Origin of the sequence: Enterococcus sp. DIV1682a (assembly GCF_051711005.1) — a bacterium.
Lineage (GTDB): Bacteria > Bacillota > Bacilli > Lactobacillales > Enterococcaceae > Enterococcus_B > Enterococcus_B hirae.
In genome coordinates this window covers 1,110,344-1,571,716 of record NZ_JBIOLT010000001.1, presented here as the reverse complement: position 1 = coordinate 1,571,716, position 461,373 = coordinate 1,110,344, and the positions used below count along the sequence as shown (strand labels likewise).

The following is a 461,373-nucleotide window of genomic DNA, read 5'->3' as shown; positions in this document are numbered from 1 at the left end:
AACATTAAAATCTTTGAGTAGTTTTAGCGCTTGATCGCCATGCTTGTTTTCAGAAACAAAAGCTGTATCCACTAAAAAATCAGCTTCTGGAAATACGCTTTGTAAAGCAATGGTATTCGATAAGACACAGAGATTCGTTTCTGTACCAACGACTTCAATGTGCTTTTCTTTTTCATCTTGGTCAAAAGCTTCTTGTTTAATCTCAAGTAAGCTTTCCGGTGGCATCGTGAAGTAGTATTTCTTGACGACTTTTTCATTTTCTTTAGGAGCAAGTGTAGGAATGATTTGCAAATCTTCGCCTTCTTCATCCTGCTCTTTTCGCTCGACTGGTATATCTCTGGTAAAAAGAATATATTCGTTTTTTTTACGTGCAGCTTCTAAACGTGAGTGGATTTGTTTGATTAACTTATCTGCGTGCTGAACATAATATTTACTCTCAGGATCTAGAATATGATTTTGCATATCGACGATTACTAACAATTTTTTCTCCCTCCTTAAACCTTAATAATAATTGTTGATAATATACGCTACACCAGCTTCTTCATTTGTTTTGGTTACTTCATCCGCAATATTTTTTACCTGTTTCTGTGCATTTCCCATCGCAATACTTGTTCCACTGACTTTTAGCATCGCAATATCATTTTCCTGATCACCAAAGGCAACGATCTCATGAGGATCGATTTCCAAGGTCTCAGCTAAAAAGATTAATGAGTGAGCCTTTGTTACATTTTTAGGTGTGATTTCCAAAAAATGGGGGTCTGAAAAGACGGAATCAATCCCTTCACTTTTTAAATCTTGTTGCAGTTTTTGCAATTTTGATTCATCTTTATCTGTTAATGCCAATTTTAAATAGCTGACAGATGGATCTTCTAATAACTTGGTGATTTCAGCAAATGTCTGATTTTGTAAATTGAAATGTTGGTAGTAGGGATCATCTTTCACCAAATTTGACTCATCAAAGGTTAATTGATCATCTTGAGTTTCTCGACTAGCAATAATTGATATTTTTGCCTCTTGTGCTAAGAAGAAGGCCCGTTTAAGGGTAGCAAGCTCAATTTTAGAACGTTTCAATACGTGAAGGATCTCGCCTTTCATCATCTTTGCCACGAAAGAACCATTAGATGAAATCAAATAGCCGCCGATCCCAAGTTCTTCAAATACATCTTTAGCAGAGATGCTATTTCTACCAGTCGCAATCGTGACGATCCCACCATGTCGATCAAAGTTTTGAAGTGCCTCGATGTTTTCTTTTGGTATCTTTCCATTCCGATCGAGTAAAGTACCATCTAAATCAATTGCTGCTAATTTCATATTATTCGCTCCCTTTATCTATTGCTTACTCTAAGGTTAAATGAGAATTTCCTAAAATAAAAATAAAATGCTTTGTGTTTTTGAATTTTTTCAAAAAATATTCTTAGTTTTCATTCGACATATATAGGTAGTATTCCACATCCTATAATTGAATAAATAGGCAGAAAAACGATTAAGTTAACGTTTTCAATTCGATAAAAAAGGTTTATTTTTATGAATTATTCAATGAAAATGAAGCATATCTTTTGCTTTAAAGTTTATTGAGGCATATTCTGGATATAGAAAAGGTTAGAAAAAGATTAGAAAAAGGAGTGATTTTAATGGAGATGAAACAAGGTATCGTTCCGGTAGTAACTGCTTCAGATGAAAATTACGCTCCTTACTTAAGCGTGATGATTGCCACTGTACTGGAAAACTCCACTAAAACAAGACACATTTATTTTTATGTCATTGACGACGGTATTTCTGAATATAGCAAAGAAGGACTTAGACAAACGGTTAAAAAACATTCAGACAATGCAACAATTCAATTTTTAACAGTTGATAAAGATGTCTACGAAGATTTCCTAGTAAGTGACCATATTACTACTACAGCATACTTAAGAATATCTTTACCTAAGATCTTAGCTAAATACGACTATAAAAAAGTGCTTTATTTAGATTCAGATATTTTAGTACTAGATGACATCGTTCATTTATATGATCAACCATTAAATGGTAAAACGATTGGAGCTGTCATCGATCCAGGTCAAACGAAAGCTTTGAAACGGTTAGGAATTGAATCAGATGCTTATTATTTTAATTCTGGTGTGATGGTTATCGACATTGATCGTTGGAATGAAAAAATGATCACTGAAAAAACAATCAATTATTTAAAAGAAAATGGTGATCGAATTATTTACCATGATCAAGATGCGTTAAATGCAGTTCTGTATGAAGACTGGGAGCAATTAGAACCAAAATGGAATATGCAGACTTCCTTGATCTTTGAACGTCATCCTGCTCCAGATGCTGCGTATGAAAAATTATACAAAGCAGGAAATGAATCGCCGTCGATCGTTCATTTCACAGGGCATGACAAACCATGGAATACGTTAAAAGATCATCCATATACAAATGTCTATTTAAAAAAATTAGCGCATAGCGTTTTAAAGAAAGTGGGAGAGGTAAATGAATAGAAGAAAAGAAATCGCAATCGTATCAAGTTGTAATACCAAATTTGTGCCTCATCTAGCGGCGCTGTTCGTTTCAGTATTAGAAAATAGTGATCCAAAAGTTTTTGTACGATTTTATGTCATTGATGACAACATTGATAATGAAAGCAAACAATTATTACGTTTCTCTGTTAAGAATTCTCGTATGAATACAGAGGTTGAATTCTTGAAGATCAACAAAAAATTCTTTGAAAATGTAGTAACAAGTGATCGTATTCCGGAAACTGCTTACTATCGTATTGCTATTCCTGAGTTATTTAGAGGAAAAAATGTCGAACGTCTTTTATATATGGACTGTGACATGATTACCGTAAAAGATGTTACACCATTATGGGATCTTGAATTTAACGGTGCGATCTTGGCCGCCGTAGAGGATGCTGGTTTCCACCAACGATTAGAAAAAATGGAGATCCCAGCAAAATCAACACGCTACTTTAATTCTGGATTGATGCTCATCAATGTTGAAAAATGGTTAGAACAAGACATTACTAAAAAAGTTCTAACATTCATTGAAGAAAATCCTGAAAAATTACGTTTCCACGATCAAGATGCGTTAAATGCAATCTTACATGATCGTTGGATTCCATTACATCCAAAATGGAATGCTCAAGGATATATCATGGCAAAAGCGAAAAAACATCCAACACCACAAGGAGAAAAGGAATACGAAGAAACACGTAAAGATCCATCGATCATCCACTTCTCTGGTCATGTTAAACCATGGAGTAAAGATTTTGAAGGGCCAACTAAAAAATACTACGATAAATATGCAAACATGACAGCTTTCCGTTGTGTCGCAAAATTTCCTAAATATCCACTTTATGCCAGAATCAATCGTAACACAGAAGTGAGCCGCTGAGGAAAAATGTCGTAACTTATATATAATCTGAAGGAGATGATGATGATGGAAATCACGATGACAAAACATGCGATGGAGGCATTGACAAAAAAAGTAGGAAAAGATTCAAAAATTGCTTTGGCATTGATTGATTCTTCAGATCCATTTTTAAGAGATAAAGGGGCTTGTGCAAAAGGTAGTTTTTTCCAGATTATTCCTTTCTTTGTAGAATTTGGGAAATACGTCAATAAAATCGAACATCCCACTCTGGAAATCTACACATCTAAATTAGAGCAATCTTATTTAGGTAGACATTTGAATCTTGCATATGACCACCAATTAAACAGTTTCTCTTTAGAAAATGAGATTGTTGTCTTGGATCGTAACATTAAATTAAGCAACTGTTTCTTTAGCTAACATCCTTTGTAGAAAGGGAGATTGATCATGCTGGACTATTACTTTATTGGAAAAGAGAAAGTAATAACGACAGACAAAAACAACTATAATTGGCTCGTGATCGACAGTAGTGACACTAAGGAAATTGAACAGGTGATTGAAAAGTATCGTTTACCAAAAGATATCTTTGTTGGAACTTCTCTACCAGAAGAAGTTTCAAGAATCGAAGAGCTTGTGGGGACGAATTTGAACCATCCGATTTCCTTAGTGCTACTGAATTTGTCCAACCAGGAGCAGAAAATCGAGAATCGATTAATGCCTATTTCGTTTATTTATTCGGATGAGTTATTGATTAGTTGTATCGATAAAAAAACGGACTTTTTTGATCGAGTATTAGCAAAACATGGGAATAAGATCAATTCTTTTGAAACACTTATTGCATACTCTGTCTTGAACATCTATACCCATTACGTGAAAGAACTAACAGAAATGAAAAAGAGGATTGATTCCCTCGATCAAGAAGCGCGTAAAACGACGGAAAACGAAGAACTATATAAGCAAGCGGATTTAGAACGGGATATTGTTTATATTGATCATACGTTGAGAGATCAAAAAGAGACTTTAGATACCTTATGGCAATCAGAAGATTTTGTTGAGAAATTAGCTGATGCTCGTCTACTTTATGACATCCAATTGAGACAAAGACAAACAGAAAAAATGATTTTGATCTATCGTGACTTGTTAGAAAGTATTGGGGATCTTTTTAATGGAATGATGGACAATCATTTGAATCATCTAATGAAATATCTTGATTCGGCGGCACTAGTGATCTCTGTTCCAGCATTGATTGCAGGGATTTGGGGGATGAATACTGGCGGATTACCTGGTAAAAGCTCTGGCTTAGCCTTTTTATTAGTTATCTTTGGCTCGATCGTTGTTGCAGGAGCTGTAGGCTACCATCTTTACCGAAAAGATTATACAAAATAAAAAAGTACCAAACTATGAGGAGGATACACATGACAGAACCAAAATTAATTGATCCACGTAAACTTTACCATACTGAGGAATTTCCTAAACAAGACCAGGATACACCAGCATTACAAAAAGAAATGCAACCAGTTCCTGACTGTGGAGAAGAATCTTATGAAGGATCAAATCAACTAGAAAATCGCCGTGTTCTGATTACTGGCGGAGACTCAGGGATCGGGCGCGCGGCAGCTATTGCTTTTGCAAGAGAAGGGGCAGATATCGGCTTGCACTTTTTCCCAGGAGAAGAAGAAGATGCCAAACAAGTAGCTTCCTATATTGAAAAAGCAGGACGAAAAGTTGTTTTACTACCATATGATCTTAGAGACGAAACAGCGCCTAAAGAAATCGTTGAAAAAGTTGTCAGTGAATTAGGTGGCTTAGATACATTAGTATTAAATGCGGGACAACAAATCTCTTGTCCGGCTATTGAAGAAATTCCATTAGAACAAGTGAAAGACACATTCATGGTGAATATTTTAGCAATGTTTGCGATTGTTAAAGAAGCAGTTCCACATATTCCAGCAGGAGGAGCAATCATCAACACTACTTCTGTTCAAGCGTTCAATCCAAGTGAACATCTTTTAGATTACGCTTCTACGAAAGCTGCGATTGCCAACTTTACGATTGGCTTAGCAAAACAATTAGCACCAAAAGGCATTCGTGTTAATGGAGTAGCTCCTGGTCCTATTTGGACACCACTACAGTTAGACGAAGGACAACCGGAAGATTCTATTCCTGAATTTGGCCAACAAAGCTTGCTTGAACGTGCCGGCCAACCAGTAGAATTAGCTCCAGTTTACGTTTTCTTAGCTTCAAATAAAGCGAGCTACGTTACTGCACAAATTTATGGTGTAACTGGTGGGGAAGCTATCAACTTATAAAAAATGGGAGGTGCCAGGATGAATAAAGGGACTAAAACAATTGGTGTCATTTTTTCTCTGCTACTTTTGTCTATTCTACTATTTGTCGTCTTGATTAGTGCGGTCTATCCTTTACCATTGATGCTTGAACGATTCCGTTTCTTTACAATAACGAATTACTATATGCAGCAATATATTTTTTGGGTAGCAGTCGGCTTAGCGATTCTACTAATTATTGCATTATTGATCGTCATTTTTTATCCGAAAACGATCGGAACCTTCTTATTGAAAAAAGGGGACGGCGAATTAACGTTAGACAAAAAAGCGATTGAAGGTATGGTTCGTTCACATTTACATGAAGATGAATTCATTCACTCACCAAAGGTCAATATCAAAGCCACAAAAAATAAGATCGCAGTTACAGTTAAAGGTGAATTAAAACGGACTTCTTCATTGATCGGGAAAACAAGAATATTGATGGATGAAATCGAAAAAGAAGTGAAACAGTTACTCGGAACAGATGAGCAAGTAAAAGTGTCGGTGAAGTATACAGGTTACCAAGCACCTACCAATAAATATCAAACAAACGAACACGCTCGTGTGGAATAAGGAGGGGCACAAATGAATGAACTTTTTGCTGCTTATAAGCTTCCGATCATTTGCGGGGCAATTGGGTTGATTCTCGCCGTACTATTGATTACAGTGGGATTCTTTAAAACCTTGTTGCTGATCCTTATGGCGATCATTGGCGTGGCGGTCGGAATGTATTTAAAACAAACGAAAATTTTTGATCATAAATCTTAGGAGGAAATTCTATTATGGATAACAACAAAACAAATAACCAAAACAAACCAGTATCTGCACATCCAGATCCAACGACACCGAACAATGCAAATGGTGTTCATGATGCCAAAGATAAAACAGCACCCGTTTCAGCACATCCAGATCCGGTTGTACCCAACGTTGAAAACAAAGTGGCTCATGATAAAAAAGAAAACGAAGGACAATCAGAACAACAAGGAAAACATGAAAATTTTAGTAATCCAAAAGAACATCATGGAGATCAGCCAAAACCTCCAATGCCAGGGCATACACCACCTAAGCCAGAAGCCCCAGCAAAAGATCCAAAAAACACAACGGAAAACAGTGAATCTATGAATGGTGATGTGACATATGAAGATAAGGTCATTCAAAAAATCATAGGCATCTCCTTAGAAAAAGTGGATGGATTATTAACAGCTGATGGTGGCTTCTTCTCTAACGTGGCAGAAAAATTAGTCAACACTGATAATGTAACAGCCGGTATTGACACGGAAGTTGGGAAAAAACAAGTCGCTGTTGATCTTAAGATCGTTGTTGAATACGGCAAAGACATCGAAGAAATTTACCAACAAATCAAAAAAATCATTGCCAAAGAAGTTCATGAAATGACACATCTAGATGTCATTGAAGTCAATGTCGATGTGGTCGACATTAAGACAAAAGAAGAATATGAAGCAAACAGTGAAACAGTTCAAGATAAATTGACAAATGCGGCAAAAGCCACAGGAGAATTTGCATCTGAACAAACGGAAAAAGCCAAATCAGCAATTGAGCAACAAAAAGAAAATAACCAATAATCAACTGATTCAAGCACGAATTAGCTGTTCGTTCAGTCGCTAAGTAGTTGAAAGCGAAGCAACTAAAAATTAGTTTATTTATAGAGTCAATAGAAGAGATCGAGACAAGTTTTTGTCTCGATCTCTTCTATTTTTGGCTAAGGCTCCTTTTTTAATGGTAAGTAAAATGTTTTACATAACAAAAACATCTTCTGTCTTTTAGTGTTTGTCCATTGTGAAAAAGTGACATTACATATTCTTGTGATTCCCATTAAACTTAAAGAAGTATATTTTACTGAAGATTTTTATAAAAAAAGACGTAAAAGGGTGGAACTGAGCAAAAACAAAAAACTTAAGAAACATAACGTTTGAACTTAACTAAATCGTCAGAAATAAAGGAAGAAATTAAACAGCAGTATGGTATAAATAGGAGTTTTTCTTATGAGAAAACTAACATTACTTTTCTATTGCCGTTTAAAGATACAGTCTTAAAAGGAGGAGTACATTGAAAACCAGAAAAAAATTATTACATAGTACATTGATATTAGCACTCGCATTTGGACAAACTAGTGGCACCATCGTTGAAGCTGTTTCTGCGTTAAATGCAGATGGAAGTAGCAATACGAAGAAAATTCCAGAAGAAGAAAAAGAAACAACAAGTAAGACAAAAAGCGTTACAACTGAAGTAGTTAAGGATATAAAAAAAATAAATCAGCAAAGCAATACAGCAGAAAATAAAGAGTACCAAACGAGAAATGTAGGAGACGAAATTAACTTATCTACAACTAAAGAAGAAATTAGAAAAATTACTCAAGATATGCTAAATAATAGGAGTAATATGACATTAACAAGATATTCATATGAGGTAGGAGATCAAGTAGATTTTAATGATGCGCTACTACTTAATAGAGTAAATATAAACATTGCTCCACTTCCGGACAATGTGACTCAAATAAATAAAGTTGATGAAGAATATATCTCTGAGAGTGGTAATTGGAAATTAAGGGTGAAAGGTAAACAATCTGGTAATAATGCTGCCGCCTATTTTGACTTCTACTTTACTCGTCTAAAAATAAGTAGTTTAGAAAAAGAAGTATTTGATATTAATACTATATGGTTTGGTCGGACAAATATAGGGAAGCCTGATTTTAGTTTTGGAAAATATACAGTGAAGTTTCCAACTGCAGAAGAGACAATAGGAAAACTAGTAGCTACCAGAAAACCAGATGACTTTAGTTTGAATCAAGGAGGATCAGTACCAAAACCTTCAACTTATATTGATTCCGTGAAAAACTCACGAGGTAATATAACATACTCATGGAAAAAAGCGCCAAATGTTGAAAAACCGGGTAATCAACAAGTTGTAGTGAATGTCAGTGATGAGTCTGGGCGATCGTTGGATGTGACTATCCCTATAACCATCATTCCGCTACCTTTAGAAATGTCAACAAAACCAGGCGAATATCAGTTAAACCAATATGAGAAAGTTCCAAAAGCTGGTGATTACTTTGACGTAGTGAATCATTATGAAGGAACAACTTATCAAGTCGAATGGGTGAACGCGCCTGATATGTACCAAGTAGGAGAACAAATTTGTAAAGCAAGAGCAACTTCTTCTGATGGACGTACAGTTGAAGGCACGGTAAAAATAACTATCTTAGAAAATACAGGGTTACAAGTTAAATTAAAACCTATAGAAGATCGGGTATTAGCGAGTACTTATCCTTCTTTAAGTAACAATTTTAAAGATTACATTGAAGAAGTTACGATGTTAGGAAAACCGGTAGATATTAATCAACTTCAATTAGTAGTCTCAGAATCAACGGAAGCAGTATTTTCGTCGGTAGGGCAACATGAAGTACTTATTACTGTTAAAATGAGGCATCCAGATTCAGATGTGATGATAAAGGGGGCAGCGACAACCACTGTAAATTATAAATGGGGCAATACCATTTTGATGCGTTCGGTTGATGGTCATTCCGCTGGTGCTTTTGCTTTAGATGTTGGTAATTCTAGTAACGCCCCAGCAACATTATCTATTAGGCAAGGGCTTGCATCACCTTTAGATGAATGGGTGGGCGATTCCACTAATCCCTTTGAACTTTATTATAATTTCGAGGTTTTACGTGATGGTCGTTCCGTCTATAACCAAGACGTGACGAATCGTGCGACCTTACAAGAAGTCATGAATGCGTTTGGAGATACTGATAATAATCTTACGGTTCAAATGAATGATATCATCCAAATCACACATCCAAGCAAAACACCAAATGCTTCGGTGGTGATGATTAAAGAAAAAGAAAATGATTTTACGTATGGTACGGAAATCGCCCGTTACCGTGTGACTCCTTATGGGTTTGATCCAGCACCTGTCATGACGGCAGAAAGTGCGGAAAAAGCGTTCGTCCTAGGCGAAGACGTGGGTCAGACAAATTTCCGTGAGCTAGTAAAAAATGTGCGGATCAATGGTGGATTGGCTGATGATGATTTTTATTCAGTGGAGCCCCTTGGTGAATTTGATACCAGCACGATCGGAAAACGCAATATGCGGGTCAAAATCATGACAAAGGATAAACTTGCGTCCGAAGAAATTGAGATTTCTTACCAAGTGAAGTGGGGAGACACTTTTGTTATTAAAGGATTGAAAGAGGCGACAGTTGGTGCGTTTAGTTTATTGAAGAATCAAAATCAATGGCAAATCCAAGCTTCTCAAGGAGTGGACGGCACAAACTTAAATGATCCGGTGGATAATTATTTTGGGCGTGATACCTACTATTCTATCGAAGTTTTACAAGGAGCTACAAGCAAGTTCCGTTATGAAGTGGCAGGTAATCAGTCGATTCGTGAATCCATCCAGGGATTCAATAATGGGCAACCGTTGACGGTCAGTAATGGCGACGTGATCAAAGTGTATCATGCCGATCCTCTTGGGAAAAATCTTTTAATGAAAGATGAATTAGTCAAGGATTATACGATTGGTTCCAATTATGCCTATTATGAAGTCACTGACCATGGCTTGGAACCAATTTTAGCGGTTGCGGCTGATTCGATGGCTCAAGAATTTATCTTAGGTGAAGATAGTAGTAACGTTGATGGTGCGAAGTTGATTAATAGCATTACGATTAATGGAACGACAGTGGGAAATAATCAGTACACAGTCAAACAAATGAGTGATTTTGATACTTCGGTGGCGGGATCACAAACGATCAAAGTACGTATTGATACGAAAGATGGACTCGTTTCAAAAGAAATCGAGGTTCCTTATGAAGTTAAATGGAACGATACGATTTTGATGAAAGCTCAAAATGGACAATCAGGCGGAGCCTTTTCATTACATTCGGGGGCTTCCAGTACGAATCGTGTATTAGTCTTAAACCAAGGATTAAAAACCGATCTCAATGCGCCGATTAGTACCGATTCTTCGCTTTATTATTCCATTGAAGTATTGCGAGACGGGCGTTCTGTCTATCTACAAGAGGTGCCTGGACGTGCTTCTCTCCAACAGGTAATGGACAATTTCGGGACGAAACAAACGTTAAATGTCCAAGCTGGTGATGTCGTTAAAATGTATCATCCACAACGTTCAGAAGGTAGTTCGGTGTTAATGGTAGATGAAATGGAAGAAGATTATACCTATGGCTCGCAATATGCCTACTATCGAGTAACATCCTATGGTTTTGAACCGATGTCAGTGATTGAAGCTGTTGGCTCCAACAAAGCATTTTCATTAAAGGAGAATACGAAAACGACGGACTTGAGTCAATTGTTAGCACAAGTATCGATCAATGGCGAAATTGTTACGAGTGAAGACTATACAGTGGAGAAACTTTCTGGATTAGATACCGCAACTGTGGGCAAAAAGGAAGTCAGATTAAAACTGAAGACAGCCGATGAGACCGCAGATATCGAACTGGATGTTCCTTACGAAGTGGTTTGGGGAAGTACCTTCTTGCTTAAAGGATTAGATGACCAGAATGTGGGCGCTTATAGTATTGTGGAACAGGACGGAGAGTGGACGATCCAAGCTGGCAAAGGAGAGGATTCCACCGTTTTAACCAATCACGTGAATAACGTTTTTGGTCGCGATACTTACTATCGGATCGAAGTAGTAGCAAATTCAGAAAATCAACCGAAGGAAGGATCTGGTGTAACCGTTGAAAATATTATGGGCTTAGATCCGACGACTCGATTATCGGAACAAATAAAATACCAGTATGATGTGACTGGAAACATGACTGTGGGTCAGGCTATCAATGGGTTTAATAATGGGCAGCCGTTGTCAATTGAAGAAGGGGACATCGTAAAAGTTTATCATGCAGAGGCGAAAAATAATTTATTGATGCGAGATGACTTGACGAAAAATTATACAGCGGGTTCAAATTATGCCTATTATCAAGTAGCCAATCAAGAATTTGAACCGATCACTGAGATGAAAGCTGAAACAGTTTCGCAAGAATTGACATTAGGCGAAGATGCTAGTGATATTGATGGAATGGATTTGATCAAAAATGTTACTTTCAATGGTCAAAAATTAGATACGACATTATATGATGTCGAACAAGTTTCTGAATTTGATACGAATACTGCTGGAGCGAAGATGTTAACGGTGAAATTATCTACCGCAGACGGTGTCACTTCTACGGATGTGGAAGTACCTTACGAAGTGAAATGGGGAAGTACGATCCAGCTCAAAAATAAAAAAGGTGAAACCGTTGGTACTTTCGGCTTAACAAAAGACAAAAAACAATTGAAACTCCAGGCGTTACAAGGAAAAGAAGGAACGAACTTAGCTAGTCGAGTCACTGAAGTCAACGATGCAGATGTGTATTATGGGATCGAAGTCTTTACAAACAACAGTAGTAAATATAAATACGAAGTGCGAGGCACACAAACGATTGCCCAAGCAATCGAACGATTCAATAGTGGGGAGCCATTAAAAGTTTCTGCAGGGGATCAAATCAAAGTGTATCATACGGATCCAAGCGGGAATGTCTTGATGGCAGAAGAAACGGAGCAAAATTATACCTATGGTTCCAATTATGCGTATTATAATGTGACCGAATACGGCTTTGAACCGACTGGGGACTTTACCGTGACACCGGCAGAAGCAAAAATAATCATCAATACCAAACAAGTGGATCTTAAAGATCTCTTGAAAGAAGTGAAAGTCAACGGGAAAGAAGTACCGAAAAACGCCTATACAGTGAAATTAGATCCTGAAACCGAAATCGATACTTCAAGTTTAGGAAATCGTGTCGCTAAATTAGTGGTCAAAGTTGACCGCTCTTACGGTGGATTTTCTACTGAAACTGAAGCGACTTATGAAGTAGTGAAAGAAGGAACACCAGGAGCGTTAGGAGAAAGTTCAGGCGAAGGAAATACAGAAGAAGAGACCAACGTGGAAGGTGAAGGAACAGAAGAAGCAAACGGTGGTAATTTACCGAAAACCAATGAAACCAAAAATGCAATGTTCCCTCTATTAGGCACCGTACTAATTAGTTTGGTAGGAATGTTTCTGTTTTGGAAAAAGAAAAAACCAAAAGAAGAACCCAAAAGAAGAACCAAAAAAGTAGTATAATCCCATTGAAATAAATAAAGCACTCATTAGTTGTCGTAAAACTTCTGATGAGTGCTTTTTTGGCACTGGGCTTACCATTTGCACAAATAAAGCTCTATACAAGTCTGAGGGTAACAGCTATCGTCTATCAATATCCGAAAAAAATTCTTTGGTAAGCTTTGGAAAATAGCTTTTCAACGATTTTACTGTATGTATAACGAAAATTATAGTTATTATAACAAAATTAAAAATGATGTCTGCTTAACTAAACGTACATGTCGGTTTCAAGTTACTACGATAATCGTCCTGTTGAAATTTATTCATTAACCACATCTAGAGGGTGGATCAATTCTATCTAAAGTAAATTTTATTGTAATATCAGTATTAATCAGCGTTTTTACTATCTGAAATGAAACTGAAAAATCAATGATGATTCATCAATTCCATAAATATCAGTTTTTTTCATTTCCTTTTACATTTATAGTACAATTTAAAAAATAACGATTTGAAGTAAGTCTATTTTTCCTGGTTTGTTGGTAAAATATGACATTGTACGATAAAATAATTCCTTATATGCTTCTTGATGAAAGAAAAATTTTTTTCTTAATAGAGTAATCAAGGGAGGATTATGTTGAAAGATAAAAAACGATTATTGAAAAGTGCGTTGATTTTTGCATTGATACTCGGTCAAACGAATAGTGGGACTATCGTGGGAGCAGGTTCGATGTTGCCTACAAATGAAAGCAGATCTATAAGTCAAAAATCAAAAAGAACTGAAAAAACAAATCAGGGAAAAGAAAAAAAAACAAGTGAAAAAGCAGATAATAATAACCTAGTAGATTCAGAAGATGATCAAAAAAATACAACAATTTCTTCTAGAGACTCTGTGCTAACCAGTTATCAACGTGGAGAACTTAAGAAGGCAGCTACTGGGTATGTGCCAAAATATATCAAACATTTTATGGATATGACTAACCATAGCATATATTATAGAGTAAACGATCAAATGTATTTCGATAGATCTTTTCTTAAATTATTTTTTTTTAATGATGATAATCATGAGGTTCAAGATTATAAACCAGATGTCCCAAAAGATGGCGCTCTAATATTAGGTGACTGTATATATTTCTACCCTTACGGAACTTCTAATAGCGGAGCTGTCATATTTGACAAAGCATATAGTGTAGATTCAAAAAGTGGAAATTGGCGAATGACAATGATAAGGCCTGATGACAATAGTGGTCGTTACTCAATCAAATTTACTCGTTTAAAGATTGCGCCAAACCAACCCGAGATTTTTTCTATGGATATTGGTTATTATCCTACTATACTTGCTGAGAAGCTAATTCTAGAATATGATACAATTGATTTTTCAGTGGATTTCCCTGATGCGGAAACATGTATTGGGAATTTGAGAGCTTTAAAAAAAAGTGGCGAACATGCGCTTAAACAAGGTGATGAGATACCTAAAGCTGTAGAATATATTAAGTCAGTAGAGAATACTCGAGGAAATGTAAAATACGAATGGAAAACAGCTCCTGATACGAGTCAGTCAGGAAGTCAACAAACAAAAATAGTAGTTAGTGATGATTCTGGCCGAACGGATGAAGTTACTGTGCCGATTACGATTATTCCTTTACCGTTAGAGATGTCGCCAAAATTAGGAGAACATAAAGTCATGCAATATGGTGATGTTCCAAAAGCAGCCGATTATTTTAATGTGGTCAATCGTTATGAAGAGTCCACATACAAAATTGAATGGGTCAAAGCCCCTGATATGAATCAAGTGGGTGTTCAAACTTGTCAAGCGAAAGTGATTACCTCAGATGGGCGTACTGCAGACAGTTCAGTACAAATAGAAGTTATCCCCCATCCAGGTTTAGAAGTGAAGCTAAAGCCGTTAGAAGATCGAATATTAGGTAGGTCCTATCCTTCTTTAAGTTCAGATTTTAAAAATTACATAGAAGAAGTAACATTATTAGGTGAGAAAGTAGATATTAATGAGTTAGAATTAGTTGCAAATGAAACAACCGATATAAATACTCAAACGGCTGGACAAAAAGAAGTAAGTATTACAGTTAAGAAAAAAATTACTGAGGCAAATGCCTGGGTTAAAGGAACAGGAACCACTACAGTCAACGTATTATGGGGCAATACCATCTTAATGCGTTCAATTGATGGTCATTCTGCAGGGGCTTTCACTTTAGATGTCGGTAATTTAAATAATGACTCCGCAGTTCTTTCGATTCACCAAGGATTAGAATCACCGTTAAATGTTGCGGTAGGAAAATTACAAGATCCATTTAAACTGTATTATAAGTTAGATATTTTACGTAATGAGAGAATAATCTATACGCAGGAGGTAACGAATCGGGCGACTTTACAAGAAATTATGAATGCTTATGGAGATAAAGAGAATAAAATAGACGTTAAAATGGATGATATCATCCAAATCACACACCCAGGGAAAACAGCTAATAGCTCGGTCGTGATGATCAATGAAGAAGAAAAGGATTTTACGTACGGGACAGAGAATGTTCGCTACCGTGTAACACCTTATGGTTTAGACCCTGCACCAGTGATAACAGCTGAAAGCGCAAGAGTATTTTTTTTAGGTGAAGATATCAACCAGTTGAATCCACAAGAGTTCATCAAAAATATACGTCTTAACGGTCAATTAACTTCAAATGAACAGTATAAAATCAACCTTATCGATGGAGGGGATACTCAAACAGTTGGCAAGCGAACGATGCGTGTCAAGATTACCACGAAAGATGGTTTAGTCTCTGAAGAAGTTGAAGTCGCTTATCAAGTGAAATGGGGTGATACTTTCGTTCTAAAGGGGTTGAAAGAATCCACCGTCGGTGCATTCAGTTTACTAAAAAGTAATGATCAATGGCAGATTAAAGCTAGCCAGGGCGTAGAAGGTACAGAATTAGATGACCCAGTCAATAACTATTTTGGCAGAGATACCTTTTACTCCATTGAAATTTTACAGGGGACAACTAACAAGTTCCGTTATGAAGTGATAGGCAATCAGTCGATTCGCGAATCCATTTACGGTTTCAACGAGGGGAAACCGCTGAATGTCAATGAAGGTGACGTGATCAAAGTGTACCATGCCGATTCTGTTGGGAAAAATCTATTAATGAAAGACGAATTAGTCAAGGATTACACGATGGGTTCCGATTATGCGTATTATAAAGTCACTGAATATGGCTTGGAACCAATTTTAGCGGTTGCGGCTGATTCGATGCCTCAAGAATTTATCTTGGGTGAAGACAGCAGTAACGTTGATGGATCGAAGTTGATCAATAGTATTACGGTCAATGGAACGATAGTGGCTAGTAATCTATATACAGTCAAACAGATGAGTGATTTCGATACTTCGGTAGCTGGTTCACAAACGATCAAGGTACGTATTGATACGAAAGATGGGCTGGTGTCAAAAGAGCTTGACGTTCCCTATGAAGTCAAATGGGGGAAAACTATTTTGATAAAAGCTCAGAATGGACAATCAGCCGGGGCCTTTTCATTATATGCGGGAACTTCCAGTACGAATCGGGTATTAGTCTTTAACCAAGGACTAAAAACCGATCTTAATGCACCAATTAGTACCGATTCTTCACTTTACTATTCCATTGAAATAGTGCGTGAAGGGCGATCTGTTTACTCGCAAGAGATACCGGGTTATGCGACGTTAGAAGAGGTAATGGCTAATTTTGGCTCGAAACAAAAATTGAATGTCCAAGCAGGGGATATCATAAAACTATATCATCCCCAACGTTCAGACGGTAGTTCTGTCTTACTGGTAAATGAAACAGAAAAGGACTATACCTATGGTTCTCCATATGCTAATTACCGCATAACTTCTTATGGTTTTGAGCCCATGCCGGTAATTGAAGCTGTAGGACCAAATAAAGTTTTTTCTTTAATGGAAAACACTCAAAATATAGACTTGAGTCAGCTATTAGCGAATATAACGATCAATGGTGAACGGGTGGAAAGCAAAAATTATAAGATTACGCAACTTTCTAAAATGGACACCTCTACTGTTGGTAAAAGAGAAGTCAAATTAAATCTTAAGCCAGAAGATGGCTCAGCAGATATTGAACTGGATGTTCCTTATGAAGTGGCTTGGGGAAGTACTTTCTTACTTAAAGGGTTTGATGACCAGAATGTGGGCGCTTATAGTATTGTGGAACAAGACGGAGAGTGGACGATCCAAGTTGGCAAAGGGGATGATTCCACCGTTTTATCGGATCATGTGAATAGTGCCTTTGGTCGCGATACTTACTACCGAATTGAAATAGTAGGAAATCCAGAAAATCAGCCCGAAGAAAAAACAGGTGTCACTGTCGAAAATATTATGGGCTTAGATCCGACTACTCGATTATCGGAACAAATAAAATACCAGTATGATGTGACGGGCAATATGACAGTGTGGCAGGCGATCAATGGGTTTAATAATGGCCAACCATTACCGATTGAGGAAGGGGACATCGTTAAAGTTTATCATGCAGAGGCGAAGAATAATTTATTGATGCGAGATGACTTGACGAAAAATTATACAGCGGGTTCCAACTACGCCTATTATCAAGTGGCCAGTCAAGAATTTGTTCCCATCACTGAGATGGAGGCTGAAACAGTTTCGCATGAATTTACCTTGGGCGAAGATACCAGTGACATTGATGGAATGGATTTGATTAAAAATGTCACTTTCAATGGTCAAAAATTAGAGACGACATTATATGATGTCGAACAAGTTTCTGACTTTGATACAAATACCACTGGACAGAAAATGTTAAAAGTGAAATTGTCTACCGCAGATGAGGTGACTTCTACAGAAGTGGAAGTGCCTTACGAAGTGAAGTGGGGAAGTACGATCCAACTAAAAAATCAAGATGGCGATACTGTAGGTGCCTACAGTTTGATAAAAGAAAACAAACAAATCAAACTCCAATCATTACAGGGAGAAGACGGAAGTGACTTATCGAACCGTATCACAGAATATGATGACATGGAAATTTACTATGGGATTGAAGTTTTTACAAATAACAGCAGTAAATATAAATACGAAGTTCGCGGTACGCAAACAATTGAACAATCGATTAATCGGTTCAATAGTGGGGAACCATTAAAAGTTTCGGTGGGAGATCAAATTAAAGTGTATCATGCCGATCCAAGTGGGAATGTCTTGATGGCAGAAGAAAAAGAGCGAAATTACACTTATGGTTCCAATTATGCGTATTACAATGTGACTGAATATGGGTTTGAACCAACAGGAGATTTTACCGTGACACCAGCAGAAGCGAAAATAGTTATCGATACGAAACGTGTGGACCTTAAAAATCTTTTGAAAGAAGTTAAAGTCAATGGCAAAGAGCTGCCGAAAACTGCTTATACGGTTGCATTAGATCCTGAAACAGAAATCGATACTTCCTCTTTGGGGTATCGTGTTGCTAAACTAGTCGTGAAAGCTGACCGTTCCTATGGTGGTTTTTCTACTGAAACTGAAGCGGCTTATGAAGTGGTGGAAAAAGGGACGGATGGTGCTTTAGAAGATGGTACAGAAGATAGCATGACTGAAGATAAAGAGATTACAGGAACAGATTCAGAAAAAAAGAACTCAAATGGAGACAATACAAGTGGCGCAAAAAATGGTAATTTACCAAAAACCAATGAAACAAAAAATACGGTTTTTACTGTATCAGGTGTCTTGATTGTTAGTTTAGCGGGAATCATCCTGTTTTGGAGAAAAAGAAAAGCAAATAAAAATTCTAAAAAATAAGATAATCAGTTATTAAAAAGCCCACGTTAGCTAGACTACAGCTGACGTGGGCTTTTTTGTCGGTCTTCAGATTGATTAGAAAGTAGTTAGCTTTCATTGGTGTCACTCAACTAAAGAAATGAGCTACTCTCTCATTTGGCTTGTATCTTGATATTCGAGGATATCACCTGGTTGGCAGTTTAAAACTTCGCAAATCTTATCGAGCGTAGAAAACCGAATCGCTTTTGCTTTACCATTTTTTAAAATAGAGATATTAGCCATCGTAAGACCTACTTTTTCACTCAGTTCGGTCACGCTCATTTTTCGCTTGGCTAACATGACATCTAAATTGATAATAATAGACATTCGACACCTCACACTGTTAAATCATAGTCATTTTTTAAATAAATGGCTTGTTTGAGTAAATCAATCAAAATGCTTGAAAGGATGTAGATAAAAAAAGGGATAAAGAGTAAGACGAAAGCGATGAGTAGGATTCCTGGACTATCGCTCATATCAGCTATTTGGTAAAATTTTGGCAAAATACCAAATGCAAGGATCGTGATACATAAAAGGCAAGATCGGATTTTACTGCTAAGCTTTAGACTCTTTTTAGTAAAAGTTTCCTTTGAAGGGAAGGTTTTGACTAAGCGGAGCAGGAAGAAATTGAGCAACAAAGTCACTAGAAGGATCAGGTAAAGAACTAGAATAAATAGTGTAGTTTGCCAGTTGCTAAATGGATTTGTAGGATTTGTACTCAATTGAATAGTTAATAGCGTTCCCAAGAGAAGGGGAACAAAACAAAAAACAGAAACGATTAATTGGATAAAGAACAGTTTGGATTTCATAAAATGCCTCCTAAATTTTTATTAGTATAGCATGAGGTTTGTTCATTATCAATAATTATTTATCGATAGACGATAAATAGAAGGGTGGACAAACGCCTTTTTCAATAAAGAAAAGGCGTTCTAACGAATCATATTATATTTTAAAGCTGTAAAACTATTACTAAAAATGGACTATTTCTCATTTAAACAATGTATTCCCTAACCACTAATACATCCTTGTAACCCTGAAGTTACGCCAGTGGGATTAAATTTCATCAAAACAAATCAAAATCTCGCATAAAATATTTATCGCAATAGATTAATTATAACATATCATTTGCAAAAAAGATATTTAATTTAGATTACATTTGCGATAGTTTTAAATAACAGAACTTTTAAGTAGAAAAACGTATCATTATCATGTTTATACCCTCCCAAATCTAAAGTAAATATGCTAAAATCACAAATAACAACGAAGATCATGATTGGTTGGGAAAATTTATTCCTATTTTTCGTTATTAAAATTAGGTGTACAAATAACTAATTGTTTTATTTTGTTTGGTTGTGGGGAGTGGAGAAACAAAATACGCTAGTATAAATTGTTATATAAGTATGGATAAAAATTTCAGATAAAATTATTAAGTTGTTAGGGGAAGTTTAAATGAAATTAAATGAAGAAAGTTTATTTATCCTAATTTTGATTGGTCAGCTTTACACTGTTTTTATGGCTCTTGGTTATCTAAGGAATCTTTTATCAAATAAAAAGTTTCAGTTGTTTTCGTTTGTTAGTGTAATCGCTTATATTGCTTTATATCAATGGATCAATATCATAGCGACAGTTATCTTATGGGCTGGGTTATGTCTAAGTATCTATATCATTGATCGAAACATTGATATAGCGATATTTTATCCTTCGATTATTTTATTTTTCTACATATTCATTGATGGAACAGCCAAATATCTATATAAAATTTTAGGTTGGGATATCAGCGATTTTTTTACAGCTGTTTTAGGAACAGGTTGTTTGTGGATCGTTACTGTTTTTCTAAAAAAAATGGTCATACCAAAGATTATTAGGGATAAAACGACTCTAAAAATAGCGGCCATCGTTGTTTTTTTTACGATTATTGTTTATTTTATTAACATTTGTAGTGATCGTTTTTCTGTTTTAGCAAGATTCCTAGTTATCAGTAATGAATTATTTACGGTTCTTTATGGTGTAATGTCTACCATAATTTATTGTGTACTGCTTTTTATCAAGAAAAAAGAATTTGAAACACGAGAACAGCAAAAAGAAATGCGTCACCTGATTGAATATAGTGAACAGATCGAAAATAACTATCTTGCGTTACGAAAATTCAAACACGATTATAAGAATATTTTGTTTTCAATAGAGGACTATATTCAAACAAAGGATATTGAAGGGCTGCAAAAGTATTTTTATCAAAGTATCAAAGCTACTGAAACGATTTTTGAAGAAAACAATCTCCCAATTGCTTCGATTTCAAATCTTAAAATTAGAGAGATAAAAAGCATTATTTTGAGTAAATTATACGTGGCTAGCCAAAAGGGTGTCGAAGTAAACGTAATGATTCCAACACCCATTACGGATATCGCTATCTCAACAGTCACACTTGTTCGTATGCTAGGGATTATACTGGATAATGCAATTGAAGAATCAGCCTTTTTAGAAAAGGGAAAAATTGAATTGACTATTATGGAGGAAGACAAAAATTGTTTTTTTGTCTTAATGAATCAATGTCGTTCGAGTATTCCTAAATTACATGAATTGAAAAAAGTAAATTTTACTACTAAAAAAGGAAATCAAGGACTAGGACTAACGAATCTGGACGAGCTTGTTCATTTGAATGAGAATGTTTTTTTAGAAACAAAAATTGAAAACAATCGCTTTATACAAATCATAACGATTAGTGGAATGAGGGGCTAGTAATGTTAAAAATATTTGTTTGTGATGATGAAATTGCTCATCGTAATAAGCTTACTCGAATGATTACAAATTATTTATTGATGAAAGACTATGATGTTCAATTCCAATTTGCTACGGATGATCCAATGATGATCTTGTCGTTTATTTCAAAACATAAAACAGAAGGAATCTATTTTTTGGATATTGATCTAAAAACGGATTTAAATGGGATCGAGTTAGCAAAAAAAATCAGAGATTACGACCCAACAGCAAAAATCATTTTTGTGACAACTTATACAGATTTAGTCTATTTAACTTTTTTATACAAAGTAGAAGCATTAGATTACATTGTCAAAGATAATATGGATACTTTTCAAAAGAGAGTGACGGAATGTATTGACGTCGCAATTGAACGCTATTTGAATACAAATCTGGAAACTAGACCCCAAATTTGGATTAAGAATGGTCCAGTTGATGTAAAGTTATATGTCGATGAAATATTTTATTTTGAATCTAGTCCAACACCCCATAAATTGATCGTCTATTTAGATAACCGCAGAATTGAGTATATAGGGAAGATCAAAGAAGTAGAAAGTATGTATGAGGTATTTTGTCGTTGCCATCAATCTTACGTAGTTAATCTGATGAATGTGAAAGAAATCAATAAAAAAGAACGAGTGATCACTATGTCCAATGGAGCAAAATGTTTAGTTTCTACTCGTCATTTAAAAAAAGTAGTAAATCAGTTCAAGAAATTAACCAGTTGTTGATTACATCTCCAGGTATTCCGCACTTTTGATCAAATAACGTTCACTTTTGATAAAACCAACTATCTTATAAAAAAACAAATATAATATAGATGAAAAGGAGCGGATCAAATGTCGGAAGAATCTATATCTTTAGAAGAAAAAGTTTCAAAAACAATTAGTAAGCGGATAGGAAGACAATTACAATTGTCAGAAATTGACTTGGCAAAAATGGAATATGGATTAGCTGTTCTTCTGGTAATTAGTTCAAAGATATTTTTTATCTACTGTTTAGCTGGGTGTCTTCATATTATTCTGCCGGTTTTGACTACCCATTTGGCATTTACACTAATGAGAAGAACAACAAAAAGTTTTCATGCAAGAGATAGTAATGTATGTACGGTCTTAAGTCTATTTTTCTTTGTCTTATTACCATATCTAGTTACTACTTTTGCTGTAGATGTCACAAGAGCCAGCTTTGTGATCTGCAGTCTCATGATTTGCTTGATCTTGTGGTTCAAAGGGATAGTGATCGCACAAAAATCGGCGAAAAGTTCATTGCTAAATGGAAAGAGCCAGATGATAGTGGTCAGTTTGTTCCTAACTATTTTTGGTGGGATTCAATCAAGTAACCGTATTCGTACCTTACTGTTGTTAGGCATGATGATCTCAACCCTTTTAATGTTTGTTCAAAAAAGAAAGGATGAAGAAAATGTTAAAAAAAATTAGCTCAAGAAAATTAAAATATATGCAAATTTTAGCAACCGTTGCTATTGCCGTTGCTACAGAAGCTATAGGTAAAGGAACAATGTGTACAGGAATTATTTATGAACCAAAAGTACCTGAGGCATTGAAACAAATCGAAAAATAAACTTGGAAATCGAAATACTAGTGGAATAAAAAGAATTCATCATACGAAATAAGTCTTAGGATCAAAAATAGTAGTTGCTATTTTGACCCTAAGACTTATTTTTTTCGATAATTTTGTAAGAGCAAAACAAATATAAAAAAGAAAAAAGATTCCCATAATGTCGTTGTCCAACTAAATTCTTTTGAAACTCCAAAAAATAAATTCCCTGCATTAGAAACGATTAAATAAATTAAGGTAGTTATTAGAGCATAAATTATTTTCTTTACCATAATCTCACAACACCCCTTTTTTCAAAAACATGGCTAAAGCGTTCCATTTCTTCAAATGATCTTTACTTAAGTATAATTCATTTAAAAGATATTTGGAAAGAAATTTTATCTGTTTTTTACAGATAAGAAAGAAGAAAGAGAGTAGGAAACGATAAATATTAGAAAATTTTCATAGCAACTGATAGTTTTTTGTAATAATAACTGAGCATTATCTTTGCATTTTTTAATGTAGACTACTATCCTTTAAATATACCCAATAGAAAAAAGGCAACACAGTCTATTGGAGGGAAACGTTATTTATGAATGATTGTCATAGAAAGTGAAAAAAGGCTATTAGTATTAGCATGTCATGGTAGCGCTTTCTATTAAATCTTGTAAATAACATGTGTGATCACGGTCAATTAGAAGTAGGAGGTGGAGAATGAATAAAGGGTGGAAGATCGTTGGTATTCTTGCAAGTTTATTCTTGCTGACGGTGCTTTTAGGGATTGCGTTGATCAACGCACCGTATATGATGCCAGAACAGTTGGAACGTTTTCGATTTTTTGTCATAACGAACTACTACGTGCAACAATATCTATTTTGGACAGCTGTCGTTTTTGCTATACTTGTGCTTATTTTGTTATTAGTTGTTCTTTTCTATCCAAAATCCAAAGGAACGTTTGTTTTAAAACAAAAAGATGGAAAACTGACTTTAGACAAGAAAGCAATCGAAGGGCTTGTGCGATCACAATTACATGAAGAAGAATTTGTTGGTTCACCAAAAGTTCGAGTACGCTCAACAAAAAATAAAATCAATGTCCATGTAAAAGGGGATTTAAAACGAACATCCTCTTTAATTGGTAAAACAGGAGAATTGATGCGTGACATTGAACAACAAGTGGCACGAGTACTTGGTACTGAACAAAACATCGCTGTAGCTGTTACTTATAGTGGATTTGAAGATTACGACAGTAATGCACACAAGCACGCTCGAGTAGAATAGGAGGGGCCCATCATGAAAGAGATATTTTCAGCGTACAAGCTCCCTATTATCTTCGGGGGACTTGGCTTACTGTTAGCTGTTTTATGGATAACAGTTGGATTTTTTAAAACACTTCTAATATTAATCATGACTGCTATAGGTGCAGGCATTGGTTTTTATTTGAAAGAAACAAAAATATTTGATCAATTTTTTAAATCTTAGGAGGAACTGGACATGGAAAACAAAGAAATCAAAAACACAAATACAATGACATCTGAGAATAACCATATTTCACGTGGAGAATTAACTTACGAAGATAAAGTAATTCAAAAAATCATCGGTTATGCTTTGAAAGATGTTGATGGTTTATTAACATTAGATGGCGGTTTCTTCTCAAACATTGCTGAAAAATTAGTGAACACGGATAATGTCACAGCAGGAATCAATGCAGAAGTTGGTAAAAAACAAGTAGCTGTTGACTTAGATGTAGTTGTAGAATACGGAAAAGATATTGAAAATATCTATGATCAAATTAAAGACTTGATCAGCCGTGAAGTGAATGATATGACACATTTAGATGTAATCGAAGTGAATGTGAATGTAGTTGATATCAAAACACAAGAAGAATATGCAAAAGATCAAGAAACTGTCCAAGACAAAGTGACAGATGCTGCTAAATCAACTGGTCAATTTGCTTCAAAACAAACAGATAAAGCAAAAGCAGCTATGAATAAAGGAACACAAAAAGTGAAAGAAAACACTGAACCACGTGTTCAGTAATTGATTGTTAGTAAAAGAAATTAGGAGGAAATTAAAATGGGATTTATTTGGTCATTAATCGTCGGTGGTATTATCGGAGCAATTGCAGGGGCTATTACAAATAAAGGTTCTTCAATGGGAATCATTGCTAACGTAGTCGCAGGTCTAGTTGGATCAGCGATCGGACAAGCTTTACTTGGCACTTGGGGACCAAGTATCGGGGGCATGGCAATCGTTCCATCATTGATTGGTGCAATCATTCTTGTATTGGTCGTATCATTCTTTGCTCGTAAACTATAAGAAATTGATCGGATCATTTGATCGATCATAAATAAAATCAGAAGCTGAGACAATTATTGTCTCAGCTTTTTTTATCTACATTAAAAAAATTCGGTCCAGTTAGTAAAGTTTATTCGTGGTAAGCTGTTTAGAATAAAAATATCATTGTTATTGTGAAGTTTTACTCAAAATCCTCTTGACTTAGAGTTGACTCCAAGTAGTACAATATCTTTTGTGGTAACAATTAGTAAGACCGAAATGAGTTATTCTTTTCGGACATGTTATTGCAAAAGGAGAGAGAATAGTGAGTATAAAGACAAACATCTTAGACCAAATCAATGGTCCAACAGAGGTAAAAAAACTAACGATAGACGAAATGTCTGAATTAGCTACAGAAATGAGAGAAAAGATTTTACAAAAAAATAGTGCGATCGGAGGACATGTCGGCCCAAATTTGGGTGTCGTGGAATTAACAATTGCTTTCCACCATGTGTTTGACTCGCCCAAGGATAAAATTGTTTGGGACGTTTCCCATCAATCTTATGGACATAAGTTATTAACTGGTCGTAAAAATGGATTTGAGGAGGGAAGCTACCACGAAATTAGTGGCTATTCCAATCAACATGAAAGTGAACATGATTATTTTACTGTGGGGCATACTTCAACTTCGATCAGTTTAGCGGTCGGTCTTGCAAAAGCCCGTGATTTGAAACAGGAGAAAGGAAATATCATTGCTTTTATCGGGGATGGTTCCTTAAGTGGAGGCTTAGCTTTTGAAGGTTTGAATAATGGTGGAACAATCAATTCTAATTTGATCGTTTTAGTGAATGACAATGAAATGTCCATTGATGAGAATCAGGGAAGTTTATATCGTCATTTAGCAGAGCTTCGTGAAAGCAATGGGACAAGTAATGATAATTTATTTAAAGCGATGGGGTATGATTATCGCTACATTGCGGATGGTAATGATTTAGAAACAGTAATTGAGGTTTTCAGAGAAATTAAAGACATTGACCATCCAATCGTTTTACATGTTCACACCGAAAAAGGTCATGGCTATGAGCCAGCCGTCGAAAACAAAATGAAATATCATTGGCATGTACCGTTTGATTTAGAAACAGGCGAAGCGAAAAATGCTCCTACTAGTGAAAGTTTTAATCAAATAATTATGAACTATCTTGATGAAAAAACGAAAACAAGTGCAACGCCTATCGTGGCTGTGAATGCTGCGATTCCAGGAATGTTTGGCTTAAAGGAATTTCAAAAAAAACATCCAGAACACTACTTTGATGTGGGGATTGCAGAACAACATTCGATCACATTTGCTTCTGCTTTAGCATCTCAAGGGATTCGACCTGTGGTATTCCATTCAAGTGTGTTTTTACAACGAGCATATGATCAATTATCTCATGATTTAGCGATCAACGAAAATCCAGTAGTCATTCTAATTGGAGGAGCAAGCATCTCAGGAAGTGATCGTACTCACCAAGGGACTTTTGATATTCCTTATCTTTCAAGTATTCCTAATATTAAATATCTAGCGCCAGCTACGAAGGAAGACTTACTATCGATGTTGGATTGGAGTTTATCACAAACCGATTCACCGGTTGCTATTAGAATCCCTGCTCATGGTGTGACATCTGGTGAAGCGATCGCAGAAGACTACGCTATTCCAAGATACCAACGTCTGGTTGCTGGAGATAAAGTTGCGATCTTAGCACTAGGTGGCTTCCTTGAATTAGGTAAACAAGCTTTAGAAGAATTTGCGAATCAGGGGATTTCAGGCACATTGATTAACCCTGGAACGATCACCGAACTTGATCATGAAACTTTAGAAGAATTAAAAGAAAATCACCAATTGATTATCACTTTAGAAGATGGTAGTCTTTCGGGCGGATTTGGTGAAAAAATCAGTCGTTATTATGGAGATTCAGCAATCCAAGTTCTAAACTTTGGTTCTCAAAAAGAGTTTACTGATAGTGTACCTGTTCAAACATTGTATGAACGTTATCATTTGACACCAAAACAAATCGTAGCAGATAGTCTTAGCAGTTTAAATCAATAGAAAAAAATAGAGTAAATTCGTGATATCAAACGAATTTACTCTGTTTTTTTAAGAAATCCGACTTAAATAAACCATATTTATATTATGTAAACAAAGTTAGGGATAAACCGAACGAGTAATGAAATAAACATTGCTTTTATCGATAAAAATCCCATAAAATAGAAAAGTAAAGAAATAATCTATTGTTAAGGAGGTTTTTTATTTGATTGATTTGCAAGAAATATTTACACAAAACCAGATTGCGTTTGAACTTTATCGCCATCGCCCAATTTTTACCAATGAGGATGCGTTAGTTGTAAAAGAGGAACAAGGGTTTAGTGGTACTGAGACGAAGAGCTTGTATCTAAAAGATAAACAAAACAATTGCTATATTTTTTTAACCTTCACGACTAAAAGAAGCGACTTTAAAAAATTAAGCAAACTGATTGGTAAAAGAGTGTCAGTTGTTACGGCTGAAGAAATGGAAGCGGAAACGGGACAAAAGCCAGGTGCTGTTTCACCATTTGGTTATGAATCATCTGTTCCTGTCATTATTGATGAAGAAATATTCGCTCAGGAAAAATTAGTATTTGCACCTGGTAGACCTGATCAAACCATGGTAGTCAAAGTGGCAGATTTAGATAATATCATTCAAGTATTAGAAATAAAAACGTATGTATTACCAGCAGTGGAGTGACCTGTAACCATAATGAAACAGGTTCATCTTAAGTGAAATCTTTTGTTTAACGAAGGTTTCGTGATAGAAAAACTGCGTATGAGTAAAGGCGCAGATGTGACGTTCCATACCAAAAAGCTTAGCTGATCAGAAAGTAAACCGAACATGGTTCAGACAAAAACGATGAGACGATCGTGAAAGTAAAACAAAAAAGCAAATGTCTAAGCTATAAACAAAAGTGTCATTTTGTTATAAAACATCGATCATCAGCTTTTTTATTTGGAAATTATTTTTTAGCCTGTAATCAAGTTAATTGAGATAATAGTTGATCATATCCTAATTCTCTGGCATAATCTTCGGCAGTTTTTCCTTGATTATCACGCAATTCTTTATTTGCACCATGAGCCAATAATTCTCGGACGATGTCTTGGTAGATCTTTGAACCATCTCGCAAAGCCACAGCTTCAATCAAGGCAGTATAGCCATAATGATTTTGATGGTCAATATCAACACGACCATCAGTTAGCAAAAGTTTGACGTTGGCTAAATGTCCTTTTTCGGCAGCTGGTATCAATGCATTACCACCAAAACGGTTAACGATCGACTGATCAGGTTCACTATTTTCAAGCATATAAGCAAGAATCTCAGTTTTTCCTTGTGCGCCAGCATATAAGTAAGGGCTATCTTGAATATGATCTTGTAAGTTGATGTTCGCACCGTGATCAACGAGGATTTTTGCAATATCGATCATATTATGGTGGACAGCAATCAATAATGGGGATTCTCCTTTTTCATTTTGTTCATCAATCATCGCAGTTGATTGGTCTAACAGCGTTTGAACTAGATTTAAATCCTCTGCACTAACAGCTTGTAACAAGCGACCTGGAGCAATTGTCATTGGTGTTTCCTCCTTTGATGGATGGTTGGGATTAGTTGGTAAAGGCGCAGAAGTTGTAGAATCCAAAACAATCGAATTCGTGCTAGTATTAGTACCATTTGATTGAGAGGAATGATCGGCACATCCTGCAAATACCAATAACGTAGGGAATAACCATAGGATTGAATAAGGTTTCATGAAAACGCCTCCTCCATATTATTTTAGTTGAAATAGCCATAAACAGCAAAATAAATACTTGCTAAACAATGCACAACTCTTTATATAGAGGCAAAAACGTAATAAGCAACGCTTCCAAGACGGATTCTTGACAAAAAAAGAACAATGATAGATAGTAAAAAATAGTGTCTGACTAAATCTAGACAGGAGAACAGCTTTTGATTCTGTCAAATGAAAGTAGGGGAGTAGATGTTTACACGTTTGTCATCTCAATTAACAGAAAGAGAAAATTATAAATTACTGATTGGTTCAATTATTCCCAGACCAGTAGCTGTTGTTTCAACATTAACTGAGAAAGGGAACTTAAACATTGCGCCATTCAGCTATTTTAATATCGTTAGTTCAAATCCACCCATCGTTTCATTAGCTGTCCAAAGAAAGAATGAGCAGATGAAAGATACTGCTAAAAATATCTTAACAAGGAAAGAAGCAATTATCCAAGTTTTAGATGAGCAAAATGTGGTGGAGGTCAATAAAACAGCAGCGACTCTTCCGCAAGAAGAAAGTGAACTAACCTTGACTAACTTGACTACGAAAACAAATAGGAATGGTTCAATTCCACCAATCAATGAGTCAAAAATTGTTTTTGAAACGGATTTATATGACCATCTCGAAATTAAAAATGAGCAAGAAGTTACTGCCGATCTTTTTTTATTAAAAATCCATACGTATCAATTAAATGAAGAGGTATATGATCCAGTATCTGGGAAGATCGATCCCAAGAAACTACAACCAGTTAGTCGATTAGCAGGGAATGATTATGCAACCTTAGGGAAAATCTTTACCATTCCTAGGCCAAAGTGAACCACATGACGATAAATATGTTATTTTTAGAGGATGTATAATCCTAAAAATATTATTATAATATTGGCGTAAGTTCATTTCTTTCATGAATGGAGTAAGAAATAAAATTTAGCTAAAACATTTTTTAGTTATAAAAAACAATAAAGTTTTTTTAGGTAAACCGAATGATTTAAAATTTTATTTAAAATAGGCAAGTAAAAAGGCAAATATGAGACTTTTTAATGCATGAATAAACTGGTATGTAAATGTTAAGATAACTTGAAAATTTATTCCGAAAAGTGAAAAAGAGAAAAATAAAACAGAAAAATCAATCAAGTCAGCAAGGTATTTTCATACTAAACGACTTCCTAAAAAGGGGAAATATATTAAAGATTGATTAATTTTGTTTTTTTATCAAATAAATGATTGCTAAAATAGTTAAAGAAGCTTACTATTAACTCTGTAAAAAATAAAAATAGTAATAACCTTGTTAGGTGAGGCTCCTATACAAACATATGCTATTGCTCAGAAACGTCGAAAGACGCCAATGAGTCAAACAGGAATTGTCGGATTAAGGCTTTTTCAAATAGCTAAGAGTGTTTCTTTACGTTGTATAGTGCTAAAACTCGGACGATGAGATGATGCTAGGTCAGAATTCTTGTTCGAAAAGGTTTCTGACCTTTTCTTATATTCTATAACTGATTCTATATTTAACTGCTCGTGTTCGCCTAACTTGTGTAAGAGGAGGGGGATATGCGATGTGGAAAAACAGAAAGATCGACTGGTTGATTTTAGGCCCTTATTTGGCTTTGTCAATTGTCGGTCTTTTAGAGATATATAGTGCTAGTTCCTATCGTTTATTGGTAGCAGGAAGTGATCCTAAAAGCTTATTTATTCGGCAATTTTTGTTTATTATTCTTAGTTGGGGCGTAATTGTATTGACCTATTCCATCAGATTACAAGTTCTACTGAAACCAAGAATAATAAAAGCTGGATTGATTGTATCGGGCTTATTATTAGCGATGATGAAACTCGGGATTTTTGCTGTAACAGTTAATGGTGCCCAGCGGTGGGTTTCAATCGCTGGAATCCAGTTTCAACCGTCAGAAATCGCAACCATTTTTTTGATTTTATATTTAAGTCGTTTTTTTAGAAATGACCGCAGTGTTCCTGAGAAACTTCATATACCAGTGTTGATCGTGGGCGGAATCGCCGTGCTTGTTTTGTTTCAACCTAAAATTGCGGGAGCACTGATGATTTTAGCTATTGCTGGAGCTATCTTTTGGGCTGCAGCTATTCCCATTAAAAAAGGGCTGATAATTATCGGAGCAGCGATTGCTAGCTTGATCTTAGTAGCTGGCTTAGTTTTACTACTTGAAAAGCATCATTTGTTACCTTCATTTTTTGAACACGCTTATGACCGAATCGCAATGGTTCATAATCCTTTTTTAGATGAACATGGTGCAGGATACCAGATGAGTAACTCTTACTATGCACTATACAACGGTGGCCTATTTGGTCGAGGAATGGGGAATAGTATTACTAAAAAAGGTTATCTCCCTGAATCCGAAACAGATTTTATTTTCTCAGTCATTGCTGAGGAGTTTGGGTTGATAGGCGCATTACTTGTTTTGTTTTTGCTTTTCTTATTATGTATGCGAATCTTCCAAAAGAGTACGAAACAAAAGAACCAACAGGCAACTTTGATCTTAATTGGTGTAGGGACATGGATACTCGTTCAGACAAGTATCAATATTGGAAGCATCCTTGGTTTAATTCCAATGACAGGTGTACCATTGCCATTTGTCAGCTACGGAGGAACAAGCTATTTAATCTTGTCTTTTGCTATTGGATTAGCTTTGAATATCTCGTCTCGACAAGTGAAAGAGAAAAATAAGCAGGTTGAGAGGTTACAACTCAAGAAACCTGAACTGTTAAACAAGAACAATTAAGAATCTCTCAATTGGACTATCATAATAAAAAAATGGCTATATTTCAAGTAAGAGGTTCGGTTAGAAAGAGGAATCGAAAATGAAAACATTTCAAAAAGTGATTTTAGGTCTATTGACGGCAGTCGTCATTGTCATCGGCTATTTTTCTTTTGAGTTTGTTCATGGTTATTCTTCAACGAGTCGAGCAGACGATGTACCAAAAGTAGAAGCCAAAAGTGTTCCTAAGATTATCAATGTGGCATTGATTGGCTCTGATGCCCGGTCGAAAGAAGAAAATGGACGTTCAGATTCTTTGATGATTGCTCAGTATAATCAAAAAACTAAAAAAGCAAAATTGGTTTCGATTATGCGTGATTCTTATGTAGATATACCTGGGCATGGTCAAGATAAGATCAACGCAGCTTATTCATATGGCGGGATTGATCTTTTGAACCAAACATTGAAAGAAAATTTCAAATTTGAAACACCTTATTATGCAAGTATCACCTTCCAAGATTTCATTGATTGTGTCAATGAGCTATTCCCTAACGGTGTAGATATCAATGCTGAGAAAGATTTAGACTTGGATGGTGTATACATCAAAAAAGGTGAACAAACGATGGATGGGAATACCTTATTGCAATATGCGCGTTTTAGAGAAGATGCTGAAGGAGATTTTGGACGGATCAGAAGACAACAACAAGTGATCAAAGCAATTTCTAAGCAATTAAAAGATGTGACTTCCATCCTTAAATTACCAAAAGCAATCGGTCAACTCTTGGGAAGTATTAAAACGAATTTACCTGAAAGTGTATTAATTGATTGTGGTATTGATTTCTTAAAAGATGACAAACCAATTGATACGTTATCTGTACCAGTTGAAGGTAGTTGGAATTTTAATGATTACACACCTTCTGGTAGTGTACTAGAACTTGATTTAGAAAAAAATCAATTAGCAATCAATCAGTTTTTAGACCAATAGATTTACATTTTATTTAAAGTGTAAGAAGTTAGAAACAAGCGATTGTCGTTGTGTTCTAGCTTCTTTTCTTATGGTAAAATGGATAGAAGTTAAGATAAGAAAATGTGAGCGGAGGGACAAAATGAAACGAAGTGACAATCATCGTAGGAACAAGACTGGTGTGTATCTAACAAGCGCCCTTGTTTTAGTTCTTGCGGCTGGTGGCGGGTATTTTTACTATCAAAAAACGCAAGAAGAGCAAGTGGTTTCAGCAGGAGAAAAAACGATCCAACAGTTTACGGAACGTTTGAGTACTGGCGATTACAAAAAGGCGATGTCATACACACAAATTGATTCACAGACTAAGAAGACAATTTCTGAAAAAGAAGCTCTTGAAAAATACCAAAACATTTACGGAGCTGTGGCCATAAAAGGCTTGGAAATCTCTAATTTAAAAGTGATGAAAAAAGATAGTGAAACCTATTCTTTTTCTTATAAAGCTAAAATGAATACAAGCTTAGGCGAATTAAAAGACCTATCATATAAAGGAACTTTGACAAATAAAAATGATCAGATCAAAATCAACTGGCAGCCGAACTTGATTTTTCCTCAAATGGAAGATACAGACAAAGTAAGTCTGACTAGTGAGGAAGCTAAAAGAGGCGATATCCTTGATCGAAATGGAAAGAAATTAGCAACGACGGGCAAATTGAAACAGTTAGGGATCGTTCCTAGAAAGCTGGGAGAAAAAGAAGAGAAAACAGCAAACATTAAAGCAATTGCTGCAGCTTTCGATCTTTCAGAAGATGAAATCAATCAAGCTATCTCTCAAAGTTGGGTACAACCGGACTATTTTGTTCCTCTAAAAATCATTGATGGACAAACCCCCGAATTACCAAGCGGAGCAGCGATCCAAGAAGTTGATGGTCGCACCTATCCGTTAGGCGAAGCAGCAGCGCAATTGATTGGTTATGTTGGTGATATCTCAGCAGAAGATATCAAAAAGAATGCTGAATTAAGTAGTAATGGTAAAATTGGTCGTTCTGGTCTGGAAATGACTTATGACAAAGAACTACGTGGCACCAATGGGGGAAAATTGAGTATTACGGATGCTGATGGGGCAGAAAAAGAAGTATTGATCGATCAAGAAGTGAAAAATGGTCAGGATATCAAATTAACTCTTGATGCCGATGCTCAAAAAATCGCATTTGATAGTTTAGGTGGAAAAGCGGGTTCAACAGTAGCGACTTCGCCAAAAACGGGTGAATTGTTAGTATTAGCGAGCTCTCCAAGTTATGATCCAAACAAAATGACAAATGGAATCTCCCAAGAAGATTATCAAGCCTATACTGAAAATAAAGACCAACCATTTATTAGTCGTTTTGCTACCGGTTACGCTCCCGGATCTACATTTAAAATGATTACTGCCGCAATCGGATTAGATAATCAAACGCTGAATCCAGAAGAAGTATTGACGATCAATGGATTGAAATGGCAAAAAGACCAATCATGGGGATCGTATCAAGTTACTCGTGTCAGCGATGTGCCTCAAGTCAATCTGAGAAACGCAATGATTTATTCAGATAATATCTATATGGCTCAAGAAACCTTGAAAATGGGTGAGAAGAAATTCCGCGAAGGATTAAATAAATTCATTTTTGGGGAAGACTTAGATTTGCCGATCAGCATGAATCCCGCACAAATCTCAAATAAGGATAGTTTCAAGTCAGAAATCTTATTAGCAGATACTGGTTATGGGCAGGGAGAACTATTGATCAATCCGATCCAACAAGCAACGATGTATTCTGTTTTTGCTAATAATGGAAATCTCGTTTATCCAAAATTAGAGATGGATAAAGAAACGAAAGTTAAACAAAATGTCATTGCTTCAACAGCTGTACAGACGATTCTGCCAGATTTGAAAGATGTTGTTCAAGATACGAATGGTACCGCTCATTCTTTAGCTGCTTTAGGCATACCAATAGCAGCAAAAACTGGTACAGCGGAAATCAAAGAAAAACAAGATGAAAAAGGACAAGAAAATAGCTTCCTATTTGCTGTGAATCCTGATACAAATGGTTATCTCATGATCAGCATGTTAGAAGATAAAGCAGAAGATGATTCTGCAACGAAACGTGCACCTGAGTTGCTCCAATACTTGAATCAAAACTATCAATAGACGAATGAATAAAACTAATCAATGACTGTAGTCACTACTTACATTTGGGCTAGGAAACCTAAATTATTTAGAATACTACAGTCACTCGATTAGTTTTTTTATATAGGGATGCTTTAGAATGATCTTTTTACTTTTGGTTTAACGATAAAAGTAGCTAAGCCTAATAAAATGAATCCAATAATGAATGGCATCGTATGATGGAAAGTAGCATATAGTTGACCACCAATCATCGGACCGATCACTCTAGCTAATGCTTGGATGCTTTGTGAAGCCCCTTGGATTTTCCCTTGGTCCTCTTTGCTAGCATACGTTGAAATCAAACCATTATAGGAAGGACTAAAAATCGCATCACCTAGCCCGAAAAAGACCATGCCGATGATAAAGCAGGGGATCGATCTATAAAAAGCGGAAAGGATGATGACAGAATAACCAATCATTTCACTGGTAATACCCATAGTGATGATCTGGTTTTCTAGCCAAAATTTTAATAAAATCGGCATAATCAACAGTTGAGCAAAAATGTCCATAATGCCAATTAACGAGAAAGTAAAACCGATGATGATTGGCGATAAATGGAAAGTATCAATTGAAAATTGAGCAAAAATCGCTTGGAATGAACCGTTGGGTAGCCAAATCAAAAAACCTGTGATCAATAACCATTTGACTGATCGAAAAGTGAAAACCAATTGGAGTTGCTTGAAGGGATTGATTTGCTGAAGAGAAAGATTTCTTGTACGTTCACGTTTAGTCAAACTTTCAGGCATGAAAAAATAACCGTAAACCGCATTACTCAAAGACAAAAAGGAGGCAACGTATAAGGGAATTGCTGGTCCGTACTGTGCCAAGAACCCACCAATCAAAGGACCTGCTGCAGTTCCAATCCCAACAGTCGCGCTAATCCATCCAAAATATTTTGTTCGACTTTCAATTGGCGTCAAATCAGCAAAATAGGCAAGAATAGCTGAGATTTCGCCGCCGGTCAGCCCCTCAATTATTCTACCAAGAAAAAGTATCCATAAAGATCCACCAAAGCCAAATAAATAGTACCCAATCGTAGAGCCAAACAAACTACTGATCAAAATAATTTTCCGACCAAACCGATCACTGAGTGCGCCTAACATAGGGGCGGCTAAAAACATGGAAAAAGCATAGATCGCACTGAGTAGTGTCACCGTGGTTGCTTGTTGCTGTGTGTTTTTTGTGTATTGCTCTACCATAAATGGGATGACCGGATTAACGATTGTTAACCCTAATCCAATCAAAAAGACCGAAGTGAAACCAAAAACGAGTGCATGTTTGTTGATTGTTGTATTCATATCAAAACTCCTTAGCTATAAAATGTTTCCTAGGAAACATTTTATATAGTATATGTTTATTGTTTCCTTGTCAACAATAAATAGAGAGATACTACGATAGAAGAATGAAATCTAACGAAGCAGAGAGCAAAAAAAACCGTGATCTTAAGATCACGGATGATTACACATGCACTTTATTTTTCTAATTTTGTTCTTTTTAAATTTTCTCTAAAGCGACCGATAAAACGAAAAACAGTATCAAACTCTTCCTTAGTCATTTGTTGAAAAACGACCTCATTTTCTTTAAGAAATTCTTCATGGAGCTTTTGATGCATTTTGTTAATACGCTGACCTTCAGCTGTCAGGCGAAAGTAACGCTCTTTTTTATTTTCAGGTTTCTGATAGCTTTCAAGTAAGCCGTTAGTGATCATTTTTTTAGTTAGCTTACTAATCGCTCCACGAGTCATGTAACTAGCATTTGCTAATTTGGTTACATTTGGATTTGGAATTGATGCTACTTTTTCGATTAAGTCGATCTCATTTAAAGAATAGCCTTCGAGTACTTGTTCTAATTTTGGTTTATTACGCCAAGTGATCTCGTTAGTCAGATCGACCATCTCACTAATCAATTTAAGTCTTGAGTCCATTTTTCACCGTCCTTTTTCTCTAGTATAACGAATGGACATTATCATCACAACATTCATTGATAGATAGTAAGTTAATTGGCGTATACTTTTTTAGTGAAATATTTAAGAATCAGAGGTGAGATCAGAGTACTTAACAAAACAACGATCACTAAAGGAGAGTAGTAGTGATTTTCAATCAAGTTGCTTTGTTGTCCGATCTGTAAAATAATCAGTGCCATTTCACCACGAGAAATCATACCAGCTCCTACCATGAGTGCACTGTTGGAAGAAAAACCAGAGAATTTTGCTCCAATATATCCGCCAATAAGTTTAGTCAGAATCGCTACGAGTGTCAAAATCAAAATAAATAGTATCTGTTCACTAAAGTTAGAAAAATCTACTTCTAAACCAACACTCACAAAAAAGACGGGGATGAATACTGCATATCCTAAAGCTTCAACATTATTGTAAACTTCATGTTTTACTTTTGTTTGACTCACTGCAATCCCAGCAAAAAATGCCCCAATTACTGAACTTAACCCAATCAGGTCTGCTAAATAAGACATTCCTAGGCAAATGACTAATGACATAATGATAATGGCTGAATTCGCATAGATTTTTTCTGCTAGAGACATTAAAAATGGAGCGATCCATTTCACTAATAAAAAGATAAATAAGAAATAGAATAGTTGTTCCAACAAGAGTAAAGGAAGGGGTAGGTTGCTCGTAGACTTACCTGTTAAAAAAGATAAACTGAAGCTTAGCACTAGAACAACCAGAATATCATCAACAACAGAGGCACCTAGAATCGTTGATCCTTCCTTCGTATTCACAACATTCAATTCTTTTAATACTTCGACAGAGATACTAACAGAAGTCGCAGCTAAAATAATTCCAAAAAAGATTGCTTCATTGTTCGCTACCTGAAACACCTCACCGGTAAGCCAACCGAAAAAGACAGGGAAGAGGATTCCTAAAAGTGCTACAAACATTCCTGGTTTAAAATATTTTTTCAATAAGGATAAATCACTTTCCAAACCTGCTAAGAACATCAGCAAAATGACACCAATTTCAGAAAAATCATGAACTAAAATATTAGGATGAACCCAGCCAAGTCCTGCTTGTCCTAGTAATACACCAACTAACAATTGTCCAATAACAGCCGGAATTCCAAATCTTCTCGAAATATGCGAACCAATTGTAGTTGCAACAAGGATTAAACATAAAATACCAATAAACTCCATAAGATAGTCAAACCTTTCTTTATTCAATAGTCTCAAATATATAATAACATTAATTATTTTATTTGTGGTGAAAAGAGATTATCTAGAAAACTGCAAAAAGAGACTCGAAAATGAAAAATTTTTAAGAGCAAATAAAAAGAGGCAGCATTCAGAAAGTTTTACTCTTAGAAATGAAAAGCTTTTAGAAAATTAGCTTTTTCTATCTTCTAGTTAAGCAAACTAATACACATGCAACCTCTTTTTTCCTTATGAATATCTCTTGTTCACTTTGAAATAGGTAATGATTTCTGAGATACCCATGAAAATTAATAGCCCACCAAATAATTGGAAGAGTATCATGACGCTTTTGAATGGATTGAATAATAAAATCAAACCACCAATCAATAAGAGAATACTATAAGCACTCCAACCTTTCGATCGAGTGTTAAGTCCGACGAATAATTGAAAGAGACTTTTTAGGATAATAACTAAACCTAAGATAACTGGTAAGAGCGAGACGATTGCTGCTACAAAGACCCACACGATTAGTGCGAGAATAAAAAAGGCAATCCCGCTAATTAAACCAAATCCCCATGCACCCGTTTGTTTTCGGTTTTTATTTGCTTCTAAAAGATTCAAAATCCCCAATAAAACAAAATACGCTGTAATGAGGTAGCCAATAAAATGGAATACAGCTGTCGGATTGATCACAATTGCAAGTCCGGCAATGATGTAAATGGCTGACCTTAGCAATGCGTAACGCTGAAAATTAGTACGTATCATTTCAAACATAACATAACCTCCTTTTATTCTATTGTAACGGTAAACGGTTATTCTACCAAACAAAAACCTGTTTTTTTATTTAGCTTCTTAATATTTTATCCATTTTCTTGCCTTTTGCAAGTTCATCAATTAGCTTATCTAAATAACGTATTTCCTGCATCAGTGGGTCTTTGATCGTTTCCACTCGCACACCACAAATCACCCCAGTTATCAACTGTCTGTTTGGATTCAGTTTGGGTGCTTGTTCAAAGAAGACTTGGAACGTTACTTCATTTTTCAGTTGTTTTTGTAATTCTTCTTTGGTATAACCAGTCAACCAGCGGATGATTTCATCCACTTCTGACCGAGAGTGTCCTTTTTTCTCAGCTTTTTTTACATAGAGAGGGTAGACACTTGAGAAACTCATGGTGAAAATTCGTTGATTCATGATAGCACCTCCTGCGATAAGTTTTCTTTTATTATATTCGTTTGTTCAATAAATGTGTACTTATCGCAATTGTAAAAAAAGAATAAATAAAAGGCTAAGGCAAGTTGATGAATAAACTTGTCTTAACCTTTTGAGATTTGTAGCAAAGTTATTCTTTTCTCATCAAATAGTCAAATGCACCAAGGGCTGCTGTAGCTCCTGATCCCATAGCAATAATGATCTGTTTATAAGCACTATCTGTGCAATCACCAGCAGCGTAAAGTCCTGCTTCACTGGTAGCACCATGGGCATCAGTGATGATTTCTCCTCGATCATTTAACTCAAGTGTTCCAACTAACCAATCCGTATTAGGAACCAAACCAATCAGAATAAACACACCTGAAACAGCTATTGTGTGTTCTTCCTGGGTGGAACGGTCGATATAACTCAACGAATCAACCTTTGTCTGACCACTGATTTCTTTCGTCTGGGCATTTAGAATGACAGTGACATTTGTTAAAGTAGCTAGTTTATCTTGTAATACTTGGTCTGCTTTAAGTGTCGGAAGAAACTCTAAAATATATACATGTTTCGCCAACCCAGCTAAATCAATGGCAGCTTCAATCCCTGAATTTCCGCCACCAATCACTGCGATTTCTTTTCCGGCAAAGAGGGGACCATCGCAATGAGGACAATAGGCAATTCCTTTGTTTTTAAATTCTTTTTCACCAGGAACATTGATGGAACGCCAATGAGCTCCTGTTGCAACAATCGTTGTTTTTGATTTCAGCTGATTGCCGCTTTTTAAATTGATTTCAAAGAGATCTGCTCCTTTATTTAGTGACACAACTTGTTGATTTGTCATAACATCAACAGGATAAGACCGTAAATGTTCTTCGACTTGTTTCATCAATCGTGGACCTTCTGTGTAAGGTGTACCGATTAGATTTTCGATGCCTAACGTTTCTACGACTTGACCGCCAAGTGTATCAGTTACGAGTCCAGTACGGAGGCCTTTTCTAACTGCGTAAATCGCTGCGCTGCTTGCTGCTGGACCACCACCGATAACTAGAACGTCAAATAATTCTTTTGTATTGATTTCCTTTTGTTCCATTAGATTAGGGCCAGCTATTTTTCCTAAAATTTGTTCAATCGTCATTCGTCCACTAGCAAATTCTTTTTCGTTTAAATAAACGGTTGGCACGGCCATGATTTGTTTTTCAGTGATTTCATGCTGATACATCCCACCTTCGATCATCGTATGGGTGATCAACGGATTTAAAACCGCTAAAATGTTTAACGCTTGAACAACATCAGGGCAGTTGTGACAAGTTAAACTGACATAGCTCTCAAAATGTAGAGGTTGATTAATTTCTAAAATGGATTGAATCAAAGAATCAGCTATTTTAGGTGGTCGTCCACTTACTTGTAATAAAGCAAGGAGGAAAGATGCAAACTCGTGGCCTAAAGGAATACCTGCGAAAGTGATCCCGCTAGTCTTTTGTAAAGAATTGATTTCAAAGCTAGGGGTACGTGGCAACGTCTTTTGTTCAACCGTAATTTTATCAGTCATATCTGCCACTTCGTTCACAAACTCGAATAGTTGTTGGGAATTGGCAGTGTCATCTGTACTAACCGAAAAAACGACTGGTGCTTCCATTAAATCAAGATACTGAGCTAAATTTTGTTTCGTTTCCTTATCTAACATCGGCTCATCCTCTAAATCTTTCCAACAAGATCGAAACTAGGTTTTAGTGTTTCACCACTTTCTTTCCATTTCGCCGGACAAACTTCACCAGGATGCGTACGTACGTATTGTGCGGCTTTGATTTTGTCAATCAAGGCACTTGCGTCACGTCCAATACCATCAGCATTGATTTCCATTGCTTGTACGATACCATCTGGATCTATGATAAAAGTTCCTCTTTGTGCAAGTCCACTTTCTTCATTCAATACATCAAATAGACGAGAAATATGGTGAGAAGGGTCGCCAATCATGGCATATTCTATTTTTCCGATAGCTTCAGATGAGTCATGCCATGCTTTATGTGTAAAGTGGGTATCCGTTGAACAAGAAAAGACTTGGACACCTAGTGATTTTAATTCATCGTATTGTTCCTGTAAATCCTCTAATTCTGTCGGACATACGAAAGTGAAATCTGCTGGATAAAAGCAAATAATACTCCAATTACCAGTAAGATTAGCATCGCTGATATCGATAAATTCTCCGTTTTTATAAGCTTGTGCGGTAAATTCTCCAACTTTTTTTCCAATCAATGACATATGAAAACCTCCAATTTATTTTACTTTATTTATAATTAATATAATTTAATAACGGTTGCAAAGTCAAAGGTTTTTTGGTTATTTTAAGAATGTCTCGTAAAAATAGGAGGTTATTTATAGGTAGAATAGAAAAAGCCGTACATGGGAATAGTGGCTGCTTCCTTTGTCTAGTAGGATTCGTTGACTATTTTTCCATGAACGGCTGCATTGGATCATTTATTAGAAAATGGTGTGCAAGATGTATAATCATTTTCTTGTTTTAATTCAAAGATATATCCAGCAATTTGAGTAATTACTTTTTTCCATTCTTGCGGTGTCACATAATTGTCCAATAAATAGATTTTTTTGATGTGTGATGGCAGATGCTCTAAGGGACAGTCACTGACGATGATATCACATTCTTCCATATAATTTTTTTGGATGATGATCGACTCGGAAGAAAAGATCTGCTCGATTTTGACCATCAAATCTTTACTCACATAAAAATCCTTGGTGTAATTGATACCTATGACGATCGAGTGTTGAGGTTTAAAGCGATCATACAAATGAAGTAAGTCTTCAACGATCCATTGCATATTTTCTTTGATCAATAGATCTGGCAGCTCTTTACTGATTTTTTGTCTAAAAGTGACGTAGAATTGTTTGATCTCATTTTGTAAGTTCTCAAAATTTTCTTTCCCTTCATATAAAGTATAGGTAGGTAAAGGAGTATTGGGTTGATCAGGATTCAAAAAAGTACTGAAAAGTTTATTTCGAGCAAAGTTCAAGGCATAAAGTTTTTGTTGGTTTACTGGTACTTTTAAATGAAAGTGTCGGCTAAAAGACTCCACTAGCTTTTTAGAGTAGACGATGTAAGGAACATTAGCTTCTAGTAACATTTGGTAATGTTGAAAGCTAAGCTCGTCACTTTCTAGTTTTGAAATCGCTAATCTTGCTAACAGGTTGATTAAAACCCGCTGTTCATGACAAATAGATAAATGATCGTTAAGCAAATCAAATTCTGGAGTAACCAAGTATTCAATATAGTCATATTCTTTAAACTCTCTTTGGACATTCTTCAACGATGTAACTGGAAAGTTCTCTACACAGATTTTTAATAGTAAAAATAATTTCTCTTTCATCCCTCCACTTAGGGCATCAAGTAATTCTTGTTTAAAATAAGTTGTTAGTTCATACGTAATAGATTGTGGGGTTTCCATACCATAGGGGACAGAAGTATTTGAAAAAATATTCCAATAAACATCTAAAAAACAATACTGGATCTGTACTTCCGTTCCTGCTACGATTTTTTTTCCTTTAGCTGTAAATTTAAATGCAATCCCATACAATTTCAGGAACTGATTGACAGCTTTCATTTTGGAATAAAGATAAGAGGAGCTGTAATTTGTTGTTTGACTAATGCTAACAATTGAATGACCAGTTGGTTCTAACAGGGCTGTTAAAATTTTAAAATTTGTCGATTCTAAACAGTATTTACCAAATAATTCATAATAACATTTTGCACTATCTGTATTCTTTAAATCTAACTGGACAAATTTCTTTTGCCTGATCAAAGAAACATCTTCTAAATCAAGTTTCATAAAATCCTGTTCTAATTCTTGGAGATAAAGCAAAAAATTAGAATCAGACATCTCAAAATAATCAGCGAGGTAGTGAGTAGTAATGAAGAATGGGTGTTCTGCAAGAAAAAGAAAAATATTGAGCTTGGTAACACTTTTTTTATTTAAAAGATACTTTTTGATTGCTTCTTGTGTTTGCATGTTATTCCTCCATTTGATTTTCCATCCAGCATTTTACTAAAAAATTAGCTATTTTGAACAAAAAAACAGTAATAATATTTTAGCCGTTTGTATTATCTTATGTATTGCAAGCCAAAAGTGTTTGAAACGGGGGAGATGTAAAAATGAATCACTTAAAACTTATAATGGCTACTGTTGCTTTGACAGGCCTATCGGTAACTGCCGAAGCAACGCAACAAGTAAAGATTGAAGAGCACCACCCAATCGTTACTAAAACGAAAGAGCCTGGGTGGGCAAACGTGAATTGTATCACACTACAGGATGAATTTTCCACAACAAATTCAGGAATCATGAAATTTCCGGTGGGAAAAACGGTACCAGTCAAAGCCACTGTCAGCTATTCAGGCGATAGACAACCAATCTCACAATCCAATGTAGTATTTGAGAATGTTGATCCAGCATTGACGATTGGGTACGATCCAACTACGCTTCAGATTAATGGACATAAGGCTAGTTTTACCTTTACTGTAACATTAAATCAACATTTAACAAAGCCAGCATTATTTACGATCAAAGTAGCTGATGGCAGTCCGACAGATAATCAGCATCTTACGCCTTATAGTCAACGTCAGACAGTTGAAGAAATGCTTAATGTTGATGAGGATAATTTTACCGAATTACCAGAAATTGAACCAACTGATCCAACACCGGAAGAAAAGCCAGATCCAGTTGAACCGACTGATCCAACACCGGAGGAAAAACCAGATCCAGTTGAACCGACTGATCCAACGCCAGAAGAAAAGCCAGATCCAACGCCAGAAGAAAAGCCAGATCCAGTTGAACCGACTGATCCAACACCGGAGGAAAAACCAGATCCAGTTGAACCGACTGATCCAACGCCAGAAGAAAAGCCAGATCCAGTTGAACCGACTGATCCAACGCCAGAAGAAAAGCCAGATCCAGTTGAACCGACTGATCCAACGCCAGAAGAAAAACCAGATCCAGTTGAACCGATTGATCCAACACCGGAAGAAAAGCCAGATCCAGTTGAACCAACTGATCCAACGCTAGATGAAATGAAAAAACCTCAAGTGGAAATCGAGATACCTAAGAAAGAAGAATTTCCAACTGTGGGGGAATCTTTAATTGACGTTAATACGAAAAATCAAGTAATTTTGCCAGATATGATCAAAGAAAAATCGCATCAGATGTCTTTATCAGGTAGTTTAACGCCTAAAAATGAAAACAATTATGAAATAAACAATGATAATTTCTCAGATAATGAAAAATCTCTTGGTAATGGCATAAGTGGTCAATTACCAAAAACAGCAGATAAAGCAACACCAAGTTTTATGTATCTTGGGTTTACACTTATCATTTTCTCTATTTTCGGAGTGAGAAAGTTACGAAATAGTGAAAAACAAAGTTAAAGCAAACAAATAACATTATTATTAAAAGAAGAGAATGAGGAGCACATCCTCATTCTCTTCTTTATAAAATAGAAAATTAAAAATAGAAAATTACTAGAAAAATAAGTGATGAACCATAAGTATTAAATCACTTATTTTTTATTTGTTTAAATAATGTATTTGTTCTTGATCAACCACTGGATAAGTAATCAATTCAGTGCCTTCGAGATTTTCTTTATGCATTTCAACTGCGGTGATTTGGTGATTGTTGTAAGTAGTATAGTAATAGATCCCTTTGTCCATGTTACAACAAGACGAATAGATCGTATATTCAAACTTCCCATTTCCTACATCGCACAATCCTTTTTGTTGCTCCACGGATGTTAATATATGGAAAAATTGGTTCACGCTCTCCATCTCTGAATCTCCTGAGACTGATTGCCATTTTGTAAAGGCAGCTTTTACGAAACGAGAAGCAGATGATAAGTCGCCTGGTAAGCCTAATCCACCCATTCCACGACTATACACATCCAACTCTAGATTTTTCGCAAAATGATTGGAAGATACAGTAGGAGAAACATGACGGTAGTTATTTAAATTAAACAATTGATAATCAAAAGGTGGATTATTTGTTAACACACCGACTGGATTATTGTAAATTTTCAAACCATCAATGGTTGATTCGATCACGAGAGCTTCATTTTGGTCAGCAAGCATCCAGTGAAGAGGAGAAAGTGGAAGTTCTTCACTAAAATTGATATTTACTAAGTTGATCTCAGCAAGTAATTTTTTTGCCTCATCGATTGTTGCGCATTTTCCTAATAACCAAGGGATAAATTCGAATGGTGAGATATTGGTTTTACCAGAGTCTTCTTCAAAGTAATGAGCATTTTCAGGGAAATTCAAACCTGCCATGCTAAGTCCTTTTTCATTTGTTGCTTCAAAATATAACGGATAATTATCAACAACTGCAGCCATACCAATTAACGCATAGTGAGAGGGTAGAGGATCCGTTCGACGGAATTTAAAAGGATAGTTTCTAGGCGTAATTGTCACTACTTGTCCATAAGAAAGCTCTAAATCTAAGTTTCGTCCAAAATAATGATCTTTAGTTGCATAAACAATGGATGTACACATGATACATCTCCTCCTTTTATTAATATAAATTAATGATAATACCAATTTTAGTTTTTTACCAGAAAAACTGATTTTTGATTAAAAAAACTCCTATTATAAAAAAAGATCTTTTCTAAGATGGATTTACTTTGTAAGGATTAACAAGACAAGTGTGCGGTGTTCTAGAAAATTTTAGTGGAAAATAAGCCGAAGAATGCCCTAACTAGAAGGGATTCTTCGACTTATTTCTCAGAGCTAGAGACGTCACAAAATTTTTATGATAATTAAACTGAAGTAAATCTTACAGGTTCTGATTCAAAGAAAGTCACTCTTTGAGGGGATGGTTGGGAATTTCTTTCACTTTTAATATATCTAATAAGAATGTAAAAATTGGAATACCAACAATCAAACCCCATACTCCTAAAAAGCGTTCGCTGATCAATAATACAATAAAGGTATAGAAAATCGGTAATTCTGTTTTACTAGACATCAATTTTGGATTCAAAACATAAGATTCAAGTAAATGGACGATTAAAATCGTTAATAAGATGTAAACCACATCTTTTATGCCACCTTGAGAATACGCAATAAAGGATAAGGGCACACAAGAGATAATGACACCAGCAACTGGGATCAAACTTAAAATAAAGATCATAATTGCTAAACTAAGCAACTGATGGAAACCAAAAGCAGCTAAAGCAATCGTTGTGAGGATCGTGTTTAATAAAGCAATAATGAACTGTGCCTCTAATACTAATCCAAAGGTATTGACAAATTTATCAGCAAAGTAATAAATGTCTTGGAAGAACCAAGAAAATTCGCCTTTTAAGAATAAGCGGGAAAATAGGATTGTTTTTTTCTTTTCGATCATAAAAAAGAAACTTAAGATAAAAGACATAGTAAAGGCGACAGCCATCTTACCAAAGTCTTGCAAATAGCCTAAAGCAATTGATGCACCATTTTGTAATTGTTCAAAGAAATCATTTCTTTCAATGTAATTATGGATATAAAGTAAAACCGGATCAGCGTCTTTGGGTTGATGTTCATAGAAATTGATGACTGATTTGACCATGTCAAATGTTTGGTGTACCAAGACGGGGATATAAATTGTAAATGCTAAATAGATTAGGTAAACCACAAGAGCATAAACAATAATGGTTAATACTCCGGTTGGAACCTTAATGAATCGTTGGATAATTTGCACTAAGTGAATCATTAAATACGTAAAAATAAAAGTTAGTAAAATTGTTGTAATCATGCTTCTTACAAGAAAAAGGACTACAATAATGATTAATAGAACAGTCATACGACGAATTTTTTCATTCGCCAAAAAGCGTTGGTAAACAGACAAATCAACAACCTCCAAGTAATTTAAGTCATAGCGTACATATTTGATTATAAAGCGGAAATAGGGAATTAGGAAGAAAAAAATAAAAACTGCAGACATTGATGAGCAATGTCTGCAGTTTGACTGTTTATTTCCTAGTGTTTTTCCCGAAAATTAGTTAGCATTTTCTTACTGAGTTTTTGCAAAAGAACAAGCTCGTCCGGTTCAAGTGGAAGACTCGCTAATATTTTAGCAGGAATATCTTTTGCTTTTTCTTCTAAAGCTTTTCCATTAGAAGTCAGTGATAGAATCGTAATACGCTCGTCTTTATCTGCTCTTCTTCTTTGAAGTAGGCCTTTGTCAGCCATTTTTTTTATGACGGGCGTCAAGGTTCCAGAATCTAAACAAAGTAAGCTACCAAGTTCTTTCATTGTGACTTGTTGGTTTTCCCATAAAACAAGCATTACCAGGTATTGCGTGTAAGTTAAATCTAAAGGCTTCAGCAAAGGGTTGTACGAGCGAATGATTTCTTTAGAGGTGGCATATAAAGGAAAGCACAACTGGTTTTCTTTATATAAATCTTCCATTTTCTCCACCTCGATTCTCGTAGTTCCTTGTTAGCATAGCTGATTTTGTAATAAATGTCTAGCTGTTAACGGCAGTCAATGTCACTTCAATATTACCTGCAGTTGCTTTAGAATATGGGCAAACCTTATGAGCTGCTTCCAATAATTCTTGTGTTTCTTCTAAAGAAAGACCTTCAACATGACCTTCAATTTCAACGCCTAAAACAAAACTCATTTCATTTTCAGCATACAAAGATACTTGAGCACTGATGGTAGAAGCACCAGAGATATTTTTTTGATTTTTGATCAATTCTAACGCACTATTGAAACAAGCACTGAAACCTGCTGCAAATAATTGCTCAGGATTCGTTGCATCGGCTACACGACGTCCAGGAGCCGCAATTGCAAGTTCAAATGAATGATCTGGACTATGAACTTCACCTGAACGACCACCAGTATTGATCATTTTTGTAGAATACATTTTTTTCATAAAAAACACTCCTTTAAATTTGATTTTGTACAATTAAATTGTATACAACTTAATTGAGAAAGGCAACTAATTCGTTTCAGCATGGGCATAAAAAAACGAGCGACTACACGTTATGGCATCACTCGTTTTAGATAAATTATTTAAGCAGAATCAATTTTTAGAAGAAATACAAAAATAGAAGAGGAAGTATTTATGAATAAGCTTCTTATTACTCAATTGGATGGTAAGTGAAGCCACTACCAGTTACTTCAGCTACACTGCTGACAATCACAAAAGCAGTAGGGTCGATTTCTTCGATCAATGGTTTGACTCTTGAAAACTCCTGGTCTGTTACGACGATCAATAAAACTTCTTTAGATTTGCGGTTGTAGCCACCTTTTGCTTCTAATAAAGTTAAGCCACGACCAATTTCCGCACTTAAACGTTGGCGGATTTCTTCGATAGAGGTTTCGCTCATCACCATTATCGATTTTTTACGATTCATTCCTGTTTCAATATATGACATTACAATCGAGGTAATGACGATCGAAAGAATGGCATATAAAAATTCTTCAAACCCAAAAATAAATAAATTAAGTGATACAACAAACGCATCTGTTACCAATAAACCAATCGAAGTATTCAAATGAAAGTACTTTTTGAAGATCAGTGGTGGAATAGTTGTTCCGCCACTTGAAGAATTATTTTTGTATAAAATAGCGACACCCAGAGCAAAGATCGCACTACCAAAGATCACTGAAAGTAAACGATCCGACGTTACCATCATTTCAGGGACGACCGCAATAATCAGCGGAAAGACAAGACTTCCAAAAAGCACTTTGAAAAAAGGTTTTTTTCCAAGAAATACAAGAGCTAATACCAACATGATGATATTTAATACTAAAATGACCATTGCACGATCAAAACCTAAAGCCGATTCTAAGAGAATACCTAAACCACTCACACCGCCTGCTGCGATATGGTGAGGCCCTAAAAACATATTGATACCTATGCCTAAAATGGTTAAGGCAAACATTATTTTTATGTATGTCCAAATCATCATTTTCATTTGCTTCATCCATTCACATCCATTCATTATTGTATTTTAATTTTTTGGTGCTTTTTTCATTATAACGTAATATTCACCTAAAGTTAACTAATATTTTAAAAAAATGTTAGGTTAGTCTAACATTTCGGGTCGAGAAATAGAGGAGCTATGAGTTCACTATGTTGCTATAGATAGTGAATATTAATATTTTTTATCGATTGAAATAAAAATGAAAGATGTCTTTTACTTTTCCTTATTTCGATAAAGAGCAAATAAAGATGGAAATTTAATGAATGAAAGGTTGGACATAAATGCAACGTCATGTCGATTCGTTACGAACAGTTAGTGTGCAAGAACCATTGGCAATAAGATGAGCAGGGGTTAGTTTGTTTTCTTTTTCTAAATAAATTTCAGCTGCCCAAAATTGGATAGAGCGTCCAATTTTAGTCGGACGTGCGATCACTCGTAATTGTCCATTTTGAGCGCTGTTAAGGTGGTTGACGTGTAAATCTACACCTACCGCATATTGTGGCGAGCTTAAATGTTGGTTAGCACCAATACTACAAGCTGTTTCAATCAAGATACCGTTGATTCCGCCATGAAGGAAGCCAAAAGGTTGGAGATGGATGTCAGAAATCGGTAGTAACAATTCAACCTGTTCTTTTGAGATAGACATTGTCTCAATCTGTAAATATTCGATTAAATTCATTTTTAGGTTTCATTCCTTTTTTTGTTTTTTGAATAGTATAACAGAAATTCTTAAAAAATATAAAATTACAAACGTTTTCTTTGGCTTTTGTGTATAATAAGAATGTTCAACTTAGAGGAGGAATAAAATGAGAGAATGGCAAACAATTAAAGACTATGAAGAAATACTTTTTGAAAAACATGGTAAAATAGCAAAAATAACAATTAATCGGCCTCAAGTACACAATGCATTCACTCCAAAGACAGTGTTTGAAATGATTGAAGCTTTTACTATTTGTCGAGAGCGGCAAGATATTGGTGTGATTATTTTAACCGGAGCAGGAGATCAAGCATTTTGTTCTGGTGGAGATCAAAAAGTTCGAGGAAATGGCGGGTATGTAGGTGATGATCAAATCCCTCGCTTGAATGTGCTAGATCTCCAACGCTTGATTCGGGTCATTCCAAAGCCTGTGATTGCTATGGTCAAAGGTTGGTCGATCGGTGGAGGCAATGTCTTACAACTTGTTTGTGACATCACAATTGCCGCTGAAAATGCGAAATTTGGACAAACAGGCCCGAATGTAGGAAGTTTTGACGGCGGTTATGGATCAGGCTATCTAGCTCGAGTGATCGGTCATAAAAAAGCAAAAGAAGTCTGGTTTATGACGAAACAGTATTCCGCAACAGAAGCTTTAGCAATGAATTGGATCAACACAGTGGTACCTTTAGCCGAAATTGAAGACGTAACGATAGAGTGGGCAGAAGAAATGTTGAAGAAAAGTCCTTTAGCATTAAGAATGATCAAGGCTGCAATGAACGCAGATACAGACGGACTAGCGGGGATCCAACAATTAGCAGGGGATGCCACTTTACTTTACTACACGATGGCTGAAGCTCAAGAAGGACGAGATGCATTCAAAGAAAAGAGAGAGCCTGACTTTGACCAATTTCCTAAATTTCCCTAAACAAAAACCAAATAGTTGGTTGCAACGACAAGCATTAGAACAGCCAGATCAGCTAGCCTTTTATACGAAAGATGTTTGTCTAACGTTTAGTGAATTGAATCACTATGTACAGCAACTTGCTTATTATTTCAAACGTTTTATAAGCAATCAACAAAAAACTATTAAAAGAGTAGCCATTTTGAGCGACAATCAGACAATGATGTATCAGTCGATCTTAGCTCTATGGGAATTAGGAATGGAGATCCAATTTCTAAATACAAGGTTAACCAGTGAAGAACTAGCTTATCAGTTAAAAGATGCCAATACACGACTATTAATCACTGAACATCCTGAACATTTTTCCTTTGAAAATGTAACCATCATTTCTTTCCCGAAAAAAAAGGAACTAATCGGGAGAATTAATGAACCACCAATTGATTTCGGCTATCAATTGGAGCAAATAGCCTCGATCATGTATACATCTGGGACTACTGGAAAGCCAAAAGGAGTACCTCAAACTTTTTCAAACCATCAAGCAAGTAGCCTAGCTACACAAAAAAGTATGGCTATCGAGTCTGGCGAGAATTGGCTTTGTTGCGTCCCCTTGTACCATATCAGTGGTTTATCGATTCTTTTACGTTCCCTTGTTTTAGGAATTAGCGTTCATTTATGTGAAAAATTTCACCCATCAGAAGTCAACCAACTGATGTTAAGCGAAAAAACCGCTTATTTGTCGTTAGTCACGAAAATGTTAAAAGATCTGTTGCCGTTTGTACCAGAAGACGGTTATCCTTCTTCTTTGAAGCAAGTTTTATTAGGTGGCGGTCCGATTGAATCTACCTTACTTGAAGACTGTTGCGAGTTGAAGCTACCCGTTATGTTGTCTTATGGCATGACAGAAACATGTTCCCAAGTTGTCGCAGGTAAAATCAATTTGCATTCAAAGTTTAAAGACACGGTTGGTCGTCCGCTAATGGGTGTGCAAATTAAAATCAATGGGACAGATCAAGCGAATGAATCTGGAGAAATTCTTTTGAAAGGTCCGTCGATCGTTAAAGGATATCTCAACGGACGAGATCGACATTCGTGGACGAAAGAGGGCTGGTTTTGTACTGGTGATTGGGGCTATTTAACAGATACTGGTGAACTAAAAATTCTTAGTCGAATGAGTGAGCGAATCATCTCTGGCGGAGAAAATATTTACCCTGCTGAGATTGAAGCAATTTTTTTAAAAAGTCAGAAAATTACAGAGGCTATTGTTATTGGTAGAGCCGATCCTAACTGGGGGCAACGCCCAGTAGCTTATTTGAAATTAATAGATAAGGTCAGCGTTAATGAAATTTGCAATCTCATGGAGCCACTTGCTTCCTATAAACATCCTGACGAAATTTTTGTCATCCATGATCTACCAAAAACAGCCTCAGGAAAACCATTAAAACGACTTTTTTTAACAGAAGAAAGAGTGAACTATATTGACTACCAACTTATTTAATCTAAATCTACAAGAAGTACCTGAAGCTGACTATGTATGTTATAGCTTTAAGATTCCTTATGAACCGTTAGCAAATCTCTTTGCAAAAGCGAGTGACTTTAAAGGCACACGTTTCTTTTGGCAAACGCCAGACAAAAATGTCGGTTTCTTGGGGTTTGGGCGTAATCTTTTAAAGAAGCGTGGAAACTGGTCCACCGAAGACCTGATAAATGCTAAACAAGAGTTTTTTAAAAAACTTTCGTTTCTTGTTCCTGAAAAAGAGACTCCGATTCTTTTTGGAGGATTACCTTTTGATGCTGAAAACAAAAAACAAGCGCCTATTTGGGGAGAATTGGCAGAGGGCTGTTTTATTCTACCCGAACTATTAATCAAGCAAAATCATCAGCAACTAACCGTTGTAATAACCGCAAGGAATCATTTTAAAACTTTAAAAAAACTCGATGAGTTTATTAAAGAAAAAATGAGACTCATTAATGAAATGAAAGAGCGATGTGTCCCAGATTTTTCGCCAAGTCAAATATTAAAAGAAACTGAAGTAGCTGTTCCTCATTTCTTAAAAGCTGTTGAAGAGACGATCGAAGTCACAGCAAATAAAAAATCAGCACTTAAAAAAGTGGTTTTAGCAAGACAGATGCAATTAGTTGGCAAAGAATTTTCTGTTGAAAAAATCTTACTTCATCTGATTAGTCAACAACCAAACACCTATCTCTTTGTTTTAGAAGCAAAAGGTCAAGCGTTTATTGGCGCAACACCTGAACGTTTGCTTCAGGCGACTGATACCCATTTCTTGACCGCTAGCATTGCTGGCTCTATCGCTAGAAGTTCAAACGAAAGAGAAGACGTTACATTGGGAGAAAAACTTTTAAAAGACTCTAAAAATATTGGAGAACACCAAGTAGTCGTCGAACGTTTAACAGAACAGATGCACTCATTTATTAAGGGGAAACTAACAGTATCAGACAAAAGTCTTTTAAAAAACCGAGATATTCAACATCTTTGTTTGACGTTGAAAGGGAGCCGTCAGGACGGTTTCTCATTTTTAGAAGTCATACGACAACTACATCCTTCACCAGCTTTAGGCGGTGTTCCTAAACAGGCAGCCATTGATTGGATAGCGGAAAAAGAACCTATTGGGCGAGGGTTATACGGTGGTCCAATTGGCTGGTGTAGTTTAACTGAGGATGTTGGTGAATTTGCAGTTGGTATTCGTTCTGGAGTAGTGAGTGATACTGAGGTCCAGTTGTATGCTGGCTGTGGAATTGTGCCAGATTCAACGCCTGAAACGGAATACTTAGAAACTGCTCTAAAATTTCAACCGATGATTCGAGGTGTAAAAGAATGACGAACACAAAAGAGCTGACTGCTTATTTATTAGCATTTATCCATGGATTGAAAGGAAGTGGATTAAAAGAAATGGTCATTAGCCCAGGATCACGCTCGACACCACTGGCCTTATTGGCTTATCGTGACCCGGAAATCAATTGCTATATCAACGTGGACGAGCGTTCGGCTGCTTTTTTTGCGCTTGGTTTAGCAAAAGCACAAAAGGAACCTGTGGGTCTGATTTGCACATCAGGAACTGCTGCAGCAAATTATTATCCAGCCATTTGTGAAGCTGAGGCGTCAAATGTTCCACTCGTTGTGTTGACCGCTGACCGTCCACCAGAGGCGCAAGGCGTAGGAGCACCACAAACGATGGATCAGCAACATTTGTATGGAAGCCATGTCAAAAAGTATATCGGAATGGCTTTGCCAGAAGAAGGAGAATCTTTTGAAAGATATGCGTTTTTTCAGGGTTGGGAGAGTGCGGCTGCTGCAATAAAAATTCCTAAAGGACCTGTACATGTGAATCTACCTTTTCGAGAACCTTTACTGCCGGATTTATCACAATCATTTACACGTCATTATTCAAGAAAAGGGGAAACGATCAATAAAGTAACTTCCTTTTCGTTACCAGAACTTGATTCTTGGTTGACCAAAAAAGGGTTGATTATTGTTGGAAGAGAATTGACCACACAACAGGCAACGAAAATGATTGAACTAGCTGAAATCGTAGGATGGCCTATTCTTGGTGATCCACTTACAAATTTAGGAAATTGCGGGAAAGAAAGCGACAATTATATTTCTCATGTTGATTTGATCTTTGCCGATCAACGCTTAGAAACACCCGAAATCGTTTGGCAGTTTGGTAACTTGCCATTGGCCAAAAACCTCATGCTTTATTTAAAGCAGTCAAAAGACCTGACTTATGTCATCATTGATGAAAGCGAATCTTGGAAAGACTGGTTACATCAAAGTAATTATGTTTTACCAATTGATCCACTGACGTTTTGTAGCATGGTTAAGAACATGAGCGATGAAGCATTTCATACTCATGCAGATAGAAACTGGTTATCCTATTGGCAAGAAAGAGCAAAGCTTGCCCGACAAACGATAGAAACAACCTTACCCTTAGATGCCTATAACGAAAGCAATGCCAGTAAGCGTCTTTTTCAATTGTTAAAGTTTGACGAAACACTCTTCTTGTCCAATAGTAATGCTATTCGTTTTATTGATCGCTACGCTGGTTTTTCAAAACAACGATTTTCAGTCTATGGGAATCGGGGAGTAAATGGTATTGACGGGATTATTTCAACAGCTGCAGGTATTTGTGCGGCTAAGAAACAGCAGATGTTTTTGTTGATTGGTGACTTAGCTTTGTTTCATGATATGAATGGGTTACAAATAATCAAAGAACTTGAGCTGCCGGTGACTGTGATCGTTTTGAATAATAACGGGGGAGGTATCTTTTCTTTCCTTCCTCAAAGGGAACTAGATAACTCCTTTTTTGATCCTTTGTTTTCAACACCCTTACATCTAGACTTGGAGAAAGTGGCAGATCTGTATTGCGGCGCTTATAAAAAGCCCAAATCGCTGACTGAATTTGAACAAATAGTTTGTGAAAGTCGAGAAAGAATAGACAGTAAAGACAACAGAGAAGAGAAAAAAAATTCAACTTGGACGTTGATTGAAGTCGTTGGCGAACAAAAAGCACCAGCAGATCTTTGGCAACACATGATTGAGGGATACGGTAATCGAAATGAGTGAGGGAAAAATAAAAATCAATGGTGTTAATTATGCTTATCGTTGGTTACAGCGAACATCTCCAATGAGACCTACTATCATTTGTTTACACGGATTTACCGGAACTTCCATGAGCTTTTCTTTGCCTTTTCAAGATTTAAATATTTTAGCAATCGATTTGATCGGGCATGGTAAGACGGATGTTTATGTTCATCCTTATCGCTATAAGCTTCCATTACTTGTTCAAGATTTAGCACAATTGGTTTTGCAATTAAAGATCGATGCCTTTTATTTGTTGGGGTATTCCATGGGGGCCCGTACCGCGTTAACTTGGCTGATTGAACAACCAAAAGGAATTTTAGGCATCATTATGGAAAGTGGTACACCAGGCATCAGTTCTGTAAGCGAAAGACTCATACGTCAAAAAAAAGATCTTCTATTAGCGCAAAAGATCATGACTGAACCATTGTCTGGTTTTGTGGATTATTGGGAATCGATTCCATTATTTGAAAGTCAAAAAGAACTACCTGATTCGACAAGAAGAAAGATTCGCCAAGGAAGACTTATGCAACAACCAATTGGTTTGGCGCTTAGTTTGATGTACATGGGAACTGGGCAACAGACGAATTACTGGCCATCGCTTAGAAATATCCAAAGACCGATCCTTTATTTAGCAGGAGAATATGATGATAAGTTTCAAAAAATCGGAAAAAAATTGGTTGAAGAAAATAGTCTGTTTTCCATGGCGTTGGTTCCCAAAAGTGGACACTGTATTCATCTAGAACAGCCAACGAAATTTGTTTCCCTAGTAAATCAATGGATAATGGAGAAAGAAAAAATTGATACAAATTAGAAAAATCGAGCAATTACAACTTAAATTACCTTTGACTACCCCTTTTGAAACGAGTTATGGAATTCTAACTGAAAAAGCATTTGATTTATTGATAATCGAGGATGAATTAGGCAATCAAGGAGTAGGAGAGTTGGTTTCTTTCCAACAAGCGGACTATATTGAAGAAACGATCGACATGAGTCGCTTGATCATCAAAAATGAATTGATTCCTTTACTTACTATGTCTCCAATCAAAGAGCCTTACGAAGTTCAGCGACGATTGACGAAAGTGCAAGGGAATTTTATGGCAAAAGCAGCCATGGAAACAGCTATTTGGGATTTATATGCCAGACGAAAGAATGTCAGTTTCCGAGAAATTTTCAAAAGTACGAAAACAGAATTAGCAGTTGGGATTAGTTTAGGTATCCACACAGATTCTGCAAAATTGTTAAAACAAGCTCGAATGTATGTTTCTCAAGGCTATACGCGGTTGAAGTTAAAAATCAAACCAGATTACGATATCGAACCATTAACCTTATTACGAAATGAATTTCCTCACTTGCTTTTGATGGCAGATGCCAATTCTGCTTATACATTAAAGGATCTACCGATATTGTTAGAATTGGATCGATTAAACCTAGCGATGATTGAACAGCCTTTTAATCAACGGGATTTTATCGAGCATGCGTATTTACAGAAACAATTAAAAACACCAATTTGTTTAGATGAGAATATTCGTACACTAAATGATGTTAAAACCGCTCATACCTTGGGAAGTTGTCGTGGGATTAATCTAAAAATCCCCAGAGTGGGTGGGATCGCTGAGGCATTATCCATCGTAACATTTTGTCGTGAACATAACTTGACGGTGTGGCTAGGTGGAATGTTTGAATCAGGAGTAGGACGTTGCTTAAATATACAATTTGCCAGCCAAAATGACTTTACTTTCCCTGGCGATATATCGGCATCAGATCGCTATTACTACGATGATATCATCAAAAATAAAGCTTGCCTCACTGATGGGAAACTTGCAGTTCCCTTAGGAAAAGGCAATGGGGCAGTCCTTGATCAAGAAAAAATAGAACGTTATTGCTACAAAAAGGAACTCCTTTTTTCTTAATAATAAACGTTTGACAAATAATATGATCACTGTGGTCGTTGTAGAGATACACCAAGTAATCATAAAGAATCCAAAAGCAGCTCTTTCTCTTTTGGATTCTTTCTTTTTGTTGAACTTTTTTTATATGAATCAGCAAGTAGCGAGTATAAAATTACACTTTCTACAATACCGATAATTCAGCTAATGTCGCCATTGACCTAACTTCTCCTTTTGATGAGATAATCAAGGGAAACAGAATTCTGTTACCGATAACATAAATGAAAGCGTTGTCTTTTGTTGTTCACTCTTTTATAGTGAACACGTAATCTTAAATATGAAGGAGGAAATACATGAACACCGCAGCAATTTATCATCGACCGGAAAGTGAATATGCTTTTTTATATACAGCTGATACTTTCAGAATTCGTTTACGTACCTGTAAAGACGATGTAAAAAAAGTTTATCTTATTAGTGGCGATCCTTATACGATTGATTCACAAAAATGGTATCTGGAAGAAATATCAATGAAAAAAAGTCTGAGTACTTTAGTTCATGATTACTGGGAAGTGGAACAAACAAGCTCGACTAGAAGGTTACAATATGGGTTTCATATCGTAGGGATTGATGGCACAGAATGTTTTTATGGGGATCAAGGGATTTTTGCGTATGAACCAGCAAACTTAGCAGAAGCAAATTACTATTTCCGGATACCCTATTTTCATGAAATTGATCGTTTCAAAGTACCGCAATGGGCAAAAGAAACGATTTGGTACCAAATATTTCCTGAACGATTTGCGAATGGCGACCCAACTAACGATCCAGCTCATACGCTACCATGGGGAAGTAAAGCACCTGACCGAGATGATTTCTTTGGTGGTGATTTACAGGGTGTGATTGATCACCTCGATTACTTAGTCGATTTGGGAATCAATGGTATTTATTTTTGCCCGATTTTCCAAGCTATGTCTAATCATAAATACGATACGATCGACTATTTGAAGGTTGATCCAGCCTTTGGTGACGAACGTCTGTTAAAAGAATTAATCGAAAAAGCGCATAAAAAGGGTATCCGCATTATGTTAGATGCTGTTTTCAATCATATTGGTAGTGACTCGCCCCAATGGCAAGATGTGATCAAAAATGGCGAAAAATCAATTTATAAAGATTGGTTCCATATTCATTCTTTTCCTGTGGATGCCTATCAAATGACGAATTTACCCGAAACAGCAGCAAATTTATCTTATGATACGTTTGCTTTTACACCTTTCATGCCTAAACTCAACACAGCAAATCCTGAGGTTCAATCGTACTTACTAGATATTGCTGCTTATTGGGTGAAAGAATTTGATATTGATGGGTGGCGTTTAGATGTCGCTAATGAAGTCGATCATCATTTCTGGAAATTGTTCCATGAAAAAGTCACTGCAATCAAACCAGATATTTATATTTTAGGCGAAATCTGGCATTCATCCCAAGCTTGGTTACAAGGAGATGAGTTCCATGCTGTAATGAACTATGCGTTTACAGACTCAATCAAAGACTATTTTGTCAAACGAAAAATCACTGCTTCACAAATGGCAAGTGGCATGAACCATCAGCAGATGCTGTACCAAGATCAAGTAAACGAAGGAACATTTAATCTATTAGATTCCCACGATACCGCGAGAATCCTAACCCTGTGTAATGGAAATAAAGAGTTGATGAAAGCTGTACTTACTTTCATGTTTTTACAAAAAGGCGCACCTTGTATTTATTACGGAACGGAAATCGGATTGACTGGAGAAGATGATCCTGATTGTCGCAAATGTATGATCTGGGAGAAAGAGCAACAAGATACGGAATTATACGGTTTTATTAAAGAATTGATTTATCTTCGGAAACGATTATCTGAAATTTTAATCACAGGTACGATTTGCTGGGAGCTAATTGATGATAGTCAAGACGTGATTCATTTTTCTCGTGAATTGAACGGCCAAATGATCCATGCTATTTTTAATCAATCTTCCACAAGTTATTTGGTTGATCAGAAAAATGAAATTATCTTAAGCCAAAATAGTGAATTATTAAATGATGGGAAAGCTGAAATTCAACAATTCGGATTCATTTTGATGTGTGAATAACTTGTTACCGGTAACATTCAGAAAGCGTTTGCAAGTTGTCGTTTTATAACAGTATACTCTTTATACAAACAACATTTATGGAAGTGGAGGAACAAAAGGTGAAGAAAAACTATGTTAAAAAATTAGGGTTGGGTTTATTGTCACTTGGTATTTTAGGTGGATTAGCAGCTTGTGGTAATGGAAAAGCTGATACAGCTAGCGGTGGAAATGATGAAAAAACATTAACTGTATCGGTAGATTCTGGTTATAAAGATTACATCAATGAGATCAAGGGTGATTTTGAAAAAGAGAATGATGTCAAAATCAAGCTAGTTGAAAAAGATATGTTCGATCAATTAGAAGCGCTTTCTTTAGATGGACCTGCCGGTAAAGGACCAGATGTGATGATGGCAGCCTATGATCGAATTGGTGCGTTAGGACAACAAGGCCATTTAGCGGAAGTCAAATTAGGAAATGAAGCCGACTATGATGAAACTGATAAAGCACAAGTGACCTATGACGGAAAAATTTACGGCGAACCAGCGGTGATCGAAACATTAGTCTTGTACTACAACAAGGATCTAGTAGATGCAGCACCAACCACTTTCAAAGAATTAGAAAATCTAGCCAAAGACAAACGCTTTGCCTTTGAATCAGAAGCAGGAAAAAATACTGGATTCTTAGCAAAATGGACTGATTTCTATTATTCTTATGGTTTACTAGCAGGCTATGGCGGGTATGTTTTTGGTGACAACGGAACTAATCCATCAGATATTGGTCTAAATAATGCAGGATCAATCGAAGGAATCACTTATGCTACAAACTGGTTCCAAAATGTTTGGCCAAAAGGGATGCAAGATATCAAGAGTGCAGGCGATTTCGTTAGCCAACAATTCATGTCTAACAAAGCAGCAGCAATCATTGATGGTCCTTGGCAAGCACAAACTTATAAAGACAACAAAATCAATTATGGGGTAGCAAAAATTCCAACATTGAACAACGGCGAATCTTATCAACCGTTTGGTGGAGGAAAAGGTTGGGTAGCAAGTAACTATTCTAAAAACAAAGAATTATCACAAAAATGGTTAGACTATGTGACAAACACAAAAAATCAAGAAAAATTCTTTGAAATGGTCAATGAGATTCCAGCCAATCAAGCAGCACGTGAAACAGCTAAATCAAAAAATGATGAATTGACAACTGCGGTGATTGATCAGTATGAAACTGCGCAAGCAATGCCAAATATTCCAGAAATGGCTGAAGTTTGGACTGGTGCTGAAAACTTAATGTTTGATGCAGCTTCAGGTTCTAAATCGCCAAAAGAATCTGCTAACCAAGCAGTGAAAACCATAAAAGAAGCGATTGAGCAAAAATATTAAAAGTAACAAAGCGATCTCTATTCACGATCAAATGGATATTTTTACTAGATGTGGTGATAGTAGACCACTAAATCTCATTTGGTCAACCAAATCATAAAACAAGTCATGGATCAATAGGTGAAACAGTTGAACGGTGTATTTTCTTTAACTGTTTCACATTGATTCGTGTGAATAACATCCACGAGCGGAGTTTTTTATAGCAACTGAGTGAGGACTACAAATGAATGGAAAATGGTTTTTGATAGCAATTATTGATGACTGTCATGGATAGCTACTATTTATAGTTACTATGTATAACTGCTATGAATAGTTACTTATAGATGGCTATTATGGATAGCCGACTGATTCATTTCCTTGCGCAAAGAATAAAATAGTAGTACTGGGGGTATCGTTATGCAAGACGAACAAAATAATATCAATGTAAGAAAAATTACACTTATGTCTCTCATACCTGGCTTAGGGCAATTTGCTAATGGTCAAGCGTTCAAAGGAATCGTATTTCTAGGTATTTTCGTAGCATTTATTCTACAACTGATAGTTGGTGGCTTCCACTCTTTGATTGGCTTAGTCACACTGGGAACGGTTCCGATGGAGGATCACTCCTTATTTATTTTGATTCAAGGAACGCTGCAACTAATCATTACGGTTATTTTTTTTATTTTCTATGGACTGAATCTGTTAGATGCCAAACGTGTCGCAGTTTTACGCAAAGAAGGTAAGAAAATCAACCGAACGATGAAGGAAGTTATACATAATATTGGTGATGAGGGTTTTCCTTATTTGCTTACACTTCCAGCCTATCTTTTGATGATTTTTACGATTATTTTTCCAGTTCTAGTCACATTATTTACAGCATTTACCAACTATGATTTCAAACATATCCCACCTGCTAGTTTGATTGATTGGATCGGAGTAAAAAACTTTTTTAGTATCTTCTTCTTAAGTTCTTACCGTAATACCTTTTTCTCTGTGTTTTCTTGGACTGTTATTTGGACACTATGTGCAACGACACTTCAAATCACATTAGGTATTTTTACAGCCGTTATTGCTCACCAAAAATTTATTAAATTTAGACGTTTTTTTGGTATTATTTTCCTTTTACCATGGGCGGTACCAGCATTTATAACAATTATGAGTTTCTCTAATATCTTCAATGATAGTGTGGGGGCGATCAACACCCAAGTGATTCCTTTTATCAATCATCTGCCATTCGTAGACATTAGCGCGATTTCATGGAAAACAGATCCATTTTGGACGAAAGTTGCGATCATTATGGTTCAAGGGTGGTTAGGTTTCCCTTATATCTATGTCATGGTAACAGGTATTTTACAATCCATTTCTGAAGATTTATATGAAGCAGCAAAAATCGATGGTGCAAATGCTTGGAAACGTTTCTCTAATATCACGTTACCGGCTATTTTTCTAGTAGCAGCGCCAACGTTTATTACTCAGTATACTGGTAATTTCAACAATTTCTCGATGATTTATTTATTTAACAACGGTGGTCCTGGAAGTGTAGGAGGGGGCGCAGGTTCAACAGACATCTTGATTTCTTGGATCTATAAACTAACGACGGGAACCTCGCCACAATACTCCATGGCTTCAGCCATTACACTAATTATTTCTGCAATTGTCATTTGTGTTTCTTTACTTGTGTTTAAAAAGACTAATGCATTTAATATGGAGGACTAAGCGATGAAACAATTTAATTCAAGTGCTAAATTCCAACGAAGATTGTCACAATTCTTGACCTATGTTTTTTTGATTCTTTTGTCGATCATCATTATCTATCCATTGTTGATTACAGCCAGTACAGCATTTAAATCAGGTAATATCGCTGCTTTTAGTCTGGATTTATCCAGTGACTGGACACTAGAAAATTTTAGACGGCTATTCTCAGAAACGTTATATGGTACTTGGTATAAAAATACCTTGATTATTTCCATTTTAACAATGGTTATCCAAGTGACTGTTGTAACTTTGGCTGGTTACACTTATAGTCGTTACCGTTTCATTGGGCGCAAATCAAGCTTGATGTTTTTCCTGGTGATTCAAATGGTTCCAACGATGGCTGCATTGACCGCTTTTTACGTCATGGCTTTTCTACTTAACGCCTTAGATCGATACTGGTTCTTAACAATGATCTATATTGGTGGGGGAATTCCGATGAATACTTGGCTAATGAAAGGTTATTTTGATACTGTTCCACTTGATTTAGATGAATCTGCTAAATTAGATGGAGCTGGTCATTTCCGGATTTTTCTACAAATCGTTTTACCGTTAGTTAAACCAATGATTGCCGTTCAAGCATTATGGGCCTTTATGGGACCGTTTGGAGACTTCATGCTCGCTAAATTTTTACTACGCACACCAGAAAATCAAACAGTGGCAGTTGGTTTGCAAACATTCATTTCTGATGTGACAAATCAACGGGTTTCATTATTTGCCGCAGGAGCGATCCTCATTGCATTACCGATTTGTTTATTGTTCTTCTTTTTACAAAAAAACTTTGTCACTGGTTTGACTTCTGGTGGCACAAAAGGTTAGGAGCAGGTTTTGATGCAAACATTTCCTTTGAATTACTTTTCTCATTTAAATAGTCCTAGACGTCTATTTGCTGGTAGAAGACAGTTGTCATGGCCTAAATTGAGTCTGATCTTTCTTTTCTTGGTCGCGTTGATGGTTATGCCGATTACCATGTATTATACCAATCAGGTAAAAGCAATCCCTATGGAGCAATTTTTAACAGTTCACCAACTAATTGATCAAGATGGAGTAAATAAATTTTCAGAATTACCCATGGAGAATGGGCAAATAAATCACTCACCAATAACGATTTATCAGAATAACGAATTACTGATTGGGTCAGGATTGACGAAAGAACAAAAAAACGAAAAAAACGCCTTTATTGATTTCGCAAAAAATCATTGGACAATCCAGCAAAAAGAACAGGGGCGTATAAGAACCTATCAAATGAATTACCAAGCGTCTTTCAATCCCGAATCAGTCCGAACGCCACAAGAGTTTCAAGCATTTTTAGAACAGGAATTTTACGCCAGTAATCGTCCAATGATTATTTTATCTTATAGTATGAGTTTAGGAATCATCTTATTTATAATGACTAGCTTCATTTTATTTGGTGCTTCTTTCTTTTTATGGCTAACTAGAAAGAGTCGTTTTTCTTCCATCCAAACATTCAAAGAAAGTGCCAATTTAATGTTGAATGTGATTGGAGTTGGCTCCATTATTGCCACGATTGTTGGATTCTTTTATTTTGATTTTGTTTTGATGTTAGGTATTCAATCAACTGTTTCAGTTCTTTTATTGCTATGGATTTTTGCTAAAACTGGCTTTAAAGATGAAGTCAAGGCCTAAGATCATCAACTAATTATGAGAAAATAAATGTGAAAATAATGAAAATTTGATAGGTAACAAAGATTTTTTTCTGAAAAATACCCTTCTGAGTTGATTCTTTTAATTTTTAGTATTAACGTTAAATAGTAGCAATTCTAAGGAGGAAAATCATGTTAGAAAAAACAGTATATAATCAATTATTTTCACGTTCTTTCTCCCTTCCAGTCGAAGTTACTTACTGGGATGGTACGACAAAACGCTATGGAGATACTGACAATCCTCCCCAAATCAAAATTAAGATCCATGAAGAAATACCAATGAAAGAAATCACAAATAACGCCTCTCTAGCTCTAGGTGAAGCTTACATGGATCATCGTATTGAGATTGAGGGAAGTATTCAAGCGTTGATCAACGATGCTTACCAACAAGCAAACAGCTTTTTAAGAGGGAGCGACTATTTAAAATGGCTTCCTAAAAAGCAAAAACACACAAAAAAACAAAATCAAGCAGATATTCATGCACATTATGATCTAGGAAATGATTTTTATGAAATGTGGCTAGATCCAACATTAACCTATTCTTGTGCTTATTTTGAGACACCTGAAGATACATTGGAACAAGCCCAAATCAATAAAGTCCACCACATCTTAGATAAACTTTTCATCAAGGATAATGATACGTTATTAGATATCGGTTGTGGTTGGGGAACCTTGATGTTTACAGCTATCAAAGAATACAATGTAAAAGCAACTGGTATTACCTTGAGTGAAGAACAATATAACCATATTACTAATCGGATCAAAGAAGAACATCTGGAAGATAAATGTCGGGTCTTATTAATGGATTATCGTGATCTTAAAGATGAAACGTTTGATCATATTACAAGTGTCGGGATGTTTGAACATGTGGGAGCAGACAACTTAAAAGAGTATTTTGGTGTCATCCAAAAATTACTAGCTCCTAAAGGAACAGCGTTGATTCACGGTATTACTCGTCAGCAAGGTGGGGCAGTTAATGCTTGGATCAACAAATATATTTTCCCGGGTGGATACATTCCAGGATTAGCAGAAATCGTAACAGATATTACGGATAATGATTTACAGTTAATTGATTTAGAAAGTTTGCGCCGGGACTATCAGCTTACTTTAGAACATTGGACAAATAATTTCCATAAAGTACAAGACAAGGTAACAGAAACTATGGGCGATTCCTTCTATCGAATGTGGGATCTTTACCTTCAAGCTTGTGCAGCATCTTTTGAATCAAGTAACATTGATGTTATCCAATACTTACTTGTTCAACCAAGTAATAATGATCTTCCAATGCATCGTGCATAAGGGGAGAAACCTAATAAAAAATATGAATTAAGATTCGCATGAAAAGAGGCTTTGAAAGAAGCAACTCCCCCCTTATTATTGAGGAGTTGCTTCTTGAACGCCGTGAATCAGAGGTCGTAAAAACATCGGGTAGCTCTGATGACAATAAGAAAGAATTTTTTGAAACAGCTTCTCATGTTTTGAAAAATTCAGGCTTATTTCAAGGGGCTGATGTTTGAACACCGTTTATTCGTTTTTAGAGATACTAGAAGAGACTGAGACAAATTTTGTCCCAGTCCCTTTTTTATTGTGAAAATGTCTATTGCTCTCTAACATATTTTTTTGATTTTTTATTAGCTAAAAAGGAGATGATTATCGAGCTGATTTTGCCAATAGAATAGAACAGATATTGAAAGAGCAACCGTGCTAAACTGTATTTTTTGATGAATGAAAATGAAAAAATTATGATAATCAAAATTGCATAGACTTTATGTGTCGTTCAATAAAGTGAAAAAAGATTTTCCATCAGTTCTCACTCTATGTATATAATCATTAAGTACATATTGTTATTTTTTATCTATATTTAAATAAAAAACAATACATATATTTTCGTTGTTATAAAAGCATTTATAGAACTATAAATAACAATTGTTTATAAATAAAGCGTTCATCAAACCTCTATATTGTGATATTATAAACATGAGCTGTGGGTGGCTAGTTTACTCAAGTTCAAGTAAAACGAGGGAGGTGAAAAGAGTGGAAAAAATTCTTATACCATTAAAACAACATGTAGGCGCTTCATCAAAGAGTATGGTAAAAATAGGCGAATATGTGCAACGTGGACAAAAAATTGCTAAACCAGATGGATTAGGAGCAAACATTCATTCTAGCTTTTCAGGCGTTGTATCAGAAGTAACCAACGATCAGATTGTGCTAAAGATTGATGAAAAGCAAAATTTTTCAAGTTATCTTCCTATTCCAGAAACATCCTCTTATATTCAAGCAATCAAAGAAGCCGGAATTGTCGGAGCTGGTGGAGCTGGGTTTCCGACAGATATAAAATTATCTTGTGAAATACCAGAAGGCATCTTTATCGCAAATGGTGCAGAATGTGAAGCTTTATTACTTCACAATGTAAAGCAAATGAAAAGTCAAATCAAACAATTGATTCGTGGAATAAAGTATTGCATGAGCATTACGAAAGCACCCAAAGGAATCATTGCTGTTAAAGGAAAACATCGAGAGTTAGTCATACAATTGTTAAAGTTTACCAACAATGAACCGACAATAGATGTTTACCAATTACCTGACATCTATCCTGCAGGCGATGAACGTGTAGTGATTCGTGAAGTGTTGAACATCACTTTAGACCCTGGTCAACTGCCAATCGAAATCGGAGCAGTAGTGGATAATGTTGAAACAATTAAACGCATTGTCGAAGCGATTGAACAGCGAAAGCCATTTATTGATAAAGATCTTACGGTATCTGGTCGTGTAAAACAAAAGAAAACAGTCTTTAAAGATGTCCCAATTGGAACACCTGTCAAGCAATTAATTGATCAAGTTGGAGGTTTTATTGAGCCCCATGGAGAAATTGTGATCGGTGGACCAATGACTGGTCATAGCGGCACGGAAGAAACCCCCATTACGAAAACCAGCGGAGGGGTATTGGTTGCTATGCCATTTCCTCAAGAACATCGAAAAATAGGACTATTACTTTGTGAATGCGGCGGTTCAGAAGAAAGAATGACTGAAATAGCTGAAAACATGGGTGCTGAAGTTGTTGCTACACAACGCTGTAAGCGAATGGTAAAAGTGAATGGAAGATATAGATGTACCTTGCCAGGTATATGTCCAGGACAAGCACAAACAGTCTTTGCTTTGAAAAAAGCAGGTGCTGAAGTTGTGATGACTGGAACTTGTTCTGATTGAACGAACACCGTTATTGGTGTAGCTCCTAGGTTAGGAGTTCCGGTTTATCATCATACAGATCATGTACTTCGGGCAGATGGGCACAGACTATATCGTAAATTACCTACAACGAAATAAATTTAAATTTTAGGAGGATTTAACGAATGTCTATTACGGCTGAAACTGCCCAAGAACATGCAAAAGATCTAGCTGTACTCTGTTGTCGTGCGGAAGCAGGCACAGTGATTACGCCAGAAAATCTAGAGGACCCCGCAATTTTTCTTGATCTGGAAGAATCAGGGTTACTTGAATTTTCTGAAGATGTGTTAACAATTGAACAAGTACTTGGTACAACATTAAAAGAAACAACGGATGCGTTGATTCCATTGACAAAAGAATTACTGGAAGGTGTATCTGAAGGAATGAAAGAAGTTCATTTAAATGAAAAAAAAGAAGTTGAGACTTCTGAAACAATTGCGACGCCAATTCAAACTGCTTCATCTTCTGTAACAAGTGGTCAGACTATTAAAATTCATATTGCTGAAGGAAAAGGAATTGATTTAGAGCTTCCTTTAATGATGGCTGCTCAGTTAACCGAAACGGTAAATCCTGCACCGGAATCAATGATTCCTGAGCAAGTAACGCCAGTAATACCAGCACCGGTTTTGGAAAACTCAAATCAGGTGAAAGAAAAAGTGATTCGTTCTGTACGACATGATCATCTAAAAATTGATCAGGTGATTTTTGGGGAAGAAACAAAAATCGAAGGAACAACTTTAATTTTACGAAAAATGACAGAAATTTGTGCTGAAGCAGTTGAACTGGAACAGCTCGTTGAAGATATGACTTTAGAAATCATTACACCAGATAAATACACTGAATATAGTGAAACGATTATGGACGTTCAGCCAATTGCCGCAAAAGTTGAAGGCGATCTTGGGCATGGAATTACCCGAGTACTGGATGGTGTCGTCATGGTTGTTACAGGGACGGATGCTAATGGAGTTCAAATCGGTGAATTTGGTTCTTCTGAAGGAGAATTAGATCGTAACATTATGTGGGGACGACCTGGGGCACCAGATAAAGGAGAAATCTTTATTAAAACCCAAGTGACAATCAAAGAACACGCGAATATGGAACGTCCGGGTCCGCTAGCCGCTCACAAAGCTTCTGATTACATCACTCAAGAAATTCGTGAAGCCCTCAAAAAAGCGGATGAATCATTGGTGATACATTCAGAAGAAATTATACAGAAACGTCGAATTGGCAATAAGAAAGTTTTGATCATCAAAGAAATAATGGGGCAAGGTGCGATGCATGATAATTTGATTATGCCCATCGAGCCAGTTGGAACATTTGGCGCAAAACCAAATGTTGACCTTGGCAATTTGCCAATCCTATTGGCACCAACAGAAGTATTAGATGGAGGAATCCATGCGTTAACTTGTATTGGACCGGCTTCGAAAGAAACTTCACGCCATTATTGGCGGGAACCGCTTGTTAAAGAAGCAATGGCAGATGAAGAAATTGATTTAGTCGGTGTTATGTTCGTCGGCTCTCCACAAGCGAATACTGAAAAATATTATGTTTCAAAACGTTTAGGAATGACTGTCGAAGCCATGGACATTGATGGTGCCATTGTAACCACTGAAGGTTTCGGAAATAATCATATTGATTTCGCTTCTCACATGGAAGAAATTGGAAAACGTGGAATCAAAGTGGTTGGCGACTCTTATAGTGCTGTTCAAGGAGCCTTAGTTGTTGGTAATTCTGAAATGGGCGCAATGGTTGATAATAATAAATCAAAACAAGGGATTGAAAATGAAATTTTATCAAATAATACCTTGTGTAGAGAAGACGCTATTCGTGATTTAGCTATGTTAAAAACGTTAATGGGTGGAGGAACAATTAAACCAGCTGAACGTAAATGGAATCCGAATGTCAAACAAAACAACATTGAGATTATCGAAAAAACAACAGGAAGAAAAATAGACCTGGAAGAAAATGAGCAATCTTTGCCGAAAAGTAAAAAACGTCAAGAAATTTATGAAAAAGAATAAAATAAGGTGCAAAATGGATAGAATCGAAAAATTAAAGTATGTCTCTACTGAACAAATGTTTGAAGGGATACTTGTTGAAGTTCGAGATGCGAGCGTAACTATTGATATCAAAGGACGACTAGGTCAATTAAAAATACCGCGGCGTATGATTATTTCAGAGTACGATTTAAAAATAGGACAAGAAGTTGGATTTTTGATGAGTTATCCAGAGGTTTTGGAAGAAGCAGCCAATACTCATTACGTTGAAGCAATCACAGAACATGAACGTCGACGTTTAAAAAATCAACAGAAGAAAATAAAAATGAGAGAGGAAAATGAGTAGATGAGTTTAACAGTATTCGAAGGATTACAGTCAGAAATTTTTGTACCAATCACACCCAAATCCGTCTTTACGCCCGTTAAAAAAGAGCTGAAAGAGATGCGGATTGCTTTAGCAACGGCAGCTGGTGTCCACTTAAAAAGTGATACACGTTTTAATTTGGCAGGAGACACAACGTATCGTGAGATTCCAGATGGAGTACCAAGTGAAGATTTAATGGTCTCACATGGTGGATATGACAACGCAGACGTTAATCGGGATGTCAATGCAATGTTTCCGATTGACCGATTACATGAATTAGTAAAAGACGGCTTTATTAAAGAAGCTGCCCCTGTACATTATGGCTTTATGGGAGGCGGCGGTGACCAAGATGCCTTTAATGAACAGACGGGACCAGAAATCGCACAAAAACTCGTAGAAGAAGAAGTTGACGCGGTTGTTTTAACTGCTGGTTGAGGGACCTGTCATAGAACTGCCGTGATCGTGCAGAGAGCAATTGAGGAAGCAGGGATTCCTACTATTTTAATCGCCGCATTACCACCAGTAGTACGGCAAAATGGTTCACCTAGAGCTGTAGCACCACGTGTACCGATGGGCGCTAATGCCGGAGAACCACATAATATTGACATGCAAACGGGTATTTTAAAAGATACTTTAGAAAGCCTAGTTTCAATCGAAACACCAGGGAAAATTGTGCCATTACCTTATGAATATATCGCTCATGTGTAAAGAGGGATCAGCATGCAAGGAGAAACATTAAAAATGAAAGTTTTCCATATGGAAAAAGTTTCCATAGGAAATCAATTTAAGCTTGATCACAATCAACTACAGATAAAAACTGAATTTGATTGTCTGTGTGAGGATGTCAAATCCTTGACGATCCGATTGTTAGAGCCAGATCAGTTAGACCTAAAAACAAATACTATCATGGATATTTTACCAATTTCTGCTAAAGTATTAGGCGTTTTGGGGACGGGTATCACCCATACATTAACAGGAGTGTCGGTCATAATGACCGGCACAATCGATGAGGGTGAACAGCTCCATGAGTTTGGTTCTTCTGATGGTGTATTGCGTGATCATTTATTTTTAAATCGACCGGGCACACCTAACGCAGAGGATTACATTATTTTGATTGACTTACTTGTCAAGAAAGGAACACCTTTCGATCGTGAGTTATGTTTAAAATTGTTTCGGATAGTTGACAATTATCTGCAGGAAATCCGAGAACAATTAAAGTTGCTAGATGGTAAGGAAGCAACGGAAACACATATCTATGAAGAAAAAAGAAATCCGGGAAAGCCAAAAGTGACGTTGGTCAAGCAGGTAGCTGGCCAAGGTGCGATGTACGATATGTTATTATTTCCAGATGAACCTAGTGGGTTTAAGGGTGGTCATTCGATTATCAATATGAATAATATGCCCATCTTTTTATCTGCCAATGAGTATCGTGATGGTGCCATTCGTTCAATGGTCTAATTGTTAGAAAAGGGGATTTTTATGGGAATAGGACCATCAACTAAAGAAACTTCGATGCACCTTTTTAAAGATCCTTTACTGGATGTTTTAAGCAAAGATCCTGACATTGATTTCCAAGGTGTTATTATTATTGGCACGCCTCAAAGCAATGAAATGAAGCATCTAGTCGGACAACGAACAGCTACTTGGCTAGAAGCGATGGCTACAGATGGCGTTGTTTTATCAACAGATGGTTGGGGAAATTCAGACATCGATTTTGCCAATACCCTAGAAGAAATAGGTTGTCGTGGCATCAGTGTTATTGGGCTCAAATTTATTGGGAAACAAGCCAAGTTTGTCGTAGAAAATGATTATACAAAATATGTGCTGGATTTTAATAAATCACAAGCAGGGATTGAAACGGAAGTGGTTGGAGAAAATACGATCACTTTCTATGATGCAGTTAAAGCGCTTGCTTTTATAAAACTAAAGATGCGTAAAGATAATCAAAAATTGAAGTAACGTGGAGGTTAGTATGAAAGTATCAAAAATGATATCAGTAGTAGATACCCATACAGCTGGTGAAGCCGCTCGGTTAATTGTAGGAGGCATTCCTAAATTTCATGGAAAAACGATGGCGGATAAAAAAATATACCTGGAAACACAAGCAGATGATTTACGTAAAATGCTAATGCATGAACCACGAGGGCATAAAAATATGTTCGGGGCTTTTATTTGTGAACCGGTTCATGATGAGGCAGACTACGGGATTATTTTCATGGATTCTGGTGGCTATTTAAATATGTGCGGTCACAACACCATTGCGGCAATGACAGCAGCTGTAGAATTGGGCTGGGTAGATGTAGGAGAAGGCACCCGTGTGGTTAAAGTAACGCAAGATACACCTGCGGGGATTGTTTGCGGAGAGGTTCATCTGGATGAAGATTACTCTGCGGAATCGGTCTCTTTTGAAAACGTGGAATCCTTTCTATATAAAGAAAATGTGGCAGTGAGTGTGCCCGATATTGGGACAGTTCATGTGGATATTTCTTTTGGCGGAAGTTTTTTTGCCATATTAAAAGCCGAAGAAGTTGGTTTAACAATTGAGCCGAAGAATGCGTCAAGATTTACTGAAGCAGGTCTAAAAATCCGCGAAGCGATTAATCAAAATATCGAGATCCAACATCCCCGATTAAAACATATTAAAACCGTTGACTTAGTCGAATTTTATGGTCCTGCTAAAAGTCCTGAAGCTACTTATCAAAATGTCGTGGTATTCGGGGATGGGCAAGTTGATCGTTCACCTTGCGGAACGGGAACGAGTGCTAAATTAGCAACTTTGTATGCAAAAAACGAGTTGAAAATTGGTGAAAGTTTTGTCTATGAAAGTATTTTAGGAACGATGTTTAAGGGAGAAATTACAAAGGAAACACGTGTAGGAAATTATCAAGCGATTATTCCCAAAGTGACGGGATCTGCTTATATTACAGGATTTAATCAATTCCTTGTCGATCCTAAAGACTCATTAAAAAATGGATTTTTACTTGATTAAAATACACGGTATAACCATCCAAAATGTGAATTAAATTCTCTAGTCCTAGCCATTTACAGATGGTTACACAAAAAATGATGGGTTAGTAAAACTCTGCTTACTATTAAGGAGGTATCATGGTACAACTACTGTTGGGTTTATTAAGCGTTTTATTACTCTATTTCTTATTCTTTTTTGTTCGCGACTTACTTGCAAATAAAGGAAATTGGGGTGGAGGAAATTATCTTATTTCTGGAACGATTGGGTTAATTACCGATTTTTTAGATACATTAGGCATTGGTAGTTTTGCGCCAACAACCATGTTACTAGAATTTACCAAGCAATTAGATAACGATCGACAATTACCAGGAACGCTCAATGTGGCACACTCTATTCCGGTAATCATTGAAGCTTTTATTTTCATTACTGTTGTTAAAGTATCACCTATTACTCTGTTTTCATTAGTTGCAGCAGCAATTGTGGGTTCGTTTGTGGGTTCAAAAACAGTCAGTAAGCTACCTGAAAAAAAGGTGCAGTTTTTTATGGGACTTGCTTTGATTGTGACAGCAATTTTAATGGGGCTAAAACAAGCTGGAATGCTAGATCTCTTAGGCTCTGGAAATGAAGCGACTGCTTTAACAGGTCTTAAGCTAATCATCGGCGTCATCGGTAATTTCCTCTTAGGTGCATTAATGACGATTGGCGTAGGTTTATATGCACCATGTATGGCATTAGTATACATGTTGGGGTTAAGTCCGCTTGTTGCTTTTCCTATTATGATGGCTTCTTGTGCAGGATTGATGCCCGTTGCTTCAGGTAACTTTATTAAATCTGGTGATTATGCGCGTAAAGTTAGTTTGGCAATTACGATTGGTGGAGTGATTGGGGTAATTATTGCTGTTAAATTCGTCACAAGTTTAGATTTGAATATGCTGACTTGGGTAATCATTGCTGTAATTATTTACTCAGGAATTACATATATGCGAAAAGGAATGTTTTCTAAAAAATAGAAAAGCTTAATCTAGTAGCAAAATGTGAAGGAGTGGAAAGAACTGTACAGCCACTTCTTCATTTTTAGTACATCAAACTAGCATAGTTATTTTAATGATTTGCCCGCTATTTTCTGATTGTTGGTGTAACTATAGAAAATGAAACAGTAAGCAGCAGAGGAAAAGTCATCAATTATTACACTATATGAAAAGGAAGTGGATGCCAATGAAAAAAGAAATCGAACAATTAATTATTTGTGGTGGATGTAACGCTAAGATTGGTCCTGGAAATCTAGGGAATATTTTAGCAGACCTCCCTAAATCCCAAGATGAAAAATTGTTAGTGGGCTTTGATGCAGCAGATGACGCAGCCGTTATCAAATTGACCGATGAATTAGCAATTATTCAGACGTTAGACTTTTTTCCTACTATGGTGACAGATCCTTATTTATTTGGCAAAATTGCTGCTGCCAATGCGATGAGTGATGTTTATGCGATGGGAGGGGATGTATTATCTGCCTTAAATATTGTTGCTTTTCCTGAAGAAAATGAACTACAGGTTTTAAAAGAGATTTTAAGAGGTGGGGCTGAAAAAGTACAAGAAGCAGGTGGAATCTTAGCAGGTGGGCACTCAATCCATGACCGTTCAGTCAAATATGGACTTTCTGTAACTGGCACAATTCATCCAAACAATATTTACAAAAATAATACTTGTCAAGAAGGAGATCACTTAATCTTAACAAAACCTCTAGGTGTAAGCATTATTACCATTGGTTATAGCGCCGGGGCAATAACCAAAGAAGGGTTTGCCAAAGCAACAAAAAGTATGGAAACCTTAAATAAATATGCGATGGCTATCATCAGAAAATATCCAATCACTAGTTGTACCGACGTAACAGGATTTGGGTTAGCAGGACATCTTCATGAAATGTTACATGACAATTTTTCAGCTGAAATCTATTCAGAAAAACTGCCATATTTTGAAGAAGCTTATGAAGGAGCAAAAGCCTTTCTTTTTACTGCTGGAGGACAACGAAACCGAAATTTTATGGAAAAAAAGATGGCCTTTTATGTCGATGACTTAGGGATCGAAGAGTTGCTATATGATCCACAGACATCTGGAGGATTATTGATAAGTATCCCAGCTAAAGAAGCAAAAAAATTAGAAGAAGAGCTGAAATCAGCCAATATCTTAGCCAAAGATTTTGGCGTTGTTACGAAAAAAAAGACAGCAGAAATCATGGTTTATTAAGAAAAAAATTGTTCGATTAGTCTAATAAACTGATCCCATGATTAACTACACATGGAAAGGAGAATCAAAATGGTTAAAATTAACGCATTGGGAAAAGTATGTCCCCTTCCAGTAATTGAAACAAAGAAAGCTTTGGAAGAAAACGATACAGTAGAAACAACTGTCGATAATGAGATTGCTGCACAAAACCTAAAAAAAATGGCGGGACAACTAGGTTATGATTATCAAGTAGAGCAAAATGATGCACAATCGTTTACTGTACGTATCTCCAAGAAAAAAGGAGAGGTAGCTTCTATTTATGAACAAGAACTTACAAGAGAAAATGATATTGAAGACAATTATATAGTTGTTGTCGACACGAATACGATGGGGCAAGGGTCGAAAGAATTAGGGAAACAATTATTAAAAATGTTTATTTATTCTTTAACCGAACAACCTGATTTGCCCGAAAAAATCATTTTCTACAATGGTGGGGTCCATTTAGTAAGCGACAACTCGGATTCCTTGGAGGATTTACAGATTCTTTCGGAAAATGGGATAGAAATTTATGCTTGTGGAGCCTGTCTTAACTATTATAATCTCAGTGAAAAATGTAAAGTCGGTGAAGTGACCAATATGTATCATATTGTTGAAATGATGCGACAATCTAAAAAAATCATCAAACCTTAAGGAGTAAACAATGAAGTCATATGGAGTGGTATTATTTCATTCGACACGTGAAGCAATGAGAGCTGAGCTGATGTGCCAATCAGCTAAACTATCTGTAAGAATCATTCCTACACCCGAAAAAATATATCTTAGCTGTGGTTTTTCTTTAAAATTTCCGCTAGAAGCTGAAAATCAGATACGTCATATTTTAGCTAAAAATAATGTGTCATCAGAAGGTTTTTATAAAGCGCTTCAAGTTGGATTGGATGTAACGTATTACTTATTATAAGGGGTAAAAGAAATGGCAAATATTGTAATTGGAACAGCTGGGCATATTGATCATGGAAAAACAACATTGATCAAAGCGCTGACTGGAATAGATACTGACACAACAAAAGAAGAAAAAAAAAGGGGCATGTCGATTAATCTAGGATTTGCTTACTTAAATTTACCAAATCAACAACGTGTGGGTTTCGTAGATGTTCCTGGCCATGAAAAATTTATTAAAAATATGGTTGCTGGACTACCTGGTCTTAATCTTATTTTATTAGTCATTGATGCTAGTGAAGGAATCATGCCTCAAACAAAAGAGCATATTGATATTTTGAATTTATTAGGAATCCACCATTTTTTAATTGTATTAACAAAAATTGATACGATTGATGCTGAATTGAAAGAACTAGTCATCGAAGATATACGTGATCAATTACTTCACACGCCTTTAGAAAAAGCGGAAATAATTGAAACCGATGCCATTAGCGGAAAAGGGATCAAACAATTACTAAAAAAAATCGAAGCCTACACGGAGCAAACATCAGAACAAGTAAGTAGTGGAACACCAAGGTTAAATATCGATCGGGTTTTCAGTGTAAAAGGCTTCGGTACAGTAGTTACAGGCACTTTGCTGGAAGGGAAACTAACCGTTGGAGAAAACTGCTATCTCTATCCAAATAAGCGAAAAGTTCGGATAAGAAATCTTCAGGTACATGAAAATAATGTTCAAAAAGCATATGCTGGACAACGAACTGCCATCAATTTAGCAAACATTACCCGTGAAGAAGTCACGCGCGGGGATGTTCTATCAACCGCGGATTCTTTAGAGGAAAGCTGGATGTTGGATGTTAAGGTATCTTGCTTGGCAGGGACGAATGGGGGAATTAATCTATGGGATCGGGTAAGAGTGTTGATCGGAACAAAAGAAGTAATGGCTCGTACTGTTCCATTAGGATTAGATTGGATTGGACCAAACGAAGAAGGCTTTTTGCAGTTACGATTAGAAGAAAAAGTTTCTGTAAAAGAAAAAGATCGTTTTATTCTACGCTCTTATTCACCCATGCATACGATTGCTGGAGGCGAAGTCTTAAACGCCGTTCCAAAAAAACATCGACGATTCAAGCAGGCGATTTTAGAAAGCTTAAAAGCGAAAGAAAATGGCAATCTAAACAGTATGATAATTGATTTTATGTTAAATAAGAAACAGCCATTTACAGTAGAAAAAGAATTGTTGACCTATCTGGGTGTTCCCCTTGATCAACTAAGCCATTCATTAGAAGAACTACAGGATAAAAGTCAAATCTTCTTTACCTCTTGTGGGTTTTTACTTTATGAAAGATACCAACAATTAGCAGGAAAAGCACAAAAGATCTTAGAAGAGTATCACAAAAAATATCGTCTACGGGATGGTATGCCTTTAGAAGAATTTCGTTCTAAAATACGAAATGGCTTGACCGAAAAAGAAGTTTTCGTCTTGATTCAATTATTAAAAAAATTCAACGTAATCAAAGAACAACAGAAACGATTATCTGTTTATGATTTTCAAGTACAATTTAATAGCTATCAACAAGTCGCCAAACAAAAAATTGAACGTTATCTAAAAAACAGTGGTTATATGCCGATAAAAAAAGAAGAGTTAGCCCTTTTAGACAAAAATGCTGAAGAAGTATTGGAAGCTTTAGATGCCACCAGCGCTGTTTTTTTAACCCACGAATATGTTCTGTCAGGAAAGATTTACCAACAAGCTATTCAACAAATCCGGACTTATATTAAGAAAAACAAGAAAATGACACTGGCTGATTTTCGTGATATGACAAACTCGAGCCGAAAAGCTTCCATGCTTATTTTAGAATCAATCGATAAACTCGGCATCACAAAACGAGTAGAAAATTATCGGATTTTAGGGAAACAAGAAGGAGACTAGTATGACTATTTATTTAGATAATGCAGCTACGACAGTCCAAAAGCCGGTTTGTATGAAACAAACAATCCTGGATGTGCTTGAAAGTGAGAGGTATGGCAACCCAGCTCGTGGCGCTCATAGCTATTCCATTCGTGCTTATCAATTAATAGAAATGGCAAGAGATACATTAAAAAATTTTTTTCATACCGGGGATTTATATGAAATTATTTTTTCTGGAAGCGCGACCATTGCTCTTAATGCAGTATTAAAAGGGTTCATTCAAGCTGGTGATCATGTATTGACCACAAGTTGGGAACACAATTCCGTGTTGCGACCACTCTATCAATTAGAAAAACTAGGCGTTTCCTGCGACATTATCAGTAGTCATCCGATCACTGGACAGTTGAATTATGAAGAATTTACTGAGAAATTAAACGCAAAAACCAAAGTAGTGGTCTGCAATCATGCGAGTAATGTGACAGGGAATCTTTTAGATATTGAATGGATAAAACGTTTTTGCCACAAACATCAGCTTTATTTAATCTTAGATATTTCTCAAACAGCTGGACATCTACCAATTGACTTAAGTGATGGGAAGGTCGCAGCGGCTTGTTTCACTGGACACAAAGCGTTACATGGACCACAAGGAATTGGTGGCATCTGTATTCACAAAAAACTGAAACTTACACCGATAATAACTGGTGGTGATGGTATGAAGTCCTTCTCTAAGGAGCAGCCGGATGAATTGCCAGCAATGTTGGAAGCTGGGACAGCAAATGTGCCAGGAATTGCTGGATTAGCAGCCAGTGTAGGTTGGCTAATGTCCCAAGAGACACCATCATTGGGAAACTACTTCTACCAAGAAGCGACGAAGATTTCAGAATTAACGTTTTATGGAGATTTCACGAAAGAGCATATAGACGTTTTTTCGTTGAATATCAGATCTGCAGAATCAGCTTTAATCAGTGACATTCTGTGGGAAGAGTTTGGCATTGCCACACGTTCAGGCTACCATTGTTCACCGCTAATACATCAAGATTTAGGAACTAAAAATACTGGAACTGTTCGAGTATCCTTATCCCGTTTTACAACAGAAGAAGAAATAGAAAAAACCATAAAGGCGTTGAAAATAATTGCAAAACGATAGAAAGCAGGTAAACGATGGATAGAGAAATACAACGACGATTAGCAGATTTGCCTTCAGTGGATCGTTTATTAAAAACTCCTGAATTGCAAATGTTAGAAAAAAAGTATTCTTACGGATTAGTCAAACAACAGGTACAAAGTGTTTTAGAGCAAACTAGAAAAACTGTTTTAAAAGAAGAAGTGTTACCCCCAACGATTGAAGAACTCTGTATTCAAGTGATTGAAAAAGTGAAACAACGAACATATTCGTTACAAAAAGTAATTAATGGGACAGGTACGATTCTGCATACAAATCTAGGGCGTTCCTTACTTAGTAAGAAAATTGAGGAACAATTAAAGACAATAAGTTTTTCCTATTCAAATTTAGAAATGGATTTAACTAGTGGCAAGAGAGGTACCAGATACAATCATTTAACGCATATTCTAAAAAAACTTACTGGAGCAGAAGACGTCTTAGTGGTGAATAATAACGCAGCAGCTGTTATGTTAATTCTTGATACTTTGGCTACTGATAAAGAAGTATTGGTTTCTCGAGGGGAACTTGTTGAAATAGGAGGGTCTTTTCGTATTCCAGAGGTAATTACCGCAACAGGTGGAAAAATTAGAGAAGTTGGAACAACCAATAAAACGCATATTAGAGATTACCAACAGGCTTTGACTTCTGAAACTGGAGCGATTTTAAAAGTCCACACCAGTAATTATCGAATCATTGGATTTACAGAAACTCCTCACTTATCAGAGTTAACTCTCTTAGCACAAAAACATCAAGTCCCGTTAATCAATGATCTGGGTAGCGGTCTACTCATTGACATGCGCCGCTTTGGCTTACCGTATGAACCGACTGTTCGAGAAGTAATCGAGCAAGGGTGTGATGTGGTCTCCTTTAGTGGAGATAAATTATTAGGAGGACCACAAGCCGGAATTATTGTAGGTAAAAAAACGTATATTCAGAGGATGAAAGAAAATCAACTACTGCGTGCATTAAGAGTCGATAAAATGACTCTAAGTGCATTAGAAGCAACTTTAGAACTTTATCTTGATGAAGAAGAAGCCATTCGAGCCTTGCCTACTTTGCAAATGCTATCGGATAAGATCGAAAATTGTTTGAATCGCGCACAAATATTAGCTGAAAAGTTAAAAAAAATCGAGCAACTCGAAGTCTCTATCGAAAAAGATTATAGTACGGTTGGTGGTGGAACGTATCCAGAAAGCTTATTACCTACCTATGCAGTAACAGTAAAAAGTAAGCAATGCCATGCGGAAGAGCTGCAACGAAGACTAAGAAAAGGAATTGTTCCAGTGATTAGTCGGGTAAAAAATGAGCGAAACTATTTAGATATGCGCACAATTTTTGAAGAAGAACTTCATCAGGTGTTCGTCAGTTTAGAAAAGATTTTTTGTGAGGAAATAACATGAAATTAAAGAGAGAATTTGTGGTTGTTTCACACTGCATCTTGAATCAACATGCGGTGATACCTGGATGGGAACGGGCTCGTGGTGCTTTTCCTTTGGCCATTTCTTTATTAAATCAAGGCGTTGCGTTGCTACAATTGCCTTGTCCTGAATTTTTGACCTTAGGAAAAGAGAGAGCACCAATGACTTATCAAGAATATGTTGCTATACCAAGCTATCGTCAAAAATGTCAAAGTATGTTGCAACCAGTCATTCAACAAATCAAAGAGTATCAAGCGAATGATTATCGCTATTTGGGGATCATCGGGATCAATGAAAGTCCTAATTGTTCCATCTCAGCACAGCGAGGCGTACTAATGGAAGAGTATTTTGAATTATGTAAGAATCATGGGATTGTTAATCCTTATTTTGAAGTTCCAACTTGGTATACAGAAGAATCACAAGGCGATTTATATCAGAAATTAAAACTATTTTTAGAAGGAAAAGTAAACGATGAATAATAAAATGAAAATATTGACTTTATGTGCAATGGCCGTTGTTTTAAATGTTGTTTTAGGTGAGGCTGTTTCACTAATGAAAATCCCCTTATTATTTTTAGATACGATGGGAACGATTTATATTTCCACCAATTTTGGTATGAGTTATGGGGTAATGACTGGGATTGCCACTAATTTATTAATGGGGATCATCAGTGGGCCGTTGGCTGTTCCTTTTGTATTCGTAAATATTGTTGTAGCAATTATCTGTTCTTTACTAGCGATGAATGGATTTTCTTACAAAAAAGCGCTAATAGCAGGGGGACTATTAGCCGTTGTTTGTCCAATGATCGGTGCGCCGATCCGTTTAGCTTTATTTGGTGGTTTTACCGGTTCAGGAACGGACATCCTCATTTTTGCTTTCAAGGCTTCCGGTAAAGAAATGATCACTGCAACTTATTGGGCAACTGTTGCAGGAAATATTGTGGATAAGATGCTTTCTTGTTTACTCGTTGCTTGGTTTATGAAACGTTTACCGCAACGTATCCTAGTAAAATAAAAAGAGAACAACTAACAGATATTAAAGCTAGTCCAGTCTTTTATAACTACAAACATTCTAGCATTTGATATTGATTGAACAAACGAAAAATGTTAGAATGTTTTTATTAGGGGAGTGGATGGGTTCTGGTGTTCCCTCTGGTCTTCAAAACCAGTATGAGGAGTTAAGAGCTTCTTGGGTAGGTTCGATTCCTACACATTCCCGCCAATTGAATACATAAAAAGCTAAAAACATTGATACAGAGCCGTTCTGTTGATGTTTTTAGCTTTATTTTTTTGTCGCCACTGCATTTCCACTGCATTTGATTATTTTCAAGGTAGTTCATTGCTTGATCACTGTTTTCATCAAGTGTAAGAAAGGAACATTCTGCTTCTCGCTTTTTATCAATGCCCATGTGATTAAAATCACATATTAGTCTCGACATGGCTATTTTTCCATGCTATATTTAATTCGAAAAGAAGAAATTAAAATATAGATGTGCGCATCTACTACATAAAAAGACTTAATTATTAAGGATTTTTATCGTCTTTCTATTAATTCCCACATAGTTAAAGTTTTTATATGAATGCGCCGGAAAGGAATGAGAGCTTGATTTCATTTGAACACGTTTCAAAGTCTTTTGGAGGTGCCATGATCCTAAATGATCTCAATTTATTTATACCAAAAGGTAAAATCTTTGGTATCATTGGACGAAGTGGTGCAGGAAAAAGTACAATGATTCGTTTAATAAACGGATTAGATCAACCAACAAAAGGTAAGATATCTCTATCACAAGATGTGAAAAGCAGCACAATATTTCAACATTATGCCTTATTGCAGTCAAAAACTGTCGCTGATAACATTCGACTTGCTCTGAGATTTAGCAAAGTCAATAAGCAGGAATACGACAAAAGAATTGAAAACGTTTTACGTTATGTATCGATGATAGAGAAAAAAAGTACATATCCCTCCCATTTATCTGGTGGGCAGAAACAACGAGTGGGGATTGCTAGAGCGCTAGTAACGGAGCCTTCGCTTTTATTATGCGACGAAATTACTAGCGCTCTTGATCCAACCGCTAAAAAAAGTATTCTAAATTTGTTAAAAAAAGTGAATGAGGAACTAGGAACCACCATCATTTTGGTCACCCATGAAATGGAGGCGATAAAAGAAATTTGTGATGAAGTGGCTGTCATTGATTCAGGAAAAGTTATTGAACAGGCAACAACCAAAAAAATGTTTTTAAGCCCTCAAAGCAATTTAGTTCGTGAATTTTTAGCCGATATGATTTATCCTAAGTATCCAAAAAAAGAATCGATTTCCTTTAATTATGTCCTTTACTTCCTGATGAATGCCACAAATTATGCTCGTTTTCAAGAAAGTAAAATGGAGGGGACGGTCTATGATATCAAAACCATACATATTAGCGGAGAACGTTTTTTTGCGATGTATTTTCTAACGAATAAAATTCCTGATAATGAATTTATTGACCAACTAATTAGTTATGAGAAGGTGACCGTTGATGTTTGAAATACTTTCATCAGAGATCATTCTCAAAGCAACTTATGAATCGATTTATATGGTCAGTATTTCTTTGGTGTTCGCTATCGGCTTAGGAGTTCCTTTAGGCATACTATTAGCAGAGACCAGAAAACAAGGTGTTTTAGCTAATTCTCTTATGTACACGGTGTTACAGACGCTTATCAACATCTTGCGTTCAGTGCCATTTATCATTTTATTGGTGGCTATTTTGCCTTTTACTCGCTTAGTTGTTGGAACTTCCATTGGAACAACTGCTGCTATTGTCCCGTTAACGTTATATATTGTTCCTTTTATGGGCCGTTTAATCGAGCAAGCCATTCTAGAAATCCCTCCTACAATTATCGAATGTGCCAAAACTTTAGGGGCAAACCGATTGGAAATCATTCTTTACTTTATTCTACCTGAAGCTCGAACGGCGATTATATTAGCTATTACTAATTCAATGATTGGACTAATTAATGCCTCTTCTATGGCGGGAACTGTTGGTGGAGGAGGAATCGGGGATTTAGCTATTTCCCAAGGCTATCAACGATTTAATAGTGGGATGATTGTTGTAACGGTAGTTATCTTAATTGTTTTAATAAACAGTATCCAATTTCTGGGAAATTATCTTTATCATAAAATTAAATATTAAGGAGTAAACTTCATGAAAAAAATAGTAACTATAGTCTGTCTGTTCGTATTGGTTCTCATTGGGGGTGGTTGTCATTCAAAAGATCAATCATCACACGCTCAGAAAAAACATGAAATTATCATGGGGGTAACTGGAGGACCGTATAACGATTTATTTGATGATGCGATTGCACCTATATTAGAATCGGAAGGATATACGATTAAACGAATTGAATTTTCTCAATTTATCCAATCAAATACTGCCTTAGGTGAAGGAAAGATTGATGTAAACGTTGCTCAACACTCCGCTTATATGAATGTTTTCAATAAGGAGAATGGGACTGATTTAGTTCCTTTAGTTGCTACACCCTCTGTTCCGTGTAATTTGTACTCTTCCAAATATACAAGTAAAGAAGAGGTGAAAAAAGGAATGATGATTGGGATTCCCCAAGATCCGAGTAATGCAGCACGAGCCTATGCAGTTCTTGCTAAAGCTGGTTTTATTCAAGTTGATAAACAAGTGAAAAGTACTGACTTGACTGCAAAATCAATCACAAATAACCCCCATCAGTTAAATATCAAAGAGATGGACACGAACACTTTACCACACGTGTTGGATGACCTTGATTTTGAAGTCATACCTGGAAGCACAGTTGAAGATGCAGGAATTCGAGAACAACTTCATTTGATCGAGCTAGAAAAAATGGTGCCTGAATTACAAATCGTAGCTGCTGTGACAAAAGAAAATGAAAAAACGGATTGGGCAAAAGCAATTAAGAAAGCCTACCAATCAGAAAAATTCCGTACATATATCAATAGTCATAATAAAGATAATTACTGGATCATACCTGACATTTCTGAAACTGAGAATAGCAGCCAATAAAGGTATTACATATTAGCAATTGAAAGGAAGCACTGCGTTTTTACTTAAAACACGTTTTGCTTGTTCGTAGAAGCGGAGACAATTTTTTTCTTATTTTGATTTTTTAGACAAGACTGATTACTTTTTTAGTCTTGTCTTTTTTTGCTATTTAATGATTGATTTGTTCAAAAATGACAGAACAACTTTACTTGTGTATACTTAAACTAAAGTGATTTTTATTCAAGAAAGGAAATAAATTTTATGAAAACTAATGTTATTTTTTGTGGTCTATTCTCATTACTATTATTAGCAGGTTGTCAATCGAATCAGTCCACGCCAGAATCAACGCCAGCTCCAGCGACTACGTCAACAAGTACTGGTCAACAAACAACTTCTTCAACCGAAGCATCAAATCAAACAATGAATTCTGGGACGAATGCAACAAAAGAGATCAAAGTATCTGCACAAAAAGCGATTGAGTTGTTTCAAAAAGAATATCCAAATGCAGCGATTACCAGTTTAGAATTAGATAGTAGTTGGGGAAGTTTCTTTTATAAAATCGATGGTGTTGATGACCAAAATGAATACGAAATGAAGATCAATGCAGCAAACGAAGAAATCCAAAAACAAAATCCTGAGCGTTTAGATCAAGATGAACAAAATGGACAGAAGAAACAAGAAGATGCTTTGGACACAAGTAAACTTCTAAGTATTGAAGAAGCAGCGAAAATCGCTGAAAAACAAGCGGGTGGGGGAACAGCCACTGACTGGGATCTTAGTAAGGAACTTGGTACCACCTACTGGGAAGTGAAAGTGAAAAACGGCAATAAGAGTACTCAAGTGAAACTTAATAGTCAAACGGGAGAAGTTTTAGCAACTGAAAATGATGATTAATTGTCTTGATCCTATTTGCTTTTGCTTGACTTGATGATAAACTAGAAAAAATGATTCATCAAAGGAGAGAATGACTTGACCTTAGAAACGACTTTTTTTAATCATACTTTTGCTAACCCTTTTATGAATGCCTCCGGTGTTCATTGCATGACAACGACAGAACTAGTTGAATTGGAACAATCCAATGCTGGCGCTTTTATCACAAAGAGTTGTACACTGAATGAACGTGCTGGAAATCCAGAACCTCGTTATTTCGATGTACCTCTTGGAAGTATTAATTCAATGGGATTACCTAATCGTGGATTTGATTATTACTTAGATTATGCATTGAACTATGAAAAACAGCAGTCACAACCGCTCTTTTTCTCTATTGCAGGCATGAGTGCAGCAGAAAATTTGGAAATGTTGACAATGATTGAAAAGAGTGACTTTCAAGGAATCACTGAATTGAATCTTTCTTGTCCCAATGTTCCTGGCAAACCACAGTTAGCCTATGATTTTGAGGCGACGGAAGATTTATTGCAACAAGTTTTTGCCCGTTTCACCAAACCATTAGGAATCAAATTGCCCCCATATTTTGATTTGGCGCATTTTGATCAAATGGCTGAAATTTTGAATCAATTTCCTTTAACTTATGTAAATTCTATTAATAGTATCGGCAATGGTTTGTATATCGATCCTCAAAAAGAAGCAGTCGTGATTAAACCTAAAGAGGGTTTCGGTGGACTTGGTGGAGAATATGTGAAACCAACCGCTTTAGCGAACGTCCGTGCTTTTTATACTCGCTTGAAACCAGAGATCAAAATTATTGGTACTGGAGGCATTCGGAATGGACAGGATGCTTTTGAACATTTATTGTGTGGAGCAACTATGCTACAAATCGGTACCGAACTTCACAAAGAAGGACCGAAAATTTTTGATCGGATCACGAAAGAACTCGAACAGATCATGACAGAAAAAGGGTATCGAACCATCGATGAATTTAGAGGGAAACTAAAAACGATCTAATCGTTAACAATTCTCTAAGTGATAAAATAAAAGACAACAATAAAAAATAAGCCAAAGAATCCAAACATAGTTTCTCTTATTTTGGAAATCTTTGGCTTATTTTTATGCGATCCGGTGGTTTTAGAATAATAACTGGTGATTAGCTTTTAGTCTATTCGTTGGTTTGCCATGAATAGTACCTTAGCTATTAGGATTCAATAGGTGTATATAATTACTGATAATAGCACCACCGTTTCTAACATGAAGCGTAATCATTCTTTTTGTTTGTTGAATAGAAATATGAGAAAATGGCACAAAGGTATGACAAATAAAAGGAGGGATTTACTTGAAAGATGGCATGGAGATCGTGAAGGGTCTAAAAAAGAAGCAGTTCAGTTACAAGGAATTAGTCAAAGAGGTTAGCCAAAAAGTAGCAAAATTAAATCCAGAATTAAATGCGTTCGTTACTTTTGAAACAGATCAACCGATTAAAGATGAGGCACCAATTCTAAAGGATGAACAGCCTTTAAGCGGCTTACCTTTCCCGTTGAAAATGTTAGGACAGGAAAAGCAAGGTTGGTTAGCTACATCAGGCTCAAAGCTTTTTCAAACTCATCGCTCATCTAGAAATTCAAATTTTGTTTCGCAAGTTGAAAAAATTGGTCTTATCCCACTAGGGCAGACGAATGCACCAGAGTTTGGTTTTAAGAATATCACCGACCCACAACTTTATGGTCCAGCTAAAAATCCTTGGAATCTTGCGCATTCGCCAGGTGGTTCAAGTGGTGGGGCAGCAGCCGTTGTTGCTTCTGGTATTTTACCGATCGCTGGTGCTAGTGACGGTGGAGGATCAATTCGCATACCTGCTTCCTTTTGTGGTCTGATTGGGTTAAAACCTTCACGAGGAACGATGCCAGTTGGTCCTCATGCTTGGCGAGGTTGGCAAGGAGCAGCGATTGATTTTGGTTTGACCATTTCTATGAGAGACACCAAAGCTTTATTTGCAGGACTGCGAAGTATCCATTCAGGATCGCCTTATCAAGTTTCGCCAGCGGAATGGCAAGAGCATCCACCAAAAAAACGGTTGAAAATCGCTGTTTGCACAGAATCACCGATCCACACAAAAATCAGCGATGAAGCACGACAAGCAGTGACCAATGCGGTGACATTTTTAGCACAAGAAGGCCATGAAATCATTGAAATCAAATACCCTCTTGATGGAAGAGACTTGATCCAGTCTTATTACCAAATGAATGGAGCAGAAACAGCTAGTATGATTCACTCGATTGAATCTGGGTTAGGACGACCGGTTGCTCAAAATGAACTTGAACCGATTTCCTGGGTCCTGCTAGAGTATGGGAAGAAGGTTTCTGCAGCGAACTATATCCAGTCACTTCATGTTTGGGATCATGCAGCAATCACAATGGAAGACCTATTTCAAACTGTTGATCTATTTCTTTCGCCGACAACAGCATTTACTGCTCCAGAAATTTCCACTGATCTTCAAAGCGATGAAGTTCGGGCAAAAATGGCTGGAATCAACGAATACAACGAACAAGAAAGTTTAGCAGTTATCTCTGAAATGTTTGAGGAAAGTTTAAAGATCACGCCTTACACCCAACTGGCAAATTTGACGGGACAACCAGCAATCAGTTTGCCCACACATATTAGTGAGGAAGGTCTGCCTTTGGGTATCCAATTCATGGCTGCCAGAGGACGAGAAGACTTGCTCTTTCAAATTGGTGAAATCTTTGAAAATCATCAAAAATTCTATTTGCCTCCAAGTTATCAATAAAAAACAGCAAGTTAAAGATAAGCAGCTGGGTCTAAGAAAACTTTAGACCCAACTGCTTTTTTATCTGTTTGTTAGCTATCTCGTGACTATGTTTTGTCACACTCTTTCAACCGAATCAAAGGGAACAAAAACCAATTCTAAATTTTTTTAAGTAAACGATTCAAATAATAATTAACGATAGATTTTTTATTCGATCTAAGGTAGAATGGGAAGGCGAAAATATGTTCGGAGGTGGAGAGATTGAAAACTCCTTTAACGATCGAGATGGAAACTTCTCTTTATCAATACTGTATCGAACAAGGGGGCATTGTCGTAGAAGAGGTGACCATGCCTGACGACCATGGTATCGTGGATACATTAAGTTGTCTTACAAAGTTTGATGGTACAAGAGAGTGGCGTTGCTATGAGTTGAAAGTATCAAAAGCGGACTTTCGTTCCACTGCAAAATTATCGTTTGTTGGGAATTACAATTATTTTGTATTACCTCAAACACTTTTTGATGAAGTCAAAGCTGAAATCCCCACTGGTATCGGTGTTTTAGTTTATCGACCTTACGGGATAGCAGAAGAGATGCCAGCTTCTGGTACATTCATTATTGCTAAAAAAGCAATGAAGCAACCGTTAGCAGTGGCAGAAGAGGCGCTGCTCAACCGTTTTATGGCTTCATTATTTAGAGAAGTAAGAAAAGCCAAACAGATGGAACGAGGCGTCAAATATTTTCCAACTGATCAGTTGTATAAAGAATTAAAAAAACGTTCAGATTCTCAAGATCCATTTGCCAAAGAGCGTTACTACGAACGCTTTATTGAAGAAACAGAAAATCAAGCGATCCAAGATTTACAAGCAGAAATCAGCGCTTTACAGCAAGACTATGAGAATCTGCGACAAAAGCAGCAAGTTAGACGCTTGCCAACAGAGCCATTGGAGTGAATAAGTATGTACTATCCTTATTTGAGAGGGAAACAGTTTGATCTTTTAGCATTAAAAGAAATGATTCAACAGAATCTATTATCTAAAAAGGTGGTTCCCATCATCGAACCAGTTCGTGATTCAGCTACCTTTAAAAACGTTGTCGAGTTATTCCAAAAAGTAAATCACCCGCTGATCATCATCGATAATCCCCAAGTGGGTCAGTTCAAACTTTTTGATGAACATTTACATTTATGGGAAGAAAAAGAAAATAGTTCCATTCAACATGCAATGATCATCACGTCCGATAATTACCAACAGATCATGGAGCAACCACCTAAATTGATCATTTTTGATGGACAACATCAGCCTCGTGATCCAAAAATATGGAAAGAACTTTCAAAAATGGATACTTATTTTTTGTTACCAGACCATAGTCGGTTCCATATCTGGTTACCAGAAAACAAAATCATCATAAAAGAAGCCTTTAAACCAAGAAAACACGTAGAAGATTATAGCGAAAAAATAGATGATTTTTTTAGCGACGACTATTTGTTTTTTAAAGAAGAGGGGAATCATGGCTTTTCAGATTTTACGATTGAAGGAAGGCGCTATTTTGATAAAGGTTTTCCTAGTCGGGCATTGGCACTTCATCTTACCTATGTTGATGCATATGGTAATCTCAGAGTAAAACATTTTATTTCTGATACGAACGATTCAGCTAAGGATCAAGCACTAAAGTTTTTTGAAGCTGTTGAAAAAATGCAACAGTGGGTATTGAGGAACCAAGATCAACTGTTGATTACAACGGGTATATTAGCCCTGCTTTCTTTGAAACAACAAAAAAAATTTCCTGGTTTAGGTGTATTGAAAAAATGGACATTGGTCCATCATTTAGAACTGCTCAGTTTATTATTAGACCAGCCGACTAATTGGTTACGCATGTATTCTAAAGTAGAAGAATTACATTCGCTGATTTGTGGTATTGGACATACAGAACGACAAAAATTGGTTTGATTCCCCTCACTAGTTTATGTTTTGAAGCTAGTGAGAGATTTTTTTGCTAATCAATCCTGTTTATCAAAATAAGATCATTCTTTGAGCATTTTTATTTGTCGCTTAAATTGGTTTTTGGTGGCTTCTAACCCTTCATTATTTGCTAAAACAATGAGGTTTGGTAGTTTTTTTAACTCATCTAATTCCTTCGTGTCTTGCTCAAAAAGAGCGAGCCTTTTTTTGATTTGATCCGGAGCATCTCCACGTTGTTCTAAACGCTGCTTCAATTTGTTTTTAGCGATAGTCACAAATACTGGTTGGATCTGTTCCCCAAATGCATGGAAGAGTGCCCAAAAACCAGCAGCTGTTAAAATCGTATAACAATCACCATTTTTCAACTTTTGAGCAATCTTCCTCTTAGTTGAACCATATTTATGTCCCGCATATTCATCCCATTCCACAAATGCCTGTTCAGTGATCAACTGTTCAAATTTGTCTTCAGAGAGAAAATAGTAATCTTTTTGATCGGTTTCACCTTTTCGAGGAGGACGAGTCGTCGAAGTGACAATTTTTTCTTTTGGTTCAAAAAGAGCATTAGCAATGGAAGTTTTTCCTGAACCAGAAGGACCAATAAATACATAACATTTGTTCATCATGAATCTCCTTTAACCCTTTATTTCTTTTATTAAACGATACACGAGAAAGTTTCTTTTAGCAATTGTTCTTTTCGCATAGATATTCCAGGTGGACGACAATAAATTTTGTCTTATAAAAAACACTCTCTTGAGTCTTTAGAAAATCGTCTAAAGAGCAAAGAGAGTGTTTTAAATATACAGTTCAATTAAATTTAATCATTTAGACTAGTAAACCAGTGACGATCGCACTTAAAAAGCTGACTAATGTGGCAGTCAACAAGATTTTTAATCCATGTTTCGCAACTAAGTTTCCTTTTTCTTCATTTAGACCTTTCATAGCACCCGAAATGATTCCAATGGAAGAGAAGTTAGCAAAAGATACTAAAAAGACAGATAGAATAGCTGTTGTACGTTCAGTAAAATGCAGGTTCCCAATAGCTAGTTCTGTCATCGCAACAAATTCATTTGTCACAAGTTTCGTCGCCATGATACTACCCGCATCCACAGCTTCTTTCCAAGGAATCCCGCTGATAAATGCTAGTGGAGCAAAGATGTAACCAAGAATTTCTTGGAAAGAGATCCCAAAGATTCCACTAAAAATGGCATTGATCATAGCAATAAGAGCAACGAATCCAATCAACATAGCAGCAACTGTAATCGCTACATGAAAGCCGTCAAGAATATATTCTCCAAGCATTTGGAAGAAAGTTTGTTCTTTGTTTTCTTCAATGATCAACTCATCTTCTTTTTCTTCTAATTCATAGGGATTAACGATGGAGGCCAAGATATACCCACCGAATAAGTTCAATACCAGCGCAGTAATTACATATTTAGAATCGATCAACGCCATATAAGAACCTACGATCGACATCGAAACAGTCGACATGGCAGAAACGCTCATGGTAAATAAACGTTTTTCAGATAAGAAAGGCAATTCTTTTTTTATTGAAATAAAAACTTCAGATTGACCTAGTATTGCTGAAGCAACACCGTTGTAAGATTCTAATTTCCCCATACCATTGATTTTACTTAACCCCAATCCAACTGCCTTCATGAATAATGGCAAGATCTTGATATAACGCAAAATCCCGATGATGGCAGAAATAAAAACAATCGGCATCAAAACATTTAAGAAAAACGGCGCACTGCCTTTATTAGCTACCCCAGCAAAAACGAAATTGACTCCTTCACCTGCAAACGCCAGTAAATGATCGAATACTTTCGCTAACATGGAAACGACTGCTGTACCAAAAGTCGTTCGTAACAAAATAAAACCAAAAATAAATTGCAACACGATCATCAATAGTAAAGGTTTTACTTTGATGGCTTTCTTGTTGGTACTAATCAAAAAAGCAAGGCTAAAAATAAAAAGTAATCCAATAATTCCTAAAATCTGACTCAAACTATCACTCCTAATCAAAATTCCGTTTAATTTTACACGTTTTATCGTTAAAATACTAATTTTTTGCTAAGATTATCATCGCTTTTTTAGACTGAAACGCATACATTTCAATTGAAACGGATACAACAAAATAAAACTCTTAAAAGATTATCAGTTGCACTTTTTCAGGTGCAATTTAAATAAAATCTTTTAATAGTTTATTCAGCTATTTGTTTATAAAGAAACAATGCTTATTGATAAAATAAATTTTCCGATGGATAGAAGGGAGCACTTGTGATATCAATACCTAATTGTTTCAACGTTTGTTCATCATTTTTATTGACGATGACTGTCGAGTGAGCTTGAGCACCATCTAATTCAGCAAGTTTGTCATAAGCTACTTGAGCGATAGGGTTGGTTACCGCACTGATTGAAAGAGCAATCAGCACTTCATTTAAGCTCAGTGTATCAACGGAAGAATGCAGTGCAGCAGACTTCATCCCTTGAATCCGTTCTAGAACAAGTGGCGACAACAATGGAATATTATCTGAGATATGTGCCAAATGTTTGATCGCATTTAAAATGACGGCAGCAGAAGCATTCATTAAAGAACTGGTTCGTCCTGTAATGATCACTTCATCAGGTAACTGGATCGCGATCACCGCAGAAGGATCGTTGCTGTCATTTTGAACAGTTTTTGCATACTCATGAGCAGGCAATACCACTTGACGGTCTTCAGGTTGAAGACCTACTTCTTCCATGATCAATTTAATTCGATTTACTGCTTCCTCATCGATCAATCCTTTTTTGAAATCACACTCTGTTTGGAAATAGCGGCGGATGATTTCTTGTCGAGAAGCTTCTTGCACAACTGCATCATCAACGATTCCGAATCCCACACGATTCACACCCATATCGGTAGGGGATTGATAGATTGATTCTTTACCAGTGATTTTTTCAATGATCCGTTTGATTACTGGAAAGGTTTCAACATCTCGATTATAGTTTACAGCAACCTTGCCATAGGCATCATAATGGAAGGAATCGATCATATTGACATCTTTTAAATCCACAGTGGCAGCTTCATAGGCAATGTTTAGTGGATGTTTCAATGGGACATTCCAAACAGGGAAGGTCTCAAATTTTGAATAACCTGCTGATTGTCCTTTTTGGCTTTCATGATAAAGCTGATTCAAACATGTTGCTAGTTTGCCACTACCAGGTCCAGGAGCAGTAACAACAACGATTGGCTTACTGGTCTCAATATATTCATTTTTGCCAAAGCCGTTTTCAGAAACGATTTTTTCAACATTAATTGGATAATCTTCAATTTCTGAATGTTTGTAGACTTTGATATCACGTCTTTCTAATTTATTGACGAAGACATTCGTAGCTGGCTGACCATTGTAACGAGTAATGACGACACTATTGATAGATAATCCGTAGCCACGCATTTCGTCGATCAAGCGTAAAATATCCATGTCATAAGTGATACCATAATCCCCACGAATTTTATTACGTTCAATGTCTCCAGCGTAGACGCAAATCAAGATTTCTGCTTGGTCTTTTAATTTTTGTAACAATTTGATTTTTGCATCTTCTTCAAAGCCAGGCAAAACACGTTTGGCATGCTTGTCATCGACCAATTTGCCTCCAAATTCTAAATATAATTTGTCATAGTGATTCACTCGTTCAAGGATATATGCTGATTGTTCTTCGATATATTTCTCTGAATCAAAACCGATTTTTTTCACGAGATTCCCTCCTTAAGTACTAAAGCATTTTTTCATTTTTTTTGATTTTCGTCAACTAGTAACTAACACCGGATTAAAACAACAGATAAAATCTCAAATCTGGCTTGTTTCATCTTAAATTCATTGGTATGATAGTTTTGATAAGGAAGGTGTCACATGAAAAAAAGACAGAAAAAGAAAAACGCATATAAACAATATATCCGTTCGATTTTTACCGGTTATGAAAAAATGCTCGAAAATACTGATTTAGAAGAGATGAAGTTTACTTATTTGAATGAAGAAACACTATTATCTCGTGATGAAAATCAGCGCATTCACTTCACAACCAGAGATCTGCCTCAAAAATAAAAAAATTACTGAGTGAAAAAGAGTGGGGGGATCTGTAGTAACCCCCAAAAGTTAGAATCTAACTTTTGGAGGTCGCTTCAATCCTCTTTCCACTCTTTTGTTTTACTCTCGATACGTAAGATTATTCAATAGTGAAAGTACAATAACCAGACCTTATCAAAACGGTGGATAATCAATGAATATTGATTAAAAGATACATAGAGGAGGAAGCCCTTTGTAACATTTTTTTCTATAAAATGGTACTATTAAATTATCAATTCAATAGTAAGTAAACTCAACCTATTGTGCTTCTGTCCAAGAAAGTGGATAACTGTGAGGAGGTAATCAAAATGAAAGAAACACCACAAGAAAATAACGAAGAAATCATCATTCAGCAAGAAGATGACACTACTTTTTTTGATATCAAAGAAAAAGCTAGCACGAATCTATCTCAACTGTTAGAGGATTTACAAGCATTTGAAAGAGCTGTTCGTGAAGAAAACATTCCAGAAATCTATCAACTGTATAATGGTCATTTAAATGAGGAATTGAAAAAAAGTTCGAATGAAAACCATGAAATCGATCAGCTATTAATGCGGAAAATCCATGATCGCTTTATTCAAGAATTTCCATTTATGGAGCTAGTCGAAAAGATTTCTCCTACGATGAGTTATTACAAGATCGGTACGTATTATCACGAAAGGCCAACAATTGGCATCGATGCTAGTCTACCGGAAATTTTCGTTTTGCCCCAAATTGACGAAGAGTGGGGCACCTATGCAAACCAAGAACCGGATGACTACAGTCAACAAATTAACGAACTTGATGCTAAAGTCATCACTGCAAAAGCCGAGATCGATCGTCTGGATGAAGAATTAAAAGAAGTGGATCGCCAAATCTCTGATCTGGATGACACTAAAGGATTCTTAAATCGGAAAAAAATTGATGAAGAAATCCAAGAACTAAAAAAACAAAAACAAGCATTATCGAATGAAAAATTAGGCTGGATGCCTTATCTTGAAGCACCTGAAAAAATCCAAAATCAAAAAGCTGCTTTACTTAACGAAGCAAAAGCGAATCAATTACGTGCAGCGATCGTTGAAAAAGAACAACGACAAATCAATCGCTACTTCGGTGGGATAGAAGGGTTCAGTCAATCCATCCATCATTTCCTAATGAATTACTTAGGTAATGTTGATCCACATGAAAACCCAGAAGTATCGATGCAAGAGGGAGGGGTAGAGTAATGAATGAGCATGAAGAGTTAGAAAAAAATGAAGAGCTGGAAGCACAATCGTTAGCAGAAACGACTGTGACGGAAGAAGCAATAGAAACAGATCCTGAAAACTCCAGCAATCACTCTGCTTCTGAAGATGATTTGCTTGATGAAAATGAACAGGTCACTTCTGAACAATTAGAGGCAATTGAATCCAGCCATCCACATGAAGCGAGGGAAAATCAAGTCTATTTAGAAACAAAAGAAAAAGACCATCAAGACATTGTTCTTTTGATTGAAACAGCAGAGGCAGAATTAGCGGATTTACGCTTACGGAAATATCTACTTGAATCGGACTTTTCACAATTATTAGATGCTTTTGAACGCTATATCTTAAAAGCAGAACCTATTTCCCCGATTGGTAAGACAAGTTTGATCGAATACTTTACTTATGAGTTGCTAAAACCTTTAAATGATATTGGTTTGAAATTCTCTAATACCACTTATGATACTTGGGAAACACGACATTTTTCGATCAACTATCGTTTGAATGATTCCAATCAATTAGTATTTTCTTTTGTTCTTCCGACGATTGATCAACGATACCAAGTGGAATCACTCAACTTATTGGAAGTGTCACCAGAAACGATGGAAATCACGGTTCAGGATGACCGTGTGTTATCTTTGATTCGTTATTGGTCTGTTGAACGGGTATTCTCTGCTGGTCAACTGACTATTTTCAATCATAAGTTCAACCAAATATTAGCTCATGCACGTCACTTAGGTTTCTTAGTCAAGCAAACCTTACTAGATAACACCCAACCGTTACATCTGAATCTTCAAAGTCAATTTGAATTGACTGACCAAGTACTAGATGACATCTTTATCGTAGCGATGAAAAATCCTCAATATGATTTTGAAAAAATTGGAGAAGAAAAATACCAAGTTCTATTAGATAAAGGACAATCCATGATCATTTCCAAAAATCAGAAAAACCAAACAATGCTTGAAGTTTCTTCTGGGGAGTACCATCGATCAGTGATTGATTTCTTTATCAATTACGAATTTTTGGTTCCTTTGATGGTTCGAAAGGCTTAGACAGGATATAAACGTGTGGCAATCCTTAGAGAGATTGTCGCATGTTTTTTGTTCCGTCTGCAGGCAATAGATCACACGGTTCTTCCGAGAGATAGTTAACTGAGAAACTGTTGAGAAGAAAAGAAAGAAGGAAATAAGATGGAAAATTTTAAAAAGAGCGGGATGTTCTCTGTGATTGCTGCATTAGGTGCGAATATTTTAGTTGCAATCAGTAAATTTGTCGGTTATGCCATTAGTGGAAGTGCGGCAATGCTGAATGAAAGTATTCATAGTATCGTCGATTGCAGCAATCAAATCCTTTTGCTTTTTGGGGATAAACGAGCGAATAGAGGGCAAAGCGAATTACACCAATTTGGCGAAGGAAGAGCAAAATATTTTTTTAGCACAATTGTGGCAACCATGCTCTTTTTTGGTGGGGGAGCTTTGGGAGTCATGGAAGCTTTTGAAAAATTGACCCATCCTGCGCATGAAGTTGATAACTCATTGATCGTTATCATTATTTTAATTTTTGGATTAGCCATTGAAGGAACGTCATTACGTATCGCTATGAAAGAAATCCATGAGTTGAATACCGAAAAATTATCATTGATGAAATTTTTGAGAGAAAGTCGTCACAGTGAAATTTTGATCATCTTTACTGAAGATTTTTGTGCTGTGATCGGACTCATTCTTGCTTTATTAGGAACAGTCTTGACGATGGTAACAGGAATTGCGGCGTTTGATGCGATTAGCGGCCTATTGATCGGATTATTGTTGATGGGAGCTGCCATTTTCTTAGCAAAAGAATTTTATAGTTTGATTGTTGGTGAAAGTGTGACAACGAGTGACTTGATTAAAATCAAGCAAGCCTTTGAGCGTCCGGAAGTCTCTCGTTTGATCGATGTAAAGACCGTTCATCTGAGCCCAACTGAGGTATTGGTAGCTGCTAAAATCGATATCTTTGATCACCCAGAGAATGAATCGTATGCAATCATCAATAACATTGAAGAAACGATTCGTCAGTCTTTAAATGATAAAAAAGTTTATATTTATATTGAAACTGATAAATATGACCCTAATTATCGAAGATGACCATGCTGATTCTTCAGCAAAACAATGCTTTTATGTTGCATAAAAATAACTTGTTTATGATTTAAAATTTCAATATTCAAGCTTAAAATGAGAAAAATATAATATTGTTTTTAGATAAAACGGCTACAATTTCGTTTTTTTATGTTACAATGAGTCCGCTGTTTATTTGTTGTAATTGAAGGAGACATTTTGATGAATAAAAAGAAAAGTGCGCCATGGCTTCAGGCTTTGCACGCAGTAATGCCACTTTGCTTAAGTTATATACCAGTTGGGTTAGCTTGTGGTGTCTTATTGCAAAAAGTGGGTTTTGATCCAATCTTAACCGGTCTGTTGTCCATATTAGTATTTTCTGGTGGAGCGCAATTTTTAGTTGCTTCGATGCTAACAACTCAAGCATCTTTTGCAACGACACTTTTGATGGTATTTTTCTTGGAATTACGTTACACATTGTTAGGGTCGAGTCTTTCAGGTTTTATGAAGAAAGAAAAGAGACTATTCTTGGCGGTATTTTCACAATCGTTAAATGATGAAAATTATGCGGTTAATTATCTTAAATATTCAACTGATCCTACATGGAATAAGCGTAAAGCTTTATATGTAAATTGGTTTTCGATGGCTTCTTGGACAGGTAGTAACATGATTGGAAACATGTTTGGTTCTGTTATCCATGTAGATGCTGATCTCGTTCACTTTGCACTGACTGCGATGTTTATCTTCATGTTTGTCATGCAAATGAAAAATAAGCTGCTCATTTTTACAGGATTGTTTTCTGGTGTATTAGGCGTTACTTTCATGGTCATGTTCCAAAATACATTAGGTTTAATTGCTGCGACGGTGATCGCCTCTTTTGCAGGGTTTGCTTTAGAGAAAGCTTTCAAAAAAGAGAAGGCAAAAAAATTAAAACGATTAAAAAACCGTGGCAAACATGTCAATGAACCACTATTCAACTTCCCAGAACAGGAGAGTCAACATCATGACTAAGACGTATCTTATTCTTTTAGTACTTAGTTTATTCGTGGTAGCTTATGTGCCACGACTATTCCCGATGCTCTATTTTACCCATCGGAAAGTCCCTTCATGGTTTAGTGAATGGATGAAATATGTGCCAGTGGCGCTATTCGCAGCTTTAGCATTCAAGGATGTCTTTATTACCCATGAACATTTAGCCATTGCTTGGAACATAAAAATCTTAGCTATGGTTCTCGTAGTTGGCGTGGCGTATAAAACTCATTCTATGGCATTATCAGTAGTAACTGGACTTGCTTCGGTATTTTTGCTGTCGATGTTTTAAACAGTTCCAAAATTTTGCCTTCTCTTAGTTTTAGAGAATGGCTTTTTTTTTTTGCCTTTTTTATTAAAATTTTAAGGATGATTTGTCCTTCTTTGAATTTTTGCTATAATGGGAAAGGTATTGATTTAAATATAGATAGTTGAGGAAAATTTAATGAATAAAAAATTGATGCAAGGAACATTTTGGTTAACCTTTGCTAATTTGCTTTGTAAGGTATTAGGTGTTGTTTACTTGATCCCATGGCTAAGTATGATGGGGAACAATCAAGAAGGAATGTTAGCGACCACTTTATACAATGTAGGTTATTTACCTTATGGCTTGTTCCTGATGCTGGGAACAGTTGGGTTTCCTAATGCGATTGCTAAAAAAGTCGCTGTAGCAACGAAAGAAAATGATGAACAGGGCTGTCGAACGATTTTTCGCAGTACCATCAATATCATGTTTGTCATTGGAATCATTTCTGCTGTGCTGATGTATCTTTTTGCCCCGATGCTTGCAGGAATCAGCCCAATTGCAAATGTAAATAATGGGATCTTAGCAATTCGTAGTTTGTGTCCGTCATTGATCGCCATTCCAGTTCTTAGTGCAATGAGAGGTTATTTTCAAGGGAAAAACAATCTGAGACCTTATGGGACCTCACTAATCATTGAACAAGCGGTTCGTGTCCTGGTCATTTTAGCAGGAACGTTTTACTTACGCGTCTTGACCGATGGAACGATTTTAGAAGCTGTTCTGATCAGTACAGTGGCATCCTTCTTTGGTGGGTTAGCAGCAATTATCCATATGTATTTCGTTGGAATAAAAAATGATTATTTCAAATTAAAAGATTTCTTGATCTCTAGTCGCTATTTCAAGCATGAAAATCGGGCAGAGTCGGTATCGATCATTCGTGAAACTTTACCTTTCATCTTTGTGGGATCTGTTATTACCATCGTGCAAATGATTGACCAAGTGACGATGAAGCCGTTGTTGCATTTTTTCAGACCTGAAATCACGAATCAACAATTGGAATTTTTATTTAGTCGAGCGTCAGTTAATCCCAACAAGTTGACATTGATCTTGATTTCTATGGTTGGTACAGTCGCAATCAGTAGTTTGCCGATTTTAAGTACTTTGAGAAAAAAAGATCGTTTGCAAATTGAAAAGACAGTAGGAGATAGTTTTTCAATTGCTGTCTTGATTTTACTTCCTTCTCTTGCGGGGATGTCATTATTGGCGGGTCCATTGTATACCTTATTTTTTGGATATGATCCTGATAGTGTCGGCTATTTCCAATTTGCCTTACTCGCTTCATTATTCTTTTCATTGTTCACGATTCTTTCGACGATGTTACAATCACTTAGCCATCATATGATTGCGATTCGGCTGACCGTTGAAGCGATTATTTTGAAAATTGTCTTTCAAGTGATCGGATTAGCACTATTTGGCGGTTATGGTATGAGTTTTTCAAACACAATGGCTTTTGCGATCGTGTTTATCAGAGGTTATTTCTATATGTGTAAAGAGTATCGAATCGCACCTCTAGCTAAAATCAGATTTTTCTTTCTTAAAACATTCCGTTCAACCTTGTTGATGCTGGTTCTTTGTTCGATTGTATTTATCCTATTGAACCTCCAATTGACGATGACGTCGAAAGCCCATGCTGTTGTTTATTGTGTTGGCCTTGGTGGAATAGGTGGGCTGACATTTCTCTTTGCTCAATTTGGCAGAAATGGGCTCCAATTACTTAAAAACTTCCAGCATCGGCATCACTCAACCAAAAATTAGGAACAACATCCAGTTCATGATAATTTTTTAAAGCTACAGAAAGTGAGAGGGACGTGATTGTTTCTCTCACTTTTTGAGTGAGAGGTTCAAATGTCATCTTTCTTATGATATAGTTAAATAGACTGGTAAAATTCTTTGAAATGAGGAAATTAAATAAATGAAACTTGCAGTAGTTACTGACAGTACGGCTTATCTGCCTGAACGAATCCAAAATCATCCTGATTTGTTCGTTATTCCGATCCCTGTCATTTTGGATGGGAAAATCTACAATGAAGGAATAGACATAGAAGCTGACGAATACTATGGGCTTCTAAATAAAAGCAAAGACTTCCCGACCACTTCACAACCTGCAGTTGGAGAAGTACTGGCGCTTTACGAAGAACTGAAAAGAAAAGGATACGATACCATCTTAAGTATCCATTTATCCTCTGGGATCTCCGGCTTTGTCAACACATTACATGCTATGAAAAACGACATTGATGGTGTAAAAATCGTTCCTTATGATTCTAAGATCACGAGTATGCCAATGGGTCACATGGTAGAAGCTGCTCTAGATTTAAATCAAAAAGGTCAATCTCTTGAAGAAATTATCGCACATATCGATCGTATCCGAGATAATACGTATGCTTATCTCATCGTGGATGACTTGAACAACTTAGTACGCGGTGGACGCTTGACTAATGGGGCTGCATTGATAGGTGGATTACTTAAAATCAAACCGATTTTGACTTTTTCAGAAGGAAAAATCGTTTTATTTGAAAAAATCCGTTCAAGTAAAAAAGCTTTCGCTCGTGCCGAAAAAGTCATCGGCATGCGAAATGAGGAAATTGCACCACCTGTTAAACTTTATGTGATTCATGCAAATAATTTGGAAGTTGCCATACAAGAAAAAGAAAAATTACAAAAGCAATACCCGCATGCTGACATTGAGATTGGTCATTTTGGTCCAGTGATTGGTAGTCACTTAGGAGAAAAAGCAATCGGGCTTGCCATCTCTGCGCAATAATTTAGATTATTCAATTCAATGCAAGCATCGTCTCTCATTCATTGGGATACGATGCTTTTTTTGCATTTTTTCTATATAAGGCGTATAATCCTTAAAAGTTTAGTAAATGAGTAAATCACTAGGTTAGTAATTTACTAAAAGAGAAAGGATGGATTTAGATGGAAATCCCAACAAATTTAAAACACAAACCTGTTATTGTCGTTGAAGACTATGATCAAGTTGATGGAAGAAATGCTTTGCATACGGATGCTAAAGGACTATCTTTAGGGTTAGCACAATGGAATGATCGTGGAAAAGTTGATATTTCAGGCAAGGTATGGCGCCATACGGGTGAAAAATGGTCACGCCAATCGGAAGAACTACCAATCACTCGGATCTTAGATCTAGCAATTTTAGCTGCGCAAGGGAGTTTGTATTTTCAAGATGCGTATCGCTATGAAAAATTTTATGATCCTGAAAATCCAGTTGTCGATATTATTGGACTTCAAGGAAATCGAATGACGGTTGAAGTGGATACCAAAAATCCTAAGATCGATGAAGATATTATGCTCTATTATGACACGTTACAAAAAGATGGCGAATTGATCGGAGAACGTTTCCGAATTTTGAAACGTCTATTAGATGATTTAGGGTATTAAGGAAAAAAGGAGTGAGGTACATTGGAAGATTTCTCACTGACAAAAGACCGTCAATTTTCAAGTGTTGAAAAACAAATGATTTGGCAAAAGCCAACGAGTCATCGAACCAGTCAAGAAGAACAAAGAATCGCAGCTGAAATCTTTGAAAACTGGAATGATCCTGAAATGAAGATCAGTAACATCTTGCTTGAAGGGGATGCTGGGTCAGGAAAAACGCAACTGGCTAAAGCTCTTTCGGCTGATTTACAACTTCCTTATACGAAAATAACTTGTTTTGCGGATATGGATAAATCAGATGTCTTTGGTGCGCTATTGCCTATTGTTGAGTCTGACGTAGATGAAGATCAAGAATTGATTGATGCAATCAACCAAACAGAGACATTAGATGCTGTCTTACGGTTAATCAAACATCACTATAATCTTAGTACAGAAATGGCTAAATCCAAACTGGCTGATTTCATCAAGCGGATGGAACATAATGAAAATAGTAACGTTCGCTATAAATATTATCCCTCTGAAATTGTTCGAGCGATCGAAAAAGGGTATTTGTTAGAAATCCAAGAGCCAACGGTGATCCGTGATGCTTCCGTATTAGTTGCTTTAAATTCCGCTCTTGAGCCAAATGGATTATTGAATTTACCCACGGGTGTCGTCGTCCGTCATCCAGATTGCGTCATCATCATCACAACCAATCGGAACTACCAAGGTAATCGTCCGTTGAATGAATCTTTGAGAGATCGGATGCAACATGCTGAGAAGATGGATTTACCTTCACTTGAAGTGATGGCTGAGCGAGCCTTAGGTAAGACAAAGATTCAACAACCTGAACTGCTCTTGAAATTAGCGGAGATCATTCGTTTATTAGATGATACTGCCAAAGCGAATGCCATCAAGGGAGTGGCTGGTATGCGTTCTTACTTTTATTGGGCAAATACTTGGAAACAAGGGCACGATCTTTTCCAATCGATTTATCCTAAAGTTCTCTATAAATTGACCACTGTTCCAGAAGAATTGGAGATATTAACCCAAGCATTAGAACAAAGTGGGCTTCTTGAAGAACTTCGTGAATTATTACGGCAAATAAAGTGGGGACGTCTTTCAGAAGAAGCTCCAAGAAATCGAGGCAGAATCCTTAACGATGAAGAAGCTGATGAACGTAATATCGATCAACTAGCAGAAGAAACGTTGTCTTTAATGGAAAATGAGTCGCCTGAGATCGAAGTAGAAACTCCACCAGTGGAGAATGCTGAGATTGAAGAGGAAAAAAAGGCAGAGTCTTTTTCATTTGAACAAGAACGAAGTCAAGAAGTTTCAGGTCAGGGGCAACAGGAGCAACAAGCAGAAGATAATTCAGAAAAAATGTCTGCCTCTGATATGGAGGCTTACGACAAAGAAATCAAACGTGAGTTAACGAAAGAAGCACGACAAATAATGAAGGGGACGATGCACGAAAAAGAAGGACTGATCGTTCATCGACCAAAATTTGAACTCAAAGCACAAGAAGCAGAACAAATCAGACAACAAGTTTTACCGATCGTTGAAACATTAAGCCGTCAAATTTTAGATTTGTTGGAAAATGATGAATCAACGACTTATCAAAAAGGAAAATATGAAGGACAACGGTTCAATGCGAGTCGTGTGGCCTATAATGACCTAGGTTATTTTGATAAGAAAAATCCACCCCACGAACAACCTTCATTGGCAGTGGCTTTAAGGATTGATGAATCTGGTTCAATGATTCGAGATGAACGAATCGAAGCAGCAAAAAAAGCAGCGATCGCCATCGCAGAATTTGCTAAACGTGTAAATATTCCTTTAATGATTTATGGAGATACAGCAGATGTCTCAACGAGAGAAAAGACCTCGATTTTTTCTTATAAAGAATTTAGTGATGATTTCCAATGGTTAGATGAGAAGTTAGTGACGATGAAACCACGACAAAACAATCGTGATGGTGCCAGTTTGAGACTAATTGCTAACAAACTAAGCCAAGAAGCTGCCACGACTAAATTGCTGATCTCGATTAGTGATGGCCAGCCTAAAGCTTTGCCAGACTATACTGGGAAGAAGGCAAGGGAAGATATCCAAAGCGTTCTGTCTGAATATGACCGTCAAGGAGTCATCTTTGTGGCTGCTGCGATTGGACAGGATCAAAAAGAAATCAAAGAGATATATGGGGAAAATCGTTTCATTGATATGACAGACATCAACGAGTTACCACAGCAATTGATCCAATTGATTGCTCGCTATTTGTAAATAGCTGAAAATAGCTGGAGTCACGTATAAGTCCATTCATCGACTAAAAGAGATTGTGACAGAAGTTCTTAGCTCTAAGAACAAGCCGAAGAATTCGAAAATAGTTCCTATTTTTGGATTTTCCGGCTTGTTTTTTGTTAGAGCGACTGCTGGAACAACGGGAAGAGGGCATGAACGCATTGTAGCGAATAGTTAAACACCATTTAGTTTATCTGTCAGACTCTTTTTGATCGTTAATCGACTGTTAAATCCTGACATTCTGCAAACCAGATAACGAAACAAAAAAGGAAACTGTTAAAGAGAAAACGATGTTATCGCTAACATCAACAAAAAATAGTGGCATTGTTTTATAATAGAGAAAAAGAGAAGGGAAGAAAACAATGACTCAAACAAAAGCTTGGTGGAAAGAAGCGGTCGGATACCAGATTTATCCTGCCAGTTTTATGGATAGTAATGGGGACGGCATTGGGGATCTCAATGGGATTCGTGAAAAGCTTCCTTATTTAAAAAAATTAGGGATTGATTTTATTTGGATCAATCCAGTTTATTCTTCACCTTTTATTGATAACGGTTACGATATTAGTGACTACCAAAATATTCTAGAAAAATTTGGAACAATGGCCGAATTTGATCAATTACTGGCAGAAGCACATCTACAAGGAATCAAAATCATTATGGATCTAGTCATCAATCATACATCTGATCAACACGAGTGGTTTATTGAATCAAGGAAGTCACTGGATAATCCTTACCGAGATTACTATATCTGGGTAGATGGAACACCTGAAAACGCTCCGAATGACTGGCAATCGATTTTTGGTGGCTCAGCTTGGGCATATGATGAACAAACAAAACAATATTATCTGCATGTCTTTGCTAAAGAGCAGCCTGATTTGAATTGGGAAAGCGAGAAATTAAAAAATGAACTTTTTTCTATGATTCGCTGGTGGTTAGATAAAGGAATCGATGGGTTTCGTTTAGATGCGATTTCCCATGTGAAAAAAGATGAATATTCTGTTAAAGCAACTGAAAACCCCTTTTCTCCTTTTCAAAATGTTTCCGGGATCGATGAACATTTAAATGAATTAAAAGATGTTTTTGATGACTACGACATTATGACTGTTGGCGAAGCTAGTGGGGTGTCGGCTGAAGAAGGTCCAGAATGGGTCGGCGCTGATGGGTATTTTGACATGATCTTTGAATTTGACCATATCTCGATTTGGAAGCACGAAAAAGAAGGGAAACTTGATGTTATCAATTTAAAAAGAGCGTTAAGTGCCTGGCAAACCGCTTTAGACGGTAAGGGTTGGAATGCACTTTATATGGAAAATCATGATACACCTCGTTCAGTTTCTGTTTTTGGTGATCCTGAACATTATTGGCAAAAATCAGCAAAAGCAGTCGCAATGATGTACTTTTTCCTGCAAGGCACGCCATTTATTTATCAAGGACAAGAAATCGGTATGACGAATATGCCGTTTACTGCCATCGAACAAATCGATGCCGTCGATTCAAGACGTCTTTATAACCAATTGCTAGAAGAAGGAAAATCTCCTGAGGAAGCTATAGATATCGTTGCTGATACAACAAGAGACAATAGCCGAACACCTATGCAGTGGGGATCAGAAAAATATGCCGGATTCTCAACAAACGAACCTTGGCTGATGGTAAATCCCAACTATCATACACTTAACGTAGAAGAACAAGAAAACGATCCTTCGTCGATCTTATCTTTCTACAAACAAATGATCCGCATCCGTCGTGAAAATCAAGGATTGATCTATGGTTCATTCAAAGAATATCTCGCTGAACACGACCAACTCTATGTTTATGAACGATCATTTACCGATAAAAACTATCTGATTATGGTCAATCTTACGAGTGAAGTAGCGGAATATTCATTACCGAATGAAGTTGATGTTCCTTGGGAATTACTTCTCACGAATCAAGAAGAATGTGTATTTGAACGAGTGGGTAAGCTTGATCCTTATGAAGCGAAATTATTTGTAAACAGTAAAAAAAGAAACTAAAAAAAGTTTGTCTTGAGCTTTCTAATGAAGTCCAAGGCAAACTTTTTTGACATACTGTATGAAGTTGGGTGACTGTACCTTTATAGAAATTAGATAATAAGTGAATATTTTATAATAAAGAATAACATTTACATAAATATTAGGTAGGTTATCAGTTAATTGATTCTTTTAAATCACTTCATACTCAGCTCGCGGACCACCAATGTATTTTGGACGTGAACGCAGAGCTGTAACATGCGCGGCTCCTAATGTTTGACTGCTTGGTCGAACAGGTACTTGAACGTGTTTGACATGCATACCGATGGAAGTATCACCGATATCGATCCCAGCTTGCGCTACCACATGTTCCACTTCTACTGGATCATCGAATTGGTCAAACGCTGCTACTGAACAAGCGCCACCAGCGTGTAAGGCTGGTACAACAGAAACAATTTCAAATTGTTTTTGCTCTGCTACGGAGCGTTCGACGACAAGGGCTCGATTAATGTGTTCACATCCTTGAACAGCTAAAGCGACTCCTAAAGGTTGTAATATTTCTCTAATCGTTTGGATAATCCACTGTCCAACTGGAGCACTTGAGTTTTTACCAATTTGTCCACCGACCACTTCACTGGTACTACATCCTAATACAAATAAATCGCCAGATTTTAAATTTGCTTCTGCTAATACCTCGTTGACCATTTTGGTTAATTCTTGTTTTAAAGATTCTTCTGTGATGCTCATTTTATTCTTCCTTTCATTACTTACTTTCTTTTTGTACTCTCGTTCGTTTTAGAGCTTGAGTGAGTGGTAAAGCCAATCCAACCCCTACAATATTTTGAAAAATATTTCCAGGAATAGAAGCTACCCCCGCAGGCCAATCATATAAAAACCAACCAGCTAAAAAATAGCCACTAATCATCAGACAACTACCGATAAAAAGACCGACAAATCGACCTTTGCTTGTTTTTTCGGCAAAATAGCCACTGACCAATCCTTGCAAACCATGGATCAATAAGGAAAAAAGGGCCCATTGCGGATAACCTGACAGTAAATCGATGAATAAACCACTTGAGGCACCGACAACGAACCCACCAAATGGACCAAATAATAAAGCAGTGGTGTAGATGCCAGCTTCGCAGAGCGTGACAAAGCCGTTAGTTGCTGGTATTGGAACCAAAATTGTTAAAGATAATGCTACTGTTAAAGCGATCAGCATGGCATATATTGTCATTCGTTTCGTATTCAACGATTAAATCCCTCCTTTGATGTTACCGCCAGACCAGACACTGCCCGTTTGATCATTCATTTCAACACCGTTTAAAATACATTGATAAACGTAAGTTTTACTTCGTTGAATGGCTTGTGGGAGCGTATAGCCATGGACGAGATTCGCTGTAATAGCAGAAGAAAAGGTACATCCTGCGCCATTCACCGTTGATCGTGTTAATTTTTCCATTGTAAAAGTGGTTAGCCCATCATGACTATACAAAACATCGATTGCTTCATCGCCATGGATCCCAGAGCCACCTTTAACAACGACCGCTTTGCTTCCTAAAGTATGAATAAATTTGGTTGTCTCTATCACTTCATTGATGCTTGAAATTTTTTTCTTTCCAGAAATGAGAGCCGCTTCTTTAAGATTGGGCGTGACAAGATCAACAAGGGGGAAGAGTTCTTTCACTAAGCGCTCAATATACTGTTGATTCGCTAATGAAGTAGTTTCTTTAAAAGCTAAAACCGGATCAAGAACGATTGGGATTTGAGGGTGCTTTTTTAAAAAATCTCGGACGATCATGATTGCTTCAAGAGAATGCAATAAGCCAATTTTGATACCCGCTAAGTCTGTCATCTTCTGGATCGAAGCAAGTTGCTGTTCCAACCACTTAGCAGGTAGATTTTCTAAGAGGAATGCGTTGTTTTCGTCTAACATGCCTACACAGGTGAGCGCGCTCATTCCAAAAAGTTGAAAATTCTCAAAAGTTTTCAAATCAGATTGAATTCCTCCACCGGCAAAAGGGTCAGAACCACCAATTGTAAGTATTTTTCTCATTGTTTTCCCTCCACGAAAAGAGTATAACGAAAGTTGTTAGAAAAGAAAACAGCCAATTGGCATATTTTTATGTCATCCAATTTTGCGTAGTATTTAGATCACCAAAATTTATCTATCATCTGAATGAAACGAGTACACTGTATTGTTGGCAACTTAACAGCTAGAAGAAAACATAAGCTATGCATACTCAAATGAACAACTTCATTAGATATTATTATCAATAAATTGAATCTTTTTTTGTCATTCCTACAATTTTAACAACTGAAAAATGGTTAAACAAAAGAGAACACTGACGTTATACCTGCTAGGTAAGGGGATAACGTCAGTGTTCTGTTTATTATGCTTTTAATTCTTTTTCGATTTGTAGTCGACGGACTTTCATTGTCGCAGTCCGTGGGATATCTTCATAATCTCTGATAATCGGCGTATTCAATCGAGGTAACTCATGCACTTGTTTCCACCAACGATCCCAGTCCATTTCGTGATTAGGAGCAAGAGCAATCAATGGTTGTGGTGCATTGTTTTTATCACGAACGATGACCACCTCCGATAGAAATTCTAATGAGTCTAACAAGAAATCTTCGATCGCTAAATTGCTATTGATTGTATCGATCAAATCCACTTGACGATCCTTTAAGAACAAATGCCCCTGTTCATCCATGCTGCCGTAATCACCGCTGTCCCACCAAGCACCATAAACATTTTCTTGGAAACGAGCATCTTCTTTATAATAAGTTAATGCACGACCTTTTGATAATAAATGGATGTGTCCATCTGTATTAGCAGGTAAGACGTTCCCATTTTCATCTGCGATCCGCGCTTTGGTTAAGTCGCCAAGTCCCACACCCATGTCTCTCGCATTACTCGTTTTTAAACTCTCTAATGTATGAGCTTTTAAAATCATCGGTCCGCATTCGCTTTGGCCATAAACTTGTAAGAAAACAGCTTCTTGATTAGGAGAAGTCCGTAAGAATGTTTCCATAGTAGAGTTGTTGATCGCATCAAAAGTGGAATGGTAATAACGAATACCAGCAAAAGCTTCTGGATATTCTTTCGCTGTAAAGCTCCACTGAACAAAGTTGTTTGGATGTGTTTCAAGTGCAATCGGTGGATTTTCTTTTAACATGGCCACAACGTTTTCCCCTTGAGCATCCGCTAACGGCATCATTGGAAAGCCCATCGCCATTAACGAAGAAATACCAATATTTAAGCGAGAATGAACAGGAGAGATATGGAAAGCCACAAGTTTTTTCTCTGCGATCTTAGTAAAGACAGTTTTTTGCCATTTGGTGCGCCAGCCCATTGAATGAGCAGAATGACAAATCAATTTAGGAATACCTGTTGTTCCTGAAGTATGGGTCATATAAGAAATTTCATCGTTCCCCAATTGATTTTGTGCCACTGGTTCTGCTGGTTGAGTCAATAGTTTAGAAACAGCAATTTGTTTTTCTTTTGATCCATTTGAAATGCCAGCCACTCGTTCAGCCGTTTCATCATCAAAAAGGATAAATGGATCTTCTAAACGGTCGACAAAGACTTCTAAAGTGGGGGTAGGGAAGTGATAAGAGATCATTGCTGGTACCGCCCCAAGATAAGCTGTTGCTACAGCTAATAAATAAGTATCAAAAGCTGAACTTTTGTAGATCATGACCTTATCACCAAGTCCGACACCCAAATGAGCTAATTGATAGGCACGAGTCAAAACGAGTTGACAGGTATCTTTGTAAGTGCTTTTAAAACCAAGTTCCGGAAAAGCTGCTAAGGGTTGGTCAAAGATGATTGGTACATCTGGTGTAGCATTCGCTGCTTCTTGAAAATTAGAAAAAAGATTTAGTGGGGAATAAGCGATTGTTTCCATAAGTCACACTCCGATTTCATTTAATAAACAAGTTGGTAAGCAAAGTAAGAAAAACTTGTGAATTAAATCATTTACTTTGCAAATTCAGCTATAATCTTAGCACAAACCTTGAATAAAAAACAGCTTTCTTTGTGAAAAAATGAATTATATTTCGTTATTTCATTTTTTGTTACTTGTTATTTCCTTGTAAGAGAACTCTAACATCTTTTGATGGACTTCTTCAAATGAATGTTCATTGATATAACGATTACCATAAAGGAAATTGACGATATCCAGATCATCAAAATAAAGGGAAACGTAGTACCCGTAAGTTTTACGACATAATTCTGGCGAAATATTTTTATATACAGTGATTTTACTTAGTATTTGGCGAATCGTCCGTGGAGAGATTTGCTGGTCATGAGATGAACGAAAAGCAAAAGAATCAGGTCCTGTCCCAGTATCAGTTATTGCTAAATAGTTTTTAATGAATGGCAGTGCTTCATTGGGAATTGGCGACTGATTAAGACGATTTTTTTTACGGCTAAGATGAATGATTTGTTTATTTAAGTCAATATCTTTTCTTTTTAATTCAACGACTTCATGGATCTTTAACCCGCAATATAAAAGAATAGCTGCGATCGCTAAATTTCTTGGTCGGTTCCTTTTTTCAAAGCGTGCTTCTCGTGAAGAGTTAAAGCCATTCATAGGAATAAACAGATGCTCAAAGTCTTGAAACAAAGAGGCGTCTATGAATCGAGGCGCTGCAGCAGTAGTTTCAGGGAGCGTTTTTCCTAATAGAGATATTTCTTCAGTCAATAACCCTTTTTGATACAAAAACCGTAGAAAATGATTTAACGAATATTGTTTTCGCGAAAGACCATAATAGCTATTTTTAAATAACTGGTTTGTTTGTTGATCAGCTGTGGTCTGAAACGAACGAGTATGCTGATAGACTTTATCTAAAAAATTTAAATAGTCTTGTTTTTCAAGACGAAGAATAACTTCATCCGTGATCTCTTGATCTAAAGCTTCGTGAAGATAATCCGTGAATAAATGAAAATCTTTTGCATATTCATAACGACTGCTTAATGAAAGCTTTTTTTGATTTTCTTTTAAAAATTCTTGGAAAATAGGAGGAAGCTGTGCGATGCGTTGTTTTAATTTTTCTTGAATGTGTTTTCGTGTTTTTTGATCCATAAAAGAACCTCCTTTTTGTTCAAACTGGTGTTCTATTTTATTATTGTAGCTTATTTTTCGTTTTTCTTCTATTTCCTTTTACTGATATCTATTTATACCAATGTTTATTTGCTCATGATTCATATATATAGTAACATCGCCATCTATAAGAAAAACTGTAACCAATAAACAGAAAGACAATGATCTTGTAGTATGAACGAATTGTTTCATGAGTTTTGTTGAGTGACATTTTGTCACTGTTGAGCTATACTTTTCTACAGTGACAAAATGTCACTATCGAAAAAGGAAAATGTAGGAGGGAAAGTAATGTTTTTAGCAATGAAAGAAATGAAATACGCAAAACTACGATACGGACTCATTATCGGTATCATGTTTTTGATTGCTTATGTCGTTTTCATGCTATCAGGTCTAGCAAGTGGATTAGCAGAAGAATTTAAAAAAGCGATTGATGATTGGGGTGCTCAAGAAATCGTTTTGTCCGAAGATGCTAATCAAGTGTTTGCAGCATCTCAATTGACAAGAGGTGACCTTGATCAAGTAAATGCGAAAGAAAAAGCACCGATTGGCTTATTCAGTGGAGCAATTAAGGGCAAAAACAAAGAAAATGTGACAGTCTTTGGTACGACTAACGATGCCTTTTTATTACCTAAAATCACAGATGGTCGGATGTTTGATAAGAAAAATGAAATAATTATCTCCCAAAATCTGGCACAAGATCAATATAAGTTGGGAGATCAAATCAAAATCGGTAGCGATGACCAAGCATTTACGATCGTTGGAATTTTTCCTGCCACTTATTATACGGTCTCACCAGTCATCTATACAGATCTAGAAACTTGGACACAATTAAAATATGGAGCCCAACCGTTTGCTTCAGATGACAAAAAGCCGATCAATGCGATCGTGACCAAACAATCAGCTGTAATTGATAAAGATGGCGCATCAAAAGATTTACAAAAACTGACGATTCCTGATTTTATTGAAAGTCTTCCAGGTTATTCTGCACAAAATATGACACTAAATGCAATGGTTTACTTCTTGTTTCTTGTCGTAGCAGCAGTAGTTGGCATTTTTATGTATGTCATCACTTTACAAAAAACGGCGATCTTTGGCGTAATGAAAGCTCAAGGGATTCGCAATTCATTTATTGCTAAATCGTTGATTGCACAGTCATTTGTTATTGGAGTCATGGGTGTCGCCTTAGCAGTTCTAGCTGCTTATCTAACTAGCTTGTTTCTACCAAGTGCGATGCCATTCGCTATTTTTTGGACACAATGGTTGCTATATAGTGGGGTCTTACTCGTTGTAGCAGTTGTAGGCGGCGTCTTCTCAATACGCACGATCACAAAAGTGGACCCAATCACCGCCATAGGAGGGTAAAAAATGAAGAATATTTTAACGATGAAAAATATCGTCAAGACTTTTGGTAGTGGACATACCGAAGTGACTGCACTAAAAGGAATTAATTTTAATGTCAAACAAGGAGAATTTGTCAGCATCATCGGTCCCTCTGGTTCAGGAAAGAGTACTTTCTTAACCATTTCCGGTGGGCTACAAACACCTACTTCTGGAGAAATCGCCATTAATGGTCAGTCTTTTTCCGATTTATCTGAGAAAAAAAGAGCCGATTTACGTTTTAAAGAAATTGGGTTTATTTTACAAAGTTCTAATTTGATTCCATTTTTAAAGGTCAAAGAACAATTTTATTTAGTTGATCGAGTCAGCCATCAGAAACAAAACGAAACAGTGATTGATGACTTATTGAAATCATTAGATATTTATGATCTAAAAGAAAGCTATCCTCGAGATTTATCTGGTGGAGAAAGACAACGTGTAGCGATTGCTCGTGCGTTGTTCAATGACCCTAGTTTGATCTTAGCAGATGAGCCTACCGCTAGCTTAGATACAGATCATGCCTTTGAAGTAGTCAAGTTACTTGTCAAAGAAGCACATGAAAAACAAAAAGCAACAGTCATGGTTACACATGATGCTCGGATGATCAAATGGAGCGATCGTGTCTACCGAATGAAAGATGGTGATTTGATCGAAGAAACGGAGGGATGGGATGCCTAAATCGACATTTCTTAATCTGCCGAATGAGAAGAAACAACGGCTTATTGAAATTTTACTTGAAAATTTTTCAGCTCGACATATTAGCCAAGTAAAAGTTGCAGATATTGTCGAAGATATGGCTATGTCAAGAGGGGCCTTTTATAAGTACTTCGAAGACTTGGAAGATGCCTATACCTACACGATCCAGTATTATTCGATTCAAATCCATCGAGATATTTTGAAATATATCAGTCAAAACAAGCAAGACTTTTTTCAAGGAATTGAAAATTACCTTGCGTGGTGTAGTGAACTGGAACAAAAAAGTAGTTATTGGCAGGCCATCCGCTTTTTAACGAGAAGTGATGATTTTACCAATCACCAAAGAACCAAGCCTTCTGCTGAATCAGGAAGATTAAAGGAATGGTTTAAGTTACTGAAGGCAAATGGTTTTCACATTACTTCGCAAGAAGAAGCAATTAGCTTTTTATATTTCGTCATGGATCTTGTGATCAATTCATTGACGGATTACATTGCGAATGATTGGACTACTGATGAGTTGTTGCAAGATTATCGTTACAAGGTAAAATGGCTGCAAAGAGGTTTGAAAACCGAACGAAGTGAATCTTGAATCCACTCGATTCATTTGTTAGCCGTTTCTTTTTAACTGGTAAGTAGTGTCCGTATTCAGAAAAAAACTTCGATACTTCTTTGTGTCATCATCGATAACCAAATAAAAACCTTCGATAGAAAGTTCTTATAGTTGAGAGCAACGATTTTTCCTTTTTGATTCTCCGTGATAGAATTTTTATTGTAAGAAAAGAAAAGGGATGACACAGATGAAGAAAATTATACTATTTGGTGATAGCATTGCTGCTGGATTGTACCAGGGGGAGGTCGTCCATGCATTGGACCATGCGTTATCAACGACCTTAAATGCTTTAGGACAAGCTGATTTTAAGATCATTAACTTAGGAAAAAGAGGCGATTCAACGACAAGCAGCCTTGAACGATTGTCTCAACTTCCCCAAGATGAACGTACATCTGACTACGTCGTTCTTAATGTTGGCGTTAATGATGCAATCAATCAAAGAGATAACCAAGAAACCTATCGAAAAAACTTGGAACAATTGATCAACTTTTTTAAACATAGCCAAGTGATTTTGATAGGGCCTAGTTACGTTGATGAAAAGATCAAAACCCAAACAATTCCTGAGATCTTAGTAGAGTATACTCAGATCGCAAAAGAAGTAGCAGATGAGAACAAAGTAAGTTTTATTGATTTTTATCATTATGAAAAATCTTTTGAGGACCCAACACTTTACTTGCAAGACGATGGGTTACATCCTTCGAGGTTAGGCTATCACTTGCTAGGTGCTTTGATTGCACAATGTATCCAGCAAAAAGAACAAAAATAATCTACAGACCGAGTACCTCAATCTTTGCAGTACTCGGTCTGTAGATTTTTAGTTTCAAGTTTTATCATGACAAAAAGAATGAAGCGCGCTCTATTGGCTTTGACATACGGTAATAAACAACTGTTTTCTAATGGCGATATTCCTTCAACAAACCTTTTTGGATCAAGTCTTGTTTTTGTTTGAGATTCTGGATGTTTTCTTGATAGTTTTGTGCATACATCACGGAATAAAGAGTGTTTAAAACATAGTCGAAGGCAATTTGTGAGGAAAATGTTGCCACTTTAGCAAAATCTAATTCATCTTGCGTAACGATGAGTTTCATCGTTGCTTGTTTTGCCATTTCTGAATGTTCATTTCCAGTGATCAATACAGTTTTAGCACCCACATGGTTTAAATGCATCATAATTTTTTCATAATGGTGAATCCTTCCACTATAAGTTAGAAAGATGGCACAATCCTTTTCCGTTAAATTAGCTGCATTCCAAGAAGAATCACTATACTCTTCAGCTAATATCAAAAATTTATTGATCTTGATTAGTTTATTTTGAAATTTGCGTGCTGTGATTTGAGAATCCCCTTTGGCAAAAATAAACATGCGATTCGCTTGATTCAATGCTGTGGCAATCGCATCAATTGACTGTTTCTCCAATTGAAGCTGTGCTTTTTTGATAGATTGGATCGACAAATCGGCCATTTTTTTAGCGATCGATTGACTATCATCTTTATCAGTAAAAGGAAAGTTTGGATCAATGATTTGATTGAACTGGGCTTTCATCTGATGGACTTCACGACCGAATTCAAAACGAAATTCTCTAAAACCAGAAAAACTCAATTTTTTACATAAGCGAATTATGGCTGAATGCGAAGTATACGTCGCTTTTGCCAATTCCTCGATCGTCATATAAACAGCTGTTTCTCTGTTTGCTTTGAGATAATCAGCAATTCTTTTTTCTGTTGTTGTAAATGCTTCTTGTCGTATCAATTGGTCTTCGATTAACATATGCTCACCTTCCTCATCCATCTTACTGAATATCCCTCTTTTTGACTACTATTTTTTGTGTAGGTTAAACATACCTGTCGATTATTCACTTAAAAAGATCACTTTCTTGAACATTTTTTTCTAACTGCGCTCAAATTAACTTTTAAAGGGACCAGTCATTTATACTGATAGTAGTTAAAAACAAAAATTGGAGGAAAACGTATGTTAACAATTGCCTATCTAGGAAATGGAAAAAGTACCAACCGCTATCATTTACCTTTTTCACGAAAACTAAAAGATAAGATCAAAATCAAAACGATCTTTTCACGTTCAGAACCCACTTGGGAAACATTTGAGGATATCCATTACACCAATCAATTGGAAGATCTATGGAACGATCCAGAAATCCAACTAGTTGTCATTACGACTCCGAGCCAATTTCATTATGAATATGCTAAATTAGCCTTAGAGCATGGAAAAAATGTCCTGGTTGAAAAACCGTTTGCTGAAACTTCTGCAGAAGCGAAAGAGTTATTTGAGCTAGCGAAGCAAAAAGATTTATTTATCCAGTGTTATCAAAATCGTCGTTTTGATTCTGATTTCTTGACCGTACAAAAAGTGTTGGAAAGTGGAAAATTAGGCGATATTTTAGAAATTGAGATGCATTATGATTATTTCAGACCTGAAGTTCCTGAATCGGCAACGGAATTTTCAACAGTCAATAGTTATCTCTATGGTCATGCTTGTCACACAGTAGATCAAGTAATTTCTTACTTTGGCGAGCCAGATGACATCCACTATGATGTGCGCCAATTATTAGGAACGGGACGAATGAATGATTATTTCGATTTAGATTTTTACTATGGAACAATGAAAATCTCTGTCAAATCAAGCTATTTTCGTATTAAAGAACGCCCAAGCTTTGTGGTTTATGGGAAGAAAGGGATGTTTGTAAAACAGACAAAAGATCGACAAGAAGAGCATCTTAAACTATTTTATTTCCCAGACCATCAAGATTTTGGTATTGATTTACCAGAACACTACGGCACACTTACCTATATGGACCAAAACGGATACTATCATGAGGAAAAAGTGATTTCTGAAGTAGGGGACTATAGTCGGGTCTATGAGGGCGTCTATGAAACGCTCATAAACGGAGCCGAAAAAGTAGTGAAAGACGAAGAAACACTTCTACAAATGAACATTTTAGAAACAGGGATCAAAGAGATCCAGGAAAAAGAAGCGCAAGCAAACAAATAAACCATTCACTGTTTATGATCATTCTGAAGGATTAAGCAAAGATTGATGAGAAACAAAAAAACAAAACCATTAAAATATGATGGGGAGGACATCTCATGTTTTGACAGTTATTTTGTTCTTATGTACTATAAAATAAATAACTGTAAGGAGGAATTCTCATGACAAATTATAACGGCGAAAAAGGCAAACGTTTAAGAGGTTCGATGGCGCCTAAAACCGATGATGAAGTAGCATTAGCAGGGACAAATTCTGGTGAAACAGAAAACAAACAAGAATCGTTATCTGGCACAAACTCTGGCGAAGCCAAAGATGTCGCTTTATCTGGTTCTAATTCGGTTGAAGAGGAAGAACCAAAGAAACCGAATGCTTTTGAAAAAGAAGTGGAAAAATTAGCGGAAGAAGTAAAAGAAAAATTTGAAGAATTGACATCTAAAAAAGATACTAAAAAATAGATTTGTCAGTTGCTAGTGATCCTATGAAAAAGACAGCTTTTACGCTGTCTTTTTTTATCCAAAAACTATTTTTCCGATTTTAGAAAAAAATGGTGTCTGCGCTTACCTTCTTTGTATTATGCTTTATTTATGAGAATAATTTTTTCTCAGCTAAACATTAGGAGGTAATATATGGAAAATTTTGGGTTACAGTTAATCAATTCGAGTGTGCTTGGACAAACCGATTTCATAAGTCTATTCACGACTTATTTATCAGATTATATGTATTTGTTCTTAGGTGGAGCCGTTCTATTTGTTATTTTGATGTTGTTATTAAGTAAAAAAATGTCCGATAAGCCTGCAAATAAAAGCGGATCTTCAAAAGGTGCTTCTAAGCAAAGCCAATATAAACGAATGAAATAGATCTTATTTTACTTTGAACAGATTGTTAGTTTACTAATAATCTGTTTTTTTGTTATAACTATAAAAAAATATTATAGTAACTATAAATATCATTATATTGAAAAATGTCTCTATCAGAACTATAATTTTCATGAAAATAACATATGAGATGAAAAGGAGCGTGTATCAACATGAGAAAAACCAGTAGAAAAGTAGTGATCGTTGGAACAGGCTTTGTGGGAACAAGTATTGCTTATGCCATGATCAATCAAGGAATTGCGAATGAATTAGTCTTGATCGATGTCAACCAAGAAAAAGCGGAAGGGGAAGCTTTAGACCTTTTAGATGGTATGGCATGGGGCGAAGAGAATGTTGCTGTTTGGTCAGGTGATTATAGCGAATGCAGCGATGCCGATCTAGTAGTAATCACAGCAGGTATCAACCAAAAACCAGGACAAACTCGTTTAGATTTAGTGAAAACAAATGCTGGAATCATGAAGGATATTGTTCGACAAATCATGGGAGCAGGATTCAACGGAATATTAGTTGTTGCTTCTAATCCAGTAGATATTTTGACTTGCATTGCGTGGAAAGAATCAGGGTTACCTTCTTCTCGAGTAATCGGAACAGGAACAACATTAGATACAACTCGTTTCAGAAAAGAAATTGCCTTGAAACTTTCTGTCGATCCTCGTAGCGTTCACGGCTATATTTTAGGTGAACACGGCGATTCTGAAGTAGCAGCTTGGTCCCATACAACAGTTGGCGGAAAACCAATCATGGAATTTGTCGAAAAAGATCATCGAATCGAAGAAAAAGACTTAGATATCATTGCTGATAAAGTTAAAAATGCTGCCTATGAAATCATCGATCGAAAAAAAGCGACTTATTATGGAATTGGTATGAGTACAGCACGAATTGTCAAGGCTGTATTAAACAATGAACAAGCTGTATTACCAGTTTCTGCTTATTTATCTGGTCAATATGGAGTGAAAGATATCTTTACAGGTGTTCCATCCATCGTTGATGAAAAGGGTGTAAGAGAAGTTATTGAATTATCAATTACACCGGAAGAAGAACAAATGTTTAAACAATCTGTCAATGAATTAAGAAACGTATTAAACACCGTGAGATAATTGAATGAAAAAAAGGAGAACGAGCAAAATGCTCATTCTCCTTTTTATTTTTGTTTTAGAAAAAATAGTTCTCTAGGAGAAAGTGAATTGTAATAAAATGGTAGCATATTAGGTAAATTTTTTGGGAAATGCATTTGAAACAACAAGAAAAAAATGAAGGAGGTAATTGATTAAAAGCGTGATCAGCTTAAAAAGAATAAAAGACGACTGGTAAAATTACTAAATAAACGAAAGGAGATAGTATATGGAAAAGCAGAATACTCAGGAGTCAAAAAGCGGATTAGAAGAATCTGCAGTTCAACAAGATATTCACTCTATACATACAGAGCAAACCGTATCTGATAGACAACAAAAAGATCAATCAGAGATGATGTATGTAAAATTAGTAGGTTTGCCTAAAGCGGATGTCAACCAGATTTCAGTAACTCCAGGAAAAAGAGTTCAGCCTGTGTACAAAACTCCAGAGCAGTTTAAAGCTTTTTTGAGTGAGCTTATAAAGCCATCAACAACATCGTCACATTCTTATGAACATCTGCTTCCAACACAAGGAGCACCTGCTTCGCTACATCAGGATATGGATCCAGCTCCACCTTTATCGCTTCGAAGTAAGAAGCCAGCTCAGAAATTCAATAAAAAAATAGATAGAAGTAAAAATGTAGCCACAAATAAAATGAATGGACAAGCAGGAATTTTTAAAAATATCACGTCCGAGATAGTAAAAAATGAGCATTTTCGCAGTCAGAATTCCATGAGTGACCTATTACCTATGGCTAAAGGACAATCTGCTGAGCATTCCCGGGAAGTAACATCCAGACAGGGTAGAGAGAGGCCTGAAATGCAATTAGGAGGAACTATGGGAGAAAAGAACGCACAGATTATGAAAAGGGTGAAAAATCAAGTAAATGAGGTAATAAGTACTATAGGTAATAGGTGAGAGCTTCTTAAAAATTAGATTGAAGATGAAAAGAGGTGAGTTGGATAATATATAGTTTGTTTATAATTTAAGACATAAAGAGGAAAGGAAGAAATTTAATGCCAAGAGAAAATATCTATACAGAAGATCCAACAATAAAAAAGAAAAATGCACAGTCTAAACAAGGAGTACCTGCTTCACTACATCAGGATATGGAGCCAGCTCCAACTTTACCACCTCGGGCGTTTGAACAAATAAAAGATAGCACTATGGGAGGCTCAAAACCACCTGTTCCATCGCCGCGTTCTACCCCTAATATGGATAGACCACCTGTTTTGCCACCTAGAGCTGAAAGATAGACTTCATACATAAATAAGAAAAAAAGAAACTACTTAGCATAATATATAGAAGAGAAGTCATTGAATTATCAATTACACCAGAAGAAGAAATGTTTAAACAGTCTGTCAATGATTTAAGAAACGTATTAAACACCGTGAGATAATTGAATGAAAAAAAGGAGAATGAGTGTTTTGCTCGTTGTCCTTTTTATTTTTGTTTTAGAAAAAATAATTCTCTAGTAGAAAGTGAATTGTAATAAAATGGTAGCATATTAGGTAAAGTTTTCGGGAAATGCATTTGAAACAACAAAAAAAATGAAGGAGGTGATTGATTTAGAGCGTGATCAGCTTAAAAAGAATAAAAGATGACTGGTAAAATTACTAAATAAATGAAAGGCGATAGTATATGGAAAAGCAGAATACTCAGGAGTTAAGAAGCGTATCTGATGGGCAGAAAAATACTTTAGACAAAGATCAATCGAAGATGATAGATGCAGAGCTAGTAGGCTTGCCTGAAGGAAGAGTTAAACAGAAACCGATAAATAATATAGGGGAGTCCCTTAAAAAGAATAAGTTAGACATGGATGAAAATACGGGATGGGGCACCACAGAGAGATACTCTGAAAAAACACAACCTAATCCGCAAACTAACAGCCATTACAAGTCTTTTTTAAATGAACTTATCCGCAAATCAGCGGAAAGAAAGAGTGTACAAAATTCAGCAAATGGGGTAGAGACTGACAATATCTTGAGCAGTGGGAATTCTCAGTCCGTTATGATAAATAAATCTCTGTATCATTTGAATGGACGAGCAGGCATTATTACAAATGTCACGCCCGAGACAAGACACAATATTGATAAAACTACTGGATCTGACACCAATATAGCTTCTCCCGTTTCACAGACTTCTTATAATATCAATAGGTAACCTGCATGGTCGGTTGATGAGATAAACAATTGAAAAAATAATGTAAAAATTTAAGGAGATGATTTAAATTTAAACGTCATCAGCGCCGTATGAATCAACTAAACGCACTTGAAGGGCGTAGGCCGGATCTGTATCACGTTGATCATGTATATTTGATTTTATATGAGGGGATATTACATAGAGCTGCGATAGGCATGTTTCTGGAAAACACGAGTATGAAAAAATTATAGATGAAAATGATTCTCAAAAAAGACAGAACGTGGACGAACAACAGAGTGAATTTTTATTATGTTAAGGATCTACTTGGCATAATGTATACAATGTAATCAATTTTTAGTGACTCGCTACTTGTATAATAGTGGTGCACTGATCCCTACAGTGTATAATAGAGAAATGCTATATCAGAAATACGATACATTTTTTGTTTCATTTAGATCGGCAGGGATTTAATTTTATGTTAATTTTTCTAATTCAGGGGAAAACAAGAAACACCATTATTGGTTTTTCTTATTTATAATTACAAATAAAAATAAAGGAAGAAAAAAATGAAAGAATTACAACCTACAAATCCTGTTAGCGAACAAGAATCACAAACTACAAATCCTGTTAACGAACAAGATATCGAAGATCGTATAAATCAAGTTTTGCAACAAAATGGTGGGAATCGTCCAATAGTATCAAGAAATATTTTTTCTAGAAGTAAAAAAACATACTTAGATTTCTTAAACAAGATAGAATCGCTTGGAGATGACCCACACAGTCAACGTTTAATAATGTTGCTTGAAGAAATGAACGAAGTTAACAAAAATTTAAACAAAAATGACTTTAAAGGCCTGTACCTTAGAGATCGAAAAGAAATTTACGAAAACTTTATTAAAGAAGCAGGATCAGATGTTTCAGAAATATTATCCTCTCAAAAAAAATTTCGATATAATGACGCTCTTAAAATAGCACTAGCCGGACTGTCTGCCCAAGATAACTCAAGCCCAAAAGAAGAATTGTCTAAAGAAAATAAAGCATGGGTAAAATTTTTTTCTCTATTCAATGAAACGCAACGTGTTTGGATAAATGGACCTGCTCCAATACAACCTGATCATGACGACAACATTAAAAAATTACAAAATCAATCAAAAAAATTTGACGAAATCAGAGCTATGAGGAAAGTCGAGAAACTTTCCGAAAACGAACAAAATAAAGCAATCAATAAAAACCCTTCCAAAGAAAAATCAGAAGGTTCTTTCGTAGAAAGATAGAATTCATACATAAACAATAAAAAATAAAGAAAGAGCGACTAATCTGTATGTCTAGTTGCTCTTTCTTTATTTTTTCTTTTACTCTTTTTATTATTTCTTCGGTAAAACTGTCAAATTAGATTTATTCTCTAAATTAAAGTTGTCAGATGGATTTTGTTTAATAATTCTTCATTGTACAGTTCAAAATCAAAGAAATCTCTCATTGAAATTCCTAATGTCGCTTTATAGAACTAAAAAGTGGGTAGAAAAACAAGTATCGGTATCATTAGCGGTCTTAGACGAGTGTTGGAATGATTCAGGTTGTTATGTCGCTGGTTTGATTGCTAACGGACGTAAACGTATGACAAAACAACACAAACAAATGATCGAGAATTATAAGAACGCTGTTGATATGATCTTTAGTAAGGAGTGACTTGTATGAAATTGAAATGTAAAGATTGTGATTGTAGTATGGAAAAATGTATCTCTTTGTGGAAAGATCAAAAAAGTGTTGTCCAGATTATGATTGTTTTATTGTAGAGAATGTCACATGTGAATATTGTGGAGTTTTTGTTTCTAATTTTGTAAATTATGGATATGGACTTTATAGACAGATAAAAAATTAAATCGTGTTTAAATCTTGTCAAACACGATTTAATTGATATTTTATAATACAAAATAATTTTAAAATTTTGCAATGGTTCGAAAGAGTCATTTTTTTATCTTTTTAGTTTGATTTCGATTTGATGGGGGTTTAATTCACTTTGAATCTACTTTGTATAATATATATTATGTAAACTAAAATATAAAATTTTTATCTCCTTCCTTTAAAAATCCGCAAACCCTCTCTTCTTGCTATTTATTCTATTTCTTTTTACCAGATAGTATAAAAACGATTCTTTTCTTGTTCAACTAATCAGTTATATATATATACGCATGCATAAACCATTTAGAATTAAAGCTATCTAGAAATCATTCACACCAAAAATAGATTTTGATGTGAATTTATCTATCCATATTTTGTTAGAGCAATGATTGATAGATGTATCCTAGAAAGTAGTGTTTTATCAGTTGATTAATATACCTTTAAAGTGTAAGAACGATTATATGGGGTTATAGACTGTTAAATATGCCTTTGATTTATGATAATAATTCACGTTGTTTTAAGAATCCAATTACATCATTATTACGCAACAATTCAACTTAATCTTTAAAGAGATACCATAATTGAGGAAAATTAGTTTTTTATCTGTCTATATTAGTATAATTTGCTGATGTCAAAGTCATACTAGAAGATGTTTGTGCATTTCTTGCCTTAGTAGCTTTAGCAGCTAAAGATCCTTGTGTAAGATTGTTTTCTGGTTTATTTTCCAAAACTTGTTTTCTTTTAACTATATCAACTACTTTTCGAATCGATTCTAAACATTTTTCATCGACTCTTACGGCTTGATTTTCCCCACATTCTTTCGGTAAATTTTTTAGAAGTGCCACATCGTTCCATACAAAACTTCGATTAATTTCCTGCACTCCTTCAGCAATTAAGGTCGCCCGCCCCTTTTCATGGTCAACCTTATATAGGTTATTGTTCCCAAAATATAGTAATGGCTCGTCTTTGTCATAACCGCTCTTGTTTTTAGCATCTAATGGATAATATACTACCGGTTCATTTTTACTCAGCCATTCCTGAAGTTTACGTTTTGAGTGATCAGTATGTTGTACCTCTCCATCATTTTGGTGATGTTCCTGGTCTTTATCGTTTAAAGAACCAACTATATTTATTAGTTCATTTTCTTTTTCTGTTGTCACCCATATAAACCGTGATTTTTTTCTATTAAACAGTTCGTCCAGACCAAATTTAATTAAGGTTGTTTCTTGATTCTGCTGTTTATTGTCTATGACTAGTTTTGTTGAACCGTCACTAAATTTAACGTTACTCGTAATCAATTTTCCATGACAATTTAAGTAGGACTTCTTTTTATTAACAATTTCCTGGCTTGAAATGATCATATAAAGCTTCTCCTCTTTATGATCATAATATAATAACTGATTTTTCTCGGTATTTTTTGATTTTTTGGGCAGTTTCATGTGTAGTTGTTCATGAAAGTCGTTCTCGTCTCTCTGCTTAAATTGCTGATGAAACCTTAACCCATTCTCCTGTGTTAAATGTTTATGTTCTTGGATTTGATCAGCAGAAAATGCCAGAGATAAATATCGTTCCTCTGGTGATAATTTGTCGCTTTTCCTCATCGTCATATTCCCTCTCCTTTTATGGCCTTGTATAAAAGTTCGTTTATTTACAGTCGTACTAGTTTTCTTTGCGTTTTTCAAGTAATTACTGAAACAAACAGCTTTTATCCGCTTTCCATTCTATATCTACACTTCAGCTTAAATGAAACTTTTATTTCAAAATGACAAAACAAAAAGGTCAGTGATTCTAATTTTGTTATCTGAAGATAGTCTATTCACCTACATACAAGACGTAATCACATATTTTTGAACGATCATTCGTTGAATCATTCTATCCAAAAACTAATAAAAAAACATCAAAGATAGTAGTTACTACTGCCTTTGATGTCCTTAAACACGGTTAGAATATTCTATTTTCTAGTAAATAGCTCAGCATAAAAATAGCAAAAATTAAATAAATAATACTGGAAATAAAATTCTTTGCACTGATGTTCCCCATTTTAAGGCTACCACATAACTAGTAAAGCAAATAAAAATCACTCGTTCTTCTTATTCAATAAATCCGAATGCTACAATCATTTTATCTAGATGGGGCTTCATTACTACCTTTTTGAGGAGGTTGCGGTGCAGAACGCTTTTGAGTGTGTCCAACAGTGTTGCTTTGAGTATTGCTACTAAGTTCGTGTGATGCTTTTGCGTGTGTTGTCAAATCAATCAAATTGCTTAATGAATTTCTACCTTGAGCAATGTTACTAGTACGTCGTTCGGGTAATGGTTGTGTGTACCCTGTCAAATCTTCTAACGACTTACTATCTTGAATGATGTTACTAGTGCCAAGTTCGTGTGATGCTTTTGCGGGTGTTGTCAAATCAATCAAATTTCTACCTTGAACGAAGTTGTTTATATTCGCTATGTCTAAGAATTTCGTGGCATTCTCAGCAGAGAGACTCCATATCATGGCATCTTTATTAGACGTCTTTGGTAATTTGTCTGCAATTACTTTATCCCCTAATTTGAGCTTGCCGTCTTGAAAATGTGCATTATCAGTAATCAGGATAGCTTTTTTTCCTTTATGACTAACTAAATATAAATTGTTCTTATTCAACAAAAGTGTACACGAATTTACATTTCTGTTTTCATGCTCTCGGGGTTTATGTAAATCTCTAGGAGAACGCTTTTTAGGAAAATGTTTCTTGGCCTCATTCAAATAATTGATGTTCTTTTCAACTTCTCCTTTATCTATCCATATAAATCCGTTTGACATCTTTGATTTAAGGAATAAATTTATTTTTACATTTGTATCCCAGTCTTGGACTGCAATATGTTTTGCATTTGGTGAATTATAGAGATCCTTATCAGCAAGCAAATAAGCATTTTTGATTTTCACATTCTTACCATCTTGAGATTCAATCTCTAATTTATATAGTTTATCCCTCATGGTCCCTTCTTTATAATAAAATAGATCTTTTTGTTTATTGTGACTTTGATTTTTTGGTATTGATAATGATGACAATGCTCTAACATCCACCTTAATCCATGGTTTACTCTTTATCTGTTGTCTATCTTCCATCATTTTAAACCCATTTAGCCGCTGATTAATCTCTTCTAAAGTAAGCGAATCGACGTACATCGTTGCCGTTCTATCTCTATTTTTACCCTCCCGAGTCCAACGTCTTTGAATGAAATTATTTGTATCAACCGTTGTCACATTGGAAGGCGAGAACAGATCAACTCTCAACCCTTGACTATTTCTTTTATAATATATCCCTTCTTTCTCTTCTATGTTATCTGCGAGGAGTTTCGACTTGCTGCTCTCAGTGTCCAATTGATAAAGTTTGCCTTTATGTACCATTAATTGAACATTTACACTAAGATCGGATGACGTACGCTGCGGGATTCCTATCTTGAGATTTTCACCAATGTAAGTTGCATTTGGTTCTGTTATTGTACGTGCTGTTCTCTCGGCTTTTTTTGCTTTTTTGTATTCGTTATCCTTTTTGATAATATCGTATACTACGCGTGAATGAACAAATAACGATTGAGCGTCCTTTGAGGGATTATTCTCCATTTCTACAGGTCCAATTAAATTTTGGTAGCTATTCTTTTCTTTACTTCCTTGCGTCAATTCACCATTTATATACTCTACATCTTCAGCAATTACATAAGCTTTTTTTTCTCCTTTTTGTGGGTCCAAATTTTCTATGAAATAAAGTTTCCCTTGGTATAAACATAATAGTTTATCTATTGGATCACCTTGGTGAATATTATCTATTGTTTTGCTTGGTAATTTTACCTTATTGGGCAATTGGGAAAACTTATTTCTATAGGTTGAAATTATATCAACCAAAAATACATGCTCGTTCACCACAATATTTTTATAAGGCTCTTTGTTTTGGTCTTCTGCGATTTGGTCCTTAGAAAAATTCAGATGATTATATAGTTCCTCTTTGCTCATGTTATTTTCTATCATAGAGAGCACACCTTTCTATTTATTGTTTTTCTAAAAAGATCATTTGTTTAATATCTGCAAGAAATAATCCTTCAATAAATTTCAATAATTACCTAGATGTTCCAGGTCTTGCTCCGATTGAAACGCATGAACGAGTTGGCATGTCCTGCTCTTGTACACCATGAGCGTGGTTTTTGATTTCTTTTTTTGCGTGCTCTTGCAAAGCAACTATAGTATTAGACCGAGTAATGTTCTTCGCTTGGATTATCTCCGCTATTTCCCTGATCTCAGAGGCGACATAGGGCGGGATTCTCCATTTCATGTTTTCATTAAATGGTAAGCTGTATACGAGTACTTGACTTCCTGATTTGAGCTTTTCATTTTCATAATACACATTATCAGCAACGATTATAGCCTCCTTTAGTCTATGATTAACTAAATACAAAGTGGCATCTTTCATCAAAAGTGTATGTTTATCCGTATGTCTGTTTTCATGAGTAAAAGTTTTCTGGGCTTCAACAAAATACGCCACTTTCTCTTCTATTACCCCTTTTGGCGCCCACATCATTCCGTGTGACAACTCTGCTTTAGCGAATAAATCTAATTTTAAATCTTTTCCAGAATCCTTCAATGCAAGACGCTTTGCATCTTGCAGATCATAGATGTGTTTATTAATAAGCAAGTGAGCTTTTTTAACTTTCCCATGAACGTTGGTTTCTAATTTATAAAGAGCTCTTTTATTTCGATCGTAATAGATTAGGTCTTTATCATTCTGAGGAGTCGGACTCTCTGGTATTTTTAACGATGAAAAGTCTTCAGGATTCACCTCCAACCATGGTTGACCTGCTATCTGGTCTTTCTTTCCCATAGTTTCAAAATCTTGCAAATTCTGATTAATCTTCCCTAGAGTATGCGATTCCATATGGATTGTTTCAGTTTTATTTCTTTTTTTATTCTTAAAATATTTTTTTAAAATATTATTTTTTTGAGCCTTTTCAACATAACCTTGAAATAGCTCCACTCTCAGACCTTGCTCATTTCTCTTGAAAAAATGAACACCTCGACGTTCTACTTTATCTGCGAGAAATTTTGACTGTTTATTTTTAGGGTCAATTTGATAAAGACTGCCTTTATACAACATTAATTGAACAGTCATTTTGGGATTACTTGATGTATACTTCGGGATCCCGATCTTAAGTCCTTTACCAATGTAAGTTTGATCTGGTTGCGCTATTCTACGATCTACCCCTTTGCTATTTTTTGCTTCTTGGAAAATTTCATTATTTCTGATGATACTACACACTAAATCCGGATGAACAAACATCGTGTGAGCACCATTTGTCTTATTTTTTGTCATCTTTGCATTAGTAACTAAATTTTGGTAGATATTAAACTTTTTGTTTGCTTGGAACAAGCGGTTTTTTCGATAACTTACATCCTCAGCAATTACATAAGCTTTTCCTTTTTCTTTAAATTGGTTCAAATTTTCTATGTAATAGAGTTTGCCTTGGTGTAAGTATAATAGTTTATCCCCTGGCTCACGATGATGAATCCCATAGATTTTTTCGCTTGGTATTTTTATATTATTGGGTAATTCGGAGAAAACATTTTTATGTTTTGAAATAAGATCATCCAAAAATATATGATCGTTTCCCTTAATCCATTCATGCGTTGCTTGTTGTTGGTCTTCTTTGATTTGCTCCTCAGAAAAATTTAGCCGGTTATACAGTTGATTCTCACCTGTTGACGTGGGGTCTTCACTTCGAATATTTATATTATCCATAGTGATTACACCTTCCTATCTAAAAATATACTTTATTTAATGCATTTTTAATAAGAAACTCTCGTTCTTCTTTATAATGCAATAAATCCGAATACTATAATCATTTTATCTAGACGTTCCCACAGGTCTGTCGGAAAGAGTCGGAGCCATACGTGTCTTTTTTGGACTATTTTTAGTAAGGGATTGAGTTTGGTTTTGAACATTTTTTTCAGTTTTAGTGAAGTTTTGTGCGTGCATTGTTAAACCTTCTAAAGAGTTTCTTGTTTGAACGATGTTCCTCGATTGGTTTATTTTTGCTATTTCAAAAATTTTAGAAGCTTTGTATGAAGATATTGGCCATTTCATATTTTCATTATGCGATAAGTTGGATAAGAGTATTTTATTATCTGATTTGATCTTACCATCTTCAAAATTGACATTAGCGGCAACATTCATAGCCACCTTTGATCTATGATCAACTAAATACAAATTGGTATCTTTCAACAAAAGTGTATATACATCTTTGTTTCTATTTTCATGAGTAATCATTTTTTGGAATTCAATAAAATGCGCCACTTTCTTTTCTATTTCCCCTTTTTGTGTCCACACCAATCCGGAAAACAACTTTGGTACAGGAAATAAATTCAATTTTATACTTTTATTGATATCGTTTAATGCAAGTTCGCTTTTATGAAGTTGTTTATCAAGGTGTTTATTAGTAAGCAAATAAGCTTTTTGGACTTTCCCACGATCGTTAATCTCTAACTTATAAAGAGCACTTTTGTCGTAATCATAATAGATTAGGTCTTTATCGTTGTGAAGGTTTGGATCTTTTACTATTGTTAACTTCTTTAACGATGATATGCTATCAACATCCACCTCAGGCCAAGGTTTACTTTCTATCTGTTCCTTCTTCTCCATATTTTTAAAATATTGTAATCGCTGATTGATGTTCTCTAGGGTATCAGCTCTTACATACTTCGTTTGAGTTTTTTCTCTTTTTTCTTTAGTAAAAAATGATTTTATCAAACCTATATTGTGAGACTCTTTAAGAGTATTAGGTCTGAATAGCACCATTCTTAGCCCTTGCTCATTTCTCTTATAGATTGTTCCATCTTGAAATTTTACGTTATCTGCGAGTAGTTTTGACTGTTTATTTTGGCGGTCAATTTGATAGAGCTTATCTTCATGCAACATTAATTGAACTTTCATTTCCGGATCCCTAGTGCCATATTCAGGGGTCCCTATCTTAAGACGCTCACCAATATATGTTGGATCTGGTTGTGCTACTGTACGAGCTATCCCCTGAGTTTCTTTTGCATTTTCGAAAATTTCATTATTCTTGATAATATTGTACACTAAACTTGGACTAGCAAGTAACGTGCGAGTACCATTTTTCTTATTTTTTGTCATCTTAGTAAAATTAATTAAGGTTTGGTTGATGTTATGCTGAATGCTCGCTTGGAACAATCGTTTATCTCCATACCATACTTCCTCAGCAATTACATAAGCTTTTTTTTCTCCTTTTTGTGGGTCCAAATTTTCAATATAATAGAGTTTGCCTTTGTGTAAGCATAGTAGTTTATTCATTGGATTATCATCATGAATATTACGTATTTTTTCGCTTGGTATTTTTATATCATCGGGCAATTTAGAGAACTCATTTTGATGGTTTGAAATCATACCATCCAACAATATATGATCATTCACATCAATACGTTCACCTATTTTTTGTTGTTGATCTGTTTCGATTTCTTCTTCAGAAAAATTCAGATGTTCATACAGCTCCTGATCATTCGTTAACGTTGAACCCTCGATTTGATTATTTGTTTCCGGCATAATGATTGCACCTTCCTATTTATGTTATTTTTTGCATAAAAAAATAATCATTTGTTTAGTTCTTAACCTTATTAAATATCTGGCATATAAGATTTTGTCGAAACAAAAGATTTTTTAATGCGCTTTTATTTTATAATTATTATTAGTGAGAAATAATCCATTAATTTCCATAAATAGAAATAAAAAGCACCACAAGAAATAACTTGTTATTCTCTAATATTTTTGAATTGTCGTACCCACTTCTTCGAGCTTTAGCTGTTAACTTGTCTAAAACGACAATTTTCATTCTTAAACATCTAATGTTCAAATCTTATAATCACTAACAAATCAATAACCGACATATTCACTATTGTTATAAGTAAGTGAGCTTAATTCCTTGATAATAAACGGACTTAACCTAGCATTTCCAATAAAAAAAGATCTTAAAACACAAATGTGTTCTAAGATCTTTAGTTATATATTTTACTAATTTATCATGATACTTTTATGATAAAGAAATTTAAAAGTGAATCATCAAGCTCTATTATAGCTGTGAATGTGGTTTATTTCCGGTAATCAACCAAAATACTGATGCCATAATTGTGTCAATACGGGTAGAAAGTAAATGATTACTAGTGCTGCGATGACCATCAGTAATTGCTTACGTTGTTTCTTTCGTTTCAATAGACTACTTGTTTTGTGTAAAAAGTATGTGGCACTTTTCGCTCCAGCTGTTAGTGTTGATAGTAGCAGTGTAGGTGAGTAAGCCGTAGGGTCTTTCGTGATAGACAATAATTTCGTACCATATTCTGGATATTTCAATAATGCTTGATAAACAGCAACGATCGTGATCGTTCCCATCAAATAATTTAACAATGAATGAACTTTTTTCAAACGTTTAAACTCCTTATTTATAAATCGTATGTTATTTTTGGATAAATAAACCAACACTTTTCGGAATAATTATTTTTCTTCTTTATTTTTTTCTCCTGATTTTTCCATCCACGGAAAAGAAAAACCGATCGAATAATCTGCTTTTAGTTCTAGTACCGCATCAAACTTCCCTTTTTTGCCAGTCAACCCTTTAACTACTTTACTAGTCTTACCTTTAGACAATAATTCCCGCATCATCGTTTTCGTCAGCTTCTTCTTTGCAATCGTTGGCCAAAGTTTAAAATCACAAGAAGCATTGGTACAAGTTGCTACTTTTGGATACAACATGACGATCCCTTGTTTACACTTTGGACATCTGCCTAGTTGATCATTTTTCTTCTCCAGCGCTTTGATTTGGCGCGTTCCAGTGATTTCTTCAGATAAATCGACTGAAGTCAGTTGTTTTGGCACGGATTCGAGTAAATGAAGGATGAATTTTTTGATATTTGCTAAAAAGACTTCGGGTGTGCCCTCATTGTTACCGATCTTTTTGAGGTATCCTTCCCACTGAGCAGTCATTTCCGCACTAGTCAACAAAGGTTCTTGAGCGACCGCTTTACAAAGAGTGATTCCTTTAGCCGTAACAGTGATTTCATTTTTAGTGACCTCGATATAGTGACGTTGCTTTAGATTTTCAATAATATTGGCCCGAGTCGCTTCTGTTCCGATTCCCTCAACTTCTTTTAAGATTTCTTGTGCTTCTTCATCATCCAATGTTTTCCCTGCCGTTTTCATCGCAGTGATCAGTGTTCCCTCATTGTATGGTTTTGGTGGTTGTGTTTCTTTTTGAATACTTTTCAGATCAACGCCGACCACCTGACCTTTTACCACATCTGGTAATACTTGGACTTCTTTCTGCTTGCTTTTGGTTGCCAAGATCATTTGCCACCCTTTTTTGATTGGGATTTTCCCTGTACTTTTTAAGCGAAGTTCTTGGACACCAGTATAAATCGTTGTTTCTTCATATACATAATTTTCGGCAAACATTGCCATAGTCGTTTTCGCTACTTGTAAATAGATGGCTTGTTGCAGACGTGATAATTGCGCAAAACGTTCCTTGGAAGGTATCGTTTTTGTTGGAATAATTGCATGGTGTTCTTGGACTTTTGTCGCATCAACATATCTTTTTTTCGACCATGTTTCAGGAGTCTCTACGCTGCTGATCCCTAAAAAATCTTTATAACGTACTAGGTTTTTCACCAAGTAGTGATGTTCATTTTCAGTAATGTAAGTAGAATCTGTCCGAGGATAGCTTAAAAATTTCTTTTCGTAGAGCCCTTGGGCAGCATCTAATGTCGCTTTGGCACTCACCTTCATCAATTGGTTCATTTTTGTCTGGAGGCTAGATAAAGAAAATAAACGTGGACTACTTAGTTGTTTTTCTTTTTTAATCACCGACAAGATCTGTCCTGATTGCTTCCCTAGATGCGCGCCTGATTTTTCAATTGCTTGATGTAGTGCTTCGAGGGTTTTAAAATTCTGCTTGGGATCGATTTTCCCTGTAAACCGACCATCATCACAACTGATCGTCGCTTCTATTTCATAGTATGGTTCTTTTTTGAAGTTTTTAATCGTTTCTTGTAACTGATAGATCATATATAAGGTTGGCGTTTGGACACGTCCTAAAGAAAAGCTGCCATCGATCCCTTTTTGTTGCAGTAAGAGACTGTATAAGGGGCTCCCGTTCATCCCGATCAACCAATCCGCATTCTGTCTAGCTTTCGCTTCTTTATATTTAGGAAAATAGCTCTCGCCTGGACGAAGGTTTTTAAAGCCTTCATAAATCGCCTCTTTTTCCAGCGAATTGATCCACAAACGCTGATACTTTTTGCTTTTGGAGAAGGCTTGTGCTTGAATGATAATCGACCAAGCAATGGCTTCTCCTTCACGGTCTCCGTCTGTGGCGATAATGATCGTATCTGCTGATTGTAATTCCTTTTTGACGATTGAAAATTGTGCTTGTTTTTCTTTCGGCACTTCATAGCGGAAGGTTTCTGGGAAAATTGGTAAGTTAGCCAAGGACCATTTACTCCAGCGTTCTTCATATGCACCAGGAGGGACCATGTCCACTAAGTGACCGAATCCATAAGTAATCGTTACTTCCCCACTAAACAACGGATCAACGATCTCATAATACCCTTCGTGACGTATTCGTTTCTTAAATGTTTCAGCATAAGCTTTTGCTTGGGAAGGTTTTTCAGCCAGTATAACAGTTTTCATTTTATCCCCTCCATGATTCTCAGTCTTAGAACAGACTTCTTTATTATGGAACAAACATTCGCATATGACAACCCAAAAACTATTTTTTCAAAAGAAAAAAACGACTGAAGACCCTTGTCTAACAGTCGTTTTATGAACTTAGCTTTTACAATTGGTGAAAATCCAAAGTGTTGCATCGTCCACCTATTAAAAATGGAGGACTTTTACCTAAACGAAGTGAAATAGATGATTACAGAGAGTAACTTCCTATTTCTTTTCTTCCATTTATTTACTTAAAAAATCACTGATTGCTGCACGATTGGCGTCATTGTCGATCACCAAAATACTTCCGGCATAACTACTGTTTCCGAAGTTCCATGAACCTTCAACAGGCACGCTTAAACGATCCACACCACCGACACCTCGAGCAATCGACAAGAGATTTTTGATAATAAAGAATGATGAAACATCCGTTGAGGTATAACCAATGGCTTTTCCGGCAGCGTAAGGGGCACGAATCAAGTTTAGGGGATTTTTTAGCTGACTAAAAATCGTATTCATGACTTGTTGTTGCCGTCTTACTCGACCAAAATCGCCTTCTTCGTCTTTTCTAAAACGTGCATACTGTAAAAGTGTATGACCATCCATTTTTTGGACACCTTTTTTGATATCGACACCATCCAGATTCAAATCTTTCTCTGCATCGATCTTGATACCATTCATAAACAATGCATCGACCACTTTTTCAAACGATTTAAAATCGACTTTTGCGTAATACTGGCAATCAAGTCCAAAATTTTCTTTGATGGTTTGACGGACCAGATCAGCACCGCCATAAGCATAAGCTGCATTGATCTTATTTTGACCAACTCCTGGAATTGTTACAAAACTATCACGCATAAATGAGATCAATTTTGGTTTATGAGCAGGTCCATCTAACTGTAACACCATGATCGTATCTGCACGACCAGCATCCTCACCTCTAGTGTCACTACCTAATATCAGAATATTATGTGCGCCACTCGAAGACTGTACACCATCAAATGATTCCGTTGTAACACTCGGCAAACTGGTATCATGTTCTGCCATGGATTTCCCGACAAAAAAGGAAATGACTGAAAATAAGAATAAAAATAGAATAATGCCTAGAATGATTTTCCCCCACGAACGTTTCTTTTTTGGACGAACTTCTTTTGGCTCTTTCTTCCTCTTAAAAAAGCTTTTCTTCGTTTGATTAAATCCTTTTTTGTTTCCTGCTTTTGCATAGGAATAAGGGGTTTGATAGTCATTAGCTTGTCCTTCTCTGGAAGAATAAGAAGATTCCTGATCAGGTTGATAGATCCGAGTAGCTTCATCTCTTGGATTATTCAACGCTTTGTCCTTTTGACGTTCACGTCTAAAAAAACCGGTTGATTCTTTTTTTAGTGGTTTTGCTTTTTTATGGATGTTCTTATAACGATCCATCCGACTCATTTTGTTTCCTCCCTGCTATCTGTACAAGTAAATAAAGGATACGCTATCTTCTTGATAAAAACAGCTATTTGAACCACAATTTAATAAAAAATAACGAAATGAGACAAGCCATTACACGTAAAGCGCATCACACTTCTTGTTCTAATCGTTCTCGTATGTTCTGGACTGGCATTTCTCGATGTGTCCACAGTTCAAAAGCAATTGCTCCTTGATGAATCAACATACCTAAACCATTATAGGCTTTGATTCCCATTTTTTTGGCTTCTTGGATCAAACGTGTCTCACTAGGGGAGTAGATCAAGTCAAAGACGGCTAATTGCGAATGCAACAACTTTACATCAGCAATCGGTAATTGGTCTTTCTTGCTTCCCATTCCGATATCAGTTGCGTTGATCAATAGATTCGCCTGACTCAAATCTAATGCCAGTTGACTTTCGTCCGCATAATCATGTAATCGGATGGGACAACCTGTTTTCTCAGAGACTTTCGCAAAATACTCTTTTAGTGGTAAAAAAGTGGCATTCAAACGTTTGTAGATCGTGATTTCTTGTGCGCCTTCTAGTGCCATTTGTACGACAATTGCTTTTGCTGCACCACCTGCTCCTAGAACAACGATTTTTTGATTTTTGATTGGATGCCCCGTTTCGTTGACGGAACGTACAAATCCCATACCATCTGTATTGTAGCCAACCAAACGTTGCTCCTGGTGAACGATCGTGTTGACCGCTCCTATCAATTCCGCTTCAGGGCTTAACTGATCAAGGTATGCCAAGACAGCCGTTTTATTCGGCATTGAAACATTTACGCCCAACATATCTAATGTGCGGATACTCTCAACGGCTTGTCTTAGGTTCGTTTGATCTACCTCAAAAGCTAGATAAACGGCATCAATACCCCAATGTGAAAATGCCAGATTGTGCATGAGCGGTGAAAGACTATGAGAAGCAGGATTTGCAAAAAAGCCTGTGAGTTTTGTTTTACCAGAGATCATCTTTTTCCTCCTTATAAAATAAAACAACCATCCAATCCTCGTAAACATGACACGAGACATCAGATGGTCGATTGTTTAGTTCTGTTTCTTGTGCTTTTTCTTATGTCTATGATTGACGAGTCTTTCTAAGTTTAAAGGAGGTATGAGAAACTTGTCAACATGATTGTCAAACAAGCGGGGCCTCTTTCTCATTCATTTAAAACAAATCAATCTACTATAGGCATAAGTAGAAGGAAAAGCAGTCAGTAATCAAAAACTAATCTAACACTTCTTCAAAAAATTGTAATAGATCCGCTAGTGACAATTGCTCTTTTTCTTCTTTAGACAAATCTTTCACGATCCGTCCTTTTTGTAAAACGATCAGACGATTCCCATAATTCAAGGCATCTTCCATCCGATGGGTGATCATCAAGCACGTCAAGTGTTGCTCAGTAATCCTGCGATTGGTTAATTGCATCAATGCTTTGGCAGTTTTAGGGTCGAGCGCTGCTGTATGTTCATCTAATAGCAGCAACTCAGGCGCTTCAATGGTCGCCATCAATAAACTCAATGCTTGGCGTTGCCCTCCTGATAATTCCCCAGCTGGCGTATCTAAATGTTGCTCCAACCCATTTCCAACTACTTGACACAATTGATAAAATGTTTCTCTTTGGTTCTTTAGGTTACGGAGACGAAGGGGTCTTTTCTTTCCTCTTTTTTGAGCCAAAAGCAAGTTCTCTGCTACTGTCATCCTTGGAGCTGTGCCCATCTTAGGATCCTGGAACACCCGAGAAAGAAAAGAAGCCCGTTTTTCTTCTGTTTCTTTCGTGATATTCCGCTCTTTAAAAGCGATCGACCCTTGACTTAATTGTAATGTTCCTGCGATCGTGTTGAACAGCGTACTTTTTCCCGCACCATTTCCACCAAGGACCGTAATAAAATCGCCTTTATTGATTGTCAAATCAATTCCATCTAATAATACTTTTTCTTCATTCATGCCATTGCTAACGACTTTTTTTCCATTTTTAATTGTGATGATCGCTGTCATGGTCAAACCTCCTTCTCAAAACCGGTTTTAAGTTTCAATGCTTGTTTTAACTGAGGAATCATCAAACAAATGGCTAAAATAATAGCGGAGAAGAGTTTGAGATATGTTGTGTCAAACCCAAGTTTAATGACGATCAGGATCAATAATTGATAGATGATGCTTCCCACGACAATGGCAATCAAGCGTTCTGCTAACGTTAATTCGTGGAAAATCACTTCTCCAATAATGATAGAAGCTAGCCCGATCACGATGACACCAATTCCTTTATTGACATCGGCATACCCATCATTTTGTGCAATCAATGCACCTGATAAAGCAATAACACCATTTGAAAGAGTCAATCCTAAGATTTTCATTCGATCTGTTTTGATCCCTAAGGAACGAGCCATCGTTTCGTTGTCTCCTGTCGCGATATACCCTTGACCTAAATCGGTATTGAAAAAGAACAGTAAGACACCAATCAAGAGACTTAATGCAAGCAAGCCAAGTAACACGGTATCAAAATAGTCAGGTAAATGAAGACCATTGAACGTATCTTGTAAAATCGAATGATTCAATAAAGAAAGATTTGGTGTGCGCATCACGAATAAAATCACCGAGTTTAATCCAGACATGACTAAGATTCCGGCAAGGATCACTGGGATCTTTCCTTTGGTATACAACAGCCCCGTAACTAGTCCGGCAAGCATGCCTGCACCAACGCCAAGCAGTGTTGCTAAAACCGGTGAGATCCCATGAGTGATAGCTGTCACACAAACTGCTCCACCTAATGGAAATGATCCTTCAGTCGTCATATCAGGAAAATCCAAAATCCGATAAGTCATAAAGATTCCTAATCCTAAGATTGCCCATAACATCCCTTGTGAAATTGCTGATACGATCATTGTTCATCCCCCTCGTCTTTCGGTTCTTCTGAAACATTTTTAGCTTCTTGCTTTATAGAATCAGGAATCGTGATCCCTAATTTTTCCGCCTGTTTTTCATTGATGATGACATCTCCTTTATCAAAGACGTAAACAGGTGTCGTTGCTGGTTTTTCTTTTCCTAGTGCAAGCATCGCAGCCATTTTCCCACTTTGAACACCTAAATCATATTGATTGATCCCAATAGTTGCCAAGCCACCTTGTTCGACCATTGAATCAACTGAAGGGATCACTGGGATCTTCGCTTTATCGGCTTCTTTTACCACTGTCTGCATAGCATTAGCAATTGTATTGTCTAAAGGAACATAAATGAAATCCACTTGTTGACTCATCACTTGGACAGTTTGGGCGATTTCATTCGTAGAAGGTACAGCATATTTTACTGAAGTCAAACCTGCTTTTTGAATCGCTTTTTCTGCTTGGCTTACTTGGTATTTTGAATTATCTTCTGAAGAAGCGTATAAAATCCCGACTTTCTTCGCATTCGGCAACAATTCAGCGCCTAACTTGATTTGCGCTTCAACAGGAGGCTGATCAGATACGCCTGTGATGTTTCCACCTGGTTCTTTTAAAGAGTTCACTAAGCCGGCACCAACTGGATCTGTGACCGCGCCTAAGACTAATGGGATCGTATTGGTTACATTAGCTAAAGATTGAGCAGCCGGAGTAGCGATCCCTACTAGGACATCTGGGTCAGCTTGTACTAATTGTTGACTCATAGTAGCTAATTTACTTTGATCTGCTTGCCCGTTTTGAAAGGAGATTGTTAAATTTTTTCCTTCCTCAAGCCCTGATTGTTCGAGACCGTCTTTGATCCCACGGTAAATTTCATCTAATGCCGGATGGCTCACATATTGCAAAACCCCAACGGAAACAGTTTGATCCGTTTCTTTTGGTTTCGATTCAGTAGAAGCAGGCGTTATTTTTTCATAAATAAAGGTTCCTACTAAGTAAAGCATAATAAGTGCAACAACTGTGATCAAACGTTTATTTTTCATTTTTCTTCCCCCTCATTCCTTTAATCATCATTATTCAAGTCTGGTTTCTGACACGAACTGACAAAAAAAGACAATCACCCCAACGGTAATTGTCTTCTTACATACAAAAAACCGCATAGATCGAATCTATGCGGTAGTCAAATTTCTTGTCCAGCATAGATACAAATTTTAGATTTGTACTCTAAAAAGTTGTATCTACGGTCAAAGTTCGCCATCAATACAACTTATCTACGCCAGTTACGCCAAGCTTGAGTTGTTCCTGCTAAAAATTGGTTTGATAAGTTCATTGTGGATCACCCTTTCCTTAATAATTAATCTAAGTCTAATCGAATTTAGCATGTTCGTCAACTGTTTTTTTATTCCGTCTTATTTCCAGCATTAAGATCTGTTCCCAGTTGAGTATTAGTCGAAGTCGTTTGCGTTTCTTTCCCAAGTTCTTCTTCTAATTTCTTGATATTCGCTAATGGTAAACGATTTAATTCGGGAATCAGCTGCGTAGGGAAATCAGTTAACTGATTTGCGTTATAGACTAAGCGATTGGTTTCTTTGCCATTTTGGAAAAAGATTACCGTCAAATGCTCTTGCTTTAAATCGTAGCGTTGCTCTAATTCATTGACCTGATAAACCAATGGGTAAAAATAAATTGGGCGATTCAATTCCGCCATTTTTTTTGGATTATGAAAAATGTCCATTAATGCTTGATACATTTCTCCACTTGGCACACTGAACAAAACTGAAATAGCTTTACTTTCTTCAATTGTTTGCGATGCTTCATTGATATTCAAAGGTTTAAGCTTAGGAGAATTGATTTCTGCATAGACTAAGCTCTCCACCTGTGCTTCTCTAATATTTTTAGGAAAGACAAACATCGTGATCGTAATGACCAGTGAAACAAGGAATACGAACAATAAACGCATAAAATAGCGTTGTGGATGCGTATCGAAATCAGCCAAAAAATGATGGTATTTGACTTTGATGGTCTCACTTATCTCTTTCCACATAGCGATCACCTTCTTTTTCGTTTTCTTTTATTATACCTAAGTTTGAGGTAGATAGAAAAAAATACATTTAAAGAATATCAATTATTTTTCAATCCAGTACCTTTTTACGATCAAATCAGTTGATAACTACTTAGTAAATTGGTCTTTCTACGTTTTTTTCGTTATAATGGAACTACTTATGAAAAGAAATGAGGAATGAACCATGTCCTTTGATGGTGTCTTTACTCATGCAATGATCAATGAATTGCGTGAGACTCTATTATCTGGTCGGATTTCTAAAATCCACCAACCTTACGAAAATGAAGTCGTATTAGTGATTCGCTCACGTGGTAAAAATCAGCGTTTGCTCTTATCTGCACATCCTAGTTATGCTCGAATCCAGATCACTCAGATCGACTATCAAAATCCAGACACACCACCGAACTTTGTGATGATGTTACGCAAGCATCTTGATGGGGCAATTTTGGAGTCGATCGAACAAATCGAAAACGACCGAGTGATCCACTTTCATTTCACGAAACGAGACGAACTAGGAGATCTCCAAAATATCATTTTAATTGTGGAACTCATGGGACGTCATAGCACGATCATCTTAGTGAATAAAGAATCAGGAAAAATCTTAGATGCGATCAAGCATATTGGTAGTTCACAAAATACTTATCGTTCCCTTCTGCCTGGTGTAGACTATATTGCTCCACCTGAACAAAACCAGCTGAATCCCTTTAGTCAGGAAAAAGAAAAAGTCTTCCATCGGCTTTCTCAAATGGACTTGACACCAAAAGGAATCCAACAACAATTTCAAGGAATCGGTTTTGATACTGCGCAAGAATTGGTGGCTCGCTTAACAGAACGTCCCAATGAAAAAATGTTGGTATGGCAAGAATTCTTCACAGCAATCGACACCCAACTCTCCCCTAGCCTTTATGAAGTAGCGGAGAAAGAATATTTTACGCCGATCAACTATCGTTTCTTTGACTCAAATACGCAACAAAAAAAGATGTACCCGACTCTCAGTGCGTTATTAGATGCGTTTTATCAAGAAAAAGCAGAAAAAGACCGTGCCAAACAACAAGGTGGCGAGCTCATCCGCAAGATTGAAAACGAGCTTAAACGAAACAGAAATAAACTGAAAAAACGGGAGCAGACCTTAAAAGATTCGGAAAATGCCGAAGATTATCGTCGAGATGGCGAACTATTAACTACTTTTATGGCTCAAGTACCTCGGGGCGCAAATGAAGTAACATTGCCTAATTATTATGAAGAAGATCGGCCGATCACAATCAAGCTTGATCCAGCATTAACGCCCAATCAAAATGCCCAAAAATATTTCCATCGCTACCAAAAACTAAAAAATGCCGTCAAATTGATTGGTAAACAGATCGAAGAAGCCAAAAATGAGATCGATTATTTAGAATCTGTCTTGTCCCAATTAGAGATTGCTGGTCCTATGGATATCGAAGTGATCAAAGAAGAATTGACAGCAGAAGGTTATTTAAAAAAGAAATCTTCGAAAAAACAAAAACGCAAGAAACCTTCACAGCCAGATCAATATCTTTCTACTGATGGTACGTTGATCTTGGTAGGGAAAAACAATCTTCAAAATGATCAACTTTCCTTAAAAACGGCGAAGAAAACAGACTATTGGCTCCATGCCAAAAATATCCCTGGCTCTCATGTCATTATCAAAAGTGACCAGCCATCTGATGAAACGATAACTGAAGCCGCTGAATTAGCTGCTTATTTCTCAAAATACCGTCATTCCGCCCAAGTACCAGTGGACTTGGTTCAAGTCAAGCATTTGCGCAAACCGAATGGCGCAAAACCAGGCTATGTGATTTATGAAAATCAAAAAACGATCATTGTTACTCCGGAAGAAGAAAAGATCAACAAGATGAAACAGATGACTAACTGATGTAATGCAATTTAATCTAGTCAACAGTATCGCATCTGGCCATCATCGATGAGTAAGCACTCCCCTTTTTATTCGCTAACATGACAAGTGCCTGTTCCAGAAAATATCGGATGATTTTTCTGGAACAGGCACTTGTTTCTATTATCTAGCTTTTCCCCTCAAGTTCCTTTTTTAAGACCATGATATTGCCTTTTTCAGTGGAGATGTTTATAGTGTTCGCCTCGTCTTTTGTCTGCTCTTTAAACTGATTAGTTATTTCCCCGAACGTACTACTTAAATCAAAACGACTAACAACGTCTTGTGACTGCACCCACTTCACATGACCACTAGCACTTTTCACTGTTGCTTCTAAAGGGACTTGCTGACTGACGATAACCGTCCCTGAATCATTTCCTACCGATAAACCACCAGTTAAATCCGTCAACACCAATTTCCCAGAGCCATTTTTTATCGATGTGTCTCCTGCTTGTTTTTCAATAATCGTAGTCCCTTTCATATTACGGGCAGTCAATCGTTGAATCGCTCCTGATGAAACAATATTTTTTCCTTCGATATTATTCAATTCCATTTTTTCACTCATCGTTGAGAGAACTTTTATTACCCCACTGTCAGTCACTACCCGGATTTTTCCTTGACCATCAGAAAGAATTGTTTTTCCAACTTTATTTTTTATAGCCAGCTCAGAGAAAAATTGATGGACACTAACATCGGAATAGTGGCTGTTTATTTGGATTGCTTTACTATAAACATCTGTTATGCTTATTCGTCCTTTTTTCATCTTCAAGTTGATCTTTTCTGCATATGTATGATTTAACGTTACTTCTCCTTGTTCTAAGTTAAAACGAAGGGATTTATGTTTGGTATTTTCCGGAAGATAAAAAACGACCTCGACTTTTCCCATACTTTGTGACCAGTCAAAAAATCTTGGGTGTCCAATGGTCATGTTCATTTTGCTGCTACTCATGCTGAATAGCTGTTTTTGATCTTGCTTTCTGATATGACCCTTGACTTCTACTTTCGCTGTTTCATTTTCGGATAGTTGGATTACACTAATATCTACTGGATATGTGGAAGACACATTCAACGACTCAATCGCATTTGCTTTAAGTTCTATGTCTCTTGTCAAAAATTGCCCTTGATAAACCCAGCTGTGATTGAACACAAGTAATAGGTTACATAAAAAACTAACTATTCCCACAAAATAAACTAGAAACAATCTCTTCCTTACCTGCTCAGGTTTCTTTAATACAATAACGAAGCATAACGAAAATAACGACGAAGCCACGGCTCCCCACATCATAACCTGTTCATAAATCAGATAATATAGCACCATCATCAAAAAATAGAAACTAGTCACTAGCAATAAAATTTGGAACAAAAACAAGAATAACTTACCTAGTTTGATCATCCAACGTTTTAAGCAAGAATTACGCTTCAATTTATATTCACGTACCAGGTCTTCGCCAGCAATTATATCTTGCTTTGCTTTCATCGCTTTTTCTAAGCGCTGGTCTTCATAATAAGCTTCAGCAATTTCTTGCGGACTTCCCAGAGCTTTTAAAATTGCTTCACAAGATTCTCCTTCTGCCATCCTTACTTTGATTTCTCTTGAAAGATCTGCTTTTATTTCAAGAAAAGCTTCTTTATCTTTTTCTAAAAATAATCCTTCTAACACTTCAAAAAAATCATTCATTTGCTCTCTCATCTTCCTCCTGTTTTAACAACGCCACATTTTCTACAAACACCATCCATTCCTTATTTAACTCAGCCAGATATTCTTTTCCCAGTGAAGTGATTTGGTAGTATTTGCGTGCAGGTCCTCCTTTTGATTCTTTAAGGTAGGTCACACAATACCCTTCTTTGACAAATCGTCTCAATATTGGATAAAGCGCTCCTTCTGTAAGCGGAATATTTTTATTGACCAATTGGGTAATTTCATAACCATATCGATCCTTATTTTTCAGTAAATAAAGAACGCATAATTCCAATACACCTTTTTTAAATTGATTTGATTTTCCCAATAACTTCACCTTCCATAATCCATGCTGCCATGTTTTCTTTTTCTCTATTTTGAGTCTACCTTATTTTTCCCCCCTAGAAAAGAAAAAGGTGGACAGGAAGTCTTGAGAACCTTGTGTTAGACTGATTCTCTAACGCATTCCCATTTATTCCCCGTACACCTTTTTTCCTGATCTACTTGTACTTGATTTTGAAATCTACTTTTGTTTTATCTGCATATTTCACTTTAAAAGCAAATTTTTTCAACCCTTTTTGATTCGCATCTAACTGTTCCATAATATGCGTTTTGATTTCTTCTTGACTGCTTGTTTTTGCATCTAGTCCTACAAACAGTGTTTCGACATAGGTCTGCGCTTTTGCATCCTGTAACTTAAGACCTGTTTGTTCATTTTTGACTTCTGCTTTGATTTTGCCATTTGACTTGACTTCATAATCTAGTTTGATTTTCTCTTTCTGATACTCGATTTCAATTTCAATTTCTTTTACCAAAGAACGTAGCGCTGAATCGCCTGGTTTGTTGGTGTCTTCTTTTTCAGGTTCATCTTTTGGGACGGTTGGCTTGTCGACAGATCCAATTGTCCCAATGTTTATTGTGCTGTAATTAGGTTTGTCGATGACAACGACTTTCAATTGGATATTTTGGTTATTTGCCATACTTGTCAAAATACCTATTGCTTGATATGTACTTTGCGCCATTCTTTTAGTAATTCGTTGTGCTTCAGTCGAAGAATAGCCAAGAGCCAACCAAACACGTTCTTTTTTCAATGAATCATACATGCGTTGAATGGACGCTTCTGTTGGTTCTAACGCTATTCCCGTTACAGCTGCTAAGTCTGCTTTGGTAAAACTCATGATCTTCTCATACTGGTTTTCTGAAATTACTGTTGCAGCACAAACATCTGGCGAGCTTGCCAAAGTAGTGGCTCCAGTGGATAGAATGATTCCCGCTAATAATAAACCTGTCAATTTTTTCATTTTCATATGTATTCCTTCTTTCTGATATATGTAAGTATTTCTGTGTTGCACCACTAATATACAATGAATAGTACTTAGTGTCAAATAATAGCAAAAAAGTTAATCGTTAGCGTTTGGTTTATCTGTTGCTATCTTTGAACGGGTTCATCCAAGAAACTTCACTCTTGTCTTTCATGACAGCAAAAAAACGAGTAAGATGTCGAATGCCACCCTTACTCGTTTGTTAAAAACAGGCGTTTTGTTGATTTCTTCTCACTTTCTTTGTTCTTTTAAAAAGCTGGAATATTTGCGCCTTTAGAATTTTTCTTAATATACTCAGCGACTTCTTTCGTCGTCATTGCTTTTTTCAATACGTTGATTTTCTCGCTGTCTTTTTCCCCTTCTCTCGTTACCAATTGCAAAGCGTAATGTTTGCTGGCAGCTTCATCTTCCAGTAAAATCGCATCTTTGGTCGATAAGCCCGCTGGTTCTAAGTAAGCAGGGTAACAAAAGACCATCGCAATGTCCTTTTCATCGTAGGCTTTTACTAGATTCAATAAATCGATTCGTTCAAATTGAAGATTTTTAGGATTGTCAACAATATCCGCCACTGTGCCGTTGAACCCGATGTTGTCCTTTAATTTGATGACACCATTTTTATTTAAGATCGCTAATGCCCGACCTTCATTTGTTGGATCGCTTGGAATACCGACTTTAGCATTTTTGGGCAATTGATCTGCATTCTTATAATTTTTGGAATAAAAGCCCCCCGCAAAATAATAAATGGGTTGAACGGCGACTAAATCTGCTTTTTTTTCTTGATTGAACATTTCCATAAACGGTTCATGCTGTGCAAAATTGGCATCTGCTTCATCATGTTGAACGGCATCATTATAAGCTACATTGTCACTTACTTCCATAATATCAATGGTGTAACCCTGTTTCTCCGCTTCTTTTTTGGCAATCTCCAAAATATCTTTTGATGACTCTAACTGAACAGCCACTTTGATTTCCTTTTTGTCTTTATCCGCTGAATGACCTCCACAAGCTGCTAAAGTTAAGATCGCAATCATTGCAAAACCAATTAAATAAAACTTCTTCATTCTTCTTCCTCCTATTTTCGTTTATCCAGTGTCTGAGCAACAAAGTTTCCCAGCATTTGTAAAATAAAGACTAAAGCGATCATGATCACAATGGCGACATACATGACCCCATATTCATAGCGTTGATAACCGACACGAACAGCAAAATCACCGATTCCGCCACCACCAATGACTCCCATGACTGTCGAATAGGAAACCATACTGACAGTCGTCGTCGTGTACGCCAAGACTAAACCACTTCTAGCTTCTACTAGTAAAAAATGCCAGATATATTGGAAGCGAGTCGTCCCTAATGAATTAGCCAATGCATAGGTTTCGTCAGAGACATCCAGCAAGACCTGTTCAACTAGCCTAGCAAAGATGGTGATCGCAATGATACTAAGTGGTACAGAAGCTGGTATAGGACCAAAGGCTTTGCCTAATACCGCGCGAGTTACTGGGATCAACGCAATCACAAATAATAGATAGGGAAAAGAGCGGATCACTGTGACTAAAAAATTCAAGGTCCAATAAATCCAAGGATAACGACCTCGAACTTTAGGATTCGTCAAAAACAACCCTAAACCTAGTGGCAATCCGCCAACCACACACACGCCCATCGAAATAGCCATCATGATGCCCGTTTCTTCGAGACTGGTCAGTAGCGCTGGCCAATACTCCATCATGCTTTGTGAACGAATCATTGCGCTAAGCTCCTTTTTATTTTTTCAAAATACGTCAAGTTTTCTTCCGTATAACGTTGTGGGTGATTTCTTAACTCGCCAATCAACTCGCCATTTTCCATGACCAAAATTCTTTGGCATAAGCTTTTCACGGTTTCTAATTCGTGGCTAACAAAGAAAATTGTCGGCTGAAATTCTTCATGGACTTTATGCAATAAACGAATCACACTTTCCGTATTTTCTTCATCTAGTGAGCTTGTAGCTTCGTCACACAATAAAATTTCTGGGTCACGTGTCAACGCCCGAGCAATCGACACTCGTTGCTTTTCACCGCCAGATAGTTTTACTGGATATACAGCAGCTTTATGAGCCATCCCAACAAAATTTAATAAATAATCAATTTTTTCACGATTCTTTTTCTTTTGCAGCTTCAATGGTAATGCCACATTTTCATACACCTTTAAGTTATCTAATAGATTATGGTTTTGGAAAATCATCCCCATTTTTTGTTTTTGCTGCCTTTTTTCTTTTTTGTTCAACTTTTGAACGGCCACACCATCGATTAGGATTTCCCCACTACTAGGTTCTTCCATTAAGTTCAACAAACGAAGTAACGTGGATTTACCAGAACCGCTTTTCCCAACGATTCCAATGATCTCACCTGGTTCGATTGTCAAATGAATATTCTTTACCGCTTGCGTGCCTTCATAGCTTTTAGTTACATTGATCAATTCAATCATCTGTTCCTCCAATAAAAAATAGTACACCTTATCAAACTGTTTAATAAAAATAGATAAATCAGCATATTGGTTTTCTATTTGAATAAAAAACGCTTCCTAAACACTAACTGTTTCTATAATGGCGGAGTATTCGTAAAAAAGCAACTTTTTTACTCATCTTCTATCTGTTTTTTAACTGTATTAATAATAGTGATTTATAAACCGACTTATCTGTATCTTTTAAGAACCCTCACTGTAACAAGCATGTATTCTATCTATTGCCATTAATCACCATAAGCTAACAACGTTGTTATTTCTTTTTTCAACAAATTCAGTTTCTTTTTCATAAAAACGAAAAATAGGAGGAAAAGAAAAAGCGGTCAAACGATCGCTGTTGCCGATCATTCAACCACTTTTTCAATGGCTCTATAATTTGAGAGCGGGACAATAGTTCTTTCTCAAAAAGAAAATAAGTTCGACTTTGATGGCTAGTGTCAAAATCGAACTTATTTTTTCTATTATGTACACTTTCCTCTCCATATATTTTCCTAATTTTCTTAAATTTAATGCCATCAGTGCCAAACCAATATCAATCGTTGCTCCTTGTTTCCCACGTAAATGGAAACGATGGAACGCCAAGTGAGTCTTTAGATGCCCGAACACTGGTTCGACCTCGATTTTCTCCTCTAAAAGCTTTTTTCTGCATTCTGCTTTGAAATAGCGCCCATTATTATTTACTTGAATTTTTCGCTTTTGTTCACTTTTCGCACGCGTACATTAACGACGGACTGGACAGTTCCGACAATCCTCACATTCATAGATTTTGAAATCTTGAATAAAGCCACCTTTATCTTTCGACTATCATTTTTGAACGGTATCGGACGATTCGCTGGGCAAATGTATTCATCTTGTTCTTCAAGGTAGTGCCAGTTTTCCACGTTAAATGGATTCTCCTTGTATTTCTTTTTGTTTTCTTTGTGATAACTTAGGATTTTTTTGATTAATCAATTAATCAACATGAAATAACAAAAAAATCTGAGACAGAATGAGGTTCATTCTGACCCAGATTTGATTTTACACCACTCATCAGTCCTTATTGACAAAGAGCCAAGGTTTACACACTTTTTGTAGACTATCTTGTCATAGATATAGTTGTATTTTGTGCAATAGGTTTCTCTGAATTATTTAAAACTATACTTTCTAGTTTTTTTGAAAGGTTCTGTTTCAATGATATGTCTCTTTTGTTTCTTTCTTTAGCAAAGTTAATATTGAGTTTATTATACTCATTAAGAAACTTTTTTGCTTCAAAAGGACTTATTTTACCTTGGCCTTCAAGCGAATTTATATGATTTACCTCCTTAATTATTTCAGCTTGAATATGAAATTTTTCCGACTCTAATTTTGGAATTATGTTACGATTTATCTCATTAAGGTCTGCTTTTACGTCACTAATATTACGAGGATTTTCAAATTGAGTCCTATTCTGATTCTGTAATAGTAAAAGTAACTCTTTTTCTTGCCTACGGAAAGCATTGATTTGTTGAGTTCCCTCGTTGAACTGGGATATAAGTTTTTTACTTCTTATTAGAATACGTTCTGTTTCTTGTAGAGAAATAGTAGGTTGCTCTGTGCGTGATGTTGTCGTAGGTTGCTCTGTGTGTGATGTTGTCGTAGGTTGCTCTGTGTGTGATGTTGTCGTAGGTTGCTCTGTGTGTGATGTTGTCATAGTTGATTTACTTGTGCTCACAGAATGGGTTTTCTTTGATTCTATAGACTCTTGTAATTGACTTACCATGTCTTTACAATTGGATATAAGATAGTCGATATGCTTTTTATTTGTACTTAAAACTTTTATTTCTTTATAGCATTCTTTAAGCATTTTTTTGTTCTTTATTTTATGCTTTCTTAAATTTACCTTTTGCTGTGTCATTTTACCATATTCAATTACTATATCATTTCTTAGTTTACGGAATTTCGAGCAAAAATTTTGAACCCGCCGGAGATTCGTTTGTAATTGATTAACTTCTATAGAACTTTCAGTAGAAATTCCCTCTTTTAATTTTTTAAAATTTGTCTCTTCTTGCTTAATAAGATTCTTTATTTTTTTATGTAAAAATTTTTTAGCAGAATATGGCTGTCTTGAAACATCATCTTGTATTTCATCTAAATGTTTTAAGTCCCCCTTATTTCTGTGTTTTGAGTGTAGTTTTTTGTGTGGATAAGTTTTATCAGATAAACGGGTGGTTTCATTCCTGTTTTCTAAATCTAGTACTTTTCCTAATCCCCTCCCTTGATTTTGGTTGTCTAAACTAGGCAGTGCCCTTGCTCCGCCTATTCCACTTGCTATGCTTAAAGCATTAATAAAAGTAACTATCATTTTGTCTAATCTCATATGCCATCAATCTCCTTTTCATTTAATGATTTTCACTTATCCTACGGAAAATAAAAACTTATACAGAAAAAATTCTGTTTCAAAAGCCATAATGCACCGATCATCAAAAGTTAGACCAAAAATCTAACGTCTGAAACTTTAATTTGCCCAAAGTCTGTTCGAGTCTTTCTAATCAAACCAACTAGTCCTTCACGTTCCTATTTTTGTACCCAACGATAGAGTGCACATAGAGACGCTTCACTTTTAATAGATATTTACCTTAGCTACTACATTTTTATCTAAAAGAGTTAATTCTTGGCTACTATCTGCCACAGTAGATGGTTCATTTATTGTAGAAGCATATCCAGAGATTTTGCTTTCAGATACGCAAATTCCAATAGTTAAAATATCTAAAGATAAGATAAACTTATTTTTCATTTTCTATTACCTCGAAACCCAAAAACAGAAAGCGCTTTCTGAATAAATCATAACAGAGAAATCAAATTATATATATAAAAGTCATAAAAAATAGTTTTCATGTCATAATCGTTCATTTTTTCTGTATTGTCCTTTATTTATAAAAAATTATTTCCACATCCACAGTCAATAAGAGCAACGAAATTCAATTCATTTTAGGATATAGATTAAGGTTTTGATATAAAAATTCGAAATTTTTTGCATACAAATAATTTACAATTGTTATTATATTTTATAAAGGTAATTTATAAATTTATTCATTGTTCATTTGTACAGGTTGATCGTATTTTACAAATCAATCAACTAGATAAATTACTATAAGGAGTAGCGAGAGATAATTTAGTGATAGATATCTAAAAAAATACCATGAAAAATTGGTTTAGTTAAACAATTACGGAGGAGTAAATATTAGCGATTATGACGTAAAACACATATTTTATGAAATTTTTTTACATAACTTAAAGTATATAATATATCAGAATAAGAAAGCGTTTTTTTGTTGAAAGTGCTATCTAACACCTTTTAAGGAGACTTAAATAATGTGAAGAAAAAAATATTACTTGGTATTTATTTTGTCTCATTGTCTTTCAAAACACAAAAAATATCTGAGGCAGAATGAGGTTCATTCTGACCCAGATTTGATTTTACACCACTCATCAGCCCTTATTGACAAAGAGCTTTTTCAATTTGTTTTGATCTGACTTAGTAAAACGGTTAGACTTTCCATGAATTTTTGTGCAATTTCGCTTAATTGGCGCTTAGCTGAATAAATCACGTACAATTCATTTTGGGGACTATTTGCCAATGGAATCAAACGTAAATACTCTTTGATCTCACCAATGACCAGCCCAGAACCTGAAGCATAAGCATCTGTTTCTAACACGATATTCATCAATGTTCCCCGATCACTCGTATAGATAACCGTTTCTTGATCAGGACTTTCAATCAAGTCTTCATAAAAATAAGGAAAATTATTGCCATCTTGTGTAAATCTCACTTGGGGATAAGGAAGTAATTCTTCTTTAAAAATTTCTTTCTTCTCACTGAGCGGATGTCCCTGACGTAAAAAAATGTGCGTTTGAAATTCTCCTAATGAATGGGCAACTAGCTCCCCTTGCTCTAAGTAGCGCTTGATCCCTGCTTGATTGTGTTCATTCATATAAAGAATCCCAATCTCACTATGCTGATCCTTCACTTCTTCAATCACATTAGCAGTCGTTGTTTCAATGATACGAAACTGTTTGATCTCACTTTTGAAAGAAGAGATCAACTTTGCTGTTAAAGGACCTAAGAAATCATAATGTTGCGAAGCAATTGAAAAGCTTTCACGCTTCTCATTCGTCAAATAATAATTTTCTAAAGACTCTAACTGTAAGAGAATCCGTTCCGCTCTTTTTATAAACTCTTGTCCTTCCTCGGTCAGATACGCCCCTCGATTCGTTCGAGTGAACAGCGTGATCCCTAACTCGGTTTCTAATTCTTTGATTCCTGCGGAAAGACTTGGTTGTGCGACATAGAGTTTTTTAGCTGCTTCTCTGAAACTCCCATTGTTCGCTACAGCAATTACATATTTTAATTGTTGGAAGTTCACTGATGATCCCTCACAAAATAACTGATTGGACGATTTTTCAACGGTTGGAGCGGACGGTTGTTTGGTTGTGCATACTGTCCTTTAAAAGGAATCAAGAAATCTTTATTTAGTTTTTGCACTTGATCCATGACAAACCATTGGATTGGTCCACTCGTTGGTGGCGTAGTTAAAGAGCCGACATAATGGTAATGGCTTTTTTGTTCAGGAAAAAGAACCAATGGATTGGTCCAATGTTCATGTTTTTCTACATCCCAACTATCGCCATTGTCTCGATCATACAACCAACCTTCATCCGTCGTTAGCTGAAACATCACACCGACAACTAAATTTTCTTTTTTAGCATTCATATGAACAAAGTGGAACTCGATATCTTCTTGATTCCCATTGATCAGATGTTCAGAAGGCATATGAAAATGGATATCTGTGAGATAATATTTCTGACCTTTAAATTCGACATAACTAAGCTGATCATAAGGAACCAAGTGGATCGTATTTTTAAATTCTTTATCTGTAAACCGTTGCTTCTGATAATGAAAAGCAATGGTATCTGATTGATCCTTCGCTGGTTCACAAGTGGTCAATGGAATGGGCGACTGCAATTCAAACGCCGCACCTTTAGCAAACCAGTCGCATAATTCAGCCCAATGTTCCGGTCCTCTTTCTCCCGTATATCCCCATTCAACATCCATATTCTTTTTCACTTTTATTCCTCCTGCATCTTTGCAAAATTTTCTATTGTTGACTATTTTTAACGATCGTGGAAACAGTCGCTAAAAAGTCTTCTTTCCCATAAAATTCTTGATTCAGTAATTCAGGGAAAATCTCGTTGAAGAAATACTTGACAGAAGGACGATGCTCAAACCCTTTTATCGTAGTTACCGCTTCAATAAACATCTCTTTATATACTTTTTCTGGATTGTTCTTGATGATCTCTTCAAATGATTCATACAATAGATCGACTTTATCAGAGATTGCTAATAACTCACCTTCCACTGTGTCATCTTTTCCTTCAAACAATCGCCGGCGGTATACTTCTTGAAACTCTTCCGGAATCTCTTGGTTGATGAACTCATCCGTCATCTTTTCTTCAACTGTTTGTAACATTCCCCGTAACTCTTTATTTGCATACTTGACCGGTGTTTTGATATCCCCGATAAAACGTTCTGTATAATCATGATTTAACGCTTTTTCATAAAGTAATTTCCAATCGATCGCTTGACCATGAACCTCTTCAATGTCACCTAAGACTTGAGCAATCGAAGCCACTCGATAAGAATGAGCGGCTACCGTATGTTCAGTAAATTTAAAGAACCCTGGCGCTCGTGTAATTTTTTCCAAATTATTCAAACCTAAAATAAATTCATTCAATCCCATAAAATAGCCTCCCCTTTACTTTTCCGATGATTTTATCATTAAATAACTATCTTTCGCAAACATCCCGTTTGTAAATCAACGAAAAATTAATCTTTTTACTGAGAATCACGCAATTTTACTATAAAAAAATAGAAACCAGAAAAACAACTCTAGTTTCCATTAAACATAATCATAAAATTCAAAACCAGCTCAATGCAAGCTCTTCGCCTTAAAAACGACAAGCGAAGTACAGCAACTATTAGTTCAGAAACATTCAAAACAACATAGCTCTAAAACAGTACCTTTCATCAGCTGATTCAATCGTTGGTTTTGGAAGCATTCAAAACAACATAGCTCTAAAACTTGGACTAGTCTTCCCACGTAGATTCCAAAGTTTTGGAAGCATTCAAAACAACATAGCTCTAAAACATGACGCGCGCGCTATGCTTGATATTGAGCGTTTTGGAAGCATTCAAAACAACATAGCTCTAAAACTCCTTTAATTCCATTAAACTTAGTGTAGATGTTTTGGAAGCATTCAAAACAACATAGCTCTAAAACTGCAGGTCCTTCATAAGTCCAACCGTAATTGTTTTGGAAGCATTCAAAACAACATAGCTCTAAAACGATAAAGAAGATGCGCTCAGAGTTATCGAAGTTTTGGAAGCATTCAAAACAACATAGCTCTAAAACCTCGCAGAAATTTTTTTCTTACGAAATTTCGTAATCGCGCTACTCGTCCATAGCAAAACTTTCGTCTTGGATGCTTCCTTTGTTTCATTCAGTTGTTTTGTTTGATCCTAGTATACCATGGATTTTGTTCAACGAAAGCCCTTTTTCATGAGTCCTTTGTTTTTGTTCCATCTTCGTATCCTTCGTTACTGTTTTAACCAGTCCGCTGGATTCTTTTTCCATTCTTTTAACAAGGCTAATTCCGCTTCATCAATATATTTTTCGGCTAACGCTGTTTCGATCAAGACAGAATAATTCGTGAGAGTAAATAGTGGTAACTCTGCTTTGGCAAAATTTTCTTCACCTGCTGGTAGTTCATACGTAAAGATCGCTGCTACGCCTAATACATTAGCGCCTTCTCTTTTGGCTGCTTCCGTTGCTTCTAAAACGCTTTGGCCTGTCGAGATCAAGTCTTCGATCACAACCATTTTTTGACCTTCAAAAATCCGTCCTTCGATTTGATTGCCTTTACCGTGATCTTTCGCTTTACTACGGATATAAATCATAGGCAAGTCCAAGATTTCTGCCACCCATGCAGCGTGAGGGATGCCTGCTGTTGCTGTACCAGCAATGACTTCCACGTCAGGGAATGCTTGCTTGATTTTTTCTGCTAACCCTTGAGCAATTGCTTTTCTGACTTTTGGATAACTCATCGTGATGCGGTTGTCACAATAAATCGGGCTTTTTAGTCCACTTGCCCACGTGAATGGTTCATTTGGACTTAAGAAAACCGCTTCAATAGCTAACAAATCTTTGGCAATGTTCTTTTCAATCGTATTCAAATTGATCGACTCCATTCTTCTTTGATTGTTTGATAGGCTTGGTAGGGATCTTTCGCTTGAGTGATTGGTCGTCCAACCACGATGAAAGTTGAACCAATTCCCCGAGCTTGGGCAGGCGTGACGATCCTCGTTTGATCACCTGCAACGCTTCCTTCTGGTCTGATACCTGGAGAAAGACAAATGAAATCTTGGCGGGTGGCTGCTTTGATGCCACTCACTTCTAAGGCAGAAGAAACAACGCCATCTAGTCCGGCAGCTTCGGCACATTTCGCATAATGGATCACACTTTCTTCTAAGGGAACTTGGATCAATTGATCATGATGCATATCCGCTTCACTCGTTGAAGTAAGCTGAGTGATTGCTAACAACAATGGGCGTTTTTTGCCAGCAGGCGTTCCTTCTTCTAGCCCACGTAGTGCCGCTTGCATCATTTTGATTCCGCCAGCTGCATGGACACAAGTGATATCCACGCCTAGTTTTGCTAACCCACGCATGGCTTTTTCCACCGTGTTAGGGATATCATGAAGTTTCAAGTCTAAAAATACTTCATGTCCAGCATCTTTCAACCAACGAACAATAATCGGTCCTTCCTGATAAAATAATTCCATTCCGATTTTTACAAATAATTTTTCCTCTTCAGGGAATAGTTGCATAAATTGTTCCACTTCTTGCCACGTCGAAAAGTCTAAAGCAATAATTGGTCGTTGGTTCATTTCATTCGTTCCTCTCTTACTTCTTTGATTAGTTGTTGGAGGGATTCGATCCCTAATTCTGCCATTCGTATGGGTAGTTCTTCGATCAGTTTCGGACAAATGTACGGATCCGTAAAATTAGCTGTTCCTACTGCCACGGCACTGGCTCCTGCCATGAACATCTCTAAGACATCGTCAACAGTTTGGACACCACCCATACCAATGATCGGCAACTCGGAAACAGCGGCGACTTGATGGATCAAACGAATCGCCACTGGTTTGATCGCAGGACCAGAAAGACCGCCTGTCTGGTTGGCTAAAATAGGTTGACGTGTTTTCAGATCAATTCGCATACCAAGTAGCGTATTGATCATCGTAAAGCCATCTGCCCCACCGCTTTCGATTGCTTGTGCGATAGGTACGATATCCGTCACATTAGGGGAAAGTTTCACATAAACTGGTACACTTGCAACCTTTTTGACAGCTTGTGTCAATTGAAAGGCAACGTCTGGGTCTGTCCCAAAGGCAATGCCGCCATGTTTGACATTCGGGCAAGAAATATTCAACTCGATTGCTTTGACATTCGGCGCTTCACCAATTTTACGACAAACCTCGACATAGTCTTCTTCACAGGCACCAGCGACATTCGCAATGATAGGTAAATCTGGATAGACAGCTAATTCTGGTAACAGTTCATTCATGACAACTTCCAGACCGGGATTTTGCAATCCGATCGCATTCAACATACCGGAGGGTGTTTCCGCCACACGTGGGGTGGGATTACCAAACCTTGCATGCGGTGTTGTCGCCTTGACCATAATCGACCCCAATTGATTCAAATCGTAATATTTCCCATATTCTTTTCCAAATCCAAAGCATCCACTGGCTGGCATGATCGGATTTTTCAATTCCAAACCCGGGAGCTTAACTGCTAAGAGATTACTCATAAGACAACCTCTCCTACTTTAAAAATTGGCCCTTCGTCACACACCTTGACACTTTTTGTTCCAGTTTCATCATCCGGTCGATGACAAACGCACGCATAACAAGCACCGATACCGCAAGCCATTCGTGATTCTAAGGACAATTGGACATTTGGGTGATCCACAAAAAGTTGTTCGACTGTTTTTAAGAGACCATTTGCACCACAAGCAAAGACAGCTTTTGGTTGCTTATGAGTACTCATTAGCAGATTCCCGACGTTTCCATGGATCCCATAAGTACCATCATCCGTCGCTACTCTGGTTTCACCTAATTCATGAAACTTTGCTTCATGGTACATGACTTCTTTTGATGCAAATCCTAAAAAATTGGTGACTTTTACGTCCCGCATATTCAGTTGTTTGGCTAATTCATATAAAGGTGGGATACCAATTCCTCCCCCTACGATGAACACTTCATCTCCTGCGGACAACCCAGATAGATCAAAGCCATTGCCTAATGGCCCTAAAACGTCTAAAGAATCGCCAGCTTTCAACGTAGAAAATTCTTTCGTTCCTTCACCTTCGATTCGATAGATGATCTGGCAAGTGTAGTTTTGTTGATCAATCGAATGGATACTGATGGGGCGGCGTAAAAGCAAATCTGCTCTAGGTACTCGAATATGCAAAAACTGCCCAGGTATTAACATTTCTTTGACCAATTCTCCTTTTAAAGTCAATTCATAAATACGTGGTGCTAGTTGTGTTTGTTGAATGATTGTCATGACTTCTTGCTTCATATCTGCTCTCCTCTTTGGGATTTTTTCATTGCCAAACATCTCGACAAAAGTGATCCTTTCAACCAATGTCAGTAACAAGGCGAACGAAAATGATCACTTTTATCTCTGTTTAGGTGCCTACAAGCTATTTTAACTATTACTTAATCATTATAGGAACTGTCATTTTAGAACATGCTGATCAAATCGCTTGTGTTGAAAAAGCTCGAGACTCCATTACCCGAATGATCGCATCCGCTGTATCTAATGAAGTAAATAAAGGAATACCATGTTCAACTGCTTCTCGGCGAATGATAAATCCGTCTTTCGAGGCATTTCCTCGATCTTTATCGATGGTATTAACAACGACCTGTGCTTTTCCTTCTCGAATCAACTCAACAACATTTTTCTCCGTTGCTTTTTCAGAGATTTTAGCAACAGGCGTGACGATCAGCCCATTTTTTTCAAAATAAGCTGCCGTATGCTTGGTAGCTAATAGGCTGTAACCAATTTCTGAAAAACGTTTAGCTAGCGCTAACGCTTCTTCTTTAGTTTCATCAGCGATCGTGAACAAGACGGCACCATAATCTGGCAGGCGTAGACCTGATGCTTCAAACGCTTTATATAGTGCTTTATCTAAGTTTTGATCAGAGCCCATGACTTCTCCAGTAGATTTCATTTCAGGACCTAAGTAGGTATCCACTTGTTGCAATTTAGTAAACGAGAATACAGGAGCTTTCACATGGACAGCGTTTGATTCTGGATATAAGCCATTCGTAAAGCCTAAGTCACTTAACTTTTCACCTAAGATCGCTTTTGTGGCGATTTGAGCCATCGGTATTCCTGTAACTTTACTTAAAAACGGAACCGTTCGACTTGCACGAGGATTGACTTCGATCACGTAAACTTGATTGTCGTGGATCACGAATTGGATATTCATCATACCGATGCAGTTTAATCCACGAGCTAAGCGAATCGTATAGTCTTCGATCGTTTGTTTGATTTCTGCTGAGAGTGCTTGTGGCGGATAAACAGCCATGGAATCCCCCGAATGGACCCCTGCACGTTCAATGTGTTCCATGATTCCAGGGATTAGAACTGTTTCCCCATCACAAATGGCATCTACTTCACATTCACTTCCAAGCAAATAACGGTCAATCAAAACAGGATGTTCTGGGGAAGCTTTCACTGCATGTTCCATATAATCTTCCAAATCTTGTTGATTTTCAACGATTTCCATTGCTCGACCGCCCAAGACATAACTTGGTCTGACAAGAACAGGATAACCGATTTTTGAAGCGATCCCTACTGCTTCTTCTTTACTAGTTGCAGTATCACCTAGTGGCTGAGGTACTTCCAGGCTTCTTAACGCTTGTTCAAATAAATCACGGTTTTCAGCTCGATCTAGATCTTCAATTGTAGTACCTAAAATTTTGACCCCCGCTTGAACTAACGGCTCCGCTAAATTGATAGCTGTCTGACCACCAAACTGGACGATTACCCCAATCGGTTGTTCAAGTTCAATGACATTCATCACATCTTCAAAAGTCAATGGTTCAAAGTACAGTTTATCAGAGATCGAGAAATCGGTTGAAACTGTTTCTGGATTGCTATTCATGATAATCGCTTCATAACCTGCTTGTTGGATCGCTTTAACTGAATGGACCGTTGCATAGTCAAACTCGACCCCTTGACCGATTCGAATGGGTCCAGAGCCTAAGACAAGAACAGAATCTTTTTCGGATCGTTCACTTTCATTTTCAACTTCGTATGAGCTGTAAAAATAAGGCGTCTGTGAAGCAAATTCAGCCGCACACGTATCGACCATTTTGTATACGGGTTTGATGTCGGATTTTTCACGAAGCTCTCTGATCTGCTTTGCTTCAGTTTTCCACAGTTCAGCAATCTTTTGATCCGTAAACCCGTTTTGTTTCACAGTACGTAAGACGTTTTCATCCTGCGGGTGTTCCAACAGTTCAGTTTCTAGTTCAACGATATGGAGCAACTTGTCTAAAAAGAACAAATCGATCTTTGTCAACTCCGCCAATTCTTCAATTGGATAGCCGCGGCGAATCGCCTCTGCGACATAGAATAAGCGATCATCTTGGGCACGGACAACTTTTTCGATCAATTCACTATCATCGATCATGTTTAGTTCTGGTAGTTCCAAATGGTGTGTCCCGATCTCTAAAGAGCGGACAGCTTTTAATAGGGATTCTTCAATGTTACGACCAATCGCCATTACTTCGCCAGTTGCTTTCATTTGAGTTCCTAAAACTCGTTCCCCATTCTCAAATTTATCGAATGGCCAACGAGGAATCTTAGCAACGACGTAGTCCAAAGCTGGTTCAAATTCTGCATAAGTCGTTCCAGTTACCGGATTCTTCATTTCATCAAGTGTTAAACCTAAAGCGATCTTAGCCGCTAATTTTGCAATCGGGTAACCAGTTGCTTTACTTGCTAAAGCAGAAGAGCGTGAAACACGTGGGTTAACTTCGATCACATAATAATTGAAGCTATGTGGATCAAGTGCAAGTTGGACATTGCAGCCGCCTTCGATTTTCAATGCACGAATAATCGCTAATGATGCATCGCGCAACAGTTGGTATTCATGATCTGAAAGAGTCTGACTTGGGGCGAAGACGATCGAATCGCCTGTGTGGATACCCACTGGGTCAAAATTTTCCATGTTACAAACAACAATGGCATTATCAGCCGAGTCACGCATAACTTCGTATTCAATTTCTTTGAATCCTGCAATACTGCGTTCGATCAAACATTGGGTCACTGGAGAAAGGCTCAGACCATTTTCTGCGATCACTCGAAGTTCTTCTTCATTTTTACACATTCCACCACCCGTTCCACCTAATGTGAAAGCGGGACGAACGATGATTGGATAGCCAATTTTATTAGCAAATTCGACTGCTTCTTCAACAGTTGTGACGATTTCAGATTCGGGGATTGGTTGATTCAGTTCTTCCATCAACTTTTTAAATAAATCACGATCCTCTGCCTGATCGATAGCAGATAATTTTGTCCCTAACAGCTCAATGCCTAGTTCATCTAAAATACCAGATTCTGCTAGTTCCATTGCCATGTTCAAGCCCGTTTGTCCGCCTAAAGTCGGTAACAAAGCATCAGGACGTTCTTTTCGCAAGATCCTTGAAACAAATTCTAGTGTGATCGGTTCGATATACACTTGATCGGCAATTTCTTGATCAGTCATGATCGTTGCGGGATTGGAATTTACTAAAACGACCTCATATCCTTCTTCTTTCAAAGCAAGGCAAGCTTGGGTTCCGGCATAGTCAAATTCCGCCGCTTGACCAATGATGATCGGACCTGATCCAATCACCATAATTTTTTTGATATCTGTACGTTTTGGCATGGTTATTTCTCCTCTCCTGCATCCATCATTGCCATAAATTCATCAAATAAATGAAGCGCATCATGTGGACCGGGAGCTGCATCAGGATGGAATTGGACGCTAAACGCTGGATAATGGCGATGTCTAATTCCTTCCACAGTCCCATCATTTACTTCTACATGGGTGATCAGCAACTGATCTGGATCAACTGTTTTTTCATCCACAGCATAGCCGTGATTTTGAGAAGTAAAATCGATCCTTCCAGTCGCAATTTCTCGGACAGGATGATTCAAGCCACGATGACCAAATTTCATTTTATAGGTATCCGCACCATTAGCTAAGGCAAACAATTGATGCCCTAAACAGATCCCGAAAATTGGTATTTTCCCTTGGATTTCTCGAATCATTTCAATAGCTTCTGGTACGTCTTTTGGATCTCCTGGTCCATTCGTCAGCATGACGCCATCTGGTGCTAGGGAAAGAATTGTTTTTGCATCCGTATTATAAGGTAATACGGTTAAATTGCAGTTTCTTTTACTTAGTTCACGCAAAATACTATGTTTCAAACCAAAATCAATGACAGCCACATTTTTTCCAGTTCCAGGACTTGGATATGGTTTACTCGTTGATACTTGTTGCACTTGGTTTGTAGCTAAAACGGTCGCTTTCAATTGATCAAAAGCATGTTCAAAGGAATCACCAGCATCCACGATACTCGCTTTCATCGTTCCAACTTGACGAATTTTTCGTGTCAATGCCCGAGTATCGATCCCTGAAATTCCAGGGATACCTTTTCGTTTCAAAAACTCGTCCAATGTCATTTGACTCCGCCAATTAGAAGCCACTCTCGCATGTTCTTTGACGACTACGCCCTTGCAAGTTGGTGCGATAGATTCATAATCATCACGGTTGACACCGTAATTTCCCACCATCGGATACGTAAAGGTAATGATTTGCCCATTGAAACTTTGGTCTGTGATCGTTTCTTGATAGCCTGTCATGCTAGTAGTAAACACGATCTCGCCAAACACATTATTATTCGCTCCGAATGCTTTTCCTTTAAAAACTGTCCCATCTTCTAAAATCAATAATCGTTCCATTTGCTTCACTCCCCTTTGTGCCACGCCAATTTTCCATCAACGAATGTTCCTAATGTTTCGCCCTTGACGTTCCATCCAACAAAAGGTGTGTTTTCGCCTTTCGATAAGAAATCTTTCTTATCGATTGTACTTGAGTGTTCAATATCGAAAATAGCTACGTCAGCTGGTGCCCCAACTGTCAATGTCCCAGCCTCTAACTGGAAGATTTCCGCTGGCTTGGTAGCCATCCAGTTGATCACTTGTTCGAGTGTGAAACGATTGGTTTCAACAAAGTGCGTATAAATCAGTTGGAAAGCTGTCTCACTTCCTACGATCCCAAATGGTGATTCTAAGAAACTTTTGCTTTTTTCTTCTAATCCGTGTGGCGCGTGGTCAGTCGCAATACAATCAATCGTTCCATCAAGAAGTCCTTCGATCAACGCTTCTCGATCTTCCTTTCCTCTTAATGGGGGATTCATTTTCCAAAAGCCGAAGTCTTCGGGGATATCTTCATCAATCAAGATCAAATGATGGGGAGAAACCTCTGCTGTAACGTGGATACCCGCTTTTTTGGCATCACGAATGACCCGCACGCTTTCCTTGGTAGAAACGTGACAGACGTGATAGTGCACACCTGTTGCTTCAGCTAAAAGGAGATCCCGTGCGATTTGTGAGGATTCAGTTACACTTAAAATACCTGGTAAACCTAGTTCTTTTGCTTTATCACCAGCATGCATCACTCCACCGAATAGTAATGATTCATCTTCCGTATGTGCTACCAGTGCTTTGTTATTTTTTGCTGCTTCTTTCATGGCTTGATACATCGTTCCTGCGGTCTGAACACCCACGCCATCATTCGTAAATGCAAATGCTCCTGCTTTAATCATCGCTTCTTGATCCACTAAGACTTCACTTCGAAGATTTTCAGTGATCGGTGCATATTGCAAGACTTTGACCACAGCATCTCGTTTGATCAAGTCATAGACCTGTTCTAATTTTTCCGGGGTATCAGGTACAGGGTTCAGATTAGGCATGGCACAAACAGTTGTAAAGCCGCCTCTTGCCGCTGCTTTAGTACCAGCTGCAATCGTCTCCTTGTATGTAAATCCTGGCTCTCTTAAATGGACATGGACGTCCACTAAACCAGGTGTGATCAGTTGTCCTTTGGCATCAAACACTTCATCAAATTCAGCCTCGGAAAATCCTTCGCCGATTGCTTTGATTTTTCCGTTTTCGATCCAAATTTCTGCAGGTGTTGTTTCATTCTTTCGTGTATTGATTTGACCGTTTTTAATGAGTGTTTTCATCTTTTCTTCCTCCTAGCTTTACGCTTTTCCGTTTAGTACTGCTTCTAAGATCGCCATTCTAACAAAGACGCCATTGCTCATTTGCTGTACGATTCGTGATTGTAGTCCTTCCACAAGGGAATCAGCTAATTCGACATCACGATTGACTGGCGCTGGGTGCATGATGATCGCATGCTTTTGTAATTTCTTCGCACGTTCGACTGTTAATCCATACTCTTGGTGATAGGCTTCTTTCGAAAAACTTTCTTTCCCATCATGCCGTTCATGTTGTACTCGAAGCATCATCATGACATCCACTTGTTCTAATAATTCATCTAATGGCAGGTAGTGCCCATAGACTTCAAATTCTTCATCGTACCATTCACGTGGACCTGAAAAGAAAACTTGTGCTCCTAATCGTTTCAGCATTTGCATGTTTGATTTTGCTACTCGTGAGTGTGTGATATCCCCAACGATCGCTACTTTCAATCCCTCAAAGTAACCAAATTCTTCGTAGATCGTCATCAAATCAAGTAAGCATTGTGTTGGATGTTGGCCACTTCCGTCACCACCATTGATAATCGAGCATTGGATCGTTTTACTTTGGATCAATTCATCATAGTAATTTTCATCTCCATGGCGGATTACTGCAACATCCACACCGAGCGCGGACATCGTCAAGACCGTATCATAAAGGGTTTCCCCTTTTTGTACAGAACTCGTACTCGCTTCAAATTCAATCACTTCTAAGCCTAGTTTCTTTTCGGCTACATCAAAGCTCTTATGCGTACGAGTACTATTTTCAAAAAACAGATTCGTCGCAAAGTATTGCGGTTTTTGTGGTGTCCAGTTTGCTCCTTGTTTAAACTCTTGACCTCGTCGGATCAAGCCCATGACTTCTTGATCCGTTAAAGCTTCCACTGTCAATAAATGTTTTAAACTAATGCGTTCTGATTTGATGATCATGATAGTTCCTCCTTAGTTTTCTTCGCTACGTGAAGTTTCGGGTAAGATAAGATTCAGAATGATACCAAGTACAGTTGCTAAAGCCATTGCTGATAACGTGAAGGTGCCTACTTCAAAAACCAAGCCGCCGATTCCGACCACTAAGATCACTGAAGCAATCAACAGATTTTTCTTTTTATCAAAATCGATTTTATTTTCGATCAAAATCTTCATTCCACTCGCTGCGATCACTCCGAACAAGATAAAGCTGATTCCGGAAATTACGGGTCCGGGGATACTTAAGATCAAAGCGCTTAATTTGCCCACAAATCCTAAAATCACAGCGAAGACTGCTGCACCACCGATGACGAATACGCTGTGTACACGAGTGATTGCTAACACACCGATATTTTCCCCATAACTTGTAACTGGAGGACCACCGACGAAAGCTGCGACGATCTGTGCTAAGCCATCTCCCATCAATGTTTTGTGTAAACCTGGCTCTTCAAAGAAATTACGTTTTGTTAATTTATTCAAGACCATCAAGTGTCCAATGTGTTCCGTCATCGTAACGAAAGCAATAGGTGCCATTGTCGTAATTGCCCCTAAGTAAATCTTCGGTTCATATTGAACAAATGGAATCTCGAAGTTTGGTAAAGCGAACCAAGCAGCATCAGCGATCGGCTTTGTATCGACGATTCCGAAGAGTAAAGCAACGAGGTAGCCGCAAATGATCCCTAACAAAATTGGAATAAGTCCTAAAAATCCTTTTAGCCACATGTTGAAGAAAATCGTCAATGCTAAAGTGATCAGTGCCACGGCAATATATTTAAAATCATAGTTGCCTTGGTTATACATTGCGTTCGTTGCAGCATTCGCTGCTAACCCCAAACCGATTACCATGATCACGGGACCAACGACAATCGGTGGTAAAATTTTGTCCAACCATGCTGAACCGATCTTTTTGATGATCCATGCGACGATCAAGTAAACCAGACCAGTCGTTACGGCTCCTTGGGCGATCGCTGGGTAACCGTCAGTCTTCATCAGCATTTGCATAGCTGCGATAAAGGCAAAGCTACTACCCAAGTATGCTGGAATCTTTCCTTTAGTAGTAAAAAGATAAACTAATGTTCCTAATCCTGAGCTGACTAAGGCAATCCCTGGATCGATCCCCACTAAAATCGGCACAAGTACAGTAGCACCAAACATCGTAAAGAGATGTTGTAAACTTAAGCCGATCCAATGTCCTGTTTTTGGGCGATCGTGGATATCTAAAACCGCATCGTGATTATGGAATTTTTTCTGTTCTGACATATCAATTGCTCCTCTATTCTTCCTCTTTCAAAATCATGATTCGATCTTTGCCGTCAAGTTCTTGCATTTCGACTAAGATTTCTTCTGTTTTTGCTGTGGGAATGTTTTTCCCAACATAGTCTGCTCGAATCGGTAACTCCCGATGTCCCCTGTCTACTAAGACAGCCAGAGAAATTTTTCTAGGACGACCATAGTCCATTACTGCGTCCATCGCTGCTCGAATCGTTCGTCCAGTGTAAAGGACGTCATCGATCAAAATCACTTCTTTTCCTTCTAGTGAAACGGGAATATCTGAAGAATGAAGTTCTGCTTCAGCTGGTGTTTCTTTTTTATCATCACGATACAATGTGATATCCAGCTCTCCGACCGGAACTTCGATGCCTTCTAGTTGCTTCAAACGATCGGCAACTCTTGATGCGATGTAAATGCCTCTTGTTTTTATCCCAATTAAGACAACATCTTGAATCGTCTGATTTCTTTCAATGATTTCATAAGTGATACGTGTCAATGCCCGCTTCATGGTTACTTGATCCACAACTTCTTTTGCTTGCATGTTTGTTTCCTCCTTTTTTATACACAAAAAAACTCCTGCCCTAAGAGGACAGGAGGAATGTCTAGACTGAGTGTACATTTAGATACACTGATAGTTATACTACGTCATTGAGTAATCGATGTTATGGCGCACCATAGCTCTCTTACCCACACCCTTCTTAGCCTCACGGGACTAAACTTAAAGGAACTGATATGAAGTTTTTATGCTTTCGTTGTTAAATACTATACCGTTATCTAAATCAAAATGCAACACTTTTCCTTAGTTTTTCTAAAGTTTTTTCAAAGATTGTTGGAAGCGGTGCTTCAAAGACCATTTTCTGACCTGTGATTGGATGGGTAAAACCTAAGAGCTTCGCATGAAGAAATTGCCCATTTCCTTTCAATGTCTTACTTGGTCCGTAAACTGGGTCTCCAGCTAAAGGATAGCCTATATATTTCATATGCACACGGATCTGATGGGTCCTACCTGTTTCTAACGTCAACTCCACCAACGTAAAATCATTGAATCGTTCCAAGACATTAAAATGGGTCACGGCTGGTTTGCCATCTTCTCTGACTGCCTGCATTTTACGATTCACTTTTGATCGACCGATCGGTGCGTTGATCGTTCCTTTTTCATGAGGAATCACTCCATGAACTAACGCTACGTATTTACGTAAAGAAGTTTTATCTTTTAATTGCTTGGCCAAAGATTCATGTGCTAAATCATTTTTCGCTACCATCAATAAACCTGAAGTATCTTTATCGATTCGATGGACGATTCCTGGACGGACTACACCATTGATCGACGAAAGATCTTTTACATGATACATTAAAGCATTGACCATCGTACCATTCGGATGACCTGCTGAAGGATGGACGACCATGCCTTGTGGTTTGTTGACAACAGCAACCGCTTCGTCTTCATAAACGATTTCTAATGGAATGTCTTCTGCTTCAATTGAAAGGGTCTCTGGTTCTGGCACAGCGATCACGATTTCATCATTTTTCTTCACTTTATAATTTGCTTTCACCACTTGTCCGTTGACCGAAACGGCACCATCTTTGAGCCAAAGCTGGATTTGTGAACGACTATAATCGTTGAATAAACCTGTGAGTACTTTATCGATCCGTCCTGTTTCTGTTTGAATCGTTGCGTTTAATTCTGTCATTTTTTCCCTTGTTCCTTTTCATCTAAAATAATGTATATCAAAATAAGAATCACACCACAAACAAGTGTCATATCAGCTACATTGAAGATCGGAAAATTCATAAAATCTGTTTGGAACATATCGACGACATATCCCAGTCTTAAACGATCAATAAAATTCCCAATAGCTCCTGCTAAAATAAAACTTAACCCTGTCAGCAACCATCGATTGCCCTGTTTGCGATTCTTGACCATCAATGTCACGACAACAATGACAGCAACCACTGTGATTATGACGAAAAACCACATCTTCCCTTCAAGCATACTCCAAGCTGCCCCAGTATTGCGTATATGATTCAACGATAAGACGCCTGGAATCAATGTCTTCGTTTCGCCTAAAGATAAATCATTGACGATCCACCATTTGACCCACTGATCAAGAGCCACTAATAATCCACTGATCATAAAATAAATTGCTAACAAAAAATCATTCCTTTTCTATTTGTTGATAAATATCTCTAGGTCTAATGATCCCCAGTAAGTTGCCGTCAGGATGACCATCTTTGGTAATCAGGACTGCTTCTAGAGTTCCTTGTTCCCGAAACATTGTTTCCACTTCATAAACATAAGTATGTTCAGCTACAAAACGATAATTCGTATATTTGCCATCACTAAAAATCAAATCAGCCGCTTTTTTATCTGTTAAATCAATGGTCCCTTTTTGACTTTCCTTTGCTAGCCAAAAACCAATGACCCGCAATGTCACAAGCGCTACGAATTTCCCTTTATTATACAAAGGAAACTGTGAGTATCGTTTTTTGGCAACCGTTCCTAACAAATCAAGTAAAGGAAGATCTCGTTCAAAACCTGTGACATGTTTCGCAAAGCGAGGTAAAACCTTTGCTGGACGAATCAAGTCTTCTTCAATCTGCTGGATCTTATTGACTGCCCAATCATTGGGTTCAGCAATCACAAAGTCCACAGCAATCCGATCGTGAACAATGGCATTTCGTAACTGCGCCAGCTGAAGCAAATCTTCTTCATATTGACGAATCACTGCTTTTTTGCGTTGGGCAAGTCGTCGAACTAACTCAGTAAATCCCATATTGCGGGCGTTACCCATTTCATCTCTCATCCATTTTTCGATCCGATTAAAACTACTTAAAAAAATATCAGAGTTTGCCATCTTTCTCCTCCTTGATCACATAGGCTTGGTTTTTGATGAAAAAAAAGAAGCCAATCATTACAAGTACCACGAACATACTATAAATTAGATTGTGTAACCACAATGCGCTTAATCCACTTCCTAAAAATAAAAAGGGATAAATCTGTAACAATAAGAGATTCATTGTAATGACGTATCCTTTGGACGGATGCGTTATTGTATACACTGGACTTTTTAACCAATAAAACGAAACTTGCATTGTAAAAGGTGCTTCTAACTTAAGTAAAACCGATTGATTATGATTCAATTGTCCTTTTTTCTTTCCATTGATCCGCAGTTGGATCGGACTACCCATGCCATAAAAACCTGTTCGTCTTGTCACTCGTACGTCCATAACGCCCCTCCTCCTGATGCTTTCTTAGTATACCGTAAAACACCCGAACAAGAAAGTAGATGTCTCAAAGTGTTTGAGTTCCCTATATTTAACTAATTTATAGACATTTTTTGCTCAAATGCAGCGAGTACAGCAAAAGTAGCCAACCAGCAAATCTATTAGAAATCTGTTGTAACATCGTTTTCACTCCTTATATATCCATTAAAGATGTTCGATCGAAAATAAAAGGATGACACAACTATCCGTAATGAATAATTGTGTCATCCTTTTTTACTGTTTAGAAGTATTTTTTTCAACCTCACTTTTTGTAAATCTCCACTTGCTTTAACTACTTTATCGTTCATTGCTTTGCAACAACTAAGTAAAGAATAAAAAAAGAAATATACCCACACCATTATAAAAAACATGGGTCAATATGGCGTACCACACATTAGAAGTTTTTATATAAACGAATCCAAATAGAACGCCGCAGAAAAAAAGGTTGAAATTTCCTCCGTGTACGATTGAAAACAAGAATGAAGAGATTATGAGGAGAGAAGCCTTTGTTTTCCTGTCAGAATGTAAGCTGATTAGACTAAATCTAAAAATCATTTCTTCTAAAAATACACCGTACGTTGTAGCACTTATTATATATTTTTTCAATTCACTATTAGCTAAAGAATTTAGGGGTAAGCTATTTGTATCAGGCAAAGCAGTATTAATGACAATAATACTAACGATACAAAAGACTGCAATAAATATGAGTTTCAGCCATTGTATTTCTACTAATGATTGATAGAGAAGCTGGTGGAACAACACCAAAAACATAAAACTTAGGATCAACGGAAACCAAGAAATCCAATCAAATATGAAATCATATTTGATTGGGATCCCTATATTTGGGATCATAAAATAAATAATAAAGTAACTCAAGCAAAGAATGAATTTCCAATGTTTCTTAGTATTCCTATGTATCATATTGCTACATAATCAATATATTGTGTATTTGCTGTAGCAGTTTGAGTACGAATATATTTATTGTCTACTTTACGATAAACTCGGTAAGTGACCGTTATCCTTGCATTTTGACAATACTTCTTGAATTTTCCGTTTACTGAGTATTCGTTCCCGATTTTAATATTCATTCCGAAGATCGTTGCACCAATTGCTAATGTGGTTTTTCTATTGTGGGTTTCTGTACCCGAATATGTACGATTTCCTTTAGAAATACGCCAACTTTGAGGTTGTGACCAAGTTTTTGTCTGAATCGATGGTTCGTCTAATACATAGTACTCATCATCACTACAAATTGCTATGCCAGAACTATTCGTTTCATCGGCTAATACTGTAACACACGGAGTTACAGCAGTTCCTAAAGTCAAAAGTGACGTAGACACCAAAATTGTTCTAAATAAATACTTTTTCAAAAATTTGCACTCCTATTTTAGTATTAAAGAGAACGTTTTCTTCACAATGATTATAAATCATTTTATTTTAGACATATGATTGCTATCATAAAAAGCTGTTTTGAACTCAAAATCATCCGTGAAACCGCCATTATTTACTTGTTGACTAACACAATATGTATAAAAACAAGTCAGCCCTTGTATGAACATATACAAGAGCTGACTTTATACTTTTTTTTGATCGAAATGGAGCCTTTACCTAATTTTAGGTATTTACTCGTTTTTTGTGTATTCTCACTAAACATTTTTGATAGATGGCTTTTTTATGAAGCACCCTATCCTCTTTCTTTTTTAGAATAATCCCAGTACTTCCCCATCACTGGTAACATCCATATTCAATGCAGCTGGTTTTTTGGGAAGTCCCGGCATAGTCATGACATCACCTGTTAGCGCAACGATAAACCCAGCCCCTAATTTGGGAACGAACTCTCTGATGGTAATCGTAAATCCTTCAGGAGCGCCTAGAAGTGTCGGATCGTCAGAAAATGAATATTGGGTTTTCGCCATACAAATTGGCAGTTTATCCCAACCATTAAGGACAAACTCATCGATTTGTTTTTTTGCTTTTTTACTAAAACTGACACCTTTTCCACCATAAATCTCTTGGACGATCGTTGCCACTTTTTCTTCAATAGTCGCTGTCGGTTGATACAAGGGCTGATAATCTGCTTGCTGACTATCAATCGCACGAACGACCGCTTTGGCAAGTTCAATTCCACCATCTGCGCCATGCTCCCAAACACTTGCTCGTTGTACGATCACCCCTTGATTTTCGCAAAGACGTTCTAACAAAGTAAATTCAGCTTCCGTATCTGTCACGAATTCGTTGATCGCAACAATTACGGGGATATGGTATTTCTCCATATTGTGGATATGACGTTTTAAATTACTGAATCCTTTTTCCAATGCTGCTAAATTTTCCGTTTTCAACTCTTCTTTAGTTGCACCGCCATGCATTTTCAATGCACGAACTGTTGCTACGATCACGATCGCATCAGGTGCCTTTTTCAAATTCGGAACTTTGATATCTAGGAATTTTTCTCCACCTAGATCTGCACCAAATCCAGCTTCAGTCACCACATACTCCCCTAATTTAAGAGCTGTTTGGGTAGCTAAAACACTATTACACCCGTGAGCAATATTGGCAAAAGGACCGCCATGGACAAATGCTGGCGTGCCATAAATCGTTTGTACTAAGTTTGGTTTGATCGCTTCTTTTAATAGCAGTGCCAATGCACCTTCTGCTTTGAGATCACCAGCTGTCACTGGCTTTTGATCAAAGGTATAACCGACAACAATTCGAGCTAAACGCGCTTTTAAATCATCGATGTCTGTTGCTAAGCATAAAATCGCCATGATTTCACTTGCTACGGTGATGTCAAAGCCATCTTCTCTCGGCACACCTTGAATCGGACCGCCCAAGCCAACAATCACTTTTCGCAGTTCGCGATCATTCAAATCGACGACACGTTTCCAGATCACACGACGTGAATCGATTCTCAGTTCATTCCCTTGATGGATATGATTGTCCAAAAGTGCAGACAATGCATTATTAGCAGACGTAATCGCATGCATATCGCCAGTAAAGTGTAAATTGATATCTTCCATTGGTAATACTTGTGCATAGCCTCCGCCGGCAGCACCACCCTTGATTCCCATGACTGGACCAAGGGAAGGTTCTCTTAACGCAATCACTGCTTTTTTACCAATTTGATTCAATGCGTCCCCAAGACCTACCGTGATGGTCGATTTACCTTCTCCAGCTGGTGTAGGATTGATGGATGTAACTAAAATCAAGTGACCATCTGGTTTTTTCTTTAATTTCTTGATGGTGGAAAAATCGATTTTCGCTTTATATTTTCCGTAAAGCTCCAGGTCATCTTGTTGGATATCCAATTTTTCCGCAATTTCAATAATCGGTTTTAACTCTGTTTCTTGTGATATTTGTAGATCGCTCTTCATCAAATTACCCCTTTACACGAACTTTATACCCAAAACAAAAGAATTTGTTCAGTTATATCTATTATACCTTTTTTTATTTTAAAACAAAATAGGCAAGATTGCTTTTTTAATTTAATTGACGTATATATAAATACTCTTTATAATGTTAGTTATGATCAGACTTTAGAAAGGTCGTGAGAGCTTTGACCACAGGAACTGTGAAATGGTTTGACAACAAAAAAGGATATGGATTTATTAGTTATGATGAAACAGAAGAAATATTCGTCCATTTTACTGCAATTGAAGAAGAAGGTTTCAAAACCCTTGAAGAAAATCAATCTGTAGAATTTGAAATAATCGAAGGAAACCGTGGGGCACAAGCCGCTCATGTCAAAAAAATGATCTTATAAGAAAGTTTCAACAATAAGTAACTTCTCTTCAAAACAGAAGAGATTGCATCAAAAATATTCAATTTAAAGAAAGACCGATACTCCGCAAAATGTTCTTTGCAAAGTATCGGCTTTTTTATAATTTTATAATTGCTTGAACGATAGAAAATCAACTTATGCTGCGTCTCTTCCATACAGTACAACGTTCACTAATATTACAAAATCTCACTTTTAAATAAAAAGATACATATTTCTGTTTGTTTTCTAATCCTATCGAAAGAAGGTTATCTCGAATTTATCAGATGATTTGAAAAAGACTGCTCGACTGTATTGAAAACTTGATTTCTAGCGTTTGCTTTAATATTTTTTACAAATTTCTTTTCTTTTTTCTTCGCTATTATTTCTTCTCGTTGTACCTATGCATCCTTCTCACTTATTTCCGAGTGAATGATGTCTTTCGCATCAGATTGTTTTCTTTTCAACATTAATTGCCATTTTAAAAGAATCTTTCTAAATCGAGACAACGGATTTAAAGAATCGACAATCCGAGCAAGGGCTTGATTGTTATATAGCCTTGGTTGATAATCTTTTTTGATTGCTTTTATACCATTTTTTTACCGAGCTTTTCTAATAACTAGTTTCAACGATCACTTTCACTATTTATGATTCGTTCATTTATGTATCTTCTTGAACTGGTTCCTGAAGTTATTTCCTGCGAATCAAATCCAGCCATGATATTTTTTAAGTCCTGAAGGTTATAACCCTGTGTTTTGCTGTTTTCTTTTAAAAATTGCCAACCATTTATCACTCCAAGTCGATCAAAACACTGATTCCAACGATTGACATCAAAACTATGTGAACCCATAGAAAGATTCATCTCGTTGAGGTGATAGATGTCTGTTGACTCCTGGAGTAGCCCTTCTGCTGATTCGCTAAATTTCTTGAAATTTGCGCATTTTTCCAACTCGCTTGATTTGTTGCACGGACAGATAGCGAACGTATTTCTTGTTTATTATTCGAACTACCTTGTTTCACTCTTGATGTCTGTGCTTTTTTCATCTGTGTTCTTTTGCCATTTTCCTTTCTTTTATTTAGCTTTTCCAAGTGCATTCTCCGTAGTTTTGTACCTCTCGTTTTCCATATTCCTTTTATCTTCCTACCGTTCCTCCGCCATAGTCTCACTATATTCCTACCGTTTCTCCGCCATAGTCTCGATAGCTTCGCACCTCTTCTCTTGAGAATGCCTGTTTTCTTCCAAATTCGGTAGAGATCTTCAAACATTTTTTTTATTTCCACGTCCGTTTTTCTCCTTATACTTTTTCTGTAAGTTTTATTATAAATAAGAAAAAATGTTATCTTACTTCTTTTTTTCCTTTAAAAAATATTTAGTGCAAATTTTTTATAATATCCTTTATGTTATTAAGTTATATATCCCTTGGTTGAATGGTCAGGTGTCCATTACTTTATCGAAAGTTACTGGTTGAACATCATATCATCCATTTTTCTAGGGTCAAGTTCATACAAACGTCAGCAAGACACAATCAAGCCGAAGAATCTCACCCTGATCATAAAATGATCTTCGGATTCTTCGGCTTGTTTTCTCAGAGGTTACATATAGTTATGTTTTTCTCGCAGCTATTTTATATCTGCTGAATCAATTGGTTTAAACAAGTAAAATCAATCAGCTAGTTGTATTTACTTGGTTGTTAGTGCTTTGTTGCTCTTTACCTTCAGAATAGTAGGACAAAAAAGCTGTCTGACTTTTTTTGCGCATCAGATAGAAGGTTGGCTCAGCCTTCCCTACATATTTAATCTTTACACCTCTTTTGACCGGTGTTACAGAGTCAATATCTTGTAGCGGGATATTTTGGTCCTTCCAAAAAGCAGCATATTTAATTTTGATTGCATGGTTTTTCAAAATAAATGACCGACGATACCCAAGAAAAAGAAAAATTAAAAATAGCCCCATCACTAAGTTACTTTTCCAATAGGGTCTAGTGTTTTCAAGTGATAAAATCAAACTAAAAAATAAAATGATCAAAGATAAAGACCAATAGATGATCGTCTGCGCCCATTCCGGCTGCCAGCGAATTATTTTTTTCATTCTTTAACCTCGCATCTATTTGTAATGGTATAATTATAGCATAACACTATTTTTATAAAAAGGAGAGCTTCCTTATTATGATCAAAGTATACATTGATGCTTCCACAAAAGGCAATCCAGGACCTAGTGGTGGAGGCATTTTAATTATCCATGAAAATAAACAAGAACAGCTTACCGTCCCACTTTCGGATGGCTCCAATCATCAAGCTGAATTCGAAGTCTTTTTAAAAACTTTAGAAATTTTAAAGGAAAAAGGCTGGGTCAATGAAACAATTCTCTGTTATTCCGATAGCAAAGTACTTGTTTCTACAATCGACAAAAACCACACGAACAACGAAAGTTTCTCTTCCCTTCTATATGAGATCCAACAATTACTCGCTCAGTTCCATTTACTCATCTTACAATGGATTCCCGAGAGTAAGAATAAAGGGGCGGATAATCTGGCACGCCAAGCGCTTCAAAAACAATTAAATCCATAAAAAAAAGACTTTTTAGCTACTTACTAAAAAGTCTTTTTAAAGTTTCTGATTTAATAGAGAAGATAATTGTGATCAAAAGTAATATCGAGTTCAAAAGAACCAACCTTTTTCTCAATAGCTTGACGAATCTTTTCTTCTAAAACATCATCTGGTAACTTGAAATTCTGAGGAACTACAATATCGAATTGCAACTCTTTCCCTTTACGTATGATCCGTAAATCGTGCACCCTCAACTCTTCCCCCAACTCTTTGATAATTTGTCTCAATTGTTTCAATATTTCACGGTATTGTTCATTATGGATTGCTACCGGATCTAGATGACAAACTAAATCTACATCCAAAGTCTTTTTAAAGTCTTTTTCGATAATATCAATGATTTTATGTGCTTCATTCAAGTTTAAACTGTCATCAACTTCAATATGAACAGAAGCAAACTTTTTATTTGGTCCATAATTATGAACCAACAGATCATGAAAACCTAAAATCGATTTATAAGAACTTAATTGTTTTTCCATTGTTTTGATTTCTTCAGCTGTTGGACGGCTACCTAGTAATTCATAGACAAAATCACGTAACATCATGATCCCACTAAAAATAATGTACCCGGCTAAGACAAAACCAACATAGCCATCAATACGCCAGCCAGTGAATCTTTCGATACCTGCAGATACTAAAACAGCTAACGTCGTGAATACATCATTGTAACTATCTTTGGCTGTCGCTTTTAGTGCTTCTGACTGAATTGTTTTTGAAAATCTAGTGTACATTCGTCCTTGTAAAAGTTTTAACAGAATCGAAAATATCAGGACAAGAAACACGATCGGTGTCAGGACTAAATGTTCCGGCCGAAAAATTTTCCGTATAGAAGCGTCCGAAAATTGAAACCCTACATACGTAATGATGATTGAAACAAATAAGCCACTGATATATTCAAATCGTTCATGTCCAAATGGATGTTCTTGGTCTGCGGGTTTTGCAGCAATCTTAAACCCAACAAGCGTCAAAATGGATGAAGCTGTATCGGATAAACTATTGATAGCATCCGCCATGATCGAAACACTGCCAGAAAAAAGGCCGATCATAAACTTCGCAACAAACAATAACATATTTGAGATAAGACCTAAGATTCCAGCTATAATACCTTTTTTGGTACGTTCTTGCCCACTAATCATTTTTTGTTCTTTTGACACTTTTTCGCTTCCTTTATTCTTTATTCTGGTTTAAGTGGCGTTGCAGCAAACAGCGCTTTAGCAATCAGTGGCGTAATGATTCCGGCACCTATCGCTTCCGGAATCCCATTGATTGCGGCAACTCCTGCCAAAGTTTTAAATAATAGATCCGCATCTACGCCATACGCATCAGCAGTTGCCCCAGTATAAAACAGTCCCATAAACCCTAGAACTAAAAGTGTATTCACGAGTGAGCCAAATACTCCTGCTAAAACCGAACCAACGACTACAGAATGATAACGTTGATAAATCCAGTGAAAAATGATTCCTGCAACTAAGCCAACTAACACTCTAGGAACAACTGAAATGATCGGATTGGTAAAGACGAGGGTATCAAATGGGGTCGTAGGCATGGCGTAAGCACGAATGATCGTGGCGATCCCCCAAAACAAACCAATGACCATGCCGTCTTTCGGTCCTAATACAACCGCAGCAACGATAACTGTTATGTGAATAATCGTCAAACTAATAAATCCTAAAGGAATAAACCCTAACCATGGAACCATTGCTTGAACGATAATGATTGCTAATAAAATCGCTCGTAAAACTAGACGAAAAGTTTTATTTTTACTATTCAATTTTACCCCCTCCTTTTTATTCTAATCGTAAAAGGTTTTGCTTTTTTGTCAATTAATTACTCTCAAAGAAAATGCTGATTGGTTGCATTCAGTTCTCATAAAATAAACCGAATTTGTCAACGGGATTTCCGTTTCAAACAAATTCGGTAGAACTTTTCTTTAACAAATAGGAGGATTCAATACTCCTTGAACAAAAAAGGTCGTTCTTGAGCCCTTTAGCATGTATGAAAATACATAGTATTATCGGTGCTTCCTTAAGCGATAAGCGATCAGTGTTTAAACTATGAAAAGCTGTTTAAAAAATGACCGCTTACTCGCTTCAATGAAAGCATCCTATTCCCCATTATTTGCTAAAACAAGGTCAAGCATTCGCTCCTTGAAATAAGTTTTTTCTCTCCCAAACATAAAATACCGTTTCAAAAGGAGGTTATTATCATCTGAGCTATTCGACGCTTTCCCATTTTATTTGGAAAAGTATTTAAAGTTGATTATTGATTAGACAACCATGTTTTAGCTTCTGATAAAGCATCTGGGATACCAGCAGGGTTTTTCCCACCTGCTTGCGCCATATCAGGGCGACCACCACCGCCACCACCAACTTTTGGTGCGATTGCTTTGATCAAGTCACCAGCTTTTAGCCCAGCATCATTTGCTTCTTTCGTCATAGCGACTAACAAACTAACTTTTCCGTCTTGTTCATTTGCCAAAACAAGAATATCGGAAATGTTTTTTTGTTTCCATTGGTCTGCTAATTGACGTAATTGGTTCATATCTTTTACTTTTACTTGTGCAGTAATCATTGAATGACCACTAACTGTTTCCACATTTTTAAAGACATCGCCTGCTTGTTGGTTCGCTAGTTTACTTGCTAATTGTTCATTTTCTTTTTGTAGTTCTTTTAATTGTTGTTGTAATTGTTCCGTTTTTGATACAACCTCTTTTAATTGAGGTGATTTGACAATTGTGGCAACTTCTTTTAATTGTTTTTCTTCCGCTTCCAATAACTCATAAGCTTCTTTACTTGTTACAGCTTCGATCCGACGAACACCGGCACCGATTCCTGATTCAGAAACGATTTTAAAGATCCCAATATTTTCAGTATTTGTTACATGGGTTCCACCACAAAGTTCGATAGACCATCCACCAATGTTCACTACACGGACTTCTTGACCATATTTTTCACCAAATAAAGCCATAGCCCCCATATTCTTAGCGGTATCTATATCTGTTTCAATGGTTTCTACTGGGATTGCTTCCCATATCTTCTCATTAACGATTCGTTCCATTTTTACTAATTCATCTGCTGTGATTTGTCCAAAATGAGTAAAGTCAAAGCGTAAATGTCCAGGAGCAACTAAAGAACCAGCTTGGTTTGCATGTTCCCCTAAAACTTCTTTTAAAGCTTTATGCAATAAGTGAGTCGCTGTATGGTTCTTAATGATGCGATTTCTCATCGGTACATCGATCAATAAGTGGTAAACTTCGCCTTCAGTCAATGTTGATAGCACTTCTACGGTATGCATAAATTGTCCATTCGGTGCTTTTTGAACGTCAACAACTGTCGCAACCGTTTCTCCAGAGGCATTGATGATCCAACCTTGATCAGCCACTTGTCCACCCATTTCTGCATAAAACGGTGTTTGATCAAAAATCAATTGACCTTGTCCAGCAGACAATTCACTCACTAGTTCTTCATCTTTGATAATCACCAATAGTTTGCTGTCTGATTCAACTTGATCATAGCCAATAAATTTACTATCCACTTTGATATCTGTTAATAGGGCAGATTGGACTCCCATTGATTTTTCTGTACTACGAGCAGCACGCGCACGTTGTCTTTGTGCTTCCATTTCTTTTTCAAAGCCTTCATGATCGACTTTCAAGCCTTCATCTTCTGCCACTTCTTCGGTCAACTCCACTGGGAAACCGTAAGTATCATATAATTTGAAGATATCTTTTCCAGCAAGTGTTGTTCCATTTGCTTTTTTGACTTCAGCGATCACTTGATTCAAGATTTCAAGACCTTCGTTGATCGTTTCATTGAAACGTTCTTCTTCGGTACGAACTACTTTTTCAATAAATTCTTTTTGTTGAAGGACTTCCGGATAATAGCTAACCATGATTTCGCCAACTACTGGAACAAGATCATATAAGAAAGCTTTTTCGATCCCTAATTTTTTCCCGTGCATCACTGCTCGGCGTAATAAACGACGAAGAACATAGCCACGACCTTCATTTGAAGGAAGCGCCCCATCTCCAATCGCAAAAGATAATGCTCGGATATGATCCGCAATTACTTTATAAGAAATGTCGGTTGTCGGGTTTTCACCATATTTTACTTGGTTACTTAGTTTTTCTACCGCATGAATGATCGGTAAGAACAAGTCTGTTTCAAAGTTTGTTGGTGCGTCTTGAACGATCGAAACCATCCGTTCCAGCCCCATGCCCGTATCAATGTTTTTATGTGGTAAAGGTTCAAATGTATGATCTGGTTTATGGTTGAACTCAGAAAATACTAGATTCCAAATTTCTAAATAGCGTTCGTTTTCTCCACCAGGGTAGTTTTCTGGATCATCTTCTGCGACATCATTGTATGCTTCGCCTCGATCATAGAAGATTTCTGTATCAGGACCACAAGGACCCGCACCAATATCCCAGAAATTATCTTCAACATCTACAATGTGATCAAGTGGTAAGCCGACTTCTTCATGCCAGATTCGTTTTGCTTCTGTGTCTTTTGGATAAACGGTAACATATAATTTTTCCGGATCAAATGCCATCCATTCAGGACTTGTTAAAAATTCCCATGCCCAATGGATTGCTTCATTTTTGAAATAATCACCAATAGAAAAATTCCCAAGCATTTCAAACATTGTGTGGTGCCGTGCTGTCTTCCCTACATTTTCAATGTCATTCGTACGAATTGATTTTTGAGCGTTTGTGATGCGTGGATTTTCTGGTACGACAGAGCCGTCAAAATATTTTTTTAACGTAGCAACCCCTGAGTTGATCCATAAAAGCGTTGGATCGTTGACCGGAATTAATGATGCGCTAGGTTCAATTGTGTGTCCTTTTGATTGGAAGAAATCTAAAAACATTTGTCGAACTTGTGCACTACTTAATTGTTTCATTTTATTACCTTCTTTCTTTATTTTAAACGACAAAAAAACACCCTCACAGCCAAGGACGAAAACTCGCGGTACCACCTTGGTTGCAATGATGTTCGATCATTACCTCTTGAACTCGATAACGCTGAGTAGCGTTGATATTTCTATCAATAAAAAAGGGAGCAATTTGTTTTTTTGACTATTCTTTTTTCAGCCTGGAAAGAATTTTCTGTAAGTCAGACTTAAACAAACCATGTCCTTTTCGTACTTTACAAGTATACGTATTCTATTTTATTCTGTCAACCGCTCTTTTCCTTCAACTCTTATTTCTTTCTAGAATATTTTTTGTTAAGCTTGAATTACGCCTATTAATCAAAAGGAGAATCGATGATGCAAGTTTATTTTGGAAACAAGTCCTGGATCAGAGGGGCGAGTTTTTATCTTCGTTATCAGGTATTTGTTCTGGAACAAGGCATTTTGCCAGAATTAGAATTTGACGAAACGGACAATTCTGATAACTACTTTCTGTTAATGGAAAACAATGTTCCAATTGCAACATTACGTTATCAAAAAAAATCGTCCACTTGTCTTAACCCCGATCGTTTTTGCGTCGCCAAAAATTATCGCCAACAAGGTTTCGGTCGTCAGCTGTTGTCCTTAGCTGAACAGAAAGCAAAAAAAGAAGGCTTGCTGTCAAGTTACCTAGTAGCAGAAATGACTGCCCTTAGTTTCTATCAGCAACAAGGTTACGAGACTTGTACAGATCCTTTTATCGAGGATGGGATTACCTGCGTAGGGATGCAAAAAGAATTGATTTAAGATCTATTATCACTAGATTATCTGCTAAATGAACACTTAAAAACATACCAAAGGAATGCAGAAGACATGCAATCCTTTGGTCTTTGAGCGTGAAGTCATGACGTCTCTTTTAAAGGGTCTGGTCATTGACTTACTTATTGGAGTTTTTCTTATTTTTTCTTGCAGTTCTAGTTTGTTGTCTGCGTTCGATTTTACGGTCTTTTTTGTTCTTTTCAGCAATTGCCCAATCGATTTTCTTTTTATATCCAGGTTTGATTTTTTTCTTTTTCTTTTTCACTAAGCCGATCAATGTAGGATCCAGTGTATCTTTGGATTTTTCCCGTTTCGTCCGACGATTGCGGTCATAAGTCTTGATGATTTCATCATTTTTGATTTCCATCGGTTCAAATGTGACACCAATTTTTTCAATACTGTCAATCGTTTGTTCATCACTTGGTGAGTACAAAGTGATCGCAGTTCCTTTTAAACCATTACGTCCAGTCCGACCTACTCGATGGATAAAGAAGTCAAGGTCTTCAGGAATTTCTGCATTGATCACATGAGAAACCCCTTCAATATCGATGCCACGTGCCGCTAGATCTGTCGCAACCACGTATTGATATTCTAAGTTTTGAACTTGGCGCATCACTCGTTTTCGTTCTCTTGGAGTGATATCTCCATGGATTTTGGCTACTTTTAAGCCTTGATTTTTCAAATAATCAGCAATTTCATCCACGTGTTGTTTCGTATTTGCAAAGACAATTGCAAGGTAAGGATGACCAATTGTTAACAATTGGTAGATCATTCGATTTTTATCTTTCCCTTTAGTAGAGATCAGCCAATTCTCGATATCTTCTGAAATAACTGCTTTCGGTTTGATTTCTTCAATGATTGGATTTTCCATGTATTTACGTAAAAATGGTCGTAATTTTTCAGGAATCGTCGCTGAGAAAACTAAAAATTGCAGTTTTTCAGGCAAGCGACTAGCAATTTGATCCACTTCATTCAAGAAGCCCATGTCCAGTGTCATATCTGCTTCATCTACAACAAATGCAAATGCTGTATGGTTTTTTAATGCTTGTTCATTCATCATATCCAAGATTCTACCTGGCGTTCCCACTACGATCTGTGGTTGTTGATGTTTCAAGCGGCTCAATTGGCGTTGCTTATCCGTTCCACCTACAAAATTCGTCACTCGGATCTCTGGATCGGAAAATTTAGCGATCTGACTAGCAGCATCATAAATTTGAGTAGCTAGTTCACGACTTGGTGCAGTGATTACTACTTGTACTTCGGCTTTTTCCGCATTGATTTTTTGAAATAAAGGCAATAAAAATGTATGCGTTTTGCCCGAACCAGTTTGTGATTGACCAATGATATTTTTTCCTTTAGCGATCAAAGGAATCAAACGCTCTTGTACTTCAGTTGGTTGAGCAAAACCTTTTTCTGCTAACGCCTCATTTATATATGGTTTAAAATGAAATTGTTCAAAATTACTCATTTAAGTAAGCACCTCTTCTCTTTCTTTTTTACACGACTTTCGCATTATACCACATCCTCAAGCAATTTGCTTGATCCTTTTCAAAGTCGCTCACGATCCACTAGTTCCCTTTTGGTTGAATGGTACTAATCGTATGTGTTTGACTGGCTTTTTCATAGAACAGCACTCTTTTCTTACGAAGGAATGACAAGAAAAGATTCAGCATGAAGATAAACTGTGCAAATGCAACACCCAACACAATAAAAATCCCGCTTACCTGTAATACACCTGTCGTATGGTCAGTGATATGTTGGATCGTCTGACTAAGCCAAGCTAACCCATAAAATAAAAAGTAAAGATACCCATAACGGATAAACAGTGCTTTAAAAGAAAGTCGTTTTCCGTTATCTGAAACCACACGAATGCGTACGATTTTTTTACCTAAAGTGAGACCGTTTGTTACATATGGTATGACCATGAAATAAAGCAAGACTTCTAAAAATACCCACCAACTACTTGAAGTGATATCACCTATTTTCAAAGACAATTGAAGAGTCACAGCAATCAGTACGGATAAAACCGATAAGAAAGCCCAATCAATGAGATAGGCAACTAATCGTCTCGTTAGAGAAACTGTTTTCCCTTTTTCGTATGACACTTCATCCATTCTTGCTCTCGTAGGCAACATGAAGGTAAAGATTGGTGTCATAATGTACCCTAACGTTCCTCCGATCGTATTCGTCAATAAGTCATTGACATCAAATAGCCGATAAGGTCGAGGATAAATAAAATACAACCCACTTAACTGTGTCAATTCAAAAAATAAGGAAAGACAAAAACTTGCAATGATGGTTTTCACAAAAGATAATCGAAAATAATATCTTAAATAGATCCCAAAAGGTAATAAAAGCAAAACATTAAATACCGGTTCTAAAAAAACGCTTTGTCGCATCGCTGGTAAATACGTACTTGGATCAGATAAAACCAAGACGGTATTCTCTCGGAAATGGACCCATGATGCAAATAAATGTAATTCCATTTTAGGTCCGGTCATTTGAGCAACGGCTTCCTTTGAAGGTAACGGTAAAATGATCAAAAAATAAGCACATAACAAATAAAAAACAAACGAATATAAGATAACCGCTCTCGAAAAAATAAACGTTCCATACTTTCGATATTCATAAATGAAAAAAACCGAAGAAATCGCTAATGCCAAAAATGGAAAAACAATAAGTGCAAAGCGAATCGGTTCAATATAACTAGCCATAAACATCCCCCTTTTTCATCTTAACTAACGGTTTCATCTTATCAGTACTCTTGTAAACTATGCAATTTATGGGGTAATTATTTTTAAATTTATATTAATTGAAGTATCATTAACAAAAGGAGGCGATTAGCGTGCTTAATATTTATTTTGTGTTTGGCGTACCCGCTTTTTTATTGATTCTCTATCTCATTTTTGCGTATATACGTAAAAAAACGACCATCCGCTATCTTGGATTTATCTTGTTAATTATTGCTAGTTTCATGCTCGTGTTTAACTTACAGACATGGCAACAAGCACTACTTGAAATGGAGCAAGCTTCCTCTCGATCTTTATCAGATCAATTAGGTTATCCGATCTACTTGATTTGGATTCCCATTACTGTTGCTGGTTTTCTCGTCTTATTAAACCTTTTTCGTGCTTGGCGCCGACTAAAACAGTTAAGAAAAAAAACAGGATAAAAACGTGCATTCTCTTGTAGCTGGTTGGTAAAGTTAGCATTGCTTAACTTGACACGCTACAACAGAATGCACGTTTAACTATCATTTATATGTTAAACTACAGGATATTTATTTTTCAAATATAAATAAACAGGGATTCCGACTAATGTCAAAGCGATTCCGCTAAATGCTAAAAGTGTTTGTGTCAGTAACGTACTAACCACGATAAAAGCACCACCAAGAATGGCGATTAGCGGAATGATTGGGTATAGCGGAACTTTATAAGGCCTTTCAAGTTTTGGAGCTGTTTTTCTCAATATAATTACACCTACAAATACCATCGTATAAAAAATCCAAATCACAAAAACAAGCATATCCGTCAGCATATCAAATCCACCGACCATCATCATACCGATCGCAATCACTAGTTCCAAAACACCAGCAACCACTGGAATCTTCGTTCGATCGTTCAATTTTCCTAAGTGGTGACTGAAAGGTAACCGTTTTTCTTGGGCCATCACATAGGGCAGGCGCATCCCAGTAAGTGTATAGCCATTGATTGTTCCATAGACTGAAATCAAAATCCCGACAGTTACAAGTTTCCCACCTACGCCACCAAAAATCATGGTAGCCACTTCGCTAGCAGCATTACTGTTGCCACTGATTCCTCCAATCGAAGCTGTTTTTAAAAAGACAGTATTAACGAATAAATAAACAACCATAATCCCGATGATTCCTATAGAAATGGCTTTCGGTAAATCTTTTGCCGGTTTTTTTAATTCTCCTGCAATGTTTCCAACGTGAATCCAACCATCATAAGCAAACATTGTCGCTAACAAGCCCGCACCTAATGCTGAAAACAATGGCAGATCTTTTCCTGATTCTATGGGAAACAGCTGAAACTCTACTCCACCGCTGCGAAATAAGCCAAACAAGACGATGACTGCCAGTGGGATCAATTTACAGATTAAGGTAATGGATTGAAAAGTTCCACCAACTTTTGATCCTAAAAAATTGATCAGCATGATCGTCACAGCGGCTATAATAGCGATGGGGACAATCCATTGCTGTTCTAAGGCAAATAAGTTCACAAATTGTGTCCCAAAGATGATTGATAGTGCCGCTACATTTGCAGGAAAGTAAATCACAACTTGTGCCCAACCTAACAAAAAAGCAGCAGTCTGACCATAGGTTCGTTCGATATATTTGACCATACCACCTGTTTCGGGGATCGCTGCGGCAAGTTCTGCACCAGTTAAACCTGCACAGACGGAGATGATCCCTCCCAAAAACCAAGAAAGCATATGTAAACTAACTGATCCTGTAACTTCTGCGACACTCGCTGCTTTAAAGAATACTCCCGCTCCAATCACTGTTCCCATCACAGTCGATAAAGCAGTAAAAAAGCCCATCGTTCGCTTTAGTTCGACTTTGTTTTTTTCAGCCGATACTTGGTTACGTTCCATCGCTTATCCTCCCTTTATCGTAAACTCCCCACCACTCGATCGGAAGTTTACGATAAACTATAGTAATTAGACTGTTGCTGTCAATTTCTCTTGCAACTTGGTCAACATATCTTGAGTCATTTTATCTAGGTCGTAACGTGGTTGAAAGCCCCACTCTTTTTGCGCACAACTAATATCTAATGAATTTGGCCAAGAGTCTGCGATCGATTGTCGCACTGGATCAACTGCATAGTCCATTTCAAAATCAGGAAACACTTTTTTGATTGACGCTTTGATTTCTTCTGGTTCAAAAGACATCGCAGAGATATTGAATGCATTGCGATGAACTAAATTTTTAGGATCAGCATTCATCAACTGAACAATCGCCTCAATGGCATCTGGCATGTACATCATGTCCATAGCTGTACCACGATCAATAAAGCACGTGTATTTCCCTTCTTTGATAGCTGAATAATAAATATCCACTGCATAGTCCGTTGTCCCACCACCAGGTAAAGTTTTATAAGAAATCAATCCTGGGAAGCGTACACCTCGTGTATCTACGCCATACTTTGTATAATAGTAATCACACAAAAGCTCGCCTGCGACTTTTGTCACGCCATACATTGTTGTTGGTCGTTGGAGTGTATCTTGAGGAGTCTCATCTTTTGGTGTATTAGGTCCAAAAGCGCCGATTGAACTTGGCGTGAAGAATTTTAACTTAAATTCTCTTGCGACTTCCAGCGCATTGACTAACCCAACCATATTGAGGTCCCAAGCGAACTTTGGTTTTGCTTCAGCGACAGCTGATAAAAGCGCTGCTAAATGAATCAAAGTATCTACTTGATATTTTTCGACTAACGCTCGCATTTTTTCGTAATCCATGACGTCTAAAATTTCAAATAGTTCACCATCTTCTAGCTTTTCAGGCATACGAATATCCGTTGCGACAACATTTTCATTACCCAAATCTTCCCTTAAACGTAAAACTAATTCCGATCCGATTTGCCCAAGGCAGCCAGTAACTAATACTTTTTTCATACAAACACTCCTTTTTAGTTCATTTTCACTATCTATTAAAAATAAATGCTACCTACATTCCATTAACGAGCAAAATATAAAAAAGGTGATTCTTCGATTTTCACAGAAACACAACCGAAATGCCCTATCCTATGATCTTCTTTCACTTAGATTTCAGGCGAGATCGTTTCTCTTAAATCAAATGATGCCCATTTCATTTCCGACTTTTTGGTAAATCGCTACAGCATGATCGAGCATTTCTTTGGTATGAGCTGCAGTTGGCATATTACGAACACGACCTGTTCCCAATGGTACGGTTGGATAAACGATTGGTTTCACATATAGTCCATTTTCAATCAACTTTTTAGAAAATTGTTGTGTTAGACTCTCATCGCCAAGTATCACTGGAGTGATTGGTGTTTCCGACACGCCGATGTCATACCCGATTTTTTTCAGTTCTTCTTTGAAATAAATGGCATTTTCCCAAACTTTTTCGACTAATTCTGGATGATCTTGCATCAGTTGAATCGATGCTAGAGCAGCGCCAGCAGCACCTGGTGTAAGTGATGTTGAAAACAAGAAAGGACGTCCTCGTGATTTTAACCAGTCGATCAACGATTTAGATCCTGCGACATAGCCACCAACGACACCGATTGCTTTAGACAATGTACCCATTTGCATGTCAATTTTCTGTTGGAGACCAAAATGCTTCACTGTGCCGGCTCCTTTTTCCATCACTCCAGAACCATGGGCATCATCCACATAAGTAATCAACCCGTATTTTTCGGCAATTGGGATCATATCGGGTAAATTAGCTACATCGCCATCCATTGAAAAAACACCGTCTGTGATATACATGATTTTGTTATATTTCCCACTATTTACCGCTTCTTTTGCTTTTTCTTCTAGATCGTTCATATCTTGATGCTTAACACGAATGATTTTGGCACCAGAGAGGCGACATCCATCGATGATCGAAGCATGATTCAATTCATCTGATAAGATCGCATCCTCCTTAGTCATAATGGCTGAAATAGCTCCCATATTACAATTGAAGCCTGATTGAAAAGCAATCGCTGCTTCTGTACCTTTAAATTCTGCAATTTTATTCTCTAATTCTTGATGGATACGTAATGTGCCATTAATTGTTCGGACAGCACCTGCGCCGACACCATAGCGATTCGTTGCGTCGATACACGCTTGTTTCAGCTCCACTCGATCAGCAAACCCCAAATAATTATTCGATGCTAGATTGATCAAATTTTTCCCTGCTACCTCAATGATCGCACCATTTGCACCTTCAAGGATATCAATCGTGTTGTATAGTCCCTTTTCCTTCAATAAAGCCAGTTCCTGTTCTAAATAAGTTGACAATACTTCAGAAGACATGTCTCCACCCCCATTTTTCTAACCTTCAAGGTTGAGGAACGAATATGCAGCCTTTCATTCCTGTTTATAAGTATACCTTTTCTGATAGCGCTTACACAAATTATGAGAGTTATTTAACTGAGTATTTTCTTACATAACAAAACAATCGGTACTCCACTAACGAAATATTTTTTTACTTATTTTAGTAACTAGCATTATTTTTAAGAGGATCACATCTAGATGATATCAACCCTTAACTTAATCAACTTTCCAATAAATATTCCATATATTCTGAATTTTCCGCCATTAGTTAGCCTTGTTTTTTGTTATGAAATAAAAAAACGAATATTCTATTTGTATATTAGATTCTTTTAATGTTTGCTTCTCTAGCTATATATTACTTGGTCCAAGGCGCTTACCTGTAGCTATTTTAAGAAGTCTTTCTCCCAACACAAAAAACGTTCCTTATGGTCATCAGTTACTACTCATGACCACAAGAAGAGACTGAGACAAACCTTGCCTCAGTCTCTTCTGGTCTATCTAAAATCGAATAAACGGTGTTCAAAGAGCTGACCTTCGGCGATAAGTCAAAAAATCTCAAAACATGGGAAGCTGTTTCGAGATTTCCATCCTTAATGCTCCTGCGATTACTCGTCGCAGTTTTTACTTGGTGAGCGCTCAGGTCAAAACACTCTTTTCACGACCTCTTGTTCACGGTGAGACAAAAGTAGCATCTTCGGAAAATTTGCCGAAATTTACCAAAAATTTGAGAAGCACCAAGTAGGTAACAATCAACATCAAAAACGAGTTTTTGTGTTTCTTGTCAATTTTCGGAAATTCCTTCTTATTTCTTGATGCTAAACACTTTTGTCTCAACCTCCTGTTGCCAACCAGCTTTCGGGAGTAAAATCAGGGTCTCCTACTGACCATTCATTGAAGAATTCATCAATAAATTCCCGCATAAAGGCTTCTCGTCGTTTTGCTTCCTTTATACCATATGGGGTGTTCATCCTATCTGGTAATAAGAACAATTTTTCGTAAAAATGATTGATCACAGTAGACCCTTTGCGATAATCTTTTTTATTTTGATAATTGATTGGGTGCCTACTTTCATCAAAAATGGGATGGCCATGTCCACCACCAAAATAAGCCGTACGCAAAATACCAATTGCTCCTAAGGCTTCAAGACGATCTGCATCTTGAACAATTTTTCCTTCAATAGGTAATGCCATTTCTTCACCTGACAACCCTTTTGAAAAAGACAGGTTTTCAATAATCAAAAAGATTGATTCAATGGTTGCATCTGATAGCTCTAAACGTTGCAAAAATTGATGTAACTCTGCTTTGGCTTTCGTTTCATCGGCTACTACTTTATCATCGATCGTATCATGCAAATAAGCAGAAGCAAGGGTAATCAATGGATCAGCTTGCGGTTCAGTTGCTAAAATTTTCTCTGCTAATTTAACGACTCTTACCGTATGATCAATCCCGTGTCCAGTTTGATCCATTGCTAATTGCTTGAAACTGTAATCAGCAATTTCCTGCAGTTTCTCCATTTATTTTCCTTCTTTCTCGCTACTGAATTCAGCTACTTGATAGACCGAAAAATAGATTTTTTTCATGTAATCGATCAAATACTGCGGATTTAGCACCTCACCGGTTGCATCCTGAATCAATTGCGTTGGTTTTCTAGATGCACCATATTGATGGATCTTTTCTTTCATCCATTCTTTGATTGGTCGATAATCATCGGATGCTAACACTTCATCGATCGAAAGCTCTTTTTCTAATGCGTGAAGCAGTTGCGCAGCATACATATATCCTAAAGCATAAGATGGGAAGTAACCAAAACTAGCTCCTGACCAGTGGACATCTTGCAAGATTCCTTCTAAATCATTCGCAGGTCGTACTCCTAGATATTCTTCATACTTTTGATTCCAAATAGTTGGTAACTGAGCCACGTCCACGCCTTCATTGAAAATCATTTTCTCAATTTCATAACGAATAATGATATGCAATGGATAGGTTAAACTATCTGCTTCAATTCGAATCAAGCTTGCTTGGGTTTGTTTCAGCGAGCGATAAAAGTCAGTAAATGAAATATCATCGAATGTTCCTTCTGCACATTGTTGGAAAAATGGATATTGTTTTTCCCAGAAACTTCGATTGCTACCAATAATGATCTCATTGAACAGTGATTGAGATTCGTGGATTCCCATCGAAGTACCTTGGTAAATCGGAGTATAAGCAAATTTTTCGTCAATATCTTGCTCATACATTCCATGACCAGCTTCATGGATCACGCCAAAGACTGCCATTTTAAAGTCATGTTCATTCCAACGAGTCGTAATACGTGCATCATTATGATTGATCCCGATCATAAAAGGATGGATTGTGTCATCTAAACGTCCTCTTGAGAAATCATAACCTAACTGTTCAATCACGCCTGTGACAAACCTTTTTTGTTGGGCTTTAGTCATTTTTCGAGAAAGAAAAGAGGTATCTGGTTCATGCCCTTTTTCTGCTAAGGTTTTTCTAATTTCCATGATCCCTTCTTTTACTTGTTGGAAAACACGATCTAAGATTTCAACAGACATCCCTGGTTCATATTGGTTGAGTAACACATCATAATCAGTTGCTTCGTCTTTTTTCCAATAGGGTATCAACTGTTTTGTTAACTCAATATTTTTAGTCAATGCTTCTTGAAAATCCGCAAAATTTTTCGTTTCACGAGATTGCTGCCATTGCACCTGTGCGGTAGAAGTTGCTGCTGTCAATGCAGTCATCAATTCTTCAGGAACTTTATATTCAAGTTCATAGTCTTCTTTGACCTTCTCAAACACGATTTTTCCCGTTTCAGATAATTCATTGGGATGTTCAGAAAAATATTGGATGGCTTCTTTGATCTTAGGTCCAATTTTCTTTGAGAAATAAAGACTATAAAGATAACTATTGACTTCACTACGATCCTCACTCGCTTTTTCTGGCATACCCGTTTGGATATCCCAATCTAAAATGCCCAAAGTTTGTTGCAAGAGATTGATTTCTTTTAGTTCTTTCATAAATTCTTTTTCATTCATCATTTATTCCTCCATCCATCCCATATAATTTTAAATCGTTTTGTCTTTTCTTGGTGGCCGCGTTCCCCAGTATTGGAAGAGATCAGTCCGTAAAGCTCCGTTATACAGTTTACGTTTTTTAGTAGCTTTTTGCCCATAATACTCTTCAAAAGTAAGATCACTTGTCAAAATGTATTTACTCCATGTCTTTAATGGACGGAAAACATCGCCCATTTCTTCATACAAGCGACGAACCGTTTCTTCTTCACCTAAACGCTCTCCATAAGGCGGATTCGCGACGATTACGCCGTATTCTTTATCCGTTTTGAAATCTTTGACTGCTTGTTGTTTAAACGTGATTGAAGAGCCTAAGCCAATTTCTTCCGCATTCGCTTTAGCAATTTCGATCATCCGCCCATTGATATCAGAACCTGTGATATCGAGTTCAATATCATAATCTGCTTGCTCTTCTGCCAATGCTCGAACATTTTCCATAACATCTTTACTAAACCAATCCCATGATTCACAAGCAAATTCACGATTAAATCCTGGTGCAATGTTGTGTCCAATCAAGGCAGCTTCGATGCAGATCGTACCAGAACCACACACTGGATCATAAAACGGACGATCTTTTCGCCAATTTGTCAACATCACTAAAGCGGCTGCCATGTTTTCTTTCAACGGTGCGCCACCTTTTTCCAAACGATATCCCCGTTTGAACAAACTAGGACCAGTTGTGTCTAGTGTGATCATGACATGATCTTTTAGTAAAGCGACTTCTAATTGAAAATGTGCGCCTGTCTCCGTTAATGGAACAGATGCCGGACGGTGATAATACTTACGCAATCGTTCAACGATCGCTTTTTTAGTGATCGCCTGACAATCAGGTGTACTATAAAGCTTAGACTTGATTGATTTTCCTGCAACCGGAAATTCAGCATCTAAAGGCAGAAAGTCTTCCCAAGGTAATGCTTTAACTTTCTCAAATAGTTCATCAAAGGTAAACGCATCAAATTCCCCAACAACGATCTTTACCCTGTCAGCTGTTCGTAACCATAAATTTGCTGTAGCGATCGTTTCCATCGTTCCTTTGAAACGTGCCCGTCCATTTTCAACTTGACAATCAATGCCTAAGTCACGTAGTTCTTTTCCAACAAGGGCTTCTAACCCACTTGCAGCCGTTGCCACAAGATTAAATTCTCTAGTCGTATCCATACTTATCTCCTTATAAGAAAAGCTGAACGTGGTCGTCCAGCTTTTTGTAAAATCAAACCGAAAAATGAATCAGTATTTTTTTCATACTTGTCTCTAAATTGCCATTCTTCACTCGTTCATTTTTGTGTTCCTGAACAAACAAGCCATTTATTGAATGGTATAAATCAGTGGTGACACTCTAATGTTAAAAAAAACCTTCACAACATGGTTGGAAGGTATTCCCTGTTATATTGCGGTTTTCTGTAAGCCATGTTCTGTACACTACTTTTCCAGGGAGAAAAAGCAATGTGGTAACCATCTATCTGCAGTTAACCTGCCTTTTTGTCTCGTTCTTAATTCCCAACAAAAAGCGCCCCTACCATTGTTTGGGTTGCTCGCTCGAGGGGTTTACCGCGTTCCACCGAATAAGTTTCCCTATTCGCTTCGTCACTGTGGCACTTTCAAGGATACTTAAGCATAGTTAAAAACCTTAGCTTGTTTTCCTGCCGTTACTCTAATAGAGTACCTTAGCTTATTGTTTCGCTAAGCACGAACACTACAGGCATCACAGCCTGTGCGAGCATGGACTTTCCTCAGCCTGATCATGTCAGACCGCGATTACCCAAAAACCGCAATGTATCATCAATCTTAGAATTGACGTGTCTTTTCGTTATCATCGTCACTTGCATTTGTGTAGTTGTTTGGGTTAGGTTGGGAAACATTCACTGTTGATGATTGTTGATCCAATTTTTTTCCAAATACTTCACGTTCAAGATTTGACAAACGTTTCAAGATATCGAAATTTGTGACTGCTGCACTTTTCGGTGTTTCAACTTGTTGAACACGCGTTTGTGCTGCTCCTTGTGTTTTTGATAATTGTGCTACTTTGGCACTTAATTTATCATTTTCTTCTTGTAAAGCAAGGAGTTTTTTGCTGTAAGTTTCATAATCTTTGATGATATTGTCTAAGAATTCATCCACTTCGATGGGATCATAGCCACGCATCTTTGTTTTGAATTCTTGTTGTAAAATGTCTTTAGGACTATAAACCAATTCCGCCATATTTACACCTCTAGTTTTCATTTACATAATAACAGTTTCTACCTATATCATTGTATCGGAAATAACTTGATAAATCAAACACTATCTGAATTATTCACTGAAATTTTGTAAATCATCCATACTGACTAGCCGAATTTCATAAGAATGATCCTGTTGATAGGTTTGCGCCTCTTTCAGAAAATACAGGGTTTTCCCTGGAAACTCAGGATCATAAATTAATAGACAGCCATCGGTATGGTCAAGTAAAAAACGCGTGTGGTTTCTTAATTGGCTAGGCGACTGATAGGCTTGATGGCTAACTGCTTCAACGTAGTCTGCTAACTGTTCTGCCATTCTTAACTTTTCTTGATTATTCTCATTCCAATTATTTCCAAACTCTTTGAATGGATAGATGATCCCCAACTTTAACTCAGGGTATTCCTGCTTTAATTCAGCAACTACTTCCGTGACCCATGTTTCTATACCCAAGTTTCCACTAGTAAGAACCCATTCAAGTCCTTCTTCGACTAATTGCTGTATCTCTTTTTTTAAGACTTTTTTAATAACCGTTATTTTAGGGTCATTTTCCTTAAAAACCCCAAGTTCAAAACTTCGATAACCGGAAATATACATCACTTTTAATCGGTCCATTTGAGTTTCCTTTTCTTTCTTGATTCTTTTTTGCTATAATGTTGGCTAGGAGTGTGATTAAAATGGTTTTACGCTATCCAAACGGCCAACCCTATCATAAGAATGCCTCTTTAAAGGAAAAAGTTCAAGAAAAAAGAGAATCAGCCATTGAATTTGGCAATCGAGGGATGCGTTTTGAAGAAGCAATTAACGAAAGTAACCAGTATTACTTAGCGCACCAAGTAGCTGTTATCCATAAAAAACCAACCCCCATTCAAATTGTTAAAGTAGATTATCCTCGACGTAGCGCCGCTGTTATTAAGGAAGCTTATTTCTCACAGGCCTCCACAACAGATTATAACGGTGTATATCGAGGTTTCTATTTGGATTTTGAAGCGAAAGAAACAAAGAATAAGACATCTTTTCCCTTCAAAAATTTCCATGCGCATCAAATTGACCATATGGAAGCTTGTCTAAAGCAACAAGGAATTTGTTTTGTCCTATTATGGTTTTCTACGTTGAAGCGTTGCTTTTATTTAGATAGTACTTATCTGATCGATTATTGGCATGCGCAAAAGGATCAGGGGAAAAAGTCGCTTCCGCTTTCATTGATCGAAAAAATAGGGATCGAGATCCAAACAGGTTTTTCGCCACGTATCCCTTATCTAAAAGCGGTAGATCAATACTTATCAACATTAACTATCGAAGGAGATCGCAAGAATGGCAAATGAGCAAACAAGAACTTCCAGACGAAACAGTCCCTCTTCTTCTAAAAAGACGAGTCAAACAAGAAATAAAACTTCTGGCAAAGGTTCCGGGCATAAGAAGCGTGGGCTTTTCATCCGTATCATCTTGATTTTATTTTCTTTGATTTGTATCGCTTTCCTAGCCGGTGTCGGATTATTTTGGTTTTATGCAAAAGATGCTCCAAAATTAACGGACACTGCATTAGATGCGACTGTTTCTTCTAAACTTTACACACAAAATGGCGAATTATTTGAAGATTTAGGAGCAGAAAAAAGAGAAAAGATTACCGCAAACGAATTGCCGAAAACGTTAGAAAACGCCATCGTTTCTGTTGAAGATCGTCGTTTCTATAAACATATCGGGATCGACCCAGTTCGGATCGTCGGCTCTGCACTTTCTAACTTTACTTCTGGCGGACTTCAAGGTGGTAGTACATTGACCCAACAGTTGATTAAGCTCTCCTACTTCTCTACCAACGCTTCAGATCAAACCTTGAAACGAAAAGCACAAGAAGCTTGGTTAGCTGTAAAATTAGAACAACAAAAATCAAAACAAGAAATATTGACTTACTATGTGAACAAAGTCTATATGTCCAACGGATTATACGGAATGGAAACGGCAGCAGAAAATTATTTTGGTAAAAGATTACCAGAACTTTCATTACCACAGACTGCTTTGTTAGCTGGAATGCCACAAGCGCCTTCTGCCTATGACCCATACCAATATCCAGAACAAGCCAAAAAACGGCGAGATACTGTTTTATATACCATGTTACAAAACAAGAAAATCTCTCAATCAGAATATGATGCTGCAGTGAATACACCAATCGATGATGGTCTTCAAGAGATGAAAAAAGAAGATGATAATTCAAAAATCGTTGATAATTATGTCAAAGAAGTCATCAATGAAGTTCAAGAAAAAACGGATAAAAATGTATTTACTGATGGATTGGATATCTATACTAACTTAGATCTAGATGCACAAAAACATCTTTATGATATTGTCAACACTGATGACTATGTCAACTATCCTGATGATGAAATGCAAGTTGCTTCTACGTTGATCGATGTCAATACTGGTCAAGTAAAAGCGCAAATTGGCGGTCGCCATATTGCAGAAGATGTCACACTAGGTATGAACTTAGCTGTTAATACTTCTCGTGACTTCGGTTCGACGATGAAACCAGTCACAGATTATGGCCCAGCTTTTGAATATCTAAAATACTCTACAGGAAAAACGATCAGTGATGCTCCTTATAACTATGAAGGAACCTCAACACCAGTAGGCAACTGGGATAACCGCTTTATGGGGACGATCACCTTAAGACAAGCCTTGTATCTTTCCAGGAACGTTCCAGCTGTCAAATTGTTCAATGAAGTCGGCGCAGATAAAGTCAGCACCTTTTTAAAAGATCTTGGAATTGAATATAGTACGATCCATCAATCAAATGCGATTTCAAGTAACACAGAAAAACAAGACGGCACAAAATATGGCGCTTCTTCCTTAAAAATGGCGGCTGCCTATGCTGCTTTCGCTAATGGAGGAACGTATTATAAACCACAATATGTCAATAAGATCGTCTTCCAAGACGGCACAGAAGAAACGTTCGATCCCGATGGTAATACAGCTATGTCTCCAGAAACAGCCTATATGGTCACAGATATTTTAAAAGATACATTAACAAAAGGAACTGGGACGAATGCGTTGATTCCTGGATTATACCAAGCTGGGAAAACCGGGACTTCCAACTATACGGATGATGAGTACGCAAAATTAGGAACTTCTAGCGGTGTGTATCCTGATATTTTATTTGCTGGTTATACACCAAACTACGCCATCTCAGTATGGACCGGTTATAACAACAAAATGACACCTGTCACCTCCGCTTCGTCTCATGTTGCTTCTGATGTTTATCGAGAATTAATGAAATATGTATCATCCAGCGTCACAAATAGCGATTGGCAAATGCCTAGCGGACTGGTAAGATCTGGCGGTGAATTATACTTTACCGATCAACTCAAGAAAACACCAAGTACGACGATCCCTTCAACAACGGTGCCATCTTCATCAGTGACACTGGTACCTGAAAGTTCGACACCGGTATCTTCTTCTTCGGAATCGACAGAAACTTCAACAACTGAGTCATCTGCCGAATCTTCGACATCGGTAGATAGTTCAAGTGAAAAAAATGATTCAAGTAGTTCAGCTGAAACGCCAGAAAATAGCAGCAGTAGTCAAAGCTCTTCATCTTCGGCAACTCCTGAGTCATCCACGACACCACCAGCGCAAACACCTCCGGAGAACAATGCACAGTCCGGACAGTCCTCTAGTCGTTCAACGTCTTCTGGCACATAACAAAAAAGGAAGTTGAGAAAAACCTCAACTTCCTTTTTTTATCTTTTGTTTTACGTTCAATGTTTTTTCTTTCATTCTGTTTTTTCCATCTTGACACATGTCTAACAAGGGGCAAACTTCACACCGTGGACTTCTTGCCGTGCAATGATAACGACCAAAAAATATTAAAGTGTGGTGAGTCTTGACCCATAATTCTTTTGGTACTTTGCGCATCAGCGTTTCTTCTACTTCCAACACCGAGGCATTCAACTTACAAATCCTTAAACGTTTTGTTACTCTCTCGACATGAGTATCCACAGCAATTGCTGGTATACCAAAAGCATCACCTAAAACGACATTCGCTGTCTTTCGTCCAACTCCTGGAAGAGAAATCAATTCTTTTCTAGTTTGAGGAACTTGACCTGAAAAGCGATCCATCAATTGTTGGGCACATGCTTTGATATTTTTTGCTTTATTGCGGTAAAGACCAATCGTTTTGATCTTAGGGATAATGTCATCAATCGGAGCCGCAGCCAGCTTTTCAGGAGTTGGAAAAGCTTCAAAAAGAGCTGGGGTCGCTTTATTAACTGAGACATCGGTTGCTTGAGCACTGAGTATGACAGCAATCAACAGTTCATAAGGGTTTCGATGTTTTAATTCACCATGTGCTTCTGGGAACATGTCGTACATTTTTGTCAAGGCTTCCATTGTTTTTTGTTTACTTAACATATTATTCCTCCAGCCAATTTTTCAACGTAACTTTTGGCAAGGCTTCTGGTTGTGCGTTAGTGGTTTCCACTTCTTTTTGTAACATTTGTTGTTTTCGTCTTTTTTGATCTTCTTCTACTTGTTGCTTCGTCTTTAAATTTTTACGTTCCCAAGACAACAAGATTCGATCCACATAGTTAAAACTATACGCTTGATTCAAAACAGCCTCACGTAAAGCAAGTTTCAGAATTTCCGGTTGATAATGATCTTCTTCTAACCATTGACCGATCCGTTGAAATTCGATGGCTGACAATGGGCGACCAAATTCCTGTTCAAATAACTGATAAACAGACTGCACCATTTTTTCTTGACTTAAATCAGCTTGTTTTTGATTTTGACTTTCCAAAAAATTCCCTAAAATTTCATATATAGGATATAGATTGTAACGATCAGCTTGCTTACCATCAATTGTTGCTGTTTCAATTTTAATAAACCCATTACTGATCAAGTGATTTAAAATTTGATAGATACGCTCTTGTTTGACACCCATATCCAACGCAATCGAGTGTAAATCTGGGAAAAAGTCTCCTTCGAGTTGCGCCCTTTGCAATTGCAAAATAAATAAAAACTCTTCTGCTTGTAATCCGATACGATGATAATTTTTTAACAACAAGTTCGATATCGTTGTTTGACCCGCTTTTAAATAATTTTCTAAGTTCAACATGATTTTTCCCTCACTTCAAATCCAGTATACGGAAAAAGCTTGTTCGAGGCAAGGTAGCTTTCCTTTACTTCTATATGTTTTTTATTTTTTGTTTCACTTTTTCACTTTTCGGAATAAATATAATATTCGCTCTATCAAAGAGCATCTGCCGTCGCAAAAAAAGCCAGGTCTCCCAATCATCATTCGATTGAAAAACCTGAACTTTTTTTAAATGATTAGAGAACTGCTTATTTATCTTCTTCCGTTTGCAAGACGTAAGGTTCTCCTTCATAAGTATACTCCGTATTGATTGTTCCGTCGTTTTCATCTGAATAAACGCGACGACTGAATGGGAAACGATGGGAATTGCCATCTTTTGCTACTTCCCCACTCATTAGATAATAATCCTCTTGTGTTTCATTCAATTGGTTGATTACTTGATCTGCTAATTGATCGACATTGATTGTTTCATCTTTTGCTTCTTTTTTATAATCATCCAGAAATGCTGCTTGTTGTACAAAGTATTCTTTTTCCATCATTTGATTGCTCCCTCGTTATAGTTTGACATGATCTGCATCATCCTCTATTTATTTTGTCAGAAAACGAATTGAAAGACAACTTATAGCTTTTATGTACCATAGAAAAAAATACTTTAGCCTAAAGAAAGAGCAATTTGGTCTATTAGATTATCGAAGTACTTCTTTAGTTGTAGATTCTTTTTTTATTTTTTTTGAATTGTTTTCTTCATTGACATATTTGCACGCACTCTCTGTCAAGCAACTGAGTTTCCTTTTATTATCTAAGGCTTTTTCAGATTTCACCGCCATTATTATATCATTTAATGCGTTTTCTAATTTTTCTAAATTCTTATTATCTGTCGAAAACACTCTAAAGGCTTTAGGATTTTTGAAACTTTTTTTAAATGTATCTGGTGAATTAGAAGCGTTTATCAGACTTTTTTGGATAAATTCTAATGCTATTTTTCCTTTTGAATATGTAGTACCACGAATCGGGTTCTTTTTAGCCTTGTTCTTTCTCTCCGCTTTTAGTTCAAGATAAACTTTAAACAGATAAGTTAACTCACTAACCTGTTCTCTACTAAATTCCTGTTTGTCTTTTATAAGTGCTCTAACGAACAACTCACGGCTTTTTTTGGTGCTTCCCAACTTGGGATGAAAATGATCTTTAGTATTTTGTAAAATAGGTTCACGACAGTTATATAATGCTACCCTTAAAGTGCCAAAAATTTCTTTTATTGGACAATTGGCTAACGCTCCATCATATCCACCCATATTAAGATGGAGTCCTTCATAGCCATTTTCTCCTTCTCCTAACTGATAAATAAATTTTGCTATATTGCATCGACTCTCTTTATGATGGTCAAGTTTACTTTCAAAAAGTATTTTACTCAGTGGAACTAGGTTTTTAAGGGGGATCATTGTAACCGTTCCTGTAAAATGGTGGTCATTCATATGTTTTAGTTTATCAACCATTATTACCATAAACTGATCTTCTTTTCGATAGAGGATCAATCCAAATACGTGATCCATACTTTTTCTAGTAACATATGCTGGGAGTACCATAAATTCTGTTGAATCATTTTTTTTCATATTCATAATGATTTGTTGTAATTCTCTTGGATCACTCGCATCATAAAAGGCAATCGTCCTTTTCAATGAAGAAATCACTGGTAGTTTTTTTTCATGTTTAAGAAAAAAATCATTTTTATCATCTTCAATCATTCTGATAAATTTAGAGAATAACAATTGATAATTCTTTTTTCCTTCTTCACCGACAACTTTGAAATCATTTGCTTCTGCTAACCCTAATGCAAGGCTAAGCAGGGAATATGACCGTTCATACTTATTCATGCCATCACTCCTGATTAGAATAGTTGAATTTTATCATATAAAAAAGAAACAAAAGAATCTCTTTTTCTTATCTTTAGAAAAAAAGATTCTTTTGTTTCGATAATACCCGTTGATACCTTTACGTAAAAAAAGAGAGACTGGGACAAAAGTTGTCTCAGTCTCTTCTAGTATCTCTAAAAAACGAATAAACGGTGAGACAAAAGTAGCATCTTCGGAAATAAACCGAAATTTACCAAAAATTTGAGAAGCACCAAGTAGGTAACAATCAACATCAAAAACTAGTTTTTGTGTTTCTTGTCAATTTTCGGAAATTCCTTCTTATTTCTTGATGCTGAACACTTTTGTCTCAACCTCTCGTTGATAGCTATAAAGCGAATAAACAATGTTCAACCATTCGCTGATTGCTTATTGCGCAGTTTCGATTTCGCCCAATGCAGCTTGTGCCAATAGGTTCAAGTAGTTCCATGGACGGTCAAAATGAGGTTGGAAGAAGAAATCAGATAGCGCTAGATCTTCAACGGTCATTTTATTTTGAACAGCCAGTGACATCGTATTTGCTGATTGAGTGATATCATATTTCGACATGAATTGGGCACCGACAATGCGGTTTGTCCCTTTTTCATAAACCAATTCCATCATCACTTTTTCATTTGTTGGCATGAATTCTGGACGATAATTGTCTTCAAAGACCGTTGCTTGGACTTCTAAATTATTCATAGGTGCGCTCTCTTTTGTCACCCCTGTTGAACCAATCGTCCAACCAAATAGGTAAAGTCCAGACGTTCCTTGCGTTCCACGATACGCCATTTTATGTTCAGTCAAGTTATTTCCTACTAACAATCCTTGACGAACTGCGTTAGTTGCCAAAGGAATATAATTTTGGGTACCACTTGGGTTATAACTTACTACAGCAGAATCCCCTGCAGCAAAGATATCTGGATCACTTGTTTGCATGTATTCATTAACTTTGATGGCTCCATTAGGTAACGTATCAACTTTTCCATCAACTAATGTCGTATTTGGTCTAAAACCAACACATAAGATGACCATGTCCGCGTCAAAAGTTTCTTTAGCAGTTGCTACTTGTTTCACTTTACCCTCTTCATCCGCAATAAACTCAGAAACATTTTCACCTAATGCTAGAGTAACTCCACGGTCGACAAGTTCTTTTTCTAATACATCTGTGAATGGTTTATCAAGATATTTATTTAAAATACGATCTAAACCATCAATCAATGTAACTTGTTTACCAGATTCAACAAAAGCTTCGACTAATTCGATACCGATATAACCGCCACCTACGATGACCACCCGTTTTGCATCTTCTGCTTGTGCAATAATTTCATTTGCTTGGTTATAGTTTTTACATAACAAAATATTTTTTGATTCAATTCCTTTGATTGGCGGAATGATTGGCCAAGAGCCAGTAGTCATTACCAATTTATCATAAGAAACTGTTTCAACTTCACCAGTTTTTAGATCTTTGGCTGTCACAGTTTTCTTTTCAGTATCCACGTCAGTTACATCATGTTCCATTTTTACAGTTGCACCTAAAGAATGTAGTTCTTCAGGATTAGAATAGAATAAACCGGCTGGGTCTTTTACTACACCACCCACGTATAATGCGATCCCACATGATAAAAAGGAAATATTATCATTTCGCTCGTACACAGTAACATCCGCTTCTGGGTGATTTTTTAAGATACTTTTAACAGCTGCTGTACCCGCATGCGTGCAGCCAATTACTACAACTTTCATATGTGAATCCCTCCGATTAACGATTTGTCCTTCGACAAGTTTAAATATAGCAAAAATAAAACGGATACAACAGTTTAATGCTTGTGAATTCACAAATTCAACCTTGTTGTTTTCTGTTCATTCTCCTGCGCAATTGCTGATTAATCCACGATTTACTTGTGAAAACAAAAACATATACTATAACCTTTGTGAAAGAAAGAGAAAAAAATAAAAAAAAGTCAGTGATTTGTTTATCAAACTGACTAATTTTTTATTTTTTCATATTTTTATCAATACTTTCAGCAAACTAAATCGCTTGTTCTTTTTGACACTCAGGACAGCGACCATATAATTCCAAACGATGCTCATTGATCTCAAAGTTCGTCAATCGACCAGCTGCCATTTCGATATCCGCTAAATCAGGATAATGAAAATCGACGATCTTTCCACAATTTTCGCATATCACATGATAGTGACGTTTTGAACTAAAATCGAATCGACTAGATGAATCCCCAAATTTCATCTCTTGTACAAAGCCAATTGAAGTAAACAATCTTAAATTGTTATAAACTGTTGCCACACTCATATTCGGAAAACGATCTTCCAGAGCACGATAAATTTCGTCAGCAGTTGGATGTGAATGATGTTCAATCAGATACTCTAAAACTGCATACCTCTGAGGTGTGATCCGTATATTTTCCTTTTTCAATTTTTCGATTGTTTCTTCAACTAATAGTTTATTCTCCATTTTTAACACCCCGCGTTGTTATTCTCGTCCTATCATACTATTTTTACTTTTTAAAATCTACTTTTCATGAAAAGAAATTTCAAATTAATCATAATATTGCGAAAAAAGACGCAATCAAGGAAAAAATCTCCTTAATTACGTCTAAATGTTGTGGTAAGAATTCTTTACATTTCTTGATAAAGCGCTGTTGACAAATAACGTTCTCCGTTATCTGGGACAACCGCTAAGACTTTTTTCCCTTTACCTAACACTTTTGCTTCTGCCAAAGCAGCAGCAATCGCTGCGCCTGATGAAATGCCTACTAAGATTCCTTCTTTTTTTCCAACTTCTCTAGCAGTGGCTAACGCTTGATCCCCTGTTACAGAAACTACCCGATCATAGACGCTCGTATCCAAAGTATCTGGCACAAACCCTGTCCCAATTCCTTGAATTTTATGTGGTCCTGCTTCTTTCCCTTCTAAAATCGCTGATTCGGCTGGTTCAACTCCAATGATTTCAATTGCTGGATAGACTCGCTTCAACTCTTTACCAGCACCAGAAATCGTTCCTCCAGTGCCAATCCCTGCTACAAAAGCATCTAACCCATTCACACCAAACGCCTCTTGAATCTCATGTCCAGTTGTTTTCTCATGGATAGAAGGATTGGCTGGATTTTCAAACTGAAGTGGCAAGAAGTAGTCATTTTCCGCTGCTAAACGTTTCGCTTCTTTGATTGAGCCACTGATTCCATCCTTACCTGGCGTGAGCAGTAATTCAGCACCATAACCTTTCATCAATAAGCGTCGTTCGATACTCATCGTTTCTGGCATCACGATGATCACTTTATACCCTTTAGCTACCCCAACCATGGCTAATCCGATCCCTGTATTTCCTGAAGTCGGCTCGATGATTGTGTCTCCTGGCTTAAGAAGACCATCCCGTTCTGCTTTTTCAATCATACTTAATGCAATCCGGTCTTTTACGCTACCACCAGGATTAAAAAATTCCAATTTCACATAAACTTCCGCTGAATCTTCTGGAACCAAATGATTAAGCTTAACGATCGGTGTCTGACCAATCAATTCTGTAATCGAATGATAAATTTGTGTCATTTTAAGTTCCTCCTTAATATTTTCTTCTATTCAATGATAATACAACTAAGAAACTTCTGGCGAATAATTCGCCTTTTCAACGTAAAAAAACAGGAAAGCTGCGAAGAGCCTTTCCCGTTTTTATCTCTTAATTTAACTAAACGTTTATTTCTTGTCCGACTAATAAGGAATAGTTAGACATCGTCATCCCATTTTTAGCCATTAAGTCATCAACTGACAAACCAAATTTCTGTGCGATATCCCATAAAGTATCGCCTGAAACCACTTTATAGGTCTGGCTACCACTTGTTGAAGAGGTAGTTGACGTAGTAGTCGTTGTGGTAGTACTTGTCGTCGTTGTGGTACCAGAAGAAGGCGTATCAAATCGGGTTAAATTATACGTATTAATCAATGAGTTCAATTTTGCTCCGTAACCCGGATCTGTTGCATAACGACCAGTTAGATATGCTGTCGCATCGTAAAAACTCGTGGTATTACTTTTCCAGACACCAGCATAATGATAGTCTCCAGTTGAAAAACTAGTTGAACGCAAAACGTTGGCATGATCTTGCAGAGATTCCCAATAAGAAGAATATTTACGGAAAGGTTCATTCATCGTGACCCATTGTCCATTAAGATATTCCTTTGTAGCCATATAAACGACTTGACCACTATAACTTTTAACTCCGAATAAATTATAGTTTGGCGCACTTGCCAGGCTAGATGTGCCATAAGCACTTTCTAATAAAGCTTGGGCAATCATGACCGATGCATATAAATCATTGTTTGCAGCCACTTCAGAAGCTGCCCAACCGATTTGATTGATGAAAGCTTGTGGATCTGCAGTCGTTTGAGTAACCTGCTCATCTGCTCGTACATTTTGCGGTGCTGCTGTAACCATCATTGGCCCCACTAAAAGAGTTGTCCCCATCAAAGGAGCAATCGCTTTTTTATTGATCACCATGGTTCTTTTATTCTTTTGGTGTCGGGCACTGCGGGTTTTCAGCTCTTGCATTCGAATTCCTCCTCAAAAAAATAAAAAACTCTTGATAAAGTTTCCATCTTTAAACAATCTTAATTAATTAAATTATACTTTTAATTTATGGGAAACTCAAATCAATCTTTACTATTTTTCTTTTTGTAACACGAACGTAATGTTAAAGAAATATTAAGTAATATTAAACACGAATCATTATTCTAATTTTCTACTACAAAAAAAGAACATCTGAAAATAGTTTCCTTTTTCAGATGTTCTTAAACGTTTGTCGTAAAACTTCTTTAACTCATTTTATAATTGGTTGAAAGTTGCTACAACATTTTCCACAGTGAAACCAAATTCTTCAAGAATTTTATTTCCTGGAGCAGAAGCACCAAAATGATCGATCGTGATAGTTGTTCCTTCTGTCCCAACATAGCGTTCCCAACCAAATGAAGCTGCTGCTTCAATAGCTACTCGTTTTGTTACGGCTTTTGGTAAGACGCTTTCTTTGTATTCTGCAGATTGTTTTTCAAATAAATCGAAACTTGGCATTGAAACGACTGAAACATCTTTTCCAGCTGCTGCCAATTCTTTTTGTGCTTTGACTGCTAGATCCACTTCAGAACCAGTCGCGATCAAGATACCTTCTGGTGTTTCCCCTTGAGCTGGTGATAGTACATAAGCTCCTTTTTTCACCATTTCGTCTGCCACTTCTTTCGTTGATGGCAGAACTGGAAGATTTTGACGACTTAAAACCAAGATCGTTGGTGTATCAGTCGATTCCATTGCTACTTTCCAAGCAGCGCGTGTTTCATTCCCATCGGCTGGACGAATCACGTGAACACCTGGCATACATCTTACAGACGCTAATTGTTCGATTGGCTCATGTGTTGGTCCATCTTCACCAACCGCCACTGAATCATGTGTCAACACGTAGATGACCGGTGTATTTTGAATAGCTGCTAAACGGACTGCTGGACGTAAGTAATCAACGAAAACAAAGAATGTGCCGCCATAGATACGAGTTCCGCCATGAAGCTGGATACCGTTCATCGCAGCTGCCATCGCAAACTCACGAACGCCAAACCAAATATTACGACCTTCATAATGTTCTGGAGTAAAGTCTTTGTCCGCAGTGACCATCGTATTATTCGAACCTGATAAGTCCGCTGATCCGCCCCAGAAACTTGGGATTGCTTTTGATAACTCTTGAATCACTTCTTTGCTTGAAACCCGGCTAGCTTGACTTTCGCCTACTTCATAAGAAGGTAATTCAGCATCCCAGTCAGCTGGAAGTTTTCCAGCAAACGCATCTTCAAATTGTTGAGCTAATTCTGGATAAGCATGTTTATAGTTTTCAAACATTTCTTTCCATTCATTTTCAGCTTTTTGCCCTTCTTCAACCATTGTTTGGTGGAATCTTTCAGCTACTTCTTCTGGTACTGTGAAATCAGGATACTCCCAACCATACACTCCTTTAGCCATTTTAATTCCATCATCGCCAATTGGTGCCCCATGGACAGCAGAAGTTCCTTCTTTAGGAGCTCCGTAGCCGATCACTGTTTTGACTTCGATCAATGTTGGTTTTTCAGTTTCAGCTTTTGCTTCTTCGATCGCTTGATTGATGGCTTCTAAATCATTTCCATCTTTAACCAAAATATGTTGCCAGCCATAAGCTTCATAACGAGCTCCTACATTTTCAGTGAAAGCTTTTGAAGTAGGACCATCTAATGAAATATCATTTGAATCATACAATACGATCAATTTACCTAATTTCATGTGAGCAGCCATTGAACTTGCTTCTTGCGAAACGCCTTCCATCAAGTCGCCGTCGCCACAAAGAGAATAAGTATAGTGATCTACCACTTTGAAGTTTTCTCTGTTATATGTTGCTGCCAAGTGAGCTTCTGCCATTGCCATACCTACAGCCATAGCGATTCCTTGTCCTAACGGTCCAGTTGTTGCTTCTACTCCGTCAGTATGATTGACCTCTGGATGTCCAGGTGTTTTTGAATCCCATTGACGGAATTGTTTTAAGTCATCGATTGTGACTTGATAACCTGATAAATGTAGTAAGCTGTATAACATTGCCGAACCATGTCCTGCGGATAAGACAAAACGGTCACGGTCAACCCAATTTTTTGAAGTCGTTGGGTTCACTTTCAAATGTTTCGTCCAGAGTGCATATGCCATTGGGGCTGCCCCCATTGGTAACCCTGGGTGTCCAGAATTTGCCTTTTGAACTGCTTCAATACTTAATGTACGGATCGTGTTAACGCCAAGTTGGTCGATTTTGTCGAACAAAATAACCCCTCCTATTAATTTAGGTTTTTTTTACCTTTATTTCTTACTTACTAATTTTATTAGATACGTCTAGAAAAAGCAATGTTTTTTAGTAATTATTACTGAAACTTATTTCCTCGACGATGTAAGCCTTTTTCACGTTGGATTTCTTTCAATTTTTCTGGAGTGACATCGTTACCTTCTGGATCAACGATTTTCATCCCTTCGATATGGTGTCGCATCCCAGAACGAAAAGCAGACAGATACTCTTCTCTTAACGCCAATTGTTCTTTTTCTTCGTCAGCTGTTAAGCCTTCTGTTTTCTTTTTTTGGGCCAGTTCGTTGATGCGGGTAATTTTTTCCGGTGATAACATAGCAAGTCCTCCTTTTTACTCTACTTCATATTATATAAAAATCACGAAAAAAACAACTAGTATAAAATATTTTAAATACGAACATTTGTTTGAAAGAAGTAGTTTTATGTGGTACTATTTAATTATTAATTGAAAGAAGGTGTACTCTGTGGCCCGACAAACCGAAACCAGACAAATCGAAGTCTTACGATATATCCACGAGCAAGTTTCCCAAAAAGGCTACCCACCAACTGTTCGGGAGATTGGAGAAGCGGTTCAGCTTTCTTCTACCTCCACAGTTCACGGTCATCTTGCACGATTGGAAAAAAAAGGATTTATTCAACGTGACCCTACGAAACCACGTGCAATCGAATTAACAAAACAAGGATTAGCCAAAATAGGGGTAAAACCTTCCACGATTCCAGTGCTTGGTGTGGTCACTGCAGGTGAACCGATTTTAGCAGTTGAAGATGCGTCCGATTTCTTTCCGATCCCTCCTAACCTTTCTTCTGAAGATGGAAGCTTGTTCATGTTGACGATCCGCGGAGAAAGTATGATCAATGCAGGAATTTTAGACGGAGATAATGTAATTGTCCGTAAACAAGAAACTGCCCAAAACGGGGATATCGTGATTGCAATGACCGCAGAAGATGAAGCGACTTGTAAACGATTCTATAAAGAAAAAAATCATTTTCGTTTACAACCGGAAAACGATCTTCTTGAACCGATCATTTTAGATCAAGTCTCTATTTTAGGTCGAGTCGTTGGGCTCTACCGCAGTCATATCTATTAAAGACGATTTTTTTGACTAGACTTAAGTGAAGGTCTTACTCGCATACTCATTTATTTGCAGTAACTGCTATATCTATCAATAAAGACTGAAAAACCCGGGGCAAAGTGTCTCGGGTTCTTTAATGGGCATTAAGATGGATAAACGATGATTAAGTGTCCATAAACGGCCTGATTTTTTTCTCTTGTGCTTTCCTCACTCCTTAAATAAAATGCACCGATTTCCTACTTTTTTGTCGATCTTTGTCGTATTTCCATTTCGATTTTTTTCATTTGGTACAACTACAATCGTCATTTACCTACCATGATCTGTGGCATGATTTAGATCAAATACCGCTAACTGCTTTGAATACGGTGAATAAGCAAATGACCTGTGCTGGTTTAAAAAAATTCTGAGTATTACACACATAGATTTCGATCTTTTTTGTTCTTCCCTCTTTACAAAACGAACAAAAGTTCGTATACTAATTATACGAACTTTTGTTCGCATAAAATAATGAGGTGAGAAATCATGAAATCAATGAGACGTCTTGGCTTAGTATTAATGGTATTATTTTTAGGCATTATTATTGGTAATTTTGGTATGCGTACAGCATTGTTGATCTTTGTTCCGTTGTTTGCTTTATGGTTTATGTTGTGGGATGAAAAGAAATACCGTCAGTCTGAACGGCGTCGGATTCATGATGACACTTTTTATCCAGACTCCTATTATCGATCGAGACACTCTTGATCTTGACCCATAAAGAATCCTGAATAACGAAATAAAAAAAAACACATATGTAAGAGTCAGAAAACGGCTCATGCACAAAAAAGTAGTCGATTGTTCCCCCCATCAAAAAACAATTGACTACTTTTACAAATACACCTGCACAAACTAAAAATAGTGAGCAAGCGTACTTGGGATTGCTTGACAAAAAAGAGAGTGGGACAATTAGTCAGAAAAAATCTGATTAATGTCCCACTTCTTTTTACATTTATTTTTAATGTTTATTAAGCAAAAAATCGTTTAATATTCCATCAAGGTGATCATATCATATCCTTCGATTTTTTCACGACCATCTAAGTCCATTAGTTCGATCAAGAAAGCACAACCAACAACGACACCGCCCAATTTTTCTACTAATTCGATCGTTGCTTTGATCGTTCCCCCTGTAGCCAATAAGTCATCACAAATCAAGACTCTTTGTCCAGGTTGGATCGCGTCTTTATGGAGTGTCAATGTATCTGTACCGTATTCCAGTCCGTAAGTTACTTCGATCGTTTCACGAGGCAACTTCCCTTTTTTACGTACAGGTGCAAATCCAACTCCTAATTCGTAAGCTACAGGACAGCCAACGATGAATCCTCGCGCTTCTGGTCCTACAACCATATCGATTCTTTTTTCTTTCGCATAATCTACGATCTGTTTCGTTGCTTCTCTGTAGGCATCTCCATCAGCCATAAGGGGCGAGATGTCACGAAAAATAATTCCTTTTGCTGGATAATCAGGAATACTTGCAATATATTTTTTTAAATCCACTATTTGTCTCCTCCTAGGTTGTTAACCTTTTTTTAATAGAGGGAATATCACTTAACAATAAGAATTCCTCTACTTTGATTTTTTTTATTCGTTGCTGATAACGCACGCTATCAGTCAACGGATGACTTTTGGGATTAGCGATCTTTTGCAAAACGCCATCTTCTATTGTAACAAATTTCAATTCAAAAAACACCTGAATCATAAAAATTAATAATTTTTGTGGTATTTTTAGATATTGAGCAATTGAGCCTAATTTATAGCGAATATCTATTTTTTCTTGTGTATGGATAAGTTTGAACAATTTGGCATATTGTTCTCTTGACCCAACTCCATTCAAATAAGCTTCTTCATAAGAAATCCCTAATAAGTACATTCGATCGAAAGAACCAAAGGCAAGGATTTCTTTTAATATTTCTAAATCATTTGGACAATCAACTACCAACAAGGAATGATATGAATTATCGTGGATCAACTGCTTGATATGTTCCACACTTTCGAACACGTGGACATTGTCTGTAGCCAGTCCAGAGATTTCTTTTAAAGAAGAGCGATCAAACGCAAGATACAATGTTTGTGGATCAACCTTCGTTAACTGACGGTATCTCTTTGAACGCCAATCAAAAATTTGAAATCCATCAACAACAAAGTCTGATACCAGCAATTGCGGTTTTTTCCGACCGTTCCATTCATTGATAGCTAATTTCCCAACGATATCCACTGGATTATTTAACAGCTCAGCTTCTTGGTCGCCAAAACCAAATGCTACCGCATCTAACGGACTAGCTTCTTCCATCAATGTTAACTTCAAATGTTGCTGACTCGTACCAATTCTTTTCACATTTTCAGCCAAGATTTGGCGAAACAGAAAGTGAGGTACCGCATTGTCTGTACCATATGGTGCAAGTAACTTTAATTCATTAAGCAATTCAATGGTTACATCTTTGGGTGTAAGGACTTCGTCGATCGGTAAAGCTGCACCTTTTGTCAAATCTATTTTTTGTTCGGAAACATACTGATTCATTCGTTTTTGTAATTCTTGAAGATTATCACTAGGCATCGTTAACCCTACAGCAGCATGGTGTCCTCCAAAGAAAGTAAATAAGTCACGCATCGCATCTAACATTTCATATAGATTCAGGGCTTCGACACTTCGGCCAGATCCTTTCGCTGTACCATCTTCTTTGATCGTTAAGACGATCGTCGGTTTACCAGTGGCATTCATCAGCTTACCAGCTACGATCCCCAACACTCCCTCATGCCACCCAGGATGGGCAAGAAGGTGGATCTGATTCGTTTCATCAATCATTTCCAATGCTTCTTGGGTAATTTTTTCAACGACTGCTTTTCTTTCTTCATTGATCGTGTTGAGTTTTTTGGCATACGTGAGTGCCGCTTCCTCATCAAAGGTAGCTAGCATCTCGACAGCTGGATTAGGATCACCCATTCGGCCAATCGCGTTGAGCCGAGGGGCAATTGAAAAGCCGATGGTCGTTTCATCTGCTTCTTTCATAGAGACGCCACTTTCATTAAATAAAGCTTGTAAACCGATCCGTTCGGTTTCTTTGATCGTATCTAACCCTAAAGCAACAAGTGTGCGATTTTCGCCTGTCATTGATACCAAGTCTGCAATCGTTCCAATCGCCACTAGATCTAAAAATTCAGCAGGAGGTTCTTCTAATAATGCTGTTGCCACTTTAAAAGCTACTCCGACACCTGCTAGATCAGGAAACGGATAATTCCCTTGTGGATGTCGTGGATGTACGATAGCGTAGGCTTCAGGTAATTCACTGGGCATTTCATGGTGATCTGTGATGATTACATCAACACCTGCTTGTTGCGCATAAGCTACGGCATCGTGACCAGCCACACCATTGTCCACTGTAATGATCAATTGCGCACCTGCATCGATTTTTTCTTGATAAACGGCTTTGTTTGGTCCATAGCCATGGATAAAACGATTGGGTAAAAATGTTTCGACATTGGCACCGAGTAGCTCCAATGTTTCTTTCATCACTGTCGTACTTGTAATCCCATCTGCATCGTAGTCACCATAAACGACTATTTTTTCACCATTGATCACCGCTTCTTGGATTCGACTGATGGCTTTATCCATGTCATGCATTAAGTAAGGATCATGCAATTCTTGATGTTTGGGATTCAAAAATTCTTTTACTTTCTCTACATCACGATAGCCTCGTTGCCAAAGTAATTTGCCAATAAAAGGCGATAGATTCTCTTGCTTTATACTTTGAAGAAACATTTCAGTCGGTTCTGATTCACTTAATTGCCAATCATAATTTGCTTGTCTCACTTGCTCACCCCTAACCTAGTTATTATAGCAAACGAAAAGTTTAAAAAAAAGAAGAAAGATAGCCACAAACACATTAAAATGGTCTTCAAAAAGTCGTTACTCACTTTTTGAAGACCATTTAACAAACCCGAAACTCAGCTTTTTCCTCTCAGCCAAATATAACAATGGTTCCTGCCATCTTTTATTTTGATCTCGTTCATAAAACTTTAGTCAAAATAATTATAGCTTTGCTTTGCTGAAATTTTCTGCGTATCAGATGTTGACGACTGTGCTTGTTGTAGTTGTTTTTTCGTTGCTTGTAATTCTGCCTGATAAGCAGCTTCTAATTCTGCTCGTTCATTTCGGAATGTTCGTTGTTGTTCTTCCTTTGCTTCAGCAATTTTTTTATCAAGATTTTCTTGATAATCTGATAGTTCCTGCTTTAATTGTTTGATTTGTTTTTTCTGTTGCCATAAAGTGGTTGATGCAGTAACAAAAACAATCAATGCACCAATAATCGCCGAACCAATGATAACTAAAATCAATGGTGCAGAAAATGAAGCAATCCCAAAGTTAACAGGAACATTTCTGTTGTTTAATACAGCAAATACGACAATAATCAAGACAAGCAAAAATCCAATAATCACACTACTTTGTTTTTTCATACTCTTTCACCTACTTTTTATTAAAAATCCCACTTGCGAGGTAGTCGCCAATAGTCGGAAAGAGAGTGTAAAATTTAGCCGCTATTTCAAGAAGGACAGGACGATTCACTTCACGCTTTGGATGTTCCATTGTTCGTACAATTGTTTTTGCTAGTTTCTCCGGTTCTAAAACAAGTTGACTAACTTTTTCTAAATAACTGCCGGTAGGATCAGCTTTATCAAAAAATTCAGTAGCAACCGGTCCTGGATTCACCGTAGTGACTGCCACTCCAAGTGGTCTTAATTCTAATCGTAAGGCATTAGAAAAGCCTAAGACAGCAAATTTTGTTGCTGAATAGATCGTTGATTTCGCCGTCGCCATTTTCCCAGCCATTGAAGCGATATTGATGATATGTCCTTGCCTTCTTTCAGCCATATCAATCGCAAATTTTTGGGTTAAGACCATCATTCCTAGTACATTTACTTCAAACATATCGTAAGCTTTTCCTAAATCGAAAGTTAAAAAATCTTCAAAAATGCCAAAGCCGGCATTATTGACTAACACATCTACACGCCCGACTGTTTGCATCACTTGTTCATAGAGCCGATCGACGCTGTCAGGATCACTCACATCTACTGGAAAAGCATAGGCTTCCTTTCCGCTTAATCTCTGACATTCTGCTTTAACCTCATCAATCAATTGGCTTCGTCGAGCACAAGCAATGACGATAGCACCTTTTTTTGCAGCTTCATAACAGATTTGAGCGCCCAATCCACCAGAACTACCGGTAACTAAGACAACTTTATTTTCTAAATTCATTCTTTTCCTCCTCACGAAATGGAATATCGACAGTATCAAAATCTTTCATGATCCTTGTATTTGCAAAGACCTCACGTGCCTCTTCTTCTAGTTCTTGCGCAGCTTTTCCTAAATAGCGCGCACTAATATGGGTTAATAACAAACTTTTCGCTGCTGCTTCTTTAGCTACTTCAGCCGCTTGATAAGTCGTCGAATGGAAGTAGTTCTTTGCCAACTTGGCTTCATTTTTGTTAAACGTACTTTCATGAACCAAAACATCACAGTCTTGGGCCAATACGATTGAATTTGCTGTCTTCCTCGTATCACCTAAAATCGTAACGATCCGCCCTTTTTTGTCTGGTCCCACAAACTGCTTCCCGTCCACAACCCTTCCATCAGGTAATTGAACAGATTCTCCTTTTTTCAACTTTGCATATATTGGTCCAGCCGGAATATTCAGTTCTTGTAATTTTTCAACTTGAAGCTCTCCTTTATGGTCATGTTCCACAACCCGAAAGCCATAGCTGGCAATTCCATGATCTAATTTTTTAGTATAGACAGAAAAATGCTGATCTTGAAAAATCGGCTGATCTTCAACTAACTCGATGAATTTCAACGGATAGCCTAAACGTGTTTGCGAAACAGCTAACGAAGTTTTGACAAATGTTTCGATTCCTTTTGGTCCGTAGATTTCCAGGGGCGTATCTCCCCCTTGGAATGAACGACTGCTTAACAAGCCTGGCAACCCAAAGATATGGTCACCATGTAAGTGAGTAATAAATATCTTTTCAATCTTTCTTGGACGAATGTTGGTACGTAAGATTTGCATTTGCGTTCCTTCACCACAGTCAAATAACCAGACTTCATTTCTTTCATCCAAAAGTTTTAATGCAATACTGGTAACGTTTCGATGTTTGGCAGGTACCCCTGCACCAGTTCCTAAAAATTGTAATTCCATAATCTACCTGACTTTCTTTAAACTCACTATTAATTTTATGGGAAATGTGTCGGATAATCAACCGAAAGTCCGTATTGCTTCCTAAATAATTGCATTTTTATTGGTACTAAAAAAAGAAAAACGCCTTTTTCACGCGTTTCTCTTTCTTTATTCTGTTCGTCTCTTTATTGAGGATGTTTGTCTTTCCACGATTTCCGTGCCGTTTCTTGTGTTTGTTTTTCGACTTCTTTAGCAGCGTGGACGTCTTCTTCGACCTCTTCATAATCTAAGCGAGTAATTTCGCCACCTAAATCCATCGTGACTAATTGGTTCAAAGGACGATTATCTTCTTCTTCAGCAATCAAAATCAAACCGGTTGCTCCTTCGCCAATTTTATTGCCCACAAAATCAAAAACTGTCTGAGCATCTTGGATTTCCTTGGCATCCTGCGTAGCACCGATCATCCCGCCAGCAAACCAGCCTAAAAGAATCCCTAGTGGGCCTCCCAAGACACCGACTAACATTCCGATTAAACCACCTTTTGAAGATTTATTGTTTCCAGTAAAATCCAAAAAATCCTCTATTTTGAATTGATGCGTTCCATTAGGATCATGACTAATCACTGCCATTTGTTCACCCTTGATGGCACGAGAAGCGTGTAATCGTTTGATTTCAGAAAATGCTTGGTAAGCTTGACTCTCTACAGGGAAATTCAAAATAATCACTCGTTTGCTCATAAAAACACTCCTCTATTCATTTTCTTTATTCTAACTTTTATTTTAAAAAAACAAAAGGAAAAACCCTTTAATAAATAACATATAAGAAATATAAATTTTTCCTATTAAAAAATCTTTCTGAGCACTATTGATGATAGCTTAAAAATTTTTACCAAAAGACAAATCCTACCAATGCTTAAACCAAAAAAGCGCCAAACCATTTTTCTGGTTTGACGCTTTGTTGATATTGAGTGTTAACATGGGCTCTTTTCATGAGCATACGTAATCTTATTCGACAAACTCAAATTCAAATTCACCGATTCTCACTAGATCGCCATCTTTTGCTCCACGGGCACGTAAAGCTTCGTCAACGCCCATTCCTCTCAACTGACGAGCAAAACGCATAACAGTTTCATCGTGATCGAAATTCGTCATTTGGAATAGTTTCTCAATTTTTTCTCCTGATAAGATCCAAGTAGCATCAGGATCTCGATCGATTTTAAATTCTGGCCCTTCTGGATTGAATCCATATTGAACTGTTTCTTCTTCGATTTCTTCATCATATAACGGAAACTCTGGTGTTACTTCTAGAAGATCCGCTGTCGCATTCAGCAATGGATCAATGCCTTTTCTTGTTACCCCTGAAACTGGAAAAATCGGCATATCGTCTGCAAATTCATCTGTTTTTTCTTTATTAAGCTGCTCTTTGAATTTTTTCAAATTTTCTTCTGCGTTTGGCATGTCCATTTTATTGGCTACAATTATTTGAGGTCGTTCCAATAAACGAAGATTATAAGTAGACAATTCATGGTTGATCGCCAAATAGTCTTCGTAAGGATCTCTGCCTTCCATCCCACTCATATCAATCACATGTAAAATAACACGAGTACGTTCGATATGACGTAAAAACTGCGTTCCTAAGCCAACACCTTGAGAAGCTCCTTCAATCAATCCAGGAAGGTCCGCTGCTGCAAAACTGCGTCCATCGCTAGTTGTTACCATACCAAGATTTGGTACTAATGTCGTGAAATGGTACGCGCCGATTTTAGGACGAGCAGAAGAAATAACTGAAAGCAGCGTTGATTTACCTACAGATGGAAAGCCTACTAGCCCAACATCAGCCAAGACTTTTAGCTCTAATTCGATTCTGCGTTCCTGACCTGGTTCGCCGTTTTCTGCAATTTCTGGTGCTGGGTTTCGTGGAGAAGCAAAGCGGATGTTTCCTCGTCCCCCTCGACCGCCTTTAGCAACGATTAAAGTTTGACCATTTTCAATCAAATCGCCTAACAAAGCGCCTGTTTCAGCATCACGGACAGTCGTTCCTTGAGGGACTTTTACATAAGTATCTTCTGAACCCCGACCGTGCATCCCTTTACTCATTCCGTTTTCTCCTGGCTGTGCTTTAAAATGGCGATTGAAACGAAAATCCATTAATGTACGTAAACCTTCATCAACGATCAAAATGACGTCACCGCCACGACCGCCGTCACCACCAGCAGGTCCTCCATCAGGTACATATTTTTCTCTGCGAAAAGCGACCATTCCGTCGCCGCCTTTACCGGCCTTCACATCGATGGTTACTTGATCTAAAAACATGGACATCTTTAAGTCCTCCTATTTTAATTATCTATTATTCATTTGACTGCCTGAATTTCCACAATAAACAAAAGTCTTATTTATTTTATCGGTCAAAAGCTATTTTGTCTATCGTTTCAATTAAACTTTCCAGGTTTTGTTCATTTTTTCTATTTTACTTAAGTAAATTGTTTCAAAGATATCCTAGTGCTTGACATCTCTCAGACCATTTTATCACTTTACTTTTGTAAGTATCTTTTTTTGACAAATTTTGTGAACAGGAGGAAAATGACAGTGTATTAATCAAGGATGCGAAGTTTGCACCCTCAATATCACTAAAGGAGGAACTTTTGATTATGACAGTAAAAGTAGGTATTAACGGATTTGGACGTATTGGACGTTTAGCTTTCCGCCGAATCAAAGAAGTATCTGATGATATTGAAGTCGTAGCAATCAATGACTTAACTAGCCCAACAATGTTGGCACAGTTGCTACAATTTGATTCAACTCATGGAACCTATCCCGGTACAGTTACTGCAACAGAAGACTCAATCGTAGTAGATGGTGAAGAAACGCGTGTCTATGCTGAACCAGATGCAAGTAAAATCCCTTGGGTTAAAGAAAACGGGGTCGATATCGTACTGGAATGTACTGGTTTTTATACTTCGGAAGAAAAAGCACAAGCCCATTTAAACGCTGGGGTAAAACGTGTAGTGATCTCTGCTCCTGCTGGTGCAATGAAAACTATCGTATACAATGTAAATGATGATACGTTAGATGCTAATGATAAAATCATTTCGGCAGGCTCTTGTACGACAAACTGTTTAGCACCGATGGCTTATTTCTTAAATAATGAATTTGGTATCGAAGTGGGGACTATGACTACCGTTCATGCTTATACTTCTACACAAATGTTATTAGACGGACCAGTAAAAGGTGGAAATTTACGGGCAGCTCGATCAGCAGCTGACAACACGATCCCTCACTCAACAGGTGCGGCAAAAGCAATTGGCTTAGTTATTCCAGAGCTTCAAGGGAAATTGCAAGGTCACGCACAACGAGTACCTGTAGTGGATGGTTCATTAACAGAACTAGTTTCCATTTTAAAAACAAAAGTGACCGCTGAACAAGTGAACGAAGCGATCAAGAAACATACCGAAGACAATCCATCATTTGGTTACGATGATCGTCAAATCGTCTCTGGTGACGTAATCGGTACCACACAAGGTTCGATTTTCGATCCAACTCAAACAGAAGTCACAACGGCTGGCGATTACCAACTCGTAAAAACCGTTGCTTGGTATGACAATGAATATGGTTTCACTTGCCAAATGATCCGTTTGTTGGAAAAATTTGCTAATCTTTAATCACCAAAAAATCACATGTTTTCAAAGATAGAAAATAGAGACCGTTTGAACGACTCGTTGAGTGGTTCAAACGGTCTCTTTGTCTAGTTCTTCTAAACTGGTTCAAAAAGAACGAGTGATGGTAAACCTTATCATCTCTCTTGATCAAAGATAGAATTTTTATAAACATCCCTTATTTGCGAATTACTAGCTCGTGTTTTTTTCACTTTCTTTTGAGCAAAGTGTTCTGGATAAGCTATTTTCAATGCTCTTTCTTCTCCTAAATTATTCGCTAACTCTGTATTTTTTCCACTCAATTTCTCAAGATCATTAATATAAACATAACGCCCTAGCTGCATTGTACTTGAAAAAATAGCAAAATCTACTGCGGCAGAAAAATGATGAAATCCCTGTTTTGATTTTAAATAAGCACTTTGATCAATGATATAATCTGTAACTTTTCCTCCATTGCTAATTAAAGATAAATCCCTTTGAAGGATAAAGTCACTTTTGTTCTTATCGTTGCTCTTATTGAGTGCTTGTGCTAGTTCTGATAGGTTAGATTTAGAAATTTCAAATTCATGTACACAAGGTAACAGACCATTTACTTGCGTTCTTTTTTGATAGTAACCTGTGGGATCAACCACTGAAACGATAAAGTTCCCGAAAGTATTTTTCCGTATTACACAACCAAGATTCTGTTTTTCATGAGGTCCCCTGTCCTTCAACTTGATCTGAATATCATGAGAAGTAACTAGAAAAGAAGTTGGATCGCCTGGCATTAATCGAGAGAGTTCTTGTACAATCGAATTTTTTTCTAACTGATAATACTTACTATATTGAAGTGAACGGCTAATTGCTGCCACTTCATTTGGCAGAACAATCCCTCTTGACTGTTTTAATTGTTCTTCTGCTTTCTCAAATATTTCTTTTGGTTCCCGCAGCTCAGCTAGGTAAATCCCTCTGTCTTCTACTTCTACTGAATCTTGTCTATACGGCGATTTTCTTTGTTGAGAAGTTGTGAGTATTGTATCTTCAATTTTTGTTTTCCAATTCTTATCCATATTTTCCACTTGTTCAGTTTTATTATGTACAATAACCATCGAATGAAGAAGATTTTCCGAATATTGTAATTGGTTCATCCTCTTAAGTGCTGCGTAATGAAACTCATTCATCAAACGTTTATGATTATTTTGTTGAGTTGCTGGTGTAAGATTGAAGTAATCCATTTGGGGCTTCGTTTGTTCATCAATGGCCTTAACCTTCTGACCTTGTATTTGACCGCTCTTTTGAACATCCTCATGAATTTGATCAATAGCATTCCCATAAAAAATGTAGTCAACAGTGTAATATAGTTGCGGAAGTAAGAAATGAAATTTTTTTGAATGTGATATATTCTTTGCCGTTTCTTTTATTTCTTGTTTATTCCTAAGATTCTCAAATTTATCCACTAGTGTAGTCTCATTCTCATGGCTAGAGTGTAATGGCGTGCCCAATAGATTGGCTAACTCTTTGGTTTTGTCTTGATCGATTGCGCATTTGCGAATCGTGAGCTCTTGGTCATTCGAAGTTACCAGTGTAACGAGATATTTATTGTTTTGATTTTGGATAATTGCTCCTGTTAAACTAGTGTATACAGGCTCGTTTTCAGTGGTGTCCTTAATCAACTCTTTTTCCTCTTTATGTAACGGTCTCCCACTTAGGAGTGGTAATACGAGAAAACGAGCTTCATCTCCACTTAAGTGTAAGAGTTCCTGTTCTATTTTTTGTGTATCTTGGATAGCATCGCTACTCCGTTCGAATGAATCGTACATTGTAAACTGACCTTTTTCTTCAACTAAACTTGTTATGTTAGGATCGGCACTCACGTTGATCATATGACCCCAAATTTTCAAATACTCTTTAAACATCGCTTTCGTCTCATTCAAATCAGGAATATGCCGAATATCTCCAACTGGAAGATCAAAAAATTGTTCATACATTTTGAAATTCCCAAATTTGTCTTGCTTATTTACTTCAATCGAAGGTTTTTTTTTGAACAAACGTTTTGTGCGGTTCACAACTGAATTTTTAGTATCTTTAGAGGATATTGAATTGACTAATAATCGTGCGCGCAAAGCTTGTTCTAGTTCTAGTTTATTTGCCAGTGGCATTTTTTCGCTCCCTTTCTTGAGATCATTTTTTATAATAAAAATCGTTTCGTGCGATTGATTCGCTTTTTTTCATGAAACGATTTTATATCTGTTTTTATGTCAAAAAGGCTCCTAAATTCATTTTCTCTATTTTCATTCTTCACAATGTATTTTTCGATAATGACAGAAAGGTTCCTCTTTGCCTATTCTTGATTTTCGTTCGTTTTTTTGTCTGATTTATGTAAAATTCTCAACTATATATGTAAGCAGTCACCCATATTTCTATTGTGAACGGATGACTGCCGGTAAATAAAAAGAATGAGTTCTCTCTATTAGAATCCTAAAATTATTTTTGTATTAGCTATTAGCAAACAACTCATTGGACATATTTTGCTAAAAACTCTTTGACGGTTTGCTGATACTTTTCTGGGTCTGCCTGATACGCTTTTGCGTGTTCGGCTCCCTTGACCACGTATTTTTCTTTTGGTCCCTTAGTTGCAGCATATACTTTTGCTAACATATTATAGGGAACGAATGTATCCGCATCACCATGGATAAATAACATCGGTTTCGTATTTTTAGTTAATTGATCAACGGCACTTGCTTCCCCAAAAAAATACCCTGCTCGAATTTTTGTAATCAAGCTAGTCACTTGGATCAATGGAAAAGAAGGTAAGTTGAACATATCTTTTAGTTGATATGCAAGTTCTTCATCAACTGACGAATACCCACAGTCTTCGATGATCGCTTTCACGTTATTTGGTAGCTTCTCACCGCTCGTCATCATCACAGTTGCTGCACCCATACTTACTCCATAAAGCACGATTTGTTGCGACTGCCCTGTTTCTGCTAAGATTTTATCGATCCATTGGACGTAATCTTTTCGCTCTGGCCAGCCGAATCCGATATAATCCCCTTCACTACGCCCGTGGCCTCGAGCATCTGGAACTAACACATTGTAGCCTAAATCATGAAACATTTTTGCATAATTTGCCATTGTTTCTGCATTCCCCATATAACCATGGGCAACAATAACTGTTTTATCACTTTTCTTTTCTGCTGGCAGATAGATCGCAGACAATTTCAAATGATCTGTTGATGTTAGATGCCAGTAAGTGCGATTCTCTTTCTGATTGAACCACTTTGTCGCCTCGTTTTCTTTTGTTGTTTGAGAAGTTCCCGGCGTATCGTTTTCTAAAAAATCCTTTTCTGATGGGACAACTGCATAATTATAAAAATAGTTGCCTGCAAATAATAGAACCACTATCACGACAATAGCAATTCCGATTACTATTTTTGTCAAAAGTTTCATCGCTTTCCTTCCTTATTCCATTATTAATACTAATTCTTGATTAAGTATAAACAAAGAAGTTATTCGATGCAATCCTTCCAAGAGTAAATATAAAGCTCCACATCACCCATTTCTCTTCAAATTTCATTTATAAATGGTTGTAAAAAAACCATCTTCACACAACTAATCTATCAAGATCAGTCTTGTTATCTCAGAGACATAACATCTTGACAAATTATTTAGACTAATCAATTTTTCAATCATTTTTACAAAAAAAACTTCAAAACCAGTTGAATTAACCGGCTTTGAAGTTTCCCCGATGTTCTTAGCTTTTAAACAAAAAATTTAAAAGTTAGGAACCATTATTTTTTATTTTCGATCATTTTAAAACTTGACCACGGTTTTAAGAAGTCTAATAAGAACAATTCATCTTCTGAAATACGTCCGACTACATTCACACGACCGTCATTTTTCATCTCTTTTAGCGCAATTTGAGTTTCACCTTTGTATTGGTCATACCCCACATTATCAATCAAGACATCCCCGCGAGACATGTCCCGGGTATTATGTGGTGGGAATGGTTTATCTTTATAGTAGATTCGTGTCATTGTTGATCGAAGGATATATTCTGAACGATCACCACGATAGCTGTGGAGATTATCAAACAAACAAATCCGTTCATCTTCGGTGATATCTTCTTCAACATCTACTTTCAACGTTGGATAATCTGCATTAAATGCTTCTGCCATCGCTTTTAGTTCTTCCTCGCTCGCATAAGCATTGCCGATAGAAATATCATCGATCAAACCCGTAAGCATCAAGTGCTTGACTTGTGTAGAAATCTCTAAGTTTCGATGATCTTCAAGCGAACACAACCCGTCTTGCGTTGGCCATGGTCCGAAATCAGCGGTTTGAGAATTGACGAATGCCATTGTATTCAAATTATAATTTCTAAATTTTTCTGAGCAATACACAAAATGATCATAACTCAAACCAGAATAGCGATGAGGGTAAAAATTATGAGACCCTAACAAATTATTAGTATTCGGAGAATAACTCATGATGTTGTCAACATAACTAGTTCCAGAACTCATATTGATCTCAATCTTAATACCGTATGGATTACGTGTCATTTTTGCTTCTTCAGCTCCCGTAAACCCGATATCTAAACGGATGCCGTACGCTCCCATCTTATGGAAAAAGGAAAGATCATCGTAGGATATCCCTAATTGTTCAAATAATGCTGGGTTGATATCTACCATAACTTCCATTCCTAATTGGTTTGCATATTCCACAACTTTAGAAAAATCAGCTAAAACCTTCTCTTTGTCATCTTCTATTTGTAATAAGCTAGTAAATACACGTTTGAATCCATATTTATGTGCTAAATCCAAATATGCTTTGTCCTTTTTGAACGTTGAACGTTCCGGATAAATCGAAATACCTAATTTTCCCATCAGTTGAATCCTCCCAAAATCTTTTTTGTATCCACTTACATTATAACAAAAGCGCTTTAAATGGTCTACACCTTTGAGAAAAGTGATCATAAACGAAGAAATTATGAGAAAAAGAATAGGTAAATTGAACATTATTTGTTATCATTATAGATAACAAACTGATTATCTTTGAAAGGAACCAAAAATGAAAACAAAAAAACTTCTTTTAAGTATGGGATTGGTTGCAACCCTACTATTTGCAGCAGGGTGTAATCAAAGTGAACCAAAAACAAACACTTCTGAAACAACAAGTTCAACAGAAAAAACAACGGAAAGCAGTACAAAAGAAAGTGTCGATTTAAACGCACTCCCTCTTCCTCAATTGAGCAATGAGGTCGCTGCCAATGAAGATCTGGTTGAGATGGTCACATCAAAAGGGACAATCAAAATGAAATTATTCCCTGAATTGGCCCCTAAAGCAGTTGAGAATTTTATGACACATGCTAAAGATGGCTATTACGATGGCTTGACTTTCCACCGAGTGATCAAAGATTTCATGATCCAAGGAGGCGATCCTAAAGGGGATGGTACTGGCGGTGAAAGTATTTGGGGCAAAGGATTTGAAACTGAAATATCTAACCAGCTTTACAACATCCGCGGAGCTTTATCCATGGCACGTGCCCAAGATCCTAACAGTAATGGGAGCCAATTTTTTATCGTCCAAAACTCAGATGATATGCATGACGGACTATTAAAAGATGATTACCCTCAAGCAATCATCAATGCGTATAAAAATGGTGGCTATCCTAGTTTAGATGGTGAATATACGGTCTTTGGACAAGTCATCGAAGGAATGGACGTTGTAGATAAAATCGCAGAGGTTGAAACAGATGCCTCAGATAAACCAAAAGAAGCGGTTAAAATTGAAAAAATCAATATCTTACAAGAAGCGAAAGAATCATAAGACGAATCATTAAGTAAAAGCCGAAGAATAACGAAAGGTACTCCATTGCCCTTCGCTGTTCTTCGGCTTTTACTGATAACTGGGTCCTTGTAAATTCTGCTTTTATAAAAAAAGCCGCTTTACCCAATTAAGCATCTTTGTTCACAATAAAAGTAAACTCACACTCACAAACTTTTTTATCCTCGACATAAGCCGCAGATAAAGCGGTCCCTACTGCACCCTTCATTTTTGTGATTTCAAAATGACATTTCATCACGTCACCAGGAACCACTTTCTGGCGAAATTTCGCTTTGTTAATCCCACCGATATACGCTCTTTTGCCTAAAAATTCTTCTGATTTTAAAATCAGAATCGATCCAGCTTGCGCTAAGGTTTCTAGAATCAATGCACCAGGCATTACTGGATTATCAGGAAAGTGTCCTTGGAAGAAATCTTCATTGATTGTTACATTTTTCGTTGCGACGATTTTCTTTCCTGGTTCTAAGGTATCGACATAATCGATATAGCATATTGGATAACGATTGGGAATCAAATCCATTACTTCAGTAGCTGATAATACGTAAGACATAATATACTCCTTCTTTTGGCTAATTGCCTTGATTATTACTTTGATTATCAAAGTATCATATTCTTAAATTTTTAGCAATCTTTTTTTATTATTAAAAAAAATAGTTTGACAATCAAAGCATTTTGACTAATAATAGAAAATCAAGAGGTTATTATTTTGCAATTATTGTTTATTATACAACCTATTAAATCTTTTTAAGATCAAAGGAGTGTCAATATGTCTTTTTTAGAAGGAAAGAAAATCGTCATTATGGGCGTCGCAAATAAGCGAAGTATTGCTTGGGGTTGTGCCGAAGCAATGATGAAACAAGGTGCTGAGATCATCTATACTTATCAAAATGAACGCATGAAAAAATCATTGCTTAAATTAGTCGGCGAAGATGCCTTTACGGTGGAATGTGATGTATCAAGTGATGAAAGTATTGAAAAAGCAATGGATGCAATCGGCGAATATGCTGGAGAAATCCACGGCCTAGTACACGCGATCGCATACGCAAACAAAGAAGAATTATCAGGAAACGTATCCGATATCTCACGTGATGGCTATCAATTAGCGCAAGATATCAGTAGCTATTCATTAATCGCTGTAACAAAATATGCACAAAAGTATCTAGCACATAACAGCGGAATTGTAAGCATGTCTTATTTAGGATCAGAACGCGCTATTCCTAACTACAACATGATGGGAATTGCAAAAGCATCTTTAGAAGCAGCCATCCGTTACTTAGCTGCAGAACTATCTCCTAAAGGCATTCGTGTCAACGGTATTTCAGCTGGGGCGATCAAAACATTAGCGGTTACTGGCGTGAAAGATTACCAAAAATTGATCCAATTATCTGAATCACGTACACCAGATCAACAAGGTGTGACGATCGAAGAAGTCGGAAATGCCTGTGCCTTTTTAATTAGCCCATTATCAAGCGGAATGATTGGCGACATTGTTTATGTAGATAAAGGCGTCCACTTATCTTAAGAGAACCCTATTTACTTTAGTCATCCCATTAAAACAACGCGAATCGCTTTTTATTTAAGTAAGATAACGGAAAATTCGTTTAACACTAACGAACTCACCGGTTTCAAATAAATTTTAAACGACGACCCAATATTGATAGGCTTATCAATATTGGGTCGTCTTATTTTTATTGATCCCTAAAAAAATATGAGACCCAGACAATGATACGCATGAAATATGCCTATCTAGATTAATGCGGCAGATTACAAGCCAATTGATTGTTAAAATATAAACAGTTTATATTTTAATATGAGTGAAATTGTATCTTCTATTTGGTGATGGATAAACTCTTCTAAAGTAGTATGTGGCAAGAAAGCTTGTAAAACTAATTTATAAAAAAACTAGGACAGATCATCTATATCTGTCCTAGAAATCGTAGCATCTCTTTTTTATTAGATTATACTGTTGTTTATTCGACTACTTCGATCCAACCCTCAGGCGCTTCTACATCGCCAAACTGGATCCCTGTCAATTCATCATACAATCGTTTAGTTACAGGACCAACTTCTGTTTCGCTATGGAAAACATGTAAGTTATTTTGATAATAGATCCCTCCGATCGGTGAGATGACCGCTGCTGTGCCACACGCTCCTGCTTCGGCAAACTGATCTAATTGATCAATAAAGATATCCCCTTCGACAGCAGTTAAGCCTAAACGCTCTTCAGCCAATTGTAAGAGTGAATATTTCGTGATACTCGGTAAAATCGATGGCGATTGCGGTGTGATAAATTGCCCATCTTTAGTAATACCAAAGAAATTCGCTGCACCGACTTCTTCAATTTTCGTGTGAGTAGCAGGATCTAAATACACGCAGTCTGAATAATCTAATTCCTTCGCTTGTGTACCTGGCAACAGACTAGCTGCATAGTTCCCTCCTACTTTTGCTGCCCCTGTTCCATTAGGTGCTGCCCGGTCGTACTCTGATACGATAAAGTTCGTTGGTTTCAAACCACCTTTAAAGTAAGCACCAACTGGTGTACAGAAAACGACAAATAAGTACTCTGGCGCTGGGTGTACACCAATGTTTTCACCGACACCAATCAGAAAAGGACGTAAGTATAATGTTGCGCCTGTTCCATAAGGTGGTACAAATGCTTCGTTCGCTTTGACTACGTCTTTCACAGCTTCAATGAACATTTTTTCTGGTACCATCGGCATCAATAACCGTCTAGCACTTTGATTCAAACGACGGCTGTTTTGATCTGGTCGAAAAAGATTGATCTTGCCATCTTTTCTTCGGTAAGCTTTTAATCCTTCAAAGCATTGTTGTCCATAATGAAGCGCTGGAGAACCTTCATGGATTGTTAAATAGTTGTCTTCCGTCAATTCTCCTTTTTCCCATTGACCATCTTTCCACTTTGCAACGTAACGCCAAGGAGTTTTGATATATGAGAAACCTAAATTATTCCAATCCAATTGCATATTCATTCCACCTATCTTTGTTTTGTGAATATTTTAGCACTATCCTTGAGGTTTGTCATTTTATTTTTTGGAAAATTTCTGAAATTTGAAACAGTTTTGCTGATTTTCTTTTTCCCTCGTTCTTGTTACAATACAGTAGTGAGTATATATTTTAGAAAAGGGGATCTTATGTTTTTACAACTAGCGACAACAGCAACCACTTCCACTGGTGAAACATTAACTGACCAAGCAGTCCACCAAGTGAATGCTTTTCAACGTTTCTGGAATACGATCGATTGGGATGCAATTTTTGCAACCTTCATCCAAAAAGGACTTTATTTAGTTTTTTTAATTCTTTTATTTGCCATACTCAACCGTGTCGGAAAATATTTAATTGATAAATCTTTTAAACAATATTCTAAGAAATCGGTTTTGAATGAAAGTCGTTTAAAAACGTTACACAGTCTGTTAAATACGATTTTCCAATACACGATGGGTTTTTTCTTTATTTATGCGATTTTATCCGTCATTGGTGTTCCGATTGGTTCATTGTTGGCAGGAGCGGGAATTGCTGGGGTAGCAATTGGATTGGGCGCACAAGGCTTTATGAGTGATGTGATTACTGGCTTTTTCATTATTATGGAACAACAAATGGATGTCGGAGATTATGTAAAATTAGCGAATCTGTCAATTGAAGGAACAGTGGCTTCTGTCGGTATTCGGACGTTACAGTTAAAAGCCGTAGACGGTACGGTCCACTTTATTCCCAATCGAAACATCACGACTATCAGCAATCTATCCAGAGCGAATATGCAAGTTCTACTTGATATTCGCATCGTGCCGGAAGAAGGCTATGATTCTATCTACGAAATCATCGATCGTGTAAATCAACGATTAGCTGAAAAATACCAAGACGACTTACAAACTGAACCAACAATTTTTGGATTAGTCGATTTAGGGAACAGTAATTTTGCGATTCGAACCATTTGTTATGCCTTGAATGGGAAACAATTTGTTTTGAAAGAAGAATTTTTGAGTTCTTATGTAAAAGAATTGACAACAGCAGGATTTACCATTCCTAACAGCCCGATCAGCTTGAAATAAAAAAGATTGAGACGATTCCTTACGCTTTCCATTAAATGACCTTAATGGAGAAATAAGTGTAATCAGTCTCAATCTTTTTTGCTTTAATCGTTAACTAACGATGTCTAACTTTTCTTTTAATTCTTCGACTTTAGGCGAAACAATGTTTCGTCGTTCCAATTCATGCACCATATAGTTGACTGCCTTTAGTAGTTCTTTTCGAGTAATGATCCCTTTAAAAACTTTGTCTTCTGTAACAACCGGTAGAAAAGGTGAATCAACTAATAAATGGAGAACTTCTTCTAGTTCCCAATTTTCATCGATCGTTGCAACATTCGTTTCCATTACATCTGCAACGGTTAGTCCTTCTAATGGGTCCATGCTGATCGTTTGTAGATCGATCATTTTATTGACGACATCAGATAAGCTAACTAATCCCACGAAACGGTCATCTTTTCCTAGTACAGGGATCTTCGTATAACCTACTTTCGATAAAACAAGCAAACCATGTGATAATGGATGTTGATACATGACATTCGCTACATTTTCAGCCGAGATCAAAAAAGTCTCTCGATTTTGTAGCAATAACTCTCTTACAATCGGTCCAATCATTGGAGGGCCTCCATTTCAATTTCATTTCAACATAATTATTTTACCGAAAACGGATGCAAAATTCATATAAAAAATCGAGATTTTAGTAAAAATTAGAGATTTTTTGCTTACAAGGAAAAAGTGAAAGCCAGTTCCTCGACAGGTTGATGCGCTCGATTATAATATTGAACATTGACTTGTTCTCCACTGTGTTCAATCAAGGCATAAGAAGGGATTTGGATCGGTCCTCGTGGTTGCGAAATGCTTCCAGGATTCAAATACAAGACCCCTTCTACTACCTCACAACCAATTTGATGCGTATGACCAAAAAAGACCATCGTTGCTTGGTTGGCTTGCGCTTCAAGCGCTAATTGAGTAAGACCAAAACGAACATTTGCCAAATGTCCATGAGTGATAAATATTTTATCTTTCCCAGTATCAACCCACTCTTTTTCAACAAATCCCGGTCCGAAATCACAATTTCCCTTGACTACATGGAAGTGCGTCCACAATTGATCTTCTGGCGATAATTCTGAATCGCCACAGTGAAAGAAGAAATCCACTTTCGTTTGATAACGAGCAACTAGATCAGCTAAGATTTCCCGATCACCATGGTTATCACTGACAACTAAATATTTCATTTGTTTTCACCTTCCAACCAGCTTTGCCATACTTGGCTCAATTTTTTCATTGCTTGTGCCCGGTGGCTGACTTGGTTTTTTTCTTCACTTGACATTTCGGCTGCAGTTTCAGTTGAACCGTCAGGAATAAATAGTGGATCATACCCAAAGCCGTTGTCTCCTCTTGGGATTCTTCCTACTTTTCCTGGCCATTGCGCTTCCACCACTAGACTTTCTTTATCCGGTGCAGCAAAAACCAAGGTGCAATGAAATTGCGCCGTTCTTTTCTCATCTGGAATCTCCGTCATCTCATAAAGTAATTTCGCATTGTTTCCTGCGTCACTTTTGTGTTCGCCGGCAAATCGTGCAGAGTAGATCCCTGGCATGCCGCCTAAAGCATCTACTTTCAAACCAGAGTCATCAGCTAATACAGGTTGATTCAACAAATAAGCAATCGTTTCCGCCTTCAGACGAGCATTTTCCTCAAACGTTGAACCAGTTTCTTCTACATCAGGTAATTCAGGATAGTCAAACAATGTTTTGACTTCATAACCTGCTTTGCCAAACATCGCTTTAAATTCTTCTGCTTTCCCAGCATTTTTGGTAGCAATAACGATCGTCTTCAAATCGTCCTCTCTTTCTGCTCGTTGCTCGAACAAGACATTTTTTTGTTCAAGAATCAATTGCTCAATCGCCGTTTTCCCATAAAAGAGCAGATCGTTTAATTGTTCTCCATCAAAGGTTGCTTCTTCCCCAGTTCCTTGAATCTCGACAAATTTGCCAGATTCAGTCATGACTAGATTCATATCGACTAGCGCTGCAGCATCTTCTTCATAATCTAAATCTGCCACACATGTCTGATCGGGTAAAATCCCAACACTGATAGCAGCTAAATGTTCAATAACTGGGTCTTCACGTAAAACTTTTGTTTGAAGTAACTTTTCGACTGCTAATTTTAACGCAATAAAAGCTCCTGTGATGCTAGCCGTTCTTGTCCCACCATCTGCTTGCAAAACATCGCAATCAATGATAATACTACGTTCGCCTAACTTTTTCAGATCAACGACCGCTCTTAACGAACGACCAATCAACCGTTGGATTTCCATTGTGCGTCCTGAAAGTTTTCCTTTGCTGCTTTCTCTTCGATTTCTAGTATGAGTCGCACGTGGCAACATGCTATATTCTGCTGTTACCCAACCAGTTCCTGTTTCTCTTAAAAATGGCGGAACGTTTTCTTCAATCGTAGCAGAACAATTGACGATCGTATCACCAAAGTGAATCATAACAGAACCTTCTGGATGTTTAAAAACATTTGTTTCAATCTTTATTTTTCTTAACTGCTGAGGTTGTCTTCCATCGTGACGCATCTGTTATTTCCCTCCTAATTCAATATGCTCAACATTCAACTGATCGAGCATCAGCCAATCTTGTGCAATCTCTTTAAAAAGCTTAGCTGAACCAGTCGTATAGAATTGACATAACGTCCGACCCTCACTGACTGAATTGCTGATTTCAAAATAGTCCAGCAACATCGAAACTTCCCCGACAGTCTCTGCACCTGAATCGATTAATGTTACACTTTCTCCCATAACGTTTTGGATAATCGGACGTAACAAAGGGTAATGGGTACAACCCAATATTAATGTATCGATTTTCTTAGTAACCAATGGCGCTAGTGTCTGGGCAACGATTTTTTTTGCAACTGACGAATGATATTCATTACTTTCCACTACCGAAACGAATTTTGGACAAGCCAAACTAGTCACGGCAAGTTCAGGTACCTTCGTTTTCAGCGCTGTTTCATAAGCACGACTTTTGATCGTTCCGAGGGTTCCGATAATCCCTACTTGTTTATTTCTTGTTTGTTTAACAGCTGCTCTTGTCCCAGGTAAGATCACACCAATGACTGGAATAGGAAGTGCCGCCTTGATTTCTTCTAAAGCAACCGCAGTAGCAGTATTACAGGCAATCACTAACATTTTGATGTTTTGTTCCACCAAATGATTCGTCATTTCCCAAGTAAATTCGATCACTTGTTCTGCCGGTCTAGGACCATAGGGGCAACGGGCAGTATCTCCAACATATAAGATATTTTCATTTGGTAATTGTTTCAATGCTTCTTTGACCACCGTCAATCCACCAACACCTGAATCAATAAAACCAATCGGGCGATTATCAGTCAATAGTATCATCCTTTTTCTCAATAAATTCTATCTTCCTTATTGTGGACTTTTTAAGGTGATTTTTCAAGTACTACCTTTGTACTTCTATCCATAAAGCTTGAATAGCTCACACAGTCGATCTAAAGAATCACTAGTTTGACTTAATGATCTTAAGTTAGTTGTTTTTAGCAGATGAAGATTGCTCTTTATCTACACTTATCATGAATGATTGCGATTCGTTTTAGAGATACTAGAAGAGACTGAGACAAGTTTTGTCCCAGTCTCTGAGCAATTATGGTTTATCGACTAACTTCAGCTGATCCTTGAGATAAAGAATTCATTTGTTTTATATTTTTGTTTGGTTTTGGTGGAGTATTTTGTTCCGATCCTAGATTACTTAGTCTTTGATTCAATGGTAATGGAACTTGATCTATTGGATTTGGGTTTGTTCTATCTAGTTCGGGAAGCTTACTTAGCAAAGTTGTTTTTCCATTGATTATTTCGTTAAGCTCTTTTTTATCTTCTTTAGTCAGAGTAAGCATATAAGGTATATTGCGTCTATTTATTTCATTAAGTTTTCTGCTACCAATAAATTCCGCCATCGTAGATAGCATTTTGGGTTCTACCTTTTGGTTCTCGTTAAGTGCTAATGCAGTGTTCATTGCTCGAGATAACAAAAGCGCGTTGTCATCCACTACTTCAGCTATAGTCTTCCCATTTATTTTAATGTCTGCTTCATTTTCTTGTTTTTTATCTGTTTGTTGTTTCGCTCTCTCTCTGATTATATCCCGAAGTGCTTCTTTTTCTTCTATTCTCATGACAAGATTATCAGAAAGTGTATCCATATACTTTTCATCAAGATAACTATTCTCAATGGTAATTGCTATTTCATGTAAATCCTTTGGAGAGATAGTTTTATTCTCTGAAAGTTGATAATTTACTTTTATTGTTTCAGCCAATAGGGAGACTATCTTATTCTGTACCACAACATTTAATAGATTAATTCGGGCTGGTGCTTTTGGTAAAGTTCCTGGTTTTGGCGACGTATTTGGTTCCAAGCCTGGAGTATTCTCACTTTGATTTAGTAGAGTTCTTAAATTTGGTTTTGGTGATGTCTGTAGTGGATTCTTTGGTTTTGAATCTAAATTGTTTAGTCCTTGACTTAATGTTGAACTTAGGTTCATTTTAGCTGGTTCTTGTGAAATTTCGAGTTCCTTATTTAGCAATGTTGTTTTTTCATTTGTTATTTCATTAAGCTCTTTTTTATCTTCTTTAGTCAGAGTAAGCATATAAGGCATATTGCGTCTATTTATTTCATTAAGTTTTCTGCTACCAATAAATTCTGCCATCATAGATAGTATTTCTGGTTCTACCTTTTTGTTCTCTTTAAGTTCTAATGCAGTGTTCATTGCTCGAGATAGCAATAGTGCGTTGTCATCTAGTACTTCAGCTATGGTCTTCCCATTTATTTTAATGTCTGCTTCATTTTCTTGTTTTATTTCTGTTTGTTGTTTCGCTCTTTCTCTGATCATATCCCGAAGTGTCTCTTTATCTTCTCTTGTCATGACAAGAGCGTTTGGAACCGCATCTATATACTTTTTATCAAGAGAACTATTCTCAATGGTAATTGCTATATTATGTAAATCCTTTGGAGAGATAGTTTTATTCTCTGAAAGTTGGTAAGCTACTTTTATTTCTTCAGCCAATAGGGGTACGATCTTATCATTTATTACACTATTTGAGAATATATTCCGAAGCTTGTCTTTGTCTGCTTGTGTCAAGGCAAGCGTACGCATGAGCTCCAGTTTCTGGTCTATATTTAGGTTTAAATTCACAACCTCATTTGCTATTCTATGTAGTTTATTCGGGTTTGCAGGTCGTTTCTCTGAAAGCTGATGCTTATTTGTAATAGTAGTAGCAACAGCATGTACATTCTGCTGAAATAATTGTTCTGATTCTGTTGATTTTTTTTTGACATTATTACGTCTTTCATTCGCAATATGTTTTGCTATTTCCTTTAGATCATGTTGGGCGTTAGGTTTGTATTTTTTTATAATAGCTATAGTAGCAGCTTTCTTTTGTTCTTCGTATATAGATAGAAGAGTGTCTTGATCTTTTTCTGGTATTTTAAGTTCGAGAATAACCTCTCTTTTCTGTTCATCACTAAGATCTAATTTCGCAATCTTTTTTGCTGTTTTATTTAGTTTTTCTGAGGAGTTAGATTGATCCTCTGAAAGTTCATATTTAGTTGTAATAGCTATAGTAGCAGCTTTTATTTCGGCGTCTTTCTGACTTTCTTGTGTTTGCAACAAGTCTTGTTTTTCTCTGTATATTTCTCCAAGAGTAGCTCGATCTTCTTTTGAGATTTCAAGTTTAGCAATAACCTCCCTTTTCTGTTCTTCAACAAGATTTAAATTCATAATCTCAGTTGCTATTGCCTCTAGTTTCTCTTTAGGGACAGATTGGTTCTCTACAAGTTGATATTTACTTGTAATAGCTAGAGTAGCATTATTTATTACCTGTGTTATTAATTTATTCACCTTGGGAATTTGATCATTTAGAAGCTCACGTACATCATCTCTATTTGTAATATGTAGATCGGAAATAAAGTTATAACACGTACTAGGTTTCAAAGGAAGATAATGGAATTTATCAAGGTCTTCAATTAGTGCAGCTTTTGTTTTTTCCGATAAAGGCGTGTTTGAATTAAGACTATGTTTTTCATTAAAATGGTCAATAAAAAAGGTTCTATCTTCGCTATCCATTTCAATAGTTCTTTGTTGTAACAGGTTTTTCTCTTCTGAATTCAATGGAAGATTGGAGATGTTTCCTTCGCTTGAAGTTGGATCGCCTTTAGAAAGATCTTTATCTATTACTAGTGTTTCCGTATTAGTAGATTGCTTTTTCTCTTCAGTTAGTTCATAAGCAAGAGCAGGCTGATCTTTGGGCTGTGCTATTCTATTGCTTGGTTGTAACAGGTTTTTCTCTTCTGGATTCAATGGAAGATTGGAGATGTTTCCTTCGCTTAAAGTTGGATCATCTTTAGAAAGATCTTTATCTAATGCTACTAGTGTTTCCACATTAGTAGATTGCTTTTTCTCTTCAGTTAGTTCATAAGCAAGAGCAGGCTGATCTTTGGGCTGTGCTATTCTATTTCTTGGTTGTAACAGTTTTTTCTCTTCTGGATTCAATGGAAGAAGTAAAAGGATTCCTTCGGTTGAATTTGGATCATATTTAGAAAGTTCTTTACCTAATGCTACTAATGTTTTCACATTAGTATGTTGATTTTTTAGTTTATACTTTTTGGTTAATCTATAAGCAAGATTAGGCTGATTTTCGGGGTTTACTATTCTATTTCTTGGTTGTAACAGTTTTTTCTCTTCTGGAATCAGCGGAAGATGTAAGAGGATTCCTTCGGTTGAATCTGAATCATATTTAGAAAGTTCTCTATCTAATTTTGCGAATGTCACCGGATCAGTACGTTCCATTTTTAGGTTATACTTATCGGTTAACCTATCAGCAATTTCAAGTCGATCTTCGGGTTTTACTATTCTATTTCTTGGTTGTAACAGGTTTTTCTCTTCTGGGATCAGCGGAAGATGTAAGAGGATTCCTTCGGTTGAATCTGGATCATATCTAGAAAGATCTTTTCCTAATGCTACGAATGTTTTTAGATTAGTATGTTGATGTTTTAGTTTATACTTTTTGGTTATTCTATAAGCAAGTTCAAGCTGATCTTCGGGCTGTACTATTCTATTTCTTGGTTTTAACTGTTTTTTCTCTTCTGGAATCAATGGAAGATGTAAGAGGATTCCTTCGGTTGAATCTGGATCATATCTAGAAAGATCTTTTCCTAATGCTGCCATTGTTTTCAGATTAGTATGTTTATTTTTTAGTTTATACTTATCGATTAATCTATCAGCAAGTTCAAGCTGATCTTCGGGCTGTACTATTCTATTTCTTGGTTGTAACAGGTCTTTCTCTTCTGGAATCAGTGGAAGATGTAACAGGATTCCTTCGATTGTAGCTGGATCATATCTAGAAAGTTCTCTACCTAATTTTGCGAATTTCTCCGGATTAGTACGTTCCATTTTTAGTTCGTACTTATTGGTTAGTCTATAAGCATGACTTTGCTGATCTTCAGGCTGTACTATTCTATTTCTTGGTTGAAACAGGTTTTTCTTTTCTGGAGTCAATGGAAGATAGAAGAGGATTCCTTCGATTGTAGCTGGGGCATATTTAGAAAGATCTTTTCCTAATGCTACTAGTGCTTTCATATCATCAGATTTATTTTTCTCAAGTTTATACTTATTAGTTAGTTCATAAGCAAGTGAAGACTGATCTTCGGGTTGTACAATTACTTTTTTTCCGTTTTTTTTATTTAGTTTCAACCTATCTTTTAGTCTATAAAAAATACCACGCTGATTTTTGGACTGTACGCTTACTTTCTCTCCATTTTTTTTATTTAGTTTTTCCATGTTGTTTTCTCCTTTGCACTTTTATATACTGCTTTATAAATTTATCAGAAAAAAAAGGACATCAAAAACTTTTATTCCTAAATAAAGAAATTCTTGGAGTTTAATACCATGGTATTTGTTCAAATTTTAGAATATTATTTTTAATTTCTGAAAATAATTAGTCAAGAATAGTGTTTTCAAAAAGATTATGCATGAATAAAGTTTTATTTGAGTCCACTTATACATAACTATTTCTTTCATAATTTTTTTCTGAATATATTTGCGTAACCACGTGTAGTGATTTGAAAAAAATAGTATTCCTGTATAAAAATATAGAAATACGTAATTTACGGATTTAATTCAATGACATCATGAAAAATAGAAACTTTTTGATTAATTAACGAACAAATGTGAGAAAACAAAAAAATCTGAGAAAGAATGGGGTACCTTCTTGCCCAGATTTGATTTTGCATCACTCATCAGTACTTATTGACGAAGAGATGAAAAATATTAATCATCCCTAAAACAGCAAGAGCCGAACAATCCCTTTTCAGAAAATGATTCGTCTTGAGCAATTATGGTTCATCGACTAAATTCATCTAAATCTTTAGATACGTGAATCGTTTGGTTTAGTGGAGTCTGTGGTTTCGAGCCTAGATTGTTTACTCTTTTTAATGGGTTACCTTTTGATGGATTTGGTTTTGGCGATATCGGCGGTTCCGATCCTAGATTATTCCCACTTTTCTTTAGTAGAGATCTTAAATTTGATTTTAATGATGTCTGTAGTGGTGTATTTGGTTTTGAGTAAAAATTATTTAGTCCCTGACTTAATATTGAGCTTAGGTTCGTTTTAGCTGATTCTTGTAAAGTTTCTGCCTGGTTTAGCAACGTTGTTTTTTTATTTATTAATTCATTAAGTTTATCTCTATCTATTTCTGGTATTTCAAGTTCGAAAATAACCTCTCTTTTCTGTTGCTTATTAAGATTTAAATTCAAAATCTCATTTGCTATTGCATCTAGTTTTTTTGGGGGATTAGGTTGGTCCTCTGAAAGTTGATATTTAGTTATAATAGTTAGAGTTGCATCATCTACTCCATGATAAAAGAATACTTCATCGTCTATCTTGCTTTCTTGTGTTTTTAACAAGTCTTGTCTTTCTCTGTACATTGTCTTAAGAGCGACTCTATCCTCTTTTGATATTTCAAGTACTCTAATAACCACCCTTTTCTGTTGCTCACTAAGATTTAAATCTATAATCTCTTTTACCATTTTCTCTAGTTTATCTCGGAAGATAGGTTGGTCATTCGAAAGTTGATATTTATTTGTAATAGCTATAGTAGCATCATTTATTCCCTTAAAAAAAAATGGTGCTGCTTCGGCAAAATTTCTTCGGATAATTCGTTTCTTATTGTTATTTTTATTAACTAATTGTGCCCCATCGCCACCATGTCCATTTTGTGTCCGATCATTTACTCTAGAGTCTGTCTTACTTTCTTTTATTTTTGGCAATACCTCAAGTTTTCTGTATATTTTCCAAAAAGATTCTCTATCAGCTTCTGGTATTTCAAGACCATTAATAACCTCTCTCTTTTGTTCATCACTAAGGTTTAAATCTATAATCTCTTTTGCTATTGCCGTTAGTTTCCTATGGTGAGTAGCTTGATCTTCTGAAAGTTGATATTTATTTTCAATATAAGTAACTGAATCATGTACTAGCTGATTAAATAACTGTAATGCTTTAGCTCCTCTTATTATAACTTCTGTATTACTTTGGGCTGGTGTTGGCCATTTCTGTAGTTCTTTAAATGTTTCGAGAAGAGTATCTTTATATCCCTTTTGTATTCCAAGACGGATAATAACCTCTTCTTTCTGTTCCTCACTAAGTTTTAAATTAAAAATCTCCTTTGCTATTGCCTTTAGTTTCCTTTCGTGGATAGATAGTTCATATTTATTTATAATGCCTATAACTGCATCATCTACTTGCTGATTAAATGATACTTTATCTTCACCTTTTGTGTTCTCATCTATTTTAGCATCTGTCCTACTTTCTTGCGCTTTAAAAAATTCTTGTCTTTCTCTATATATTGTTTGAAGAGTGGCTCGATCTTCTTCTGATATTTTAAGCTCGAAAACAACCTCTCTTTTGTATTCTTCACTAAGATTTAAATCCATAATTTCATTTACTATTGCCTTTAGTTTCTCTTCAGGGACAGATTGGTTCTCTGAAAGCTGATATTTATTGATAATAGCTATAGTAGCATGAATAGCAGCATTGTTTGCTTGCTGATAAAATAACTGTTCTGCTTTCATCAAATTTATTTTGTATATTTTCCAAAGAGTGGCACTATCTTCTGTTTGTAGTCCAAGTTGGAAAATAACCTCCTCTTTTTGTTCCCCACTAAGATTTAAATCCATTATCTCATCTGCTATTGCCTTTAGTTTATTTTCGGGGATAGATAGCTGATATTTATTTATGATAGCTATAGCTGCATCATCTACTTGCTGATACAATGATATTTCATCGTCATCTTTTGTAAGCTCTTTTAAATTAGCGTTTGTCTTACTTTCCTGTTTTTGCAACGAGTCTTGTTTTTTTCTATATATTTTCCGGAGAGTGGCTCGATCTTCTTTTGATAGTTCAAGTTTACCAATAACCTCCCTTTTCACTTCCTCATCAAGATTTAAATCCATGATCTCATTTGCTGTTGCCTCTAGTTTTTCTTCGGAGACTGTGTGGTTCTCTAAAAGTTGGTATTTATTTGTAATATCTATAGCAACATCATCTATTACCTGCGTTATTAATTCATTCACCTTTGGAAGTTGATCATTTATAAGCCTACCTACATCCCTTCTAGCTACTATATCCAGATCGAGAATAAAGTTATGATACGTACTAAGTTTCAAAGGAGTATGATAGAATTTATCAAGGTCTTCAATTAGTGCAGCTTTTTTTTTTCTGATAAAGGCGTGTTTGATTTAAGTCTATGTTTTTCATTAAGAAAGCTAATAAACAGGAGTCTATTTTGACTATTTATTATTATTCTATCTTTGCTATTCATTTCAATAGTTCTTTGTTGTAACAGCTTTTTCTCTGCTGGAGAAAGTTTAAGATAGGAGAGGATTCCTTCGATTGAAGCTGGATCATATTCAGAAAGATCTTCACCCAATGTTGCTAAAGTTTCTAGATTAGTATGTTTCTGTTTCTTAATTTTATACTTTTTGGTTAGTCTATTTGCTAGATCTTTAGGTGTTTCTGTTACTGTCTCTCCGTTTTTTTTCTTTATTTCTATATTCAGTTGCTTTTTTTTAAGTTCAAGCTTATTAATTATTCTATTAAAAATACCATGCTGATCTTGAGACTGTATTATAACTTTCTCTTCGTTGTCTTTATTTATATTCTGTTCCTTGTTTGGCATGCTGTTTTCTCCTTTGAGATTTTATATACGCTTTATAAATTTATCAGAAAAAAAAGTACATCACGAACTTTTATTTCCACAGAAAGAAATTATTGGCATTTTATACCATTGTATTTATTCAGAATCTAGATTATTGTTTTTAATCTCTGGGAATATTTGGCTAAGATTAGTGTTATTAAAGGATTATGCTACAGAAGAATTTTATTTAAGTACCTCTGTACATAACTATTCCTTTAAACTATTTTTCTGAATATTTGCTTAACTACATGTGTTGGTTAAAAAGAGGAAATTTATGACCCTGACTGGTTTTTGTACTATTCATCGACTCTTAATGACATGGAGCCTATTTTCTACCACAATATTTATTAAAGCTAGATAAAAAGACGAAAATCAGTTCTCCTGATTTTCGTCTTTTTAGGCTTGTTCATCCGAAAGATTTGATCGCACGCTCAAGTTAATTTTTGAACTGTTACACTCTTACTTGAATGTTGCTAAATTGAACACTATCTGATCGTTAGGTGATAATTTAATATCATTTGCTCCTTTTTCCGCCATTTTGCCGTTGATTGTGAACGTCCAATATAATCCTTTATCTTTGTCTTGTGCGTGCCCATCAATTGCCGTCACAAAACCATTGTCTTCTTTCACTGAAAACTGTTTTTTTAGTAATTCCAACAAGGTCTGATTTGGTTGGTAAGTAACGTTTTTTGCCGATAGTTCTTTTCCCTCTTCTTGCAAAGTGATGGTCACTTTTTTTGTAGTGGCTTGTGATTGAGCGCTTGATTGTTCTGTCGTGGTAGGTGATTGACAACCAGTCATAACGATCATACTTGATAAAACAGCTAATAATACTATGAATTTCTTCAAAAAAAACACTCCTATTTATTAATTTGTAAAAAGAATTTACTTAAGTTATCACTTTAAACATTATAGATATGATTCTTAGACAGTTAGATTTTAATCCAAACAGTAAGGTCTGATAAATAATTAATGGAATACTTTCCCAGCTCGCTCATAGAATGGTTCTTTAATATGATAAACCACATTGACATAACGTGCCAAGACAAAAAAGAGATCCGATAACCGATTAATCAGTTTATAACTCATTTGATTCGTTTCTGTTTCTTCCAAAATCAATTAAGTGATTTCACGTTCCGCTCTTCGGGTCACTGTTCGGGCAAGATGGAAATGCCCTGCTACTGGATGTCCACCAGGTAAGATAAATTTGTCGATCACCGGTAGTTTTTCTTGATAAAAATCAATCATTTCTTCCATTTTCTCCAAATCTTTTTTAGTCACGATCCGTTCTTTGACTTCCGTTGGTGTGGCAAAATCTGTTCCGATATCAAATAGTAATCGTTGAAGTTGGATTAATTGTTCGATCAAAAGCGCAAATTTATCAGGATCTAATTCTGCAACGATCGTTCCTACCCAAGAATTGATTTCATCCACACTTCCATAAGCTCTAACACGAGAAGCTGACTTAGCTAGCCGTTGCCCTCCGATAATACTAGTCATCCCAGCATCACCACTTTTAGTATAGATTTTCATGGTACCATGCTCCTTTTTAACCTTATAATCCACACTTTAGTTGTACTTTACAATGGGTGCAAGTACTGCAACCTCCGATTTCTTCAATTGTACCTTCATGACAAATCGGACAGCGCTCTTCACTCGTTGCTGAGTCGTTTGAAGCTTCTGTTAGCAAAACATCTGGGTGTACCTCTGATGTTACTAGCTCATCGGTAAAACTATTTTCTTCCGCTGATAAAGTCAGGACTTGTGAATCTCGGCTACCGTCAACATATACCGTACCGCCTTTTGCCCCACCTTGATAAAGTCGTTCGTAAATATCAGCTACTTCTTTAACACGATATCCCTTAGGTGCGTTGACTGTTTTGGAAATGGAGCTATCAACCCATCGTTGGATCGTACATTGGACATCCACGTGAGCTTCTGGTGAAAGCTCCATTGCTGAGACAAAGTATTCCGGTAACTCTGAGGCATCTGCCTCTGGATGTTTCGCTAGATATTCGTCAACGATTTCAGCGTGTACTTCAATGAATTTTCCTAAGCGACCGCTTCTAAAGTAGGAAAAAGAGAAATAAGGTTCCAATCCCGTGGAAACACCAGTCATCGTACCTGTCGAGCCAGTTGGTGCAACGGTTAATAAGTGTGAATTACGGATTCCATAAGTTAAGACACCTTGCCTAATATGTTCTGGCATCTTTTTCATATACCCAGAATGGATAAAACGCTCACGTAATTGTCGTGTTTCTTCTTCGTTCTTACCAACTAAATAAGGAAAACTTCCTTTTTCTTTTGCCAATTCGATCGACGTTTGATAAGCTGTAACGGCAATCGTTTCAAACAATTGATCGACTAACGCATTTCCTTCTTTAGAGCCATACGTTTTGCCGCAATAGATCAATAAGTCGGCTAAGCCCATCACCCCTAAACCAATACGACGTTCCCCTTTTGCTTGTTGCTCATTCTTGTCAAAAAAATAAGGGGTCGCATCAATAACATTATCTTGGAAACGTACACTGGTTCTAACCACTTCTGCAACTTTTTGAAAATCGATTTCTTGGTGCTCATCTACCATATTCGCTAAATTGATAGCCGCAAGATTACATACCGCATACGGTGTCAATGGCTGTTCTCCACAAGGATTTGTTGCAACGACTTTTTGACCATAGGCAGCAGCATTAGTCATCTCATTGGCGTTATCAATAAAAAAGATCCCTGGTTCCGCAGAATAAGTAGCACAGTAAGTGATCAATTCCCAAAGCTCTCTGGCTCGAATTGTTTGATGAACTTTCACTTTACGTCCTGTCGCTTCCCACTCACGAACATCACCGATTTCAGCCCAATGTTGATCATAATCAGCCATTTCTACTTCTGTATACTCGTCAATAGCAGGAAAACGCAAATCATAGGTCTTATCTTGTGCGACAGCTGCCATGAATTCCTTTGTCAGACAGATTGAAATATTCGCCCCTGTTAAGAAGTCAGGATCTTTGACACTATAACTTCCACCCATTTTTAATTTTTGCTTAGCCTCTTTGATGAAAGTATATTCTGCAAATTGCAAAAGCCCCTCTTCCTTAAGCAAGACTTCAAATAGCTCCCTTTCTTCTTGAGTTAAAGGAGAAAAAGCTAGTTTCTCACTTGCCAACTGTTTGATTAGCGGATTTTTACTTGTAGTTATCAACTGTTGCAAGATCAATGGATTCTGGATTTTTGAAATAATAAATTCAAAAATATCTGGGTGCCAATCATTTAGCATGATCATTTGCGCCCCTCTGCGACTTCCTCCTTGCTCGACTAAATGGGTGAGATTAGCTAAATCATTGAGCCAAGAAACAGCACCAGAAGATTTTCCATTTACGCCATGTACGACAGCTGATTTTGGTCTCAAGGTTGAGCCATTCGTTCCTACTCCACCACCACGACTCATGATTTCCATGACTTCTTCTCGGTGTTTTGCTAAACCAGAGCGAGAATCTTGAATAAATGGCATGACAAAACAATTAAAGTATGTGACTTCTGATTGCGTACCAGCGCCATATAACACCCTTCCGGCAGGAATCAAATTTTGTTCAGTCAATTGTTTGTAAAAATCTTCAAAAAATTCTGCTTTTCTATCGCCCTCGACTTGACTAATTCCGGAAGCAACCCGAGCAGCAATTTGTTCATAATACAGCTCTAAAGGTTTTTCAACTTCACTTTTGTTTCTTTTAACGAATCCACGAGCTATTTCTTCAGGATCAGTCAAAGAGGAGCGAAATTCCTCTTCCACTTCGATCGTTAAATCGTCTCCAGAGTGCTGAATGATCGTTCCAATTCCACGAGCCGGGTATTGTGGATCCGCATGTACCGTCAAGACGACTAGATCACCTATGGTTAACGTCTGATTATGTGGATCTTTGTAAGTATATCGATCCAACATGATCAAGCGTGAAATCCCTTCAAATGTCAGTTTCATTTGTGGATCAATAGGTTTGACCTCTGGATAATTCCGTATATCCTGATTAAGTTTTTCTATATATTTTTTTGAATAAATTCCCATTCCATCGCCACCTTATCATAAAAAAACACTATATATAGTGTTTGTTAATTATTATTACACTACATCATGTGTTTTTCAATCTTGTAATAAAAAAAATTTATGATATAATGAGAACTATTATCAGTGAAGGAGCAGCCTCAAAAGATGAACACATTTAAACAAAAACCTTACTTTACGATTCACAAATTTGCTTATTTGTCATTATTAATTGCTGCCTGTGTCGTAGGCAGAATTTTTTTTGCTTGGTTACCAAATATTCAACCTATGACAGCAATTTTTTTACTACTTGCGGCATTTGGTTCTTTAACAGATGCTTTAATCGTCTCCATATTGAGCTTATTCATCACTAATCTATATTTAGGATTAGGGACTTGGACAATCAGTCAAATGCTCGCCTTCAGCGGGATTGTTTTGTTTTTCCATTGGATGAATCAGTTACCTATAGTCGCTAAGCATGTGACTATTCAAGCAATTTTGAGCTTTATTTGTGGATTAATTTACGGTTTGATTGTTTCACGAATTGAAACTTTCATCTATCAACTTCCCTCTTTTTGGGCTTACTATTTTCAAGGACTTCCTTTTGATCTCGCCCATGGTATAGGTAATTTCTTTTTTTATTTGATTCTCTTTCCCGTATTTCAACGGATACTATTTCCGCTATACAGTAAGACGCTTGATGACAGATATAAAAAATAAATGACGTGAGAATCCTTATTTTATCAGCCCTCTGATTATTTTTGTCTAACTTTTTTTTGGGGTATAGAATCAGAAGTGATTCTTCTGTCCCAGTTTTCATTTAGCCATAAAAAGTGGGATATTAATCAAATTTTTTCTGATTAATATCCCACACTCATTTATTATGTAATCATTTTTAGAGTTTATTGATTATTATCTATGTAACGGGTTATCCTGCTTATGCTGTAGGTCTTGAGATACAGCTGCTCTTTTTGGGGATGAGTTTTCTTCTTTAGATACTCTATTTAGTTTTTCTTTAAGATTTTCTCTTCTATCTTTGTTCACTGGAACTTCAGAACTATTTCTAACATTATTACCTCCCTCATACTTCCCCATTTCTTCTACTACTCTCTGTCGGCTTATGTGTGGACTTTTTTTCAACTCATTTTTAAGATACCTCAATACACTACTTCGAGGGATGGCTCTATTCTTCATAACTTTTGCTATTACTTGCTCAACCGCTTTATCCTCTTTTTTTCTATATTTACCCTTAAACTTCTTCAATTCTTCTTCTGCTCTCTCTTTACTTATGAATGGATTATGCTCTAATCCATATGTGAGATACTTAAATATTTGGGAAGGATCTTGAGTCCTGTCTGCATCCTTCATAACTGTTTTTATCTCTTGTTTAACCGCTTTATCCTCTTTTTTGCTAAGTTTATTCTTCAATTTTTCTTCTGCTCTCTTTTTACTTATGAATGGACTATTCTCTTTTTCTTTAGTTGTATTCGAATTTAATTCAGTTGGTTCCTGTTGAATAGTTTTTGTCTTTTCCTGTTCCTTGTTTGGCATATTATCTTCTCCTTTAAAATTTTATATACTACTTCATCAATTTATCAAAAAAAAAGAATACATAAAAAACTTTTATTTCCGGGAAAAGAAATTTTTGTAATTTAATACCATTTAATTGATTAAAATTCTAGGTTACTACATTTAGTTTCTGAGAATACAAGGTCAAGAATAGTATTTTCAAAGAATTATGCATCAAAAAATTGTATTTGAGAAGTCCTATACATAACAGTTTCTTTCATAATATTTCATTGATTCTTTAATCCTATTTTTGATTTAGCTATAAAAATCGGGTCGTTCATCCAATTTTTTCTGATTAACGACCCGAGCTCATATACTATGTAATTTGGGCTCTATATTTTTTGATGTTGGTGAAATTTACCAACATCTTTTTCATGATGTAAAAACATAGAAAAGACACCCTGAAATCCTTTAGAATTAATTTGACGAACCAATTCATAGGATAATTCAAGATGTCTTGTACTCAGCTTATCAAAGATCCCCTAAATATTCTAGACCTAACTATCTATTTTGAGGTAAATTGTTAAACCAAAGAAAGATATAAAGAGAAATTTTGCTTGATTTACAAAGGTACTCTTCAATACACGCCCGAAGAGTGTCCACATTATTCAACATATAGGAAGAACTTTTTTAAACCACCGAGTGAAGGATACCAATGCACGACTTAAAAGTACTTCTCAATACCAACGTGGGCTTGGTAGAAAAATGAAACGTTATTGGAAACTCCTACAAAAAGAAGAAGCAAAGTTGAACTATGAAAAACGGGTTTGGTGTTCCAGTTTCAAAGATTACTTAACTGAAAGTGAGATTGTCGACCGATTGTTAGCTACTTGTGCCGATCTACGACAAGGCTATCAGTTATACCAAGATGTTCTTTATGAGTAAAGAAAAGAGATCATTCACTATTTGAGGACTGTTTATCCAGAGAAGTCAGCCAGTTACCTGAAACTTATGCGATAACTTTGCGAACATTTAGAAAGTTTCTGCCACAGATCCAAAATGTCCTCCGCTACAGTTATTCAAACGGACCACTAGAATGTTTAAACAACCATATTAAAGTATTAAAACACAATACTTATTGTTTTCGAAATTTTTATAATTTCAAACGACGGATCACAATTCGACACGATAAAACTATTTTAACCAAATAAAAAGAACTGAACTGGGACAATAGTCAGAAAAAAATCTGATTATTGCCCCATTTTTTTGATTTTAAGGTACACAAAAAGCACGCAACCTTGTGAGATTAAAGTAACCCAACCCAATCAAAAAGGAGCATGCTTTTATGTTTAAAAATTATACCATCAATCAAACAACTTTACCACTAGATGTAGAACAATAATATATTCCAGAAACGGATGTTGCCTTTAAATAATAATTGGTGCTATTTCAAAGCAGAATGCAGGAAAAAGCTTTTAGAGGAGAAAATCGGTTCAATTTATCGGAAACGAAAAATTGATGTCGAACCAGTGTTCGAGCATCTAAAGGCTCACTTGGCCGTTTTCACTTACATGGGAAACAAGGAGCAACGATTGATATTGGCTTGGCACTCATGGCACTTAATTTGAGAAAATTGGGGAAATATATGAAGGAAAAAGTGTCTAAAATAAGAAAAATCAGCCTGATTTTTTTTTTGAAAAGTATTATTGTCCCAATCTCGTCCAAATTATTCTAAGATTTCTCTTTACCAACATCATTTGACAAAGAGCCAGCAATTATTGTTCATCGACTAAATCCATCTGACTTTTTAGGTAAATGATTATTTTGTTGTACATTTTGGTTTAGTAGAGTTTCTGGTTTTAAATCTGAATTATTTAGTCTTTCACTTAATGAAACTTGATCTGTTGCTTTTACCTTAAAATATTCTTTTTCATCATAGTTATATTCACTCTTAAACTTCTCAATTTCTTTTTCTCGTCTCTCTCGGCTTATTCTTGGTCTATTCTCCAACTCATCTATGAATAGCTCCAATATGGTGGGGTTAAGTTTAGTAAAGTGTCTATCCTTCATAAAACGTGCTATCGCTTGCTTAACCGCTTCATTTTCTTTTCTTTCTTCAATTAATTTTTCCACTCTTGACGTTTGATTTCCTATAAGTTCCTTAGCGTCCTGTTCAGCGATTATTTTTAGATCATGAATAAATGCTATACACGTATCAGGAGTCAAGGGATTAAACTTAAATTTATTAAGGTCTCCAATTAGTGCATCTTTTGTTTCCTTCGGCAAACGTGTATCTGAGTGAATCTTATGCCTTGTCTTAAGGTAGTCAATATAAAAATTTTTATTTTGGCTAGTTACTTCTATTGTATTTTGGGTCTCTATTCGGTTGTTTGGTTGTATGAGTTTGCTCTCATCTGGATGAAGTGGAAGTCGTTGGATGACCCCTTCTGCTACATCATCTTTAAGTTCAGAAAGAAATTCACCTATTGCTGCTAATGTTTCCGAACTAACAGGTTCACCCTCCTCAAGTTTACACTCTTCGATTAGTTGAAAAGCTATAGTAGCATGATTATACAAAGTATTTCGAGGTCGTCCGCTTTCATTATTTGCAATTTTTTGATTTGTTTCTTTTTTCTGTTCCATGTTTGGCATGTTATTCTCTCCTTTAAAATTTTATGTACTGCTTCATCAATTTATCAGAAAAAAGAATACATAAGAAAACTTTTATTTCCAAGAAAAGAAAATTATGCAATTTAATACCATTTAATTGATTAAAATTCTAGGTTATTACTTTTAATTTCTGAGAATACAAGGTCAAGAATAGTATTTTCAAAGAATTATGCATCATGAAATTATATTTGAGTATTCCTATACATAACAATTCCTTTCATAATATTTCATTGATTTTTTAATCCCAGTTTTAATTTAGCCATAAAAAGTGGGATATTAATCAGATCAATATCCCACACTCATTTATTATGTAATTATTTTTAGAGTTTATTGATCACTATCTTTGAAATTGATCCTTTTTGTTTAGATATGCCTGTGACTTTGGTAGTACAGATGTTTTTAATTGCTCAATTCTTTTTTTCGTAAGACTTCTTTGTTCTGAGCTTCCTTTTTCAAAAAATTCTCTTACACTCATCTTGAAATATTCTTGTCTTTCATTTGGTTTACTTGGAGACTTATATTCACTTTTTAATTTCTCAATTTCTATTTTTTGCCTCTTTTTACTTATGTATTCAGATTTTTTCAACTCGTCTTGAAATTTCACCATTAGTGTTGGAGGAATTTCAGTATAGTGTCTGTTCATCTTAAATCTTTCTTTCACTTGATCAACCGCCATATCTTCTCTAGCCTTTTTTATTGATTTTTCTATCTTGGGCGTTTGCTTCTTTAAGAGTGTCTGAACATCTCTTCTAGCGATCACATCTAAATCATAAATAAAGGAAGTAAACCTATTAAGGTCCAAAGAATCGAAATAGAATTTATCAAGGTCTTGAATTAGTGCATGTTTTGTTTCTTTCGACAAAACTGCTTCTTTGCTTAAATCATACCTTTGATTAAGGTAGTTAATATAAAAGGTTTTATTTTTATCATCCACTACTATTCTATCATCACTATTCATTTGGATGTTCATTTGGATGTTCCTTTGTCGTAACAGTTTTTTCTCTTCTGGAAGAAGCGGAAGATAAAAGATAATCCCTTCTGCAGACTCTCTCTTATAGTTAGAAAGAATTTTACCTAAAGTTGCTAACTTTTCCGAACTATTAGCTTCTCCCCTCACAAGCTTATGATCCTTGATTAGTTGAAGAGCAATAGCATATTGACTTCCTGTCCGTATTACTGCTATTTTTTGTTTATCATTTGGCATGTTATTCTCTCCTTTAAAAGTTATATACTACCTTGTTAAACTATCAGAAAAAAGGAGTATCTAAGTAACTTTTATTTCTGCAGAAAGAATTTTTTGGCATCTGATATCACTAAACATGTTGTTTTTCGAGTTACTATCCGATAACCATTCTGTCAAAAAGCAGTCATCACCCACTTATAGAGAATGGATGATGACTGCCTATACTAGATTAAAATTGAAGATTCTTAATTTATCCACTTCTGTTTGTCACAAATTGTTGATTGAATGATCTATCGACCACTAGAACATCGTACTTCTACTTCACGCAAGCTCCCCTTTTTTGCTTTAGCAGTCGTTCAGAACAGCTGGTTTTCTAACCGACCAATTTGTTCATTCATTTTTGACATTTTCCTAAATAAACGAACCCTTACACAAAAAATGTACTATATTTCTAGAAAATCTTACAGAAACTTCTTTCTTTTTACCATTTCCTGTTTGTCGCAAGCAATGGATCATTCGTATACAATTAGTCAATTACATTCGATAATAGACAATGATTGCTAGTCCGATACCTGATAAAATCAGTCCCCAAAATAGTTGTCCGAACATACTGGTATCTCCCAATAGCCAACGAACGAAAAATAATTTTCTTCCAAAACAAAAAATTAACACACCTATGATAAAAATAATACATCCCGTAGAAAATATCGGGTTTGCTTGAAAAGCATTTATAATCTCTTCCATCTAACAACATCTCTTTCTCTATCCATTATAGTTACCACAAACTCTGTTAGGCATCCTCTCATTTCAATACGTTTACCTAACGACACTTAGTATACTTCCTACTGTCAAGACAGTCCATATTTTTAAATGACCTGAACGAACAAAACTGTAAGCTATGTTTTTAAGCTGATCTTTGTCTACGACTACTTTCTCTCACAATATCGTTGAAGAGAAAAACGATCTAAGTTTTACATTGACGAATCAAATAAAAATACTCGCTGAACAATTTTCATTGAACAACGAGCATGCTAAGTTTTTGACTAATAGCTGTACTTTCTTTTTTCTAAATAGGAAGAAAGTAAGGATAAAGCATAGCAGACAGCAAAATACATCAATGTCATTGCCACAAACATTGGCAATACATAATTGGTATTTTGTCCGTAAACAATTCGTGCTTGGTGAGTCAATTCAGGTAAGGAAATGATCACTGCTAATGATGTATCCTTGATCAATGAAATCAGCTGACTCACGATTGCTGGGATCATTGATTTAAATGCTTGGGGTAAAACGACGATTCTCATCGTTTCTACATAAGACAATCCTGTGGAAAGACCAGCCTCCATTTGTCCTTTAGGAACGGCATTCAACCCTGCTCGAAAAATTTCTGATAACATAGCCGATTCAAAAATCGTCAATGCTGCTACGGCTGACCAAAAAATATTCATTTGGATACCGATTTGTGGTAAGGCAAAATACGTAAAGAAAATGATCAATAGCAATGGAAGATTTCTGATAATATCAATTAGTATTCCTAGTATTTTTGAAAAATAAGGTATATTAGCAAAACGAACCACACCACAAATCCCGCCAATCAAAAAACTAAAGATGATTGAAAATAATGAAACCTCCACAGTCACTTTTAATCCTTCTAATAAGAAGCGGATATTCATCCATGAAAAAGCACCACTAAAATCCATTTTGTTCTCCCCTTCCTATGAACGAACTGCCCATTTTTTCTCTAAATATGTCATCAAGTAAGACAAAGGTAATGTAATTACTAAGTAAAAAAGACCCACGATGATATAGGTATCAAAAGTGTTGAAAGTTTCACTGGCAATTAAGTCCCCTTGGTACATTAAATCTAACCCAGCAACGATAGCTAAAATCGATGAATTTTTGACTAGATTAATGAATTGGTTTCCTAATGGTGGTACGACAATCTTGAAAGCCTGCGGCAAAATAATAAACCGCATCGTTTGCGCATAGGTCAAACCAGCTGATAAACCCGCTTCTGTTTGCCCTTTTGGCACTGTTTGAATCCCTGAACGAACGGTTTCTGCAATAAATGCCGAAGTATAGATCGTCAAACCGATCGTCCCTGCTTGAAAGCCGTCAAAACTAATCCAATAGATCGGAAGGACGACATAAAAGAACATCACAATAATCAACAACGGGATATTTCGAAAAAATTCCACGTACGCTTTAGCTAGTCCACTGATCACTTTGTTCGTTGACAATTGAAAAATTGCCATCAGTGTTCCAATAATCAAACTAAATAATAAAGCTAACACACTTGAATAGATAGTGATTTTAAACCCTTCTAAGAAGGTTGATCCATATGTTTGCAGCAACTCAGCCATTCTTTCCCCTCCTTAATTCACTTTTCCTTGGGTGGTATCTGGGAACCATTTTTGGTAAATCTGATCATATATGCCGTTAGCAATGAGTTCTTTTAACGCTTGATTTACGGCATCCAAAAATTCTGTTTGTCCTTTATTGATCGCAATTCCATAAGGTTCATTGGTAAACGTCCCACCTGCTAAAGTATAGTCAGGGTTCTCGTCAGCCATTCCCAACAAAATGGCATTATCGGTCGTCATAGCATCTCCTTGTCCTGATTGTAAAGCAGTAAACGCTTCGGCATAGTTTTCTAGTTCAAGAATTTTTGCGTCTGGAGCATGTTCTCGGATATTTACTGCAGAAGTTGATCCTTTGACTGCGAGCACAGTTGTTTCAGCATTTAAGTCATCTACGCTTTTAATCGGGCTTCCTTTTTTGACTAATAAAGATTGTCCGGCATCAAAATAAACATCAGAAAAATCAACTTGCTTTTTTCGTTCATCTGTAATGGTCATTGTCGCAATAATCGCATCAATATTTCCATTTTTTAATAGAGGAATCCGTGTTTTAGAGGTAACTTCCACAAATTCTGCTTTCCCATCTTTTCCAAGAATCTCTTGCGTAATCGCTTTAGCGATATCGATATCAAATCCTTGAACCGTACTACTTTTGATATCCATCATCCCAAATAAGCGAGTATCGTATTTTACACCCCACGTTATGGTGTTGTTTTGCTTACTTCGTTCCAGAATATTTTCTTCAGCGACACTTTTTCCTTTGCAGCCTGCTAATATCAAAAAGACCAGACCCAAAAGGAAAAGCAAACGAATCATTGTTTTCTTACGCATTTTATTCCTCCTATCAATGATTGATTACTTTACTAATAAATTGTTGTGCCCGAGGTTCTTTAGGGTTCTCAAAGAAGTCTTTTACATTGCGGCTATCTTCTAATACTTGGCCATCCGCCATGAAAATAACCCGATCTGCTACTTCTTTTGCAAATCCCATTTCATGGGTCACGACGATCATTGACATCCCATCACGAGCTAATTTTTTCATCACATCAAGTACATCCCCGATCATTTCCGGATCTAAAGCAGATGTAGGCTCGTCAAATAACAGCATTTCCGGATTCATCGCCAAACCTCTGGCAATTGCCACACGCTGTTGTTGTCCTCCAGATAACATAGATGGATAAGAATCTTTTTTGTCGAGCATGTTGACTTTTTCTAAGAATTTTTCCGCGTTTTTCACTGCACTTGCTTGATCTTGCTTTAATACTTTAATCGGTGCAAGTGTAATGTTTTCTAAAACGGTTTTATTAGGATATAGATTAAAATGCTGAAAAACCATTCCAACATTTTTTCTGACTTCGGTCAATTTTGTTTTTTTGTCCTGAAGGTCGATATCATTGATTAACAATCTTCCAGAAGAGATCGTTTCTAATCCATTGATACATCGTAACATTGTACTTTTACCTGAACCTGAAGGACCAATGACAACGACGACTTCCCCTTTCTCAAACTCGAGGTTTATGTTTTTCAAAGCATGGAATTTGCCGTAGTATTTTTCCACGTTATCAAATTTAATCATTGCCATATCATTACACTCCCATTATTATTTAGTAAGAAAACATTTAAAGATATATAATAGAACATATTATATCTGAAACTTACGTATTTTGTAAAGTTTCTTTGAAACTTTCTTTCGTTATTTTTCTCCTTTGCTTCTTACATCTGCTATTTTTCTGCATTTTGTTCGTCTTTTGATTTAGAACGGTTGTTTCTTCCTCCAAAAAACGGTAAGATATTAAGTGCTTAGTCTTACAAATCGTAAAGAGGTGTTTTTTTTGAAAAATATTATTCTAACAGGTGATCGCCCGACTGGCAAGTTACATTTAGGGCATTATGTAGGATCACTCAAAACACGGGTAGAAATGCAAAAAGATGAAAACAATCAACTTTTTGTAATGATTGCAGATATGCAAGCCCTAACCGATAACGCTAAAAATCCTGAGAAGGTTTCTTCAAATGTACTTGAAGTTGCTTTAGACTATTTAGCTGTTGGATTAGATCCTACGAAATCAACGCTTTTTATCCAATCGCAAATCCCAGAATTAGCTGAATTGACTATGTACTATTTAAACCTAGTCAGCGTTGGGCGTGTCCGTCGTAATCCTACAGTTAAAACAGAAATCGAACAGAAAAAATTTGGTGAAGGTGTCCCAACTGGATTCTTTATTTACCCTGTATCGCAAGCTGCTGATATCACAGCTTTCAAAGCGAATTTAGTTCCTGTTGGTGAAGATCAAAAACCAATGCTTGAACAAACGCAAGAAATAGTTCAAAGTTTCAACCACACGTATGGCGACGTCTTAGTGGAACCAAAAGGCGTTTTCCCGCCAAAAGGAATGGGCCGTTTGCCTGGCATCGATGGGAATGGAAAAATGAGCAAGTCATTGGGTAATGGCATCTATATTTCTGATCCTGCTGATGTGGTCAAGAAAAAAGTAATGAGTATGTACACAGACCCAAATCACATCCACGTGGAAGATCCAGGTCAAGTCGAAGGCAATATGGTATTCACTTATCTTGATGTGTTTGGAAAAGACAAAAACGCGATTGAAGAAATGAAAGCTCATTATCGTCGTGGTGGTCTAGGTGATGTAAAAATCAAACGCTATTTGATTGATGTTTTGGAAGAAGAGTTTGCTCCAATTCGTGCTAGAAGAGAAGAATTAGCGAAAGATCCAGCCGCTGTGATGGCGATCCTAAGAGACGGTAGTGACGCTGCTGCGAAAGTCGCTGCTCAAACTCTAGCAGAAGTCAAAACTGCAATGGGAATCAATTATTTTAACTGATTGGCTTGTTAATGAATAAAAAAGACGTCCTCATTCTTTGTGAGGGCGTCTTTTTTTACAGTTTAACGAATATTTGCACCAACTGTTTCACTTAGTGCTTTTTCGATCTTAGTCATTGATCGGTTAATTTCTTCATCTGTCATTGTTGCTTCAGGATTCTCGAATGTCAGACTGTAAGCCATTGACTTATGTCCTTCCTCGATATTTTTTCCTTGATACACATCAAACAGTTGGATGTCTGTTAAGAACTTACCTGCAGCAGACTGGATAACCGTTACGATTTCTTGATTGGTTACTGTTTCTGCAACTAACATCGCAATGTCCCGAGAAACGGAAGGGAATTTTGTCACCGCATGGAAAGTCATCCCTTTTTGAGCAGCTTCGATCACTGAGCTCAAGTCAAATTCTGCAACATAGGTTTCTGGAACATCGTATTCTTTAGCTGTATTCGGATGAACCTGTCCAACAAATCCAATCACTGTTTCACCTAAATAGATTTCCGCTGTTCTTCCTGGATGCATGTCTTTCAAACTATCAGTTGCTTGATAAGAAATTTCTGTTGCTATTCCTAATTGTTCAAACAAGTTTTCTAAAAGACCTTTGATCGTATAGAAGTCAACTACTTCTGCTTGAGTTTGCCAACTTTTATCTTGCCAAGTACCTGTCAATGCAAGAGCAACATGTTTCACTTCCTGCGGCAAATGAGTCAATGGATCGTTTTCTTGATAGAAGACTCTTCCAACTTCATAAAAAGCGACATCACTATTTTTTCTAGCTACGTTATAGTTCACATTATCCAGTAACCCACTGATCAAGTTCATTCGTAAGACAGAACGGTCTTCGCTCATTGGCCAATCAAGACGTGTAACTAAGGAATCTTTGATTGTAAATTGACGAGATTTTTCTTCCGTTGTCAAAGCATAGCTGATGGCTTCATGTAAACCACTATCTTCAAGTAATGTACGGATCTTGCGTGTTGTTGCTTGCTCTTGGGTCAAACTTCCTGCAACAGTCTCTCCACTTGGTAATGTGGAAGGCAAGCGATCATAACCATAGATACGAGCGACTTCTTCAATAATATCCGCTTCAATCTTGATATCCCAGCGACGAGGAGGAACAGTAACGGTGAACGTTTCCCCTTCACTTTGATAGCCAAAGCCAAGTGCTTCAAAAATCTCATTTACTTCCTTAACTGTTAAGTCAGTTCCTAGATAATGATTGATTCGTGAGAGAGTGATCGTTACTGTTACGTCTTCTACTTGATAAGTCGAACCAGCAACCGCACCTTGAAGAACCTCACCGCCTGCTAACGAAACGATCATTGCAGCAGCAACGTCACATGCTTCAGCAACTGTTGCTTGATTGATTCCTTTTTCAAAACGAGCAGAAGATTCACTTCTTAAATTGAATTGTTTCGCTGTTCGACGGATCGAAATCGGATCAAACAAAGCTGCTTCTAGAGCAACCGTAGTCGTTGTCTCAGTGATTTCAGAATCCAAGCCGCCCATCACACCAGCTAAAGCGACTGGTTGTTCTCCATTAGTGATCACGAGATTTTCGGGTGTTAACTCACGTGTTTCGCCATCTAACGTAACGATTTTTTCTGTTGCTTTTGCCTGACGGACGACGATTTCTTGTGATCCTAGCCGATCATAATCAAACGCATGTAATGGTTGTCCAAACAACAGTAAGATGTAGTTTGTGATATCTACTACGTTGTTGATTGGTCGAATCCCTTCATTCATCAAGATATTTTGTAACCATTGTGGACTAGATTGGATTTTTACGCCCTCAATGATTCGAATTTGATAAGCAGGCACAGCTTCTGGATCTTCGACTGTCACCTTGATTTTGTCTTTTGCCGGACGTGCTGCTTCTACTAATTCTTCCTCTGCAAAATGAGGTGTTTGACGATAAATCGCCCCCACTTCATATGCTACTCCTCGCATAGATAAAGCATCTGCGCGATTCGGTGTAATCGATAACTCGATAATTGAATCGTCCATGTCTAAATAAGAAAAGACGGGCTCTCCGTTGACTGCCTCTTGTGGAAGATAGTAGATTCCTTCAGCATATTCTTTGGGAACAACACTATCTGGATAGCCAATTTCTTGTAAGGCACAAATCATCCCATTAGAAACTTGACCACGCATTTTCCCTTTTTTGATTTTTACATTCCCTGCGATCCGTGAATTAGGTAAAGCAACGATGACTTTGATCCCTGCCTTCACGTTAGGTGCGCCACAAACGATCTGTGAAAGTTCTTCTTCACCGATATCCACTTGGCAAATCGATAAATGATCGGAATCAGGATGTGGTACGCATTCCTTGACTTCGCCGACTACGATTTTTTTTAAGCCTTCTTCAGGAACCGTGATTCCTTCCACTTCGATCCCAGTCACTGACATTTTATCAGATAGTTCTTTTGGCGTAACTGCTGACAAATCAAGATATTTATTTAACCATTTATAAGAAACTAACATGCTTTTTACTCCCCTTTGAACTGACTTAAGAAACGCAAGTCATTTTGATAGAAATTACGAATATCATTGACACCGTAACGTAGCATTGCTACTCGATCTGGGCCAAGGCCAAAAGCAAAACCAGAGTATTTTTCCGGATCGATACCTGACATTTTCAATACATTTGGATGAACCATCCCAGCTCCTAAGATTTCAATCCAACCGGTGTGCTTGCAGACATTACAGCCAGCGCCACCACATTTGAAACAGCTGACATCCACTTCAACAGAAGGTTCAGTAAATGGGAAATAACTAGGACGTAGTCGAATCTCACGTTCTTCACCAAACATCTTTTTCATTACGACTTCTAACGTGCCTTTTAAGTCACCCATCGTAATATTTTCATCGATCACTAATCCTTCGATTTGATGGAATTGGTGACTATGAGTAGCATCATCTGTATCACGACGGAATACTTTCCCAGGTGAGATCATTCGAAGTGCACCTTTTGAAAAGTCATGTTTTTCCATCGTACGTGCTTGTACTGGTGAGGTATGCGTACGAATCAAGATCTCTTCTGAAATATAAAAAGTATCTTGCATATCACGAGCTGGGTGGTCTTTTGGTAAGTTCATTCGCTCAAAATTATAATGATCAGACTCCACCTCATACCCTTCAACAATTTGGTAGCCCATTCCGACAAAGATGTCTTCGATTTCTTCCATGATTTGTGTCAAGATGTGGCGGTTTCCTTGTTTGACTTGACGTCCTGGCAAGGTCACATCAATTGTTTCTTTGCTTAAAGCTGTTGCAAGTGCCGCTTCTTCTAACGCTTGCTTTTTACGTTCAATTTCTGCTGTCAACAGATCACGAATCTCATTGGCAAAACTACCAACTTTCGGACGTTCTTCAGGACTTAGATCCTTCATTCCCCGTAAAACTTCGGTGATTGGTCCTTTTTTTCCTAAAGTTTCTACACGAATTTGATTTAATTCTTTTAAATCGCGTGCTGTCGCTATTTTAACGATTGTGGCTTCTTTCAAGCTTTCTAATTGGGCTTGTAGAGACATTCCCTATTTCCTCCTTCAAATTCAAATACAAAAAAGACCTCATTCCTACAAAGGAACGAGGTCTTCGCGTTACCATCCTAATTTACGGTCAAAACCGTACACTTACTTTTTTAACGACATTTGCCGGTCTGAATAAATCAGACGAACTCAGAAAGTGAACTTCATTTTTCAAACTCAGGATCTGCTTACAGTCTATGACAGATCTCCCTGGACTGGTTTAGCCAAACTACTCTTTTTCGTCAACGTTCTTTAGCTATTCATCTAATGCCAGTTTACAAGATTTCACTTCCAAAATCAACTGCATTCTTCTTCTGTCACCCATTTTTCACTCCAAACCTGTAACTGAACAATGGCCTTTTGAAGATCCGCTCCTTTTTCAGTTAACATATATTCTGAACGGCTGGACTCTTTACATGAGAAGTTTCTGGCGATGATTTTTTCTTTTTCAAGTTCTTTTAATCGTTCAACTAAAACCCGATCACTCACCATAGGTATTTTAGCTGCGAGATCAACAAAGCGTTGCGGACCATTTTCAAGCAATACATCAATAATCAGCCCATTCCATTTTTTACCTAAAATCGAAAAGGTCTTTTCAAATTTAGGACATAAAGTGAACTCTGTCTGTGTTAGCTCCATTTTACTCACCTCTTTGCTAAGAGTATAGCATATTACTTACAAAGTGTAAGTCCTAGTTGCTCAATTATTATTATTTATTAATATTTATTATTTTCTTTGCGCTTAATAAGACAAGAAAGACATCTGTGACAGGCTTTTCTAAAGATTCTGTCAACGCCTGTTGATAGAGATTCAATTGCCCACGATATTTTTGAATGACAGCATCAATCGCTGTTTCATCGTTGCGATCTAAAATGAAATCCGTCTTAAAGTCATATAATTGAATCGTCGTGGATAATTCGATATAACCATCAACAATCCCATGGATCAGCAATTCATCTTCTTCATTTGGGTATTGTTCAAAGACCCGTTCTGCAGGTAATAACATCGAAAACGGTTGTTCCCGTTTGACATGCTCTTTTTGCTTGATCAATTCTTTTCCTAGCTCGGTTTCAAAAAACCAAAGAATAGCAGAAAAATCAATTTTTTTGGCTACCTTTTGATCCACTAAACGCTTTTTGACTAATTCATCTAGCAATGCTTGGATCGACTCAGTAGTCGGCATTTCTAATGGCAGCAATTGCAATAAATAGTGTGTTGCAGTTCCGATTGCCGCAGCTGAAACCTGTTGCGTTTTTTGTAAGAAACGTGGTTCAGCCAATGTATCTTGCGTATAACGGAATTGGCGGTTTAACCCTCTTGTTTCATTACTTTCCCAGACAAGTTTAGCATCAAGCGTATCATCTGGATCTTCAAACAAACGTTTAATTTCAGAGACCGATTGATAACTTGTGGTTTGCGTTGACTCTTTGAAAGGATAACGATAATCGAGTCGTGCTTTCAAAGCAGGTGATAGTGGTGTTTGATCCACGTCATTATTTTCGGCAGCATCGTTTTCTTGCGCTATTAAACGTTGCCTTTTTTCAAGCAGAGATTGTTGATTCATCCAAGTAATCGCAAATTGGCTATCAGAGTTTTTTAATTCTGAAAGAATGGTTGCTTCGGTAAAATAGTTTTGCATCAATGGGTGACGCATCAAACTAAGACCGATCCAGCTCATCAAGCTGCTATTCCCTTTTAATCGAGTCGTTGATTCTAAGACTAATTCGGTTTGTTCAGAAGCTTCTGACCAATTCTTCAAGGTATCTTCTTTATTTTTATACGAGCCGATAATAAATAATTTTTGTTCCGCACGGGTCAAACCAACGTAGAGTTTACGCATCTCCTCTGACAATAACTTATTTTGTTTGGCTAATTTGATTGCTTGGTAAGGCAAGGTATCATACAACACCCGAGTATCAGGGTCCATATAACGAATCCCCGCACCTAGTTTTTCTTCAAAAGCATATCGCTTTTTTAAATCTTGCAAATTGAATTGTTTGGTCATATCTAATAAAAAGACAATAGGAAATTCTAACCCTTTACTTGCATGGATCGTCATGACTCGAACAGCATTATCGCTGGAGGAAATCACCGGCTCCGCTAAATCTTTGTCTTTTTCCTGCATCTTTTCGATGAAGCGAACGAATTGATACAACCCTCTAAACGAACTTTGTTCATACGCTTTCGCACGATCAGCCAAGGCATAAAGGTTTGCTTGTCTTTGGGCACCAGCTGGTAAACCTGCTACATATTCTAAATAACCGGTTTCTAAATAGATCTCCCACAGCAAGTCAGTGATTGAAGACCGCCGAGCCAGTTCCCGCCACAATTCGAGTTGGTCATTGAAATGGCGCAATTTATCAGCTAATTCATTCTGATTTGCTGTTTGGTAAGCCAGCACCGCATCATAATAGGTATGGGTACGATCAGCTAAACGGATCTGTGCCAGTTCTGGTTCAATCAGTCCTACGATCGGTGAACGTAAAACGGCTGCCAAGGGAATATCTTGATACGGATTATCAATCAATTGTAGTAAAGAAATCATCGTACGTAGTTCAGTAGATTGAAAATAATTTTGGGCATCATTCATTTCTAAAGGAATATCCAATGTTTTAAAGATCTCTAATATCGTCAGATTATTCTTCTTTGTAGGTGTTAAAAGTACGATATCTTTATATTCGACAGGACGATTCTGTTTCATTTTTTTATCATAGATCAGGAATTTTTCATCAATCAGTTCGCGGATTTTTAAGCCCGTCATAAAGAGTTCACCTTCTGTTTTGTCCTCTAGATTCTCATCAATTGGAAGGTCGCTGTTTGGCTCTTCTTCTTTTTCGTAAATCAATAGTTCTGGTTCAAAGCGATCGACTTCGGGGAAATCGGGAAATCCTAATCGTAATTGTGCAGCATCATCATAAGCGATTTGTCCCACAACAGGGTCCATCAATTGTTGGAACACCAGATTGGTAAATGACAGGACTTCCTTTCGGGAACGAAAGTTTTCTGCCAAAATGATCCGTCTTCCACCCTCAGCTGTTGAAAATGCTTCATACTTTTCAATAAACAAACTAGGATCAGCTAGTCGAAAAGAATAAATCGACTGTTTGACATCCCCAACCATGAATAAATTGCCGTTTGTCGGATCAGGCTGTCTAAGCCAATAAAGGATAGCTTCTTGCAACTGATTGATATCTTGGTATTCATCGACCATTACTTCTTTGAATTGCTTACGATAAAGCTTTGATGCTTCACTTGGAAGCCATGACTCTTCTGTTTGAGTCGTCAAGATTCGCAAGGCAAGATGTTCTAAATCATTGAAATCTACTACTCCCTTTTCTCTTTTTCGTTGGCTAAAGCCATCCATGAAACGTTTGGTGACATTTGTCAACTCTTCCACTAGGACAGCAGCTTTTTTCGTCCGTTCGGTCAATTGTTCAGGAGAAATCGGAAAATAAGTTTTTCCAATTTTCTGAATGATTTTTTTCGCCTGATTTCTTAAATTTTTAACTTCGGCTGAACGTTCTTTCAGCTCTGCTTTGCGACTGCTTTTAAAAGTAGTAAAAGTCAATGTTTCTAAACCCGTATAGGCTTCCGGCAATTGATCTTGTAATAAGTGATCATAAATGCGTTGGACTTGTTCTTTTTCTCCTGCAACTTGTTCCAACATTTTTTCCAGACCTTCTTCTTGCGCTAATCCAACCATTTCTTCATAAAGTTGCACACTTTGTGCCATATCTGTAAGTAGAAGTGGTCGCAATTGTTCTTGGTACAATGGTGAATGAGCTAATCCATCATCTAAACGATAGTTATCCACTAATTGATCTAACCAACGTTTGGGATCAGGATTCGCTCGCGCAAATTCATAAAGAGAGAAAACCAAATTGGTCAATCCATCATCTGAACGATCATTTGAAAAATTCATTGTTAATTGGAAAAACTCTTCCCGATCTTCACTATAACAAGCCTCGCGTAATTCATCCCAAACATCTTCTTTCATTAAGATCGTTTCTGTCTCATCCGTTAACATCCGAAAGACTGGATCAATATCGATCAAGTAGTAGAATCGGCGGATAACCGTTAAACAAAAAGCATGTAAAGTAGAAATATTAGCACTTGGCAATAAAATCAGCTGTTTCGTGAAATGTTGTTGGCGTGCCGGATCGCTTTCACTATTGACTGCCTCTTGTAAAGCTTCTTGGATCCGTTCTTTCATTTCTTTCGCTGCCGCTTCTGTAAACGTCACGATCAAAAGTTCATCAATATTGAACCCCATTTTTAGTTTTTCGATTACTCGACGGACAAGCACTGTGGTTTTTCCAGAACCAGCGGAAGCTGATACCAGCAAGTTATCTCCCTGATCAAAAATGGCTTGCCATTGTTCGTCAGTGAATCGTTCGTTTTCTGGTCTCAAAGGAATTTTGGTCATTCTTCCTCACTCCTTTTTTCTATTCTTCGCAGGGCTTCTTCCTTGTTTAATTTTTCTAAACGGTGATAATTGTTTTCTTGCAACATCACATCAAACGTACAAACACTTCTAAAAGGACACATTTGGCAAGCAAGCCGCTCCTTGTCTTTGTAAGCTGGATTAAGTTTGATCTCCCCTGACGTGATTTTATCCCCTGCTAAACGCATATTCGCACGATTATGCGCCATAAAAAGTTGGAGTTCCTGTTCTGTATAGAATTTTTCTTTACTAAAACTTCCCTTTTGATAGACATCTTTCGCATTTTTCTTGATCGGATAAATCAAAGAGTTCTCTTTTGCTTCCAGTGAATGATCTAATACTTCCAATAACTCAGGTTCATCGACAAAGATGCCGTCATAACTGAATTTTTTCAATGTCTCTTTTTCAATTTCATTTGCTTCAGACAAAATCGGATTATGGACATGTAAATAATAGGAACCAGCTGGTCGAACCAATGCTTTTCCAGTCAATTTGACAGCATCCATCAACGCCACGTCTAGATAGGTCAACAGTTGCATAGCCATCCCGTAGTAAGCTTCAGTGACATCAAAGGAACGTCCACTTGATTTATAATCGACAACACTAAGCCAGGTATCCGCTTGTTCAACAGCAACATCCACACGATCAATCTTCCCACGAACATGTAGTTTCCCTCCATTATTCAGTGGTAATTCCAACCCTGGGATACCTTGAGCGCCCGCAATTTGGCCAAACAATATTTCTGTTTGAAGGGGCTTCATCCCTGTATTTTTACTTTGCTTTTGTAATGCCCAAGCTACTTTTTGGATCGTTTGTCCTAACTGATAACGAATATAGTTCATTCGAGCTGAACTATCTAAAATTTCAAAGCGTAACTCGCCAAAGACGTCTTGCAAGACTTTTTCAGTAAACTCTTTACGTTGTGTATCGGTCATTTCTACTAGCGATATCTGATTTGAAAATAGTAATTTAAAGAAACGATCTAATGATTCATGATAAAAATCACCTGTAGCAGCCGGCGTTAAACCATAGACCATTCGTTCTTTCAGTTTCAAACCAAATTGGACAAAATATTTATATTCACAATTATAGAAATTTTCTAATCTGGAAATAGAGGTATAAATATCTTTACCATAGAGTTCCTCTGCCATCTTTTTAGGTAATGACACCGGGACATTCAGATGTTCTTGACTTTCAAAAATGCGCAATGCAAAATTTCGCCATTGTGATTGCAAGATCTGCTCTCTTAGTTGGCGCCAATACACCGGAACTTTTTTCTTCTCTTCCTTTGCTAAACGATAGATATGATTGATTGTATTGATCCCACTACGATACGTACCGATATAACAACTCGGATCGCTGTCTAAAACCAAATGCTCTTTTCTTTCAGCTGGGATCATCAAGTATTCCATGATTCGTTTCAAATAAGGAGAGATTTTCAACGTGTTTGTATCATAACTTTGAGCGTAACTGAGGTATAGACGCTGAGTGGCTGAAGCAAACACCAAGTAAGCTTGCAATGGTTCAAAAGACAAGTTCTCTTTTGCGGGATCAAATAAAAATTTCTCTTCCGCTAAACGAGCATTCAACGTTTCCCTTTCCTCACTAGAAAGCAAGCCTTTCGTTTCGTGCCGATCAGGAAATACTTGATCATTCAAGCCAATGGCAAACGTGACTTTCGCCTGGTTTGATCGTACCAGTTCCAAGCGGTTGATGCGTACTTGGTCGATTGCTGTAGGAATCTTCCCATAACTTAAATTTTCTAACCCGCTGGTAATGATTTCCTGAAACAAATGCCAGTCAAATTCAGATTCCCCATAAATGAGCGAATACTCGTCCAGTAAATCAATCAACGCCCCCCATGTTTGCTCATGGTTTCGGGCTGCTGCTAAATTGCCTCGTTCAATTTCTTGATTTCGCCAGAAAACTAATTGTTGTTGTACGCCACTGTTCACCAAAAAACGATAAAAGACCGTCGCGCCTTCTTGTCCATTTTTACATTTTTTTATCTTGTCAAAAAATGTTGGGACTTTCTCTTTGAAGAAGTGCCGAATATCATTCGAGCGTTTTTCTAATTCTTGAACATCTTCCAGTTGTTCTGCTTCAAAATCGTAAGACACGAACTGCCAATCTTTTTCTCTCGTCCAGTATGAACCTTGATAGTTATAAGCAAGTGCTACATTTTCTGTGACATCTAATTTTGCTCGGAACTGATTTCTTTGTTCACGCCAACTGGCTAAGTCTAGTGTATCATCCGCTTCACAAATGAATAATTCAGTTTTGAAAAAACGCATGATATCATTCAAACGATAGGCATATCGATCTAAAGCGAATAAACTATTGATCCATTCGATCAATGGATGATTCTCCATCAACTGCTCTTCATCAATATAAAAAGGAATCGCCATTTCTTTGAAAACAGGTTGTAGCAAGTTACCATAAAACGCCATATCTTTCGTTAACACTTGAATGTCACGATAGCGATAATTTTCCTCGCTGACCAAACGACGGATCTCCACAGCTAGTTGTCTGACTTCTTCGGTGGCGTTCTCTGCTTCCCAAATTCTCAACGCCTCTTGTTGCCCAACCTTCAGCGGCTGGCTTTTTTTGTTGCTAGAAGTTTCTTCCCACATTTTTTGCAAGTGCATGAGTGCAAGCGGTCTTTCATGTTCTGGGGCAAATTTTTCCACTAAAACCGGCACTCTTCGTTCTTTGGCACTGTTGATCAGTTGGAAATAGAGCTTTCCTGTTTCATGAAACAATGTCAACACTTCAGGCATATCCGTGATATAAGGACGATCAAGAAGCAAATCAATCACTAGCTGTCCCTTTTCCATCATGACCTGTAACAATTGATATTCTTGCGCATTGACTCGAGTGAAACCACTAACGATAAATTTCACCTTAGACATGTCTTGCGTTTGTAAATAATTTGCCAAAATGGTCAAAGCATCTTCAGATTGCAGCGCACGTTGGACTAATTCTTCTTCAAAAGCTGTAAAAATCAATTGAAGATCTTTCATTTTCAATTGTTGATTTTCAGCTTTTACCGTATCCGCTAGTTCTGAAAAGACAAGATCTTCAGGTGAAATATTTCCAATACGTAATTCATTGTGCAATTCTTGCAACTGGCGAATAAACCCTTTTTTATTGATTTCTCCCCGAAAAATCGTTAAATTTTCTTCATTTTTTTCTAGGATCTGTCGCAAGATCATTGCCGAACCAGATTCTGAAAGTTCATTACCAGACAATAACATTGTTTGCTGCAACAAATACCACGCTAAACGATAAAAACTAAAGACTTGGACATTCGTTGTACTAAATGACGTTTTGCCACTTCTTTGACGCAGCTCTGTCAAGATTTCTTGTTCTTGTTCAAATTTATTATAGTTAGGTACAAGGAAAAATACCTGGTGCGTACTATCTTTTGCTAACCATTCGACTGATTCATCAATCAACGCTGTACGGTGGTCTTTTCGGGCTGTCCCGAGAATAAATTGTAAAGACATTTTCCCTCTCCTTATTCCTTAGATTCATTCCTCATTCATTATACCAAAAACAACTGAACATTTGTTCTTTTTCCTATTTTTTTTAGAAATTAATTGTTTGCGCTTATAGAGATTATTTTACCAAATCCTCTCAAAAAAAGTTTAGGACTACTTCTTGTGATTCACATCCATCAATCGCTATCCTTTACTTATTTCTTATACTTATACATATAAAAAAAGCACCAAAGCTAGTTATTTCCACTAACTTTGGTGCTTTCTTTTATAACTTCATTTGGTTTAATGAATGGAACCCATCAATTTTTTGATTGGTTCTTTGATCATAAACAATACAACTGCTCCGACGATTGCTACGACACCGACAATCCCGAAATAAGCAGATTCAGTACCTGGTGTATAGAAACGCGCGATTTGTGCATTGATCGCTTGTGAAGAAGCATCTGCCAAGAACCAGATAGCAATGGTTTGTGATTCAAAAGCTTTAGGTGCTAATTTTGTTGTCGCAGACAAACCAACTGGTGATAAGCATAATTCAGCGATTACGACAATGAAGAAGCTGCCGATCAACCACATTGGACTTACTTTACTATCTGTGCCATAAAGCATGCCTGGTAACATCATTAATAAGAAAGATAACCCAGCAAATAATAATCCTAGTGAGAATTTCACTACGGTTGATGGTTGTCGTTTTCCTAATCTCGTCCACAATGTAACAAATACTGGTGTCAAGACGAAGATGAAAATCGGATTCAATGATTGGTACCAACTAGCTGGAATATTCATACCAAACAATGTTGATTGTGTCCGTTCTTGTGCAAACAGAGCCAAGATGGAGGATCCTTGTTCTTGTAACGACCAGAAAATGATCGCTGCTAAAAATAATGGGATATACGCCCATACTTTTGGTTTTTCCTCTGCTGTAACATTTTTAGCTGTTAACATTTTAACAAAATAGTATAACGGTAAAAGAATACCTAAAACACTAATTGAATTGACAAAGAAATCAATGGTTAAATGTCCAGTGACTTGTGCACCACCAAAGATTGCTACAATCACAACTAAAGCAATGACTAAGTTACGAATGAATTTTTTACGCTCTGCTGCTGTTAATGGGTTAGGAGCAACTGTTCCTATACCATCCAACGTTTTACGTCCTTGGATCACGTATTGTAACAGTCCAAAGAACATTCCGATTGCAGCTAATGAGAAGCCAAGATGGTAGTTGTATTCTTGTCCGATCGTTCCTACGATGATCGGTGCTAACATCGCACCTAAGTTGATTCCCATATAAAAAATAGAGAAGCCGGCATCTCGTCTTAAATCAGTTTTTGAATAAAGATGTCCAACCATTCCGGAAACATTTGGTTTCAAAAAGGCTGTCCCAAAGATAATCAAAGCCATTGAGACGAATAAAGTGGAAACACCAAATGGCAATGCTAAGACGATATGTCCAAGCATAATAAATATTCCACCGAAGAAAACAGTTCTTTTTGCACCTAGTACCCGGTCTGAAACCCAACCACCGATGATACTAGACATATAAATCAGTGAACCATAAATTGACATAATTGCTAATGCTGTTGCGGTAGGTAATCCAAGTCCACCGTTTGCTACAGTATCGTACATGTAGTAAAGCAACAGCGCACGCATACCATAATAACTAAATCGTTCCCACATCTCTGTGAAGAACAATGTTGACAACCCCTTCGGCTGACCGAAGAAGCCCTTGTCTTGTTGATTTTCCATAATCCATACCCCAATTCTTTAAATTTTCAGAAAATACTATAAATATTCACTGAAAAATTTAACTAAAAAACTTATTTAAGAAATATATACTTATTTTCTATAAAAACGAATAAAATTTAATGGGAAAATGATAATAAAAAATAAACAGATATTTAATAATTATATATTGCTATTTTAAAATGATCGAGTTTTACTTAGTTTAACAACAATGGAAACGTTAACTAAAATAACCCCTATTATTTTAATATTCATTAAAAAATTTACTTATTTTTTGTGAGCATATTATTTCACTTACTTTTTGTAAGGTGATATACTTCGTTTGTACTCATAAAATATGCAGATCGCAACTAAAGGAGATTTCACCATGACAACATTTACAACAACTTTGCAAAACCGTCGTTCTATCTATGATTTAGGACGTAACGTAACACTATCAAATGAAGAATTAACAGCTTTGATCAAAGAAGCAATCAAAGAAAGTCCAACTGCATTTAATGCACAATCAACACGAGCAGTCATTCTTTTTGGAGATGCTCACGAAAAATTATGGGAAATGACCGAAGAAGCTCTTCGCCCATTGACACCTGCTGAAGCTTTTCCAAATACGCAAAATAAATTAGCTGGCTTCAAAAAAGGCTATGGAACAGTCTTGTTCTTTAAAGATACAGATATCATCAAAAATCTCCAAGAACAATTTACATTATATGCTGACAACTTCCCAGATTGGTCAGAACAATCAAATGGGATTGCTACAGCAAATACATGGGTAGCCTTAACAGAACAAGGTTTAGGAGCTAACTTGCAACATTATAATCCAGTAATTGACGAAGCTGTCGCTAAAGAATGGAACATCCCATCTAATTGGAAACTACGTTCTCAATTAGTGTTTGGCTCACCAGAAACACCAGCTGGAGAAAAAGAATATATGAACGACGAAGATCGTTTCCGTGTATTTAACTAAAACCTCTATGTAATAACCAACTTTTAGCCCAATACTTTAATGGTTGTGAATAGCGTGCTTTAACTTGAACAATAAGTGCACATTTTTAAAATAGCTTTTCAACTCCTTAAAAGTGTCTGCTTATGGTTTAATGTTCACTCTGTGATACCATTTCTGTCTATATTAAACTACTAAAGATAAAGAGCTCGGGGCGAAGGTCGCCCTGAGCTCTTTATCAATTTTCTTTTATCCTACCTTTAACCAGAAGGATTTGTTACATTAATTACATAAAAATCTTAAAATAGTCTATTCATGCGTTCTATTAGACTTGCCTATTAATAAATTCTATCAAATTTCACTAAAAAATTTAGAGATACCTTTAATGATCTTAAAAAATTAGATACTAGAAGAGACTGGGACAAAAGTTGTCTCAGTCTCTTCTAGTATCTCTAAAACGAATAAAATGAGTTTTTGTGTTCCTTGTCAATTTTCGGAAATTCCTTCTTATTTCTTGATACTAAACACTTTTGTCTCAACCTCTTCCTGATGGCTTTGTTACGACTATCATCTTTTTCTATTATTTTGAATGAATTAATTTATAACAAGCATATAAGTTTTTCAACACCCAGGTTTTATTTTCGTAAACGAGATATTTTGCAGCCCACTGAGGCTTGTATTTTTCTTTGTATTTCCTTAACCCTTTGAATGAATACAAATACTGAGTATTATTATAGACGCTGTAAATAAACGTATTCTCTAAATTAATTGTGTTTTTATAAGTAGAAGAGAACGGAGCCATTCCTAAATTGAATTTTTGATAACCTTGTTCCTTAGCCCATAGGATGGAATATAAATAAAGAGCATCCATCATTGCCACTTCTTCACTGATAGACCAACGGATCAAGTCGACTGAAATGGTCTCATTAGTATAAGTTGGCATCATGGAAACAAAGCCAACAATTTTTTGTTCTTGATTTCTTATAATACCAACTGCTGCACAATTTAAATATTCCTTCTCAAATCGTCCGACAGAAAAAGTCATCTCATTTTTTGACCTTAACCATTGATCAGATACTTCTTTCAATTCTGACAACAGTTCACGATCATGGGATAACTGTGATGTTGGTGAAAATTCCGAAGAAATTGAGCCCACGCTTTCTGATGACTCTGAAACAATTGTCGGTTCGATGATTTCAAACGTATACCCTAGTTTTTCCATTTGGTTTAATGTTGCTCTAAACCCTCTCTTCTTCTTCCCTGATAGTGAAAACTCAGATAAATCAATGACTGCTTCTTCTCCTAACTTGAAAAATTCGCAATTTAGATCATTATAAAAACTAAGGTACTGTGTGGAAGCTTGATAAAAAACAATTCGTTTGCCTAATTGATTCGCTTTAGACACCAAAGTTTTCAAAAAAGGAAAAATGGCTTCTTGTTTACCAACTGGATCACCTAAAATAAAGAGATAATGGTTATTTTCTTGATAAATCACTGCAACATCTTCCCACCACGCAACTCGGTTTTCCTTTAAAAAACCTAAATGAGCTAAGTGATTTCCACCATTTTGTTCTAAGAAATTTCGATATTCAGCATCATCTAATAGCTTTAAATCAAGCTTTAATGATTTCCTTTTTCTTCTTCGGTGTATAACTGACCAAAGCCCAGAAAGTAAAAGCAATAATAGTGTCGTTCCACTCAGAATAAAGAATGATTGTCTAGGCAATATCGGAAAAATTTCAGTTAGACTATCAAATACATAGAGACACGCTAAAGTCCAAATCAATTTTTCTAAAACACTTTGTTTGATGACTTCGACCTCTAACCATCTCCTATAAAATAGAGTATCTACAAATAATACCGTTGTTAATAAGAGGGCTGTCAAACTTTGGTCTTCCCAAAAAAGATAAAACTGACAAAGTGCTAATAACATCAGTTTGAAACGCAACATTTTCCAAGTATCGATCGCCCCTTTATAAATCCCTACGACATCTGTCAGTAATAAAATGCTCAGACATACGTAAATTGGCGCAATAAAAAAAGCCGACTTCATTCCCATATATGCATATTCAAAAAATAAAATGCATGAATCAAATAAAAATGTTAATGAACAAAATAGAAAAATGGCTGTGCTGAGCGTTCTTCCAATTTGCTTCATCTGTGCTTGCGTAATCGAAAATACTACTGTCGTAAATTCCTTCGTAAGAATCGTAAATTGATTATTGCTGATTTTTTGACTAATCAGCATTTGAACTTCACTCACACTGAACAATAAACCAAACAATAGTGGAATGAAGTAATACGCTAAACGATACAGAATCAGCGCCATCAATACTGCTTCTTTATCTATCTGCAGCTCCTGTGTAGCGCCTAAAAGGAAAATGACATCAAACGCACCAAAACCACCTGGTACCATACTAATAATTCCAGCAATCGTTGCTAAAATAAAAATACTTTCCATATCAACGAATTGAACCTGCAAGTTAAGAAAACGAAACGCGACGTACATCACAATACCAGAAGTGAGATAATCAATCGTTGATACGATCGTGAATTGTAAACCTAACCATCTCGCAGCTGGAAGTGGCGGTTTGATACTAATGTAGCCGATATATAGAGGCAACAAACAAGCACTGACAATTAAACCAATCTTGATCGTATCATTTCCCTCTAATAAATGACTTTCTGGAAAAACATTTAGCAGCACCATTGCAGATAATACGCCCACACCAGAAATAGATGAGATCAATAATAGCGAAATCGCTTTTTTTAGTTGGTTTACTCTGCTTTGGTCAATATAGTTTTTATAGAAATTATAACGTACGCTGGCACCAAAAATTCCACCAAATCCCAAAACTGCATTGAATGAATTGGCAATCCAGCTGATTTTTAATAGTTTTATTTTAGAAATTTTCATCGTCTTCAGTTTTCGGATCAATGCAAAGTCGTAGAGACAAAGAATGAAAATGCCTAAAGCACCTACTAAAAACAAACTGAAAATTTTTAAGATAGATTCATTACTAATTGTTTGTAACACTTTGCTTAACCTAATGGTAGAAAGTTCACTATTTATTTTTAAAACAGAGATCGAAAAAATGAATAGTGAGAATATAATTTTGAAAAAATTGAGTTTCATCCTCTTCATTAAAATTAAAAGTCCTTTCATTATAATAGAGCTAATATATATCAAATTAGTGAAACAATTTTTTTAATGTTATTATAAAAGTGATCGCAACGATTCAAAAATAAATAAACAAACTCTTTCTCATACGAAGAATCATTTTGAAATGCTGTGTAATCTAGCGTCTGCAAGGCAAAGAAAAAAGAGACCGAGCTAATACTTGCCTCAGTCTCTTATTATATATGCGACTCCGAAATAGGTTCATCCCATATATCGCTCACTATCGTTCTTTGTTCTTATTCTAAAGTAACTTACTCTTGATCAGAATCGATCATAATATCAATTTCGGCATCATCATTTAAATGCTGTGCTAAAAAAGTGACCAACTCTTCCATTGATACAGAAAATTTCAGCATGGGTCCACGCCAACCGTTACGAAAGAAATTCATTTTTATGATGGAAGATCCTTCCGGTTGATACAAAACGATTTTATTGATCTCAGAAAAAGGAACACCTTTTTTATCAAAGCTATTTAGAACAAGCCCATCTTCTGTTATACCACGACTATCTAGCAAAAAGCTGATGAAAATTAACGCTGACAAGACCCCTTTTGCCAATTCATCTGCAGTTGGTTGACTAATCAGCGTAAACCAAAGAACTAAGATAGCCAGAAAAGGCACGACTAAGTAAACCCAGCGATTTCTAACCGTTCGATAGACGATTTCTCGACGTACCAACCATAAAAACAAACACATAACAAAGACAAATAAAAATAATAGTAAAGTAAATATACTAATCATCTAACTACACCTCTTTTCTCTTTCCAAATACTCGAAAAAGAAATAAAAATTACAAGCAAAAGGACATACAGTACCGATTTCGTTACTGTACGTCCAAAATCATTTCTTCTTATTCAAATGTTTCGTATTTTGCAACAACCATACTTGCTTTTTCTTCTAATAACTCTTGATCTTCCATTGCGCATTGAGCAACTTTGACTACGGCACAATTCGTCATTTTTGAAACAACTTCTCCGATAACTGCTTTTGTAAACCCAATCGGTTTACATGAATATTGCTCTCCTAAATTAATCATTTCTTCCGTCATCAAAATCCTCCTAAACTACCAAGCTCTTTTATAAGGTAACTGTTTTTTTCAAACAGTAATTGCTCTTTCAAATAAACATCATCTAAAAACATTTGTTATTTGACCTGCGATTTATTTCGACCTTACTGGCATTATAGCGTACTGTTTTCGTTTTCACAATTAAAAACTATCAATAAATCGAAACATTTTTTTCAATTTAAAAAAAATTATTCGGCTATTGATCCTGTGATTTTTCAGGACTTTTGTCTTCTTATTTTAAATTTGGAAAACAACATGTCAAATTTTTTATTTTATTTTTAAAAAAAAGCATTATAATATGTAAATATCAGAAAAAAGGGGAATTATTATGAAAAGATTCATTGGTAAAAAAATATTATTCTTGGCAGTCCTATTATTCGTTATTTTTTCTGCCACCACTTATTTTCACCATTCACACAATGTTGGAAAGGATACTGAAAAAGTGAGTAGTTATGCTAAAAAACAAGTTTTACTTGATGTCCCCTTGGAAAGCCAATTCACCGAGCCAGCGTTAGGAAATGGCTGTGAAGTTACTTCACTGTCCATGCTGCTTTCTTATTATGGTTACGAGACTTCTAAAAATCAGTTAGCTCAACAATTGAATTACGTTCCTGTTTTTAATGCTGATGGTACACATGGCGATCCTAATGAAGGATTTGTTGGGGACATCAGCGGTGGAGATTGGGCAATGGGCGTCTATGTCCCGCCTATCGCGTCGTTGGCGCAGACAATCGTAAAAACAGATTATCATACTCTTCCAAAAACCGATGCAACAATCAATGACATTAAGAAAGCTTTACAACAAGGAAAGCCTGTGTGGGCCTCCGTTACTTTAGATTTCCAAGTGCCTACTGATACTGATTTCGTTACTTGGCAAACAAACAATGGGCAAGTAAAAGTGACACCATTAAACCATGCCTGTGTAGTTACTGGTTATGACAATGACAATATTTATGTAAATGATCCTTATGGAGAAAAAAATAGACCCGTAGCAATCAAAGATTTTGAGGCAATTTTCACCTCAATGGGTGGTCAAATGTTGACTTTAGAGAAAAGCTAGTATTTTTATAAAAAATACATTATACTCTAGCTAAATATGATGGAAAGGATTGAGGGAAATGGAAAAAATTCATAAAAAAATAGATCCTAATGAAATTCCGATTATTTTCGTTCGTGATGTAAATGGTCATACACCAACCAAAGTTTCCGTCAAGGAATGGACGGATCGCTATAGCCCAGTTTCACTCAATGAGTTACAGATCAAACTTTATCGTCAAGCATTAGCCTATTATTCTGAGAAAGATTATGCAAAAGCGATTGATTTATTGAAATTTTTAATCTCACAAACAAACTATACACATTTTGAATACATCGAACGTTTGGCAACGATCTATCGAATCATCGATGCTCCACTAAAAGAATTTCAGTTACTTTCTAATACATTATCAATTGCCAATTTGATCCCACTTCCATCTGGTTTAATCAAGAAGTTAGAAAGACGAATGATCACTGTCAAAAAAAAGCTGGATAAAGAGTAATCTCTTGCATTTTCTTTGTGTCGTGCTATGATCAAATTGTTCGATTGGGATGTAGCCAAACTGGTAAGGCACTTGACTCTGAATCAAGCAATTGCAGGTTCGAACCCTACCATCCCAATAAAAAAACCAATCAGAAACTCAGTTTTCTGATTGGTTTTTTTATATTCTCTTTAAGTTTACATAATAAAATTATATTTATCCAATGATAGCTAATGCTTTTTTAGGTACTTCTTTTTTGTCAACTTCTTCATATGACTCGACGTGAGCGCCCTTATTAATGATCTTTAAATAATGTCCTTCTTTTAAAATAGATAAACCTGTAAATTCAATCGTTCGTTCATGTCCCTTTTGATCGGCAGCTTTTTGGATATAAGTCGCTGTTCCATATGAATTGACTTCATCTGGTTTTTTCGTCTTGACGTATACCTCTCCTTTTGTTACCAACGGATTTAATTGGTCTACAACACCTGCCATCTCATCGTGGGAATTTTGCGTATAAAACTTCAAGCCCACTAATGCGACTCCTGCAAATAATACCGTTCCAATAACTACTTTTACTACTTTCATTTTTCTACCTCCTATTTTTATTTCATTATATCCATAAAAATAAACGGCTTCATCCGCCTCTAGTTGGAGATTTTTCTCCTACTTTGGCACAAAAGCTTTTGCTCACCCTTGTTCTAAATAATGCTCAATATTAAAAAACGCTCAAAACGGCTAAAACCATTTCAAGCGTTTTTTTTAATAATAAAATCATGAGCAACAATTTTGCCATATGATTAATTTCTTGTAATTAATACAGCCTAGTTGGATCATAATGATAAACTACATTCCCGTTCAATAATGCCTTACCTACGACATATTTACGATTCTCTAATTTTAGCCACGCTTCACGAAAAAGCATGACCTCTTCTCTTTTGACCTCAATTTTTTCAATTTTTCCGTCAATCAATTCTTGGATAAGTGCTTCGTATGGATTCATTGTTCTCCTCCGTCACAATCAATACGTAGTAAAAATTGGTTCATGATCTACTTTTGTATCTAGGTCTGTTCTGACATTTACCGTTGTATATAAAACTTTTTCAACAGGTATACTATAATAATTGTCTTCGCTACTGCTGAATTGGTGTACACCTTTTTTCGTCAGAATACCATTGATTTTATTCATCAGTACTCTTTTTTCTACGCTATTACTGACCACATAGTAAATCACACGTATATTGTTTACTAAATGTAAATCGACTTCTAACATTACTTGATCCATGAAAATTTCATCCTTTCTTTCGGATCAATTATAGCAAGAAACCACATCTTAATCAAAGAACCTCTTCATCCCCTTCTTGGTTATCCATCATAGAAATACTTGCATCATTTGATACAAAATGTTATTTTGTATCAGATATCATTATTATTCTGGGAGGCACTCTCGTGATTGCGATTGGTCAGCTTGTTTTTTATATTCCATTTTTCATCATGCTAAGTATTCTTTTCTATTACATAAATTGGACAAAAAAGAAACTATCTGTTTTACTTATTTCTCTTCCAAGCATCTATTTTACTTATCAAATCTTTTCTTTCCGCCATTGGGAAATCCCTTCTGTCTTAATTAGACATGTCATTAGTTTAGTTATTTCAGTCATTATACTGATACTTTGGATATTTTATTTATTAAATAAACAAGATTAGTGTGTGTATAGATTGTGAACAATCGAACAAAAAATGAGTGTGAAAAAAGTGAGCAACCACTTTTTCACACTCATTTTTGATCATTCATTTACACCAAAGAAAGATTTGAACCGTTCAAGGATTGATGCTTGTTTTAAATCAATAAACTGTTGGGCAACAGAAAATTTGTCCTCTAGCAATTCTTTATTTGATTCAATCAAAATTTTTGCTTCTTCGTACTTCTTTTCTTTACATAGTTGTTTGACTTCATTCAATACATCACCAGCACACATCTTTTCACCTACTTCAGTTATTAGGAACCTGTTGATATAAAAGGTTGTCTCAATGTTGAATGTTTACGATTCTTTCACACAATGAACTTTCTTCCGCAGCACAAAAGCTATTCTTTTTGATCACTTGACGTGATAAATCGGATCGACTCTTGGTACTCCCGATAGTCTCTACTATAAAGATCTGTTAATCGATCTGGCAAAACGAACCAAGCTGGATGGTACCCATTTACAGTGACAGGAAATCCTTTCTCTTGCAGACTATCACCATCCCAGCGTAAGGCAATCGCTGTTTTGCCTGACCATTTCACTAAAGCAACAGAATAACCTTTTTTCGTCTGCGTACCATCTTCTAAAATTTTGAGGATTTCTATTTTTTCTTTAGGAGCTGTAACCTCTTGTGGACGTACCATTCTTTCCCCTCCTTATTTGACCACTAACACACTGCAGGGCGCATGAGTAACAACATAAGAGGCTGTAGAGCCGACTAAAGCTTGTTGGATTGCTCCTTTACCAGTAGCCCCCATGACAATCAAATCGATCGCTTCTTGTTGTGGAAACACCGTCCCAATCAAGTTACGTGGGTCACCCGTTTCAACAATAGCATGGATGTCATTGATCCCATATTCTTTCGCATCATGGATTTTTTTTAACATTTCGACTTCTATCTTCTGTTTTTCTTCTGCATAGATTTTTGAAAATGCGTAGGCGCTATGTGTCAACTCTACTTTATTAATGATCGAAACGATAAATAATTCGGCTTCATTATCTTTCGCTAAATCTAGCGCTTCTAAAAAAGCTTGTTCTGATTGCTTAGACCCATCGACAGCTACCATTATTTTTTGATATCTCTTACTCATGTTATCGCCTCCTTGTTTCTATTATTGTAACATCTCATGCTAAATTTAAAAAAAATTACGCTGTTTTCAATTATTTCGTATTTATTTTCAAAAAATGTAGCTTTTTTTTACTTGTTTCTAGTGTTTATTTTTCTCATCAATTGTCCTTGTTAGTGGTTTATTTTAAACGTTTATGACGGATTTCTCATTGTTTTTCACATTTTATGATAATCTGTTTGTTACAAAAAACGTATCTTTGTTACAAAGTGTCATAGAGCTTTTACCTATGAAATATTTTCCCATGGTAAAGTATTCCTCGTTGGACACAACAAAACTATTTTTAAATTTATGAAGGAGATCTTACATGAAATCACTTAAAACATTACTATTAGGAACAACTTTGACTGCCGGCGCACTATTCTTTATGGGAACATCTGCACATGCGGACGAAGCTTATACCGTTCAATCAGGTGATACGCTATCAACGATTTCTCAAAAATACGTTGGTGATAACTCCTTGATCCAAACTATTGCAGAAAAAAATTCAATCTCAAACATCAACTTGATTTATTCAGGTCAACAATTAACAATCCCAACAGGCGAACAAGCAGCAACAACACAAACAGCTTACCAAGCGCCTGCTCAAACAAAAACAGTGGCTGAACAACCAGTGAAGCAAGAACCAGTTCAACAAGCAGCACCTGCTCAACCAGTTGCTCAAGCAACGCAAACAGCGGCACAAGCAACACCAGCGACAACAAACACAAGCTCAGCGAAAGAATGGATCGCTCAAAAAGAATCTAGCGGTTCTTATACAGCAACAAACGGTCGTTACATCGGACGTTACCAATTAGATTCTTCTTACTTAAATGGTGACTATTCAGCAGCAAACCAAGAACGAGTTGCTGAACAATACGTATCTTCTCGTTACGGCTCATGGGAAGCAGCTAAATCTTTCTGGGAAGCAAACGGTTGGTACTAATATAAAATAGCTTGTTTAAAAAGCGAAGGTCCCTCTTTAGGATCTTCGCTTTTTTATTGATTCTATTCATTTATTTTTTTGAGATTGTTTTAACTTCTTGATTGCCCATTCGTAGTGACTGGAAGTTGCAGAAATGAAATAACTACCTAATGTGGTATTCCCCACCCATGCAAATTGCTTTTTCTGGAATAACTCTTCATTACTCAAGGCGTCTAATTTTTTCATTACTTGCTCATGGCTTTTTTTCAAATAGTTTTCAGCTTCCACTAAAGAAGTTGTTTGATGCTTTTCTACAAACTCTTCATTCATCTTCCCGTAGGTTCGCCAATTATACGGTTCAGGCAAGAAATTTCTTTCTTCTCCGTTAAAGTTGCTTTCAAGCCATCGTAACAATAGTTGATGCCATTCGTACAAATGGATCAATACATCTTTTAAGTCTTTGTCTCGTCGCCAATGTGCTTCCTTTTTTTTCGCCAAAAACTCTTCACTAAATTGAAAGGATTGCTTGAGATCTTCCTCACTCATACCGTTAATTAATTTCCATAAATCATCGAATTGGCTGTTTGCTTTTTCAAGCAATTCATCTTTTGATTTTGGTCGCATATGACACCCCACTCTTTTTTGCTAAATCACTTGCTCACCACAAGGGATTTCAAAATGATTTGTAGTAACTCATTATTTTGTATTACGAGCAACAAAAGCAAAACGATGTTGCAAATTATAAATCGTACCATGTCGTTTCAACTCTTCATAAAGTCCCAATAACTCTTTGAAATTTTTCTCAACTGTAAATCCTGGGTACTCCCATTCAATCGTCCGTACATAAAAGATCAAACTATCCATATCAAAGAATTGTTGATTCAAATAGGCTTCGTCACAAAACAAAAGATCAAAATGGTGCTGTTCTAGTTCTGCTTTCACTAAGGAAAGATGAAAATCAAAACATTCTTTCCTTACTTCTGGCATCAAACGAGAAGCCAAATTCAACCCGTTGAAATCTCCTACTTGTTGAGAAATAAATAACCCATCTGGTTTCAAGACACGCTTCACTTCAGCTACTGCAAAAGATTCATGAGAATTGATCACTAGATCAAATGAATCATCTGGAAAATCCAATACGTCCTCTTCCCCCACAAATTTTACTGTTACACCTTGAGGGTCAAGTGTTTGTAATAATAGCTGATAATTAGGCGGATACCCTTCCGTTACTGCTGTCTGTTCATAAGGATGGTTAAATGTTTGTAACAATTCACCTCCACCTGTTCCCATATCTAATAGAGACATAGTTGGAGTTAAATAATTTAAAACAAGCTCTCGGTAATCCCACGGAGGCTCTTCACACGACCATTTCCCATCTAAATAGGAAAAATCCCAGCCAGTAAAATTTTTCTGTTGTTCCTCACTTTTAAGCCACTCTTTTTTTAATTGGTCCATCATCTTTTATCGCTCCAGTCATTATGATTTTATAATCGTTGACGGCGATATAGTCGATTGGATAAAGCATACTCGATATAGGTCTATCCATTCCACTATATCGAGTAGCTACCTCGTTGCTTTCTCATGTTCATTCTCCTTTTGATTGACTTAAAAACAGTATATCATGAAAATCAGAAACAGAAAACGCTTACTAAAAAACTGTTTTGTGCGTTTGCTTAGATTGTTAGATAATTTGGAAGCTATAAATTTTTTGATTTTCAACAACCTCTTTCGCAATTATTTTCCTATACTGTACAATCTTTCAGTACATCAGCTATCCGAATATTTTACATAGAAAAAAAACTCTTCTATCAGCATTTACTAAAAGCTGTTAAAAGAGTTTAAGTTAGTGTATCAGCCAATAACTCATTATTATTAAGGTCAAGTGCTTTTATACCAGCTTTTCTATCACTTTTTACTACGTTAAAGTGATAGTTTATCCCTGACTCTTGTGCAAAAATAGAAATCAAATTTTGAGTTCTTTTTACTAATTTGTTTAAATACTTAAATTATCCTTGAAAATAGTTTGCACTATATGCTCAATGTGTTTTTTATACCTATTGTCTGTAGTTCAGTTAAATTTTCAAAAAACATAGTTAATTCAGTATATATAGAAAAGTCAATAATACCATTTATTCAACATTAATCTTAAATTTCGCTAAAGAGTATAAAATTTGATGAGTATAAGTGACTACGTGTCCAATTTTTTTAAATATAAACCCATTCATGGTTACTATTTATAGTAGCTTTTTAGTTTAAGTATATATAGTAATAAAGAAGTTGTTCCTGAGTAGTATTTAGTTATATCAAATGTGAAAAATACGTCTTCTACATGATTTTATTCATAATCATAATTTAATTAAAGAGTTTCAGGTATACTATCAGAAAAAATCAAAGCTAGAATGCCAAGATAAATTTATTATAATATACTTGTATAGTGATAGGAGGAGTTAATTTATGATTAAATTTGAAAATAGCCATTCCAAAAGGTTGTATTATGAATCTTTATTATCTATGACTTATGAAGGAGCTATTCATTGTCTTTTAAATAAATATGGGCGTGTTGTTGATGATTTTTTTAGAGAACAATCATATACCAGATTTTTACAGGGAGATATAAAGAATATTACTAAGGGAAAATACAGTAAGACTTCAGAAGGATTATACTGTCACCATATCGATGAAAATAAGTATGAAAACCTGTCTAGCCTTAACTATATTAAAAACTTCAAATATCCGTTTATATATCAAAAGAAAGAAAGATTAGTCTATTGCGATTTATTTGAGCATTTAATTCTACACGCATTAATCATTAAAGAAACCAAAGCTCAGTATGGTTTATCAGGTTATGAAATTTTTCTCTATCCGACAGCAACACAATGGTTTCAAAAAAAACTTAATCCTAAGCCAGAATGGATGAAAAAGTGTAAACAACGTGCCTATATAACACCAACCGATGCTAAAGATTTATTAAATAAAATCGAGGATTTTACAAAACCAGTTAGAGAAGCTTATTTTGCTAAATTACAAGCAGAGTCTAAACAAAGAATCAAGCAAGAAAAGGCGAATAGACTAGGAATGACAATCCCCCAGTATGAAGAATACTTGATACAAGAAGAAAGAAAAGAAAAAGAAAGACTTAGACTTGAAGAACTTAAAAAAAAGGATGACTTTAATAAAAAATATCCTAAACTAAAAAAAATTGGTGTTGATAATAATACACCTAGAAAAAAAATTCTAAATATTTTATACGAACATGGTTACTATAAATACTTTACAAAGAAAAAAGACTTTTATGATTCGAAACTCACATTTATTCGAGATAAATTATTAGAAGAACTAAATAACAAGCTTTGAAAACGTTACTTCCTAAATATATAATTATAGTTTTGTTCATAAAAGTAAAAGAAGAATACGAAGATTTCGATTGAATCCGCGTATTCTTCTTATCTTTAATTATTCTACATGTTTACTTATTCATTGTTTAGTATGCCATCATCATTTCGCTACAATTGTATCTAATAGTATATTAATATACGAGCTATTTGGGGTAATTTTTTATCTTTATCTTATTTTTCAATTTTGTAGTTACCTTTGCAATCTTGTGTGTGTCTTTATCTACACAATACTTAAAATACGTCATGATACTTCTTAATCGTTTTTTGTGATTTTCCTCTGGCTTTTTCATTGAATAACATTTCATGTAGCAGTTAATTTAACTTAAAATTTTGCAAAAAAACTCCTTTATCAACTTTTTCTAAAAGTTGATAAAGGAGTTTAAAAGTTGTTTACTCGTTGAATATGAAACCCGTGTCAAAATTATCTGATACCAAGTGCAATCCGTGCATAGCGACTCATCTTATCCGTCGTCCAGGCTGGATACCAAACTAGTTTGACTTCTGCCTTAGTTACTTCTGGCACTTCTTTTAAGGCGTCGTGGATTGATTCAGTTAGGATATCAGCTAACGGGCAACCCATGGTTGTTAAGGTCATTTTAATGACTGTTTCTCCGTTTTCTGGATCAAACTCGATTTCATAGATCAAGCCTAGGTTGACGATATCGATCCCTAGTTCAGGGTCGATGACCATTTCTAAGGCAGCTAAGATTCGTTCCTTGATTTCATTGACTTCTTCTGCAGACCATTTTTGGTTTGCTTCGCTCATCTTGCAGCACTCCTTCATGCAATTTTCATTTATCATACTCTTTTTTTGCTCATTTGTAAATGAGAATCGAGAGGTTCTATTCTCATTTAGCAGGTTGAAAACAGAAAATTCTTCTGACTTATTTAAATCAATTATTGTTTTTTAGTTTTTGAAGGAGTTTTCTTTATTTCGGGAAAGACACCCGTAGAACGGTAAAGATTTTGTTCGCTTTCATTAGCAAAACGGCCAAATACCGAATGCGTTGGTAAAATATTGATAAAAGCATCTTCGTCGATTTCATGGACGATTTGATCTAAATCATACATTTCATAACGAGTGATCACCATCATGATCGTTTTACCTTCTTTTTTAGAATAGCCACCGATTGATGGTAAGAGGGTCATTCCTCGAACCATATTTTGAGCGATCGCTGCGGTCACTTCATCTGGTTTGACCGTCACAATCATGGCGGTCACTTTTTGATGACTCGTATGAATCGCATCAATCACTTGGGTCATGGCATAGATAGAGATAATCGTATAGAGCGCACTCTCCCAGTTAAAAAGAAAGCCCGCAATCACCACGATCAAACCATTTAACATCAGCATATAATTTCCAACGGTTTTCCCCGTAGTTTGTGAAAGGACTAAAGAAATAATATCCATTCCTCCAGTTGTAAACCCCATTTTAAGTGAGATCCCTACACCAACACCTAACAAAACACCGCCGACTAAGGCATTCATTAAAATATTGTCCGTCACCTGCCCAGTGGGAAGTAAGGTAGTTGCTACCGATACGGCTACTACATTGACAAAACTTAAAATCGTTGCTCGTCTGCCTACTTTCAAGAACCCTAGAATAAAGACAGGGATATTCAAAATAAAGATAAAGGCACCTGTGTCCACTTTTACGTGGAGCCAGTCAGATAATAACGAGGCAATGATTTGGGCAATCCCATTCATCCCTGCGGAAAAGACGTTTGCTGGAATCAAAAAATAATTTAAGGCAACCGCTGCGGTCAATCCGGTGACTAAGATAACCACAATCTTTTTTAATATTTCATTTCTTTGATACACTGTCATAATCTTACTCACAAGCACCTCTTCCTTTCAAAGTTATTCCAATTGTAAGAATAACAGGTTATGAATTAAATTAAAATACTTGAATCATAAATGAGAATAATTTTAGTAAAGCTTCAACACAATCATTTGACTATGATACAATAAAATAAAAACAAATCAGGAGGATCACTATGGCAAAAGATGCAAGTTTTGACATTGTTTCAGAGGTCACAATCGAAGAAGTCAGAAATGCGATCCAGCAAACAATAAAAGAATTAACCAACCGTTTTGATTTTAAAGATTCGACTATTGATATCAAATTTGATAACAATAAATTAACCATTCTCAGTGACGATGATTTCAAGATCGAACAAATCAAAGATGTCTTGTTCAGTAAATTAAACAAACGAAATGTTCCAATCAAAAATATCCATTTCTCTGAATCAGAGCATGCCCTTGGAGGAAAAGCACGCCAATCCGCTGAACTTATCAATGGCATTGATCGGGAAAATGCCAAGAAAATCACAACTGAGATCAAAAATTCAAAGATTAAAGTAAAAACCCAGATTCAAGAAGATCAAATTCGTGTAACTGGAAAAAACCGTGATGACCTTCAAGCGGTGATTGCTTTATTGCGAAAATTAGATCTGCCAATCGAACTTCAGTTTACTAACTATCGTTAACAGATAGCTTTACTTGTCAGACAATGAAACAATTGATCCAATACGCGCTTGAACAGATAAGACACCTGAATCTACCAGTCGTTTGTGGTTGATTCAGGTGTTTTTAATTTTAAACTACTAGCGCTAGAGTTTTTTCGCATCTCCAATTATTTACTTTTGTGCCAAAAATCGGTGATTTCTTTTGTGAGTTCAGAAAGGTTTCTGACAGTGGTCGCTGACTGCCAATGTCTTGGAAATAATTGGCGATAATCCAACCGAGTAAAACGCTGATCTGCTAACAAAACGATTCCCTGATCACTGGCATCTCTAATGACACGCCCCGCTGCTTGTAAGACTTTATTCATACCAGGTAATTGGTACGCATAAGCAAATCCCAGCTGATCTTTTTCGTCATAATATTCTTTGATCAACTCCTGCTCATGGTTCATTTGTGGTAACCCAACGCCAACGATCATACTGCCAATTAATCGGGTTCCTTTTAAATCGATCCCTTCTGAAAAGATTCCGCCTAACACACAAAAAGCTAGTAAGGTTTCGTCTGGATCAATTTGAAATTGCTTCAAAAATGTTTCTCTCTCAGTTTCACTCATCATGGTATCTTGAATCAGCACCTTAACATCTGGATATTTTTCCTGAAAGGCTGTTACTGCCTGATCCAAATATTGGTAAGAGGGGAAAAATATCAAGTAATTCCCGATTTTTTCTTTTGTAAAATGTTGGATCGTTTCAATCAATCGAGGCATGTTCTCTTCTCGTTTACGATAAGTTGTTTCTAAATAATTTGTGATCAGCACTTTTTGGTTTTTTTCTGGAAAAGGACTTGGCAAGCGATAAGCTAAGCTCTCTTTTCCTCCTAGCGTTTCTTGGTAATAAGACAATGGCGAAAAACTAGCGGAAAATAAGATACTACTTCTCCCCTTGGCTAACGATTGTTCTAAAAAATCACTAGGATCGATGCAAAATGCTTTGATGATGAAATCTTGATAAGTTTTCTCTACAGTTGTTTCATAATGATCATCGTAAAATTCACTGATTTTCAAAAAGTGAAGTAGGTCAAAATAAAAGGGGAGTAACGTCTCTTGAATGGCATGTTCAGGATACTCTGCCAACCACTCTTGGATGTGCTCACTCAATTGATAACCAGCATTAACCAATGTGTCCGCGGGTGCTTTTTGGTGGTGGTAGGTCCACCCATCTTCATTTGAAATTTCCTGAATCTGATCGAACGCTTTAAGTAACTTATTAAAACGTCGTCTTAACTTTTTAAATTCTTTTGGAATGAGTGCATAGACGTTTCTAGCGCTTCGATATGAAAGTTTTGCGGAGTACATCTCTCGGGAACGACTGACCAAATTATGGGCTTCATCAATCAGAAAAAGATGATCCTCATTTTTTTCGCCTTCAAAAAAACGTCGTAAATAAACAGTCGGATCAAACAAATAATTATAATCCCCAATAATCACATCACACCATAAACTCACATCTAGCGACAACTCAAAAGGACATAACGTATGTTTCTTCGCATAGGTTTCAATAACTTCTCTGGTGATTTGATTTTCATGATTCAATAAATCCCATAATCCTTCATTGATTCGATTGTAATAACCGTTGGCATACGGACATTGATCTGGATTACATGTTGTTTCGTCTAAAAAACAAATCTTATCTTTGGCTGTCAAAGTCACACTTTTGGTCTCAGCACCCACATCTTTTAACGCCTCCAAAGCATCTTCAGCGACTTGTCTCGTGATTGTTTTAGCCGTTAAATAAAAAATGCGTTCTCCCTCTTCTTCCCCTATTGCTTTCAAAGCGGGGAACAGTGTAGAAACTGTTTTTCCAGTTCCTGTCGGTGCTTCGACGAATAATTTTTGTTTTGTACGAATCGTTTTATAGGCAGCGACTGCTAACTCTCTTTGACCTTTACGGTAGTTGTCATAGGGGAATTTCAAAGCCATCAAAGAAGCATTTCGAACGGTACGCCAATTCTCTTGAAAAATCAGCCATTCTTTATAGTCATCTGTAAGTTTTTTAAAAAACTCATTTAATTGTTCGATGGTTTGATGCTCAACTTTTCGGGTAATGATTCCTTCAGTAGTTTGATAATAAGTTAGTTGCAAATTGATTTCTTTTAAATCATGTTCATGACAATAAATATAAGCATAGGTTCTTGCTTGATGGAAAAATAATTCAATTTGTTCTTTTTCTAAGTCTTCATACCTCGGTTCCGAAGTTTTTATTTCATCAATATAATAGATGCCTTCTTTTTGGAACACGCCATCTGCTCGCCCTTCTATGATTAGCTGGTATTCCTCGAAGTGGACAGTCGTCTTTAAAAAGACTTCTTTTTCATAGTCTTCTCCAGCATCTTTTTGAAGCTTCCGATGGATCTTGGCACCTTCCAGTGCGGTATGGTTACTTTTTTTACGATTGTCGATACTGCCACGCCTTAAGATAAATTCAACAAGGTTACGTACCGATATTTTTGATTGCTTCACCACTCCCACTCCTTTGACTATAAGCTTACCTGAAAAAGAAAAGAATCGCAAAATACTAAAATCAAGCTTATCAATTTGTCGATTTATACGCCTCAACAGATGAAAGTATTACAGCTATTTAGTCACTTCTTCCTTTCACAAGTAGGATCACAAAGCTATAGATTTGTTTACATTATTCAGATATCTCTCTCCCTTTACACTCATCATCGTTCACTTGAAAGTAAAGTAAAACATCCGAAAATAGCTTCTTGCATTTTCGGATGCTTCCCTTTGTTTTTCAGAGTTGGACATCACTGTCGCAAGCTCGAATAGGATATAGAATTAGGATTTTTGGATGAGCTCACTCTAACACCAATTTATTAAAAAGAAGTGAGAATTTTCTGTCCTCTTGTTTAAAATCTCTCAATACTTTTATTTTACATCTTGTCATTGAAATAAGTGGTTCATTTAGGAAGCAAGAAAACTCGGCTACAAAAAAACATGACTCAGCTCTACTATATTCAATTAATTCAATTAATTCATTTATTATTCATACAATTCGATTTAGATTCACCGTGGACCATTCCTCAAGTAGGGTCTTTTGTTTCATCTTATCAATTGAGTTATACTAGAATTAAGTAAGCGATCAGGAGGAACTCTTTATGCATATTGAACAAATCAAAACTGGGATGATCGAAGAAAATTGTTATTTGGTTTATAACGATGAAGCTTTATTGATTATTGATCCTGGTGAAGATGCAGCAAAAATCAAAACGCAAATCGAAAAAACGCAACAACAACCCGTAGCGATTTTACTAACACATACCCACTATGACCATATCGGAGCCGTCGAAGAACTTCGTCAGTTTTATCAGATCCCTGTATATGTTAGTCCATTAGAACAAAGTTGGTTAGGCGATCCGATATTGAATCTTTCTGGTTTGGGAAGACATGATGACATTGCGAATATCATTGTTTCACCTGCTGAATATGAATTTGAAATGAAAACCTATCGTCTAGGGAATATGACATTTCGGGTCGTCCCTACACCTGGCCATTCGATTGGAAGTGTCAGCTTTATCTTTGATGATTTTGTCGTATCAGGTGATGCACTATTTAAAGGCAGTATCGGTCGAACCGATCTATATACTGGGAATCTGGAACAGCTGCTACACAGTATTCAAACCCAGTTGTTTGTGTTGCCAGATGAATTTGCCGTTTATCCTGGGCATGGAGATGCTACGACCATTGAACATGAAAAAAGAACCAACCCTTTCTTTAATGCTTAACTAACAAATCGATTGGAGGCTGTAACTATGACTAAAACCACTCTTTACATCGTCAGACACGGAAAAACGATGTTCAATACGATTGAACGTGTCCAAGGTTGGTGTGACACACCACTCACCAAACAAGGCCAAGAAGGAATCCACTATCTTGGAAAAGGATTGAAAGACGTTGATTTTTCTTTTGCTTATTCTAGCGATAGTGGTCGTGCTATTGAAACGGCACGTATCATCCTCAGTGAACATGCCAAAGGAAAAGATATCCCTTACTTTATCGATCAAAGGATTCGTGAATGGTGTTTTGGCTCCTTAGAAGGTGGCTATGACATGGAAATGTGGGGAGTTATCCCCCGAGTATTAAACTTCAAAACTTATGATGAGATGTTCACGACGGACGTAACTTTTGAACAAATTGCTAATGCTATTTATAACCTGGATACCGCTGGCTGGGCTGAGACCTACGATACTTTAAAAAATCGTGTATGGTCAGGATTTGAAGACATTGCGCACCATTGCGAAAAAAATGGTGGTGGCAACGTCCTAGTTGTTTCTCATGGGTTGACGATTGGCTTTTTACTCAGCCTAATTGACGTACATCAACCTGTTCGAGCAGGCTTATTAAATGGCAGCGTGACAAAAGTGACGTATGAAAAAGGCAATTTTTCAATTGAAGGAATCAACGATACTAGTTACATTGAGCAGGGAAAAAAACACTCGCGGGATTCTTTCTTATAATCGTTCTGTTATCAAACACTGGTTTGCGAGTACTCACTTGAGTACTCGCTTTCTTATACCCTCTTGCTATTTATCAAGTTTTTCTTAACATCAAGAAAGCATTTGGTTTTCATTAGAAAGAACGGTATACTTAATACTGTATTTTATTTGGGAAGGAAGGTCCGTATGTTTTTTGCAAATATCATCAAAGCAGCTATCTTAGGAATTATCGAAGGGATTACCGAGTGGTTGCCGATCAGTAGTACTGGTCACTTGATCCTAGCAGATCAGTTCATCAAGCTAGATGCTAGCACACAGTTTATGTCGATGTTCAACGTCGTTATTCAATTAGGTGCTATTTTAGCAGTCGTCGTTTTATATTTTCATAAATTAAATCCCTTTTCTCCAAGCAAAACCACTATTGAGAAAAAAGATACTTGGACATTATGGTTCAAAGTCGTAGTCGCTTGTATTCCAGCAATTATTATTGGATTACCTTTAGATGATTGGTTAGAAGAACATTTTCATAAATTTCTACCAGTTGCGATCGTCTTAATCGTTTATGGGATTGCATTCATTGTTGTGGAAAAAAGAAACAAGACGAAAACACCACGTTGGACAACCTTAAACGATTTTACTTATCAAGCGGCGTTACTGGTTGGATTATTCCAAGTATTAGCGTTAGTTCCTGGAACTTCTCGTTCAGGAGCCACGATCCTCGGAGCCATTTTGATTGGTGCTTCTCGATTTGTAGCAACAGAATTTTCATTTTTCCTTGGTATCCCAGTGATGTTTGGTGCCAGTGGTTTAAAAATCGTGAAGTATCTAGCTGAAGGAAACTCCTTTAAAATGGAAGAAACGATTATTTTACTCGTTGGAACCCTCGTATCATTTATTGTCTCCGTTTTAGCCATCAAATTCTTGTTAAGTTATTTGAAGAAAAACGACTTTACAATTTTTGGTTGGTACCGGATCATTTTAGGGATCATTTTGATTGGTTACTGGTTTATCGCAATGTAACTGAATAAAACGAAGTCAAAGCACCGTATGATTACGGTGCTTTTTATATTTATTCTAATTATCCCCTTTCCAAAAAAGCATTATTCTAAATGATAACTATTATCGTTCTCATTTAGCGATTTTCATTATCAATTAGAAATTTGGTGTGGTATATTGATTTTGTAAAGGAGGAAACAAATATGACTCGTTTAATACAGACATTTATCCCAACAATCGGTTGTTTATTACTTATAATCTTAGGTTTGGCTACTCAATCTTTTGTGCCTTTTCTAAGTATCATCTTTTATTTAGGCGCCATCTCATTCGGCGGTTTCAAGCAGACTCGTGAAGGGTTGACCGAACTTTGGCAGGAAAACACATTGAATGTTGACTTATTGATGGCCTTGGCAGCAATTGGCGCTTGTTTGATCGGTGATTTTTTAGAAGGTGCGATGCTTACGTTTATTTTCTGTTTAAGTGGCGCTCTCGAAGAATATACGACCAGTAAAAGTCAGCAAGAAATTACCGCTTTAATGAATCTACAGCCACGAAAAGCACAACGTTTAACTGCAAACGAAGAATTAGAAGAAATAGCTGTAACTGATCTTAAGATCAATGATCGGGTATTTGTCCCAAAAGGTGGAACGATCCCAATTGACGGCTATTTAGAAAGTCAACAAGCAACGGTTGATGAAGCAACATTGAGTGGTGAATCTGTACCAGTTGAAAAAGTTCCTCATGATGAGTTATTTGCAGGAACGATCAATCGAGGGAATCCTTTGATCCTACAGGTGACTAAAAAAAGTGATGAGACCGTTTTTGCTAAAATCATCCAGCTGGTTGAAAAAGCACAAAGCACCCCTACAAAGACCGCTTCTTTTATCTCTCGTATTGAAAATACCTACGTTAAATGTGTGTTAGTCGTTGTTCCATTAATGATTCTTGTTTCATATTTCATTTTTGGCTGGAGTTTTCAAGAAAGTTTTTATCGGGGAATGGTTTTACTGGTTGTCGCCTCTCCTTGTGCGTTGGTTGCCTCTGCGACACCTGCAACACTAGCAGCCCTTTCTAACGCTGCCCGCAACGGTGTGCTGATTAAAGGTGGACTCCATTTAGAACAATTAGCTGATTTAAAAGCAATTGCCTTTGATAAAACCGGAACTTTAACGAAAGGTAAACCGATAGTAACTGATAGCTATTTTGTAAAAGATCAGAATCTGGCGCAACAAATCTTAGTTTCAATGGAACAAAAAACAACGCACCCCTTAGCTCAAGCAATCGTAACACATTTTGACATTGCTATACCAAAAGACATCCAAAAATTACCAATCGAAGAAATCACGGGGTTTGGTTTACGAACAGTTTACCAAGAAGCTCAGTGGATTGTAGGTAAATGGGAACCAGAAAAAACGTCGATAGCTGAAAAAGAACTTCTTGATAAAATTCATTTACTCGAACAACAGGGAAAGACAGTGATTGTTTTAACCAAAGACAATCAATTGATAGCACTCATCGGCTTATTAGATGTGCCGAAAGAAAATGCCCAACAAGTCATTGACTATTTCAATAACCAGCAAATTGATACCAGCATGATCACTGGAGATAACCAAGGGACTGCTGCAGCTATTGCTGAGAAAATTGGTGTTCAACACTTACTGGCTGACTGCACGCCATCGGATAAAACACACTATGCACAACAGCAAAAAGAAAAGTATGCTGTCACAGCAATGGTTGGTGATGGTGTCAATGATGCCCCAGCTCTTGCAACTGCTTCACTAGGAGTTGCCATGGGACAAGGAACGGATGTCGCTATGGAAATCGCTGATATCGTCTTGGTAAAAAATGACTTGCAAAAATTAAGTTATGCCCACCGTCTTTCACTAAGAATGAAGAAAATCATTAAGCAAAATATTATTTTTTCTCTTACAGTGATTTGTTTACTGATCCTTTCTAACTTTCTGCAATTTTTAAATTTACCTCTTGGCGTAATTGGTCATGAAGGAAGCACGATCTTGGTTATCTTAAATGGTTTACGTTTATTGAAACCCTTACCTGAAGATACTTCCAAAAAATCACGTTGCACTGGCTGTCCCTTACAGCCGAATCACCACTCTATCTAGTTTTTCCACTCTGATGAACCTCACTTTTGTAACCGTTGAAAAAATGATATGATTGATGGCAGGAAAGTGAGGTTCTTTTTTTATGGAAAGTTGGATTTTTCTTGGATTGATCATGCTTGTTGCCCTGCTTGCTAAAAATCAAAGCTTGATCATCGCTACAGGTTTTATATTACTAGTCAAATTGATACCGACATCGAAAGTGTTTCTTACTTGGCTTCAAGGCAAAGGAATAAATCTAGGAGTCACCATCATCACAGCTGCTATTTTAGTTCCAATCGCTACTGGCGAGATTGGCTTAAAAGATTTACTAGATGCCTTTAAATCACCCATCGGTTGGATTGCTGTGTTTTGTGGTGGTCTAGTAGCCGTCCTTTCTTCCAAAGGAGTCGGTTTGATTGCTTCAGACCCGCAGATTACTGTTGCATTGGTTTTTGGAACAATTCTCGGAGTCGTTTTCTTAAAAGGGATCGCGGCTGGTCCAGTCATTGCTTCTGGTATTACCTATTGTCTCTTGCAATTATTTTCTTTAAGTAAATGAAAAAATCGATCACAGATAAAGTGTTTTGAGTCCTCTGAATCGAATCGTTCGTGATATACTTATTCCGAGGTGATCACATGTTAGAAAAATTAAAATACTTTATCGGCACGGTTGGTTGGTTTTTATTAGCGATCGTATTGATTTTAGGACTAGCTTATCTTTTATTTCCAGATCTGATCCAAAATGTGTTCAATACCTACTTTAATTGATCGTGAAAAAAGTAAACCCGATAGATGGAGTAAACAAACTTTATCTATCGGGTTTATTGTTTTTTCATTTATCTTTACTTATGGAATCTACTTGATAAAAGTTGCGTGAGTTTCATCAAGTATGTTTTTAATGTTCCTACCTCTTCCTCTTACCCCTACACCACTTACCCCCTTTTATGTTTCCTAAAATATTATTAAATAATCCTCATTTCTTTTTGGCTCCTCCTTTCATTTTTTGTTATACTAGAACACAAGATAGCATCACTTATATTTTTAATCATTCGCTATTATGCTTTATATATAGAAAGGAAAACGCTCATGGAAACCTTTGAAGGTCTTTTAATTGATACGTATGTCTTACAAGAACAACCTATGATGTTGACTGGCTTAAATCTTCAACTGGAAGATCGTGTCATCAACGGTCTGTTGAAAGATCGTTACTTGGCAAAATATATTCTTCGGCTCCCTTTAAATAAATATGTATTAGAAGTCAGTGGAAAATGGAACCGCCGCAATCAATTAGTCATCAAAAAAATGATGATCAAAAATATTGATGAATACATTAAAATTATTGGGACTCCGGAATAAATTTAGCCACACCAACGGTTAACGGTTATAAAATAACTAATGAATGGTATCGTTACGATTGCTTTGTCTACAAGGAACGTATCCCTTTTCAAAAAAAGCTTTGCAAACGGTTCGCTTTGTTATATAATATTCGAGTACCAAACAGTCCCATTCAAATTTTGTTTAAAAAGATAAATTTATCTGCTTTGGTTGAACGCTATTGTCTCCCACAATAGCGTTTTTTATTTGCCCATTTTCCTTCTCTTTCAATGCTAGTAGAGCCTAGAATTAAGTTTCTTTTAGTGTTAAGGAAAAAAACTTGTCATGTTCATATTGCAAAGATTACTTCATTTAGGTATAATAATGAATGTTGAATTATGCGGTAACACGCGTAAGAACTTAATTTATCGGAGGTGAAACTAATGCCAAACATTGAATCTGCAATCAAACGTGTTCGTACAAGCGAAAATGCGAACGTTAAAAATTCATCTCAAACAAGCGCTATGCGTACTGCAATCAAAAAATTTGAAGATGCTGTAGCTTCAGGTGCTGAAAACGTAGATGCGTTATATAAAGAAGCTGTTAAAGCTATTGATATGGCTGAAACAAAAGGTCTAATTCATAAAAACAAAGCTAACCGCGACAAATCTCGTTTAAGCAAAAAAATCGCTAAATAAGGAAATCGGCTACGGCCGGTTTTTTTATTTTGTCTCAAACAGTCTATTCGATCACCCTTCTGTTGGGTTTCTTTCCATTCTTTTTATTAGTAAACCAGCTGCGGCTGACTCAGCACTTCCTACTCTAAAACAATTGATGTCTAAAAAACGCTCAAAACATCATCGTTTCAAGCGTTCTTTTTGGATTTATCTCGATTGTTTTTCTCTTCTTTTTAACTCTTCAAAAGCTGACCTGTTCGTAAGACAAATAATTGAAAGCTTAATTCTTTTTCGATTTTACCACTTTTGATTTGGTAATCCATTTCAACCAGATCGTCAAATAAACGCCTTAGGATCTTTTCATCAAATTTACGTACCTCTTGCATCGCCAATTTTACACGGTAAGGATGTATCTTTAAAGTCTCAGCAATATTAGCCTGCTGATAACCGATTTTCATCAAAAACTTGGTCTGTAAAAACAAACGTATTTGTGAAAGCAAGATGGCATTGATCTTAATGGTTTCTTCTCCTTGGGTAATTAAGTCTTCAAACAACCGCAGCGCTTGTTCTGTTTTCCCGGAAAGAATATATTGTGTCATATCAAAAAGATTATGTTCCAAGGTTTTAGGGACTAACTGTTCCACTTCTTTAACAGTGATCAGTTCTTGTTGTTGCCCATACAATAGTAATTTATTCAATTCCCTCATCATTTTTGATAGATCGAGATCCGTTAACCTTAAAAACAGATCAATCGCTTTACGGTCCATTTGAAACGGCGCATTTTCCAGTGTATTCAATAAATACTGACGTACTTCTTTTTCATTCAATTGCTGTACATTGATGGTCACAGCAGCTTTTTTTAATTGTTTCGTTACTTTTTTTCGCTCATCTAATTTCTCATAGGGAGCAAAAAACACTAAAACTGTTGATTCTAAAGGTTCTTTTAAATAATCAATCAGTAGATCCGTATTTTGTTCAATCCCATTATTCACTTTTTCAGCTGTTAAAAAGTAGGGATTTTCTACAAATACTAGGCGTTGATCACCAAAAAATGGCAAAGTCTCTGCCTCAGCAACCACCTCATCAATACTAGCATTCCCCATATCAAAACTTAAGAAATTCAAGTCATCTTGACTATCGATTTGAATTTTTTTCTGGATTTCTGCTCTTACCTGATCCTGTAAATATTTTTCAGTACCTAGAATCAAATAACAAGGCGCAAGCTTTTCTTTACGGATTTTTTGTAAATCTGCTTGAATACTCATTTCGTTCACCACTTTCAAATTTATCCTACCATGAGTAGCTGGGAATTGCTAGTCTATCATTGTGTGGATCTTCCCCTCTGGATACCAAAAGGGATGCCATTTAAAAGTAATTGCGCCTTGACGGTCGGTACGCAAAGGAGTGACTTTATTCTGCTTTAACGTTGCTAGTACGTCTTCATGAGGATGACCAAATAAATTATTCACGCCACAGGATAAAACACCATAGGTTGCTTCTAATTGCGAAATGAACTGTGGATGACTAGATGTGCGGCTGCCATGATGTCCTAATTTGATCACATCCGCTTTTAAATTTGGATACGTGTTTCCAATCTTTTCTTCTGTATGCTGATCTAAATCACCTAAAAAGAGAAAACGACAAAACTGATGAGTCACTGACAAGCCAATCGAATCTTCATTCTCCCCCTTCCCCTGAGTAATCGGAGACAACACAAAAAAATCAAAATAACCTTTGATCCAATCAGCCTGCCTGACTTCACAAATAGTGGTTCCTGCTTTTTCCAGTTTCTGCAACTGCGCATAAAGCCAAGCACTCCTGCCAGCTCCCCACCCAATATAAATCGTATCGATCTTGAAATGTTTTGCTAATGTCGTGATTTCTCCCACATGATCGATATCGTCATGCGTTAATATCAGTTTATTGATGTGTCGGATGCCATTTCCTTTTAAAAATGGGACAAGATTGAACTCTGCAGGTGGTCTAACCCTTCGCTCTTGCCAAGCTTCTTTTTGAAAACTCAATTTTCCACCAGTATCAATCATAACGATTTCTTTTAAAAACGGCGCTTTAAAAAAAATACTGTCTCCTTGCCCTACGTCGATGAAAGTGATACTACTTCCGAATTGAAGAAAACGACCAAAAATGAGAATAATGGGTACAAGGAGTGCAGCGGTCACGCATTGAAATGGTTCATGTTGCTTTTTCTCTATAAGCCATAAAAGAAAGCCTAAACTAAATATTAACAACCAGCCATTCGGTCGCCCAATCACTAGATTGGCAAATCTCAACGAATCTAGTAATCTCTCGAAATGGACTAAAAAAGAATCAAGCAACTCGCTAACACTTGGAGGTAATACCCTGCCAAAAACAAATAAAAACGTCAAACAAGGAAGAAATACTTTCTTAAAAACAGGAGCAAAAAGAAGAGTCAACATACTCCCTAATAGTGGCCACTCATAAAAATGCCAAGCTGTCAGTGGCATGATGCCGATACTAAATAACACGATAGTAGTGAACTTTTGAAACTTAGTGGTTGGGTGAGACAACAAAAGAAAGAAGAAGCTCATTCCTAAACTTAGCTGGCCCTCTACTTGGAAAAGACAAAGCGGCTCGATCAGCAAAAGTATCCATAAAATAATCGAATAATGATCGAAAGAAGATAATTTGACATTGAGAAGTTTTAGCCCTAATTTCAATAAGAATGACAGCCCCGCTCTTTTCACTGACACAGAGCCCCCAGATAAGCTAAAATACCCCAAAGTTCCACCAACTAGTGGGAGATAACTAGCAGTTAATGTCATCCCTCCTCTACGAAACAGATAATAGAGCCAACCTAAATAAGTTTGGATGTGCATGCCTGACAAACTGAATAAATGAAGTAAGCCAGTTTCTTTATATGTGTCTTCTGACGCTAAAAACTGACTATCTTTATAGCCAAAGATCAAAGCATTCATATAGACACTCACCTTGTGACTAAAGTGTTCTTGAATAAACGTAATAGACCTTCCTCGTGTTCTGCTCAGCATATTCTGCCAAGCATTACGATTTAAATGTTCTTTGATCTGGCGTATCTGAAAGCGTCCTTTGATCCGATGTATTTGGTCATACTTTTTTTGATCAAACCCATAAGGATTCCTTTGTTTGGAAGTTTCTTGGTAATCCCCGACTACAATTAATTCAATCGCTTCATGTCTAAGAACAAGAAAAGAATTTCTTTCTTGTTCAGATTTGGCATAATAGCTGCAAGAAATCTTTTGCTTGTCCGTTGTGTGCCCAATAAAAGTCACTAAATCTCCATTCATTTTCACTGTGTCTGAGGCGACCATGATACGTTCCAACGTCCTTTGATCATCGATTGGTTTTGTTTCTTTAAGCCAGCAAGAAAATAAAACCAGCGTACTACAAATGAGACTTAAACCAATAATTTGTTTATTTTCTTTCCGTAAAAAAAACAAAAAAAATCCAGCGAAAATCAAACGATAATGCCATCTGTCTGTATAATAAAACAAACAAATAAAAATCGAAGAAATCGCTGGAAAAATGAATCGATTCTGTGTTTGATCACAAAATCTACTAAACATGTTCTCCTGATAATTCTTTTTGGAGTTTAGAAAAGTGAGTAGAATCCAATGATACTTGATGAACAGTTGCACCTAATTGTTCGATCAATGATTGTGCATACGGATCATTTCGATAATCATGTAAATAGTTGATCTTTTTGATTCCTGCTTGTAATAAGGCTTTTGTACAAGCTAAACAAGGGAAATGAGTCACGTAAATCTCTGCGCCCTCCGTAGGTATGCCTAGTTTTGCACATTGTAATAAAGCATTCATTTCCGCATGGATCGTTCGCAAGCAATGACCATCGACGATATAACACCCTTCATCAATGCAATGAACATCCCCACTAACAGCGCCATTGTAGCCTCCAGCAATGATCCGTTTTTCTCTTACTAAAGTTGCGCCGACTTCTAATCGTGTACAAGTACTTCTCAATGATAATAATACTGCTTGAGCCATAAAATATTGGTCCCAAGGAATCCGTTCATTGCTCATATTAGCCACCTCTATCGTTTATTCTATAGTAATTGTAACGAAGTTTTTGATTTTTTCAACTGTCTTCTGACCAATTCCGTCTATTTCTTGAAGCTCGTCAATACTTTTGAACGCCCCGTTGTCTTGTCTATACTGAATAATTTCTCGGGCTTTTTTTTCACCGATCCCCGGTATTTGTTGCAATTGCGAAAGATCAGCGGTATTAAGATGCACTCGATCTGGGTTTGTGTCCGCTGAATCTACCGTCGCTAGACTAGCATTTGAGCTTTCTGGAATTTCTTCGCCTACTTCAGGAACGTACAGCATTTGTTGATCCGTTATTTTTGCTGCAAAGTTGATCTGTTTCTCGTCAGCTGATTCCGTCAGCCCACCTGCTTTTTGAATGACATCAAAGACCCGATCTTCTGCCACAAAAGCGTACATTCCAGGTCGTTTTACCGCTCCTTTCACATCGACATAAATCACTGACCTAGTCGATGTACTCACCGTTTCATCAATTGGCTTCGTTTCAGAACTGTTCTTTTCCGGAGCCTCAATCGATTGGTTTGTCAAAAATAGTTGATCCTTTTTACTTGATTGACTGAAAAAATGAACCATCATTCCACCAAGGATGATGACCCCTATGATGCCAAAGATCCCTCCGATCACAAATTTTGGTGAAGAAAAGTTGGTAGTATAGAAACGCTTTCGTTTGTTCTTCCATTCTTCGCTCATTGAGACAATTTTCCGATTGGTTTCCTTTCTTTAAATTCTGAAGAAGTTTTTCTCTTCATGATTAAATACGTCAAACCATTTTTCTGCATGAGAATAAACCTACTTTTGGGACAATTATTTTTATGAAGAATGAATCTTTCATACCTTTAAACATTTCAGGAATAGGCGTTGACATAGGGTCTATATTCCTCTTTTCATTAACTAGCAAAAAACATCAAAATCACTTTTACTGACTTTGATGTTTATCTATTTTTCTATCCGTTTTTGAAAAATAGTTTCAAGTTCACACTCTTAGCGAAGCTCTTCCTTGATTTTTTTGAGCATGTACCCGACTTACCTAAGCAATCCTAAATACGATATCTTTGCCACTGTCTCTCTAGCGGCTATGTACAATTATTCTCACTATACTAAAACGCAACGCCTCGATTATATCAACTTTCCCAGTGTTCAACTATCCTAAATAAGTCAAAGACTCGCTTCTCCTCATGAACAATCGTGAGCTAGTTTACATAGATTTTATAAGATATTTTTTTACGGACAGAATATTCCATTGTCTAAACTAGTCGTTATACCATATCCAGATAGGTAACTAGTCCGATACTCGATTGGCACAAAATTACCGATACATATTCCGAATAACAAAAGTAAAAAAGGCCAATTTGTAATAACTCCTCTATTCATAAACGCACCTATGATTGAGCTAACATAAATCACTAATTGAATCATTATAATTACAATCGCTTTTTTTCTCATCATTAATCCCCTCCAAGTAAATTTAGAAAAACAAACAGGACTTGATCACAAAATAAAAGTGGTAGTTGGTTTTAAATAGATTTCAAGAATAAAATTCTCCAGCTCTTTCCTCTATTTTCAGAATACCCAATGAATCGGATAAATGTAAAAATTAAAAGCTGTGTGCCAACGTAGTTTTTACTAGGGAATCAGTAAAAAAACACTGACTTAGAACGATCTGATCATCTTACTGTATTCATTTTTCTGTCCTTCGATTATATCATACATCTTCACTTTATTTCCTATTTTTTCATTTTACCGAAAATTTTTCCATAATAAGTTTAAACTCTTTATCAACTGACGCAGTTAAAAATAACTTTTATTTTACTGATCAAACGAATAAAAAAGCTTACCTCATACACATAGATCCCTTCATGGCTAGTTTCTATTCATTTTAGTTTCTCTATAAAAAAGAGACAGACAAGCTTTCCGTTAAGGCTGAGTCATTGAAAACATCAATCTTAAAGGAAATTTTGTCTGTCTATTTATTCGTTCAAAAACCGTTTCATGAACAACGATAAAAAAATGTTGTTGAAACAAAACGATTTATAATGAATCTTTAGTTCATCTTTTCTAAATAATCAAGGGCATCTTGTACGGTTTTCACTGGTACAATTTTCATTGAAGAGTTCAATTCTTTCGCAGCAGCTTTGGCTTCTTCGTAATTGGTTTTGATTTCTGGATGTTTCTTCTTGATTTCATCTGAGATTGGATCATCCGGTGCAAAGAATATTTCAACGCCAGCTTTGTCTGCACTAGCCACTTTTTTATCAATACCACCAATTCGCCCAACTTCACCGTCGCTATTGATCGTTCCAGTACCAGCAATTTCTTTCCCTTGACGAAGATTTTTACCGGTCAATTGTTCATAGATTTCCAGGGTAAACATCAAACCAGCAGACGGCCCTCCGATTGATCCTGAATTAATCATTACATCTGTATCCGACTTGATACTCGTATGATCGGTTAAAGTAATCCCAATCCCTGCTTTATTATCCGTTGGCAGTTCGATCAATTTACCTGAAGTTTCGTTTTCTTTGCCATCTCGGAGATAGGTGATCGTGACCGTATCGCCGACTTTTTTACTTTTGACATACTTCATAAATGCTTCTGCACTTTTAAAGGTTTGTCCATCAACTTTTGTGACTGTATCACCAACTGCTAATTTTCCATAGAAATTGGAATTCTTCTCGACACTCATGACATAGACACCTTTAAATTCCATCTGGTAAGAGCGCCCTGCCAATTTTAGTGCTTGCTCAATCGCTGCATTTTGGGAAGACTCCATATAATATTGTTGGATTTGATTGTATTCTTCGCTAGTCGCCCCGCCAGTCAACTCCTCAGCGCTAATCAAATCTTCAAACGGTGCTAGCTTGGCTTTGACTGCTGTAAAACCAGTTGCTCGACGGATGCCCACTGAAGTTAATGAAAAGGAACCTGAATCTTTGTCCTTTTTCCCATTGACGGTAATCAGCTCTTTCAAATTGATGGTTGCTCCTGGTGCTTCCACATAAAAAGGAAGTGGAATTACCACGAACCCAATAATAAATATCCCTAAAAAAATGACAAGAATCGTCTTTAACCATCTTTTAAAGTCCATCATTTTCACGCTTTCCAGCTAACGCTTCGTTGATTACTGGTGGAAGATAGTCACTGACATCTCCCCCAAAGTGTAAGACTTCTTTTAATAAACTAGAACTAACGTGACTATATTCTTGTTTAGCCAATAAAAAGACCGTCTCGATTTCTTGATTTAAATGATGATTCATTTGAGCAATATCCCGTTCATATTCAAAATCCTTTACACTACGGATACCACGAATGATGGTTTGAACAGCTAATTCATTCGCAATCTCGACTGTTAATTGATTTTCTTGGTGGTACACTTTAACATTCGGAAGATGACGAACAGCTTGAGTAATCAATGTAACTTTTTCATCAACGGTAAATAGATGTTTTTTTGACGTATTCACAAATACCCCAATGATGACCTCATCAAACATTTTTGCTGCTCGTTCGACCATATCTAAATGCCCATTCGTGAACGGATCAAAGCTGCCTGGAAACAAGGCTTTTTTCATAGGTCTTCCTCTTTTCTGTAGATAGTCACAGTTGAAATACCATACGTTTGTTTTCTGATTTGCGTAAAATCAGCAATCTTTTCTGGTAATTCCACTGTTTTATCAGTTTCACATACAATAACTGCCGAATCATTAAAAAGGTCCAGCTCCGTCATTTTGATTATTTGGTCAAGAATTTTTTGTTTGGCATATGGTGGGTCAAGAAATAAATAATCAAATTTTTGCTGATCATTTGCCAGCTTTTCGATGGCTTTGTCCGCATCAAGTTTTAACGTGGTGAATTTTTCTGGCTCTTTCGTTACTTTAATGTTTTCTTGGATTATTTTTAGCGCTTGGTAATTTTTGTCTACACAAAAGGCATGCCCACAGCCACGAGAAACTGCTTCGATAGCTAACCCGCCACTACCAGAAAATAGGTCTAAGACTGTTTCTCCGTCGAAGTAAGGACCGATCATATTGAAGATCGATTCTTTCACTTTATCTGTGGTGGGACGTGTATTAGCCCCTGCTAAACTCTTTAAGCGTCGTCCACCATATGTTCCTGATATGACTCGCATTGACTCACTCCTTTTAAAAATCGTGCTGTTACTAGTATACCAAAAAAAAAGATAAAAAAACTTGGATCGCCATTAATTTCATGCTTTCTCAAGTTATTTTTATCTTTTTTATTTAAGAGATGAATGATTTACACAAAACAGGTTTAAAAGACGTGGTCTGCTAAACGGATTTTAGTGTTGATCTCCTCAATCTCAAAACCTTCTTCTTTGACTGGTTGCTTCGTACCAATCTTATCAGCAAAGTTCATTTCGACGTCTGGACGATAAGAGCGTTCAACTTTGCGAACAAAATGAAGTTTGTTGATTCGTTCTGCAGTTTGCTCAAATGTGTCTTCATTCAAATACAATACGACATATTTCATTTTACGTGAAACGTAATGAAGCAATCCAAATTTCTTCAAATTTTTTAATTGTTTCAAACTGTATACCCAGACAATCAACCCACGTCGTTTCGTTAGTTGAAATTCATTTTTTTCATCATTCATGACAGTTACCTCCACATCCACTACGCCCTTTTTGTTCAAAAAAAGGATTTCCCGCATCAATTTTAATCGTCAACGATACCGTTTCTGCTAACTGTTGGCTAATTTTATCCAATAGATCTTGCAATTGTGTTTCCATACAACGAAAATCCGCTACTTTTTCATGCAAATCAAGTTGGCGTTTGGCTAACCGAACAGCTCTTTGCTTCTCTCGAAACTCTGGTGCATATTTTTGATAAGGAACAACTTTTTCAAACTGTTCTTTTTTTATTGAGAAATCATTAATCAATAAATTGACATCCGCTGATTGTTCCATCACTTTTTTAGCTTTTAAATATTTTTTCATCGTCTCGCTTTTTTTGATACAATCGGATAAGCTCTGACATTGATCTTCTAAGGCAAATAATTCCTCATTGATTATCACTGCTATCGGTACTCTCCTTAACTTCTTCTTGCATTAAGACTAACATATTTTCTTTTGAAAAAGCAATTCCTAATAGATCGGAAGTGTTAACTAAAAAGCGGTCGTGATAATACGGATCACTATACAAAAATAAAAATGTAAACGTTGGATCAATCACTGGATGGGTAAAGACACCGGTCGATTGGGGAAGCTTTCTTTTTGCGACTAACGAATCAATTTCATCAGTAGTCAATGAAAACTTAGCAGTTGCGTTTGTACTACCCGCTATTTGTTGCCATTCTGCTAATCGTTCTTTCGTCAAAATATCTTCTGGTCTATTAAGGTAATCACTTAAAAGCAGTTTCGTTTGAGTAGAAAAACCGGTCGTCTGCTTATAAAGTGGTAAGCGATCCAATTGCCTTAACTGATTCAACAATCGAACACTATGACCTTCTTTTGCTTGATTGATTTCAGCCCAATCTACTTGATCGTCTATTTTATATTGCGGTAAGTCTGAACCAAATACTTGATAGGGATGAAGTTTCAACAAACTAGCTTTATCCAAATAAACGATCGAAAACAGTCCATTACTACTTTGGTCGAAGAATAAAATAGCAAACGTATCATTATCAAACGCAATCAACGGTCGATAATTCATATCTTCTTCCATCAATTCGATCCCGACATCTGTTCCATTGTATTGAAAATTAAAATTCGTATAAATCGTGGTAATCTCAGTTAGATCTTGCATTGTCATCCCTAAGTAAAAAGGAGCAATCGTTGAGTTGTCCGTATTTAATACTTTAATCGTGGAAACTTTATCTTTTGTGATATTCGCTTCAAAGGATAAGTGATTGATTTGATCATGGTAATATCTTGTTTCAAAACCAAACCCACTCGTCAAGCGTTCATAGGGATCACCAAAACGTTGCTCTAATTCATCAACTGATTGACCAACATACGTGGAAAAGCCAGATGTTTCCAACTTCTGGTATTTCCACGTAGTCATTTGATTTTGAGTGATTTGCTCTGAGCTTTTTTTTACTTCAAGTTTAGGAGGAAACAACACCGGCTGCATGTAAAATGCAATGATCACTGATAACAATATCGCACCAAATAACCCTAGCCGTTTCATCTTTTTCCCACCTTTATTTTTCAGTTACTTCAATCAATAAGTCACCAGAAGCGATCGCATCGCCATCTGTTACATAGACATGCGCAATTTCACCATCAAAACGAGCTTCAATTGCCGTTTCCATTTTCATTGCTTCCGTGATCATCAATGTATCGCCTTTTTTGACATGATCTCCTTTTTTGACTAATACATCTAATACAGAACCAGACATCGTTGCACCGATATGTTCACGATTTGTTGGTTCAGCTTTCACACGTGTTTGTACAGTACTGATGATCGAATGGTCGTTCACTGTGATTTCACGACGTTGGCCATTCAAGTTAAAGAATAAGACACGATTTCCTTCAATATCTGGTTCGCCGATTTCATCCAAGCGAATAATCAAAATCTTGCCTTTTTCAATTTGAACATTCACCGTTTCTCCTAAGCGAATCCCTTGGAAGAATGTTGGTGTATCAAGTAATGTCACATCACCAAATTGATTATAGGCTGCTTGATAATCTAGAAAGACTTGCGGATACATCAAATAGCTCAGCACTTCTTCTTGTTTAGGTTCATAGCCGATTTTTTCAGCTAATTCTGCTTTGACTTGTTGGAAATCAACTGGTTTAGCTAAAGCTCCAGGACGTTCAGTAATCGCTTCTCGTCCTTTAAGGATGATCTTTTGTAATTTTTCCGGGAATCCTCCAACCGGTTGTCCTAGCTCTCCTTGGAAGAAAGTAATCACAGACTCTGGGAAACTCAATGTTTCACCTTTTTCATAGATATCTTCCTCCGTTAAATCATTTTGAACCATGAACAAAGCCATGTCTCCTACAACTTTTGATGAAGGGGTAACTTTCACGATATCACCAAACATCAGGTTCACTGTATGGTACATCTGTTTGATGTCATCCCATTTATTTCCTAAACCAACTGCTTTGGCTTGTTGTTGGAGATTAGAGTATTGTCCACCAGGCATTTCATGCATATATACTTCTGTTTCTGGTGCATTCAAACCGTTCTCAAATGGTTTGTAATACATACGGACATCTTCCCAGTAATGATTCAATTGTTGTGCATTTTGAATATTGATTTCTGGCAATCGTGGACCATTGACTAAAGCATAATACAAACTGCTCATACTTGGTTGACTTGTATTCCCACTCATCGCACTCATCGCCACATCGACGATATCTACCCCAGCCTTTGAAGCTGCAGAATAGGTAATGATTCCATTTCCACTCGTATCATGTGTATGAAGGTGGATTGGCAAATCAGTAGTCTCTTTTAATTCACTAATCAAGCGATAAGCAGCTTGTGGTTTCAGCAAGCCAGCCATATCTTTGATCGCAATGATATGCGCCCCAAGTTGTTCTAGTTCTTTCGCCATGTCCTTGTAATATTGGACATTATATTTTGCACGACTAGGATCATTGATATCTCCGGTATAGCAGATCGCAGCTTCTGCAATCTTACCTGTGTCTCGAACCGCTTGGATACTTTTTTCCATTTGCGGTACCCAGTTCAAACTGTCAAAGATTCGAAACACATCAATTCCTTGAGCCGCTGCTTCTTTCACAAATTCTACTAAGACGTTATCTGGATAATTGGAATAACCGACTGCATTTGAACCTCTGAACAACATTTGTAACAGCGTATTTGGCATCAATGCTCGGATCTTTCTTAATCTTTGCCAAGGATCTTCATTCAAAAAGCGATAAGCGACGTCAAAGGTTGCTCCTCCCCACATCTCACTTGAGAATAGTTCAGGTAATCCTTCACCGGTCAATTGAGCAATTTCTTTAAAGTCTTTCGTACGAACACGAGTTGCTAATAAACTTTGATGAGCATCTCTAAATGTCGTATCAGTCAATAACAAGTTTTCTTGCGATTTGATCCATTGGACTAACGCATCCGAACCATCAGAATCTAAAACATTTTTTGCTGTCAGATAATCTGGGCGTTTAATCAAATCTTTCGGTACCCGAGGAGATTCATAAAATGGTTTTTCACCATTTTTGATTCCTGGGAAGCCATTCACGGTAATTTCACCGATGTATTTCATTGTTTTATTTCCACGGTCGCGTAAACGAGGGAACTCAAACAATTCTTTTGTATTATCGATAAATGTCGTTTTAGCGTTTCCTGATTGAAATTCAGGATGGGAAATCACATTCAACATAAATGGAATATTGGTTTTGACTCCACGAATCCGAAATTCTTTTAAGCAACGTTCCATTTTTTGGATTACCGTATCAAAATCTGCTGCATGTGTACAAACTTTGACTAAAAGTGAATCAAAGTATGGGGTAACCACATATCCTGCATAAGCATTACCGACATCTAAACGCACTCCGAAACCACCAGGTGAACGGTAAGTATCGATTTTCCCTGTATCAGGAAGAAAATGATTCAACGGGTCTTCTGTAGTGATCCGACATTGAATCGCAGAACCATTTAGTTTGATATCTGCTTGTTGCGGCAGACCAATTTCACTGTGTAAATCTTTCCCTTGGGCAATCGATAATTGAGTAGTCACGATGTCCACATCGGTAATCATCTCTGTAATCGTATGTTCCACTTGGACTCGAGGGTTGACTTCGATAAAATAAAAGTCATTTCCTTCAACTAAAAATTCAACCGTCCCAGCATTGACATAACCAACGTGTTTCATTAATTGAACGGCTGCTTGACAGATGCGTTCGCGTTGTTCAGTGGACATGGAGACACAAGGGGCTACCTCTACTACCTTTTGGTGACGTCGTTGTACAGAGCAGTCTCTTTCAAATAAATGGATCACATTTCCATGTTTATCGCCCAAAATTTGGACTTCGATGTGTTTAGGATTTGCAATATATTTTTCAACATACACTTCATCGCTGCCAAAAGCCGCTTTTGCTTCACTTTTCGCACGATCATAGCCTTCTCGAGCGCTTTTTTCATCATGGGCGACACGCATTCCTCGTCCCCCACCACCTAGAGCGGCTTTAATCATGATCGGATAACCGTACGTTTCAGCAAAAGACAAAGCATCTTCGACCTTTTCAATCGGTCCATCAGTCCCAGGAATCGAAGCAATTCCAGCTGCGATAGCTGCTGCTTTTGCTTTGATCTTGTCACCAAAGATATCCAAATGATGTAAGTCTGGTCCTACAAAAGTGATGCCTTCTTCCTTGCATCGTTTTGCAAAACTTAGATTTTCAGATAACAACCCATAGCCTGGATGGATCGCATCCGCTCCACAGGCTTTCGCAATGGCAATAATCCCTTCAATATCTAAGTAAGCGTCAATCGGTTTTTTCCCTTCGCCAACTAGATATGCTTCATCTGCTTTAAACCGGTGCACGGAATACTCATCTTCTTTTGCGTAGATACCTACAGTTTTAATTCCTAATTCTGTACATGCTCGAAACACTCGTACAGCAATTTCTCCTCTGTTAGCAACTAAAACTTTTTCCATCAAACCACTCCTACATCTTTTTAGTATAAACCTAAACTTTTTCGTTTTTCATCTGCACTGATATTCAAGACGAAGCCAACACAAATGGATAACATCAATAAACTAGATCCTCCCTGACTCAAAAATGGGAAAGTGATCCCAGTTAACGGAATAACGCCGGTTATCCCTCCCAAATTGATAAATATTTGGATCATGAACATGGCACCAATCCCAATACATAATAGAGAATTAAATGGATCTTTTGAGCGAATCCCCACCAAAAAGATCCGAACAATCATGAAAAACAGTAAAGCAAGAATCAAGATCCCCATGATCACGCCTAACTCTTCTACCACAATGGCATAAATAAAGTCCGTCTGCGCTTCATTTAAAAAACCTTTTTTCTGGATACTATTTCCAAGACCTCGACCAAAAAGCCCTCCATTGAACATCGCATAATAACCATTAGCTAATTGATGACCTTTGTTCAACTCGTCAGAAAAAGGATTTTGATAAATGGCAAATCGGTTATAGATATATTGTAAACGTCCGGGAAATATTTTCCCGTGGGTGATATTGATCAACCAGATTGCTAAAGCACTCAAGCCAACCCCACCGACCCCAACGATCAACGTATAAACGTAGTTGATACCACTAGCCAAAAGTAAGACTAAGATAATTAAAAAAATGACAGTTGCATTACCAAAATCGGGTAAAATAGCAACTAGCGCTGTTAGTGCCAACACTAACAGTAACGGTCTTTTAACAGTAGAAACAAAATCTTTTTGAACGCTTCTTTGTCTTTTAGATAACGTTAATGCTAAGTACCAAATCACAATGATCTTTAAGTATTCAGCTGGCTGGAGAGAGAATCCAGCGATTTGAAGCCATCCTTTCGCTCCATTGATTTCTTTCCCGAAGAATAAAACGATCAATAGCAAGATTGTCAGTACAGCAATAGCTGCCATAATCAGTCGTTGATTTTTTAATACGGATGTTTTCATTTTATATAAAAGTCCAATAGCTACTAAGCTAACGCCCCAAAACAAACTTTGGTTAAAAAAAGAGGCGGAAGGACTGCTTCCATTTTCTAGCAATAAATAAGATGATGAACTATAGACCATGATTAAACCTAAAATACATAGAATCAAGTAAGGAATCAAAATACTATAGTTTAATAAATGCCTTTTTTTTACTTTCTTAGGCAAGTTTACTCCTCCTTGCCAATTTCTTTTTTATCGTAATTTTCTTGGTAAACCTCACTATATAATCGGTTCAGTTCACGCTCTAGCTCACTCAGCAACAATTGTCCTTCTGTTTTATCGATGATGCCCACACGAACGGCAAATCCGACTTGTTGTGAGAAGCCATACATTTGCGTATCTACTACTTCTTCAAATGCCTTACATTGTGAGATACACAGGCTATTTTTTTGATTTTTGATCAAGCGTTTGATTCGTTCTGATTCATCTTTAAGCACTTGAACTGCAAATTCATTTGATAGAGAATCCATCTAAGCCTACCCCCATTCTAAGTTTATTTATTATAACATACTTAAAATTCTAACGGGGAAAAATCCCAGTTTTCGCTCAGGGATTTTCTTCTTTTTTTACTATTTGCTAGCCTATCATGAGCAAAAACAATAGATGTACTAATTTTACAAACGATATACTACTTAACTAGAAAGTATCAGTGCTAAAAAAGCGTCCCCGTATTTGTCTAACTTGCTTTGTCCTACCCCTTTTATCTGCAATAAAGAAAGTCGATCTTTTGGACGTTGTCGACTCATTTCTTTTAAAGTCGCATCTGAAAAAACCACATAAGGCGGCACGCCTGCTTCAGAAGCTAAGTCAGTTCGTAACTCTCTTAGCGTTTCAAATAAAGTGTCAGCTTCTTCATCAGAAAGTTGTTGGACTTTTTCAGCTTCTTTTTTAAATACTTTTTGTTTCCCTTTTAACACTTCGATTCCTAGTTCCGTTACTTTCAACGTGGGGTATTCACCGTTCATTGAATACAGATAACCACCAGAAATAAGATACTCGATCAACTGAAGAATATCTTTTTGTGCCCATTTTTTTAATAAGCCGTAAGTTGATAACGCTTGAAAACCTAGCATCTTGACTTTTTGTTCTTTCGAACCAGCTAATACCTTCATCAACAATTGTTTCCCATAATTTTCACCCATGCGTTTCAAGCAAGACAACACCATCTGTGTTTCAGTCGTTACATCGACTAGTTCACGTTCATCTAAACAGTTACCACATCTTCCACATGGGATACTTTTTTCGCCAAAATAAGTAAGAATATATTGTTGCAGACAGGATTCGATGTAGACGTATTCCGTCATTACTTTTAATTTTTCGTATTCTTTTTGTTTTTGTGACTCTTCTCGTTGGGATTGTTGGATAAAAAATTTTTGGACCTGTATATCTTGGGGAGCAAACAACAAGACAGCCTCACTTAAGAGCCCATCACGACCTGCTCGTCCCGCCTCCTGATAGTAAGCTTCTAAAGAACCAGGAATCTGATAGTGAATGACGAAGCGGATGTTACTCTTATTGATCCCCATGCCAAAAGCATTCGTTGCAACTAATAATTCTGTACGGTCATATAAAAAGTCTTCTTGGATTTCTGTTCGTTGGCTTTCACTCATCCCACCATGATATCTGCCAACACTGAAATCAAATTTCTTTAACAAATGATAGATTCGATCAACTTCTTTGCGGGTAGCGGCATAAATGATCCCTGATTGCTTTTTATTGATACGTAGATACTCAATTAAGTACTGCTCTTTTTTTTGATCTTTTACTACTTGTAAACGTAGATTTTCTCGTGCAAAACCCGTTTGAATATGATTATCCATTGGTACCTTTAAAAGTCTTTTAATATCTTCTGCTACTTGCTTTGTTGCAGTAGCAGTCAATGCCACAATGACCGGTCGTTGATCAAACGTGTTTAATGTTTCTGCCATATGAAGATAGCTTGGACGAAAATCATGTCCCCATTGTGAGATACAATGCGCTTCATCAATCGCTATCAGTTGCACGTGCCAACGTTTCATTGATTGGATAAAATCTGGCATGATAAACCGTTCTGGCGCAACATATAATAATTGGATTTGTTGCTGTTCGAGTAATCGAAACCGAGAAGCAGTCTCATAACTATCCAATGAACTATTGATAAATGTCGCTGAAATGCCTAACTGATTGGCAGCATCTACTTGATCTTTCATCAGAGAGATCAAAGGAGAAATGACTACAGTCAAGCCATCCAACATCAATGCTGGCAATTGATAACAAATGGACTTCCCACTTCCTGTAGGCATGATCCCTAGGACGTCTTCATGATCAAGGACCTTTTGGATAATTTCTTTTTGTCCAGGGCGAAATACTTCATAACCAAAGTATTGTTTTAATATATCATTCATTTTATCCCTACTTTTTAGTTGATTTAAGAGGTTGTGAAAGAAGCGATCAGCTCCGAGCGAATAAGAGAGGATTTTTTAAAATAGCTTCTCATATTTTAGAAAATCATCGCTTATTGCTGAGGAGTTGCTTCTTGAACACCGTGAATAAGAGGTTGTGAAAGCATCGGGAAGCTCCGATGACAATAAGAAAGAATTTTTTAAAACAGCTTCTCATGTTTTGAAAAATTCAGGCTTATTTCAAGAAGCTGATGCTTGAACACCGTGAATAAGAGGTTGTGAAAAGGGCGCTTTGACCTGAGCGCTCACCAAGTAAAAACTGCGCCGAGTAATCGCAGGAGCATTAAGGATGATAATCTCGAAACAGCTCCCCATGTTTTACGAAACTCAGCTTTATGTCAAAAAAATGCCGCTCGTCCACGGTTTAGTTGTTTTTTATTTATAAAAAGCCTAGAGCAACCTTTTATTATTGACCCTTCTATCGCCCCTCTATAACTATAATACGTCAATTATATTTTACTTCTCCAAGCAATCAAGTACAACATGCTTTTTTGTGAAACTTTCACTTTTCGTGAAACAAAAAACGAGGTAATCAAAGATTTTAAAAAGACTTTTAATAAACTTTTAGCGTACTTATTGAATTTTTCTTTTAATTTTTATTAACTTCTCCACAGATAACAATTTTAGAAAAAGGAAAAACAATTCTCTCCTTTTAATTTCAAACAATTGAATACGTTCTAAAAAATTGAGAAGCAAAATTTGCCGACAGTATTTTTCTTTTCATCCACTTTAATGCTGATTTACCAGTCATCTGAACAAAAAATAAACCGAAGATGCCCGAAAATAGTTACTCCTATTTTTGGTCTTCTTCGGTTTATTTCTCAAAGCTAAACATCACTGTATCAACAAGGTGAACAAATGATTATTTTTTCTTTTTAGAAGCTTTTTCACGTGCATTTTTGTTTAAGATTTGTTTTCTTAAACGGATACTTTCCGGTGTTACTTCACAATATTCATCGTCATTCAAGAATTCTAACGATTCTTCTAACGTCAATTGTTTTGGTTTTTTGATAACAGATGTTTGGTCCTTGGTAGCAGAACGAACGTTAGTCATTTGTTTTGCTTTCGTAATGTTAACAGTCAAGTCATTGTCACGACTATTTTCACCAATGATCATGCCTTCATAAACTTCTGTACCTGGTTCAACAAAAACAGTTCCACGTTCTTCGATACTCATGATGGAATAAGTTGTTGCTTTTCCAGTATCAATCGATACTAACGCACCTTGGTGTCGTCCACCGATTTGACCTGGTAACATTGGTAGGTATTGATCAAATGTGTGGTTCATGATTCCGTAGCCACGAGTCATTGAAAGAAATTCAGTTGAATAACCGATCAAGCCACGAGCTGGTGTTAAAAATGTCAAACGGATTTGACCATTACCAGTATGGACCATGTCTTGCATTTCGCCTTTACGTAAGCTTAATGATTCGATTACGCTACCCATGTATTCTTCAGGTGTGTCGATTTGAACACGTTCAAAAGGTTCACATTTCACGCCATCAATTTCTTTTTCGATAACTTCAGGACGAGATACTTGTAGTTCATAACCTTCACGACGCATGTTTTCGATCAAGATTGACAAATGAAGTTCTCCACGACCAGAAACAGTCCAAGCATCTGGAGAATTTGTTGGTTCAACACGCAATGAAACATCCGTTTGCAACTCAGCCATCAAGCGTTCTTCAATTTTACGAGCAGTGACATATTTTCCTTCACGGCCGGCAAATGGTGAATTATTCACTAAGAAAGTCATTTGCAGTGTTGGTTCGTCAATGTGTAGAATTGGCAGAGCATCTTGGTGGTCCACAGGTGTCACTGTTTCCCCAACGAAAATATCTTCCATTCCTGATACGGCAATTAGATCTCCAGCTTTTGCTTCGTCAATTTCTAAACGTTTCAAGCCGAAGAACCCAAATAATTTAGTTACACGGAATTTTTTAACTGAACCGTCTAATTTTAGTAAGGCAACTTGGTCCCCTACTTTGATCGTTCCACGGAAGACACGACCAATCCCGATACGTCCAACATAGTCGTTATAATCAAGCAATGATACTTGGAATTGTAATGGTTCATCGCTATTGTCTACTGGCGCAGGGATTTTTTCAACAATTGTATCAAAGATCGGTGCCATTGTTGGTTCTTGATCAGCTGGATCATCAGACAAGCTAGATGTTCCGTTTAATGCTGAAGCATAGATAACTGGGAAATCTAATTGATCATCATCTGCACCTAGTTCAATAAATAATTCTAATACTTCATCAACAACAAACTCAGGTCGTGCAGAAGGTTTATCAATTTTATTCACAACTACGATCGGTGTAATATGTTGTTCTAGCGCTTTTTTCAAAACAAAACGAGTTTGTGGCATCGTTCCTTCATAAGCATCAACTACTAAGACAACGCCGTCAACCATTTTCATGATTCGTTCAACTTCGCCACCAAAGTCCGCATGCCCAGGTGTATCCATGATATTGACACGAATCCCTTTATAATCAACTGCGGTATTTTTTGCTAAAATCGTGATTCCACGTTCTTTTTCTAAAGCATTTGAATCCATCGCACGTTCTTGTAATTGTGTGTGTGCGTCTAATGTATCTGATTGTTTCAATAATTCATCAACCAATGTGGTTTTTCCGTGGTCAACGTGGGCGATGATCGCTACGTTACGGATATCATTTCTATAGTTCAATGTAACTAACTCCTTCTCGGTTCTTTATGACAGTGCAATTTTACTCGACTGTTTATTATAGCAAACTTTTTTCATGAAATATAGTGAAATGTTTTCATTTTTTCGAGAAAATTAATATTTTAGCCATATTTTTCTTAATTATGCGGTTTTTTTTACTTATTTAGCGAATCAGCCGCAGCAATAAGTGCCCGAATTTCATCATAGGCTTGAGGTGTAGCCGCAATATAATATTCTCTTCCTCGAAATTTTAGCTTTTCTCCTGAGATACCGCTATATTTCATTCCAAATTCAGCGAGTAAAACATTCCCTGCGCCATAGTCCCACGGGCTCAAATTTGCAATATAACCAATATGTTTCCCTTTTAAAAGTGCAATCATTTCTAGTCCTGCACATCCATAAATACGAACACCCATACTTTGTTCACCAATTGTTCGGACATTCCACCGATTATGACTAAAAAGATAACCGTTCAAACCAATAAGTCCATCTTTTAAACGAAGGTCTTCTGGCTTAGTTAACGGATGGTCATTCATATAAACACCTAAATCTTTTCCACCCCAATACAGCGCTTCTTTCATCACGTCATAAATAAAACCAAGTTGTCCAACACCATCTTGATAAACGCCTAACATAATACAAAAATTCTCTTGTTCAAGTACGAAGTTCATGGTTCCATCAATTGGATCAATAACAAATACTTGCCCTTCAAAGCTTTCTAACTCACTGTAACCTTCTTCTTCTGCGAGAATCTTTGCTTCTGGATTATACGCCTGAATCTTTTCAATCAAAAAAGCTTGGACTTCACGATCCATATTGGTAACCAGATCTTTTCGATTGGTTTTTTGATCAACTTTAAGCGTCTTGATTTGTACCGCACGAATTTTCTCAGCTGCTTCTTCAAGCCAGATTTTGATCTGAGGGATCAGTTCTTGTTTATTCATGTTCTCACCCATTCATTTTTAGGATTTTTTTCTGATTCTTTTTTGCTGCTTGAACTGTTCGATACAATGAATAACCTGATACTTTTTCAAATTCTTTTCCTAATTTTTTTTCTTCTCCAATAGATGGAATAACCGTTTTGAATTGTTGGTATGATTTTAGAAACCGAGCATTATCGATGCCCTTTTCATTCGCTAACTCTAAATCCTCCCACATCTTCATCACAATGACCATTTCCTCGGTGGTCCAGTCTAAATCAAGCGGGTATTGATAATCTTGCATACTTCATTCTCCTATTTCCTATAGTCAAAATCAGTGTATCATAAGAATAAGTACATAACCAAATAGTTTCGATTTTCTAGTTTACATAATTAATTTATAGTTGAATAACTATTTTATATCGCTAGCTAAGAAAAATAAGTAATAGTCTATAAAAATTCACACGTTCATACAAAGAACCGTCACTAACAAAATAGAGAAAATAAATTCTGTCGGTGACGTAGGTTTATTTATTAAGATAAGAGGAAAAGATCTAACATTTTTACTTTTCCTAAGGGATTTCATATGAAACTAACGTCCTTCATGTTCAGGTATGTTTAACGAGCTCATAGACGCTTCATTAGCAAAACTATGATTTATCCGATATTGTTCATTTATTTTAGTGGCAGTGTATGTTTCATCTTTTGAAATTAATTTAAACATCCCCTTCTGTAGCTCAGCAAATTTAGAATTCCCTTCATTTTCTAAAAAAATCTTATAGAACCAATTTTGAGAGGATAAAGACGAATTTTTAATATAATGACAATGTGGCAATGCTTTGACAACAACTTCAATAAGTACTTCTGTATCGACCTTAGGCCTATATGATTCATTATCCTTTCTACTTAAATAATGAAGTAAGGTGCTTTTAACATCTCGTTTAGTAATGATATTTCCTCCATTAACAGCTAGTTCATTGTATTTTTGAATCGTTTTGTTTAGTTCAAAATTTATTATATTATCGCTAAGTATCTCTTCTGATGATATAGTACTTGGAATCTCTGCTGCATTAATATACATCGTAAATTCAGACGAAGAAACATATTTTTCTAAATTTTCAGAAAAACTCTCCAAACTTATTGGATTTTCTAAAATTGCTTTGGGTAAAATTTCACTGAACTGAGATTGTTCAGAAATTCCTATTTTATTCATAATAATGCTTATTTCCCTATTGGCCTCTTCACTGAGAGGAACAACTTTACCAAACTCTGAATGTTCACTCAAAATTTTTTCAACGATACAATGATAGCTTGATTTTTCTAATAGCTCTGGTAAATAATCGTTTAATTTTTCCCATGGAAATTTTAGCTTTTCTTCTAATATTTGTTTCATACTTTTGGTACTAATCTTATTTGAATGTGCAAAAGTTTGAAGATCTTTGTCTGGCCTAAGTAAAAAAGATTTTGTTAGTTTATTATCTTCTTTATTCATCTGTTGACTACCTCCTACAAAATATTAATAATTGCTATCTATTTAGTTCTACATTAAGTATAGACTGAGAGATGCTCCGAGTATCAATTACATTTATTTTCTTATTATGAGATAAACCTTTATGTATCGCGTTCAATCGCTTTACTTCTATTCTTTTTTTTTCTCTTTGTTCGAATGCTTCTTTTTCTCTGCGATTATTTTCGCCTATTAGACGACTAAAATCAGGGAATGTCGTTTCTACAATATCATTCCCATTTTTATAATAATTGGCAATAATTTCCATTCTAGATTCTTTTTGGCATTCTATAAACAACGCACTGATGACACTTTTTCTAAAACCTTCATTTGCACATAATAATTCACTGCGTTGGAACCCTTTTCCTTCTCTTTTTAGCGCATCTAATAAAGAAGGACCTTCGATTTTATATTTTTCATATATAATATTTTCAATTTCAGCATACCTCAATGGTTCTCTCTCAAATAAATCTGTTAAATGAACATAATAATTGTATGCACTTTTCTCAAATATACGTTGGATTGTTCGATAGTCATTATGTCGATTCACATTGCCAACATTTGGATTTACATGAATTTTTTGTATTTGAGTAAACTTCATCTTTTTACCCCATTTCTTTTTTTACATAACTCTCTAACGTCCCTCTCAATACTTTTTACTTTTATATCATTTTTTATTTGTGGTTTGTAGAGCATCGCTCATCTGATTGATTTGAATTTTCTGTGTTGTAACCGAGATCTTATCATTCAAACTAGATAAGTGCGTGTACAAATTGTTTTGATATTTTCTCTTTTTTCTCTAATTTTCATATTCTATCACCGTAGTCTAAAATTATTGCCAATTAAGCTAGATAAGTTCATTAACTTTTTTATAAAAAAAGCTTATCATGAAATCGATTACAAGGAGGACCCTTTTATTTTTTTTTTTGAAAATTATGTTCATATTACAACACTGTATATGAAAAATTTTTAGTATAATGGAGTGTTGTAGGTTATTATGCGGAATTTTTTATAGCACTATTCAACAGCAAATGAAGTCGTGGATCATTTACTTTCCCCATGAATTTCAGCTTATTGTTACCACAAAGAGATACCAACTAACTATGATTGAGAAAACGCTACTTTTTCCTAGTTACTACAAGAAATGATGAAAGAACATACTTTAATGTGAAGCAAAAAACATCAAAACTAGTTGAAGTTACTAATTTTGATGTTTATTAGAAATCTTATTAGATTTGATAAAGAACTAAGAGCTATAATTATCTCGATTTCTCTTCTGTTTTTACACGTTGTTCTTCTGTATGAGATGCTACGAAACCCTTCTGCAAACGTTCTCTTATTGCCATTAAATCTTGTTTTTCTTCTTTATCACAAAGTGTTTGACTAATATATTGACCAGTAATTTCAGCATTTTTATGCCCATTTTGATGGTATTTCTCATTCAATTGAATGAACGCCTGTTGTCTACATTCCTTCATTAATCTTGCTATCATAAAATCTCGAATATTTTTCAATGGCGGATAAAATAATTCGCTGAAAGCAAGCCCTTTTCCTTCTCGCTTTAACAAAAGCAATAAAGAAATACCTTTAATTTCGTATTTATCCATAATGGTCTTTTCAATTTCAAAATACGCTAACGGATTTTTTTAAAAGAGATCTGATAGATGGTTGAAATAGTTCATTTGATTCTTTTTGATAATTTTCATAATATCGTTCCGTTGTGGAAGACGATTGATATCGTCTATATTAGGAGGTACCTGAGTGCCATCTTCTCTTTGACTCATCATTTCCGACCTTTCTTTTTATTATATTTGACTTGATTCATTTTTATTGAATCTTTTTCTAACGAATAAATTCAAGTCATTATTATTGGCAATAAATCTCCATTCATTATTTTGGCTGCTGTATCTTTAGTATGTTCCGTTAATAAATAAGTTTACTGTTTTTGTAAGATTCTGTTCAACAGCACTTGCTCAGATCATTTTATTCAATTATCAGAAACACTACCACTTATGTACAAACGTCTATACATCCACTCTCAGGCATTTCACTTATTTTCCATAATCAATTCCTTTTTAATACATTTATTGTTTCTCTATTTTAACATCGAATGTTCTAACAAATAATTCACTTTTTTTCTTTTTAGAAAAAAATGTTCGATCAAAATCAAATTCTTGGTCTTTTTCTGAATAATTTTTTGTTTTATTTTTTTCTAAGGTTTATTCGATTTTACTAATGATTATCCTGTTAGAATTTTATTACGTCCTTCCGCCAAAAATTAAATTTGGACTCGTATCTTGTTTATGTTCTATCCTTATATTACTTTCTGTAGCCGTAATTTTAGCATTTCCAACACTCGTTGAAAAAGTTTGAAGTCCGTGTGATTTTCTTTCTATTTCTTTTAGTAATAGATCATAATTTTTATTCCAATTATGCAACGTTTTCGGAACCAAACGATAATATTCACATATTTGCTTTTTAGTCATTTCTTTATTCTTAAGTAAACGAACGCACGCTGCTTTAACTTCAGCTGGACAAGACAAATTCCCTGGCCCTAGCTCCCTATTTTTTAAATCTTCGAGAGTTGTTATTGTGTTTTTATTTCCAAGCGCCTGATCGTATCTATAATTCCATCTTCTTAAATTCCCATCAGAAATGTTCAATTTGTCACACAATTCTTTCTGTGTTAATCGTTCACTTCTCCATAAGAGTACACAAGCTTCCTTAACCTTATTAGTACAATTCAGATTCTCCTCAGTTTTTTCCCTACTCCTCAACTCTTCGATAGTCGATATTATTTTATGAGTTAACTTCTCTTTTTTATCTATATGTTCTGATTCACTATTGGCTGACTGATCGGGGACAACCTCTTCATATTCAAGCAACTTTTGAAATGTATCAATTGATAATTCCAATATGTCACAAAATGTCTCTCTTGTGATAACTGATTGAATGGATTGATATAGTTGAACGTAATCCACTTTAGGATATGTTTTATTGACTTTTTTTGGTAGAGCAAGCTCAAGAGAGTGCGCCGTTTGAGAAATAGGCTGCTTATCAATTTGTTTGATTGCCTGAGCCACTGGGATGTTTTTGGAACTTTTCGTACGCTTATCTTGTATTTCCTTTTCTGTAAAGTCACTTATATTTCGATTATGAGGATCAGATTGTTCTTGATGTTCATTTGATTTCGCCTCATCAGATATTCGTATTCTTTTTGGTTCATATATATCACCTAACACTTTCACTGCTTGCTCTATCGTATAATTGCCATTTAACAGCGGATTATATAATTCGTCCCATCCTTGAAGATTAACTGATTCCTGCTCATCAAACATTTGTTTTCTTTTTGTGTGAACTGTATTGTCTGACACTTCCACTGCCTCGTTTAAATCATTCGAACCTTTTATTTCCTCATTCTCATCACCTACATGACAGCCCTCTTGAGGAATTTTAATCGTTTCATTTTTCATAGGGGCACTCTCCTTTAGAGTAATTTAACATTAAGTTAGTAAATAACTACTTCCGCTAAAAAATCAAATAATTGATATCGAAATGTGTCGATCCAATTGCTTTTTTATTTTTCAGAAAAAAAGGTAAAAATAAGAAAAGACACCTCGAAACCATTTAGAATGAATTTGACTGACCAAGTCATAAAAGGATTCAAGCTGTCTTATACTCAACTTATCAAAGATACCTTAAATACACTAGACCTAACAATCTATAGCTAATAAAAAGGACAAAAAGGAATTTTTCTTCTTTCTGTCCTAATTATTCTAAGATTTCTCTTTACCAACATTAGTTGTAAAAAGCCTAATTTTGATATTTATTAACTAACCTTATCCGGCTGGACAAAGAGCTAAAAGCGATTATCTCGATTCTCCTCTATTTTTACACTTTGTTCTTCTTTAGGATATTTTGCGAACTCCTTCTTCAGATGTTCTCTTATCCCCACTAGATCACGTTTTTCTTCTTTATTGTCAGATGATATAAAGTATGGGTCTGTGATTTCAACAATTCTATGCCCATTTTGTTGGTATTTTTCATTCAATTGAATGAATGCCTGTTGTCTACATTCCTTCATCAATCCTTTTATCATAATCTCTCGAATATTTTTCAATGGTGGATAAAATAATTCGCTGGATGCCAGACCTTTTCCTTCCCTTTTTAACAAAACCAATAAAGAGATACCTTTAATATCCTGTTTATCCATCATTTTTTTTTCAATTTCAAAATAAATTAACGGCTTTTTTTCAAAGAGTTTTGATAGATGATTGAAATAGTTCATTTGATTCTTGTTGATGATTTTTCTAATATCGTCCCATTGAGAATGGCACCTGACATCTTTTGTATGAGGGTCAACATAAACCCCTTCTTCTCTTTTACTCATCATTCCCGACCTTTCTTTCTAACGTATCTGACTTGATTCATTGTATATAGATTTTTTCCAAAAAATAAAATTAAGTCATTCCCGTTGACAATAGAGCTCCATTTATTATTTTTGCTGCTAAATCTTTGTTATATTCAATATTTATAAAACAAGTTTACCGTTTTTGTGAGATTCTGTTTAATAACAACTTAACCATAGCTTTTTTCCAGCCGCTAAAATACTATCAGGGACTTACAAACGTTCATATAATGCAATCTAAGGAACTTGACTTCTTTTCCATAATCAGTTCCTATTTTATTCATTTATTATTTATCTATTTTAACATCGAATGTTCTAACAAATAGTTTACTTTTTCTTCTTTTTAGAAAAAAATGTTCGACCAAAATCAAATCCTTGGTCTTTTTCCGAATAATTTTTTATTTGTTTTACTTATTACCAAGGTTTATACGCTTTTACTTATGTTTAACTTGCTAGAATTTGATTACGTCCTTCCGACAAAAAATAAATGTTGACTCGTATCTTGTTGATGTACTATTGACTCATTATTTTCTTTTGCTGTAATTTTAGCATTTTCGACATTCGTTGAAAAAGTTTGGCGTTCTTTTGAATCTTTTTCTGTACCATTAAGTAGTTGTTTATATTTAATGCACCAACCATAAAATGTTTTAATGTTCAAATGATACTTTTCACATATTTCATTCCTGTTTTTTTTATTTAATAAAAGAACACATTTTCTTTTGACTTCCTCAGTACAATTCAGTTTCCCTAAATTTAGATCCCTATTTTCTAATTCTTGGAGAGTTGTTATTTTTTTCCTCTGCTCATTTCTATGTGTCCGGTTGTATTTAGATTCCCAATGTCTTAACCCCCCATCACTGATATTCAATTTGTTACATAATTCTCTCTTCTTCATTGAGCAAACTCTACTTAAAAGTACACAGGCTACCTTCACTTCATCAGTACAATCCAGATTTTCTCCAGTTTGTTCTCTACCCATCAACTCTTCGATAGTCGATATTGTTTTGCGAGTTAACTTCTCATTTTTATAATCTCTTAGCCATGATTTAAAGAGAGCAGGGTATATTTCTTTCTCCCCACAAAATTGCGCTAGAGATTCATAAGGATGTTGAGAATTGAGATACAACAGGACCATTTCTAATTTATAGTCTTTCGAGTACGTATTCCTATTATTCTCTAGATATTCTGATTCACCATTTGTTGACTGATCGGGAACAACATCTTCATCTTTAAGCAACTTTTGAAATTTATCATTTGACAATTTCAATAGGTTACAAAATGTCTCTCTTGTGATAACTGATTGAATGGATCGATATAGTTGAATATATTTTAAATAATCATTCTTAGTGACATTTTGTGGAAGAATAGAAAGAGTATGCCCCGTTTGAGGAATAGGCTGCTTATCGGTTTGTTTGGTTGTTTGACTTTCTAAGTGCTGTATACTATGTAGACCCTCAGATAAATGAGCAGTAGCTCTTTTTGGATGTCTTTCTTTGTCAAGCACCGTTTCCTGATTCTGATTCACTGGGGTGCTTTCTGAATTTTTCGTACTCTTGTCTTGTATGTTCTTTTGTGTAAAGTCACTTGTGTCCCTGTCATTATGTACGCTATGCGGATTCTGGAGATGTTTTTCTTCATCAATCGAAGATTCCGAATTTTGACCCACTACAGAGTTCATTCGATTATTTTCCAGATCAAACATATTTCCAGTTTCTATTTCTTGTCCCTCTGTTTGTCCTTTCCTCTCCTCGGCTATCCTTTGCTCTTTTGTTTCATGATTAGAAAAAAGAGTATCGGCTAATTCTAATTCTTGACGAGTCAGAGGACCCAGTTCGAACACGTAGCGTACTAGGTCTTCTTCTGGACTGGGCTTATTGACCGATTCTCTTGTCGTTTGAGGTGGGAATTGTGAATCATTTATGGTGTCTAGCTCATTAAATAAATGGTTATTTGCGCCTTTTAGCCTTTTTGGATATCCCACGTTTTCGTCTGATCTAGGGTGCACTCGCTTATTTCCTGAATCAAACATATTGACATCTTTTATTCCTTGTTCCTCTATTTGCCCTATCCTTTGCTCCTTTGGTTCAAGATTAGAAAAAAGAGTATACGCCGCTTCTAATTCTTGAATAGTTGGAGGACCTTGGTTGATTATGTGACTTACTAGCTCCTCCTCCGGACTGGACTCATTAACCAGATGATTATCTTGTCCTAGCTCACCATATGACTGTTGCCCATTTCCATTGGAACCTATTACATTCTTTGTTATGTATCGTTGTTCCGTCCATTCATTTTCCATAGTAATCTCCTTTTCTATTTATTTATCTATTTTAATATCAAATTTTCTAGCAAATAGTTTATTCTTTCTCCTTTTTAGAAAAAAATGTTCGATCAAGATCCAACTATTGTTTTTTTTCAAAGTAATTGTTTAATTTATTTCAATTATATTTAACGTTCATTCCACTTTACCTATAATTAACTTATTAGAATTTTATTGGATCTTTTGATTACCCAAGAATAAATTTGGACTCTTATTTTGCTCATTGGCTAACCTCGCATTATTGTCTGCTGCTGTAATTTTAGCATTTTCGACATTCGTTGAAAAAGTTTGGCGTTCTTTTGAATCTTTTTCTGCACCATTAAGTAGTGGTTTATATTTATTGTACCAATTATAAAATGTTTTAACGTTCAAATGATACTTTTGACATATTCGTCCCTTGGTATTTTTTGTATCATTTAATAAAAGAATACATTCTTTTTTGACTTTCTCCGTACAACTCAAATACCTGAACTTTAAATCCCTATTTTCTAATTCTGAGAGAGTTGTTATTATTTTCTTCTGCTCATTTCCATGTGCCCGGTTGTACCTATCTTCCCAAGATCTTACAACCATATCATTGATGTTCAATTTGTTACTTAATTCAGTCTTAGTCATTGAGCAACCTCTCCATAAAAGTACACAGGCTTCCTTAACCTTAGCGGTACAATCCAGATTTCTCCCATTTCGTTCCCTACTGATCACTTCTTCGATAGTAGAGATTGATTTACGAGTTAAATTCCCCTTTTTATGTTCCTTTATCCAAGAACTAAAGGAACCATAGTCTAAATTGTTCTTAGCACAAAACTGCCGTTTAGATTCGTAAGAATGTTGAGAATTGAGATATAAATTGATCTTTTCTAATTTATATTCTCTCGTTATAATTTCCCTTTTATTCTCTATATATCCTAATTCACTATTAGTTGACTCAGCTGGAACAGCTTCTTTAAGCAACTCTTGAAATGTATCTTGTGACAATTCCATTATGTCACAAAATGTCTCTATTTTGATGGTCGTTTGAATGGATTGGTATAGTTGAATATATTTTAAATAATCATTTTTAGTGTATGATTGATTGACTTTTTTTGGAAGAACAGGGTCAAGAGAGTGCCTCGCTGGAGGATTAAGCTGCTTATCCGTTTGTTTGGTTGTTTGATCCCCTAGGTTACTTTCTAAGTTTTGTATACTATGTTGCATCCTTTGATTGCCTTGACCCTTACCTTGTTCATGAGCTAACCTCGCATTATTGTCTGCTGTTGTAAATTTAGCATTCCCGACATTAGTTGAAAAAGTTTGGCGTGCTTGGGATGTTCTTTCTGAATTTTGGAGTAATCGGTCATATTCTTCGATCCAAGCATTAACCATATTCGGAGTCAAATGATAAATCTTACATAATTGCTTTATGGACATTTCTTGATTCTTATATAAAAGAACACATTCTCTTTTAACTTCCTCCGTACAACACACCTTTCCTAGCTTTAACTTCCTTTCTTTTAATTCTGTGAGAGTTGTTATTAACTCCTGCTTCTTACCACGTGCCTGGTCGTATCTATTATTCCAAGTTCTTAAAGTCGCATCAGAAATGTTCAATTTTTTACACAATACCTTGTGTGCTATTCGCTTACTTCTCCATAAAAGTACACAGGCTTTCTTAACCTTAGCAGTACAATACAGATTTCTCCCATCTTGTTCCCTACTGATCAATTCTTCAATAGTCGATATTGATTGACGAGGTAATTCCCCCTTTTTATGTTCCCTTATCCAAGATCTAAAGGAATCATAGTCTAAATTGTTCTTATCACAAAACTGCCGTTTAGATTCGTAAGAATGTTGAGAATTGAGATATAAATTGATCTTTTCTAATTTATATTCTCTCGGTATAATTTCCCTTTTATTCTCTATATATCCTAATTCACTATTAGTTGACTCAGCTGGAACAGCTTCTTTAAGCAACTCTTGAAATGTATCTTGTGACAATTCCATTATGTCACAAAATGTCTCTATTTTGATGGTCGACTGAATAGATTGATATAGTTGAATATATTCTAAATAATTATTCTTAGTGACATTTTGTGGAAGAACAGGATCAAGAATATACCCCGTTTGAGGAATAGTCTGCTTATCGGTTTGTTTTGTTGTTTGATGCCCTAGGTTACTTTCTAAGTTTTGTATACTATGTAGATTCTCAGATAAATGAGCAGCAGCTCTTTTTGGATGTCTTTCTTCATCAAGCGCCGTTTCCTGATTCTGATTCACTGGGGTGTTTTCTGAATTTTTTATACTCTTATCCTGTTTCTTTTGTATAAACTCACCTGTGCCCCTATCATTATGTATGTTATGCGGATTCTGGGGATGTTTTTCTTCATCAATCAGATATTCCTGATTCTGATCCTCTATAAAGTTTACTTGATTATTTTCCGAACCAGGCTGATTAACTGCTTTTCCTGCCATTGTTTGTTCCATTATAGGATATTCTACCTGTTGACTATTTGACGATTCATCGAATAATTTGTTCGATTCTTGACGTTCACTTAATTCCATTACATACTTCATTGGTTTTTTTCCTGAGTTTAATGTCTCATCAAATCTCATTAATATTTCCGTTATTTCTTCTGTCATGAGACTATCATTTGATGAATCATCGAATAAATCATTATTAGATTGTTTTGGAAGTTCATTCGATCCGTTCACATAATCCACTAGATTTTTTGCTGGGTCTAACGTCTCATCAATTTCCATTAACGCTTCCACTATTTCGTCTGTCGTGAGACTATCATTTGATAAATCTTCGAATAAATCATTATTAGATTGTTTTGGAAGTTCATTCGATCCGTTCACATAGTCCACTAGATTTTTTGCTGAGTCTAACGTCTCATCAACTTCCACTAACGCTTCCACTATTTCGTCTGTCGTGAGACTATCATTTGATGAATCTTCGAATAAATCATTATTAGATTGTTTTGGAAGTTCATTCGATCCGTTCACATAGTCCACTAGATTTTTTGCTGAATCTAACGTCTCATCAACTTCCATTAACGCTTCCACTTTTTCCTCTGTCGTGAGATTATCATTTGGTGAATCTTCGAATAAATCATTATTAGATTGTTTTGGGAGTTCATTCGATCCGTTCACATAGTCCACTAGATTTTTTCCTGAGTCTAACGTCTCATCAACTTCCGTTAACGCTTCCACTATTTCGTCTGTCGTGAGACTATCATTTGATGAATCATCGAATAAATCGTTATTAGATTGTTTTGGGAGTTCATTCGATCCGTTCACATAGACCACTAGATTTTTTCCTGAGTCTAACGTCTCATCAATTTCCATTAACGCTTCCACTATTTCGTCTGTCGTGAGACTATCATTTGATAAATCTTCGAATAAATCATTATTAGATTGTTTTGGAAGTTCATTCGATCCGTTCACATAGTCCACTAGATTTTTTGCTGAGTCTAACGTCTCGTCAAATTCCATTAATGCTTCCACTATTTCGTCTGTCGTGAGACTATCATTTGATAAATCTTCGAATAAATCATTATTAGATTGTTTTGGAAGTTCATTCGATCCGTTCACATAGTCCACTAGATTTTTTGCTGAGTCTAACGTCTCGTCAATTTCCATTAACGCTTCCACTATTTCGTCTGTCGTGAGACTATCATTTGATAAATCTTCGAATAAATCATTATTAGATTGTTTTGGAAGTTCATTCGATCCGTTCACATAGTCCACTAGATTTTTTGCTGAGTCTAACGTCTCGTCAAATTCCATTAATGCTTCCACTATTTCGTCTGTCGTGAGATTATGATTTGACAATTCATCGGATAAATTTGCTGACTTTTGAAAAAACGAACGTTCTTCATTGGACTCATTTGAATAGTCAAAATCAGATAAACTATCGAACAAGCTATTTCCAAATTCACCTTCTGTCTCTGATAAAATTGGGTGTTCCTCTTGATTTTCTCTTAGATGACTTCCAGTTACTTGCACTTGTTTGCTATTGAAGATATGATTCTCACTACTTGTTGCTTCCTCTAATTTATTTGGTAAAGGAAGTGATGAAGAAAAGTTTTTATTTTGTTGAGGACCGATCCCTTGAAGTTTATCCTGTTGGTTCTCATCAATTAAATGCTCATTCTCTGTTGTATGTATTTGTTTGCTTATTTGTGATAGTTTGGGTGAATATTCTTCTACTTCATGAAGTACATGAGATTTCTTTGGCTTCTTAGGTTTCACACTCGATGTTTTCAAACTATTTTTATCAATTGGGAACGCCGATAGTGAAAACTTTTCTGGGTCCTTATTTTCTTGCATCTTTCTTTTTCTGCTTGAACTGTCATTGAGATTGTATTTTTTTGACTGGCTGTCATGATCAACACTTTTTTGTTTTCTTAATGAAATGACTTTGTCCTCTAAAGACCTTGGCTGAGCAGGATGTACCTGTTCCAGCTCATCTTTTAGAAGAACTTCTGAAATCAGCTCTTGTTGCTTCACTAACTCTTCCCTTTGCTCAAAACTATTTCTATCTAACTGTAAAATTTCATTTTCTGACGATGTTTTATATTGCATCTCTTCCTTCTGTTCTCTTGCTTTCTTTATTTTCATCAAAATGGTTCTCGCTGATCCGTTAAATTTATTAACAAGTTTACTTACCCACAAGTCTCCTGCTAAATATGCTTCGATATTTTGATTATTGCTCTCTTCCTTTTCTTTAGTTGTCTCATTCGTTAAGCTTTGCTGTTGCAGATTTTGCTCTTTTAGACTATGTGTTACATTTCCAATGGTTCTCTTTGATACTCCAAATCGCTCAGCAAGTCCTGCTATCGATGTATTTTCTGTTTGGTATGCTTCTATAATCCTTTCATTTCTCTTTTTAATTGAATTATTAGGACCGCCAATTTCATTATTCTTTTCATTCTCATGACAGTCTCCTTGAAGTGTTTTAATCGTTTCTTTTCTCACAAAGTCAATCTCCTTTAAAGTGATTAAAAATTAGTTAGTAAACAACTAGTTCCGCTTGTTAAATCATTGATATAGAAATATGCTGACCTGATTGCTTTTACCACATTTATTCTAACACCCTCTTTCAAAAAGCTTGACTTTCTTTTTTCTTTTTTCAGAAAAAGAGGTTTTGAAAAGACCACAAAAAAACATCAAAGCTAGCAGTTTTTGCTAACTTTGATGTTTCATCGATCATGTATCAATTCAATTTGTCAAAAAGATGTTTTTAACCTGGCAACTATCGCCAACATCCATACTTTTTTTGAAACAGTTCGGATAAAATATCCCAATTGCTAAATTAAATATGGATTGGTAAACCTAAAGCGAGTTCAGCAGCATCCATCGTAATTTCACCTAGCGATGGATGTGGATGGATCGTTAACGCAATATCTTCGGCATTCATTCCTGATTCAATGGCTAAAGCAAGCTCAGAAACCATATCACTAGCACCTACACCACCGATTTGCGCTCCAATGATGACGTTGTCTTCATTGGTCGTCACTAAACGGATAAAACCTTCTGTTTTTGCAAGCGATAACGCCCGTCCATTTCCTGAAAACGGAAATTTATATGCAGTAGCTTCAATACCAGCTTCTTTTGCTTCTTTGATCGTCATCCCAACAGAAGCTAATTCTGGATCTGTAAAGGCAACCGCAGGCATTGCTTTATAGTCAACTGCTACTTTCTTACCTGAGATAGCTTCTGCAGCAATTTTTGCTTCATAACTTGCTTTATGCGCTAAAGCAGCACCTGGTACGATATCCCCAATTGCAAAAATGTTTGGCACGTTCGTACGCCCTTGTTGATCCACTGGAATCAATCCACGTTCACCGACTTCGACACCCGCTTGTTCTAATCCCATATCGTCAGTATTTGGACGACGGCCAACTGTTACCATAACATAATCTGCTGTCACTGTTTCTTCTTTACCGTCAACAGTATATTTGACTGTCACACTGTCCCCATTATCAACAGCTTCTTTCGCCATTGCATTGGTTACGATTGTCACACCTTTTTTCTTGAAGTCGTCTTCCACTAATTTCACCATATCTTTTTCATAGGTAGGTAAAATTTGAGGAGAACCTTCAAGAATCGTTACCTCAGCACCTAAGTTAGCATAGGCTCCACCTAATTCTGCTCCAATAACTCCGCCACCAATAATGACGAATTTTTTTGGTACTTCTTTTAGAGCTAAGCCGCCTGTTGAGTCAAGTACACGTCCGCCAAACTTGAATCCTGGGATTTCGATCGGACGGGAGCCAGTGGCAATGATTGCGTTATTGAAAGAATACGTTTGAGCAGAATCGGGATGGATCACACGCAATGTATGATCATCGACGAAGAATGCTTCGCCTTCGATTGTTTCTACCTTGTGTTTTTTCAATAAGAAGCCAACACCAGAAGTCAGTGTTTTCACTACTTTATTTTCTTTCCAGTCTTGTGTTTTTGCAAAATCAAGTGTGACATTTTCACTTGTGACACCGAATAAAGTTGAATCAAGAGATTCTTGATAATGATGTCCTGCAGCAATCAGCGCTTTTGAAGGAATACAACCAACGTTTAAACAAACACCACCGATGTATTCTCTTTCAATGATTGCCACTTTTTGTCCCATTTCAGCAGCACGGATGGCAGCAACATAGCCACCAGGTCCCGCACCGATTACAACTGTGTCTAATTCTACAGCAAAATCTCCAACTACCATTTGTTTATCATCCTTCCATCATCAATAACTCAGGATCAGCTAAAAGTCGTTTGATATTGTTCATTGCTTGTTGAGCTGTTGCTCCGTCTACGATACGGTGATCAAAGCTTAAGGAAAGTTTCATCACTCGTCCAACAACGATTTCACCTTCACCATTAACAATCGGTTGTTGTGCAATTGTTCCCACACCTAAAATTGCTACTTCAGGGTAGTTGATTACTGGTGTAAACCAACCACCACCTACAGAACCAATATTACTGATCGTAATAGTGCCATTTCGCATATCTTCAGCTGCTAATTTACCTTCATGAGCTAGTTTTGCTTTTTCATTGATTTCATCCGCAATCGCAAACATCCCTTTACGGTCTGCATCTTTTACATTTGGTACATACAAGCCATGATCTGTATCAGTTGCGATTCCGATGTTATAGTAATTTTTATAAACGATTTCTTGGTTCGCATCATCAATTGACGCATTCAAAATAGGGAATTTCTTTACAGTAGCAGTTAATGCTTTTACTACGTATGGCAAGAAAGTCAATTTTGTCCCATTCGCAGCTGCCACTTCTTTAAATCTCTTACGATTATCCCAAAGTTTAGAAACCTCTACTTCGTCATGTAAAGTAACATGTGGCGCTGTTTGCTTACTATTAACCATTGCTTTAGCAATCGCTTTACGTGTCGGTGTCATTGCTACACGTTCTTCCAATTCACCTAAATTAGATTTGAACGCTTTTGCTGGTGCTGCTGGCTTGCTTTCAGCTTTCGCTTCAACCGCTTTTTCTGACGCAGGTGCAGCTGATTCAGCTGATGCTGTTTGACTCGCATGCCCACCTGATAGATAGCTTTCAATATCTTCTTTTGTCACACGTCCACCTTTACCAGTTGCAGTGACTTGTGTGATATCCACGTCTTTTTCACGAGCAAATTGTCGAACTGATGGCATAGCCAAAACACGTTTGTTAGGATCAGCTGCCTCAGCTACTGATGCTGAACCAGAAGTTTCTACTTTAGCATCAGTTGATTCAGCTGTTTTTTCTGATGTAGTAGAAGGCGCACTATTATGTCCTGGTGCATCGATTTCTACTAATACATCACCAACAGTTGCAACTGTTCCTTCTGATACCAAGATGTTTTTAACAGTTCCAGTCACTGGTGACGGGATTTCTTCTACCGATTTATCGTTTTGTACTTCTAACAATGTGTCATCTTCATTGATGGTATCGCCTGGTTTCACAAACCATTTAACGATTTCACCTTCTGCGATTCCTTCACCAATATCGGGTAATTTAAATTCAAAGACCCCACCATCGGCACTAGCTTCAGTTGGTTCAGCAGCTGGATGTTCAGGTGTTTGCTCTTTCGCTGCTACTCCAGCATCGCCACTTGTTTCATTGTCTTCATGTCCTGGTGCATCGATTTCTACCAGTACATCGCCAACATTCGCGACTGTTCCTTCAGGTACGATGACGTTTTTCACTGTCCCAGTAACTGGGGATGGAATTTCTTCTACTGATTTATCATTTTGAACTTCTAATAACGTATCATCCTCATTGATGGTATCGCCTGGCTTGACAAACCATTTGACGATTTCGCCTTCTGCGATTCCTTCACCAATGTCAGGTAATTTAAATTGGTATGCCATGATTTACTTACGTCCCTTCTTATTTCTTAGAATTCTGCAATTTCTTTGACTTTTGCTTCAATATCAGCCGCATTTGGTAACCAGATGTTTTCAGCTTGTCCAAATGGAAAAACAGTATCTGGTGCTGCTACACGTCCAATTGGTGCTTCTAATGAAAGGATCGCACGTTCTGAGATTTCAGCAATCACTTGGGCACTTACACCTGCTTGTCGTTGCGCTTCTTGAACGACTACCACACGACCAGTTTTCTCAACTGATTGAATGATTGTGTCAATATCTAGCGGTGCGACTGTTCTTAGGTCAACGACTTCTACTGAAATATCCTCTTTCGCAAGATTGTCAGCTGCTTTGATCGCTTCACGAACCATTGCGCCATAGGTAATGATTGAAACGTCTGTTCCTTCACGAGTAATTGCCGCTTTGTCCAATGGTACTTCATAAGCTTCATCTGGAACTTCTTCACGGAATGAACGATAAAGTTTCATATGTTCCAAAAATACAACTGGGTCATTGCTGCGGATAGAAGAGATCAATAATCCTTTTGCATCATAAGGATTTGATGGAATGACTACGCGAATTCCTGGAGATTGAGCAATCAATCCTTCTAAGTTATCTGAATGAAGTTCTGGTGTGTGAACCCCACCACCAAATGGTGAACGAATCGTAATCGGTAGATTTCTAGTCCCACCCATTCGATATCTTGTACGTGCCATTTGTGCGACTACTTCATCCATGGCTTCAAAAATAAATCCAAAGAACTGAATTTCAGGTACTGGACGAAAACCTTCTAAAGCTAACCCAAAACTCATACCAGCAATCCCTGATTCAGCTAATGGGGTATCGAAAACGCGTTCTTCGCCAAATTTTTCTTGCAATCCTTCCGTTGCACGGAAAACTCCACCGTTTTTCCCAACATCTTCACCAAAAACGATTACGTTCTCATCATTTTCAAGTTCAAGTGCTAGGGCATCTGTGATTGCTTGAATCATTGTTTTTTGTGCCATGATTATTTCGACTCCTTCGCTTCATAGATTGCAATTTGTTCTTTAATTGATTGTGGTGCCACTTCAAACATATTTTTTAAGAAATCAGAAACTTTTTGTTTTGGAATCTTATCTGCTTCAGCAATCGCTGCTTTGATTTCCTCTTTTGTTTGTTCAATTACTTGTTCTTCTTTTTCTTCTGACCATAGACCTTTTTCTGTTAGGTAGTTACGGAAACGGATCAATGGATCTTTTTTCTGCCATTCGTCATCTGTTTCTTTTGAACGGTAACGAGTTGGGTCATCTCCTGATAAAGTATGCGGACCATAACGGTAAGTCAATGTCTCAATCAAGACTGGACCATTCCCGTTGATTGCCCAATCACGTGCCATTTTAGATACTGTATAAACTGCTAATGGATCCATACCATCTACTTGGATCCCTGGAATCCCGGCTGCCACAGCTTTTTGCGCTAATGTTTTAGCAGCTGTTTGTTTTTCACGAGGTGTTGAGATCGCAAAGCCATTGTTTTGGATATAAAATACAGCATTTGCATGATAAGCTCCAGCAAAGTTGATTGCTTCATAGAAATCACCTTGAGAAGAGCCGCCGTCACCTGTATAAGTGAAGACCACATTTTTTTTGTTTCGTTTTTTCAATCCTAAAGCCACACCAGCTGCTTGGATGTACTGCGCACCAATAATGATTTGTGGTGGTAGAGCTTTCAATTCTTCTGGATAAAAATTCCCTGCCGCATGTCCTCGTGACCATAAGAAAGCTTGTGCTAAAGGCAATCCGTGTTTTACTAATTGGGGAACATCACGGTAACCAGGAAGTAATACGTCTTCTTTTTCAAAAGCAAATGCACTTGCAAGTTGGCTAGCTTCTTGACCAGCTGTTGGTGCAAAGAATCCTAGACGTCCTTGACGGTTTAAAGCTGTTGAGCGTTGGTCTAATACACGAGACCAAACCATGCTAGTCATTAATTCTACTAATTGTTCATCTGATAAATCAGGAACAAGATCAGGGTTTACTACTTTACCATTTTGGTCAAGCGCTTGGTATACTGGAAAATCTGAATTGACTTCATCTAATAACGCATTAAAGTCTAGTGGTAATTTCTTTTTTGCCATTTGTACACATTCCTCTCTCATCATATAAGAAAATCTCATCTTTCTGCGATTGAAACAGATATATAAACTGTATCAATATCCAACCGTCTTCTTTTATAAATTATCATGGATCATTAAGAAATACAAGCTAAAAGCAAAAAAATTCACGTTTTTAAAAATTTGTAATAATCCGCTTAACCACGCAAATAGTGAACAACCTCACAATCAAGAAAGCGGTTTACATCTTTTGTACAAAATTAGTCCTGATTTTCTATCTACTCCTCTCTACTGTTATCATTGAATCCGCACATTGTTATACCTTATTCCAACAAACAGAAAAAATTTTTTATTAATTAGTGATTTTCTTTACAATCATCCCTCTTTTAATTTTCTACTATATGTGTATTTTTTTCAATTAAAAAGCAACAGCAAGGAATCTCCTTAACTGTTGCACATGAACCTGCTCTTTTGATCATGAATTAAACGGATAAACGTTTTGCTAATTTTGCCATTTCCGCTTGAAAAAATGGCAGCCTTTCTTCAGTTAAACGACTAAAATTGATACGCAACCCGTTGGTCTCTTCTCCAAACAAAAAACTTGGTGCAATGCCTAACCCTGAGCGGATCAATTCTTCCGCAATATCTCTTGTCAATCGCTGTCCTTTCCACGTAACCCACGCATAGTACCCACCATAAATGGGCCAGACTTCAAAAAAGTTTTGCGTTTTTTCCCATTCAACCAGCGTCAGACTTCTTTTGTATAATTCTTCCCTCACAATGGCGATCTTTGTGCTATAACTTTCTTCAAATACAGTCATCGCCACATTTTGGGGAAAGATGCTCATCGAAAATTCCATCATTTCCTGCGCTTTCGCTAAGCGGTCGATAAAGGAACGCAGCCCAACGATCCAACCTATCTTGGTCGTTTGTCCTAATACCCTAGATAATGATCCGACATATAAGACGTTTTCCGGATCAATCGAATGAATCGCAGTTGGTTTATGCTTTTCACTATCATGAAAGGATAAGTCACTAAAAACGTCGTCTTCAATGATCGGTAATTGATAGTTGCGACAAAGGGTCACTAATGCTTCGCGACGTTTTTGGGACATCACTTTCCCTGTTGGATTTTGAAAGTTTGGATTGACTAAGACAGCTTTCAATTTATTTTTCTTGATCAACACTTCTAGCTTATCCAGCTCAATACCTTCGCTATCCATGGGTACACCAAATAGACGAATCCCTGTCGCTTTAAATAAGGACAAACGATATAAAAACGAAGGCGCTTCTACCGCAATAGCATCACCACTAGATAAAATCGTCTGTAAAATTAGAAAAATAGCCTGTTGGCCCCCACTCGTAACTAATAATTGCGTTTTAGTAAAATCAAAATAAAACTCTTCGCTCAAGTAATTTTTTATTTTTGCTACTAATGGAAGATAACCTAGACAGGTGATTTGTTGCTCTTTTTCAATAATCTCATTCATTGAGTATGCTGGAAATTGTACGTTTGGTAATAAGTCTGTAGGCATCTCGCTCGAAAATAAATCGAGAAAATAAGGGTTCAGTTTTCCTACTTCGATCATTTTTTCATAACTATCATCGATTTGTTCATAGCGTTGAGAAAATAATTCGCGCCAATTCACTCTCGGGACAGAATACCGCCCCCATTCGGTTTGATTCACAAAACGTCCACTGCCTCGGCGACTGATAAGAACGCCAAGATCTCGTAATTCATCCAACGCTCGAACCACAGTGGTGCGATTTGTTTGAAAAATAACTGCCAATTTTCTTTCAGAGGGCAAGGGTACGTTGGGATCTAAATTCCCATTTTCAATATTTTTCATCACCTGATCCATAATTTGTCGATAAATTGGTCTTTGTTTCTTATCTATGACTTCCCACATGTTCTTCTCCATTCCTCTTTCTTCTACTGCCTATTTTATCTTATAAAAAAGGGATCGAAAAGCAAAGAAAAAGCAAAGCATGATGCGAGAGCATCTACTTTGCTTTTTAATAGCTATTAAATGGTATCTCCGTTAAAAATGGAGTTTTTAACAATCACATAATCTACTTTGCGAATAGCTTCAATATCTTTCCCACCCGCATAAGAAATAGAAGATTGTAAATCTTGTTGCATTTCAACCAACGTGTCTTTCAAAGACCCTTTATGTTGGATCCAAATTTTCTTACCTTCTACATTTTTCTTTTCACCTTTTTGAAACTCGGAGGCAGAGCCGAAGTATTCTTTGTACACTACGCCATTTTCCACCATTGTCTCACCAGGCGATTCTTCATGTCCGGCAAATAGCGAACCGATCATAACCATTGTTGCGCCAAAACGAACGGATTTTGCAATATCACCATGGGTACGAATACCCCCATCAGCAATAATCGGTTTTCTGGCAGCTTTCGCACACCATCTTAAGGCAGCAAGTTGCCAACCACCGGTACCAAAACCGGTTTTGATTTTTGTGATACAAACTTTACCAGGTCCAATTCCAACCTTTGTTGCATCAGCTCCGGCATTTTCTAATTCCCGAACAGCTTCTGGTGTCCCAACGTTTCCTGCAATAACGAACGTTTCTGGTAAATGTTTTTTGATATGTTGGATCATTTCAATCACCGCATTTGAATGACCGTGCGCAATATCAATCGTGATATAATCAGGAACTAAATTTAACTGTGCTAATTCTTCAACAAATGAATATTCTTCTTGTTTTACGCCAACACTGATTGAAGTAATCAATTGTTGCTCCTTCATTTTTTGCACAAAGGGGATTCTTGCTGCTTCATCAAATCGATGCATAATATAGAAGTAACCATTTTCTGCTAAAAATTGTGCAATTGACTCATCGATGATCGTTTGCATATTCGCAGGGACAACAGGCATTTTAAAAGTATGCTTTCCTAGTGTCACTGTCGTGTTACATTCTGAACGGCTACTTACAATACATTTATTAGGAATGAGTTGGATATCTTCGTAATCAAACACTTTCATGGACATGATCCTCCTGATGTTCGAATTCAGTAAAACACGAACATTATTTGCTTTTTGGGTGTTTATTTTTAGCACCTTATGTAATTTACCGTATTTAAACTAAAAAATCAAGGGGAATATAAACAAAAAAATAAAAACTCCTTAATCTGAAATAACACTGTCTAGCCATCAAACTTTTCGACAAATAAACAATCAGCTGTTTGTCGCTTATAGCTACTCAATCTCTACCAGGTGGTTCATTCTTTTGTTGATTTCCAGCTTCTTTTGATTGGTTTGTTTTCTCTTGATCGTTTTTATTCAGAGTTCCGGTTTGAACGAGTGTCTGTTTAGCGCCAGTGATAATGGCATTCAACCTTTTATAAACTTGATTTTGATTATCAGGGTTTTCTTTATCTTTAGATAACTTTGTTTGCGAAATGTTCGAACTTTTTTCTAGCTCTTTTTCTCTATCCTTTTTGAATTTCTCCATACCAGCAAGTACTTTAGGGCTAAAATAGCTTTGCGCTATTTCTTGGATCATTCCAAGTAGAGCTCTATTAGGTTTATTTGATTTTGCAGATTTCGTTTTATTTATTGCGTGTGTCATTACTCCAAGACTATAGCGTTGGGGGTCTAGTTTTAGATTGCCTTTCGCTTCTTTACCATCACTGACATTTTCATACGCTGCTCTATGAGCGTTTAGCTCACTTTCTGGCACTGACGAATTATTGTCCCATTTATTTAGATATCCCATTTTACTCCCCTTTTCGTAGATTCTTAGTGACGTTCCTCGCATCAATATATGTAGAAGTCATTAGCGAACAAGCAACTAATGACTGTTTCATTCAATGTTTTTTCATGTCTATGGTAGGATATTGCCAGCTTCGCGATACAGCGCATACCAGTCTTCACGACTCAGTTCAACGTCTGATGCTTGTGCAATTTCCTTGATTCGCCCTACATTCATCGTTCCTGCAATCACTTGGATATTCGCAGGATGGCGTAAAATCCAAGCTGAAGCTAAACCTGTTGGTGTTGTATGATATTTGTCAGCAAGTTCTGCTAATTTTTGATTCAATTTAGGAAACTTTTCGTTACCGATAAATACCCCTTCAAAAAAACCATATTGATAAGGCGACCATGCTTGGATCGTCATTTCATTCAAACGTGAATAATCCAAGACACTACCATCGTGGTCAACGCTAGCTTCATCTGTCATATTCACATGGATCCCTTGATCAATCATTCCAGAATGTTTCAATCCAAATTGCAATTGGTTGATCAACAAAGGTTGTTTGACGTATTTCTTTAGCAATTCGACTTGCATTGGTTTCTGATTACTTACACCGAAATAACGTACTTTACCTGCCTTTTCTAATTCATCGAATGCCTCTGCCACTTCCTCAGGTTCAACTAAAGTATCTGGACGATGTAATAGCAACGCATCAACATAATCCATTTTTAACCGTTTTAAACTACCTTCCACTGATTCAATGATGTGCTTTTTGGAAAAGTCAAACATCACACCAGGAACAATCCCACATTTTGTTTGAACAAATAGATCTTCTCTCTTTATTGAAGTTTTTGCTAACGCACTAGCAAAGATGGTTTCACATTCTCCACCACCATAGATATCCGCATGGTCAAAAAAATTGATACCGTTATCAAAAGCAGTTTCAATAATACGTTCTGGATGTTCAGCGCCATTAATCCTCATACATCCGAGAATGACCGACGACACCTTTTGATTTGAAGTTCCCAATTGAATCTGTTTCATTAAAATCATTCCTTTCTTTCCCATTAGATTTTAACACATTTACTTCAAAAAGGGGGCAAAAAGAGGCATGCCACTTTTTTCTCAAAAAAGAAAAAAATGTTATCCCCCTTTTTGTTGCGCTAGTGATTCTTAGAAAAAACGTTGATTGCTTTCATTCCAATATCTTTCCGATAAAATGTCCCCTTTGTATCTTTTGATTCTAACACGTTGTATATTTTTTCCCTCGCTTCTTCAATTGTTTCCCCATAGGACTCCACTAAGTAGATTCGACCACCTGAACCTTTTAAAATTCCTTTTTCCTCTTGAACACCCGCATAATAGACAGTTGCCTCCTCTTCAGGAAAATCGGGCAAATCCATAGCAGTTAAATACTGATTAGGATAACCTTCTGCTGCAACTACAACCCCTAAACGATATCCAGTTTCCTCCCAAATTAAATGAACCGGCTTATGGTCTAACAAATCGGTGATCACTTGCGCCAAGTCACTCTTCAATCGAGGTAAAATGACTTGTGTCTCAGGATCGCCAAATCTCGCATTAAATTCAATCACTTTCGGTCCATCTGAAGTGGCGATCAATCCTGCATACAATACACCGATAAACGGACGACCAATTTCGCTCATCCCCTTAGCTGCAGGTTTTATTACTTTTTCGATCCCCGCTTCAATGATTGCTTCAGAAATGTGAGGTACTGGAGAATAGGCGCCCATCCCTCCAGTATTCGGTCCTTGATCTCCATCATACGCTCGTTTATGATCTTGTGAGATTTCCATTGGATAAACTGCTTCGCCATCCACAAACGCTAACAAAGAGAACTCTTCTCCTTCTAAAAATTCTTCCACAACGATTTGATGTCCACTTTGTCCAAAACGATGTTTTTCCAGCATATCGCTGGCTGCCTGTAACGCTTCGGCTTTTGTCATCGCTACGACCACGCCTTTGCCAGCAGCTAAACCGTCCGCTTTGATCACAATTGGGGCACCCTTCTCTTCGATGTACCATTTGGCTTCAAGATAGTTGGTAAAAGTTTTAGATTCAGCAGTTGGAATCTGACAACGCTCCATCAATTCTTTGGCGAAACTCTTAGATCCTTCAATCAATGCGGCAGCTTTCGTCGGACCAAATATTTTTAACTCTGCTTTTTTAAAATCATCTACGATCCCATTTAGTAATGGAATTTCTGGGCCAACAAAACTCCAAGTAATCGACGCTTTCTTAGCAAACTCAATCAATCCTTGATGATCAGTTTCTTTAATATCAACGATTTTGACCCCATCACGTGTCATGCCAGGATTCCCCGGTGCACAATAAACGTTTTCGACTAGCGGACTTTGTAAGATTTTACTCGCAATCGCATGTTCACGCCCACCAGATCCTATGATCAATATATTCATTTCTTACTCCTTCTATCTTAATGTCTAAAATGACGGACGTTCGTAAAGACCATGGCAATTCCATGTTTATTAGCCATATCAATCGACGCTTGGTCCTTGATACTTCCACCAGGCTGAATGATCGCCTTGATTCCGTGTTTAGCTGCATATTCCACCGAATCATCCATTGGGAAATAAGCATCGCTTGCCAAAACAGCTGCTTGTGCTTTTTCTCCAGCTTGTTCAATCGCAAGTTTGACAGAACCGACACGATTCATTTGTCCTGCACCAATCCCTAGCGTCTGATACCGATTACTTACAACGATCGCATTTGATTTGACGTGCTTAACAGCTTTCCAAGCAAATGCTAATGCAGCCATTTCATCAGATGTTGGCTGACGATCGGTTACTACTTGCCATGTAGTTGGTTCTTCCATTGCTGTATCTTTTTCTTGGACGAGTAAACCTCCAAGAACTGAAACAATTTCATTAGATGCTTTTGTTAATTGCGAGTTAAAGTCAACCGTTAATAATCGTAAATTCTTCTTGGCTTTTAAAACTTCTAGACTTTCTGGTGTATAAGACGGTGCAATGATAATTTCTAAAAAGAGTTTATGCATTTCTTGAGCTGTTGCTAAATCGACTTCCCGATTCAATACCACAATCCCACCAAAAATCGAAACAGGATCTGCTTCATAAGCTGCTAGCCAAGCATCGAAAATCGTGTGAGCTGAGCCAATACCACAAGGATTCATGTGTTTGAGTGCTACGACTGTTGGTTCTTGGTATTCACTCATGATCCGCAAAGCAGCATCTGCATCACGAATATTATTAAAAGATAGTTCTTTTCCATGAAGCTGTTTTGCTTGAGCAATCGAATAACGTTCTGGTAGAGCAGATTGATAAAAGACAGCTTGCTGATGACTATTCTCGCCATAGCGGAGGTCTTGCTTGCGTTCAAAAGCAAGAGTCAATTTTTCCGTCTTTTCTTCCTTCACTTGCTCCGTTAAATATTGAGCAATCAATGCATCATAGGCTGCTGTGTGACGAAATACTTTCGCTGCCAGTTTCTGACGTGTCGCTAGAGAAGTAGTCCCTTGATTTCTCAGTTCATCTAAAACAATTGGATAATCGTTCGGATCAACGATCGCCGTGACAAATTCATGGTTTTTGGCAGCACTACGCAACATACTTGGTCCACCAATATCAATATTTTCAATGGCTTCTTTTTCACTAACATCCGGTTTCATGATTGTTTCTTTGAAAGGATACAAATTGACGCAAACAAAATCAATCGGCAAAATCTCAGAAGCTGCCATTGCATCTCTGTGACTAGCAAGATCACGACGTGCTAATAATCCCCCATGAATCTTAGGATGCAAAGTTTTGACACGTCCGTCCATCATCTCAGGAAAGCCAGTGACATCTTCGATTGCGATGGTTAAGATTCCCGCTTCATCAAGTGCTTTTTTGGTTCCCCCAGTTGAAATAATCTCAATTTCCAAAGCTTGTAATCCCTTGGCAAATTCAACAATTCCTTTTTTATCCGATACACTTAACAATGCTCTAGTCATTTTTTTCTTCCTCCACTTTTTGCATTTCTTTGATGACTGCTTCGATTATTTTAGGATAGGTCTGATGTTCGATTTGATGAATCTTTGCTTCTAAGCTATCCAATGTGTCTTCTTTCGTGATCTCTATGGTTTCTTGGTGAATGATTGGTCCTGTATCTATCCCTTTATCAATGTAATGAATCGTTATACCTGTTTCTTTGACTTTCGCAGCAAACGCATCACGAATCCCATGTAAGCCAGGAAAATCAGGTAAAAGAGAGGGGTGGATATTAATGATCCTTGACTCATAAGCATTCAATAAAGTCGGACCAATAATCCGCATGTATCCTGCTAATACAATGAGTTCAATTTCTTTTTCCACTAGGATCTCTAAAATTTTTTCTTCATATTCTCTTTTAGATGAAAATTCTTTTGGTGAAAAAAAATGAAATGGTACATGTAACTTTTCTGCCCGTTCTAAGACAAAAGCATTCGGCTGGTCACAAAAAAGCCATTCAAAGGTATCTGGCAACTTATTTTCCCGAAAATAGTCAACTAAAGCTTGAAAGTTGCTGCCATTTCCTGAAGCAAATACGGCAATCTTCATTTTTCTTCCTCATCAAACAACACTGTTTTATTTTTTAAGGGAACTACTTCACCGATTCGATAAACCGCTTCTCCTTGCTCATTGATTTTTTCAATGACTTCATCGACTTGAGAAGCTGCTACTGCTACAACCATTCCAATACCCATATTAAAAATCTCAAACATCTCTTGTTCAGGGATTTCACCTAAACGTTGGAGACAATCAAAAATCGGCAAGCTAGGCCATGAACCTAATTGAATTTGCGCGGCCGTTCCTTCCGGCAACATCCGAGGAATATTTTCTACGAATCCACCACCAGTGATATGTGCCGCACCTTTGATCTTTTGTTCTTTTATGATTGGCAGCAAAGCTGATACATAGATTTTTGTCGGCTTTAACAATTCTCGGTCCAGTGTTTCAGACAGACCCTCTATCTGATCGGTTAATGTGTAACTATTTTGTTCAAAAAACACTTTCCGAACCAATGAATAGCCGTTTGAATGAATCCCGCTAGAAGGTAAACCTAACAGAACATCACCAACTTCGATTTCACTTCCTGTGATCAATTGCGACTTTTCTGCAACCCCAACTGCAAAACCAGCAAGATCATACTCATTTTCCGCGTACATTCCTGGCATCTCTGCGGTTTCGCCACCGATCAACGCAAGATTACCTGCTACACAACCATCCGCCACGCCAGCGACGACTTTTTCTAATTTTTGTGGATCATTTTTTCCAGTAGCTAAATAGTCTAAGAAATATAAAGGTTCCGCACCTTGAGCTAAAATATCATTGACACACATCGCCACACAATCGATTCCGATTGTTTCATGTTGATCCGCTTCGATGGCTACTAACAATTTTGTTCCTACCCCATCTGTCCCTGATACCAAAACTGGTTCTTTTAATTGGTAAGAACTTAAATCAAAACAGCCACCAAAACCGCCTAAAGCACCCATTACCCCTAGTCGCTCTGTTTTTTTCACGTGTTTCTTGATTCGTTCTACTACTTCATAGCCAGCTTCTACATCCACACCAGCATTCGCATAGGCATTGCTCATGTTACTTCCTCCTTTATTGAAAAAAAGATACTTTTTCTTTCAATGATTCACGGTATTTTTCTTCATAGTCGTATAAAGGCGTCGGATAATCACCATTAAAATAAGCCATACATAACCCAGAATAAGGAGCTGCTTCTTTTAATCCGATTGCTTGGATCAACCCTTCCTCACTTAAAAATTCCAATGAATCTGCTTCAATACATTGTCTGATTTCTTCGATACTATGATTCGCTGCAATTAGTTCTTTTCTCGTTTGAATATCGATGCCGTAAAAACAAGGATATTTTAACGGTGGTGAAGCAATTCGTACATGTACCTCTTTTGCTCCTGCCTCTTTTAATAGACGTACGATTCGCCGGCTCGTTGTTCCTCTAACGATTGAATCATCCACCATCACGATTCGTTTGCCTTCAACAACTCCTCTGACAGCCGAAAGTTTCATCCTGACACCCTGTTCCCTTAATGCTGGTGTAGGTTGAATAAAGGTTCTGGCAATGTATTGATTTTTTACTAGTCCAATCTCATAAGGGATGCCACTAGCTTCGGCATAGCCACTGGCTGCTGATAGCGAAGAATTTGGAACACCTACAACCATGTCAGCATCAATTGGCGCTTCCTGTGCTAAATTTCTCCCCATATTTTTACGAGCAGTGTGTACATTGACACCAGCGATATTTGAATCTGGTCGTGCAAAGTAGATATATTCCATGGAACAAATCGCTAACTGGGTTTCGGTTGTATAAGTATCGATCGTATAGCCCGAGTCATCAATGATCACTACTTCCCCTGGACGAACATCTCGAATAAACCGCGCACCTATGACTTCCAGTGCACAAGTTTCAGAAGCAATCACATATGCACCATTTTTCATTTGACCGATTGCCAAAGGTCGAAAACCATTCGGATCAAGAGCGGCGATCATGGCATCTTCTGTTAAAAGCAAATAGGCAAAACCGCCTTTCACTTCATTTAATGCTTCTTTTAAACGATCGAGTAATGTTGTTTTTTTACTTCGACGAATCAAATGCATCAAAATCTCTGTATCTGAATTGGAATGGAAAATCGCACCGTCTTTTTCTAACGACGTTCTCAATGAACGGGCATTCGTAAGATTACCATTGTGAGCTAGACCGATTGACTGATCATAAAATTTAAATAAAAAGGGTTGGATATTGTCCACACTACCATTACCTGCTGTAGCATAACGCACATGTCCAATCGCTGCTTGTCCAGAGAGTGCAGCTAGCTTTCTTTGATCTTTGAAAACTTCTGAGAGTAAACCTAGATCACGGTGTCCTAATAGTTTCCCTTGATCATTTGAAACGATCCCGGCACCTTCTTGACCACGATGCTGAAGACTATGAAGCCCGAAATACGTTACACTCGATGCTTCTTGATGTCCCCAGACACCGAACACCCCGCATTCTTCATTTAAACTTTTTACTTCATAAGACATTCGATTGCGTCCTCCCAGCATTTTTTAGCTGTTGTAACAGCTAGATGGATTTCCCCATCACTTGCTTGGATCACGATATTACTTGACTCAGTCACTTTACCGATACAACTTGCTTTTTCGCCCATCAAACGTTCAAATTCCTCACGATCTTCTGGAAGGATGGTGACCACAAATCTTGATTGTGTCTCTGAAAAAAGTTGTGCTGTCGTCAGATTTACTGTGACATCTAATCCCAATTGGGTACCAAAAGCTGCTTCAGCCAACGCCACAGCCAAACCGCCTTCCGAACAATCATGCGCACTGGTTACCACTCCTGCTTGAATAGCCGCCAGTAGACTTTCTTGGTTTTGTTGTTCCGTCAATAGATCAAAATGCTCGATGTCCCCTTCAATTTTTCCTAATTGCATTTTTTGCAATTCACTACCATTGAAATCGTCATAAGTTTCACCAACAAGATAAATCAAATCATCCGCCATTTTGAAAGATTGAGTGGTGATGTGTTGGTGGTCTTCGATCAATCCGACCATGCCGATCATCGGGGTAGGATAAATCGCTTTGCCATCCGTTTCATTGTATAAAGAAACATTCCCGGAGATCACAGGTGTCGCAAAGACTTCACATGCTTTGGCAATCCCGTCTGCTGATTTAACCAATTCCCAAAATACTTCTGGTTTATCAGGAGAACCATAATTCAAACAGTCTGTGATTGCTAATGGGCGTCCGCCGCTAGCAACAATGTTTCTGGCAGCCTCTGCAACAGCGATTTGCCCACCTATCTCAGGATTCAAGTAAAGGTAGCGGGCATTACAGTCAGTCGTCATAGCAATTGCTTTTTCAGTTCCACGAATACGCAATACGGCAGCATCACTTCCAGGGGAAACTACTGTATTGGTTTGTACTTGAGAATCATAGGTTTCATAAATCGCATGTTTTGAAGCTATTGTCGGTTGTTTCAATAAATCTAGCAATAATTGATTCGCATCTTCAATGATTGGTTGATATTGCCCTAACTGTTTAAATTTTTCGATTCGAGCGGGTTCTTGCACTGCCTTTTCATAAACAGGTGCATCTTCGGCTAAGGCATCAACTGGTAAGTTAGCTACTTCTTCCCCATGATGGTACAAGCGATACAAGCCATCATCGGTGACTTCTCCAATCGTAACAGCATCCAAATCATATTTTTTAAACAATTCTTTGACTCTTTCCTCTGCCCCAGCTTTTACACAAATCAACATTCGTTCCTGTGATTCTGAAAGCATCATTTCGTAAGGAGTCATATTTGTTTCTCGTTGTGGCACATCGTCTAATGTCAAAATCAAACCAGATCCAGCTTTTGATGCCATTTCCGAACTTGAAGAAACCAATCCAGCAGCGCCCATGTCTTGGATTCCTACTAAAATGTCCGCATGTTCCAAGATCAATTCTAAGCAAGCTTCAAGTAATAGTTTTTCCATAAAAGGATCGCCTACTTGGACTGCGGAACGTTGCTGCTCTTCTTCTTGACTGAACTCTTCTGAAGCAAAAGTCGCACCGTGAATGCCGTCGCGTCCTGTTTTCGCACCGACATACATGATCGAATTACCCACACCAGAAGCTTGCCCTTTTTGAATGTCTTTGTGATCGATCAACCCTACGCACATGGCATTAACTAATGGGTTCCCTTCATAACAAGGATCAAACGCTACTTCTCCTCCAACTGTCGGTATTCCGATACAATTACCATACCCAGAAATCCCTGCGACTACTTCTTCCAATAAGTACTTGGTTCGTGATTGGTCTAACTCGCCAAAACGTAAGGAGTCAAGTAAAGCAATCGGACGTGCGCCCATACTGAAAATATCACGGATGATCCCACCAACACCGGTTGCCGCTCCTTCATAAGGTTCTACTGCTGAAGGGTGATTATGACTTTCCGCTTTAAACACAACTGCTTGACCATCACCGATATCCACGATACCAGCGCCTTCTCCTGGACCTTGAAGAACATGCGGTCCACTTGTTGGGAACTTTCGTAAAATCGGTTTAGAATTTTTGTAAGAACAATGCTCGCTCCACATGACTGAAAACAAACCTGTTTCGGTGTAATTGGGCATTCTCCCCAAAATATCTTCTTCGATCATTCGATATTCTTCATCTGTCAATCCCCATTCAGCATAAACTTTCTTTTCTTTGATCTCTAAGGGACTTGGTTCGTTCCGTGTTTTCATCTTAGGCAGTCACCTTTCCAAAATTTTTTAACATTGAGGCAAAAAATCGTTTTCCGTCTTCTGATCCTAGTAACGCCTCCATTGCCCGTTCTGGATGAGGCATCATTCCCAACACATTTCCTGCTTTATTGGTGATCCCTGCAATATTTGCGACACTACCATTGATATTCTCAGCGTAAGTAAAAACGATTTGATTATTGGCTTTTAATTCTTGCAACGTTTGATCATCGCAAAAATAATTTCCTTCGCCATGAGCGACAGGCAGCTGAATGATCTCATCGGTTTCATACTCCGAAGTAAAGGCTGTCTGGTTGTTAACTTTCAAAGGAACAGTTTTACAAATGAAGCGCAAAGAATCATTTTTTCTTAACACGCCTGGAAGAAGACCCGCTTCTGTAAGGATCTGAAACCCATTACATGTACCAAAGACTGGTTTTCCTTCCTCAGCAAAACGAACGACTTCATTCATGATAGCTGAAAAACGCGCAATAGCTCCACACCGCAAGTAATCGCCATAGGAAAAACCACCAGGAAGCAATACGCCGTCATAGCCTTGTAGAGAGGTTTCATCGTAACGAACATACTCAGCTTCTACTCCCATAATGTCACGAATTGCCCACAGCATATCCACATCACAGTTCGAACCAGGAAAGACAATCACTGCAAATTTCATGCTAGATTTCCTCCAATTGTTCAATTTCATAACGATAGGTTTCCATGTTGACGTTAGCTAATAGTTTGTCACAAATCCCTTCAATCGTTTCCTCTACTGCGCTAGCTTCTGCTGAAACTTGGATCTCAAAATATTTACCGATTCGGATATCTTCAACAGTTTCATATCCCAAACGATGGACCGCATTTTTCACTGCTTCTCCTTGAGGATCTAATACAGAATCTTTATAGGTGACATAAACTTTTACAAAATACATTTCATTTTCTCCTCTCATAAACCAACTTGTGTTAAACGTGTCAAAACTTCTTGATATACTGGGACAATTTCCCCAATTTTTCGTCGATAAACATCTTTGTCCATGTGTTCGTTTGTTTTCAAATCCCATAACCGACAAGTGTCAGGCGAAATTTCATCTCCTAATACGATTTCGCCCGTAGCTGTTTTCCCAAATTCCAGTTTGAAATCAATTAACTGTAAATCGATTTTCTCAAATAGTTGGATTAACAAATGATTGATTTTTCTAGCCTGTGTCTTTAATTCAGTAATTTCATCTTCATCTGCAATTTGTAAAAACAGCACATGTTCATCATTGATAAATGGATCATCTAATTGATCGTCTTTGTAATAAAATTCGACAATTGGTGTGGGTAATTTTTGTCCTTCAGGAATTGCCAACCGTTTTGAAAAACTACCAGCTGCACTATTTCTGACTACCACTTCTAAGGGAAGAATATTTAATTTTTTCACTAATTGTTCGTCTTTTCCGATTTGTTGGATAAAGTGATTGGCAATCCCTTGTTCGGATAAATAATGGAAGACTTTACTTGTGATTTGATTGTTCAGTTCCCCTTTTCCATTTACTTGGTCTTTCATCAAGCCATTTAAAGCCGTAGCTTGGTCCAAGTATTCCACCCAAATCACCTGTTCATCTGAAGTATGGTACATTTTTTTAGCTTTTCCTTCATACAGCAAATCTTTCTGTTCCATTTCGACATCTCCTTAAATTCTTGACGATCACAACAAACATTATTTTTTTGTTCGTCTTTTCACTTTAAATTTTAACAAGTGTTTTTATCCTATTCAACAAAAACATGTACATTTATAGCATTAAAAATGTCTAATGTTCGTGTTTAATCCAAAAATTCTTCCCTGGCAAAATAATAAGCGTTTACACCTATAATAATTGATGCTATAGTAGGATTAGAATGATTCTGGATATTTATTCAAGGAATTCAAGGAGGTAGCGAAATGGAAGAGGCCGCAGTTTGTGCCCAATGTTTTTTAATGGATTTATCGCCCGAGGAAACGTCACGTTTATATAATGACCTGTTGTCTATCAAAGATGTCTACTTATGTAATAAAGATACGAGTTTTTATACCTTCAGAAAAATCCGTCGTGCGGCAAAGCGCCATACTGAGTGTCGAAAGCGCACATTTGAATATCAAACATTTTCTGAACATCAACTCGTGATCAGTCAGATACACGAACAAAAATTATTCAAAAATCATTATCGTATCCAAGTCACTTATGATCAGCAAGAATTTGATTATACTTTTATCGAAGAATTATTGAATTTGCTTCATACTAAACATTTTAACTATTCCGCTCAAGCCCTTTACGGATAGTTTTCTCATGCTATTATCAAGCAACATCCTGAAATGAATCAAAATAGCTAAAAAGAACCCCGACCAGTTGAGTTATCTGTGTCAAGGTTCTTTTTTATTACATTTCAGTAAAAGAGTGGCTGCTTCTAGCATTCCGAAGCAAGCCACTCATTTTGATTATTTGTCTTTTTCTCCTAAACCAACACGGTCAAAGATCACATCCACATTTTTCAAGTGATGATGGTAGTCAAATGCGTCATCGATCTCTTCTTTTGTTAAAACAGAAGTAACCGTTGGATCCTCTTCAAGTAAAGGTCTAAATTGAACTTGATGATCCCATGCATAAGCTGTTTTAGGTTGAACCAAGTCGTAAGCTTCTTCTCTTGTCATACCTTTGTCAATCAGTTTCAACATCACACGTTGACTATAGATCAAGCCAAAAGTAGCTTCCATGTTACGTTTCATATTCTCAGGAAAGACCGTCAGATTTTTTACGATATTTCCAAAACGATTCAACATATAGTCCAATAAAATCGTTGTATCAGGTAAAATGATTCGTTCTGCTGACGAATGAGAGATATCTCTTTCATGCCACAACGAAACATTTTCATAGGCTGTGACCATATGACCACGAATCACTCGAGCAAGTCCAGCCATGTTTTCTGAACCGATTGGGTTTCGTTTATGAGGCATTGCTGAAGACCCTTTTTGTCCTTTAGCGAAGAACTCTTCTACTTCTCTCGTTTCTGATTTTTGCAAACCACGGATTTCTGTTGCAAAACGTTCGATGCTGGTAGCAATCAATGCCATAGTCGCAAAGTACTCTGCGTGGAGATCACGTGGGAGCACTTGCGTAGAGATCTCTTGCGGACGAATCCCTAATTTTTCACACACATATTCTTCAATAAATGGCGGAATGTTCGCAAATGTTCCTACCGCTCCTGATATCTTACCTGCTTCAACACCTTTGGCTGCATGCTCAAAACGTTCAATATTTCGTTTCATTTCTGAATACCAAGTAGCTAATTTCAAGCCAAATGTCGTTGGTTCAGCATGAACGCCATGCGTTCTTCCCATCATCACTGTGTACTTATGTTCTTTAGCTTTTTCACCAATAATTGCCGTAAAACGTTTCAAATCATCTCGTAAAAGATCATTTGCTTGTTTGATTTGATAGCCATAAGCTGTATCAACGACATCAGTACTCGTTAAGCCGTAGTGGACCCACTTACGTTCTTCGCCTAATGTTTCAGAAACTGCTCGAGTAAAGGCAACAACGTCGTGACGTGTTTCCTTTTCAATTTCCAAAATACGTTCAATATCAAAAGATGCATGTTCACGAATTTTTTTGACATCTTCTTTAGGAATTTCTCCTAATTCTGCCCATGCTTCGTCAGCTAAAATTTCTACCTCCAGCCAAGCTTGGTATTTGTTTTGTTCTGTCCAGATATTGCCCATTTCAGGTCGTGTATAACGTTCTAACATCAATTTTTCTCCTTTAATCCCAAATATTGGTTTTCTTTATTTCATCCAAAGTTTGTTGAATGTCTTCAGTTACGATAGTAATATGCCCCATTTTACGACCCTTTTTCGCTTGTGCTTTCCCATAAAAATGAAATTGCCAATCTGGTTTTTTATCGATCAAATGATAGCTTTCTAATAACTGCTCGCCCAATACATTGACCATCACTGCCTCACTCAATAAACGGACTTTTTTACTTAATGGCCAACCACATATTCCCCGAATATGGGCATCAAATTGACTCATCGAGCATGCTTCAATGGAGTAATGTCCCGAGTTGTGAGGTCGTGGTGCTAATTCATTCACATATAAACCACCAGTTTTTGTTAAAAACATTTCAATACAAAGTACGCCAGATAAGCTCATTCCTTCAGCGATGACTCGAGCGATCCGCTCTGCTTCTTCAACAACCTCATCAGCGATTGCTGCTGGTGCAATCGTTTCATGTAAAATGTTGTTACGGTGGATATTTTCGACCACTGGAAATGTACTATAATCCCCTTGTCCGTTTCCAGCAACTAAGATCGAGATTTCTTTTTCAAAGGGGATCCATGCTTCCAATACACAGGTCCCTTCCCTTAGTAAATCCATTGCTGGCGCAAGGTCTGCCCGACTTTTCAAGACGTATTGTCCCTTGCCGTCATATCCACCTCGTGTCGTTTTCAACACACAAGGATAACCAATACCATCAATGGCATCTTGAATATCGGTTGGACTTACAATTGTCGCATAAGGGGCAATAACGATATTATTCGTTTCTAAAAAAGATTTTTCTAAAAGACGATCTTGGGTGATCGCTAATAAATCAGTTCCTTGAGGAATAAACGACATAGAGGAAATGGCATTTAATGCTTCCACACTGACGTTTTCAAATTCATACGTGATAACATCTGTTCGTCTAGCAAGTTCTTCCAATGCAAAAGTATCATCGTATGTTCCTTGAATATACCAATCAGCTACTTGAGCTGCTGGACAATTCGTTACAGGATCAAGAACCCCGACTTTAAAGCCCATTTCTTTTGCACTGATCGCCATCATCCGTCCTAATTGTCCGCCACCGACAATTCCGATCGTTGATCCAGGCAACAAAGGTTTAACCAAGTTGATCACTACTTTCTATCACAGTTTCAGCTAACATTAACCGTCTTTTCGCTAACTTAGCCTCCAACTTTAAATCATACATTGAAAGCATCTCAACCGCAAGTAGTCCAGCGTTAATTGCCCCCGCTTTTCCAATCGCCGTCGTTGCCACAGGAACACCACCAGGCATCTGGACAATAGATAATAGCGAATCTAATCCGTTCAATGTTCGTGTTTGTACCGGAACGCCAATTACTGGTAAGGTTGTTTGAGAAGCCACCATTCCTGGCAGATGAGCGGCTCCACCTGCTCCAGCAATGATCACTTTGATTCCCCTTGCTCGTGCTTCTTTGGCATACTGAAACATCAAATCAGGTGTACGATGCGCAGAGACGACTTTCTTTTCATAAGCCACCTCAAACTCTTCTAGAATCTCGCAAGTATTTTTCATCGTTTCCCAATCAGATGTACTCCCCATAATTACCGCAACCTTGATTGTCATACATTTCTCCTTTCTCTACTTTCACATTCATATTTTAGCAATCGGTTTTTTTGATGTCAAAGAATTTTCGAATATTATAAAGATTTTCAGCTTTAATGTTCGGTATTTATATCAGCGAAAAAACGAGAGTGAGACAATAGTTCTTTCTCAAAAAGAAAATAAGTTCAATTTTGATGTTTATTGTCAAAATCGAACTTATTTTTCTGTTATGCGCACTTTCCTCTCCATATATTTTCCAAATTTTCTTAAATTTAATGCCATCAGTGCCAAACCAATATCTATCGTTGCTCCTTGTTTCCCACGCAAATGGAAACGATAAAACGCCAAGTGAGCCTTTAGATGCCCGAACACAGGTTCGGCATCCGTTTTTCGTTTCCGATAAATCGAACCATTTTTCTCATCTAAAAGCTTTTTTCTGCATTCTGCTTTGAAATAGCGCCAATTATTATTTACTTGAATTTTTTGCTTTTGTTCACTTTTCGCACGCGTACATTGACGACGGACTGGACAGTTCCGACACTCCTCACATTCATAGATTTTGAACTCTCGAATAAAGCCACCTTTATCTATTCTGCGACTATAATTTTTGAACGGTACCGGACGATTCGCTGGGCAAATATAGGTGTCTTGTTCTTCAAAATAACGCCAATTCTCCACGTTAAACGGATTCTCCTTGTCCTTCTTTTTATTTTCTTTGTGGTAACTTCCATAGGTAATCAAGGGGGTTTTATGTAAAACATCGTTGATATACATGTCAATTTCTTCGCTACCATACCCTGCATCTGCCACAATGTACTCCGGCAACTCCTTATGTTGGTCTAAAAAACTATCTAAAAATGGCTTCAATGTTTTGGTGTCTGTGGGATTCGGAAATAATTCATAGCTCAAAACATACTGATTTTCGGTGGTGATTTGTAAATGATAACCTGGTTTGAGCTGTCCATTTCGCATATAATCGTCTTTCATCCGCATAAAGGCGGCATCAGTAAATGTTCTACATCTAGTGGTAAAGTTGTTTGGTTGATGGTATTATTTTTAAACATAAAGCACACTCCTTTGATTTTTGTTTAAGCACTTGAATCATACAAGGTTGTGTGCTTTTTGTGTGCCTTAAAATCAAAATACAATGGGACAATAATCAGATTTTTTCTGACTATTGTCCCACTCTCTAATCTTAGTATGTTTTTGTAAATGGAAACAATAAATTTCGTGGGAACTATCATATCCTTTGTATAGATTTATGTAATTATCCATTATACAAGTAGAAGAAAAGAGTAGTTTTTCATCTTTTCCTAACAAAAGAAATTATTAGAATATAACAATAATCTTGACGTGTTAAGATTGAACTATGAATAAAAATAGAGGAGTGAAGAGATGAAAGAATGGTATGAAGGGTTTTACTTTACAAAAGATGAGATTAACAGTCAAAGAAAAATAACTGAAAAAGCAAAACAAGCCCTTAATGTGAAACATGAATATTCATCAGCGAGCAAAGTGGCGAAAGAAAACTACGAAAAAGAAAATAAATGCTTGGAATATATGAAAAGTCATCATCAAGAAGAAAAGGATCAACCAGCATTTAGCACAAAAGAAATAGATGAAGCAAAAGTACAAGTGTATAAATTGGAAATGCAGCATGCTCGGATATCCGATCCTTTTGGCAATGAAGCATTAAAAATATCAGAAAAACTTAAATATGCCAAAAACAGATGCAATCATATGGAAAACATAAATAAACCCAAAGTACAACGACAGCAACAAGCGAAAGAGGCAGAACAAGCAACGGCTAATTTGGGCATGTTACAAGCAAAGAGAGAACAAAGAGGAGAACCTGATGATAAAAAAATTAAGGTGTATATGGACAATTTTAAAGAGTCAAACAACCAGTTAGAAGTAGAATACAATAACTTAACGACTAACAGCCCTGATAAAAATGGAAAACTCAAAGAAAACCAATTTGAGGAAATCACAAACACTGTGCAGTATGTTAAAGATAATAAACATAAAATGTCCCTGCTAGATAAAGAAGTGCCTGACATCCAAAATAAATTAAGTAAAGAAGAAAAGAGCCGAAAGAACATAAAAAATCAAATAAATGAAATAGATAATTCGTCATTTTTCAATAAAATTATAGTGTATTTTACAGGAGAAAAGAGAGATTTAACGAAAAAGTTAGACACAAAAGATCAAAATATAGCAATGTATAAGGGTCAATTGCGTACGATATCTGAAGATAAAGCAGCATATATAATGGAGAGTGAAGCAGCAATAGATAAAATGTTACCCATAAGTCAAGAAAAACAGGCTGAGCTTAATGCTTTAAAAACGAATCTCAAAACTTTGATGAATGAGGTGAATCATTTATCTAAGAATACACAAGTAACCCAACAAATTGATCCCAAATTCAAGGATGATTTGACAAACTTAGAAAATTCGAATAAAATACTTTCGGAAAAAATTAATACTTCAATAAAAATAGTTCAAAATTTAGCTGACCAAAAAAAGGAATTTGCAACAATGAGGGGGCAAAGTACATTTATTGATCTAAAAGATAATGCGAAGGAAAAACAAAGTGAAATTTTAAGTCAAGGGAAACAAACTGAAAAAAGTAAACAACCAGATAAATCAGAGCGGGGTTCCTCTTTTGCATAGCATAAATAGCATATAATAAGTATAGAATATTGATTTTAGCGTATACATAAAGATATAAACTAGAACGAGGTTGAGACAAAGGTATTTAGCGTCAAGAAATAAGCCGAAATTTCCAAAATTTGCTTTTCTACTTTTTGGTCAATTTCGGCTTATTTTTCGAAGATGTTACTTTTGACTCAGTCTCATTTTTAGGACGATTCAAGTTATTTTTTTGCTAATGCTTCTTCAATAATCTCTTCATCTTTTTTCAACCCGTTAAAAATAAGATTCAAAACGATCGCTGTCACGCTACTCATGACGATCCCATTCCCCGTAAACATTTGAACTGTTGGGGGTAATTGGCTAAATAAAGTCGGCATAATATTGAATCCTAAGCCAAAACCAATCGAAACAGCAGTAATCAAGAGATTTTTGTCATTCGTAAAATCAACTTCCATCAACATCCGAATACCTTGAACAGCAACCATCCCAAACATGACTAACATGCCGCCACCTAGAACTGGCTCTGGAATGATTTGTGCTAAAGCACCTATTTTAGGAAATAATCCAAGAATAATCAAAAAAATTGCAGAGAAATAAATTGGTTTTCTTGTCTTTATACCTGAAAGTTGGACTAGCCCAACATTTTGAGAAAAACCAGTGTAAGGGAATGTATTGAAAATCCCACCTAAAATAACCGCCAGACCTTCGGCACGATAACCTTTTTTCAATTCTTCTTCGCCCACTTTTTGTCCAGTGATATCCCCTAGCGCAAAGTAAACACCTGTTGACTCTACCATACTCACAATAGAAATAATGATCATCAACAAGATCGACCAGACATCAAAAGTTGGTTTTCCAAAATAAAAAGGTTGAGGCACGTGAAAAACAGGTGCTTGACCAATCGCACTTAAATCCACCATTCCCAGTACAGCAGCTAAAATACTCCCGCCAACTAAACCGATCAGTACAGCAATCGAGCGAACAAACCCTTTAGCTAACATTTGTACTCCGACGATCAGTGCAATTGTAACGAAAGCTAGCAATAAATTGGTTTGATTTCCAAAATTAGTCGCAGATGAATCGCCACCGCCCATTTTTTCGATTGCAACTGGAATCAACGTCAACCCAATCACGGTAATGACTGTCCCAGTAACGATCGGCGGAAATAATCGTTTGATCTTTGAGAAAAATCCAGACACTAAAACAACAAAAATACCAGAAGCGATAATCGAACCATAAATTGCTCCAACACCTTGGTCGCTCCCAATAAGGATCAGTGGTGCAACTGCTTGAATAGCACAACCTAAAACAACTGGCAACCCAATACCAAAAAAACGATTAACCGTCAATTGTAATAATGTTGCTAAGCCACACATAAAAATATCAATCGAGATCAAGTACGTCATTTGCTCTTGATTAAACCCTAGTCCCGTACCGATCAGCAAAGGAACAGCAACTGCCCCAGCATACATTGCTAAGAGATGTTGTAAACCTAATACTGCGGCTTGGCCATTTTTTGTTTCTTTCTCCACCTTTATGCATCCTCCTCAAGAAATTCAACTTGTCCGTTGGATAATGCCGCAATTCGTGCCAATGAAACAACTTTCAAGCCCATTTCTTCTAATAGCTGACGGCCATCTTGGAACGATTTTTCAATCAGGATGCCGATCCCTTCGACTCCTGCACCTGCTTGGCGGCACAATTCAACCAACCCTTTCGCCGCTTGACCGTTCGCTAAGAAATCATCAATGATTAAAACCTTGTCCTCTGCAGATAAAAATTTACGAGAGATAGAAATCGTACTAGTCACTTGTTTTGTAAAGGAATAAACAGAAGTAGTCAACAATTCTTCATCCATCGTCAAGCTTTTGGCTTTTCTGGCAAAAATCATTGGTACATTTAATGTCTGCGCCACAAATAAAGCTGGTGCAATTCCAGAAGCTTCAATCGTTACCACTTTAGTGATTCCTTGATCTTTGAAAACTTCCGCAAATCGTTGCCCTATTTGTTCCATTAATACCGGATCCACTTGATGTGTCACAAAGCTATCTACTTTTAAGACGCCTTCACCTAGCACACGGCCATCTTTTTGAATACGTTCCACTAATTCTTTCACTTTATTTGCCCCTTTTTCATTTATTGATATCAAAGCTAACCACTATTCGACCTCATGGATCACCCTTTCAAGGTTTCAAGCTCGTGCGAAATACGCAGAAATGCCTGCTTTTTAAACAAAAAAACCCTTTTACTAAATAAGTAAAAAGGGTGCAAGACACTCTTTCACTTATAGTCCAGCATTTACGGTGCTGGCTAGAAACTGTCATCCTTATCATGACGATATATAAGTGGGCTATATCACTACGTTCCTTCGATCCTCTTAAGAAACAAAATAGTGATCTATTTTGCTCAAGTAGTCTAGAAGTAGCTTTAATAAAATATGTTGATTGGTTCAAGCATTCATAATCGTTGGTTGGCACTTTTAATGTTAGCTTTTGTTCCAAACGATGAAAACAGTTTAACATCTGTTTCAGAAAGTGACAACCAACTTTCACTATTTTTTTCTAAAATCTAATATTTTTGATCTCATTCAGCAAGGTTGTTCGGTATTTCTGACAGAAATAAAGAGAAAAAAGAGAATTTACGTGAGTGCCACGATTTTTTCTCTTTTTTGACTTGTTTTTGATTTTTATGATTCCTCTTGCTTTTCAAGTTGTCGATACTTTTCCATTTTACGACTAAATAATTCCCCGTTACTTGGAGGAGTATAGGTAATAGCGTTCGCTCCAGCTTTGATCGTATCCAAGATGCTTTGATCTGTTGGACCACCAGTAGCAATAATCGGTAGTTCCGGATACTTTTCTCGGAAAAATTTTACCGTTTCAGTTGTTTCTTTCCCTGCACTGATATTGATGATCGTAATACCTGCTGCCAATTTTTCATCGATTTCTGTATATTTCGATGTCACTGTACTAATCACTGGGATATCCACTGCACGACAAACTTCTTGAACTGTTTCAAGTGGTGTGGGTGCATTTAAAACGACTCCTAACGATCCTTGCGCTTCAGCAAATAAGCTCATGTAAGAAGAGCGCGTGCCTTGCGTTAGACCTCCGCCAACACCTGAAAAGACTGGAATGTCTGCTGCTTCGATAATACTTTTAGTGATTGCAGGATGCGGAGTAAATGGGTACACAGCAATCACGGCATTTGCATTTGTATTCCGGACAATTGCTATATCAGTAGTAAAAATAATCGATCGGATCAGTTTTCCAAAAATCTTAATACCACTTGCCTCCATAATGACCTCAGGTACTCTAACGATATCTTTTCGTAGCTCGGTCATAATTTCAGGGGTAAATTGCTCTGCCATCTTGCCACTCCCTTTTTCATAGTTATTGATCATATTGATCCAAGTGATAGGTTTCAATGACTTGGATAATTTTTTGTGCGTAGGAAGGGTCAGTTGCGTAGCCTGCGTCTTGCAGTGCTTGGGCAGCTTCACGATAGTTCGTAGCCGTGATCACTTTTTCATATAATGCTGGATTCCAATCTACCCCATTCACAAAAAGTTGTGTGTGAGAGTCCATCGATTGTTCCCATGAATCATACACACGAAAATCTCCTTGGATCGTGACCCATTCTTCATTCACAAATTCCTTTGTTTCTAAATTGACCTTTTTTTGATCACCATATGCTTTAATTCCAAAAAGATTATTGTATTGACTGGCTAACGTACTCTCGCCCCAGTTTGATTCAAGAATTGCCTGACCTAAAATGATACTTGGGAGAACGCCATAGCCGGTTTGTAATTCTTTCGCATGAGGAGCTAATCGATCAATAAATTGTTGATGCGTTTGTGCCTCATTGTTATTCTGTTCTTGCCCAACAAGAGGCGCTGACAAGCCTCGTAAAGAGAGAACAAAAGCTATCATCAACAATATTCCACCAAAAATCACAGCAATCAAGCGTAATGAATTACGTTTTTGTTTCTTCCATTTTTTTTTGGCCATTCACTACTCCTATTTCTTTTGTAATTGTTCTAAGTATTCTTCTAATGTGATATCATGTTTCGAAATATAGGCCGCACTTTCTTCTCCAACATAACGTAGGTGCCATGGTTCATACGTAATTTTTGTGATATCTTGGCGATCTTTAGGATAACGTATGATAAATCCATATTTAGGCGCATTTTCAGCAATCCATTTTGCCCCTGGTTGATCTCCATAACTTGCCTCTAAAAGCTGTGAAGGATAATTATTATACCAATTTTCATCCACTACATCGACCGCTAAGCCTGTATGATGTTCGCTATGTCCAGGGACGGTGATTGTTTGTTTCGTGATTGCTGTCGCCTCTTCCTCTGAAACATGTTGACTACTCATCACTTCTTGGACATTTTGTGTAAACACCTGTTGCTGTGCTGCAACCGAACGATATGCGGAGACCATCACTAAAGGAAAACCTGCAGATTGTGCTGCTTTCGCAAAATCTTCATAATGGGATTCGATACGTTTATCGATCAAATAACCATTGGGCAGTGATGCCAGCTGCGTGTCTTCATTGATTTCTTTTTCGATTTTATGATCAGGTCCTACCAAGACAAGATCCCAATCGGTCGGTTGAACCTTTGGTAAATCTTCACTTTTTTTGGTAGAATCCTTCACTTTAGTTTCTTTGGAACTCTTTGTTGTCTGTTTGGTTACTTGTTCAGTTGTTTGATTTTCTGCTTGGACGTCAGATTTCATGTGTTGCTCGCTTACAAAGATGTACCCCATTGCGGCAACCATGATCACAACTGCTCCAAACCCTAAAACTTTATTCACTCTTAAAAATCCTCTCATTCCTTTTTATGTTCATTTTTTTCATGAACATAGGTTTCTTCTAAATTCTCGTTTACCCAATCCAACAGTTCCAATTTCTCGCCTTCGATCTGTCTTTGAACGTCTGCAGGTAATCGAAAGTTCAAGATGTCGTCATAACCCCATTCATCATAATTAATACTTACCTTCAAGTCAAGGAACCCTGTAAGATATTGATCGTTTTTTAATGGAATCAATTCGACTTTGGCAGGACCATCCGTTAACCATTTTTGAGCGATTCTCGTTTTGATTTGTTTATACTCTGCCACTGCAGTCGTCCTTTTTTCAGGGAAAATGATCGTTTGTCGTAAAATCTTTTGCGTAAGCATCCATTCATAATCAGTAAACAGGTTTTTGATTTTCTGCATGGTTTCAGATGGAAGGTTCTTCTCTCCTCGTTTCCAGCCTTCCCACTGCGCTTCGTCAATTACTAAATAGTCCTCTAAAAAATTCTTTTCTGTTGCGTACTGTTCCAGTAATACACTAAGAATCAAATCAACATAAACTTGATGCATAAAAGTTTCCCCCTCTACTCATTTTACTTAAATTTCAAAAAAATTCACTACGACTTTACTTTTTCTTATTAAAGTACTCTAACACAAATTTTAACGATTCATTTGGTATAATTAAACAAGGACAATGGCATTTTTTCATTTCATTCACTATATTAAATATAACACGAGAAGGAGTTTTGAAGTATGAAAAAGTATCAATGGGGAATCATTGGCTTAGGAAATATTGCACATGAGTTTGCGGAACATTTTGACCAAGAAACAAGCGAGTTGGCAGCAGTTGCTTCACGAACAATAGATAAAGCAGAAGCATTTGCACAACGCTATCATATTCCTAAAGCATATGGTAGTTATCAAGAAATGCTTAATGACCAAGAAATCGATATTATTTATATTGCCGTTCCCAATCGTCAACATAGTCAACATATCATGGAAGCATTAGCAGCGAATAAGCATGTTTTATGTGAAAAAGCGATCACCATGAATAAAAAAGAACTGACCGAAGCAATGAAATTAGCAGAAGAAAAGAATCTAGTGTTAGCAGAAGCGATGACGATTTTCAATATGCCATTGTATCAACAGTTACGTTCTTTGATCGACACAAACAAGCTTGGGGCATTAAAAATGATTCAAGCACCATTTGGCAGCTATAAAGATCCCGACCCAACCAATCGCTTTTTCAATCCTGAATTAGCTGGTGGTGCTTTATTAGATATTGGGACATATGCCGTCTCGTTTGCTCGTTTCTTTTTGAGCTCTCAACCAGAAGTTATTGCATCAACAATGGTACCATTTGAAACAGGTGTGGATGAACAGTCAGTGACTATTTTAAGGAATAAAGAAAATGAGTTAGCAACGATCAGTCTGACTTTCCAAGCCAAAATGCCTAAAGTGGGAATCGTTGCCTTTGAAGAAGGCTATATCACCATCACCGATTACCCTCGTGCGGATCGTGCGGAGATCATCTTCAATGACGGGACAAAAGAATGGATCGAAAGCGGCAGCACCGCGCAAGCCATGAATTATGAAATCGAAAATATGGTCAAAACTATTAAAGGCGAACTCCCTAACCGTTCGTTGTTTCTGACCCACGATGTCATCGAGATCCTCGATGGGATGCAAAAACTTTGGCAAAAATAAGCTCCTTGAAATAAGCTGGAATTTTTCAAAAACATGAAAAGCTGTTTAAGCAACGGAGACATCCCCAATGCTTAAACAGCTTCTCTTTATTTCATTCATTGAACTGAATAATTTAACCAATCGATTGTTGCGAAAATTCCGCTTTGATTTCAATAAAGCTCTTAAAGGATTGCAAAAATTGAAACAATTCTGCTCGATCTTCAAATTCTAAACGTTCTTTGGGCATAGCCATGTCCCGATATAGTTCGTAGACTTCTTCAATCCGCTTCAATAATTCTTTTCCATCATTCTTTTCAGAAAAAGTTTCTGCAGTATAAACCAACAAGCCGTAAATATGCTTGCCATAAGGAACCGGGTCTTGGATTCGATCCAGATTTCCCTGCATATCTTTGATCACGTTGATTTGGGTTCGACGCATAGAAAAATACGTTTCATAGTATTGCGTTTGTTTCACCCAGTAATTCTCTTGGTACTTCCTAGCATCGCTCTGACTTTCTCTTACGAAAGCCAACAATTTATCACAAAGCAGTTGATTGCTAGTATTTCTTCCAGTCAGTAGGAAATCAGCCATGTTGTTTAAAATGATACGAAACTCTTCTTCGATCAATTGTTGATTTTTTTGTAGCTGTTTTTTGATATCCGGCATATAGATATTCGCTACTAGCGCAAAAAAAACACCGATAGCCATTAAACTTGCTGCATTACCGATCAACGACCAACTCATATTTTTTTCACTTAAATAGTGTGTGACTAGCACAGAATTTACGACAATTCCATCCGTCAATTTTAACCCAACAGTCAGAGGAATAAACAGTAGTAGGAACAAGCCAAACCCCAAGATCGTATAATCAAAAATAAAAAAACTAATAAAAGCAATCACAGTCGCTAAAATAAATGCCGCAATCCTTAACATCCCAGTTCTTAAAGTTGAACGTTTCGTGTTGCCCACACTTAACAAAGCAATGATTCCTGCTGAAGGCCAAAACAATAATGAAAACATTTGGGCGGTAACCATGGACAACATACTACTAACCACTGTTTTCACGGTCCTCATTCCGATACGCATAAGCAACCCCTCTCTTTTCTTAGAATTATACTAAAAGACTTAGCTAAAAACTAGCAATCTCTTTAAAAGTTCGTTATCCTATTAAAAAGGACTAAAAGGAGAATAAGCGATGGAATTTGGCCGTTTTCGTTTAGGAATGCGAACAATAAAAAGCGCATTAGCAGTTTTTTTATGTATTTTATTTTTCCACGTCACTGATCGAGGACTACCGATGATTGCTGCATTGTCAGCTGTTTTTTCCTTGCGCCAAGATTTAACCACTACTGTTTCCTTTGGTCGTTCAAGAATCATTGGCAATTCAATCGGCGGCTTTCTCGGAATCATCTATTTTTTAGTAAAGAACTATTTTCACAATGATTTTTTAGTGGAATTATTTCTGCTGCCGGTTCTAGTGGTCATCGTCATCGTGGTATCTGACGGAATCAATAATAATTCTGGGATCATCTCAGCAATCGCCACTTTGTTGTTGATTGCCCTTAGCGTTCCTCAAGGCGAATCCTCTTTATATGCGATCCAACGAGTCTTAGACACATTCATTGGAACCTTTATCGCCATCGGAATCAATTTCTTTCTCCGTCCACCTGAGACAGAAAAGAAAGAAGAGCTTGTAGAAGACTTAGTTGAGCTGCAAAAAAAAGAAGCGTTGCTTAGAGAAAATTTGGCAGAAGTCGAAGAACAGATCAAAAAACACAAAAATAGCTAATACATAAATAAACAAACCAGTCTCTTCAACATGAAAGAAACTGGTTTGTTTATTTTTCTAACTAATTTTAGCGATAATTATTCTGCTTGATCGGGTTGTTCCCCGTTTTCATAGAGATTAACTTGTTTCATCGTTCCACGATTAGAGAGATTTTCGATAATGTCTTTGATATCTAATCCTGTTGTTTCTTTCAACGTTTCTTGAGTGGAAGCTAAGAGATTGGTAGCATAGTTAGTCACCCGGTTTGCTCCGCCATTTTCGCTTGACCCGTTACTGGTATCAACCACTGAGATTTTCTCAATGTTTCCTAATGGTTGTGCTGCTTCTTTCATTAATTGTGGTAACATCTCGATTACCATACTCAAGACCGCTGCTTCCCCATATTCTTTGAACGCATCTGCGATTTTGGCTTTGGCTTCAGCTTCGGCCGCTCCTTTGGCTAAAGTCGCTTCCGCTTCCGCTTGACCAGCTAACCGGGTTTTATTGGCTTCGGCTTGTGCCAGTGCTTCAACGCGGAATTGTTCAGCTTCGGCTTCAGTTACTTCTTTTACCTTTTGAGCTTGTGCTTCTTGTTCTTTGGCATAACGATCCGCATCGGCTTTTTTCTTCACTTCTGAATCGTATTGTTTCTCACGACGAATGATTTCTTTTTCTTCTAATTCAATTTGTTTTTGTCGTTCAATGACTTTTACTTCCATTTCTTGTTCAACAACATGTTGTTGCGCCCGAGCGCTTTCCAAGTTATAGGCTTGGTCTGCTTTGGCTTTTGCAATATCTTGTTCTTGCTTGTAAGAAGCTAGTTTTAATTCTTTTTCTTTGATTGATTCTGCAATTTCCGTCTGTCTTTGTAGTTCCGCTGCTTGAGAATCTTTTTCAGCTTCTGCTTTTTTAATACGTGTTTCTTTTAACGCTTCTGCTTCCGCAATATCTGCGTCACGTTTCACTTGGGCGATCCGTGGTTTCCCTAAAGAATCTAAGTAACCGTTTTTATCACGGACTTCTTTGATCGTAAACGAAACAATGATCAATCCCATTTTCGCTAAATCAACAGATGCTACTTCTTGAACGCTTTGACTAAATTTGTCGCGGTTTTGATAAATTTCTTCTACAGTCATCGAACCCAAAATGGAACGAAGATGCCCTTCCAAAACTTCTCTTGCTTCATTTTCAAGTTCCTCACGTGTTTTACCTAGAAACTGTTCTGCAGCAGTCGCAATTTCTTCCACTGAAGAACCAATCTTGATGATCGAGGTGCCATCACACATCACTGGTACCCCTTGTTCAGTATAGACTTCTGGCGTCGAAACATCTAACTTGCTTGACAAGAGACTGATCCGATTCGAGCGTTGGAAAACTGGTAAAACAAATGCCCCGCCACCACGAACGATTTTGATTTTATTATTACTTTCATCTGCGTGGACATTTTTACTGCCTAAATAACTCCCGCTAATAATTAATGCTTCATCTGGTTTGGCAGTTTGATATTTTGCTACAAAGACGATCAGTAACATTAAAATGATCAAGACTGCAATAGCAATTGCGATATAAACTCCTGATATTTCCATTTCTTATACACTCCTTCATATTTTTAGCATGCCTTCATAAGGCGTTACATAACAAACTCTTTCTTTTACTTCAATGATCAAGACCTGTTCCCCTTGCTTAGCTGGTGAACTTTGTGGGGCATAAAAGCATGCAGGTCGCGTAATCGAACCAGTCACACTTTTTAATTGGATCTCTCCCATCCCTTTTAATGGTATGGGTGTAACTACGATCGCCATCTGTCCTTCAAGAGTTTTTTCTGATGCAGACAACGTACTTTCAGCATTTTTCATCGGCATTCGGACATAAAAATTGAGCAAAAACACTAAAACAGTTGCAATCGCCCCACTTGAAATCAATAGAAACAGCGAATCTAATTCTGTTAAGCGCTCTCCTAAATACCCAAACAGGCTGGTAAAAGTTAGCCAAGGGACAATGAGTATCGGGTCAATTGGACCATCGAAATCAAAAATATCTCCAAAGACTAGCAGAAAAACTGCAATCCCCGCACAAGTTAAAAGTGTATACCAATAAATCGTCTCTAACGCCATCCCTCCAATCATGTAATCGCCTCCTCCTCTGTTTTGTTCTATCATACCAATAGAATAACTTTCTGTATAGTTTGATCGATAATTTTGTTTTACCAATTTCCCAATGACGATTTAGCCAGTGGGGCGGACACCCCACCGGCAACAAAAGCACTTTAATGCGATCGTTTATTATTTTTGTTCGCTTCTTTTCTTTAAAAAGAAAATGGCTCATGCATCTAGTTTGTGAGTTGATTTTACCGTCATCCCTACAAAAGCTTTCTCTAATTCAACAAGAAGGAATAAAACCAATCCAGGTAGTAAACTGATGCTTACTTCTTGGACAGTCAACGAAACTGTCCCAATCGCAATTTTTAATGGTGGGAACACTAACATCAATCCTTGTAAGAGGATCATCGCTCCAATCGAATAGAGTAATGCCCGATTTTCAAAAAGATCTTTTGTCAGACTAAATTCAGTCACTCTTCGACAATTAACCATGTAGAAGGCTTGTCCAAAAACCATCGCATTGATCAGAACGGTTTGTTTCGCTTCAGCAGGAACAAAATCCATTGCAACGAACCCTAAAATAGTCATGATGATCCCAACATATAAAATACGCAAAAGTGCATATTTTGATAGGATTTTTTCGTTAATTGGTCTCGGTGGACGATTCATAACATCTTGATCTGCTTTTTCAAAACCCAATGCGTATGAAAGGGTGATCGAAGCGACTAGATTTAACCACAAGATTTGTACAGTAGTTAAAGGTAATGGGAAATTTCCTACCAATGAAAAGAGCAACAGTAATCCTTGGGCTAAACAAGTTGGCAAATAAAAGAGAATCGTCTTTTTCAAATTATCAAAAATACGTCGTCCTTCTTTCACGGCTTTTGCAATGGTCTCAAAATTATCATCTACCAACACCATGTCTGCTGCCTGTTTGCTAACATCGCTCCCTTTGATTCCCATAGCGATCCCGACATCGGCTTTTTTCAAAGCTGGCGCATCATTAACGCCGTCCCCAGTCATTCCAACAATTTCATCTTGTTCTTGGAGATAGGTCACAATAGCCAATTTATGTTCAGGTGTCGTCCTGGCAAAAACATCATTCTCACGGACAGCGATCTTCCATTCTTCTTCTGTCAATTGATCTAGTTCCGTTCCCGTAATCGCCGATTTAGCATTTTTTAAACCTAATTCCTCAGCGATCGCTTTTGCTGTTGCTTGATGATCGCCAGTGATCATTTTTACTCTGATCCCTGCTTGTTGCATTTCCTTGACTGAAGCAATAGCTGATTCCTTTGGCGGATCAATGATGCCACTAAGTCCAATCATCACTAGCTCATTCGTTAATTCTTCATGTGACAATTCACGATCCTTTAACTCTTTCATTGCAAACGCTAAGACACGTTGGCCTGTTTGCGCTAATTGTTCGTTTTTTTGTAACCACATAGCATGATCTATCTGTTGTTGTCTTCCATCTGATCCCAGTTCATATTGCACTTTATTCAGTAAAACATCTGGCGCACCTTTCACAAATAAGATCCTTTTTCCTGCAATCTCATGGACGGTCGCCATATATTTGTAAGCTGAGTCGAAAGGGATTTTATCAACGACTGGATAAAGTTCGATCGGTTGTTGATTGGTCCATTTTAATAAAGCTAATTCCGTGGCATTACCTGAAGTTGGACATACTCCTTGAGTTAGTTGGGTTTCTTGACAATTATGCATCGCTTCAACAAGCCAAGTCTCATTTTTGGTCCAGTTTTTTTCTTCAAGCATTTCCACCCCATGGTTCGCTTCTCTAGTCGCTAAGCTAACCAATGTCATTTCATTTTTAGTCAGTGTTCCTGTTTTATCTGAACAAATTACTGTCATTGCCCCTAACGTTTCAACTGTAGGTAGATTTTTGACGATTGCTTGTTTCTTTGCCATCCGATTGACACCCGAAGATAAAATAATCGTTAAGATCGAAGGAAGTCCTTCTGGGATAGAAGACACGATCAAGGCAATGACAGCTGTCGCTATATAGCCCCAAGTCATGCCATAATAAAAGTAGGATACGGTAGCTAGCAATAAAATCAACGCAGCGATTCCTTTAAATATACTAGTATTCATTTCCTTGATCTTCTTCAATAAAGGCGTTTCTTGTTCAGAGATCGACCCTAATGAAGTGCTGATTTTTCCAATTTCTGTAGCAGTTCCAACCGCGACTACGATCCCTATTCCTCTACCTGATTCCACTTTAGTCCCAGAAAAAGCCATATTCGTTTGTTCCGCTAAAGGAGTCTCTAGCGGTAACGGGTCGGTCGTCTTTTGGATCGCATGGGTTTCTCCAGTAAGAATTGCTTCATCGATTTGTAAATTGAACGTTTCACTCAAACGAACATCTGCAGAAACGATATCTCCAGCAGCCAATACGAGTTGATCCCCCACCACTAAATCAGCTGGTGCAATCTCTTTTTGCTGTCCCTTTTCGATGATGACTGCTTTTTCACTAAGTAATTCCGCAATGCTGTCTAAAGATGAAGCTGCCTTTCGTTCTTGTAAATAGCCGATCAGCGCATTTAAGAAAACAACTAAAAAAATCATACTGCCTTCAATATATGCGCCTGTAAAAAGCTTAACGATCGCAGCTCCTAGTAAAATGTACATCAGTGCATCATGAAAGTAAGAAAGAAATTTTTTCCATTCTGGAACTTTAATACCATTTTCTAAGACGTTTCTTCCATACTTAAGTTGTCGTTCGTTCCTTTCTTGTTCGTTCATTGCTTTTTTTACCATTAATTTTTCTTTGATTTCTATGATTGATAAGGTGTACCATTCTTTCATTTTTTTCCTCCAATAATTCTTACTGATCAAATCATAAAGGTTAGAGTGACTCTAAGGTCAAGAAAAATTTAAGCAAATCTATCTATGTAGAATAAAAAAATCAATTCCATTCACATTTCCCCCACGTTTCGTAGTAAAATAACCTTACTTAAAATGACTGATCAATGGAAGTGATGATTTGAAAATCAATGAATTAGCAAAGCTCTATGATATTACAGCCCATACTTTACGCTATTATGAAAAATTAGGTTTGATTACACCGGATTATGATGAAAATGGCTATCGAAATTATTCTTACGAACACATTGAACAACTGAATACCATCCGTGACCTACGTTATTTTGACGTCTCCATTACTGAGATCGCCGATTATTTGAAGCAAAAAGAAATCAGCAAGACAAAAGAATTATTAGCTTTTGAAATCGAGGCACTTCATCAACTCATCAGTGACTCACAAAAAAAAATCGAACTATTAATCGAACGTGTCCAGTTAATTGAAGAAGCAGAAAGCATAGACTATCAAGAAGTGCTATTAGTGCAACAACCGAAAAGACTGATTCTTAAAGCTTCTACGGTTGCAACGGATGAACAAATCGACTTTTCGTTAAAAGAACTTCATAAAAAATACGAACCTTTATTAAGCACTAATAATCAAAATCTTTTTGGTAGTATCATCCATTTAGAGGAAGATCCTTTTACCTATCAAGTATTTTATTTTTGTCCTGACCTTACGATTAAAAATGAGGATGCTGAGATACTCCCTGCTGGAAATTATCTTAGTTATAGTTTTAAAGGTGACTATGAACAAAGGAAGAAAGGAATTGCTACCATCATGAACTACCTGACTACCCATTCACTTCATAGAGCCAGTCCATTTTATGAATCTTATCTGATTGATTTTCACGAAACGAATAAGCCAGAAGAATATGTGACGCGTTTAGAAATTTTAGTTGAATCGTAGCTTGGGATAACTAAATATTTATACAAAAAAACTACGTCTCATTTGACATCAAATATCAAACTCAGACGTAGTAACTCTTTTATAAATCAAGAATAAAAATTTGCTACTAAGTGCTACGAATCAATAAATGTGAAGACTTCAAGTAAGCCCCCGCAAGCTTCGTCATTTTTGACCGTAATATGCATGCATCCCATGTTTTCGATAGTAGTGCTTATCTAAAAGATATTGTGGAATAGATTGCATAGCAGGATTAATTTTTTCATTTTCTTTAGCCATTAAGCATATTTCGTCTAAGATCAAGCTATTCTCTACCGCCTTTGCAGGGGTTTCACCCCAAGTAAATGGGCCATGTCCATAAACGAATACACCAGGAACTTCAGTGGGAGCTAATTGTCTCTCTTGAAACGTTTCAACAATCACATGACCAGTGTTTCTTTCATAAGCACTTTTAACTTCTTCTTCGGTTAATTGCCGTGTGCATGGAATCGTTCCATAAAAAGCATCCGCATGAGTTGTTCCATAGGCAGGCAAGTCTCGACCAGCCTGCGCCCACATGACTGAATGTGTGGAGTGCGTGTGGACGATAGCATTGATTTTTTCAAAAGCTTGATACAAAATCACATGAGTCGATAAATCAGAAGAGGGCTTCATCCCATCTTCTTCTAGCGGATTTCCAGCTAGATCAGTCACTACCATTTGTTCGGGAGCCATCTGTTCATACTTTACACCACTTGGCTTGATCACGATCACCCCAAGCGCTCGATCAATCTCACTGACATTGCCCCAAGTCAACTTAACTAGTCCATATTGAGGTAGTGCCAAATTTGCTTCATAAACACGTTGTTTCATTTCTTTAATGATCGGATTACGCAAACTCATAACCTGCCTCCTTTAGCTTCGGATAAAGATAGCTTTTTGCTGCTGCGATTTCTTTTTTAAAATCCGGATTTTTTTCACTCCACATTTCAATTAAAAATGACCCATTATAATTCATCTGTTTGAGTTTCTTTAACAAACCCTCAAAGTCAACACAGCCTGCGCCAAAAGGAACATCACGAAATTGACCTGATGATTCAGTTGTTACTGGATAGGTATCCTTTAAGTGGATGGAAGAAATCCAATTGATCCCTTTTTCTAGTTCACGTTCTGGATCGTTTTCTTGCCAAGCCGAAAGGTTACCAAGATCTGGATAAACTTGAAGATATGGTGAATCAATCTGGCGTTTGATTTCTAAAAATTTAGTGATTGAATTCATAAATGGATCATCCATAATTTCAATTGACAAGATTATTCCATATTCAGAAGCTATTTTGACGCTTTCTTCAAGTCCTTCAATAAATAATTTTCGTGATAGCCTTGTTTTTTTTTCATAATAGACATCGTATCCGGCTACTTGGATAATTTTGATACTTAAGCGCTGAGCAAGTCGGATCGCTTTGACCATCAATTCTTTGGCTTTTATCCGATACGCTTCATTTGAAGAGCCAAAAGGAAACCTGCGATGACCACTCAGACAAATGGAATTGATCCGTATGCCCGTCTCTTTCATGTCTTTGCGTATTTGATTGATCATCTCGTCAGACCAATTGAGTCGAGCTAGGCGTTCATCTGTCTCGTCAATCGACATCTCAATAAAGGAAAAACCAAGTTCCTTTGCTAATAAAAAGCGCTCTTTCCAAGAGATATCTTTTGGTAGTGCCTTCTCATAAATTCCGATTTGAGCCAAGTCTATTCCCCCCAAATGCGAATCATTTCTTGTTTAAAATCATTGGCTGCTTTTGCAGGATCGTCCGCACTAGAAATCCCTCTTCCAGCTATAAAAGTTTCCACTTCAATCCCTGCGAATAATTTCAATGTTTCCACGTTTAATCCACCTGTCACAGAAACTGCAAAGCCCATTTCTATCAATTTCTTTACTTTTGTCAGATCCCGTTCTCCCCAAGTTTCACCAGAAAGTAATGCATCTCGACTTTGATGATAGATCACCTGTTGGATACCGATCCTCCGCCATTCAGCTGCTTGTTCATAGGTCCAATCCCCATACAGTTCGACTTGCAATGCCTTCACTTCTTTTTGAGCTGCTTCCATGGTTGGCAGAGTAGCACAGCAGATAACAGTCATAAAATCCGCACCGGCATCAGTTACATTTTTGGCTACCGTGCCCCCGGCATCCGCACATTTTGTATCAGCAACAATTGTTTTCCTTGGAAACATGCTACGAATACAGCTGATGGCTTTGCGCCCCTCTTGCAGACATAAAATGGTTCCAATTTCAATAATATCGACAATATCCCCTACTTGAAATACATCTGCTAATGCTTGTTCTAAATCATTATGATCCAAAGCAATCTGTAATTTTGGTCTGCTCATTTTGTCTTCCTCTTTTATTTAGATTTTTGATACAACGCTGATTCAGCAAATTTTTCACCAATTTCTTTGGCTGACATGACATTTTTAATGCCAATCACTGTAATTCCTTTTTTCTCTGCTTGGGTAAACATATTCAAAAAATTGACTGGTGTAAAAACGACATCATACTGAGTCGCAGAACTTTTTCCTTCAGAAATTGCACAATGATGGATTTTGGTAATTGACACACCTAGTTCTTTCATTGCCTTTTCGACGCTTCTCATCATCATCAAACTTGTTCCCGACCCGTTTGCGCAAGATACTAAAATTCTCATTATGTTTTCCTCCTATGTGTTCATTTTAATTTTATTGTTGTATTTAATTCTCGTTGTGATATTTTTCTGCATATTGCTCATAATCATCGACGATCAAAAAGTACCCGTCTGGATTTTTACGGTATTGTAATTGTGGAATAATCAATAGCCCAACCACGACTAATGCGATACCAACATACCCCAAAAACTTCATCATTACAGTAAATAATGGCCAAGCAGTGGCCCAGTCAAACATACCGAGATAGCCACCATATTTTGACATGCCGATCCAAGTTGCAAAAACGGCCGATCCACCAACTTGAATGATTCCAGAAAGAAATGGGAACAGACAGGCGGCTTTGAAACCACCTCGATTGTTGGCAAAAACTGCGATAACTGCATTGTCAAAGAACAGTGGAATAAAACCAGCAATCACGATGGTTGGTGATTTGAACAAAATGAGTAAGGCAATCATCAAAAATTGACCTAAGGCACCAAACAAGAAGCCAATGGTTACGGCGTTAGGTGAACCAAAACCAAAAGTAGCAGCTACGTCAATCCCAGGAACCGCACCTGGTAGGATTGTATTTGAGATCCCTTGAAAAGATTGTGTTAGCTCATCCACGAAAGTACGGACTCCTAATTGTAAAATGGCTAGGTAGACAGCAAAATTCAATGATGTTGTCATAATATAGAACAAGAAACTTTGTCCTTCTTTCATAAACTGTGCTTGAATCAAATAATCTTTTCCTAGCACTAACAAAATAATTCCAAAAAATAAAAGCATTAATAAAGAAGTTGCTACCATATTTTCATTAAATATAGATAAAAAACCTGGTAATTCAATATCTTCCAATTTTTTATCCACTTTTTTAGAGTGTTCTTTTTTTTGATCACGTTTCTTTAAAAACTCGGCTAACTTCGCAAATATATAGATACCAAACATTTGCTGATGTGCCACAGAAAAACCAGCGCCCTCGGTTAACTCCTGGGTGATACCAACTGTTAAATTAGAAGCTACTGCCCAATAACAGCCTAAAATCAGTCCCATAAAAATCAGAACTTGAATTCTTCCTAAAGAGGGAAAACAAAATAATAATATCCAAAAAGCAGTTGCAGATTGTTGAATCTGAACATTTCCAGTTGTAAAAACCGAACGTAATTTTGTATATTTTTGAAAACGAACGAGTAAGATATTCATAACAAAAGCAATCAAAAGTAAAATCATGACATCCCCAAATGTACGACCAAATGTTTCCTCTAATCCAGAGTCAACGGCATTTTGTCCAAAATATGGATCGGTGACCATCGCATCCAGATTAAACCGTTCTTTTAAACCTACTAAAATGGGGCGGAAGTTGTTTACTAATCCTCCTGAACCAACCGTCAAAATGAAGTAACCGACTGTTGCTTTCAAGAAACCAGCAATACACTCATAAAATGGACGTTTCAAGAGAATGTACCCTAGCAGTACAATAAAACCAATCAGATAAGCTGGTTGAGTTAAGATGTTTGTAGCGAAATAAGTCCAAATGCTCAATAAAAAATCAGCCATTCTTTTTTCCTCCTATAAGTTATATTCTTGCATCACCACTCGATAGTCTTCAATCGAATCGGTATCTGCCAAACGATCAATTAGCCCATCTATCATCAACAACTCAGACAATTTTTGAATATTTTCCATATGCTGATCTACATTTTTGGCTGCTAAAGTAAAGAATAAACTTGCTGATTTTTCTTCTTGGTCGAATTGAATGGGTCTTTTCATTTTAGTGAATGATATAGCTGTTCCATAAACTCCTTCACTATCTGCTGAAGAATGTGGCATTGCCACTTTGGGAACAATCACGATATAAGGACCATGTTCTTCTACACATTGGATGATTTCATCTACGTAACTTTGATCAATCACCTTTTTATCTAATAATAGTTGACAGCTTTCAGTAACAGCTTCCTTCCAATCAGTAATTTCTTTATCGGAATATTTCACCAAGCCTTGATCCAAAAAATATTTCAACATGTTGTTAACCTCTTTTCTATAAGAATGACGGGAATGGTGTATCGTTTTCTACAGAAAATACATCCTCAAAACCACGGTAGAAATTAAATTCCAGGTCGTCTTTATTCGTTGGATAGGTAAACTTGCCTCCTACCTGCCAGATATATGGTTTAAAATCGTACTTCAAGCGATCCTTTTTAAACTTCCATATTTCGGTAATTTCTTTTGGATCAGCCATAAAATTTGCCCAGATATCATAATGAACAGGGATGACTACTTTAGCCTTTAATGACTCAGCCATTCGCAACATATCGACAGAAGTCACTTTATCCGTGATACCTCGTGGATTTTCACCATATGCACCTAGGCAAACATCAATAGTATGTTCGTTCCCATGTTTCGCAAACATATTAGAATAATGAGAGTCTCCAGCATGATAAATATTTCCACCCGATGTTTCAAATAGATAATTCACAGCGATCTCATCCATTTCTTGAGGTATTTTCCCTTTTAAAGTTTCCTCTGGATCTTCACAAGTGACTAATGCTGTACGGTCAAATGCTTCTAAAGCAACGATAGTTACATCCTCAATTTTGACTTCATCTCCTGGTTTGACGATTATCGTTTTCTCTTTTGGAATTCCCCAGTTCAACCAAGTATTTACTACTTCTTGAGGACCAATGAATTTTGCATTCGGACAATTTTGATGAACAGCAGCTGCTGTATTGATATCCAAATGATCCGAATGGATATGCGTGACAACTAAAGCGTTTACACTTTTCATTTCAAAAGGGTCAATCACAAAAGGTTGCGTCCGCAAGTTCGGTTGCATTTTTTGAACACCACTCATTCGCATCATCTGATGCCCTTTTTTCATCATCCCATTTCCATGACTACGTTTACCTGTCCCACACCATAAATCACACAAAATATTTGTCCCTTTATGCGTCTTTAACCAAATCCCGGTACAACCTAACCACCACATCGCAACCGTTCCTTCTTTTACTTCCTCTGCTTCGATCTCTTCATTCAAGTAGGTACCCCATTCAGGAAATGTTTCTAAAACCCAATTTTCTTTTGTGACATCATTGACATGTTTGCTCATTGTAATGCTCCTCTCAAGAACTTTCTTTTGTTGACATCTAAATCATAATATGCGGCGTCAAACATGAAAACCCTTTTATATGAGTGTTTGTTATTTATATGATCGTTTTTGTTAGTTAATTGATTTTTTTAGTATGATAGATGTAGTTAATAAACTTTATATGAATTTTTGAAGTAATAAAAATCATATATACAAACGACATATAGGAGGGTAAATAATGAAAAATTCAATTGTCAATATTGAGAAGCGGCAAAAGGATATTTTGGAACGATTACAGCAAAAAGAGCAAATGACAACATATGAGTTAGCTGAATCTTTAAAAGTCTCTATTAGTACAATACGCAGAGATCTAAACTTATTAGAAGAAAAAAATGAGATCATTCGCAATTACGGGTATTGTTCTTATAATTATGATAATCGTACAGACTTTGATCAATCTGGTCCAGAACGGCTGAAACAAGCAATCGCTCGTGAAGCTTGTAAATACATCAATGATTATGATACCGTATTCATAAATTCTAGTTCTACTGCACTTAAAGTGGTTGAACATGTACGTGCCAATCACCTGACAATTGTCACAAATAACGTAAAAATCACTTACTCCCCTCATAAAGAAAACTGCAATTATATCTTGACTGGAGGTGAGATGCGCTTTCCAAAAGAAGCATTAGTGGGTGATATCGCATTAAATACCATTTCTTCAATGAATGCTGATGTCTGTATCATTGGTTGCAGTGGTGTGTCGATCGATAATGGCGTAACAACTAAAATTCTCAATGAATCAACGATCAATGAAATGATGATTCGTCAAACGTTTAAATGTAAAATTCTAGTTGCTGATCATCGTAAAATTGGTTTAACATCAAAATTTAAAATTGCAGATATTTCTGTTTTTGATTATTTGATTACTGACAAGTTTTGTTCTGAAAAAGTAATTGCTGAAATCAAAAATGTTGGGGTGAAAGTCATCCAAATCAGTTAAAAAAAAGCCGGTGTGAATGGAACAAGGTTCTGTCCCTACCACATCGGCTTTTGCTTATTTACGAATGATGTTCAAATAAAATGACCTGATCCATTAAGTCAAAGCTCTTCAAATCAGCCTTTCAGCGATGGTTCGCTCTTACTTACTTAATAACAGTCTTTTTATTAAGCGTGATAACGTTCTACACCATCTAGGTATGTTGCTTCTAAAGTCATATCTGGATTCAATACGATAAAATCAGCGTCCCGTCCTTTTGCGATCTTGCCACAAGTATCATCGATCTTGCAGCTGATTGCTGGTACTAAGCTTCCCATCATCACAGCTTGTTCAGGTGTAGCTAATCCCCAGTCTACTACATTTTTGATTGCTTCTTTTAATTTCAAGATACTTCCTGCTAAATTACCTGATTCTAAGCGAGCAGTTCCATCTTTCACGACCACTGGAAATTCTCCTAAATTATAATTGCCATCAGGCATTCCACCAGCCATCATGCAATCAGTGATCAATGCCACATGGTCATGACCTGCTTTTTCCATTAAAATTTGAGCAGCATTTGGATGAACATGATGCCCATCACAAATCAATTCTGAAAAAACATGTTCTAGCGATAGTAGCGCACCAACCATTCCAGGTTCACGATGATTTAATCCACGCATGCCATTATACGCATGGACAAAGACACTGGCACCTGCTTCTACTGCCTTTTGTGCTTCATCGATCGTCGCATTACTATGACCCAATGAAACAACCACGCCTTCATCTGTCACTTGTTTGACAAACTCTTCAACGCCTTTTCGTTCTGGGGCTAGGGCAATTTTTTTGATCAGTCCGCCAGAAGCTTCTTGCCATTCATGGAAAGTATCAAGATCAGGGTCTCCAAAATAACTTGGATTTTGCGCCCCTTTATGTTCTTCCGTAAAGAATGGTCCTTCAAAATAGATTCCTTTAATTTTTGCTCCAGGAGCTTCTTGGTACATTTTTCCAATTGTTTCAGCTACATCTTTTAAACGTTCTTTACTTGATGTTAAAGTAGTTGGTAAAAACGATGTTACTCCACAAGAAAGCAATCCTTCTGACATTGCTTTCACACCTTCTGCATCATTATCCATCACATCATGGTTCATATAGCCATGAATATGCGTATCAACTAGACCAGGAGCGATCCATTTTCCGCTTTGATCAATGATATTGACTTCTCCTTCAGGTGTGTTTTGGGTATACTCCCCAAAAAGACCATCAGTGATTTCAAGATAACCTGCATTTTTGACACCGGATGACAAAAAGAATTTGTCTGCGTAGATAAAAGTTCTCATTCTTCTCTCTCCTTTGATTTTCTATCCTAAAGGTACTCTTATTTTGGAGATAAGTCAAGAATGGTCTACACCATTTAGAGACTTTTTGCTATTTTTTTAACTGATTGTGCCAATTCTTCATAAAAGAGAGCTTTATTGATTTCACCTTTCTTTTTATAAATCAAACTCTTTAAAATAAATAAATCATTAAGATAATAATAACTATTTTTATCTTGCGCCCACCGTATTCCTTGATTTACTTGTTCTAAAGATAGTTCAATTTCTCCTTGGTGCAATAAAAAGCTTCCATAGTTATAAAAAATTTGAGTAAACTCACTTTTGGTTCGATCTTGGATCGTCTCTTGGAAGAGTTGGATACTACGACTTAAATAGTACCTAGCTTCCGCAGTTTTGCCAGCTACGCCATAGATTTTGCCAATGCAACTGACTAGCTGGATCTCAACATCTGTCACTTGTGTTCGATCTTTTAATGTCGAATAGGAGAGCGCTTCTTTTAAATAACTAAGTGCTTGAGTAATATTTTTTCGTAATGTAAATTCACAGACGCCTAAATAATAATAATATTTTTGAAAATCCGAAGCTTCGTACAAATTTTCTGTAACTTCTGGCGATTTTAACACTTGCTCCAGCTTGCGATAATCTCGTTGCTGAAAATACAAGTCTGTTAATTCAAAATTCTTTAAGACCGCTCGAATTTTCCCATGAGATAAACGCATGACATGATCGATCGTTACGCCTAAACGTTGGCAAATTTGTGCCATTACAACAACATTTGGTAGCTCTTCATTATTTTCAATTCTGCTTAAAACACTCTGTGAACAAATATCTTGCGAAAGCATTTTTTGTGTCATCTTCTGTTCTTTTCGAATTTCTTTTATGATTGTACCAAAGGAAGCGACCAACGTTTCCATAAGCATCCTCCTTCAAAATATGCGTATTCGCATTATACCAATATTTTACTTTACGGAAGAAGAAACATCAAGAAAAGTCCTATCAAAAACTTATCCGACTTTTTTCCTTCCTTATTTTTGATTTAGCTAGTGATTATTTCATCTCTCACACCAAAAAGAGCCAAAACTTGAGTTCGGCTCTTTTGAGTAAAAACATCCATGACAGGCTATTTTTGTCGGTAAGTCGATAAAAATTCACGCATTTTGACAGCAGTCGTTTTCAGATCATCCATCTTTGGTAAATAAACGATTCTAAAATGATCCGGTTGATGCCAATTAAATCCCCCACCATGAACCAGCAAGATATGATGTTCATGTAGGAAATCTAAAACAAACTTTTCGTCATCTAAAATATTGAAACGCTTCGTATCAATCTTAGGAAAAATGTAAAACGCTGCTTTAGGTTTTACTGCAGAAAGGCCGGGAATGTCATTAATGGCATTGTAAATAAATTCTCGTTGCTCATAAATACGCCCACCAGGTAATAATAATTCATCCACACTTTGATAACCACCTAATGCCGTCTGAATGATTTGCTGAGACAATACATTGGAACAAAGACGCATCGAAGAAAGCATGTTCAATCCTTCAATATAGCCTTTAACATGTGATTTATCTCCACTCAACACCATCCAGCCAACACGAAATCCTGCAACACGATGGGATTTAGATAAACCGTTCAACGTCACGACAAATAAATCTGGTGCCAAAGTAGCGATTGGAATATGTTCTAAACCATCCATGACTAAACGATCATAAATTTCATCAGAATAAATAATCAATTGATTTTGACGAGCAATCTCCACGATTTGCTCTAAAATCTCTTTTGGATACAATGCTCCAGTTGGATTATTAGGGTTGATGATCACGATTGCTTTTGTTCTACTCGTTATTTTTGATTTAATGTCATCAATATCAGGATACCATTCTGCTTGTTCGTCACATATATAATGAACAGGTTTTCCACCAGCCAGTGATACTGAAGCCGTCCATAATGGATAATCAGGCATCGGTACTAAAACCTCATCCCCATTATCAAGTAGACCTTGCATACACATTGTGATCAGTTCGCTGACTCCATTCCCTGTATAAATGTCGTTGATCGTCACATTGGGGAACTTTTTGATTTGACAATATTGTTCAATCGCTTTTCTTGCTGAAAAAATGCCTTTAGAATCAGAATAGCCTTCTGAATCTCGTGCATTCATAATCAAATCACGTATCACTTCATTTGGCGCTTCAAATCCAAAGGGGGCAGGATTTCCAGTATTTAACTTTAAAATACTGATCCCTTCTTCTTGCATACGTTCGGCTTCTTCTAACACAGGTCCACGTACGTCGTAGCTTACGCCTTCTAGTTTATTGGATTTTTCAAATTCTCTCATAACGCTATCCAATCCCTCATTTCAAATAAACAGAAATTTCTGATTTTTTATTTTTTACTTATTTTCAATATCATACTCTATCCCTCTAAAATTTACCACAATTTTAAGTAAAACCATAAGAAATTTTAGTTAGTTTTCAAACTCATTTCCGTCGATATTCATTGAATAAATTCGCGCCCCAGTCCATAGCAATTCCGCAAATAACACCCAAAAAAATTCCGGCAGACAAATCTTTCAATACAATACCAAGAATTAGCCCAACACTCATTCCTAAGATAGAAAACTCCCCATCATATTTTTCCACTTTTTCTCTCCCTTTTCATCTTGACATCTGCGGAAATACTCGCTATCATTAATTTATTGTTATTATACGCAGACGTGATGGAACGGCAGACATGCAAGATTGAGGGTCTTGTGAGCGTACGCTCGTGTGGGTTCAAATCCCATCGTCTGCATCAATGACTAGTCGTAGAGCATTCCGTGCTCTACGTTTTTTTGTTTTCTTATTCACGTCTTATTAATAAACTTACTGTTCGTTATACTAAACGACCTGACTTCTGATAATTTTACGCATAAATTCTTCTTTCTATTTTACTCTTCCTGTTAATTTACTGCTAATGATTACTATGGACAGTTCCTTCTTATGTTTCATAAGATAGCTTTTTTGATTATTTCTCCTTATTACGATTAAGCAATGAAATCAGTATTGTTTTATCTGCATGCCTTCTATTTTGCCCATCTTGATCATTTTTTATACTTACAACCTATGACCTATACTGTAAAAGAATTATGAGAACGATGAATATTAGGAACCATAATTGAACTCTTATTCAATCGATTCTTTTAAATAGTGTAACGCTTGTTTACAGTTCTTGAATCCTTTTGCTTTCCATTGGACATTTCTCTTTCTTAACTTATATATTTCATTTTTTTCTCATCATCAAACTCGTATTCTTATAAATAAAGATGACATTACCAGCTTATAACCTTATTTTATAAGCTTAAGCAGTATTTTAGTACTAATATAAAAATTAGTTTATAATTAGAGTATGTCAAATATGGAGAGGAGAAATAACAAATGAAAACTTTAGACATTATTGCTTTAACATTGTTGATCGTTGGTGGATTAAATTGGTTATTGGTTGGTTTATTAGAATTTGATTTAGTTGCTACTATTGCAGGTGGATCTACGACAATTCTAGCTAAAGCGATCTATATTATTGTAGGAATTTGTGCTATTTATTGTTTGAAATTCTTTCCACTTATTACAAATAGAGTAGAACGATAATTTTTTAATTATCCTCTGTTCCTAATATAAATAAAGCAGTCATGAGCGTTAGTTTGTATGCTCATGACTGTTTTTATTTATATTCATGTAAGCGTTATTCGAGACAAAAGAGAGATTTTTTCTACAGAAAAACGTGAGATTAACCTTTTCTTAATAACTAGACAGCTACTCTTTTCAGAGACATTATGCTTGATTTTACGACAAAGAAATCGATTTCGATTACATATGTTACTTCAAATATTACAAAAAAGGTAGATTTGTCATAAAGCTATTACCTATGAAATATATCCCCGTGGTAAAGTATTCCTCGTTGGTCACAACAAAACTATTTTTAAATTTACGAAGGAGCTTTTACATGAAATCACTTAAAACATTACTATTAGGAACAACTTTGACTGCCAGCGCACTATTCTTTATGGGAACATCTGCACATGCGGACGAAGCTTATACCGTTCAATCAGGTGATACGCTATCAACGATTTCTCAAAAATACGTTGGTGATAACTCCTTGATCCAAACTATTGCAGAAAAAAATTCAATCTCAAACATCAACTTGATTTATTCAGGTCAACAATTAACAATCCCAACAGGCGAACAAGCAGCAACAACACAAACAGCTTATCAAGCGCCTGCTCAAACAAAAACAGTGGCTGAACAACCAGTGAAGCAAGAACCAGTACAACAAGCAGCACCTGCTCAACCAGTACAACAAGCAACGCAAACAGCGGCACAAGCAACACCAGCGACAACGAATACAAGCTCAGCGAAAGAATGGATCGCTCAAAAAGAATCTAGCGGTTCTTATACAGCAACAAACGGTCGTTACATCGGACGTTACCAATTAGATTCTTCTTACTTAAATGGTGACTATTCAGCAGCAAACCAAGAACGAGTTGCTGAACAATACGTATCTTCTCGTTACGGCTCATGGGAAGCGGCTAAATCTTTCTGGGAAGCAAACGGTTGGTACTAATATAAAATAGCTTGTTTAAAAAGCGAAGGTCCCTCTTTAGGATCTTCGTTTTTTTTTACTAAGCAAAGCGTAAATGAAAAAAATTGGCAGAAATAGTATCCTTTCTGTCAATTTTTTTGATAATTTCGATTTTCTAATTCCAGTTTGGCAAATGGTGGTTCGTTCATCGTGTTTTTTGAACAGTTGTGTTTGTCTAACTGCTCAAAATTATTTTTTGTTTCTTTCATGACGTTCAATAAATAGTTGTTCTCTGCTTTCAATCGTTTCACTAATGAATTCAAATAATTGTTTTCTTTATGTAATTCGTCTATTGTTTTACTCTTTTCGTCTGTCATATGATTTGAGTAGTTGTCTGTTTCTCTTCCTGGTTTCTTCATCCCCACCTCAGAAGGCAACAACGAGTGGTGAAGCAATTTAGTATACAGTTCTTTGTATTCCTGATACTCAGCATTCAATTGTTCTTTCATATGATCATTTGTCGATTTTTTTCGATAGATGGATGTCTTATTTTGTTGAAGAACTGCTTCTAACTTTTTGAGTAATTCTGTTTCTATTTCACAGTTTTTATATTTGGACATAATATAAGCAGAATTGAGACGTCCTTCTTTCATGGGTATTAGGCCAATATGTAAGTGTGGTTTCTCTTCATCAAAATGAACATGTGCATAAATGATATTCGATAGACCGTATAGTTTTTGAAAGGTTTGAACAATTTGTAAAAAAAATAGTTTTGTTTCTCTTACTGATAATTTTTTTAATGCCGATTCTTTAAAGATGATTCGCCATTCAATTAATATCGTCCAATTAGAATGAATCGATTTTGTTGAAGATAAATGGGTCAAATATTTTCTAATGATCTTTTTATAGTCAATAAATTTCTTATTTAAAACATCATAATTTAAAGATGTTTTATCTGGTTGTACAATACTTGATTCAACTATTTCTCTTTGATTATGTCTTTGGACTTGTTCTAATTCATAAAATCGATAATCCGTTTTTTCTAATTTGATTGATTTAATAGTTCTGCCTCCTTACTTTCTTCTTACTATGTGAATCTTTCAAACAAGTAAATAAACAACGTTTTCATCTAAAGTTTAGTTAATTCTATCCGAAAAAACAAACCGAAAAATTCCTATTTCTTGGTAATTATGTACTTTTAGTGAAATAAAAAAGGACCCTCTTTAAAGGATCCCAAGTAAACCAGTTAAAACAAAACCTACTTCGTGAATTTTCGAGTGAACTAAGATAATAAAGCAAGCTTTGGCCCGCCTCTAAATAACTATTTTTTATTATGCTAGCTATGATTCGTTAATCAATACGGAGTGTTCCATCAATGGTTGTTGTATTGATTAGTTCTTTTTCATCATATACTTTATAATATATCTTTATGCCATGCGTACCCGAGGAAGGCATATTCTTGAAAGCAACCGATTCAATCCCATTGTTGGGTGGAATCAATCCTGAAACATATAATTTTTTTTGATTAGATGCTAAATAGTATTCTACTTGTATATTATAGGAGTTGACACCCACATTACGTACATCCACGTGGGCTTTTCCCTCTTTATTTAATTCGATTTCATGCTTCAATACAATCCGAACATTGTCTTTATCGACTTCTTCCTGCATCTTTTTTAATAATTCGCCATTATTCAACTGAGTGATGTTCTCATCAAAATCTGGCAATCCTGTAACGACTTGAGGGGGAGATTGATTAAAATAGAAGTATCCACTGATCCCCAATATCAAAAGTACTACAGAGAAGGTTATCAGGATATATGTGCTTTTTTTTCTTTGTTTTGCTTTATGTGCCATTTAAAAATCTCCCTTTCTGATAAAATCAAAAACAAATCGTCTCAACCAGATGGATAAAAAAATCATTCGTTAAGCATTTACTTTTATTTTTTTTCAAACAATCCACAAGTTTTTTTGTTGATCAACTAGTTTCTTTCGTTCCAACAGTTTATACTTTCAATGATTAGCAGAACTCCAACTATTTGGAATCCTGCTAAATGGTATTTTAAGACAATCATGTCATTGTTACTATGTGCGAAATTCCCTGTTTATTCTGCTGGGGATTCCAATAATATATGATATAAATGAAACAAATCACGCTTTTTTATGATTCAGTATCTTTTAAAGCAGTGAAATTAAACGTTATTTCGTAACTTGGTCTAACCACTTGATTTTCTTTAAATCCTTCAGCGATTTTTCCTTCGAATTTTAACGTTTTAGATGAAGATTTATCTAATTCTGTTAAATAAGTAGGGCTATTAAGAAATTGACCCGCAACACTTTGTAAACGGACGCCCGCTTCATTTGTTGGCGTAAAGTATAAATCTTGTCTTACACCCGATTGACTTTTTTCTTCAAATTTTGATATTTCAATCTTGACTCTACGTGCACTAGAATTATTTGTTACGGTATAAATAGGTGATAAGATATTAGGAAGTGGCTGGCCATCATCTGTTACCGCATTTGCATAACGTACTTTTGTAGGTACAGTGATGTCAACATAAGATACATCTTCCGGTCCGACCGGATCCCATGGACCAATCCAGCCATCCACTCCAATTTGTGCATTATCTTTTCCTTGAATAGTTGCGCTGTCATCCTCAGGGTCACTTAATCCAGGAATCCAACCTAATTCATTATCTTTAACTGTTTCTGCACTTGCATTCATTGTTCCAATCCCAAATCCACCTAATAAAATAGATGATACTAGTAACACATTTGTCAACTTCTTCATTATTCTGTCTCTCTCCTCGCTGAAAACGTCTCACAACATTTCCATAAAAATAAAATTACATGATATAGTTTTTTTCTCGATTGAGCTCAATCAACATAACCGTTGAGAAAAGGGATACAATTGTTCCAAGTAACATCATATAAACGCTCAATTGTTCACCAGTTTGTGGAAGTCTCACTTTTTTTGAAGAACCTGAATCAGATGGTGTGATCGTTATAGTTGCTTTTTCTTTGGTTCCTGCGTCACTTACGTTATCAATTGTACTGGCATCTGCGTCCGCATCCCATACTCCTATTATTGCTTCAACTTGAATCGTTTGTTCATTTGTGGTTTGTGCATGACAGTTTGTTGTAATGAAAAGACTAACCATTAAAACACCTATCAAATAATACATCACTCTTTTTATTTCGCTCTTCACCTCCAATACTTTAACGACGCAACCTCCACAATAATATTATCCGTAAAAATAAAATAGAATGAAAACCAAGTTTTACCGATAGATTGGTAAATACCTTTTCCATTAGTAATTGTTATGTAACAAAAAGATGATTAGCTTAGAACATCTAAAAAATAATACTTAATTTTTAGCCATATCAGTTGATAAGCGGAAACTTTTCCGAAATTTATAGTCATAGTGCAAACTAACTATCCATACTGGAATTAACTTTTATATGGTAATAATCAACTAATTTATTAATGATATCTTCATCAAAATAACTAGACATCCCAATCGTTGGAATACCGAAATGGTCAGGTGAATATACATCTGTTAAAAGGCAATCGAACTTTTGTAAATAGCCCTTTTGTATTTGAGTAGTAGGATCGAGTATCTCAATTTTCATATTATGTCTAAAATAAAATTGAATTTCCTCTTTGAGCATCCGCATATGATCGTAAGAGCTATCCAATAAAAGTGCTACATTGATGCTTGCTTTACTTTCTCTCACGCGTACCCATAGTTCAGACCAAGAAGTTAACAATTTGAAGATGGATTGCTGGATCATTTCATCTAAGTAAGATAAAAATGGATTACCAAGAGAAAAGTAAATATCAAAAAATTCATCTCTTAATGCGGTAACTAACTCAGGACTTACCTTCAACGTATTTTCAAAAAAATCCGTTTTTTTATTGTATAAAATATAAGTAGGTCGCACCGAACTCATGGTCGTCCAATAAATATCATGAATCAATTTATCTCGATTCTCGCAAAGTAATCCAAAACGTTCTTCCAGCAAAGTAATCACATAGCCGATCTGTTTCTTTATTGAGACCGAATCGATTTCAACTCCTTCTGAATGAAAACGAGCGATTGGATTAATTGGCTGATGGAATTCATAAAATAATTGCTGAAGATTTTCTTTTACACTTTTGATGCCAAAGACATTATGTATTTTTTCTACTAGTTTTTTTTCGTTCATTAGATGTGTAAAATGAAAAGGTATCTCGTTAACTTCTAATTGATAGCCTTGCTTCAATCGTGTAAAACAGACATACAATTGAAATTTTAAATTTCCCAAAAATAAATGATGGTCATTGTTCACAATTGCCCATATCGTATTTTCTTTGATGAATATATCAATGATCTCTGAAATCAAATTTCTTTCTTCTTTTTGTATCAATTTTTCGGGCAAATGATATTTCTCAGAAAAATATACTGAAAAGAAGTCTCTGATATTCCCTTCGTTTCCGATAATTTTGATTTGATTGGTAATTTGAAAATCGAAAAACCGGATTTCTTGATTGATTCGATTAATTACCCTTGATACCTGAGTTTCTGAAATATAAAGCAAATCACTAAGCTCTTCTTTAGAAGTAACTTTTCCTAGGAAAATCGTTTCCAGTAATGTGTATTCTAGACTCTTTTCAAGAATTTTTGAATAGATAAATGACTTAGGCGTTGTGATATCTTTCTTTAAAATGATTCCTGCTCTAAAAGAAGTTTCAATTGATAGAGGCTCAATCATTTCGTTGACTTGAGATAGATCATTTCGAATGGTTTTTTCTGAACTATCAATTTTTTCAGCTAATTCCGCAGTCGTAATCCATTCCGTATTCCAAAGGATTTCTAAAATATTCAATTGGCGTCTCAAACGCCCGTCTAATATTTCTCTCATTTCTATTACATCTCTCCTCTCCTAACAGATAAATACTCCTTGTTTTATTTTTAGCATATCCCAATCTTTAAAAATAACCTTAATATACCGAGCCCTTGGTAAAATATCTTTCATAATCTTTTATTTTTTCCAACGATCCATTGAGTTGTTCGTGATGCAAAGTAAAAAAATAGGAGACCAAAGACAATCATTCATCTCGGGTCCCTTTACTAGGTAGATCTATGCAACAAACAGAATCGTTTTCACTAAATAGCACGCTCACTTTTTTTATAGTTAATGTAACGATAACCGCTCTTTGGATGTTCATTCGGAAATACTACTATGATTGTTACTGTATCGTTCAGCCTCTTTCTCAATATGTATATTCAACTTGTTTTGCTTTTAGATGAGTATATTCTTTCTAAAAACGTGTAATTCTTCCTTTTTGTTGATCAAAAAATGATGTAGTTTTTTGACAAATTCTTCTCCAAAATAATTAGGGACACCAATAATTTTCACATCTCCTAGATCGCCAGTATTAAAGCCATTGGTTAGGACACAATCATAGTGTTTTAGCTGATTCACAGAATTTTGTGCTATTGGCAATAAAATATCAACTTCATATGTATTTCTAAAATGATATTCAATTTCTTCTTTTAGCATTTTTAAATGCCCGGCTGGTGCATCTAATAGCAATGCAGCGTGGATTTTAATCGTTGGCTTACGTATTTCCGAACGAAATTCAGACCATTGTGAAACTAAAGTATAAATGGATTGATAAATCATATTTTTTTTATCTAGAGAATGAACGGTTAGATCGTCATAAATTTCACTGAATTTAGCTTTCAAATTTAAAACGATATCTTGTCGATCATTCATTAATTCGCAGACAAAATCTTCTTCAACGTTATTTAAAATATGCGTTGGACCGATCGTACGAAATATCCGCCACATAACGGCCTGAAGTAGAGCTGTTTTGTTCTGGCATTTAATCTTAAATTCATAGCTAACTTCCAAAATCAGATTTTCCAGTCTTGTTTGTAAGATCGATTGACTAGTCCCTAGTTGTAAGCATCTTTCATTTAATTTGAATGGAGCATGAAAATACTCAAACAGGTTAAACAAAACTTCTTCTGATAGTTCGATACCAAACACAGCTTGCCACCTTTTGTTTAATTCTCGATCTCCAGTAATCATAGAATAATTAAAATAATCTTCCTCTTGTTTAAAGAATGAGCTAGATTTACAACGATAGGCAGCCACCCATAATCTCATTCGCATTTTATTCAATAAAAAATGATGTTGATCATCCATAACCATCTTCTCTTTATTTTGTTTATAAAAAATATCAAGTACTGTATCAATCAGTTGAAATTCTTCTGTTTTAAAAAGTAAATCGGGTGAAAGGTATTTTTCATAGAACAAACTAGAGAAAAGTTTACGGATATTTTTTTCGTGACCGATCAATTTCAAATCATTTGTGATTTTTATTTCGTATTTTTTCATTAAAATATTCATTTTATTATGTAATCGATTGAGTTGTGTTTCTGAAATAAAGAGTTGATCGCATAGTTCCCCTCTTTTCATCATGGGATTGATGAATATCATTTCCAACATTTGACATTCGACACTTTTTTGTAAAAAAAGCGAATAAACATATGATTTTGAAACACCTAAGTCTTTACTTAAAAAAACGCCATATTTTACCGAAGTCTCTATTTTTAAAGGTTCAATTATTTCATTCAGTTGTTTGATGTCTGTTCGGATCGTTTTTTCAACCCCACCTATTTTTTTGACGATCTCTGCAATCGTCAGCCATTCGTTGCTCCAGAGTAATTCTAAGAGTGCTAGCTGTCTTAAACTTTGTTTCGTTAGTAATTGCTTCATTTTCCCCTCCTAATCCCTCAAAATTTACAAACGCTTTGTTTTCTCTATTCTCCTCTATTATTAATTTTAATGTACGAAAATAAGTATGTCTACCATTTCATTAAAATATAAGTATAATAATATTAAAAAAGTAGTGATCAACCTATAAGATTCGTGCTTTTCTGCGAGGTAATATTTTAATAAAAATAACACTCAAGATATCTATTATTAAAATATTTACTACCGGATCTTTTAGAGAACTCCATAAAGAGCCTTTCACTAAAATAATCTTTTTATCATTTTCACTACAATAGAAAAAACGCCTAAATTCGAGGACATTTTCAGCCACAGATTTAAGCGTTTATTTTTTTATATTTAATCGTTTTTTTACATAATCAATACACTATATTTTTTATTTCAATAAATAGGATAAATCACTCGCTACCGTTGGATAACCCATGATCCATTGCTCTAATTCTTCTTTTTTTGTATGTTGACTGATCAATAAATTCAAATCATTGATTAAATCATCTGCCTGTTCACTAAGGACACTGGCACCAATCAAATACCCAGCTTTGTCATAGATCATTTGGGATTTAGCAAGTGGTTCATTCACACGATGATAGGTAAACCAATTGGTCATATCAATTTCTACTACTTCTTCTTGTCCAGTGAGTTGTTTTTTTGTTACCCCGACCTGAGCCAATTTCGGACTAGTAAAAACGATCGTAGGGATGGAAGGGTAACTAATTTTTTCTTTAGTATTTCCTAATACATAGTTTGCAACATAATTTCCTTCAAAGGTAGCAACTGGCGTTAATTTTGGCTCTGTCCGTGAGATGATATCCCCGCAAGCAAAAATCATTGGATTACTCGTTTGAAGATAGTCATTAACAACAACACCATGTTTCGTTGTTTCTACCTTCGCCTTTTCCAGGTCTAGTCGCTCAACATTTGGCTGTCTTCCAGTGGCACAAAAAATCGCATCTGCTTGTAGTTCTTGATCGTTTGACTGCAAGGAATAGTGCGTTCCTTCTTGAATGATTCGCTGTGACTCAAAATCAAAAACAAATCGAATCCCGGCTGCTTCCATTTGTTTAACTAATTGTTTGACCAATTGTTCGTCAAATGCTTTTAATGGTCGTTGATTATGGTGAACGATCGTGACATTGCTTCCTGAAGCATGAGCGATCATCGCTAATTCAAATGCAATATAGCCTGCACCAATAAAAATAATGTCCTGAGGCAATTCACTTAATGATAAAAAGTCAGTACTTGTTTGTAAAAATTCATTCCCATCAATAGGTAAAATCGATGGTCGTTGACCAGTAGCAAGAATGAAATGTTCAGCTGAAATTTTTTCTTCTCCTACCATGATCGTATTTTCATTGATAAAGCGTGCTGTTCCAGCTAGATAATCAATGTCAGCTGCTGCTAATTCTTTTTGACGATTCTTTGAAACTGGATCTGTAAAACTGCGCTTAAATGCTTGTAGTTCTTGCCAATCAACAGTTGGTACTTCGCTGAATCCTTTACCCAACAACTGTTCAATCCGTTTTCTTGCTTCCACACTATTTAGTAGAATTTTTTTAGGGTCACATCCTCGATTAGGACAAGTACCACCCCAAAGATTTTCTTCGATGATCAAGACGTTCTTCCCTGCTTTTTTTAACCCATAAGCCACGCTCATACCAGCTACGCCAGAACCAATCACAACTTCATCATATTCTTTCATTTTCCCTTTCCTTTCTAGATAAATAAGTGAAGATATCTTTTCTTGTAATCTCCCCTAGATTTTCCTCATTTTCTCGAATATTTACTGCTTCATGTTGGATCAATAATTCGAATACTTCAGTCAGCGGTGTACTTAAGTAAACATCTGGAAAATCCGCTTGATGAAGTCCTTTGCTGTAATCGTCAGCTACGATCAGCTCTTTTACTGTTTGTTGTTTTTGTTGAATCGTCTCATCAAAAAAGCTCCGTACAAATTCATTTTTAGGCTGAGTCAACAACTGGTCGGGTTGGTCACATTGAATTAATTCGCCCTCTTTCATGACAGCGATCCGATCTCCTAATTTTATGGCTTCATCCATATTATGCGTCACAAAGACGATCGTTGTGCCTAATTCTCGATGTAAGGAAAGTACAAGGTCTTGTAAAGAAGCTCGAGACAAAGGATCTAAAGCACTAAATGGTTCGTCCATCAAAATAACTTCTGGGCTAGCTGCCAAAGCACGGACGATACCGATCCGTTGTTGCTCTCCACCGGATAATTCCTGTGGCATTCTATTTCGATAGATTGTAGGATCAAGTCCGACTTTCTCAAGTAATTGGTCAGCTATTTTTTCTCTTTTTCTTCTTTCCCATCCTAGCATTTCTGGAATAACTTCGATATTTTGTTGGACAGTCATAGTTGGAAACAACGCAATTTGTTGTAAAACATAGCCCATTTTCCACCGCATTTTTTGTAAATCATAGTCTTTTAACGATTTACCCTTGAAGAAGATCTCCCCTGCGCTCGGCTGAGATAGACCATTGATCATTTTAAGCGAGGTCGTCTTCCCGCTACCAGAGGGACCCACCAAAACAAAGATTTCCCCTTGTTCAATCGATAAGTTTAGTTCTTTAATTGCATATTTTTCGCCAAATTTCTTTTGGACTTGCTTGAATTCTATCAGATTATTCATTTATTCCCCTCCTTCAGTAGTCCTTCTTTTTCCAAGAATGCATGCGCTACTTCCGCAGGTTGTTGTTTTTCTACATTCACTTGATAATTCATTTCAATCATTTGAGATTCTGTTACTTTGCCAGCGAGCTTGTTTAGAGCTGCAACGATTTCTGGATGTTCCTTCGCAAAGGCTTTGGTCATCAAAGGAGCTCCTTGATAATCTGGAAATAATCCCTGATCATCTTCTAAGGTGACAAGGTCATATTGTTTTAGATCACTATCAGTCGAATAAGCATCTACTACATTGACATCTCCGTTATCGATGGCTTGATAGCGTAAACTTGGTTCCATACTTTGTACACTTGGAAAATTAAGCTTGTAAAGTTCTTGGATTCCTTTATAGCCATCCGAACGATCAATAAATTCTAATGTGAAACCGGCTTTTATCTGATCTTCAATCTTTCCCAAATCAGAAATGGTTTTTAGCCCATTTTCTTTGGCAAATGATCGCTTCACCGCTAAAGCATAGGTATTTTGATACGCCATTGGTTGAAGAAGTGTCATTTCAAATTGTCCACCTAATAAGCGATTCGCTTGATTATAGGTTTCTTTTTCATTCAATTCTTTATTTTTTAAGTCATCAGGTACTTTAACTAAGCTTTCTAAAACAGTTCCTGTAAATTCCGGATAAATATCGATCTGTTGATTCTCCAATGCACTAAAAAGAAAACTGGTTTTGCCGAAGTTCGGTTTTAATTCAACTTCAACATCTGAATTATCTTCAATTAATTCTTTATACATTTGAATCAAAATATCTGGTTCTGAACCTAATTTCCCAGCAATTGTCACCTTATCTTCTTTAAAGAGTCCGCTTTGATACAAAGATATTCCACCGATTCCCAAAAAGATAAGCAATAAAGTGATAACTGTATATCGAGGTTTCAAATGTTGAAGAAGTCTGATTAAACTACTGAAAATAATCGCTAACAAAGCTGAACTGATTGCACCGATCAGAGTCAAAACTGGCGTATTGCGATCGATTCCTAATAAAATAAACGTTCCTAATCCACCGGCACCGATCAATGCTGCTAACGTCGCTGTTCCAATGATCAAGACAAGGGCTGTCCGAATACCTGAAATAATCACTGGTAATGCGATTGGCAATTCCACTTTGATCAACCGTCTCATGCGTGACATACCAAAAGCAACTGCTGCTTCTTCAATGGATGGATCAATTTCACTAAGTCCGATATACGTATTTTGAAAAATTGGTAATAACGCATAGATCACTAATGCAATCAACGCTGGCACTGTTCCGATTCCAACGAAGGGGATCAACAATCCTAATAAAGCTAAAGATGGGATCGTCTGTAAAACACTGGTTATCTGCAACAATACTTCTGCCATTTTTTTATGGTTCACTGCCCAAATAGCTAATGGGATTGCAATAACAATCGCAATCAATAAGGCAATTAATGAAATTGATAAGTGCTGAAATGTTGCGGAGATCAATTCTCCTTTTCGCTCAACAAGCGTTTGAAAAAAATTATTCATAGGATCTTCCTTTCCATTCTAATTTAAGTATAAACATAGACGAAAAAATCCCCAACTAAGTTGTCTGAAAAGAACAAAAAAGATGCGTACTTCATCATTTGTAAACCCAACATCCCGGCAATTCTTAGAGTATGCTTCAAACTAGCAATAAAGTCCTTAATCAATAAATGGAAAGAAAGAGGAAATTTATTTCTTCAAACTCTATGTATTTCTTTTATATAAAAAAAGACACATCTCACGAATTTGAACGAGAAATGTGTCTAATTTATTTGAATATAAAAAAACAGCCAGTAAAGCAGAAACCTCGTGGGGGAGATAATTTTTACTGGCTTGTTCATAAATTATTATACTGTAAGTTTTGTCCAAAGATAAAAAAAAGTAATAAATGATCGTTTTAGAGTCATAAACGTTCAATTTTTCTCGAAATTCCTATTTTTTCTCAAATGACTAGCTGGTTTGCTCTTTCTTTCACTCCGTATAATGGATAAAATTCTTGACCTTTTTGATACAAAATTTCTTTTTCACGATTTTTCATCAAGAAAACAAGCAACTCTTTCATCGGCAGATTGGGTTTATTTGGTTCAAATAAAAACACACATTGAGCCTCACCTTTTTTTTGAATACTCGTCAAAGCCTGCAGATTATCATGAAGATCACAATAGATGCCTTTATATTCTCTTTTCGTTGGAGAAGTTGTGATGAGTGTTAATAGATCAGCTGCTCGCATAGTTACTCCTTTCCTTGGACATCCTTTAAATGTTGAAAAAATTTTTCAAATTATCTATTGAAGATTCTTAACTAATAAGTATAATAAAGAAGTTGCTGAAAATTTTCAAAAGAAAAGAGGTTTGAGAATGAAAAAAATAAATCTATTAATTGATCTGGTTGGTATCAGTTTTGGCGCTGCACTTTATGGTTTAGCTGTGACCGGGATCAATATTCCTGCTAAATTAGCAGATGGTGGTGTAACAGGAATTGCCCTTTTACTTAATAATTTATTCGGTTTTGCTCCTTCCATTACATCACTTATTATCAATTTACCATTGCTATTGGTTTCATTATTCATTTTTGGTAAGCAGGCTTTTCTGCGAACGATTGTCGGAACCTTTGCCTTAGTGTTCTTTTTACATTTGTGGGAAGGACTAAACGTCCATTTTGCTGTCCACAATCTTTTACTCAATAGTCTGATGACTGGTGTATTATCTGGTATCGGTTGTGGTCTGGTCTTTCGCTTTGGTGGAAGCACTGGCGGAACAGACATTATTTACCAAGCCTTCGAAAAATATTTCCATATCAAGATCGGTAAAAGTCTATTCTTGATTACATTTGGTATCTTGGTTGTTTCTTTATTATATCTGGATGTAACACATTTTGTTTATACCTTACTCAGTTGCTCCATCTTATCTTATACGTTAAACAAAGTGAAATATCTCGAAGTAAAAGGTTCTCTCAATCCTTTTTCTGCAAATCGTTCAAAAGAACCTTTTGATACTCTTGATTCTGCAGAACAATTTGAATAACATTCTTAAATGATTGGTTAGCGACTGAAAAGTATATTTCTACTTTTCAGTCGCTATTTCGTTACTAGCAAAACCTCCAGTAATCACTACTTTACCATGTACTTTTCCAGTCTCTACTTCTTTCGTTGCCTGCTTTAAAGTCTCTTTACTGATGCCTTCTCTGTATACTTTTCCTAAAGTAGTATGGATTTTTTCTTCTTCTACTAATGCTGTCAAATGTTTTAATATTTCCCCTTGTGTCTCGATTAGTTGACCATAATCCGTTTTAGTAAACATATACTCCCATTCAAATGAAACAGATAAATTTTTAAAACTTGCAATATCGATTGGTCCATCAAGTCCTACGATCATCCCAATTTTCCCCATAGGTTGAATCATTTCTGCCAGCTCAGTTAGATAGGGACGGATATCATGTAAAACTGCTACGACATCGACGGTGCTTATCCCAACCTTTTCTAGTTGAGGCTTTAACTCTTGATGGTAATCAATTGGATGATCGACCCCATTTTCTTTTAACCATTGAAAGTTTTTGGGGCTGGCTGTCGCAACCACCTCTAACCCACTCCATTTTGCTAATTGTGTGAGAATCGAACCGACACCTCCAGCACCGTTGATGACCAATATTTTTTTACCTTTATTCGCTGATTCTTTAGGAATCAATTGAAATTTCTCAAATAAGAGTTCATAGGCGGTGATCGCAGTTAACGGTAATGCTGCACTAGCTTCGTCCGTGAGATTTTCTGGTGCTTTTGCCACAATTCGTTCATCTACCAACTGATATTCTTGGTTACTACCTGGTTGTTTTGCTGAACCAGCATAATAAATACGGTCTCCTATCTCAAAATTTTCAGATTGGGGACCTTTTGCAACTATTCTCCCTACCGCATCAAATCCCAAAACAGTAAAAGACTCTTGTTTTGGCGTCTGCATTCTAAATTTTACATCCACTGGATTCACTGAAACCGCTGAAATCTCCACCAATAACTCCCTGTTTTTAGGAACCGGAGTTTCTGCCAACTTTTCTAAAAAACTATTTTTGTCAGTCAATGGTAATCCCTCATAAAACCCTATTTGCTTCATTTGTTTTTTCATAGAAACCTTTCCTTCTTTCTTTATACAAAAAGACCTGGATCAATCCACGAAAGGAGTTATCCAGGCTTTCCATTATTTAAAATAGCTATTTTCTCCCAAAGAATTCCCTTGTTCTTCTATCAATCCTTTTAATGATCTTTCTAAAACACCATGATTTTTATCTTTTCTTTTTGATGTCGCACTGAGTGGTTCTTTCTCAGCTTTGTTAAAAGGTTGTACAGAAGGAGAGCCGGCTTTTTTTGTTTGGTAAGGTACCGGTTCATTATCAAATAACAAATATGAATCTTTCATTTTTTTCATTGAATCAACTAGTTCTGCGTCAGAAATACTAGATACTTTTGGATCAGGAATAATTGATGCTGGCACATACTTAGGTACAAAGTAAGAACGCCCACGACCATTTTTTTGTTGGTTCGATGTATAGGCTTTGGTACTTGTGTGCTGCTCTTGACTCTTCTGACTATTCATTGAATCAGCCGCTTTTCTCGTCCGCTGATTAGTCAATGGGCGATTACTTGCTTGATGCGTATGATAATCAGGAAGCTGTTCTTTGTGTCTGACTAAATTTTCTTTTGGAATTGTTGATTTTTTTGAATTGCTCAAATTTCGACGTTTGCGTTGTTCTCTAGCATCGCCTTGAGCAAAGTGAAATTCTTGCATTTGCTCAAACATTGGTTGATTATTGTTTTCGGTTAATAGATCATCCTGTCCATCAAATAAAACACGCCTTTGGTTTTTTGCTAGTTTGACGCCAATTTCGTCATCATAGGCAGGAAAACGAAAATGTTTCCGTCTAATTTCATTCATTTTAAACCATCCTTCTCATAAATGGAACTTTTCTCAATCATAGCATAATTTTTTCATTTTCCATAGTAACCATAACTAAATTTAACCTCTTTCGACGGTCATCTGGTCGTTTCTCGAATGACCAATTCAGGGAAAAATCGACGGTATCCTTGACTTTCTCCTTTTTCGGTAATTTTTTTTAACAACATTTCACCACAAACTTCACCCATTCGTACGATATCTTGTTTTACCGTAGTTAATTTGGGTGAACTGATTTGGTCTAAAAATACGCCATCAAAGCCAATGACTCCAAAATCTTCAGGAATTTTCCCCTTTTCTTTAGCAATACCTCTTACAATCCCTAAAGCTAATCGGTCAGAGCTGCAAATAAAACAAGTCTTTGGTTTAATAGTTGACCAATGATCGGCAAGATATTTCTCTGCCATTGTCGAATGATTTGGGAAACGTAATATTTGCGGCTTCATGTTGGCTGTTTCCATAACTGAAAGGTAGCCTGCTTCTCTTGATAACTCAAATGGCTCATCCTCGTCAATCCCAATATAAATAATGGTCTCGTAACCGCATTCCATAGCATATTGTGAAGCCTTTGCTGTGCCATAATGATTATCGCTATCTACATAATCATAGCCAAAACGATTTTCACCAAAAAGGACGACTGGTTTTTCCAATCGGTCGATCCAGTCAAAATCTTTTTCTCTCACCCCTGTAATGATGTAGCCGTCGCAAGACCCTACGTCAAATGCATCATTGGTTACCAACTGCAAAGAATAGTGCGCTTTTCCAATACATTTTGCGATTCCCATCAATAAATTCATATAATACGGTTCTGTTGTATCAATCTCTTCAAGGATGAAAAGTTTGATGATTTGTGACCGATTAGAAACGAGTGCTTTTGCTGCAATATTGGGGCGATAATCTAATTCTGCCATCGCAGAAAAAACTAATTCTTTTAACTCATCCGTTACTTGTTCCGGGTGATTGATGACACGAGACACCGTCATTTTGGATACATTTGCTTTTTTAGCAACATCAGCTAATGTTGGCATAGGTTGCTCCTTTCACAATAGAAAACTTTTTTCTGTTTTCTATCATTATAGCAAACTTGAAAGCGATAAAATGTAGAAATATCGTAAAAATCATCTGCACGCCAGCATCTTTTTAATAAAAGTTCACTAGAATCGAAAGCCAGTTACTCCATTTTATTAGAAAAATGTACGTTATCTCCATCTATTTTCTAGTTTCAGATATGAACTAGAAAAATAGCAAAGAATGAGACTAAGCCAAAAATAGCCTCCTCTTCTAGTATCTCTAAAACGAATAAACGATGTTTAAGAAGCAACAACATCAAAAAATTTGCCGAAATTGACTAAAAATTTGAGAAACACCTAGTAAGTATCCATCAATAGCAAAAACCAGTGTTTGTGTTTCTTGTCAATTTTTGGATATTCTTTCGTATTTCTTGATGCTAAACGCTTATTTCTCAACCTCAACTTTGCTTATTTCATAGCATTGTTTACTTCTCTATCTATTTAATTTGTTATAAAAAATCAAAATACACCTGTCTTTTCTATTCTTTGGATCCATTCATCATTTGCACCAAAAATTTGGTTGCTGTATCCATCAATGGGACTTTTACCATATGCTTTTCGGTTTGCGAATAATCAAAAACAATTCCTTGACCATAACACTCTTTTTGATTATTTTTCACAAAATCATTGGTTTGTTGAAAGGGAATTTTCTCGTCTTTTTCACCGTGCCAAAAATATAAAGGTCGCCCAGCTAGTTTTTCTGGCTGCAAAGATAAATCATATTTTTCGACCCAAGAAATTAAATCAAAATAATCGTTCGGCAGTATGTATTGGTACTGATGAGCTCTTTTGTAAATTTCTTTAGCATACTGTTCAGGCGCAGGGGAACCCATCAGACAAATACCACCAACCAAATGCGGATGTTTTGTTAACAACGCACAAGTCGTCATCCCCCCCATTGAAACGCCACCTACAGCTACTTTTTCATGAAGAACATCTCGTTTTTCTAAGTGCTTCAATAAAGTCTCAAATTCAAATAAGTTTCCATAAATACTATTCCAAAAGGTAAAGGAAGGAATAGCAGAAACTACTTGCTTTCTTTCACCATGGTTCATTGCATCTGGTAGTAAGACACGAAATCCTTGTTTAGCAAACTTTCTTCCTTGTGTCAAAACTAATTCTTTACTCGTTTGCCAACCATGATAATAAATAATTATCGGAATTTTTTCAGCTCTTAATTCGGTTAGGACAACTTCTAATAATGGAATATTATTTACTTTACGTTTTAATATAATTGGATTCACTTCTTTAGTCTCCGATCTTCATCAAAATAGTCGAACGAAATATTTCCCATCCACTAACCACAATTTGAAATAAACAAATCGTACCAAACAAAATCAAAAATAAGCTCATCGTTCTTGAAAAGAGCAATAATGCTAAAAGACCAGCTAGTCCTAATCCTAAGGTAAGCAGTGGATAAATTGTGAAATTAAAAAAACTAGCAAAGCTGCCAAAAATATTTCCGATAAAAATCACGGAAAATAAAAAAATACTTAAAAGCAAGCTATCGGTCAATGATATCTGAAAGATATTATTATTGGCTACGATGGGCTGCTGAAGTGAATATAAATCTAAATACCCACAAGAGGCAACACTGAGAACATGAGTGACTCCTATGGCTCGGTTTATTATTTTCATTCGTATCACCAACTCTCTTTATAATTCTATTATAATCGTTTTATCATCATTTAGAACAAAAAAGGCTTAAATTTTAATTTTTTCTTTTTTTCAAATAATCGTTCACAATCAAAATGACCTAACAACCTATGAGTACCTCTTGATTTTTTGTCATGCTCCTCATTTTGACTGTCTAGTTCTGAAAAAACTTAATTCTTTTTTCAGGCATTTCATGTTCAAACTTCTCCTTTTTAAAATAGAGAATAAATATACTTTTGGGAAAATCTACATCAAACTGATCTATTATTAACTCATAAGTAATAATCAATGTTGTCACTAAATTTCTTTGTGAATAAAAACATTTAAGTGAGGCACATCATTAGTAAAACCTTTAATTAAATTAGTTTGAAAACTTGTAATTGAAGTTAAAATGAAATTTACCATATAAAAAAAGCCTTTATTTTTTATTTCCATTAAAAAGCATCGACATATACTCATCATTTTGTTATCATATATCTGATTAACACTATTTTTATCAGGAGAATATATGAAAACGAAACGACAGACAAGTACATTTTTGCACATAGGGACGCTTTTCGCCCTATTGACACTTTTTTTGTTCTTATGCTATTCCTATTTCAGATCTTCCGATATACCATGTAATGCCTTTGGCTGGTTATTGTTAGATCACCCCGGTTTAAGTCAGGTAGATGAGAGCCTCTTCTTGCTAATTCTTTCATCTTTGTGTGGTTTTATTTTTTCATTGGCTTTTCGAACATATGTGAAAAAACAAATTCCCAAAAAGATGGATGAAGCTGCTACAATTTTTGTTGCATCTAGGTTGCTCGCATTGCTGACCGTTTTATTCTATTCCTTTAACCAAAATTCATTGTTCTTTTTTATACTGAATGGACTGGTTATCATTTTATCCATCTTTACTTACTTTATTTTTTCACTAATATTCAAAAAGTTACGCTTGCCACTTTTAATGCAACTAATCCCACTATTCTGCTTTGTCTATAGTGTCTTTTCTTTTCTTGTATTAGCGTTAGCGCCAACTTTTGATCCAGCAAATATTCAAATCACTAGTAATTTTCTTGAATTACTCTTCATTTCGTGTTTAGGAATGATGATGTGGCAAATAAGAAAAACAGTTCAGGACAAGTAAGTCTAAGTGCCTTGAACTGTTTTTTTATTTTTCGGATGATATTGCTAATAAAGAATCCTTTACAATAGACATAAATGATTGAACTTTACATAAAAAACATCAAAGCTAGTCATTTCTGATAACTTTGATGTCTGAGGATTATTAACAGTTGAGTCTAAAAATTTTTCAGTTGATTTTTTCTATATAAGAAAAATCTGCTAAATTTAGTTCCTTGATAAGACGATCATAGACTTTTCTAGCAATATAAGCATGCTCTTCCACGGTTCTTCCAGCAGCGATTTTGGGTAGTTGTCTTCTGCTGTTTGCCGTTTTAACCAACGGCAATGCTAATTGATAGTTGAGCTGATCATCAGTTTTCACAACTTTAACAGTATTCGACAAGATCAGTGAATCAAAGAAGATACTGGAACGACGATTCTTATATTTTTGAGCTTGGATACGCTCAATGATTACTTCAACTTGATCAAAATAATAAGTTTCGTTGACGTCACCGATCAGTTCTACAATTTTTAAAAATTCTGATGGCACAGGTAATTGTTTCTTTTGTAAATAAAAATAATTGGCAAGAGAATAAGATAACTTGTTATGATAATTTAAAGAAACAAATCGATAATTCTCATTGCCGGCAACCTGTCTCGTCACAGGAATAAGATCTTCTACGGTTGCATAAAAATAGGTTGAATTAGACACGAAACATTCTTGCCAACATTCATTTCCCATAACCAACTGTTTTTCCGTTTGCGACAAATGACTAATAGCTTGTAAAATCTGGGCTGCAGCTTCTTCAATTTCTTTTTGATAAGTTTCTTCCTCAAATATTGGAAAATTCAACTTATAACGACGATTTTCCCGCTTGATTAGATTTTCATCAATCAGCTGATCAAGAAAAGCTTCAAATTTTGGATGATCAAAATTTTTTTTCAACTCTCTCAAAATAATGTCTTCTTCTTGATGATGATGCAAATACTCAATCAAAGTTGGAAAAACAGCATTGTTTACTAGTTTGCTAAGCAACTGCTGGTGATTTTGTGAATAAAAATAGTTCATTTTTTCCCCTTCTCGTTTTCCCTAGCTCAATCGGAAATAGGCCGAAGAATCCCAAAAATACGAGCAACTATTTTCGGATTCTTCGGCTTATTTTTTAAAGCTGGATCACTTCTGTTCCAACCTCATTTTGATCGAACAAGCTAGGCTGGCATTGTGAGCCTGGAACAAATAGCTGTCAGGCTCTTTAATAAATCGAATAAAAGGTGTTAGCAACCCCTTAGCTAGCTTAGTTAAAAACTGCTGTTAGCTGAGGAACGACTTGTTTCTTACGAGAAACAACTCCTTTTAATAAGGCACGATTGTTCGTTAATTTAACTTGGAAAGCTTCTTCGACTTTATCTAATCCCTGACCAGCAACTAATAATTCCGAATCGCTATCTAGGATATTCGTTACCACTAGGACAAAGAGGTCATATCCATTTTTAGCCATTTCTTCAGTCATCGCTTCTTCCAGTTCCGTTTGACGAGCCATTACTTCGCTTAAATCGACTGTATTCACTTGTGCAATACGAACATTAGCTTCTCCCATTGGGAAGCTTTTGGCATCAAGGTCAAGTAAAGTTGCAGCTGATTTATCGCTAAGATTTGTACCGGCCTTTAACATTTCTAACCCATAGCTTGTCAAATCAACGCCTGCAATTGTTGCAAGTTCTTTTGCAGCTGCCTCATCTTCTGATGTGCATGTTGGTGATTTGAATAGCAATGTATCAGATAAAATTGCAGAAAGCATAATGCCAGCAATTTCTTTAGGAAGTTCTACTTGGTTTTCTTTATATAACTTCAAAATGATTGTACTTGTACAACCTACTGGTTCAGCTCGGTAATAAAGTGGATTGGCTGTTTCAAAATTTGCAATCCGATGATGATCAACGACCGCTAAAATTTCTACTTCTGCAATATCAGAAATACTTTGTTGAAATTCATTATGGTCCACTAGCATCACTTGTGTTGTTTCTTCTTTTGCTGATTGAACGACACGTGGGGCAGATAACTTAAAGTAATCTAATGCATATTGTGTTTCTTCGTTAGGTGTACCTAAAGCTACAGCTTCAGTTTCTTTTCCTAGTTGATTTTGCAAGTGTGAAAAGGCGATTGCCGCTCCAATTGCATCTGTATCTGGATTTTGGTGACCAAAAACTAAAATTTTTGACATTTGTCTCGCTCCTTTATGGTTTCTCCTACTTAATAATAGCAAAAAAACCGAAAGAAGCAATACTGACGCTATAATTTCTAGGATGGAAGAAATTCCGATCCATCTTACTTTTATAACAAACAATCGTAAACAAAATTTTTGATAGCGCGAAGTACCATGGAACAGTCATTTAAAAAGTTGGCCATGCCATTACTCATTTCATTGCAGAACTCTTTGTACTGAAAGAAAAAGTTAGGAAAAGTAAATCATTTATCGTTTTTTTTCTTTACTAGCCTTTAATGACTACTTGAGTTTTGAGCAAACGGTTCAACTAAGCGGTTTTCAGCGATTACCTGTGCCATCCATAAACTTGATTGTTTCGGTAACCGTTTATAGCCATTGTCCAGATCGACACGATAAAAACCATATCTATTTTTATAGGCATTCAACCAACTCCAACAGTCAGCAAATGTCCACATATGATACCCAAAGCAAGGAGAACCTTCTGAAATTGCCTGCTGCAGTTGCGTCAAATGTTCAAATAAAAAATCAATTCGGTAGTTGTCGTCAATCATATTCTCTTTATTGTTGAACCGTTCTTCTTGCGACACACCCATCCCGTTTTCTGAAATATACCAAGGGATATTGCTATAACTGTTTTTTAACCGCATCGCAATATCATAGATTCCCCGCGGATAAATCTCCCAGCCACGATGTGGGTTAATTCGTTTCTCCGGCCAATCATAACCTCGGAATAAATCTCTTAGTCCTGTGATTGGTCGTTTCTTTTCTTGAGGTGCTTGAACACGTAATGGCTGGTAATAATTACAACCAATAAAGTCTACTGTATTCTCCGCAAAAATTTCTTTATCACCTGTTTCTGTTTTAGGAAGCAAATCACTTTCTCGTAATACCTCTACCAGCTCTTCTGGGAAAGTACCTCGTACCGCACAGTCCAGAAAGCTGCGAATATAAAACAGGTCTGCCCACTTTGCAGCAGCCACGTCTTCAACTTCTTCGCTTTTAGAGTAAACGGGTGCTAAATTGAGAATGATAGAAATTTGTCCGTCATTAAAAGAAGAGCACCGGTACTCCTTTACAGCTTTCGCATGCGCTAGTAGTGTGTGATAGGCAACTTGTATAGCTCGTTTAAAATCATGCACCTTGGGCCAATGTGCATCTCCCATATACCCACATTCGATGTGTACAAGAGGCTCATTGAACGTCGCCCATTTTTTTACTAAATCACCAAAAACTTCAAACGCAGTCTTTGCGTAAAATGCAAAATGATCCGCTGACTCACGAACTTCCCAGCCACCTTTTTCCATCAGCCACCAAGGCATATCAAAATGGAACAAATTGATGATCGGCTCAATGCCATTATCCAGCATTTCCTGAAAATAGGCTCGGTAAAAATCAACAGCTTGCGGATTTAATGTCTTGCCATCCGGTAAAAGACGCGTCCAAGCAATCGAGGTCCGATAGGAATTTAAATTCATTGCCTTCATACAGGCAACATCTTCTTTGTATTGATAATACGTATTAGAGGTATTTTCTGGTCCTGTTCCGTTATAAAACAATTCTGGTTCTATTTCAAACCACTTATCCCAAGTTGATGGGCTCTTGCCATCAACCAAAGCAGCTCCTTCTGTCTGAGGGGCAGAAGCCGCTGCTCCCCACAGAAAGTTTTGTGGAAATGTATCCATTTAAAATTTCCTTCCTTTTCTATCGTTTTATCCACTGATTCCCTTCAGTCAGTGAACCCAATGATCATCGTTTATGTTGGTTCATTCTTTTTCTCATTTATATTTACCATGATTTGGCAAAATTATTTAGTCAGTGTGATACTCGTTCTCTTTGATCTTTATCATGAAACCATTTGTTTGACCATCATCGCTATGCTAGTTGCTAATAATCTCATTTTGGTTTCTCCAAACTCTTGATGTTTTGTTCAAACAAAGCTGGACGCTAGGAACATCCCAAACGTCCACTTTGATGTTAAAGATGATTATTCGGTTTTAGCCCAACGATCATATGCTTTTTGATAAGTGCTGACAAAATCATTTAATCCCATTGATTTTAATGTACTGACATATTCATCCCATTTAGCCAAACTTTCCACACCTGTAATAAATTTAGCTTCCATTTGCTCTACATAAGTCCGAATGTCCGTCGCGTTGATCGCAATTTGATCTGCTTCATCTTTCGTCATATAAACAATTGGGAAAGGTACCTCGGTATTGGGCATGATTTTCTCGTTGATTTCTTTCATGCGAAATTCCGTCCATACACTAGGATCAGGATCGTTGACATTAGCTAAAACACTTTGGGCATAATCGTCTTCTAAACCCGGTACGACTAAGCCATAATCCATTGCAATTTTCCCACGGTCTTCTTCCATCTTTTGTTTATTTTCACCTGTATATACCCGAACTTTTTCTCCAGAATCGTTTGTTTCATATTTCCAAAATGCCCCTTCTGGACCTTTTGTCATTAAATCTTGCCCTTCTTCTGTGTAAAGATAGTCCGCCCATCGCATTGCTGCCTCTGGACTTTTACATTTATTGGTAATCGCAAAAGTTCCAGTTGTTACACGAGGATGACCCGGTGCTAAAGGTGTATTTTGAATACTTGAAGTAACTGGTGAAAACATTGGATCTGATAAAGAATCCTCAGGCATTTTACCAGTAGCCATGTATGAAGCATACGCGCCAAATAAACCGACTTTATCTGTTTGTGTGTTTCCTTGATACTTTTCTTCTGACTGCGAGAAGACTTCTGGGTCCAGCAATCCTTCAGAATAAAGTTTATTCATATACGTTAAATATTCCTTATAGTTAGCCGATGCAGCAGCATAACGCACTTTTCCGTTAACTTCTTCGATTCCTAGAGATTTCATACCAAAAGCAGGTAGCAACCACGTACGAATAATTGCCAACTTGTTGCCGTCTGATAACGGAATCTCATCTTGTTTGCCATTACCGTTGGGGTCTTCTTCTTTGAATCGCTTCAACAATTTATATAACTCATCCGTGTTTTTTGGCAATTCGGTTACCCCTAATTTTTCTAGCCACTCGCCGTTATACCATAAAGGTGAGATATAAAGAGGGCTAGAGGTATCTTCTGGATATAATCGTGGTAAAGAATAGATATGACCATCTGGTGCAGTAATTGATTTTTTGAACTCTGGGTTCTCATCAAGGATTTTCTTTAAATTTGGCGCATAGTCATCAATCAAATCCTCCAAGGCAATTAAAATTCCTTGTGATCCATAATCTGATTGTTTGGCATTTGAAAGACCACTTCCTGCACCAAAAATAACATCTGGTAACTCACCAGAAGCAAAAGCCAAATTCAATTTTGCTTCAAAATCTGTACTTGGCGGAGTAATATAATCAAAATTGATTCCAGTTAATTCCGCTAACGCTTTAGCCGAAGCTAACTCATCCCATTCTGCTTCTCCACCAGGCGCCATCATCGTCATGTTGATTTTTTCTTTAACGATTGGCATTCCGGTTTTTTCAACGGCAATAGTTTCTTCTTTTCCAGCAGTATTTCCCTTGTTGCCACAAGCACCCAAAAGAGTTGTTGTCAACACTAATGATGCAATTACTAAATAACATTTTTTCATTCATTTCACTCACTCTCTTATTTATTTTTAGTTAGCCTTTCAAAGAACCAACCATGACACCTTTAACAAAGTACTTTTGTAAAAACGGATAGATCATAATGATTGGTAATGTCGAAACGATCATTACTCCATATTTAATGACTTGTGCAAGCTGTTGTTTACTATAAGCTACTTCTGCTGCCGCTGCTGTCATCTCTGTTGTTCCTTTTGTTAAATCTTGATTCACTAAAATCTCTCGCAGGATTAATTGAAGCGGATACATTGATTTGTTTGTTAAATAGATTAACGCACTAAAATAACTATTCCAATGGGCCACTCCGCAAAATAGTCCCATTACTGCAATAATTGGCATTGATAAAGGTAAAACAATCTTCATAAATATCTGAAAGTCAGAACATCCATCAATCAATGCCGCTTCCTCCATTTCTCTAGGGATGGTGGATTGAAAGAAAGTACGTGTAATTGCAATATTATAAACTGAAACGGCCCCTGGAATAACTAACGCCCAAATCGAATCATTCATCCCTAGATTTTTAATCAATAAATAAGTAGGTACCAAACCGCCACTGATAAACATAGGAACCATCAAAAACTTCATAAATAGATTTTTCCCATAAAATTCTGCTCTTCCTAGAGCATATGCACAAGGAAGTGTACATAATAAATTGATAAATGTACCTAGTAATGTGTAATAAATCGTGTTCCGGTAACCTTGCCAGATACTTTTATACGTAAAAATTGTTTTGTAACCATCCCAAGTGATCTTTTTTGGCAATAGCCACATTTCTCCAGAATTGACGGAGGTCGGACTAGATATAGATGCGCTTATAACATAAATCAACGGATAAATAACCAACAAAAGTGCAATGGCAATAAACAAGTAGATGAGAAACATAAAAAATTTGTCGCCTTTCGATGATCGGATCGCTTTTGAATACATTATTTTCCCTCCATTACCATAAGCTTGTTTCGCTGACTTTACGCGAAATTTTATTTACTGTGATTAATAAAAATGCGTTGATTGCTGCATTGAACAGTCCGACAGCTGATGCATAGCTGTACTGTGCGTCAAGCAACCCTTGTTTGTAAACAAACGTGGCAATCACATTTGAAGAATCCATATTCAACGCATTTTGCATCAACAGGATTTTTTCATAACCTAATGACATCAAACTCCCTACATTCATGATCAGTAAAATAACCATAGTAGGAATGATAGTCGGTAAGTTGATATACCAGATTCTTTGCCATCTCGTTGCACCATCGACAGTTGCAGCTTCATGAAGCTGCGTATCAACACCAGATAATGCAGCTAAATAAATCACTGAGCCCCATCCTGTTCCTTGCCAAACCCCAGATAATACGTAGATCGTTTTAAACCAACGAGGATCTGTCATGAAACTAATTCGCTCAAAACCTAGAAAAACCAGTAGATGGTTAATAATACCGGTGGAAGGCGTCAAAAAAGCAATTAACATACCGCAAACGACAACGACTGAAATAAAATTAGGTGCATAAGTCACTGTCTGCGTAAATTTTTTAAATTTTCCATCTTTCAACTCATTTAGTGCTAGTGCTAATATAATCGGTAGCGGAAATCCTACGACCAAAGAATATATACTGATACCTAACGTGTTTTTAATTAGATCCCAGAAATAGTAGGAATCAAAAAAACGTTGGAAATGCTTAAATCCTACCCAAGGACTTCCAAAAATCCCTAATGATGGGATATAATCCTTGAATGCTATAATCACGCCGTACATGGGACCGTAAGAAAAAACAGCAACCACCACCAATGCTGGAATGACAAAAACATACAGCTGTCGGCTTTTATATAATTTTTTTTTGATCTCTGACCATTTTGTTTTCTCTTTCTCTTTATTGACATCAAGTAATGCATCAGCCATTTTTTAACCTCCTTTTATGAAGTTCACTCATCTCTATCCTTGTGGCTTTTTTGAAATTTCAAGACCAATCAGCCCAATTGCTGGTTTCTCTAATTCACTGCTGAGGATATATATTTGATCTTCTTCCGTATATACTTCTAATTCTTTTTTTGTAGATAAATCTTTAATCACATGATGTTTATCGGCCTCAATGTCAGCTAAAAATATTTTTTCTTGTGTAAAGCGAATACTTTGAAAGGCATAGTGTATGGTTTGATCTTTGCTGTATGTTAATTTCCACTGATTTTGCCATTCTTTAGGTTGTGAGCGAATTTCATAGATTCCTTCTCCATAGATATTTAGCCAATTCCCAATTTCCTGTAAGATTTTGGTTTCTTCATCAGTAAAGGTACCATCTGGTTTTGGCCCAACTCCTAAGATCAAATTCCCACCTTTGCTGACCACATCGACAAAAGTTTCCAATAGTTCTTGGGAACTCTTAAAGCGATCATTTGGTACATAGCCCCAATCATCACCAATCGGGATATTACTTTCCCAAACTTTCTTGGGAATTTCAGCTAGTTCTGGCACCTTTCGTTCAGGGGTCACATAGTTCTCATGTCTGCCCCCCATCATACGATCCACAATAATTAATTCCGGTTGCTTCTCACGAGCGATTTCTGCTAATCGATCCATTTCCAGGTCTTCTTTTTTCTGTCCACACCAACCAGCATCTAACCATAAAAGATCCACATGACCATAGTTATGCGTGATTTCTTTAATCTGATTATGAACAAAACATACGTAACGTTGCCAAATTTCTGGGTAACGTTCCGTATCATAGCTCGCATGACGCCCCTTGATCGTATCGTCATCCAACCAATAAAACGGCGAATACCAATCGGCTTTTGAATAGTAGGCTCCTGTTGCTATTTCTTCCTTACGAAAAGCCTCAAAAACTTCTTTTAAAATATCTCTTTTAAACGGGCTTTGTTTACCGCCAACCTTATATTCTGTTTCAAGAGTATTGTACATATTAAACCCATCGTGATGTTTCGTTGTAAAAATACAATACTTAAAGCCTGCTTCTTTACATATACTTGCCCATTTCTTTGCCTGTAATTTTTCTGGGTTAAACTCTTTAATCAAATTCCAGTAGTCTAGTTGCAGTTGTTTAAAATCTTTCCGAAACTCACGCCCTTCTCTTGCCCAAAGGTCTTTTTCAGAAAGTTGCCAAGATTCTACGATTCCTGCTTGAGCATAAAGTCCGTAGTGAAAAATCACGCCAAGTTTTAAATCTTGAAACCATTCTAATCGTTCTTTTAGCATTTCTGTTTCTGGATAAGTCCTATGATCTAATTCAACCTCTTTAGGTACTTCGATATCTCCGCGTATCGCCATTTATGAAACCCCTTTCATGTTTGTGCTTTAAATTTACAAAAAAAGCAAGGCAACAGCAATATGTAAAAAGCATAAGCTATGTAAAAACAGCATAAAGCGTAACTTATTTAGAGGATATCTATATCTTATCTCTTAGTCGGAAAGTAACTATGTAAAAGTAGAAAAAGCTATGTAATAATCGCATACTGATAGAAAACATAAATAAACCTTACTATAATAAAAAGAGCTGTATGACTAATACAAGGAGGTTTTAGCTATGAATCAACATAAACGATCACCACATTCTATTTTTGATTTCACCTATTCTTTAGGAAAATTCTTGCTTTTTCTCATCAAGCTCCAAGTATTTTGGTTTTTATCGGTATTAAAAGGTTGTATTCTACTAGGAACTTTTCCCGCAAGTGTTACCGTTCTCAAATTTTTCTATCATTTATTTGAAGAAAAACAAATTCCTCAAGTCTTATATTCAGATTTTCAAACAAGCTTCAATAATCTGTTTATTTCAACAAATCAACTAGGCTATGCTGCTGGCATGTTACTAGGATTTCTATGGATGGATCTGAGAATTGCAGCTGTGTATTTACAAAACCCTTTCATTCATATGGGGATCTTATTATTATTTATCGCAACTGTCATAGTCATTCTTTATTTATTCCCAGTATTTTTACGTTATGATTTGTCATTCACACAATATTTCAAACAAGCATTATTTCTATCTTTGTGTAGCTTGATTGAGACCGTAGCGATTATTCTGGGGATCTTTGTCGTGACGGCTGTCTCTACCTTTTTCCCAATTTTGACAATCGTGGCTTTTGTGCCTTTATTCTGTTTGCCATTAAGTTGGTTCTCTTTGCAATCAATGATTAAAATTGAAGAAAAAAATCGTACGTTAACGCAATAACAAAAAACAAACCTTAAATCAAACAAACAGCTAAAAGCTGTAACAGAACTGCGAGGAGATTTTACAAGGAAACCTCAATAATAGCTCTTTTTTTAACTTACAATCTACAATGCGATTCGTCAGCCCTTTAGGTAAAAGTCAAATGTCTGTTTCACTCCTTATTCATAATTGTCGCCATCAAAGGGAACCTTCTGCCAATCGTTGACTCAAGCCTTTTTTCAATTTTTGCTAAGGCTACTACCTGTTACTTATCCCTTTCGTTTTTTCTTTCATTGATTATTTTCCAGAAGCTGATTGGCTATGTATATTCATCAACTTTCACTATGTCAAATAAACAGATTATGTACTTTCAAGCTAGTTATTTTCTTTTTTTACAAGTGCTATATACTGAAAATGAAAACGATTACTTCAAGGAGGTTATTATGCAAGTTTCAATCGAACTTACAGATGTCATGCGTGATTTTTTTGAAATTGCGACAAACGAATTAGCGTTAACTATTTCAGATAATGGAAAACCACTCCAACTGATTCAGCGCAACGGTTCATTAAAAATTGAAAATAAAGAAAACGAAACGTTTATCTATTTTCAGGAAAAAGCCCATCTTTTTCGAGCGCTGTCACTCTGGTTAGATCGCTGTGAAGAAGAATTTGTTTATGAAGAGTTTCCGCAATTTGAAAAAATTGGTCCCATGGTAGATCTTTCTAGAAATGCTGTGATGACTGTTGATCAGCTGAAACACTTTTTTGTTCTTTGTAGCAAGATGGGATTAAATAGCTGCATGCTTTATATGGAAGATACGTATCAAATCCCTGATTATCCTTATTTTGGTTATTGTCGTGGTGCCTATTCTCTTGAGGAATTAAAGGCGTTGGATGCTTTTGCAGAGACGGTAGGGATCGAGCTGATTCCTTGTATTCAAACGCTGGCTCATTTAACTAATCCGCTAAAATGGGGATTTGCCAATGGCATGAGAGATACAAGTGATATTCTCCTTGTGGAAGAGGAAAAAACATATCAATTTTTAGATCGTGCAATTTCTGTGATCGCAGCCGCTTTTAAAACCTCAAAAATTCATATCGGGATGGACGAAGCTCATGATCTGGGACGTGGTCATTATTTAACCCAGCATGGTTTGATCGATCGCTTTGATATTATGGAAAAGCATCTGAAAAAAGTAATGGAAATCTGCAGGAACTATCAGTTACAGCCCATGATGTGGAGCGATATGTTTTTTAGAATCGGTTCAAAGTCAGGAGACTATTACGATAAAGACGTACATTTCCCAGAAGATTTGATTGCAAAGATTCCTGAAATTAGTATGGTTTATTGGGATTATTACCATCATTCAAAAGAAGAATACCAATTGCATTTTTCAAATCATAAAAAATTGCAACGACCGATCGTTTTTGCGGGCGGTATCTGGACGTGGAATGGTCTTGCACCAAATTATGGAAAATCGTTTGAAACGACCAGTGCTAGTCTTTCTGTCGCAAAAGAGGAAAAAATCAACGAAGTTTATGCTACTTTATGGGGCGATGATAGTGCTGAAACACCGATCATCGCAAGTTTGTTAGGATTACAACAATTCAGCGAGGAACAATTTGCTCCTGAAGTAAGCATGGAACTGATTAAGGAGCGTTTCCGTCTCTTCCACCATCTTGAAGCTGATGATTTTTTACTGCTAGATGCTTTTGATCAGACGAAAGGTGTAGCAAAAAATAACCCTGATGGATCAAATAGTAGTAAGTTGGCACTTTATCAAGATCTATTATACGGTCTTTACGATGTTGATCTGCAAAATTTAGAACTTCCTTCGCATTATAAGGACTTAAGTGAGAAACTATCTAGCGTAACAGCTAATGAGGACACACAAACGATGTTTACTTTTTATCAGAAATTAGCACAAGTCCTTTTTATAAAAACAAATTTGATCGGTCGCTCTTATCGAGCCTACCAATCAAAAAGGAATGACCAGTTACAACTAATCCTTCACGAACTGGAAGTTCTCACCAAAAAGATCAATGAGTTGCAACACCTCCATCGCCAGCTATGGTTTGAATGGAATAAACCCTTTGGCTATGAAATTATCGATCTTCGTTACGGTGCCTTAAAAAGTCGGATAGAAACAACCATTTGGCGACTGAATAAATTTTTAACAGGAGAAATCAAGCAATTGCCTGAGCTTGAGCAAACGCCTTTACCCTTCGATGCTCCTTTCAAAACAGCAAGCGGTGTCGGGCGAAACTTGTTCCATGGAATTTATAGTGCTAGTAAACTATCAGATATCTAAAGGCAGGAATAAAAAATGAAAAAGAGAACTCTTTTTTTGGTCATTCTGAGTATTTTTTTGTTGGTCACTGCTGCTTCTCAGCTTGTCAGAAACGTGCCTCGTGTCGAAGCAAAACAGACATCTACTAAAATCACTGGGAAAATCAATAATCAAAGAACTGCGAACATCTGCCATCAGCTTTTGCAACAAAATTTAAAGGCTGCAACGGATAAAAATCTGAACGACTATTTAGCAACACTAGTCAAAGATGCACATAAAGCGACCACAAAAGAAATGCAGCAATTTTTTAAAGACTATGATGTCAGTCATGAACTGCTTTCTTTCGAAGTAATCAAACAAGCGCCTCAATCGATGTTAGTAGTGGCAGAACAAAAAACAGTGAATCATGGGAAGAAGGCATATCGAGATCATATCACAACGGCATATCACACCTTTATTTTTGAAGAGAATAAATGGAAAATCAAAGAAACAACAATGACAAATACACAATTTTTAAATTAGGAGTGTTCATATGAAAAAATTCAATAATTGGCCCACCGACTATCCTGATCCTAACTGGTTTATCCATGATCGTTTTGGTTTGTTTATCCATTTTGGCTTGTTCAGTGTGGGAGCTAGACACGAATGGTTTATGACCACAGAACAAGTCTCTTTAGAGGAATATTCAAAAAAATATTTTCAGCATTTTAACCCTGATTTGTTTGATGCAGATGCTTGGGCAAAAGAAGCCGCTCGCTGTGGGGTAAAATACATGGTATTCACGACAAAACATCATGAAGGCTTTGCCTTATGGGATACGAAACAAACTGATTACAAAATCACCAATACTGCTTTTGGACGAGATCTTCTGGCAGAGCTACTCCCGGCTTTTCGCAAAGTCGGGATCAAAATCGGGTTATACCACTCACTGATCGATTGGCGCCATGAACATTTCCCACTAGACGGACTGCATCCTGAAAGAGAGAACCAGAAACTGCGAGAAAAAAATTCCGAAAGAGATATCAAGATTTATCAACGCTATCTTCGCGAACAAGTCAAAGAACTACTGACAGAATATGGAAAAATCGATTATTTATGGTTCGATTTTTCTTACAGCCACCGCGATTGGGGTTGGTCAAAAGGAAAAGGGCACATTGATTGGGATAGCGAAGCACTAGAAAAGCTCTGCTTAGAACTGCAACCCCATCTCCTATTGAATGATCGGCTTGATTTAGGACATGGCATCACTACTCCAGAACAGTTTCAACCTGATAAACCATTAGAGAAAAACGGCATGCCTGTTATCTGGGAAGCCTGTCAGACAATGTATGGCACTTGGGGGTATGACCGTGACAATATGGAATGGAAAAGTAGTGAGATGCTTTTGAAAATGCTGATTGATACCGTTTCAAAAAATGGGAATTTCTTGATGAATATTGGTCCTAATCCACGAGGAATGATTGATACGAAAACGTTGGAGCGGCTTCATGCTATCGGGGATTGGATGACCCTTCACAAAGCATCTGTCATTGGCTGTTCATATAGCGCCTTTGAAGCTCCTGACGATTGCCGATATACACAAAATGGAAACAAGCTTTATCTGCATCTCTTTTCTTATCCTTACCGCAACCTTCATCTTAAAGGATTAGCAGGTAAAGTTGAGTTTATTCGTCTGCTCAATGATGGCTCGGAAATTTTTTATCGAGGATTTGATCCGGACGAAGTGATTACTTCTACAGAAGCAGTCATTGCTCCAGAAGATCTTGTCATCACCTTGCCAATCATCAAGCCTGATGTGCTGATCCCAGTAATTGAAATTACCTTGAAAGACGAATAAAGAGCAAATATAAAGCAGATGATACTTCCTTCGTCGATTCACAAACAATACTGGCATCGAAAGCTTGTAAAAACATACTTTTAGTGAGAAATATCGTAAAACATTTGAATAACTACCCAAGTTGTATGCTGAAAAAGCAACAATTTGGGTAGTTATTTCAGTCTTTTACAATTATTTGCTTTTGTTTTTTTAGTTAGAAGCTCAAAACTGGAAATAAAATGACTTCTTCGTCCTGCTCCAGTTCGATGCCCCCCTTAGTTTACTCCTATTTATTGCTTATAAAGTTCCTTCTCTATTCATTGTTCGGTATTGACCTGGAGTCACACCAACGTTCGTCCTGAATTTTCTCGTATAGTTTGAAACATCATAATAACCATTCTTTTGAATAATCGTTTTTATTGGCAAATCAGTTTCTATTAAGTCTTGCTTGATTTTTTCTAGCCGCAATTCTTGCAGATATTTTGAGAAAGTAGTACCTGTTTCTTTTTTGATAAAACGGCTAAGATACGAAACTGAAAGTTGAAATTCATCTGCCAACTTTTCCATAGATAATTGGGAAGAAGCATAGTTTTTGTGAAGATATTCGAACAATTCTTTTTTCAGCACAGACTCTTGATTTTGTGGCTTAACTTGCATAACCTCACAGATCATTTTTGCGAGCATTAATAGTTGTTGCTTCAATTCGAGTAAATTACTAAACTTGGCACTTCTTTCTGCTTTTTTCAAAATTGTTTTATTTTGCAAATTACTACTTACTTTAGCAACTGCATTTAACAGATAAAAACCATACATTTTTTGTCCACTATAAGAAAAATGTTCTTTAATCCCCCGCTCAATCAACGATTCAATCGTTTCCGCAGCAATCGTTAAGTCTCCTTGACGCAGACTTTGAATCAATTTCAGTTTTTCTCCATCTGGGTAATTAATGCTAGTTGAAGACTCTTCACTTGGAATTTCATTATAGAAAACAAAGTTATTTTCTACTGTTGAATAGTCTAATGCGGCCAAACCTTCAATATAAGAAGCATTGATCTTCGTAAGGTTTTCAGTACTATTTCCTACTCCTATCCTAAAAGTACCGTAACACGTTTTTTTTAGTTGCTGAATCATCTCTATTACAACTTTCTTGTGACTAGTTTTTTCATAGGTACTAAAAATATAGGCGGTCACTCCTGCAGATAGGATCTCTGTACCATATCCCGAAAAGTTCTTTCCGCTTACTTTCAGCGGTAACTCATTAGCTGTGTCGTCAATGCTCTGGATAGGATAATCAACTACGACGACAAAATAGCAAGTACCGGTAAAATGTACTTGGACAGAGTTCAGTAGAACTAATGAATCTTCTGGAGACTTAAATTTCCCTCCTAAAATTTTTCTAAGGACCTGTTCTCTCGCATGGGGAGTCTGTCGTTTAATTTCTTTATGTAGCTCTTCATGTTCGTTCAAAAATTGCGCCAACGTTTCATAGACATTCCCGTTGGAAACAGCTACACCGATTTTATTTCGATAATATTGATCAATCAATTTTTCAATGTTGCGGATTGGCTGTGAAAAACGAGTACCTATAATCACTACAAACACTAGACCAAACACAAATATCACAAAAAAAAGTTTTAAAAACTTTTGGTGGATGGTATTGATCTTTGTCAAAGCTTGTGATGGATCCATTACAGAAACAAATGACATATTCAAATCCCTGCTATTCAAAGACTGGACAAGATAGTTTCGATGGTTGTAGTAAAAATTATCCTGTTGCAAGATCATTTGTATTTGCTTCGGCTGATGCAAATGCGCCGTTAGTTTGTTATTACTGGTATCTGCTGCTAGAATACGATACGAGTCATCAATCAGATAGTTGGTACTGATACCATCACTATTGGAAAGATTCAACAGCTTATTCAAAATCGAAAGATTGATTGAATAGATTGCTACGCCATAAAAATGCATTTCTGCATCTTTAATTGGAACAATGTAAAAAAGTTGTGTGGAATTGGGTTCTTTTTTCAGGGTTAGCCCAGTTGGAATATCGTTATCTAGATGTGAAAGCAGCTCTTTTTTATCAAGCGAATGATTATTGATTTTTCGTTGCAAAAAATTGTCCACTGTCAAGCTACCGGCAGATGAAAACAATGTATTTGGGTTTTCTTTGTAGTAAAGATAAATTTCCTCAACAAAATCATTACTTAGCTTATATTGTTGCAAGCTAAGTTGTCCTTCACGAGCATAATAACTATGGGAAAGCCTTCCAGGTGAAAGATTGGTGTTATAAGGAATATGTTGAGTGATATTATCCAATTGCAAAAACTTATTTTCAGATGAGTACTTCAATTGGAGTAACTGGTTCTTGGCTGTCAAAACAACTTGCTGATTAATGCTTTCTTTAGCCGTATGAAACCAAATTAACGATACCATAAAAAATGGCACTAGAAAGACAAAAAGATAAGATAAAATCGACTTAGAAAGCTGTCTGTGCTGTTTATTTTTCCCGTTAGTAGCAACTTCTCGTACCATATGTCCCTCCTTGATTCTTTAGCTAATCCTGTCGTGTTATCTAGGGCTTTAGTTATAAATAGCAACTTTTCATTTCTATAATTACTCCTCACAATTCCATCCGCACTGGTCAATGAATAATCTACAGGCTGCTGATCCCGATGAAGATACCTAAAAAAACTGATCCATCAACTTCATAGAACCATTTTCTTTATCCTGACAACCCAGCTTTTTGCCGCCACATTTTATTTACATATATCACAAATCTAATTTTTATCTGTTATTCTTCCATCGTTTCCTTTTATTCCAACGTATGTATGCCTCGATTATAAAGCGCTTTCTAACCAAAGGAAATCCTTGCTTAAAATTTTGATCATTGTTCAAAAATTAGCAAGATTTTTGTTCAACTCATTCATTTTTATTCAAAAGCATTTTATTCGCAAAAAGAAAGCGCTATAATAAAAGAAAAACTTGGAGAAAAAAATGGAGACTAGACGTACAAGCGATCTTTTAAGCTATTTGGTAAAAAAGAAACAAGCAACTTCCAAAGAACTTTGTACTCACCTTCACTGTAGTATAAGTACACTTCGCAGAGAATTACTTGAGCTAGAAAAACGAAAATTGATCCGCAGAACTTGGGGCGGAGCGATCTTGAACGAAACGACAAACATGGAATATACTTATCTTCAAAGAGAAGCCAGTAATATCCCGGAAAAAAAGATCATCAGTGAATTAGCACGAGATTTTATTGCACCAGGTATGTGTATTTTTTTAGATTCCAGCAGTACTGTTCTACACCTTATTCCACTACTTGTTAAGATACCTAACTTAATTATCATTACCAATGGTTTGCGTACAGCTTTAAAGTTAAGTGAATGTCAGAACGAATCTTTAAAAATTTATTTGACTGGCGGTGAAGTCAAACTTAATGCTAGTACAGTTATTTCAAATACACTTGATCCCATTACCAGTTCCTTTCGTTTCAATGCTGCCTTTTTATCTTGCCGGGGGCTCGACCATGAAGGGATTTATGAAGCAAACTTCAATCAAGCACAAATCAAAAAAGAAATGATGAATAAAGCACAAGAGATTGTTTTATTGGCTGACGAAACGAAATTTGACTCTACTCATTTTTTCAAGATAGGTGATTATTATGATTATGATGCGATTGTTACCAATAAAAAACCGCCTAAGATTTATCATAAAATCATTGAAAAAAATGACATTCACTTGGTGTATCCCACTGAATGAGAAATATAAATGGACAAAAAACGATTGGAGCATCCAATATTTCTCATTGTTCAACTTGTTGATAGAACTTTTGCAACCAGCCAAATAAACGCCCTTGTTACTCACCCTTTTTCTTCTCAAAAAGCAGGTGACTCAAACAGCACTTATTTGCTTCATCAAAAGAAACAGCACACCTACATCAAACTATTATGGATTACCCTACATTCACAGATCATCGAACAAGACAATCCGCTATCAAAAGTGTTTTAGTATCGCTAAAAAATGAACATATAGCATTTAGGTCATTGCTTAATTGGCTCTATCATTTATGTGACTGGAGGATTCTTCAGTCACATTTTCGTGCGCTTTGTGCGAAACAAAAAATCTGAGACAGAATGAGATTCATTCTGACCCAGATTTGATTTTACACAGCTACTCAGTTCTTATTGCTGAGATATCCTCGATAGTCTTCTGTGTGAAGTAGTCGTTTGGCATTCTCGACTCTTTCTTTTGTTGGCGGTTCAATACCTTCTAGTGGATAATCTAAGCCAAGTGTTTCCCACTTATATTTCCCCATCGTATGGTAAGGTAGAATCTCTACTTTAGCTACATTGTTCAATGTCTTGATAAAGTCATCTAGCCGAATCAAGTATTCATCATAGTCACTGCGTTCAGGAACTAATACGTGTCTGATCCACACTGGCTTATTGATTTCAGAAAGATATTGCGCCATCTCCAGAATATTTTCATTATCCCAACGTGTTAACTTTTTATGCTCTTCGTTGTCGATGTGTTTGATATCAAACAGTAACAATTCAGTATACTTCATCAATTCTTGAAAACGAGAAAAGAATGGTTCGTCACGCGTGAAAGGCTTCCCACAAGTATCTAGCGTAGTATGCATACCACGCTCTTTCGCTTTCTTGAACAGTTCGATCAAAAAATCGATCTGTAATAAAGGTTCGCCTCCACTAACAGTGATACCGCCTTCTGAACCCCAATAGGAACGATAGCGCTCTGCTTGGTCTAATAGTTCATCCGCCGTATATTCTTTTCCTCCGCCTATATTCCATGTATCAGGATTATGACAAAATTCACAACGCATGCGACAACCTTGCATAAAAACGACGAATCTAACGCCTGGTCCATCTACAGAACCAAACGTTTCGATCGAATGAACATAGCCAATTGTTTTTTCTTCCATAAGGATCACTTCTTTTCTTTGATTTCATTTTATTTCAAAAGACACTTGAATCAACCGATTGCTAGGAAAAGACGAGGGCAAAGACCTCCGCCTTGCCCTCAACCTTTTTCAATCGTTCTTTTTAATGATAGATCGTATTATTTATTCCGCTTTACATTCTATCGTGTGATGTTCTCATCAATACGTCTAATTGTTGTTCTCTCGTTAGATCACGGAATTTAACAGCATAACCTGAGACACGGATCGTCAAGTTAGGGTATTTCATTGGATTTTCCATAGCGTCACGTAATAGATCATTACTAAATACATTGACGTTCAAATGGTACGCTCCCTTAGAGAAGTAACCATCTAATACATTACGCAAGTTGCCGATACGTGTTTCTTCATCTTTTCCAAGACCGGAAGGATTGATCGTTTGCGTATTAGAGATCCCGTCACGTGCATAACCATAATTGATTTTAGCAGTTGAGTTAAGACTTGCCAACAATCCATTTTGTTCTGCATTGTAACTTGGGTTTGCCCCAGGAGCAAGAGGTTTACCTGCTTCACGTCCATCAGGTGTGTTACCAGTGTTTTTACCATAAACCACGTTTGATGTGATTGTTAATAATGACGTTGTTGGTGTGGAGTTACGGTATGTTTTATGACGTTTGATTTGTGTCATAAAGTATTCTAAGATCCATTCTGCTAACTCATCTGCTGCATCATCGTCATTTCCGTATTTAGGGAAGTCGCCAGTTACTTCGAAATCAACGGCAATTCCTTTTTCGTTACGGATTGGTTTCACATCTGCATATTTGATTGCTGACAAGCTATCCGCTGCATGAGAGATTCCAGCAATCCCTGTTGCAAATGTACGTTTCAAATCTGAATCCATCAATGCCAGTTGAGCTGCTTCATAAGAATATTTATCATGCATATAATGGATGATGTTTAATGTATTCACATATAATTCAGCTAACCAGTCCATCACATTCATAAATTTGTGTTTTACTTCTTCAAAGTCTAATACATCAGCTGTGATTGGACGATATTCAGGAGCAACTTGAGCACCAGTTACTTCATCAACCCCACCGTTGATTGCGTATAATAATGCTTTTGCTAAGTTCGCACGAGCACCGAAGAACTGCATGTCTTTTCCAACAACTGTTCCAGATACACAACATGCAATAGCGCAATCATCTGAACCCCATTGTTCACGAAGAAGATTGTCATTTTCAAATTGGATAGATGAGCTTTCGATTGCAATTTTACTTGCATAAGTTCTGAAGCCTTCTGGTAAATGTTCTGAATATAAAACTGTTAAGTTTGGTTCAGGAGAAGGACCCATGTTAGTCAATGTGTGCAATAGACGGAAATCATTCTTAGTTACTAATGAGCGTCCATCTAAGCCCATTCCAGCGATTGAAAGAGTCGCCCAGATTGGGAATCCTGAGAATAATTGATTGTATTCTGGTGTACGGGCAAATTTCACCATACGCAATTTCATGACTAAGTGATCGATCAATTCTTGTGCTTCTTGTTCGGTAATCACGCCATTATCTAAGTCACGTTGGATATAGATATCTAAGAAAGCAGAGATACGTCCGATTGACATTGCTGCACCATTTTGTGATTTGATTGCTGCTAAATAACCGAAGTATAACCATTGTACTGCTTCTTTTGCATTAGCAGCTGGTTTAGAGATATCATAGCCATATTTTGCAGCCATTTCTTTCATTTGTGCTAAAGCACGATATTGTTCTGTGATTTCTTCACGAAGACGAATGACTTCTTCATCCATTGTATGGAAACCTGTCATATCATGGTCTTTTTTCTTTTGTTCCATCAAATAGTCAATACCATACAATGCGATACGACGGTAGTCTCCGATGATTCGTCCACGTCCATAAGCATCTGGAAGGCCTGTAATGATTTTGTTTTTACGTGCTGCACGCATTTCAGCTGTATAGGCATCAAATACACCTTGGTTATGTGTTTTACGCCAATCGCTAAAGATATGTGTCAACTCATCATTAGGTGTGTAACCATTACTTGTTAATGCATTGTTAGCCATATTGATACCACCAAATGGCATAAATGCTTGTTTCAATGGTTTATCTGTTTGTAAACCAACGATTTTTTCAAGATCTTTGTCTAAATAACCTGCATCATGTGAGGTAATCGTTGAAACGATTTCTGTGTCCATGTCATAAACGCCATTGCGTTCAAATTGAATATCATTTAATTTTTGTAATTCTGCCCAAAGCTTTTCTGTTGCTTCAGTTGGTTTTTCTAAAAAGCTGTCGTCTCCACGGTATTCAGTGTAGTTATTTTGGATGAAGTCTCTTGTATCTACGCCTTCTTTCCATTTCGTTCCTTTAAATCCATTCCATTGCTCCATTGTATGGACCTCCCGTTATCTGTTTTATGTAACAGTTTTTACGTGATTAGTATAACACAGACGAGCATCTTTGCAAGGGTTTTCTTGTTTTTTATTTAACAAAAGATGGCGTTTTTATTCACTTATATCAACAAACGCTAATATACCAAGCTTTAGCAATTGTGAACACTTTCATATTTTTTTATCTTAATATTTATAATTTTTTAATAATCAGAAAAAAGAAGGTAGTTCTGTATTAAAACAGATCTACCTTCTTTCAAAAAACTATAACAGTTAATCGGTAATGGCTACTTCAGGTGGCTCAATGACTTTAATCACTTCGCCGCCTTTTTTCTCGTCAACTGCAAATGAGCCATTAGACGTTCGATCGCCAATCGGATAATCCGTTGGGTCAATCATTAGCTCTTGACCTTTTTGATTGATGATTATTATTTCTTTAGCGTTTCCTTCAGACATATGAATAACTCGATGTGGGTTTTTCTTTAGTTCACGTAGAACCGTAACACCACGTTTTGCTCGAGAGGTTTGACTAATTTCTTGCGCAAGCATCCGTTTTACCGCACCACGTTGAGTGACGATGATGATTGGCGTATCTCCTTCTGTCAAAACGAGTAACCCGTTAACGACAGTATCTTCGTCTTTGAGGTTGATTGAACGAACGCCAGCAGCTTTTGCTCCTACCACAGGTACTTCTTCTAATGGATATCGTAACCCCATCCCTTGGTAGGTGACTAAAAAGAGATCTAAATCCGTTTGACCTTCTACCAAGTAAGACGCAACTAATTCATCATCGTCACTTTTGAGTTTCATGCCACTTAACGGACGACTCTTATAAGTACGCCATGGTTCAAATTCAGTCATTCGAGTTTGTTTTACCCAGCCATTTTTACTGATGAAGACCAATGTTTTTTCTGCTTCGATTTTTTTGTATGGAAAAACAGCTAGAATCGATTCATCAACCGAAAGATTGACAATCGTTTGTGAAATATGTTCTCCAGCATCTTTCCATTTTAAATCTGGCAATTCATGGACAGGACGATAAATGACATTTGCCTTATTGGTGATCAACAACACATGATCCAAGGTATTTAGTTCACCAGAATACAAGAGATAGTCCCCTTCTCTCATGCCGATTTCCTCTGGTTTAGAAGCACTATATGAACGTAGACTAGTCCGTTTCACATAACCTTCCTTCGTTACGCTGACAATCACATCTTCTTGTGCTACTAACACTTTTGTATCAATTTTGATTTCTTCGATTTCGTCTTCAATTGTCGTTAAACGTACATTAGCATACTTTTTCTTGACCTCACGAAGTTCTTTCTTCATGACCGAGAATAATTCTTTATCATTAGATAGAATTTTGTTCAATTCAGTGATTTGTGCTATTAAGCTTTCTGATTCTTTACGTAATTCTGTAATATCCGTATTTGTTAGACGATATAGTTGCAACGTCACGATTGCTTCAGCTTGTTCTTCCGTAAACTGAAAAACTTCGACTAAATTTTGCTTCGCGTTTTTCTTATCTTTACTTTCTCGAATCGTAGCAATGACTTCATCCAAGATCGACAAAGCTTTCATTAAACCTTCTACGATATGCTGGCGCTTTTGTGCTTTTTCTAAATCAAATTGACTTCGTTTCGTGATCACTTGTTTTCGATGATCAATATAACTACTTAAAATATCTTTTAACCCCACTTGATGCGGTGTCATGTGATCAATAGCTACCATATTGAAGTTGTAATTGATTTGTAGTTCAGTATTTTTAAACAGATAATTGAGGATACCTTGTGCGTTAGCATCTTTTTTCAATTCAACCACGATCTGTAATCCAGTGCGGTCACTTTCATCTCTAACTTCTGCAATGCCATCGATTTTTTTATTTAAACGGATTTCATCCATTTTCTTCACTAATGTGGCTTTATTTACTTCATAAGGGATCTCGGAAATCACGATTTGCTGCTTGTTCCCTTTAATCGCTTCAATTTTAGTCTTTGATCGCAGAATGACTTTTCCACGTCCAGTTTCATAAGCTTTTTTGATCTCTGCTTTTCCTTGTAAGATTCCCCCAGTAGGAAAATCAGGACCAGGGATATAATCCATTAGTTTCTCTAAACTCGCTTGGGGATGATCAATGAGGTAAATCGTACCATCAATGACTTCTGCTAAGTTATGGGTAGGGATCTCCGTAGCATAACCAGCGGAAATTCCCGTTGAACCATTGACTAATAGGTTTGGATATCTCGCTGGCAACACAGTTGGTTCTTTTTCAGTATCATCAAAGTTCCATACAAGATCAACCGTATTTTTTTCAATATCTGCCAACATTTCACCACTTAATTGGGAGAGCCGTGCTTCTGTATAACGCATAGCAGCTGGTGGGTCACCATCCATACTACCGTTATTTCCGTGCATCTCTATAAGTACTTCTCTTAGCTTCCAATCCTGACTCATCCGAACCATGGCTTCATAAATACTACTGTCCCCATGAGGATGATAATTCCCCATGATATTTCCGACAGATTTGGCAGATTTACGGAATCCTTTATCAAAAGTATTGCCATCTTTATTCATCGCAAATAAAATTCGTCTTTGAACGGGTTTCAATCCATCTCGGATGTCTGGCAATGCTCTTTCTTGAATAATATATTTTGAGTAACGTCCAAAGCGGTCACCCATCACTTCTTCTAGGGTTAGTTCTTGGACTTCTTGACGTTCTTCCATTAGGTGACCTCCTATTCTTCTACTAATTCAGATTGTTTCTCTTCATCGAACAATTCATTGGACGTAGCTGTATTTTCAATATCTTCTTTTTTATCTAAGATACTACCATCTTCTTCTAACGTGAATTGCACATGATTTTCGATCCATTTTCGGCGAGGTTCAACTTTGTCCCCCATTAATGTCGTCACGCGACGTTCCGCTTGAGCAGCATCATCTATCCTCACACGAATCAACGTTCGAGAGGCTGGGTCCATGGTAGTTTCCCACAATTGTTCTGCATTCATTTCTCCAAGACCTTTATAGCGTTGCAACATATAGCCTTTACCAATTTTTTTGATGGTCGCTGCTAATTCATCATCTGTCCAAGCATATTCGACCACTTGTTTTTTTCCTTGACCTTTAGAAACCTTATAAAGCGGTGGTAATGCGATATACACTTTTCCTGCTTCGATCAATGGTTTCATGTAACGATAAAAGAACGTCAGTAATAGCACTTGAATATGTGCACCATCGGTATCCGCATCGGTCATGATAATAATTTTGTCATAATTGCAATCTTCAATTGAAAACTCAGGTCCAACACCTGAACCGATCGTATAGATCATCGTATTGATTTCTTCGTTTTTCAAGATGTCTTGCATTTTTGCTTTTTCAGTGTTGATCACTTTCCCACGAAGAGGCAAGATGGCTTGGAATTTACGGTCTCTTCCTTGTTTTGCTGAACCACCAGCAGAGTCTCCCTCCACGAGGTATAACTCATTCTTCTTCGGATTTCGCGATTGGGCAGGTGTCAGTTTCCCTGAAAGTAATGATTCGCCTTTTTTACGTTTTTTCCCATTACGGCTTTCTTCTCGGGCTTTTCGGGCAGCTTCACGAGCTTCTCGGGCTTTGATTGCTTTTCGCACCAGCATTTGGCTCATTTCACTGTTTTCCTGTAAATAAAAGCCCATTTGTTCTCCAATGACATTATCTACTACTGTACGGGCAATTGGTGTACCCAATTTTTCTTTTGTCTGTCCTTCAAATTGTAAGAGATTCTCAGGTACCCGAATGGAGAGGACGGCTGCCAAACCTTCTCTAAAATCACTACCTTCGAGATTCTTATCTCGTTCCTTCAGTAATCCCACTTTTCGGGCATATTCATTGTAGGCTTTCGTCATCGCTGACTTCATGCCGACTTCATGGGTGCCTCCATCTTTCGTTCGGACATTATTCACAAATGACAACACGTTTTCTGAATATCCATCATTGTACTGATACGAAACTTCAACTTCGATACCGTCTTTTTCACCAGAAAAATAAACAACTGGTGTCAACGTATCTTTTTCTTCGTTTAGGTAATCAACAAATTCTTTGATTCCTTCTTCATAGTGAAAAACTTCCTTGACTGGCTCTTCACCACGCAGATCAGAAAGTGTGATTTTTACTCCTCTTAAAAGAAAAGCTGATTCTCGCAAACGTTCAGATAAAATATCATAAGAAAATTTAGTAGTGGAAAAGATCGTGTCATCTGGTAAGAAATGAACTGTCGTTCCATTGGATTTCTTGGTTTTCCCGATTTTTTTCAGTGTACCATCAGGCTTACCACCATTGCTGAATTTTTGTTGGTATTCAATCCCATCACGGACGATTGTAACAACCAACCATTTTGATAAAGCATTGACCACACTTGCTCCGACACCGTGTAGTCCCCCTGAGGTCTTGTATCCTCCTTGACCGAACTTTCCGCCGGCATGTAGTACAGTAAAAATCACTTCAACTGTGGGGATACCAGAAGCATGCATCCCAACTGGCATACCACGACCGCTATCTGTCACAGTGATACTATTGTCTTCATGAATGGTTACATCAATTTCATTTCCAAATCCAGATAAAGCTTCATCAACCGCATTGTCAACGATCTCATAGACTAAATGATGTAAGCCCCGGCTATCCGTTGACCCGATATACATTCCTGGTCGTTTTCTAACTGCCTCTAATCCTTCAAGAACCTGGATCGATGCATCATTATATTCGTTCTTTACTTTTTTTGCCAAGGCAAACGCTCCTTCAATAATACTTTACGGTTAAAACCGCATCACGATAATCATACTAGAAATACGCATGAAAAAAAAGAGGTTAGGAAAGAATTAAAACTTAATTACTAACTAACCTTTGAGAATACCATCTTTTTTATCCTATTGTTCGCTTTTGTCTTGTCGATTAAATATTTCACGTTATTTAAAATGCAAACATTTAGTTATCTTTTTCGTTCATATTGTTCCACTCGATTTTTATACAACGATCCATGACGATGTCTTTGCGATTTGCTGATTGAAGCTTGTTTGCTGCTTCTTCATTTGCGATACCTAATTGCGCCCAAAATACTTTTGCTTGAGTCTGTAAAAAGTCAGCAGCTACCTCTGGCAAAAATTCACTACGCCGAAAAATATCCACGATATCGATCGGTTCTTGGATTTCCTGTAGCGACGCATAGACCTTTTCGCCTAAAATGATCTCTCCTGCTAATAATGGGTTCACCGGAATGATACGATATCCCCGTTCTTGCAGAAATCGAGCAATTTGGTAACTTGTTCGTTCTTCCTTATTACTCAAACCAACAATTGCAATCGTTTTTGCTGTTTTTAAATAATCGAAGATTTTTTCTTGTGTTGGATTTTCAAATGACATAAATAATACTCCCTTTCGTTCACTCTTTCAAGTATTTCCAATTGTTCACGTACTTTATTCATGATAAAATAAATATTAGTTTCAAATTGAAAGAGGTAGAACAATGAAATTAATTTTATTATTGGTACTTGCCTATCTTCTAGGCTCGATTCCTTCGGGGGTTTGGATAGGTAAATTATTTTTCAAAAAAGACATCCGCCAACATGGTAGCGGAAATACTGGCACCACCAATACTTTTAGAGTTTTAGGAAAAACAGCAGGTACAATTGTGTTGTTCATGGATATCTTGAAAGGAACCTTGGCAACTTGCTTACCAGTTATTTTCCATGTTACAACCATTAATCCCCTATGGTTTGGTGTTTGTGCGATCTTAGGTCATACGTTCCCTATTTTCGCTGGCTTCAAAGGAGGCAAAGCAGTTGCAACAAGTGCTGGAATGTTACTTGGATTCAATCCTCTATTTTTTATCTATTCCAGTATCATCTTCGTTGTTACGCTCTTTTGTACTAGTATGGTAAGTTTAACAAGTATGATCAGTGCAACTTTGATCACTTTATCAACGATTATCCTTCCTTACATCGCACCTGGTATCTTGCCTAAGCAAAACTGGCTATTGACGATCATTGCATTTTTGGTTTCTGCCTTTATTTTCTATCGCCATAAAGAGAATATCCTACGAATCAAAAACCATACAGAAAGTCGTATCCCCTTCGGATTGAATAGTAGTAAGAAAAAAAATTGACCTGAGAGAAAAACAGTTGACTAATCAGCCAACTGTTTTTTTGCTTTTAAATGATTGATTCGTTAAGAAGCGAAAAGAAACGATTAGCAAAATAAAGGGAACATGAATCATTATACCTGATTTCCTCTGATTAATTGAAATCAAACAACTTTAGGATAACCACTATTTTACCGTAATCGAATATTTTGTTTGAAAAATTTCATGTGCGCCTAGTTGATTGATTCCAGCTTTTTCCATCAATTCTCCCGAGCTGTTTACTGTATCTGCAATACCACACCAAGGTTCGATACAAACAAAAGGCGCTTCTTTTGGATAAGGTGACCAAATCCCAACATATGGCATATCTTTATAACTCAATGTCACACTGTGGCTAGATTTTTCACTACGAATGGCATAAGCGTTCAATCCTTTCGTTTCAAATACTAGTGCATCATTTTCAAAAAGATCGTGTACTAATGCAAGGTTGGTATTTGTTTGTCCAAGTGTTTTTTGTTCCATATCGATATATGGCCCACTTAAAGGTAAACGCAAACGTGATTTTTTAGGTGAAAACGCAAGATAAAAATCATCAAAAGTCAATCCTTCTTCCAGAGGAACATTAAAGGCTGGGTGACCCCCAATCGAAAAGAACATTTCTTCTTCTCCAGTATTAGCCACTTGATAATGAACGGTGATCCCATCTCCACCTAATTCATAAGAAATCACTAATTCAAAATCAAAAGGATAATTTTTTTTGGTCTCGGGTGTGCTTCTTAACAAAAAGCTGGCTAATTCTTGACCATGTTCGATTACTTCAAAATCCATATCTCTCGCAAAGCCATGTTGCCCCATTGAATAAGTCTTTCCTTGGTACGTGTATTGGTCATCCTTTAATCTTCCAACAAATGGAAATAAAACGGGCGCATGTCTTCCCCAATACGCTGGATCAGCTTGCCAAATATACTCAAGATTATTATCCTTTGATTTTAAACTGACCAATTCTGCTCCATGTTCAGCAATTTCAGCAATCAATTGATCATTTTGAATGATTACAGTCATTATAATTCCTCCACCGTTAAATCTTAGGACCTGAGATAGCTAGTCTCAGGTCCTAAGCTATTCTTATTTTTTCCAACAAGAAGTATCCGAATCATCCTTGGCATTACTCGTGTGTTTCAGCGAAAAGAAAACCCAAAGGAGACTCTTTTTGTTTACTTCGTTCCTACTGAATAGATTTATCTAATCAATCGGTCATAGATTTTTAGTAACTGTGTTTTGTTAATTCTTCTTTGAATCTGGAATTTAGAACTTTTAAATACGTCCCTTTCATCCCAAGGGAGCGTGATTCAATGATCCCAGCTGACTCTAATTTACGTAATGCATTGACGATCACTGAGCGAGTGATCCCAATTTTATCCGCAATATTGGATGCTGTTAAACGTCCTTCATCGCCTTCTAAGGCATCGAAAATCGCTTGAACTGCCTTCAATTCGCTGTAAGACAAAGTATTGATTGCCATTTGGACAGCTGTTGCACTTCTGACATCCGCTTCAATACTACGTGATTTTTGATAAAGGATCTGCATACCGACTACCGTCGCACCATATTCAGCTAACACTAGGTCTTCATCGGTAAAGGCTTGTTCCATCCTTGATAAAATAATGGTTCCTAACCGCTCGCCAGCACCAAAAATAGGGACTACTGTCGTCAAACCAAATGGGTATTTTTCTCTTGCTTCAAAAGGAAAAGCAGTCATTTCACTACTGATCGGAATATTGGCTTCCGTTTTGTTCAATTGATCAACTGTGTCAGTATAAGAATCGGGAAATTGCTTTTCAACAAACATCATTTTTATCCGTTCATTGTTGACATCATGACGTTCATCATAGCCTAATAAGACTCCTTCACTGCTGATGATATAGACGTTACTATCTAAAATAGCACCTAATGTCACAGCCATTTTATCATAAGGTAAATCAGCTCGCAGATCGAAAGTATTTTTTTGTTGTAATAATTTGTTGATATTGCGGGTTTTTGTTAATAAATCCGTCATTTTCTTCCTCCGATTTTATAAAATAAAACGACTTAAATCTTCATTTGCTACAATCGAACCTAATTTTTCTTCTACATAAGCTTCCGTAATCGTGATTTCTCCCATTTGCATGTCAGGTGCTTCAAACAATAAGTCTTCTAACAATTTTTCTAAGATCGTGTGCAAACGTCTAGCTCCGATATTGTCTGTATCGCGATTTACATCATAAGCGATTTGAGCGATTTTCTCAATTGCTTCTTTCGTAAAGACCACTGAAACATTTTCTGTACCAATTAATGCTACGTATTGTTTGATTAGTGCATTGTTTGGTTCAGTCAAGATCTTAATAAAGTCATCTGCAGTTAAATCATCTAATTCTACACGTATTGGAAACCGTCCTTGCAATTCTGGAATCAAATCACTTGGTTTTGATAAATGGAAGGCACCAGAAGCAATAAATAAGACGTGATCCGTTTGGATAACTCCATACTTCGTGTTCACTTGTGAACCTTCAACGATTGGCAGGATATCTCTTTGGACGCCTTCACGTGATACTTCACCAGATTGTTGTGATTTTGAAGTGATTTTATCGATTTCATCAATAAAAATGATCCCGCTTGATTGTGCTAATTGAATGGCTTCACTATGGATGTCAGCATCTTTGACTAGTTTACTTGATTCTTCTTTGATCAACAGTTCAAGTGCATCTTTTACTGCTAACGTGCGCTCAACCTTTTTCTTCGGTGTTAGCGCCCCTAATGTTTCATTTAAATCAATGCCCATCTGTTCCAAACCATTGTTCATCATTGGAGCTGGTTTCTTTTGTTCTTCTATTTCGATTGTTACTTGACGGTTATCAAGTAAACCTTTTTGTAATTGTTCTAGAACCGTTTTCCGATTGACACGGATTTCTTCAGTCACTTCTTCTTGCGGTTCTGCTGTATTTTGTTGCGCAACATTGAACATGTTCATCATTTGTTCAAATTGATTTCCTGTTTGTTTTTGTTCTTTTTTAATTCCAGGAACCAGCACTTTTACTAATCGTTTTTCTGCTCTTTTCTTAGCTTCAGTATATACACGACTATATTGTTCTTTTTCAACGATCTGGATCGCATTTTCTACTAGATCACGAACCATCGACTCCACATCTCGACCAACATAACCTACTTCTGTAAATTTCGTTGCTTCTACTTTCACGAAAGGAGCGTTGACGATTTTTGCCAATCGGCGAGCGATCTCTGTTTTCCCTACCCCTGTTGGTCCGATCATCAGCATATTTTTAGGTGTGATATCTTGTTGCATTTTTTCATCTAATTGTAAACGGCGATAGCGATTGCGCAAAGCGACCGCAACTGATTTTTTAGCTGCTTGTTGTCCAATGATATATTGATCTAATTCATTAACGATTTGTCTTGGTGTTTGTTTTAATTCATACATTCTTCTTCACCTCTATAATTCTTCCACAATAATATTATGATTTGTAAAGATACAAATGTCTGCTGCAATATTCAATGCATTCTCTGCGATTTCTTTGGCACTCATGTCGTTTTGTGCGTAGTTCTTCATTGCTCGAGCAGCAGCTAATGCAAAATTCCCTCCTGAACCAATTGCCAAAATTCCATCATCTGGTGCAATCACTTCCCCAGTACCTGAAACTAATAACATTTCTTTTTCATTCATTACGATCAACATTGCTTCTAGTTTTTGCATGGACTGTTGTGTCCGCCATTCTTGCGCTAATTCCACTGCAGCTCGCTGTAAATTACCATTGTATTCATTTAATTTGCCTTCAAATTTTTCTTCCAATGTAAATGCGTCTGCGACACTTCCAGCAAATCCTACGATGACTTCATCATTATAGATTCGACGGACTTTTCTTGCGCTTCCTTTCATCACCACGGATTCGCCCATTGTAACTTGACCGTCACCTGCCATTGCAAATTTTCCATCTTTTTCAACGGCACAAATCGTCGTTGAATGAAATTGTGATTCTACCATAGTTATTTCCTCCCAATTAAGATTACTGATCCTTTTCTATTACGCTCTTGGATGAAACGAGCGATAATTTTTTTGTAAACTTTCTTTTGTCACGTGAGCATAGATCTGTGTAGTAGATAGATTAGCATGACCCAACAGCTCTTGAACTGTCCGCATATCTGCACCATTATTCAGCAAGTGTGTAGCAAAGGTATGCCGCAGCATATGTGGATGGATCGAACTATCTAAACTACTCTTTTTAATCACTTGATTCAATACATACTCGATCCCTGTTGGCGTAATTGGTTCACCATGATGGTTCACAAAAACATAGTCATGACTCTTGTGGTATTTATCCATCAGCACCTTTCGCCCTTTTTCAAAATACTCTTGTAAGGCATCTTGTGCGAATGAACCAAGTGGTGCATACCGTTCTTTATTCCCTTTACCATGAATCAACATGACTTCGGAGTCGAAATCGATTTCTGCTAGTTTCAAATTACTGCACTCGCTTAATCGAATCCCCGAACCGTAAAGAACTTCTAATAGCGCTTGGTTCCTCAAATCTAAAGGTTTTTCTCCTTTGACACTGTCAAATAATGCTTGCATTTCATTCTCATAAAAAAAGCGAGGTAGTTTCAAATTTTTCTTTTTTAGGTGGACATAAGAAAAAGGATTTTCTTTGATCACTTCTTCTTTTAAAAGGTATTGATAAAAAGAGCGCAGACTTGCAATCTTACGACTGATCGAATTTCTGCTATATCTTTCATCAGTTAGGTAACTTAAATACACTCGAACATCTAAGTGATTGATTTTTAATAAATCATCCTCTCCTGATTCTGTAAGAAATCTTTCAAAATTAGTGAGGTCTTCCTCGTATGCTTCTCGTGTTTTTTCAGAGTAACCACGTTCCACGATTAAATAACGCAAAAACTTATCTTTCCACGTTTGTTCTAGCATTTTATCACCTTCCTTTTAATCCCAGAGATAAATTTAGCATAGCAAAATTAAAAAAACAAATAAATTGTCAGAATTTAATCAATATTTCTAAGTTTGTTCACAATTGAAACAATTAATTTGACAAATTTCTTAGATTACGACCTTTTTTTTAATCTGATATTTACTCATTTTTTACCAAAAGAAAAAATTCCTTTTGGAACACTACAAATAAAAGATGTGTCGCATATTTATTTTATGCCTAGTAAAGAGCCCGGAACACCTTTGTCCCGGGCTCACTTCATGTTACTGAGCTGTTACTTCATCAATTAATTCTTTTTTTATTTGTTCATTTGCCTGAAGTGCTCTTTGAGCAATCGCTTCATAACGTGTTTTTTTGTCACGAATGCGCTCGGGTAATTCAGGGAACAAACCATAATTCGCATTCATTGGTTGGAAATGTTTTCCTTCAGCATGTGTAATATAATACGCCATACTCCCAATCGCTGTTTCTCGTGGAAACTCAATCGGCTCACTTTCTTTAGCTAAACGAGCAGCATTGATCCCTGCAAGCAAACCACTAGCTGCACTTTCAACATAACCTTCCACACCAGTCATTTGTCCTGCAAAGAACAAGTCTTCACGCTTCGTTGATTGATAAGTTGGTTTCAATAATTCTGGTGAATTCATAAAACTGTTGCGGTGCATTACACCATAACGGACAAATTCTGCGTTTTCTAAACCTGGGATCATACGGAAAACCCGTTTTTGTTCTCCCCATTTTAAGTGCGTTTGGAAACCAACGATGTTATACAATGAGGCAGCGGCATTGTCCTGACGTAACTGGATCACCGCATAAGGGCGTTTACCGGTTTTTGGATCTTCTAATCCAACTGGTTTCATTGGACCAAACAGCATTGTTTTAAAGCCACGCTGAGCCATCACTTCGATCGGCATACAGCCTTCAAAGTATTTTTCTTTTTCAAATGATTTAAGTTCGGCTACTTCAGCTGTTGTTAAAGCTTCGTGGAATGCTTTAAACTCTTCTTCAGTCATTGGACAGTTTAGATAAGCTGCTTCCCCTTTATCATAGCGTGATTTTAAATAGACTTTATCCATATCGATCGTTGCTTTGTCTACGATCGGTGCTGCTGCATCATAAAAATAGAATCCGTCAGAACCATTGAATGCTTTAATACTTTCAGCTAACGGGTGAGAGGTTAAGGGACCAGTAGCAATGATCGTGATGCCTTCTGGAATTTCAGTGATTTCTTCATTGATGACTGTTACTAGCGGGTGTTCTTTGACTTTACGTGTGATCGTCTCAGAAAAAGAATCCCGATCCACTGCTAAGGCACCGCCAGCTGGAACAGCTGTTTCATCAGCTGAAGTGATCACGACTGAATTTAACCGTCGCATTTCTTCTTTTAATAAACCTACTGCATTTGCTAAACTATTCCCTCTCAAGGAGTTGGAACAGACTAACTCTGCAAAATTACTTGTATGGTGTGCTTCTGTTGATTTCACTGGGCGCATCTCGTATAAACGAACAGGAACACCTGCTTGAGCGACTTGCCAAGCTGCTTCACTTCCAGCTAATCCTGCACCTATTACATTAACAGTTTTCAAATAAAGACCTCTTCTCATTTTATTTTTGAATGTCTTCTTCATAGTCGCCATTGATACATACGACTTGTTTTCCGCCTTTGACTTTCTTTTCAACTAAATACTGGTCACATTTCGGACAATTTCGACCTACTGGTTTGTCCCAAGAAGTAAAGTCACAGTCTGGAAAACGTGAACACCCGTAAAAGATTCGGTTTTTCTTAGACTTGCGTTCAATCACCTGACCCTCATGACAAACTGGACAAGTCACACCGATCTCTTTAACAATTGGTTTCGTATTTCGACAATCAGGAAAATTACTACATGCATAAAATTTACCATACTTTCCTAATTTTATAACCATCGGATGCCCACAAATATCACAGTCAAATCCAGCCGGTTCATCTTTGATTTGAATTTTTTCGATTTTTTCTTCTGCATTGGTCAATTCTTTTTCAAATGGTTTGTAGAAACGATCCACCACTTCGATCCATGCTTCTTTTCCTTCTTCAATTTTATCCAAATCACCTTCCATTTCAGCGGTAAAATGGATATCGACGATTTGGGGGAAGAAATCACAAATCAAAGAATTGACGATTTCACCCAATTCAGTTGGTTCGAAGCGTTTTTGTGTCAATTTAACATAGTAACGTCGTTGGATCGTATCCAGCGTTGGCGCATAAGTGGAAGGGCGTCCCACACCATTTTCTTCCAAAGCACGGATTAAAGTTGCTTCACTGAATCTTGCTGGCGGTTGCGTAAAATGTTGCTTCGGTTCAATGTCCACTGATTGAACAATGTCCCCTTGTGCTAGTTCTGGTAAGATATTTTCTTTATCTTCTTTCCCATCATCTCTGCCTTCAACATAGACTTGCATGAACCCTTTAAATTTAACTTTAGAGCCATTAGCAATAAAAAGTACGCCATTTTGTTCTAAGGTAACTTTCATGGTATCTAATATCGCTGGTGTCATTTGACTAGCAACAAATCGTGACCAAATAAGGGTGTAGAGTTTTAATTGGTCCTTGTCTAAATATTGTTTGATTTCCTCAGGAGTACGTAGGACACTTGTCGGGCGAACTGCTTCATGGGCGTCTTGCGCACCTTGCGCATTTTTGATTTTACGTTGTGCATGACTAGAAAATTCTTTCCCGTAAGTTTCTTCGATGAAGGTAGCCGCTTCTGCTTTCGCAGTCTCAGCGATCCGTGTTGAATCGGTACGCATATAAGTGATCAAACCTACAGTCCCTTGCTTACCTAAGGAGATTCCTTCATATAATTGTTGTGCAACCATCATCGTTTTCCGTGTTCTAAAGTTCAATTTTCTAGCAGCTTCTTGTTGTAGGCTACTCGTAGTAAATGGGTTTGCTGGATTTCGTTTCCGTTCTTTCTTTTCAACTTTTTGAACGGTGAAATCTGGTCCATCAATACGATCAGTAACTTCTTTTACGGATTGGGCATCAGGCAATTTCTTTTTCTTGCCATCAATTCCCCAAAAGTTTGCTTTAAATTTTTTACGTGCTTTTTTGAAATTACCGTCAATGCTCCAGTATTCTTCTGGAATGAAATCACGGATTTCTTTTTCACGATCAATGATAATTTTTAATGCAATAGACTGTACTCTTCCAGCACTTAATCCTTTTTTGACTTTGCGCCATAGGATTGGACTGATGGAGTAGCCCACCAAGCGGTCTAACGCCCGTCTTGCTTGTTGGGCATCCACTAAATCCACGTCGATCGTTCTTGGTTCCTTGAAGGCTGCTTTTACCGCTTCCTTAGTAATTTCGTTAAAAACCACACGATTTTTTTCTGATAAATCTAAACCTAGTAAATAGGCTAAATGCCAAGCAATTGCTTCCCCTTCTCTATCCGGGTCACTTGCAAGATAAACTTTTTGCGCTTTTTTTGCTGCTGATTTTAAACTTTTGATCACATCGCCTTTTCCGCGAATTGAAATATAATGGGGTTCATAGTTGTTTTCGACATCAATTCCCATTTTACTTTTAGGTAAATCACGTATATGACCGACACTGGCCATTACTTTATAATTACGACCAAGATATTTTTCAATGGTTTTGGCCTTTGCAGGTGATTCCACAATCACTAAATATTTATATGCCATTACTGAATGGACTCCTTTCCATTGACATGTTCCTACTATATTAAGCGGACTCATACAAATCGTAGCTTATCATATCCATTCAGAAAACGTTTGTCAAGAAAATCAAATGAGAAGTTCCTGTTATTCTTTCAACTCGAACAATAAATCTTCACCAGAAATCACACAAACAGCACCATCTTGAATTAGTTGATGGGAGCCAGTTGAGTATTGTGTCAAAATATTTCCAGGTACAGAAAAAACAGTTCGACCGATTTCTAACGCTTGTTGTGCTGTTATCAAAGAACCACTCTTTTGCTTTGCTTCAATGACACAAGTGCCTTGTGACAAAGCAGCAATGATTCGATTTCTCATGGGAAAGCGGTATTGTTTTGGTCCTTCATATGGTGGATATTCACTAAGTAAAAGATGATTCTTTCCAATTTCTGCTTGAAGAAATTGGTTTTCCTTTGGGTAGGCTTTTTTAATTCCTGTACCGATTACCGCAATCGTCTTTCCAGTATTTTTAATCGCAGCCAAATGTGCGTATGTATCGATTCCTTTGGCACAGCCACTAACGATGACATAGTTAGCATCTATGACCGGAGTTAAAAGTTCATGTACAACTTTTTTTGCCAAGACCGAGGTCTTCCTGCCCCCAACCACACTGAGCATCTTTTGTTTTAGTAGAGAAAGATCACCAGAATAAAATAAAAGAATCGGTGGTGTCGCAAGATGAAAAAGTTGCGGGGGATAGCACGGGTCAAGACAAGTAATGAATGACTGAGCTGTTTTCAATTTCGCAAAATTTTGATTGATTTGCCGCCAACTTTCTTGAAATTTTTCTCGATGACGAACAATTTTTGCGATTTCAATGATTTCATAAGAAGACAACTCGCTTGTTTGAGCTTCCAATAAAGCCTGGACAACCGCCCATTTTCCTTGACTGCTAATTCCTTTCGCATAAGCTAATTTAAGTAAAAATCCTTCAATCTGATCCATGAACGAAAACCGCCTCTCGAAGTTACTTTTAAATAAAATACGCAAGAGACGGTCAAACATCTTAAGATAAATAATTTTTTATCGGTGCAAAAGAGCGCCGATGAATAGGGGTAATTCCTTGTGTTGCTAAGCCTTGTAGATGTTCTTTCGTTCCATAACCAGCATTATGGCCAAACCCATAACCTGGATATAGTTCATCATATTTTTTCATTAAATCATCACGATAAACTTTTGCAATGATACTTGCTGCCGCAATAGAAACTGAACGAGCATCTCCCTTGATCAATTTTTCTTGCTGGATTGGCAAATCCAGTGTCATGGCATCAATTAAGAGATAATTTGGACGTATCGCCAGCTTTTCTACAGCTTGGATCATTGCTAGTTTGCTTGCCTCATAAATATTGACCTCATCAATCTTTTTTTCATCAATGATGCCGATACCGATAGCAAGTGCTTTTTGTTGGATTTGGTCATAAAGCAGTTCTCGTTTTTTTTCTGATAATTGTTTCGAGTCATTTAATCCAAGGATCGGTTCGTCTTTAGGTAGGATGACAGCGGCCGCTACTACTGGCCCTGCTAAAGGCCCACGCCCTACTTCATCAATCCCCGCAATCCATTCATATCCTTGTTCATATGCCTGCTTCTCAAATAATGACATTTCCAAATATTTTTCTTGGATCAATGCCGTTTTTTTTACTTGTTTCTCAAAGGATCGAAGCGCTTGTTGTACCCCTTTTCGCTGATCTTGCTTTAGTTCGGCAATGAAGGGATCAGTTAACGACGTCACTGTTTTTAATCGTTCCTTGATACTTTGGATCGATTCACTCATCGCTTGTTTTCCCCATTTCTTCACATCGATCTAACGTGTAGCGCCCAAGTTTTCCTTGACGGATATCGAAGACTACCACTTCACTACCACGATCATAATCATCTTTATAGCCACGCTTTGCAGTAATCGTCATCAATAATTCAGGTGCTAATTGTTGTTCTGCTTCTTCTGGCAACTGATAGCGCTCTGCGATTCTTCCTGGATAGTAACGAGCGAAAAAATCTAAGCCATAAATAGCGAGATCATCTAAATGAACTAACTGGTCTTTAATGGCTCCGGTTAGTGCTAGTTTTTTACCGATCTCTTCATCTTCAAATTTAGGCCATAAGATTCCTGGCGTATCTAATAACTCTAATTCGCTACCTAGGCGCAACCATTGTTGTCCTTTTGTCACACCAGGTTTATTACCTGTTTGCGCAATTTTTTTTCCCACTAAGCGGTTCATCAATGTTGACTTCCCGACATTTGGAATACCTAAAACCATGGCTCTGATTGCTCGTGGTTTGATCCCTCGAGCGGCATCACGTGCTCTTTTTTCTTTCAGTGCTTCTTTGGCTGCTGGAATCAACGCTTTGATCCCTTTACTTTCTTGAGCGGTAATCGCTAATGCTTGATGACCTTGTTGTTGAAAATACGTTTGCCATAACTTCGTTTGTTGGGGGTCTGCTAGATCAGCTTTATTTAATAATACCAACCTTGGCTTTTGTTGGATGATCTGATCAAGCATTGGATTACGTGAAGACAAAGGTAATCGTGCATCGACTAATTCAAAGACGATATCGACATATTTCATTTTCTCAGAAACTTCACGACGGGCTTTTGCCATGTGCCCTGGGAACCATTGGATCGTCATAGAATAAATTCATTCCTTTCATATAAGGATTTCAAACCTTATTCTTACATTATCATATTTAACCTTAGTAAATCTATGCATACAAGTCTACTACCATCAAGTAAGTTGATTAGGCTCATTTTCCTTATATTATTCAAAACAACTATTGGGTAGACTCTTTCAAAAGCAGCTCTGCAACTATCCATACTACCATGAACCTAAGATCAGCGATTATTTTTATGCATTTATCCTGACTTTACAATTTTTTAAAGTGGATACCGCTTTTTATTCATCAGTGGTTCGGCAGAATAATCCTTCTATCATGATACTAAATCTCAACGCCTTAGGGTATTTTTCTTTATCAAACATGTTTTGTACTTTTATTACTATTAATAAAAAGAAAATACATCATTATAAATAACAAAAAGGTGTCTGTTCCGTATTTTATCATATTTCCCTACTAATCGCACTCTCATTTTGGCATTTTCCGTTCTCTGGGTTCTTGATTCCTCCATGCTACAAATTGGTGAGATAACACATCCTTTAAGACTTCTTCGTGATCCATTACTCAATATAATTTTAGATATTTTTTCATTTTATTATCGATTCTGAGTTTTGGAATCATCAACTATCGATTATCCTTTTTCAGTTAAAAATGAGTGGAAAACTTCCAACTTGCTTTCTAACGTTTAATCGATTGAGTTATTTATTTTTTTATTTAACACTCTTGCTTGCTTTTTGCTCTCATTTTTTGCGTATAGATAAAAAGCAATGGTGTGTAAGATCAAATTTAAAATAAGATAAATTGTCAAAAGATTAATTGGTGAAATTGCCAAAGGCAGTTTGAATGAAAGCAAATTGAAAATCGCTAAACCCGCAACTGTATTTCCAATAGTCGCAATCAAAATATTACTGACTGGTTTCAGCGTAAGATGATTCCAAAGCACATCATACATCACACCAAAGACTAATGCACAAACTAGACTAGCACCCATTACGTGCCAAAGAAAATAAACATGGATCATCTGTCCTTTCGCAAAGAAGCTTGTTATTATAAATATCAACCAGATGCTGCTTAACGAGAACGTTTGAAAAAAATTATGTTTTATCTGTTTACTCATACCCACATCTCCTTAAATTTTTTTACATAGTGACGATTCACAATAAATTTAGAACCATTTTTCATTTCAATTTCAACCCGTGCATTATCCGTAGAACGAAAAGCTTTAATAAAAGATCGATTAACCAGCGTACTAATGTTGATCCGCACAAATCCGTAACTTGTAAATTGCTTCTCAACTATTTTTAACCGTACAGCTAATAGATACCTCTCATTTGATGTAAAAACGACATGACACATCTGTTCTTTTGACTCGATTGAGGAGACATCACTTAATAGCCTGGAAACTTTCTTATTTGTTTTTGCATCAATTACTACGATTGTTTGCTCCGTAGTCAGAATAGCTTCTTTTATTCTCCCCCACGTTTTTTCGCAAGAAGAATGGGTAGTTACCTTCACTGTATCCTGTGCAATGTGATTATCAATTCCAAATTTTATTCTCAAATTTTCTCCTCCTTGCTTTGATACTCTCAGTTTAAGCCGTACGCATATCATATTCAATTCCTTTCCATGAGGTTGCACTTTTTCGCAAGAAGATTGCAAGAGATAGGAAACATTTCAATACTTCCTCCCTATCCAGGTGTACCCTGCTTCTTCAAATGAAGAATGTTCCTGTCTTTAATGATGAACGACATTCGATTGGGTTTAATCGTTTTTTCTAGTATTCTGCCGATAAATATATTCAATGAACGTTTATAAAACTGTAAAGAAGAATTCTTTCAGCACGCATCTTTTAACAACGTTTACATTTTAATAGATGATAGGATAAAAGAAAGGAGAGGTACAAATGAACAGTATGGTTTTTGTTAATTTCCCCGTTGAAGATGTAGACAAGTCTGTTGCTTTTTATGAAAAATTGGGCTTTAAGAAAAATGAAGAATTTTCAACTGACGAAGCAAGCGCTGTGGTTTGGGACGACACATTTTGGATCATGTTACTCTCTCACGGTTTTTACAAAAAATTCTTAAAAGACAAAGAAATTGCAGACAATAAAAAAACGAGTGGTGCTTTGATTTCTTTTAGCGTAGCAAATGCGGATGAAGTTAAAAAGTTTGCGAATACGGCGAAAGAAAATGGCGGAAGCTACCATGAAGTCGATATGGGCATGTCTGAAGAAGAAATGTTTTCACTTGAAGTCCAAGATTTAGATGGAAATACATTAGAACCTGTCTGGATGAAAATGTAAATTTTTTAAAGCCCTCCATTAGAAAAACAGATGGAAGGCTTTTTTAGATAAATTATCTTGGTCTCCTATGCACTTATTTTGGCTTGTTTAACTAAAATAGTAGTGCTAGTAGATCTTCGTTATTAAAATGAAAGATATAATCTGAAACAGTCATATCATTTAATGCGTTTTTTATTTCTTCATAAATAAATTTTTGACCAAGTAATTGTTGTTCAAGAATACTTACATCTTTTTGTCCAAAAAAATCACCATAAAAACGAATCTCATTGATTCTCCCATGCAGTGTCGACAAACGGACATCCACAATTCCAACTTTTGGGAGCCTGATTCTGCGTTTCACCGAAAACCTTGGTGTTTCACCATAGACCCAATCATCATTAGCATAACGATTCTGGACGATTTGTTCAATGTTTTGTTCATCTTTCTTCGTCAAATCTATCCTTTTATCTTCAATTTTTTGCAGATCATCGACCTGATAGACTTCACAAATCAGTGCATCTCTAAAGTCAGCGGTTTTTTCAAATTGATATTTTTCTTTTAAAAATGGTTTCAGATTCGTCACACTTTTTTTTACTGATTTCGTTGCTTTAGACTCAATTTTCTCTTTGGAAACCGTCAAAATTTTATCAAGAACGGACAAATCAACATCATACATTAATGTACCATGTGAGTATAACCGATTTTTTTTCGTATACATGGCATTACCAGAAAATTTCATTCCTTCGATATACATATCATTACGTCCACCAACTTCTGCTTTGGTTGCGCCCATTTTTCTTAATGCTGTGATAATAGGCGAGGTAATGGATTCATATTCACCAAATTTCATTGCATTTTTGCTGGTCACAAAGCTAAAGCTTAGATTTCCTAAGTCATCATATACAGCTCCTCCACCTGAGGTTCGCCGAGTGAGTGTCACGTTTTTTTCCCTTAAATACTTGAGATCGATTTCTTCATAACTATTTTGGTTTCGTCCAATAATCACACAAGGTTTTTGAATATATAGTAAAAACAAAGGTTCATCACTGTCAAAACTGTTCATAAGATATTCCTCTGTTGCTAGATTTCTCCGAATATCTAAACTTTCCATGATATGATAGCGCACTTTTATCCCTTCTTACTTTTTCTCCTATCATCTCTTTTAGAACATAAAATGGCAAGAAATTAGATCATTTTATATCTTAATTGTACTCTTTTAATCAAGTAAAAAAGCGACCTCCAAAAGTTAGAACAGAAAATCTAACTTTTGGAGGTCGCTTCCCTCTTCACTCTAAAACAAATAAGCGGTGGCATTAGCGCCTTGAAATCATCCTGAATGATCTCTTTTCTTTACCCAATCCATTTTATCTCGTTCAAAGGATAGTAAACAAAGCGAGCCTTACCCAATATTTCGCTTCCTGTAATCATACCAAAGGAGCGACTGTCTTTCGAAACACGTCGATTGTCCCCTAAAACAAAGTAACTGTCGGCTGGCAGCTTTGTCTTATTCGTTAATTCTTCCAGAGTAAAGTCCGTTGTATAAGGACTACTTTCATGATCTGACTTTCTATTTTTCGTTAGAAAAGGTTCTTCGACCACTTTTCCATTCACTTTCAGCTGATCATTCTCATAGCTAATTGTCTCTCCTGGCAACCCGATCACTCGTTTGATATAAATCGTTCCATCAGCCAATTGAAAAACAACTACGTCAAACCGTCTGATTTCAGAAAATTTTTCCATTACAACCATGTCACCTTGTTTCAAGACGTTTTCCATCGAATTACCTTCCACTGGCACTGGAATAAGAAGAAATCCTCTTAAAATAAAAGCGATCAAGATGGAGCAAAGTACATATTTGATTATAAGCCAAAAACGGTCGATATAGCGTTGTTTTTTTGTCAATATCCATCATTCCACTCTCAAGGTTATCGTTCTTTCTCTATTATAGAAAAAAAAAACAAAAAATGCGACTAGATGTTTCCTTTTTGATCTTTTCTAAAAAATGAAGAAAACAAACGCAGAATCAATGGCTGTTTTCTAAATATTTTTCCCACACCTCATCAAATATATCCATAGATGACAAATAATCCACATTCAATTCTAGATAATCGGAAATTTCTTCATAACTCGTACTATGTTTAGGAAACTGGATATCTTTCCCTGCTTCTGTGGCGAAAACAGATTGTTGATCTGCTTGTTTACCGCCACGAAGAGTCATTAAATAATGATAGAAGCTTTGATTCACATTCTTTCCTCCCAGTTTTCTTTGACGAAAGCCGCTCTTCTTGCATGGTTTCGCTCAAAATTTTCAGGATTTTTTTTATAATAATCTTGATGCTCTGGCTCAGCCAAATAAAATGGTTGTGCTTTTTCAATCGTGGTCACGATCGGTTTTGTAAACCGACCACTAGCCGCTAATCGATTTTTACTTTCTTCCGCGATTCTCTTCTGTTCATTTGTCGTAAAGTAAATAACCGGCCGATAATTCTCGCCACGATCTTCAAATTGCCCAAATGCATCCGTTGGATCGGTTTGCTGCCAATAGATTTCCACTAATTCTTGATATGATATTTTCTCTGGATCATAGATGATCTCTACCGCTTCTGTATGACCAGTCGTTTTAGATTTGACTTGTTCATAGGTTGGAGATGGCACATGTCCACCTGTATAGCCAGACATGATCGTATGAATCCCTGGTAGCGTATCAAAGGGCTGAATCATACACCAAAAGCATCCTCCAGCAAAAATTGCTCTTTCCATCCTTCTCTCTCCCATCAATGACCCACTGTTTACTTCGTTACACTCGTGTCGGTGGTATCAGTATTCTTTGTCGTTTTATTGCTCGTTGTCTTTTCACCAGTTTCTTTAGGTAGATATAGACTAAAACGAATGTCATCATTCACTAAATCAATTTTATCTGCTTTGATGTACATACCATTTTGCATACGGAAGCGATCTAAACGTAGCATGATCGTCAAATCATCCGTATTGATTTCAATCCAATCAGGCAACTTATAATTTCGCTTGATCATATTCATGATATCTTTGATCGGTAAACTCAATGTGCCGATCGAAAGACTCTTCGCTTTTAACTGGACATTTCCATTTTCCATCACATATGGATCAAAGTACAGATAAAAGTTGATTGGAAATCCTAATACTTCAAACGTACCATTCAACATCGCTTCATTTTCAAGATAAAATTTATATTGAATACCTTGGTCTTTTTGATAATCTGTCAAGAAAAAACTGATCATTTGATTGACCTTTTCTTTATTGGTGTTGATGGTCAAGACTGGATCTCCTTGTCTTTGGGTGATCGCTGGCACCTTAGCAAAATCCGGTTCTCGATTCGCAAAAATCCGAGTGCCTAAAAAGATGCTTGATCCAAGAACAACTCCTAAAAGGATCAAAAAAGCCCATTTCCAATAATTTTTCTTTTGAATTTCAGTATTCGTTTGTGTCGAAACCTTTTTTGAGCGTTTTTCCATTATTTCTGATCCTCCCTTGGCAACCATTGGTCTTGCGTTTCAATTAATTCATCTCGTACAGCATTTGCCATCAATTGATAGCCTAAGTTATTAGGATGAAAATGATCTTCTTCATACAATACATTATTTTTGCTATTTGACGTACTTTCGCTAGTACTTGACTGATTCGTTCCTTCTTCAGTTACGCCAACTTTTTGGTTTAACCCTTGATATAGCAAATCATTGATTGGGATAAAATAGCAGTTGTCCGCATTTTTGACAACAGACTCAGTCCCAGCATTCCAGTTGTTCACAATCGTCTGCATGTCTTTAATCTCAGGGAAGTTCAAATAGAATGGATTATAAATACCTAAGATGTAAACCGGTGCGTGACCATTTAACTTCCTAATTTCTACGATCAATTGTTCAACATTTTTCTGATACTTTTGTAATGGTCGCTTAAATGATTGGATACTGATCCCAAATAGATCGTTTTGAATCACTTTCATTAAGTCATTTCCGCCCACTGTCAAAGTGATAAAGTCAGCTGATTTAATGTTTGTTTGAATCTCTGAATTTTTCTTGAGCCGTTTTAAAATTTGATCGCTCCGTTCACCGTTTACCCCATAGTTTTCAATTTCAACAGCAGTCAGATCATAGCGATCTTTTAAATCGTTGGCTACTAATGGAACAAAACCACCTTGCTTCGTTTGATCTCCTATTCCTTCAGTTAACGAATCGCCGATAGCTACATAATGGATTTTTTCTTTTTGATCCGTCTTTTGACTAACTGTCGCTGCTGGTTTTAATAGCGGTTTAGCTTTTGGAATCGATAAAGATAGTCCTAAATATACAAATATAGCGATAAGTAATGGGAACAAAACGAGCAATAGTTGTCGTTTTGTTAATTTCATATCATTCACCTCATATTATTCGATTGTTTCTTATGTTATCAAAAATTAAAATAAAAAGGTAGTGTTTCTGAAAAAAATAAGAATTATTATAAAGAAAAAAAGGATAAAATCAATGGCTAACTGACCAATGATTTATCCTCTTGATTTAGTCAACGTAATACATGATTGCAAAGGCGTTTTTCCCCGTATGTGTTGCAATAACTGGATTCGTGTGTAGAACAGGAATCGTCATATCAGGAAATAATTCTTGTAGTCCTTCTTTAAATTCTTGAGCAAGCTCTTGAGCATCTGCATGAGAGATCCCAATTTGACGAACATTTGGTAGTTCTTTTAATTCTTTCTTCAAATTATTGAACCATTTGTCAAAAGTTTTCTTTCCTCGACCCTTAGCAACTGGGATCAACTCTCCATGAGTGAAATTCATCACAGCACGTATGTTCAATACACTTGACAATAAACCAGTTGCTCGGCTAATGCGCCCACCTTTGACTAAGTTATCTAATGTAGAGATCCCAATATATAATTTTGTATTTTCTTGTACTTTTTTGATTTCTTCAAGAATCTCATCAGCACTTTTTCCTGCTTGTGCAAGTTCAGCAGCACGGATTACTTGGAAGGACAGCCCCTGATCGGTTGTATCACTATCGATGACAGTCACTTTCGTTTTAGTCAGATTGCTTGCCTGACGGGCCGCTTCAACCGTTCCACTCAAACCTTTAGTCATATGGATCGAGATAACTTCACTGCCATCTTCGCCAAGTTGATCATAGGTTGAAATAAATTCACCGATTGGCGGTTGACTCGTTTTTGGTAATGATTTAGCTTGAGCCATCATATCCATGAATTTTTCTCCACCTAATTGATCGTCATCAGGATAGACCACGCCATCGATCATGATAGCTAGCGGCATCACCTGGATATTTAAGTTATCTCGCACACTTTTTTCCATTGTACAAGAAGAATCTGTTACGATTTTTACATTTGTCATACTATCTCACTCTTCCTTTAACAAGATGCCTTTTGGTTTACAACAAGTACTAATAAAGGCAATTTCTTTTTTAAGTATAACAGACAACAGACGTTTTTTCATTAAATACCTCTACGAACGATTCCGTTTTCATCCAAAGATGTGGTATTGATCCTTTCAACTTTATTAAAAAAGATATTTCCCAAAATGTGCTAAACAAGCTTTCAGGAAATACCTTTTTTCATCGGTTATTTATTTTCTTTTTCGTTGATATGTTTCAAATTGATGGGCATAAGGATTTTTTTCGTCCATCTCCCCTTGGCTGATATTGATTAATGACCATTGATCCCAATCAACTTCTGGAAAATAAGTATCCCCTGTAAAAGAATGATGGATGACTGTGCGATACAGCACCGAACAAAAAGGAAGAAATTCTTTATAAATAGCTGATCCTCCCGCAACGAACAAAATACCATCGTTTTCCTTTGCGTAATCCAATACTTCTTCAATCTCGTGCATAACCATGACATTGTCAGCTTGGTAATCACGATCTCTTGTCATCACGATTGTTTGACGGTTAGGCAACGGACGACTTCCCATACCTTCAAATGTTTTTCTTCCCATAACTAAAGTATTCGCTTCAGTCATTTGTTTAAAAAACTTCAGATCATTGGGTAATCTCCAAGGCAGTTGGTCTTCTTTACCGATCAACCCATTTTCATCTTGTGCCCAGATAGCAGCTAACATTTCATCATCCTTTCTGTGTTCATACTGCGATTGGCGCTTTGATTGCTGGATGAGGTTCATAGCCTTCAACCTTGATATCATCCATTTCAAAGTCAAACACAGATTTTTTTTCTGTATTTAAAACTAATTTAGGAAACGCACGCATTTCTCTTGAAAGTTGTTCTTTCATTTGTTCCACATGATTTGAATAGAGATGAGCATCACCTAAAGTATGGATAAATTCACCAACTTCTAATCCAGTTTCATGCGCAATCAAATGGGTTAACAAAGCATAACTGGCAATATTGAAAGGCACACCTAGAAATACATCACCACTCCGTTGATACAATTGACAACTTAAACGCCCATCATGAACATAAAATTGAAACATCGTGTGGCAAGGCGGTAACGCCATACTAGGAACATCTTCTGGATTCCAAGCAGACACGATCAAGCGTCTTGAATCAGGTGTTTTTTTGATTGCTTCGACCACTTCCTTGATTTGATCGATAAACCCACCATCTTTCGTTTCCCAATGGCGCCACTGGTACCCATAGATGTGACCTAAATCGCCATATTTTTCAGCAAATGCGTCATCAGTTAAAATTCTTTCACAAAATAGCTGACTTTGTTCTTGATATTGTTTATTAAACTCAGGATCAGAGATGCTTCGATGGCCAAAATCAGTCATATCTGGCCCATGGTATTCATCACTTTTGATATATCGTTCAAACGCCCATTCATCCCAGATATGATTGTTATTTTGTAAAAGATAACGGATATTCGTATCCCCTTTTAAAAACCATAACAATTCACTCTTAATCAACCCAAAAGGAACCCGTTTCGTTGTTAATAATGGAAATCCTTTTTGTAGGTCGAACCGCATTTGATAGCCAAAAATGCTGCGTGTACCGGTGCCTGTTCGGTCGCCTTTTTCATGTCCTTCTTCTAGTAGTTTCCTGCCTAAATCAAGATATGCTTGCTCCATTTTTTTCCTCCTAGTCTTCTACCCATTCGCTTAAGTATTCCCAACGAGCCATTTTCTCATCTAATTTGCTTTCTGCTTGTGAAACGTTTGCTTGTAATTCTTGTAAACGAGTAAAGTTATCTCCTTGATGATTCATTTCTTCTTGCAGCTCTGAAATCTGTTCTTCTAATTCAGCGATTTCATCTTCGATCGTTTCCCATTCTTTTTGCTCTAAATAAGAAAGTTTCTTTTTTGTTTCCTTTTTACCGTCAGCAGCCGGCTTCGTTGGTTCATTCATTTTTTCTTTACCTAAAGGCGCTGTATCTTTTTGTGTCAATAAATAACTCGACATATCCCCATAATATAATTCTTGCTTAGCATTTCCTTGAAAAACTAATAATTTTTCTGCTACTTTGTCTAAGAAATAACGGTCATGTGATACAGTAATCACGGCACCTGGGAAACTCTTGAAATAATCTTCTAAAATGGTCAGTGTGGCGATATCTAAATCATTCGTTGGTTCATCCAAGAGTAAAACATTAGGTTGTTGGATCAGCAATTTCAATAGATATAGTCGACGTTTTTCGCCACCAGATAATTTTTTGATCAATGTGCCATGCATAAATCGAGGAAATAAAAATCTTTCCAATAATTCAGCCACACCAATTTGCATACCTTCTGCCGTTTGAGCTTCTTCAGCTGCTTCTTGCAAATAAGCAATCATGCGTTTTTCGGGATTCATCTCTTCATTTTCTTGTGTATAGTAGGCGATACGAACAGTCTCACCAACCGTAAACGTACCATTATCTAAAGGAATACGTCCCGCTAAAATGTTCAGTAAGGTTGATTTACCGGCACCATTTTTCCCAGTGATCCCTAAACGTTCTCGTGATTGAATCAACAAATCTAAATGGTTGATCAGCAGTTTCCCTTCAATAGCATATGTTCCATCTTTGATCTCTAATACTTTTTTTCCTAAACGTTTCGTTGCGATATTCAATTCGAGGTCTGCTTCATGATTGACTTGATACAAGTTTTCTTTAAGATCCTCAAAACGATTGATGCGTGCTTGTTGCTTCGTTCCGCGTGCTTGAACTCCAGCTCTCATCCAGGCTAATTCTTGTTTGTACAGGCGCTTTCGTTTTTCTTCTTGTTCCACTTCCACGCGATCTCTTTCAGCTTTTTCTAAAATATAAGCTTCATAATTCCCTCGATACTCGTGTAGTTGTCCAAATGATAGTTCAAAAATGCGATTCGTCACTCGATCCAAGAAATAACGATCATGGGTGACCATTAATAACGATCCACGATACTGTTTTAAGTAATTTTCTAACCATTCAATCGCTTCATAATCCAAGTGGTTCGTGGGTTCATCTAATAATAATAAATCAGGCTCATCGATTAGGACTTGTGCTAAACTTACACGTTTTTTTTGTCCACCTGACAGTGCGCCAATCTTTTTGTCTAATTCACTGATGCCTAATTTTTGTAAGATAATCTTAGCATTTGTATCTGTGGTCCAAGCATCTTCTTTGTTCATTTGTTCTTCTGCCTTGGCATAACGTCTCTGAACGCTCTCGTCCTCGCCATTCTCAGCTAATACAAGCAAAGCTTCCTCATATTCTCTCACGGTACGGATTAATGGACTATTTCCTTGAAAAACCGCTTGAAGTACAGTCAATTCATCAGAAAATTCGGTTGTCTGTGACAAATATCCAATTCGATAATCATTCGGATAAAAAACTGTTGGTCGATCTCCATCCCCACTGTCGATACCTGCTAAAATATTTAATAAACTTGTTTTTCCAGTTCCATTAGTTCCAATCAAACCGATTCGGTCTTTTTCGTGGATCAAAAAAGAAATCTGGTTAAATAGTTCTTTTTCACCATACGTTTTATTGAGGTCAGTTACTTTTAATTCTTTCAATCCATTCCCTCCTCATCTTGGTTATTGTATCATAAAATAATTTAATTACGGATATTTTTCTATTGTCATCTTAGACAAAATAAAGGGAGAAAATAAGATAGTGTTGATTTTTTCATTAGAGTGGGATAATAGTTAGAAAAAATCTGATTATTGCCTCATTTTTTTAAGGTACACAAAAAGCACACAACCTTGTATGATTAAAGTGCCTAAACAAAAATCAAAGGAGTGTGCTTTTTTTGTATCTATAAAATAAAAAAAATTTTATGTTTTGACTATCTATAACGTTCCTATTATAAAAAATAATTAGAAAGATGTTAATTATTCGATTATAGCTACTGCTCTAACCCAACCAGCACTAGCATTTTTAATTTTTATCGGATAACAACTGATTTTAAACCCCGTGGAAGGTAATTGATCAAGACTGGTTAATTTTTCAAGCTGACAATAAGATTTCTCGATTCCTGCAAAATGCCCTTCCCAAATAAGTGAAGGGTCTCCGGTCTTATCAAATTCTTTTGCAATGAATGGTAAAGGTCTGTCCCATGACCAAGCATCGGTACCTACCACTTTTATTCCTTGTTCGAGTAGCCATAAAGTTGCTTCTCTTCCTACACCGCACCCACTGATTAAGTAATTTGATGTTCCCCAATATTGATCTGCTCCAGTCCGAATTAAAACAATGTCCTTTTCTTTTAATCGATAGTCCATCGCATCTAAAGCTTCTTTAAAATCCTCGATTTCTAATCGATATCCGTCTGGTTTGTTTGAAAAATCAAATACAACACCATTACCGTAACACCAATCAAGAGGAATTTGCTCAATTGTCCAAGCTGGCTTACCTTTATCCATTGTTGGATGGTAGTGATAAGGAGCATCTAAATGAGTACCTGAATGCGTAGTCAAGTGAATTTTTTCGATCGCCCATGCTAAACCAGCAGGCAAGTGTTCTTTTTTTGCTGTTCCAAAGAAACGAAGCATATCGTTGACGCTTTGTTCATGATCAATGTATGAAATTTTAGGTATCATTTCCTCTGGATCACTGGGCAAATCATTTTCTATAGTTATACTTAAGTCAACTAATTTCAATGTCTAACAACTCCTTGAATGATTATCTAAGTTTTAATATTAACTAAAAAAAATTTTCTATTTTACTTTTTTTTGATGATTTTTGAATTTATTTTTTATAGTGATAGTCTGATGGACAATCAATGAATTATGTCATTAAATAAAGGATAAACGTTAAGAACGATGCTTCTATCAGTTTACAACGATTAGAAAGGTGAAGAAAATCTTGAAAAATAACTGTCATTTATCCTATTGATTTTATAATGTGGAAGTCCAACATAGTATACTTTACTTGATTTTTCGAGACTAGAAGAAATATCTTCTTTACATTAATAGAAAAATATATTACAATTTTTTCGAATATCGGAGGATCCTAAGGGATTGGATAAGATTACTCTTATCCAATCCCTTTTTTGTCTTCTGATATCTAATTTTTCTTAAGGAGGTACGAAATGGAGAAGAACTGGTTTTACGTTATCTTCGGAGGTTTTTTAGAAATTTTTTGGGTACTTTGTTTAAAAAAATCAGAGAATTTCCATCATTTTTTCTATTCCATTTTGACGATTTTGCTCGTTGTTATTAGCTTTTATTTATTTGCTAAAGGTATGGAAAGCTTACCTACTGGAGCAGCATATACAGTGTTTACTGGAATAGGTGCAGTCGGAACAATCATTTTTGGTATTTTATTTCTGAAAGAAAGTGTATCTGTGCAAAAAATATTGTTTTCTGCATTATTAGTTATAGGAATTTTGGGTCTAAAAATCACAACAAAGGAGGAATAATCTGTGGATATACTTTATCTTATACTAGCAGGAATAGCAGAGATCATAATGGTCTTTTCTCTTAAAAATTCACACGGATTTAAAAAAATAAATTGGAGTATTATAACTATTATTTCTGCAGCCTCTAGTTTACTCCTTTTATCGCATTCAATGAATACATTAGAAGCTGGGGTTAGCTATAGTATTTGGGTAGCTTTTGGTTCCATTGGTTCAATGATCCTTGGAGTATTTTTATTTAAAGAAAAAATGAACTGGCTACAATTTGCTTCCATGATTATTATTTTATTTTCTGTGATTGGCCTAAAACTAGTTAGCTAATTAAATTGAAGAATCTATTGTCATTTGTGAGACTGGGACAAAACTTGCCTCAGTCTCTTCTACTATCACTAAAGCTGTTTGCTAATTGAAAGCCATTTTCTTTTAAATACGCTTCAAATGCTTCTTGTGTGGTTTGAGTTTCATTCGGATCAAGCTTGGCACAAAACTCTCCGTTTTAAGCGATTATCTGGGCTTTTCCTTCAAAGTAAGGTTTTTTTTTACGTTCCTGATCTTTTCTTGCAATTGATAGATCACAGATGTTGTTGGGGTTTGGACTCTACCTAAGGACAAACTTACTGGTATGCCTTTTTGCTGCAAGAGTAAACTATACCATGAGTTATCATTCATACCATCAATGAATCAACGTGAAATAACAAAAAATCTGAGACAGAATGAGGTTCATTCTGACCCAGATTTGATTTTACGACACTCATCACTCTTTATTGACAAAGAGCCGTTTTATCTCAGTCTCTTCTTCTTTGATGATTCATATTATCCATTCGTTAGCGATTCTCAGTTTTCTGTTTGTCCACCTCAAACCATTTTTGTGTATGATACGGCTCAAGCTAGACAAAGCAATGCATTAAGTGCATGAATAATCACGCTGAACACTTACTCAACTTTTTTAGCCGGAAGCGAACGTTTTCTTGCCCGCAATGCGAATTTAAATGAAAAATCATCAACTGGCTTATTCATAGTATAGGATTCCAGTAAATTAATATTTTTCCGATAACTATTAGCAGAAAAAGTTGTGATCTTCTCAGCTTCTTCATACTCATCAACGATTTTGCGCTCTAAGTAATAGCCACGTAACATTTTTTTGGAATAAAGACTGTCTTGTTGGATCATCCAAGAGGAGATCAAATTTCCTGAAGCCATTTTGATGCCTTCCATTTTTCGTTGTTGGATGAAAAAGTTGACCATTGTTTCATCATAAACATCGGTTAGGTTTTCTAAACTCTCAATGATCAATTGTGTGTTTTTTTGATAGGTTTCCCGAATTTCTTGAATATCTTTTTCGGAAATCAGTGTCTTTCGATCTGATTTTTGTCGTTGCCAGAACATTTTAGGATGTAAGATGATCCGAATCAACCGTCGAACAAAAATAAACCAGAAGCCGACAAACGACAGTACCTGACTAGTAATAGAGTGTTCAAAATTAGCAAGAAATCGTGAATAAAAACGATAGCCATTTGAGGAAAGCTTACCAGAACGATAACTTTTATCTAATCCATCACGTTCGATGGATAAAATCAATGCTTGAATTTCTTGTACTTCTTGCTTTTCATCATCAGAAAGATCTTTTAAATAAAGATCACGGATACGCTCTTGATAGTTTTCGATCACTGCTTCAGTTGCTAAATATTCTTTTGAATCTTTATCTAACGTTTTGATTTCAGATTTCAATACTTCAATGACTTCTTCTAGGATCATTAAAGCATTCAAATCTGTTTTCACTACCTCTTCCGTTTCTGTCAACAGAGGTAAAACCACGATGCCTACGATCAGCGTTACCAAAATAACTCCTGCCGTCAAAAATAATAATAAAGAGCGCTGATAAAAAATCATTTGGTTAATCGTAAAAGGTAAGATGAAAATCGTTGCTAAACTAACCGTTCCTTTCACACCACCAAAAGTTAAAATCAAAATCTCATTCAATTGTTCCTTGAATTCTTTTCCTTTATATTTAAATAAATAAAAAAGACTGATCGAAACAAAGCGAATCATAAATAAGATCATTGAGATCAACAAAATCGTGATTAACAGCAACCAATTTGAATAAAGCCCATCTCCCCAAACTGGAGAAAATACTTGGGTTAATTCGATTCCTAAAAAGATAAAAACTAACGCATTCAGCGTAAATGTGATTGTTGTCCATGTACTATCGGACAAACTTGATAACTCCGCATCAAACACCGAGATTTTTCTAAATCCCGAAGCTTGCAATACCCCAGCTACTACTGCGGCAATAATCCCTGAAACATCAAATACTTCTGCTAAAACATACGCTAAAAACGGTAATAGCAATTCAATTAACAAGTAACCTGTCACATCTCTGGCAGAAGCCTTCTCAATCAAATTAATCACTTTTCGTTTGACCCAGACAAGTAAAAAGCCAACGACGGCTCCTCCTATACTAGAAAACACAAGTGTAAATCCTGCGTTGACTGCAGAAAAAGAACCCGTGATCAATGCAGCTAATGCAAATTGAAAGGCGGTAACACCTGAAGCATCATTCAATAATCCTTCGCCTTCTAAAATATGCATCGCTTTATTTGGGATATTCACCCGTCCAGAGAGCGAGCTGACAGCGACAGCATCGGTTGGTCCAAGAGCCGCTCCAAAAGCAAAACAAGCAGCTAATGGCACGCTGGGTAATAAAAACGACAGCGTGAAACCAACCCCGACTAATGTCAGGATTACCCCTCCAAAAGCCAGAAATAAAATCGTATCAAAGTTTTTCAGGATCGAGGATACATCAGCTTTTTCTCCTTCACGAAAAAGCAACGGCGCAATGATCATCACTAGAAAGAGTTCTGGTTCAAAGTTGATCGATTGGCCCCATTCTGTTAAGCCTAAGATGATACCAAGAAATATTTGGATCAGTGGAGCTGGGATCATAGGTAAAATGCGGCTAGCTATATTAGATAAGGTGATCGTTACAGCAAATACGATCACTAACTCAGCAAATTCCATGGTCCGTCCCCTTTATTTTTTATTTTGAGCGAGTACCTTTAGAAATTGTTCTTTTTTCTTCAATATTTTGTTTTCTACCACTTCTGCTTGTACATTGTTACCTTCTAATTCACACTGTACTCGCTTTGATTCTAAACGTAGCAAATCATGTTTCAATCGCTCAAGCTGACGGTACATGATGATATTTTTCTTCCGCAGCTTACAAAGGATTTGCCGACGATCTTCCATTGAAAACGCACCATAACGATCATGCAACAGTTTCTTTTGTTCTTCAAAGCTCTTCCTCATTTTTAAGATCTCCTAAATGCAAACTTGATCTTCATGAAACACTGAACGTTAAAAGGAAAAGGATTCCCCTTTATTAGACAAGTTCAGCTGGATTCGAAGAATAAGTTTGCTTGAATTTCAGAAACTCATTCTATTCCAAATGGAAGAAAATATCAAGTGCGGAAAACACACCAAAAAAGGAGCTGGGAAACCATTTCCGCTCCTTTCTCAGCTATCCATTAAACTTTGGTTTTATTCAAAAAACTCGCCATAGATATCTTCAACACGTTGATCCGGATTGATCACGATGTATAAATTACCTGTTTTTTCACTGATTTTAGTTGATTGGTATTGATTATCCAATCCTTCTGTTCCTTTATCAAGATAAGGGAAATAAACTAGGTCAGGTGTACCATTGCGATAAAGGATCTCCATCCGTTCAATATCTTCATATTTTAATGCACGGTTGAACATACCCATCTCTAATCCACCTAAGTTGATGTCGTGAGTTGCTACGGAATCACCTTCGTGAAAAATTTCGATCTTAAATCCAGCACAAGGATGGATTTCCATAAATTCACTACCATTGATTCGTCCAAAACTCGTTGTTATTTGTTTGATCCACAAATCACCAATATGGCGACGATTGATCGTCCACGTTTCGCCGTTTCGGAAATAAAATTTTAGCGCTGTCATTTCTTTACTCATAAAAAAATCCCCTTTTGACGTCATTTATTCTGGTTCCCTTTTAGTTTAGCACACATCCCACGTGAAGGTCACATCTAAAGTTTTTTCAAAGATGTGAAACTTTAGAAGCGTTCCACTATTGACAAAAAAATCCGGAAGCAACTCCCCAGCAATAAGCGAGGATTTTCTAAATAGGAGAAGTTTTTAAATTCCTCACTTATTACTCAGAGCTGATTGCTTCTTTCAGAATCTCTATTAAAGCGCGACTCCGACATTCATCGAAATCTATAAATGGTTATTTTGCTGGAGATAATCAACAAGGGCACTTGCTTCATTTGCTAAATTTCCCTCTACCACTGCTCTTTCTGCAGCTTGAAGTGCATCACTGACCCATTTCCCTGGTTTCTTGTCACTCACACTAAGAAGTTTCTTCCCATCAATTGCTAACTCTCGCATGGATGTAATCGGTAATTGATCATAGCGCTTTGCTACTTGTTCTAGTTGAGGTGTTTCACCAAAATAAATCATGAGTTCTTCTGTCTTCAAAGCGTTCTCTTTTCCCAAACAATAGAGTACCATTGGTTCCAACATCTGTCTTTTACGTTGAATCAATCCATGAACGATCATTTGAACTTCTCGAATCATTTGGTTGGAACATTTCCATTCCTTTAAGAAAGGTCGGATCTCACTTTCTTGAAGCCCTAACTGATCGATCAGCAATACCCACGCCTGACTTTCAGTTTGCAATGGTTCATCTGGTAAATCGGCAAAACGTAACAAGGCTTCACCATAGTCTCTTAAACCTGGACAATAAATATAACATTGCGTCTCAACGAATGTTCTCAATCCTGTAGAACGCTCTTTCCCTAATAACATTTTGATAAATTCCACATTAATCCGTTCGACAGAAATTTTTCCTAATAATGAATGGTTGGCCTGAATGGCCGCAGCTGTTTCTTGCTCGAGTGTAAACCCAATTTGACTAACAAATCGAATCCCACGCATCATACGCAAAGCATCCTCATGAAACCGTTCCTGTGGATCGCCTACTGCTCGAAGGATCTGGTTTTCTAAATCAGCTAACCCGTCAAATAAATCAATGATTTGACCATCTTCTTTTAATGCAAATGCATTGATCGTAAAATCACGTCTTTTTAGATCCTCTTCAAGTGAACGGACAAATTCGACATGATCTGGACGACGATAATCTTGATAGGTCGATTCTGTCCGAAAGGTCGTGATTTCATATTGTTCCTCTTCAGCCAAGACCAAAACGGTGCCATGTTCAATGCCGATATCAATGGTTTTCGGAAAAAGTTGTTTGATTTCTTCTGGGAATGCACTTGTTGCGATATCTACATCATGGATGGGTTGATCCAACAAGATATCTCTGACGCTTCCCCCGACAAAATAAGCTTCAAAACCCGCTTGCTCCAATTTATTCAAGACAGGAATCGCTTTTTGGTATTCTCTTGGTAATTGTTTTAGTTTCATTGTTTTCCCTCTTCCAACTTGATGGCTTACGCTTTTTTATCATCCTTATTTGCTTCTTTTCTTTCAAAGCGATTGTGATCTCTGCGATTAAATTTTTCCATATTTTTTTCAAATACATCCGTTAAATCGATTTCCAGGGAATTTGCCATGATCATAGTGACAAATAAAACATCACCTAATTCTTCTGCTACAGAATTGTTGGGCTCCGTTTCTTTCTTCGCTTTTTCACCGTATGTATGATTGACTTCTCGAGCCAGCTCCCCGACTTCTTCTGTTAAGCGTGCCATTTGAGCTAATGGAGAAAAATAGCCTACTTTAAACTGTTGGATATAGTCATCTACTTCCTGTTGCATACTTCTTAAAGAACGTTCTTTTGTCATTTCTTCTCCACCTTTCCTATTTATCTTACCAAAAACTACGTCCAAATCCTAGGCAAGAGCGATTGAGAAAATAAAGATTACGTGCTACATTGAGTAATGTGATGTAAAAAGAATGAAATATTGCGAAAATATTAGTCGGTTTATCGAAGGAGTGGTTTGATGATCTCAATGAAAACAGTTAAAGAAGTCGTAATGATTATGGTTGGTACAAGTATTTATGCGTTTGGACTCGTTTATTTAAATATTGCGAATCATTTAGCAGAAGGTGGCGTTTCAGGGATCACTTTGATCTTACGCGCACTTTTTGGGATTGATCCTGCCTACTCTACACTTTTGATCAATATACCTTTGATTTTGATTGGGGGAAAAATTTTAGGAAAACGTTCACTCGCTTATACCGTCTTAGGAACAGTTTCGTTGTCTGCCTTTTTATGGATTTGGCAACGTGTTCCTTTACAAATCAATCTTCAACATGACTTACTGATCGTTTCATTATTGGCTGGCTTAATTGCCGGAACTGGAAGTGGTCTGGTCTATCGGATGGGTGGAACTACCGGTGGAAGTGATATCATTGCTCGTATATTAGAAAAGAATTATGGGATCTCAATGGGTCGATCTTTACTGGTATTAGATGTTATCGTTTTGTTGGCTTCATTGACTTACATTGACTTGAAACGCATGATGTATACGTTAATTGTTTCTTATGTTTTCAGCCGTGTCATTGATTCAATCTTAGATGGCGGTTACTCAGCTAAAGGGATTTTAGTCGTCTCAAACAAAAATGAAGAAATTGCCCCACTGCTGATGACTGGATTAGAACGTGGCGTTACTTTTTTAAGTGGTGAAGGTGGGTTTTCTGGTCATTCTAAAAAAATTATCTATATGGTGGTTAGTTCGAGTGAATTGAATGAAGTGAAACGAATCGTCCATGAAATCGATGAAAAAGCCTTTCTATCGATCATCAATGTCCATGAGGTCGAAGGAGAAGGATTCACTTATCTTAAACCACAGTCTAAGTTATTTAAGCGAATATAGCTCTCTCCTAGTTCTACTCGTTTTTCTGGAGTGAGTTTCATCTTTCTTTTTGGCATACAAAATCCCCCTATACAGGACTTTTATATTTCAGTGTCCTATATAGGGGGAGCATATCAACTTGCCTCAGTCTCTTTTAGTATCTTTAAAAACGAATAAACGGTTAGATAAAAGTATCCTTAGTTAGGATTCTTTCCTGCATGTTCGCCTTTTACTTGGTTCTTGCTTAATATTTCACGATTAACTTCATCGGACAATTCCAGGAAAGCATCTTTATCCCCTTTTTCAAGCGCTTGATCAATCTGTAAGTAAAGCATTTTGAGATGGGCTGCTTGTTCTTTCTCTTTGAGATATTGCTCGACTAGTTCAAGATCTTCTTCACTAATAGAGTCGTTCCAAGATGCAAAGGGGTTCTCTTCTAAAACCATTAAATACTCTTTCGTCTGCCAAGCATTTTCAAAAAGGCATTCTACATATAGCGGTCTTTTCCAATTTAATCGAATTTCATGAAAAATTTGATCAGTATCGGTAAACTCTTTCCCCTCGAGAAATAATTTCATTGGTTCTCCATCGAAAGAAAGGTCACTGATTTGTAATCCCCGATTTGCTTGATTCGCTCCTTCAACAAAATGAACATTACTTAAGATTGCTTCATGATTAGCCAAGTAATTCAAAATCCAAAAAACCTCTCTGCGACTAAATGAAACATGATTGACCATCCAAGTTAAGAAATTCTTTTTTTCCTTTACATCTATTAGCATTTTACTCACCTCTCTGCTAGGTCGTCTAATACTGACAATGCCTCCAAATCTCCAGGTTCCAATTCTAAATAATGAGTAAGTAGATCTTTTGTTTTTGTCAATTGTCCTTCTTCTCGTAAGAATAAGGCGTATTCTTTTAGAAAATCAGGTTCATGCTCCAATTCGTGATACGCTTGTTCATAATGAACAGCTGCTAGCGTGAAGTCCTCTAATTCATTATAGGCATGGGCTAAATTCCATTCCGCATATGGATTTGCAGTTTCTTCCATTTGATCGATACTCTTGATTACATCTTCGTAACGTTCTTCATCTAAATACAAATTACTTAATGTTAATAATGTTTCGTCTTGTTTTTCACCTAATTCCAACGCATTTAATAATAGTTTTTCTGCTTTTTCTTTGTCATGTAGGCGATACGCATTTTCAGAAGCTAAGTGATAGAGTTCTACTTGATAAGGATTTTCTTTGATCCCATCTTCAAGAACTTTCTGCGCTTCTTCAATCAATTCTTCTTCTTGCAATGCTTGACCTAAATAAAGATAAAGAGATTGATATTGGGGATTTACTTCTCTCAATTCTTGTAAATAATTGATCGCTTTTTCATTTTCTTTTAGCTGCAGATTGGTAAAAGCTAACTGGAATAAGCGATCATCTGTCCGTTCTTCTTGCAATGCTTGTTCCAATGGTTCGATTGCTGCTTCAAACTCTCCTTGCATGCTTAGAGATTGTCCTAAACGTTCCTGCATAGAGATACCAGAAATCTCATCAATATTACTTGATAATAATAGTTGATAGATCGTTGCAGCTTCGGCAAAACGATCGACTGAAAAGTAAAGTTCGGCTAAAGCAAATTGGATCAATGGTTCATCAGGCAACAACGCAGCTGCTTCCTTCAATTTCGCTTCACTGACTTCAGGAATACCGATTACTTGATATAAATCAGCAATTGCTAATAAAGCTTGAGGATAGTAGTCACTTTCTTTTGAAATGTTTTCCAGATATTCAAATGCTTGATCGATTTCATTATCTTCAATCGCAATTTCCGCCAATGGAATGAACAACTCATCATTTTCGGGGTACTGTTTCACTAACTGTTCAAAAATTTGCTTTGCTTCTTCTAAAAAACCAATCGCTAAGAGTTCTTCCCCTAATTCAGCCAAAACATCGGCCGGATCTTCTTTCAAAGCTTGTGTCAGATATAACTGAGCTTGCGCCAAATCTTCCTCTGACAATGCTTGTAACATTTTTTCACTATTTGTATTCATTTAAATCCCTCTAATCTCACTAATAATCTCGTCATAAGATTTCATTGTTTGTATTAATTCTTGTTCCTTTGGCGATTGATATTTCTCTATTATACCAATTTTTTTCAAAACAAGAATTTTTTTGCTTTTTTCCGCTAGAAGCAAGACATTTTCTAAATAATCAATTTTTGATAATTGTTCTGGCCAATCGATAGGATAACCCAGATGTTTCAACCAGATAAAAAAATTTTTCAATTGAAAGGACATATCCGCTAGTCCTACATTCCAAGTAAGATGAAAAAGCATTCCTAATAGTTTTTTCATACTAGCTGATAACAAATGACCATTTTCTGTTAGGTAAAAAGCTTGTTCAAATAGTTTACCATAATTTGAGAGATTTTCCGCATCTACTTGGTAAAAACTAATCATTTCTTCCAGCATCCCCGTAAAAGCCCGCTGAGATAACTGCCTTGGTTGCGGATAGTTTTTATAGAGATTTTGTAAAAAATGATAATCACAAACTAAACCACATGTTATCAAAGTCAAAAAATCTATTTGTTTCCCTTCTCCTTGTTTTTCACTGATTGTTTGATCGTAAACGATTCGTTCTGGAAGGTTGGTCGTTCGCAAGACGACTTGATTTGGCAATTGTAAAATATTTCGTTGAGGAGTTAATGCCCGGGCCATTGAACGAATCGATACTGGAATTAGCCATAATGTTGATGCAAGTGAGGTATGCTTCTGGAAAAAACCTGCTAAATCCATGATTCCCTCATTCCCAAACCCAATGATAAGTAAGGATTGGTTTTCAGGATATCGTTTTGCAAATGTCACAAGATTACTTAGTTCTGTTAAGTGATTACATTGAGTATTGGCACAGATATACCAATCAATCTCACTTGGGTTAGGAAACTGTTGGTTGATTTTCTCAACAAACAAATCGTAATACCGTTGGTTCGTCAAAAATAAAACAGGCTGATCAATCGTTATTGTTTTCAGCTGGCTGACCAACGTTTCCCCATAATAGATTTTTGTTTGTTCTTCTTGTCCTTGATAGTCGATTTCCATAAGCACCCCTCCTTTTCTTTATTTTACCATTAGTAAGTAAAATCGGAAAAGAATAGGGTAAATTCTTGGGAGAATATAGAAAAACTTCGTAATTCACCTACATTTAAGAGCACCTATTTAAAGAATTCTTGTGTAATAAATCGGGCATGGTATACTGTAATACGAAGTAAAAGATTATATAGGACTTTGCTTTTCATTTTATAAAACGGAGAAATGGATTAAGCAATTTTATTCAACTAAATTTCATCAAAAATGAGGGATAAGTTTTGTCAAAAATAAATAAAAAATCAGTTACAGCAATTTTAATTATCTCCCTATGTGCTTTTTTTATGGTTTCACCTCAAATTTATAAACATGCACTCATTGTTTCAAATGACTGGGTATTTCATATGAACCGTTTCTATGACACGGCTATGCAATTAAAAAATGGCACGTTTAATTATTTCCAATCCATCTACGGTTTTAGCCAATCGGGAAGAGTCATCAATGCCCTTTATGGAACCGACTTTGCCTATTTACATGGACTGTTACTTTTAATTTTTAAAACTTGGTTCAGATTCCAACTTGTATCTACTTTTCTGTGTTACTTCACTGCCGGTACATCGATGTATTTCCTTGGACGGTACTGCCATTTAGAGCAAAAAATCGCTACTGGGATGGCTATTTTATACATGGGTACACCTACCATTTTTTACTATACTCTTGCCCAAAATTTTTCTGGTTGGGGTGCTGCCTTTTTACCTCTTATTTTTATTCCAGCTGTTAGAATGATAAGAAATCGGGAAAACCCAATCCAACCTGTGGTGCTAGGAGGAACCATTTCATTATTGCTATCTGTCCATATGTTTTCAACCTTACTAGCCGTAGCCGCTTTGATTCCCTTTTTCCTTGTGGGTTTTCTTCACTCGAACAAAAAACTAGTAATAATCAAACAGGCTCTGCTAGCAGTGGTGATCGCTATCGGTCTTTCTTTCAATACGTTTACTGCTTTTCTGGATTTGTCCAATGATACCTTGATTCCACCATACGCAGTAACTGATCTATTATCGAATAGTACTTCACTTTCGTTTGGTTCAATTGGCTGGACAAACTTTGGACTAATCCTTTCTATGATATTTGTTTTTCAACTTGTGTTTACTATCGTCCACTTTAATAAACTCAATGTGTTGGAAAAAACAATCAACTTAGTCGGAGCATTCTTTTTACTTGTCTCTTCTAAATACATTCCTTGGAATGATATCGGCAATTATTTTACATTTGTTCGCAAAATGCAATTTCCACAAAGACTGGGTTGCATCGCATGTATCTTATTAATACTAGGGTTCGGTTT

The 461,373-nt window shown here is 36.6% G+C and carries 403 protein-coding genes, 3 tRNA genes, 1 other RNA gene, 7 pseudogenes, 1 CRISPR repeat array, 2 riboswitches and 1 other annotated feature (2 of these 418 only partly in view); of the genes and pseudogenes, 142 read left to right on the top strand and 272 right to left on the bottom strand.

Translation table 11 applies throughout. The annotated features are described in order from the left end of the window. Window positions 1–480, bottom strand: the 5' portion of a protein-coding gene (locus IGJ23_RS07140; RefSeq protein WP_010719076.1) for an isochorismatase family protein. It extends 12 nt beyond the left edge of the window; only the first 480 of its 492 coding nucleotides appear in the window; its start codon is at window positions 478–480; its stop codon lies beyond the left edge, outside the window. A gap of 21 nt (window positions 481–501) precedes the next feature. Continuing rightward, window positions 502–1,311, bottom strand: a complete 810-nt coding sequence (locus IGJ23_RS07135; protein ID WP_010737655.1) for a Cof-type HAD-IIB family hydrolase — start codon at window positions 1,309–1,311, stop codon at window positions 502–504. Window positions 1,312–1,631: 320 nt separating this feature from the next. On the opposite strand from IGJ23_RS07135, the gene IGJ23_RS07130 reads away from it, so the two are divergent. The 10 genes from IGJ23_RS07130 to IGJ23_RS07085 all read left to right on the top strand — a co-directional run bounded on the left by IGJ23_RS07130 (window position 1,632) and on the right by IGJ23_RS07085 (window position 18,594). After that, entirely contained in the window at window positions 1,632–2,489 is an 858-nt protein-coding gene (locus tag IGJ23_RS07130) for a glycosyltransferase family 8 protein (RefSeq protein ID WP_010719078.1), read from the top strand. Beyond that, window positions 2,482–3,384 (top strand): glycosyltransferase family 8 protein, encoded by a 903-nt coding sequence (locus tag IGJ23_RS07125; RefSeq protein WP_034698121.1) that lies wholly within the window; start codon window positions 2,482–2,484, stop codon window positions 3,382–3,384. Before IGJ23_RS07130 ends, IGJ23_RS07125 begins: the two co-directional genes overlap by 8 nt. Window positions 3,385–3,429: 45 nt before the next feature. Then, window positions 3,430–3,780, top strand: coding sequence for an iron-sulfur cluster biosynthesis family protein (locus IGJ23_RS07120; protein ID WP_010719080.1), 351 nt, complete (start codon window positions 3,430–3,432; stop codon window positions 3,778–3,780). A 27-nt stretch (window positions 3,781–3,807) separates the two neighbouring features. Continuing rightward, a complete protein-coding gene (locus IGJ23_RS07115) occupies window positions 3,808–4,746 on the top strand; it encodes a magnesium transporter CorA family protein (RefSeq protein WP_010719081.1) in 939 nt (312 codons plus the stop codon). Window positions 4,747–4,775: 29 nt separating this feature from the next. Continuing rightward, window positions 4,776–5,669, top strand: coding sequence for an SDR family oxidoreductase (locus IGJ23_RS07110; protein WP_010719082.1), 894 nt, complete (start codon window positions 4,776–4,778; stop codon window positions 5,667–5,669). An 18-nt stretch (window positions 5,670–5,687) separates the two neighbouring features. Further along, window positions 5,688–6,257: an alkaline shock response membrane anchor protein AmaP gene (gene amaP, locus IGJ23_RS07105; protein WP_034698115.1), complete on the top strand. Its 570-nt coding sequence runs from the start codon at window positions 5,688–5,690 to the stop codon at window positions 6,255–6,257. A gap of 12 nt (window positions 6,258–6,269) precedes the next feature. Beyond that, window positions 6,270–6,452: a DUF2273 domain-containing protein gene (locus IGJ23_RS07100; RefSeq protein WP_010719084.1), complete on the top strand. Its 183-nt coding sequence runs from the start codon at window positions 6,270–6,272 to the stop codon at window positions 6,450–6,452. A gap of 14 nt (window positions 6,453–6,466) precedes the next feature. Beyond that, window positions 6,467–7,267: an Asp23/Gls24 family envelope stress response protein gene (locus IGJ23_RS07095; RefSeq protein WP_438774765.1), complete on the top strand. Its 801-nt coding sequence runs from the start codon at window positions 6,467–6,469 to the stop codon at window positions 7,265–7,267. Window positions 7,268–7,751: 484 nt separating this feature from the next. Then, window positions 7,752–12,824 carry an LPXTG cell wall anchor domain-containing protein gene (locus IGJ23_RS07090; protein WP_438774764.1) on the top strand — a complete coding sequence of 1,691 codons (5,073 nt, stop codon included), beginning with the start codon at window positions 7,752–7,754 and terminating at the stop codon, window positions 12,822–12,824. Window positions 12,825–13,434: 610 nt separating this feature from the next. Then, on the top strand, window positions 13,435–18,594 hold the full coding sequence (locus IGJ23_RS07085; RefSeq protein ID WP_438774763.1) for a Rib/alpha-like domain-containing protein: 5,160 nt from the start codon (window positions 13,435–13,437) through the stop codon (window positions 18,592–18,594). A 123-nt stretch (window positions 18,595–18,717) separates the two neighbouring features. Here the strand turns inward: IGJ23_RS07085 and IGJ23_RS07080 are convergent, their stop codons facing one another. Together IGJ23_RS07080 and IGJ23_RS07075 are read right to left on the bottom strand one after the other, a co-directional pair. Beyond that, window positions 18,718–18,939 carry a helix-turn-helix domain-containing protein gene (locus tag IGJ23_RS07080; RefSeq protein WP_010719089.1) on the bottom strand — a complete coding sequence of 74 codons (222 nt, stop codon included), beginning with the start codon at window positions 18,937–18,939 and terminating at the stop codon, window positions 18,718–18,720. Window positions 18,940–18,947: 8 nt separating this feature from the next. Then, complete coding sequence (locus tag IGJ23_RS07075; protein ID WP_010719090.1) at window positions 18,948–19,421, bottom strand: DUF2975 domain-containing protein; 474 nt, start codon at window positions 19,419–19,421, stop codon at window positions 18,948–18,950. Window positions 19,422–20,061: 640 nt separating this feature from the next. On the opposite strand from IGJ23_RS07075, the gene IGJ23_RS07070 reads away from it, so the two are divergent. The 10 genes from IGJ23_RS07070 (at window position 20,062) to IGJ23_RS07025 (ending at window position 27,956) form a co-directional block, all read left to right on the top strand. Next, a complete protein-coding gene (locus tag IGJ23_RS07070) occupies window positions 20,062–21,348 on the top strand; it encodes a sensor histidine kinase (protein ID WP_034698104.1) in 1,287 nt (428 codons plus the stop codon). 2 nt (window positions 21,349–21,350) lie between these two features. After that, window positions 21,351–22,097, top strand: coding sequence for a LytR/AlgR family response regulator transcription factor (locus tag IGJ23_RS07065; RefSeq protein WP_010719092.1), 747 nt, complete (start codon window positions 21,351–21,353; stop codon window positions 22,095–22,097). A gap of 108 nt (window positions 22,098–22,205) precedes the next feature. Continuing rightward, window positions 22,206–22,802 (top strand): accessory gene regulator B family protein, encoded by a 597-nt coding sequence (locus IGJ23_RS07060; protein ID WP_096710301.1) that lies wholly within the window; start codon window positions 22,206–22,208, stop codon window positions 22,800–22,802. After that, a complete protein-coding gene (locus IGJ23_RS07055; RefSeq protein WP_063627151.1) occupies window positions 22,786–22,944 on the top strand; it encodes a cyclic lactone autoinducer peptide in 159 nt (52 codons plus the stop codon). Before IGJ23_RS07060 ends, IGJ23_RS07055 begins: the two co-directional genes overlap by 17 nt. Window positions 22,945–23,634: 690 nt before the next feature. Beyond that, on the top strand, window positions 23,635–24,198 hold the full coding sequence (gene amaP / locus IGJ23_RS07050; RefSeq protein WP_010737641.1) for an alkaline shock response membrane anchor protein AmaP: 564 nt from the start codon (window positions 23,635–23,637) through the stop codon (window positions 24,196–24,198). Between the two features lie 12 nt (window positions 24,199–24,210). Beyond that, window positions 24,211–24,399 (top strand): DUF2273 domain-containing protein, encoded by a 189-nt coding sequence (locus IGJ23_RS07045; protein WP_010719095.1) that lies wholly within the window; start codon window positions 24,211–24,213, stop codon window positions 24,397–24,399. Between the two features lie 12 nt (window positions 24,400–24,411). Further along, a complete protein-coding gene (locus tag IGJ23_RS07040; RefSeq protein WP_010719096.1) occupies window positions 24,412–24,957 on the top strand; it encodes an Asp23/Gls24 family envelope stress response protein in 546 nt (181 codons plus the stop codon). 36 nt (window positions 24,958–24,993) lie between these two features. Continuing rightward, window positions 24,994–25,236, top strand: a complete 243-nt coding sequence (locus tag IGJ23_RS07035) for a GlsB/YeaQ/YmgE family stress response membrane protein (RefSeq protein ID WP_010719097.1) — start codon at window positions 24,994–24,996, stop codon at window positions 25,234–25,236. Window positions 25,237–25,519: 283 nt separating this feature from the next. Next, window positions 25,520–27,280 carry a 1-deoxy-D-xylulose-5-phosphate synthase gene (locus IGJ23_RS07030; protein WP_438774762.1) on the top strand — a complete coding sequence of 587 codons (1,761 nt, stop codon included), beginning with the start codon at window positions 25,520–25,522 and terminating at the stop codon, window positions 27,278–27,280. 202 nt (window positions 27,281–27,482) lie between these two features. Next, the gene (locus tag IGJ23_RS07025; protein WP_438774760.1) at window positions 27,483–27,956 is read left to right on the top strand and encodes a YbaK/EbsC family protein; all 474 of its coding nucleotides are present in this window, start codon (window positions 27,483–27,485) and stop codon (window positions 27,954–27,956) included. Between the two features lie 283 nt (window positions 27,957–28,239). Here IGJ23_RS07025 and IGJ23_RS07020 read toward each other — a convergent pair whose 3' ends face one another. Next, complete coding sequence (locus IGJ23_RS07020; RefSeq protein WP_438774759.1) at window positions 28,240–29,010, bottom strand: ankyrin repeat domain-containing protein; 771 nt, start codon at window positions 29,008–29,010, stop codon at window positions 28,240–28,242. A 228-nt stretch (window positions 29,011–29,238) separates the two neighbouring features. Between IGJ23_RS07020 and IGJ23_RS07015 the strand changes: the two genes are divergently transcribed. From IGJ23_RS07015 to pbp4, 4 genes are all read left to right on the top strand, one after another. Further along, window positions 29,239–29,853 carry a flavin reductase family protein gene (locus IGJ23_RS07015; RefSeq protein WP_367011265.1) on the top strand — a complete coding sequence of 205 codons (615 nt, stop codon included), beginning with the start codon at window positions 29,239–29,241 and terminating at the stop codon, window positions 29,851–29,853. A gap of 458 nt (window positions 29,854–30,311) precedes the next feature. Then, a riboswitch (M-box (ykoK) riboswitch) is annotated at window positions 30,312–30,477 on the top strand. A gap of 113 nt (window positions 30,478–30,590) precedes the next feature. Next, on the top strand, window positions 30,591–31,784 hold the full coding sequence (locus IGJ23_RS07010; RefSeq protein WP_034698076.1) for an FtsW/RodA/SpoVE family cell cycle protein: 1,194 nt from the start codon (window positions 30,591–30,593) through the stop codon (window positions 31,782–31,784). A gap of 79 nt (window positions 31,785–31,863) precedes the next feature. Then, window positions 31,864–32,745 (top strand): LCP family protein, encoded by an 882-nt coding sequence (locus IGJ23_RS07005; RefSeq protein ID WP_010737634.1) that lies wholly within the window; start codon window positions 31,864–31,866, stop codon window positions 32,743–32,745. A gap of 121 nt (window positions 32,746–32,866) precedes the next feature. Then, the gene (gene pbp4 / locus IGJ23_RS07000) at window positions 32,867–34,903 is read left to right on the top strand and encodes a penicillin-binding protein PBP4(5) (protein WP_438774758.1); all 2,037 of its coding nucleotides are present in this window, start codon (window positions 32,867–32,869) and stop codon (window positions 34,901–34,903) included. Window positions 34,904–35,016: 113 nt separating this feature from the next. Here the strand turns inward: pbp4 and IGJ23_RS06995 are convergent, their stop codons facing one another. From IGJ23_RS06995 to IGJ23_RS06960, 8 genes are all read right to left on the bottom strand, one after another. Then, window positions 35,017–36,219 (bottom strand): MFS transporter, encoded by a 1,203-nt coding sequence (locus IGJ23_RS06995; protein ID WP_438774757.1) that lies wholly within the window; start codon window positions 36,217–36,219, stop codon window positions 35,017–35,019. Window positions 36,220–36,392: 173 nt separating this feature from the next. Beyond that, window positions 36,393–36,845 (bottom strand): MarR family transcriptional regulator, encoded by a 453-nt coding sequence (locus IGJ23_RS06990; RefSeq protein ID WP_063627145.1) that lies wholly within the window; start codon window positions 36,843–36,845, stop codon window positions 36,393–36,395. 71 nt (window positions 36,846–36,916) lie between these two features. Continuing rightward, complete coding sequence (locus IGJ23_RS06985; protein ID WP_096709088.1) at window positions 36,917–38,068, bottom strand: cation:proton antiporter; 1,152 nt, start codon at window positions 38,066–38,068, stop codon at window positions 36,917–36,919. Window positions 38,069–38,314: 246 nt separating this feature from the next. Beyond that, entirely contained in the window at window positions 38,315–38,839 is a 525-nt protein-coding gene (locus IGJ23_RS06980; protein ID WP_438774756.1) for a DUF308 domain-containing protein, read from the bottom strand. A 70-nt stretch (window positions 38,840–38,909) separates the two neighbouring features. Further along, the gene (locus tag IGJ23_RS06975) at window positions 38,910–39,257 is read right to left on the bottom strand and encodes a DUF2200 domain-containing protein (RefSeq protein ID WP_438774755.1); all 348 of its coding nucleotides are present in this window, start codon (window positions 39,255–39,257) and stop codon (window positions 38,910–38,912) included. A 148-nt stretch (window positions 39,258–39,405) separates the two neighbouring features. Continuing rightward, window positions 39,406–40,944 (bottom strand): alkyl hydroperoxide reductase subunit F, encoded by a 1,539-nt coding sequence (gene ahpF, locus IGJ23_RS06970; protein WP_438774754.1) that lies wholly within the window; start codon window positions 40,942–40,944, stop codon window positions 39,406–39,408. Between the two features lie 11 nt (window positions 40,945–40,955). After that, a complete protein-coding gene (gene ahpC, locus IGJ23_RS06965; protein ID WP_010737626.1) occupies window positions 40,956–41,519 on the bottom strand; it encodes an alkyl hydroperoxide reductase subunit C in 564 nt (187 codons plus the stop codon). A 212-nt stretch (window positions 41,520–41,731) separates the two neighbouring features. Next, entirely contained in the window at window positions 41,732–43,279 is a 1,548-nt protein-coding gene (locus IGJ23_RS06960; RefSeq protein ID WP_438774753.1) for a helix-turn-helix domain-containing protein, read from the bottom strand. Between the two features lie 143 nt (window positions 43,280–43,422). Between IGJ23_RS06960 and IGJ23_RS06955 the strand changes: the two genes are divergently transcribed. Further along, window positions 43,423–44,688, top strand: coding sequence for an LPXTG cell wall anchor domain-containing protein (locus IGJ23_RS06955; protein WP_438774752.1), 1,266 nt, complete (start codon window positions 43,423–43,425; stop codon window positions 44,686–44,688). Window positions 44,689–44,826: 138 nt separating this feature from the next. On the opposite strand, the gene bsh is transcribed toward IGJ23_RS06955, so the two are convergent. The 6 genes from bsh to IGJ23_RS06925 all read right to left on the bottom strand — a co-directional run bounded on the left by bsh (window position 44,827) and on the right by IGJ23_RS06925 (window position 49,902). Further along, the gene (gene bsh / locus IGJ23_RS06950; protein ID WP_034866541.1) at window positions 44,827–45,804 is read right to left on the bottom strand and encodes a choloylglycine hydrolase; all 978 of its coding nucleotides are present in this window, start codon (window positions 45,802–45,804) and stop codon (window positions 44,827–44,829) included. Between the two features lie 304 nt (window positions 45,805–46,108). Beyond that, a complete protein-coding gene (locus IGJ23_RS06945; RefSeq protein WP_010737621.1) occupies window positions 46,109–47,134 on the bottom strand; it encodes an AI-2E family transporter in 1,026 nt (341 codons plus the stop codon). A gap of 131 nt (window positions 47,135–47,265) precedes the next feature. Next, window positions 47,266–47,697 (bottom strand): MarR family winged helix-turn-helix transcriptional regulator, encoded by a 432-nt coding sequence (locus IGJ23_RS06940; protein ID WP_438774751.1) that lies wholly within the window; start codon window positions 47,695–47,697, stop codon window positions 47,266–47,268. A 58-nt stretch (window positions 47,698–47,755) separates the two neighbouring features. Next, entirely contained in the window at window positions 47,756–48,166 is a 411-nt protein-coding gene (locus IGJ23_RS06935; RefSeq protein ID WP_010719118.1) for an organic hydroperoxide resistance protein, read from the bottom strand. 208 nt (window positions 48,167–48,374) lie between these two features. Beyond that, window positions 48,375–49,223 carry a YitT family protein gene (locus IGJ23_RS06930; protein ID WP_438774750.1) on the bottom strand — a complete coding sequence of 283 codons (849 nt, stop codon included), beginning with the start codon at window positions 49,221–49,223 and terminating at the stop codon, window positions 48,375–48,377. A 289-nt stretch (window positions 49,224–49,512) separates the two neighbouring features. Next, window positions 49,513–49,902 carry a PaaI family thioesterase gene (locus IGJ23_RS06925; protein WP_010719120.1) on the bottom strand — a complete coding sequence of 130 codons (390 nt, stop codon included), beginning with the start codon at window positions 49,900–49,902 and terminating at the stop codon, window positions 49,513–49,515. Between the two features lie 127 nt (window positions 49,903–50,029). Here IGJ23_RS06925 and menB point away from each other — a divergent pair, with 127 nt between their 5' ends. The 29 genes from menB (at window position 50,030) to IGJ23_RS06780 (ending at window position 81,603) form a co-directional block, all read left to right on the top strand. Next, window positions 50,030–50,845: a 1,4-dihydroxy-2-naphthoyl-CoA synthase gene (gene menB, locus IGJ23_RS06920; RefSeq protein ID WP_010719121.1), complete on the top strand. Its 816-nt coding sequence runs from the start codon at window positions 50,030–50,032 to the stop codon at window positions 50,843–50,845. After that, the gene (gene menE, locus IGJ23_RS06915; protein WP_438774749.1) at window positions 50,790–52,316 is read left to right on the top strand and encodes an o-succinylbenzoate--CoA ligase; all 1,527 of its coding nucleotides are present in this window, start codon (window positions 50,790–50,792) and stop codon (window positions 52,314–52,316) included. The genes menB and menE overlap by 56 nt, the downstream gene beginning before the upstream one ends. Further along, window positions 52,297–53,658, top strand: a complete 1,362-nt coding sequence (locus tag IGJ23_RS06910; protein ID WP_438774748.1) for an isochorismate synthase — start codon at window positions 52,297–52,299, stop codon at window positions 53,656–53,658. Before menE ends, IGJ23_RS06910 begins: the two co-directional genes overlap by 20 nt. Next, a complete protein-coding gene (menD, locus tag IGJ23_RS06905; protein WP_438774747.1) occupies window positions 53,655–55,403 on the top strand; it encodes a 2-succinyl-5-enolpyruvyl-6-hydroxy-3-cyclohexene-1-carboxylic-acid synthase in 1,749 nt (582 codons plus the stop codon). Before IGJ23_RS06910 ends, menD begins: the two co-directional genes overlap by 4 nt. Next, a complete protein-coding gene (gene menH, locus IGJ23_RS06900; RefSeq protein WP_438774746.1) occupies window positions 55,396–56,232 on the top strand; it encodes a 2-succinyl-6-hydroxy-2,4-cyclohexadiene-1-carboxylate synthase in 837 nt (278 codons plus the stop codon). Before menD ends, menH begins: the two co-directional genes overlap by 8 nt. After that, on the top strand, window positions 56,222–57,331 hold the full coding sequence (gene menC / locus IGJ23_RS06895) for an o-succinylbenzoate synthase (protein WP_438775072.1): 1,110 nt from the start codon (window positions 56,222–56,224) through the stop codon (window positions 57,329–57,331). The genes menH and menC overlap by 11 nt, the downstream gene beginning before the upstream one ends. 329 nt (window positions 57,332–57,660) lie before the next feature. Continuing rightward, the gene (locus tag IGJ23_RS06890; RefSeq protein WP_438774745.1) at window positions 57,661–59,430 is read left to right on the top strand and encodes a glycoside hydrolase family 13 protein; all 1,770 of its coding nucleotides are present in this window, start codon (window positions 57,661–57,663) and stop codon (window positions 59,428–59,430) included. 98 nt (window positions 59,431–59,528) lie between these two features. Then, a complete protein-coding gene (locus IGJ23_RS06885; protein ID WP_010737611.1) occupies window positions 59,529–60,788 on the top strand; it encodes an extracellular solute-binding protein in 1,260 nt (419 codons plus the stop codon). Between the two features lie 393 nt (window positions 60,789–61,181). Then, on the top strand, window positions 61,182–62,480 hold the full coding sequence (locus IGJ23_RS06880) for a carbohydrate ABC transporter permease (RefSeq protein ID WP_010719129.1): 1,299 nt from the start codon (window positions 61,182–61,184) through the stop codon (window positions 62,478–62,480). A gap of 3 nt (window positions 62,481–62,483) precedes the next feature. Beyond that, complete coding sequence (locus tag IGJ23_RS06875; protein WP_010719130.1) at window positions 62,484–63,335, top strand: sugar ABC transporter permease; 852 nt, start codon at window positions 62,484–62,486, stop codon at window positions 63,333–63,335. A gap of 12 nt (window positions 63,336–63,347) precedes the next feature. Continuing rightward, window positions 63,348–64,163 (top strand): maltodextrose utilization protein MalA, encoded by an 816-nt coding sequence (locus tag IGJ23_RS06870; RefSeq protein WP_438774744.1) that lies wholly within the window; start codon window positions 63,348–63,350, stop codon window positions 64,161–64,163. A 149-nt stretch (window positions 64,164–64,312) separates the two neighbouring features. After that, window positions 64,313–65,479, top strand: a complete 1,167-nt coding sequence (locus IGJ23_RS06865) for a class I SAM-dependent methyltransferase (protein ID WP_010719132.1) — start codon at window positions 64,313–64,315, stop codon at window positions 65,477–65,479. 735 nt (window positions 65,480–66,214) lie between these two features. Then, window positions 66,215–67,507, top strand: coding sequence for a proline reductase-associated electron transfer protein PrdC (gene prdC / locus IGJ23_RS06860; protein ID WP_179299865.1), 1,293 nt, complete (start codon window positions 66,215–66,217; stop codon window positions 67,505–67,507). Between the two features lie 26 nt (window positions 67,508–67,533). After that, window positions 67,534–69,429, top strand: coding sequence for a D-proline reductase (dithiol) proprotein PrdA (prdA, locus tag IGJ23_RS06855; RefSeq protein ID WP_438774743.1), 1,896 nt, complete (start codon window positions 67,534–67,536; stop codon window positions 69,427–69,429). A gap of 13 nt (window positions 69,430–69,442) precedes the next feature. Further along, window positions 69,443–69,751, top strand: coding sequence for a CBO2463/CBO2479 domain-containing protein (locus IGJ23_RS06850; RefSeq protein ID WP_010719135.1), 309 nt, complete (start codon window positions 69,443–69,445; stop codon window positions 69,749–69,751). Further along, window positions 69,752–70,477, top strand: coding sequence for a D-proline reductase (dithiol) protein PrdB (gene prdB, locus IGJ23_RS06845; RefSeq protein WP_080292465.1), 726 nt, complete (start codon window positions 69,752–69,754; stop codon window positions 70,475–70,477). Between the two features lie 12 nt (window positions 70,478–70,489). Beyond that, window positions 70,490–71,227 (top strand): proline reductase cluster protein PrdD, encoded by a 738-nt coding sequence (gene prdD, locus IGJ23_RS06840; RefSeq protein WP_438774742.1) that lies wholly within the window; start codon window positions 70,490–70,492, stop codon window positions 71,225–71,227. Between the two features lie 21 nt (window positions 71,228–71,248). Then, window positions 71,249–71,728, top strand: coding sequence for a glycine/sarcosine/betaine reductase component B subunit (locus IGJ23_RS06835; RefSeq protein WP_063627132.1), 480 nt, complete (start codon window positions 71,249–71,251; stop codon window positions 71,726–71,728). Between the two features lie 13 nt (window positions 71,729–71,741). Next, a complete protein-coding gene (locus tag IGJ23_RS06830) occupies window positions 71,742–72,758 on the top strand; it encodes a proline racemase family protein (protein ID WP_126343891.1) in 1,017 nt (338 codons plus the stop codon). Between the two features lie 116 nt (window positions 72,759–72,874). Continuing rightward, window positions 72,875–73,747: a sulfite exporter TauE/SafE family protein gene (locus tag IGJ23_RS06825; protein WP_228196877.1), complete on the top strand. Its 873-nt coding sequence runs from the start codon at window positions 72,875–72,877 to the stop codon at window positions 73,745–73,747. Window positions 73,748–73,952: 205 nt separating this feature from the next. Then, window positions 73,953–74,978 (top strand): selenide, water dikinase SelD, encoded by a 1,026-nt coding sequence (gene selD, locus IGJ23_RS06820; protein ID WP_438774741.1) that lies wholly within the window; start codon window positions 73,953–73,955, stop codon window positions 74,976–74,978. A 69-nt stretch (window positions 74,979–75,047) separates the two neighbouring features. Continuing rightward, window positions 75,048–75,647 carry a sulfurtransferase-like selenium metabolism protein YedF gene (gene yedF, locus IGJ23_RS06815; protein ID WP_438774740.1) on the top strand — a complete coding sequence of 200 codons (600 nt, stop codon included), beginning with the start codon at window positions 75,048–75,050 and terminating at the stop codon, window positions 75,645–75,647. 10 nt (window positions 75,648–75,657) lie between these two features. Then, window positions 75,658–75,915 carry a DUF3343 domain-containing protein gene (locus IGJ23_RS06810; protein ID WP_010737598.1) on the top strand — a complete coding sequence of 86 codons (258 nt, stop codon included), beginning with the start codon at window positions 75,658–75,660 and terminating at the stop codon, window positions 75,913–75,915. A gap of 12 nt (window positions 75,916–75,927) precedes the next feature. Then, on the top strand, window positions 75,928–77,823 hold the full coding sequence (gene selB / locus IGJ23_RS06805) for a selenocysteine-specific translation elongation factor (protein WP_438774739.1): 1,896 nt from the start codon (window positions 75,928–75,930) through the stop codon (window positions 77,821–77,823). A 1-nt stretch (window position 77,824) separates the two neighbouring features. Next, window positions 77,825–78,949: an aminotransferase class V-fold PLP-dependent enzyme gene (locus IGJ23_RS06800; RefSeq protein WP_438774738.1), complete on the top strand. Its 1,125-nt coding sequence runs from the start codon at window positions 77,825–77,827 to the stop codon at window positions 78,947–78,949. Window positions 78,950–78,963: 14 nt separating this feature from the next. Next, window positions 78,964–80,364 carry an L-seryl-tRNA(Sec) selenium transferase gene (selA, locus tag IGJ23_RS06795; protein ID WP_438774737.1) on the top strand — a complete coding sequence of 467 codons (1,401 nt, stop codon included), beginning with the start codon at window positions 78,964–78,966 and terminating at the stop codon, window positions 80,362–80,364. Continuing rightward, complete coding sequence (locus tag IGJ23_RS06790) at window positions 80,361–80,861, top strand: CD3072 family TudS-related putative desulfidase (protein WP_438774736.1); 501 nt, start codon at window positions 80,361–80,363, stop codon at window positions 80,859–80,861. Before selA ends, IGJ23_RS06790 begins: the two co-directional genes overlap by 4 nt. Further along, window positions 80,854–81,396 carry a CD3073 family putative ECF transporter S component gene (locus IGJ23_RS06785; RefSeq protein ID WP_438774735.1) on the top strand — a complete coding sequence of 181 codons (543 nt, stop codon included), beginning with the start codon at window positions 80,854–80,856 and terminating at the stop codon, window positions 81,394–81,396. Before IGJ23_RS06790 ends, IGJ23_RS06785 begins: the two co-directional genes overlap by 8 nt. Window positions 81,397–81,506: 110 nt before the next feature. Beyond that, window positions 81,507–81,603, top strand: a tRNA-Sec gene (locus IGJ23_RS06780). Here IGJ23_RS06780 and IGJ23_RS06775 read toward each other — a convergent pair. Then, the gene (locus IGJ23_RS06775; protein WP_438774734.1) at window positions 81,560–81,820 is read right to left on the bottom strand and encodes a hypothetical protein; all 261 of its coding nucleotides are present in this window, start codon (window positions 81,818–81,820) and stop codon (window positions 81,560–81,562) included. The genes IGJ23_RS06780 and IGJ23_RS06775 overlap by 44 nt on opposite strands. Before the next feature lie 206 nt (window positions 81,821–82,026). Here IGJ23_RS06775 and IGJ23_RS06770 point away from each other — a divergent pair, with 206 nt between their 5' ends. From IGJ23_RS06770 to IGJ23_RS06735, 8 genes are all read left to right on the top strand, one after another. After that, window positions 82,027–82,905 carry a methionine ABC transporter ATP-binding protein gene (locus tag IGJ23_RS06770; RefSeq protein ID WP_113821174.1) on the top strand — a complete coding sequence of 293 codons (879 nt, stop codon included), beginning with the start codon at window positions 82,027–82,029 and terminating at the stop codon, window positions 82,903–82,905. Beyond that, window positions 82,898–83,551: a methionine ABC transporter permease gene (locus IGJ23_RS06765; protein WP_438774733.1), complete on the top strand. Its 654-nt coding sequence runs from the start codon at window positions 82,898–82,900 to the stop codon at window positions 83,549–83,551. Before IGJ23_RS06770 ends, IGJ23_RS06765 begins: the two co-directional genes overlap by 8 nt. Window positions 83,552–83,563: 12 nt before the next feature. Next, the gene (locus tag IGJ23_RS06760; protein WP_438774732.1) at window positions 83,564–84,412 is read left to right on the top strand and encodes a MetQ/NlpA family ABC transporter substrate-binding protein; all 849 of its coding nucleotides are present in this window, start codon (window positions 83,564–83,566) and stop codon (window positions 84,410–84,412) included. A 240-nt stretch (window positions 84,413–84,652) separates the two neighbouring features. After that, window positions 84,653–85,285: a PepSY domain-containing protein gene (locus tag IGJ23_RS06755; protein ID WP_081127594.1), complete on the top strand. Its 633-nt coding sequence runs from the start codon at window positions 84,653–84,655 to the stop codon at window positions 85,283–85,285. Between the two features lie 75 nt (window positions 85,286–85,360). Further along, entirely contained in the window at window positions 85,361–86,293 is a 933-nt protein-coding gene (locus IGJ23_RS06750; protein WP_438774731.1) for a dihydroorotate oxidase, read from the top strand. 325 nt (window positions 86,294–86,618) lie between these two features. Then, the gene (locus IGJ23_RS06745) at window positions 86,619–88,067 is read left to right on the top strand and encodes an amidase (RefSeq protein WP_438774730.1); all 1,449 of its coding nucleotides are present in this window, start codon (window positions 86,619–86,621) and stop codon (window positions 88,065–88,067) included. 240 nt (window positions 88,068–88,307) lie between these two features. After that, window positions 88,308–88,997, top strand: coding sequence for a hypothetical protein (locus tag IGJ23_RS06740; RefSeq protein ID WP_010719148.1), 690 nt, complete (start codon window positions 88,308–88,310; stop codon window positions 88,995–88,997). A gap of 6 nt (window positions 88,998–89,003) precedes the next feature. Then, window positions 89,004–89,993 carry a sce7725 family protein gene (locus tag IGJ23_RS06735; protein WP_438774728.1) on the top strand — a complete coding sequence of 330 codons (990 nt, stop codon included), beginning with the start codon at window positions 89,004–89,006 and terminating at the stop codon, window positions 89,991–89,993. A 74-nt stretch (window positions 89,994–90,067) separates the two neighbouring features. Here the strand turns inward: IGJ23_RS06735 and IGJ23_RS06730 are convergent, their stop codons facing one another. From IGJ23_RS06730 to IGJ23_RS06720, 3 genes are all read right to left on the bottom strand, one after another. Beyond that, window positions 90,068–90,625, bottom strand: a complete 558-nt coding sequence (locus IGJ23_RS06730; RefSeq protein ID WP_438774727.1) for a guanylate kinase — start codon at window positions 90,623–90,625, stop codon at window positions 90,068–90,070. Window positions 90,626–90,827: 202 nt separating this feature from the next. Beyond that, on the bottom strand, window positions 90,828–92,009 hold the full coding sequence (locus IGJ23_RS06725; protein ID WP_438774726.1) for a NupC/NupG family nucleoside CNT transporter: 1,182 nt from the start codon (window positions 92,007–92,009) through the stop codon (window positions 90,828–90,830). 230 nt (window positions 92,010–92,239) lie between these two features. Beyond that, window positions 92,240–93,742, bottom strand: a complete 1,503-nt coding sequence (locus IGJ23_RS06720) for a DUF1846 domain-containing protein (protein WP_438774725.1) — start codon at window positions 93,740–93,742, stop codon at window positions 92,240–92,242. Between the two features lie 156 nt (window positions 93,743–93,898). On the opposite strand from IGJ23_RS06720, the gene IGJ23_RS06715 reads away from it, so the two are divergent. The 11 genes from IGJ23_RS06715 (at window position 93,899) to IGJ23_RS06665 (ending at window position 106,442) form a co-directional block, all read left to right on the top strand. Beyond that, on the top strand, window positions 93,899–94,090 hold the full coding sequence (locus IGJ23_RS06715) for a hypothetical protein (RefSeq protein WP_010719153.1): 192 nt from the start codon (window positions 93,899–93,901) through the stop codon (window positions 94,088–94,090). Between the two features lie 329 nt (window positions 94,091–94,419). Continuing rightward, window positions 94,420–95,316 (top strand): viral A-type inclusion protein, encoded by an 897-nt coding sequence (locus tag IGJ23_RS06710; RefSeq protein WP_438774724.1) that lies wholly within the window; start codon window positions 94,420–94,422, stop codon window positions 95,314–95,316. Beyond that, complete coding sequence (locus IGJ23_RS06705; RefSeq protein ID WP_010737581.1) at window positions 95,316–96,383, top strand: hypothetical protein; 1,068 nt, start codon at window positions 95,316–95,318, stop codon at window positions 96,381–96,383. The genes IGJ23_RS06710 and IGJ23_RS06705 overlap by 1 nt, the downstream gene beginning before the upstream one ends. Before the next feature lie 138 nt (window positions 96,384–96,521). After that, entirely contained in the window at window positions 96,522–97,454 is a 933-nt protein-coding gene (locus IGJ23_RS06700; protein WP_010737580.1) for a cation diffusion facilitator family transporter, read from the top strand. 192 nt (window positions 97,455–97,646) lie between these two features. After that, the gene (locus tag IGJ23_RS06695) at window positions 97,647–98,435 is read left to right on the top strand and encodes an AzlC family ABC transporter permease (RefSeq protein WP_010719157.1); all 789 of its coding nucleotides are present in this window, start codon (window positions 97,647–97,649) and stop codon (window positions 98,433–98,435) included. Continuing rightward, entirely contained in the window at window positions 98,428–98,745 is a 318-nt protein-coding gene (locus IGJ23_RS06690; RefSeq protein WP_010737579.1) for an AzlD domain-containing protein, read from the top strand. The genes IGJ23_RS06695 and IGJ23_RS06690 overlap by 8 nt, the downstream gene beginning before the upstream one ends. A gap of 153 nt (window positions 98,746–98,898) precedes the next feature. Further along, window positions 98,899–100,512, top strand: a complete 1,614-nt coding sequence (locus tag IGJ23_RS06685) for a polysaccharide biosynthesis protein (protein ID WP_010737578.1) — start codon at window positions 98,899–98,901, stop codon at window positions 100,510–100,512. A 157-nt stretch (window positions 100,513–100,669) separates the two neighbouring features. Further along, window positions 100,670–101,518 (top strand): DegV family protein, encoded by an 849-nt coding sequence (locus tag IGJ23_RS06680; RefSeq protein WP_010719160.1) that lies wholly within the window; start codon window positions 100,670–100,672, stop codon window positions 101,516–101,518. A 158-nt stretch (window positions 101,519–101,676) separates the two neighbouring features. Further along, window positions 101,677–102,156 carry a DUF6530 family protein gene (locus IGJ23_RS06675; RefSeq protein ID WP_010719161.1) on the top strand — a complete coding sequence of 160 codons (480 nt, stop codon included), beginning with the start codon at window positions 101,677–101,679 and terminating at the stop codon, window positions 102,154–102,156. Window positions 102,157–102,177: 21 nt separating this feature from the next. Then, window positions 102,178–104,412, top strand: a complete 2,235-nt coding sequence (locus IGJ23_RS06670) for an AAA family ATPase (protein ID WP_438774723.1) — start codon at window positions 102,178–102,180, stop codon at window positions 104,410–104,412. Window positions 104,413–104,792: 380 nt separating this feature from the next. Further along, on the top strand, window positions 104,793–106,442 hold the full coding sequence (locus IGJ23_RS06665) for a glycoside hydrolase family 13 protein (RefSeq protein WP_438774722.1): 1,650 nt from the start codon (window positions 104,793–104,795) through the stop codon (window positions 106,440–106,442). A 168-nt stretch (window positions 106,443–106,610) separates the two neighbouring features. Here IGJ23_RS06665 and IGJ23_RS06660 read toward each other — a convergent pair whose 3' ends face one another. From IGJ23_RS06660 to IGJ23_RS06640, 5 genes are all read right to left on the bottom strand, one after another. Beyond that, entirely contained in the window at window positions 106,611–107,165 is a 555-nt protein-coding gene (locus IGJ23_RS06660; protein ID WP_034697955.1) for a TIGR01440 family protein, read from the bottom strand. A gap of 16 nt (window positions 107,166–107,181) precedes the next feature. After that, complete coding sequence (locus tag IGJ23_RS06655; protein WP_081127612.1) at window positions 107,182–107,670, bottom strand: ECF transporter S component; 489 nt, start codon at window positions 107,668–107,670, stop codon at window positions 107,182–107,184. A 3-nt stretch (window positions 107,671–107,673) separates the two neighbouring features. Then, window positions 107,674–108,474, bottom strand: a complete 801-nt coding sequence (locus IGJ23_RS06650) for a hydroxymethylpyrimidine/phosphomethylpyrimidine kinase (RefSeq protein WP_438774720.1) — start codon at window positions 108,472–108,474, stop codon at window positions 107,674–107,676. Between the two features lie 337 nt (window positions 108,475–108,811). Next, window positions 108,812–110,332 (bottom strand): AMP-binding protein, encoded by a 1,521-nt coding sequence (locus IGJ23_RS06645; RefSeq protein ID WP_438774719.1) that lies wholly within the window; start codon window positions 110,330–110,332, stop codon window positions 108,812–108,814. Between the two features lie 159 nt (window positions 110,333–110,491). Further along, window positions 110,492–111,511 carry a tyrosine-type recombinase/integrase gene (locus tag IGJ23_RS06640; protein WP_228196890.1) on the bottom strand — a complete coding sequence of 340 codons (1,020 nt, stop codon included), beginning with the start codon at window positions 111,509–111,511 and terminating at the stop codon, window positions 110,492–110,494. Between the two features lie 306 nt (window positions 111,512–111,817). Here IGJ23_RS06640 and IGJ23_RS06635 point away from each other — a divergent pair, with 306 nt between their 5' ends. From IGJ23_RS06635 to IGJ23_RS06620, 4 genes are all read left to right on the top strand, one after another. Beyond that, the gene (locus IGJ23_RS06635; RefSeq protein ID WP_438774718.1) at window positions 111,818–112,891 is read left to right on the top strand and encodes an ABC transporter permease; all 1,074 of its coding nucleotides are present in this window, start codon (window positions 111,818–111,820) and stop codon (window positions 112,889–112,891) included. Between the two features lie 3 nt (window positions 112,892–112,894). Next, entirely contained in the window at window positions 112,895–113,584 is a 690-nt protein-coding gene (locus tag IGJ23_RS06630) for an ABC transporter ATP-binding protein (RefSeq protein WP_010737568.1), read from the top strand. Beyond that, the gene (locus IGJ23_RS06625) at window positions 113,577–114,191 is read left to right on the top strand and encodes a TetR/AcrR family transcriptional regulator (RefSeq protein ID WP_438774717.1); all 615 of its coding nucleotides are present in this window, start codon (window positions 113,577–113,579) and stop codon (window positions 114,189–114,191) included. The genes IGJ23_RS06630 and IGJ23_RS06625 overlap by 8 nt, the downstream gene beginning before the upstream one ends. A gap of 208 nt (window positions 114,192–114,399) precedes the next feature. Then, window positions 114,400–114,978 carry an SGNH/GDSL hydrolase family protein gene (locus IGJ23_RS06620; protein WP_438774716.1) on the top strand — a complete coding sequence of 193 codons (579 nt, stop codon included), beginning with the start codon at window positions 114,400–114,402 and terminating at the stop codon, window positions 114,976–114,978. 127 nt (window positions 114,979–115,105) lie between these two features. On the opposite strand, the gene IGJ23_RS06615 is transcribed toward IGJ23_RS06620, so the two are convergent. After that, window positions 115,106–115,978, bottom strand: coding sequence for a MurR/RpiR family transcriptional regulator (locus IGJ23_RS06615; RefSeq protein ID WP_025480187.1), 873 nt, complete (start codon window positions 115,976–115,978; stop codon window positions 115,106–115,108). Between the two features lie 201 nt (window positions 115,979–116,179). Between IGJ23_RS06615 and IGJ23_RS06610 the strand changes: the two genes are divergently transcribed. The 9 genes from IGJ23_RS06610 (at window position 116,180) to IGJ23_RS06570 (ending at window position 123,030) form a co-directional block, all read left to right on the top strand. After that, entirely contained in the window at window positions 116,180–117,217 is a 1,038-nt protein-coding gene (locus IGJ23_RS06610; protein ID WP_178286267.1) for a Gfo/Idh/MocA family oxidoreductase, read from the top strand. A 158-nt stretch (window positions 117,218–117,375) separates the two neighbouring features. Continuing rightward, the gene (locus IGJ23_RS06605; RefSeq protein WP_034697939.1) at window positions 117,376–117,669 is read left to right on the top strand and encodes a hypothetical protein; all 294 of its coding nucleotides are present in this window, start codon (window positions 117,376–117,378) and stop codon (window positions 117,667–117,669) included. Between the two features lie 171 nt (window positions 117,670–117,840). Further along, window positions 117,841–118,071, top strand: a complete 231-nt coding sequence (locus tag IGJ23_RS06600) for a hypothetical protein (protein ID WP_010719176.1) — start codon at window positions 117,841–117,843, stop codon at window positions 118,069–118,071. A 170-nt stretch (window positions 118,072–118,241) separates the two neighbouring features. Next, complete coding sequence (locus IGJ23_RS06595) at window positions 118,242–119,186, top strand: L-lactate dehydrogenase (protein WP_063627106.1); 945 nt, start codon at window positions 118,242–118,244, stop codon at window positions 119,184–119,186. A gap of 244 nt (window positions 119,187–119,430) precedes the next feature. Beyond that, window positions 119,431–120,120 (top strand): hypothetical protein, encoded by a 690-nt coding sequence (locus IGJ23_RS06590; RefSeq protein WP_438774715.1) that lies wholly within the window; start codon window positions 119,431–119,433, stop codon window positions 120,118–120,120. Window positions 120,121–120,218: 98 nt separating this feature from the next. Further along, window positions 120,219–120,458: a hypothetical protein gene (locus tag IGJ23_RS06585; RefSeq protein ID WP_438774714.1), complete on the top strand. Its 240-nt coding sequence runs from the start codon at window positions 120,219–120,221 to the stop codon at window positions 120,456–120,458. A 385-nt stretch (window positions 120,459–120,843) separates the two neighbouring features. Beyond that, the gene (locus tag IGJ23_RS06580; RefSeq protein WP_207432198.1) at window positions 120,844–121,365 is read left to right on the top strand and encodes a hypothetical protein; all 522 of its coding nucleotides are present in this window, start codon (window positions 120,844–120,846) and stop codon (window positions 121,363–121,365) included. A gap of 545 nt (window positions 121,366–121,910) precedes the next feature. Continuing rightward, window positions 121,911–122,618, top strand: coding sequence for a hypothetical protein (locus tag IGJ23_RS06575; RefSeq protein ID WP_438774713.1), 708 nt, complete (start codon window positions 121,911–121,913; stop codon window positions 122,616–122,618). 214 nt (window positions 122,619–122,832) lie between these two features. Next, entirely contained in the window at window positions 122,833–123,030 is a 198-nt protein-coding gene (locus IGJ23_RS06570) for a hypothetical protein (protein ID WP_155727568.1), read from the top strand. Between the two features lie 812 nt (window positions 123,031–123,842). Here the strand turns inward: IGJ23_RS06570 and IGJ23_RS06565 are convergent. The 12 genes from IGJ23_RS06565 to IGJ23_RS06510 all read right to left on the bottom strand — a co-directional run bounded on the left by IGJ23_RS06565 (window position 123,843) and on the right by IGJ23_RS06510 (window position 140,358). Further along, window positions 123,843–124,850 (bottom strand): hypothetical protein, encoded by a 1,008-nt coding sequence (locus IGJ23_RS06565; RefSeq protein WP_367011224.1) that lies wholly within the window; start codon window positions 124,848–124,850, stop codon window positions 123,843–123,845. 514 nt (window positions 124,851–125,364) lie between these two features. Next, a complete protein-coding gene (locus tag IGJ23_RS06560) occupies window positions 125,365–127,254 on the bottom strand; it encodes a hypothetical protein (protein ID WP_438774712.1) in 1,890 nt (629 codons plus the stop codon). An 88-nt stretch (window positions 127,255–127,342) separates the two neighbouring features. Continuing rightward, window positions 127,343–129,016 (bottom strand): hypothetical protein, encoded by a 1,674-nt coding sequence (locus IGJ23_RS06555; protein ID WP_063627098.1) that lies wholly within the window; start codon window positions 129,014–129,016, stop codon window positions 127,343–127,345. Window positions 129,017–129,121: 105 nt separating this feature from the next. Further along, window positions 129,122–130,834 carry a hypothetical protein gene (locus IGJ23_RS06550; protein ID WP_063627097.1) on the bottom strand — a complete coding sequence of 571 codons (1,713 nt, stop codon included), beginning with the start codon at window positions 130,832–130,834 and terminating at the stop codon, window positions 129,122–129,124. A 555-nt stretch (window positions 130,835–131,389) separates the two neighbouring features. After that, window positions 131,390–131,674: a hypothetical protein gene (locus tag IGJ23_RS06545; protein WP_174270245.1), complete on the bottom strand. Its 285-nt coding sequence runs from the start codon at window positions 131,672–131,674 to the stop codon at window positions 131,390–131,392. Window positions 131,675–131,776: 102 nt separating this feature from the next. Next, window positions 131,777–133,966 carry a type IA DNA topoisomerase gene (gene topB / locus IGJ23_RS06540; RefSeq protein ID WP_063627096.1) on the bottom strand — a complete coding sequence of 730 codons (2,190 nt, stop codon included), beginning with the start codon at window positions 133,964–133,966 and terminating at the stop codon, window positions 131,777–131,779. Between the two features lie 264 nt (window positions 133,967–134,230). Then, window positions 134,231–135,418, bottom strand: a complete 1,188-nt coding sequence (locus IGJ23_RS06535) for an LCP family protein (protein ID WP_063627094.1) — start codon at window positions 135,416–135,418, stop codon at window positions 134,231–134,233. A gap of 127 nt (window positions 135,419–135,545) precedes the next feature. Continuing rightward, window positions 135,546–136,409, bottom strand: coding sequence for a shikimate dehydrogenase (locus IGJ23_RS06530; RefSeq protein ID WP_438774711.1), 864 nt, complete (start codon window positions 136,407–136,409; stop codon window positions 135,546–135,548). Between the two features lie 256 nt (window positions 136,410–136,665). After that, entirely contained in the window at window positions 136,666–137,436 is a 771-nt protein-coding gene (locus tag IGJ23_RS06525; protein ID WP_438774710.1) for an ABC transporter ATP-binding protein, read from the bottom strand. Window positions 137,437–137,438: 2 nt separating this feature from the next. Next, entirely contained in the window at window positions 137,439–138,320 is an 882-nt protein-coding gene (locus IGJ23_RS06520) for an ABC transporter permease (protein ID WP_010737553.1), read from the bottom strand. Then, entirely contained in the window at window positions 138,317–139,357 is a 1,041-nt protein-coding gene (gene trpX, locus IGJ23_RS06515; protein WP_053766044.1) for a tryptophan ABC transporter substrate-binding protein, read from the bottom strand. The genes IGJ23_RS06520 and trpX overlap by 4 nt, the downstream gene beginning before the upstream one ends. Window positions 139,358–139,713: 356 nt before the next feature. Then, the gene (locus IGJ23_RS06510; RefSeq protein WP_438774709.1) at window positions 139,714–140,358 is read right to left on the bottom strand and encodes a hypothetical protein; all 645 of its coding nucleotides are present in this window, start codon (window positions 140,356–140,358) and stop codon (window positions 139,714–139,716) included. 202 nt (window positions 140,359–140,560) lie between these two features. Here IGJ23_RS06510 and efbA point away from each other — a divergent pair, with 202 nt between their 5' ends. Next, window positions 140,561–142,270, top strand: a complete 1,710-nt coding sequence (gene efbA / locus IGJ23_RS06505) for a fibronectin-binding protein EfbA (protein ID WP_010737550.1) — start codon at window positions 140,561–140,563, stop codon at window positions 142,268–142,270. Between the two features lie 145 nt (window positions 142,271–142,415). Here efbA and IGJ23_RS06500 read toward each other — a convergent pair whose 3' ends face one another. From IGJ23_RS06500 to IGJ23_RS06360, 29 genes and pseudogenes are all read right to left on the bottom strand, one after another. Then, complete coding sequence (locus tag IGJ23_RS06500) at window positions 142,416–143,975, bottom strand: DUF4097 family beta strand repeat-containing protein (protein WP_438777395.1); 1,560 nt, start codon at window positions 143,973–143,975, stop codon at window positions 142,416–142,418. Further along, the gene (locus IGJ23_RS06495) at window positions 143,956–144,291 is read right to left on the bottom strand and encodes a PadR family transcriptional regulator (protein ID WP_096709139.1); all 336 of its coding nucleotides are present in this window, start codon (window positions 144,289–144,291) and stop codon (window positions 143,956–143,958) included. Before IGJ23_RS06495 ends, IGJ23_RS06500 begins: the two co-directional genes overlap by 20 nt. A 172-nt stretch (window positions 144,292–144,463) precedes the next feature. Beyond that, entirely contained in the window at window positions 144,464–145,270 is an 807-nt protein-coding gene (locus IGJ23_RS06490; protein WP_438774707.1) for a YusW family protein, read from the bottom strand. A gap of 263 nt (window positions 145,271–145,533) precedes the next feature. Beyond that, complete coding sequence (locus IGJ23_RS06485) at window positions 145,534–146,346, bottom strand: MetQ/NlpA family ABC transporter substrate-binding protein (protein ID WP_228196906.1); 813 nt, start codon at window positions 146,344–146,346, stop codon at window positions 145,534–145,536. A gap of 11 nt (window positions 146,347–146,357) precedes the next feature. After that, on the bottom strand, window positions 146,358–147,029 hold the full coding sequence (locus IGJ23_RS06480; RefSeq protein ID WP_438774706.1) for a methionine ABC transporter permease: 672 nt from the start codon (window positions 147,027–147,029) through the stop codon (window positions 146,358–146,360). Next, a complete protein-coding gene (locus IGJ23_RS06475; RefSeq protein ID WP_126343980.1) occupies window positions 147,026–147,748 on the bottom strand; it encodes an ATP-binding cassette domain-containing protein in 723 nt (240 codons plus the stop codon). The genes IGJ23_RS06480 and IGJ23_RS06475 overlap by 4 nt, the downstream gene beginning before the upstream one ends. A 405-nt stretch (window positions 147,749–148,153) precedes the next feature. Continuing rightward, window positions 148,154–148,713, bottom strand: a pseudogene (locus IGJ23_RS06470) (transposase); the annotation flags it as partial. Between the two features lie 146 nt (window positions 148,714–148,859). Next, the gene (locus IGJ23_RS06465) at window positions 148,860–150,119 is read right to left on the bottom strand and encodes a hypothetical protein (RefSeq protein WP_438774705.1); all 1,260 of its coding nucleotides are present in this window, start codon (window positions 150,117–150,119) and stop codon (window positions 148,860–148,862) included. Window positions 150,120–150,362: 243 nt separating this feature from the next. After that, window positions 150,363–150,536 carry a hypothetical protein gene (locus IGJ23_RS06460; RefSeq protein ID WP_179133717.1) on the bottom strand — a complete coding sequence of 58 codons (174 nt, stop codon included), beginning with the start codon at window positions 150,534–150,536 and terminating at the stop codon, window positions 150,363–150,365. 721 nt (window positions 150,537–151,257) lie between these two features. Next, window positions 151,258–152,166 carry a LysR family transcriptional regulator gene (locus tag IGJ23_RS06455; protein WP_063627085.1) on the bottom strand — a complete coding sequence of 303 codons (909 nt, stop codon included), beginning with the start codon at window positions 152,164–152,166 and terminating at the stop codon, window positions 151,258–151,260. Beyond that, entirely contained in the window at window positions 152,163–152,867 is a 705-nt protein-coding gene (locus IGJ23_RS06450) for a carbonic anhydrase family protein (RefSeq protein WP_053766052.1), read from the bottom strand. The genes IGJ23_RS06455 and IGJ23_RS06450 overlap by 4 nt, the downstream gene beginning before the upstream one ends. Window positions 152,868–152,898: 31 nt before the next feature. Continuing rightward, window positions 152,899–153,540: a YfbR-like 5'-deoxynucleotidase gene (locus IGJ23_RS06445; protein ID WP_010719207.1), complete on the bottom strand. Its 642-nt coding sequence runs from the start codon at window positions 153,538–153,540 to the stop codon at window positions 152,899–152,901. A gap of 240 nt (window positions 153,541–153,780) precedes the next feature. After that, window positions 153,781–154,212: direct repeats of the CRISPR family, unit length 36 nt; unit sequence GTTTTGGAAGCATTCAAAACAACATAGCTCTAAAAC. 185 nt (window positions 154,213–154,397) lie between these two features. Continuing rightward, window positions 154,398–155,048 (bottom strand): orotate phosphoribosyltransferase, encoded by a 651-nt coding sequence (pyrE, locus tag IGJ23_RS06440; protein ID WP_367011209.1) that lies wholly within the window; start codon window positions 155,046–155,048, stop codon window positions 154,398–154,400. After that, window positions 155,030–155,746 (bottom strand): orotidine-5'-phosphate decarboxylase, encoded by a 717-nt coding sequence (gene pyrF / locus IGJ23_RS06435; protein WP_010719209.1) that lies wholly within the window; start codon window positions 155,744–155,746, stop codon window positions 155,030–155,032. The genes pyrE and pyrF overlap by 19 nt, the downstream gene beginning before the upstream one ends. Next, a complete protein-coding gene (locus IGJ23_RS06430; protein WP_438774704.1) occupies window positions 155,743–156,672 on the bottom strand; it encodes a dihydroorotate dehydrogenase in 930 nt (309 codons plus the stop codon). The genes pyrF and IGJ23_RS06430 overlap by 4 nt, the downstream gene beginning before the upstream one ends. After that, window positions 156,669–157,445: a dihydroorotate dehydrogenase electron transfer subunit gene (locus IGJ23_RS06425; RefSeq protein ID WP_367011208.1), complete on the bottom strand. Its 777-nt coding sequence runs from the start codon at window positions 157,443–157,445 to the stop codon at window positions 156,669–156,671. Before IGJ23_RS06425 ends, IGJ23_RS06430 begins: the two co-directional genes overlap by 4 nt. Window positions 157,446–157,623: 178 nt before the next feature. Further along, a complete protein-coding gene (gene carB, locus IGJ23_RS06420; protein WP_053766056.1) occupies window positions 157,624–160,809 on the bottom strand; it encodes a carbamoyl-phosphate synthase large subunit in 3,186 nt (1,061 codons plus the stop codon). A 2-nt stretch (window positions 160,810–160,811) separates the two neighbouring features. Further along, window positions 160,812–161,888 carry a carbamoyl phosphate synthase small subunit gene (locus IGJ23_RS06415; RefSeq protein ID WP_438774703.1) on the bottom strand — a complete coding sequence of 359 codons (1,077 nt, stop codon included), beginning with the start codon at window positions 161,886–161,888 and terminating at the stop codon, window positions 160,812–160,814. 5 nt (window positions 161,889–161,893) lie between these two features. Next, window positions 161,894–163,174, bottom strand: a complete 1,281-nt coding sequence (locus IGJ23_RS06410; RefSeq protein WP_034697867.1) for a dihydroorotase — start codon at window positions 163,172–163,174, stop codon at window positions 161,894–161,896. A gap of 18 nt (window positions 163,175–163,192) precedes the next feature. Next, entirely contained in the window at window positions 163,193–164,119 is a 927-nt protein-coding gene (locus IGJ23_RS06405) for an aspartate carbamoyltransferase catalytic subunit (protein WP_010719215.1), read from the bottom strand. Between the two features lie 12 nt (window positions 164,120–164,131). After that, entirely contained in the window at window positions 164,132–165,415 is a 1,284-nt protein-coding gene (locus IGJ23_RS06400; RefSeq protein WP_438774702.1) for a solute carrier family 23 protein, read from the bottom strand. Window positions 165,416–165,428: 13 nt separating this feature from the next. Further along, window positions 165,429–165,968, bottom strand: a complete 540-nt coding sequence (gene pyrR / locus IGJ23_RS06395; protein WP_010719217.1) for a bifunctional pyr operon transcriptional regulator/uracil phosphoribosyltransferase PyrR — start codon at window positions 165,966–165,968, stop codon at window positions 165,429–165,431. Between the two features lie 238 nt (window positions 165,969–166,206). Beyond that, entirely contained in the window at window positions 166,207–167,118 is a 912-nt protein-coding gene (locus tag IGJ23_RS06390; RefSeq protein WP_368020112.1) for an RluA family pseudouridine synthase, read from the bottom strand. Beyond that, on the bottom strand, window positions 167,115–167,579 hold the full coding sequence (gene lspA / locus IGJ23_RS06385) for a signal peptidase II (protein WP_438774701.1): 465 nt from the start codon (window positions 167,577–167,579) through the stop codon (window positions 167,115–167,117). The genes IGJ23_RS06390 and lspA overlap by 4 nt, the downstream gene beginning before the upstream one ends. A 4-nt stretch (window positions 167,580–167,583) precedes the next feature. Beyond that, a complete protein-coding gene (locus IGJ23_RS06380) occupies window positions 167,584–168,282 on the bottom strand; it encodes a CBS domain-containing protein (RefSeq protein ID WP_010719220.1) in 699 nt (232 codons plus the stop codon). Further along, window positions 168,269–168,655 carry a hypothetical protein gene (locus tag IGJ23_RS06375; RefSeq protein WP_010737532.1) on the bottom strand — a complete coding sequence of 129 codons (387 nt, stop codon included), beginning with the start codon at window positions 168,653–168,655 and terminating at the stop codon, window positions 168,269–168,271. Before IGJ23_RS06375 ends, IGJ23_RS06380 begins: the two co-directional genes overlap by 14 nt. 357 nt (window positions 168,656–169,012) lie before the next feature. After that, complete coding sequence (locus tag IGJ23_RS06370; RefSeq protein WP_229060502.1) at window positions 169,013–169,246, bottom strand: CPBP family intramembrane glutamic endopeptidase; 234 nt, start codon at window positions 169,244–169,246, stop codon at window positions 169,013–169,015. A gap of 362 nt (window positions 169,247–169,608) precedes the next feature. Next, window positions 169,609–170,061 (bottom strand): LMxysn_1693 family intestinal colonization protein, encoded by a 453-nt coding sequence (locus tag IGJ23_RS06365; RefSeq protein ID WP_178286295.1) that lies wholly within the window; start codon window positions 170,059–170,061, stop codon window positions 169,609–169,611. Between the two features lie 330 nt (window positions 170,062–170,391). Then, complete coding sequence (locus IGJ23_RS06360) at window positions 170,392–172,062, bottom strand: formate--tetrahydrofolate ligase (protein WP_178286297.1); 1,671 nt, start codon at window positions 172,060–172,062, stop codon at window positions 170,392–170,394. A gap of 182 nt (window positions 172,063–172,244) precedes the next feature. On the opposite strand from IGJ23_RS06360, the gene IGJ23_RS06355 reads away from it, so the two are divergent. Further along, a complete protein-coding gene (locus IGJ23_RS06355; protein ID WP_010719225.1) occupies window positions 172,245–172,451 on the top strand; it encodes a cold-shock protein in 207 nt (68 codons plus the stop codon). A gap of 1,660 nt (window positions 172,452–174,111) precedes the next feature. Here IGJ23_RS06355 and IGJ23_RS06350 read toward each other — a convergent pair. Continuing rightward, entirely contained in the window at window positions 174,112–174,534 is a 423-nt protein-coding gene (locus IGJ23_RS06350) for an EbsA family protein (protein ID WP_034697854.1), read from the bottom strand. A 77-nt stretch (window positions 174,535–174,611) separates the two neighbouring features. On the opposite strand from IGJ23_RS06350, the gene IGJ23_RS06345 reads away from it, so the two are divergent. Further along, a complete protein-coding gene (locus IGJ23_RS06345) occupies window positions 174,612–175,013 on the top strand; it encodes a ribonuclease HI family protein (protein ID WP_010719229.1) in 402 nt (133 codons plus the stop codon). Between the two features lie 50 nt (window positions 175,014–175,063). Here IGJ23_RS06345 and IGJ23_RS06340 read toward each other — a convergent pair whose 3' ends face one another. The 3 genes from IGJ23_RS06340 to alaS form a co-directional block, all read right to left on the bottom strand. Next, window positions 175,064–176,185 carry a cation diffusion facilitator family transporter gene (locus IGJ23_RS06340; RefSeq protein WP_438775071.1) on the bottom strand — a complete coding sequence of 374 codons (1,122 nt, stop codon included), beginning with the start codon at window positions 176,183–176,185 and terminating at the stop codon, window positions 175,064–175,066. Window positions 176,186–176,223: 38 nt separating this feature from the next. Then, window positions 176,224–176,820, bottom strand: a complete 597-nt coding sequence (locus IGJ23_RS06335) for an ECF transporter S component (RefSeq protein WP_010737525.1) — start codon at window positions 176,818–176,820, stop codon at window positions 176,224–176,226. A gap of 488 nt (window positions 176,821–177,308) precedes the next feature. Beyond that, window positions 177,309–179,951: an alanine--tRNA ligase gene (gene alaS, locus IGJ23_RS06330; RefSeq protein ID WP_088745154.1), complete on the bottom strand. Its 2,643-nt coding sequence runs from the start codon at window positions 179,949–179,951 to the stop codon at window positions 177,309–177,311. A gap of 366 nt (window positions 179,952–180,317) precedes the next feature. On the opposite strand from alaS, the gene IGJ23_RS06325 reads away from it, so the two are divergent. Beyond that, window positions 180,318–180,746 carry a GNAT family N-acetyltransferase gene (locus tag IGJ23_RS06325; RefSeq protein ID WP_423220911.1) on the top strand — a complete coding sequence of 143 codons (429 nt, stop codon included), beginning with the start codon at window positions 180,318–180,320 and terminating at the stop codon, window positions 180,744–180,746. A 130-nt stretch (window positions 180,747–180,876) separates the two neighbouring features. On the opposite strand, the gene IGJ23_RS06320 is transcribed toward IGJ23_RS06325, so the two are convergent. Both IGJ23_RS06320 and IGJ23_RS06315 read right to left on the bottom strand, forming a co-directional pair. Then, window positions 180,877–182,226, bottom strand: a complete 1,350-nt coding sequence (locus IGJ23_RS06320) for a DEAD/DEAH box helicase (RefSeq protein WP_438774700.1) — start codon at window positions 182,224–182,226, stop codon at window positions 180,877–180,879. 100 nt (window positions 182,227–182,326) lie between these two features. Continuing rightward, window positions 182,327–183,472: a VanZ family protein gene (locus IGJ23_RS06315; protein ID WP_094940252.1), complete on the bottom strand. Its 1,146-nt coding sequence runs from the start codon at window positions 183,470–183,472 to the stop codon at window positions 182,327–182,329. Between the two features lie 131 nt (window positions 183,473–183,603). Between IGJ23_RS06315 and IGJ23_RS06310 the strand changes: the two genes are divergently transcribed. Then, on the top strand, window positions 183,604–183,930 hold the full coding sequence (locus tag IGJ23_RS06310; RefSeq protein ID WP_010719236.1) for a hypothetical protein: 327 nt from the start codon (window positions 183,604–183,606) through the stop codon (window positions 183,928–183,930). Window positions 183,931–184,022: 92 nt separating this feature from the next. Here the strand turns inward: IGJ23_RS06310 and IGJ23_RS06305 are convergent, their stop codons facing one another. The 9 genes from IGJ23_RS06305 to IGJ23_RS06265 form a co-directional block, all read right to left on the bottom strand. After that, a complete protein-coding gene (locus IGJ23_RS06305; protein WP_207432248.1) occupies window positions 184,023–185,375 on the bottom strand; it encodes an APC family permease in 1,353 nt (450 codons plus the stop codon). 66 nt (window positions 185,376–185,441) lie between these two features. Next, complete coding sequence (locus IGJ23_RS06300; protein WP_034697831.1) at window positions 185,442–186,395, bottom strand: L-threonine 3-dehydrogenase; 954 nt, start codon at window positions 186,393–186,395, stop codon at window positions 185,442–185,444. A 177-nt stretch (window positions 186,396–186,572) separates the two neighbouring features. Continuing rightward, window positions 186,573–187,763, bottom strand: coding sequence for a glycine C-acetyltransferase (locus tag IGJ23_RS06295; protein WP_207432250.1), 1,191 nt, complete (start codon window positions 187,761–187,763; stop codon window positions 186,573–186,575). A gap of 851 nt (window positions 187,764–188,614) precedes the next feature. Further along, the gene (locus tag IGJ23_RS06290) at window positions 188,615–189,298 is read right to left on the bottom strand and encodes an HD domain-containing protein (RefSeq protein WP_063627068.1); all 684 of its coding nucleotides are present in this window, start codon (window positions 189,296–189,298) and stop codon (window positions 188,615–188,617) included. Continuing rightward, window positions 189,299–190,822, bottom strand: coding sequence for a carboxypeptidase M32 (locus tag IGJ23_RS06285; protein WP_207432252.1), 1,524 nt, complete (start codon window positions 190,820–190,822; stop codon window positions 189,299–189,301). A 30-nt stretch (window positions 190,823–190,852) separates the two neighbouring features. Beyond that, on the bottom strand, window positions 190,853–192,016 hold the full coding sequence (locus tag IGJ23_RS06280; RefSeq protein ID WP_010737516.1) for a THUMP domain-containing class I SAM-dependent RNA methyltransferase: 1,164 nt from the start codon (window positions 192,014–192,016) through the stop codon (window positions 190,853–190,855). Between the two features lie 238 nt (window positions 192,017–192,254). Then, an RNA gene (rnpB, locus tag IGJ23_RS06275) (RNase P RNA component class B) lies at window positions 192,255–192,625 on the bottom strand. Window positions 192,626–192,643: 18 nt separating this feature from the next. Beyond that, on the bottom strand, window positions 192,644–193,057 hold the full coding sequence (gene gpsB, locus IGJ23_RS06270) for a cell division regulator GpsB (RefSeq protein ID WP_010719243.1): 414 nt from the start codon (window positions 193,055–193,057) through the stop codon (window positions 192,644–192,646). Window positions 193,058–193,147: 90 nt separating this feature from the next. After that, window positions 193,148–193,687: a DUF1273 domain-containing protein gene (locus IGJ23_RS06265; RefSeq protein WP_178286305.1), complete on the bottom strand. Its 540-nt coding sequence runs from the start codon at window positions 193,685–193,687 to the stop codon at window positions 193,148–193,150. Window positions 193,688–193,749: 62 nt separating this feature from the next. Between IGJ23_RS06265 and recU the strand changes: the two genes are divergently transcribed. Further along, window positions 193,750–194,397 carry a Holliday junction resolvase RecU gene (gene recU / locus IGJ23_RS06260; RefSeq protein ID WP_010737514.1) on the top strand — a complete coding sequence of 216 codons (648 nt, stop codon included), beginning with the start codon at window positions 193,750–193,752 and terminating at the stop codon, window positions 194,395–194,397. Further along, window positions 194,387–196,768, top strand: coding sequence for a PBP1A family penicillin-binding protein (locus IGJ23_RS06255; RefSeq protein ID WP_010719246.1), 2,382 nt, complete (start codon window positions 194,387–194,389; stop codon window positions 196,766–196,768). The genes recU and IGJ23_RS06255 overlap by 11 nt, the downstream gene beginning before the upstream one ends. 24 nt (window positions 196,769–196,792) lie before the next feature. On the opposite strand, the gene nth is transcribed toward IGJ23_RS06255, so the two are convergent. From nth to IGJ23_RS06205, 10 genes are all read right to left on the bottom strand, one after another. Next, the gene (nth, locus tag IGJ23_RS06250; RefSeq protein ID WP_207432256.1) at window positions 196,793–197,476 is read right to left on the bottom strand and encodes an endonuclease III; all 684 of its coding nucleotides are present in this window, start codon (window positions 197,474–197,476) and stop codon (window positions 196,793–196,795) included. 1 nt (window position 197,477) lies between these two features. Continuing rightward, on the bottom strand, window positions 197,478–198,179 hold the full coding sequence (locus IGJ23_RS06245) for a DnaD domain protein (protein WP_010737511.1): 702 nt from the start codon (window positions 198,177–198,179) through the stop codon (window positions 197,478–197,480). A 227-nt stretch (window positions 198,180–198,406) separates the two neighbouring features. After that, entirely contained in the window at window positions 198,407–198,694 is a 288-nt protein-coding gene (locus IGJ23_RS06240) for a DUF5960 family protein (protein ID WP_014834686.1), read from the bottom strand. Between the two features lie 150 nt (window positions 198,695–198,844). After that, window positions 198,845–200,029: a hypothetical protein gene (locus IGJ23_RS06235; protein WP_438774699.1), complete on the bottom strand. Its 1,185-nt coding sequence runs from the start codon at window positions 200,027–200,029 to the stop codon at window positions 198,845–198,847. Between the two features lie 405 nt (window positions 200,030–200,434). After that, complete coding sequence (locus tag IGJ23_RS06230) at window positions 200,435–201,787, bottom strand: NADH oxidase (RefSeq protein WP_010737508.1); 1,353 nt, start codon at window positions 201,785–201,787, stop codon at window positions 200,435–200,437. A gap of 286 nt (window positions 201,788–202,073) precedes the next feature. Beyond that, window positions 202,074–202,514 (bottom strand): Fur family transcriptional regulator, encoded by a 441-nt coding sequence (locus IGJ23_RS06225; protein WP_010719254.1) that lies wholly within the window; start codon window positions 202,512–202,514, stop codon window positions 202,074–202,076. Between the two features lie 164 nt (window positions 202,515–202,678). Then, entirely contained in the window at window positions 202,679–203,605 is a 927-nt protein-coding gene (gene cysK, locus IGJ23_RS06220) for a cysteine synthase A (RefSeq protein WP_010719255.1), read from the bottom strand. Window positions 203,606–203,741: 136 nt separating this feature from the next. Then, entirely contained in the window at window positions 203,742–204,599 is an 858-nt protein-coding gene (locus IGJ23_RS06215; RefSeq protein WP_438774698.1) for a glucosaminidase domain-containing protein, read from the bottom strand. 273 nt (window positions 204,600–204,872) lie between these two features. Next, a complete protein-coding gene (tkt, locus tag IGJ23_RS06210; RefSeq protein ID WP_010737506.1) occupies window positions 204,873–206,867 on the bottom strand; it encodes a transketolase in 1,995 nt (664 codons plus the stop codon). Between the two features lie 98 nt (window positions 206,868–206,965). Next, window positions 206,966–207,220, bottom strand: coding sequence for a DUF896 family protein (locus tag IGJ23_RS06205; protein ID WP_010719258.1), 255 nt, complete (start codon window positions 207,218–207,220; stop codon window positions 206,966–206,968). Between the two features lie 148 nt (window positions 207,221–207,368). On the opposite strand from IGJ23_RS06205, the gene lexA reads away from it, so the two are divergent. Beyond that, window positions 207,369–207,992 carry a transcriptional repressor LexA gene (lexA, locus tag IGJ23_RS06200; protein ID WP_010719259.1) on the top strand — a complete coding sequence of 208 codons (624 nt, stop codon included), beginning with the start codon at window positions 207,369–207,371 and terminating at the stop codon, window positions 207,990–207,992. Window positions 207,993–208,499: 507 nt separating this feature from the next. Next, complete coding sequence (locus IGJ23_RS06195) at window positions 208,500–208,718, top strand: hypothetical protein (RefSeq protein ID WP_010719260.1); 219 nt, start codon at window positions 208,500–208,502, stop codon at window positions 208,716–208,718. Between the two features lie 276 nt (window positions 208,719–208,994). Here IGJ23_RS06195 and IGJ23_RS06190 read toward each other — a convergent pair whose 3' ends face one another. The 7 genes from IGJ23_RS06190 to obgE all read right to left on the bottom strand — a co-directional run bounded on the left by IGJ23_RS06190 (window position 208,995) and on the right by obgE (window position 216,495). After that, window positions 208,995–209,507 carry an adenine phosphoribosyltransferase gene (locus tag IGJ23_RS06190; protein ID WP_010719261.1) on the bottom strand — a complete coding sequence of 171 codons (513 nt, stop codon included), beginning with the start codon at window positions 209,505–209,507 and terminating at the stop codon, window positions 208,995–208,997. 13 nt (window positions 209,508–209,520) lie between these two features. Further along, window positions 209,521–211,818: a single-stranded-DNA-specific exonuclease RecJ gene (recJ, locus tag IGJ23_RS06185; protein ID WP_094940435.1), complete on the bottom strand. Its 2,298-nt coding sequence runs from the start codon at window positions 211,816–211,818 to the stop codon at window positions 209,521–209,523. Window positions 211,819–212,024: 206 nt separating this feature from the next. Beyond that, the gene (locus IGJ23_RS06180) at window positions 212,025–212,462 is read right to left on the bottom strand and encodes a LapA family protein (RefSeq protein ID WP_010719263.1); all 438 of its coding nucleotides are present in this window, start codon (window positions 212,460–212,462) and stop codon (window positions 212,025–212,027) included. Between the two features lie 10 nt (window positions 212,463–212,472). Continuing rightward, complete coding sequence (locus tag IGJ23_RS06175) at window positions 212,473–213,261, bottom strand: SDR family NAD(P)-dependent oxidoreductase (protein WP_010737503.1); 789 nt, start codon at window positions 213,259–213,261, stop codon at window positions 212,473–212,475. Further along, a complete protein-coding gene (rnz, locus tag IGJ23_RS06170) occupies window positions 213,245–214,198 on the bottom strand; it encodes a ribonuclease Z (RefSeq protein WP_438774697.1) in 954 nt (317 codons plus the stop codon). The genes IGJ23_RS06175 and rnz overlap by 17 nt, the downstream gene beginning before the upstream one ends. 164 nt (window positions 214,199–214,362) lie before the next feature. Then, complete coding sequence (locus IGJ23_RS06165; protein ID WP_207432260.1) at window positions 214,363–214,914, bottom strand: DUF1269 domain-containing protein; 552 nt, start codon at window positions 214,912–214,914, stop codon at window positions 214,363–214,365. 267 nt (window positions 214,915–215,181) lie between these two features. Beyond that, complete coding sequence (gene obgE, locus IGJ23_RS06160; RefSeq protein WP_161652423.1) at window positions 215,182–216,495, bottom strand: GTPase ObgE; 1,314 nt, start codon at window positions 216,493–216,495, stop codon at window positions 215,182–215,184. A gap of 329 nt (window positions 216,496–216,824) precedes the next feature. Between obgE and gap the strand changes: the two genes are divergently transcribed. Then, complete coding sequence (gene gap / locus IGJ23_RS06155; protein ID WP_010719268.1) at window positions 216,825–217,835, top strand: type I glyceraldehyde-3-phosphate dehydrogenase; 1,011 nt, start codon at window positions 216,825–216,827, stop codon at window positions 217,833–217,835. A 131-nt stretch (window positions 217,836–217,966) separates the two neighbouring features. Here the strand turns inward: gap and IGJ23_RS06150 are convergent, their stop codons facing one another. From IGJ23_RS06150 to IGJ23_RS06140, 3 genes are all read right to left on the bottom strand, one after another. Further along, window positions 217,967–219,724 carry a hypothetical protein gene (locus IGJ23_RS06150; RefSeq protein WP_438772443.1) on the bottom strand — a complete coding sequence of 586 codons (1,758 nt, stop codon included), beginning with the start codon at window positions 219,722–219,724 and terminating at the stop codon, window positions 217,967–217,969. Window positions 219,725–220,322: 598 nt separating this feature from the next. After that, entirely contained in the window at window positions 220,323–221,258 is a 936-nt protein-coding gene (locus tag IGJ23_RS06145; protein ID WP_053766076.1) for an alpha/beta hydrolase, read from the bottom strand. 341 nt (window positions 221,259–221,599) lie between these two features. Continuing rightward, the gene (locus IGJ23_RS06140; protein WP_010719272.1) at window positions 221,600–222,694 is read right to left on the bottom strand and encodes a DUF871 domain-containing protein; all 1,095 of its coding nucleotides are present in this window, start codon (window positions 222,692–222,694) and stop codon (window positions 221,600–221,602) included. Window positions 222,695–222,878: 184 nt separating this feature from the next. Here IGJ23_RS06140 and IGJ23_RS06135 point away from each other — a divergent pair, with 184 nt between their 5' ends. Continuing rightward, the gene (locus IGJ23_RS06135; RefSeq protein ID WP_010719273.1) at window positions 222,879–223,637 is read left to right on the top strand and encodes a peptidylprolyl isomerase; all 759 of its coding nucleotides are present in this window, start codon (window positions 222,879–222,881) and stop codon (window positions 223,635–223,637) included. A 127-nt stretch (window positions 223,638–223,764) separates the two neighbouring features. Here IGJ23_RS06135 and fabZ read toward each other — a convergent pair whose 3' ends face one another. Further along, a complete protein-coding gene (gene fabZ, locus IGJ23_RS06130) occupies window positions 223,765–224,205 on the bottom strand; it encodes a 3-hydroxyacyl-ACP dehydratase FabZ (RefSeq protein ID WP_010719274.1) in 441 nt (146 codons plus the stop codon). Between the two features lie 216 nt (window positions 224,206–224,421). Between fabZ and fabI the strand changes: the two genes are divergently transcribed. Continuing rightward, complete coding sequence (gene fabI / locus IGJ23_RS06125) at window positions 224,422–225,177, top strand: enoyl-ACP reductase FabI (protein ID WP_010719275.1); 756 nt, start codon at window positions 224,422–224,424, stop codon at window positions 225,175–225,177. Between the two features lie 448 nt (window positions 225,178–225,625). Here the strand turns inward: fabI and IGJ23_RS06120 are convergent, their stop codons facing one another. Further along, entirely contained in the window at window positions 225,626–226,639 is a 1,014-nt protein-coding gene (locus IGJ23_RS06120; RefSeq protein ID WP_010719277.1) for a branched-chain amino acid aminotransferase, read from the bottom strand. Window positions 226,640–226,807: 168 nt separating this feature from the next. On the opposite strand from IGJ23_RS06120, the gene IGJ23_RS06115 reads away from it, so the two are divergent. After that, a complete protein-coding gene (locus IGJ23_RS06115; RefSeq protein WP_034697771.1) occupies window positions 226,808–227,722 on the top strand; it encodes a mechanosensitive ion channel family protein in 915 nt (304 codons plus the stop codon). A 90-nt stretch (window positions 227,723–227,812) separates the two neighbouring features. Here IGJ23_RS06115 and cbpB read toward each other — a convergent pair whose 3' ends face one another. The 10 genes and pseudogenes from cbpB to IGJ23_RS06065 all read right to left on the bottom strand — a co-directional run bounded on the left by cbpB (window position 227,813) and on the right by IGJ23_RS06065 (window position 243,019). Then, window positions 227,813–228,313 (bottom strand): cyclic-di-AMP-binding protein CbpB, encoded by a 501-nt coding sequence (cbpB, locus tag IGJ23_RS06110; protein ID WP_010719279.1) that lies wholly within the window; start codon window positions 228,311–228,313, stop codon window positions 227,813–227,815. 107 nt (window positions 228,314–228,420) lie between these two features. Beyond that, a complete protein-coding gene (locus IGJ23_RS06105) occupies window positions 228,421–228,933 on the bottom strand; it encodes a metallophosphoesterase (protein WP_010737496.1) in 513 nt (170 codons plus the stop codon). After that, window positions 228,930–230,279: a ribonuclease PH gene (rph, locus tag IGJ23_RS06100; RefSeq protein ID WP_010737495.1), complete on the bottom strand. Its 1,350-nt coding sequence runs from the start codon at window positions 230,277–230,279 to the stop codon at window positions 228,930–228,932. The genes IGJ23_RS06105 and rph overlap by 4 nt, the downstream gene beginning before the upstream one ends. A gap of 3 nt (window positions 230,280–230,282) precedes the next feature. Next, window positions 230,283–231,104 carry a glutamate racemase gene (racE, locus tag IGJ23_RS06095; protein ID WP_207432275.1) on the bottom strand — a complete coding sequence of 274 codons (822 nt, stop codon included), beginning with the start codon at window positions 231,102–231,104 and terminating at the stop codon, window positions 230,283–230,285. 269 nt (window positions 231,105–231,373) lie between these two features. Continuing rightward, window positions 231,374–235,552, bottom strand: a complete 4,179-nt coding sequence (locus IGJ23_RS06090) for a hypothetical protein (RefSeq protein ID WP_438774696.1) — start codon at window positions 235,550–235,552, stop codon at window positions 231,374–231,376. Between the two features lie 561 nt (window positions 235,553–236,113). Then, window positions 236,114–238,342 (bottom strand): hypothetical protein, encoded by a 2,229-nt coding sequence (locus tag IGJ23_RS06085; protein WP_251849772.1) that lies wholly within the window; start codon window positions 238,340–238,342, stop codon window positions 236,114–236,116. Window positions 238,343–238,467: 125 nt separating this feature from the next. Beyond that, window positions 238,468–238,947: a hypothetical protein gene (locus tag IGJ23_RS06080; RefSeq protein WP_251849774.1), complete on the bottom strand. Its 480-nt coding sequence runs from the start codon at window positions 238,945–238,947 to the stop codon at window positions 238,468–238,470. Between the two features lie 477 nt (window positions 238,948–239,424). Beyond that, window positions 239,425–239,823 carry a DUF4430 domain-containing protein gene (locus IGJ23_RS06075; RefSeq protein ID WP_438774695.1) on the bottom strand — a complete coding sequence of 133 codons (399 nt, stop codon included), beginning with the start codon at window positions 239,821–239,823 and terminating at the stop codon, window positions 239,425–239,427. A gap of 111 nt (window positions 239,824–239,934) precedes the next feature. Continuing rightward, window positions 239,935–240,498, bottom strand: a pseudogene (locus IGJ23_RS06070) (cob(I)yrinic acid a,c-diamide adenosyltransferase). 22 nt (window positions 240,499–240,520) lie between these two features. Further along, window positions 240,521–243,019 (bottom strand): vitamin B12-dependent ribonucleotide reductase, encoded by a 2,499-nt coding sequence (locus tag IGJ23_RS06065; RefSeq protein WP_207432295.1) that lies wholly within the window; start codon window positions 243,017–243,019, stop codon window positions 240,521–240,523. A gap of 144 nt (window positions 243,020–243,163) precedes the next feature. On the opposite strand from IGJ23_RS06065, the gene IGJ23_RS06060 reads away from it, so the two are divergent. Beyond that, window positions 243,164–243,715, top strand: coding sequence for a DUF6580 family putative transport protein (locus IGJ23_RS06060; RefSeq protein WP_096710395.1), 552 nt, complete (start codon window positions 243,164–243,166; stop codon window positions 243,713–243,715). Between the two features lie 192 nt (window positions 243,716–243,907). Here the strand turns inward: IGJ23_RS06060 and IGJ23_RS06055 are convergent, their stop codons facing one another. Continuing rightward, entirely contained in the window at window positions 243,908–244,546 is a 639-nt protein-coding gene (locus IGJ23_RS06055) for a hypothetical protein (protein WP_178286321.1), read from the bottom strand. 618 nt (window positions 244,547–245,164) lie between these two features. Between IGJ23_RS06055 and IGJ23_RS06050 the strand changes: the two are divergent. Beyond that, a pseudogene (locus tag IGJ23_RS06050) lies at window positions 245,165–245,715 on the top strand (transposase); the annotation flags it as partial. 213 nt (window positions 245,716–245,928) lie between these two features. Further along, window positions 245,929–246,239 (top strand): annotated as a pseudogene (locus IGJ23_RS06045) (transposase); the annotation flags it as partial. Window positions 246,240–246,286: 47 nt separating this feature from the next. Here IGJ23_RS06045 and IGJ23_RS06040 read toward each other — a convergent pair. From IGJ23_RS06040 to IGJ23_RS06010, 7 genes are all read right to left on the bottom strand, one after another. Then, window positions 246,287–247,156: a hypothetical protein gene (locus IGJ23_RS06040; RefSeq protein ID WP_438774694.1), complete on the bottom strand. Its 870-nt coding sequence runs from the start codon at window positions 247,154–247,156 to the stop codon at window positions 246,287–246,289. Between the two features lie 355 nt (window positions 247,157–247,511). Next, a complete protein-coding gene (locus IGJ23_RS06035) occupies window positions 247,512–248,378 on the bottom strand; it encodes a hypothetical protein (protein WP_207432299.1) in 867 nt (288 codons plus the stop codon). Window positions 248,379–248,891: 513 nt separating this feature from the next. Further along, a complete protein-coding gene (locus tag IGJ23_RS06030) occupies window positions 248,892–249,101 on the bottom strand; it encodes a hypothetical protein (RefSeq protein WP_010737487.1) in 210 nt (69 codons plus the stop codon). Between the two features lie 299 nt (window positions 249,102–249,400). Next, window positions 249,401–250,057: an amino acid ABC transporter permease gene (locus tag IGJ23_RS06025; protein ID WP_010719297.1), complete on the bottom strand. Its 657-nt coding sequence runs from the start codon at window positions 250,055–250,057 to the stop codon at window positions 249,401–249,403. 15 nt (window positions 250,058–250,072) lie between these two features. After that, on the bottom strand, window positions 250,073–250,720 hold the full coding sequence (locus IGJ23_RS06020; RefSeq protein ID WP_010719298.1) for an amino acid ABC transporter permease: 648 nt from the start codon (window positions 250,718–250,720) through the stop codon (window positions 250,073–250,075). Between the two features lie 12 nt (window positions 250,721–250,732). Beyond that, window positions 250,733–251,548, bottom strand: coding sequence for a transporter substrate-binding domain-containing protein (locus IGJ23_RS06015; RefSeq protein ID WP_034699986.1), 816 nt, complete (start codon window positions 251,546–251,548; stop codon window positions 250,733–250,735). 13 nt (window positions 251,549–251,561) lie between these two features. Next, window positions 251,562–252,299 carry an amino acid ABC transporter ATP-binding protein gene (locus IGJ23_RS06010; protein WP_010719300.1) on the bottom strand — a complete coding sequence of 246 codons (738 nt, stop codon included), beginning with the start codon at window positions 252,297–252,299 and terminating at the stop codon, window positions 251,562–251,564. A 250-nt stretch (window positions 252,300–252,549) separates the two neighbouring features. On the opposite strand from IGJ23_RS06010, the gene trpS reads away from it, so the two are divergent. Further along, window positions 252,550–253,560, top strand: a complete 1,011-nt coding sequence (gene trpS / locus IGJ23_RS06005; protein ID WP_178286325.1) for a tryptophan--tRNA ligase — start codon at window positions 252,550–252,552, stop codon at window positions 253,558–253,560. Between the two features lie 62 nt (window positions 253,561–253,622). Here trpS and pheT read toward each other — a convergent pair whose 3' ends face one another. The 6 genes from pheT to IGJ23_RS05975 all read right to left on the bottom strand — a co-directional run bounded on the left by pheT (window position 253,623) and on the right by IGJ23_RS05975 (window position 266,785). Beyond that, window positions 253,623–256,043 (bottom strand): phenylalanine--tRNA ligase subunit beta, encoded by a 2,421-nt coding sequence (gene pheT / locus IGJ23_RS06000; protein ID WP_034699982.1) that lies wholly within the window; start codon window positions 256,041–256,043, stop codon window positions 253,623–253,625. A gap of 5 nt (window positions 256,044–256,048) precedes the next feature. Beyond that, complete coding sequence (gene pheS / locus IGJ23_RS05995; RefSeq protein WP_010719303.1) at window positions 256,049–257,092, bottom strand: phenylalanine--tRNA ligase subunit alpha; 1,044 nt, start codon at window positions 257,090–257,092, stop codon at window positions 256,049–256,051. A gap of 48 nt (window positions 257,093–257,140) precedes the next feature. After that, window positions 257,141–257,344 (bottom strand) — a binding site (T-box leader). A 42-nt stretch (window positions 257,345–257,386) separates the two neighbouring features. Then, window positions 257,387–257,728, bottom strand: coding sequence for a winged helix-turn-helix transcriptional regulator (locus tag IGJ23_RS05990; protein WP_010719304.1), 342 nt, complete (start codon window positions 257,726–257,728; stop codon window positions 257,387–257,389). A 70-nt stretch (window positions 257,729–257,798) separates the two neighbouring features. After that, window positions 257,799–261,515 (bottom strand): helicase-exonuclease AddAB subunit AddA, encoded by a 3,717-nt coding sequence (gene addA, locus IGJ23_RS05985; RefSeq protein WP_438774693.1) that lies wholly within the window; start codon window positions 261,513–261,515, stop codon window positions 257,799–257,801. Then, window positions 261,512–265,042: a PD-(D/E)XK nuclease family protein gene (locus tag IGJ23_RS05980; protein WP_438774691.1), complete on the bottom strand. Its 3,531-nt coding sequence runs from the start codon at window positions 265,040–265,042 to the stop codon at window positions 261,512–261,514. The genes addA and IGJ23_RS05980 overlap by 4 nt, the downstream gene beginning before the upstream one ends. A 276-nt stretch (window positions 265,043–265,318) precedes the next feature. Beyond that, window positions 265,319–266,785: a peptide MFS transporter gene (locus tag IGJ23_RS05975; RefSeq protein WP_010719307.1), complete on the bottom strand. Its 1,467-nt coding sequence runs from the start codon at window positions 266,783–266,785 to the stop codon at window positions 265,319–265,321. Between the two features lie 364 nt (window positions 266,786–267,149). Between IGJ23_RS05975 and IGJ23_RS05970 the strand changes: the two genes are divergently transcribed. Next, entirely contained in the window at window positions 267,150–267,746 is a 597-nt protein-coding gene (locus IGJ23_RS05970; RefSeq protein WP_010719308.1) for a nitroreductase family protein, read from the top strand. 556 nt (window positions 267,747–268,302) lie between these two features. Here IGJ23_RS05970 and IGJ23_RS05965 read toward each other — a convergent pair. The 3 genes from IGJ23_RS05965 to IGJ23_RS05955 form a co-directional block, all read right to left on the bottom strand. Continuing rightward, window positions 268,303–270,759, bottom strand: a complete 2,457-nt coding sequence (locus IGJ23_RS05965) for a phosphatidylglycerol lysyltransferase domain-containing protein (RefSeq protein WP_252703133.1) — start codon at window positions 270,757–270,759, stop codon at window positions 268,303–268,305. Window positions 270,760–271,154: 395 nt separating this feature from the next. After that, on the bottom strand, window positions 271,155–271,643 hold the full coding sequence (locus IGJ23_RS05960; protein WP_010719310.1) for a hypothetical protein: 489 nt from the start codon (window positions 271,641–271,643) through the stop codon (window positions 271,155–271,157). Between the two features lie 109 nt (window positions 271,644–271,752). After that, window positions 271,753–271,950, bottom strand: coding sequence for a hypothetical protein (locus IGJ23_RS05955; RefSeq protein WP_010719311.1), 198 nt, complete (start codon window positions 271,948–271,950; stop codon window positions 271,753–271,755). Between the two features lie 346 nt (window positions 271,951–272,296). Here IGJ23_RS05955 and IGJ23_RS05950 point away from each other — a divergent pair, with 346 nt between their 5' ends. The 3 genes from IGJ23_RS05950 (at window position 272,297) to IGJ23_RS05940 (ending at window position 273,624) form a co-directional block, all read left to right on the top strand. Continuing rightward, window positions 272,297–273,028, top strand: a complete 732-nt coding sequence (locus IGJ23_RS05950) for a C39 family peptidase (RefSeq protein ID WP_034700662.1) — start codon at window positions 272,297–272,299, stop codon at window positions 273,026–273,028. 58 nt (window positions 273,029–273,086) lie between these two features. Beyond that, window positions 273,087–273,506, top strand: coding sequence for a hypothetical protein (locus IGJ23_RS05945; RefSeq protein WP_126344052.1), 420 nt, complete (start codon window positions 273,087–273,089; stop codon window positions 273,504–273,506). A gap of 45 nt (window positions 273,507–273,551) precedes the next feature. Beyond that, a tRNA-Gln gene (locus tag IGJ23_RS05940) sits at window positions 273,552–273,624 on the top strand. Between the two features lie 77 nt (window positions 273,625–273,701). Here IGJ23_RS05940 and IGJ23_RS05935 read toward each other — a convergent pair. From IGJ23_RS05935 to IGJ23_RS05925, 3 genes are all read right to left on the bottom strand, one after another. After that, window positions 273,702–274,073 carry a YxeA family protein gene (locus IGJ23_RS05935; RefSeq protein WP_010737476.1) on the bottom strand — a complete coding sequence of 124 codons (372 nt, stop codon included), beginning with the start codon at window positions 274,071–274,073 and terminating at the stop codon, window positions 273,702–273,704. A 226-nt stretch (window positions 274,074–274,299) separates the two neighbouring features. After that, window positions 274,300–274,488, bottom strand: a complete 189-nt coding sequence (locus IGJ23_RS05930; RefSeq protein WP_010719315.1) for a hypothetical protein — start codon at window positions 274,486–274,488, stop codon at window positions 274,300–274,302. A gap of 18 nt (window positions 274,489–274,506) precedes the next feature. Further along, the gene (locus IGJ23_RS05925; protein ID WP_010737474.1) at window positions 274,507–274,770 is read right to left on the bottom strand and encodes a hypothetical protein; all 264 of its coding nucleotides are present in this window, start codon (window positions 274,768–274,770) and stop codon (window positions 274,507–274,509) included. 164 nt (window positions 274,771–274,934) lie between these two features. Here IGJ23_RS05925 and IGJ23_RS05920 point away from each other — a divergent pair, with 164 nt between their 5' ends. Next, window positions 274,935–275,192, top strand: coding sequence for a glucose uptake protein (locus IGJ23_RS05920; RefSeq protein ID WP_088775783.1), 258 nt, complete (start codon window positions 274,935–274,937; stop codon window positions 275,190–275,192). Window positions 275,193–275,272: 80 nt separating this feature from the next. On the opposite strand, the gene IGJ23_RS05915 is transcribed toward IGJ23_RS05920, so the two are convergent. The 3 genes from IGJ23_RS05915 to IGJ23_RS05905 all read right to left on the bottom strand — a co-directional run bounded on the left by IGJ23_RS05915 (window position 275,273) and on the right by IGJ23_RS05905 (window position 276,321). After that, window positions 275,273–275,464, bottom strand: a complete 192-nt coding sequence (locus IGJ23_RS05915; RefSeq protein ID WP_438774690.1) for a hypothetical protein — start codon at window positions 275,462–275,464, stop codon at window positions 275,273–275,275. A gap of 107 nt (window positions 275,465–275,571) precedes the next feature. Further along, a complete protein-coding gene (locus IGJ23_RS05910; protein ID WP_010719319.1) occupies window positions 275,572–275,874 on the bottom strand; it encodes a hypothetical protein in 303 nt (100 codons plus the stop codon). A gap of 12 nt (window positions 275,875–275,886) precedes the next feature. Then, window positions 275,887–276,321, bottom strand: a complete 435-nt coding sequence (locus IGJ23_RS05905) for a universal stress protein (protein ID WP_010719320.1) — start codon at window positions 276,319–276,321, stop codon at window positions 275,887–275,889. 343 nt (window positions 276,322–276,664) lie between these two features. On the opposite strand from IGJ23_RS05905, the gene IGJ23_RS05900 reads away from it, so the two are divergent. Continuing rightward, window positions 276,665–277,282: a LysM peptidoglycan-binding domain-containing protein gene (locus IGJ23_RS05900; RefSeq protein WP_010737411.1), complete on the top strand. Its 618-nt coding sequence runs from the start codon at window positions 276,665–276,667 to the stop codon at window positions 277,280–277,282. A gap of 66 nt (window positions 277,283–277,348) precedes the next feature. On the opposite strand, the gene IGJ23_RS05895 is transcribed toward IGJ23_RS05900, so the two are convergent. Beyond that, entirely contained in the window at window positions 277,349–277,885 is a 537-nt protein-coding gene (locus IGJ23_RS05895) for a ClbS/DfsB family four-helix bundle protein (protein WP_438774689.1), read from the bottom strand. A 72-nt stretch (window positions 277,886–277,957) separates the two neighbouring features. Continuing rightward, window positions 277,958–278,719, bottom strand: coding sequence for a class I SAM-dependent methyltransferase (locus IGJ23_RS05890; RefSeq protein ID WP_010719323.1), 762 nt, complete (start codon window positions 278,717–278,719; stop codon window positions 277,958–277,960). A 996-nt stretch (window positions 278,720–279,715) separates the two neighbouring features. On the opposite strand from IGJ23_RS05890, the gene IGJ23_RS05885 reads away from it, so the two are divergent. After that, window positions 279,716–280,615, top strand: coding sequence for a hypothetical protein (locus IGJ23_RS05885; RefSeq protein WP_438774688.1), 900 nt, complete (start codon window positions 279,716–279,718; stop codon window positions 280,613–280,615). 287 nt (window positions 280,616–280,902) lie between these two features. Here IGJ23_RS05885 and IGJ23_RS05880 read toward each other — a convergent pair. The 3 genes and pseudogenes from IGJ23_RS05880 to IGJ23_RS05870 form a co-directional block, all read right to left on the bottom strand. Further along, a pseudogene (locus IGJ23_RS05880) lies at window positions 280,903–280,968 on the bottom strand (tyrosine-type recombinase/integrase); the annotation flags it as partial. A gap of 109 nt (window positions 280,969–281,077) precedes the next feature. Then, complete coding sequence (locus IGJ23_RS05875; RefSeq protein ID WP_010719329.1) at window positions 281,078–281,422, bottom strand: metal-sulfur cluster assembly factor; 345 nt, start codon at window positions 281,420–281,422, stop codon at window positions 281,078–281,080. Between the two features lie 131 nt (window positions 281,423–281,553). Further along, window positions 281,554–282,495 (bottom strand): YitT family protein, encoded by a 942-nt coding sequence (locus IGJ23_RS05870; protein ID WP_010737469.1) that lies wholly within the window; start codon window positions 282,493–282,495, stop codon window positions 281,554–281,556. A 158-nt stretch (window positions 282,496–282,653) separates the two neighbouring features. On the opposite strand from IGJ23_RS05870, the gene IGJ23_RS05865 reads away from it, so the two are divergent. Beyond that, window positions 282,654–283,145, top strand: coding sequence for a YajQ family cyclic di-GMP-binding protein (locus tag IGJ23_RS05865; RefSeq protein WP_010719331.1), 492 nt, complete (start codon window positions 282,654–282,656; stop codon window positions 283,143–283,145). A 146-nt stretch (window positions 283,146–283,291) separates the two neighbouring features. Here IGJ23_RS05865 and IGJ23_RS05860 read toward each other — a convergent pair whose 3' ends face one another. Next, on the bottom strand, window positions 283,292–285,643 hold the full coding sequence (locus IGJ23_RS05860; protein WP_207432322.1) for a helicase C-terminal domain-containing protein: 2,352 nt from the start codon (window positions 285,641–285,643) through the stop codon (window positions 283,292–283,294). 638 nt (window positions 285,644–286,281) lie between these two features. Between IGJ23_RS05860 and IGJ23_RS05855 the strand changes: the two genes are divergently transcribed. The 8 genes from IGJ23_RS05855 to rpsT all read left to right on the top strand — a co-directional run bounded on the left by IGJ23_RS05855 (window position 286,282) and on the right by rpsT (window position 292,729). Further along, window positions 286,282–286,908 (top strand): MBL fold metallo-hydrolase, encoded by a 627-nt coding sequence (locus tag IGJ23_RS05855; protein ID WP_063627038.1) that lies wholly within the window; start codon window positions 286,282–286,284, stop codon window positions 286,906–286,908. A gap of 27 nt (window positions 286,909–286,935) precedes the next feature. After that, window positions 286,936–287,640, top strand: coding sequence for a histidine phosphatase family protein (locus IGJ23_RS05850; RefSeq protein WP_053766367.1), 705 nt, complete (start codon window positions 286,936–286,938; stop codon window positions 287,638–287,640). A 165-nt stretch (window positions 287,641–287,805) separates the two neighbouring features. After that, the gene (locus IGJ23_RS05845; RefSeq protein ID WP_010737464.1) at window positions 287,806–288,639 is read left to right on the top strand and encodes an undecaprenyl-diphosphate phosphatase; all 834 of its coding nucleotides are present in this window, start codon (window positions 287,806–287,808) and stop codon (window positions 288,637–288,639) included. Between the two features lie 179 nt (window positions 288,640–288,818). Then, the gene (locus IGJ23_RS05840) at window positions 288,819–290,738 is read left to right on the top strand and encodes a heavy metal translocating P-type ATPase (protein ID WP_207432324.1); all 1,920 of its coding nucleotides are present in this window, start codon (window positions 288,819–288,821) and stop codon (window positions 290,736–290,738) included. 82 nt (window positions 290,739–290,820) lie between these two features. After that, window positions 290,821–291,276, top strand: a complete 456-nt coding sequence (locus IGJ23_RS05835; RefSeq protein WP_010719338.1) for a DUF441 domain-containing protein — start codon at window positions 290,821–290,823, stop codon at window positions 291,274–291,276. Between the two features lie 77 nt (window positions 291,277–291,353). After that, window positions 291,354–291,485 carry a hypothetical protein gene (locus IGJ23_RS05830; protein WP_010719339.1) on the top strand — a complete coding sequence of 44 codons (132 nt, stop codon included), beginning with the start codon at window positions 291,354–291,356 and terminating at the stop codon, window positions 291,483–291,485. A 318-nt stretch (window positions 291,486–291,803) separates the two neighbouring features. Beyond that, on the top strand, window positions 291,804–292,073 hold the full coding sequence (locus IGJ23_RS05825) for a hypothetical protein (protein WP_005878685.1): 270 nt from the start codon (window positions 291,804–291,806) through the stop codon (window positions 292,071–292,073). A 401-nt stretch (window positions 292,074–292,474) separates the two neighbouring features. Then, the gene (rpsT, locus tag IGJ23_RS05820; RefSeq protein ID WP_010719340.1) at window positions 292,475–292,729 is read left to right on the top strand and encodes a 30S ribosomal protein S20; all 255 of its coding nucleotides are present in this window, start codon (window positions 292,475–292,477) and stop codon (window positions 292,727–292,729) included. Window positions 292,730–292,941: 212 nt separating this feature from the next. Here the strand turns inward: rpsT and holA are convergent, their stop codons facing one another. The 41 genes from holA to purC all read right to left on the bottom strand — a co-directional run bounded on the left by holA (window position 292,942) and on the right by purC (window position 346,773). Next, window positions 292,942–293,985, bottom strand: a complete 1,044-nt coding sequence (holA, locus tag IGJ23_RS05815) for a DNA polymerase III subunit delta (RefSeq protein ID WP_034700673.1) — start codon at window positions 293,983–293,985, stop codon at window positions 292,942–292,944. 36 nt (window positions 293,986–294,021) lie between these two features. Continuing rightward, the gene (locus IGJ23_RS05810; RefSeq protein ID WP_207432326.1) at window positions 294,022–296,292 is read right to left on the bottom strand and encodes a DNA internalization-related competence protein ComEC/Rec2; all 2,271 of its coding nucleotides are present in this window, start codon (window positions 296,290–296,292) and stop codon (window positions 294,022–294,024) included. After that, on the bottom strand, window positions 296,285–296,767 hold the full coding sequence (locus IGJ23_RS05805; protein ID WP_010719343.1) for a ComE operon protein 2: 483 nt from the start codon (window positions 296,765–296,767) through the stop codon (window positions 296,285–296,287). Before IGJ23_RS05805 ends, IGJ23_RS05810 begins: the two co-directional genes overlap by 8 nt. Before the next feature lie 18 nt (window positions 296,768–296,785). Continuing rightward, window positions 296,786–297,481, bottom strand: coding sequence for a helix-hairpin-helix domain-containing protein (locus IGJ23_RS05800; RefSeq protein ID WP_207432337.1), 696 nt, complete (start codon window positions 297,479–297,481; stop codon window positions 296,786–296,788). Window positions 297,482–298,832: 1,351 nt separating this feature from the next. Next, window positions 298,833–299,876, bottom strand: coding sequence for a SepM family pheromone-processing serine protease (locus IGJ23_RS05795; RefSeq protein WP_025480486.1), 1,044 nt, complete (start codon window positions 299,874–299,876; stop codon window positions 298,833–298,835). Next, on the bottom strand, window positions 299,866–300,357 hold the full coding sequence (coaD, locus tag IGJ23_RS05790) for a pantetheine-phosphate adenylyltransferase (protein WP_010719347.1): 492 nt from the start codon (window positions 300,355–300,357) through the stop codon (window positions 299,866–299,868). Before coaD ends, IGJ23_RS05795 begins: the two co-directional genes overlap by 11 nt. Next, on the bottom strand, window positions 300,354–300,935 hold the full coding sequence (gene rsmD, locus IGJ23_RS05785) for a 16S rRNA (guanine(966)-N(2))-methyltransferase RsmD (protein ID WP_223603477.1): 582 nt from the start codon (window positions 300,933–300,935) through the stop codon (window positions 300,354–300,356). Before rsmD ends, coaD begins: the two co-directional genes overlap by 4 nt. A 122-nt stretch (window positions 300,936–301,057) precedes the next feature. Continuing rightward, the gene (locus tag IGJ23_RS05780) at window positions 301,058–301,399 is read right to left on the bottom strand and encodes a YlbG family protein (RefSeq protein WP_010719349.1); all 342 of its coding nucleotides are present in this window, start codon (window positions 301,397–301,399) and stop codon (window positions 301,058–301,060) included. Further along, window positions 301,392–301,820 carry a YlbF family regulator gene (locus IGJ23_RS05775; RefSeq protein ID WP_010737456.1) on the bottom strand — a complete coding sequence of 143 codons (429 nt, stop codon included), beginning with the start codon at window positions 301,818–301,820 and terminating at the stop codon, window positions 301,392–301,394. Before IGJ23_RS05775 ends, IGJ23_RS05780 begins: the two co-directional genes overlap by 8 nt. Continuing rightward, a complete protein-coding gene (locus tag IGJ23_RS05770; RefSeq protein WP_081129089.1) occupies window positions 301,807–302,934 on the bottom strand; it encodes a CAP-associated domain-containing protein in 1,128 nt (375 codons plus the stop codon). The genes IGJ23_RS05775 and IGJ23_RS05770 overlap by 14 nt, the downstream gene beginning before the upstream one ends. Window positions 302,935–302,947: 13 nt before the next feature. Then, window positions 302,948–306,376 (bottom strand): pyruvate carboxylase, encoded by a 3,429-nt coding sequence (locus IGJ23_RS05765; RefSeq protein WP_438774687.1) that lies wholly within the window; start codon window positions 306,374–306,376, stop codon window positions 302,948–302,950. A 20-nt stretch (window positions 306,377–306,396) separates the two neighbouring features. Beyond that, the gene (locus tag IGJ23_RS05760) at window positions 306,397–307,563 is read right to left on the bottom strand and encodes an FtsW/RodA/SpoVE family cell cycle protein (protein ID WP_010719353.1); all 1,167 of its coding nucleotides are present in this window, start codon (window positions 307,561–307,563) and stop codon (window positions 306,397–306,399) included. 2 nt (window positions 307,564–307,565) lie between these two features. Further along, window positions 307,566–307,868, bottom strand: a complete 303-nt coding sequence (locus IGJ23_RS05755; protein WP_010719354.1) for a DUF1507 family protein — start codon at window positions 307,866–307,868, stop codon at window positions 307,566–307,568. 162 nt (window positions 307,869–308,030) lie between these two features. Next, on the bottom strand, window positions 308,031–309,782 hold the full coding sequence (gene recQ / locus IGJ23_RS05750; RefSeq protein ID WP_207432356.1) for a DNA helicase RecQ: 1,752 nt from the start codon (window positions 309,780–309,782) through the stop codon (window positions 308,031–308,033). A 919-nt stretch (window positions 309,783–310,701) separates the two neighbouring features. Further along, window positions 310,702–312,531, bottom strand: a complete 1,830-nt coding sequence (gene typA / locus IGJ23_RS05745; protein ID WP_088775598.1) for a translational GTPase TypA — start codon at window positions 312,529–312,531, stop codon at window positions 310,702–310,704. Between the two features lie 152 nt (window positions 312,532–312,683). After that, entirely contained in the window at window positions 312,684–313,472 is a 789-nt protein-coding gene (locus IGJ23_RS05740) for an inositol monophosphatase family protein (protein ID WP_232011830.1), read from the bottom strand. Between the two features lie 4 nt (window positions 313,473–313,476). Continuing rightward, complete coding sequence (locus IGJ23_RS05735) at window positions 313,477–313,752, bottom strand: UPF0223 family protein (protein ID WP_010719359.1); 276 nt, start codon at window positions 313,750–313,752, stop codon at window positions 313,477–313,479. Between the two features lie 288 nt (window positions 313,753–314,040). Then, window positions 314,041–314,940, bottom strand: coding sequence for a hypothetical protein (locus IGJ23_RS05730; protein WP_010719360.1), 900 nt, complete (start codon window positions 314,938–314,940; stop codon window positions 314,041–314,043). Between the two features lie 34 nt (window positions 314,941–314,974). Then, window positions 314,975–315,556, bottom strand: coding sequence for a hypothetical protein (locus IGJ23_RS05725; protein ID WP_081129095.1), 582 nt, complete (start codon window positions 315,554–315,556; stop codon window positions 314,975–314,977). 658 nt (window positions 315,557–316,214) lie between these two features. After that, on the bottom strand, window positions 316,215–316,562 hold the full coding sequence (locus IGJ23_RS05720; protein WP_207432360.1) for a hypothetical protein: 348 nt from the start codon (window positions 316,560–316,562) through the stop codon (window positions 316,215–316,217). Window positions 316,563–317,213: 651 nt separating this feature from the next. Continuing rightward, window positions 317,214–318,428 carry a hypothetical protein gene (locus IGJ23_RS05715; protein ID WP_178286353.1) on the bottom strand — a complete coding sequence of 405 codons (1,215 nt, stop codon included), beginning with the start codon at window positions 318,426–318,428 and terminating at the stop codon, window positions 317,214–317,216. 386 nt (window positions 318,429–318,814) lie between these two features. Further along, the gene (locus IGJ23_RS05710; protein ID WP_178286355.1) at window positions 318,815–319,348 is read right to left on the bottom strand and encodes a hypothetical protein; all 534 of its coding nucleotides are present in this window, start codon (window positions 319,346–319,348) and stop codon (window positions 318,815–318,817) included. A 478-nt stretch (window positions 319,349–319,826) separates the two neighbouring features. Beyond that, window positions 319,827–321,659, bottom strand: coding sequence for a hypothetical protein (locus tag IGJ23_RS05705; RefSeq protein WP_207414335.1), 1,833 nt, complete (start codon window positions 321,657–321,659; stop codon window positions 319,827–319,829). A 192-nt stretch (window positions 321,660–321,851) separates the two neighbouring features. Continuing rightward, the gene (locus tag IGJ23_RS05700) at window positions 321,852–326,636 is read right to left on the bottom strand and encodes a transposase (protein WP_438774685.1); all 4,785 of its coding nucleotides are present in this window, start codon (window positions 326,634–326,636) and stop codon (window positions 321,852–321,854) included. A gap of 337 nt (window positions 326,637–326,973) precedes the next feature. Then, complete coding sequence (gene lpdA / locus IGJ23_RS05695) at window positions 326,974–328,380, bottom strand: dihydrolipoyl dehydrogenase (RefSeq protein ID WP_010719369.1); 1,407 nt, start codon at window positions 328,378–328,380, stop codon at window positions 326,974–326,976. Between the two features lie 7 nt (window positions 328,381–328,387). Then, window positions 328,388–330,025, bottom strand: coding sequence for a dihydrolipoyllysine-residue acetyltransferase (locus IGJ23_RS05690; RefSeq protein WP_207432364.1), 1,638 nt, complete (start codon window positions 330,023–330,025; stop codon window positions 328,388–328,390). A 26-nt stretch (window positions 330,026–330,051) separates the two neighbouring features. After that, window positions 330,052–331,029 carry an alpha-ketoacid dehydrogenase subunit beta gene (locus tag IGJ23_RS05685; protein ID WP_010737448.1) on the bottom strand — a complete coding sequence of 326 codons (978 nt, stop codon included), beginning with the start codon at window positions 331,027–331,029 and terminating at the stop codon, window positions 330,052–330,054. Between the two features lie 2 nt (window positions 331,030–331,031). Beyond that, entirely contained in the window at window positions 331,032–332,141 is a 1,110-nt protein-coding gene (gene pdhA, locus IGJ23_RS05680) for a pyruvate dehydrogenase (acetyl-transferring) E1 component subunit alpha (RefSeq protein WP_010719372.1), read from the bottom strand. A gap of 458 nt (window positions 332,142–332,599) precedes the next feature. Then, window positions 332,600–334,027 (bottom strand): PLP-dependent aminotransferase family protein, encoded by a 1,428-nt coding sequence (locus IGJ23_RS05675; protein WP_207432548.1) that lies wholly within the window; start codon window positions 334,025–334,027, stop codon window positions 332,600–332,602. 116 nt (window positions 334,028–334,143) lie between these two features. Beyond that, complete coding sequence (gene guaC / locus IGJ23_RS05670; RefSeq protein WP_010719374.1) at window positions 334,144–335,121, bottom strand: GMP reductase; 978 nt, start codon at window positions 335,119–335,121, stop codon at window positions 334,144–334,146. A 217-nt stretch (window positions 335,122–335,338) separates the two neighbouring features. Further along, complete coding sequence (locus IGJ23_RS05665; protein WP_207432366.1) at window positions 335,339–335,854, bottom strand: hypothetical protein; 516 nt, start codon at window positions 335,852–335,854, stop codon at window positions 335,339–335,341. 108 nt (window positions 335,855–335,962) lie between these two features. After that, on the bottom strand, window positions 335,963–336,877 hold the full coding sequence (locus IGJ23_RS05660) for an aldo/keto reductase (protein WP_207432368.1): 915 nt from the start codon (window positions 336,875–336,877) through the stop codon (window positions 335,963–335,965). A gap of 119 nt (window positions 336,878–336,996) precedes the next feature. Then, entirely contained in the window at window positions 336,997–338,271 is a 1,275-nt protein-coding gene (gene purD, locus IGJ23_RS05655) for a phosphoribosylamine--glycine ligase (protein ID WP_367011176.1), read from the bottom strand. Window positions 338,272–338,288: 17 nt separating this feature from the next. Next, window positions 338,289–339,824, bottom strand: a complete 1,536-nt coding sequence (gene purH, locus IGJ23_RS05650) for a bifunctional phosphoribosylaminoimidazolecarboxamide formyltransferase/IMP cyclohydrolase (protein ID WP_438774684.1) — start codon at window positions 339,822–339,824, stop codon at window positions 338,289–338,291. Next, on the bottom strand, window positions 339,817–340,410 hold the full coding sequence (gene purN, locus IGJ23_RS05645) for a phosphoribosylglycinamide formyltransferase (RefSeq protein WP_010719379.1): 594 nt from the start codon (window positions 340,408–340,410) through the stop codon (window positions 339,817–339,819). The genes purH and purN overlap by 8 nt, the downstream gene beginning before the upstream one ends. Beyond that, window positions 340,407–341,450, bottom strand: a complete 1,044-nt coding sequence (purM, locus tag IGJ23_RS05640) for a phosphoribosylformylglycinamidine cyclo-ligase (protein ID WP_010719380.1) — start codon at window positions 341,448–341,450, stop codon at window positions 340,407–340,409. Before purM ends, purN begins: the two co-directional genes overlap by 4 nt. Before the next feature lie 13 nt (window positions 341,451–341,463). Continuing rightward, entirely contained in the window at window positions 341,464–342,906 is a 1,443-nt protein-coding gene (purF, locus tag IGJ23_RS05635) for an amidophosphoribosyltransferase (RefSeq protein WP_176581759.1), read from the bottom strand. Then, complete coding sequence (purL, locus tag IGJ23_RS05630; RefSeq protein ID WP_438774683.1) at window positions 342,891–345,113, bottom strand: phosphoribosylformylglycinamidine synthase subunit PurL; 2,223 nt, start codon at window positions 345,111–345,113, stop codon at window positions 342,891–342,893. Before purL ends, purF begins: the two co-directional genes overlap by 16 nt. A 1-nt stretch (window position 345,114) precedes the next feature. After that, entirely contained in the window at window positions 345,115–345,786 is a 672-nt protein-coding gene (gene purQ, locus IGJ23_RS05625) for a phosphoribosylformylglycinamidine synthase subunit PurQ (protein ID WP_438774682.1), read from the bottom strand. 1 nt (window position 345,787) lies between these two features. Continuing rightward, complete coding sequence (purS, locus tag IGJ23_RS05620) at window positions 345,788–346,042, bottom strand: phosphoribosylformylglycinamidine synthase subunit PurS (RefSeq protein WP_010719384.1); 255 nt, start codon at window positions 346,040–346,042, stop codon at window positions 345,788–345,790. Window positions 346,043–346,056: 14 nt separating this feature from the next. After that, window positions 346,057–346,773 carry a phosphoribosylaminoimidazolesuccinocarboxamide synthase gene (gene purC / locus IGJ23_RS05615; RefSeq protein WP_053766392.1) on the bottom strand — a complete coding sequence of 239 codons (717 nt, stop codon included), beginning with the start codon at window positions 346,771–346,773 and terminating at the stop codon, window positions 346,057–346,059. Window positions 346,774–347,034: 261 nt separating this feature from the next. Here purC and IGJ23_RS05610 point away from each other — a divergent pair, with 261 nt between their 5' ends. Beyond that, the gene (locus IGJ23_RS05610) at window positions 347,035–347,412 is read left to right on the top strand and encodes a hypothetical protein (protein ID WP_438774681.1); all 378 of its coding nucleotides are present in this window, start codon (window positions 347,035–347,037) and stop codon (window positions 347,410–347,412) included. Window positions 347,413–347,568: 156 nt separating this feature from the next. Here IGJ23_RS05610 and purB read toward each other — a convergent pair whose 3' ends face one another. The 4 genes and pseudogenes from purB to IGJ23_RS05590 all read right to left on the bottom strand — a co-directional run. Next, entirely contained in the window at window positions 347,569–348,876 is a 1,308-nt protein-coding gene (purB, locus tag IGJ23_RS05605) for an adenylosuccinate lyase (RefSeq protein WP_010737434.1), read from the bottom strand. Between the two features lie 13 nt (window positions 348,877–348,889). Beyond that, complete coding sequence (gene purK, locus IGJ23_RS05600) at window positions 348,890–350,014, bottom strand: 5-(carboxyamino)imidazole ribonucleotide synthase (protein ID WP_172595681.1); 1,125 nt, start codon at window positions 350,012–350,014, stop codon at window positions 348,890–348,892. Next, window positions 350,007–350,495: a 5-(carboxyamino)imidazole ribonucleotide mutase gene (gene purE, locus IGJ23_RS05595; protein WP_010719389.1), complete on the bottom strand. Its 489-nt coding sequence runs from the start codon at window positions 350,493–350,495 to the stop codon at window positions 350,007–350,009. The genes purK and purE overlap by 8 nt, the downstream gene beginning before the upstream one ends. Before the next feature lie 106 nt (window positions 350,496–350,601). Next, window positions 350,602–351,488: pseudogene (locus IGJ23_RS05590) on the bottom strand (transposase); the annotation flags it as partial. A gap of 381 nt (window positions 351,489–351,869) precedes the next feature. On the opposite strand from IGJ23_RS05590, the gene IGJ23_RS05585 reads away from it, so the two are divergent. Then, window positions 351,870–353,147 carry a hypothetical protein gene (locus tag IGJ23_RS05585; protein ID WP_438774680.1) on the top strand — a complete coding sequence of 426 codons (1,278 nt, stop codon included), beginning with the start codon at window positions 351,870–351,872 and terminating at the stop codon, window positions 353,145–353,147. 203 nt (window positions 353,148–353,350) lie between these two features. Here IGJ23_RS05585 and IGJ23_RS05580 read toward each other — a convergent pair whose 3' ends face one another. From IGJ23_RS05580 to IGJ23_RS05555, 6 genes are all read right to left on the bottom strand, one after another. Continuing rightward, complete coding sequence (locus IGJ23_RS05580) at window positions 353,351–354,661, bottom strand: nucleobase:cation symporter-2 family protein (protein ID WP_010719392.1); 1,311 nt, start codon at window positions 354,659–354,661, stop codon at window positions 353,351–353,353. Between the two features lie 2 nt (window positions 354,662–354,663). Next, window positions 354,664–355,245, bottom strand: coding sequence for a xanthine phosphoribosyltransferase (locus tag IGJ23_RS05575; protein ID WP_010719393.1), 582 nt, complete (start codon window positions 355,243–355,245; stop codon window positions 354,664–354,666). A gap of 151 nt (window positions 355,246–355,396) precedes the next feature. Continuing rightward, a riboswitch (purine riboswitch) is annotated at window positions 355,397–355,494 on the bottom strand. A 321-nt stretch (window positions 355,495–355,815) separates the two neighbouring features. Continuing rightward, complete coding sequence (locus IGJ23_RS05570) at window positions 355,816–356,499, bottom strand: hypothetical protein (RefSeq protein ID WP_010737428.1); 684 nt, start codon at window positions 356,497–356,499, stop codon at window positions 355,816–355,818. 22 nt (window positions 356,500–356,521) lie between these two features. Beyond that, on the bottom strand, window positions 356,522–357,139 hold the full coding sequence (locus tag IGJ23_RS05565) for a glycoside hydrolase family 73 protein (protein WP_010737427.1): 618 nt from the start codon (window positions 357,137–357,139) through the stop codon (window positions 356,522–356,524). Window positions 357,140–357,148: 9 nt separating this feature from the next. Next, on the bottom strand, window positions 357,149–357,952 hold the full coding sequence (locus IGJ23_RS05560; protein ID WP_034700361.1) for a M15 family metallopeptidase: 804 nt from the start codon (window positions 357,950–357,952) through the stop codon (window positions 357,149–357,151). 14 nt (window positions 357,953–357,966) lie between these two features. Further along, a complete protein-coding gene (locus IGJ23_RS05555) occupies window positions 357,967–358,503 on the bottom strand; it encodes a hypothetical protein (RefSeq protein WP_014834723.1) in 537 nt (178 codons plus the stop codon). A gap of 183 nt (window positions 358,504–358,686) precedes the next feature. Between IGJ23_RS05555 and IGJ23_RS05550 the strand changes: the two genes are divergently transcribed. Continuing rightward, window positions 358,687–359,640 (top strand): Gfo/Idh/MocA family protein, encoded by a 954-nt coding sequence (locus IGJ23_RS05550; RefSeq protein WP_010737424.1) that lies wholly within the window; start codon window positions 358,687–358,689, stop codon window positions 359,638–359,640. Between the two features lie 112 nt (window positions 359,641–359,752). On the opposite strand, the gene IGJ23_RS05545 is transcribed toward IGJ23_RS05550, so the two are convergent. Beyond that, window positions 359,753–360,706, bottom strand: coding sequence for an aromatic acid exporter family protein (locus tag IGJ23_RS05545; RefSeq protein WP_010719399.1), 954 nt, complete (start codon window positions 360,704–360,706; stop codon window positions 359,753–359,755). Between the two features lie 109 nt (window positions 360,707–360,815). On the opposite strand from IGJ23_RS05545, the gene IGJ23_RS05540 reads away from it, so the two are divergent. Then, window positions 360,816–361,409, top strand: a complete 594-nt coding sequence (locus IGJ23_RS05540) for an FUSC family protein (protein WP_010719400.1) — start codon at window positions 360,816–360,818, stop codon at window positions 361,407–361,409. 77 nt (window positions 361,410–361,486) lie between these two features. On the opposite strand, the gene IGJ23_RS05535 is transcribed toward IGJ23_RS05540, so the two are convergent. The 3 genes from IGJ23_RS05535 to IGJ23_RS05525 all read right to left on the bottom strand — a co-directional run bounded on the left by IGJ23_RS05535 (window position 361,487) and on the right by IGJ23_RS05525 (window position 366,313). Continuing rightward, window positions 361,487–362,974, bottom strand: coding sequence for a flotillin family protein (locus IGJ23_RS05535; RefSeq protein WP_010719401.1), 1,488 nt, complete (start codon window positions 362,972–362,974; stop codon window positions 361,487–361,489). Between the two features lie 15 nt (window positions 362,975–362,989). Next, a complete protein-coding gene (locus IGJ23_RS05530) occupies window positions 362,990–363,514 on the bottom strand; it encodes a hypothetical protein (protein WP_251849616.1) in 525 nt (174 codons plus the stop codon). 195 nt (window positions 363,515–363,709) lie between these two features. Further along, window positions 363,710–366,313: an HAD-IC family P-type ATPase gene (locus IGJ23_RS05525; protein ID WP_207432384.1), complete on the bottom strand. Its 2,604-nt coding sequence runs from the start codon at window positions 366,311–366,313 to the stop codon at window positions 363,710–363,712. A 178-nt stretch (window positions 366,314–366,491) separates the two neighbouring features. Between IGJ23_RS05525 and IGJ23_RS05520 the strand changes: the two genes are divergently transcribed. Continuing rightward, entirely contained in the window at window positions 366,492–367,274 is a 783-nt protein-coding gene (locus tag IGJ23_RS05520; protein ID WP_010719404.1) for a MerR family transcriptional regulator, read from the top strand. A 162-nt stretch (window positions 367,275–367,436) separates the two neighbouring features. Here the strand turns inward: IGJ23_RS05520 and IGJ23_RS05515 are convergent, their stop codons facing one another. The 7 genes from IGJ23_RS05515 to ulaG are packed head-to-tail and all read right to left on the bottom strand — an operon-like array spanning window position 367,437 to window position 373,041. Next, the gene (locus IGJ23_RS05515) at window positions 367,437–368,153 is read right to left on the bottom strand and encodes an L-ribulose-5-phosphate 4-epimerase (RefSeq protein ID WP_034700355.1); all 717 of its coding nucleotides are present in this window, start codon (window positions 368,151–368,153) and stop codon (window positions 367,437–367,439) included. Beyond that, entirely contained in the window at window positions 368,140–369,000 is an 861-nt protein-coding gene (locus IGJ23_RS05510; protein ID WP_094940814.1) for an L-ribulose-5-phosphate 3-epimerase, read from the bottom strand. The genes IGJ23_RS05515 and IGJ23_RS05510 overlap by 14 nt, the downstream gene beginning before the upstream one ends. Window positions 369,001–369,002: 2 nt before the next feature. After that, window positions 369,003–369,644, bottom strand: coding sequence for a 3-keto-L-gulonate-6-phosphate decarboxylase UlaD (locus IGJ23_RS05505; RefSeq protein WP_010719407.1), 642 nt, complete (start codon window positions 369,642–369,644; stop codon window positions 369,003–369,005). Window positions 369,645–369,658: 14 nt separating this feature from the next. Next, window positions 369,659–369,958: a PTS sugar transporter subunit IIB gene (locus IGJ23_RS05500; RefSeq protein ID WP_207432390.1), complete on the bottom strand. Its 300-nt coding sequence runs from the start codon at window positions 369,956–369,958 to the stop codon at window positions 369,659–369,661. Between the two features lie 43 nt (window positions 369,959–370,001). Next, window positions 370,002–371,492, bottom strand: coding sequence for a PTS ascorbate transporter subunit IIC (locus IGJ23_RS05495; protein ID WP_438774679.1), 1,491 nt, complete (start codon window positions 371,490–371,492; stop codon window positions 370,002–370,004). A 12-nt stretch (window positions 371,493–371,504) separates the two neighbouring features. Continuing rightward, on the bottom strand, window positions 371,505–371,957 hold the full coding sequence (locus IGJ23_RS05490; RefSeq protein ID WP_438774678.1) for a PTS sugar transporter subunit IIA: 453 nt from the start codon (window positions 371,955–371,957) through the stop codon (window positions 371,505–371,507). Between the two features lie 16 nt (window positions 371,958–371,973). After that, a complete protein-coding gene (gene ulaG, locus IGJ23_RS05485) occupies window positions 371,974–373,041 on the bottom strand; it encodes an L-ascorbate 6-phosphate lactonase (RefSeq protein ID WP_178286383.1) in 1,068 nt (355 codons plus the stop codon). A 217-nt stretch (window positions 373,042–373,258) separates the two neighbouring features. Between ulaG and IGJ23_RS05480 the strand changes: the two genes are divergently transcribed. Beyond that, complete coding sequence (locus tag IGJ23_RS05480) at window positions 373,259–374,023, top strand: DeoR/GlpR family DNA-binding transcription regulator (protein WP_438774677.1); 765 nt, start codon at window positions 373,259–373,261, stop codon at window positions 374,021–374,023. Between the two features lie 164 nt (window positions 374,024–374,187). Here IGJ23_RS05480 and nagA read toward each other — a convergent pair whose 3' ends face one another. From nagA to IGJ23_RS05460, 4 genes are all read right to left on the bottom strand, one after another. Then, window positions 374,188–375,336 carry an N-acetylglucosamine-6-phosphate deacetylase gene (gene nagA, locus IGJ23_RS05475; RefSeq protein WP_010719415.1) on the bottom strand — a complete coding sequence of 383 codons (1,149 nt, stop codon included), beginning with the start codon at window positions 375,334–375,336 and terminating at the stop codon, window positions 374,188–374,190. 74 nt (window positions 375,337–375,410) lie between these two features. Then, the gene (locus tag IGJ23_RS05470; protein ID WP_438774676.1) at window positions 375,411–376,247 is read right to left on the bottom strand and encodes a helix-turn-helix domain-containing protein; all 837 of its coding nucleotides are present in this window, start codon (window positions 376,245–376,247) and stop codon (window positions 375,411–375,413) included. Between the two features lie 206 nt (window positions 376,248–376,453). Beyond that, window positions 376,454–377,671, bottom strand: coding sequence for a pyridoxal phosphate-dependent aminotransferase (locus tag IGJ23_RS05465; protein WP_010719417.1), 1,218 nt, complete (start codon window positions 377,669–377,671; stop codon window positions 376,454–376,456). Between the two features lie 142 nt (window positions 377,672–377,813). After that, window positions 377,814–377,975 carry a hypothetical protein gene (locus tag IGJ23_RS05460; RefSeq protein WP_010719418.1) on the bottom strand — a complete coding sequence of 54 codons (162 nt, stop codon included), beginning with the start codon at window positions 377,973–377,975 and terminating at the stop codon, window positions 377,814–377,816. A gap of 68 nt (window positions 377,976–378,043) precedes the next feature. Here IGJ23_RS05460 and IGJ23_RS05455 point away from each other — a divergent pair. The 3 genes from IGJ23_RS05455 (at window position 378,044) to IGJ23_RS05445 (ending at window position 379,932) form a co-directional block, all read left to right on the top strand. Continuing rightward, window positions 378,044–378,126, top strand: a tRNA-Leu gene (locus IGJ23_RS05455). A 623-nt stretch (window positions 378,127–378,749) separates the two neighbouring features. Further along, window positions 378,750–378,959 (top strand): DUF378 domain-containing protein, encoded by a 210-nt coding sequence (locus IGJ23_RS05450; RefSeq protein ID WP_010719419.1) that lies wholly within the window; start codon window positions 378,750–378,752, stop codon window positions 378,957–378,959. A gap of 355 nt (window positions 378,960–379,314) precedes the next feature. Continuing rightward, on the top strand, window positions 379,315–379,932 hold the full coding sequence (locus IGJ23_RS05445) for a LysM peptidoglycan-binding domain-containing protein (RefSeq protein ID WP_438774675.1): 618 nt from the start codon (window positions 379,315–379,317) through the stop codon (window positions 379,930–379,932). A 107-nt stretch (window positions 379,933–380,039) separates the two neighbouring features. Here the strand turns inward: IGJ23_RS05445 and IGJ23_RS05440 are convergent, their stop codons facing one another. The 10 genes from IGJ23_RS05440 to IGJ23_RS05395 form a co-directional block, all read right to left on the bottom strand. Then, window positions 380,040–380,858, bottom strand: coding sequence for a plasmid recombination protein (locus IGJ23_RS05440; RefSeq protein ID WP_374220323.1), 819 nt, complete (start codon window positions 380,856–380,858; stop codon window positions 380,040–380,042). A gap of 382 nt (window positions 380,859–381,240) precedes the next feature. Further along, window positions 381,241–381,747, bottom strand: a complete 507-nt coding sequence (locus IGJ23_RS05435) for a hypothetical protein (RefSeq protein ID WP_010737409.1) — start codon at window positions 381,745–381,747, stop codon at window positions 381,241–381,243. Window positions 381,748–382,051: 304 nt separating this feature from the next. After that, the gene (locus IGJ23_RS05430; protein WP_010737408.1) at window positions 382,052–382,681 is read right to left on the bottom strand and encodes a hypothetical protein; all 630 of its coding nucleotides are present in this window, start codon (window positions 382,679–382,681) and stop codon (window positions 382,052–382,054) included. Window positions 382,682–382,736: 55 nt separating this feature from the next. Continuing rightward, a complete protein-coding gene (locus tag IGJ23_RS05425) occupies window positions 382,737–383,075 on the bottom strand; it encodes an LPXTG cell wall anchor domain-containing protein (RefSeq protein WP_223603537.1) in 339 nt (112 codons plus the stop codon). A 247-nt stretch (window positions 383,076–383,322) separates the two neighbouring features. After that, window positions 383,323–384,795: a helix-turn-helix domain-containing protein gene (locus IGJ23_RS05420; RefSeq protein WP_438774674.1), complete on the bottom strand. Its 1,473-nt coding sequence runs from the start codon at window positions 384,793–384,795 to the stop codon at window positions 383,323–383,325. A gap of 381 nt (window positions 384,796–385,176) precedes the next feature. Further along, window positions 385,177–386,661, bottom strand: coding sequence for a helix-turn-helix domain-containing protein (locus IGJ23_RS05415; RefSeq protein WP_034867558.1), 1,485 nt, complete (start codon window positions 386,659–386,661; stop codon window positions 385,177–385,179). 391 nt (window positions 386,662–387,052) lie between these two features. Next, a complete protein-coding gene (locus IGJ23_RS05410) occupies window positions 387,053–388,375 on the bottom strand; it encodes a dihydrolipoyl dehydrogenase family protein (RefSeq protein WP_034700340.1) in 1,323 nt (440 codons plus the stop codon). Continuing rightward, window positions 388,362–389,327 (bottom strand): ABC transporter ATP-binding protein, encoded by a 966-nt coding sequence (locus IGJ23_RS05405; RefSeq protein WP_034700339.1) that lies wholly within the window; start codon window positions 389,325–389,327, stop codon window positions 388,362–388,364. Before IGJ23_RS05405 ends, IGJ23_RS05410 begins: the two co-directional genes overlap by 14 nt. Further along, window positions 389,324–390,862, bottom strand: a complete 1,539-nt coding sequence (locus tag IGJ23_RS05400) for an ABC transporter permease/substrate-binding protein (protein WP_207432404.1) — start codon at window positions 390,860–390,862, stop codon at window positions 389,324–389,326. The genes IGJ23_RS05405 and IGJ23_RS05400 overlap by 4 nt, the downstream gene beginning before the upstream one ends. Before the next feature lie 439 nt (window positions 390,863–391,301). Continuing rightward, the gene (locus tag IGJ23_RS05395; RefSeq protein WP_207432406.1) at window positions 391,302–391,589 is read right to left on the bottom strand and encodes a hypothetical protein; all 288 of its coding nucleotides are present in this window, start codon (window positions 391,587–391,589) and stop codon (window positions 391,302–391,304) included. 127 nt (window positions 391,590–391,716) lie between these two features. Here IGJ23_RS05395 and IGJ23_RS05390 point away from each other — a divergent pair, with 127 nt between their 5' ends. Next, the gene (locus IGJ23_RS05390; protein WP_010719430.1) at window positions 391,717–392,382 is read left to right on the top strand and encodes a YitT family protein; all 666 of its coding nucleotides are present in this window, start codon (window positions 391,717–391,719) and stop codon (window positions 392,380–392,382) included. Window positions 392,383–392,421: 39 nt separating this feature from the next. On the opposite strand, the gene IGJ23_RS05385 is transcribed toward IGJ23_RS05390, so the two are convergent. From IGJ23_RS05385 to IGJ23_RS05365, 5 genes are all read right to left on the bottom strand, one after another. Continuing rightward, window positions 392,422–393,474: a zinc-binding alcohol dehydrogenase family protein gene (locus IGJ23_RS05385; protein ID WP_207432408.1), complete on the bottom strand. Its 1,053-nt coding sequence runs from the start codon at window positions 393,472–393,474 to the stop codon at window positions 392,422–392,424. A gap of 72 nt (window positions 393,475–393,546) precedes the next feature. Then, the gene (locus tag IGJ23_RS05380) at window positions 393,547–394,281 is read right to left on the bottom strand and encodes a hypothetical protein (RefSeq protein ID WP_010737399.1); all 735 of its coding nucleotides are present in this window, start codon (window positions 394,279–394,281) and stop codon (window positions 393,547–393,549) included. A gap of 98 nt (window positions 394,282–394,379) precedes the next feature. Beyond that, window positions 394,380–395,327: a LacI family DNA-binding transcriptional regulator gene (locus IGJ23_RS05375; RefSeq protein WP_034700335.1), complete on the bottom strand. Its 948-nt coding sequence runs from the start codon at window positions 395,325–395,327 to the stop codon at window positions 394,380–394,382. Between the two features lie 521 nt (window positions 395,328–395,848). Further along, entirely contained in the window at window positions 395,849–396,613 is a 765-nt protein-coding gene (locus IGJ23_RS05370; RefSeq protein WP_207432410.1) for an alpha/beta fold hydrolase, read from the bottom strand. A gap of 4 nt (window positions 396,614–396,617) precedes the next feature. Beyond that, window positions 396,618–397,007, bottom strand: a complete 390-nt coding sequence (locus tag IGJ23_RS05365) for a hypothetical protein (protein WP_010719436.1) — start codon at window positions 397,005–397,007, stop codon at window positions 396,618–396,620. 526 nt (window positions 397,008–397,533) lie between these two features. Here IGJ23_RS05365 and IGJ23_RS05360 point away from each other — a divergent pair. Continuing rightward, window positions 397,534–398,154: a hypothetical protein gene (locus tag IGJ23_RS05360; RefSeq protein ID WP_010719437.1), complete on the top strand. Its 621-nt coding sequence runs from the start codon at window positions 397,534–397,536 to the stop codon at window positions 398,152–398,154. Between the two features lie 165 nt (window positions 398,155–398,319). Here IGJ23_RS05360 and IGJ23_RS05355 read toward each other — a convergent pair whose 3' ends face one another. The 7 genes from IGJ23_RS05355 to IGJ23_RS05325 form a co-directional block, all read right to left on the bottom strand. Beyond that, the gene (locus IGJ23_RS05355) at window positions 398,320–399,201 is read right to left on the bottom strand and encodes a DUF1803 domain-containing protein (RefSeq protein WP_207432412.1); all 882 of its coding nucleotides are present in this window, start codon (window positions 399,199–399,201) and stop codon (window positions 398,320–398,322) included. 226 nt (window positions 399,202–399,427) lie between these two features. After that, on the bottom strand, window positions 399,428–400,354 hold the full coding sequence (locus tag IGJ23_RS05350; protein ID WP_207432414.1) for a manganese-dependent inorganic pyrophosphatase: 927 nt from the start codon (window positions 400,352–400,354) through the stop codon (window positions 399,428–399,430). A 275-nt stretch (window positions 400,355–400,629) separates the two neighbouring features. Next, the gene (locus IGJ23_RS05345) at window positions 400,630–402,039 is read right to left on the bottom strand and encodes a glycoside hydrolase family 1 protein (RefSeq protein ID WP_207432416.1); all 1,410 of its coding nucleotides are present in this window, start codon (window positions 402,037–402,039) and stop codon (window positions 400,630–400,632) included. 302 nt (window positions 402,040–402,341) lie between these two features. Next, a complete protein-coding gene (locus tag IGJ23_RS05340; RefSeq protein ID WP_010719441.1) occupies window positions 402,342–403,964 on the bottom strand; it encodes an extracellular solute-binding protein in 1,623 nt (540 codons plus the stop codon). Between the two features lie 31 nt (window positions 403,965–403,995). Beyond that, window positions 403,996–404,907: a carbohydrate ABC transporter permease gene (locus IGJ23_RS05335; protein ID WP_370566457.1), complete on the bottom strand. Its 912-nt coding sequence runs from the start codon at window positions 404,905–404,907 to the stop codon at window positions 403,996–403,998. 10 nt (window positions 404,908–404,917) lie between these two features. Beyond that, on the bottom strand, window positions 404,918–405,871 hold the full coding sequence (locus IGJ23_RS05330; RefSeq protein WP_034867549.1) for an ABC transporter permease: 954 nt from the start codon (window positions 405,869–405,871) through the stop codon (window positions 404,918–404,920). A gap of 33 nt (window positions 405,872–405,904) precedes the next feature. Then, on the bottom strand, window positions 405,905–407,251 hold the full coding sequence (locus tag IGJ23_RS05325; RefSeq protein ID WP_438774673.1) for an alpha-L-fucosidase: 1,347 nt from the start codon (window positions 407,249–407,251) through the stop codon (window positions 405,905–405,907). A 256-nt stretch (window positions 407,252–407,507) separates the two neighbouring features. Between IGJ23_RS05325 and IGJ23_RS05320 the strand changes: the two genes are divergently transcribed. From IGJ23_RS05320 to IGJ23_RS05305, 4 genes are all read left to right on the top strand, one after another. Then, a complete protein-coding gene (locus IGJ23_RS05320; protein ID WP_010737390.1) occupies window positions 407,508–408,152 on the top strand; it encodes a DUF624 domain-containing protein in 645 nt (214 codons plus the stop codon). A gap of 422 nt (window positions 408,153–408,574) precedes the next feature. Beyond that, on the top strand, window positions 408,575–410,443 hold the full coding sequence (locus IGJ23_RS05315) for a beta-N-acetylhexosaminidase (protein ID WP_207432420.1): 1,869 nt from the start codon (window positions 408,575–408,577) through the stop codon (window positions 410,441–410,443). 15 nt (window positions 410,444–410,458) lie between these two features. Further along, window positions 410,459–410,944 carry a hypothetical protein gene (locus IGJ23_RS05310; RefSeq protein ID WP_034867543.1) on the top strand — a complete coding sequence of 162 codons (486 nt, stop codon included), beginning with the start codon at window positions 410,459–410,461 and terminating at the stop codon, window positions 410,942–410,944. Between the two features lie 10 nt (window positions 410,945–410,954). Beyond that, a complete protein-coding gene (locus IGJ23_RS05305) occupies window positions 410,955–412,259 on the top strand; it encodes an alpha-L-fucosidase (RefSeq protein WP_207432422.1) in 1,305 nt (434 codons plus the stop codon). Window positions 412,260–412,535: 276 nt separating this feature from the next. On the opposite strand, the gene IGJ23_RS05300 is transcribed toward IGJ23_RS05305, so the two are convergent. Then, window positions 412,536–414,770, bottom strand: coding sequence for a helix-turn-helix domain-containing protein (locus IGJ23_RS05300; protein ID WP_251849624.1), 2,235 nt, complete (start codon window positions 414,768–414,770; stop codon window positions 412,536–412,538). 462 nt (window positions 414,771–415,232) lie between these two features. Between IGJ23_RS05300 and IGJ23_RS05295 the strand changes: the two genes are divergently transcribed. Together IGJ23_RS05295 and IGJ23_RS05290 are read left to right on the top strand one after the other, a co-directional pair. Next, on the top strand, window positions 415,233–416,000 hold the full coding sequence (locus tag IGJ23_RS05295; RefSeq protein ID WP_207432426.1) for a DeoR/GlpR family DNA-binding transcription regulator: 768 nt from the start codon (window positions 415,233–415,235) through the stop codon (window positions 415,998–416,000). A gap of 9 nt (window positions 416,001–416,009) precedes the next feature. Further along, the gene (locus IGJ23_RS05290) at window positions 416,010–416,249 is read left to right on the top strand and encodes a hypothetical protein (protein WP_207432428.1); all 240 of its coding nucleotides are present in this window, start codon (window positions 416,010–416,012) and stop codon (window positions 416,247–416,249) included. Between the two features lie 166 nt (window positions 416,250–416,415). Here IGJ23_RS05290 and pflA read toward each other — a convergent pair whose 3' ends face one another. From pflA to IGJ23_RS05265, 5 genes are all read right to left on the bottom strand, one after another. Beyond that, the gene (gene pflA, locus IGJ23_RS05285) at window positions 416,416–417,183 is read right to left on the bottom strand and encodes a pyruvate formate-lyase-activating protein (RefSeq protein WP_010737384.1); all 768 of its coding nucleotides are present in this window, start codon (window positions 417,181–417,183) and stop codon (window positions 416,416–416,418) included. A 151-nt stretch (window positions 417,184–417,334) separates the two neighbouring features. Next, window positions 417,335–419,566, bottom strand: coding sequence for a formate C-acetyltransferase (pflB, locus tag IGJ23_RS05280; protein WP_010719453.1), 2,232 nt, complete (start codon window positions 419,564–419,566; stop codon window positions 417,335–417,337). A 273-nt stretch (window positions 419,567–419,839) separates the two neighbouring features. Beyond that, window positions 419,840–422,290, bottom strand: coding sequence for a DNA topoisomerase IV subunit A (gene parC, locus IGJ23_RS05275; RefSeq protein WP_207432430.1), 2,451 nt, complete (start codon window positions 422,288–422,290; stop codon window positions 419,840–419,842). An 11-nt stretch (window positions 422,291–422,301) separates the two neighbouring features. Beyond that, entirely contained in the window at window positions 422,302–424,326 is a 2,025-nt protein-coding gene (gene parE / locus IGJ23_RS05270; RefSeq protein WP_207432432.1) for a DNA topoisomerase IV subunit B, read from the bottom strand. A gap of 199 nt (window positions 424,327–424,525) precedes the next feature. Beyond that, window positions 424,526–424,960 (bottom strand): CoA-binding protein, encoded by a 435-nt coding sequence (locus IGJ23_RS05265; protein ID WP_010719456.1) that lies wholly within the window; start codon window positions 424,958–424,960, stop codon window positions 424,526–424,528. 103 nt (window positions 424,961–425,063) lie between these two features. Here IGJ23_RS05265 and plsY point away from each other — a divergent pair, with 103 nt between their 5' ends. Then, on the top strand, window positions 425,064–425,702 hold the full coding sequence (gene plsY, locus IGJ23_RS05260) for a glycerol-3-phosphate 1-O-acyltransferase PlsY (protein ID WP_010719457.1): 639 nt from the start codon (window positions 425,064–425,066) through the stop codon (window positions 425,700–425,702). A 162-nt stretch (window positions 425,703–425,864) separates the two neighbouring features. Here the strand turns inward: plsY and IGJ23_RS05255 are convergent, their stop codons facing one another. The 12 genes from IGJ23_RS05255 to IGJ23_RS05200 form a co-directional block, all read right to left on the bottom strand. Continuing rightward, on the bottom strand, window positions 425,865–426,740 hold the full coding sequence (locus IGJ23_RS05255) for an aldose 1-epimerase family protein (protein WP_034700304.1): 876 nt from the start codon (window positions 426,738–426,740) through the stop codon (window positions 425,865–425,867). Window positions 426,741–426,942: 202 nt separating this feature from the next. Next, entirely contained in the window at window positions 426,943–427,734 is a 792-nt protein-coding gene (gene codY, locus IGJ23_RS05250; protein ID WP_010719459.1) for a GTP-sensing pleiotropic transcriptional regulator CodY, read from the bottom strand. 15 nt (window positions 427,735–427,749) lie between these two features. Beyond that, a complete protein-coding gene (gene hslU, locus IGJ23_RS05245; protein WP_063626940.1) occupies window positions 427,750–429,150 on the bottom strand; it encodes an ATP-dependent protease ATPase subunit HslU in 1,401 nt (466 codons plus the stop codon). Window positions 429,151–429,162: 12 nt separating this feature from the next. Further along, the gene (gene hslV / locus IGJ23_RS05240) at window positions 429,163–429,711 is read right to left on the bottom strand and encodes an ATP-dependent protease subunit HslV (protein ID WP_010719461.1); all 549 of its coding nucleotides are present in this window, start codon (window positions 429,709–429,711) and stop codon (window positions 429,163–429,165) included. 39 nt (window positions 429,712–429,750) lie between these two features. Then, on the bottom strand, window positions 429,751–430,650 hold the full coding sequence (gene xerC / locus IGJ23_RS05235) for a tyrosine recombinase XerC (RefSeq protein ID WP_010719462.1): 900 nt from the start codon (window positions 430,648–430,650) through the stop codon (window positions 429,751–429,753). 282 nt (window positions 430,651–430,932) lie between these two features. After that, window positions 430,933–432,306, bottom strand: a complete 1,374-nt coding sequence (gene trmFO / locus IGJ23_RS05230; protein ID WP_051092533.1) for an FADH(2)-oxidizing methylenetetrahydrofolate--tRNA-(uracil(54)-C(5))-methyltransferase TrmFO — start codon at window positions 432,304–432,306, stop codon at window positions 430,933–430,935. Next, on the bottom strand, window positions 432,275–434,353 hold the full coding sequence (gene topA / locus IGJ23_RS05225) for a type I DNA topoisomerase (RefSeq protein ID WP_063626939.1): 2,079 nt from the start codon (window positions 434,351–434,353) through the stop codon (window positions 432,275–432,277). The genes trmFO and topA overlap by 32 nt, the downstream gene beginning before the upstream one ends. Before the next feature lie 120 nt (window positions 434,354–434,473). Further along, on the bottom strand, window positions 434,474–435,331 hold the full coding sequence (gene dprA, locus IGJ23_RS05220) for a DNA-processing protein DprA (protein WP_063626937.1): 858 nt from the start codon (window positions 435,329–435,331) through the stop codon (window positions 434,474–434,476). Window positions 435,332–435,392: 61 nt separating this feature from the next. Further along, entirely contained in the window at window positions 435,393–436,160 is a 768-nt protein-coding gene (locus tag IGJ23_RS05215; protein WP_010737378.1) for a ribonuclease HII, read from the bottom strand. Continuing rightward, window positions 436,153–437,013, bottom strand: a complete 861-nt coding sequence (ylqF, locus tag IGJ23_RS05210; protein WP_010719467.1) for a ribosome biogenesis GTPase YlqF — start codon at window positions 437,011–437,013, stop codon at window positions 436,153–436,155. Before ylqF ends, IGJ23_RS05215 begins: the two co-directional genes overlap by 8 nt. Window positions 437,014–437,681: 668 nt before the next feature. Next, window positions 437,682–438,113: a hypothetical protein gene (locus tag IGJ23_RS05205; protein ID WP_207432435.1), complete on the bottom strand. Its 432-nt coding sequence runs from the start codon at window positions 438,111–438,113 to the stop codon at window positions 437,682–437,684. Continuing rightward, a complete protein-coding gene (locus IGJ23_RS05200) occupies window positions 438,110–438,556 on the bottom strand; it encodes a LytTR family DNA-binding domain-containing protein (RefSeq protein ID WP_034700296.1) in 447 nt (148 codons plus the stop codon). Before IGJ23_RS05200 ends, IGJ23_RS05205 begins: the two co-directional genes overlap by 4 nt. A gap of 343 nt (window positions 438,557–438,899) precedes the next feature. On the opposite strand from IGJ23_RS05200, the gene IGJ23_RS05195 reads away from it, so the two are divergent. Further along, on the top strand, window positions 438,900–439,298 hold the full coding sequence (locus IGJ23_RS05195; protein WP_010737374.1) for a VOC family protein: 399 nt from the start codon (window positions 438,900–438,902) through the stop codon (window positions 439,296–439,298). 91 nt (window positions 439,299–439,389) lie between these two features. Here IGJ23_RS05195 and IGJ23_RS05190 read toward each other — a convergent pair whose 3' ends face one another. From IGJ23_RS05190 to IGJ23_RS05140, 11 genes are all read right to left on the bottom strand, one after another. Next, a complete protein-coding gene (locus IGJ23_RS05190; RefSeq protein ID WP_251849627.1) occupies window positions 439,390–440,403 on the bottom strand; it encodes a lipoate--protein ligase in 1,014 nt (337 codons plus the stop codon). A 224-nt stretch (window positions 440,404–440,627) separates the two neighbouring features. Continuing rightward, window positions 440,628–441,179, bottom strand: a complete 552-nt coding sequence (gene lepB, locus IGJ23_RS05185; protein ID WP_034700293.1) for a signal peptidase I — start codon at window positions 441,177–441,179, stop codon at window positions 440,628–440,630. Between the two features lie 121 nt (window positions 441,180–441,300). Further along, on the bottom strand, window positions 441,301–441,522 hold the full coding sequence (locus tag IGJ23_RS05180) for a YozE family protein (protein WP_010719473.1): 222 nt from the start codon (window positions 441,520–441,522) through the stop codon (window positions 441,301–441,303). Further along, on the bottom strand, window positions 441,519–442,037 hold the full coding sequence (msrA, locus tag IGJ23_RS05175) for a peptide-methionine (S)-S-oxide reductase MsrA (RefSeq protein ID WP_010737371.1): 519 nt from the start codon (window positions 442,035–442,037) through the stop codon (window positions 441,519–441,521). Before msrA ends, IGJ23_RS05180 begins: the two co-directional genes overlap by 4 nt. Before the next feature lie 29 nt (window positions 442,038–442,066). Next, window positions 442,067–442,768: a YpmS family protein gene (locus IGJ23_RS05170; RefSeq protein ID WP_010737370.1), complete on the bottom strand. Its 702-nt coding sequence runs from the start codon at window positions 442,766–442,768 to the stop codon at window positions 442,067–442,069. Further along, window positions 442,768–443,661 carry an SGNH/GDSL hydrolase family protein gene (locus IGJ23_RS05165; RefSeq protein ID WP_438774672.1) on the bottom strand — a complete coding sequence of 298 codons (894 nt, stop codon included), beginning with the start codon at window positions 443,659–443,661 and terminating at the stop codon, window positions 442,768–442,770. Before IGJ23_RS05165 ends, IGJ23_RS05170 begins: the two co-directional genes overlap by 1 nt. 145 nt (window positions 443,662–443,806) lie before the next feature. Next, the gene (locus IGJ23_RS05160) at window positions 443,807–444,649 is read right to left on the bottom strand and encodes a DegV family protein (protein WP_010719545.1); all 843 of its coding nucleotides are present in this window, start codon (window positions 444,647–444,649) and stop codon (window positions 443,807–443,809) included. 231 nt (window positions 444,650–444,880) lie between these two features. Further along, window positions 444,881–445,375, bottom strand: a complete 495-nt coding sequence (locus tag IGJ23_RS05155) for a dihydrofolate reductase (RefSeq protein WP_010719546.1) — start codon at window positions 445,373–445,375, stop codon at window positions 444,881–444,883. 19 nt (window positions 445,376–445,394) lie between these two features. After that, window positions 445,395–446,342, bottom strand: a complete 948-nt coding sequence (locus IGJ23_RS05150; protein WP_034700291.1) for a thymidylate synthase — start codon at window positions 446,340–446,342, stop codon at window positions 445,395–445,397. Window positions 446,343–446,352: 10 nt separating this feature from the next. After that, on the bottom strand, window positions 446,353–448,248 hold the full coding sequence (locus tag IGJ23_RS05145) for an ABC-F family ATP-binding cassette domain-containing protein (RefSeq protein ID WP_123874867.1): 1,896 nt from the start codon (window positions 448,246–448,248) through the stop codon (window positions 446,353–446,355). Window positions 448,249–448,566: 318 nt separating this feature from the next. Next, a complete protein-coding gene (locus IGJ23_RS05140; RefSeq protein WP_010737366.1) occupies window positions 448,567–449,334 on the bottom strand; it encodes a cyclase family protein in 768 nt (255 codons plus the stop codon). Between the two features lie 431 nt (window positions 449,335–449,765). Between IGJ23_RS05140 and IGJ23_RS05135 the strand changes: the two genes are divergently transcribed. Next, window positions 449,766–450,095: a DMT family transporter gene (locus IGJ23_RS05135; protein WP_053766436.1), complete on the top strand. Its 330-nt coding sequence runs from the start codon at window positions 449,766–449,768 to the stop codon at window positions 450,093–450,095. A gap of 3 nt (window positions 450,096–450,098) precedes the next feature. Further along, the gene (locus IGJ23_RS05130; RefSeq protein ID WP_010737364.1) at window positions 450,099–450,413 is read left to right on the top strand and encodes a DMT family transporter; all 315 of its coding nucleotides are present in this window, start codon (window positions 450,099–450,101) and stop codon (window positions 450,411–450,413) included. An 82-nt stretch (window positions 450,414–450,495) separates the two neighbouring features. Here IGJ23_RS05130 and IGJ23_RS05125 read toward each other — a convergent pair. From IGJ23_RS05125 to IGJ23_RS05100, 6 genes and pseudogenes are all read right to left on the bottom strand, one after another. After that, window positions 450,496–450,761, bottom strand: a pseudogene (locus IGJ23_RS05125) (type IA DNA topoisomerase); the annotation flags it as partial. Between the two features lie 264 nt (window positions 450,762–451,025). Next, window positions 451,026–453,110, bottom strand: coding sequence for a cation:proton antiporter (locus tag IGJ23_RS05120; protein WP_010719552.1), 2,085 nt, complete (start codon window positions 453,108–453,110; stop codon window positions 451,026–451,028). Window positions 453,111–453,122: 12 nt separating this feature from the next. Continuing rightward, window positions 453,123–453,398 carry a hypothetical protein gene (locus IGJ23_RS05115; protein WP_010719553.1) on the bottom strand — a complete coding sequence of 92 codons (276 nt, stop codon included), beginning with the start codon at window positions 453,396–453,398 and terminating at the stop codon, window positions 453,123–453,125. 231 nt (window positions 453,399–453,629) lie between these two features. Then, window positions 453,630–454,085, bottom strand: a complete 456-nt coding sequence (locus IGJ23_RS05110; RefSeq protein ID WP_010751262.1) for a hypothetical protein — start codon at window positions 454,083–454,085, stop codon at window positions 453,630–453,632. A gap of 264 nt (window positions 454,086–454,349) precedes the next feature. Further along, the gene (locus IGJ23_RS05105; RefSeq protein WP_207432437.1) at window positions 454,350–455,558 is read right to left on the bottom strand and encodes a CCA tRNA nucleotidyltransferase; all 1,209 of its coding nucleotides are present in this window, start codon (window positions 455,556–455,558) and stop codon (window positions 454,350–454,352) included. A gap of 26 nt (window positions 455,559–455,584) precedes the next feature. Next, the gene (locus IGJ23_RS05100; protein WP_010719556.1) at window positions 455,585–455,938 is read right to left on the bottom strand and encodes a nucleotide pyrophosphohydrolase; all 354 of its coding nucleotides are present in this window, start codon (window positions 455,936–455,938) and stop codon (window positions 455,585–455,587) included. A 159-nt stretch (window positions 455,939–456,097) separates the two neighbouring features. Here IGJ23_RS05100 and IGJ23_RS05095 point away from each other — a divergent pair, with 159 nt between their 5' ends. Continuing rightward, on the top strand, window positions 456,098–456,973 hold the full coding sequence (locus IGJ23_RS05095) for a YitT family protein (protein ID WP_010719557.1): 876 nt from the start codon (window positions 456,098–456,100) through the stop codon (window positions 456,971–456,973). Between the two features lie 176 nt (window positions 456,974–457,149). On the opposite strand, the gene IGJ23_RS05090 is transcribed toward IGJ23_RS05095, so the two are convergent. From IGJ23_RS05090 to IGJ23_RS05080, 3 genes are read right to left on the bottom strand one after another with little or no spacing between them, the layout of a single operon-like run. Beyond that, window positions 457,150–457,731, bottom strand: coding sequence for a ReoY family proteolytic degradation factor (locus tag IGJ23_RS05090; protein ID WP_010719559.1), 582 nt, complete (start codon window positions 457,729–457,731; stop codon window positions 457,150–457,152). Window positions 457,732–457,736: 5 nt separating this feature from the next. Beyond that, window positions 457,737–458,996, bottom strand: a complete 1,260-nt coding sequence (locus IGJ23_RS05085) for a tetratricopeptide repeat protein (protein WP_088775133.1) — start codon at window positions 458,994–458,996, stop codon at window positions 457,737–457,739. Next, entirely contained in the window at window positions 458,997–460,043 is a 1,047-nt protein-coding gene (locus IGJ23_RS05080) for a hypothetical protein (RefSeq protein WP_010737358.1), read from the bottom strand. A gap of 266 nt (window positions 460,044–460,309) precedes the next feature. Between IGJ23_RS05080 and IGJ23_RS05075 the strand changes: the two genes are divergently transcribed. Next, window positions 460,310–461,373 carry the 5' portion of a hypothetical protein gene (locus tag IGJ23_RS05075; RefSeq protein WP_207432441.1) on the top strand. The gene runs 679 nt beyond the window's last position, so only the first 1,064 of its 1,743 coding nucleotides appear in the window; the start codon lies at window positions 460,310–460,312; the stop codon falls past the right edge of the window.

Coding starts and splice junctions, on each gene's coding strand:
- addA (WP_438774693.1), bottom strand. CDS start 261,515: ATGACCAAAATTCCTTTGAGACCAGAAAACGAACGATTCACTGACGAA.
- nagA (WP_010719415.1), bottom strand. CDS start 375,336: ATGAGAACTTTTATCTACGCAGACAAATTCTTTTTGTCATCCGGTGTC.
- IGJ23_RS06760 (WP_438774732.1), top strand. CDS start 83,564: ATGAAAAAAATAGTAACTATAGTCTGTCTGTTCGTATTGGTTCTCATT.
- IGJ23_RS06225 (WP_010719254.1), bottom strand. CDS start 202,514: ATGGAGAATAAACTATTAGTTGAAGAAACAATCGAAAAATTGAAAAAG.
- IGJ23_RS06590 (WP_438774715.1), top strand. CDS start 119,431: ATGGAAAAGCAGAATACTCAGGAGTCAAAAAGCGGATTAGAAGAATCT.
- IGJ23_RS06555 (WP_063627098.1), bottom strand. CDS start 129,016: ATGGATAATATAAATATTCGAAGTGAAGACCCCACGTCAACAGGTGAG.
- ylqF (WP_010719467.1), bottom strand. CDS start 437,013: ATGACGATCCAATGGTTCCCAGGGCACATGGCAAAAGCCCGTCGTGAA.
- IGJ23_RS06055 (WP_178286321.1), bottom strand. CDS start 244,546: ATGCCAAACAAGGAACAGGAAAAGACAAAAACTATTCAACAGGAACCA.
- dprA (WP_063626937.1), bottom strand. CDS start 435,331: ATGGATCAGATTGAAGGATTTTTACTTAAATTAGCTTATGCGAAAGGA.
- lpdA (WP_010719369.1), bottom strand. CDS start 328,380: ATGGTAGTTGGAGATTTTGCTGTAGAATTAGACACAGTTGTAATCGGT.
- selD (WP_438774741.1), top strand. CDS start 73,953: ATGAAAAAAGAAATCGAACAATTAATTATTTGTGGTGGATGTAACGCT.
- IGJ23_RS06585 (WP_438774714.1), top strand. CDS start 120,219: ATGCCAAGAGAAAATATCTATACAGAAGATCCAACAATAAAAAAGAAA.
- IGJ23_RS05435 (WP_010737409.1), bottom strand. CDS start 381,747: ATGGCACATAAAGCAAAACAAAGAAAAAAAAGCACATATATCCTGATA.
- IGJ23_RS06735 (WP_438774728.1), top strand. CDS start 89,004: ATGTACTATCCTTATTTGAGAGGGAAACAGTTTGATCTTTTAGCATTA.
- IGJ23_RS05935 (WP_010737476.1), bottom strand. CDS start 274,073: ATGAAAGTAGTAAAAGTAGTTATTGGAACGGTATTATTTGCAGGAGTC.
- hslV (WP_010719461.1), bottom strand. CDS start 429,711: ATGGTAGAATCACAATTTCATTCAACGACGATTTGTGCCGTTGAAAAA.
- IGJ23_RS05350 (WP_207432414.1), bottom strand. CDS start 400,354: ATGTCAAAAATTTTAGTTTTTGGTCACCAAAATCCAGATACAGATGCA.
- IGJ23_RS06465 (WP_438774705.1), bottom strand. CDS start 150,119: ATGAGATTAGACAAAATGATAGTTACTTTTATTAATGCTTTAAGCATA.
- IGJ23_RS06410 (WP_034697867.1), bottom strand. CDS start 163,174: ATGAAAACACTCATTAAAAACGGTCAAATCAATACACGAAAGAATGAA.
- IGJ23_RS06430 (WP_438774704.1), bottom strand. CDS start 156,672: ATGAGTAATCTCTTAGCAGTTAAGCTCCCGGGTTTGGAATTGAAAAAT.
- IGJ23_RS05840 (WP_207432324.1), top strand. CDS start 288,819: ATGACTCGTTTAATACAGACATTTATCCCAACAATCGGTTGTTTATTA.
- IGJ23_RS05585 (WP_438774680.1), top strand. CDS start 351,870: ATGAAAGAATGGTATGAAGGGTTTTACTTTACAAAAGATGAGATTAAC.
- IGJ23_RS05430 (WP_010737408.1), bottom strand. CDS start 382,681: ATGAAGAAGTTGACAAATGTGTTACTAGTATCATCTATTTTATTAGGT.
- IGJ23_RS05970 (WP_010719308.1), top strand. CDS start 267,150: ATGACAACATTTACAACAACTTTGCAAAACCGTCGTTCTATCTATGAT.
- ahpF (WP_438774754.1), bottom strand. CDS start 40,944: ATGTTAGATAAGGAAACGAAACAAAATTTAGCTCAGTATCTTGATTTA.
- gpsB (WP_010719243.1), bottom strand. CDS start 193,057: ATGGCGGAATTGGTTTATAGTCCTAAAGACATTTTACAACAAGAATTC.
- msrA (WP_010737371.1), bottom strand. CDS start 442,037: ATGGAAAGAGCAATTTTTGCTGGAGGATGCTTTTGGTGTATGATTCAG.
- IGJ23_RS05215 (WP_010737378.1), bottom strand. CDS start 436,160: ATGAGTGAATCGATCCAAAGTATCAAGGAACGATTAAAAACAGTGACG.
- coaD (WP_010719347.1), bottom strand. CDS start 300,357: ATGAAAAAAGCCTTGTTTCCAGGCAGCTTTGATCCGTTCACGAATGGG.
- IGJ23_RS07005 (WP_010737634.1), top strand. CDS start 31,864: ATGAAAACATTTCAAAAAGTGATTTTAGGTCTATTGACGGCAGTCGTC.
- IGJ23_RS06530 (WP_438774711.1), bottom strand. CDS start 136,409: ATGATCTCTGGTAAAACAAAACTCACAGGCTTTTTTGCAAATCCTGCT.
- IGJ23_RS06300 (WP_034697831.1), bottom strand. CDS start 186,395: ATGAAAAAAGTATTAGTTACTGGCTGCCTTGGGCAAATCGGATCGGAA.
- rph (WP_010737495.1), bottom strand. CDS start 230,279: ATGCGTCACGATGGAAGACAACCTCAGCAGTTAAGAAAAATAAAGATT.
- IGJ23_RS06690 (WP_010737579.1), top strand. CDS start 98,428: ATGACTAAGACGTATCTTATTCTTTTAGTACTTAGTTTATTCGTGGTA.
- IGJ23_RS05490 (WP_438774678.1), bottom strand. CDS start 371,957: ATGTTGAAATATTTTTTGGATCAAGGCTTGGTGAAATATTCCGATAAA.
- IGJ23_RS05150 (WP_034700291.1), bottom strand. CDS start 446,342: ATGGAGCAAGCATATCTTGATTTAGGCAGGAAACTACTAGAAGAAGGA.
- IGJ23_RS05835 (WP_010719338.1), top strand. CDS start 290,821: ATGGAAAGTTGGATTTTTCTTGGATTGATCATGCTTGTTGCCCTGCTT.
- IGJ23_RS06765 (WP_438774733.1), top strand. CDS start 82,898: ATGTTTGAAATACTTTCATCAGAGATCATTCTCAAAGCAACTTATGAA.
- IGJ23_RS05390 (WP_010719430.1), top strand. CDS start 391,717: ATGAAAAAAATAAATCTATTAATTGATCTGGTTGGTATCAGTTTTGGC.
- pbp4 (WP_438774758.1), top strand. CDS start 32,867: ATGAAACGAAGTGACAATCATCGTAGGAACAAGACTGGTGTGTATCTA.
- yedF (WP_438774740.1), top strand. CDS start 75,048: ATGGTTAAAATTAACGCATTGGGAAAAGTATGTCCCCTTCCAGTAATT.
- IGJ23_RS06640 (WP_228196890.1), bottom strand. CDS start 111,511: ATGGATCAAAAAACACGAAAACACATTCAAGAAAAATTAAAACAACGC.
- IGJ23_RS05165 (WP_438774672.1), bottom strand. CDS start 443,661: ATGAAATTAACAAAACGACAACTATTGCTCGTTTTGTTCCCATTACTT.
- IGJ23_RS05895 (WP_438774689.1), bottom strand. CDS start 277,885: ATGCGACCAAAATCAAAAGATGAATTGCTTGAAAAAGCAAACAGCCAA.
- IGJ23_RS05120 (WP_010719552.1), bottom strand. CDS start 453,110: ATGGAATTTGCTGAGTTAGTGATCGTATTTGCTGTAACGATCACCTTA.
- IGJ23_RS05305 (WP_207432422.1), top strand. CDS start 410,955: ATGAAAAAATTCAATAATTGGCCCACCGACTATCCTGATCCTAACTGG.
- IGJ23_RS06105 (WP_010737496.1), bottom strand. CDS start 228,933: ATGAAATATTTAGTTGTCAGTGATAACCATGGTGATCGGGAAATCTTA.
- pdhA (WP_010719372.1), bottom strand. CDS start 332,141: ATGGCAAAAAAGAAATTACCACTAGACTTTAATGCGTTATTAGATGAA.
- IGJ23_RS05295 (WP_207432426.1), top strand. CDS start 415,233: ATGGAGACTAGACGTACAAGCGATCTTTTAAGCTATTTGGTAAAAAAG.
- IGJ23_RS06580 (WP_207432198.1), top strand. CDS start 120,844: ATGGAAAAGCAGAATACTCAGGAGTTAAGAAGCGTATCTGATGGGCAG.
- IGJ23_RS05875 (WP_010719329.1), bottom strand. CDS start 281,422: ATGAGCGAAGCAAACCAAAAATGGTCTGCAGAAGAAGTCAATGAAATC.
- IGJ23_RS06755 (WP_081127594.1), top strand. CDS start 84,653: ATGAAAACTAATGTTATTTTTTGTGGTCTATTCTCATTACTATTATTA.
- purN (WP_010719379.1), bottom strand. CDS start 340,410: ATGAAGATTGCCGTATTTGCTTCAGGAAATGGCAGCAACTTTCAAGCT.
- IGJ23_RS05540 (WP_010719400.1), top strand. CDS start 360,816: ATGGAATTTGGCCGTTTTCGTTTAGGAATGCGAACAATAAAAAGCGCA.
- IGJ23_RS06500 (WP_438777395.1), bottom strand. CDS start 143,975: ATGAGAGAGCAAATGAATGATTTTTTTGAAGTGTTAGAAGGATTATTT.
- IGJ23_RS05290 (WP_207432428.1), top strand. CDS start 416,010: ATGGACAAAAAACGATTGGAGCATCCAATATTTCTCATTGTTCAACTT.
- IGJ23_RS05480 (WP_438774677.1), top strand. CDS start 373,259: ATGAAAAATTCAATTGTCAATATTGAGAAGCGGCAAAAGGATATTTTG.
- IGJ23_RS06460 (WP_179133717.1), bottom strand. CDS start 150,536: ATGAAAAATAAGTTTATCTTATCTTTAGATATTTTAACTATTGGAATT.
- IGJ23_RS05095 (WP_010719557.1), top strand. CDS start 456,098: ATGATCTCAATGAAAACAGTTAAAGAAGTCGTAATGATTATGGTTGGT.
- IGJ23_RS05720 (WP_207432360.1), bottom strand. CDS start 316,562: ATGGATAAATACGAAATTAAAGGTATTTCTTTATTGCTTTTGTTAAAG.
- parC (WP_207432430.1), bottom strand. CDS start 422,290: ATGGAAGAACGTCAAGAAGTCCAAGAACTAACCCTAGAAGAAGTGATG.
- IGJ23_RS06445 (WP_010719207.1), bottom strand. CDS start 153,540: ATGGGATTGAATGAATTTATTTTAGGTTTGAATAATTTGGAAAAAATT.
- ahpC (WP_010737626.1), bottom strand. CDS start 41,519: ATGTCATTGATTGGAAAAAAAGTTGGAGAATTTACCGCACAAGCTTAT.
- IGJ23_RS05205 (WP_207432435.1), bottom strand. CDS start 438,113: ATGAGTAAACAGATAAAACATAATTTTTTTCAAACGTTCTCGTTAAGC.
- IGJ23_RS06935 (WP_010719118.1), bottom strand. CDS start 48,166: ATGAAAAAAATGTATTCTACAAAAATGATCAATACTGGTGGTCGTTCA.
- IGJ23_RS06830 (WP_126343891.1), top strand. CDS start 71,742: ATGAAAGTATCAAAAATGATATCAGTAGTAGATACCCATACAGCTGGT.
- IGJ23_RS05410 (WP_034700340.1), bottom strand. CDS start 388,375: ATGAAAGAATATGATGAAGTTGTGATTGGTTCTGGCGTAGCTGGTATG.
- purQ (WP_438774682.1), bottom strand. CDS start 345,786: ATGAAATTTGCAGTGATTGTCTTTCCTGGTTCGAACTGTGATGTGGAT.
- IGJ23_RS06215 (WP_438774698.1), bottom strand. CDS start 204,599: ATGCAAGAGCTGAAAACCCGCAGTGCCCGACACCAAAAGAATAAAAGA.
- pflA (WP_010737384.1), bottom strand. CDS start 417,183: ATGGAAGAAAAAACAATTGGCTATGTTCATTCGATCGAAACGTTTGGT.
- fabZ (WP_010719274.1), bottom strand. CDS start 224,205: ATGTCTTACGTATTATCAGCTACTGAAGTAATGGATTTGATTCCCAAT.
- IGJ23_RS05505 (WP_010719407.1), bottom strand. CDS start 369,644: ATGAGCAGACCAAAATTACAGATTGCTTTGGATCATAATGATTTAGAA.
- IGJ23_RS06525 (WP_438774710.1), bottom strand. CDS start 137,436: ATGACAGCGATCATCACAATTAAAAATGGAAAAAAAGTCGTTAGCAAT.
- pheS (WP_010719303.1), bottom strand. CDS start 257,092: ATGTCTCTACAAGCCCAATTAGAAAGCTTGAAAGAAGCCACAATCGTT.
- IGJ23_RS05330 (WP_034867549.1), bottom strand. CDS start 405,871: ATGGCTGATGCATTACTTGATGTCAATAAAGAGAAAGAGAAAACAAAA.
- IGJ23_RS05415 (WP_034867558.1), bottom strand. CDS start 386,661: ATGAAGCAATTACTAACGAAACAAAGTTTAAGACAGCTAGCACTCTTA.
- IGJ23_RS05765 (WP_438774687.1), bottom strand. CDS start 306,376: ATGGAAAAAGTTTTAGTTGCTAACAGAGGAGAAATTGCTGTACGAGTG.
- purL (WP_438774683.1), bottom strand. CDS start 345,113: ATGAAAACACGGAACGAACCAAGTCCCTTAGAGATCAAAGAAAAGAAA.
- IGJ23_RS06680 (WP_010719160.1), top strand. CDS start 100,670: ATGAAACTTGCAGTAGTTACTGACAGTACGGCTTATCTGCCTGAACGA.
- menH (WP_438774746.1), top strand. CDS start 55,396: ATGAGTGAGGGAAAAATAAAAATCAATGGTGTTAATTATGCTTATCGT.
- plsY (WP_010719457.1), top strand. CDS start 425,064: ATGAAATTAATTTTATTATTGGTACTTGCCTATCTTCTAGGCTCGATT.
- hslU (WP_063626940.1), bottom strand. CDS start 429,150: ATGTATGAATTAAAACAAACACCAAGACAAATCGTTAATGAATTAGAT.
- menB (WP_010719121.1), top strand. CDS start 50,030: ATGAGAGAATGGCAAACAATTAAAGACTATGAAGAAATACTTTTTGAA.
- purC (WP_053766392.1), bottom strand. CDS start 346,773: ATGGAACAGAAAGATTTGCTGTATGAAGGAAAAGCTAAAAAAATGTAC.
- IGJ23_RS05900 (WP_010737411.1), top strand. CDS start 276,665: ATGAAATCACTTAAAACATTACTATTAGGAACAACTTTGACTGCCGGC.
- IGJ23_RS06870 (WP_438774744.1), top strand. CDS start 63,348: ATGCAAACATTTCCTTTGAATTACTTTTCTCATTTAAATAGTCCTAGA.
- alaS (WP_088745154.1), bottom strand. CDS start 179,951: ATGAAACAATTAAGTAGTGCACAAGTTCGACAAATGTTTTTAGATTTC.
- IGJ23_RS05155 (WP_010719546.1), bottom strand. CDS start 445,375: ATGTTAGCTGCTATCTGGGCACAAGATGAAAATGGGTTGATCGGTAAA.
- IGJ23_RS05420 (WP_438774674.1), bottom strand. CDS start 384,795: ATGAGAGAAATATTAGACGGGCGTTTGAGACGCCAATTGAATATTTTA.
- IGJ23_RS05960 (WP_010719310.1), bottom strand. CDS start 271,643: ATGATTAGTATATTTACTTTACTATTATTTTTATTTGTCTTTGTTATG.
- IGJ23_RS06400 (WP_438774702.1), bottom strand. CDS start 165,415: ATGTCAGAACAGAAAAAATTCCATAATCACGATGCGGTTTTAGATATC.
- IGJ23_RS06510 (WP_438774709.1), bottom strand. CDS start 140,358: ATGTGGAAAGAGATAAGTGAGACCATCAAAGTCAAATACCATCATTTT.
- IGJ23_RS06295 (WP_207432250.1), bottom strand. CDS start 187,763: ATGTCTTCTGAAGTATTGTCAACTTATTTAGAACAGGAACTGGCTTTA.
- cysK (WP_010719255.1), bottom strand. CDS start 203,605: ATGACACAAATTTATCATTCGATTACAGAATTGATTGGTCAGACACCG.
- IGJ23_RS07020 (WP_438774759.1), bottom strand. CDS start 29,010: ATGAAACCTTATTCAATCCTATGGTTATTCCCTACGTTATTGGTATTT.
- IGJ23_RS07040 (WP_010719096.1), top strand. CDS start 24,412: ATGGAAAACAAAGAAATCAAAAACACAAATACAATGACATCTGAGAAT.
- IGJ23_RS05905 (WP_010719320.1), bottom strand. CDS start 276,321: ATGAGTAAGAGATATCAAAAAATAATGGTAGCTGTCGATGGGTCTAAG.
- IGJ23_RS05890 (WP_010719323.1), bottom strand. CDS start 278,719: ATGATGGACCAATTAAAAAAAGAGTGGCTTAAAAGTGAGGAACAACAG.
- IGJ23_RS06985 (WP_096709088.1), bottom strand. CDS start 38,068: ATGGAGTTTATTGGTATTTTATGTTTAATCCTTGTTGCAACTACAATT.
- IGJ23_RS05555 (WP_014834723.1), bottom strand. CDS start 358,503: ATGCATCAAGTTTATGTTGATTTGATTCTTAGTGTATTACTGGAACAG.
- IGJ23_RS05355 (WP_207432412.1), bottom strand. CDS start 399,201: ATGAACTATTTTTATTCACAAAATCACCAGCAGTTGCTTAGCAAACTA.
- IGJ23_RS05735 (WP_010719359.1), bottom strand. CDS start 313,752: ATGCAAGATTATCAATACCCGCTTGATTTAGACTGGACCACCGAGGAA.
- IGJ23_RS05340 (WP_010719441.1), bottom strand. CDS start 403,964: ATGAAAAAATGTTATTTAGTAATTGCATCATTAGTGTTGACAACAACT.
- IGJ23_RS05950 (WP_034700662.1), top strand. CDS start 272,297: ATGAAAAGATTCATTGGTAAAAAAATATTATTCTTGGCAGTCCTATTA.
- IGJ23_RS06120 (WP_010719277.1), bottom strand. CDS start 226,639: ATGCAATTGGATTGGAATAATTTAGGTTTCTCATATATCAAAACTCCT.
- IGJ23_RS07080 (WP_010719089.1), bottom strand. CDS start 18,939: ATGTCTATTATTATCAATTTAGATGTCATGTTAGCCAAGCGAAAAATG.
- IGJ23_RS05810 (WP_207432326.1), bottom strand. CDS start 296,292: ATGTTTAGTAGATTTTGTGATCAAACACAGAATCGATTCATTTTTCCA.
- IGJ23_RS06575 (WP_438774713.1), top strand. CDS start 121,911: ATGAAAGAATTACAACCTACAAATCCTGTTAGCGAACAAGAATCACAA.
- IGJ23_RS06990 (WP_063627145.1), bottom strand. CDS start 36,845: ATGGACTCAAGACTTAAATTGATTAGTGAGATGGTCGATCTGACTAAC.
- IGJ23_RS05160 (WP_010719545.1), bottom strand. CDS start 444,649: ATGACAAATGTAAAAATCGTAACAGATTCTTCTTGTACAATGGAAAAA.
- rpsT (WP_010719340.1), top strand. CDS start 292,475: ATGCCAAACATTGAATCTGCAATCAAACGTGTTCGTACAAGCGAAAAT.
- IGJ23_RS06010 (WP_010719300.1), bottom strand. CDS start 252,299: ATGGCAATGATTAAATTTGATAACGTGGAAAAATACTACGGCAAATTC.
- IGJ23_RS06240 (WP_014834686.1), bottom strand. CDS start 198,694: ATGGAAAAAGAATACTTTGTACAACAAGCAGCATTTCTGGATGATTAT.
- IGJ23_RS06390 (WP_368020112.1), bottom strand. CDS start 167,118: ATGACAGAATTAAACGCAACGATTCAAACAGAAACAGGACGGATCGAT.
- IGJ23_RS06025 (WP_010719297.1), bottom strand. CDS start 250,057: ATGGATTTTAGTGGTGCTTTTTCATGGATGAATATCCGCTTCTTATTA.
- prdA (WP_438774743.1), top strand. CDS start 67,534: ATGTCTATTACGGCTGAAACTGCCCAAGAACATGCAAAAGATCTAGCT.
- IGJ23_RS06325 (WP_423220911.1), top strand. CDS start 180,318: ATGCAAGTTTATTTTGGAAACAAGTCCTGGATCAGAGGGGCGAGTTTT.
- IGJ23_RS06080 (WP_251849774.1), bottom strand. CDS start 238,947: ATGCCAAACAAGGAACAGAATATAAATAAAGACAACGAAGAGAAAGTT.
- xerC (WP_010719462.1), bottom strand. CDS start 430,650: ATGCTAGAACAAACGTGGAAAGATAAGTTTTTGCGTTATTTAATCGTG.
- IGJ23_RS06405 (WP_010719215.1), bottom strand. CDS start 164,119: ATGATCATCAAATCAGAACGCATTAGTTTAAAACATTTATTGACAGTG.
- IGJ23_RS06650 (WP_438774720.1), bottom strand. CDS start 108,474: ATGAGAAAAATACTTACAATTGGTGGTTCTGACCCTTTTGCCGGTGGA.
- IGJ23_RS06890 (WP_438774745.1), top strand. CDS start 57,661: ATGAACACCGCAGCAATTTATCATCGACCGGAAAGTGAATATGCTTTT.
- IGJ23_RS05345 (WP_207432416.1), bottom strand. CDS start 402,039: ATGGATACATTTCCACAAAACTTTCTGTGGGGAGCAGCGGCTTCTGCC.
- IGJ23_RS05085 (WP_088775133.1), bottom strand. CDS start 458,996: ATGAATACAAATAGTGAAAAAATGTTACAAGCATTGTCAGAGGAAGAT.
- IGJ23_RS05665 (WP_207432366.1), bottom strand. CDS start 335,854: ATGGGATATCTAAATAAATGGGACAATAATTCGTCAGTGCCAGAAAGT.
- IGJ23_RS05310 (WP_034867543.1), top strand. CDS start 410,459: ATGAAAAAGAGAACTCTTTTTTTGGTCATTCTGAGTATTTTTTTGTTG.
- IGJ23_RS06625 (WP_438774717.1), top strand. CDS start 113,577: ATGCCTAAATCGACATTTCTTAATCTGCCGAATGAGAAGAAACAACGG.
- IGJ23_RS05090 (WP_010719559.1), bottom strand. CDS start 457,731: ATGCTAATAGATGTAAAGGAAAAAAAGAATTTCTTAACTTGGATGGTC.
- IGJ23_RS06730 (WP_438774727.1), bottom strand. CDS start 90,625: ATGAACAAATGTTATGTATTTATTGGTCCTTCTGGTTCAGGAAAAACT.
- IGJ23_RS06705 (WP_010737581.1), top strand. CDS start 95,316: ATGAATGAGCATGAAGAGTTAGAAAAAAATGAAGAGCTGGAAGCACAA.
- IGJ23_RS05725 (WP_081129095.1), bottom strand. CDS start 315,556: ATGAAGTTTACTCAAATACAAAAAATTCATGTAAATCCAAATGTTGGC.
- IGJ23_RS05325 (WP_438774673.1), bottom strand. CDS start 407,251: ATGGCGATACGCGGAGATATCGAAGTACCTAAAGAGGTTGAATTAGAT.
- IGJ23_RS06565 (WP_367011224.1), bottom strand. CDS start 124,850: ATGACGATGAGGAAAAGCGACAAATTATCACCAGAGGAACGATATTTA.
- IGJ23_RS05100 (WP_010719556.1), bottom strand. CDS start 455,938: ATGACAAAAGAACGTTCTTTAAGAAGTATGCAACAGGAAGTAGATGAC.
- IGJ23_RS06675 (WP_010719161.1), top strand. CDS start 101,677: ATGGAAATCCCAACAAATTTAAAACACAAACCTGTTATTGTCGTTGAA.
- IGJ23_RS05255 (WP_034700304.1), bottom strand. CDS start 426,740: ATGACTGTAATCATTCAAAATGATCAATTGATTGCTGAAATTGCTGAA.
- IGJ23_RS05445 (WP_438774675.1), top strand. CDS start 379,315: ATGAAATCACTTAAAACATTACTATTAGGAACAACTTTGACTGCCAGC.
- IGJ23_RS06535 (WP_063627094.1), bottom strand. CDS start 135,418: ATGAGTCGGATGGATCGTTATAAGAACATCCATAAAAAAGCAAAACCA.
- IGJ23_RS05545 (WP_010719399.1), bottom strand. CDS start 360,706: ATGCGTATCGGAATGAGGACCGTGAAAACAGTGGTTAGTAGTATGTTG.
- guaC (WP_010719374.1), bottom strand. CDS start 335,121: ATGAAAGTGTTTGATTACGAAGATATCCAACTCATTCCTAATAAATGT.
- purE (WP_010719389.1), bottom strand. CDS start 350,495: ATGACAATCAAGGTTGCGGTAATTATGGGGAGTACATCTGATTGGGAA.
- IGJ23_RS07095 (WP_438774765.1), top strand. CDS start 6,467: ATGGATAACAACAAAACAAATAACCAAAACAAACCAGTATCTGCACAT.
- IGJ23_RS06480 (WP_438774706.1), bottom strand. CDS start 147,029: ATGATTCGTTCACAAAGCATGATGGAGTATTGGCCAGCGCTACTGACC.
- IGJ23_RS06060 (WP_096710395.1), top strand. CDS start 243,164: ATGAACACATTTAAACAAAAACCTTACTTTACGATTCACAAATTTGCT.
- IGJ23_RS05800 (WP_207432337.1), bottom strand. CDS start 297,481: ATGAGCGAAGAATGGAAGAACAAACGAAAGCGTTTCTATACTACCAAC.
- IGJ23_RS05610 (WP_438774681.1), top strand. CDS start 347,035: ATGGAAGAGGCCGCAGTTTGTGCCCAATGTTTTTTAATGGATTTATCG.
- pheT (WP_034699982.1), bottom strand. CDS start 256,043: ATGTTAGTTTCTTATAAATGGTTAAATAAATATCTTGATTTGTCAGCA.
- IGJ23_RS06610 (WP_178286267.1), top strand. CDS start 116,180: ATGTTAACAATTGCCTATCTAGGAAATGGAAAAAGTACCAACCGCTAT.
- IGJ23_RS05135 (WP_053766436.1), top strand. CDS start 449,766: ATGGAGAAGAACTGGTTTTACGTTATCTTCGGAGGTTTTTTAGAAATT.
- IGJ23_RS06380 (WP_010719220.1), bottom strand. CDS start 168,282: ATGGCAAACTCTGATATTTTTTTAAGTAGTTTTAATCGGATCGAAAAA.
- IGJ23_RS05980 (WP_438774691.1), bottom strand. CDS start 265,042: ATGTCTTTACAATTTATTCTCGGGACAGCCCGAAAAGACCACCGTACA.
- IGJ23_RS05565 (WP_010737427.1), bottom strand. CDS start 357,139: ATGGCCAAAAAAAAATGGAAGAAACAAAAACGTAATTCATTACGCTTG.
- bsh (WP_034866541.1), bottom strand. CDS start 45,804: ATGTGTACATCCATTGTTTATGCAACTAAAGATCATTATTTTGGACGA.
- IGJ23_RS05395 (WP_207432406.1), bottom strand. CDS start 391,589: ATGCGAGCAGCTGATCTATTAACACTCATCACAACTTCTCCAACGAAA.
- IGJ23_RS07065 (WP_010719092.1), top strand. CDS start 21,351: ATGTTAAAAATATTTGTTTGTGATGATGAAATTGCTCATCGTAATAAG.
- IGJ23_RS06940 (WP_438774751.1), bottom strand. CDS start 47,697: ATGGAAGATTTATATAAAGAAAACCAGTTGTGCTTTCCTTTATATGCC.
- IGJ23_RS07135 (WP_010737655.1), bottom strand. CDS start 1,311: ATGAAATTAGCAGCAATTGATTTAGATGGTACTTTACTCGATCGGAAT.
- IGJ23_RS06065 (WP_207432295.1), bottom strand. CDS start 243,019: ATGGGAATTTATTCAAAAAAATATATAGAAAAACTTAATCAGGATATA.
- IGJ23_RS06145 (WP_053766076.1), bottom strand. CDS start 221,258: ATGAAACTTTTGACAAAAATAGTAATCGGAATTGCTATTGTCGTGATA.
- IGJ23_RS06415 (WP_438774703.1), bottom strand. CDS start 161,888: ATGGAACGATTATTGATTTTAGAAGATGGGACAGTTTTTAAAGGAAAA.
- IGJ23_RS05380 (WP_010737399.1), bottom strand. CDS start 394,281: ATGAATGAAATTAGACGGAAACATTTTCGTTTTCCTGCCTATGATGAC.
- IGJ23_RS06140 (WP_010719272.1), bottom strand. CDS start 222,694: ATGGGAAAATTAGGTATTTCGATTTATCCGGAACGTTCAACGTTCAAA.
- IGJ23_RS06715 (WP_010719153.1), top strand. CDS start 93,899: ATGAAAAAAAGACAGAAAAAGAAAAACGCATATAAACAATATATCCGT.
- cbpB (WP_010719279.1), bottom strand. CDS start 228,313: ATGATTGGACCGATTGTAAGAGAGTTATTGCTACAAAATCGAGAGACT.
- IGJ23_RS06370 (WP_229060502.1), bottom strand. CDS start 169,246: ATGATTTTTAGATTTAGTCTAATCAGCTTACATTCTGACAGGAAAACA.
- IGJ23_RS06685 (WP_010737578.1), top strand. CDS start 98,899: ATGAATAAAAAATTGATGCAAGGAACATTTTGGTTAACCTTTGCTAAT.
- IGJ23_RS05885 (WP_438774688.1), top strand. CDS start 279,716: ATGATTAAATTTGAAAATAGCCATTCCAAAAGGTTGTATTATGAATCT.
- IGJ23_RS06205 (WP_010719258.1), bottom strand. CDS start 207,220: ATGTTATCACCGGAAAAAATTACCCGCATCAACGAACTGGCCCAAAAA.
- IGJ23_RS06265 (WP_178286305.1), bottom strand. CDS start 193,687: ATGGACCGATTAAAAGTGATGTATATTTCCGGTTATCGAAGTTTTGAA.
- IGJ23_RS06015 (WP_034699986.1), bottom strand. CDS start 251,548: ATGCGTAAGAAAACAATGATTCGTTTGCTTTTCCTTTTGGGTCTGGTC.
- IGJ23_RS05450 (WP_010719419.1), top strand. CDS start 378,750: ATGAAAACTTTAGACATTATTGCTTTAACATTGTTGATCGTTGGTGGA.
- IGJ23_RS06710 (WP_438774724.1), top strand. CDS start 94,420: ATGAAAGAAACACCACAAGAAAATAACGAAGAAATCATCATTCAGCAA.
- IGJ23_RS06865 (WP_010719132.1), top strand. CDS start 64,313: ATGTTAGAAAAAACAGTATATAATCAATTATTTTCACGTTCTTTCTCC.
- IGJ23_RS05795 (WP_025480486.1), bottom strand. CDS start 299,876: ATGGACTTTAAAAGATGGTTAAAGACGATTCTTGTCATTTTTTTAGGG.
- IGJ23_RS05715 (WP_178286353.1), bottom strand. CDS start 318,428: ATGAAAAATGAAACGATTAAAATTCCTCAAGAGGGCTGTCATGTAGGT.
- IGJ23_RS05405 (WP_034700339.1), bottom strand. CDS start 389,327: ATGAATAATCTGATAGAATTCAAGCAAGTCCAAAAGAAATTTGGCGAA.
- IGJ23_RS06770 (WP_113821174.1), top strand. CDS start 82,027: ATGATCCTAAATGATCTCAATTTATTTATACCAAAAGGTAAAATCTTT.
- IGJ23_RS06630 (WP_010737568.1), top strand. CDS start 112,895: ATGAAGAATATTTTAACGATGAAAAATATCGTCAAGACTTTTGGTAGT.
- topA (WP_063626939.1), bottom strand. CDS start 434,353: ATGGCATATAAATATTTAGTGATTGTGGAATCACCTGCAAAGGCCAAA.
- selB (WP_438774739.1), top strand. CDS start 75,928: ATGGCAAATATTGTAATTGGAACAGCTGGGCATATTGATCATGGAAAA.
- IGJ23_RS06665 (WP_438774722.1), top strand. CDS start 104,793: ATGACTCAAACAAAAGCTTGGTGGAAAGAAGCGGTCGGATACCAGATT.
- IGJ23_RS05705 (WP_207414335.1), bottom strand. CDS start 321,659: ATGGAAAATGAATGGACGGAACAACGATACATAACAAAGAATGTAATA.
- pflB (WP_010719453.1), bottom strand. CDS start 419,566: ATGGAGCAATGGAATGGATTTAAAGGAACGAAATGGAAAGAAGGCGTA.
- IGJ23_RS06340 (WP_438775071.1), bottom strand. CDS start 176,185: ATGATTAGTGGGCAAGAACGTACCAAAAAAGGTATTATAGCTGGAATC.
- IGJ23_RS06195 (WP_010719260.1), top strand. CDS start 208,500: ATGAAATCAATGAGACGTCTTGGCTTAGTATTAATGGTATTATTTTTA.
- IGJ23_RS05320 (WP_010737390.1), top strand. CDS start 407,508: ATGAATCAACATAAACGATCACCACATTCTATTTTTGATTTCACCTAT.
- IGJ23_RS06930 (WP_438774750.1), bottom strand. CDS start 49,223: ATGAAGCAAATGAAAATGATGATTTGGACATACATAAAAATAATGTTT.
- IGJ23_RS05855 (WP_063627038.1), top strand. CDS start 286,282: ATGCATATTGAACAAATCAAAACTGGGATGATCGAAGAAAATTGTTAT.
- IGJ23_RS05470 (WP_438774676.1), bottom strand. CDS start 376,247: ATGGAAACGTTGGTCGCTTCCTTTGGTACAATCATAAAAGAAATTCGA.
- IGJ23_RS05110 (WP_010751262.1), bottom strand. CDS start 454,085: ATGAGTAAAGAAATGACAGCGCTAAAATTTTATTTCCGAAACGGCGAA.
- IGJ23_RS06030 (WP_010737487.1), bottom strand. CDS start 249,101: ATGGAAGAGATTATAAATGCTTTTCAAGCAAACCCGATATTTTCTACG.
- IGJ23_RS05300 (WP_251849624.1), bottom strand. CDS start 414,770: ATGGTACGAGAAGTTGCTACTAACGGGAAAAATAAACAGCACAGACAG.
- IGJ23_RS07075 (WP_010719090.1), bottom strand. CDS start 19,421: ATGAAATCCAAACTGTTCTTTATCCAATTAATCGTTTCTGTTTTTTGT.
- recQ (WP_207432356.1), bottom strand. CDS start 309,782: ATGAATGATATATTAAAACAATACTTTGGTTATGAAGTATTTCGCCCT.
- IGJ23_RS05730 (WP_010719360.1), bottom strand. CDS start 314,940: ATGAATAAAGAAGATAATAAACTAACAAAATCTTTTTTACTTAGGCCA.
- IGJ23_RS06255 (WP_010719246.1), top strand. CDS start 194,387: ATGGCAAATGAGCAAACAAGAACTTCCAGACGAAACAGTCCCTCTTCT.
- IGJ23_RS05525 (WP_207432384.1), bottom strand. CDS start 366,313: ATGAAAGAATGGTACACCTTATCAATCATAGAAATCAAAGAAAAATTA.
- purD (WP_367011176.1), bottom strand. CDS start 338,271: ATGAATATATTGATCATAGGATCTGGTGGGCGTGAACATGCGATTGCG.
- selA (WP_438774737.1), top strand. CDS start 78,964: ATGGATAGAGAAATACAACGACGATTAGCAGATTTGCCTTCAGTGGAT.
- IGJ23_RS05530 (WP_251849616.1), bottom strand. CDS start 363,514: ATGATTGGAGGGATGGCGTTAGAGACGATTTATTGGTATACACTTTTA.
- IGJ23_RS05850 (WP_053766367.1), top strand. CDS start 286,936: ATGACTAAAACCACTCTTTACATCGTCAGACACGGAAAAACGATGTTC.
- IGJ23_RS07110 (WP_010719082.1), top strand. CDS start 4,776: ATGACAGAACCAAAATTAATTGATCCACGTAAACTTTACCATACTGAG.
- IGJ23_RS06360 (WP_178286297.1), bottom strand. CDS start 172,062: ATGAAGAGCGATCTACAAATATCACAAGAAACAGAGTTAAAACCGATT.
- IGJ23_RS07130 (WP_010719078.1), top strand. CDS start 1,632: ATGGAGATGAAACAAGGTATCGTTCCGGTAGTAACTGCTTCAGATGAA.
- obgE (WP_161652423.1), bottom strand. CDS start 216,495: ATGTCCATGTTTTTAGATCAAGTAACCATCGATGTGAAGGCCGGTAAA.
- amaP (WP_034698115.1), top strand. CDS start 5,688: ATGAATAAAGGGACTAAAACAATTGGTGTCATTTTTTCTCTGCTACTT.
- IGJ23_RS06320 (WP_438774700.1), bottom strand. CDS start 182,226: ATGAGTAATTTTGAACAATTTCATTTTAAACCATATATAAATGAGGCG.
- IGJ23_RS06230 (WP_010737508.1), bottom strand. CDS start 201,787: ATGAAAGTTGTAGTAATTGGCTGCACGCATGCGGGTACAGCAGCTGTT.
- IGJ23_RS05375 (WP_034700335.1), bottom strand. CDS start 395,327: ATGCCAACATTAGCTGATGTTGCTAAAAAAGCAAATGTATCCAAAATG.
- IGJ23_RS06035 (WP_207432299.1), bottom strand. CDS start 248,378: ATGCCAAATGATAAACAAAAAATAGCAGTAATACGGACAGGAAGTCAA.
- IGJ23_RS05740 (WP_232011830.1), bottom strand. CDS start 313,472: ATGAATAAACAAGAACTGATCCCTCAGATCAAAATCTGGCTTGAAGAA.
- IGJ23_RS06305 (WP_207432248.1), bottom strand. CDS start 185,375: ATGGAACGTAACCAAGTATCGGCTGAAAAAAACAAAGTCGAACTAAAG.
- IGJ23_RS05675 (WP_207432548.1), bottom strand. CDS start 334,027: ATGTGGGAAGTCATAGATAAGAAACAAAGACCAATTTATCGACAAATT.
- IGJ23_RS05930 (WP_010719315.1), bottom strand. CDS start 274,488: ATGAATCCATACGAAGCACTTATCCAAGAATTGATTGACGGAAAAATT.
- IGJ23_RS06955 (WP_438774752.1), top strand. CDS start 43,423: ATGAATCACTTAAAACTTATAATGGCTACTGTTGCTTTGACAGGCCTA.
- IGJ23_RS07060 (WP_096710301.1), top strand. CDS start 22,206: ATGTCGGAAGAATCTATATCTTTAGAAGAAAAAGTTTCAAAAACAATT.
- IGJ23_RS06880 (WP_010719129.1), top strand. CDS start 61,182: ATGCAAGACGAACAAAATAATATCAATGTAAGAAAAATTACACTTATG.
- recU (WP_010737514.1), top strand. CDS start 193,750: ATGGTTTTACGCTATCCAAACGGCCAACCCTATCATAAGAATGCCTCT.
- menE (WP_438774749.1), top strand. CDS start 50,790: ATGCATTCAAAGAAAAGAGAGAGCCTGACTTTGACCAATTTCCTAAAT.
- purH (WP_438774684.1), bottom strand. CDS start 339,824: ATGACTAGAGCATTGTTAAGTGTATCGGATAAAAAAGGAATTGTTGAA.
- IGJ23_RS06925 (WP_010719120.1), bottom strand. CDS start 49,902: ATGAATTTAATCGAATATTTACAGATTGAGACAATGTCTATCTCAAAA.
- IGJ23_RS06695 (WP_010719157.1), top strand. CDS start 97,647: ATGAATAAAAAGAAAAGTGCGCCATGGCTTCAGGCTTTGCACGCAGTA.
- IGJ23_RS06290 (WP_063627068.1), bottom strand. CDS start 189,298: ATGGAGAAACTGCAGGAAATTGCTGATTACAGTTTCAAGCAATTAGCA.
- IGJ23_RS05710 (WP_178286355.1), bottom strand. CDS start 319,348: ATGATGAGTAAAAGAGAAGAAGGGGTTTATGTTGACCCTCATACAAAA.
- IGJ23_RS06700 (WP_010737580.1), top strand. CDS start 96,522: ATGGAAAATTTTAAAAAGAGCGGGATGTTCTCTGTGATTGCTGCATTA.
- IGJ23_RS06995 (WP_438774757.1), bottom strand. CDS start 36,219: ATGAATACAACAATCAACAAACATGCACTCGTTTTTGGTTTCACTTCG.
- IGJ23_RS06660 (WP_034697955.1), bottom strand. CDS start 107,165: ATGAGCATCACAGAAGAATCTTTAAAACAAGAATTAACCAAAATGGTC.
- IGJ23_RS05925 (WP_010737474.1), bottom strand. CDS start 274,770: ATGGATCAAGTAATGTTAGAAGTCGATTTACATTTAGTAAACAATATA.
- IGJ23_RS07015 (WP_367011265.1), top strand. CDS start 29,239: ATGTTTACACGTTTGTCATCTCAATTAACAGAAAGAGAAAATTATAAA.
- IGJ23_RS07010 (WP_034698076.1), top strand. CDS start 30,591: ATGTGGAAAAACAGAAAGATCGACTGGTTGATTTTAGGCCCTTATTTG.
- IGJ23_RS06315 (WP_094940252.1), bottom strand. CDS start 183,472: ATGGCTAGTTATATTGAACCGATTCGCTTTGCACTTATTGTTTTTCCA.
- rnz (WP_438774697.1), bottom strand. CDS start 214,198: ATGGAATTACAATTTTTAGGAACTGGTGCAGGGGTACCTGCCAAACAT.
- IGJ23_RS07100 (WP_010719084.1), top strand. CDS start 6,270: ATGAATGAACTTTTTGCTGCTTATAAGCTTCCGATCATTTGCGGGGCA.
- IGJ23_RS05495 (WP_438774679.1), bottom strand. CDS start 371,492: ATGGCTGATTTTTTATTGAGCATTTGGACTTATTTCGCTACAAACATC.
- pyrE (WP_367011209.1), bottom strand. CDS start 155,048: ATGGAGTCGATCAATTTGAATACGATTGAAAAGAACATTGCCAAAGAT.
- IGJ23_RS06790 (WP_438774736.1), top strand. CDS start 80,361: ATGAAATTAAAGAGAGAATTTGTGGTTGTTTCACACTGCATCTTGAAT.
- IGJ23_RS06180 (WP_010719263.1), bottom strand. CDS start 212,462: ATGAAAAAACAAAGTAGTGTGATTATTGGATTTTTGCTTGTCTTGATT.
- IGJ23_RS06960 (WP_438774753.1), bottom strand. CDS start 43,279: ATGCAAACACAAGAAGCAATCAAAAAGTATCTTTTAAATAAAAAAAGT.
- IGJ23_RS05105 (WP_207432437.1), bottom strand. CDS start 455,558: ATGAAACTAAAACAATTACCAAGAGAATACCAAAAAGCGATTCCTGTC.
- IGJ23_RS07115 (WP_010719081.1), top strand. CDS start 3,808: ATGCTGGACTATTACTTTATTGGAAAAGAGAAAGTAATAACGACAGAC.
- IGJ23_RS06350 (WP_034697854.1), bottom strand. CDS start 174,534: ATGAAAAAAATAATTCGCTGGCAGCCGGAATGGGCGCAGACGATCATC.
- IGJ23_RS06020 (WP_010719298.1), bottom strand. CDS start 250,720: ATGGCTGAGTTGCTGCAAACATATGGATCAACCTTCTTAGAAGGGTTT.
- IGJ23_RS06785 (WP_438774735.1), top strand. CDS start 80,854: ATGAATAATAAAATGAAAATATTGACTTTATGTGCAATGGCCGTTGTT.
- IGJ23_RS05755 (WP_010719354.1), bottom strand. CDS start 307,868: ATGGATTCTCTATCAAATGAATTTGCAGTTCAAGTGCTTAAAGATGAA.
- ulaG (WP_178286383.1), bottom strand. CDS start 373,041: ATGAGCAAACATGTCAATGATGTCACAAAAGAAAATTGGGTTTTAGAA.
- IGJ23_RS05425 (WP_223603537.1), bottom strand. CDS start 383,075: ATGTATTATTTGATAGGTGTTTTAATGGTTAGTCTTTTCATTACAACA.
- trpX (WP_053766044.1), bottom strand. CDS start 139,357: ATGAAAAATAAACGTTTGATCACAGTTGTTGCACTTATTATGCTTTAC.
- IGJ23_RS06545 (WP_174270245.1), bottom strand. CDS start 131,674: ATGGGAACGATCACGATCGTTGCTGTTTATCAAGCATTATTGAAATAT.
- IGJ23_RS05535 (WP_010719401.1), bottom strand. CDS start 362,974: ATGGAAATATCAGGAGTTTATATCGCAATTGCTATTGCAGTCTTGATC.
- IGJ23_RS07120 (WP_010719080.1), top strand. CDS start 3,430: ATGGAAATCACGATGACAAAACATGCGATGGAGGCATTGACAAAAAAA.
- IGJ23_RS05550 (WP_010737424.1), top strand. CDS start 358,687: ATGAAAAAGTATCAATGGGGAATCATTGGCTTAGGAAATATTGCACAT.
- IGJ23_RS06620 (WP_438774716.1), top strand. CDS start 114,400: ATGAAGAAAATTATACTATTTGGTGATAGCATTGCTGCTGGATTGTAC.
- IGJ23_RS05910 (WP_010719319.1), bottom strand. CDS start 275,874: ATGGTACGTCCACAAGAGGTTACAGCTCCTAAAGAAAAAATAGAAATC.
- IGJ23_RS06595 (WP_063627106.1), top strand. CDS start 118,242: ATGAGAAAAACCAGTAGAAAAGTAGTGATCGTTGGAACAGGCTTTGTG.
- IGJ23_RS06490 (WP_438774707.1), bottom strand. CDS start 145,270: ATGAAAATGAAAAAATTGACAGGTTTATTATTAGCGGGAATCATTCTA.
- IGJ23_RS07045 (WP_010719095.1), top strand. CDS start 24,211: ATGAAAGAGATATTTTCAGCGTACAAGCTCCCTATTATCTTCGGGGGA.
- IGJ23_RS06570 (WP_155727568.1), top strand. CDS start 122,833: ATGTCGCTTTATAGAACTAAAAAGTGGGTAGAAAAACAAGTATCGGTA.
- IGJ23_RS06975 (WP_438774755.1), bottom strand. CDS start 39,257: ATGAATCAACGAATTTTCACCATGAGTTTCTCAAGTGTCTACCCTCTC.
- IGJ23_RS06150 (WP_438772443.1), bottom strand. CDS start 219,724: ATGTTTAAAGAGTATTTGAAAATTTGGGGTCATATGATCAACGTGAGT.
- IGJ23_RS05990 (WP_010719304.1), bottom strand. CDS start 257,728: ATGGAGCTAACACAGACAGAGTTCACTTTATGTCCTAAATTTGAAAAG.
- IGJ23_RS05770 (WP_081129089.1), bottom strand. CDS start 302,934: ATGAAACGGCTAGGGTTATTTGGTGCGATATTGTTATCAGTGATCATT.
- IGJ23_RS07035 (WP_010719097.1), top strand. CDS start 24,994: ATGGGATTTATTTGGTCATTAATCGTCGGTGGTATTATCGGAGCAATT.
- IGJ23_RS06165 (WP_207432260.1), bottom strand. CDS start 214,914: ATGAGCAAACGAGTGATTATTTTGAATTTCCCTGTAGAGAGTCAAGCT.
- efbA (WP_010737550.1), top strand. CDS start 140,561: ATGTCCTTTGATGGTGTCTTTACTCATGCAATGATCAATGAATTGCGT.
- IGJ23_RS06285 (WP_207432252.1), bottom strand. CDS start 190,822: ATGAATGAAAAAGAATTTATGAAAGAACTAAAAGAAATCAATCTCTTG.
- IGJ23_RS06605 (WP_034697939.1), top strand. CDS start 117,376: ATGACAAATTATAACGGCGAAAAAGGCAAACGTTTAAGAGGTTCGATG.
- IGJ23_RS05825 (WP_005878685.1), top strand. CDS start 291,804: ATGGAAACCTTTGAAGGTCTTTTAATTGATACGTATGTCTTACAAGAA.
- IGJ23_RS05685 (WP_010737448.1), bottom strand. CDS start 331,029: ATGGCACAAAAAACAATGATTCAAGCAATCACAGATGCCCTAGCACTT.
- IGJ23_RS06800 (WP_438774738.1), top strand. CDS start 77,825: ATGACTATTTATTTAGATAATGCAGCTACGACAGTCCAAAAGCCGGTT.
- IGJ23_RS06345 (WP_010719229.1), top strand. CDS start 174,612: ATGATCAAAGTATACATTGATGCTTCCACAAAAGGCAATCCAGGACCT.
- purF (WP_176581759.1), bottom strand. CDS start 342,906: ATGTCTTATGAAGTAAAAAGTTTAAATGAAGAATGCGGGGTGTTCGGT.
- IGJ23_RS05915 (WP_438774690.1), bottom strand. CDS start 275,464: ATGTGTGCTGGTGATGTATTGAATGAAGTCAAACAACTATGTAAAGAA.
- IGJ23_RS05360 (WP_010719437.1), top strand. CDS start 397,534: ATGAAAACGAAACGACAGACAAGTACATTTTTGCACATAGGGACGCTT.
- IGJ23_RS05080 (WP_010737358.1), bottom strand. CDS start 460,043: ATGGAAATCGACTATCAAGGACAAGAAGAACAAACAAAAATCTATTAT.
- IGJ23_RS05805 (WP_010719343.1), bottom strand. CDS start 296,767: ATGAGCAATGAACGGATTCCTTGGGACCAATATTTTATGGCTCAAGCA.
- IGJ23_RS05515 (WP_034700355.1), bottom strand. CDS start 368,153: ATGAGTTTGCGTAATCCGATCATTAAAGAAATGAAACAACGTGTTTAT.
- IGJ23_RS05315 (WP_207432420.1), top strand. CDS start 408,575: ATGCAAGTTTCAATCGAACTTACAGATGTCATGCGTGATTTTTTTGAA.
- IGJ23_RS06810 (WP_010737598.1), top strand. CDS start 75,658: ATGAAGTCATATGGAGTGGTATTATTTCATTCGACACGTGAAGCAATG.
- IGJ23_RS06850 (WP_010719135.1), top strand. CDS start 69,443: ATGGATAGAATCGAAAAATTAAAGTATGTCTCTACTGAACAAATGTTT.
- IGJ23_RS07055 (WP_063627151.1), top strand. CDS start 22,786: ATGTTAAAAAAAATTAGCTCAAGAAAATTAAAATATATGCAAATTTTA.
- prdD (WP_438774742.1), top strand. CDS start 70,490: ATGCAAGGAGAAACATTAAAAATGAAAGTTTTCCATATGGAAAAAGTT.
- IGJ23_RS05570 (WP_010737428.1), bottom strand. CDS start 356,499: ATGGCAGAGCAATTTACCCCTGAAATTATGACCGAGCTACGAAAAGAT.
- topB (WP_063627096.1), bottom strand. CDS start 133,966: ATGAAAACTGTTATACTGGCTGAAAAACCTTCCCAAGCAAAAGCTTAT.
- IGJ23_RS05780 (WP_010719349.1), bottom strand. CDS start 301,399: ATGAATGATGAAAAAAATGAATTTCAACTAACGAAACGACGTGGGTTG.
- IGJ23_RS06115 (WP_034697771.1), top strand. CDS start 226,808: ATGTTTTTACAACTAGCGACAACAGCAACCACTTCCACTGGTGAAACA.
- IGJ23_RS05195 (WP_010737374.1), top strand. CDS start 438,900: ATGAACAGTATGGTTTTTGTTAATTTCCCCGTTGAAGATGTAGACAAG.
- IGJ23_RS05830 (WP_010719339.1), top strand. CDS start 291,354: ATGTTAGAAAAATTAAAATACTTTATCGGCACGGTTGGTTGGTTTTTA.
- IGJ23_RS05500 (WP_207432390.1), bottom strand. CDS start 369,958: ATGAGAATTTTAGTATCTTGCGCAAACGGGTCGGGAACAAGTTTGATG.
- IGJ23_RS05865 (WP_010719331.1), top strand. CDS start 282,654: ATGGCAAAAGATGCAAGTTTTGACATTGTTTCAGAGGTCACAATCGAA.
- IGJ23_RS06825 (WP_228196877.1), top strand. CDS start 72,875: ATGGTACAACTACTGTTGGGTTTATTAAGCGTTTTATTACTCTATTTC.
- IGJ23_RS05945 (WP_126344052.1), top strand. CDS start 273,087: ATGGAAAAAATTCATAAAAAAATAGATCCTAATGAAATTCCGATTATT.
- IGJ23_RS06425 (WP_367011208.1), bottom strand. CDS start 157,445: ATGAAGCAAGAAGTCATGACAATCATTCAACAAACACAACTAGCACCA.
- purM (WP_010719380.1), bottom strand. CDS start 341,450: ATGAGCAATGCCTATGCGAATGCTGGTGTGGATGTAGAAGCTGGCTAT.
- IGJ23_RS06040 (WP_438774694.1), bottom strand. CDS start 247,156: ATGCCAAACATGGAACAGAAAAAAGAAACAAATCAAAAAATTGCAAAT.
- nth (WP_207432256.1), bottom strand. CDS start 197,476: ATGTTAAGTAAACAAAAAACAATGGAAGCCTTGACAAAAATGTACGAC.
- IGJ23_RS06875 (WP_010719130.1), top strand. CDS start 62,484: ATGAAACAATTTAATTCAAGTGCTAAATTCCAACGAAGATTGTCACAA.
- IGJ23_RS06775 (WP_438774734.1), bottom strand. CDS start 81,820: ATGTCGAGACTAATATGTGATTTTAATCACATGGGCATTGATAAAAAG.
- pyrF (WP_010719209.1), bottom strand. CDS start 155,746: ATGAACCAACGACCAATTATTGCTTTAGACTTTTCGACGTGGCAAGAA.
- IGJ23_RS06600 (WP_010719176.1), top strand. CDS start 117,841: ATGGAAAATTTTGGGTTACAGTTAATCAATTCGAGTGTGCTTGGACAA.
- IGJ23_RS06485 (WP_228196906.1), bottom strand. CDS start 146,346: ATGAAGAAGTTTTATTTAATTGGTTTTGCAATGATTGCGATCTTAACT.
- IGJ23_RS06520 (WP_010737553.1), bottom strand. CDS start 138,320: ATGATCGTATCAGCAATTTCACAAGGGATGTTATGGGCAATCTTAGGA.
- IGJ23_RS05170 (WP_010737370.1), bottom strand. CDS start 442,768: ATGGAAAAACGCTCAAAAAAGGTTTCGACACAAACGAATACTGAAATT.
- IGJ23_RS06835 (WP_063627132.1), top strand. CDS start 71,249: ATGGGAATAGGACCATCAACTAAAGAAACTTCGATGCACCTTTTTAAA.
- IGJ23_RS05955 (WP_010719311.1), bottom strand. CDS start 271,950: ATGACGGAAGAAATGATTAATTTAGGAGAGCAATATTCATGTAAACCG.
- IGJ23_RS06245 (WP_010737511.1), bottom strand. CDS start 198,179: ATGTTGAACTTAGAAAATTATTTAAAAGCGGGTCAAACAACGATATCG.
- IGJ23_RS06090 (WP_438774696.1), bottom strand. CDS start 235,552: ATGGAAAAACTAAATAAAAAAAATGGAGAGAAAGTAAGCGTACAGTCC.
- IGJ23_RS07125 (WP_034698121.1), top strand. CDS start 2,482: ATGAATAGAAGAAAAGAAATCGCAATCGTATCAAGTTGTAATACCAAA.
- IGJ23_RS05385 (WP_207432408.1), bottom strand. CDS start 393,474: ATGAAAAAACAAATGAAGCAAATAGGGTTTTATGAGGGATTACCATTG.
- IGJ23_RS05400 (WP_207432404.1), bottom strand. CDS start 390,862: ATGAATAATTTTTTTCAAACGCTTGTTGAGCGAAAAGGAGAATTGATC.
- IGJ23_RS06615 (WP_025480187.1), bottom strand. CDS start 115,978: ATGTTAATCGAAGACCAATTGATACGACAAGAAGCATTTACAACAACA.
- IGJ23_RS05365 (WP_010719436.1), bottom strand. CDS start 397,007: ATGAAAATAATAAACCGAGCCATAGGAGTCACTCATGTTCTCAGTGTT.
- menD (WP_438774747.1), top strand. CDS start 53,655: ATGACGAACACAAAAGAGCTGACTGCTTATTTATTAGCATTTATCCAT.
- IGJ23_RS06560 (WP_438774712.1), bottom strand. CDS start 127,254: ATGATAGAAAATAACATGAGCAAAGAGGAACTATATAATCATCTGAAT.
- purS (WP_010719384.1), bottom strand. CDS start 346,042: ATGTATTTTGTAAAAGTTTATGTCACCTATAAAGATTCTGTATTAGAT.
- IGJ23_RS06280 (WP_010737516.1), bottom strand. CDS start 192,016: ATGGATACGACTAGAGAATTTAATCTTGTGGCAACGGCTGCAAGTGGG.
- carB (WP_053766056.1), bottom strand. CDS start 160,809: ATGCCAAAACGTACAGATATCAAAAAAATTATGGTGATTGGATCAGGT.
- codY (WP_010719459.1), bottom strand. CDS start 427,734: ATGACGGATTTATTAACAAAAACCCGCAATATCAACAAATTATTACAA.
- IGJ23_RS05115 (WP_010719553.1), bottom strand. CDS start 453,398: ATGAGGAAGAGCTTTGAAGAACAAAAGAAACTGTTGCATGATCGTTAT.
- IGJ23_RS06235 (WP_438774699.1), bottom strand. CDS start 200,029: ATGAATAAGTATGAACGGTCATATTCCCTGCTTAGCCTTGCATTAGGG.
- purB (WP_010737434.1), bottom strand. CDS start 348,876: ATGTTAGAACGTTATACACGACCTGAAATGGGCAATATCTGGACAGAA.
- IGJ23_RS05975 (WP_010719307.1), bottom strand. CDS start 266,785: ATGGAAAATCAACAAGACAAGGGCTTCTTCGGTCAGCCGAAGGGGTTG.
- amaP (WP_010737641.1), top strand. CDS start 23,635: ATGAATAAAGGGTGGAAGATCGTTGGTATTCTTGCAAGTTTATTCTTG.
- IGJ23_RS06635 (WP_438774718.1), top strand. CDS start 111,818: ATGTTTTTAGCAATGAAAGAAATGAAATACGCAAAACTACGATACGGA.
- fabI (WP_010719275.1), top strand. CDS start 224,422: ATGTCTTTTTTAGAAGGAAAGAAAATCGTCATTATGGGCGTCGCAAAT.
- IGJ23_RS06375 (WP_010737532.1), bottom strand. CDS start 168,655: ATGGACGTACGAGTGACAAGACGAACAGGTTTTTATGGCATGGGTAGT.
- IGJ23_RS06550 (WP_063627097.1), bottom strand. CDS start 130,834: ATGCCGGAAACAAATAATCAAATCGAGGGTTCAACGTTAACGAATGAT.
- gap (WP_010719268.1), top strand. CDS start 216,825: ATGACAGTAAAAGTAGGTATTAACGGATTTGGACGTATTGGACGTTTA.
- IGJ23_RS05845 (WP_010737464.1), top strand. CDS start 287,806: ATGTTTTTTGCAAATATCATCAAAGCAGCTATCTTAGGAATTATCGAA.
- IGJ23_RS06475 (WP_126343980.1), bottom strand. CDS start 147,748: ATGATTGAATTGATCAATGTAACTAAAAGCTATGAAGGCACGCAAGCG.
- IGJ23_RS05465 (WP_010719417.1), bottom strand. CDS start 377,671: ATGAGAGAATTTGAAAAATCCAATAAACTAGAAGGCGTAAGCTACGAC.
- trmFO (WP_051092533.1), bottom strand. CDS start 432,306: ATGGCGACTATGAAGAAGACATTCAAAAATAAAATGAGAAGAGGTCTT.
- IGJ23_RS06135 (WP_010719273.1), top strand. CDS start 222,879: ATGAAAACAAAAAAACTTCTTTTAAGTATGGGATTGGTTGCAACCCTA.
- racE (WP_207432275.1), bottom strand. CDS start 231,104: ATGATACTATTGACTGATAATCGCCCGATTGGTTTTATTGATTCAGGT.
- IGJ23_RS05690 (WP_207432364.1), bottom strand. CDS start 330,025: ATGGCATACCAATTTAAATTACCTGACATTGGTGAAGGAATCGCAGAA.
- IGJ23_RS05265 (WP_010719456.1), bottom strand. CDS start 424,960: ATGTCATTTGAAAATCCAACACAAGAAAAAATCTTCGATTATTTAAAA.
- IGJ23_RS06980 (WP_438774756.1), bottom strand. CDS start 38,839: ATGTTTGAAATGATACGTACTAATTTTCAGCGTTACGCATTGCTAAGG.
- IGJ23_RS05660 (WP_207432368.1), bottom strand. CDS start 336,877: ATGAAACAGATTCAATTGGGAACTTCAAATCAAAAGGTGTCGTCGGTC.
- IGJ23_RS07070 (WP_034698104.1), top strand. CDS start 20,062: ATGAAATTAAATGAAGAAAGTTTATTTATCCTAATTTTGATTGGTCAG.
- IGJ23_RS06645 (WP_438774719.1), bottom strand. CDS start 110,332: ATGGAAACAATCGCTTATTCCCCACTAAATCTTTTTTCTAATTTTCAA.
- IGJ23_RS06175 (WP_010737503.1), bottom strand. CDS start 213,261: ATGAATTTAGAAAATAAAGTTGTCTTAGTTACCGGTAGTTCTGGTGGA.
- pyrR (WP_010719217.1), bottom strand. CDS start 165,968: ATGCAAGCAAAAGAAGTTGTGGATCAAGTAACCATGAAGCGGGCATTG.